Origin of the sequence: Vibrio jasicida 090810c (genome assembly GCF_002887615.1) — a bacterium.
Taxonomy (GTDB): domain Bacteria; phylum Pseudomonadota; class Gammaproteobacteria; order Enterobacterales; family Vibrionaceae; genus Vibrio; species Vibrio jasicida.
The window spans coordinates 2016127-2477499 of sequence record NZ_CP025792.1 but is presented as its reverse complement, the minus strand read 5'-3'; the positions used below and the strand labels follow the sequence as shown (position 1 = coordinate 2477499).

The window sequence follows — 461373 nt, the reverse complement described above, 5'->3', positions numbered from 1 at the left end:
TAACGCAATCAACGCGCATCGAGTTTGCTTCAAGCAAAAACTTCTTCTTCAATCTCAGCAGTCAGGATGCGATCGTTGCCCTATCAGGACAGCTCAAAACAGCAGCAGTTGCGATCATGAAGATCGCAAACGATCTTCGCTGGATGAACTCAGGCCCATTAGCTGGCTTAGGCGAAATCGAACTGCAAGGCTTACAACCGGGCTCTTCTATCATGCCAGGCAAAGTGAACCCTGTGATTCCAGAAGCAGCAGCCATGGCGTCAGCACAAGTGATTGGTAACGACGCAACCATTACCGTTGCAGGTCAATCGGGTAACTTCCAACTTAACGTGATGCTACCAGTGATAGCTCACAATGTATTAGAAAGCATTGAACTGCTGTCGAACAGCGCCGTTGCTTTGGCAAACAAAGCCATTGCGACGTTTGAAGTGCGCCAAGACAACCTTGATGTTGCACTGGCGAAGAACCCGATTCTGGTCACCGCACTTAACCCTGTGATTGGCTACCTAAAAGCAGCGGAAGTGGCGAAGAAAGCCTACAAACAAGGTCGCGCTATCATTGATGTAGCGGAAGAAGAAACGGACTTAGATCGTGCCACATTAGAAAGATTGCTCGATCCAGCCAAACTGACTCAAGGCGGCGTTGCAGAATAAGCCACCGACCGATCACCCCCTTAAAGCAAAAGACCTCCAATCGGAGGTCTTTTTTTTCTAGGCGACTCGATTGAGTACCGAACGTAATTTCAAAGGTTTCACCGGTTTGGCGATAAAACTGAACCCATTGGCTTTAATGCCTTCCATCATGTCATCGGTTCGATCGGCACTGATGATCACCCCTTCAAAACGGTTACCCAGACGCAAGCGGCATTGCTGCAACACTTCTAATCCTGTTCGACCATTGTCTAAACGGTAATCGGAGAAAATTACATCCGGTAGCCAATCGTCTTCGATCGCTTTCAAACTCTCAACGATGTCGGTCGCAATGCGAATATCACAGCCCCAACGCGAGAGTAGATTTTCCATTCCGACCAGAATATCTGGCTCATTATCGACACACAGCACACGAATATGGCTCAAGTCAGATTGTGCACTCTTCACTGCTTTGACTACTGGAATGTGCACCTTCTCTGCCTTATCTAAGGTAATCGAGAACACGCTGCCTTGACCAAACCAAGAACGCATCGAGATTTCATGCCCCAGCACTTGAGCAATACCTTTCGAAATAGCCAAACCTAACCCTAAACCTTGGTCAGAACGGACTTGAGTACCACGATTAAACTCTTCGAAGATCTCTTGTTGCTTCTCTTCTTCGATACCCATGCCGTTATCCCACACATCAATACGCACTCGCCCTTGTACGCGGCGTACACCGAGTGCCACTTTACCATTCGGGTTATAACGGAACGCATTGGTAAGGAAGTTCTGTACCACGCGGCGCAGCAATTTCGGGTCGGATTTCACCATCAAAGACGATGGGATCATGGTGAACTCAATACCTTGTTGTTTCGCCAGCGCACTGAATTCCGCATTCAAGTTTGCCAACACATCATTGACTGCAAAACCATGCACATTGACGTCCAACTTGCCCGATTCCAAACGTGAAATATCCAGCAAGTCACCAATCAAATCTTCCGCTGCCCCTAACGCACTCTCAATGTGGGTCGACAACTTTTGGGTTTCACTGTCTTTGGCAACTTCCGACAGCGAAGAAGCAAACAGGCGAGCGGCGTTCAACGGTTGCATCAAGTCATGACTTACCGCGGCTAAGAAGCGCGACTTGGATTGTGACTCATGCTCAGAACGCTGCGTCGCTGCCACCAGTTGTTTGTTCAATTGTTCCAACTCACGAGTACGAGCACGAACGCGCTCTTCTAGTGTCTCATTAGCGTCTTTCAGAGCTTGCTCCGCATCGCGGAACACGGTGATATCGGTAAAGCTCATCACGAAGCCACCACCGGGCATTGGGTTCCCTTGCACTTCAATTACGCGACCATCAGGGCGCACACGGGAAGAGGTATGTCGCGTGCCTTGCTCAAGGTGATAAACACGGCGACGAACGTGGTCTTCAGGGTCACCCGGACCACATAAACCTTGCTCAGCATTATGACGAATCACATCCGCAATCGGACGCCCAACCTGAATCAACCCCGGCGGGAAGACAAATAACTCCAGATAACGTTGGTTCCACGCCACCAGCCTTAATTGCTTGTCGACTACGGCGATACCTTGCCCAATGTGTTCAATCGCACCTTGCAGCAAGCCACGGCTGAAATCGTACAGCTCTGAGGCTTCATCAACGATGGTCGCGACTTCCTCAAGCTGCATGTTCCTGCCTTGCAAAGCAGAAGTAAGTACTAACTTAGCCGAAGAAGCACCAAACACACCGGCAAGGACGCGCTCGGTGTGTCTAATCAAGGTAGAAGGAGCTTGTTGATTGGGAAGCAGCTCTTCGCGTTGCTGACTCCAATAGGTTTGGAAGGCGGATTTCACTCGCGTGCGCCCCACAAATCGAGAGGCTAACATCTCCAGTTCACTGACCGTCACACGGCTCTGATACAAGCTGATGTTTTCACTTTCAGGCAACGGCGTACCAACGAATGACGCCGATTGTAAGCGTTCACTTATGCTTGGGCGCGTAGCTAGTGATACCGCGACAAAACACGCGGTATTCGCCACCACGCTGAGGATCATGCCCCAGTCAGAAACAGCAATACCAAAACCTGCCAATAAATCAGGCGGAGTGATCAACCAAATCAGCAAGTTGTTACTTGCATCGCCCGCCAACATGTCGGTTTGGCTCATTAAAGTAATCAACCAAATGGTGAACCCCACCAGCAGACCGACATACACGCCTTTCTTGTTGCCCTGACGCCAGTACATACCGCCAAGCAGAGACGGAGCAAATTGGGTAATCGCAGCAAACGAGAGAAAACCTATCGCAGAGAGTGAGTGGATACTATCTAAAGCCTGATAAAAGCCCCATGCACCAATCAAAAGAAGCAGAATCAGCCCACGACGTATGCGTAATAACAGCGTAGAAAAATGGTGATGATTACGCTTTGATAACTTCATTCGGCGCAGAATCAGCGGCATCACCAAATCGTTAGATACCATGATCGCTAAGGCAATGGTCGAGACGATGACCATGCCACTTGCCGCGGAAGTACCGCCCAAAAATGCCAGTAAGGCGATGTCATTCGCGCCCACCGCCATCGGCACGCTGATCACGTACGTATCGGCAGGGCTGCCACTCAGTAGACTTTGCCCTACCCATGCGATTGGCAGAACGAAAATGCCCATCAGAATCAGATACAACGGGAACAACCAACGCGCAACGTGCAAGTCTTGCGCGCGTTCATTCTCGACCACCATGGTATGGAATTGACGTGGCAAACAGACAATCGCCAGCATGGTCAGAATGGTATGAATCAGCAAGGTCGGAATGTTAGGGGACTCATAGGTTTCAGCGGCGATATCAGCGAGGAGGAAGCTCTCGGTATCCATCGCGAGCCAAACAATAAATACGCCCACCACTAAAAACGCCACCAACTTAAGCACTGATTCAAACGCAATCGCCATCATCATGCCGCGGTGATGCTCGGTGTTATCGATATGACGCGTACCAAACAGCATGGTGAAGATCGCCATCGCCCCGACCACAAACCAAGATACGCTGTAGTTTTGATAACTGAGATCAGATGCTAAATCTGGCGCGATGATCTCCAACCCCATGGTGATGCCACGCAATTGCAAAGCGATATATGGAAGGATGCCTGCCACCGCGATTAAGGTGACAACCACCGCCAAGCCTTGTGATTTGCCATAGCGGGCGGCAATGAAATCGGCAATGGAGGTGATGTGCTCGCGTTTAGCAATCAAGATCAGCCGAGCGAGGACGCGCCAGCCGATGGTAAACACGATGATCGGCGCAATATAGATGGGTAGGAAGGACCAAGGGTTGTTGCTCGCCTGTCCGACCGTGCCATAGAAGGTCCACGACGTACAGTACACCGCAATCGACAAACTGTAGATCCATGGTCGCCAACGCGCTAACCATCTCTTTTGTTTGTCACCGTACCAAGCGATTAAAAACAGGATTCCCAAATACGCCAAAGAAACGGGAATCACTAGCCATCCTTGCATCCGATATCCTTTCTTACTTTTCTTGCCTTTCTTGCTGTTTTTAAAGCAAGGAATAAAAAACCTCTCCATAAGGGAGAGGTTTCATTTAACACTGCTTTCACAACAGAGACAAAGGTTAGTTTTTAATCTCTGTCACAGAAGCTTAATTCTGTGCTTCGGGAGCATTAGCTGAGAGATCAACCACATTACTTTCATCATTTTGAGGCTCAACTTTGATAAACAGTGCAATAAAGCCCATCGCCGCCATCAACCAGAAGATATTCGCCCCCCAGTGCTCATAGCCCCAACCACTGATCACCGTCATCAACGCGATAAACGCACCAAGTGGGATTGCGTTATACAGTGCCTGCAATGCCACCATCTTGTTCTCAGCTGAGTTCTGGATGTATTGAATCGCGGCAATGTGCGCCATTGCAAACGTCACGCCGTGAAGCATTTGCACTACCACCAACGCCAAAATAGAGGTCGTAGACGCAGTCATGCCCCAACGTAGCATCACACCACCAGCCGCAACCACAAACAGAGTGCGTAAAGACCAGCCAGCGAATAGACGCTTACTCAGAGCAAACACAGCGACTTCAGCTGCCACGCCCAAGCTCCATAAGTAGCCAATCACATCTTCTGAGTGACCAGCCGCTTTCCAGTGAATCGCACTAAAACCGTAGTACGCCGCGTGGCTACCTTGGATTAACGCCATCAACACAAGGAACTTCACGACCGGCTTATCCGTAAGCAATGCAGAAAGTTTTGGACGCTCAGAATGTTGACCTTCGCGTGTCACTGGCATTGGATTGGTGTTACGCATTGCAAATAAGAGCGAGATAAAGACACCGACCATCGCCGTGTACAAAATCATGTCAGAGCCAAACTCTGCCACCAAGTAACCCACCACAGTCGAGCCTGCAATAAAGGCAACCGAGCCCCACAAACGGGTACGACCGTAATCGAGCATTTTCAAACGCGCGTAGTAGTTCGCCATCGCATCCGACAAAGGTACCACCGGGCCACAGCACAAGTTAAACAAGATGGTAGCGAGTGCCATTAACCAAAAGTTGCCACCAGTGAAAAAGTGGAAACCAACAAAAATGAGGGCAGCAAAGCTCAACCAACGTAGGGCAGGCATGATGTGTTCGACTTTATGTAGACGTGGGGTGAGTACCATGTTCGCCACACAGCGCGTCGCCAAACCTAGACCAACTAACAGACCAATATCTGTTGGAGAAACGCCCTGCTCTTTAAACCACAACGACCAAAATGGCAGATACACGCCATACGCAAAAAAGAATCCGAGAAAGTACTGGGAAATCCAGCCATACGGAGAGGGTTTCAACATCACTGACATCCTAAAAAACGACAAAAACTAACGACTTCCGCCACGTAAACGTTTGGGACGCGGAATTATGGATCGCAATGCGTAATAGAAAAAGGGAAGAATCGGCAACTTACCGTTTCCTCAATGGCACAGGGTCTCGAAATGCAAAATTAGATTGTGACGATTTAGACCAAAGTCGTCTGGCTTCGACAGGGAAATTTGTCAGACTTAGAATGTGTTCCCACCAAATTTAGGTGCTCTAATGCCTGACAAATTTAATATGCAATCTCCACCGTTCGACCGCCTGACTGACGCACAGCAAAATCGACTGCGCTCGTCTCTTGATGTGGCGTACTACCGAACGCGAGATGTCATCTTAGCTTGTGGGCAAGACAACCCTCACCTGCACGTGCTGATTAAAGGCGCTATAGAAGAGCGCTCAAAAGATCAAGACGAAGTGTTTGCTCACTACGCTAACGACGACATGTTTGATGTACGCTCTTTGTTTGAAGAAAGCGTGCGCCATCAGTATGTGGCACTGGAAGATACCCTCTCGTACTTGCTGCCCAAAGAAGTGTTTCTTGAGCTGTATAACGAGAACGGACAGTTCGCTGCCTACTTCGATAACAACTTATCCAAACGCCAAGCCCTCATTGAAGCCGCTCAACAACAGCAAAACCTAGCGGAATTCATTCTGACTAAAGTCGATAGCAGCATCTATCATCCACCGATGCTATTGACACCTGATATGCCAATTAATCAAGTCACCAAAACACTTAAAGACAATGGCATTGATGCTGCTTTGGTTCAGCTTAACCAAGATGACCCGCGCTTAGAACAATATCCATCGGCGCATCCCTACGCGATAGTGACGCGAACCAATATGCTCCATGCCGTAATGCTTGACGACCACTCACTCGATACGCCAGTCAGTGAGATAGCCACCTTCCCGGTTTATCACGTGGATGATGGTGACTTCTTGTTTAACGCCATGATCACCATGACGCGCAATCGCATGAAGCGTCTAATGGTGTGCGAAGGCAATCAAGCGGTCGGTATGTTGGACATGACGCAAATCCTCAGTGCGTTTTCCACTCACTCACACGTACTGACACTCAGTATTGCTCGAGCCAGCAGCGTGGGAGAGTTAGCCCTTGCTTCTAATCGACAGCGTCAGTTGGTGGACAGCTTGCTAACCAATGGCATCCGTACTCGCTTTATCATGGAGCTGATATCTGCCGTAAACGAACAAATCATCGAAAAAGCGTTTGAGCTTGTGGTGCCACCAGCACTGCACGATCACTGCTGTCTGATTGTGCTTGGCTCGGAAGGTCGTGGAGAGCAAATCCTCAAAACCGATCAAGATAATGCATTGATCATCCAAGATGGGCTGGAATGGGAACATTGCGCCGAAGTGATGCAAACCCTCACCCACACCTTGCAACAACTGGGTTATCCACTCTGCCCTGGCAAAGTCATGGTTAACAATCCGAAGTGGGTCCGAACGCAGCAAGACTGGATTAAAACGCTCGATGGTTGGATTGCTAAAGCACAGCCAGAACAAATCATGGATTTAGCCATCTTCAGCGATGCTCATGCGGTCGCAGGCAATCGAGAGTTGCTCACACCTATCGCCGAGCACCTCAGAGACAGCATGGAAGATCGCATGTTGATTCTGTCCGATTTCACTCGCCCCGCTCTACAGTTTTCCGTGCCTCTTACTCTATTTGGCAACGTAAAAAGTGCCAAGGACGGGCTGGATATTAAGCGCGGCGGCATCTTCCCAATTGTGCATGGTATTCGCACTTTGGCATTGGAATACGCGATTGAAGAGAAGAACACCTTCGAGCGTATCGAAGCACTGAGAAACAAACGCATCTTAGAACCAGAAACCGCCGATAACCTCAATGAGGCGCTGAAGCTGTTCTTCAAGATCCGTTTGAACCAGCAATTGAGTAAGCAGGAAGCACTCAACAACATCGACATCAAACAGTTAGACAGGACAGAACGAGACCTGCTACGCCACAGCTTACACGTGGTGAAAAAGTTTAAGCAGTTCTTAGGCTTCCATTATCAAATCCGTGATTAGAGTCTTTTAGGCAAATAAGACGAGAGGTAACAGGGATGAATTGGCTACAAAGGAAATACTGGCATTACAAGCTGAAAGGATCACCTTATCAGCCACTGTTTTGTTCGCCGCAAAAAGGCGAGTTTGTCTCTCTCGATTGCGAAACCACCAGCTTGGATCCCAACCGTGCCGAGCTGGTCACCATCGCTGCGACAAAAATCATCGACAATCGCATCATCACCAGCAAACCGTTCGAAGTTCGACTGCGCGCCCCACAATCACTCGATTCAGGCTCGGTAAAAATTCACCATATCCGCCACCAAGATTTGGTGGATGGTATCAGCGAAAAAGAAGCGCTCATCAAGTTACTCGACTTTATCGGTAATCGCCCTTTGGTTGGCTACCACATTCGCTATGACAAAAAGATCCTCGACCTCGCTTGTCTGAGGCATTTAGGCTTCCCACTCCCTAACCCGCTTATCGAAGTGAGCCAGATTTATCACGACAAGCTCGAACGTCATTTGCCTAACGCCTACTTCGACTTAAGTCTTGATGCAATTTGTAAGCACCTCGAGCTACCGATTCAAGACAAACACGATGCCCTGCAAGACGCAAAATCCGCGGCTTTGGTGTATGTGCGTCTAACCAAAGGCGATTTACCAAACCTGAGTGTGCCTTATACCCAATAGGTTCAATACTCAGCTTTCGATCCACCTCCCACATTCGCTTTTATTTCAGCAATATCGCGGCGCATTCCTCACTCTCATCCTAAAGTCTAATTGTGGAAATACGCGCTGTGACTGACAGTTATATGCACAGCAACGTTCTTGATGAATCACAGACTAAAGAACGGAAACAGCCCTACAAAAGACGAAGGTCGAGAATTAAAGGCACAAGGAGAGAAGCCATGAGCGAAGCCCACGTTTATCCGGTAAAAGAAAATATTAAAAACCATACGCATGCGGATAATGACACTTACCTAGCCATGTATCAGCAGTCGGTAAGCGACCCTGAAGGCTTCTGGAGCGAACACGGTAAAGTTGTCGATTGGATTAAGCCATTCACTCAAGTTAAAAACACCTCTTTCGATACTGGTCACGTCGACATTCGTTGGTTCGAAGACGGCACGCTGAACGTATCTGCAAACTGTATTGACCGCCACCTTGCCGAGCGTGGCGATGAAGTCGCGATCATCTGGGAAGGCGATGATCCTGCTGACGACAAAACCCTCACATTCAATGAACTACACAAAGAAGTGTGTAAGTTCTCTAACGCACTAAAAGAGCAAGGCGTGCACAAAGGCGACGTGGTTTGTCTTTACATGCCAATGGTGCCAGAAGCGGCTATCGCAATGCTGGCATGTACGCGTATTGGTGCAGTTCATACCGTGGTATTTGGTGGTTTCTCACCAGAAGCCCTGTCCGGTCGTATCATCGACTCAGATGCGAAAATCGTGATCACTGCTGACGAAGGCGTTCGTGGTGGTCGCGCAGTACCACTGAAGAAAAACGTTGATGAAGCACTGACGAACCCAGAAGTAAAAACCATCGACAAAGTTGTCGTTCTAAAACGCACGGGCGGCGACATTGATTGGCACGAGCACCGTGACGTTTGGTGGCACGAAGCAACGGCTGTCGTTTCTGATGTGTGCCCACCAGAAGAGATGAAAGCGGAAGACCCTCTATTCATTCTTTACACTTCAGGCTCAACAGGTAAACCAAAAGGCGTGCTGCACACCACAGGTGGTTACCTAGTATACGCAACCATGACCTTCAAATACGTGTTCGATTACCAAGAAGGTGAAACGTTCTGGTGTACGGCGGATGTGGGTTGGATCACAGGTCACACTTACTTAATTTACGGTCCACTGGCGAACGGTGCGAAGACCATTCTTTTCGAAGGTGTACCAAACTACCCAAGCACGGCTCGCATGGGTGAAGTGGTTGATAAGCATCAAGTAAACATTCTCTACACTGCACCAACAGCGATTCGTGCACTAATGGCAAAAGGTAACGAAGCGGTAGCCGGAACATCTCGTTCAAGCTTGCGTGTAATGGGCTCAGTAGGTGAACCTATCAACCCTGAAGCATGGGAGTGGTACTACAAGACCATCGGTAATGAGAACTCACCTATCGTTGATACTTGGTGGCAAACAGAAACAGGCGGTATCTTGATTGCGCCACTACCGGGTGCCACAGACCTGAAACCAGGCTCTGCAACTCGCCCATTCTTCGGCGTACAACCTGCGTTAGTGGACAACATGGGTAACATCATCGAAGAAACCGCTGCAGAAGGTAACTTGGTGATCCTTGACTCATGGCCAGGTCAGATGCGTACCGTTTACGGCGACCATGAGCGCTTTGAGCAAACCTACTTCTCTACCTTCAAAGGCATGTACTTCACCAGTGATGGGGCTCGTCGTGACGAAGACGGTTACTACTGGATCACTGGTCGTGTAGATGACGTATTGAATGTGTCGGGTCACCGCATGGGTACCGCAGAGATTGAATCAGCACTGGTTGCACACGATAAGATTGCAGAAGCGGCGATTGTCGGTATTCCTCATGACATCAAAGGTCAGGCAATTTACGCTTATGTCACGCTTAATGATGGTGAGTTCCCATCAGCGGAATTACATAAAGAAGTAAAAAATTGGGTGCGCAAAGAGATTGGTCCAATCGCAACACCAGACGTGCTGCACTGGACAGACTCGCTACCGAAAACTCGCTCCGGCAAGATCATGCGTCGTATCTTGCGTAAGATTGCAACGGGTGATACCAGTAACTTAGGAGACACTTCTACACTGGCCGATCCAAGCGTAGTAGACAAGCTGATCGCAGAAAAAGCAGAACTGGCATAACACCCAACCCTGTTTTAAACGCTAGTCTCAAAGCCGCCATTGCATATGGCGGCTTTTTTGTGTGTGGATGCAAAATAAACCACAAAAGAAACGTGGCAATTATGTTGTTTTTGTTAACTGGGTTACAGAAATGGCGGGGGCGATTGGGAGATTAGACCAGTAAATTGCTGCTAATTGCTGTGAATTAGCTATAATCTTGGTCGATTTTTTAAAATTTGCGCGGTTTTAACAAAAAAATCGTGCCGATTTATCGTATATTTGGGAATATAAACGTTCTGCTCACGATAAAGGAAGATAGCAACACAATGTCTGCAAAGTCACGAATTCTTGTTCTAAATGGGCCAAATCTTAATCTATTAGGCCTGCGTGAACCGACACACTATGGTAACAACACCCTAGCACAGATTGTTGACGCTTTAGCTGAACAGGCTCACAAGTCTGGGGTGGAACTTGAACACCTGCAATCTAATCGTGAGTACGAGCTGATTGAAGCGATTCATGCCGCGTACGGCAAGGTGGACTTCATCATTATCAATCCAGCAGCCTTCACTCATACCAGTGTTGCGTTGCGAGATGCACTACTTGGCGTAGCCATCCCATTTATCGAAGTGCACCTATCGAACGTTCATGCCCGTGAGCCGTTCCGTCACCATTCTTACCTCTCTGATAAAGCGGAAGGGGTAATTTGCGGTTTAGGTGCGCAAGGTTATGAATTTGCTCTGTCTGCAGCAATTGCGAAATTGCAGGCAAAGTAGACCAAACACTCTGCAGCCCATTAGGGTTGTCTTAATCACAAGATAAAAGAGAAAGAAAAGATGGATATTCGTAAAATCAAAAAGCTAATTGAGTTAGTTGAAGAGTCTGGCATTGCTGAGCTAGAGATTTCTGAAGGTGAAGAGTCGGTACGAATCAGTCGTCACGGCGCACCCGCTGCTCCAGCACCAATTCATTACGCAGCAGCTCCAGTAGCAGCACCTGCTCCAGTGGCAGCACCGGTCGCTGACGCTCCAGCGATGGCAGCAGAGGCACCAGCAACAGTTCCTGCAGGTCACCAAGTTCTTTCTCCAATGGTTGGTACTTTCTACCGTTCTCCAAGTCCAGATTCAAAGTCATTCGTTGAAGTTGGTCAGAGCGTAAATGCTGGCGATACACTATGTATCGTTGAAGCGATGAAAATGATGAACCAAATTGAAGCGGACAAATCAGGTGTTGTAACTGCAATCCTAGTTGAAGACGGCCAGCCAGTTGAATTCGACCAACCACTAGTTGTAATCGAATAAGCGGGGCTTGCCTTATGCTAGATAAAGTAGTCATCGCGAACCGAGGTGAAATTGCACTTCGTATCCTTCGCGCTTGTAAAGAATTAGGCATTAAGACTGTGGCAGTACACTCGACTGCTGACCGCGATCTTAAGCACGTACTACTCGCAGACGAAACAGTATGTATCGGTCCAGCTCGTGGTATCGACAGCTACCTGAACATCCCTCGCATCATTTCTGCAGCAGAAGTGACGGGTGCGATTGCGATTCACCCAGGTTACGGCTTCCTATCTGAGAACGCAGACTTTGCTGAACAAGTAGAGCGCAGCGGTTTCATATTCGTTGGTCCTAAAGCAGACACCATCCGCATAATGGGTGACAAAGTGTCAGCAATCAACGCAATGAAAAAAGCTGGCGTACCTTGTGTACCAGGTTCTGACGGTCCACTAGATAACGACGAAGACAAAAATAAAGCCCACGCTAAGCGTATCGGCTACCCGGTAATCATCAAAGCTTCTGGTGGTGGCGGTGGCCGTGGTATGCGCGTTGTTCGCTCAGAAGGCGATCTTATTGAAGCTATCGCAATGACCCGTGCAGAAGCAAAAGCGGCGTTCAACAACGACATGGTTTACATGGAGAAATTCCTAGAAAACCCACGTCACGTTGAAGTTCAGGTTATTGCTGACGGCCAAGGCGGCGCTATCCACTTAGGTGAACGTGATTGTTCTATGCAACGTCGTCACCAGAAGGTTGTTGAAGAAGCCCCAGCACCAGGTATCACAGAAGAGATGCGTAAGTACATCGGTGAACGTTGTACTCGTGCATGTCTAGAAATCGGTTACCGTGGTGCAGGTACGTTCGAATTCCTATATGAGAATGGTGAGTTCTACTTCATCGAAATGAACACTCGTATTCAGGTTGAGCACCCAGTAACAGAAATGGTTACCGGTGTTGACCTAATTAAAGAACAGCTACGCGTAGCAGCAGGTCAGCCACTTTCATTCACTCAGGATGATATCAAGATCCGCGGCCATGCGATTGAGTGTCGTATCAACGCAGAAGACCCAGAGCGCTTCCTACCTTCACCAGGTAAGATTGAACGCTTCCACGCGCCAGGCGGCATGGGTGTTCGTTGGGAATCCCACATTTACACAGGCTACACAGTACCACCTCATTACGATTCAATGATTGGTAAACTGATCACTTACGGTGAGAACCGTGATGTAGCGATTGCACGTATGAAGAACGCACTAGGCGAGATGATCATTGAAGGCATCAAGACTAACGTTACTCTACAAGAGTCAATCATGAATGATGAGAACTTCCAGCACGGTGGTGCAAACATTCACTACCTAGAGAAGAAGCTAGGCCTACAATAAGCCTTCGCTAACCTCATAATAAATGCCCACATCTGTGGGCATTTTTGTTTTGTATAAAGTCTATACTCAAACAAATCGTAGAGTTCTGGTAAACTCTGCGCCACTTCATTCACTTTAAGAGCAAAAACAAATGCCTTGGATTCAAATCAAACTCAACGCGACCAATGAAAACGCTGAGCAAATCGGCGACATGCTAATGGAAGAGACTGGTGCGCTGTCTGTAACATTCCTAGACGCGCAGGATACGCCCGTATTCGAACCTCTACCTGGCGAGACTCGCTTATGGGGCGATACTGACATTCTGGCACTGTACGATGCAGAAGCAGATACAAACTTCATCATCACTCAAATCAAAGCAAGCGGCATGCTAGCAGACGATTTTGCTTACAAAGTAGAACAGCTAGAAGACAAAGACTGGGAACGCGAATGGATGGAAAACTTCCACCCAATGAAGTTCGGCGAGCGTCTATGGATTTGTCCAAGTTGGCGTGATGTTCCTGAACCAGACGCGGTTAATGTTATGCTTGATCCTGGTCTGGCTTTCGGTACAGGCACCCACCCTACGACTGCACTTTGCCTAGAATGGCTAGAGAGTTTAGACCTATCTGGTAAAACGGTTATCGACTTTGGTTGTGGCTCAGGCATCCTTGCGATCGCTGCGATCAAACTTGGCGCAGGTAAAGTTATCGGGATCGATATTGATCCTCAAGCTCTTCAAGCTTCTCGCGATAACGCAGAGCGCAACGGTGTTGCTGACCAATTAGAAGTGTACCTTCCTCAAAACCAACCTGAAGGCCTGATCGCTGATGTGGTTGTTGCTAACATTCTTGCGGGTCCATTACGTGAACTTGCACCTATCATTAAAGGTTTGGTTAAACCAAATGGTGACCTGGCGATGTCGGGTGTTTTAGACACTCAAGCAGAAGACGTAGCAAGCTATTACCGTGATGAGCTTCACATTGATCCAATCGCGGAGCAAAGCGAATGGTGTCGTATCTCCGGTCGTAAGCAAGGCTAGACAAGGTTTTCAGGGCTAATTGTTTGAATTTCATACAAATTACAAAAACAATTTGTAAATGCTCAAATATTAGTCTTTTCACGCAGTGAAAAAATGCGTAAAATGCGCGCCCTTGCTGGTACAGAACTGTGATGACGTTTTGAAAATCGGAAACTATCAACTTAAGAACAATCTAATCGTAGCCCCTATGGCTGGTGTAACGGATAGACCGTTTCGCGAGTTGTGTCTTCGCTATGGTGCGGGAATGGCCGTCAGTGAAATGATGTCTGCTAACCCGAAACTATGGGGAACGTCAAAGTCGAAACAGCGCATGGTGCATGAAGGCGAATCGGGCATTCGCTCTGTACAGATTGCCGGTTCCGATCCACAGCTTATGGCTGATGCGGCTCAATTCAGTGTTGAAAACGGTGCGCAAATCATCGACATCAACATGGGCTGCCCAGCAAAGAAAGTGAATAAGAAGCTGGCGGGTTCTGCACTGCTTCAGTACCCAGACATCATCAAAGAGATTTTGACTGCGGTAGTGGACGCGGTAGACGTTCCTGTAACGTTAAAGACCCGTACTGGCTGGAACACAGAAAATAAAAACTGTGTTCACATCGCTAAATTAGCCGAAGACTGCGGCATACAGGCTCTTGCACTGCATGGCAGAACAAAAGCGTGTATGTACAAAGGTGAGGCCGAATACGACAGCATTAAAGCGGTTAAACACGCTATATCCATTCCGGTTATCGCAAACGGTGATATCGATAGCCCGGAGAAAGCGAAGTTTGTACTGGAGTACACCGGTGCAGACGCTTTAATGATTGGACGCCCTGCCCAAGGTCGTCCTTGGATTTTCCAGGAAATCCATCACTATTTGGAAAACGGCACCACAATGGATGAGCTTCCAAGTGAGGAAGTGAAAACCATTATGCTTGGTCATGTTAACGCTCTGCATGATTTCTATGGAGAGTTCTTAGGTCCACGTATCGCGCGTAAGCACGTTGGTTGGTACCTAAAAGAGCATGAACAAGCGAGTGAGTTTCGCCGTACCTTCAATGCTATCGATGCAGCTGAGCTGCAGCTTGAGGCATTAGAGGGTTATTTTGATAACGTTGCATCATAATTAAGAGAAGAGCTAGACCGAATATGTTCGAACAAAATCTGACTTCAGAAGCATTAACAGTAACTACAGTAACGTCACAAGACCAGATTACTCAGAAGCCTTTACGTGACTCTGTTAAAGCGTCTCTTAAAAACTACCTAGCTCAACTAAACGGCCAGGAAGTAACTGAACTATACGAATTAGTTCTAGCTGAAGTTGAACAGCCACTATTAGATACCATCATGCAGTACACTCGCGGTAACCAAACTCGCGCAGCAACTATGATGGGCATCAACCGCGGTACTCTTCGCAAAAAACTTAAAAAGTACGGCATGAACTAATATCAGTTCATACAGTAATTTTGTAAAAAAGGCTTAGTCAGCAATGGCTAAGCCTTTTTTATTAGCTTCAAGCTCCTGGCACTTCAGCTCTTCCAAACGCTTCTCCCTCACCCTGTACAAACATTAGTCAAGTCTGATGCTTTGAACTGTGATCAGTATTGATTGTGAACTCAATACAAACAGATATAATCAACAACTTACATTGGATAAAGGAACTAACCTCATGATTTACAAAGAAAGGGACGATTGGCTTCATGCCATTTTGAATACCCTCCCTGATCATGTCTTTATCCTCAATGAGCAAGGCCGCTATATCGAAAGTTTCGGTGGTACTTACCATTCAAAACACTTCAATGCACAAAGCTACACCAACCTCACGTTAAACGATGTTTTATCGCCGAGTAAAGCCGCTGAGTTAATCGGTTATATTAACGATGTGCTTCGCTCTAACGAGCCTAAGGTCGTCAAATACAGTATGGCTCTGCAAGACCACCTTTTAATGCCAATAGAAGAACTAGAAGCATTAGAGAACCCAGAAGAAACGTGGTTTGAAGCGATCATTCAACCCGTAGAAAGCATTCAAGGTGATGAAAACTTGGTGATTTGGTCCGTGCGTGATGTCACCAAAACGCATCTGCTAGAAAGGCGCCTCAAAGAGCTCTCAGAGACAGATGAATTAACAGGTGTGTTGAATCGCCGAGCATTTTTAACCAGCCTAGATAGGTCTCTGAGCTCGCATTCGCATCCATCTCAAACCCTAACTTGCGTTATGATTGATATTGATCACTTCAAAGAGATCAACGATCAGGTTGGGCACTTCTCCGGCGATCAAGTGATCAATCATGTGGCCAAGATTTGCCAACGTGCAATTCGTGGAACTGACTTTATTGGTCGTTTAGGAGGGGAAGAATTTGCCGTGATCCTAACCAACACCAGCGCAATACAAGCCCATGAGATAGCAGAAAGGATCAGACAAGCGATCCAAAACGCGCCATGCAAAATAGATGGTATCGAAATCAGTACAACGGTTAGCATTGGTATCGCGGAGTATGACGGGCAAGTATTGAGCGCAAAAGAACTTATGATTAACGCAGATAAAGCCATGTATTACTCAAAACATTCAGGCCGTAATCAAGTAACACTTCATCATGCTAGTATCCCTGACATCAAATTACAGCATTCAACAAACTTAAGAATCCAAAAGGTTTCCTAACCCTTCAGCTTTATCATCCATACCTTACACTAACTTATCCACGCCTCCCTCAACACGCTCACACGCAGCTCTTATGCTTAAATCTAGTATGGAACCAGACAAGCTCAATATGTTTTAACAACAAGCTTAAGGCTGTTCTAGAGTGATATTGCGAGAGGCTAGGTAGTGCGTTAGCACTATCTCATGATAAATATAGTAAACAGGAAAGATATACAGACTTTAGAAAGTGATGTGCCTTTATAGAGGAGTTCTCAAATTTACTTTGCTCCAAATGCAAAAAAGCCCACTCTTTCGAGTGGGCTTCTTCAAATTTAAAGCCTGGCGATGTCCTACTCTCACATGGGGAAACCCCACACTACCATCGGCGCTAATTCGTTTCACTTCTGAGTTCGGAATGGAAGTCAGGTGGGTCCAAATCGCTATGGTCGCCAAGCAAATTCTTTAATCTGGAAAACTGATTTTAAGTTCTATTTATACACATTCAATGTTCTTACATTGAGTCCATCAAAACCCCTTGGGTGTTGTATGGTTAAGCCTCACGGGCAATTAGTACAGGTTAGCTCAACGCCTCACAACGCTTACACACCCTGCCTATCAACGTTCTAGTCTCGAACAACCCTTTAGGATACTTAAAGTATCAGGGAAGACTCATCTCAGGGCTCGCTTCCCGCTTAGATGCTTTCAGCGGTTATCGATTCCGAACTTAGCTACCGGGCAATGCGTCTGGCGACACAACCCGAACACCAGAGGTTCGTCCACTCCGGTCCTCTCGTACTAGGAGCAGCCCCCTTCAATCTTCCAACGCCCACGGCAGATAGGGACCGAACTGTCTCACGACGTTCTAAACCCAGCTCGCGTACCACTTTAAATGGCGAACAGCCATACCCTTGGGACCGACTTCAGCCCCAGGATGTGATGAGCCGACATCGAGGTGCCAAACACCGCCGTCGATATGAACTCTTGGGCGGTATCAGCCTGTTATCCCCGGAGTACCTTTTATCCGTTGAGCGATGGCCCTTCCATACAGAACCACCGGATCACTATGACCTGCTTTCGCACCTGCTCGAATTGTCATTCTCGCAGTCAAGCGGGCTTATGCCATTGCACTAACCTCACGATGTCCAACCGTGATTAGCCCACCTTCGTGCTCCTCCGTTACTCTTTGGGAGGAGACCGCCCCAGTCAAACTACCCACCAGGCACTGTCCGCAACCCCGATAAGGGGTCGACGTTAGAACATCAACACTACAAGGGTGGTATTTCAAGGACGGCTCCACACAATCTAGCGACTGTGCTTCAAAGCCTCCCACCTATCCTACACATGTAGGGTCAATGTTCAGTGCCAAGCTGTAGTAAAGGTTCACGGGGTCTTTCCGTCTAGCCGCGGGTACACTGCATCTTCACAGCGATTTCAATTTCACTGAGTCTCGGGTGGAGACAGCGTGGCCATCATTACGCCATTCGTGCAGGTCGGAACTTACCCGACAAGGAATTTCGCTACCTTAGGACCGTTATAGTTACGGCCGCCGTTTACCGGGGCTTCGATCAAGAGCTTCGACCGAAGTCTAACCCCATCAATTAACCTTCCGGCACCGGGCAGGCGTCACACCGTATACGTCATCTTACGATTTTGCACAGTGCTGTGTTTTTAATAAACAGTTGCAGCCACCTGGTATCTGCGACTCTCGTCAGCTCCATCCGCGAGGGACTTCACCATCAAGAGCGTACCTTCTCCCGAAGTTACGGTACCATTTTGCCTAGTTCCTTCACCCGAGTTCTCTCAAGCGCCTTGGTATTCTCTACCCGACCACCTGTGTCGGTTTGGGGTACGATTCCTTACAATCTGAAGCTTAGAGGCTTTTCCTGGAAGCATGGCATCAATGACTTCACTACCGTAGTAGCTCGACGTCGTGTCTCAGCCTTAAGAAGAGCCGGATTTACCTAACTCTTCAGCCTACGCACTTGAACCTGGACAACCGTCGCCAGGCCCACCTAGCCTTCTCCGTCCCCCCATCGCAATTGTAAGAAGTACGGGAATATTAACCCGTTTCCCATCGACTACGCCTTTCGGCCTCGCCTTAGGGGTCGACTTACCCTGCCCCGATTAACGTTGGACAGGAACCCTTGGTCTTCCGGCGAGGAGGTTTTTCACCCCCTTTATCGTTACTCATGTCAGCATTCGCACTTCTGATACCTCCAGCATGCTTTACAACACACCTTCAACGGCTTACAGAACGCTCCCCTACCCAATGAAGTAAACTTCATTGCCGCAGCTTCGGTTTATTACTTAGCCCCGTTACATCTTCCGCGCAGGCCGACTCGACCAGTGAGCTATTACGCTTTCTTTAAATGATGGCTGCTTCTAAGCCAACATCCTGGCTGTCTGAGCCTTCCCACATCGTTTCCCACTTAGTAATAATTTGGGACCTTAGCTGGCGGTCTGGGTTGTTTCCCTCTCCACGACGGACGTTAGCACCCGCCGTGTGTCTCCCGGATAGTACTTACTGGTATTCGGAGTTTGCAAAGGGTTGGTAAGTCGGGATGACCCCCTAGCCTTAACAGTGCTCTACCCCCAGTAGTATTCGTCCGAGGCGCTACCTAAATAGCTTTCGGGGAGAACCAGCTATCTCCAGGTTTGATTGGCCTTTCACCCCTAGCCACAAGTCATCCGCTAATTTTTCAACATTAGTCGGTTCGGTCCTCCAATTGATGTTACTCAATCTTCAACCTGCCCATGGCTAGATCACCTGGTTTCGGGTCTATATCCAGCGACTAAGTCGCGCAGTTAACACTCGCTTTCGCTACGGCTCCCCTAGATGGTTAACCTTGCCACTGAATATAAGTCGCTGACCCATTATACAAAAGGTACGCAGTCACACCACGAAGGTGCTCCTACTGCTTGTACGTACACGGTTTCAGGTTCTATTTCACTCCCCTCACAGGGGTTCTTTTCGCCTTTCCCTCACGGTACTGGTTCACTATCGGTCAGTCAGTAGTATTTAGCCTTGGAGGATGGTCCCCCCATATTCAGACAGGATATCACGTGTCCCGCCCTACTCGATTTCACTGAATGTGCGTTGTCAACTACGGGGCTATCACCCTTTATTGCCGGACTTTCCAGACCGTTCGTCTAACGCATATAAAGCTTAAGGGCTAGTCCAATTTCGCTCGCCGCTACTTTCGGAATCTCGGTTGATTTCTTTTCCTCGGGGTACTTAGATGTTTCAGTTCCCCCGGTTCGCCTCGCTGCGCTATGTATTCACGCAGCGATACTAGCTTATGCTAGTGGGTTTCCCCATTCGGAAATCCCAGACTCAAGTGGTTTTTACTACCTAATCTGGGCTTATCGCAAGTTAATACGTCCTTCATCGCCTCTGACTGCCAAGGCATCCACCGTGTACGCTTAGTCACTTAACCATACAACCCGAAGGAGTTTCGAGTTGATAATCAAATCACCAAAGTTGTCTCTCATTATTTGAATGAGCGAGAGACATTTCGATTTTGCCGGACTCAATTTCGAATAATCACTTAAAAGTGATATTCCCAAGAACACTTGAATGTGTTTTTTGGTGTTTGTCATAAAGACAAACATTGAGAACTTTACAAACAATCTTAAAGATTGTTTTGTCAGCTTTCCAAATTGTTAAAGAGCTAGATTTTCTGATGAAAACCATTTTTAAAGATTCTTTTTCAAGAACACTTAAAGATGGTGGAGCTATGCGGGATCGAACCGCAGACCTCCTGCGTGCAAGGCAGGCGCTCTCCCAGCTGAGCTATAGCCCCATCAAGGTGTCGATACTGCATACCAATTTCAAAAGAAATTGGTGGGTCTGAGTGGACTCGAACCACCGACCTCTCGCTTATCAGGCGAACGCTCTAACCACCTGAGCTACAGACCCAGTATCGTCTCTTACTTATAAACCGTATCAATCTGTGTGGACACTCATCGTGAGTAATCATCGTATAAGGAGGTGATCCAGCGCCAGGTTCCCCTAGCGCTACCTTGTTACGACTTCACCCCAGTCATGAACCACAAAGTGGTAAGCGTCCTCCCGAAGGTTAAACTACCTACTTCTTTTGCAGCCCACTCCCATGGTGTGACGGGCGGTGTGTACAAGGCCCGGGAACGTATTCACCGTGGCATTCTGATCCACGATTACTAGCGATTCCGACTTCATGGAGTCGAGTTGCAGACTCCAATCCGGACTACGACGCACTTTTTGGGATTCGCTCACTATCGCTAGCTTGCTGCCCTCTGTATGCGCCATTGTAGCACGTGTGTAGCCCTACTCGTAAGGGCCATGATGACTTGACGTCGTCCCCACCTTCCTCCGGTTTATCACCGGCAGTCTCCCTGGAGTTCCCGACATTACTCGCTGGCAAACAAGGATAAGGGTTGCGCTCGTTGCGGGACTTAACCCAACATTTCACAACACGAGCTGACGACAGCCATGCAGCACCTGTCTCAGAGTTCCCGAAGGCACCAATCCATCTCTGGAAAGTTCTCTGGATGTCAAGAGTAGGTAAGGTTCTTCGCGTTGCATCGAATTAAACCACATGCTCCACCGCTTGTGCGGGCCCCCGTCAATTCATTTGAGTTTTAATCTTGCGACCGTACTCCCCAGGCGGTCTACTTAACGCGTTAGCTCCGAAAGCCACGGCTCAAGGCCACAACCTCCAAGTAGACATCGTTTACGGCGTGGACTACCAGGGTATCTAATCCTGTTTGCTCCCCACGCTTTCGCATCTGAGTGTCAGTATCTGTCCAGGGGGCCGCCTTCGCCACCGGTATTCCTTCAGATCTCTACGCATTTCACCGCTACACCTGAAATTCTACCCCCCTCTACAGTACTCTAGTCTGCCAGTTTCAAATGCTATTCCGAGGTTGAGCCCCGGGCTTTCACATCTGACTTAACAAACCACCTGCATGCGCTTTACGCCCAGTAATTCCGATTAACGCTCGCACCCTCCGTATTACCGCGGCTGCTGGCACGGAGTTAGCCGGTGCTTCTTCTGTCGCTAACGTCAAATGATAGTGCTATTAACACTACCACCTTCCTCACGACTGAAAGTGCTTTACAACCCGAAGGCCTTCTTCACACACGCGGCATGGCTGCATCAGGCTTGCGCCCATTGTGCAATATTCCCCACTGCTGCCTCCCGTAGGAGTCTGGACCGTGTCTCAGTTCCAGTGTGGCTGATCATCCTCTCAGACCAGCTAGGGATCGTCGCCTTGGTGAGCCATTACCTCACCAACTAGCTAATCCCACCTAGGCATATCCTGACGCGAGAGGCCCGAAGGTCCCCCTCTTTGGCCCGTAGGCATTATGCGGTATTAGCCATCGTTTCCAATGGTTATCCCCCACATCAGGGCAATTTCCTAGGCATTACTCACCCGTCCGCCGCTCGACGCCGTTATCGTTCCCCGAAGGTTCAGATAACTCGTTTCCGCTCGACTTGCATGTGTTAGGCCTGCCGCCAGCGTTCAATCTGAGCCATGATCAAACTCTTCAATTTAAGATTTTGTTCGGCTCAACGAATACTGACTTCAAAACTCATCCTTACTCGAAAGTAAGAAGTAATTTTAAAGCTATTATCATTCCAACAGAATGATAATGAATTGACTGTGCCAAGTCCGAAGACTTGATTGGTCACTCAGTTCATTGAAACCTAATTTGAAACCGAAGTTTCTAATTGGATTATCATCAACGAGTGCCCACACAGATTGATAGGTCTATATTGTTAAAGAGCTTGGCTTTCAGTGCCTTAGCACTTAAGCGAGGTGCGTATAATACGCCTTTCACTTTGAAAGTCAACATAAAACTCTAAAATAATTTAGAACCTTATGGTGACTTGCTTATTAAATAAGCAAGTGCGAAATAAAGCCTGGCGATGTCCTACTCTCACATGGGGAAACCCCACACTACCATCGGCGCTAATTCGTTTCACTTCTGAGTTCGGAATGGAAGTCAGGTGGGTCCAAATCGCTATGGTCGCCAAGCAAATTCTTTAATCTGGAAAACTGATTTTAAGTTCTATTTATACACATTCAATCGTTCTTGCATTGAGTCCATCAAAACCCCTTGGGTGTTGTATGGTTAAGCCTCACGGGCAATTAGTACAGGTTAGCTCAACGCCTCACAACGCTTACACACCCTGCCTATCAACGTTCTAGTCTCGAACAACCCTTTAGGATACTTAAAGTATCAGGGAAGACTCATCTCAGGGCTCGCTTCCCGCTTAGATGCTTTCAGCGGTTATCGATTCCGAACTTAGCTACCGGGCAATGCGTCTGGCGACACAACCCGAACACCAGAGGTTCGTCCACTCCGGTCCTCTCGTACTAGGAGCAGCCCCCTTCAATCTTCCAACGCCCACGGCAGATAGGGACCGAACTGTCTCACGACGTTCTAAACCCAGCTCGCGTACCACTTTAAATGGCGAACAGCCATACCCTTGGGACCGACTTCAGCCCCAGGATGTGATGAGCCGACATCGAGGTGCCAAACACCGCCGTCGATATGAACTCTTGGGCGGTATCAGCCTGTTATCCCCGGAGTACCTTTTATCCGTTGAGCGATGGCCCTTCCATACAGAACCACCGGATCACTATGACCTGCTTTCGCACCTGCTCGAATTGTCATTCTCGCAGTCAAGCGGGCTTATGCCATTGCACTAACCTCACGATGTCCAACCGTGATTAGCCCACCTTCGTGCTCCTCCGTTACTCTTTGGGAGGAGACCGCCCCAGTCAAACTACCCACCAGGCACTGTCCGCAACCCCGATAAGGGGTCGACGTTAGAACATCAACACTACAAGGGTGGTATTTCAAGGACGGCTCCACACAATCTAGCGACTGTGCTTCAAAGCCTCCCACCTATCCTACACATGTAGGGTCAATGTTCAGTGCCAAGCTGTAGTAAAGGTTCACGGGGTCTTTCCGTCTAGCCGCGGGTACACTGCATCTTCACAGCGATTTCAATTTCACTGAGTCTCGGGTGGAGACAGCGTGGCCATCATTACGCCATTCGTGCAGGTCGGAACTTACCCGACAAGGAATTTCGCTACCTTAGGACCGTTATAGTTACGGCCGCCGTTTACCGGGGCTTCGATCAAGAGCTTCGACCGAAGTCTAACCCCATCAATTAACCTTCCGGCACCGGGCAGGCGTCACACCGTATACGTCATCTTACGATTTTGCACAGTGCTGTGTTTTTAATAAACAGTTGCAGCCACCTGGTATCTGCGACTCTCGTCAGCTCCATCCGCGAGGGACTTCACCATCAAGAGCGTACCTTCTCCCGAAGTTACGGTACCATTTTGCCTAGTTCCTTCACCCGAGTTCTCTCAAGCGCCTTGGTATTCTCTACCCGACCACCTGTGTCGGTTTGGGGTACGATTCCTTACAATCTGAAGCTTAGAGGCTTTTCCTGGAAGCATGGCATCAATGACTTCACTACCGTAGTAGCTCGACGTCGTGTCTCAGCCTTAAGAAGAGCCGGATTTACCTAACTCTTCAGCCTACGCACTTGAACCTGGACAACCGTCGCCAGGCCCACCTAGCCTTCTCCGTCCCCCCATCGCAATTGTAAGAAGTACGGGAATATTAACCCGTTTCCCATCGACTACGCCTTTCGGCCTCGCCTTAGGGGTCGACTTACCCTGCCCCGATTAACGTTGGACAGGAACCCTTGGTCTTCCGGCGAGGAGGTTTTTCACCCCCTTTATCGTTACTCATGTCAGCATTCGCACTTCTGATACCTCCAGCATGCTTTACAACACACCTTCAACGGCTTACAGAACGCTCCCCTACCCAATGAAGTAAAACTTCATTGCCGCAGCTTCGGTTTATTACTTAGCCCCGTTACATCTTCCGCGCAGGCCGACTCGACCAGTGAGCTATTACGCTTTCTTTAAATGATGGCTGCTTCTAAGCCAACATCCTGGCTGTCTGAGCCTTCCCACATCGTTTCCCACTTAGTAATAATTTGGGACCTTAGCTGGCGGTCTGGGTTGTTTCCCTCTCCACGACGGACGTTAGCACCCGCCGTGTGTCTCCCGGATAGTACTTACTGGTATTCGGAGTTTGCAAAGGGTTGGTAAGTCGGGATGACCCCCTAGCCTTAACAGTGCTCTACCCCCAGTAGTATTCGTCCGAGGCGCTACCTAAATAGCTTTCGGGGAGAACCAGCTATCTCCAGGTTTGATTGGCCTTTCACCCCTAGCCACAAGTCATCCGCTAATTTTTCAACATTAGTCGGTTCGGTCCTCCAATTGATGTTACTCAATCTTCAACCTGCCCATGGCTAGATCACCTGGTTTCGGGTCTATATCCAGAGACTAAGTCGCGCAGTTAACACTCGCTTTCGCTACGGCTCCCCTAGATGGTTAACCTTGCCACTGAATATAAGTCGCTGACCCATTATACAAAAGGTACGCAGTCACACCACGAAGGTGCTCCTACTGCTTGTACGTACACGGTTTCAGGTTCTATTTCACTCCCCTCACAGGGGTTCTTTTCGCCTTTCCCTCACGGTACTGGTTCACTATCGGTCAGTCAGTAGTATTTAGCCTTGGAGGATGGTCCCCCCATATTCAGACAGGATATCACGTGTCCCGCCCTACTCGATTTCACTGAATGTGCGTTGTCAACTACGGGGCTATCACCCTTTATTGCCGGACTTTCCAGACCGTTCGTCTAACGCATATAAAGCTTAAGGGCTAGTCCAATTTCGCTCGCCGCTACTTTCGGAATCTCGGTTGATTTCTTTTCCTCGGGGTACTTAGATGTTTCAGTTCCCCCGGTTCGCCTCGCTGCGCTATGTATTCACGCAGCGATACTAGCTTATGCTAGTGGGTTTCCCCATTCGGAAATCCCAGACTCAAGTGGTTTTTACTACCTAATCTGGGCTTATCGCAAGTTAATACGTCCTTCATCGCCTCTGACTGCCAAGGCATCCACCGTGTACGCTTAGTCACTTAACCATACAACCCGAAGGAGTTTCGAGTTGATAATCAAATCACCAAAGTTGTCTCTCATTATTTGAATGAGCGAGAGACATTTCGATTTTGCCGGACTCAATTTCGAATAATCACTTTAAAAGTGATATTCCCAAGAACACTTGAATGTGTTTTTTGGTGTTTGTCATAAAGACAAACATTGAGAACTTTACAAGTAATCTTAAAGATTACTTTGTCAGCTTTCCAAATTGTTAAAGAGCAAATCACTTCCTAAGAAGTTCATTTTCTAAAGACTTTCAGAGTCGAAGATTCTAACCACATACGTCTTACTGAAGTGGTTTGGAATTCCTATCCAAAAATACTTAGAGAATGGTGGGCGATACCGGGCTCGAACCAGTGACCCCCTGCTTGTAAGGCAGGTGCTCTCCCAACTGAGCTAATCGCCCACATTATTTTTTCATTCTCGTGGAGAGAATGGTGGGTCGTGCAGGATTCGAACCTGCGACCAATTGATTAAAAGTCAACTGCTCTACCAACTGAGCTAACGACCCAATGGTATCCCGTAGGGGAGTCGAACCCCTGTTACCGCCGTGAAAGGGCGGTGTCCTAGGCCTCTAGACGAACGGGACACTGGATTGAAGATATTGGGATATCTTCGTCTCTTTTACTTATAAACCGTATCAATCTGTGTGGACACTCATCGTGAGTAATCATCGTATAAGGAGGTGATCCAGCGCCAGGTTCCCCTAGCGCTACCTTGTTACGACTTCACCCCAGTCATGAACCACAAAGTGGTAAGCGTCCTCCCGAAGGTTAAACTACCTACTTCTTTTGCAGCCCACTCCCATGGTGTGACGGGCGGTGTGTACAAGGCCCGGGAACGTATTCACCGTGGCATTCTGATCCACGATTACTAGCGATTCCGACTTCATGGAGTCGAGTTGCAGACTCCAATCCGGACTACGACGCACTTTTTGGGATTCGCTCACTATCGCTAGCTTGCTGCCCTCTGTATGCGCCATTGTAGCACGTGTGTAGCCCTACTCGTAAGGGCCATGATGACTTGACGTCGTCCCCACCTTCCTCCGGTTTATCACCGGCAGTCTCCCTGGAGTTCCCGACATTACTCGCTGGCAAACAAGGATAAGGGTTGCGCTCGTTGCGGGACTTAACCCAACATTTCACAACACGAGCTGACGACAGCCATGCAGCACCTGTCTCAGAGTTCCCGAAGGCACCAATCCATCTCTGGAAAGTTCTCTGGATGTCAAGAGTAGGTAAGGTTCTTCGCGTTGCATCGAATTAAACCACATGCTCCACCGCTTGTGCGGGCCCCCGTCAATTCATTTGAGTTTTAATCTTGCGACCGTACTCCCCAGGCGGTCTACTTAACGCGTTAGCTCCGAAAGCCACGGCTCAAGGCCACAACCTCCAAGTAGACATCGTTTACGGCGTGGACTACCAGGGTATCTAATCCTGTTTGCTCCCCACGCTTTCGCATCTGAGTGTCAGTATCTGTCCAGAGGGCCGCCTTCGCCACCGGTATTCCTTCAGATCTCTACGCATTTCACCGCTACACCTGAAATTCTACCCCCCTCTACAGTACTCTAGTCTGCCAGTTTCAAATGCTATTCCGAGGTTGAGCCCCGGGCTTTCACATCTGACTTAACAAACCACCTGCATGCGCTTTACGCCCAGTAATTCCGATTAACGCTCGCACCCTCCGTATTACCGCGGCTGCTGGCACGGAGTTAGCCGGTGCTTCTTCTGTCGCTAACGTCAAATGATAGTGCTATTAACACTACCACCTTCCTCACGACTGAAAGTGCTTTACAACCCGAAGGCCTTCTTCACACACGCGGCATGGCTGCATCAGGCTTGCGCCCATTGTGCAATATTCCCCACTGCTGCCTCCCGTAGGAGTCTGGACCGTGTCTCAGTTCCAGTGTGGCTGATCATCCTCTCAGACCAGCTAGGGATCGTCGCCTTGGTGAGCCATTACCTCACCAACTAGCTAATCCCACCTAGGCATATCCTGACGCGAGAGGCCCGAAGGTCCCCCTCTTTGGCCCGTAGGCATTATGCGGTATTAGCCATCGTTTCCAATGGTTATCCCCCACATCAGGGCAATTTCCTAGGCATTACTCACCCGTCCGCCGCTCGACGCCCTTAACGTTCCCCGAAGGTTCAGTTAAGTCGTTTCCGCTCGACTTGCATGTGTTAGGCCTGCCGCCAGCGTTCAATCTGAGCCATGATCAAACTCTTCAATTTAAGATTTTGTTCGGCTCAACGAATACTGACTTCAAAACTCATCCTTACTCGAAAGTAAGAAGTAATTTTAAAGCTATTACCATTCCAACAGAATGATAATGAATTGACTGTGCCAAGTCCGAAGACTTGATTGGTCACTCAGTTCATTGAAACCTAATTTGAAACCGAAGTTTCTAATTGGATTATCATCAACGAGTGCCCACACAGATTGATAGGTCTATATTGTTAAAGAGCTTGGCTTTCAGTGCCTTAGCACTTAAGCGAGGTGCGTATAATACGCCTTTCACTTTGAAAGTCAACATAAAACTCTAAAATAATTTAGAACCTTATGGTGACTTGCTTATTAAATAAGCAAGTGCGAAATAAAGCCTGGCGATGTCCTACTCTCACATGGGGAAGCCCCACACTACCATCGGCGCTAATTCGTTTCACTTCTGAGTTCGGAATGGAAGTCAGGTGGGTCCAAATCGCTATGGTCGCCAAGCAAATTCTTTAATCTGGAAAACTGATTTTAAGTTCTATTTATACACATTCAATCGTTCTTGCATTGAGTCCATCAAAACCCCTTGGGTGTTGTATGGTTAAGCCTCACGGGCAATTAGTACAGGTTAGCTCAACGCCTCACAACGCTTACACACCCTGCCTATCAACGTTCTAGTCTCGAACAACCCTTTAGGATACTTAAAGTATCAGGGAAGACTCATCTCAGGGCTCGCTTCCCGCTTAGATGCTTTCAGCGGTTATCGATTCCGAACTTAGCTACCGGGCAATGCGTCTGGCGACACAACCCGAACACCAGAGGTTCGTCCACTCCGGTCCTCTCGTACTAGGAGCAGCCCCCTTCAATCTTCCAACGCCCACGGCAGATAGGGACCGAACTGTCTCACGACGTTCTAAACCCAGCTCGCGTACCACTTTAAATGGCGAACAGCCATACCCTTGGGACCGACTTCAGCCCCAGGATGTGATGAGCCGACATCGAGGTGCCAAACACCGCCGTCGATATGAACTCTTGGGCGGTATCAGCCTGTTATCCCCGGAGTACCTTTTATCCGTTGAGCGATGGCCCTTCCATACAGAACCACCGGATCACTATGACCTGCTTTCGCACCTGCTCGAATTGTCATTCTCGCAGTCAAGCGGGCTTATGCCATTGCACTAACCTCACGATGTCCAACCGTGATTAGCCCACCTTCGTGCTCCTCCGTTACTCTTTGGGAGGAGACCGCCCCAGTCAAACTACCCACCAGGCACTGTCCGCAACCCCGATAAGGGGTCGACGTTAGAACATCAACACTACAAGGGTGGTATTTCAAGGACGGCTCCACACAATCTAGCGACTGTGCTTCAAAGCCTCCCACCTATCCTACACATGTAGGGTCAATGTTCAGTGCCAAGCTGTAGTAAAGGTTCACGGGGTCTTTCCGTCTAGCCGCGGGTACACTGCATCTTCACAGCGATTTCAATTTCACTGAGTCTCGGGTGGAGACAGCGTGGCCATCATTACGCCATTCGTGCAGGTCGGAACTTACCCGACAAGGAATTTCGCTACCTTAGGACCGTTATAGTTACGGCCGCCGTTTACCGGGGCTTCGATCAAGAGCTTCGACCGAAGTCTAACCCCATCAATTAACCTTCCGGCACCGGGCAGGCGTCACACCGTATACGTCATCTTACGATTTTGCACAGTGCTGTGTTTTTAATAAACAGTTGCAGCCACCTGGTATCTGCGACTCTCGTCAGCTCCATCCGCGAGGGACTTCACCATCAAGAGCGTACCTTCTCCCGAAGTTACGGTACCATTTTGCCTAGTTCCTTCACCCGAGTTCTCTCAAGCGCCTTGGTATTCTCTACCCGACCACCTGTGTCGGTTTGGGGTACGATTCCTTACAATCTGAAGCTTAGAGGCTTTTCCTGGAAGCATGGCATCAATGACTTCACTACCGTAGTAGCTCGACGTCGTGTCTCAGCCTTAAGAAGAGCCGGATTTACCTAACTCTTCAGCCTACGCACTTGAACCTGGACAACCGTCGCCAGGCCCACCTAGCCTTCTCCGTCCCCCCATCGCAATTGTAAGAAGTACGGGAATATTAACCCGTTTCCCATCGACTACGCCTTTCGGCCTCGCCTTAGGGGTCGACTTACCCTGCCCCGATTAACGTTGGACAGGAACCCTTGGTCTTCCGGCGAGGAGGTTTTTCACCCCCTTTATCGTTACTCATGTCAGCATTCGCACTTCTGATACCTCCAGCATGCTTTACAACACACCTTCAACGGCTTACAGAACGCTCCCCTACCCAATGAAGTAAAACTTCATTGCCGCAGCTTCGGTTTATTACTTAGCCCCGTTACATCTTCCGCGCAGGCCGACTCGACCAGTGAGCTATTACGCTTTCTTTAAATGATGGCTGCTTCTAAGCCAACATCCTGGCTGTCTGAGCCTTCCCACATCGTTTCCCACTTAGTAATAATTTGGGACCTTAGCTGGCGGTCTGGGTTGTTTCCCTCTCCACGACGGACGTTAGCACCCGCCGTGTGTCTCCCGGATAGTACTTACTGGTATTCGGAGTTTGCAAAGGGTTGGTAAGTCGGGATGACCCCCTAGCCTTAACAGTGCTCTACCCCCAGTAGTATTCGTCCGAGGCGCTACCTAAATAGCTTTCGGGGAGAACCAGCTATCTCCAGGTTTGATTGGCCTTTCACCCCTAGCCACAAGTCATCCGCTAATTTTTCAACATTAGTCGGTTCGGTCCTCCAATTGATGTTACTCAATCTTCAACCTGCCCATGGCTAGATCACCTGGTTTCGGGTCTATATCCAGAGACTAAGTCGCGCAGTTAACACTCGCTTTCGCTACGGCTCCCCTAGATGGTTAACCTTGCCACTGAATATAAGTCGCTGACCCATTATACAAAAGGTACGCAGTCACACCACGAAGGTGCTCCTACTGCTTGTACGTACACGGTTTCAGGTTCTATTTCACTCCCCTCACAGGGGTTCTTTTCGCCTTTCCCTCACGGTACTGGTTCACTATCGGTCAGTCAGTAGTATTTAGCCTTGGAGGATGGTCCCCCCATATTCAGACAGGATATCACGTGTCCCGCCCTACTCGATTTCACTGAATGTGCGTTGTCAACTACGGGGCTATCACCCTTTATTGCCGGACTTTCCAGACCGTTCGTCTAACGCATATAAAGCTTAAGGGCTAGTCCAATTTCGCTCGCCGCTACTTTCGGAATCTCGGTTGATTTCTTTTCCTCGGGGTACTTAGATGTTTCAGTTCCCCCGGTTCGCCTCGCTGCGCTATGTATTCACGCAGCGATACTAGCTTATGCTAGTGGGTTTCCCCATTCGGAAATCCCAGACTCAAGTGGTTTTTACTACCTAATCTGGGCTTATCGCAAGTTAATACGTCCTTCATCGCCTCTGACTGCCAAGGCATCCACCGTGTACGCTTAGTCACTTAACCATACAACCCGAAGGAGTTTCGAGTTGATAATCAAATCACCAAAGTTGTCTCTCATTATTTGAATGAGCGAGAGACATTTCGATTTTGCCGGACTCAATTTCGAATAATCACTTTAAAAGTGATATTCCCAAGAACACTTGAATGTGTTTTTTGGTGTTTGTCATAAAGACAAACATTGAGAACTTTACAAGTAATCTTAAAGATTACTTTGTCAGCTTTCCAAATTGTTAAAGAGCTATCTTAGCTACAAGCTTGCGCTTGTGAACTATCAATCTGTGTGGACACTCATCGTGAGTAATCATCGTATAAGGAGGTGATCCAGCGCCAGGTTCCCCTAGCGCTACCTTGTTACGACTTCACCCCAGTCATGAACCACAAAGTGGTAAGCGTCCTCCCGAAGGTTAAACTACCTACTTCTTTTGCAGCCCACTCCCATGGTGTGACGGGCGGTGTGTACAAGGCCCGGGAACGTATTCACCGTGGCATTCTGATCCACGATTACTAGCGATTCCGACTTCATGGAGTCGAGTTGCAGACTCCAATCCGGACTACGACGCACTTTTTGGGATTCGCTCACTATCGCTAGCTTGCTGCCCTCTGTATGCGCCATTGTAGCACGTGTGTAGCCCTACTCGTAAGGGCCATGATGACTTGACGTCGTCCCCACCTTCCTCCGGTTTATCACCGGCAGTCTCCCTGGAGTTCCCGACATTACTCGCTGGCAAACAAGGATAAGGGTTGCGCTCGTTGCGGGACTTAACCCAACATTTCACAACACGAGCTGACGACAGCCATGCAGCACCTGTCTCAGAGTTCCCGAAGGCACCAATTCATCTCTGAAAAGTTCTCTGGATGTCAAGAGTAGGTAAGGTTCTTCGCGTTGCATCGAATTAAACCACATGCTCCACCGCTTGTGCGGGCCCCCGTCAATTCATTTGAGTTTTAATCTTGCGACCGTACTCCCCAGGCGGTCTACTTAACGCGTTAGCTCCGAAAGCCACGGCTCAAGGCCACAACCTCCAAGTAGACATCGTTTACGGCGTGGACTACCAGGGTATCTAATCCTGTTTGCTCCCCACGCTTTCGCATCTGAGTGTCAGTATCTGTCCAGGGGGCCGCCTTCGCCACCGGTATTCCTTCAGATCTCTACGCATTTCACCGCTACACCTGAAATTCTACCCCCCTCTACAGTACTCTAGTCTGCCAGTTTCAAATGCTATTCCGAGGTTGAGCCCCGGGCTTTCACATCTGACTTAACAAACCACCTGCATGCGCTTTACGCCCAGTAATTCCGATTAACGCTCGCACCCTCCGTATTACCGCGGCTGCTGGCACGGAGTTAGCCGGTGCTTCTTCTGTCGCTAACGTCAAATGATAGTGCTATTAACACTACCACCTTCCTCACGACTGAAAGTGCTTTACAACCCGAAGGCCTTCTTCACACACGCGGCATGGCTGCATCAGGCTTGCGCCCATTGTGCAATATTCCCCACTGCTGCCTCCCGTAGGAGTCTGGACCGTGTCTCAGTTCCAGTGTGGCTGATCATCCTCTCAGACCAGCTAGGGATCGTCGCCTTGGTGAGCCATTACCTCACCAACTAGCTAATCCCACCTAGGCATATCCTGACGCGAGAGGCCCGAAGGTCCCCCTCTTTGGCCCGTAGGCATCATGCGGTATTAGCCATCGTTTCCAATGGTTATCCCCCACATCAGGGCAATTTCCTAGGCATTACTCACCCGTCCGCCGCTCGACGCCCTTAACGTTCCCCGAAGGTTCAGTTAAGTCGTTTCCGCTCGACTTGCATGTGTTAGGCCTGCCGCCAGCGTTCAATCTGAGCCATGATCAAACTCTTCAATTTAAGATTTTGTTCGGCTCAACGAATACTGACTTCAAAACTCATCCTTACTCGAAAGTAAGAAGTAATTTTAAAGCTATTACCATTCCAACAGAATGATAATGAATTGACTGTGCCAAGTCCGAAGACTTGATTGGTCACTCAGTTCATTGAAACCTAATTTGATACCGAGGTATCTAATTGGATTATCATCAACGAGTGCCCACACAGATTGATAGGTTCTTATTTTTAAAGAGCTTTTCTAACATTTTCAGCAACTTAGTTGCTCGTCGTTAGGGGTGCGTATCTTACTTCACACCGTGAGAGAGTCAAGCATTTTTTTCAAATTCTTTTTTCTCTCTTCCCGACTCGCCGTGTGACTTTCGTCTCACTCCGTGTCGGTGGATGCGCAGTATAGGGAATTCAGAAATGAGCGCAACCCCTTTTTTTTAAAAAAACGCCCAACCGAACAAACAATGAACAGATCGTATAGATACAAGACACTTTGACCCCTATTTAGCTAAAATTTAGGGGCACCAAGCCTTAATAGAAGAGGTCTAACTATGTTCTTCTTTCTGAAACTACCCTAGTTTCGACATCGCCTCTCTTAAATAAACCTCTTTTTCTTAGCTATTAACTTGTTTCGACCAAGGTCTATTGAGCTAAAAATCGATTTTTGATTCAGATCACTGCACTCTATCACATATCGATCAAGAATGATTATCGTTATCATCAAATGGAGAGATACACATGAAAGCCGCAGTTGTTAGTGAATTTAAAGGTCCACTCATCATTCAAGACATTCCTCTACCTAACGTTAAGCCTCGTGATGTACTCGTCAAAGTTCATGCCTGCGGGGTTTGTCATACCGATTTACACGCTTGCCACGGCGATTGGCCTGTGAAACCTAAGATGCCTCTCGTACCTGGCCATGAGGGAGTGGGAGAAATAGTCGAGGTCGGTAGTGAGATACACCATCTTAAAGCTGGTGATCGTGTTGGCGTGCCTTGGCTATATAGTGCGTGTGGTCATTGCGACTATTGCTTGGAAGGGCAAGAGACACTTTGTTTAGATCAACATAACGCTGGTTATTCCGTTGATGGCGGCTATGCAGAGTTCTGTCTTGCTCACGGTGATTACGTAGTGAAAATTCCAAAGGGCTTAAGCTATGTCGATGCAGCTCCCCTCTTCTGTGCCGGCGTTACCACTTATAAGGCACTCAAAGTAACAGATGTAAAACCAGGTCAATGGGTGGCAATTGTCGGTGCAGGTGGTTTAGGTCATTTAGCCATTCAATATGCAGCAGCAATGGGCATGAATGTTATTGCTGTAGATACTGGTGACGAGAAACTCGCACTAGCTAAAAGTTTAGGTGCGCAACACACCATCGACTTTATGAAAGAAAAGCCTTCTGAGCGTATTAAAGCCATAACCAATGGCGGCGTACACGGTGTTGTGTGTACTGCGGTATCCAAGCCAGCATTCCAAGAGGCTTATCACTCTATACGTCGCGGCGGTGCATGTGTGCTTGTCGGCTTACCACCAGAAGAAATGCCAATCCCTATCTTTGATACTGTTCTTAATGGAGTGAAGGTCATTGGCTCTATTGTCGGCACACGCAAAGACTTGCAAGAGTGCTTACAGTTCGCCGCAGATGGAAAGGTAAGGGCGATTACTGAAGTCAAACAGCTAGAAGATATCAATGACATCTTTGCTGACATGGAGAAAGGTGAAATTAATGGCCGTATCGTAATGGAGTTCGCCTGATTTGGCTGTTGGTATCTTTCCTCTATATATACTTCTATATAGATAGCAAAAAAGAGCGGCACTTTCATGCTGCTCTTTTGGTCTTTGCTTTTTATTTGGGGTACTTCAGGTGAAGTCTTGGAAAATTGTTTCTTCTATATATAGAAGAAAAGATCAGAGCATCCTTGCCCTTCTCTTTACGACAGATTAGTTAAGGGTATATCTAAATGTCGTTATTGTTCGATGACGCATTGAGCTCGTAAGAGTGGAGCATGCTTGCATTCCCAATGGCGTCATCTTCGAGAGGAACTTAGTTCTTCAATACTTTTACGGTGTAGCTACCATCTTTTTGTTGGTATAGACCGTGGATGTCGGTTTCGAAACCTGGGTAATGCGCACCGATCTCACAAAGCATCTCTAGGAAGTCCAGCACAGGGCGCGACTCTTGAGTCACCATTTCACCAGGAAGTACTAGTGGCACACCTGGAGGGTAAGGAAGGATCATGTTCGCACTTACGCGGCCAACCATTTCTTCCAGTTTGATTTCTTCGATGTTGCCACGAAGCTCTTCTTGCCATGCTGCGTGTGGTGTTACTTTCATTTCTGGAAGTACATCGAACGCTTTGTACATTAGCTCTGGTAGGTTGTATTTCTTAGTTAGGTCATGAATTGCTTGTGCTAGTTCTTGAACGCGCATGCCGTCATAGAAGCTTGGATCTTCGTTGTATAGCGAAGGTAGGAAGCTCTTGATGGTTAGGTTCAAGTCGTAGCCACGTTTAAATTCAGTTAGACCGCGTAGCAATTGCATTGCTTTTGATTTGTCGATACCGATTGAGAATAGGAACAACAAGTTGTATGGACCTGTTTTCTCTACCACGATGCCGCGCTCATCTAGGAATTTAGCCACCAGCGAAGCAGGAATGCCTGATTCTTCTAGTTCGCCTTCTTTGTTCATCCCCGGAGTCAGTAGCGTTACTTTGATTGGGTCAAGATACATGTGGTTGTCATCCATGTTCTTGAAGCCGTGCCATGTGTCGCTAGGGTCTAGTTTCCAACATTCTGTGGTATCGATGCTTTCTGGTTGCCATACATCGAAGAACCAGCTGTCGCTTTCTGCTTCTAGGCGTTTGATCTCTTTACGGAAGCGGATTGCGCGATCGATAGAGTCTTGCATCAACTTCTTACCAGTGTTGCCGCGCATCATTGCCGCTGCAGTTTCAGTAGAAGCAACAATGCCGTACTGAGGTGAAGTTGAAGTGTGCATCATGAATGCTTCGTTGAAAGATTCTTTATCAAAGTCACCTTTCACGTGAATCATTGAAGCTTGTGAGAACGCTGCCAACAGTTTGTGTGTTGATTGTGTTTCGTAGAACACTTTGCCTGGCATCGCTTCACCACTCATACCACATTTACCTTCGTAAATTGGGTTGAAGTTAGTGTAAGGCACCCAAGCACTGTCGAAGTGGATATGTTTACAATCTAGCGACTCTTTGATGAATTGTGTGTTGTACAACAAGCCATCGTAAGTTGAGTTAGTCACTACCGCGTAAGTTGGTGCTGTTGCACCTGGTGTTTTCGCCACTTTCTCTGCAATGACATCGCGGCTGAATTCGCTTTGTGGAATACCACCAAGGATGCCGTATGCGTTACGAGTTGGGCGGAAGTAGATTGGTGTCACGTCGCTCATCATCATTAGGTGAGTCAGAGATTTGTGACAGTTACGGTCAATCAGTACTGTGCTGCCCGCAGGTGCTGAGTACATACCAACGATTTTGTTCGATGTAGACGTACCGTTAGTTACGATGTACGAGCTGTCTGCATTGAATGTGCGTGCGATGTATTCTTCTGCATCTTTATGTGGACCTGAGTGGTCTAGTAGAGAACCTAGCTCAGGCATTGAGATTGATACGTCCGCTTTAAATGTGTTTGGACCGTAAAAATCGTAGAAGATGCTACCAGCAGGGCTTTTCTGGAATGCAGTACCACCCATGTGACCTGGAGTACAGAAGGTGTATTTACCTTCTTCTACGTATTTGAATAGTGCTTTAGTGAATGGAGGCATGATGGCATCTTTGTATGCCTCAGTCGCTTGGTTGATTTTGATAGCGATGTCGTCAGCCATACCCAAAGCGTACTCGAAGAAGCTCACGTTTAGACGTAGGTCTGTTAGTGAAATGTCTAGAGTAGACTGTTCGTTAGCAAATGCGTGAACAGGTAGTTTTTCGTTGATTTGGCTGATTCGTTCACATAGCTCTAGTGAGTATTTATCCCAGTCGAACAGCACGCCGCAAATGCGTGGGTTCATCTCAATCATTTTGATCAAGTCTTTATCATCTACTGGGTAAACCACTTCGTAGCCCGCTTTCTCAAGAGCAGCGTGAAGTTGACGAACTGGCTCTTCTTTAAAGAACACACCCATGTGGTTCAAGATAGCGAATATATTCATTTGGACATCTCCAAGGCGAATGAGGGCGCTCTTTGCCATTTACAGGCAATGAGTAAGGTGAGCGCCGCGTGAATTTGGGGTTTATGGGCTGGCACCGTAGTGCCAGCGTTTGGGGATTAGTTGCTTGCTTGGGCAGGCATATCGTCAGCGTGCATTTTCACGTACTGAGCAAGACCTGCTTTTTTGCTGTAGAACATCAAGATAACTAGAGAAACGATGAAGGTTGCTGTTAGCGTACCGCCCTCTGCACCCGCTAGTGCGATGAAGCAGAACAGACAAGCCACACCAGAGAACAGCATTACGAAGCCGTTACGTGTTGTCATACCTTCGAAGCGGATCAAGTTAATGCTTGAGTAGAAGTAAGGCAGCATAGTTAGTAGCACTGCGTCAGTCGTTAGCTGGTTGAATAGGTCTGATGCGTGTGCTGTTTTAGAGCTGAAGAACATCAGTACAACCATCAGTGCAGTCATCTTGATTGACGCAAGGATTAGACCTTTCTTAGGCACACCGTTTTTGTCAGTTTCACCGTAGATTTTAGGGAAGTTACCATCGCTCGCAGCACGTTTACCCGCTTCACCTACTAGCATCATCCAAGAACCTAGCGAAGTGAAACATGCTAGCGCTGTGAATGCTGATACAAATGGTGCTGTCCAGCTACCGAATAGCTCAGTGGTTGCTAGTGCAAATGGCGCACCTGATGCCGCAACTTCTGACGCAGGGAACATGCCGCTGATCATTTGAGTTGAGAGGATGTAAATCACACCCGCGATACCAGTACCTAACATAGTTGCTAGTGGTACAGTGCGTTTAGGATTTTCTACCATACCAGTCGATACCGCTGCTGATTCCACACCTACGAATGACCATAGACAGATAAGAACCGCTGTTACTACCGCGTGGCTGTCAGTACCTGCTGATACGTTCCAGTTTTGGCTGTAAAGCGCAGTATCGAAGTGCGTCCAACCAAATGCAGCTGTACCAACAACTGGGATAAGGATAAGAACTAGACCAAGCGTACATAGACGGCTTACCCAGCTACCACCAAGTAGGTTGACGAAAGTGAAGATCCATACCGATGCAATCGTCGCAATACCTGCTGGGATTGGGTTATTGAGCACAGGGAAGAATACTGAAAGGTAAGAAACACCTGTAATGGCAATAGCCAGGTTACCAATCCAGTTCGCGTGGTAATAAAGAACGCCCGTTTGGAAACCAAATACCGGAGACACTTCGCCAGCATAAGCGATTGGACCACCTTCTTGTGGGTTTTTGGTTGCCAGACGAGCGTAAACGAACGCCAGACTCAGTGCACCGACCAAACAGATCAGCCAACTGAAGATTGAAACAGAGCCTACAGAGGCAAGACTAGAAGGTAATAGTGCGATACCACTACCCATCATGTTACCGGCTACGACACCCGTACAGGCAATAAGGCCGATTTTTTTCGCATTCGATGACATAACATCTCCAAATCTATTCTACTCGAGTCAACATGACTCAAACTGAATGGTTATTAGCGAGATGCTATGAGGAAGAACCTGCTCGACCTCGCTAAATTTCGAAGTGAAGACTACGCCCAAAAACTGGGAAAAAAATAAACTTGGGGTTATCAATAAAACAATTAGCCCATCGGTATAAAGTTGAGATAAACCTGATAAACTAAAAAACATAAAGCTATCATATACAGTAACTTAAGATAAAAAACTAAAGCGCTCATGTCGAAAAGGTAAAAACATCAACCTCAACAAATTTTCCATCAACCTTATCAACCGCTATCAACATCAAGCTATCCCTATCCTGATTACCCAAACTGTTGATGCAGACTTTTCCTACCCTTATTGACCAATTGACTTACATCAAACTTCCCCTCCTCTTTTACTCAACGATGCATAAGTACAAGCGTTATTAAGCATAAACAACTGCGTTTTCGTGACCGGTTTTAAATATGCAAGGCTAAGGCCGAAACCCAAAAAGTTCGATATAAAGCTGCGCTAGACAAGAGGTAAGAAGTAAGAAGTAGAATGCCAAGGTGGCGAGAATAGAGAATGAAAAGCCCTCTCCTCTTATTATAACAAGCGTCATTAGTAGAAATAGAGGTAAGAAGTACACAAGAGGCAGATATAAAAAAGCCCCTCACCGAAATGAAGGGCTAAGTATCTTACTTATCAAGAGCTGGTTTATTACAGCATACGCACTACAGAAGGGTGAACTGCGCGATACATGGCGTAATCAATCGCCTTCATGTTACTTGGAAAAACCAAGTTCTCACACAGTAAGTAGGTCTCTACGGATGTATCAATATAGAAGGCTTCGCTATAGGACTCACTTGCCCAATCCAAATCACCATCCAATTCAGCATGTTTGCCTCGAATCACGTAAGACAAAACCGAGTCTCTCACCTCTAGCGCTTGATTCAAATGACGTTTCGCTAGTTCAATATCCCCAATAATGGTTTCATGCAAAGCCAAGGCTTCGTAGATACGAGGCTGAATCGGACCGACCATCATCTTCGCGTTCGCTTCTAGCTTATCACTTAACTGTTGTACTCTTCCCTTTCTTAATTCCAAAGCAGGATCTAGCGCTTTTTGCACATGGTAAGCTATTAGCAATTCCGATTGCACATAAGCATTGTCCGGTTCAATCTCTAGAATCTTCTCCATAAGGTCAATGCCGTGCTGGAATTGGTCGGAGTCTGATACATTTAAATAATGGTTGGCTTGAACGAATAACTCAAGCGCGTCTGGGTTCATTGGCATTCCTGCCACCAGCACTTTTGATTTGAGTTTTGCATCAGGTACTTTAAGCACTCGCATCAAATCCAAAGAGGCTTGCTGCAAAACGGTTTTTAAATGGCTGCTAGTTAAAGCATATTGACGGCTGAACAACACCTTTTCTGAAGAGTTATTGCGGTATTCCACTTCTAAGAAGCTGCCACCACCATTCTCTCGAACTCGCACCACCACCGATTTGCCCGGAACAATACCATTAGTGAATGACGCCTTCTTGAGCATCACTCGGTAATCACTCACCTGAGCGATATCTGCCATGAGTTTCTGAGCAAAGCCGTCGGCCAAGTCGTAACTCAACCCGCCTTTATTGAAATCATCTTGGAACTTAAACTCGATAAGGTGGGTATCAATGGCTTGTGTAATACGCACTTCCGATTGCTTATAAGTAAACACCCCCATCACGACCACCAAGATACTGATCCAGATGAAGTTCATAAAGCCTAATCGCCAAGGGCTAATTTTGTTGGGTTTACGCGGTGCTTTTTTCTCTTTCGACATCTCGCATACAGCACGAGTTAAAGGACCTGCTGGAAATGTCATAGCCGGAGCGGGAAGTTCAGATGCTTCTTCTTCCATATCGTCAATGACAGGAGGAAGTTCATCAGTGCCACAATGACGAGCAGCAAGAAACTCATCATGCGATAGCGGTGCCACATTCGCCACCAGCTTGTAACCGCGCTTAGGCACAGTGATCACGTAGCTGATGTTTTCTTCTCGACCATCACGCAGTAGCTTACGCAATTCAAAAATCGATTGAGTGACGACTTGATCCGTCACAATCGCACCAGCCCAAACATATTGGATCAGCTCTTCGCGATTGAAAACTTCACTCGCGTGTTCAGCAAGGAAATGCAGCAGATTAATTAAGCGTGGTTCAACGGTAACTTCCCTGTCTTGTCGATACAGCTTATTTTCATCAACGCTCAAAACCCAATCATTGATTTGAAAATAGACTCCAACCATGTATGAAAACTCTCGTATCTGATAGACAGCGTCGCTTTAGGAATAGGGGGACTACAATTCTTACGGTCGACTAAAGGCGAGATTATAGGTGGGAAAGCGGCTTGAACCTAGAAAAGCAAGCCGCCAAAAATGCAAACTTAAGTTAAATGACGCAAAAATGAGACTATTCAAGGGCTGCCAAGATCGAGCAATGGCTGGCATCATCATTGTTATGCCCGCAGCAAGCGTCATTTATCTTCTTCAAAGCCGTACGGATTTTGCTGAGTTCAGCAATCTTCTCATCAATTAAAGTTAACTTTGCAGAAGTAATGGCTTTCACCTCAGCACAACTGTGTTCTGTCGCTTCTAATTTGATCCCTAGCAGCTCTTTGATTTCTTCCAAACTTAAACCAAGCTCTTTCGCTTTAAGAATGAAACGTACCTGCTTTTGGTTCTCTTCATTATATAAGCGATAGCCTGATTCACTTCTTCCTGCGGGTTTAATCAACGCATTTTTTTCGTAGAAACGCAATGTATCGGCAGTCACACCACAGCGTTTCGCCAATTCACCTATCTGAAACATAACTTCCCTTATTAACTATCTCGTTACTTTTTAAGCGAAAGCACGAGGTTTTTACAATTATTTTTGAGATGCCAAACGATTGCGCGAGCTTTTTTGTAAGAAATTGGTTAGAATACGCGCCATCAAATAGTGGAGACTGTTTTCTTGATAAGAAAACACCCTGCAAAGGTTTTTACCAAAACTGGCCAATATTTTACCCTAAGAGGTGGAAACAAGTTCATTTTTGGCAAACATCTTTAACTCCGTGAATTTGAGGAAAATGGAAGCATGAACAACGCTCGCCCTATTCGCCGTGCGCTTATCAGCGTATCAGACAAAACAGGTATTGTTGAGTTTGCACAAGCTCTTGCTGAGCGCGGTGTCGATATCCTATCTACTGGTGGCACTGCTCGCCTGCTTGCTGAAAAAGGCATCTCTGTTACAGAAGTATCTGACTACACTGGTTTCCCAGAAATGATGGACGGCCGTGTTAAGACTCTGCATCCAAAAGTTCATGGTGGTGTTCTAGGCCGTCGCGGCCAAGACGATGACGTGATGGAAACTCACGGTATCAACCCTATCGATATGGTTGTTGTAAACCTATACCCATTCGCAGAAACCGTTGCTAAAGAAGGCTGTACGCTTGCTGACGCTGTTGAGAACATCGACATCGGTGGTCCAACAATGGTTCGCTCTGCAGCGAAAAACCACAAAGACGTAACTATCGTTGTTAACGCTCACGACTACGACCGTGTTATCGCTGAAATGGACGCGAACGAAAAATCTCTAACACTAGAGACTCGCTTCGACCTAGCTATCGCAGCATTCGAGCACACAGCTTCTTACGACAGCATGATCGCTAACTACTTCGGCACTATGGTTCCATCTTACGGTGAGAACAAGGAAGGTGATGAAGAGAGCAAATTCCCTCGTACGTTCAACCAACAGTTCGAGAAAAAACAAGACATGCGCTACGGTGAGAACAGCCACCAAGCAGCAGCATTCTACGTTGAAGCAAACCCTGAAGAAGCATCAGTTTCTACTGCTCGCCAAATCCAAGGTAAAGCACTTTCTTACAACAACATCGCTGACACAGATGCAGCACTTGAGTGTGTGAAAGAGTTCGACGAGCCAGCATGTGTGATCGTTAAGCACGCTAACCCATGTGGTGTAGCACTAGGTGAAGATATCCTAGAAGCTTACGACCGTGCATTCAAAACAGACCCAACGTCTGCATTTGGCGGCATCATCGCATTCAACCGTGAACTAGACGCTGCAACAGCAACGGCTATCACTGAGCGCCAATTCGTTGAAGTTATCATTGCTCCTTCTGTTTCTGCTGAAGCAGTAGAAATCGTAGCTGCTAAGAAAAACCTTCGCCTACTTGAGTGTGGTGAGTGGACAACTAAGACAACTGGCTTTGACGTGAAACGCGTTAACGGCGGCCTACTGGTCCAAGACCGCGACCAAGGTATGGTGTCTGAAGATGACCTTAAAGTAGTTTCTAAGCGTCAACCAACCGCTGAAGAGCTAAAAGATGCGCTGTTCTGCTGGAAAGTAGCGAAGTACGTGAAATCTAACGCGATCGTTTACTCGAAAGGCGACATGACTATCGGTGTAGGTGCAGGCCAAATGAGCCGCGTTTACTCGGCGAAAATCGCAGGCATCAAAGCTGCAGACGAAGGTCTACAGGTTGAAGGTTGTGTAATGGCATCAGATGCATTCTTCCCATTCCGTGACGGTATCGACGCGGCTGCAGAAGCGGGCATCCAGTGTGTTATCCAACCGGGTGGTTCTATGCGTGATGACGAAGTTATCGCAGCGGCAGACGAACACGGCATGGCGATGATCTTTACGGGCATGCGTCACTTCCGCCACTAATTAGTTTTTGGTCTTCCCCTTTACCAAGGGGGAGTTAGAGGGGGTATGTTGTACGCACACGACTTACCCCTCCCAACCTCCCCTTAATAAAGGGAGGAGCGAAATCAAAGGAAATATTATGAATATTCTTATCATTGGTTCAGGTGGTCGTGAACACGCACTAGGTTGGAAAGCGGCACAAAACCCAAATGTTGAGACTATCTTCGTGGCTCCAGGTAACGCAGGTACAGCACTAGAGCCTAAACTAGAGAACGTAAACATCGCAGTAGAAGACATCGCAGGGTTGGTTGCTTTTGCAAAAGAGAAAGCGATTGAGCTAACCATTGTTGGTCCTGAAGCGCCACTGGTTATCGGTGTGGTTGATGCTTTCCGTGAAGCAGGCCTGCCAATCTTCGGCCCGACACAAGCAGCAGCGCAGCTTGAAGGATCTAAAGCGTTTACTAAAGATTTCCTTGCTCGTCACCAAATCCCAACGGGTGCATACGCGAACTTCACTGAAATCGAGCCAGCACTTGCTTACGTTCGTGAACAAGGTGCGCCGATTGTTGTGAAAGCTGACGGTCTTGCTGCTGGTAAAGGCGTGATTGTAGCGATGACACTGGAAGAAGCTGAAGACGCAATCAAAGACATGCTAGCAGGCAACGCATTTGGTGATGCAGGCAGCCGCGTGGTTATCGAAGAATTCCTAGATGGTGAAGAAGCAAGCTTCATCGTTATGGTCGATGGTGAGAACGTCTTACCAATGGCCACCAGCCAAGACCATAAACGCGTAGGCGACAAAGATACTGGTCCTAACACCGGTGGCATGGGTGCATACTCTCCAGCTCCAGTGGTGACACAGGAAATCCACAACCGCATTATGGAAGAAGTGATTTACCCAACGGTACGTGGTATGGCTTCTGAAGGTAACCCTTACACTGGTTTCTTATACGCGGGTCTGATGATCGATGCAGATGGCACTCCAAAAGTGATCGAGTACAACTGCCGCTTCGGTGATCCTGAGACGCAACCTATCATGATGCGTATGGAATCGGATCTTGTTGAACTGTGCCTTGCAGCAATCGACGAAAAATTGGACCAAGTAGAATCAAATTGGGATCCTCGCGCCTCTATCGGTATCGTGCTAGCGGCCGGCGGCTACCCAGCGGCTTACAACAAAGGCGATATCATTTCTGGTCTACCTCAAGTTGAAATTGAAGGCGAGAAAGTCTTCCATGCCGGTACAGATAACAAAGATGGCGACATCGTTACAAACGGTGGCCGTGTTCTTTGTGCGACCGCGCTTGGCAATAGCGTATCAGAAGCACAGCAACGCGCTTATGAGCTTGCGAAACCAATCAGTTGGGATGGTGTATTCCATCGCAACGATATCGGCTACCGTGCAATTGCACGTGAGCAAGAAAAATAAAAACAACTTCAGTTGGCTAAAAAGACAAAAGGCGCATTCAGCGCCTTTTTTATTATGTTTTTATCGAGAGATTTCGAAGCTACGTTTATTCCGAGATCAACTTTGGTCGTGATACGCAATCAAAATCATCATCATTGAGCATCAGCAATTCGTCGACGGTTGCCGTACTGCGAGACTCCTTGCCGATGAATGCAATGTAACTGTCCACTGAAGCTAACCTATCTATCACAAACTTAGGCAGGGTCTGGTTAAATTCCAATGTAGCAAACTCTCGCCCTTTGCAGGTTTCGAATGTTTCCCCATCCCAATAACCCTGGATTAGGCTCTTACCATCTCGGGATTGTTTCTTGATCGAAGCCACCACGTCATTTGCTTCTTTCTTATATCGTTCGAGTTGATCTCGCTGTAAAGGTAGCACTTTCCCGTTCACACGGTATTGCTGATAAATCGCATCACCATCTTTATTGAATCGAATGTGGATTTGAAAAGGCACCAATCCTTGTTTGGCATCGAGTTGCTCACCTTTTCGAATCAACTCTCTGAGCTCATCGTCATCCCAACGATAATCACTCTGATACGAGCCGTAATCACCCATGGTGACATAGTCTGCTGCCTTGCTGACACGCGTAAGGCGCTCAGTCATCCAGTATAAACTGGTGGCATCCCCCATGATTTTCCCGCCAGAGAAATGAGTAAATTGTTCGAGGTTTGGGGTTTCTACAGAAGCACAGCCAAAAAGAGTCAGGCTAGATAGGAGGAGTGAAGTGAGTAGATGTTTTTTCATGAAATTGCACCGAGGCAGAATACCTCGGTGCATTTTAACTTAGTTTACTGATTCTTTCAGCGCTTTACCTGCTACAAATGCAGGTACGTTAGCCGCTGCGATTTGAATCTCGTCACCAGTCTTAGGGTTACGACCAGTACGTGCAGCGCGGTGGTTCACTTTGAATGTACCAAAACCAATTAGTTGAACTTGGTCACCCTCTTTAAGAGCGCCTGTTACACCCTCAAGAGTTGCTTCAAGAGCAGCTTTAGCTTGTGCTTTAGATAGATCTGCTTTCTCTGCGATAAAGTCGATTAATTGGGTCTTGTTCATTAGGTTTCCCTTCTCATATGTTATCGAATTCAACTCACTCTAAAACATAAATGCCCCATCTGGCAAAGGTTTGTAAGCGATCTTTCGATTTTCTGACGTAGTTTTAGCCATAATATGAGTAATAACTCACAATTTGTTACTACTTGCACGATGAAAGCTCTTGCTTTCTAATGCAATAAGACCGATTTATAAGGCACTTTTGCGGTTATAATCTCTGCAAAGACCAACTATCACATTACATTCAAGGGCAACTATGCTGCTGTTATCCATTTATATCTCTATTGCTATCGGCGTTTCGTTTATCTGTTCGGTGCTGGAGGCGGTACTACTGAGTATCAGTCCGAGCTACATTGCACAGCTCAGACAACAGGGGCACCCTGCTTCAGCTCAGCTAGAAAAACTGAAGTCGGACATCGACCGTCCATTGGCTTCAATCCTGACGTTAAACACTATTGCTCATACTATTGGTGCAGCAACGGCAGGTGCACAAGCGGCAGTTGTGTTTGGTAGCGAAGCACTTGGTATCTTCTCTGCGGTTCTGACTTTAGCGATTCTTGTACTTTCAGAGATCGTACCTAAAACGATTGGTGCAACCTACTGGCGTCAATTAGCGCCTGCAGCAGCCGTATCGCTGCGTTGGATGGTTTGGGCACTGACACCATTCGTGTGGTTCTCAGAGCAGATTACAAAGCGTTTAGCACGCAACCACGAAGCACCAAAGATGCGTGATGAATTATCCGCAATGGCGATTCTTGCAAGAGAAAGTGGCGAGTTCGCAGAAGGCGAATCAAAAATTCTGAGTAACCTACTTGGTATTCAAGATGTACCCGTGACTCAAGTCATGACACCTCGCCCAGTCGTGTTCCGTGTGGATGCTACGATGTCGATTAATGAGTTTCTTGATAAACACAAAGAAACACCGTTCTCTCGCCCTCTGGTTTACAGTGAACAAACGGACAATATTGTTGGCTTCGTACACCGCTTAGAATTGTTCAAGCTGCAACAATCTGGCAGTGGTGAAAAGCAACTTGGTGCCGTTATGCGCCCTATTCAAGTCGTGCTAAACAATACCACTTTACCTAAAGTGTTCGACCAGATGATGAGCCACCGTCTACAACTGGCTTTAGTTGTCGATGAATACGGCACAATTCAAGGTCTAGTGACACTTGAAGATATCTTTGAGCACCTATTGGGTGAAGAGATCATCGACGAAGCGGATAAGAGCACAGACATGCAAGAGCTAGCTTATCAACGCTGGGAAAACTGGAAAGAGAAGCACGGCGTGATTGAAAGCCGTGACGACGATGAAGAAGAGGAACAACTGGAGAAACAGGACAAAGAGCCAGAAGCTCAAGAGCCAACCAAACCAGACTCTAAAGAATCGTAATCAGCATTGGGCATAACAGCTCGTACGCACAAATTAAAAAGGCATCCACCATGGATGCCTTTGTTTTATCTATTCAACAATTAAAGTGCAATGCCGATGTTGCTCACGGCTTCTTCGCGCAGCTCTTCACGCAAATCTTTAATCAAGCTGATGTCACGCTCTACCGCTTCACGCAGTGGACGGAAGATAGCCCACTGAACATCCCACTCTTCACACACGGCTTCATTTTCTTTTTGGTTGTCGTTTGTGATTGACTCTGCACCTTGTGCTTGTTCTAGGTCAGCAACAGTTTGTACCGACTGTTGGCTCACTTTAAGCATTGAATCGAAAAGGTAGTCGCGATCCAACAGACCATGCAGCAGTGTCGACAAGCTCTGACAAGCATCCATCGCTGGATAAACACCGTAAAAATCGAACTCATCTGCACTTGGGAACAATTCTTCTAACTTCTCTAATTGACGTTCGAAGTTAATTTTCGCGTTCTTAACCGTCAGAATTTCCCATACACTATCAAGAATCGCTCGGTAAGCACGTGGCTCAGCAAATTCTGTATTCTCACAAAACATCGCATAGTTTGGATACATGCGTTCACACAGACACGCCATGAAGGTAATTTGTTGCCAAGGTTCTAGTTTTTCCAAACGAACCTGAAGAGGATTCTTAAGCATAGTCACTCAATCATTGAAGAAAAAATCAGCGAAAGTGTACTTGATTCATCACAGGGAAAAAAGTTAATGCAGCATCCAAATCAGATTTTCCTGCTCTCGGAGCATCGCGACACCTACGAAACATTACTAGCGGACAAAAATCTGCCCGATCTTGCCATCACAAACAAACCTCAAGATGCTCAGATCGTACTGGCGGATCCACCATTACTATCACAAAGGTTAGACGAGTTTTCACAGCTTGAGTGGGTGCAATCAACATTTGCTGGGGTGAATGCTTTGATGATGCCGAATCTGCGCCGGGATTATACCTTGACTAATGTTCGCGGTATTTTTGGTCCATTGATTGCCGAGTACGTGATTGGTTACAGCATTGCTCACTTCCGTCACTTCATGCAATACCACCAGCAGCAACAGGCTAAACAATGGCAGCCGCATCTATATACCTCGCTACAAAGCAAAACCATGGTGATTCTCGGCACCGGCAGTATCGGCAGTCATTTGGGTAAAACGGCACAACTGATGGGCATGAAAGCCATAGGAATCAATCGTACTGGTATCCCCACTTCTGGCGGTGAATTCAATCAAACTTTTCATATCAATGAACTCGCCAGTGCCTTTCACCAAGCGGATATCGTGGTAAATACGCTGCCGAGCACGACAGAGACGCAACGTTTACTCAATAGTCAGGTGCTAAGCCATCTTAATCTGGCATTGCTATTTAATGTTGGAAGAGGCGATGTGATTGATGATGTAGGTCTGTTGCTCGCTCTAAAGAATCGCTGGGTCGAACATGCTTTTCTCGATGTGTTTGAACTAGAACCACTTTCACCACAACATCCGTTTTGGAAACTTCCGCAAGTAACCATCACTCCTCACATCGCAGCGTTAAGTTTCCCTGAGCAAGTAGTCGACATTTTTGCAGGCAACTACTTGAGTTGGAGGGACGGTTTCTCTCTAAATAATCAGGTCGATTTCGACAAAGGGTATTAACCGTTTTATGTCTCTAGAAACATTGCTAAAGCAAGTGCGAGCCTGCCAGATCTGCGCAGACGATTTACCTTTGGGTGCAAACCCTGTCGTGCAAGCCGCAAAAGACGCACGCATCCTAATCATCGGACAAGCGCCGGGGACACGTGTGCACAAAACCTCGATACCTTGGAACGATCCAAGCGGCGATCGGTTACGCCAATGGCTCGATATCGACAAAGACACGTTCTACGACCCAAAAAAAATAGCCATTGTCCCGATGGGCTTCTGCTATCCAGGCAAGGGTAGCTCTGGCGATTTGCCTCCTCGCAAAGAGTGTGCGCCCGCTTGGCATAATAAGATTCTTGAGCAGTTGCCCAATATAGAGCTGACTCTGCTGATTGGTCAGTACTCACAGCAGTACTATCTCACCAACAAACCAAAGACGCTCACGCAAACTGTTCAGCAATGGCAGGATTGGGAACCGGACTTTATCCCGCTTCCTCACCCTTCTCCGCGCAACACATTATGGCTAAAGAAGAATCCTTGGTTTGAATCTGACATCGTGCCATACCTTAAAAAACGCGTTCATTCGATGCTTTAGGTTACCCATGATCTAATTGCTTGTTTATCTGTACAAGAAAATTAGAACATAAAACCAAGCAATCATAAGCCTTTATTTATATTAAATTTTAATGTCTAAGGTACAGCTAGAATAGTAATTAGATCATGGTAGATCAAATACTATCAGAGCTGTACAATCTTGAATTTCAGGTAAAAAAATACCGGCACTGATTGCCGGTATTTGATTTCAAAAAGTCGAATTTACTTGTGGTACGGCTTAGATAGCTCGTGTACCGCTTCCACAAACACACCTGCGTTTTCTGGCGGCACATCCAAGTGGATACCGTGACCTAGGTTGAACACGTGACCAGTACCTGCATCGCCAAAGCCTTCTAGAATACCCGCTACTTCTTCACGGATACGCTCTGGTGAAGCGTAGAGCATTGATGGGTCCATGTTACCTTGTAGAGCCACTTTATCGCCGATACGCGCTTTCGCGTCTGCAATGTTGATTGTCCAGTCTAAACCTACCGCATCACAGCCCGTTGCTGCGATTTGCTCAAGCCACATACCACCGTTCTTAGTGAACAATGTTACTGGTACGCGACGACCGTCGTTTTCACGAATCAGGCCATCTACAATCTTGTGCATGTATTGCAGTGAGAACAGGTTGTAGTCACGAGGAGTCAGTACACCGCCCCATGTATCAAATACCATCACCGACTGTGCACCCGCTTTAATTTGCGCGTTTAGGTACTCGATAACGCTGTCTGCTAGCTTATCTAGAAGTAGGTGCAGCGTTTGTGGTTCTGCGTACATCATCTTCTTGATCTTGGTGAACGCTTTCGAGCTGCCGCCTTCAACCATATAAGTCGCCAGCGTCCATGGGCTACCAGAGAAACCAATCAGTGGAACGTCACCGTTCAAGTCTTTGCGGATTTGACGCACTGCGTTCATTACGTATTGCAGCTCGCCTTCTGGATCTGGCAGGCCAATCTTTTCTACGTCGGCTTTGCAAGTGATTGGCTTATCGAAAACCGGACCTTCACCCGCAGCAAAACGAAGCTCTAAGCCCATTGCATCTGGGATAGTTAGGATGTCAGAGAACAAGATCGCTGCATCAAGAGGAAAACGGCGTAGTGGTTGAAGCGTTACTTCTGACGCCAACTCCGCATTTTTACACAAAGACATGAAATCGCCCGCTTGCGCACGAGTTGCTTTGTACTCTGGTAGGTAACGACCTGCCTGACGCATCATCCATACTGGCGTGTAATCTACTGGCTCTTTTAGAAGGGCACGCAGATAACGATCATTTTTTAATTCAGTCATTCCGTAATTCCAATTGTTAGGCTTTCTTTGAAAGGGGGTATTCTATCACTGATTTAAGGCTAATAGCTGTGTGCTTTGCAACCTGGATCAAGTTATTAACTTTTAAATCAGTGCTTAATTTGCACCCAGTCGGTATCAGTGTTAAAAATTTGTTCGCTAGCGAAAACTACAATTATAAACTGAGTACCCGGTACTCAGCATCTCATAACGACATCTTACTTACCCCCTCCCTCTCGGAGGGTTTTTTTTATCTATTTTTCAGCTAATTAGATTCGATATCTTGTCGCGTTTGCTCGATAAGTGCTCGAGCAATTGTCCCTTCTGGTGCAACCGGCGGCATCTCGTCAATGCCAAACCATTGTGCATCGGACAGCTCGGTGTAATCAGGATTCAATTCACCAGACTCGTAATCCGCAAGAAATGCCATCATCATGCTGGATGGAAAGGCCCATGGTTGGCTGCCAAAATAGCGAATATTTTTAACGTGTACGCCGGTTTCTTCATGCACCTCTCGAGCCACACATTCTTCTAGGGTTTCTCCCACTTCTAAAAAGCCCGCAATGACGGTGTACATGCCATTTCGATGACGAGGGTGCTGTGCCAACAAAATCTGGTTATCTTTGCGTACAGCGACAATGATGCACGGGAAGATACGCGGATAGTGTAAGGTACGGCACTCACCACACTGCATTGCCAATTGATTGTTGTTGAGGAAGTTACGCCCGCCACATTGAGGGCAAAAGCGCAGGCTTTGTGTCATGTGGCCATATTGAATCGCTTTACTAATCAGCAAGAAAAGCGCCTCTGGGAAATGGAGACAATCTCGCAAAGACACAAGATCTAAATCATGGTCTAAATCACACAGGTTTATCCATATGACTGGGGCACCTTGGTATTCACCAATTTGCCTTGCACTCGCCTCTGGCAGTGAGAACTGCTCTGCATTACCAAATGGAATAGCACCATCCACCAGCCAGATATCACTTCCTGAGACAACGCACCAATAGGCGTTTTTCGTACGGTTAACTTCACCTTTTCTTAACATTACAGCGTCCCTTTGCTTGAAGTTCATCCATTTTACTGGCAATCTAATTTCATACCAGAGTTTGTTGTTCGTTAGATTTGCAACTATAAATTCTAGTAAGGACAAGAGTTTGTAATCACTTTACTAACTTTGCTTTGCAAAGGATACGTTCGCCAATGGGCGATCAGATCATGAGGGCATGGTCATGCTAAAAAAATTCAAACAAACACAGGACCAATGGGGTGGCTCAAGTGAGGTCATTGATCATTGGCTGGAAACAAGACAGTCTTTGATTGTCGAATATTGTAAGCTTGCAGCACTGCAACCTTGTTCGAAAACGAACGTTATTGAACTTCCTTCTCCAGACGAATTACAGCACTTCTGCCAACATCTTGTTGACTATATCTCCGAAGGCCATTTCAAGATATACGACATGGTCATGGATAAATGGAAAGCGACTGGCTTTGTCGCTACTGATGAAATTAATCAGGCTTACGCGAAGATAGTTCTAACTACCGAACCGCTTCTTAACTTTACCGATAAATACTCTGATGTTTCAGCCGAAGATGAACTGGCCGATTTCGATTCAGATATGTCTCTGATTGGAGAAATTATCGAAACGCGCTTTGCGGTAGAGGATCACTTGATTCAGTTGATTGCCGACAGTTTAGCTATGCCGCCTGGCGCATAGCGAGAAGCGAGAAGCGAGAAGCGAGAAGCGAGAAGCGAGAAGCGAGAAGCGAGAAGCGAGAAGCGAGAAGCGAGAAGCGAGAAGCGAGAAGATTCTTGAGGGTTGGCGTGTATTCGTCAACCCTTTTTGTTTTTCGGGATTCGGTTCATTTTGTCTTTCTAAGGGACAAGTTCTGTCAACACCTTTCGAAGCCAAACTTCTTGCACTAGCCCTCCAACAACACCTCTCGATTCCTAAGGCGAAGCGCTCTCGGAGCGTAAGCGTTCTATTTGACTTCAAACAAAAAAGGCACCCGGAGGTGCCTTTTCTTTTAAGCTCTTAACGATTACTCGTCAGAAGAGAAGCCAGCGTTTAGAAGTGCCGCTAGGTTATCTGTTGCTTGTTCAGCAGATGGACCTTCTTGCGCTTCAGCACGTTTAGCTTGACGATCTTGGTGGTATGCGAAACCAGTACCAGCTGGGATCAGACGACCAACAATTACGTTCTCTTTCAGACCACGTAGGTCATCACGCTTACCAGAAACCGCAGCTTCTGTTAGTACGCGAGTTGTCTCCTGGAACGATGCCGCAGAGATGAATGACTCAGTCGCTAGAGATGCCTTAGTGATACCTAGTAGCTCACGCTCGAAACGTGCTGGCTCTTTGCCTTCAGCTTCTAGGTTACGGTTAGAAATCTTAACTTGTGAGTATTCAACTTGCTCGCCAGGTAGGAACTCAGAGTCACCTGCGTGAGTAATTGTACACTTACGTAGCATTTGACGAACGATAGTCTCGATGTGCTTATCGTTAATCTTAACGCCTTGTAGACGATAAACTTCTTGTACTTCGTTAGCGATGTACTGAGTTACCGCGTGTACGCCACGTAGACGTAGAATGTCATGTGGAGACTCTGGACCATCTGCGATCACGTCACCACGTTCAACACGCTCACCTTCAAATACGTTCAACTGACGATGCTTAGGAATCATCTCTTCGTAAGCGTCACCGCCGTCACGAGTGATTACTAGACGACGTTTACCTTTCGTCTCCTTACCGAAGCTCACAGTACCTGTGTGCTCAGCAAGAATCGCAGGCTCTTTAGGCTTACGAGCTTCGAATAGGTCTGCTACGCGTGGTAGACCACCGGTGATATCTTTGTTACCGCCAGATTTCTGAGGGATACGTGAAAGTGTATCACCCACACCTACTTCTGCGCCGTCTTCGATGTTTACAATCGCTTTACCAGGTAGGAAGTAGTGAGCTGGCATTTCAGTACCAGGGATCATTACGTCGTTACCTTGCTCATCAACAAGTTTGATAGCTGGACGCATATCTTTACCTGCTGCTGGGCGAGCTGCTGGGTCAGTTACTTCGCTTGAAGATAGACCTGTTAGGTCATCTGTTTGACGAGAAACTGTAACACCGTCGATCATGTCTACGAACTGGATGCGACCTGCCACTTCAGTGATGATTGGCATGGTGTGCGCTTCCCAGTTAGCAACAACGTCACCAGCTGTTACTGCGTCGTTGTCGCCTTTGCTTAGCATCGAACCGTAAGGAAGTTTGTGCTTCTCTTTAGTACGACCGAATTCATCAATGATAGTTAGCTCAGATGCACGAGACGTGATTACCAGCTTCTTATCTTTGTTGATTACGAACTTAGCGTTGTGCAGTTTAACTGTACCAGTTGTCTTCGCTTGGATGCTGTTCTCTGCTGCTGCAGTAGATGCCGCACCACCGATGTGGAACGTACGCATCGTAAGCTGTGTACCCGGTTCACCGATAGACTGAGCAGCGATAACGCCTACTGCTTCACCTTGGTTCACTAGGTGACCACGTGCTAGGTCACGACCGTAACACTGTGCACAACAACCGAAGTCAGAGTCACATGTAACAACAGAGCGTACGCGCATGCTGTCTACAGAGTTCTCTTCCATGATCTGACACCACTTCTCATCAATTAGAGTGTTACGTGGGATCAGAACATCTTCTGTACCTGGCTTAAGAACGTCTTCAGCTACTACACGACCTAGCGCTAGCTCAGTTAGTGCAACTTTAACATCACCACCCTCGATGTGAGGCATCATGTCAACACCCTCGTGAGTGCCACAGTCATGTTCAGTTACAACAACGTCTTGAGCAACGTCTACTAGACGACGAGTTAGGTAACCCGAGTTCGCTGTTTTCAGTGCCGTATCCGCAAGACCCTTACGAGCACCGTGCGTTGAGATAAAGTACTGAAGTACGTTTAGACCTTCTTTAAAGTTCGCAGTGATCGGCGTTTCGATGATTGAACCATCTGGACGCGCCATCAGACCACGCATACCCGCTAGCTGACGAATCTGTGCAGCAGAACCACGAGCGCCCGAGTCAGCCATCATGTAGATGCTGTTAAACGATTCTTGTTGCTCTTCTTCACCGTCACGGTTAACTACCGTTTCAGATGAAAGGTTTGCCATCATCGCTTTTGCTACGCGATCGTTGGTCGATGCCCAGATATCGATCACTTTGTTGTAGCGCTCGCCCGCAGTAACAAGACCAGATTGGTACTGTTCCTGGATTTCACGTACTTCTTCTTCCGCTTCTGCGATTTCAGTGTACTTAGCTGGCGGTACAACCATGTCGTCGATACCAACAGATACACCAGATAGTGCCGCGTATGCGAAACCGGTGTACATGATTTGGTCAGCGAAGATTACTGTATCTTTAAGACCAAGCTTACGGTATGCCTCGTTAAGTAGGTTAGAGATCTGTTTCTTACCTAGTTTTTGGTTAACGATGCTGTACGGTAGGCCCGATGGCACGATTTGCCATAGCATTGCACGACCGATAGTTGTATCAACCATCTTAGTTTCAGTAGTGCTGTTGCCATCTTCGTCTACAACTGTTTCTGTAATACGTACTTTAACGCGTGCGTGTAGTTCAGCGGTCTTAGTGCGGTATGCTTTCTCAGCCTCTGCTGGGCCAGAAAGGTACATGCCTTCACCTTTCACGTTGATCTTGTCACGAGTCATGTAGTACAGACCCAATACAACGTCCTGAGAAGGTACGATGATCGGATCACCTGACGCTGGCGACAGAATGTTGTTTGTCGACATCATCAGAGTACGAGCTTCAAGCTGTGCCTCTAGAGTTAGAGGTACGTGAACCGCCATTTGGTCACCATCGAAGTCCGCGTTGTACGCCGCACACACTAGTGGGTGTAGCTGAATCGCTTTACCTTCGATTAGTACTGGTTCGAACGCCTGGATACCTAGACGGTGAAGTGTAGGTGCACGGTTCAATAGTACTGGGTGTTCACGGATTACTTCGTCTAGGATATCCCAAACTACCGCTTCTTCACGCTCTACCATTTTCTTAGCAGCTTTGATTGTAGTCGCAAGACCACGAGTCTCTAGCTTGCTGTAGATAAATGGTTTGAATAGCTCAAGTGCCATCTTCTTAGGAAGACCACACTGATGTAGACGAAGGTATGGACCTACTGTGATTACAGAACGGCCAGAGTAGTCTACACGTTTACCTAGAAGGTTCTGACGGAAACGACCTTGTTTACCCTTGATCATATCAGCAAGAGATTTCAGAGGACGTTTGTTAGAACCTGTGATCGCACGACCACGACGACCGTTGTCTAGTAGCGCATCAACAGACTCTTGCAGCATACGTTTTTCGTTACGTACGATGATGTCCGGAGCAGCTAGCTCTAGAAGACGCTTCAAACGGTTGTTACGGTTGATCACACGACGGTATAGGTCGTTCAGATCTGAAGTCGCAAAACGACCGCCATCTAGTGGTACTAGAGGACGTAGATCTGGCGGAAGAACTGGAAGTACAGTCAGGATCATCCACTCTGGGTTGTTGCCAGATTGAATAAACGCTTCTACCAGTTTCAGACGCTTAGTGACTTTCTTACGCTTAGTTTCAGAGTTAGTTGTTTCTAGCTCTTCGCGCATTTGTTCAGCTTCAGCGTGCATATCCATAGAACCTAGTAGGTCCTTGATAGCTTCTGCACCCATCTTAGCAGTGAACTCGTCGCCCCACTCTTCTAGACGATCCAGATACTCTTCTTCAGTAAGCATCTGAGATTTTTCTAGATCAGTCATACCTGGTTCAGTTACTACGTACATTTCGAAGTAAAGAACACGCTCGATATCACGTAGTGGGATATCCATTAGTAGACCGATACGAGACGGTAGCGATTTTAGGAACCAGATGTGAGCTACTGGTGATGCTAGCTCAATGTGGCCCATACGGTCACGACGAACTTTAGTTTGTGTAACTTCTACACCACACTTCTCACAGATAACACCACGGTGCTTCAGGCGCTTGTACTTACCACAAAGACATTCGTAGTCTTTAACTGGACCAAAGATACGCGCACAGAACAGACCATCGCGTTCAGGTTTGAACGTACGATAGTTGATCGTTTCAGGTTTTTTAACTTCACCGAAAGACCATGAACGGATCATGTCCGGAGAAGATAGACCGATTTTGATAGCATCAAATTCTTCGGTCTTATGCTGTGCTTTTAGAAAGTTTAATAAGTCTTTCACAATCAGCTCCTGTAAGGAGTTAAAAGGAGCTCACTCGCTAAAGTGAGCACCTTCTACCAAATAATCGCTTTTTGGTTCTCTCAACCTTGGTCAAGAGAAAAGAGATTACTCTTCGTCTTCTAGCTCGATGTTGATACCTAGCGAGCGAATCTCTTTCAACAGTACGTTGAACGATTCTGGCATACCAGGTTCCATGCTGTGGTTACCGTCTACGATGTTTTTGTACATCTTAGTACGGCCGTTAACGTCATCCGACTTAACCGTTAGCATTTCTTGTAGAGTGTAAGCAGCACCGTATGCTTCTAGTGCCCATACTTCCATCTCACCGAAACGCTGACCACCGAACTGAGCTTTACCACCAAGTGGTTGCTGAGTTACTAGGCTGTACGAACCAGTTGAACGAGCGTGCATCTTGTCATCAACAAGGTGGTTCAGTTTCAGCATGTACATGTAACCTACCGTTACAGGACGCTCAAACTGGTCACCCGTGCGACCATCAAACAGTTTTAGCTGACCAGATTCTGGTAGGTCTGCTAGTTTCAGTAGCGCTTTAATAGACGCTTCTGGTGCACCGTCAAATACTGGAGTCGCGATTGGTAGACCGCCACGTAGGTTCTTGATCAGAGTACGAACTTCGTCATCAGATAGAGAAGCAATGTCTACTTTCTGGCGAGTTTCGCCTAGGTCGTAAACTTTTTGTAGGAACTCGCGGAATTTCGCTAGTTCTTGCTGCTCTTTAACCATCTGGTTGATCTTGTCACCGATACCTTTCGCTGCCAGACCTAAGTGTACTTCTAGGATCTGACCGATGTTCATACGCGAAGGTACACCCAGTGGGTTAAGTACGATGTCTACAGGCTGACCTTTCTCATCGTATGGCATGTCTTCAACAGGGTTGATCTTAGAGATTACACCCTTGTTACCGTGACGACCCGCCATCTTATCACCAGGCTGGATACGACGTTTAACCGCTAGGTAAACCTTAACGATCTTCAGTACGCCAGGTGCTAGATCATCACCTTGAGTGATCTTGCGACGCTTAGTTTCGAATTTCTTATCGAAGTCAGCTTTTAGCTCGTCCCACTGCTCAGCAAGTTGCTCAAGCTGTGATTGTAGTGCATCGTCTTCTAGCGTTAGTTCTAGCCACTTCTTACGATCAGTTGTGTCTAGTTTCGCTTCAGAGTAACCACCATCGATCAGTACAGCTTTAACGCGGTTTAGAAGGCCACCCTCAAGAATCTGGAATTCTTCAGTTAGGTCTTTCTTCGCTTCTTTAAGCTGCATTTGTTCGATTTCAAGCGCACGCTTGTCTTTCTCTACGCCATCGCGAGTGAAGACTTGAACGTCGATAATCGTACCTGATACAGAGTTAGGTACACGTAGTGAAGTATCTTTAACGTCAGATGCTTTTTCACCGAAGATTGCACGTAGTAGCTTCTCTTCAGGCGTTAGCTGAGTTTCACCTTTAGGTGTTACTTTACCAACTAGGATGTCGCCACCCTTAACTTCAGCACCGATGTAAACGATACCTGACTCGTCTAGTTTAGACAGAGCAGATTCACCTACGTTTGGAATATCAGCTGTGATCTCTTCAGAACCAAGCTTAGTATCACGCGCCACACAAGTAAGTTCTTGGATGTGGATAGTCGTGAAACGGTCTTCTTGAACTACGCGCTCAGATACTAAGATCGAGTCTTCGAAGTTGTAACCGTTCCAAGGCATGAACGCGATACGCATGTTTTGACCAAGCGCTAGTTCACCAAGGTCTGTTGAAGGACCATCAGCAAGAACGTCACCGCGTGATACAGGTTCACCTGGCATCACACATGGGCGCTGGTTAATACATGTGTTCTGGTTAGAACGTGTGTATTTAGTCAGGTTGTAGATGTCGATACCAGCTTCGCCTGGTACTAGCTCTTCTTCGTTCACTTTAACAACGATACGAGAAGCATCTACTGACTGGATTACACCACCACGTTTAGCAACTGCAGTTACACCTGAGTCAACTGCTACGTTACGTTCAATACCAGTACCAACAAGCGGTTTGTCAGCTTTCAGTGTTGGAACTGCCTGACGTTGCATGTTCGCACCCATCAATGCACGGTTCGCATCATCGTGTTCTAGGAACGGGATAAGCGAGGCAGCGATAGATACAACCTGGTTTGTCGCAACGTCCATGTACTGAGCGTGCTCACGAGGGTGTAGACCAGATTCACCTTTTTGACGAGCTGTGATCAGCTCATCTGCAAAACCGCCTTCTTCAGTTAACGCAGCGTTAGCCTGTGCGATAACGAATTGGCCTTCTTCGATTGCAGATAGGTAATCTACTTCGTCTGTTACAACACCATCTACAACGCGACGGTATGGCGTCTCTAGGAAACCGTACTCGTTACAACGCGCAAACGCAGATAGAGAGTTGATCAGACCGATGTTTGGACCTTCCGGCGTTTCGATAGGACATAGACGACCGTAGTGAGTTACGTGTACGTCACGTACTTCGAAGCCAGCACGCTCACGAGTTAGACCGCCAGGACCCAATGCAGAAATACGACGCTTGTGCGTTACTTCTGATAGCGGGTTGTTTTGGTCCATGAACTGTGAAAGCTGTGAAGAGCCAAAGAATTCTTTAACAGCTGCAGAGATTGGTTTCGCGTTGATCAGGTCTTGAGGCATGATTGCGTCAAGATCGCCTAGGCTTAGACGCTCTTTAACTGCACGCTCAACACGTACTAGACCTACACGGAACTGGTTCTCAGCCATCTCGCCTACAGAACGGATACGACGGTTACCAAGGTGGTCGATATCGTCCACTTCACCTTTACCGTTACGGATCGCGATAAGCTTCTTCATCACTTCAACGATGTCTAGCTCGTCAAGTGTGCCTTGCTCTTGAGCATCTTCACGGCCGATAGAGCTGTTGAACTTCATACGACCAACAGTCGATAGATCGTAACGCTCTTCAGAGAAGAATAGGCTTTCGAATAGTGCTTCTGCAGCTTCTTTTGTTGGTGGCTCACCAGGGCGCATCATGCGGTAGATTTCTACCAGTGCAGAAATACGATCAACAGTGCTGTCGATACGTAGTGTTTCTGACATGAATGGACCGTGGTCTAGATCGTTGGTGAACAACGTTTCTAGTGATTTGTGGCCAGCCTGAGATAGGTTCGCTAGTGCTTCCAGGCTAATTTCCTGGTTAGCGTTAACAATGATCTCGCCTGTTGCTTCGTTGATGTAATCTTTCGATGCAACTTTACCAACGATGTACTCAACTGGTACTTCGATGTGATCAACGCCATCTTTTTCTAGTTGGCGGATATGACGAGCTGTTACGCGACGACCTTGCTCAACGTAAGTTTTACCGTTCGCTTCGATGTCGAACGACGCAGTTTCACCACGTAGACGATCAGGAACCAACTCCATTAGTAGAGTTTGGTCTTTCACTTCGAAGTTCACTTTTTCGAAGAAGATATCTAGGATTTCTTCTGACGTTTTACCAAGTGCACGAAGGATGATCGAAGCTGGTAGCTTACGACGACGGTCAATACGTACGTATAAGTTATCCTTAGGATCGAACTCAAAGTCTAACCATGAGCCACGGTAAGGAATTACACGTGCGTTATATAGAACTTTACCTGAAGAGTGGGTCTTACCCTTATCGCTGTCGAAGAACACGCCTGGGCTTCGGTGCAGCTGGGATACGATAACCCTCTCGGTACCGTTAATTACGAAGGTACCATTGTCTGTCATAAGCGGAATTTCGCCCATGTAGACTTCTTGTTCTTTAATGTCTTTTACAGTACCTGCTGGTGCGTCTTTATCAAAGATTACTAGACGTAGTTTTACGCGTAGTGGCTTTGAGTAAGTTACACCGCGGATTTGACATTCTTTAACGTCAAAAACTGGCTCACCAAGACGGTAGCTAACGTATTGCAGCTCAGAATTGCCGTTGTAGCTCTGAATTGGAAATACAGAACGGAAAGCAGCTTCAAGACCGTATTGACCTTCAGGATCCTGTTCGATGAATTTGTCGAACGAATCGAGCTGGATCGATAGCAGGTATGGAATGTCCAAAACTTGTGGACGAGTACCAAAGTCCTTACGGATGCGCTTTTTCTCGGTATAAGAGTAAACCATGGGGTTCCTCAGCTCGCTGATAAGTGACCCAAACCGTCCGCCCGCACCTAGTTACTTAAGGGGGGTAAGGGACAGTGACTAAATAGCTGTTTACTGTAGTGACATTTCATTGCGTAGGAATGAAATGTTTTTTGCATAGACATGAGACGCTTAAACAGCGGGAAAATTCGCTCATGCCCTACAGCGCAAAAAGGCCGGTGGTTAAAAAACCACCAGCCATTAGCCGTTAGGCTATGAAATTAAGTAATAATTACTTAACTTCAACAGAAGCGCCTGCTTCTTCTAGCTGAGCTTTAAGAGCTTCAGCTTCAGCTTTCTCAACGCCTTCTTTTAGAGGTGCTGGAGCGCCGTCTACAAGAGCTTTAGCTTCTTTAAGACCTAGGCCAGTTGCGCCACGTACTGCTTTGATAACAGCAACTTTGTTGCCGCCAGCTGCAGTTAGGATTACGTCAAATTCAGTTTGCTCAGCTGCAGCTTCGCCGCCTGCTGCGCCACCTGCAACTACTGCAGCAGCAGCAGTTACACCGAATTTTTCTTCCATAGCTTCGATTAGTTCAACAACTTGCATTACAGACATTTCTGCAACTGCGTCTAGGATTTGCTCGTTAGTAATAGACATAACAATTCTCTTTTAAGTCAACAATAAGTTTATTTTGCAACCAGTAAAAAGCAAGGCTTAAGCCGCTGCTTCTTCTTTTTGATCGCGGATAGCAGCGATAGTACGTACCAGCTTGCCAGCAGAAGCTTCTTTCATGCACATCATTAGGCGTGCGATTGCTTCGTCGTAAGTTGGTAGTGTTGCTAGTACTTCAGCGTCAGTTAAAGCGCCTTCAAATGCAGCAGCTTTGATCTCGAAGTCTTTGTTCTCTTTAGCGAAGTCTTTGAAAAGACGCGCTGCAGCACCTGGGTGCTCATTAGAGAATGCGATTAGCGTAGGACCAGTGAAAGTGTCAGTTAGACACTCGTACTCAGTACCTTCTACCGCACGACGAGCAAGAGTGTTACGAACAACTCTCATGTAAACGCCAGCTTCGCGAGCTTGTTTACGTAGAGAAGTCATCGCGCCAACTTGAACGCCACGAGAATCAGCTACAACTGCAGAAAGTGCACCACTGGCAGCTTCGTTGACTTCAGCAACAATTGCTTTTTTGTCTTGAAGGTTTAAAGCCATCTTGGATTTACTCCTGGTTGTCGTTACACCACTCACTATCATCACGACAGTGAGAGCTATTTAGGTGCTTCCCAGAAGAAAGTTAACTATTTACATAGAGCTTTCTGTCAGTTCGGGCACCATCTACGTAGGATAATTAAGCTTGTTTTGACACAAACACCTACGGTCTTGGACGGAGACTGGGTCTTAATTCATTTCGAACTAGGAGACAGTTCAAAGAACCAAAGTTCAGCCCCAACCACAAATATTAGGCGCAAAATTATACACAAATTTTGCGCCTAAGCAAATAAATTATGCTTGAGTGTTCAGGCTAGCCTGATCAACTGCAACACCAGCACCCATCGTAGTAGAGATGCTTACTTTCTTCAGGAAAGTACCTTTCGCTGAAGATGGCTTAGCTTTCTTCAGAGCAACTAGAAGTGACTCTAGGTTCTCTTTGATCTGCTCAGCAGAGAAGTTTGCTTTACCGATAGTAGTGTGGATGATGCCGTTTTTGTCGTTACGGTAACGAACCTGACCAGCTTTAGCGTTTTTAACTGCTTCAGCAACGTTAGGAGTTACAGTACCAACTTTAGGGTTTGGCATAAGACCGCGAGGACCTAGGATAGTACCTAGTTGACCTACAACGCGCATTGCATCTGGAGAAGCAACAACTACGTCAAAGTTCATTTCGCCTTTCTTCACTAGCTCAGCTAGATCTTCCATACCTACGATGTCTGCGCCAGCTTCTTTAGCTGCTTCAGCGTTTGCACCTTGAGTGAACACTGCTACGCGGATGTCGCGGCCAGTACCGTGAGGTAGTACAGTTGCACCACGTACGTTCTGGTCAGATTTACGAGCATCGATGCCTAGGTTAACAGCAACGTCTACAGACTCAACGAATTTAGCAGTAGCTAGTTCTTGAAGAAGAGCAACAGCTTCGTTGATTTCGTATTCTTTAGTTACGTCAACTTTTTCGCGGATTACGCGCATGCGCTTAGTTAGTTTTGCCATCTTATTAACCCTCTACCACTAGGCCCATTGAACGAGCAGTACCAGCGATAGAACGCTTCATCGCTTCGATGTCAGCACCAGTCATATCAGCAGCTTTAGTTTCTGCGATTTCTTGGATTTGAGCGTCAGTTACAGTGCCCACTTTTTCAGTGTTTGGACGACCAGAACCAGACTTAACGCCAGCAGCTTTCTTAAGAAGAACAGCAGCAGGTGGAGTCTTAGTTACGAACGTGAAAGAACGGTCGCTGTATACTGTGATAACTACTGGAGTTGGTAGACCTTTCTCAATAGATTCTGTTTTTGCGTTGAACGCTTTACAGAATTCCATGATGTTCACACCGTGTTGACCTAGAGCAGGACCAACTGGTGGACTTGGGTTCGCAGCGCCAGCAGCAACTTGTAGCTTGATGTAAGCTTCAACTTTCTTAGCCATGATATTTCCTAAAGTTTGGGTTCTAACGCTAGTCTGCTGACCAGCTCCCCGTTTACGTAAAAACTCTTTACTTCATGAGAAGTAAAAAGGCGCGAAATTATAGTCATAATTCGCGCCTTAGACAACCCTTAAAAAGGTGTTTTTTTAATCAAGTTTTTCAACTTGACCAAATTCAAGCTCAACTGGTGTTGCACGACCAAAGATCGATACAGACACTTTCAGACGGCTCTTCTCGTAATCTACTTCTTCAACAGTACCATTGAAGTCAGCAAATGGACCTTCGTTAACACGTACCACTTCACCCGCTTCGTACATTGTACGAGGACGAGGAGACTCACTCGCTTTCTCAAGACGGTTAAGAATCGCGTCAGCTTCTTTATCTGTGATAGGTGCTGGACGGTCTGAGGTACCACCAATGAAGCCCATGACACGCGGCACACTGCGTACTAGGTGCCATGATTCATCGTTCATAATCATCTGAACAAGGACGTAGCCTGGGAAAAACTTACGTTCAGATTTACGACGCTGACCCGCGCGCATTTCCACTACTTCTTCAGTAGGAACTAGTACTTCACCGAATAGCTCTTCCATAGCGTGCATTTTGATATGCTCACGTAGAGATTGAGCTACACGACCTTCAAATCCAGAGAAGGCTTGAACTACATACCAGCGTTTTTTTGGAGCTTCACTCATGAATCACTACCCTCTATACCCCAGTTGCTAGAGCAACTAAACGAACCATGATGCCGTCAATTCCCCATAGCACTAGAGCCATTACAATACTTACAGCTAAAACAATCAGTGTTGTTTGCATGGTTTCTTGGCGTGTAGGCCAAACAACCTTACGAACTTCCATACGAGATTCTTTTGCAAAACTGATCGCTGCTTTACCTTTAGTCGTTGTCGCTGCAACGCCTAGGGCAGCTGCAATAAGAACAACAACGCCTGCAGCACGAACAACTACAGACATCTCACCATACAGGTAATTACCCACAACAGCGGCCGCTGCTAATACGAAAGCGGCAATCCACTTAAACGTATCTGCTGCGTTTGAGCTATCAGGAGTTTCAGCATTATTTGCTTTCATAAACCAACCTGTCACAAGTCTTAATATAGACGACAATAACCCCGCTGTTGCAGGGCAAACTCCATATCGCTGAAAAAATCAGCGCTACTCTCTTAAGATTAAGCCTCTCCGCCTAATCTTGCTCTACTCTCAACCAAATCCTGAACAAGAAAACAGCTAAAATAATGTTGAGCGCAGAAAAAGGGCATCAAATGATGCCCTTTTTGATACTGGTTCGTCAAATCTAATTCAAGATTTTCCGAAGACATTCGTTAATTCGTTAAGAATTATGCGAAAATCTTAGCAACAACACCAGCACCTACAGTACGGCCACCTTCACGGATAGCGAAACGTAGACCTTCGTCCATTGCGATAGGAGCGATTAGTTCAACAACCATTTGGATGTTGTCGCCAGGCATTACCATTTCTACGCCTTCTGGTAGAGAGATATCACCAGTTACGTCAGTTGTACGGAAGTAGAACTGTGGACGGTAGCCTTTGAAGAACGGAGTATGACGGCCGCCTTCGTCTTTAGAAAGTACGTATACTTCTGACTCGAACTTAGTGTGTGGAGTGATTGAACCAGGCTTAGCTAGTACTTGACCACGTTCAACTTCGTCACGCTTAGTACCACGTAGAAGTGCACCAACGTTCTCACCAGCACGACCTTCGTCTAGAAGCTTACGGAACATTTCAACACCAGTACATGTAGTAGTAGTAGTGTCTTTGATACCTACGATAGCAACTTCGTCACCTACGTTTAGGATACCACGTTCGATACGGCCAGTTACTACTGTACCACGACCTTGGATTGAGAATACGTCTTCGATAGGCATTAGGAATGGCATATCTACTGCACGCTCTGGCTCAGGAATGTATGAATCTAGCGCTTCTGCTAGTTCAACAATCTTAGCTTCCCACTGCTCTTCGCCGTTTAGTGCGCCTAGTGCAGAACCTTGGATAACTGGTAGGTCATCACCTGGGAAATCGTACTCAGATAGAAGTTCACGAACTTCCATTTCTACTAGCTCTAGAAGCTCTTCATCATCAACCATGTCACATTTGTTCATGAATACGATGATGTAAGGGATACCAACCTGACGGCCTAGTAGGATGTGCTCACGAGTTTGTGGCATTGGACCATCTGTCGCAGCAACAACTAGGATACCACCGTCCATCTGTGCAGCACCAGTGATCATGTTTTTAACATAATCCGCGTGTCCTGGACAGTCTACGTGTGCGTAGTGACGAGTTGGAGTATCGTACTCAACGTGAGAAGTTGCGATTGTGATACCGCGCTCACGCTCTTCTGGAGCGTTATCGATAGATGCGAAGTCTTTAGCTACACCGCCGTAAACTTTAGCAAGAGTAGTACAGATAGCTGCAGTTAGAGTTGTTTTACCGTGGTCAACGTGGCCGATAGTACCAACGTTAACGTGCGGTTTCGTACGTTCAAATTTTTCTTTAGACATGAGTAGTCCCTCTAGGTACGGATTTAGGTGGCCCGAATTGACCACGCAACCAAAAAAGATAATTGGTAAATCTTATATCAAAAGGAAATAACTTTGAGAGCTGGTGCTGATAGGCAGACTCGAACTGCCGACCTCATCCTTACCAAGGATGCGCTCTACCACCTGAGCTATATCAGCACTCAAATTAGAGTGGAGCGGGCAGCGGGAATCGAACCCGCATCATCAGCTTGGAAGGCTGAGGTAATAGCCATTATACGATGCCCGCAACACGTAACTCTGAGAGCTATTTCCTTAAGAATATGGTGGAGGGGGACGGATTCGAACCATCGAAGGCAGTGCCGGCAGATTTACAGTCTGCTCCCTTTGGCCACTCGGGAACCCCTCCAAAATTTCATGCCATTCTTACTACAATTGCTTCTTAAAGAAGCAGGAAAGAATGGTGCCGACTACCGGAATCGAACTGGTGACCTACTGATTACAAGTCAGTTGCTCTACCTACTGAGCTAAGTCGGCATAAGTGGTGCGCATTCTATTGAATGATTTTCTAGGTTGCAATAGGTATTTTAAAAAAAATCGTAAAATTTAGCTTTTTAGATTCAATTGCTGCAAGTTCATACAAACCTCACTTTTTAAAGCAAACTTTCGAGCTTTGTCGTTTGCTTTAAACGATGCTTGTTGTATGTTCTTGCTCTCTATTAAACCAAGGATCAAAGAGACTCATGAGTCCATTTTTGTCATTTGACCGTGCTGAATGGGCAGAACTACGAAATTCTGTCCCGATGACACTCTCTGAAGACGACTTAACCGCGCTTCAAGGCATTAATGAAAACCTCACTGTAGAGGAAGCGGTAGAGATTTACCTTCCTTTGTCTCGTCTATTGAACTTATATGTTCAAGCTCGTCAGAGTCGCAACTCAGTATTACAGCAATTTCTCAATACAGAAGAGCATGCTCCTCCATTTGTCATCGGTATTGCTGGTAGCGTTGCGGTAGGGAAAAGTACGACTGCGAGGCTGCTGAAGGCCCTTCTATCTCGCTGGGAGAATCATCCAAAAGTCGCGTTAGTGACAACCGACGGTTTCTTATATCCAAAGAAAGAACTGGAAGATAAGGGCATCATGCATCGCAAAGGCTTTCCAGAGTCGTACGACATAAAGCGTTTAGTTGAGTTTGTTTCCGATGTGAAAGCAGGTAAACCTGACCTTACAGTGCCAGTCTATTCCCACATTACCTACGACATTACCGAAGAGCTTAAAACCGTTGAGCAGCCAGATATATTGATCATTGAAGGTTTAAATGTTTTGCAAAGCGGTATGGATTACCCACACGACCCACATCGAGTGTTTGTGTCGGATTTTCTAGACTTCTCTATTTACGTTGATGCTGAAACAGAGACCGTCGAGCAATGGTACGTAGAACGATTTTTGAAATTCCGTCGAGGAGCATTCACCAAACCTGGATCCTATTTTAGCCACTATACTCAACTCTCAGTAGAAGAAGCTAGGAACAAGGCGAAGCAGATTTGGCATGATATTAATGGACTCAATTTGGAACAGAACATTCTTCCTACTCGAGAAAGGGCCCACTTAATACTGCATAAAGGGCCAAGCCATTTGGTTGATAAGGTATCGTTGAGAAAGTAGTGCTGACTCGTTAATGTTAATCGGTTTTTCTTAAGGAGATCTCACCGCCAATGTAGGTCTCCAAACCATTGTTGGTTTCTAGTACTACCCCACCTTGTTGATCGATACCTTTTACAATGCCATGAATCTCTCTTGGCCCCATAAGTAGCTTAACCGGACGGTCTATAAAATTATCTAAACGATTCCAACGATCAACAAACCCCGCCAGACCAGTCATTTCATATTCTTCTAGTGCGGTCTTCCAGTGTTCGATAAGGTTGAGTGCCAGAACGGTGCGGTCGATTGTTAAACCATCACTGACTTGATTCAACGTTGTCCAAGGCTGATCAATCTCAGGCTGTATGTCCGGCATCCCAATATTCAACCCCATCCCGATAACAAGATGAGCGGCACCACCGGCTTGGCCTGACATTTCTACTAAAATACCTGCAAGTTTTTTATCTTGGAAATAGAGGTCATTGGGCCACTTCAACTTCACACCTTGAACGCCCATACTTTCGAGCGCTTCTACTGCCGCAATACCAACAACAAGGCTTAATCCCATTGCTGCAGCCATACCTGCGTCCAGTCGCCAGTACATAGACAAGTAGAGATTTGTCCCAAAAGGTGAAATCCACTGACGGCCACGACGTCCTCTGCCTTTAGCTTGGTATTCCGCTAAACAAACTCTTCCTTTGTCTGACTCATTCACTCTTTCCAGCAAATACTGGTTGGTTGAATCGATAACAGAGATCAGCTCGATTTGACTATCAAGTTTCGCTTTGAGTGTATCTCCGTCTAATAGTTGTAGGGGGTGCGCCAGTTGATAACCTCGGCCTTGGATACGATAGATATCCACACCCCACTCATTTAACCCTTTAATGTGCTTTGCGATTGCTGCTCGAGAGATGCCAAGGCTCTCCCCAAGTGCTTCACCTGAATGGAAATCGCTGTCGCTTAACGCTTTGAGGATATGGAGCTTTGCGTTATGTTCTTTTCTCATCGAGCAGCCTCTATCTCAGAAAGGGTTGTCTCAGCATGGCTATTCATAAAACGCACTTCATGCTCAAGCTCTATTTGATACTTATCCCAAACCGTTTTCTTTACAAGAGAAGCCAAAGTCACCACATCTTCCGCAGTACAGTTATCCACATTGGTAAGCACTAAAGCTTGTAATGGGTTCACTTGGGCACCGTTAACCGAGGTACCTTTTAGCCCACACTGATCAATCAGCCAACCGGCTGCCACTTTCATCCCACCTTTTGCTGGATAGGCGACCATGGTGTCATGCTGCTGGATGAGTTGATCATAATGATCTTGACTGATCACTGGGTTTTTAAAGAAACTCCCTGCATTACCCACTTTAGTTGGATCAGGTAACTTCTCCATGCGCACTTGGCAAACTCGCTCAAATATTGCGTTAGGGCTAAGTTCTTTTTCAGGAATAGACTGTAGAGGGCCATATTGATTGACGGGTTGCCACGTTTTGGGCAGTTTAAGGCCAAGCGCGGTGATAAAACACTTCTCATACAGAGAATGCTTGAATATCGAATCACGATAACCAAACAGACATTCTTCTGCACTCATACGTGTAGTTTCAAAAGTCTCTAGGTCAAGAACATCAACATAATCACAGATGTTGTTGAGTTCTACTCCATACGCTCCGATGTTCTGAATCGGTGCAGAACCCGCACAGCCGGGGATAAGAGCTAAGTTTTCAAGGCCACCAATATCTTGTTTTACACACCATTCCACTAATGCGGGCCAGTCTTCACCACCATCAATATGCAGCTTGTAATGCTCACCCGTTTCACTCACTTGTTTACCAAGTAATCGGTTGATAATCACAAGCCCTTCATAATGCTGAGTAAAGAGCATGTTACTCCCTTTACCTAAAAATAGTTTTGGTAATTTTTTAAAGGTGTCGTCCTTGAACAACTGTATGACATCTTCTACAGATTCAACAATCGCCAAATAGTCGCAAGTTTGCTCGATACCAAATGTATGAAAAGCCTTAAGGCTCGCGTGTTTCTTAATTTCCATAGTGGGTTTGCAACGCCAGATGAGATTCTCTTAAACTATGGACATTCTACATTAGTTATCTTTTAGCCGCAGTGACAATACCAGACTCATTAATCATAGAAGTGTTAAATCCGATCAAACTTCCTCTCATTAAGAGGTTGTATAAAGCGCATTATCCGGCAGGCCGAGCCAAACGGGATGAGTTAATCATTGCCGCCAGCGTCAAGAATGGCATTGTTGCGCTATTACGAATGAAAACCATCGAAAAATCACGATTGCTTACAGGGATGCTAGTCGTGCCAGAATTTCGTGGGACTGGCGTCGGCAGTGCTCTGCTTACTTATTGCGAAAACACAGTTTTCACCAGTGGTGATTATTGCTTCGCTTTTAAACATTTAGAGAATTATTACGCTCAGCATGGGTTTGAAACCATTGATAGCTCTGAATTGCCAAACTCGTTAAAAATGGCTTATTTGCGGTACGTAGACAGTGGTAAAGATCTCATTCCAATGCAATTCACCACTTCTGACGTTCTAAACGACGTGGTTTTGTAGCCAGAGAATTCATATCTTTGGTAAAATATCAGGTTCGCAATATTGCACTTAATTAAGGTACTCACACCGGTATGATAGTAAGTAGGAACCCATTCGAACAGTTGCCAAGTCTCGCAGTCAAGCCTGAAGACTTTGAAGTTCTGCACGCAGCAGAAACTTTCAGAACTCGTCTTCTTGATGCGATCAGCAAAGCAACGTCGCGAATTTACCTAGTCGCTCTATATCTGGAAGATGATGAAGCTGGACGTGAAATTTTCACAGCGCTTTATGAGGCGAAACAGCGCAACCCTGGATTGGACATCAATATCTGTGTAGATTGGCACCGAGCTCAACGTGGTCTCATTGGTGCAGAGTCATCAGAGGGCAATTCCGCGCTATACAAAGCATTCGCTAAAAAATACCAACATTCGATTCCGGTATACGGCATTCCTGTACGAGGAAGAGAGGTCTTCGGCGTACTGCACTTAAAAGGTTTTATTGTTGACGATACCGTTATTTATAGCGGCGCTAGCTTAAACAACGTCTATCTTCAATACAATGGTCGTTATCGTTTCGACCGTTACCATGTGATTCAACATAAAGCACTTGCTGACTCCATGGTCGGTTTCATCCAGAGTGAGATGATAGCTCACCCAGCAGTAAACGACCTTGCTGGTAAGGACAAACCAGAAACTAAAGAAATCAAAGCTGCAATTCGTCAACTGCGTTCTTCTCTCGCTCGTGCTGATTATGAGTTTTCGCCAGAGAGTGCAACAGAAGAAGAGGTAAAAGTGACTCCTCTTGTTGGCTTGGGTAAGCGACGTAATCAACTCAACATGAAAATCGTTAAGTTACTCGCTGCCGCTCAAAATGAAATCTTCATCTGTACACCTTACTTCAACTTTCCTAAAGCGATTCATCGTGAAGTAAAACGTGCAATGAAACGCGGGGTGAAAGTAACGATTGTTGTTGGAGATAAAACAGCAAATGACTTCTATATTGCTCCGGAAGAAGAATTTAAAACTATTGGTGGTTTGCCATATCTTTACGAATTGAACCTTCGCCGTTTTGCAAAAGCCAACGAAGCGAACATTGCAGCTCGTAAGCTTTCTATCCACTTATGGAAGCACGACAACAATAGCTTCCACCTAAAAGGTATTTGGGTAGATAAACGCTACATGCTCATGACAGGTAATAACCTGAACCCACGCGCATGGTCACTAGACTTAGAAAATGGACTATTGGTGCAAGATAACTACGCTAAGATGACGGATAAGTTTGAGCAAGAAGTAGCAAACATTCTCGAGCATACTCAACTTATCTGTACTTACCGACAGTTAGAAAAGGTAGAAGATTACCCAGAAAGCGTTCAGAAGCTTGTTCGTAAGATCACTCGCATCAAAGCTGACGGCGTACTTAAGCGTATCCTTTAGAAACTAATAAAGAGTCAAAGCCCAGTATGAAAGTACTGGGCTTTTTTGTAGGTTGTAAATCACGGTTCTCCTACCCCTGCCCAACGAACTAAATAGACAAATATTCAGATAACAGGTACTTATCCCTCCCGAAGAAGAAAGAACCGAACCTGAATGTCGGATAGAACATCAAGTAAGCGAACGCACCCGCATCCAACAAACTGATACTAATACGGTGGAATTGGACCTTTTTCTAAAAACCAAAAGCAAACAAGTTTTATAATCTTTGACTAAATCTTTGTATATAAAAAGAGGTGGACTGGGCCGACACTCCGGAGATTCGATGGGAAATGCAGCCAAACGAACTACGCACCAAGGGACGCCAAGTTACCCTAATATAACTTGTTAGAAGTGATAAAAACGAAAAAGGCTCCAGCATTTCTGCTAAAGCCTTAAATGTGGCAGAGGTGGACTGGGCCGGCACTCCGGAGATTCGATGGGAAATGCAGCCAAGCGGACTGGCACCAAGGGACGCCAAGTTACCCTAATATCACTTGTTAGAAGTGATAAAAACGAAAAAAGCTCCAACATTTCTGCTAGAGCCTTAAATATGGCAGGGGTGGAGAGATTCGAACTCCCAACACGCGGATTTGGAATCCGCTGCTCTGCCAATTGGAGCTACACCCCTGTAGAAACTACAGTTTATCACATTGTAGATTCAAAAAGACCTCGCAAAAGCGAGGTCTTTGAAATAAGTGGCGGAGCGGACGGGACTCGAACCCGCGACCCCCGGCGTGACAGGCCGGTATTCTAACCAACTGAACTACCGCTCCGCACTGGTTAGACATTTAAGTCTAAGTTTTTGTCTTCACTTTTTCATAAAAAGTGAAAATAAAATACAAGCCTGGCGATGTCCTACTCTCACATGGGGAAACCCCACACTACCATCGGCGCTAATTCGTTTCACTTCTGAGTTCGGAATGGAAGTCAGGTGGGTCCAAATCGCTATGGTCGCCAAGCAAATTCTTTAATCTGGAAAACTGATTTTAAGTTCTATTTATACACATTCAATCGTTCTTGCATTGAGTCCATCAAAACCCCTTGGGTGTTGTATGGTTAAGCCTCACGGGCAATTAGTACAGGTTAGCTCAACGCCTCACAACGCTTACACACCCTGCCTATCAACGTTCTAGTCTCGAACAACCCTTTAGGATACTTAAAGTATCAGGGAAGACTCATCTCAGGGCTCGCTTCCCGCTTAGATGCTTTCAGCGGTTATCGATTCCGAACTTAGCTACCGGGCAATGCGTCTGGCGACACAACCCGAACACCAGAGGTTCGTCCACTCCGGTCCTCTCGTACTAGGAGCAGCCCCCTTCAATCTTCCAACGCCCACGGCAGATAGGGACCGAACTGTCTCACGACGTTCTAAACCCAGCTCGCGTACCACTTTAAATGGCGAACAGCCATACCCTTGGGACCGACTTCAGCCCCAGGATGTGATGAGCCGACATCGAGGTGCCAAACACCGCCGTCGATATGAACTCTTGGGCGGTATCAGCCTGTTATCCCCGGAGTACCTTTTATCCGTTGAGCGATGGCCCTTCCATACAGAACCACCGGATCACTATGACCTGCTTTCGCACCTGCTCGAATTGTCATTCTCGCAGTCAAGCGGGCTTATGCCATTGCACTAACCTCACGATGTCCAACCGTGATTAGCCCACCTTCGTGCTCCTCCGTTACTCTTTGGGAGGAGACCGCCCCAGTCAAACTACCCACCAGGCACTGTCCGCAACCCCGATAAGGGGTCGACGTTAGAACATCAACACTACAAGGGTGGTATTTCAAGGACGGCTCCACACAATCTAGCGACTGTGCTTCAAAGCCTCCCACCTATCCTACACATGTAGGGTCAATGTTCAGTGCCAAGCTGTAGTAAAGGTTCACGGGGTCTTTCCGTCTAGCCGCGGGTACACTGCATCTTCACAGCGATTTCAATTTCACTGAGTCTCGGGTGGAGACAGCGTGGCCATCATTACGCCATTCGTGCAGGTCGGAACTTACCCGACAAGGAATTTCGCTACCTTAGGACCGTTATAGTTACGGCCGCCGTTTACCGGGGCTTCGATCAAGAGCTTCGACCGAAGTCTAACCCCATCAATTAACCTTCCGGCACCGGGCAGGCGTCACACCGTATACGTCATCTTACGATTTTGCACAGTGCTGTGTTTTTAATAAACAGTTGCAGCCACCTGGTATCTGCGACTCTCGTCAGCTCCATCCGCAAGGGACTTCACCATCAAGAGCGTACCTTCTCCCGAAGTTACGGTACCATTTTGCCTAGTTCCTTCACCCGAGTTCTCTCAAGCGCCTTGGTATTCTCTACCCGACCACCTGTGTCGGTTTGGGGTACGATTCCTTACAATCTGAAGCTTAGAGGCTTTTCCTGGAAGCATGGCATCAATGACTTCACTACCGTAGTAGCTCGACGTCGTGTCTCAGCCTTAAGAAGAGCCGGATTTACCTAACTCTTCAGCCTACGCACTTGAACCTGGACAACCGTCGCCAGGCCCACCTAGCCTTCTCCGTCCCCCCATCGCAATTGTAAGAAGTACGGGAATATTAACCCGTTTCCCATCGACTACGCCTTTCGGCCTCGCCTTAGGGGTCGACTTACCCTGCCCCGATTAACGTTGGACAGGAACCCTTGGTCTTCCGGCGAGGAGGTTTTTCACCCCCTTTATCGTTACTCATGTCAGCATTCGCACTTCTGATACCTCCAGCATGCTTTACAACACACCTTCAACGGCTTACAGAACGCTCCCCTACCCAATGAAGTAAACTTCATTGCCGCAGCTTCGGTTTATTACTTAGCCCCGTTACATCTTCCGCGCAGGCCGACTCGACCAGTGAGCTATTACGCTTTCTTTAAATGATGGCTGCTTCTAAGCCAACATCCTGGCTGTCTGAGCCTTCCCACATCGTTTCCCACTTAGTAATAATTTGGGACCTTAGCTGGCGGTCTGGGTTGTTTCCCTCTCCACGACGGACGTTAGCACCCGCCGTGTGTCTCCCGGATAGTACTTACTGGTATTCGGAGTTTGCAAAGGGTTGGTAAGTCGGGATGACCCCCTAGCCTTAACAGTGCTCTACCCCCAGTAGTATTCGTCCGAGGCGCTACCTAAATAGCTTTCGGGGAGAACCAGCTATCTCCAGGTTTGATTGGCCTTTCACCCCTAGCCACAAGTCATCCGCTAATTTTTCAACATTAGTCGGTTCGGTCCTCCAATTGATGTTACTCAATCTTCAACCTGCCCATGGCTAGATCACCTGGTTTCGGGTCTATATCCAGCGACTAAGTCGCGCAGTTAACACTCGCTTTCGCTACGGCTCCCCTAGATGGTTAACCTTGCCACTGAATATAAGTCGCTGACCCATTATACAAAAGGTACGCAGTCACACCACGAAGGTGCTCCTACTGCTTGTACGTACACGGTTTCAGGTTCTATTTCACTCCCCTCACAGGGGTTCTTTTCGCCTTTCCCTCACGGTACTGGTTCACTATCGGTCAGTCAGTAGTATTTAGCCTTGGAGGATGGTCCCCCCATATTCAGACAGGATATCACGTGTCCCGCCCTACTCGATTTCACTGAATGTGCGTTGTCAACTACGGGGCTATCACCCTTTATTGCCGGACTTTCCAGACCGTTCGTCTAACGCATATAAAGCTTAAGGGCTAGTCCAATTTCGCTCGCCGCTACTTTCGGAATCTCGGTTGATTTCTTTTCCTCGGGGTACTTAGATGTTTCAGTTCCCCCGGTTCGCCTCGCTGCGCTATGTATTCACGCAGCGATACTAGCTTATGCTAGTGGGTTTCCCCATTCGGAAATCCCAGACTCAAGTGGTTTTTACTACCTAATCTGGGCTTATCGCAAGTTAATACGTCCTTCATCGCCTCTGACTGCCAAGGCATCCACCGTGTACGCTTAGTCACTTAACCATACAACCCGAAGGAGTTTCGAGTTGATAATCAAATCACCAAAGTTGTCTCTCATTATTTGAATGAGCGAGAGACATTTCGATTTTGCCGGACTCAATTTCGAATAATCACTTTAAAAGTGATATTCCCAAGAACACTTGAATGTGTTTTTTGGTGTTTGTCATAAAGACAAACATTGAGAACTTTACAAGTAATCTTAAAGATTACTTTGTCAGCTTTCCAAATTGTTAAAGAGCTATCTTAGCTACAAGCTTGCGCTTGTGAACTATCAATCTGTGTGGACACTCATCGTGAGTAATCATCGTATAAGGAGGTGATCCAGCGCCAGGTTCCCCTAGCGCTACCTTGTTACGACTTCACCCCAGTCATGAACCACAAAGTGGTAAGCGTCCTCCCGAAGGTTAAACTACCTACTTCTTTTGCAGCCCACTCCCATGGTGTGACGGGCGGTGTGTACAAGGCCCGGGAACGTATTCACCGTGGCATTCTGATCCACGATTACTAGCGATTCCGACTTCATGGAGTCGAGTTGCAGACTCCAATCCGGACTACGACGCACTTTTTGGGATTCGCTCACTATCGCTAGCTTGCTGCCCTCTGTATGCGCCATTGTAGCACGTGTGTAGCCCTACTCGTAAGGGCCATGATGACTTGACGTCGTCCCCACCTTCCTCCGGTTTATCACCGGCAGTCTCCCTGGAGTTCCCGACATTACTCGCTGGCAAACAAGGATAAGGGTTGCGCTCGTTGCGGGACTTAACCCAACATTTCACAACACGAGCTGACGACAGCCATGCAGCACCTGTCTCAGAGTTCCCGAAGGCACCAATTCATCTCTGAAAAGTTCTCTGGATGTCAAGAGTAGGTAAGGTTCTTCGCGTTGCATCGAATTAAACCACATGCTCCACCGCTTGTGCGGGCCCCCGTCAATTCATTTGAGTTTTAATCTTGCGACCGTACTCCCCAGGCGGTCTACTTAACGCGTTAGCTCCGAAAGCCACGGCTCAAGGCCACAACCTCCAAGTAGACATCGTTTACGGCGTGGACTACCAGGGTATCTAATCCTGTTTGCTCCCCACGCTTTCGCATCTGAGTGTCAGTATCTGTCCAGGGGGCCGCCTTCGCCACCGGTATTCCTTCAGATCTCTACGCATTTCACCGCTACACCTGAAATTCTACCCCCCTCTACAGTACTCTAGTCTGCCAGTTTCAAATGCTATTCCGAGGTTGAGCCCCGGGCTTTCACATCTGACTTAACAAACCACCTGCATGCGCTTTACGCCCAGTAATTCCGATTAACGCTCGCACCCTCCGTATTACCGCGGCTGCTGGCACGGAGTTAGCCGGTGCTTCTTCTGTCGCTAACGTCAAATGATAGTGCTATTAACACTACCACCTTCCTCACGACTGAAAGTGCTTTACAACCCGAAGGCCTTCTTCACACACGCGGCATGGCTGCATCAGGCTTGCGCCCATTGTGCAATATTCCCCACTGCTGCCTCCCGTAGGAGTCTGGACCGTGTCTCAGTTCCAGTGTGGCTGATCATCCTCTCAGACCAGCTAGGGATCGTCGCCTTGGTGAGCCATTACCTCACCAACTAGCTAATCCCACCTAGGCATATCCTGACGCGAGAGGCCCGAAGGTCCCCCTCTTTGGCCCGTAGGCATCATGCGGTATTAGCCATCGTTTCCAATGGTTATCCCCCACATCAGGGCAATTTCCTAGGCATTACTCACCCGTCCGCCGCTCGACGCCCTTAACGTTCCCCGAAGGTTCAGTTAAGTCGTTTCCGCTCGACTTGCATGTGTTAGGCCTGCCGCCAGCGTTCAATCTGAGCCATGATCAAACTCTTCAATTTAAGATTTTGTTCGGCTCAACGAATACTGACTTCAAAACTCATCCTTACTCGAAAGTAAGAAGTAATTTTAAAGCTATTACCATTCCAACAGAATGATAATGAATTGACTGTGCCAAGTCCGAAGACTTGATTGGTCACTCAGTTCATTGAAACCTAATTTGATACCGAGGTATCTAATTGGATTATCATCAACGAGTGCCCACACAGATTGATAGGTTCTTATTTTTAAAGAGCTTTTCTAACATTTTTAGCAACTTAGTTGCTCGTCGTTAGGGGTGCGTATCTTACTTCACACCGTGAGAGAGTCAAGCATTTTTTTCAAATTCTTTTTTCTCTCTTCCCAACTCGCTGTGTGACTTTCGTCTCACTCCGTGTCGGTGGATGCGCAGTATAGGGAATTCAGAAATGAGCGCAACCCCTTTTTTTTAAAAAACAATTCAAGCGCTCACTTATCCATCAAATGCGTTATATCTGCATATTTCTTCGTCACATTTGAGACATATCACAGCAATTGGTTGGAAAAACACCAACCATATACGTAAGATCCATGTGTCTACTTTGTTAATAGACAGACAATTTCTTTATCATCTATATGTAGTAATCAAAATGACGTCTAAAAAAAATCTGACCTTGTGTGCTGGGTTAGCGGTTATCGGGGGAGTTATCTTCTCTCAATTACCGGTTCCACCAGCCTTGAGCTTTGTTATTGGTGTTGTCGCTACTGCTTTTCTGTTTTCACTTTCTAGCAAGACACCTGTTATTCAACCTTCTGATTCCGATCCTTCGACCAAAACGCTGTATGTCGGCAACTTGCCTTATAAAGCAAATGAGAGTCACGTTCGTGATTTGTTTGCGGAGTATGGGCAGGTTTATGCGGTGCGCTTAATGAAAGACAAACGCACCGGTAAAAGAAGAGGGTTTGGTTTTGTCGTGATGGCCGCGGCTGATGCCAAACCTGCTATCGCGAAACTCAATGAAAAGGAATATATGGAGCGAACTCTGAAAGTTCGAATTGCTAACGACCCTAAACATCCGGATGGCGGTAAACTTGAACAGGATTAAAACCTAGTTCTGCCAGACAGATATTCAGTGCATCTTCTTGCCAAGGAGGTGCACTGGCATAAATTTTCTTGCTCCCTTCCTCTTTACTCTCTTGCTTCATATCACTCATGAGTAACGCTTTTACTCGACGAGCAATCGCTTCGCCAGAATCAACTAGCGTGACTTCTCCACCTAACGCTTGATTGATTTCATCTTTAATCAAAGGAAAGTGAGTACAGCCAAGTACTGCAACATCCACTTTATTGCGTAGCGGTAGAAGAATGCTTTCGAGTTCTACTAAAGAGATACTTTCCCCGCGCAGCTTTTCTTCCGCCATACCCACTAAGCGAGTAGAGCCTAGCAATTCAACAGGTTTTCCTTGAGCAAAATCGCGAATCAGCTCATGAGTATACTGACGAGTGACGGTCGCTGGCGTAGCAATGAGCCCGACACCTAGAGAGGCAAGTAAAGAAGCAGGCTTTATTGCTGGGACCACTCCAACCACTGGAATGGATAGATTAGCGCGCAAGGAAGGCAGCACAATGGTACTTGCCGTATTGCACGCAATAACCACGATATCGGCTTGATGCTCTTCCACCAATGCCGCCACTAGCTGATTGACACGAGTGATCAGTACATCTTGATCGAGCTCGCCATATGGATAAGCTTCGTTGTCGAATAGATACAAGTAATCCATGTGTGGAAGAAGTCGGTGGATTTCTTGAAAGACCGATAGCCCTCCAACACCGGAGTCAAACACTAGGACTTTTTTCTTACTTGATGCTCGCACGAGTCTTACCTGCAAATTAGAGACTCGGCGATCATACTGGTTAGATTTGTTTTGGCAATGCTTTGGCTTGGTATCTTTGATGGCTGAATCGCTCCCCTATTTCCACTTCAAGCTTAGTCAATTCTATATGTCCTTGAAATGATGGCGTTGATGTCACCAATGTATGGAATTCACCATTTTCTCCGCAGGGGTCAATATGACCGGGTAATGACTCAATCAGCGCTTTGCCATACCAACGTCCACACCACTCCGACGGTAATACTTCTCCATCGGTGGTGATTAGCATGGTTTGAATACCGCGCTCGACAATTTCAAATGCCAATGCCTTGCTCTCTTCCCCCAGTAATGGGAATACACATTCCCAACCGGCAGGCTCAATATAGCTACGTCGATAATCAGCTATACCATTGCAGAACATATCACCAAACGCGACAGCTTCTACATTCAGCCCACTATTTTCCAATGCATGAACGATGGTCGATTGATAAATGTCGTTACTCGGGAATACTTCAGGCAGCTCGATGGTAATGAGCGAAAGACCAAGTAAGTCCGCCTGCATTTGCACAACCTCAAGTGGCGTTGCTTGGAAAGGTACTTCTTTATCAACATAAGTTGTGTACAAGCCAACCACCTGATAATGCGGATTTTCGTTTAGACGCTCTAACGTTAACGTGGAGTCTTTACCACTCGACCAGCTAATCACAACACGTTTTGCCTTTGTCATTTACTTGCCTCGTTACCGATTTACACCAGCTTCTTTGTTCACAATAAGAAAGACCGCCGATGTGGCGGTCTTGTTGGATTCGATTAGAAGCGGTAGTCCGCCGAGACAAAGTACTGACGCCCCGGCGTCGCGTAACCTGAGTACATCTCGTAATCTTTATCGAAGGCATTACTTAGCTTCGCATTAACATCCCAGTTTTGGTTCACCGCGTAAGAAGCGGTGAAGTTCCATAGGCTGTAACTCGATAATCTTGTACTGCCATTAAAACGTTCACCTTGGTAAAGGTACTGTGAGCCCAATGTCCATTGGTCAAACGTCGCGTAAGCATTCCACTTGGCACCACGCTTGGCGCGGTATGCCAGTTGAGTATCTTCTGCACCAGATTTATCGACTGGATCTTTGTAATCTAAGTAAAACTCATGAGAAACGATATCTGTATCGAATTTCACCTCTAGTTCTACACCTTTGATTTCTGCTTCGCCGACATTTTGCATGCCCGCACCTTCCCAAATAAGCATGTTCTCAATTTGGTTGTAGTAACCCGTTACCGTCCAATCAAGGATCGATACAGCTCCCGATAGTGACAGCTCGGTATTTTCTGATTCTTCAGGTTTTAGATTTGGCATTTCGTAGCCTGGATAATACAAATCAACAAAGCTCGGAGCTCGGAAAGCTGTACCGTGGCTTAGCGTTAATTCATAACCTTGATAAAACTTCCAACCCGCAGCAGTTTGCCAAGTGGTGTTGTTGCCAAATTGGTTGTTTTCATCGTTACGTACGCTCGCTTCTAACGTCCATACGTCATACGCATATTGAGCAATTGCGCTAGCACCAAAATTGGTTCTTGGGTTCTTGTCTGGGTCGTAATCTTTAGCAGGTCCCCAATCACTTGGGGCAATATAACCCTTGGTTAGCTTTTCTGTGCGGTAGTCCAAACCACCACCAACGCTCAGCTCTTCGTTTACGCTGTACGAGTTCAACCAAATCGCATTGAACTGCTCAATAGCAACGTGATCGCCGGTTGATTTGCTTTGACCTGATTTATGGTCATAGTTGTCTTGCTGGCCGTAAGCCAATTTCAACTCAGATGAGTACACGTCTTTGTTGTATTCCAATGATAGGTCTGCACCAACATACTCAACTTCACCGGTTTTCTTCTCGTGTTTATCAACGGTGCCCCATGCTGGGTTTCCATAACTACTGTTGTCGTAGTCATACTCATTATTGTAAGCACTCAGACCAACGTAGCCTGATAAGTTATCAGAGAAGTTTTGTTGGTAGCCTAGTTTTAGGTTGAGCGTTTCAAAGCCGTGCTCATCGCCATCATTCACACCTGGCAACGGCTTCACATTGAAACCATCGGTTTTCTCGTAGCCTAATACGCCCTTAAAATGTTTACCTTCACCGACTGGCTTAGAGACAACAAACGTTCCTTTTTTATGATTGTCCGAACCATAACCAGCGGACACACGACTTGCATCACTATCAATGTTTGCACGAGTAATAATGTTGATGACGCCAGAAATCGCTTCTGAGCCGTAAATAGAAGCACGCGCACCACGAATGTAGTCGATACGTTCAATAGAATTGATTGGAAACTGATTAAAATCGACGCCGCCCATTATCGCGCGTGGCATGCGCACACCGTCGACTAAAACAAGAACTTGGGATGAGCTACCACCTCGCACATAAATAGAGGCAGATTGACCACGTCCACCGTACTGAGCAACTTCAACACTCGGTAGTGTACGGAACACATCAAACAGACTGTTTGCTTGCAGGCGCTCAATATCTTCTTTAGTTACCGTAACGGTTTGTGCGAGAACCGCACCATCAATTTGCTGGAATCGGTTTGCGGTAACCACAACCGTTTCGTCTGCAGAGGCTTCTTGGGCCTGTAAATAAAAGGTAGGTGAAAGCAGCGATGCACACGTGATCGCAAGAAACGTTTTTCTCATTGTATTGTCCTAATTCGCGTAATTCCTACCGAGCCCTACTCGTTTTAAGTAGTCCAGTGCTGTGGCTCAGTTGCTGGCAGGTATTCGGACTCAAGAGCATGGCAGTACCACCTAATTGCTCGACTTCCCACATAAACTAATGCAGTGTCTTGATGAGCGTTCGTTCTCTTTTACCGCTGCGCGTCAGTTCTGGATTCTCACCAGATTCCCATTTCAGCCATCTAGATTGCTAGATAGCACCAGCTTGGGGCAAATACTATTAAGCTATTGATTATTTGTCCAGCCAATATTAGCCCTAACAATTGTAACGTTTTGGTTCATTTGCGTATCAACTGACACAGAACACACTATCTTTAAACCAAATAGAGTACAAAACTGGACATACTGTTGAGATTGAATAAAATCTGCGCTCTAAAATTGAATGCACCATAAAAGGTAAGATCATGGCTACTCTTGATGTAAATCCACAACGCTACCAAGAACAACTGGCTGAAAAAGTCGAACGTCTCACGGATATGTTCGCGCCATACAACGTGCCAGAGCTGGAAGTGTTTGAATCACCAGAGCAGCATTACCGTATGCGTGCTGAGTTTCGTGTTTGGCATGAAGGTGAAGACCTGTACTACATCATGTTCGATCAGGAAACTCGTGAGAAATATCGAGTAGACCAATTCCCAGCAGCTAGCCGTCTGATCAACGACCTAATGCCACTCTTAGTGGATGCGATGAAAGATAATGAATCCTTGCGTCGCAAGCTGTTCCAAGTGGATTTTCTATCGACCTTAAGTGGCGAGATTCTGGTTTCACTGCTTTACCATCGCCAACTTGATGAAGAGTGGATTGAAAACGCAAAAGCACTTAAGCAACGTTTAAATGATGAAGGCTTCAACCTAAACATCATTGGTCGTGCTCGTAAGATGAAGATTGTCTTAGACCGCGACTACGTGATCGAAAAGCTGGACGTAAACGGTCAAAGCTACATTTACCAGCAGGTTGAAAATAGCTTCACACAGCCAAACGGCAAAGTAGCAGAGAAGATGCTGGAATGGGCGGTCGACTGCACTCAAGAAAGCACTGGCGACTTACTAGAGCTTTACTGTGGTAACGGTAATTTCTCTCTGGCGCTGGCACAAAACTTCGACCGCGTTCTTGCAACTGAATTGGCGAAGCCATCTGTGGTTTCTGCGCAATACAACATCGCAGCAAATGAGATTGATAACGTACAAATCCTACGTCTATCAGCAGAAGAATTTACTCAAGCAATCGAAGGTAAACGTGAATTCCGCCGCCTACAAGATGCAGGAGTGGATCTAAAGAGCTACAACTGCAACACGATTTTTGTCGATCCACCACGCTCAGGTATGGATGTCGACACTTGTAAGATGGTGCAAGGTTACGAGCGCATCATGTACATCTCTTGTAATCCTGATACTTTGAAAGAGAACTTGGACATTCTATGTGAAACGCACAACGTGACTCGTTTTGCTCTGTTTGACCAGTTCCCTTACACACACCATATGGAAGCGGGCGTTTTACTAGAACGTAAAGCGTAATCCACCAGCGTCAAATACAAAAAAAGCGAGCTCATTGGCTCGCTTTTTATTGAATTTGTTTTGCTTATTCAGCAGAAGCTTTCTTCTCCATAAAGCCCAGCTTTTTACCAACCCAAGCCAACAGAATCATTGAAACCAGAATCGCGAAGAAGTTAGAGCCGGCTTCTGGGTATTGTGCTTTGATGAAAGCAGAGTGGCCAAATGCACCAACAAAGAAACACGCCAAACCAACTAGCGGGATATCTTCTGATACAGGGTTGTTAAGGTATTCTTGGTAAAGCGCCTGTACTGCTAGCACGAGTGCAATCAAAGGGAAGATTGAGAAAGATACTTCACTCATGGTCAACCATGACAATAAAGCATCACCACACATACCTGCAACCAGTGCCAAAATCAGCGTTTTCTTTTCAGATTTATTTCCATTCGACATTATTCTATCCCGCCTTTTAATCGGTTACGTTCACGTTCTTTGCGATACCAATAGGCCCCTTTGGCTATCATTCGCAATTGCATGATCAATCGCTCGGCGAGTTCATCGCGCTCGCGTCGATCTAAATCTAAAACTTCAGCACCAGAACTGAATACCAAAGTGACTGACGCTTCTGCTTGAGTAAACGCTTCTTCTTTGGTCATGCCAGTGCTTATTAAATACTCGGTTAATTCTGCCGCAAAATGCTGGATTTCTCGAGCGACGGCAGTACGAAATTCAGAAGAAGTGCCAGAGCGCTCACGCAACAATAAGCGGAATACGTTAGGACTACTTTCAATGAATTCCATGAAGGTTTCAACCGAAGTTCGAATCACACTGCCTTCTTTGACAATACGCTGACGCGCTTGGCGCATTAGTTGGCGTAACAACAAACCGCCTTCATCTACCATGGTTAAGCCAAGCTCATCCATGTCTTTGAAGTGACGATAAAAAGAAGTTGGCGCAATTCCAGCCTCTCGGGCGACTTCTCGCAAGCTGAGATTAGAAAAGCTGCGGTCCGCACTGAGTTGATTAAATGCCGCATCGATCAGTGATCGACGTGTTTTTTCTTTTTGCTGCGCGCGGATTCCCATCGATTTCATTCTTAAACTTGCTCTTTTTCTATCGGGTACAAGAACCTCAATATAACGCATATCGACCCCACGTATAAAGTAACGTTGTCTGCCAATAAGCGGCGAGCACGTTACTACTGGCATGCATCCAATTGCAATCTTCTCCATCCAAATAGTAGACATGCAACATACCAATTCGTTCTTTTGGTTGATTCTGCGTGATCACTTCCACTCTCTAGTCGGCATAACATGTTCCTCCTAGAGTAAATGAGTTAAAATCCCGCTACAGCAATGTTAAACAAATATAACAAGGAAGACATCATGGCGCATGCTAATCACTATGACGTGATCGTAATTGGTAGTGGCCCGGGCGGAGAAGGGGCGGCAATGGGGTTAACCAAAGCAGGCCTAAATGTTGCCATCGTAGAAAAGGAAAGCAGTGTTGGTGGCGGTTGTACGCACTGGGGAACCATACCATCTAAAGCATTGCGTCACGCTGTTAGCCGAATCATTGAATTCAATAGCAACCCGCTATTCTGTCGTAATAACACCAGCCTTCATGCAACATTTTCTGACATTTTAGGCCACGCAAAATCGGTCATCGACAAGCAAACGCGACTTCGTCAGGGCTTTTATGATCGCAACTCATGCTCGTTATTATTCGGCACTGCGCGTTTTATCGATAATTACTCCATTGCCGTGATGCAAAGTGACGGAACAGAAGAAATCTATTCGGCAGATAAGTTCGTCATCGCCACGGGCTCCCGCCCTTACCAACCGAACGACGTCGACTTCTTGCACGAACGCATCTACGACAGCGACTCCATCCTGAGTCTGAAACACGACCCTCGCCACATCATCATTTACGGTGCGGGCGTGATTGGCTGTGAATACGCATCTATTTTCCGCGGTTTAGGCGTGAAGACCGACTTGATTAACACTCGCGACCGTCTGCTCTCTTTCTTAGATAACGAAGTCTCAGATGCATTGTCTTACCACTTCTGGAACAGCGGCGTGGTAATTCGTAACGATGAAACATTCGAGAAAATTGAAGGCACCGAAGATGGCGTTATCGTACATCTTCAATCGGGTAAGAAGATGAAAGCCGATTGCCTACTGTATGCTAACGGTCGAACGGGTAACACAGACAAACTCAACTTACCTGCGGTTGGACTTGAAGGTGATTCACGCGGACAACTCAAAGTAGATGGTAACTACCGTACAGAAGTGGAACACATCTACGCAGTCGGTGATGTGATTGGCTACCCTAGCCTAGCGAGTGCAGCGTATGACCAAGGTCGTTTCGTGGCACAAGCTATCACTAAAGGACAAGCTGACGGCAATCTAATTGATGACATCCCAACGGGTATTTACACCATTCCAGAAATTAGCTCTGTGGGCAAAACCGAACAAGAGCTGACTGCGGCGAAAGTGCCTTATGAAGTGGGACGCTCTTCATTCAAACATCTCGCTCGTGCACAGATTGCAGGTAAAGACATCGGCAGTTTGAAAATCCTCTTCCATCGCGAAACCAAAGAGATTCTTGGTATTCACTGCTTTGGTGAGCGCGCTGCAGAAATCATCCACATCGGTCAGGCCATCATGGAACAAAAAGGTGAAGCCAATACGATTGAATACTTCGTCAATACCACCTTTAACTACCCGACGATGGCAGAAGCCTATCGCGTAGCGGCACTGAACGGTTTGAACCGATTATTCTAATTCAATTGGGTTGCCATGATCCAAAAGCTAAAACAGCAGGTCTCGACCTGCTGTTTTTTTATGTGTAACTAGACAAGAAAGCGTCCCTTGCGCCATTGATAGAAAAAGATAGCGCCGAGTCCAACCCCTCGCATTGCCATGAAACTGGTCATCGCAAACCATAGCGCATGGTTTTGCCAGCCAGAAAACAAAAAGAATATCGCGAAGAAACAGCAAGTCGCCACAAACATACTGTTTCGCATGTCTTTACCTTTGGTGGCACCAACAAAAATGCCATCAAACAGGAAGCACCACATCGATGCCAATGGCATGACCACCAGCCATGGTAAATATATCGACGCTTGCTGCTGCACCGCGTCAATCGAAGTGATCATGGCGATCAATTGCGATCCCGCCAAACCAAATACCGCAGTCAAACCTAAACAGATGATCAGACTCCAGAAGAACGTACCAATCAACGAAGCACTGAGTTGCGCTCGGTCTTTCGCGCCAATCGCTTTGCCAACCATGGCCTCCATGGCGTAGGCAAATCCGTCCATGCCATAGGAAATCATCATCAAGAAACTCATCAATACCGCATTAGCGGCAACCACATCATCACCAAAGCTCGCACCTTGGAAAGTCATAAAGCTAAACGTAGCTTGTAAACATAGCGAACGTAAGAAGATATCGCGATTGAGTTTTACGAAACGCCCTAGCCCATGTTGAGTATCGGTTAGCAGGCTCTTAGGAGATGGTAACTGACGTGCACGCCATGTTTTCCACACACACATCAAGCCAAACGCCATACCTGAGTAATCAGCAATCACCGACGCCAGCGCTGCGCCTTCTACTTTCCAGCCCAAGCCAATCACAAACAGTAAATCGAGCGCGATGTTGGTCACGTTGGTGATGATCACCATCCACATTGGTGCTTTGGAATTTTGTGTTCCAAGCAGCCAACCCAACAAAACAAAGTTCATCAGTGCAGCAGGTGCACTCCATACGCGGATAGAGAAATATTGCATGCCATAGTGCTTCACTTCAGCACTGGCATCACTCCAACCAAAGATCAGGTCCGCGATTGGGTTATGAGCAATAAGAAAGACCAACGCAAACAGCAATGCCATTAGTGAGCCTTGCATAAGCACCAAAGCGAGTTGTTTTCGGTCTTCACCGCCATAAGACTGCGCCGCCAACCCTGTAGTCGACATACGTAAGAAACCAAGCAACCAAAACGTCACGCTGATCATGGTGCTACCAAGCGCAACACCGCCGAGATACCAAGCGTGTTCAAGGTGACCGATCACCGCAGCGTCAACCAAGCCCAATAGTGGAACAGTAATATTCGAAAGCACCATAGGGATAGCGAGCGCTAACACTTGGCGATGCACTTGAGGATTCGATAAAGGAGAGAAGATAGAGTTTGTCACAGGCACCTCGTTGTTTAGATCAGCGAGTGTACCTGAGTGTTCAATGCCTATTCAATTACCACTTGATGTGAACGAGGACTGGCGTGAGGCGATGCTTCAACATTGGGATTTTATTCAGCCAACGTTGCCATGCTTTCCAGCGTGAGCAAAATCGGTCGAATGGCGAGAAGGCTTTGACCCATTGCGCCCATGGCAGCCAATGCAGTACTTGTTGTGCTGGTGCTTCAAAACCATGTGCATACGTATCTGAGCCGAGCTTCTGACCCCATTTACTTTCGGTTAAGTCACCTGCTAGTACCATGCACACTTCTGCCGATACAAAATGACGGCCCAGAGTTTGGATGAAAGTCGCAACGCGCGATTCATCACAATCGAGTAAAGCCATCTCACACAGAATCAATACTGGTGCTTTTTCAGGAATGCGCAGTTCATCTAACCAATTCATGTCTTCTACGCTGCCGCAACGATGCTCGTAACGTTCGTTTTTGTGGAACAATCGCTGACGCCAAACCAGATTCTCGGTGACATCCAGTTCAATCCAATGACAACGACCATTGTCCAAACGGTAGAAGCGCGTATCTAAGCCCGCACCTACGTTGATGATCCAAGCGTCTGAGTGTTGTTGAAGAAAGTGACTGACCTGCTGATCGCACAACTGAGTTAAAGTCACGTGCAGCAGCTGCTTCTGATCGACGTCGCCACTGATGCAATCTGGTGCCATTTTGCAGCTCAAGCACGCTTTTGCAGCGATCGGATCGTACACCAAGCCGTTATCGACCAAGCTTTCGCGGCTACGCAAAAACAACGGTTTCAACAGATGATTAGGTACGTGATGTTGAGGCTTGGACATGGGCATTTCCTTGCGCCGAAAAGAAAATGGTTAAATGGAACTAGATGATAATAAATCTCAATATCACTTGCAAGTTTTAACGCAACAGCCAAACGATCTGAATCAGTGCGAGCGTAACTATGCTTGGAAGAAAAGAAGTATGCTTTGAAGAAAATCAAAATGGGAAAGAAAGCGCAGAAAACATAAAGCCCAGCAGAGAGCTGGGCTTTATTAGAATGCTTGAGGTAAGAAACCTACATCCAGTCAGTGTTACGGATGATACCCACTGCTAGACCTTCGATCGTCAAGTGTTGCGATGTTAGATCAACTTGGATTGGTGAAAACTCTTCGTTCTCTGCGTGCAGAAGTACTGTAGAGCCTTTACGCTCTAGACGCTTCACTGTCACATCATCATCAACACGCGCAACCACAACTTGACCGTCGCGTACGTCTTGAGTTTTATGCACAGCCAGCAAATCGCCGTCCATGATACCGATGTCTCTCATACTTTCGCCGTTTACGCGAAGTAAGAAGTCTGCTTTTGGTTTGAACATAGCAGGATCCACTTGGTAGTGAGACTCCACATGCTCTTGAGCCAAAATCGGCTCACCAGCAGCAACTTGACCAATCAAAGGCAGACCTTGATCGTCGTTTGCCGCATCTTCAAGTAGGATTCGGATCCCGCGAGATGCGCCTGGGATAATTTCAATCGCTTGTTTACGAGCAAGCGCTTTTAGGTGTTCTTCCGCGGCATTCGCAGAACGGAAGCCAAGCTCACGCGCAATCTCTGCACGAGTTGGTGGCATTCCGGTGTCTTCGATTTTACTTTTAATCAAATCGAAGACTTGTTGTTGGCGTGGCGTTAACGGCTTCATATGTCACCTGTCTTTTTATACAGTTAACTGTGAGTATATCCAGTAAATGAACAAATGAAAACCCAATTGGTTGTTTTTTAATTTATTTCCGACGCTTTATGAACGCCACCACAAACCTCAAGTTAACTAGCGTTTTAAACAACAAAGATTTCCTTAGTCTAAAGAAAGCAACAACCTATGGGTTCGACTAATTTCCACTCAATAAAATTAAAAGGTTTGACCAGTTTCTGTTATCCTTGCAGCGCTTAAAATTTATCGCCTAGGCTTATTTCTATAGCCGTACCTATTTCTTTTTCTGTTGATGAAAAGGAAGCGGACACTGAAATAAGGTTAGGCTTGTTTGAATACCTATTGAGGCTGTGAACTTTATGTCTTCTGGACAATCATTTTCACGTTCATTACTAAAACTACCTTTATCGGTAATGGTAAAGGGCACCACAATTCCATCGAACCCGATTGATGATCTCAACATCGATCTAACGAAGCCAATTGTTTATGCCTTACCATTTCGTTCGAACGTGGATTTGCTGACATTACAAAAACAAGCGATGAGTCTTGGTCTACCTGACCCACTCAGTCCGCTAGAAATTAATGGCAAAACCCTTACTCGCTACGTATTTATTGCTTCACGTCCAACAGTGATGAGCAATGATAATGATGTACCGAGCGAATCAGTCTCTCTATTTACTGAACTACTTGAGCTGCACCAGCTCGATAGTGAATTAGACGTACAAATGATCCCTGCCACCGTACTTTGGGGTCGTAAGCCTGGTAAAGAAGAAAACCATAAACCGTACCTTCAACCAATGAATGGGCCACAAAAAGCGAAAGCGGTAATGGGTGCTGGTCGTGACTGTTTGGTGCGTTTTAGCCCCGTAGTATCACTGCGCTACATGGCGGATTCTCACGGTACAGACAGCGCCATTGCGCATAAGCTGGCGCGCGTGGCTCGTATTCACTTCTCTCGTCAAAAGCTTGCCGCCTCGGGGCCGAACTTGCCACAACGCCAAGTGTTATTCGCACGTCTAATGAAATCCCCTGCGATTGAAAAAGCGATTGAAGACGAAGCACAAAGCAAAGACATCTCGATTGAAAAAGCGCGCAAAGAAGCGCACAACATCATGGATGAAATTGCAGCGGACTTCTCTTATGGTTTGGTGAAAAACGGCGATCGTATTCTTGGCTGGTTGTGGACGAAGCTGTACCAAGGTTTGCACATCAACAACGCTTCGACCGTTCGTCGCCTAGCGCAAGATGGCCATGAGATCGTGTACGTACCATGTCACCGCAGTCACATGGACTACCTGCTGCTTTCTTACGTTTTGTACCATGAAGGTATGGTGCCACCGCACATTGCTGCGGGTATTAACCTGAACTTCTTCCCTGCGGGCCCAATCTTCCGTCGTGGTGGTGCGTTCTTTATTCGTCGTAGCTTTAAAGGCAACAAGCTGTACTCCACGATTTTCCGTGAGTACCTATCAGAGCTATTTGCTAAAGGCTACTCGGTTGAGTACTTCAGTGAAGGTGGTCGTTCACGTACTGGTCGTCTGCTGCAAGCAAAAACCGGTATGTTGGCAATGACGATTCAAGCCATGCTACGCGGTCTAAACCGTCCAGTAACGTTAGTGCCTGTGTACATCGGTTACGAACACGTAATGGAAGTGGGTACTTACGCCAAAGAACTGCGTGGTTCGCGTAAAGAGAAAGAGAACGCAGGTCTTGTGTTGCGTACTCTGCGTAAGCTGCGCAACTTTGGTCTTGGTTACGTGAACTTCGGTGAGCCGATTCAGCTAAACCAATACCTGAATGAACACGCTCCTGAGTGGACGAAAGACATCGATCGCATGGGCGGCAGTAAACCACAATGGATGAACCCAGTGGTGAACGGTCTAGCAAACAAGATGATGACGCACATTAACGATGCGGCTGCGACTAACGCTCTAACTCTATGTGCGACCGCGCTGTTGGCTTCTCGTCAGCGTGCATTATCTCGTGACTCTCTGATCAACCAGATTGAATGCTACCTGAAGTTACTTAAGAACAACCCATATTCAAACACTTCAACAATTCCAACAGAAACGGCTGAAGAGTTGGTGGATCACGCTATCTCACTTGATAAGTTTGTGATTGAAACCGACACCATGGGTGACATCATTTCGCTGGATCGTAGCCAGTCGATTCTGATGACTTACTACCGCAACAACATCATTCACTTGTTCGCTCTACCTTCATTGATTGCTCAGATGATCATTCGTCAGCGCAACGTGACCGTAGAAAAGATTCAAGAGAACGTTGCTCAAATCTACCCGTTCCTGAAGAAAGAGCTGTTCTTAAGCTATAAGGAAGAGGATTTGAATGAGCTTGTGGTTAAGACGTTGAACGAGTTCATTGAGCAGAAGATGGTTTGCCAAGACGGCGATAAACTGGAAATCAACCAGTCAAACAACCAATCCTTGGTATTGTTGGGCCGTACTATCACTGAAACACTGCAACGCTACTCAATTGCAATGAACCTGCTCGTTGCAGACCAAGAACTTGGTAAATCTGACCTTGAACAGAAGAGCCAAGACATTGCACAGCGTTTGGGTCGTTTACACGGTATTAACGCGCCAGAGTTCTTCGACAAAGGTGTTTTCACTGCAATGTTCAATACATTGAAAGAACAGCAATACTTAGATTGTGATGGTAACTGTGACCTAGAAAAGACGCAGCAATTTGCCAAACTGTTGTTTGTTCTACTTTATCCGGAAGTGAAGCTCACCATCGAAGAGAGCATCCACCAACTTCATGCATAAATAGCAGAACCTCGATACAAACAGAAAAGGCATCCAATTGGATGCCTTTTTCATACCAGGACTGATCACAGAGCGTTTTCTGAGCGCTTACCAAAATGCGATAAACAACCCAAGAGCGACCACCATTCCAACATAATTATTGTTGAGGAAAGCTTTAAAACATAAATCGCGATCGCGATGACGAATCAAATGCTGTTGGTAAACAAACAACGAAGCGGCCACCAAAATCATCCAATAGTAACTTTGACCAAGTTCATAGTGTTGGCCTAACAACACCAACATTGCCAGCGTAATGAGCTGTAAGATCCCAACCACCAACTTATCGTGACGACCAAACAAAATCGCCGTTGATTTGATGCCAATCTTCAAATCGTCATCGCGGTCAACCATCGCATATTGGGTATCATAAGCAATAGTCCACAGTGCGTTAATCGCAAAGACAAACCATACAATCCAAGGCAGTTCACCAGTTTGTGCTGCCCATGCCATCGGGATTGCCCAGCTAAATGCTAAGCCTAAAAATAGTTGTGGTAAGTGGGTATAACGCTTCATGAATGGGTAGATGAAGGCTAAGAAGATGCCCGCAAACGAAAGTTGAATCGTTAGTGGGTTCATGGTGAGGACGAGTAAGAAAGAACTCACACCTAATACTAAAAACAGGCCAATGGCCTCTTTTGATGTCACCTTACCTGAGGGTAATGGGCGTTGCTTGGTGCGCTTTACATGACCGTCAACCTTACGGTCAGCAAAATCATTAATCACGCATCCTGCACTGCGCATCAGAAATACGCCCAACACAAAAACAATCAGAACGTTCCAACTAGGCATGCCTTGAGCAGCGATGACAAGCGCCCAGACTGTTGGCCACAAGAGCAATAGTGAGCCAATTGGACGATCCATTCGCATCAGTTGCCAATATGCTTTGGCTTTTTCTGCGGACATTTACACCTTCTCCTTAGCGTAAACTGGTGAATTAGGTAAGAAAACCTCGGCAACCAACATCGGCTTATGATTCATCCACAATCGTGAGCGACGCGCCAAAAAACGGCCATGAGGTAGATTTACCCAGCCCATTTGTAATGCGTCACGCTCGACATTGTCAGCGCTAAATACCGTTAAGCCCAGCGGGATATCACCTTGCTGAGCCAAGTCATATTGCTGATCGACCAAAGTTGTACGTGGGATAAGCGTGCGTCCAATGACCCAATCCGTATTGTCTCCACATAAAATCACCTCTCTCAATAGGCAATCTTGCTCAGACAATAGCTGGCTCTCATCCTGTTTTAACGTCTTAGCAGTGACGATCTGATTATGCAGCAATTCCACCGTTAAACGTTGGCAGTGCTGACCTAAACGACGTGACAAAGAGCCCTGTTCTTCAAGCCAATGCTTGGCGAATTCGTTAGGGAATTCAAATTCTTCGGGGTTTTGCCACTCTACTTCCAATAAAGAAGTAAGATAGAGTGATATCGGCTGATTCATACTAGTATTCAATTGGTGGCTTTATGCGTACAATAAAGCAACAACTTACCGTCTTATTGAAACTGTAAGTTCCGTTATTTGTTTTAGACGGTCTATTGTACCAAGACTGAAGCGATTCGAATATCGCGATCCAGAGAAAGAAAAGTTATAAATATGTACAAACGTTATGTAGCCCAAATTATTGTCGCGCTAAGCTTGCTTATTTCATCCCCTACATGGGCCGAAAAAGAAGAAACTGGACCACAGCTCGCGTACTTCACCTTAGAACCAGACTTAACCACCAACTTTTACACAAAAGGGAATAAACTGGGCTACGTGCAGGTACGTATCGATATTATGGTCATGAGCCAGCAAGACCTTGCTGTGGTAGAGCATCATCAACCATTAATCCGCGATGCAGTAATTGAACTGCTCGGTAAGCAAACCGAAGATACAATTAAGTCGTTGTCTGGTCGTGAGGACCTACGAAAAACGTTGGTCCAAGAACTCAACGAGACCTTGCTACCAGAAACAGGCAAAACCATCATTGCCGACTTACTGTTTACCAAATACCTTTACCAATAAGTCCGCTTTTCAAAATGCAAAAGACCGCCAATCGGCGGTCTTTTTTATTGTCAGCAAAGCATCTCTATGTCAGTAACCTTAGAATGCTTTTACATACCTAAGCTTGTTGGTATTTCTGCTTACCAGAATCGAATACCGCGATGGCCATTCCAGAAATTAACCCCACTAAATGCGCCGTATTGGCAATGGCCATAAATGGTTGTACAAAACCTAATACCAGCCACACCAACATAAAACCAATAATCGGTTTTGGTAACGTTAATCCAAGGTGAGGTAAGCGGTAACCAAGAATCCATAAGTACCCCAACAAAGCGTACACCACGCCAGATAAGCCACCAAAGTTTGCACCTTCGACATAAAACTGACCTGCGCCAGATAGGGCAGCTGAGATAACAAAGAGCTGTAAGAGCTTACCGGAACCTAAGCGACGTTCAATATCCCCACCAAATTGCCACCACCAAAGCAGGTTAAAAACAATGTGTGTTATCGAAAAGTGCAACAGTGCATGACTTATCCAACGCCACAATTGCCATTGCTGTCCTTCAAATGCAGGAAAGTGCAGCCAATCAAATACACCTCGTCCAAAACCGAGTAGTTGAAGCAAATAAATAGCAGCACAAGTGATCATTATCGCGAGCGTAACCGGACCTGCTTTCGCTTTGATCATGCCCATGATGCTTGGACTCGCATAATGAAACTTACTTTTTCGCGTATCGGCAACGTTCCACGAAGCGGCACTGTACTTAGGATCAGAAGGGTTGGCTAAGAACTGTTTGAGCTCTGCTTCAACTTCAACTTCGTGCTGCGCATCCGTCAACCAAAGCGCAAACTGCCCTTCACCTTCCGGCATGATTTGGATATCAACCTGGCGTGATGCCATGTAATCGATGAAGGCTTGCGCCATACGTGGGTTATTTAACGTTACCAATCTTTTCATTAACTTCTCACTATCGGTAGTTCTGCTCGTTGCCAGGCTTCAAAGCCACCATCAACACTGTACACCTGTTCGAAGCCTTGGTTAACCAAATATTGTGCTGCACCTTGGCTACTAATGCCGTGATAGCACATTACTAGAATAGGCTGTTCAAACTCGACTTCGTCCATAAACGACACGATCGAATCGTTAGTAAGGTGAAATGCCGATTCTGCATGAGCGACTGCGAAGGATTGAGGATCGCGGATATCAACAAGCCGAGCTTCACTTTGCTCAAGTAATGTTTGCGCGCCTTGTACATCGATATGTTGAAACTGGTCCATTTGCTTTCTCATTGTCTTATTAATATACCCAAGCAACCTCATGGTACTGAAATTTAGGCGCTTAAAGTCACTTGCGTATAGTGACGCCATTGTAACCTATCCAAAGCCAAACTTAGACACAGAGATAGTCCGGTCATTCTAAACTGTTCACATTCCAACCATTTGTGGATAAAGCTGTGAATTGCGTTGATAAAGTATATTTTGATCTTTTGATCCACAAGATGTAGTGATGATCTTGATCTAACTGTGTGTATATTTAGAACTATCCCCAGCAGTAAAACCACGACAAAGCCTTATTTTGTCCGGCTTTCGAACAGTTGATGAATAATTACTTCACAGAGTTATGCACAGGTAGCACAGATAAAATAGATCGCAAACGCTATCGATTTTGGATCGGAAATAAAAAAGCCGAGATCACATGATCTCGGCTTTCTATGAAAATCTTACTTTATATTAGAAGCAGAAGTTAGAACTCACCAACAGCAAGTTTCAGTTTCTTCATTGCGTTCTTTTCTAGCTGGCGAATACGCTCAGCAGAAACACCAAACTCATCAGCAAGGTCTTGCAGTGTTGCTTTCTCATCGTCTAACCAACGAGAACGAACAATACGTTGACTGCGCTCATCCAGACTTGCAAGCGCATGGCCTAGACGGTTATTGGTGTGTGTTTCCCAGTTTGCTGCTTCAATGTTATCGGCAACATCAGATGATTTGTCTTCTAGGTACACCATTGGTGCTGTGTACGAATTTGAACTGTCGTCATCATCCATTGGCATATCGAACGTTGAGTCCACTGCCGCTAGACGGGATTCCATTTCTCGTACTTCTGAAGGCTCAACACCTAGCTCACGTGCTACTGTTTCTACTTCACCGTTGTTAAACCAGCCTAAGCGCTTCTTAGACTTACGTAGGTTGAAGAACAGTTTACGCTGCGCTTTGGTTGTCGCAATCTTCACGATACGCCAGTTACGTAGCACGTATTCATGGATTTCTGCTTTGATCCAGTGAACAGCGAAAGACACCAAACGCACACCCACTTCTGGGTTGAAACGCTTGACCGCTTTCATAAGACCGATGTTGCCCTCTTGAACTAGGTCTGCCATTGGCAAGCCGTAGCCTGAGTAGCCACGAGCAACGTGAACAACGAATCGTAGGTGTGACAAAATCAGGCCTTTCGCCGCATCTATCTCACCGTTGTAGTGTAATCGTTCTGCCAGCCCACGCTCTTCGTCTGGTGTCAGCATTGGGTAGCTGTTTACAGAACGAATATAGCTATCAAGGCTATCTTGCGTGACTAGAGCCATCGGATACGCTTCTTTTGTCATTCAATTCCTCATCAATCTCTGATCTGGAGCATTACATTGCAATTTAGCTTGGCCATCTTGAACTCAAAATGAACAAGTTTCAAGAAGGGCGAGTAATTATCCATAAACAAATGGTCTATACAAGGGGTAAAAATTAGCTTGTGCTAATAAATTCCAAGTATAAGACCCTTATCACCTAAACTGGTTCAATTTCTTTCAAGTGACGCTGCGCTGAAAAGCGCGCGGCGATACAACCTAGCAAGCTACCAGTGATGATCAACAGTAGAGATTCATCCCAATTCAAGCCAATCAAACGAAATTGGCTATCATATAACGATGCCAATTGCTCAACTGCGTTATTCATGACAACCGTAATCAATGCCGTCACTAACCATGCAATGGTCGCCCCAAGCACACCAAACCACATGCCAGTGTATAAGTAAGGACGAAGAATGAAACTGTCGGTCGCACCAATCAGCTTCATTGTCTGAATCTCTTCTTTGTTTGCCAACACATTAAAGCGCAATGTATTGCCGACGATTAAAAATACAGCACCCAACATCAGCACTGTCAGGGTAATGACAATAATGCCAGCAAGGGTTTTTATTGCATCAAGCCGTGCCAACCAATCTTCATCTAGTCGAACATCTGTCACGTCTTGTTGCTCACGAACTTGTTTAGCAAGCGACTGAATTGCGCTTTTTTGTTCTGAATCAGGCGTAATCACCAACACGCCAGGCAAGGCATAACCACTTAATAGGCTTAGTGCTTGGTCAAACCCTGCGTACTGGCTTAAATCAGATAGACCTTGTTGCGGAGAAATATATTCCACCTCTTTTACAGAAGGCCATGTTTCAATCTGATCTTTGAGCACCATAACGCGCGCGTCAGGCATCCCTTCGACTAAGTAGGCACTCACTTGCGATGGTGATGCAACATCTTGTGCTGCACCAGCCACATTCTTACCTAATAAATACAAACAAGCTGGCATTGCTAACGCCATGGAGATAACAGCCAAGGTCAGAATGTTACCTAAAGGACGACGCCATAATGCGCCGAAAGAAGATTTAGCTTGTTTGATATGAACAGAGAAAAAACCATCGGTATTAGCACGCTTGGCACTGCGACCTTTCCCTTTCTTTTGGGTGCGCTTGTTACCTACCATAGTCTTCTACCTCACTTAGGAAGCCTTGGTTCAATTCGAAATGACGATATTGTGGGCGAGTGTTTACTAACCCGATATCGTGCGTCGCTAGGAGAATCGTCACGCCAGCACGATTAAATTCTTCGAACAATCGCAACACACGGTTGGACAGTTCTGGATCAAGGTTACCGGTTGGTTCATCCGCCACTAACAGCGTTGGTCGATTAACGACAGCGCGTGCAATACCTACACGTTGTTGCTCACCACCTGATAGTTGACTTGGCAAGCAACGGGCTTTATCGAGCAAGCCCGTTTTATCTAGCGCCGCAGAAACACGACGTTTGATTTCATTTTCAGAAATCGATTCTATGCGCATCGGCAGCGCGACATTATCGAACACGCTGCGATCCATCAATAAGCGATGATCTTGGAAAACAATCCCGATATTGCGGCGCAAAAACGGAATGTCTTTGTTAGAAATACGTGTGATGTCATGACCATTAAAATGGATTTTGCCATCAGTAGGACGTTCTATCGCACATATCAGTTTCAGCAAGGTACTTTTACCTGCACCGGAATGCCCGCCTAAAAAAGCCATTTCTCCGCGTCGAAGGTGAAAGTCGACTTTCTGTAATGCCTGTCGCCCACCTCGGTAAGCTTTACTTACCTGCTGAAATTTGATCACCGTTGATTTCCTCTAACTCTAATTACTCTTCACGACTAAACAGAGCGTCAATGAACTCTTGAGTTTCAAATGGACGCAAGTCTTCGATACCTTCACCAACACCAATGTAGCGAATTGGAATTTCGAACTGATCAGCAAGAGCGAAGATAACGCCACCTTTCGCTGTTCCATCCAGCTTAGTCAATGTAATCCCGGTTAGAGGGGCAACATCACTGAAAAGTTTCGCTTGGCTAATGGCATTTTGCCCAGTGCCTGCGTCTAGCGTCAGCATGATCTCATGTGGTGCAGAGTCATCAATCTTCTTCATGACACGAACAATCTTACGCAGCTCTTCCATCAGGTTAGCTTTATTTTGTAGACGACCTGCGGTATCGGCAATCACCACATCGACGCCACGCGCTTTTGCCGCTTCAATCGCATCATAGATAACCGAAGCACTGTCTGCGCCAGTGTGCTGAGCAATCACAGGAACGTTGTTACGCTCGCCCCATACTTGTAGCTGTTCAACCGCTGCAGCACGGAAGGTGTCGCCCGCCGCCAGCATGACTTTCTTACCTTGGCTTTGGAACTGCTTCGCCAGCTTACCGATTGTGGTTGTTTTACCGACGCCGTTAACGCCAACCATCAAGATAACGTAAGGGGTTTTGCTGCTATCAATTTCAAGTGGCTGTTCTACTTTCGCTAGAATTTCTGCCATCTCTTCTTTTAACAGGCCGTAGAGTGCTTCGCCGTCCTTCAAATCACCGCGTGACGCTTTTTCGGTCAAGTTATTGATAATTTTCGTCGTGGTGTTCATACCCACGTCAGCGATAAGCAGCTGTTCTTCTAATTCTTCGAAAAGGTCTTCATCGATTTTTTTACCGCTGAACAAACCGAAGAAACCCGCACCAATGTTTGCCTTCGTGCGGCTTAGGCTGCGCTTAAGGCGAGCAAAGAAGCTTTCGGTTGGCTTTTCTTGTTCTTGGACACGAGGCGCAACCGGTACTTGTGGCTCTTCTGCTTCTGCTTCTGCTTCTGCTTCTGCTTCTGCTTCTGCTTCTGCTTCTGCTTCTGCTTCTGCTTCTGCTTCTGCTTCTGCTTCTGCTTCTGCTAGGACAGGTTCAACCTTCTCCGGCTCTTCTTCAAGTGTGGTTTTCTCTTCTGCTTGTTCGGCAGCCTCTTCCACCGGCAGTTTCTCACCAGCTGGCGCTTCTACTGCTTCTTCTTTTACTGATTCATCTGTTGTCGGTTTTTGGGTCTGTTCTTCATCACCAAAACCTAGCCACGAAAGTAATCCGCGCTTCTTTTTTTCCGTCATCTGGGGCTATCCTAGATTGTGCTCTTATCTATTAATGACTCTTTTCTGACAAGATTATTATCTTTACAGAAAAGGCTAATGACAAAGTTGTGAAAACTTTCCAATTAGGTGAATCTAATCTTATTAGTGTTACACTCTGTCATCTTGAATATTCTGGGCTATATCCAAGCTCAAAGCTTGGGCGATTGGATATAGTATCACTTTATTAGCGGTCAAAAAATCTATGGTAAGACGTCGCCAGCAAAACTCATCACAAAAAAAGCCAACAACGGGCTTTGTTCGCATTATTAGTGGTTTATGGAGAGGTCGAAAACTCCCTGTTCATGATGCAGAAGGATTACGCCCAACCACGGATCGTGTGAAAGAAACCCTATTTAACTGGTTAGCTCAAGATGTGCCGCAAGCGAAATGTCTCGACCTATTCGCAGGTTCTGGTGGTTTAGGCTTTGAGTCAGCTTCTCGCCAAGCAGACCAAGTGACGATGGTGGAACTGAACCCACAAGCGTTTCAGCAATTGCAGAAAAATGTTGCCTCGTTGAATACTAGCAACATTAAAGTCGTCAACACCGACGCACTGAGCTTTTTAAAGCAACCAGGTACACCGCATCACGTAGTATTCATTGATCCGCCGTTTCGCAAAGGCTTATTGGATGAAACCGTGACCTTGCTAGAGCAAAACGGCTGGCTTGCAGAAGATGCGATGATTTATATTGAAACTGAAAAAGAGCTAAGCATTGCTGGGCTTCCTGACAACTGGCGACTGCACCGAGAGAAAACCGCAGGCCAGGTCAGTTACCGTCTGTATGAACGCACATCAGCTTAAAGCCCCAATTTAAAAGGATAGTTAAATGAAAGCATTATTGATACTGGCTAAAGCAGCCATCGCCTTCGTCTGGTTCATATTGATCCTCAACTTCTTTATGCCCTTCCCTGGCAAAGCGGCCATTGCGTTGTACATCATGACCGCTTTCTTGTTCATCATGCATGGATTGCAAATGGCAATCTTCATTGGCGCATTTGGCGACAAGATTAAGATGAGCAGTTGGGAAAAGTACTCCATTTTGATATTCGGCATCTTTGCTCTTCTCGATATTCGTCGGAAGCACATGATGTAAAAAGACAAATAAACGAAAGCCGCTCACATGAGCGGCTTTTTTTGTATTCATCAAATTGACGGAGGTTTAGCCCATGTAGCTCTTCACGCCATCGAGGAACATCTGGGTTGAGATCATCACCAACAGTAAACCCATCAAACGCTCAATCGCTTTCAGACCGCGCTCACCAAGAATACGATGGAAGAAACTGTAGAACATCAAAATGAAGAAAGTTGCACCCCAAGCGATCAACACAGCAGCAGACAGCTCCATGATTTTGTCTGGATGCTGAGAAGACAATAAAAGCAACGCTGCGATCACTGAAGGGCCAGCAATCATAGGAATCGCCATCGGCACAATAAACGGCTCTTCACCTGCAGCAAGGCCAGTAATGCTACCTGCGCTTGGAAAAATCATCTTAATCGCGATGATGAAAAGAATGATCCCGCCAGAAATACTCAGCGTTTCCGGTTGAACATGGAGGAAGCTCATAATGCTTTGTCCCGCAAAAAGGAACAGCATCAGAATCATCAAGGCAAACAGTAATTCACGGATCAGCACCTTACGGCGGCGTTTTGCATCAAGGTGTTTGAGAATGGATAACACAATCGGAAGATTTCCGAGTGGGTCCATAATAAGAAACAGCATGGTCGCTGCTGAAAGAATATCCATGTTCTGGCCTCGACTGAAAATTTGGCGGCCAGTATAACAAAGTGATTCAGTGAAGATATGATAGAAGACGAAATGAATGCTTCGCCTCCATCAACAATTTTTAGCCGCAGCTTAGTGGTTACAAACGCGTGCCATATTCACGACAAACTTACCTTCCAGTTCGCGTACTTTTTCGCGCTTTAGCAAGAATTCTAGCAATGCATCTAAGTCTAGATCATTCAGCTTACAGGTATGGAAACGCACATCTGTACCAAAGTGAGCTGCCAGTTCATCACGATCCATTGGCGTTTCTCGAAGTAGGTTAAGTAAGTTGTGAGCATGAATCTCGGTCATCATCGACTCCAGTTATTAAGTTGAATCCGTCTAGTTTACGCAAAACCTGACCGCTTACTTTGACCTAAATTAGTAAATGATAGATGCAACGATTAATGCATGAGCCAAGAAATAACTGCCACTCACCCAAACATAGGCATGTTTCATCGGTTTACGATAACCATGTATCGCATACGCCAAGGCTGAATAGATCATAACTAAGGTGCCACTAAACCCAAGCGCATTAGCAAAACTCGGTACTTGCAACCAAACTTCCCCCGCCGCCCAAGCAAGCTGAACCAACATGATGCCCATGATCACAACAGGAAAAACCATGGAATCGAGCTGTGGTAGCAATAAGAAGAACGCCACAACACTAGCAGCCAGCAGCAATGCGAGTAACCACCAAACGATTTCCCCATTGAGCTGAACCCAAAATGATTTGCTATAAAGGATTTGAGCGAGTAAGTAGCCCGCAAAGTAGAGTGGCTTGCGAGATTTAAAGGAATGCAGTGTATCGGCAAATACAGAGACCAACAGTCCACCAGCGATCCAGTAGGTAGGTACTGCAGATGCACCTTCAGTCAACGCTAAGATCAAAAGCAACAACAGAGTAAAGATTTTAAATGCCAGAGACTGCGTTGGATTGGCTTGTCTCGCCCCCAACACGGAATATAACCCTGATAGCCCTATCGCTAACCAACTCCACATGCCGTATACACCTTTCACGTAATCTCGCCGCTAGTCTAGGTAGACCAATCTTGATGTAAAGGCATTATCAGCGAAAGTTGGATCTCGCTAGCGAATCACAACATTTTGTAAACGTAACTGGCTCAATTACTGATTATCGTTTTTCTCACAATCATTGAACTGAGCTATCTGAATCTGTTTGTTATCGATAATTTCATCAGAACTCTAACCTTCAGAAATTGAAAAACAAACCATCAATTTGTTCGCTATACAACCGTTACGGGCAAATAACCAACACAAAAGTCAGATCCACCACCTCTGACCACTCAGAAAGGCAAAAATGCCTCCTCCCAACAATACAAACCGTGATTAGCCCAATAATCTGAGAGTATAAAAGTTCAATCAAAAACACATAAGTAACTGATATGAATAAGCATAGACAAGAAAAACCATCAAAACCTAACCTTAACTAGCATGGATTATAGCTACCCCCTTATCGCATTGAGATTTTCTCATCAGATAGGAAAAGTTGAGCACAATAGACGTCTACAAGAGTGACTCTCGTTAACACAAAACATAATTTTCTCAACTTTTGAGAAATTCAGCAAAAATAGCCAACCAACATCCACACTGATACAAGAAACACTATTTCATCATAACATTACTCATATTTAACACTATAAAATCAACAACTTAAAGACAAAAAGAAGACAAAAACAACAAGTCGAACATTTAAAGAGCAGCACAAAAAAACACAGTTTTATTAGTCAATTTAGGGTAAAAACACCCTAGTTAAGTGCGATTTTTGAAAACTTTTCCGCTTTGAAGTTGATCAAAGCTCAAAAACAGTGCTATATTATTTACATCGAGTTCATCAATGATTTTAGGGGTAGTGTTATGATTTCTTCTTCTCAAAAACAAGGGCTGGTAATGATTGCAGTGGTTGTTGGTTTAATGACACTGCCAATGATGTACTAAGTTACTGTTTCCAATAAAAAAGGGACGCTTTCGCGTCCCTTTTTTATTATTCAAATTTTGCCGTCTACAGATGCTTAACTAGTATGTCCCAATGCATGTAGTAAAAACCGAGTGCAGCAAGCGTAATCAAGGCCATTAACAAAATCGCAGCTCGCCAAATAAAGCGTGAACTTCTCGGTGTGAGTTCCTTTTCACACGCATCGCATGCAGCAAGAAAACCCTTTCTGTCATCCAGTTTATAATCCTCTTCGTGGACAACTTTGTTACGGACCGTCGCAATAAAGCGCAGTTTTGCAACGACATCATGCGGTAAGCGTTCTTCACAACTGGTAATCAGTTGATGCAACCCTTTCCCTTCCGCGTGGTATTGAGTACGCAGAAGTTTTTCGATCGTTCGGGTACGCATGACTACTTTCTCAATATCTGACATCGTAACCCTCCTTACTTGACCCTTCCTGTGTCTGTCATTTCATTCTTCTACAAATTCAGAGTTTTTTCGAGTCGTTAAGTGCAAATTTCCTTTTAAATTGTGCTCTTGCACGCATATAAAATGTGAAGTGTGCCGAATAAAACCTACATCCCTTTTACTAGATCACGAATAATTTATCTCAACTCATAGTTTAATCAGGGAGTTCTGTAAAATAGATGCCAATGAAACATTGGAGGTTATCATGCCAATCTCACTTATTTTGGCTCTATTCACCCTGATTGCTCTCGGAGCTTGGGTATTCTTTCGCTTCTACAGCAAGCACTACTTTGGCGAAGACGCGCCTGAACAAAGCGCTCAAGTCACCATACTCGATAAACAAGCGATAGAAGTACCAGAAGCAGAACCTGGACAAGACGATCAGGAATATTGGATTTACGTTCAGCGCGGCTCGATTGGCCCAAAGCGCGAGTTTCAAATCGGTGTGCACTATTACCACGCCTTAAACCCTGGTGATAAAGGCACACTGACTTACTGTGGCGATAAATTCCTTCACTTCGCCTTAAAACGCTAATCTAAGGTAATAGCCAACGGGTCTTGGCTGATTTAGAGAACAAGTAACTCATCGCCAAGGCCCCAGCTCCACTCAAAACGATCCAAACTGGTATTACCCAAGCTGGGTGTCCCTGATACCAACCAAACGCTTTCATTGGCCACAAGAAGATTGGGTGCAACAAATAAATTCCTAAGCTGTGCTGACTAATAAAGCTCACCACTTTTTGCACTTTAGGTGTTAGACCTTCACCAAAGTAGCGGCACAGCATAAAGATCATAGACGCTGCGAGAATCACATTCAGTGTTTTGTATGAAAACCAACGACCTACGGTATATTTATCAGCTTCTAAACTGTTGGCCACCACCATGGTAAACGTCACCGCCAACGCCACGAGCCCAAGCCCAGTAAAAATGCTGACAGTAGTGCGATTAAGAGGCACTTTCTTAAACAGCACATAGCCGAGCGGCAAATATCCCATGTAAAGCCAGTATTGATTGCTCCAAGGGCCATCAATCTTAAATAAGAACAAAGTGCTGGTCAGCAGCCAAACAGCAAGATATGCATAGAGAACGTTATCATCGCAGTTACGCACCACCCATTGGAATAACGGAATAACAAAATAGAGCGGAATAAAGTAATAGAAGAATCCGAGGTGATAGTAAGTCGCGTGATGTGGACTGTTACTCACCACTTCTTTAACCGTTTCAAAATCGAAGCCTTGTGCTGTCCAACCCGACAAGTAGGCATAAAACATCGACCAAATAAGAAAAGGTACTAATACTTTGCCTAAACGCCGTTTAACGTAGTACTTGGCATCAAAAGGTCGTGTATCACTGAGCATTAGAGCACCAGTAATCAAAATGAATACAGGTACTGCCCAGCGAGTCACGCTGTTTACCCCGACAGCCGTCAACCATTGGTCAAACGGAATCACTCCCAACTCATTACGATATGGCGCTAGCACATGAATCGCGATCACTGCGATGGCAGCGACACAACGTAATAAGTCGAAAAATAGAACCCTTTCTCTCATACCCTTACCTACTTTGAGTGACTTCACGTTTATAGCATAGGGTAATTTTCATCCAGTTAAATAGTTAACAATCTGTTTTTGCTTATTTTTAACTCAGCGATGACGCGCCAATATCATTGATTTGCAAAATAGGTAGTCACAAATCTCATTGTACAAATGAGATCAGCAGCCCTAAGCTTTCTCGGATATGAAACAGATTTAACCGATTTATTCCATTAGGATGCTGAACAGATTATTAAGAGAGGTCTTTATGAAGAAAACATTATTAGCATCACTGGTTTGTGTAGTGGCTTTAGCTGGATGTAATCAAAAGGAAGAGACCGTGGCACCAACACAATCGCAATCGGAAGCGAACCCTATCTGCAGCGCTGAAAACCTTGCTGGCGGCTGGTCACAAGGTGAAGTAACACCTGAAGCTCAGCAAGCACTCGACTTTGTACTTGGTCAGATGAACACCGCAGCTAAGCTAAAAGAGATCTTAAGCGTACGAACTCAAGTGGTGAATGGTCTTAACTACGCCATTGAATTCGAAATGGACAATGGTGAGGTATGGAACACCATCGTTTACCGCTCACTGAAAGGTGATATGGAAATGACGCAACCTGCACAACAAGGTCGTCTTTGCCCATAAACATAACTTGCTGATTTGCGATACTGAATCGTAAAAACAAAAATGGCTCCCAATATGGAGCCATTTTTTATTTCTAAGTCGTAAGCCGATTTAAGCCGTAACCACTTTGGCCTTTGGTAGCTTGATAGAAATTAGAGTTGTTAGCGCTAAGAAAGCAAATGACACCCACAAACATGCCGCTAGACCCGCTTCTTGGTAAATCCAACCGGATAGAACCGTACCAATCAAACGTCCCATCGCATTCGCCATATAGTAGAAGCCGACATCCAATGAAACACCATCGCCTTTCGCATAACTAACGATCAGGTAAGAGTGCAGAGATGAGTTCACCGCAAACACAGCACCGAAAATCATCAAGCCCACCACAATAACAAGCTCTGGTTGCCAACCGATTTGCACGCCATAAGCAATCGCACCAGTGATGACGGCAAGGATTCCTGCCCAAATCAGAGCCGCGCTGCCATCTGGCACTCGACCTTGCGCTTTGCCAGTAATACGAGGCGCAAAACCTTGAACGAATCCGTAAGCAATCACCCAAGCCGCAAGGAAGCCGCCTACCATCAGGTGATCCCAACCAAACACGCTGCCAAGATAAATCGGGAGTGCAACAACAAACCACACATCACGAGCACCAAATAGGAACATACGTGCAGCGGAAAGAATGTTCACCGATTCTGACTTAGAGAAAATTTGACGGAACTTAGGTTTGCTCTTCGCCTTGCCCATATCCGATTCTAGCCAGATCAAGCTGCATACAAACACAACAGCCAGCACACTTGCCATGATGACCATCGAAGTTTGGAAACCAAACGCCGACAACAACAAACCACCAACAAAGAAACCCACACCTTTCAGCGCATTCTTTGAGCCCGTTAAGATCGCAACCCACTTATAAAGTGCACCTTGCTGCTCGTCTGGCACCAAAGTTTTGATCGCGCTCTTGGCACTCATCTTATTTAAGTCTTTAGCAATCCCCGAAATTGCCTGCGCCGCCATTACCCAAGGAATGGTCAACCAAGCATTGGGCACTGCCAACATCAGCAAGGCAAAAATCTGCATCCCTAAGCCGACGTTCATGGTTTTGTTCAAACCAAGTCGAGCACCTAGCCAGCCACCAACCAAGTTGGTCACTACGCCAAAAAATTCATAGAAAAGGAACAGCGAAGCAATGGCTAAGCTTGAGTAGCCTAAGTCATGGAAGTAAAGCACCACCAGCATACGGAGTGCACCATCCGTCACAGTGAAGTTCCAATAGTTGAACGTCACCAGCATATACTGACGGATACTTTTACTTAGTTTTGAAATCATAACGACCTCAGATGTACAGCGTTTAGAGCATTTAGATCATGATGTTCCAAATGCTCTATGACCTGAACACCAGCATTGAGCCATCTCAATACTGGCGCTAAATTGTGAAACAAGAACTGATGAGAAATCTAAATATTATTTATAAATAAACAATAACTTAAATATAAAATCAATAAACAAGAATCACATAAATTGGTAAGCCATTACGGCATAAAGAGAGCTTTTAGATCATGATGTTCCAAAAGCTCTATAAGCTGATCAAGCGTTTTGAGCCACACGCTCGATATACTCAACTTGTACTGGTTTAGTGAAAGCACCAGGACGCAGCGCTTGCACTTCACGTACGATGTCTTCTAGCGCCCAATTTTTCTCTAGCAGTAGGTGCGCAGCAAACAAACCTGTGCGGCCAGAGCCACCCATACAGTGCATGGCAACCTTGCCACCTTGAGCAAGAATCGCGTGCAGTTCAGGACTCGCTTGTGACCATTTTGCAGCGAACTCTTCGCTCGGAGCACAGTCATCTTCAATCTCAATTTGGAACCATTTCATGCCCAACTGTTGGGTTAATTCGCCCAACGCAGACACGTCTTTTGCTGCTAATTCAGCATTATCAAGGGCAGTAACAATCGCTTCTACGCCTTGCGCTTTTAGCTGCTCTAGCGAAGCTTGCAGTTCAACACCTTTGGTACCAGGACATGGAGTCAGTACCAAAGCGCCCGTTTCTAAATCTAATTGCCATGTAGGATGAGACATCTTAAAACTCCTTATGCCATACCAACGTTACGAACCAATTCTGCAGTACGCGTCGCGTAACCCATTTCGTTATCGTACCAAGCGTAAATCTTCACCATACGAGAACCCACAACCATGGTTGATTGCGCATCAACGATCGTTGAACGTTGGTCGCCTTTGTAATCGATAGAAACCAATGGACGCTCTTCAAAGCCAAGGATGCCTTTTAGCTCGCCTTCAGAAGCTTCTTTCAGCAGTGCGTTAACCTCTTCTGCCGTGGTATCACGTTTCACATCAAAAATGATGTCAGTGAGTGAGGCGTTTGCTAGAGGAACACGAACCGCATGACCGTTAATCTTGTCTTTCAACTCAGGGAAGATTTCAACAATCGCTTTTGCACTGCCCGTTGTGGTTGGGATCAGGCTCATGCCACATGCACGTGCACGACGTAGGTCTTTGTGCGGCGCATCCAGAATCGTTTGTGTGTTAGTTAAATCGTGAATCGTTGTGAATGACGATTGTTCAATACCCAGTTTCTCGTGAATCACTTTCACGACTGGTGCAATACAGTTCGTTGTACAAGACGCAGCGGTTACGATGCGGTGCTGCGCTGGGTCGAAGATGTGGTCGTTCACGCCCACTACGATGTTAGCTACGCCGTCTTCTTTTACTGGTGCGCTAACAACAACACGTTTTACGCCTTGTTCTAGGTATTTGTTTAGGAATGAGGTTTTGCGATGAACGCCCGTTGCTTCAATCACAACATCACATTGACCCCAGTTCACAGCATCGATATCACGCTCTTGTGAAGTCGTGATGCGCTTACCATTAATCACCATGTCTGTGCCTTCAACTTGCACTGCATGATTCCAACGACCTTGAACTGAATCGAACTCAAGTAAGTGACCAAGAGTTGCTGCATCACCCGCTACATCGTTGATGTGCACGAACTCTAGCTCTGGCCAATCAAACGCTGCGCGTAATGCCAAACGACCAATTCGACCGAAACCGTTAATACCTACTTTAATCGTCATAATCTTCTACCTTTAAGCTTTCGCTGGTTAACAGCACGCTGCACGAGCTTTGTCTTGCAAACGTGAAATATCGTCTTGGTACTCTTGCTTTAAGCAGTTTGAGGCTACCAAGTCATCAATCAATTTTTGCATCCATCCCGGTAATTGATCTGACAGCTCGTAGTACACCCATTGCCCCTGGCGTTTATCAACTAAAATACCATTTGATCTTAGCTGAGCCAGATGGCGAGAAATCTTTGGTTGGCTTTCTTGTAGCGCATGAGCTAAATCACCAACACAAGTTTCCCCTTCACGAACCACCAGCATTAAGCAACGCACACGAGTCTCGTCGGAAAGAAGTTTGAAGAACTGATGTGGAAGCATGCTTACATACCTATATATGGATATGCGTATATAGTTATGTAAAAATAGGATGCCGTCAAGCGATCGTGCTCGACTGTAATAAAAGTTTAATATTTGATCAGATTAGGCGCCAGAAAAGGTCTGACTCCAGCGCACGGCTTCGCCAAGTTCAGACTTCACATCATCGACAGAAAGCCCAAGCTGCTGAGAGAATTGTTCCACGCCCGCCCAGTCTGCACGCTCGTAGCACTCTTCAATTGCCAGTAACGCACCGTATTCACCTTGGCGATGCAACAAAGCTTGCTGCACGGAAGGACTTAACGGCAACTGCCCAACTAAAGATTCGACAGACAAATCGAGCATGGCATCGAGAATCGATAACAAGCCAACCATAAAACCCTGCTCGTTGAGATGCGAAAGAGGTCGATAACGCGACATGGCCTCGCAGAATTGTGCTCTTTGTAGAGACAAGTTATATAACTCGCGCGGTTTCGTGCTGGAGATATAAGACGCTACCACTAACGAGACAAACATTTTGAGTTTCTCTTGCCCCAAATAAATCAATGCTTGACGGAATGAGGTGATGGTCACTTCTAACGTGGTCGATTGCGTATTCACAAAACGCAGTAGCTTGTACGACAGCGTGACATCTTGGGTAATGATGTTTTCAATCCGGTCGAAGTCAGGATCGGGAACACACACTTCTCTAAATAACTTAAGCGCCAGTACTTGCTCGGGGCTCACGTATTTAGTCTGCATCACTTCGGGCTTACTGAAGAAGTAGCCTTGGAAGAATTTAAAGCCCGCCTCTTTGGTCGCTTCAAACTCAGCTTCGGTTTCGACCCGCTCAGCTAAGAAGTGGTATTTGGTGCGCTTTTTGGTGTGTTTCTTAACTAAGTCACACGCCTTTTTTAACCCCATCGCCATGATGTCGAGTTTCACGATATGAACATAAGGCAGAAAACGACGCCATTCGTCAGTCAACGTGAAGTCATCGAGCGCGATCAAGTAGCCTTCACGATAAAGTTCACGAATGGCTTCAAGCAGTTCATCGGTTGGTTGGCAGGTTTCGAGTACCTCAACCACGATTTTGTTTTTCGGCAAGCTTCTAGGCAACCGACGCAGCAAACTTTGGTGAGGAAAATTGATGAAGCATCGTGAAGATGCAATCAGAGGATTGGTTCCGACAGAGAGAAAGTTCTCTACTATCAATCGGTATGTCGCCCTGTTTGAATCGATGTGTGCAGGATAGGCATTACTTTCACCATCACGGAACAACAACTCATATCCCAGCGTCTGTCTTTTTCGATTAAAGATAGGCTGGCGGGCGACATACGCATTTTTCATTCGAAATTATTGTGCTTTTTATAACTTGTTACTTAGCTGCCGCTAATAATGCACCACATCCCATGAACATTGAACCGAATACTTTATTAATTTTGCCCATGATCTTATCTGAGCGAATAAAGCGTCCCATTTGTGCGGCCAAACTGGTATAGCCCAGCATCACAAACGCATCAATGATCACCGTCGTCACGCCCAATACCAACAGCTGAGTCAGTTGGTCTTTCGCTGGGTCAATAAATTGTGGAAACAGTGCCACCAAGAATACGATCGATTTCGGGTTAGTCAGGTTGATAAGAATGGCTTTGTACAACAGAGAAGTACCTGACATGGTTTGGTGACTTTCGGTCGCAACCAAGCCGGATGTATCACGCCACTTTTGAATGCCAAGCCACACAAGGTAAGCTGCACCAACCCATTTGATCACAGTAAATGCCGTTGCCGATTGCGCGACTAAAGCACCAATGCCAGCGCCAACCAAAGCAATATGAATTGCCAAACCAATCTGTAAACCAACGATAGCACCCAATGACTTACGCGTGCCGTAACTCAGACCATTACTGATCGAGTTGACGGTACCAGATCCCGGAGCCAGACTAAAAACAATTGCTGTTACCACATAGGCTAACCAAACATGGGTATCCATTGCATTTCCTCAATAATTCTTCGATGATACGTCGCGGTAACAACGTATCTTTAGGTAATCGACTAATGGCTATTAACCATTCACCTTTGACTTATACTCAAGAGACTTTATTTGAGCAAGCAATAGGTGGTCCAATCGCAGCACTTTGGCAAGAACGCCAAGAAGGCTTTGTAAAAGGGACAGAGAAAAAGAAAATCTACTGGTGCAAACTCACCAATCCTGAGCACACAAAAGCCGTGCTGATCGTTAACGGTCGCATTGAAGCTTCCTGGAAATACCAAGAACTGTTCTATGACCTATATCGACAAGGTTATGACGTGTATTCGTTTGACCATCGAGGACAAGGTTTATCAGATCGCCTAATTCCAGACTCAGACATGGGTCACGTCTATGACTTTAATGATTACATTGAAGATATGGAATTGGTGCTGCAGCAGCTTGATTTAAGCGGATACCAACAGCGTTTTATCATTGCCCACTCTATGGGCGGTGCGATCGCCACGCGCTATCTGCAAACGCATCCAGAACACAACTTTGATGGTTTGATTCTGAGTTCCCCAATGTTTGGTATCAACCTACCTTGGTATCTCAGCCCTATCGCGATTCCGGTCAGCCAAATCTTAGCGGCAGTTTCGACAAAGCCTAGCTATGCTCCGGGACATAAAGCGTATTACACAAAACCGTTTGAAGATAACCCCCTTAGCCAAAGCTACGATCGCTATCATTGGTTCCGTGGTTTATACAACGACAAGCCCGAACTGCAAGTCGGGGGGCCAAGCACACGTTGGGTATGGCAAGGGTTAATGGCTGCTAAGCAATGTATTTTGCTGACACGCCAAATTAAAGTTCCGGTTTTATTGGTTCAGTCAGGTAGCGATCGCATCGTGAGTAACGCCGCGCAGCAACGCTTTATCGACAAACTAAGTAAGACCAACCCCAATGCCAGCCTAGTTTCGATTGCTGGTGCAGAGCACGAAATTTTGTTCGAAAAAGACCAGTATCGTAACCAAGCTCTGGACGCTGTCTTTTCCTTTATGCGTGCTCAAAGCGCATAAAATGAATTAAAGAGGAAATACGAGGTCTGCGATTTACCCTCTTTTTCCTCCTTATTTTGGCGTAAACTTCATCATGTTCCCCGCACTCGGAGCAGTACGACCTAGTCAATCTACTGCGCTCCGTGTGCAATCAACCTGTTCTACTCTATCCGAACCGTTTACGAGGGCTTCATGAGCACATCGCTACCTTGCAAAGAGATCACTAAAATCGTTGCCTCAGATCTGGATGGCACTTTACTCGCACCAAACCACCAGCTAAGCGCTTACTCGAAAGAGACGCTCAAAGCGCTGCATGAACAAGGCTACACATTTGTCTTTGCAACGGGTCGCCACCACGTAGACGTCGCAAGCATTCGTCGCACGGTAGGTATTCCGGCTTATATGATCACTTCAAACGGCGCTCGTGTGCACGACCAGAATGATCAAGAGATGTACAGCCAGAACGTACCAGAAGATTTGGTGCAGCCGGTGATCGACACGATCAAAACGGATCCTGAAATACTTATCCACATGTATCAAAACGACGACTGGTTGCTGAACAAAGACGACGAACAACTGCGTGATTTCCACGAAGAGTTCACTTACAAGTTGTACGACCAAGACAATGCGCCAACTGACGGCATTGCAAAAGTGTTCTTCACCCACCCAGCGCAAGACCATGAACACCTTGTTACCTTCGAAACGAAGCTGCGTGAACAGTTTGGCGATCGACTAAACATCGCATTCTCAACACCTTGGTGTCTGGAAGTAATGAGTGCGGGTGTTTCTAAAGGTGACGCTCTAAAAGCAGTGGCAGAATCAATTGGTTTGACACTAGAAAACACCATTGCGTTTGGTGACGGCATGAACGACGTAGAAATGCTATCGATGGCGGGTAAAGGTTTGGTGATGGGCACCTCTCACGAGAAAGTGATGAAAGCACTACCAAACAATGAAGTGATCGGCAGCAACGCCGACGATGCGGTAGCACACTACCTGCAAGATCATCTGCTATAACCTGTATTGGCTACCAACAGCAGGTTATCGGCAAAATCACAAAGGGCTACACTATGCAGCCCTTTTCTTTTATCGCTGACTCGGTAACTTCTCTTTACCGAGGATTGCTTGCCACTCTTCTTCGCTCACCGGCATGATCGATAAGCGATTGCCGCGTTTCACTAATGGCATGTTTTCTAGCTCTGGCATCGCCTTCATGACCGACAACGGAATCAAGCGTTCAGTCTTACGCACAAACTCAATATCCACCATTATCCAACGCGGATTTTCTGGGTCAGATTTTGGATCGTAATAATCACTCTCTAGGTCAAACTGGAAATGATCGGGATACGCTTCACGGGTCACTTTGGCAATACCAGCCACACCTACGTTCTTACAAGAGGAATGGTAAATCAGCACCAAGTCGCCCAATTTGACTTGGTCACGCATCATATTACGCGCCTGATAATTACGAACTCCCTCCCAACATGAAACCTTTTGGGTTCGAAGCGTGTCAATAGAAAAGGTATCTGGTTCTGTTTTAAATAACCAATATGCCATAATGCCATCCGATGCAGATTGAGTAATGAGGAAGATATAACATGAAGGCTTTGAAAAACCCAGTGGCATTAGCCACACTGCTGGTGCTGCAAGCATGTAGCATGCAACCACAGCAGTCCGATGCAGACACACCAACCACTCCACCAGCGTCCTTAGATAAGCCAGAAACCATCTTACCTCAAACCTTTATGCTGCGTGGTGAAGTCGTGATTGGGCATGAAAGCCAGTACATCACACCTTGTGGCAGCGACAAACAATACTGGCTGCAACTGTCACCACAACAAATCCAACGTGCAGTGGCCATCACCAACGAACCTTATCAAACCATGTATGGTGAAGTGATTGGTCACCTCAATCCACCAGGCGTCGACGGTTTTTCTGCAGATTTCGATGCTAACTTTGTGGTTGAGCAGGTGAACTTCCTCACCACAGAAAATCCGCATCGCTGCAAACAGACCAACAAACCTACTCGCGTATTTGGTAATGAACCGTCTTGGGCTGCCAGCTTTGAAGGCAACACACTCAAGTTCCAGCAAATGGGCAAGTCGACACAAACGCTAAAAATCGACAGCAGTAAATTGCAACCTCGTCAGCGTACTTACCAACTGGATGACGGCGAACTGCGCATGACCGAGAACTTGTGTTCAGACACCATGAGCAACTCTCTCTACGGCTGGAAAGCGACACTAGCTCATGACGATAAAACCTACCAAGGCTGCGGTATGGCGGCCAACGTAGATTCAACACTCGAGTGGGTGAACACTTACGTAGCAACGTCAACCCAGTCGCAAGGGTTTGAAGTACAAATGACACTTAACAGCGACCACAGTGCGACAACCAAATACAGCTATTCAGACGGGCAACCCCCATTGATTGAACGCGGCTACTGGCAACAACTGAGCCCATCGCAAGTTCAAGTATTGATGACTCACCACCAGCAACAACGCTTAATGACCGAGCGCCTATTTACTCGCGAAGGCAACCAGCTGAAAGCAGTCAAAGAGAAAGTGGGCAATTTGGTTTATCCCATTGCCGATGGTGGTTTAGTGCTATATCCAGCAACAGTGCGTCACTCAGGCACAGAACAACCAGCAGCCGAGCGCAACAACGATCCAATTGGTGCAGCTGATGTGCCATCCAGTGCCGAATTTAATTCAAAAGTGGATGCGGCGGTACGTAACTACTTTTTCATTAATCAAACCAACCCAAGCAATAACCAATACCGTTGGCTGACCTACGATCTGAATGGCGATGGTGATGAAGAATTACTGGTGCAACTTGATTGGTGTGGCTCTGGCGGTTGTACTCTACTCGTCTTCGAAAACTACGAGAAAGAGTGGCGCTTCAACAGCCGTATGACGCTAGTGCAAAGCCCAATTATGCTTGGTCAACAAACCTCGCACGGCTGGCGTGACCTGATTTTCAATGTCAGCGGAGGCGGTGCAACACCGGGGCAATACGTTATGCAATACACAGGCGTAAGCTACCCAATCAACCCAAGCTTGGCGCCAAAAGCGAGCAAAGAACAAGTCAGCGGTGTGCGTCTGTTCTCAGATGGCATCAGCCCTGTTCGTGATGGAGTGCGCTTGTAATGGCGCAGCCTTGTCCACATTGTGGCTTCCAGTTCAACTGCATCTGTTCACTGCTGCCCAAGTTAAGCAGTGAACACTCGCTGATGCTGTTAATGCACCCTAATGAACTGACACGCGATACCAACACTGGCAAACTGCTCGCCCAGTGCCAACTGAATGTCACTCAAGTCGTTTGGGACCGAAAAACACCACCAGCGGAGTTATTAGAAACGCTAGCGAATCCAAGCCTACTGTCAGTACTGCTATTCCCAAGTGAAGAGAGCCTGACACTTGAACAAGTGCAGCAACAAAGTAACGAGCAAAGCAGACGACCGCTGTACATCATTCTTGATGCGACTTGGCAAGAGGCGCGCAAGATGATCAATAAAAGCCGTTGGCTAGAGGGCGTCGCTATGATGGGCTTAGCCACTCAAGCCGATTCCCAATATCAACTGCGTCGCAACCAGCAAGAAGGTAATCTATGTACCTTTGAAGTGGCTGCCCAATTGCTCGGGCAACTCGGTGAAGAGCAAAACCAGAAACAGATGCTGAACTTCTTCGAGCAATACCTTCCTCGTTTCCAAGCCGAGAAAAGTGGTCACGAGTTCAAAGCCTAACATTCTTAAGAATCAAAAAAACGCAGCTCTAACGCTGCGTTTTTTATTGGATGCTGTTTCACGTGAAACAAAACTTTAGAGCTCTTAAGCTCAATTAGAGCAAAGCTACATTAAAACAAACGTGTCGGTTCACCCAAATAATAACCTTGCAGATAGTCCACCCCCATGTCCTGCGCAATGTCGCACACCTCTTTGTTGTGCACGAACTCAGCGACAGTCTTAGCGTTAAACACCTGACACAAACGCACCAACTGCGAGGCAATCTTGCGCTGCTTTTGGTCTTTGTCGATGTAGCGAATCAAACTGCCATCGAGCTTAATTACTTCTGGCTCTAACTTGAGGATCTCATCAATATTGGAATACCCCGAACCAAAATCATCCACAATGATGCGTGCACCTAGGCTTCTAAAGTGACTGCACACCTCAATCATCCTTCCGTAATCTTTGATTTGCTCTGATTCCAACACTTCTAAACCAATACGTCTTGGGTCATTGAGCTGGGTAATAGCATGTTCAAGCAACATCAAGGTTTTATCGCTGAGTAAATCCTGAGGTGACAAATTAATTGAGAAGTCACCATGCTGGTCTTGCATGTAGTTGAGCGTTGAACGAATCATGTGACGGCTCAAACGCGTGTACAAATGCGTATCAGAAATGATGGGTAAGAAACGCCCCGGCGCAATGATGCTGCCATCCTCTTCCATGATGCGTACCAAACACTCTTGGCTCGCAGGACGATGGTTATAAGCGTGCACAATTGGCTGACTGTAGGTAATGATGTTCTGTTTGAGGATGGCGCGGCTCACACAGCTCAACCAACCCAACTGCTCTTTTCGCACATCTTCATTGACCTCAATATCTTTGGCATTACAGATGTGCGTATTACTGCGCACCCCTGCTCTTCGTGCTTCAATTCCTTTGAGGAGCAATTCATCCGGCGATGCCGTTGGGAAGTCACGACGGCTAACCAAGCCACCGCACAATGAAATCGAAAGGTAATCAATGTCTCGTAAGCCACTTGGTTCAAAGTTGGTTTGCTCGACCGCGTCAGCAAAGCGAGTAAAGTGTTGCTTGATCGCTTCACTACTGGTGTCAGCTTTAAATAAGAACGCCCACTCACCAACACCAATGCTATAAAGTTGCAGCGCAGCCGGTTTACCAAGGCGTTTACGCAGGCGATTGCTGAAGTGCATCGACAAGTCTTTCAACAGTTGATCGCCAACGCGATAGCCGTACTTTTCGTTGATATGGCTAAAGTTAAGCAGTTTAAGTGTCAGTAAATGCTCATCGGTATCAATGCTGATCAAACGCTCTTGCAACGCAACGCGATTTTGTAATCCTGTGCGGCTATCTCGGCGAAAGCTCTGTTCTAGCTTTTTCGCTTGACGATCGAGTTGATAGCCCATGTGAGCATTCATGTTGTTGAGATCGCCAATCGCATTGCGAATCAGACTAAACAAGGGAGAGATAGAAGTGCTCACTTCTTGCTGTGGCATGTTAAGCGCGGTAACTTCATCCCCTTCACGCATCGCCAAGTAAGTCAGGCTATGGTGCAGAATTTCTTGTTGGTGATTCTCGCCGTACAACTCGCCCATGCAGTAACTGCCCGACGTGTGGGAAATGTCCGTGAAGGCGCGAACTTCATCGCTGCTATCAATAAAATCAAGTCGCGATGCGCAGTTATAAATCATCACTGCTTCAGGCTGATGCATGGAAAGCTCCACCACCCCATGGCGAACTTGCTCAAGCGTTAGCGAAGGATGGTTGTAACAAAACTGCACTTCATCACCCAAACACCAAGGGCGATCAAAGCTCATGCTGCCGTCGGGATGGATTTCCGTCACGGCACACACCTCTTTGCGCCCAATGGATTCTCGATAAAGTGGGAAATTCAGCAGTTGATTAAGCGTCAGGTCGTGCCCATCAGCAAGGTAATGTTTGTACACTTCCAGCGCTTTACGCTCCCCCAAACGATACAAACGCGTCCCTTTGGCGTGAGTCACCTTGTGCGGCATGCCAATCGGGTTCCACTCAGAATACGCGCTCGTCCATGTTTTCAAGGTATCGCTGTGCAAGGCAACCGCGACAACCGCTTCGTCATAAACTTGGTCTTGATGCAGAACCCAACAACCGTCATCGATGGTTTGAGCCAAACCGCCAGAAACCTTCGGACCGTCGGCATCAAATACGCGATACACCGGATAATCACGGCGTTCGATTTGGACAGAAAAGCTAATAATGGCTTTGGAGTTATCTTGCAGCTGTAAAGCTTGCTTGAGATCGTAGCCATCGATATCTGGCGAGAAGGAATAATGCTGAACCGCAGACGTGAGCGTAGTTTGTTCAAACTCCATCACACACACTAAGCAGCCATGGTTAATGATTTCACCTTCCAAGATAACGTGACGAGTGCTGTGACCTATGATGTGCGTGTTGGGTAATCTTTCGAGTATTGCCCGTGCGAGCGAGACGGCGGAGTCGCGTGATTGGGTGGATAAGAGTTGCACCAGATAACGTTTATCTGCACAACACTGAGAAGTGACTAAAAAGTCATTAAGCTGATCCACATTTTGAACCAGTTGAGAGAATGCTCGCATTTACCCTACCACTGCCGTCATCAAGCCACACCACATGAAAGTGGTTTTATTATTTTACTTTGATGAGAGTAATTTACGTGGCTTTAGGCGGCTTTTCTAGGGTCAGAATTAAGATTGAATGGATTAATGCGAAAGCGATTACAAAAGCGCGAGTAACGACTGCAAGTTATTGATTTCAATGTCAGGTAACGTTCGCGTTTTGGCCTGAGTAATGACATTTTTATTCATATCATTAAACCAGCATGCGGCAAAACCCGCGAGTTTCGCGCCTTGAACATCTGTTACTAAGTGGTCACCGACATGAAGAATATGTTCACTTGGCAAATCCAGAAACCGCTGTGCTTTACTGAACATATCCGGCGCCGGCTTCGCACGACCATCCGGCCCTGCTTTCAGTACTTGTTGGAAATAAGGCGTTAGACCAATTCGATCTAAATCCACATTGCCGTTGGTGATTGCTACCAGCGGGATTTCTTGCCCCAGTTCAGCAAGTACATCGAGGCTTTGCTGTGGTACTTCAAAACGGTTACGCCAATCTAAAGCAACCTCTACTGCGGCTTGCGCTGCGGCATGGGACGCTTCGTTATCGTAACCCACTTGGGAGAAGGCTTGCTTGAGCTGCATTAAACGCCACAAAGTGACGTCACTCTTCAGCTCAGGTTGTAGCTGCACGACACGTTGCTTGAGTGCAAACCAATCGGCTTTATCCATATGAGCGACCGCCGGATGATAGTGTTGAAGCCAAGATAATAACTCACGCTCCATACGAACTATCACTGGGTAGTTGTCATAGAGAGTGTCATCAAGGTCAAACGTCATCGCCTTTACAGGCGCAATACGGCGGTAGAATTTCATGGGATTCCTTGATTAATCCGACTTGTTGTCGTTTCTCTTACGCGCTCTTGGATGCGCCTGATCATAAGCTTGCGCTAAATGTTGGAAATCCAAGTGGGTATAGATTTGGGTGGTGGAGATGTTTTCGTGCCCCAATAACTCTTGCACCGCACGTAAGTTATTGCTCGATTCCAACATGTGGGTCGCAAACGAGTGACGCAGCTTGTGCGGGCTGATGTGGCTCGCGACAGATTGCTTCTGCCCCCACTCCGCCATGCGCTTTTGCACGCTGCGATGTGAGATTCGCGTACCCAGCTTAGACACAAACAACGCTGGCTCACCCGGCGCAGCTAAATCACCACGCACACGCAACCACTTACCGACCCATTCTGTTGCCATACCAGAGAACGGGACTTTACGTTCTTTGTCGCCTTTACCAATCACACGCAACTCTCCACTGCGCAATTGAACATGACGAACATCAATGCTAACCAACTCGGCCAAACGCAGACCAGCGCCGTACATTAGCTCCATCATGGCGCGATCGCGCACCGCTAACGGATCGTCCTCGTTAACTTCAAGCAATTGGTTTACTTCATCTACATCGAGGTTCTTTGGTAGTGGACGTTTCTTACGTGGCGCCGAAACCCCTTTGGCTGGGTTCGCTGACATTTCTCCACGTAGGATCAGGAAATCGAAAAAGCTGCGTAGAGAAGATAAGCGCGTCGCTAAGCTGCTGGCTTTCATGCCTTCACGCATGCCTTTACCTGCCAATTGACGCACCCAACCCGCATCGACTTGCGACCAATCTTTCAACCCCATCTCAGCCAAGTGGTGAGCCATGGTTTCCAATTGTTGTTTGTAGTTGCGTTGGGTGTGCAGGCTAAGCCCCTTTTCGCTTCGCAAGAATTCGTAGAAGCGTTCAAGAGGCTTTTGAAGACTATTTGGCAGAGGAGTGTTGGGAGTTGTCGTCATGGTGACTTTGCCATACCAATGTTTGAGCGAGATGTGCCACTACTAAGGATAAGTGACGCAAAAACAAGGTGTCCATACCTGGTTGGAAGTGACCGCCATCCTCGCTAGAAAATGCCAGTACGCCAAGCGTCTGCTTTTTCACGAGTGGCAACACCACATAGGAACCCATTTCTGGAACATCCATATTCCCAAACAACGCCTCGCGATCCACTTTACGTAAACGGCCTAAGTAAGCGTCTTTTCCGTTTAAGTGATTGGTAGCAAAACGTTGGTAGCTTTCCTTACTCAATTGAGTCGCAGCATCACACTGACTCAATAGGCGCACATAGGCCTTCAAACCAAGATCTTTGGCTTTGAGTTCAATGGCGTTGATGACCTGCTTAAAGTCACCGCACTTGAGGATTTGCCCTTGCAAATCCATGAATTCGTAGAAGGTGCGATCGTTATTTGCCGCCAACGACATCAGTGTCGTGATCTCTTCTTCCAGTTCTTCAATACGCTGACGCTGACGGTTCATTTGAATATGAACCAAAGAAACTGTGCCCAAATCAACATGCGGCATCGATAAACGGTCGATCAGTTCAGGACGCTGAACAAAGAAATCTGGATGGTCTTTTAAGTACTGCGCAACGACTTCCGCCGTCAGAGCATCTGCTTCAACTTCTGAGACTTGACTCTCTTGCTCTTCAACTAGCACGACAATTGACCATCAAATACGTGCGTTGCAGGACCGGTCATAAATAATGGTTTGCCTGGGCCTTGCCAAGAGATGCGTAGGTCACCCCCCGGAAGGGAAACTTTCACGTTCTCGTCCAGAAGACCTTGCAAAATGCCAACCGCAACGGCACCACAAGCCCCACTACCACAAGCTTGGGTTTCACCCGCACCACGTTCATACACACGCAAACGGATGTTGTTGCGATCCACTACCTGCATAAAGCCTGCATTCACACGCTCAGGGAAGCGTTCATGTGACTCAAGCAATGGACCAAGCGCTTCCACCTCAGCCGTATCAACATCATCAACCACCGTCACAACATGAGGGTTGCCCATGCTTACGGCACCGCAGAACAAGGTTTTTTCACCTGCTCGCATGATGTAGGTTTTCTCTTTTTGCTTCGCTTTGAAAGGGATCTTGCTTGGTTCAAATTCAGGCACGCCCATATTTACCGTTACATCACCATCGTCTTCAACATCAAGAATCATCTTACCTTTCTTGGTACTAACACTAATGCTGTATCGATTGGTCAGTCCTTTCAAACGCACAAAACGCGCAAAACAACGAGCGCCATTACCACACTGCTCAACTTCACTACCATCGGCATTAAAAATGCGGTAGTGGAAGTCGGTTTCTGGATCATACGGCGCTTCAACCACGAGCAGTTGGTCAAAGCCAACGCCCGTGTGACGATCCGCCAAACGACGGATCAAGTCTTGGGAGAAAAACACGTTTTGGGTAATGCAGTCGACGACCATAAAGTCGTTGCCCAAACCGTGCATTTTGGAAAAGTGGAAATGCATTTGTTGTGTGTTACTCCGGTAGAATCTGTTCCAGCTGCCACAAACTGGTCAGCTCCTCACGCTGGCGAACAAGATGGCTTTGGTTACCATCCACCATTACTTCCGCCGCTCGGGTACGCGTATTGTAGTTCGAAGACATCACAAAACCATAGGCGCCTGCAGAGCGAACCGCGAGTAGATCACCTTCTTGCAGTACTAGCGCTCGATCTTTGCCCAAGAAATCGCCAGTTTCACAGATAGGCCCCACCAAATCGTAAGTTTGTGCTTCACCTGCTCGTGGTGAGACTGGCACGATATCTTGCCATGCTTGGTAAAGTGCTGGACGCATCAAGTCGTTCATTGCCGCATCAATAATGGCAAAGTTTTTGTGCTCAGTGTGTTTTAGGAATTCCACGCGCGTTAACAAAATACCCGCATTCGCGGCAATCGCACGACCTGGTTCGAAGATCAGCTCTAGCTCTTGGTGGTTCTCTAATCGGCTTAGCAACGCTTTCGCGTAATCCGAAGGCTGTGGTGGCAATTCATCACGATATACCACGCCTAGACCACCACCAACGTCCAGATGACGGATGTTGATGCCTTGTGCTTTCAGATCATCAATCAACGCTAATAGACGGTCTGTAGCGTCAATGAAAGGTTCAATCTCAGTCAGCTGAGAACCAATGTGGCAGTCGATACCTTGCACATTGAGATTTGGTAAGCTCTGAGCAAATTTATATACTGCCGGAGCACGGTCAAAAGCGATGCCAAACTTGTTGTCACGCAGACCAGTCGAAATATAAGGGTGCGTTTTTGCATCTACGTCAGGGTTAATTCGTAGAGAAATCGGTGCAACCACACCTAGCTCGCCCGCGACTTTGTTCAAGCGCTCTAGCTCAGGTTCTGATTCCACGTTGAAGCATTTAATACCCAACTCCAGTGCGCGTTTCATTTCTGCCGGCGTTTTACCAACGCCTGAGAACACAACCTTCTTCGCATCACCGCCAGCCGCGATAACACGCTCAAGCTCACCACCCGATACAATATCAAAGCCTGAGCCTAAACGAGCCAGTGCATTCAATACGCCAAGGTTGGAGTTTGCTTTTACTGCATAACAAACAAGATGAGGATGCTGACCCACAGCGCTATCAAACGCATTCCAGTGACGCTCTAGCGTTGCACGTGAGTAAACATAGAGAGGAGTGCCATGCTGCGCGGCAAGATCGTGGAGTGAGACGTCTTCGGCCCAAAGCTGGCCATCATCCTGATAGTTGAAGTAATCCAAAATTCGCTTCCCTTAATTAATTCGACTGCTAAACCCTGTTTTCACCCTAAGGTGTGGCTGATTATTGTGACTGCTCGTTTTGTTGAGCGTCATCTGGGATGTAAAGTGAGCCTGATTGGCCGCAACCGGCCAGTGTCGCTGCAACCATCACAAACAACACAGTAAGTAATTTTTTCATTTTGCATATCGTGATTATTAAACCAATGCCCCCTATAATCGCACCACACTCAGGAAAAGCAATAGGATAGACGGATGAACGATACTGAATTTCATCAACTAGTGGACGCACAGATGCAAATCATCGAAGAATCCATCGATGAATCAGGCGCAGACATTGATTACGAAGTCACTGGCAACGTAATGACATTAGAATTTGAAGACCGCAGCCAAATCATCATTAACCGCCAAGAGCCAATGCATGAGATTTGGTTAGCGTCGAAATCTGGTGGCTTCCATTTCAAGCTACTCGAGAACAAATGGACTTGCTCAAAAACAGGCATGGAACTGTTTGAAATGGTGAAAGAAGAGTGTGAAAAGCACGCTGGCGAAACCATTGATTGGCCATAAGCAAAATGAGTATTTGTGACGACCAGTCACCTAAACGAAAAAAGAGCACCGAGGTGCTCTTTTTTATTATTCGTTTTACGCATTTACCGCTTTAGTTGGACGAGTTGGCGTACAGCCATCATTACGGTAAGGGATAATGTAGGTATTCCCTTCTTCCGGATGAATGATTTGGTAGTACTGCGGCAAATTAAAGTTAATGAACTTTGACGATACACGACTGTCATCTTTCACCGAGGTGTAGAAGCTGTTCACTGACGCAATCATTTCATCTTTCGAACCACTGAATTGGTGGTAAACCTCAACTTGGTTTGACTCATCTAATACGTAGATGTTGAAACCATCGTCAGTGTCTTCAAAGAAGAACTGCACTAAACCTTCACTCGCAAAGCCATCTACGACTTCTGGTAGCTGGTACTCTTGCTCACGATCCAGCATCAACAGCGGCGAACCTTTCAGCTTGTTGGTTGAAATGCTGCGGTAGAAATCAACTGAGTTCTCGAGTTTCTGAACCGATACGCCACGACGCTCAAAGAACAAACCATAAGTTTGGTTGGCAAGACGTATGGCTTTAAAGCGACGGCGTTTCTCTTGCTCAACAGGCTTCAAACGTAAGTCGATACACTCAGCTAACAGTTGGTAAACCATATTACGCATCACGCCACGCATGTTCTTCGCGTAACAGAATACATCCACCGATTCTGGCGGAATCGCGTCTTGGTGCATTTTGCCAAGAATGGTCTTCAATGCATCCAACATCGCGGTTTCACCTTTGAAGTGCAGTGTACGCACTTCGTGCCATGAGTTGCGATAAACTAAATCAACACTGCCGACCAAGTTAATTTGTTCAGGACCAAAGCTGAAGATATCGGTGTTCTTCACATCCACTTTGAGTGAGCGGCCAGACAGCTCTGCCGTTGGGTCATTTTCAAAGTTGATGAACATCGCCATCTGACTAATTTCACACGGACTACCCAACGCTTGCATGGTTGGGCGACGCTTGCGTAACGAGAAGGTGTTACGTAGGTCACTCACCATTTGGTAGAACTTATCGATGTCTAACTGCGCCTCACGCACCACCGCGTGCAAACGCGTTGACTCGGTAATCAAACCGTTGAAGAACGCCCAAGAAACCAACTTACTCAAATACTCATGGTGCTCAAGGCAAGGCTGACCAAGAATACGGTGTGCAATCAAAGGCTGCTTGTATAAGTACCAACCTGACTTGTTAACTCCACCTTCTTTTACTTCGATGAAACTCAAGTCTGGCTCATGAAGATCTGGAGAGATCTGCGGGTTAAGTAAGGTAACTTTACCCGGCAGCACTTCGAATGCCGCGTACAGCTTACGAGCAAGAATACTGATGTCTTGCGGGCTGATCGCCGAAGTAATGTCGTTACGACGCGCAAACTGAATCAAGTTACGGTAGCTTTGCATCAAAGCATCCAACAATGCATGGTGCACCACTTTCACTTGTTCTACTTTCCAGTTACGGCGATCGTCGAGTTCTGCCAGTACCGCTTCATCCCAATGCCATTTCGCAATCATGTCGCTTAAGGCTTCACGGCGCCACGCTACAGAACCTACATCAGGTTCACGAGACAGCTTTTCATGGGTTTTAAGGTAGAAACAGCGGCGAACTAAATCCAAACGTGTGTCGTCTTGGATTCGCTCTAGGTAACGCGTTACTTTCTCTAGCATCAAGTAATATGCATCCATGCCGTACAAGTCAGGCTCATGGGCAAAGAAGCGACGTTTAGTGTCGATGCTAAGAAGCTGTGTGTGCGGGTATTCCCACGAGTAAGCTTCAAGCAAGATCGCTTTCAACACGGATTTGTAAGGAGAATCGATACTCTTATACAGCTGCCACAAGTTCGAGCCAAAGTACTCTTCAGCAGGAATGCGGTTAAGCTGACCAAAGTTGATCCACTCATCACAATTGATATAGCCATCTTTACAAAGCTGTGCAACGTACTCGTCGTAACACTCTTCCATTTCTGGTGGCACGATTTGCCACAACAAACGCTGTCCAGCCAGACGTACTGCAGAACGGTAGAATTCATCCAGCAATAATAAATGCTGAGAAGAACCACAGTTATCGCCAGTCATCTCTTCAGAACGGTTGCTACGAAAACGCTCTTCATCCATTAAGAAGAAGTTCGCTTCCACACCTTGGCTTTGAGCCCAGTCGGTGATCAGCAAGCATTTGTTGGTCAGCAGCTCGCGTTGGTCGTTATCCATCTCCGGTGAGATACACACCCAAATATCCAAATCACTTGAAGTACTTTGACCAATAGAAGAGGTACTGCCCATAGTGTACAAACCTAAGATCGCAGGTAGCTCTGCTGTCTTAAGCGCTTGCCCAATCGTCAGTTGAGTATCATCAAGGAATCGTTGTTGGAGTTCGTTCAGCTCTAGACCAAACACACCATAAGGTACGTCAGCATCGTAGTAGCCAGGAATAACAGGATGGTTGTAGTTCAACAAGGCAGGAATCAAGTGGAAGACTTGCTGGCTTTGCGAATCCATAAGCGCCAGCGCACGGTCGATCCGTTGCTGGTTCAGGTTATCTAGTCGCTGAATAAGTTTTTGGGTGTAAGCCTGCAAGGGAAGTTCCTTGGTTGAACAATCACGAAAATCTGCTGATGTTTTAAACCAAAAAGGTCTAAAAACGTGATCAATTTAACACTTTCATCAGAGTTGGTAAAGATTTCCACCCGCAAATAGTTGCGGTTTCAAAACCCCACACTAGTCGCAAAATTGATAGCGCAGTAGTGTCGCTCGTATTCGCCTCTAACTAATAATAGTCCTTAGTCTAAATGAGAATCCAGTCACACTATTTCCATAATGCAATGTAATTCCATTCATGACACCAAGAGAAGCCTAACTAACATTAAGATTTTCACGCGTTGAGTGTTACGATTAAGCAAAACTTAAACAGCATTGAGAAGACCATGACACAATCCACGCCAATTCGCATTGCAACTCGAAAAAGCCCTCTTGCTCTATGGCAAGCACACTTTGTAAAAGACGCACTTCAAGCCGCTCATCCAGGTCTTGAGGTGGAACTCGTCACTATGGTGACCAAAGGCGACATCATTTTGGATACGCCGCTAGCAAAAGTTGGTGGTAAAGGCTTGTTCGTTAAAGAGTTAGAAGTGGCGATGCTTGAAGGTCGTGCGGACCTTGCGGTGCACTCAATGAAAGATGTACCAGTAGACTTCCCTGAAGGTCTTGGTTTGGTGACGATTTGTGAACGTGAAGACCCACGTGATGCATTCGTTTCTAACACTTATAATAACATTGATGAGCTGCCACAAGGCGCAGTTGTAGGTACTTGTAGCCTGCGTCGTCAGTGTCAGCTAAAAGAATACCGCCCAGACCTAGTTATCAAAGAATTACGTGGCAACGTAGGCACTCGCCTAGGTAAGCTAGATGCAGGGGAATACGACGCCATCATTCTTGCCGCAGCAGGTCTGAAGCGCCTTGAGCTAGAAGAGCGCATTCGTAGCTTTATCGAGCCAGAGCAATCGCTGCCGGCGGTAGGCCAAGGTGCTGTAGGTATTGAGTGTCGTGTGGATGACGAACGTCTACTTAAACTACTTGAGCCACTAAACCACCAAGATACGGCAGATCGCGTACGTTGTGAGCGTGCGATGAACCTGACCCTTGAAGGCGGTTGTCAGGTGCCAATCGGCAGTTACTCACTGCTTGACGGTGACAACATTTGGCTACGCGCACTGGTTGGCGAGCCTGATGGTAGCCTAATTGTGCGTGGTGAAATTCGTGGTCACCGCAACGATGCCGAAGCACTAGGCGTTCAATTGGCTAACGAGCTACTTGAAGGCGGTGCACGCGACATACTAACCAAGCTGTACGCAGACCACGAATAATCATGGCAGTGTTGGTCACTCGGCCGGGAGAGCAAGGCATCGCACTTTGCTCTCTGCTCGAAAGGCACGGCATTACTGCAATCCATCATCCATTGATCGACATCGTTGCCGATCTCAGCGATACGCACCTCTCCAAATATATCGAAAATGCGCAAATTATTATTGCAGTCAGCCAACATGCGGTGCGATGCGCAGAGAAAATCTTAGAGAACAACGCTAAATCATGGCCCAAGCAGGCTATATACCTTGCCGTTGGTCAAAAAACAGCACACTATTTGAGCAAATGCACTCAACAGAAAGTACACTATCCACAAGTCAGTGATAGTGAGCACTTGTTGCAGCTTCCCGAACTAAACAATGTAGAAAAACAAACAGTTCTAATCCTTCGTGGCAACGGAGGAAGGGAACTGATTAAAGATGCATTGGTGAGACGCGGAGCAAAAGTTAACTATAGTGAGACTTATAAGAGAGAATTTATCCCATTCGATCCAGTAAGCTGTGTCTCATTATGGAAAACCCAACAAATCGACCAGATAATCGTCACCAGTGGTGAACAACTGGATTATTTGTGCAACCAATTGACGTCAGAACAATTGGTTTGGCTTAATCAACAAGAGTTGTATATCCCCAGTCAGCGCATCGCTGACATCGCAATTCAAAGGGGCTTCTCTCAGGTCAGATGTACAGGAAGTGCATCCAACCAAGAATTACTGGCTGCTCTCCAGCCCTAGCTACACAGGATATAGGCATGACAAGTAAAAATAACGACCAAAAAAATAACGATAAAAACCTTTCCGAACAAACTGCATCGGCACCGCTAGCTGAAAAAGACACACCGCAACAAGAATCTGAGCCTAAAAAGGTAGACTCAAAGCCTGCTGAACCAACCAAACCAGCAGAACCAAACAAAGTTGAATTTGAAGAGAAGCAAGGCAAACGCGGCGTGAAGCTGGGTACTGTGGCGATCGTCTTATCACTTATTTTTGGTGGTGGTTTGACATACAAAATGCTCGAACAGCAATCAGAATACCAAACTCAGATCGCTCAGCTTCAGAGCCAACTAGAGCAGGCTCAATCAGCAATGAAACAAGAGCTAAACCAAGTAAAAGAAGAAACTATTGAAAAAGCGACGACAGCAACGCACAAAGCTGAAGTGGTTCTTGGTCAGCAACGAAAAAGTATTGAAAGCCTACAATTGGCAGTGGCCGACGTGAAAGGCCGTCGCCCAAACGATTGGCTGTTAGCAGAAGCTGACTATCTAGTAAAACTGGCTGGTCGTAAGCTGTTTTTAGAGCATGATGTAGAAAGTGCTACTCAATTGATGGAAAGCGCAGACCAGCGTATCGCAGCGCTAAACGATCCCAGCCTTGTAGGTTTGCGTAAAGCAATGGCAAACGACATCACTAAACTACGTGTTGTGCCACTAGTTGACCGTGATGGCCTAGTATTGCGTTTAACGGCACTACAACAGCAAGTAGACAAACTGCCTCTCGCAAATGCATTACTACCTGAAGCTGCAGCGGTTGAGAAGCAACAAGTATCAGAAGATATTGCAAACTGGCAAGATAACCTGATGACCTCACTAAAAGACTTCTCAGAGAACTTCATTACCTTCCGTACACGTGATGGCAATGTAATTCCGTTGCTCTCACCACAACAACACTTCTACTTGAAAGAGAACATCAAAGCCAAGATCGAAACAGCGATTAAATCGGTTTACCAAGAACAAGGGGAAATATACACCACCTCTTTGGAAACCGCGGACAAATGGGCAATGGCATTCTTCAACCAAGATGATAATTCAGTTAAAGAGTTCAACAAATCATTGAGCCAGTTGAGTAAACAAGACATCGAAGTTGAATACCCAGCGAAACTAGAAAGTCAAAACCAGCTATCAGATGTCATTCGCGAGCGCTTACGTCGTGAAGTAACCACAATGACAGGTACGGAGGATAAGTAATGGTTCGTCTTATTTTCCTATTTGTTGTTCTTGGTGCTGGTCTATTCGTTGGCACTCAATTCTCAGGCCAACAAGGCTATGTCCTGATCTCAATTGCCAATAAAACCATTGAGATGAGTGTCACTACCCTAGTGATTTTTGTGATTGCCGCACTGGCTGCATTGTTCCTATTGGAATATGTCGTCAAGAAACTGGTTTACGCAAGCTCAAGCACTTGGAACTACTTTAGCGTCCGTAAAATGCGTCGTTCTCGTCGTTACACCAACGAGGGCATCATCAAGCTACTTGAAGGGGACTGGAAAGGTGCCGAGAAGAAAGTGACACGCTGGGCAAACCATCACGACATGCCGTTGCTTTGCTACCTAGTAGCGTCAGAAGCTGCACAGGGTCAAGGTGACAAAACAAAGCGTGACCAGTACCTAGAGCTAGCAAGCCAACAAGAGAATTCGCACTTAGCAGTAGAGTTGACTCGCGCGAAACAGTTCATTCGTGATAACGAGTTCGAGTCTGCATTCGATACGTTACAAGCACTAAAAGGCCAGTACGCGAATAACTCGATTGTTCTTAACCTGCAAAAGACTACTTACATGCAGCTTAAGCTATGGCAACCACTGATCGATCTAATGCCTCAACTAAGTAAAGCCAAACTGATCACAGAAGAAGAGCAAGCAGGACTAATTCAGAAAGCTCAATGTGGTTTGCTACACGAAGTGGCTCAGCAACAAGGTAGCGAAGGTCTTATCTCACACTGGAACAGTCTGCCACGTAAGGTAAAACAAGACGCTCACCTGATCGGTTGTTTTGCTCACGAGCTCATCTCACGCAAAGCAGATGCCGAAGCCTTCACTGTGATCAAAGAAGCACTGAAGAAGAGCCCAACACCTGAACTATACCAATTACTGCCAGAGCTAAACCTACCAGATAGCCACCCAGTGATTGTTTTCCTTGAAGGTGTCTTGAAACGTGAACCAGAAAATGCAGCAGCACAAAGTGCATTGGCACACTTCTTCTTCCGCCAAGAGAAATGGCAAGAAGCACAAGAACATTTCGAAGTTGCGCTAAAGCTTCGCTCAGACGTTTCTGACTATGCTTACCTAGCAGACACACTGGAGAAGCAAAACCTAACTAAAGCGGCTCACGAAGTCTCTCGTAAAGCTCTAACGCTAGTTCAAAACAACTAAGCGGCTCAGAAAGCAGAAAGCCGACAGTTTACTGTCGGCTTTTTTATTACCTGCAATTTATCAAAACCCTTCATAGTTTCAACGTGAACGTTCCTCTACCACCTAAAAGCAACGAGACTCCATCACCGATGGCTTTTGTCACTCATACCCACGAGACTTCCTTATCTCATTGATAACCAAGTGAAGCTACTTCAATCATTTTCTGCAAAGCAGATTTGTTGAACCTCAATATCTAGGAAGACAGTTCGACACTCGCAGAACATAACTATATTGGATAGATATAGAGAATATACGAGTACATGAGCTATCTGACGTTATGTACTCAGCTCGATGGAGGAAAGCTCCATACAACGCTTAAATAACGTTTATTGTAAAAGCTAAAGCAAAGTAGTCATATTAATCAGCAGTAAGTCAGAGACCGCTTAAAAGCGCTAACTCACATTGAAGACAGTAGCGAATAGAAACGCACTTCTGTTAACAAAAGCCCTGTATCAATAGGGGTACGACAAGCAGGCTTAACAAACTTCTATAGATATTCAGAGAGTGGTTAGATGTTCTAGAAAGATTTATTCGGAATTGAATAATAAAAGAGTAATTAACTGTTATCGTTGTTATCGGTGCTAATGTTTGGCTAAGAGGTTAATTCAAATACTTTAAGTTATTTCCAAGCATCAGAAATGAAAAAAGCCTCGCTATTTCTAGCGAGGCTTCTTAATAGTGGCGGAGAGATAGGGATTTGAACCCTAGGTACGCTATTAACGTACGCCGGTTTTCAAGACCGGTGCTTTCAACCACTCAGCCATCTCTCCACAAATTGTTACTAAAACTTAGTCTTACTTAAATAATGCTAAATCTCAGTTTTGCCTTTAGATTTTTTAAAATCTAAAAACAGTAAGCAAGCCTGGCGATGTCCTACTCTCACATGGGGAAGCCCCACACTACCATCGGCGCTAATTCGTTTCACTTCTGAGTTCGGAATGGAAGTCAGGTGGGTCCAAATCGCTATGGTCGCCAAGCAAATTCTTTAATCTGGAAAACTGATTTTAAGTTCTATTTATACACATTCAATCGTTCTTGCATTGAGTCCATCAAAACCCCTTGGGTGTTGTATGGTTAAGCCTCACGGGCAATTAGTACAGGTTAGCTCAACGCCTCACAACGCTTACACACCCTGCCTATCAACGTTCTAGTCTCGAACAACCCTTTAGGATACTTAAAGTATCAGGGAAGACTCATCTCAGGGCTCGCTTCCCGCTTAGATGCTTTCAGCGGTTATCGATTCCGAACTTAGCTACCGGGCAATGCGTCTGGCGACACAACCCGAACACCAGAGGTTCGTCCACTCCGGTCCTCTCGTACTAGGAGCAGCCCCCTTCAATCTTCCAACGCCCACGGCAGATAGGGACCGAACTGTCTCACGACGTTCTAAACCCAGCTCGCGTACCACTTTAAATGGCGAACAGCCATACCCTTGGGACCGACTTCAGCCCCAGGATGTGATGAGCCGACATCGAGGTGCCAAACACCGCCGTCGATATGAACTCTTGGGCGGTATCAGCCTGTTATCCCCGGAGTACCTTTTATCCGTTGAGCGATGGCCCTTCCATACAGAACCACCGGATCACTATGACCTGCTTTCGCACCTGCTCGAATTGTCATTCTCGCAGTCAAGCGGGCTTATGCCATTGCACTAACCTCACGATGTCCAACCGTGATTAGCCCACCTTCGTGCTCCTCCGTTACTCTTTGGGAGGAGACCGCCCCAGTCAAACTACCCACCAGGCACTGTCCGCAACCCCGATAAGGGGTCGACGTTAGAACATCAACACTACAAGGGTGGTATTTCAAGGACGGCTCCACACAATCTAGCGACTGTGCTTCAAAGCCTCCCACCTATCCTACACATGTAGGGTCAATGTTCAGTGCCAAGCTGTAGTAAAGGTTCACGGGGTCTTTCCGTCTAGCCGCGGGTACACTGCATCTTCACAGCGATTTCAATTTCACTGAGTCTCGGGTGGAGACAGCGTGGCCATCATTACGCCATTCGTGCAGGTCGGAACTTACCCGACAAGGAATTTCGCTACCTTAGGACCGTTATAGTTACGGCCGCCGTTTACCGGGGCTTCGATCAAGAGCTTCGACCGAAGTCTAACCCCATCAATTAACCTTCCGGCACCGGGCAGGCGTCACACCGTATACGTCATCTTACGATTTTGCACAGTGCTGTGTTTTTAATAAACAGTTGCAGCCACCTGGTATCTGCGACTCTCGTCAGCTCCATCCGCGAGGGACTTCACCATCAAGAGCGTACCTTCTCCCGAAGTTACGGTACCATTTTGCCTAGTTCCTTCACCCGAGTTCTCTCAAGCGCCTTGGTATTCTCTACCCGACCACCTGTGTCGGTTTGGGGTACGATTCCTTACAATCTGAAGCTTAGAGGCTTTTCCTGGAAGCATGGCATCAATGACTTCACTACCGTAGTAGCTCGACGTCGTGTCTCAGCCTTAAGAAGAGCCGGATTTACCTAACTCTTCAGCCTACGCACTTGAACCTGGACAACCGTCGCCAGGCCCACCTAGCCTTCTCCGTCCCCCCATCGCAATTGTAAGAAGTACGGGAATATTAACCCGTTTCCCATCGACTACGCCTTTCGGCCTCGCCTTAGGGGTCGACTTACCCTGCCCCGATTAACGTTGGACAGGAACCCTTGGTCTTCCGGCGAGGAGGTTTTTCACCCCCTTTATCGTTACTCATGTCAGCATTCGCACTTCTGATACCTCCAGCATGCTTTACAACACACCTTCAACGGCTTACAGAACGCTCCCCTACCCAATGAAGTAAAACTTCATTGCCGCAGCTTCGGTTTATTACTTAGCCCCGTTACATCTTCCGCGCAGGCCGACTCGACCAGTGAGCTATTACGCTTTCTTTAAATGATGGCTGCTTCTAAGCCAACATCCTGGCTGTCTGAGCCTTCCCACATCGTTTCCCACTTAGTAATAATTTGGGACCTTAGCTGGCGGTCTGGGTTGTTTCCCTCTCCACGACGGACGTTAGCACCCGCCGTGTGTCTCCCGGATAGTACTTACTGGTATTCGGAGTTTGCAAAGGGTTGGTAAGTCGGGATGACCCCCTAGCCTTAACAGTGCTCTACCCCCAGTAGTATTCGTCCGAGGCGCTACCTAAATAGCTTTCGGGGAGAACCAGCTATCTCCAGGTTTGATTGGCCTTTCACCCCTAGCCACAAGTCATCCGCTAATTTTTCAACATTAGTCGGTTCGGTCCTCCAATTGATGTTACTCAATCTTCAACCTGCCCATGGCTAGATCACCTGGTTTCGGGTCTATATCCAGCGACTAAGTCGCGCAGTTAACACTCGCTTTCGCTACGGCTCCCCTAGATGGTTAACCTTGCCACTGAATATAAGTCGCTGACCCATTATACAAAAGGTACGCAGTCACACCACGAAGGTGCTCCTACTGCTTGTACGTACACGGTTTCAGGTTCTATTTCACTCCCCTCACAGGGGTTCTTTTCGCCTTTCCCTCACGGTACTGGTTCACTATCGGTCAGTCAGTAGTATTTAGCCTTGGAGGATGGTCCCCCCATATTCAGACAGGATATCACGTGTCCCGCCCTACTCGATTTCACTGAATGTGCGTTGTCAACTACGGGGCTATCACCCTTTATTGCCGGACTTTCCAGACCGTTCGTCTAACGCATATAAAGCTTAAGGGCTAGTCCAATTTCGCTCGCCGCTACTTTCGGAATCTCGGTTGATTTCTTTTCCTCGGGGTACTTAGATGTTTCAGTTCCCCCGGTTCGCCTCGCTGCGCTATGTATTCACGCAGCGATACTAGCTTATGCTAGTGGGTTTCCCCATTCGGAAATCCCAGACTCAAGTGGTTTTTACTACCTAATCTGGGCTTATCGCAAGTTAATACGTCCTTCATCGCCTCTGACTGCCAAGGCATCCACCGTGTACGCTTAGTCACTTAACCATACAACCCGAAGGAGTTTCGAGTTGATAATCAAATCACCAAAGTTGTCTCTCATTATTTGAATGAGCGAGAGACATTTCGATTTTGCCGGACTCAATTTCGAATAATCACTTTAAAAGTGATATTCCCAAGAACACTTGAATGTGTTTTTTGGTGTTTGTCATAAAGACAAACATTGAGAACTTTACAAACAATCTTAAAGATTGTTTTGTCAGCTTTCCAAATTGTTAAAGAGCTAGATTTTCTGATGAAAACCATTTTTAAAGATTCTTTTTCAAGAACACTTAAAGATGGTGGAGCTATGCGGGATCGAACCGCAGACCTCCTGCGTGCAAGGCAGGCGCTCTCCCAGCTGAGCTATAGCCCCATCAAGGTGTCGATACTGCATACCAATTTCAAAAGAAATTGGTGGGTCTGAGTGGACTCGAACCACCGACCTCTCGCTTATCAGGCGAACGCTCTAACCACCTGAGCTACAGACCCAGTATCGTCTCTTACTTATAAACCGTATCAATCTGTGTGGACACTCATCGTGAGTAATCATCGTATAAGGAGGTGATCCAGCGCCAGGTTCCCCTAGCGCTACCTTGTTACGACTTCACCCCAGTCATGAACCACAAAGTGGTAAGCGTCCTCCCGAAGGTTAAACTACCTACTTCTTTTGCAGCCCACTCCCATGGTGTGACGGGCGGTGTGTACAAGGCCCGGGAACGTATTCACCGTGGCATTCTGATCCACGATTACTAGCGATTCCGACTTCATGGAGTCGAGTTGCAGACTCCAATCCGGACTACGACGCACTTTTTGGGATTCGCTCACTATCGCTAGCTTGCTGCCCTCTGTATGCGCCATTGTAGCACGTGTGTAGCCCTACTCGTAAGGGCCATGATGACTTGACGTCGTCCCCACCTTCCTCCGGTTTATCACCGGCAGTCTCCCTGGAGTTCCCGACATTACTCGCTGGCAAACAAGGATAAGGGTTGCGCTCGTTGCGGGACTTAACCCAACATTTCACAACACGAGCTGACGACAGCCATGCAGCACCTGTCTCAGAGTTCCCGAAGGCACCAATCCATCTCTGGAAAGTTCTCTGGATGTCAAGAGTAGGTAAGGTTCTTCGCGTTGCATCGAATTAAACCACATGCTCCACCGCTTGTGCGGGCCCCCGTCAATTCATTTGAGTTTTAATCTTGCGACCGTACTCCCCAGGCGGTCTACTTAACGCGTTAGCTCCGAAAGCCACGGCTCAAGGCCACAACCTCCAAGTAGACATCGTTTACGGCGTGGACTACCAGGGTATCTAATCCTGTTTGCTCCCCACGCTTTCGCATCTGAGTGTCAGTATCTGTCCAGGGGGCCGCCTTCGCCACCGGTATTCCTTCAGATCTCTACGCATTTCACCGCTACACCTGAAATTCTACCCCCCTCTACAGTACTCTAGTCTGCCAGTTTCAAATGCTATTCCGAGGTTGAGCCCCGGGCTTTCACATCTGACTTAACAAACCACCTGCATGCGCTTTACGCCCAGTAATTCCGATTAACGCTCGCACCCTCCGTATTACCGCGGCTGCTGGCACGGAGTTAGCCGGTGCTTCTTCTGTCGCTAACGTCAAATGATAGTGCTATTAACACTACCACCTTCCTCACGACTGAAAGTGCTTTACAACCCGAAGGCCTTCTTCACACACGCGGCATGGCTGCATCAGGCTTGCGCCCATTGTGCAATATTCCCCACTGCTGCCTCCCGTAGGAGTCTGGACCGTGTCTCAGTTCCAGTGTGGCTGATCATCCTCTCAGACCAGCTAGGGATCGTCGCCTTGGTGAGCCATTACCTCACCAACTAGCTAATCCCACCTAGGCATATCCTGACGCGAGAGGCCCGAAGGTCCCCCTCTTTGGCCCGTAGGCATTATGCGGTATTAGCCATCGTTTCCAATGGTTATCCCCCACATCAGGGCAATTTCCTAGGCATTACTCACCCGTCCGCCGCTCGACGCCGTTATCGTTCCCCGAAGGTTCAGATAACTCGTTTCCGCTCGACTTGCATGTGTTAGGCCTGCCGCCAGCGTTCAATCTGAGCCATGATCAAACTCTTCAATTTAAGATTTTGTTCGGCTCAACGAATACTGACTTCAAAACTCATCCTTACTCGAAAGTAAGAAGTAATTTTAAAGCTATTATCATTCCAACAGAATGATAATGAATTGACTGTGCCAAGTCCGAAGACTTGATTGGTCACTCAGTTCATTGAAACCTAATTTGAAACTGCTCTTTATTAAGAGAAATTTCTAATTGGATTATCATCAACGAGTGCCCACACAGATTGATAGGTCTATATTGTTAAAGAGCTTGCTTTGCGAGAAGTTTTTTCTCTCAAAGCGGAGGTGCATTCTAGCGAGATAATTGAGAGTGTCAAACACTTTTTTCAATTTATTTTCTCAGAAGCTTTTCACCTCTCCGACCCTGCTGAAGCCTTATCGCGTCTGCCGTGTCGGTGGATGCGCATTATAGGGAACTCAGATCCGTTCGCAACCCTTTTTTGAAAAAAAATGGAAAAAACTAACTGTTCGATGACTATTTCATCAAAAAAGCAAAAAAGAGGGTAAAAAACCCTCTTTTTCTGCCCCAAAAGCTGTATTTAAATGAATGCGTACGCGTCTGCGAACATACGTTCACTCTTCGCTTTCTTGTTCTGGGTGAACTGTTCACGCGCTGCCCCAGCCATTTCAAAGCGGCCAGCAATATAGATATCGTAGTTTTCTAAGCTTTCGAAATCTTCACTCACCGCTTGTAGCACGTTACCAACTTTACCTTGCCAATCGGCAGGTGCTTCTTCTACTACTGGAACAAAGTGAACGTTAGCAAACTTATCGGCAATCTCGGCCAGTTCTTCTTTAGCATAAAGCTGGCAGTTGTCTCGTGCACCCCAGTATAAATAGATAGGGTTGGTTTTGTTCTGTGCAACACAGTGATCCAAAATCGAACGCACGTAACTAAAGCCAGTACCACCAGCAATCAATAATAGCGGGCGCTCGCTTTCTTCTTGAACCCAAGCATCACCATGTGGTGCATCAATTTCGATATGACCATCTGTTTCTAATGCCGATTGCATTGCTTCAACGACTTCTAATGCGTAAGCATTTTGCTCTGCCGCACCGATGTGCAACTCCAGTTCGCCTTCATGACGGCAAGGGCTACTTGCAATAGAGAAAGGGCGTTTGTCTTTTTCACCCATCACTACCATTAGATACTGACCTGCTTTAAAAGGCACAGGAGATTCAGGGTGAAGAAGGATTTGGTAAGTATTACAAGCTAACGGCTCAATAGACTTTACTTTACATTGGATGGTCATGGTGTTCCTCTCGCTTACTCGTCAAAAGTAAGCACTAAATTACTTTCTGTATAGGCTTGGCAAGGGAATATCCAACCTTGCTGTTGCTCTTTTTCGGTTAGCATCGGTTCGAGGTGATAACTCACCTCGCCCGTTAGCTTTTTACACATGCACATGGCGCAAGCGCCAACTTGGCAACGGTGTGGGAAGCGAATATTGTTGTTGAGCGCAGCTTCCAACACTGTCTCCCCTTCTTTTACTTGGAACGTAACGTCCATTGGTAGAAGGTGGACTTGATGATTCATAGAATACCTAACTGGTCCCAAATCTCATCGACTTTAGCCACAAGTTTAGGATCTTTTTTGATAGGCGTACCCCATTCGCGTGTGGCTTCAGATTCAAACTTATTGGTCGCATCGAGCCCAAGTTTAGATGAGCTACCCGCCTTACCACGAACTTGAGTGGTATCTCTGTCTGGATCCATTCGAGTTGTCACAGCCCAAATGATGTCATTCCAATCTTGTGCATTGACGTCATCGTCGCACAAAATAATGAATTTGTTATCCGTGTACCGAGCAAAGAAGTCCCACAGGTATTCCATCAATGCTTGAGATTGACCAGCTTGGTCTTTCTTCATTGTTACAACAGCAAATTGGTTGTTTGCTGTGGCTGGTAGGTAGATATCAACAATCTCAGGACGTTGCTGTTTCAACTCATTCAGTTCTGCTTCGGTAATCGCTTTACTGTCTCGTTCAGCGACCTTGGTTCGCGTCGCCAGCTCGGCATTCCACTTAATGGTTGCATCTAAACCCATCTTGGATCCAAGACCAACCACTGGTGAAGCAAAGTCGAGCGAGTCGATTGGCGTGTTATCTATCATCAAGGTATCACGCACAGGATCCATATGCTCTGACATGGCTTTCACGACATCATTCCAATCTCGTGCGTTTACCGATTCATCGCACACAATAACAAACTTGGTATACATGAATTGACGTAAGAAAGACCACACGCCCATCATTACGCGCTTGGCATGTCCTGGGTACTGCTTCTTAATGGTGACGACTGCCATTCGGTACGAACACCCTTCCGGCGGTAGATAGAAGTCTTCAATCTCTGGGAACTGCTTTTGCAAAATAGGTACAAACACTTCGTTTAATGCCACACCCAATACAGCCGGTTCATCTGGCGGACGACCGGTGTAGGTACTGTGATAAATTGGGTCCTTACGCATAGTAATGTGCGTAATGGTAAATACGTGGTGCTTTTCTTTTTCGTTATAGTAGCCGGTGTGGTCACCGTAAGGGCCTTCATCGGCAAACTCGTTCGGGTCGATATAACCTTCCATAACGATTTCCGCACTCGCTGGCACTTCCAAATCATTACTGATTGACTTCACGACTTCAGTTTTGCTGCCGCGCAGTAAACCAGCAAATGCATATTCCGATAGCGTATCTGGCACGGGTGTTACTGCGCCAAGAATGGTAGCAGGGTCTGCACCAAAAGCGACCGAAACAGGAAAAGGTTTCCCTGGATTGGTTTCCATCCAATCGCGCAGGTCAAGCGCACCACCACGGTGAGCTAACCAACGCATGATAATTTTATTCTTGGCAATTTTCTGCTGGCGATAAATACCTAGGTTCTGACGTTTCTTATTCGGACCTTTAGTCACAGTTAAACCCCACGTAAGCAGTGGCGCAACGTCTTCTGCCCAGCAGCTCATCACTGGGATTTTATCCAAATCGACTTCATCACCTTGCCATACAATGTCTTGGCACGGCGCTTTACGTAGACGCTTGGCTGGCATGTTCAACACTTGCTTGAACACTGGCAGTTTTTCTAAGGCGTCTTTAAAGCCTTTTGGTGGCTCAGGTTCTTTTAAATAAGCCAGCAGCTTACCGACTTCTCTTAATTCTTTAACGTCTTCGCGCCCCATGCCAATTGCGACACGTTCTGGCGTACCAAATAGGTTCGTCAAAACAGGTACGTCGTAGCCAATTGGATTCTCAAACAACAGTGCCGGGCCACCAGCACGCAAGGTGCGGTCACTTATTTCTGTCATTTCGTAAGCGGGATCGACGGGGTGAGTGATGCGTTTAAGTCGACCTTTCTGTTCTAGGTGGTCGATAAATTCGCGTAAATCCTTAAAACTCATAGGCCTTCATGCTGGCTGATTAAATTATTCGCAGTATAACAAATAGGAGGACGCTAAGATCCTCCTATTTTGTGTGGGTATGTGAGCTACGCAGCGACAAGAATCGAGCCTTGAAGAACGCTTAATTCAGGAACAGTTATTCCAAGAACTTTTCAATCTGCCGAGCTTTGACTTGGCGATTGTTTGACACTAACTCTTCCAACCAAGATTGATGCCCTTGTTTCGCTAGCTCTCTGGCCACTAAAGTAGCTTCCTCAGAAAGCGCCATTTTAGCGATCAGAAACTGTTTTACGTCGGAAGTAAGAGGATTGGATCTCGTCAGAAGCTCAATTGCATAGGGTTTTAAAGTTGGATTAACAGTAGAGCTCATCAATTGCTGCAAAGAGAATGCATCACCAACTTCCGCTAACCTTGTAAGCTCAGTTTGGCTGTTGTAATCAGCACGCATTCGCCACAGCAGATCATACATCGCCTCATTTTGACTCACTTGTGCTAAACGTACGACAACGGCGGTAGAAGGTAACCAGCTAGTAACGTTTGCATGAGTTAACTGTTTAGTGATTGCCTCAAGTGCATCTGGAGATAAGCTGTCTAATTCTCGGATCAACAATGCCTCTCGAGCTTGTATTTGCTGCGATGTACCGGTAAGCCAATCTTTAAGGTTGAGTTCTTGGCGCTCTGCTTCCAATACAAACTCCAACGTGCTTTGGTCTTGCTTCCAGCGTTTGATCAAACGGCTTGCCACCGCAGGAAAGTTAAATGCGGGTATGCTGAACTCATAACCATCACCACGCTCAAGCACTTGATAGGTTGGCGTAATACTGATTTGGGATTCGACAAAAATGGCCATTCTTGGCGTAAGGATGATTTCTTGTTGCTCAAGCTTTTCGAGCAAAAGAAAACGGACGACTTCTTGTTGAGGGAAAGCAAGTCGGTCGAGAGCGAATTTAAGCGAGTCGACCTCGTCTCTGACTGCATAATCGAGCAATTCAGATACTTTGGTCTGTATGTGGGTATCCTGAAGCCACTGCTCTACCACGGTTTCCTGCATTTCCTTCGCAGATAACGTTGCGGGTAATGTGATAAGTGACAAGCTCAGGAGTAATGACGACAACATTCCTTGTTGCATGTTAACCTCCCGATAACATTTTCTTCATTCTGCTGCTTCTATCGGGAGAAAGCAATAAAAAAGCCACCGATATACGGTGGCCCTTCGCAGAATTACTTATCTGAGACTATTGACGACGCATTGCATCAAAGAACTCGTCGTTGGTCTTCGTCATCGCTAGCTTATCGATTAGGAACTCCATCGCGTCAGTTTCACCCATTGGGTGAACAATCTTACGTAGAATCCACATCTTCTGTAGTTCGTCTGTCTTCGTTAGTAGCTCTTCACGACGCGTACCACTGCGGTTGAAATCAATCGCAGGGAATACACGCTTTTCAGCAATCTTACGGTTCAAGTGCAGTTCCATGTTACCTGTACCCTTAAACTCTTCGTAGATAACTTCATCCATTTTAGAGCCAGTATCGACTAGCGCTGTTGCGATGATAGTTAAGCTGCCGCCTTCTTCTACGTTACGAGCTGCACCGAAGAAACGCTTAGGACGGTGTAGTGCGTTTGCATCCACACCACCAGTTAGTACTTTACCTGATGAAGGCACTACGGTGTTGTATGCACGAGCTAGACGAGTAATAGAGTCAAGCAAGATAACCACGTCTTTCTTGTGTTCAACAAGACGTTTTGCTTTCTCGATTACCATTTCTGCTACTTGTACGTGGCGAGAAGCTGGCTCATCGAATGTTGACGCTACTACTTCACCTTTAACTAGGCGCTGCATCTCTGTCACTTCTTCCGGACGTTCGTCGATTAGAAGTACCATCAACTCACACTCAGGGTGGTTGTATGCGATGCTTTGAGCAATGTTTTGCAGAAGCATTGTTTTACCCGCTTTCGGCGGAGCAACAATCAAACCACGTTGGCCTTTACCGATTGGTGATGCCAAATCTAAAACACGTGCTGTGATATCTTCTGTAGAACCATTACCGCGCTCCATAACCATACGCTCATTCGCGTGTAGAGGCGTTAAGTTCTCGAATAGGATCTTGTTACGAGCGTTATCTGGTTTGTCGTCGTTTACGGTGTTGACTTTCAAAAGGGCAAAGTAACGCTCACCGTCTTTTGGTGGACGAATCTTACCAGCAATTGAGTCACCAGTACGTAGGTTAAAACGACGAATCTGACTTGGCGAAACGTAGATATCATCAGGGCCAGCAAGGTATGAGCTGTCTGCGCTACGTAGGAAACCAAAGCCGTCTTGCAGAATCTCCAGAACCCCATCGCCAAAGATGTCTTCGCCGCCTTTCGCGTGCGCTTTAAGAATAGCGAAGATGATGTCTTGTTTTCTTAGACGAGCTAGGTTCTCAAGACCTAGGCTTTCGCCAAGCTTTACAAGGTCAGATACTGGTCTGTTCTTCAGTTCAGTAAGATTCATGGTGGTGGATGCTTGTTTAGTCAAAATAAGATCTGTTTTCTAGTTAAGATGGATTTGGTCTCAGGATCGACCAAGAAGAGAAATTTGTTCAATTAACGCGCGATAAGTTAGCACTAATTAATATTCTAGTCCAGAGTTAGAAAAACAAAACCGCGCATTGTTACATTGCACGGTTTTGTCTGTAATCACTTGGTGATTATAGGTTTGCGTCCAAGAACTCTTTTAACTGAGTCTTAGACAAAGCACCAACTTTCGTTGCCGCTACGTTACCGTCTTTAAATAACAGTAGCGTTGGAATGCCGCGAATACCAAACTTAGGTGGTGTACCCGCGTTATGGTCAATGTTTAGTTTACCGATAGTGAGCTTGCCTTCGTACTCGTCAGCGATCTCGTCCAGAATTGGAGCAATCATTTTACAAGGACCACACCATTCTGCCCAGAAATCCACTAGAACCGGGCCTGCAGCGTTGATTACGTCGTTTTCAAAACCGTCATCAGTAAGCTGCAAAATCTTATCACTCATCTTCCACTCCAATGTGTTTTTCGAAACTGGTTGGATGATAACCAGTAAATAGATGCCCTATTGGAATGTATTTACTTTCGTATTGCAAGCTTTAGCTGATATTCTATAGCTATGAAAAAGACGCATATCACAGAGCAAAAGTTCGCCGATTTGGATTTAAAGCCCCAAGTTATTGAAGGATTGGAAAAAAAAGGGTTCGAGTTTTGTACCCCTATCCAAGCCTTGGCGTTGCCGGTACTGCTCACCGGCCAAGACATTGCAGGCCAGGCCCAAACGGGCACTGGTAAGACCCTCGCGTTTCTTACTGCAACTTTCAACCACATTCTGACGACACCAGAACATGAAGGCCGCAAGCCGACACAACCGCGTGCAATTATCATGGCACCAACACGTGAGCTAGCGATTCAGATCTACAACGATGCTGAGCCTTTGATCGCAAGTACTGGTCTTAAAGCAGCACTGGCTTACGGTGGCGAAAGCTACGATAAGCAACTAAATAAGCTTCAAGACGGCGTCGATATCCTGATCGGCACCACAGGCCGTATCATCGATTTCTACAAGCAACGCGTCTTCAACCTAAACAACATTCAAGCGGTTGTTCTGGATGAAGCAGACCGCATGTTCGATCTTGGCTTTATTAAAGACATTCGCTTCTTGTTCCGTCGTATGCCTGAGCCAAAAGAGCGTTTGAACATGCTTTTCTCAGCAACGCTTTCTTACCGTGTACAAGAACTTGCCTTCGAGCACATGCATAACCCTGAGCATGTTGTGGTTGAGCCTGAACAAAAAACAGGTCACCGCATCCAAGAAGAACTTTTCTACCCTTCTAACGAAGATAAGATGGCACTACTTCAAACTTTGATTGAAGAAGAATGGCCAGATCGTGCGATCGTTTTTGCAAACACCAAACACAAGTGTGAGTCAATCTGGGGTCACCTAGCGGCAGACGGACACCGTGTTGGTCTATTGACTGGCGACGTTCCACAGAAGAAACGTGAAAAGATTCTTGAACAATTCACTCGCGGTGAAGTTGACCTACTCGTAGCAACCGACGTTGCGGCACGTGGTCTACATATTCCTCAAGTAACACACGTATTTAACTTCGACTTACCTGATGATTGTGAAGATTACGTTCACCGTATCGGTCGTACTGGTCGTGCAGGTGCAAGTGGTCACTCAATCAGCTTTGCTTGTGAAGATTACGCAATCAACTTGCCACCTATCGAAGAATACATTGAGCATGCAATCCCAGTTTCTGATTACGATGCATCGGCATTGATTCAGGAATTGCCAGCTCCACTTCGTATGCGTGCACCTCGTACTCAGCAACGCCGCACCAATACAGGTGGTACTCGCTCTGGTAATCGTAAGCCGCAAGGACGCCGTCCTCGTCAGCCGCGTCAATCAGCGCCAAAACAATCATAATAGGAAACTGAAGTCGTTTATGAGTCAAGCAGGATCATCACCGCTATACGCCGCCATCGACCTCGGGTCGAACAGTTTTCACATGCTCGTTGTGCGTCACATCGATGGCAGCGTTCAAACCATGGCTAAAATTAAGCGCAAAGTTCGTCTAGCAGCGGGCTTAGATGAACATAATTCTCTTAGTACGGAAGCTATGCAGCGAGGATGGGACTGCTTAAGTCTATTTGCAGAACGCTTGCAGGACATTCCTAAACAGAACATCCGCATCGTCGGTACCGCGACATTGCGTACCGCGACTAATGTGGATGTTTTTCTAGAGAAGGCGAACCAAATTTTAGGTCTGCCTATCGAAGTGATTACCGGTGAAGAAGAAGCCGCCACTATATATAAAGGTGTTGCTCACACTTCTGGCGGCAGTGGCCGCCGTTTGGTGGTTGACATTGGTGGCGCAAGTACCGAACTGATCATCGGCGAAGGTTTTGAAGCCAAAGCACTCACCAGTTTAAAAATGGGCTGTGTCACTTGGTTGGAAAACTTCTTCAAAGACCGCCAGCTCAATGCACGTAACTTTGAAGCCGCTATAGAAGGCGCAAAACAAACACTCAAACCGATTCTGGAGCAGTATACAGAGCTAGGTTGGGATGTCTGTGTTGGCGCTTCTGGCACAGTTCAGGCTCTGCAAGAGATCATGCTTGCGCAAGGTATGGACGAAGTCATTACTCATGCCAAACTCAAGCGTCTGCAAAAACAAGCCATGCTTGCCGATCACTTAGAAGAACTCGATATCGAGGGACTTACCCTAGAACGCGCGTTAGTCTTCCCAAGTGGTTTATCTATTCTTATCGCCATTTTCGAATTACTAGAAATTGATGCGATGACATTGGCTGGCGGCGCACTGCGTGAAGGCTTAGTGTATGAGATGGTCGACGAACTTCGTCAAAATGACATTCGTGCACGTACTATTTGCAGCGTACAGAGTCGTTACCAATTGGATTGCCAATATGGTGAACAAGTAGCAAACCTTGCGAGCAGATTGCTTGAACAAGTCGGTGGTGACGAATGGGTAGCAGAACCACAAGGTAAAGTACTGCTAGAAACAACGGCCAAGTTGCACGAAATCGGGCTAACTATCGATTTCAAGAAAGGCGGTGAGCACAGCGCTTACCTCCTACAACATTTGGACTTACCTGGTTATACGCGCGCTCAGAAGTTTGTTATCGGTGAAATCGTTCGACGTTACCGTGAGCAGCTCACCTCTTTACCAGAGCAGCACGCGCTGTCTGGAACTAGTGGTAAGCGATTACTTCGTTTATTACGCCTTGCCGTACTATTGAGCCATCGCCGCAACCCAGCGCTGGAACCAAAAGTCACGCTAAATGCAGAAGGCGACAAGTTAACACTGAACATTGATGCTAACTGGCTTGATGCAAACCCGTTAACAGCCGCTGAGTTGGAAATTGAATCCAACCGTCAGACTGATATTGGCTGGCCGCTTAGCGTCGTCACAAGTTAATCACCATCACTCAATGATTGTTTAAAGAAAGGTCCTTATTAGGGCCTTTTTTTATTGTTAAGCTTTGTCGAGTTTTACCTGCGTACAGCTCATGGAGCTTTTGGATACCCATGATCTAATTACTCCCCACGCTGTACAAAACCCTCTAAATCCCAGTAAGCAGGTACAAAAAAGCCGCTTGATTTAAGCAAGCGGCTTTCGGGGTTCCCACTGATATTAAGACTGAACGCTTGTCGTCACCTTAAAGTCAGGGTTCACCGCAGTCAGCTTCTTAATCAGGTAATTCAGTAGTACACCGTACATAGGAACGAACAAACCAAGACTGATAATCAGTTTGAATCCGTAATCCACCAGCGCGATTTCTGTCCAATGCTCCGCCATAAATGGATCTGGGCTTTGGTAGAACGCAATGGCAAAGAAAGCGATGGTATCAAGTGCGTTACCGAAAAGCGTTGAACACGTTGGTGCCACCCACCACTGTTTCATTTGGCGTAGGCGGTTGAACACGTGTACATCCATGATCTGACCGAGTAGGTACGCCATGAAGCTAGCAATCGCGATACGAGCAACAAATAGGTTGAACTCACCTAAGTGGCCAAAACCTTGGAACTGACCTTCGAAGAACACCACCGATAGGAAGTAAGAGACAGCCAGAGCGGGCAACATCACTAAGAAGATGATCTTTCTTGCCATTTTCGCACCGAAAATACGAACTGTAAGGTCGGTAGCCAAAAAGATAAATGGGAAGGTAAATGCGCCCCAAGTGGTATGGAAGCCAAAGATAGTAAACGGTAGCTGAACTAGGTAATTGCTAGATGCAATAATGACTAGGTGGAATAGAACCAGATAGATAAGGGCGTTGCGCTGCTGCGCAGGGGTAAAGTTACTCATGCGATACCTTTTTAGTTTGGTTTGGGGGTGAGGGAACCCAAATCGAGCCCTTTCAATAAAGAAAAGCACTCTTACCAACAATGTAAAATGAAAAAATAAACTGGCTAAGCTCATTCTGAGCGAAGCGGTGGGCGATTATACATTAACCAATTTGACTCGCAAGCGGTCTGTATTACGCAAACGTTTGAGCACAAAAAAGGGCGTTTCATGTGAAACACCCTTTCGTGAAAGTTCTATTTTTTAGAAGCCGCGTTGGAACAATCCCGCTAGGTAATCCAACTCTTCCCTGCTCTCTTCAATCGCTAGGGCTTCAAACCAAATCGCTTCACTGTAATGCTCTGCTTTCATAAACAATCGACAACCTTCAAAGTCGATCAGCCAAGAATGAATGTCCGCATCCCATTGCTTTTCGACCACAGTAGCGGAAAGCAGTCCAAGTAAACGCTCACCTAAAGCAGGAAAACTATCGAGGTCAAAACTTGGTGCGGTTATGATTAAGCGCCCCTCTCGTGCCATGTAGTCCGCTAAGCCAAATTCCTTTTGCATTTTGATTCCTTATCCGTGGTGAGTAATGTGTTCTTGAATCAAATCAAGGAACGGATCGGCGTACTTCTCTAACTTACGCTGACCAACACCGCTGACTGCCAGCATTTCGCCGTAAGAGGTTGGCAGAATTTCCGCCATATCAATCAAGGTCGCGTCACTGAAGACAACGTATGGTGGTAAACCATCTTCGTCCGCGATCGATTTACGCAACTTACGTAATTTGGCAAACAGCTTCTTATCGTAGTTCTTGCTGGTGAGTTTATCTGACTTCGCCGCGCGTGCTGCGGTGTCTAAACGTGGGACCGCTAACTCTAGAGTCACATCGCCACGCAACAGCGGACGCGCTTCTTCCGTTAATTGCAGTGTTGAGTTGCGCGTGATGTTTTGGCTCAACAGTCCTTTGTGGATTAACTGACGGAAAATACTGATCCAGTAATCATGGCTATGGTCTCGGCCTATTGCGTAGGTAGAGATCTTGTCGTGGCCATTTTCACGTACACGAATGTTTTGCATGCCACGTAGCACTTCCACCACATAGCCCATACCAAAGCTCTGATTAACACGGTACACACAAGACAACGCCTTACGTGCTTCTTCCGTGGCATCAAAGTGTTTCGGTGGGTCTAAGCAAATATCGCAGTTGCCACATGGCTTCTCACGATACTCACCAAAGTAATTCAATAGCACCTGACGGCGACAAGTCTGCGCCTCAGCAAAGGCACTCATCGCATTCAGTTTGTGGGTTTCCACCTGCTTCTGTGGACCATCGTCTTTCTCATCCAACATACGACGCAGCCAACTTATATCTGCTGGGTCATACAGCATCATCGCTTCCGCAGGTAAACCATCACGCCCTGCACGACCGGTTTCCTGATAGTAGGATTCAATGTTGCGCGGGATATCGAAGTGAACCACAAAACGCACGTTTGGTTTGTTGATACCCATACCAAAGGCCACTGTCGCAACGACGATCTGAATATCATCACGTTGGAAAGCTTCTTGAACGTAAGCACGCTCGTCTGCATCCATACCTGCGTGATAACCAGCAGCACGAATGTGGTTGTTGCACAGCTTCTCGGTCACCATCTCAACCTTCTTACGGCTACCACAATAGATGATGCCGCAGTTGCCCTTTTGGGTATCCAGATATCGAATGATTTGCGAAACCGGTTTGTGTTTTTCAACTAAGTTATAGCGGATGTTCGGACGGTCAAAGCTACCTAGATAAACTTCAGGTGCGTTGAGTTGAAGTCGCTCAAGAATATCTTTGCGCGTAGCGTCATCCGCCGTCGCCGTCAGCGCCATAAATGGCACATGGGAAAACTGCTGCTTAAGTTGACCAAGCGCGGCGTATTCAGGACGGAAATCATGTCCCCACTGGGAAATACAGTGCGCTTCATCGACGGCAATCATAGATAGAGGAAGGTTTTCCAAACGTTCAATGAAATCACGCATCAATACACGTTCTGGCGAGACGTATACCAACTTAAGATGACCAGAGTGCATTCGGTTGTAAACGCTAATGAGATCTTCTCGAGCCATGGTCGAGTTAATGCACTCAGCCGCTACACCGTTAGCTTTAAGCTGATCCACTTGGTCTTTCATCAACGAAATCAGCGGAGAAATGACCAAAGTAATGCCAGAGCGAACCAAAGCAGGGATTTGATAACACAGCGACTTACCACCACCCGTAGGCAGGATAACTAAGCTATCACGACCTTCTACCGCGGCGTCAATCACCAACTGCTGACCATCACGGAACTCTTGGTAACCAAATACATCCTCCAACACACGTTGAGGCGTCAAAGGCGAATCAGATTGTTCGGCTAACAAAGTCGAGGTCATGAAAAATCTCAGATTGGGTCTTAGAAAGAAGTGCTTATGCATGCCACTGGCACGCAAAGTGAGGGCACATTGTAATGGGGTTTCATGGTGAATAAAACCGCAAATTGTTAGGTGATTAAGTTCACCACTCGTATACTAATTGTCTGCTCTATAAAAACTCAATTAGGTGACATCCCATGACACCAGAAGAACAACAACGCTCACGGCAAGGCGTCTTGCTTGCTGTTGGTGCGTATACCATGTGGGGCATCGCACCCATTTACTTCAAATCAATTGCTGAAGTTTCACCACTAGAGATCTTAAGCCACCGAGTGTTTTGGTCTTTCTTTTTGCTTGCCGCACTCCTCCATTTTGGTCGCCAATGGCGCTCGGTTCGAGACATCATCAAAAATAAAACCAAGATGATGTATTTGATCTCTACTGCTATTTTAGTTGGGGCAAATTGGCTGATCTTCATCTGGGCGGTCACGTCAAATCATATGCTCGATGCCAGTCTCGGCTATTACATCAACCCGTTAATCAATGTGTTACTCGGGATGGTGTTTCTGGGAGAGAGGTTACGTAAGCTGCAATGGTTCGCAGTCGTGCTGGCGGCTTGTGGCGTATTAGTGCAATTAATCGTGTTTGGCTCTGTCCCTGTGGTTGCTATCGCACTCGCAATGAGCTTTGGTTTTTACGGCTTGCTACGTAAAAAAGTCAGTGTGGAAGCACAAACCGGGTTATTCATTGAAACTCTCGTCATGTTGCCTGCGGCAAGTATCTATCTCTTTTTTATTGCCAGCACCCCAACCTCAAACATGTTTGAGAACCCATGGCAGCTGAATACCTTATTGATTGCCGCAGGTGTCATCACTACCCTGCCGCTATTGTGCTTTACCGGTGCAGCTACGCGCCTAAAACTCTCAACTTTAGGCTTTTTTCAGTACATTGGACCGAGCTTGATGTTCTTATTGGCGGTACTGATTTACGGCGAACCGTTCACCAGTGATAAAGCCATCACCTTCGCCTTTATTTGGGGTGCCTTGGTGGTATTTAGCTTTGATGGTCTGCGTAACAACCGTAAGTCACGCAAAGCCATGCAGGCACAGTGATCGTTTTTTACAAGACAAGTTAGAAATTGATGGATAAGCTTGGTCATAATGTGACCAAGCTTTTTTTATTTAATGGAACATATTCAGTACTACGCAACCGACCATGACAACTTGAGTCTGATAGAGGCGAAATACCAGAAATTTGCTTTTCAAAGGCATTACCATCTGGATTTTCATCTCGGTCTGATCACGCATGGCGCGCAGGAGTTCCAATACCAAGGTAACAGCCACCAAGTTGGTCACGGGCAAATTGTGATTATGCCGCCAGATGAGCTGCACGACGGGCAATCTAAGCTCGAAAGTGGTTATGAAGTGAATGTATTTGCGATCGAACCTCACCTATTGAGCGATCTAGCTGATCTTAAGAAAAACGGTCAAATAATACACTTCAACGAGCTGATCATCTCGGATCCACAGATATTTTCACAACTTAGTAACTTACACGGGCTACTTCGTCGTGAAAACCTCAGCCAACTCACCAAAGATTGCCTTCCTTTTGAAGGGTTTAACCAACTTTTTGATCGCTACGGATCGCTTGAGCGACAAAAAGTGGTGCCGTTAGGAAATCAATCACTTGGAACGTTAAAAGATTATCTAATGGCAAACCTTGACCAAGCAGTGCGTTTGGATTCACTTTCAGAGCTGTGCCAACTGAGCCCAACTCAGTTCCAGCGCCACTTTAAAGCGCAAACTGGCATGACGCCTTATGCATGGTTCGCACGCCTGCGCCTTGAGCAAGGCATGAAGTTACTGCAATCAGGTCAATGTGGTACCGACGTCGCCCATCAGATCGGTTTCTACGATCAAGCGCATTTCAGCAAAGCGTTTAAGCAGACCTACGGTGTTTCCCCTTCTCAAGTGACTCGTTAATTTCATTTACCGAGAAAGCTGTCAGTTTTTTACAAGCGCCACAGGTGACTTACCGCGACAATAGCCGCATTGGTTATATTTGAGATGTGTTATGAATGAATCCACCATATTGCTGACGCTCGCCAGCATTCACTTTATTGCCCTAATGAGTCCAGGTCCGGACTTTGCGCTGGTCGTGCAAAACGCGACGCGTCATGGTCGTCAAACTGGCTTGTACATTGCGTTGGGATTGTCCGTCGGTATTTTGCTGCACTCTTTGTTCAGCCTGACAGGCGTGAGTTATATCGTCCATCAGCACCCAGTGTTGTATTCGGTGGTGCAACTGCTCGGTGGTAGTTACCTGCTCTATTTAGGTATTGGTGCATTGCGCGCCGTGATCTCTATGATCAAAAACCCTCTGGCGGATCAACCTAAGAAGCAAAACAACCTAGTGATCAGCAACAAACGTCAGGCATTTGCTAAAGGATTTGCGACCAACATCCTTAACCCGAAAGCATTGGTGTTCTTTATCAGTTTGATGTCGAGCTTAGTCCCTGCAGGTATGTCGATCACTGGAAAAGGTATTGCTTTGGTCATCTTGTTTGGCTTGTCGCTATTCTGGTTCTCTAGCCTTGCATGGATGCTGTCAACACAGCGCTTACAACGTAAATTGCAACAAGCAGGCATCTACATCGACGGTCTGTGTGGCGTGGTATTTACTCTCGTGGGAGGCAGTATTTTGTACCAAACCATCAGCACTTTTATCGGATAAAGTACTGATTTAAAAGCGTAGCACAATCGACATTTCTAAGATTGCTGACTCGACGTGACTCTTCATGACTGCCAAGCTGAAAGCACAAAACTGGCAACATGGAGAGTCATCATGCATTGGACGTTCAACCGACTCGTGACCACGGGTCTTTTTCTTACTTCCCCACTAATCTTATCTACCTCAGCCTTTGCTAACCAAGCAGCAGATGCCGTTGCGCCGGAGCACAGTACTGGCTTCGAGCAGAAGCAATTGGTCAAAGCCAAAGATTATATGGTCACCGCAGCCAACCCACTTGCCACCCAAGCCGGGGCTGACGTTCTTGCTCAAGGCGGTAATGCTATTGATGCCATGGTTGCCGTGCAATTGATGCTGGGCTTGGTAGAACCGCAATCTTCAGGCATTGGTGGTGGCGCCTTCTTAGTGTATTGGGACAGTGAGAAACAAAAACTGACCACGTATGATGGACGTGAAACCGCACCGCTCGCCGCAACGCCGAAACTCTTCCTAGATGACAAAGGACAACCACTGCAGTTTTACGATGCGGTTGTCGGTGGGCGTTCCGTTGCCACTCCTGGCACAGTGAAACTACTTTGGGACACGCACCAGAAATACGGCAAGTTGGAATGGAAAAAGATCATCCAACCTGTGATTACCTTGGCTGAACAAGGTTTCGAAGTGAGTCCTCGCCTCGCGAGTCTGATTGAGAAAGATGCCAAGCGCCTATCACGCTTCCCTGTGACTAAAGCTTACTTCTTTAATCCAGATGGCTCACCAAAAGCCGAAGGCACGTTGTTGAAGAACCCTGAATACGCGCAAACTCTGACGGCAATTGCAGAGCAAGGGGCAAAAGCTTTCTATCAAGGCGATATCGCCACAGACATCATCAAGACAGTACAGAATGCACCGGGCAATCCTGGCGTATTGGCACAACCTGACTTTGATGCGTTCCAAATCAAACAACGTGAACCGGTTTGTGCGGCTTACCAAAGCTATGACATCTGCGGCATGGGACCACCAAGCTCTGGCGCATTGACGGTTGGACAGATTCTCGCGATCACCGAGCAATACGATCTTAAAGGTTGGGGAGCCGAAAGCGCGAAATCATGGCAAGTGATCGCCGATGCGTCTCGCCTTGCGTTTGCGGATCGCGGTAAATACATGGCTGACCAAGATTATGTGCCAATGCCAACCGAAGGCTTGCTTGATAAAGATTATCTCAAGCAACGTGCTGAGCTCATTCAAGTCGGTAAAACGTTGAGTAAGGTTGAAGCTGGCAATCCTCCTTGGTCGCACGCCATGAACTTAAGCATGGACCAATCGATCGAGCTGCCTTCCACCAGCCATTTCAATATCGTCGATAAGCAAGGCAATGTGGTTTCGATGACAACGACCATTGAGAACGCCTTTGGCTCACGCTTGATGGTGCGCGGCTTCTTGCTCAATAACGAACTTACCGATTTCTCTTTCCGCACGCATCAAGATGGTGTGCCAATCGCGAACCGCTTAGAACCAGGTAAACGCCCACGTTCATCCATGGCGCCAACCATGATGATGAAGGACGATAAACCCTACATGGCAATTGGTTCACCGGGCGGCAGCCGCATCATTGGTTACGTCGCACAAGCCATTATCGCCCACACACAATGGGATATGGACATTCAAAGTGCGATCAATCAGCCACGATTGCTGAACCGTTTTGGTACTTTAGATATTGAGCAAGGTACTGCTGCAGAAGGCTTACAGCCTGAGTTGGAGAAGATGGGTTTTAAAACTGATGTTCGTGATTTGAACTCTGGACTGCATGCGATACGTATAACAAAAGACGGTCTCGAAGGTGCGGCTGATCCAAGGCGTGAAGGTGCCGCTATCGGGCAGTAAGAGTCTTTCGCTCGACCCCTTGTGCGAGATCTCTCACAAAGGGTTGAGCAAACCTCTCTTTTTTAATGGTAAAACCGTACAACAAAGATCATAAGTCATTGAATTTAATAGTTATGTATCTTTTTTGAACGCTAAGAGAGTAAAAAAATGTGAGATTAGCCCGTTGTTGGGAATCGCTAAACACGTAATATTAAACCTGTCGGAAGGATGCTGACACGGAACAGGAAACACCACGGACTTGGTGAACTTCAGGAAGAAGAAACGGTTATTCAGGATGAATAGTCGGGCATGGATTGCAAAATTGGACATTGAACGGAATCAATAGTGACTAGGATGGTTACTACTAAGGACGGGAAATGGACACCTCTGGACGAGGCAAGGATTTGAACATCAGGATGATGTCAGGGACACCGCTCAGGGAACAAGTGATGAGAGCTAACGAGGATGGTTAGCAGACCAGGATAAGGTCAAGGACACCGCTAGGATGGCGACGTAAGGATTAAGCTGACGGATTCAGCACACTATCATGGATTAGATGCATGGAGCACACTTAGTAGCCGGATTGCTGCGAGTAAGACTATAACCCCGATGGGCGAAAGCCCTCGGGGTTTTTCTTTGCCTAAAATTTTTCTCAGCAGATCTACTGAAAGTAGACATTCACCCACAACGCCCACCTTTCACTTCAAACGACATCGTTAAATCGCCGCTTTTGCACTCCATTTTTTACTGCATTAGCGACACAAAAACAGCACAAACAAAAAGAGCCGCCGAAGCAGCTCTTAAGTTGATTAGTTTGGTGAAGTATTACAGTTTCTCTAGTTTCGCGTAAGCAGTCACTAACCATTTAATACCTTCGCCATTAAAAGCAATCTGAACACGGCTTTGTGGACCGCTGCCTTCAAAGTTGATGATGGTACCTTCACCAAACTTCGGATGCATAACGCGAGAACCCAGCGTAAAGCCAGTTTCATTGAAGCTATCTTTCACGACCGTTTGGCTGAATCGGCCACTGCTTGCAGGACGGCTGACTTGTGCTTTCATACGAACTTCATCCAAACATGCTTCTGGTAGCTCACGAATAAAGCGAGATGGCTTATGATACTTATCCTGACCGTACAAGCGGCGCATTTCAGCATAAGTGATGTACAGCTTCTGCATCGCACGAGTCATACCTACATAGCACAAACGACGCTCTTCTTCTAAACGTCCCGCCTCTTCTGCCGACATTTGACTTGGGAACATGCCTTCTTCCACACCAACCATAAACACGAGCGGGAACTCTAGACCTTTCGCGCTGTGCAATGTCATTAGCTGAACCGCATCTTCGAATTCATCTGCTTGTCCTTCGCCCGCTTCTAATGCTGCATGGGTTAGGAATGCCGTCAGCAATGACATGTCTTCGGCTTCTTCTGGTTTCTCGAATTGACGAGTTGCTGTCACCAATTCTTCCAAGTTCTCAATACGCGCCTTAGACTTTTCACCCTTCTCTTGCTCGTACATGGCGAACAAACCTGAGTATTTAATGACATGATCAGCCTGATGATGCAGAGGCATTTCTAACGTGTCATCTTCTAGTGCTGTCACCAACTCAATAAAACGGCTTAATGCCCCTGCCGCTCGGCCTGGTAATACTTGCTCCTCAAGCATGACCATACTCGCTTCCCACATGGTGCAACCGCGATCACGCGCTGCAAAGCGAATGGTTTCTAGAGTTTTATCACCCAAGCCACGCGTGGGTGTATTAACTACACGCTCAAATGCGGCGTCATCGTTACGGTTAGCGATCAAACGCATGTAGCTCAAGGCGTCTTTGATTTCCTGACGTTCGAAGAATCGCATACCACCGTAGATACGGTAAGGCAGGCCAGCTTGAATCAAGGCTTCTTCCAGAACACGCGATTGGGCGTTGTTACGGTAGAGCATGGCAGCGTCATTCAGTGCACCGCCTTTTTCTTGCCACTCTTTGATTTTGTTAACCGCAAAACGCGCTTCATCCAATTCGTTGTAAGCGCTGTAAACTGAGATAGGCTCACCGACAACACCATCAGTCCAAAGCTCTTTACCCATACGTTCAGTGTTATTGGCAATCAGGGTGTTAGACGCTTCCAAAATGGTCTTGGTTGAACGATAGTTTTGTTCAAGACGGATGGTATTCACGCTTGGGAATTCCAGCGTAAACTTCTCAATATTCTCAATTTTCGCGCCACGCCAACCGTAAATAGATTGGTCATCATCACCAACGATCATCACGTGACACTCAGGGCCCGCCATCATACGTAGCCAAGCGTATTGGATGTTGTTGGTATCTTGGAACTCGTCCACCAAGATGTGCTTAAAGCGTGCTTGGTAGTGTTCACGAACGAACTTGTTATCACGCAGTAGCTCATGTGCGCGCAGCAAGATTTCCGCAAAATCGACTAATCCAGCGCGATCGCACGCCTCTTGATAAGCGGTATACAACTGTAGGTATGTCTTGGTCACTGGATCGTGGTACGCATCAATGTGTGACGGACGTAGACCCTCGTCTTTTTTGCCGTTAATCCACCATGAAACTTGGCGTGCAGGCCATTGCTTCTCATCTAAGTTTTGCGCTTTGATTAAACGCTTCAATAGACGTAACTGATCGTCGCTATCGATAATTTGAAAATCTTCCGGTAGCTTGGCATCAAGATAATGTGCACGCAGAATACGGTGACAAATCCCATGGAAAGTACCATTCCACATGCCGCCTGCACTGCCCATCATGAGCTCTTCGATACGTCCACGCATCTCTGCCGCGGCCTTATTGGTAAAGGTTACCGACATAATCGAGAACGGAGATGCCTGCTCGACCGACATCAACCAAGCAATGCGGTGAACAAGAACGCGCGTCTTACCACTCCCTGCACCAGCAAGGACGAGCAAGTTTTCTAGAGGTGCGGCAACGGCTTCACGTTGTTTATCGTTCAAACCGTCGACTAATAGAGAGGGATCCATCATGATGAGAGCTACTGGTTATTTATACATAAAAATAGATTATAACCTAAACAACCTCCTCAGATTAGACAAAAATTCATAAAAAATTCGATGTTTTTTTACTCGATGCATCAATAGGTTATATAAATTCCACTCTTTAAAACCATTTGTTTCGAAAATTTCTCTGAAAGTTTTTTAGCCAGTTTCCTATCTTTTAAGTTAAGCAAGTTGATAACAAAAACGCCACAACAGGCGATTCATCTTGCCAACTTAAAGTAAAGGAAATCATTCAGAGGAATTTATTATGAAAAAGTCGAATCTAGCTGTTACTGCTGCTGTTACTGGCCTTCTAGCTCTTGGTGGCACAATGCTAACTGCAGCTCCAGCTGTCGCAGCTGATAAAGAAAAATGCTACGGCGTTTCAAAAGCAGGCAAAAACGACTGTGCAACGAAGAGCAGTTCTTGTGCTGGTACAGCTAAAGAAGATAACCAAAAAGATGCATTCGTAGTCGTACCAAAAGGTCTATGTGACAAGCTAGTTGGTGGTAGCACTTCTTCTTCATAATCTTTTATCGCTAGCTACTGCAAGGATGCGTTGACGCTCAACCAGCGCATCCTTCTCTTCCCGCCCGCTTTGAAAAGGAGTTTCACGTGAAACACCACACCTTCCACGACCTTGTTGGAGTTGGATTAAGGACCCCTCACCTCGATTACTTTAGCCAAAACAAACCCGAGTTATCTTGGTTAGAAATCCACAGTGAAAACTATTTTCAACCCAACGCTACAGAGCGCAATCAATTACAAGCATTGCGCGAGCAGTATCAAATTAGCTGCCATGGCATTGGTCTGTCACTAGGTTCGGTGGAACGTGTGAATCAAAAGCACCTTGCTCAACTTAAAGCGCTGATTGACTCAATCGACCCGGTTCTTGTTTCTGACCATTTGAGTTGGAGTGAAAACGGCGGTCACTACTTTAATGACCTGCTTCCACTTCCGTATACGGAAGAAGCGCTCAAAGTGTTCACTCGTAACGTGAATGAAGTGCAGGATTATTTGCAACGCGAGATCTTGATAGAGAACCCATCTAGTTATGTGAAGTTTCAACATTCGACCATCAGCGAATGGGAGTTTCTTACCGAAGTGCAAAAGCGCACTGACTGTCGTTTATTGCTCGATCTAAACAATGTTTATGTTTCGGCGTTCAACCACGGTTTTGATTGCGACACATACCTAGATGCGATTCCAGCCGACACAGTGGATGAGATTCACTTGGCAGGTTTTACTATCAAACAACTCGACAAAGGCGAGATATGGATTGATACCCATAGCCGCCCAGTTAGTGACGAAGTTTGGCAACTGTTCGCACAATGGACAAAGAAACACGGTCCACGTCATGCGTTGATTGAATGGGATTTGGATATTCCTGCGCCAGAGGTCTTACTGGGAGAAGCGCTGAAAGCATCGCAACTGCTATTGCAAGGCACACTCCCAAGTGAACAAAGCGAACCAAGGAAGGCATCATGAATCTAGCCACCTTACAAAGCCAGTTTGCTAAAGCCCTACACTATCAAGCACTCGGTGACGATTGCGATATTGCCAGTGATGAGTTTACCGCTGATGAACGCATGCAGATTTACCGTAATAACTTTATCGTCAGCTTAAGCGAGGTGTTGTCCGCAACCTACCCGATGATTGAAGCGCTGCTTGGTGAAGAATGCTTCGAACAGATGGCTCGCCAGCATGTTCTCACTTATCCATTAGAAGAAGGAAATGTGGTCCATTATGGCGAAGGCTTTCAAGATACCATCATGCAGTTCAGCCAAGTGATAGCACAAGCCCCTTACAGCCCTGAAGTCGCACGCTTCGAGTGGCATATCGACCTCGCTCGTCAAGCACAGTATGAACAATCCAATGCGGCAGCATTAAAACCGCTTGCGTTACTTGGCGAAGTGAGTGAAGAGCAACAGTCCGCTTTGGTTTTGCACCTCAAACAAGGCTGCCGAAGCTTTGACTCCAGTTACGCGGTATTTGATTTGTTTGGCGCGATTCAAACTGGGCAATTCGAACAACTTAATATCAACCAATTACAGCAAGGTGTCATCTCGATTCAAGCCAATGGAGAAGCCTTGTGTCACGCACTCGATGCCGATGTGTTCCAACTGCTGCAATGTTTAGAGCAGAAACAGAGTTTGAGCGAAATACCTGAAGTTTTACTCGCTCATCTCAATAGCATCATGGCACTCGATCTCGTTGACGGCTTTACATTGAAATCAATCTAAGGAGCACTCTATGACGGATACGCTTAAAAACTTAGTGAATCGGTACGACGATTTAATCAGTACCCTACAAGCTGGCTTTGTCCCTGTATTACTTCTCTTTTGTCGCTTGTGGGTTGCATGGGTATTCTTCAATTCAGGGCTAATCAAAATCTCATCTTGGGACAGCACACTGTATTTATTTGAGCTGGAATACCAAGTGCCAATACTGCCATGGGAACTGGCGGCTTACTTAGGTACAGCTGCCGAGTTGGTTCTACCGGTGTTCTTGGCACTAGGGTTAATTACGCGCCCGATGGCTGCGATTCTGTTTGTGTTTAACATCATCGCCGTGGTCTCTTACCCGCTGCTGTGGGAGAAAGGTTTCTATGACCATCAACTTTGGGGGTTGATGATTCTTATTGTTATTGTGTGGGGGCCAGGGCCATTGTCCCTCGACCACATACTGAAGAAGAAAATCACTCACTAAAAAAATCCCCGCATGATGCGGGGATTTTTTATTACTTGTTCAAGTAAGCCAGTAACTCTTCTGCTGAGATACCTTGCTTCGCGAGGTCTTTTGCCATCTGCTCTACTTGCTCGCCTTTACGTGACTCAATCACTTGCTGAAATTGATACACAAGATCACGCAAGACTGGCAATGGAACTTGTTTTGCCGCACTACGAATACGCTCAGAGCTTTGGTTACCCAATTCGTTGAGCAACTTACCAAACATCACCTTTTCTGGTGACTCTTCCATTTGCTCTAAGATACGAGCCATTTCATACGTGGTTAACGACATTACTTTTTGAGTTCCGTTATGGTGTCGAGAAAAGTTTGAACGACAAATATACACGCGTTACCTACATTGGAAAATACTAAATTACACTGTTTTATGCATTCACTAATCTTGTATGCCAGTTCTTACCTGCTTTCGTGAACAGAATCAGCAATGCTGGAAGTAGAACCCACATATGAATTGCGATCAGGGTTTGTGGGTCAAGTGATAGACGCTGTAGCGTACCTACTAATAAACCAGAACCGCTCATTTGGAACAAGCCAAGTAACGCTGCTGCTGTACCCGCTTTATCACCAAACGGCTCTAACGCTTTACCTGCTGCTGCACCAAGAATCCAAGCGAAGCCAACCGATGAGATAAAGATTGGCAGCATGAAAGACAGCGCCGTGTTGTGTCCTTTCATCACCATCATGATAACGCCAGCTATCGAGAGTAAGCTGATACCAACAACCAGTGAATTGTGCGTACCCCAGCGATCCATGAATTTCGGTGCCAACATACAAGCTGCAATATTAAACGCCGCGTTAAGACCAAACCAGAAGGTAAACTCGTTCATGGATAAACCCATGCCCGTCATCAGTACACCTGGAGCTGATGTGACGTAAGCAAGAATGACCGCCATCGCCATTAGACACAATGATGCATGGAAAATGAATGACGGCGTGCTTAATACAGACCAATAACGGCTCAGTTTAAACACAGCTTGTTTTTCAGTTGCAGGGTTGGTTTCCTTCATTCCAAAGAAAATCATCGTTCCGGCGATCACAGCGAAGCCGGCCATGAAGCTGAAGTTTGCACGCCAATCGAATTGCTGGGTTAACCAACTCCCCAAAATAGGCGCCAATGCCGGGATAAAGCAGATCGCCCCGTTAAGATAACTGATCATTTTGCCACTTTTTTCCGGACCAAAGATATCGCGAACTGTTGCAAAGGCTGCTACAGATGTTGCACATGCACCTAAGCCTTGTAGCAAACGAGCCGTCAACATCCACTCAATATTTTGAGCACTCCACGCCAATAAAGCGCTCAATGCGTAGATGGTGATGCCTCCCAATGCAACAGTTCGACGTCCGAGTTTATCTGCCAAGGGGCCTGCGAATAGCTGGCCAACGCCCATAGCAAATAGGAACCAAGTGATGGTGTCTTGTGCCAATGCATTTTCTACCTGAAAAGTGGATGCGATAAGAGGCAAAGCAGGTAGATAGATATCAATCGCAAGCGGACTGAACAGAACTAACATGGTCAACAGCGCCATCTGTTTTTTGCTATTTGTAATATGGCTAGACACAAAACACTCCAAATTGAATAAGAACTTTTGAGCAAAGCTTAATCATCTGATGATATGAATGGAAATGATGTATACTCATGACCATTATTCCAATGAGGAAAATCACAGTGAACGTAGAGAAACTGGTACGCATCGACCTCAACTTGTTGGTCTGTTTTAAGGTACTAATCGAGGAGTTGAATGTTACTCGAGCTGCACACCGACTCTGTTTGAGTCAGTCTGCAGTGAGTAAATCTTTGGCCAAGTTACGCACTCAGTTTGATGACCCTTTGTTCACACGAAACTCGCATGGATTGACGCCAACACCACGAGCTTTGTTCCTCAAACCGAAACTGGATCTGTTGATAAATCAACTTGATGTCCTGACTCAACCAGAAGAGTTCTCACCGCAGAGCAGTGAATACCGTTTTCAAATTGCTGCGGTGGAGAGTGTCTACCCGTTGATTTTGCCCCACTTCTTGCCAGCAATATTCCAACAAGCACCTGGCGTGACCATCAGCACGCATCCATGGTCTGAACAGACTTTTAAAATGATTCAACGTGGTGAGATTGATTTAGGTATGACGGGGCGAGATATCGACATCAACGATGCCAAGCTGACTATGTTGCCGCCAGATGACATTTGTGAGCAGGAAATCTATCGCGACCACCAAATGTGCATTGTTCGTAAAGACCATCCCGCTTTGCGTGGTAATTGGAATTTGGAAGCTTACCTAGCCCTGCGCCACGTTCAGGTACGTTGCGATGGCAATGACCGTTGGCTGCTCGATTATCGTTTAGCCGACATTGGTCGCGAACGTGACATCGCAGTCACCGTCCCGGACTTTAATAGCGCCGCCAGTTTGTGTTCTTACACTGATTTTGTGTTTACCGCGCCAAGCCACTTTGTGAAGCTGGCCGCCAAACAACACGACATGGCATTGCTGCCACTGCCACTCGAATTCCCACCAATGGCTTACACTTTGTTCTGGCACCGAGACAGAGAAAATGACCCAGCTTTAACTTGGCTACGTACCATGATCACGCAAAAAACCGATCATCTTAGATAAAAATCCCGGACGCGATTTGCGCTCTTACGGTAAAATGAGTAGCTTAACAGTCGATAGTCCTTTTTGGCTCATCTATGGCCTGTTGTACTCCGACTCTATTGAAGTGATTGCGAACCTCAATTGAATCGTAAACTGCATGAAGCAGATGGAAACAGCTCCCACACCTGAGCATGAAGGAGCGGTAATTTGAAGGAATAACACAGATGCACAACGATACCCAAAGCCGCGTGAATGCAATTCGCGAATGGCTAGCACAACATAATATTGATGCCCTACTTGTCCCTCATGAAGACGAGTACTTGGGCGAATACGTACCAGCGCACAATGAGCGTTTACATTGGCTAACTGGTTTTACCGGCTCTGCTGGTGCTGCGGTAATCACCAAAGACAAGGCCGCTATCTTTGTTGATGGTCGCTACACAGTACAAGTAACCAAGCAGGTTCCTGCTGATCTATTCGAATACCGCCACCTAATTGAAGAGCCTGCGCTAGATTGGATTAAAGACCATCTTGCAAATGGCGCCTCTGTGGCAATCGACCCTCGCATGCACAACTCTGCTTGGTTAGACATGGCACAAGCAAAACTTGCAGGTGCACTTGAACTTAAGATTCTCGACAGCAACCCAATTGATGAGCTGTGGCACGACCGCCCTGCTCCTGTGGTTTCTGATGTTCGCCTAATGGCAACAGAAGCAGTTGGTCAATCAAGTGAAAGCAAACGCCAAGAAATCGCAGAGCTCGTGAAAAAAGCCGGCGCAGATAGCGCAGTGATCACAGCACTTGATTCTATCTGTTGGTTGCTCAACGTTCGTGGTCTTGATGTATCACGCCTACCGGTTCTGCTTTCTCACGCGATTCTGCACTCAGATTCAAGCGTAGAATACTTCCTAGATCCAGATCGCCTACCTGCTGAGTTTGACGCTCACGTTGGTTCTGGCGTAACAATTCATCACCCTGAAGCATTGCAAGCACGACTAGAAACCCTAACTGGCAAGAATGTACTGGTTGACCCTGCGACAAGTAACGCATGGTTTAAGCTGGTTCTACAAAATGCTGGTGCATCAGTGGTGAGTAAAGCTGACCCATGCCTAATGCCAAAAGCGGCGAAAAACGCAGTTGAAATCGCAGGTATGAAAGCGTGTCATATCCGTGATGGCGTGGCGATGAGTAAGTTCCTATCTTGGTTAGATGCAGAAGTCGTTGCGGGTAGCCTGCATGATGAAGCGACGCTGGCAGACAAACTGGAAGCGTTCCGTAGCGAAGACCCAACACTTATGGATCTTAGCTTCGATACTATTTCGGCAGCAGGTGGCAATGCAGCAATGTGTCACTACAACCACGAGAACCAACCTGAACCTGGCAAGCTAGAGCTGAACACACTTTACCTAGTGGATTCAGGCGGTCAGTACCTAGATGGCACGACAGACATCACGCGTACTATTGCGATCGGTCAGCCTTCACAAGAGATGATTAAACAATTCACTCTCGCGCTAAAAGGTCACATCGGTGTTGCTCGTGCACGCTTCCCGAAAGGCACACGTGGTTACCAAATCGATACGCTAGCTCGTCAGCACCTGTGGGCGGAAGGCTACGATTACGATCATGGTACTGGTCACGGTGTTGGTCACTTCCTAAGTGTTCATGAAGGTCCGGCGAGCATTTCTAAGAAGCAAATCGACGTGCCTCTAACAGAAGGTATGGTGCTATCCAACGAGCCAGGCTACTACCGTGCAGATGCGTTTGGTATCCGTATTGAAAACCTAGAGCTTGTTGTTGAAACCCCAACTAACGGTGACTTCCCTGTTCTGTCATTTGAGTCGCTAACGCGCTGTCCAATCGACAAGCGAAATATCAACGTTGATATGCTAACTCGTCCAGAACTTGCTTGGCTGAATGATTACCATCAGAAGGTATGGGATGAGATCAGCCCACTTGTTGAAGGTGATGTGAAAGAGTGGCTTCGTCAAGCAACGCTACCAGTAGCACACAGCTAGAAGCTAGAAGCTAGAAGCTAGAAGCTAGAAGCTAGAAAAAGTAGAGGGTTGATGTTTTTCATCAACCCTCTTTTCTTTGCCTATGTTTCACGTGAAACATAACGATGACCAGTGGCTTTATTTGTTGCTTAACCAGAATACGCTGAGTGCCAATCTCGCCATACAGGGTCAAATCCTTTGGCTCGAATCATCTCTTCCACAGAACCCGCGCTTCGCTCATCGCTGATCTCAAACTGCTCGAGTTCAACATCATCCATCGCATAACCACCCGGCTGAGTTTTCGATGCAGCAGACATACTGGTGATGCCTAACGGCAATGCATTGTCTCTGAACTTCGGTGATTCACGAGTCGATAATGACAACTCCACCTCTGGATTCAACAAACGATAAGCGCAAATCAACTGAACAAGCTGCTTATCCGTCATGACTGATTTTGGTTGGAGCGCGCCCTCACAAGGACGTAAACGTGGGAAAGAAATTGAGTACCGAGTCTGCCAATATGTGCGCTCAAGATAGTCCAAGTGCGCTGCGACATAAAAACAGTCGGTACGCCACTCTTCCAACCCTATTAAAGCTCCAATACCGATCTTATCAATGCCCGCCTTTGCAAGACGATCGGGTGTATCCAATCGGTATTCAAAATCCATCTTATTGCCACGTAAATGGTGCTCGGCATAAGTCGAAGGATGATACGTTTCTTGATAGACCATCACCGCATCCAAACCCAATGTCTTGAGCTCAGCGTATTCGTCTTGATCAAGTGGCTGCACTTCCATCGCCAAATAATTAAAACGTTGCTTAATCATCGGCACCATTTCGCGGAAGTATTTCATGCCCACTTTGGTTTCGTGTTCGCCAGTCACCAGCAATACGCTATCGAATTTCATGCGTTTAATGGCTTCGACTTCTGCAGCGACTTCGTCCCTATTCAAGGTACGACGCTTGATTCTGTTCTCCATCGAGAAGCCACAATAAGTACAAGCATTGGCGCACAAGTTAGAAAGGTACAATGGAATATAAAGCGACATGGTATTACCAAAGCGCTTACGAGTTGCCGAGTATGACAGTTGCGCCATTTGCTCTAAGTACGCTTCAGCCGCTGGTGAAATTAGCGCTTTAAAGTCTTCCAAATCACGCTTGGGTTTATTCAATGCTCGCTCGACATCTTGTGCCGTTTTCGCGTAGATCGACATCGAAATATCATCCCAATTCAGCTGCTTAAATTGTTCAACGAAGCTCATGTTTTCCTCGCTTAATAGCTAAACCAATCTAGGACTAAAGCTCATCTAGGAATGACGTCAGTGGACTCGACGCAACCGCATGAGAAACCTTACCAGCAAGTCCGGCTTCATAAGCCATACGCCCGGACTCTACCGCCAACTTAAATGCCTTCGCCATCGCAACGGGATCGCTCGAAGCTGCAATCGCAGTATTGACGAGCACGGCATCCGCTCCCATTTCCATCGCACGCGCGGCATGTGAAGGTGCGCCGATACCCGCATCAACAACGACAGGAACATTAGCTTGGTCGATAATGATTTCTAGGAAATCGTGAGAAACTATCCCTTTGTTAGAACCGATCGGCGCACCTAATGGCATGACCGCAGCACAACCTACTTCTTCCAATCGTTTACATAGAACCGGGTCAGCATGACAGTAAGGAAGAACAATGAAGCCCTCACGAACCAGTTGCTCAGCGGCCGCAAGTGTCTCAATTGGATCGGGCATCAAGTACTTCGGGTCTGGGTGAATTTCAAGTTTTAGCCAGTTTGTACCTAACGCTTCTCTCGCTAATTGTGCTGCAAACACAGCATCTTTAGCATTCTTTGCACCTGAGGTGTTCGGCAATAAGTTCACACCCGCTTGTACTAACGGCAACAAAATATCGTCTTGTTGGTCGTTCACATCAACACGCTTCAACGCCATGGTCGCAAGTTGAGATCCCGACACTTGAATCGCTTCTGCCATTAATCGGCTGTTGGCAAACTTCCCTGTTCCCGTGAACAGTCTTGATTCGAATTGTTTATCACCAATTTTAAGCATCGACTTTAACCCCCTGCGATTGCTTGAAACAAAGAGATGCTATCTCCCTGTGAAAGAACTGTGCTAGCCCACTCACTGCGCGGCACAACATTGTTATTAATTGCAAAAACACAGCCCATTTCAGGCAGCGCAAATTGACTAATGATTTGCTGTAGATTCGACTCACTGGCAACTTGATGTGACTGGTCATTGATGACAATAGTGATCATATCTAAGTCAGCAGCGGTCATTTGTGTTGCTTGTTGTTCTGATAACGTCATTGCTTCCAACTCTCTTAATTCTGTCCATTACTCGTAAGCTAAATCTGGGCACACACTTGGCACTGTTTGTCTTTGCTTATCGCCATGGTTTGCCATTGCAGTTTCAATCCATCAAATAGGTGCAACTTGCCAGTCTCGACATGAAACTTTCCCATCGCCAGTTTTTGAATTGCCGCTATCGCTTGGTAGTTACCAAGTGTCCCCACCACCGGACCGACGACACCGCTGTCACTGCACTTTTGCGTTTGCGGTAATTCGTCGAACGGATACAAACAGCGGTAACAGGCTTTACTCTGCGCTTCTTGTTCACTTGGTGTTTGGTAATCAAAGACAGCGAATTGCCCTTGCCAACCAATTGCCGCCGCCGAGATGAGCGGTGTATTTTGCTCGAAACAAACTTGGTTAATGAGCTGGCGCGTTGGCATGTTATCGGTGCAGTCCAGCACCACATCCGCCAACATCACCTCAAGCTGCAGCTGTGCTTTCTCTAATCGCTTATTGAGAGCACGAATTTGAACCATAGAATTAAGTTCAGTGAGTTGCTTTACAGTTGCTTCTGTTTTCGCAACTTGGAGGTCTTGTTCACGATAAATGATCTGACGTTGTAGGTTACTGCTATCAACTTCATCGTCATCAACCACAACCAATTTACCAACGCCCGCTGATGCCAAGTACAAACTCGCTGCACTCCCTAGTCCACCACAACCGATGATCAGCACATGCGATTTACTCAAACGCTCTTGCCCACTTTCAGCAATTTCAGGCAGAGCGACTTGGCGTTGATAGCGAATGAACTGCTTATCCGTGAGCATGCTCGCCTCTCTTGGTATCCGCAAATTCACTATTCTGATCAGTAAACGTTATCTGTCTTTCCTTCATCAGTTGTGCGAAGAACTCGATGACGGACTGAGGTGATTCTGCCAACGTAATAGCTCGCACAACTGCCAAACTAGAAACACCTGTTTGCCAAACTTGGTCTGCATTAGATTGGTCAATACCCCCAATCGCGACCGTCGGAAAGCCAAGCACATAGTCACTAACTGCTTTGTCTTTTGAAGGACGGAAAGCAGCCTCTGTATTTGTATAAGGAATGCTATCAATCAGCTTTTGATACAGAGCCAAGCGCACCAAACCTTGTGGTTTCGATGGCATCTGTTTAGTGGTGGTTGGGAAAATATGCCCTAGAGCGATGTAGCTAGGATGAATTTGTACGATACGTAGTAACTCATAATAACCATGAGTAGAAAGACCAAGACGAATACCCGCTTTAGTTAGCTGAGCTAAATTCGATTCTTCTATGTCTTCTTGTCCTAGGTGAACACCATAAGCGCCATGCTTGATTGCCAACTGCCAATAGTCATTGATGAACACTTGTGCTTGATACTGACGACCTAGCTCAATTGCTCGAATGATCTGTTGTTCTAAATCGGCTTGTTGTGGGTTCTTGATTCGCAGTTGAATAGTGTTGATGCCTAGTGGCAGCAGACGCTCAATCCAAGCAACATCATCAACGACTGGATAGAGCCCTAGACTTTGCTTAGTTAGAGTTGGAAAGCTAACGCTCTCGCCTTGTGCAGACCAACCAACCTGAATATCGAGTCGGTTATCCTCCAGTACAGGTGTGGGGAAATCATCAAATTGGTCAGCCCACTGAGTAGATCTTACCTCGTCAAGGTTGTCATTCAACAGTGTTTCACGTGAAACATTCGCTTGCTGAGTTAGCATTCCTCGAGCAAGTGTTAACGAATCTTCGATAGGAAAATCGAGTACTGTCAGCGTTACTATCCAAGCAAGGTGATGTTCGGGATCGAACATTGCGTTGGGTTTGGACTTAATGGAAAGCGCTCTCACTTCGTCGTTAATCGGGTGACGCCAGATATCAAGCTGAAGCACTTTCTCCTTTTCACCGAAAGCCTGAGTATCAACAATACCAATATAGATAGCTTTCGAAGGTTGCTTAGCACATGCTTCTACCGATAAAGCAGAGCGGTAATAGAGCACAAATGAACTCTCATGCTCAGAGTCATAACCATCAATAAGATCTGTCGTTATGTGTGTGGTCTGTTGGTCGCGAACAAGCTGAATAGATTGAGTTGGGCTCACACCCAACTCAATGTCTTCGATGCTAAAACCCTGTTCTCTCGCCAACAACAAACATTGCTGAACTAAACCTGTCAGTTCGATCAATGATGACGGAATAAGGATTTTGCTCATTAGTCACTTACCTCGGCATGTGCTGCTGGATGGTATAGCTCAGAACCTGTATCTCTAAATTCTTGCGATTTCTGACGCATCCCCTCAAGAGGATCATCCAGCATTTTGATTGAGATAGCTTGGTCCGCAGCAACTTGCTCAGTATCTTTCGCGTACTCTCGTACCTCTTGCGAAATCTTCATCGAGCAGAACTTTGGTCCACACATCGAACAGAAGTGAGCAACTTTTCCAGACTCTTGAGGCAAGGTTTCATCATGGAAAGCGCGTGCGGTATCTGGGTCGAGCGACAAGTTAAATTGGTCTTCCCAGCGGAACTCGAAGCGAGCTTTAGAAAGCGCATTATCACGAACTTGTGCACCAGGGTGTCCCTTCGCTAAATCAGCGGCGTGCGCAGCAAGCTTGTAAGTGATCATGCCTACTTTCACGTCTTCTTTGTTTGGTAAACCAAGATGCTCTTTAGGAGTTACGTAGCAAAGCATTGCACAGCCATACCAACCAATCATGGCAGCACCGATGCCTGAAGTAATATGGTCGTAACCAGGAGCGACGTCTGTCGTCAGCGGACCAAGGGTGTAGAAAGGAGCCTCATGACAGTGCTCTAACTGCTCTTCCATGTTTTCTTTGATCATATGCATTGGAACATGACCAGGACCTTCGATAATCACCTGTACGCCGTATTCCCACGCAACCTTGGTCAATTCGCCAAGAGTACGAAGCTCTGCAAATTGCGCTTCATCGTTAGCATCAGCAACCGAGCCAGGACGCAGACCATCACCAAGAGATAGTGCGACATCGTACTTAGCACAGATTTCACAGATCTCTCGGAAATGGGTGTATAAGAAGCTTTCTTGGTGATGCGCTAAACACCATTTCGCGATGATAGAACCACCACGAGAGACGATGCCAGTAACACGTTTTGCAGTCATTGGCACATAACGAAGTAGTAAACCGGCATGGATAGTGAAGTAGTCAACGCCCTGCTCTGCTTGCTCGATCAGAGTATCGCGCATCACTTCCCAGTTAAGGTTTTCCGCAACACCATTCACTTTCTCAAGCGCTTGATACATTGGTACGGTACCGATCGGAACCGGACTGTTACGTAGAATCCACTCGCGAGTTTCGTGAATATTGCGTCCAGTAGAGAGATCCATAACGGTATCGCCACCCCAGCGCGTCGCCCACACTAGTTTCTCTACTTCTTCTTCAATCGAAGAAGTGACCGATGAGTTACCGATGTTGGCGTTCACTTTGACCAAAAAGTTACGCCCAATGATCATTGGCTCGGATTCTGGGTGGTTGATATTAGAAGGGATAATCGCGCGACCTTCGGCGACTTCTTTACGCACGAATTCGGCGGTAATGTCTTTTGGAAGATTCGCTCCGAAGCTTTGACCCGGATGTTGTTGATTCAGCACTTCATCGCGGTATTGAGCACGCCCCATATTTTCACGTAGAGCGATGTATTCCATTTCTGGGGTAATAATGCCTTTGCGAGCATAGTGTAACTGAGTCACACACTGCCCACCTTTGGCACGTCGAATACGTGGCAGATTTCCGTAACGAAGATCGTCTAGCGTTTCATCTTCTAGGCGCTCTTTGGTGTATACCGAGCTTACTTCATCGAGTAGTTCAGTATCGGCACGCTCTTCAATCCACCCTTCTCTCAGTTTAGGTAAGCCATTGTAAAGGTCTATGGTGTGATTTGGGTCTGTGTATACACCCGAGGTATCGTAAACGCGTATTGGCTCATTAGGCTCGAAAATAGGCGCTTCTTTTGTGCCTCCAATAAGGCTATCAGCAAGTGATATTTCACGCATTGGCACACGAATATCAGGACGTGAACCTTCTACGTAGACTTTGCTTGAATTTGGGTACGGTTGTACCGAGAGTGTATCAATGAACTGTTTTGCTTCCAGTCTCGCTTGCTTGCGACTCGACATAGCATTTTTCCTTGCTTTGTTATGCTTAGATAAAAAGTATTGGGATAAAAATGCTTGACGGATAGATGCGACAAGAGGAATCGAATTAAGGACAGATTGAGCAAGTACTCTTCGCCTATAACAACATTCGACTATTTGATAGGTCAACCAGATAGAGCTCTGGTGTAGATATCTTCTCTTGTTCCCTTCGCAGATTCTAATCTGATCAGGTTCAACGGATCCCGAATTAACGGTCTCAGCCTTATGGCACTCCGACAAGTAAAATCAGTATATAAAAACGGCTTGGTTAAACCAAGCCGACCTGATTAAGATTTGAGTATTTTTGCTAGCTACGCATCAATAATTGGAAACCAATCCACGCAGCAGAAATGCTTAACACGACATTCAACAGTACATTCAATCCCATTTTAAAGAAAGCGCCCTGCTGCATAAGCAACACGTTATCCATCGAGAAGGTAGAGAATGTGGTTAATGCGCCCAAAAAGCCAAGACCGATGATTTGACGCCATGGGTCAGTGACCAGCAACTCAGTTTCAAACGCAGCAATCAGTAGACCCATAATAAATGAGCCAACGACGTTTACGGTTAAGGTACCGTACGGAAAGCCACGACCGAGTAGCATCACACAAAGTTCAGAAATTAAGTAACGAGAACATGCACCAAATGCACCACCCAATGCAATAAAACCCAAAACGGATAGTTGTCCCATAATTCCCCCAGAAAAGTTAATGGCGACATTGTAATCAAATTTACGGCAATAGTGATTATACAATCTTAGAATTCAGCAAAGTATAGCGCTTAAAACTTATCAAGATTTAAAAAGTTACAGGAGTCACTTTACTTCGATGTAACCCATCAAACCCGTCTTCATGTGTTCGATCACATGACAATGGTACATCCAACGCCCTGGGTTATCTGCAACAAATGCCGCTTTCGCACTGCCATTTTTTCCAAGTAAGACCGTATCGGTATGAAACGGCTCATTGAGTTTTTTGCCATCTAACTCAAGAACAGTAAACGTGTGCCCATGAAGGTGAATAGGATGGTGATATTGGGTGACGTTCTTAAGGTTGAAGATATAGGTTTTTCCGAGCTCCAATGTTGAAAGCGGTGCTGGAATATTATCTTTACTCATTCCCTCCCAAGCTCTTTTATTCATCAGCCAAAACTTAGGTATCGCTTTGCCAGATTTATCGGCAGGAGTGACCGCCCCCTCCCATTCAAACACATAATCAATTTGCTCAGCACTTTCCAAATCAAGATCTGGCACAGGGTTGAGAGGCAATAAAGGCAGTTTCTGATTACTCGGCAGGTCAGACTCAACAATATCAAACTCACACAAAGGAAATGGGAAGCGTCCTTTCATTTGACGCACATAAACACGTTCTCCAGCCTTCGGAGCAATCAATCCGATATCTAACCTCATTCCCGGACCAATTTTGTGCTGAGTGAGCTTATAAGGCGTTTTAACAGGATTACCATCTATAGCAATAACCCAAGCCTCTGCGCCTTCTATAGCGATCGGGTAAGTAATGGTGTTATCGACATTAGCAATTCTTAATCGCGTGGTAGCATTCTGCTTCAGCGTATAAACAGGTTCATGCACACCATTGACGCTACTCCACTCTCCGGGGGTTCCCATACGAGCACTCAAGCGCGGCACCATAAGGTTCTTCCACTGACCTTGTTTGTCTAAATGCCAATGCTTGAGGACGACTTCATGCTCTTCATCAAACTGAACAGGCTCTGCCTCTTCAACGACAATTAGCCCGACTAAGCCCATACCAAGTTGCTTAACACTATTCATGTGTGGGTGATACCAGAACGTACCGGCATCTGGCGGTGTAAATTCATAAACGAATGTATCGCCAGGCATGATAGGCGGCTGGCTCAAGAAAGGGACACCATCCATTTCAATAGGGATTCGCAAGCCATGCCAGTGGATTGTAGTCGGCTCTAAAAGCTTGTTAGTAAATCGGATAATAACTTTCTCGCCTTGGCGACAACGAATCGTAGGCGCTGGAATCGAGCCATTAAACGCAAGTACATCCGTGGTAAACCCTGGTACCAATTCAGCAGCAGAAGGCTCTGCAGTGATGTCGTATATATGCTGACCTTGTTTATTAGTGCTCTTAAATAGAGAGCATGCAGGCAGAATGGTAAGCGCAGAGATCGCTAAGGAAGATTGAAGAAAGCGTCGACGAGATATATCCATGTATTTAGTCACTCATTATTCCAATTGACGTGAGTGTAACTAAATATTAACAATGATTCTCACTTATCTTTTAAAGATGTGCACTAATGATACTTAGGGTCAGGAATATAAATGAAGCTCCATATTTTATAGGCACTAAAAATGTAGTAAGCACCTACATACATATAATAAAGAAATAAAAGATGCCGGTTTGAGAAGGAGGGGAGTTTAATGATAATAAAGCTAGAGCAAGTAGGAAATTGCAGACTCTAGAAACGACGAAAGCCTTGCTATTTCTAGCAAGGCTTTCTAAATAAGTGGCGGAGAGGCCGGGGTTGCGGGCAACCGGGACTTGCTCCCTGAAAAGGGAAAATATTTTTGCTTATAAACGACAAAACCCAGTCCGAAGACTGGGTTTCTAAATAAGTGGCGGAGCGGACGGGACTCGAACCCGCGACCCCCGGCGTGACAGGCCGGTATTCTAACCAACTGAACTACCGCTCCGCACTGGTTAGACATTTAAGTCTAAGTTTTTGTCTTCACTTTTTCATAAAAAGTGAAAATAAAATAAAGCCTGGCGATGTCCTACTCTCACATGGGGAAACCCCACACTACCATCGGCGCTAATTCGTTTCACTTCTGAGTTCGGAATGGAAGTCAGGTGGGTCCAAATCGCTATGGTCGCCAAGCAAATTCTTTAATCTGGAAAACTGATTTTAAGTTCTATTTATACACATTCAATGTTCTTACATTGAGTCCATCAAAACCCCTTGGGTGTTGTATGGTTAAGCCTCACGGGCAATTAGTACAGGTTAGCTCAACGCCTCACAACGCTTACACACCCTGCCTATCAACGTTCTAGTCTCGAACAACCCTTTAGGATACTTAAAGTATCAGGGAAGACTCATCTCAGGGCTCGCTTCCCGCTTAGATGCTTTCAGCGGTTATCGATTCCGAACTTAGCTACCGGGCAATGCGTCTGGCGACACAACCCGAACACCAGAGGTTCGTCCACTCCGGTCCTCTCGTACTAGGAGCAGCCCCCTTCAATCTTCCAACGCCCACGGCAGATAGGGACCGAACTGTCTCACGACGTTCTAAACCCAGCTCGCGTACCACTTTAAATGGCGAACAGCCATACCCTTGGGACCGACTTCAGCCCCAGGATGTGATGAGCCGACATCGAGGTGCCAAACACCGCCGTCGATATGAACTCTTGGGCGGTATCAGCCTGTTATCCCCGGAGTACCTTTTATCCGTTGAGCGATGGCCCTTCCATACAGAACCACCGGATCACTATGACCTGCTTTCGCACCTGCTCGAATTGTCATTCTCGCAGTCAAGCGGGCTTATGCCATTGCACTAACCTCACGATGTCCAACCGTGATTAGCCCACCTTCGTGCTCCTCCGTTACTCTTTGGGAGGAGACCGCCCCAGTCAAACTACCCACCAGGCACTGTCCGCAACCCCGATAAGGGGTCGACGTTAGAACATCAACACTACAAGGGTGGTATTTCAAGGACGGCTCCACACAATCTAGCGACTGTGCTTCAAAGCCTCCCACCTATCCTACACATGTAGGGTCAATGTTCAGTGCCAAGCTGTAGTAAAGGTTCACGGGGTCTTTCCGTCTAGCCGCGGGTACACTGCATCTTCACAGCGATTTCAATTTCACTGAGTCTCGGGTGGAGACAGCGTGGCCATCATTACGCCATTCGTGCAGGTCGGAACTTACCCGACAAGGAATTTCGCTACCTTAGGACCGTTATAGTTACGGCCGCCGTTTACCGGGGCTTCGATCAAGAGCTTCGACCGAAGTCTAACCCCATCAATTAACCTTCCGGCACCGGGCAGGCGTCACACCGTATACGTCATCTTACGATTTTGCACAGTGCTGTGTTTTTAATAAACAGTTGCAGCCACCTGGTATCTGCGACTCTCGTCAGCTCCATCCGCAAGGGACTTCACCATCAAGAGCGTACCTTCTCCCGAAGTTACGGTACCATTTTGCCTAGTTCCTTCACCCGAGTTCTCTCAAGCGCCTTGGTATTCTCTACCCGACCACCTGTGTCGGTTTGGGGTACGATTCCTTACAATCTGAAGCTTAGAGGCTTTTCCTGGAAGCATGGCATCAATGACTTCACTACCGTAGTAGCTCGACGTCGTGTCTCAGCCTTAAGAAGAGCCGGATTTACCTAACTCTTCAGCCTACGCACTTGAACCTGGACAACCGTCGCCAGGCCCACCTAGCCTTCTCCGTCCCCCCATCGCAATTGTAAGAAGTACGGGAATATTAACCCGTTTCCCATCGACTACGCCTTTCGGCCTCGCCTTAGGGGTCGACTTACCCTGCCCCGATTAACGTTGGACAGGAACCCTTGGTCTTCCGGCGAGGAGGTTTTTCACCCCCTTTATCGTTACTCATGTCAGCATTCGCACTTCTGATACCTCCAGCATGCTTTACAACACACCTTCAACGGCTTACAGAACGCTCCCCTACCCAATGAAGTAAACTTCATTGCCGCAGCTTCGGTTTATTACTTAGCCCCGTTACATCTTCCGCGCAGGCCGACTCGACCAGTGAGCTATTACGCTTTCTTTAAATGATGGCTGCTTCTAAGCCAACATCCTGGCTGTCTGAGCCTTCCCACATCGTTTCCCACTTAGTAATAATTTGGGACCTTAGCTGGCGGTCTGGGTTGTTTCCCTCTCCACGACGGACGTTAGCACCCGCCGTGTGTCTCCCGGATAGTACTTACTGGTATTCGGAGTTTGCAAAGGGTTGGTAAGTCGGGATGACCCCCTAGCCTTAACAGTGCTCTACCCCCAGTAGTATTCGTCCGAGGCGCTACCTAAATAGCTTTCGGGGAGAACCAGCTATCTCCAGGTTTGATTGGCCTTTCACCCCTAGCCACAAGTCATCCGCTAATTTTTCAACATTAGTCGGTTCGGTCCTCCAATTGATGTTACTCAATCTTCAACCTGCCCATGGCTAGATCACCTGGTTTCGGGTCTATATCCAGCGACTAAGTCGCGCAGTTAACACTCGCTTTCGCTACGGCTCCCCTAGATGGTTAACCTTGCCACTGAATATAAGTCGCTGACCCATTATACAAAAGGTACGCAGTCACACCACGAAGGTGCTCCTACTGCTTGTACGTACACGGTTTCAGGTTCTATTTCACTCCCCTCACAGGGGTTCTTTTCGCCTTTCCCTCACGGTACTGGTTCACTATCGGTCAGTCAGTAGTATTTAGCCTTGGAGGATGGTCCCCCCATATTCAGACAGGATATCACGTGTCCCGCCCTACTCGATTTCACTGAATGTGCGTTGTCAACTACGGGGCTATCACCCTTTATTGCCGGACTTTCCAGACCGTTCGTCTAACGCATATAAAGCTTAAGGGCTAGTCCAATTTCGCTCGCCGCTACTTTCGGAATCTCGGTTGATTTCTTTTCCTCGGGGTACTTAGATGTTTCAGTTCCCCCGGTTCGCCTCGCTGCGCTATGTATTCACGCAGCGATACTAGCTTATGCTAGTGGGTTTCCCCATTCGGAAATCCCAGACTCAAGTGGTTTTTACTACCTAATCTGGGCTTATCGCAAGTTAATACGTCCTTCATCGCCTCTGACTGCCAAGGCATCCACCGTGTACGCTTAGTCACTTAACCATACAACCCGAAGGAGTTTCGAGTTGATAATCAAATCACCAAAGTTGTCTCTCATTATTTGAATGAGCGAGAGACATTTCGATTTTGCCGGACTCAATTTCGAATAATCACTTAAAAGTGATATTCCCAAGAACACTTGAATGTGTTTTTTGGTGTTTGTCATAAAGACAAACATTGAGAACTTTACAAGTAATCTTAAAGATTACTTTGTCAGCTTTCCAAATTGTTAAAGAGCTAATCACTTCTTATGAAGTAACCATTTTTAAAAGCACTCATTGAATGCGCTTAAAGATGGTGGGCGATACCGGGCTCGAACCAGTGACCCCCTGCTTGTAAGGCAGGTGCTCTCCCAACTGAGCTAATCGCCCACATAAGTTTTTCGTCTTGTGGTAGACGTCAAGAATGGTGGAGCTATGCGGGATCGAACCGCAGACCTCCTGCGTGCAAGGCAGGCGCTCTCCCAGCTGAGCTATAGCCCCATCTTGAGAGTCATTCTTAAAGAATGGTGGGTCGTGCAGGATTCGAACCTGCGACCAATTGATTAAAAGTCAACTGCTCTACCAACTGAGCTAACGACCCAATGGTATCCCGTAGGGGAGTCGAACCCCTGTTACCGCCGTGAAAGGGCGGTGTCCTAGGCCTCTAGACGAACGGGACACTGGATTGAAGATATTGGGATATCTTCGTCTCTTTTACTTATAAACCGTATCAATCTGTGTGGACACTCATCGTGAGTAATCATCGTATAAGGAGGTGATCCAGCGCCAGGTTCCCCTAGCGCTACCTTGTTACGACTTCACCCCAGTCATGAACCACAAAGTGGTAAGCGTCCTCCCGAAGGTTAAACTACCTACTTCTTTTGCAGCCCACTCCCATGGTGTGACGGGCGGTGTGTACAAGGCCCGGGAACGTATTCACCGTGGCATTCTGATCCACGATTACTAGCGATTCCGACTTCATGGAGTCGAGTTGCAGACTCCAATCCGGACTACGACGCACTTTTTGGGATTCGCTCACTATCGCTAGCTTGCTGCCCTCTGTATGCGCCATTGTAGCACGTGTGTAGCCCTACTCGTAAGGGCCATGATGACTTGACGTCGTCCCCACCTTCCTCCGGTTTATCACCGGCAGTCTCCCTGGAGTTCCCGACATTACTCGCTGGCAAACAAGGATAAGGGTTGCGCTCGTTGCGGGACTTAACCCAACATTTCACAACACGAGCTGACGACAGCCATGCAGCACCTGTCTCAGAGTTCCCGAAGGCACCAATTCATCTCTGAAAAGTTCTCTGGATGTCAAGAGTAGGTAAGGTTCTTCGCGTTGCATCGAATTAAACCACATGCTCCACCGCTTGTGCGGGCCCCCGTCAATTCATTTGAGTTTTAATCTTGCGACCGTACTCCCCAGGCGGTCTACTTAACGCGTTAGCTCCGAAAGCCACGGCTCAAGGCCACAACCTCCAAGTAGACATCGTTTACGGCGTGGACTACCAGGGTATCTAATCCTGTTTGCTCCCCACGCTTTCGCATCTGAGTGTCAGTATCTGTCCAGGGGGCCGCCTTCGCCACCGGTATTCCTTCAGATCTCTACGCATTTCACCGCTACACCTGAAATTCTACCCCCCTCTACAGTACTCTAGTCTGCCAGTTTCAAATGCTATTCCGAGGTTGAGCCCCGGGCTTTCACATCTGACTTAACAAACCACCTGCATGCGCTTTACGCCCAGTAATTCCGATTAACGCTCGCACCCTCCGTATTACCGCGGCTGCTGGCACGGAGTTAGCCGGTGCTTCTTCTGTCGCTAACGTCAAATGATAGTGCTATTAACACTACCACCTTCCTCACGACTGAAAGTGCTTTACAACCCGAAGGCCTTCTTCACACACGCGGCATGGCTGCATCAGGCTTGCGCCCATTGTGCAATATTCCCCACTGCTGCCTCCCGTAGGAGTCTGGACCGTGTCTCAGTTCCAGTGTGGCTGATCATCCTCTCAGACCAGCTAGGGATCGTCGCCTTGGTGAGCCATTACCTCACCAACTAGCTAATCCCACCTAGGCATATCCTGACGCGAGAGGCCCGAAGGTCCCCCTCTTTGGCCCGTAGGCATCATGCGGTATTAGCCATCGTTTCCAATGGTTATCCCCCACATCAGGGCAATTTCCTAGGCATTACTCACCCGTCCGCCGCTCGACGCCCTTAACGTTCCCCGAAGGTTCAGTTAAGTCGTTTCCGCTCGACTTGCATGTGTTAGGCCTGCCGCCAGCGTTCAATCTGAGCCATGATCAAACTCTTCAATTTAAGATTTTGTTCGGCTCAACGAATACTGACTTCAAAACTCATCCTTACTCGAAAGTAAGAAGTAATTTTAAAGCTATTACCATTCCAACAGAATGATAATGAATTGACTGTGCCAAGTCCGAAGACTTGATTGGTCACTCAGTTCATTGAAACCTAATTTGAAACCGCTCTTTATTAAGAGAAATTTCTAATTGGATTATCATCAACGAGTGCCCACACAGATTGATAGGTCTATATTGTTAAAGAGCTTTCCTATTGAGCTTTGCTCAAATCGGACGGCCATTTTAGCGAGTTAAAGTTTAGTGTCAATCACTTTTTTCAAACTTTCTTTCAAGCGTTTCCGCTTGGCTAATTGGCTTGCTAACTTGGCTTTCGTTTCTTTCGAAGCGTTGCCGTGTCAGCGAGGTGGCATTATAGAGATTGCGATCACATTGGCAAGCCCTTTTTCACCTTTTTTTTGATTTTTTTATCGTTTGAATGTTTTTTATTCTAAAAGCCGAGTTTTTGCTACTCTTCTCACCAGATATCACTGTTATTGGCGCTTTATAAGGAGTAAAGATGAGTTCAATCAGAAGTTATAAAGGCATACGCCCACAGCTAGGTAAGCGTGTATACATAGATTCAACCTCTGTTTTAGTCGGTGATATTCGTATTGGCGACGATTCGAGTGTCTGGCCACTAGTTGCAGCTCGTGGTGATGTGAACCATATTCATATTGGTGCTCGAACCAACATTCAAGATGGTAGCGTACTGCATGTAACCCATAAAAATGCTGAGAATCCCAACGGCTATCCGCTAATCATTGGTAATGATGTCACTATTGGTCATAAAGTCATGTTACACGGCTGCGAAATCCACGATCGTGTACTGGTTGGTATGGGAGCAATCGTTTTAGATAACGTTGTTGTCGAATCAGACGTAATGATAGGCGCTGGAAGTTTAGTCCCACCGGGGAAAGTATTAGAAAGTGGTTACTTATATGTGGGCAGTCCGGTAAAACAAGCTCGCCCTCTATCAGAGAAAGAACGAGCTTTCTTGCAAAAGTCTGCCAATAACTATGTGCAGAACAAAAACGACTACATTAACGAAGTGGAAGACATCAATGAGTAGTCAGGAATAGTCCGCTAGTCGATGATTATATGGCCTTCTTCACTGAAGGCTTCCTCTTCTATTAACTCTTCAGCGATTTCTTCAAGATCAAAGCGGTAATCAGTAAATACTTTGATTGCCGCTTGCTCAGTTTCAATCAGTGAACCACTGAGCTTTACTAACTTTTGTTTAGTGACATAACACTCAATCAGCGCACCTGATTGCTGCGCAGCAAAATTTACCGATTGTGATGCTTCATCCCAAGACTGCATGTCAGGGAACAGAATGGATTGATTCATTGATTACTGACCTTCAAGATTCTTTCTTAGCTCTCTAAGAATTTGTTTTGAGCCAGGGCGTAGACCTCGCCATAGCATAAAGCTTTCCGCTGCCTGCCCTACCAACATTCCAAGACCGTCATACGCATAGGCAGCACCGTTTTCTTTTGCCCATAAATTAAAGCTCGTCACTCCTTTGCCATAAATCATATCGTAGCTAGTACTATTGCTACCAAAGATAGAAGAAGAAATAGCAGGCAACTCACCACTAAGAGAAGCGGAAGTGGAGTTGATGATGACATCATATTCTTCATCAATGCTCTCCATCTCTTTGGCTGTGATCGGGCCATGAGAGACAAACAACTCTGCAAGATCCTGAGCTTTGCTAAAGGTACGGTTGGTTATAGTTAAAGAGGTAGGGTTTTGCTCAAGGAGTGGTTTAATCACACCACGAGCAGCACCACCAGCACCGATGATCAGGATTCGTGCACCTTCCAACATGACTTGATACTGAAGTAAATCTTGGACTAGACCCGCACCATCGGTGTTATCACCAATGATTTCTCCATCGTCAAGCTTCTTTAGTGTATTGACCGCACCCGCTAGCTGAGCGCGCTCTGTGAGGCGACTAGCAAATTGATAAGCATCTTCTTTAAATGGCATGGTGATGTTGCAACCTCTACCACCTTCAGCAAAAAACACCTTCGCCGCTTCGATAAAACCATCAATAGGAGCGCTTTTTGCGGTATACACCAAAGGCTGATTGGTTTGGCGTGCAAACAAGGTGTGTATGAACGGTGACTTACTGTGCCCGATAGGGTTACCAAACACGGCATAGCGATCAATTTGCTGAGTCATTTCCTTACCTTCATTCCTTACTATATAGAAAAAACAGGGCCATCTGATTACAGATGACCCTATCACTATCTACCTATATAGAAAAGGAGATTCAGTGCTTACCAATCACGTGGGTTTAGGTATCGCTCGTAAAGCTCTGCTTCTGGAGAACCTGCTTGTGGCTCGTAGCTGTATTCCCAACGAGCAAGAGGTGGCATCGACATCAATATCGACTCTGTACGCCCGCCACTTTGTAGACCAAACAGAGTACCGCGGTCATACACAAGGTTGAATTCAACGTAGCGACCACGGCGGTATAGTTGGAATTCACGCTCACGCTCACCGTACTCAATACCTTTACGACGAGATACAATCGGCAGGTAAGCTTGGCAATATCCTTCGCCAACCGCTTTGATGTAGTCAAAACACTTGTCGAATTCCCACTGGTTTAGGTCATCAAAGAACAGACCACCAACACCGCGAGTTTCATTACGATGTGGTAGGAAGAAGTATTTGTCACACCATGCTTTGTGCTCTGCGTAAACGTCGTCACCGAATGGCGCACAAAGCTGTTTTGCTGTGTCGTGCCATGATTGGCAATCTTCTTCAAATGGGTAGAAAGGCGTTAGGTCAAAACCACCACCAAACCACCAAATTGGGTCTTCGCCATCTTTCTCTGCAATAAAGAAGCGGACATTGGCATGTGAAGTCGGTACATAAGGGTTTTTAGGGTGAATAACCAAAGAAACACCCATCGCTTCAAAACGGCGACCCGCTAACTCTGGACGATGCGCCGTCGCTGATGCTGGCATTTCATTACCTTCGACATGAGAGAAGTTCACCCCTCCCTGCTCGAAGATATGACCATCACGCAATACGCGAGTGCGGCCACCGCCACCAAGACGCTCTCCTTTTTCACGTTGCCATGCATCTTCGACAAAGACGGCCTTTCCATCTTCTTGCTCTAATTGCTGACAAATGGAATCCTGAAGTGACATCAAGAACTGCTTTACGGCGTGCTTATCGATTGCTGACATACGTGTAGTACCTATTGGTTGCTGACTAGCAGGGTTAGCCCTGTCTTAATATTTGCGAGGTTTTAGCATCACGGATTTCACTCGGCTTGTCACGACCACTGGTTTTACCACGTAAGATCGCCACAAGTCGGTCACCTAACTGTTCTTCGACTTCTTCCGTCGTCATACAAGGAGGCAGACCTGTAAGATTCGCGCTGGTAGAGGTTAGCGGCTTTCCAAACGCATTACACATCTTTTGTACCAAAGGATGATCCGTCACACGTACGGCAATCGAATCAAATTGACCCGATACCCAGTGAGAGACTTTGTCACTCGCTGGCATGATCCAAGTGTATGGCCCTGGCCACGTCGCATGGACTTTATCTAACTGATCTTGAGTCAACTGAGATTCATCAACATAAGGAAAAAGCTGCTCGTAACTCGCCGCAATAAGAATCAGCCCCTTCTCTACTGGGCGCTGCTTTAGCTCTAGCAACTTCTGAATCGCTTCTGGGTTATCTGGATCACAGCCGACACCAAATACGCCTTCTGTTGGATAGGCAATCACTTCGCCTTTTTGTAGTGCTTCAAGCACCTGTTCAAAGTTATCCACCGATTACTTCCTGATAGTCTTATCTGTTGTGTTTGCACTAAGTGTACAAATATTCATTCTCAGAGACTAAATCAATTTGTTTATAAAATGTATCAATACCATTTACAAACGCACGCAAACGTTTGCTTGAGGTAAAAATCCCCGTATAATGCGCACAAATTTATCAGCTCACCTAATTTTGCAGCTTGAAGGAGTTTGAGATGAAAGTCGGTATCATCATGGGTTCTAAATCAGATTGGCCAACCATGAAACTAGCAGCGGACATGCTGGATCAATTTGGCGTGTCTTACGAAACAAAGGTGGTGTCAGCTCACCGCACTCCTCAATTATTGGCTGATTACGCAAGCAGCGCCAAAGAACGCGGTATTAAAGTCATCATCGCGGGTGCAGGCGGTGCCGCTCACCTACCAGGCATGGCAGCAGCGTTTACCAGCGTACCTGTACTTGGCGTTCCAGTTCAGTCTCGTGCACTGAAAGGCATGGATTCACTGCTTTCTATCGTACAAATGCCAAAGGGGATTGCGGTTGGTACATTGGCGATTGGCGAAGCTGGCGCAGCAAACGCTGGCATCCTAGCAGCTCAAATCCTTGGTACACATGATGAGGCGATCATGGCAAAAGTCGAAGCGTTCCGTAACGAACAAACGGAAACTGTTTTGGCGAACCCAAACCCTGCTGAGGATTAATCAGATGCATGTACTGGTTCTTGGTGCGGGCCAATTGGCTCGTATGATGTCTCTGGCTGGTGCGCCACTGAATATTCAAATCTCAGCTTACGATGTGGGCAGTGGTAACATCGTTCATCCACTGACTCAGCATGTACTAGGTAACGGCTTAGAGAATGCGATTGAACAAGTGGACGTCATTACTGCTGAGTTCGAGCATATCCCACATGACGTGCTTGATGTGTGTGAAGCCAGTGGTAAGTTCCTACCAAGTAAGCAAGCCATCAAAACGGGTGGTGATCGCCGTATTGAGAAAGCATTGCTTGATGATGCAAACGTACGTAACGCGAAATACTACGTAATCGAAAATCGTGAAGACTTTGACCGCGCAATTGAACACGTTGGTATGCCAATGGTTCTGAAAAGTGCGTTGGGTGGTTACGATGGTAAAGGCCAGTGGCGCTTAAAAGAAACTTCTCAAGTCGAAGGCATTTGGACAGAGATGGCAGAGTGCATCGCGGCAGCAAAGACTCAAGCAATTGTTGCTGAGGAATTTGTCCCTTTTAACCGCGAAGTTTCACTGGTTGGTGCTCGCGGTAAAGATGGCAGCGTTGAAGTGTACCCACTTGCAGAAAACGTCCATACCAATGGTGTATTGAGTCTTTCTACTGCGATTGATGCGCCAGAGTTGCAAGAGCAAGCGAAACAGATGTTCACGGCCGTTGCCAATAGCTTGAATTACGTAGGCGTGTTAGCTCTGGAGTTCTTTGACGTTGACGGCACGTTGCTGGTTAATGAAATCGCACCACGCGTACACAACTCAGGCCACTGGACTCAACAGGGTGCTGAAACCTGTCAGTTTGAGAACCACCTACGCGCAGTATGCGGCATGCCGTTAGGCAGCACGAAATTAGTTCGTGAAACCTCGATGATTAATATTCTTGGTGAAGACACAGTGCCAGAAACATTGCTAGCAATGGACGGTTGCCACATTCATTGGTACGGCAAAGAAAAACGTGCGGGTCGCAAGATGGGTCACATCAACGTGTGCGGCGATTATACTGGCGAGCTGAATCGTAAACTGTGTGCATTGGCAGATGTTCTCGATGAAGAAGCCTTCCCTGCAGTACATGAATTCGCTAAGCAGTGGCAAGCATAGAAAAATTTCTGAATAAATAGCAAAAGGGTCGCATCGTGCGGCCCTTTTTTAATTAGAACTGAAGGCTATTGTGATTGAGTATGCTGGCACTTACGGCTCGCGCATTGCAGTTTAACTCCGCTGGCCAGTTTCTTTTCTACCAACAAGGTAAATCCACATTCCTCGCAGCGGCCTCTAACAGGCGGCAAGTTCACCCCAAACTTGCACTTCGGATAGTTATCACACGCGTAAAATGTTTTACCAAATCGGGTCTTACGCTCAACCAAATGTCCTTTACCACATTCAGGGCAAGCATGTTGCTCTTTCGCTTGCTGCTCTGGCTCAGGTTGGTTAATCGACTCAATATGATGACATTCTGGGTAATGGCTGCAGCCAACAAACATACCATAACGCCCTTGGCGCAATACCAGCTCATTACCGCAATCTGGGCAAGGCACGCCCAACTCTTTTACGATGTGGCCATCATTGCTGTGTAGCGGCTTGATATAATCGCAACTTGGATAATGGCTACAACCTAAAAACGGGCCATGCTTACCGTGTTTAAGAGAGACTTCCCCACCACATTTAGGACAAGGTTCGCGCTCAAGCGCATGCCCATGTGCCGAGAAAAGGTTGTGATCGATTTTACTACTCATACTCACCGCTCAAGCAGAAGATATTAATGAAGAATACCTTGTTCCTTGGTGTATAGCAGCTCTTCCATCAGCGTGTAGGCGTTTTCGTTGCCCGGCACATTAAACAGCACCATAAGAATGATCCATTTCAGGTCTTCAAGCTCAAATTCATGAGTTTCTAGACCCATCACCCGATCAATAACCATTTCGCGAGTTTCCGTAGTCAGAACATTGATTTGCTCTAGAAACAATAGAAAACCACGACATTCAAGATCCAAACGCTGCATCTCAGACGATGTATAAATACGGGTCGATGCCGCTGCAATGCAAGTCGAGATAGCAGAATGTGCGTCACTTTGTTGCAACGCCGCCAGCTCTTCTAACCAGACAAGGGCTTTGTAGATGTCTTTTTGTTGGAAACCTGCACGAAGCAACTCATCTTCCAACTCGTCTTGATCGACCTGTAAATCTGCATCGCTATGGATGTAGGTTTCAAATAGATACATAAGTATATCCATCATCATAGCTAGCCCCTCCCCTTTCGAATATAGCCACCGGATACTGCAACAACATGCCCTGAAAGCTCAAGCTCTAAGAGCTGCATCATGACTTCTTGGACAGGTATATTGGTCCTGTTTGCAAGAATATCAACTGGTGTAGCCTCATTTCCTACGTTAGCTAACAGCTGAGGAAATGGCAATTCTTCTTCATCAATTGGCGCAGAAAATAAATCTAGGCTCTGATTAATAGACCAATCAAGCAGTGACTGTATTTCATTTAACACGTCTTGAGTAGTTTGTACGAGACAAGCACCGTTACGAATCAATTGATTACCGCCACTCGCATTGGGCGAATGAATAGAGGCAGGAAGCGCAAATACTTCACGACCTTGTTCCAGAGCATAACGAGCAGTAATCAAGGAGCCACTTTTTTCCGCCGCTTCCACCACCAATACACCCAACGACAAACCACTAATAATTCGATTGCGACGTGGGAAGTTTTCCGCACGAGGTTTCGCGTTTGGACGAAACTCCGAAACTAGAGTGCCATTCTCCATGACACGCTGCGCTAAACCACGATGCCTGGCGGGGTACACTTGCTCCAGCCCAGAACCTAAGACAGCGATAGTTTTACCGCCCGCCATAAGCGCACCATCATGAGCATGACCATCAATACCCAAAGCCAAGCCACTGGTCACTATCAGATCATGTTGTACGAGTTCTGAAGCAAAGCTACGAGCATGTTGCAACCCATCCACACTAGCATTACGACTACCAACCATGGCGATTTGCGGTTGAGACAAACAGCTCGCATCTCCCTTTACAAATAATAAAGGAGGTGGCGCGACCGTTTGTTTAAGAAGTGGAGGATAAAGTGGATTCGCCAAGGTGAGAATAGAATGATGGGAAGAGGATTCTAACCAAGTTAAACAAGCATCGACTTCTTTATCGACCTCAGACCATGCTTGTAACTGTTTCATCGCCAGCCCAAGGCGGAGAAGCTGTTCAGTCGAGTATTGGACAATGTTATTCGGCGTGTCTTTGGTCAGCAGCTTATTCATCTTAACCCCGCCAATGCCTGGTAAGCAGCTGAGCTTTAACCAGGCAGCGAGGTCGGTATCATTGTGTGGTTGCATTGGTAGTCGATTCCTCTACCAGAGGAGAAACCACAGATACCTCTTTGTTGATTGGCTTCGTGCTATTGGTGATCAGAGCAAGACTGAAATACTCATACGGGCGAATCACTAACAACTCCCCAACTTTGCTCTGTGGTAAGGTAATTTTCGTATCGAGCAAACCATTATCTTTGGCAAAGTCATCACCGTCTCTGAATACTGGGTGTGCGTCTTCTTTCAAATCAAACACACTGCCTTGGCGAAGCGCATCCGATGTGCCTTTATCTATCACCACAACTTGGTTGGTCGAGCTATAACGGATACCTTCAATATTCCCCAATAATTTCGCAGAAGAGCCTTGTGGTGATGGCAACGGATAGAATGTTGCAGAGAAATCACCGTTATCAAGAACTTGAACTGGCAAAGCAATGTCGTTACGGACAATCTCTTGCAATTGCGTGGTGATCTTCAGACCAGAAAATTCTCTCGACGCCTCGATCAACTCACCTTTAGCAATCAAACGTAATGCCGTGATTTGCTTTGATACATCATCTCGCGAAAAGGTTTCTACAGGTCGATAGATAGCCCATCCTGCCGAAGTTTGCTCACCACTAATATACAGCGTGTCTTCCGCAGTAAGGAATTTGTTGCCTTTACTGCTGCCCATCACTTTGGCTGCATTTTCTAATGTTTCATCATCCACTAAGCGATCGGATTTCAGATAAGGCATCACCAACCCTTCCGCAACCGTCGGTACCGCTTTTCTTTCCGTGATACGCGCTTGAGGGCTAAGCTTTTTAACCGGCTTTAAACTCAATACCGGTTGGCCATTAATCCAAACCAAAGAGAGCTTATCACCGGGATAAATCAGATGTGGGTTGTCTATTTCTGGGTTTACCTGCCACAAACGAGGCCACAACCAAGGGCTATCCAAATACAAAGCAGAAATATCCCACAGCGTATCACCTTTCACCACAACGTAAGTTTTGGGTGCATCGTCTTTAACGGTAAGTGGTTGGGAGTCCGTGTTTGCTACGGCACTGAAAGAGAAAAGTAACGGCAACGTAATGCGAGAAACGTTGCGGAAAATTCGATTCATGACCCTCGTCCTTGGTCTGTTAGGCAGTTACCGGAATGGAAATTGGTATCAGGATGCTGTCATTTAGGTCATAAAATGTCTAGAATTGAGCCAACAAGGTTTGTGCTGTTACGGCACAGTTCAATATTTCGAGTGAATATGTCTGTATTACAAGTATTAACATTCCCAGATGATCGCCTGCGTACCGTTGCAAAACCTGTAGAAGAGGTGACACCTGAGATTCAAAAAATCGTCGATGACATGATTGAAACCATGTACGACGAAGAAGGTATTGGCCTTGCGGCAACGCAGGTTGATATCCATAAACGTATCGTAGTAATTGATATTTCAGAGACTCGCGATGAGCCAATGGTGCTTATCAACCCTGAGATTCTGGAAAAGCGTGGCGAAGATGGCATTGAAGAAGGCTGCCTGTCGGTACCTGGTGCTCGAGCACTTGTAGCTCGCGCTGCTGAAGTTACCGTTAAAGCCCTAGATCGCGATGGCAAAGAATACACTTTCGACGCTGACGATCTGCTAGCAATCTGTGTTCAGCACGAACTAGACCATCTAATGGGCAAACTGTTCGTTGATTACCTATCGCCACTAAAGCGCAAGCGTATTCAAGACAAGCTAGCGAAAATCAAACGCTTTAACGAGAAACAGCAAAACGCTTGATCTCGATACAATTTAAATAGAAGGAAGTCTACCTTGAGTCAGTCTTTACGTATTGTCTTTGCAGGTACTCCGGATTTCGCCGCCCGTCACTTGGCGGCGTTGTTGTCTTCGGAGCACGAAGTAATTGCGGTTTACACTCAGCCAGACCGCCCTGCTGGTCGCGGTAAAAAGCTTACTGCCAGCCCAGTAAAAACCATCGCGCTAGAGCACGACATTCCGGTTTATCAGCCAGAAAACTTCAAATCAGACGAAGCCAAGCAAGAGCTTGCCGATCTAAACGCCGATATCATGGTAGTAGTAGCTTATGGCCTATTGCTTCCACAAGTTGTGCTAGACGCACCTAAACTAGGTTGTATCAACGTACACGGTTCGATTCTTCCTCGCTGGCGCGGCGCTGCTCCTATCCAACGTTCAATTTGGGCTGGTGATGCAGAAACGGGTGTAACCATCATGCAGATGGACATTGGTTTGGATACAGGTGACATGCTGAAAATCGCAACATTGCCGATTGAAGCAAGTGACACCAGCGCATCTATGTACGAAAAACTTGCAGGCTTAGGCCCTGATGCTCTGATTGACTGCCTAGCAGACATCGCAACAGGTAATGCTGAGCCAGTGAAGCAAGATGACGAGCTTGCAAACTACGCGAAGAAGCTAAGCAAAGAAGAAGCACGCATTAATTGGAATGACGACGCGGCACACATTGAGCGCTGTGTTCGCGCATTCAACCCATGGCCAATGAGCCACTTTGAAGCGGCTGAAAACAGCATCAAAGTATGGCAAAGCCGTGTGACAGAACAAACCAGTGACAAGCCAGCGGGCACTATTGTGCAAGCAGATAAAACTGGTATTTATGTTGCGACAGGCAATGGCACACTGGTACTGGAACAACTGCAAGTTCCAGGTAAAAAAGCCATGTCAGTTCAAGATATTCTGAACTCACGAGCATCTTGGTTTGAAGTTGGCACCCAACTGGTTTAAAAAGCCAGACAATAGTGTCAAAGACCAATAATACGAACTTTTAGAGGGCAGAGATGCCCTCCTTTACTTTAAGGTACTCATCATGAATGTTCGCGCTGCGGCTGCCAACGTCTTGTATCTTGTCGTCGACAAGGGCCACTCACTTTCAAGCGCTCTTCCAGCGGCTCAACAAAACGTACGACCACGTGACCACGCTCTTCTACAAGAGATCTGTTACGGCGCTCTACGTTACCTCCCTCGCCTAGAAATGATTGCAAACCAGTTGATGGATAAGCCGCTAAAAGGCAAACAACGCGTTTTCCATCACCTAATTTTGGTAGGCATTTATCAGCTAAGCTTCATGCGTATTCCTGCGCACGCTGCAGTCGGTGAAACGGTTGAAGGTACCAAAGAGCTGAAAGGTCCTCGTCTACGCGGTCTTATCAACGCGGTATTGCGTAACTACCAGCGCAGCCAAGAAGAACTAGACCAAATGGCAGTCAGCAACAATGCGGGCAAGTACGGCCACCCAAGCTGGTTACTTAAACTGCTGCAAGAAGCTTACCCAGAGCAGTGGGAAAGCATTGTTGAAGCCAACAACCAAAAAGCGCCAATGTGGCTGCGTGTAAACCACCAGCACCACACTCGTGATGAATACCTAACGCTACTCAAAAATGAAAACATTGATAGCACGCTACACACACAAGCAATGGACGCCCTAAAATTGGCCGCGCCATGTGATGTGATGAAACTGCCGGGCTTTGAAAAAGGTTGGGTATCGGTGCAAGATGCGGCAGCACAGTTGTCGATTAACTATCTTGAACCAAAAGATGGCGAGCTGATCCTAGACTGCTGTGCAGCACCGGGCGGTAAGACGGCGCACATTCTTGAACGTACGTCTGGCAGTGAAGTGGTTGCCATTGACTGCGACGACACACGTCTTAAACGTGTGCACGAAAACCTGAAGCGTCTCAACCTTCAGGCAAAAGTGGTTTGCGGCGATGCGCGTAATCCTCAAGAATGGTGGCAAGGCGAACAATTTGATCGCATTTTGCTGGACGCACCATGTTCTGCAACGGGCGTAATTCGTCGTCACCCAGACATCAAATGGCTACGTCGTGCTGATGATATTGCCGCACTGGCGGAACTACAGAGCGAAATTTTTGATGCAATGTGGACGCAACTGAAACCGGGCGGCACCATGGTTTACGCGACTTGCTCAATCACACCACAAGAAAACGTGGAGCAAGTAAAAGCGTTCTTAGCACGTACTGCAGATGCGCAACTAGTGGACTCAGATCCCGAACAACCTGGTCGTCAGATTCTACCAGGTGAAGAAGATATGGATGGTTTCTACTACGCAGTGCTAACGAAAAAACACGCGTAACAGCATGCTAAATAGGGCGATTGAAGCGAATTCAATCGCCTTTTTCAGATAACGAGTAAAGAGTATGAAAATCATTATTCTTGGTGCTGGTCAGGTTGGCGGCACATTGGCAGAAAACCTCGTAGGTGAGAATAACGACATCACCATCGTCGACAAAAATAGCGACCGACTGCGAGAGTTACAAGACAAGTACGATCTTCGTGTTGTTAATGGTCACGCGAGCCACCCAGATGTGCTGCACGAAGCGGGCGCACAAGACGCTGACATGCTCGTTGCGGTGACCAATACCGATGAAACCAACATGGCCGCATGTCAGGTTGCCTTCACTCTGTACAATACCCCAAACCGTGTTGCACGTATTCGCTCTCCAGAATATCTGGCAGAAAAAGAAGCCCTATTTAAATCTGGTGCTATTCCTGTCGATCACCTTATCGCACCAGAAGAGTTGGTAACCAGTTACATCGAACGCCTCATCCAATACCCAGGCGCGTTGCAAGTGGTAAGCTTTGCCGAGCAGAAAGTCAGCCTAGTAGCGGTAAAAGCCTACTACGGTGGCCCTTTAGTAGGTAATGCTCTGTCTGCCCTGCGTGAGCACATGCCGCACATCGATACTCGTGTTGCTGCGATTTTCCGTCAAGGTCGTCCAATTCGTCCGCAAGGCACCACCATCATTGAAGCTGATGATGAAGTGTTCTTCGTTGCAGCAAGTAACCATATCCGCTCAGTAATGAGTGAGCTTCAGCGCCTCGAGAAGCCCTATCGCCGCATCATGATTGTTGGTGGTGGTAACATCGGTGCGAGCTTAGCCAAACGCCTTGAGCAAACCTACAGCGTCAAACTGATTGAGCGTAACTACCAGCGTGCAGAAAAACTGTCTGAGCAGCTTGAAAACACCATCGTCTTCTGTGGTGATGCGGCAGACCAAGAACTGCTAACAGAAGAAAACATCGACCAAGTAGATGTGTTCATCGCGTTAACCAACGAGGATGAAACCAACATCATGTCTGCGATGTTGGCAAAACGCATGGGCGCAAAGAAAGTGATGGTGCTGATCCAGCGCGGCGCTTATGTTGACCTAGTGCAAGGCGGTGTGATTGACGTGGCTATCTCACCACAGCAAGCGACGATTTCTGCTCTACTCACGCACGTTCGTCGTGCTGACATCGTTAACGTATCTTCTCTGCGTCGTGGCGCGGCAGAAGCCATCGAAGCCGTTGCGCACGGTGACGAAACCACATCGAAAGTGGTCGGTCGCGCGATTGGCGATATCAAACTCCCACCAGGAACCACCATTGGTGCTATCGTTCGTGGCGAAGAAGTTCTTATCGCACACGATCGTACAGTCATCGAACAAGATGACCACGTCGTGATGTTCCTGGTCGACAAAAAGTACGTACCAGACGTCGAAGCGCTGTTCCAGCCGAGTCCATTCTTCCTCTAGGATTTTCCTATGGTCAACTTACGTCCCGTACTGTTTGTTATCGGGCTGGTTTTATCCAAACTGGCCCTTTTTATGTACGTGCCGACTTTGGTCGCGTTTTTCACAGGTACGGGCGGATTCCTCGATTTCGCCCAAGCCGTTGTGATCACCCACCTAGCCGCATTCATCTGTTTGACGATTGGTCGAACCGCCAAGTTCAAACTCAGTGTGCGTGACATGTTCCTCATCACCAGTTTGGTATGGACCATCGCCAGTGCGTTTGCTGCATTGCCGTTTGTGTTTATCAACCACATTAGCTTTACCGACGCCTACTTCGAAACTATGTCTGGCATCACTACCACAGGCTCTACTGTACTCAGTGGTTTGGACAACATGGCGCCGAGTATCTTGTTGTGGCGTTCCATCTTGCAATGGTTGGGGGGTATTGGCTTTATCGTAATGGCGGTAGCTATCCTACCAATGCTTAACGTTGGTGGTATGAAGCTGTTCCAAACCGAATCGTCTGATTGGTCTGATAAGAGCAGCCCGAGAGCCAAGACCGTCGCGAAGAACATCGTATTGGTGTATCTGATGCTGACAGGCTTGTGTATTGTGGGTTATTTGCTGACTGGCATGAACCTGTTTGAAGCCATCAACCACGCGTTTACAACCCTATCTACGGGCGGATACTCAACATCAGATGGTTCAATGAACCACTTCTCTAATGGCGCACATTGGGTGGCCACCACCTTTATGTTCCTTGGTGGTCTGCCATTCCTATTGTTTGTTGCCGCGTTACGTAAACGCAGTGTCGAAGTCTTAATACGAGACGCCCAAGTGCGCGGTTTTGCCTACTTGTTTTTGTTCTCAAGTCTCGTGGTTTCTGCTTGGCTCGTGCTTCGTGATGGTTACACCATTTTGGATGCACTGCGTGTATCCATGTTCAACATCGTCTCTGTCGTTACGACCACTGGCTTTGGTCTAGAAGACTTCACCGCATGGGGCGCCCTCCCAACGACACTGTTTGCCTTCTTAATGATGGCAGGTGCATGTTCGGGCTCGACCTCTGGCGGGATTAAAATCTTCCGTTTCCAGATCGCGATGACGTTACTTAACAAGCAAATCATGAAGCTGATTCACCCATCTGGCGTATTCGTTCAACGTTATAACCAACGCCCAGTGAACGACGATATTGTTCGCTCAGTGGTGGCATTTGGCTTGATGTTCTTTATTACCATTATCTTCATCGCTGGCTGTTTAAGTGCGCTTGGTCTAGACCCTGTGACCAGTATTTCTGGTTCGATTACTGCGGTAGCAAACGTAGGTCCTGGCATGGGTAGCGTGATTGGCCCAACAGGTAACTTTGCGCCTTTACCAGACACAGCGAAATGGCTCCTAAGCTTTGGTATGTTAATGGGACGCTTAGAAATTTTGACTATTCTTGTACTGTTCTTCCCGGCGTTTTGGCGTAGATAAGCAGACTTAAAATAAAAGGTATAACAATGAAAACATGGATCACTCTGGCTACCCTACTAGCCACTTCATCCGTTTACGCGGCAGAAGTCGTGAAGCTTGCGGATGGGCGCGAAATAAAACTGAACGACGACTTCACGTGGGAATATGTCGTGAATAAAACCGCACCAAAGGCCACAGAAACGACACTAGAAAAAGTTGAAGCGGTAGAAGCGGCGGCAGTGGTAGCCTCGACAACAGCCGTAGCAACAGTAGCTGCACCAGACACAACAGCAGAGATAGCGACGATTCCAGTTGTGAACAAGAAAGTCGGAACTACCGTTGTTGTAAACGCGAAGAAGCCAACCATGCAGCTGTCTGATTCAGGTGTGGATGTATTGATTGGCTCGGCGAGCTATGAAGATGGTGAACTGATTTTCCCAACTTCTATCACTAACCAAAGCTCACAATCAGTGATTCAGGTAGAAGTGGAAGTACAGGTATTCGATATGGCTGGCAAACAATTGGCGAAAGAAAACATCACGGTTTGGCAATCTATCAAACGCATGGCAGATACCTACCTTCGCCCACAACAGGCCGAGCAAGGTAAAACAATTAAATTGGCAGTGCCACAGTCGCAGCAGTACCAGTTCTCTGCAGAAGTATTAGAAGTGAAAACTCGCTAATATATGGCACATCACTTTGTCGAGTTTATCTTTATGTTAGATAGGCTCGACAAAGTAATAAATCGCAAAGAAGTGACAAACACAACCCGCCAACACAAATCCATGCCAAATCGCGTGATTAAAAGGAATTCGTTTGGCAACGTAGAAAATCACCCCTATTGAATACACCAAACCACCCGCAGCTAAAAGCGTCAAACCACCAATATCCAGATTTATCGCCAGTTGGTAAATCACAATCAACGATAACCAGCCCATAACCAAATACGTCATCAAAGACAATTTTTTGAATCGATAAACAAACGCGACTTTCATGATGATACCGATCAGAGCAATGGTCCAAATCACAATCATCAACCCAATTGCTAGTGGCGTACGTAGGCTCACTAATAAAAATGGCGTATAGCTACCTGCAATCAGTAGATAAATAGCGCAGTGGTCAAACGTTTTTAGCCAGCGCTTGGCTTTCGGATATGGGATCGCATGGTAAAGCGTGGATGCCAGAAACAAGACAATCATACTCGAGCCGTAGATAGCCATACTGGTAATGGTCAGTGCATCCGCTTGATGATCGAAAGCCTTGATGAGAAGCAGAACCAAGCCAACAATGCCGAAGATCATTCCAATACCATGAGTAATGGAGTTGGCCAGTTCTTCGCCCTGACTGTATTGTGCTTTCTGAGGTGAGGACATGAACGCGCCTATACTAGAGTTTTGAATATTCACTCTAGTATGGCACATTAGGCTTACACGTGTAAGCTTAAATTAGGACTCGTGCGCTGCGGTAGTTTGATCAAGATAGTTGAGCACTAATGAGCCAACATCATCCAATTTAGTATTGATTGGAATACTCAACTCACGTTTTAATTTCCCACTGCCGAGTAGGCTAGCTAACATGCCACGAGCACCACTACGAGTCCGATCAACTTCAAACCATAACTTCAGGTTTGTCTCGTCGCGGTGAGCAACAAACTCCAATTCTCGCCATACTCCGTGATATGGGCCGTCGGTTGGCACCATTTCAAACTCTTGCACAAATGGGAGGTCAAAACCTTTCACTTCTTCGCACTCAACTTGTCGAATGCGCAAACCTTGCGATTCAAAAGCAGACAAAATGGCATCCATAAGTGGGTCGGGTCTAACAGTGAGAATGTCTTTGTCGGTTGGATCTAGTGCCATGGCGACGTCTAAGCCAGTTTCAAGCCAGACTTGGGCATCACCAATAGTGACAGGTGTGTTCCATGGTACGTCGAGCTTCACGTCAAAGGTGCGCTCTTCACCAGAGTGAATGGTAAATGCATAAGGGAGGTTCCACTTCGCCAAAACATGAGTCTGCGGCACTCTTCGCATACTCTGTCCTTCACGAGCACCACGATCATCTGGGGCTTCTGCGATATAACGACAGCAAAGTTTGAGATCGATATTGTCGATCGCTTGCTCTGTCGCTCCACCATAGACATGGATAGAAACATCCACGCTCTGGCCGGGATATAGCACATCTTGATTCAGGACCGAGTCGACCTTAGCACTACCGATCCCAAAACTTGCCAGTGTCTTCTTCAAAAATGACATATGCACCTCCTTCGTAGAATTCTCATACTACTACTGCTGATCATGGGATCAAAACAAATTTCACCTTGTTCTAAGCTCAAAAACGATAAAATCCATACAATTCAACTGTTCAACTATCGACCAATTATGGCAGGAGTGCTAACCTATACACGATATGCATGCATATCATTATTCCTGATTCATTATTTGGATTGGCGAAAGCCAGAAGAGCCACCCTTCAAGCAGTTGAAGCTCAACTCATAGTGACTCAGGCCATTACATCGGCAATGGATATGCCTGGCAGTTAGGTATCTAAATGCGCCCAACAACAGTCAGGTTCGCACACACTAATCGTAGTGCAATGCGCCGTCGCAGTGGTTTTACTGCTGCGCCAAAGGCAAAACAAGTTGCGCCAACAATGACTCTGGTTGAGAAGACAGCGATTATGCCAAGTGTTCCAAACAAAGTTATTAAAGCAGCTTAATTAAAAAGCGCGGCAGTCACCGCGCTTTTTTCTTTTCTCTCCGCCCTTTCCTATTTGGTGTTCGCCAAGCAATTTGATACCTTTAGTAGCAAATAACACCTATAAATTCTGTGGAGAAAGAAATGAAGTGTCATCGTATTGAAGAGCTGCTTGAGCTACTAGAGCCAGAGTGGCATAAAGATCAAGAAATGAACCTGCTACAGTTCATCGTTAAACTGGCAAACGAAGCGGGTTATGAAGGCAAATTGGAAGATCTGACTGATGATGTGTTGATCTACCACCTAAAAATGCGCAATAGCAGCAAAGACGAAATGATCCCAGGTCTAAAGAAAGACCAAGAAGATGACTTTAAAACCGCCATCCTTCGCGCTCGTGGCATCATCAAGTAAACGGCTCAACACCCAAGACTGATAAGCGACTCATTTGAGTCGCTTTTTTTTATAACTAAATCAACCAGTTCGAAAAGCCATTTATAACTGTTCAGCCATTTATCAGGTTAACTGTACTGACTTTTGTTGTTAAACGTTGACAGTGTTAAAGAAACGGAATTGTTATTGATTGTATAATCGCCGTTCATCAGTATTTACTAAAATAATTATGCCCAGTCATGATTCACCGTCTGGGCAAAACAGCAATGTCATTGAGCGTCATCAATAGAAATGTCGCCGCACATTATAAGAGCCGAAAGAAGGAAGCGTTCATGAGTCAGGATAAGATCGATATCAAAGATGTGACTCCCAAAACCTTTAATCCCAAAACCCACAAAGGGAATGGGGACCGTTTCAACCCAAGTAATCGTATCTATGTGCGTGAGAGCAAAGGCACCTTTCAAAAGCTACGCCGTTATGGTGGTTGGTTTTTGTTGTTGCTGTTTGCATTGGTTCCGTGGATTCCTTACGGAGAGCGCCAAGCCATTTTGCTGGATATCGGAAACCAGCAGTTCAACTTTTTCGGCACCACTCTGTACCCTCAAGATCTCACCCTGCTCGCCCTGTTGTTTGTGATTTCCGCTTTTGGGTTATTCTTCATCACCACCTTTTTAGGTCGGGTTTGGTGTGGCTATCTGTGCCCACAAACCGTGTGGACCTTCATGTATATCTGGTTTGAAGAAAAGCTAGAAGGCAGCGCCAATAAACGCCGTAAACAAGATTCCAATAAGTTGACCACCAACTTGGCGATACGTAAAACCCTCAAACATATCGCGTGGTTTGCGATAGCCCTTGCGACAGGTTTCACCTTTGTTGGTTACTTCGTACCGATGAAACAGTTGGTTATCGACTTCTTTACTTTCAATGCTAACTTCTGGCCAGTGTTCTGGGTGATGTTCTTCGCCATTTGTACTTACGGTAATGCAGGTTGGATGCGCTCTATCATGTGTATTCACATGTGTCCTTATGCACGCTTCCAATCCGCCATGTTCGACAAAGACACCTTCATTGTTGGTTACGATACCAAACGCGGAGAAAAGCGAGGTCCTCGCTCACGTAAAGCAGACCATAAACAAATGGGGCTCGGTGACTGTATCGACTGTGATTTGTGTGTTCAGGTCTGTCCAACTGGCATCGATATTCGCGATGGCTTGCAATATGAGTGCATTAACTGTGGTGCATGTATTGACGCCTGTGACAAAACCATGGAACGCATGGGTTATGAAAAGGGTCTGATCAACTACACCACAGAACATCGCCTCTCAGGCAAGAGTACAAAGGTCATGCGTCCCAAACTGCTTGGTTATGGTGCAGTATTATTGGTGATGATTGGCTTGTTCTTCCTCCAAGTCGCATCCGTTGACCCGGCAGGCATGAGTGTACTACGTGATCGTAATCAGTTGTTCCGCGTTAATAGCTCAGGTGAAGTGGAAAACACCTACACCCTCAAAGTGATCAACAAAACCCAACAAGTTCAAAAGTATGACTTAAACGTGGAAGGCTTGAGTGATGTCAGTTGGTATGGCAAACAAACGATTCAAGTTGAACCTGGAGAAGTCTTGAACTTACCAATGAGTCTTGGCGTTGATCCTGACACGCTAAACTCCGCGATTACGACAATTCAGTTTATACTCACCGATAAGAGCAACGAATTCACTATCGAAGTAGAAAGCCGATTCATCAAGAAGCTATAACTTCGAAGACCAATGGAAAAAGGCTCAGTAATGAGCCTTTTTATTTATATGTCCCAAGGTACTTTCAACTTTGATGCCCTGACGCCCGACTTTATGTGGTACGCGCTAGAGAGCATCGGTATTCGAGCAGAGTCAGGATTTCTGCCTCTCAACAGCTATGAAAACCGCGTATACCAATTCACTGACGAAGAACGCCAACGCTACGTAGTAAAATTCTACCGCCCAGAACGTTGGAGCAATGAGCAAATTCAAGAAGAGCATGATTTCACGCTTGAACTGATCGACAACGAAATTCCCGTCGCCCCACCCGTTCGCATTAATGGTCACACCTTGCATCACTATCAAGGTTACGGCTTTGCTTTGTTTGAGAGTGTTGGCGGTCGTCAGTTTGAAGTGGATAACCTCGATCAATTAGAAGGCGTTGGTCGCTTTTTAGGTCGTATTCATAAAGTGGGAAGCAAACAAGCGTTTCAGCACCGTCCAAGCATTGGTCTACAAGAGTATCTCTACCAACCAAGAGAGATTTTGCAAAACGCCAATATGATCCCAATGCATTTGGAAAATAGTTTCTTCAATGATTTAGACATGCTGATCAAATCACTCGAAAACCACTGGCAAGACGGCTTTAAATCCATTCGTCTGCACGGTGATTGCCATCCGGGTAACATCTTATGGCGTGATGGGCCAATGTTCGTCGATTTAGATGACTCACGTAATGGCCCAGCGGTGCAAGACTTGTGGATGCTACTCAATGGTGAACGTCAAGATAAGCTAATGCAATTGGACATTGTTTTAGAAGGTTACCAAGAGTTTTGCGATTTTAACTCGGCAGAATTGAAACTAATCGAGCCACTTCGCGGTCTACGAATGGTGCACTATATGGCATGGCTAGCAAAACGTTGGCATGACCCGGCATTTCCGCTCGCTTTTCCATGGTTCAATGAGCCAAAATACTGGGAAGGTCAGGTCCTTGGATTTAAAGAGCAGATTGCCAACTTAGAAGAAGCACCACTGTCTTTAATGCCTCAATGGTAAGTCGGGCCGAACAATTCAAAATGGAGATTATTTAAATGAAAAAGCTGTTCGCACTGTTTTCTATGCTGATGCTTAGCCTGTCGGCACATGCAGCGCAATTCAAAGAAGGTGAACAATACAAAGTATTGGATCTAGAAGCATCAAAGAAGCCTGTCGTTACTGAGTTCTTCTCTTTCTACTGCCCACATTGCAATACGTTTGAACCTATCATTCAGCAGTTGAAGAAACAGTTACCTGAAGGGGTGAAACTGCAAAAGAACCACGTGTCATTCATGGGGGGCAACATGGGGCCTTCAATGAGCAAAGCCTATGCGACCATGGTTGCGCTTAAAATTGAAGATAAGATGGTACCCGTGATGTTTAACCGCATTCACAACATGCGTAAAGCACCACGTGACGACGCAGAGCTTCGTCAAATCTTCCTAGATGAAGGTGTAGATGCGAAGAAATTCGATGCTGCATTCAAAGGCTTCGCGGTGGATTCAATGGTTCGTCGCATGGACAAGCAATTTGAAAACAGCGGCCTAACTGGTGTACCTGCAGTAATCGTGAACAACAAGTACCTAGTTCAAGCGCAAGGCATCAAATCAACTGAAGAATACTTTGCTCTTGTAGATTACCTACTGACACTTAAGTAATTCGAATTGAAAATGAAAAAGGGGAGCAAGATGCTCCCCTTTTCAATTTAACTTTAGCTCAGATTATTTATGAATGTCTTGCAGCAAGATATCTTTCTCTTGCCAAACCTCGCCTAACCATTGCTGGAATTGGCGCTTGTACGGCTTATCATTGAAGTAATCCCCCAATACCTTCTCATCCACAGGCAACACGTTCACACGCACCACAATCTTGGTCATACGGCCCATCAAAATATCTTTAAATGGTTTATCTGTGTTTTCTGGGTAAGCTAATGTCACATCGATAATGTTCTCAAATTGATCACCCATTGCCGCTAATGTATATGCGATACCACCTGACTTAGGCTGTAATAAGTATTGGTAACCGGCACGGCTCTTACGCTGCTTCTCTTGGGTAAAACGAGTCCCTTCGACATAGTTCACTACTGTGGTCGGAGTATGTTTGAATTTGGAACACGAACGGCGCGTGGTTGCCAAATCTTGACCACGTTTGTGTGGATTACGAATCAAAAACTCCCGCGAATAACGACGCATAAACGGCATATCCAGCGCCCAACAAGCCATTCCGATAAAAGGCACATATAATAGCTGTTGCTTGAGGAAAAATTTTGGCATCGGAATGCGATCTTTAAACACGCAACACAGTACAACAATATCAGTCCAACTAAGATGATTACTGATCAAGAGGTACCAACCATCCTTCTTTAGGTTTTCACCGCCTTCAACATCCCATTCAACGCGATTGAATAAGGCAAGAATACCCATGTTGATGGTGGCCCAAACCCACATCATTTTATTGGCAGCCTCTGTCCCCTTAGCTTTGAGCTTTGCTGTTGGAAGCAAAAGCTTAAAAATAGCAATGATACAAATTGCGATAGAACAAATCGCAGAATTTATAATCACAAAGGAAGCGTTAAAAATGAGTAACAAATATGCCAACATGGTAACCAATCGATAACTTGTGCGCGTGAGCAATAAAACAGCGTGTAATTATACGAATCCATTGCCATATTGGAACATTTGTAAGAATGGTCAGATTTGTTGCAATGTAAAACTGGACCACTGCTCAAACAAATATTCTTCATTCGACAAACAAGGAGAACGCGAATGAATCCAAGGCTAACCTTACTGCCTTTGGCCTTTATCGTCAGCACAGCTCAGGCTCAACTAGCAGAGACCGCAGGTTTTAGCGGCGAAGTTTCATTAAATGCTGGCTTCGTCTCATCTGAATCCCATTTTAATACGGATAACAGCAGTACAATTAACTCTCTCGATGAAAGTGCCGAGAGCGACAGTTCTTTCATTGCTGCCCCTCTAGGCAACGCAGCTTATACATTCGGTCACCGACTTAACCACCAAGTGTATGCTGGTACGACACGTTCCGATATCGCTATCGGTACTTTGGCATTCCAATTGGGCTATAAATACCAATTAGATTCAGGCACTGTGCTCGATTTCTCGTATTTACCGACCATTTTGGAAGGGGAAACCTGGCAGAACCCTTACTTGATCAATCAAACAAGAAAAACCACAGATGAGGGTGGCAACGCCTTTCGTTTCCAGATCAACCGCTTTTTAGACGATAACTTTAATCTTGATCTGGCTTACGCAGACAAAGACGTAGAAAAAGACACCGTGACCGATCCATCACTGGCCCGTGATGCTAAGATCTACCACATCAAAGGTGACTATCGAATTCCACTCAGCCGCACATCGATGCTACAACCCGCATTTACTTACATTTATCATGATGCAGATGGCGACGCAGAATCCTTTAACTCTTATAGATTGGACTTAAGTTGGTTCCAGTTTATCAATCGACATCGTGTTGCCTTAACTGCCGGCTACACGGTCAAAGACTTTGAATCAGCAAGCGCGACGTTTGGTAAAACTCGCAACGATGATAAGTTAAGTTTGTTTGCTGCATACGAGTACAAAAATGTATTTGATTGGGACAACTGGTCTTTCATCTCACTAGCAGGTTGTAGCAGTACGGATTCCAACATTACTTTTTATGATGAAAAAGAGTACTTGTTGTCGGTCGGTTTAAACTACACCTTCTAACCCTTATATTGCAGCGAGTACAAACCAGACTCGCTGCGAAATAGCTTCTATACCGCCTGTGCGGTTAACTGCTTGAGCAATCTATCCATCGCTCTGTACCCTAACGCTTCTGCAAGATGCGTTCGTTCAATCGCTGCTGAGCCCTCCAGATCAGCAATCGTCCGCGCAACTTTAATAATCCGGTGATAGGCACGAATCGATAACCCAAGACGATGCAGCGCATTCTCTAAAAATTCCGCATCGGATTTTTGTAATGGGCAGAAAGCTTCAATTTCTCGACTCCCCAACAGGGCATTTACCTTACCACTGCGTTGCAACATACTCTCTCTGGCTAAGTTGACCCTTTGTTTTACTACGGAGGTTGGCTCACCTCTATCACCTCCTTCAGCTAACGTACCTTTCGGCAATGCAGGAATCTCTAACGACATATCAAATCGGTCAAGCAACGGCCCTGACAATCGACCAAGATAACGCAAAATCGCCTGTGGATTTGTGCGAGATTGGTTACCTTCGTAATAACCCGTAGGGCTCGGGTTGAGCGCTCCGACCAACTGAAATCGAGCCGGAAAACGGGTTTTACCCTGCGCACGTGAAATAATGATCTCCCCCGACTCTAATGGCTCCCTTAAAGAGTCGAGTACTTTGCGATCAAACTCTGGCATCTCATCCAAAAACAACAGTCCATTATGCGCCAATGAAATTTCACCGGGTCTAGGCACTGAGCCTCCCCCGACCAATGCCGCCATTGAACTAGAATGATGCGGGCTGCGCAGCGGGCGTGTTTTCCAATTATGTTCATTGATTTCACTTTGAGTTAGCGACGCTACTGATGCCGTTTCCATCGCTTCTTCATCGGTCATCTCAGGCAATAAATCACACAGTCGTGAAGCCAACATGGTTTTACCCGTTCCGGGAGGGCCAAGAAAAAGTAAGTTGTGATTACCTGCCGCCGCTATCTCTAAGGCACGTTTACCTTGTTGCTGCCCAATGATGTCTTGCAGATCTCGACCATGCTTTTCGACGACATTACGCTTTGGTGCTTGGTGTAATTCCAACTTATGCTGACCACAAAGCTCAGCGCACACTTCCAGCAAAGACTGCGCGGATTTGTGTTTTTCTTTCCCCACCAAAGCGGCTTGATCACCGTTGGCATGGGGCACAACTAAATGACGCTGACTTTTATTTGCGGCCAGCGCGGCGGGTAAGACGCCTTTTACGGGCCTTAATCCGCCAGAAAGTGCCAACTCGCCAACAAATTCGTAGTTTTTAAGCTTATCTGTCGCGATTTGCTCTGAAGCGGCTAAAATTCCCAACGCAATTGGTAGATCGAAGCGCCCACCTTCCTTGGGTAAATCTGCTGGGGCCAAATTTACCGTGATTCGCTTGGCAGGAAATTGGAAGTTGGAATTAATGATCGCACTGCGGACACGATCTTTAGATTCTTTTACTGTTGTTTCTGGTAGACCGACGAGTGTAAAGCCCGGCATCCCATTGCTGATGTGGACTTCCACACTTACCGATGGCGCTTGCACACCCACACTTGCTCGACTATGAATGATTGCCAGCCCCATAATTTCCTCAAATTTTTGTACGCTATATAAGCAGATGTTTTCTATATGGATATGTTATATAGCCTGTCCAGATGGGTACTTAATGTGAAAAAAGAATGACTTTTTGCTTGTCATGCAGCAGATTTGTGTGTTACCACTAGTGACGCAAACATTTTCGTAGAACATTACACAATACTTTTTAACGAAAAAAGAACGACAGACAGATGAACATATTCGCTCACATCAACTCACTGCTAGCCCTGATTATCGTGGTCATTATTGACACCGCGCGGGGGAATGTGGGCGAAAAATAACCACAAATTACAAAAAACCCCCGCACTGAAAAGTCCGGGGGTTTTTTTACAACTACATGTTGTCATCTGTCTAACTCTTAGACAGCTTAACGGGAAGAATGGGAGTGCACATGAAGTGCGAAACACATGGCGATAGCTACGAGCCACAACGTAGCAAAGGAGGTTTACGATGACCGGTGCACAACTTGTCGTAGCCGCTTTAAGACAGCAAGGCATCGAGACGGTGTTTGGGTATCCTGGTGGAGCCATCATGCCAATCTACGATGCGCTATATGATGGTGGTGTAGAACACATCTTATGCCGTCATGAGCAAGGGGCCGCAATGGCCGCTATAGGAATGGCCCGCGCGACACAAGACGTAGCAGTTTGTATGGCTACTTCTGGACCTGGTGCCACCAATCTTGTTACTGGCCTTGCCGACGCCTTCCTAGATTCCGTGCCACTTGTCGCCATTACCGGTCAGGTTGCCAGTTCTCATATCGGTACCGATGCTTTCCAAGAGATGGATGTGATCGGAATGTCCCTCTCTTGTACCAAACACAGTTACCTAGTGACTGACATCGAAGACCTTGCCCCAACGCTTGCCGAAGCGTTCGAAGTAGCGAAAACAGGCCGCCCAGGTCCAGTTATTGTCGATATCGCTAAAGATGTTCAACTTGCTCAAGCACCAACTGAACTTCTGCCTCCCTGTGTTCCACCAGCCATCCCACAAGTCCGCGATGAAGACATCCAACGCGCACAAGAAGTTCTCGCCGCTTCAACTCGCCCTGTTTTGTACGTAGGTGGCGGTGTTCAACTTGCTAAAGCAACAGATGCCGTTCGTGAGTTTCTACGCCTAAACCCTATGCCAGCAGTAAGCACTCTGAAAGGGCTGGGTACCATTGAACGCCATGACCCACACTACCTTGGTATGTTGGGTATGCACGGCACTAAAGCAGCCAATCTTGTTGTACAAGAGAGTGACCTTTTGATTGTGGTAGGAGCACGTTTCGATGACCGAGTAACGGGTAAGCTTGATACATTCGCACCCCATGCCAAGGTCATTCATATAGACATCGATGCGGCAGAGATACACAAACTGCGTCATGCAAATGCGCCATTGCGTGGTGACATCAATACCATTCTTCCTCAGTTAGAGTTAACACAAGATATCTCACCATGGGTTCACCACAGTGAAAGTCTACGTAGCGGTTTTAAATGGCGTTACGACCACCCAGGCGAGTTAATTTACGCTCCTCTGTTACTTAAACAGCTGTCTGACATGATGCCGGACAGCTCGATCGTGTCGACTGACGTAGGTCAGCATCAGATGTGGGCAGCGCAACATATCCAACCGCGTAACCCACAAAACTTCATCACTTCTGCTGGTCTAGGTACGATGGGCTTTGGCTTACCTGCTGCAATGGGTGCTGCTGTCGCACGTCCTGATGATCAGTCTATCCTTATTACAGGTGACGGTTCATTTATGATGAACGTGCAGGAGTTGGGCACGCTGAAGCGTCGTCAGATACCAGTAAAGATTGTCCTCCTTAATAACCAACGTCTTGGCATGGTTCGCCAATGGCAGTCGCTGTTTTTTGACGGCCGCCATAGTGAAACCATTCTTGATGACAATCCAGACTTCGTGATGCTGGCAAAAGCATTCGATATCCCGGGTAAAACCATCACCAAGAAAGAAGAAGTCGAACCGGCTCTCAAAGAGATGCTAGAAAGTAAGACTTCTTACATGCTTCACGTTTTAATCGATGAAGAAGAGAACGTGTGGCCATTGGTGCCACCAGGCGCATCCAACAGTGACATGTTGGAAAATACTTAGGAGACAATCACATGGACAGATATTTACTCGACATCAAAGCCGATGACAAACCGGTACTGTTAGAGCGCGTTCTTCGTGTGATTCGTCATCGAGGCTTTGTGATCAAACAAGTTGCGGCGACGCAAAACCACGAAAGCAAAGTCGCCAGCGTAGAGATCATCGTCGACAGTGATCGACCAATCTCGTTCTTGGTTAATCAAATTGAAAAGTTGTGGGATATCCGTACCGTCGAGGTACTGAAAATTCGCAATGACGAACTCCCAAATCACAACCTACAACAACACGTGAGCGCATAAGGAAGGCAATAAATGGCAACGAAAACCGCAGATTTCATTTGGTTTAATGGTGAGATGGTTCCATGGGCAGAGGCAAACGTACACGTTTTGACTCATGCGATGCACTACGGCACCTCTGTTTTTGAAGGCGTACGCTGCTACAACACACCAAAAGGACCAATTGTCTTCCGCCATCGTGAGCATGCACAGCGTTTAAAAGACTCCGCAAAAATTTACCGCTTCCCTATCCCTTTCTCTGTAGAGGAAATCATGGAAGCAACACGCGAAACACTTCGCCAAAACAAACTCGATAGCGCTTATATCCGTCCACTAGGTTTTGTGGGTAATGTTGGCTTGGGCGTATGCCCGCCAGTAGGCACTGAAATGGAACTCATCATTGCTGCTTTCCCTTGGGGGTCTTACCTAGGTGAAGAAGCGCTAGAAGCTGGTGTTGATGCCATGATCTCTAGTTGGAATCGTGCAGCTCCAAACACCATCCCAACTGCGGCTAAGGCAGGCGGTAACTACCTATCTTCACTATTGGTGGGTGGAGAAGCTCGCCGTCACGGTTATGACGAGGGCATCGCACTAAGTGTCGATGGTTACCTATCTGAAGGAGCGGGTGAGAATATCTTTGTTATCAAAGATGGTGTCATCATCACGCCACCAACAACCAGTGCGATTCTGCCAGGTATTACTCGTGATTCGATCATGACGATTGCACGCGACAAAGGCTATGAAGTACGTGAAGCAAACATTGCTCGTGAAGCACTTTACCTTGCCGACGAAGTTTTCATGACTGGTACCGCAGCTGAAGTTGTACCAGTGGCAACCATCGACAAAATTGAAGTGGGCACCGGTAAACGCGGCCCAATCACTAAAGAACTGCAAGAGGCCTACTTTGGCCTATTTAACGGCACCACGGAAGACAAGTGGGGCTGGTTAGACTATGTGTACCCAGAACAGAAGTAAGAAGGATTAAGAAATGCCAAAATATAGATCAGCTACCACCACACATGGTCGTAACATGGCGGGTGCACGTGCTCTTTGGCGTGCTACTGGCGTAAAAGATGAAGACTTCGGTAAACCAATCATCGCCGTTGTGAACTCATTTACTCAATTTGTTCCGGGTCACGTACACCTAAAAGACATGGGTCAATTGGTTGCCGGTGAAATAGAAAAAGCCGGCGGCATCGCAAAAGAATTTAACACTATCGCAGTCGATGACGGTATCGCAATGGGCCACGGTGGTATGCTTTACTCACTGCCTTCACGTGAACTGATTGCCGACTCTGTTGAGTACATGGTGAATGCGCACTGTGCCGATGCAATGGTGTGTATCTCTAACTGTGACAAAATCACTCCGGGAATGATGATGGCTGCAATGCGCCTAAACATTCCGGTTATTTTTGTTTCAGGCGGTCCTATGGAAGCAGGCAAAACCAAGCTTTCAGATCAGATCATCAAACTAGATCTTGTTGATGCAATGATCCAAGGTGCCGATCCAACCGTTTCTGATCAACAAAGCGAACAGATCGAACGCAGCGCATGTCCAACATGTGGATCATGCTCAGGCATGTTTACCGCAAACTCGATGAACTGTCTAACAGAGGCATTGGGTCTGTCTCAGCCAGGTAATGGCTCAATGTTGGCGACTCACGCTGACCGCGAGCAATTATTCATTAACGCAGGTAAACGCGTGGTTGAACTAACTCGCCGTTACTACGAACAAGATGATGAGTCAGCCCTACCACGTAATATCGCTAACCGCGCAGCCTTCGAAAATGCAATGGCACTGGACATCGCAATGGGCGGCTCTAGCAATACGGTTCTGCACCTGTTAGCAGCCGCACAGGAAGGTGAAATTGACTTCGACATGAACGACATTGATGAAATGTCTCGTCGCGTTCCACACCTCTGTAAGGTGGCACCGTCAACGCAGAAATACCACATGGAAGACGTGCACCGTGCTGGTGGTGTCATGGCGATCTTGGGTGAACTTGATCGTGCAAACTTGCTAAACGGCAATACACACACAGTGCTTGGCATGACGATGCAGCAACAACTTGCTGAATACGACATCATGCAAACGGAAAACGAAGAAGTCCTTAAGTTCTTCCGCGCTGGTCCTGCGGGCATCCGAACAACTCAAGCCTTCTCTCAAGATTGCCGCTGGGATCGCCTTGATGACGATCGCGTAGACGGTTGTATCCGTTCAAAAGAAAACGCCTTTAGCCAAGAAGGCGGCCTAGCCGTTCTGTCTGGCAACATCGCAGTGGATGGCTGTATTGTGAAAACCGCTGGCGTAGATGAAGAAAACCTTAAGTTCCAAGGTCCTGCAATCGTCTTTGAAAGCCAAGACTCTGCTGTTGATGGCATTTTAGGTGGCAAGGTAAAAGCGGGTGAAGTGGTTGTTATTCGCTACGAAGGTCCGAAAGGTGGTCCGGGCATGCAAGAAATGCTTTACCCAACCACGTACCTAAAATCGATGGGCCTTGGTAAGTCTTGTGCGCTACTGACAGATGGTCGCTTCTCTGGTGGTACATCAGGCCTCTCAATTGGTCACGCCTCTCCAGAAGCAGCCAGTGGCGGTACTATCGGCTTGGTTCAAAATGGCGACATCATCACCATTGATATTCCTAGCCGCTCTATCTCACTGGATGTTTCAGAAGAAGAGCTTACTGCACGCCGAGCAAAACAAGACGAACTAGGCTGGAAGCCAGCGAACCGTCAGCGTGAAGTCTCTTTTGCTTTGAAGGCGTACGCAAGCATGGCAACCAGTGCTGACAAAGGTGCAGTGCGAGATAAATCTAAGCTCGAGGGCTAGCTTTATGAGTCAACCCTTTCCCTTAAAACAGGAAAACCAGTCTGGTGCAGATTATCTGCGCCAGATCTTGCGCGCTCCTGTGTACGAAGTGGCAACCGTCACCCCTTTACAAGAGATGCCGCGCCTTGCTGCACGCATTGGTAACAATGTGCAGATCAAACGTGAAGACCGTCAACCAGTGCACTCGTTCAAGCTACGTGGCGCCTACAATATGGTGGCAAGCCTATCCGAAGCGCAAAAAAACGCGGGCGTGATTGCAGCATCAGCAGGTAACCATGCTCAAGGTATGGCTCTCTCTGGTACTAAACTTGGTATCCGAACGACGATTGTTATGCCAAAGACAACACCAGACATCAAAGTGGATGCGGTACGTGGTTTTGGTGGTAATGTCGTTTTGCATGGCAGTAACTTTGATGAGGCAAAAGCCGAGGCAGAGCGTCTATCCGAGTTAAACGGGTACACCTTTGTCCCTCCCTTCGATCATCCACTGGTGATTGCAGGTCAAGGCACCATCGGCATGGAAATGCTGCAACAAAATGGCCACCTTGATTATATCTTTGTCCCTGTCGGAGGTGGTGGTTTAGCTGCTGGCGTGGCGGTACTCGTCAAGCAACTGATGCCCGAAATCAAAGTCATTGCGGTTGAGCCGGAAGATTCTTCTTGTTTAAAGGCTGCATTAGATGCAGGCGAGCCCGTAGTGCTCGATCAAGTCAGCATGTTTGCCGATGGTGTTGCGGTAAAGCGCATTGGTGAAGAAACTTTCCGTCTATGCCAAAAGTACATTGATGGCCATATTGCGGTCTCTAGTGATGAAATCTGCGCAGCAGTCAAAGACATCTTTGAAGACACGCGCGCGATTGCAGAGCCCTCAGGTGCGCTTGCTCTAGCGGGTTTAAAGAAGTTTGCTGAGCAGAACAAACTAGAAGGCAAAAACCTTGGTACCGTGCTGTCTGGTGCAAATACCAACTTCCATGGTTTGCGCTACGTATCAGAACGTTGCGAATTGGGTGAAAAGCGCGAAGGTTTATTAGCAGTTACGATTCCAGAACGTCAAGGCGCTTTCTTTGAGTTCTGCAACTTGATTGGTGGTCGAGCGGTCACTGAGTTTAATTACCGTTACAACGATGATGCTTTGGCAAATATCTTTGTTGGTGTTCGCTTGCAAGGCGGTCAAGAAGAGTTGGAAAATATCATTCGCGATTTACGTGATGGTGGTTACCCTGTGGTTGACCTGTCCGATGATGAAATGGCGAAGTTACACGTACGCTACATGATTGGCGGTAAGCCGTCTAAACCACTCAAAGAACGTCTGTATAGCTTTGAGTTTCCAGAATACCCAGGTGCGCTACTTAAGTTCTTAAGCACTTTAGGTACTCATTGGAACATCAGCTTGTTCAACTACCGTAATCACGGTGCCGACTACGGACGCGTTTTATGTGGTTTCGAGTTAGATGAAAGCGACTTAGCTCAGTTTTCCGCGCATTTACGCGAACTTGGCTATCAATGTAAAGACGAAACGGACAACCCGTCTTATAAGTTTTTCTTGTCGTAGCCGACATCAAGCTATACAAAAATCCCTCGTCATGACGAGGGATTTTTTATTAACGTTGAACCAATGTGATTTCCGCCGCATCTGGCTCTGGCGTCTTAAACTCGCTGTATTGTTGATAATTAACGACACGGTCTCTGCCTTGGTCTTTCGCAAGATACAGCGCCTTATCAGCCATCTTCACTAACACTTCGATATCAGAAGCAGGCTCAGGATAAGTTGCGACACCAATCGAGACACTTAACTGACCGAGTGACAAACCTTTGTGCTCTAGGTGTAAAGCACGGATCTGATCCACTATGTTCTGTGCATAATCCGTTGCCGAAGCCATATCGCAATGAGGCAGAATCACGGCTAACTCTTCCCCGCCCAAACGACAGGCTGTTTCATCTTCAGAGACGGTGCGTTTTAATAGCGCGCTGATCTCTTTCAATACGTAATCACCGGCATCATGACCAAAGTTGTCGTTAAAGCGCTTGAAATGGTCGAGATCAAGCATCAATAGCGACATGGCTTCTGTGCTGGTCGCTGAGTTGTTTACGTGCTCCGTGAGCTTTTGCTCGAAGAAACGGCGGTTGTACAACCCCGTTAACGGATCGCTCAACGCCTGAGAACGTAACTTCTCTTGGAGACTCAAGTTCGCTAATGCTAAGCCTAAATGTTCCGCCACGCTGTACGACAACTGCATGGTCATCTCATCAACTTCAATCTCACCTTGGCCAAAATACAAATGCATGATACCGATGGTATTGCCGTGTGCAGTTAGAGGAATACACAGCGTCTGGTTACTTTCGATCGATGCCATATGTTCACAAGTTAAGTTATGGAATGACTCAATCGATAAGTGACTGCGACCTTTACGCAGTGACCAGCATTCATCAGGAGCAAATGAGCGACTTCCTGGCCAGCTATCCCCCCAATCTAGTTGCGTGACTAACTGGTTTCTTGAAGAGCGCATCAGAGAAATACTGCCATTCACCTTACCCAAAATACGAGGGACGATATCCTCTACGACCATCTGAGCTTCAATCAAATTGTTACATGCTGCCAGCATATTGGCCAAACGATGCATTAACTCAATTTCCAATGTACGCTGACGAATGCGCTCATCTTGTTTTTTCTGCTCTTCGGATACTTTATGGATGATTTGACGATGGCTGAAAATCGAGGTTGCGATAAGAAAGCCAATACTCAGTACCACCATTACACCTAAGATCGCCATCAATTGTGATGTCATGGTTTTCAAATGATGCATCGGTACGGCGAGTACCACGACGAACTCTTGAGAATCGATAACAACCTTGCGTGAGACGTAAAACAGATCAACAGACAACACTTCACTAAAGCGTACGTCGTAGCCAGACCCATTCTCCCAAGCTTGGACAAATTCAGGTCGGTCGCTGTGACTTTCCAGTCCAATTAGAGCGCGGTCTGACAGCGCAGTATCTCCGACAACGGTGCCCTGCTCATCAAGTACTTGAATACGAGCATCTGCATCAGCTTGCGTTAAGTCACCGATATAATCATCGATATCAGAATCGTGAGCGAAGCTCGGAGCATCTTCCTTAATTTCATAGATAACATCGGTAAGCAGAGATTCCGTTGTTCGCTGCACAGAATCATGCACTGAACGCTCAAGCGTTATATAAAACCCGTATAACCCCACCAACATAAACACAGACAATGTGATGATCGGTAAGATTTGCCATTTTCTATCCACTAATTTTGACATAATCGTTCATCCTAAATTTACCGAACTTTGTTTCGATTTTTAATGAATTGACCACATTGTCAACACGTGTTTCGGTCAATTTTCAATTTTATGAATGTTGTAGCCAATCTCGATGAAGTTGACTTGACGAGCCAAGATAATCCACCATCCATTGAATCAACTTATGGTTATCGTCCTTGCGCCACACCAAACAACACTGGCTCAGCGGCTTATCATCCGGCAGCACTTTTTCTACCAGCACACCATCATTAATAAGTGGCATAGCGATATGTCGTGGCATGTATCCTACGCCAACCCCATTTTTTAGACACTCAATCGCACTGTACCAATTAGGTAAAAGCAAACGTCGTTGTTTCGGATAATGCCCAGTGTGACGTTTTGGCAAGACGTTTGACGTATCATCTAAGCAAATAGCCGGAAATTTACTGACAAACTCTTCGGTAAGTATCTGCTGACGAACGCAAGGATGAGCCGGAGACATTACGAATGCCCAATCGAGTACGCCCATATCTTTGACTTCAAAATCGCCACCAACAGGAATTGCAGAAGTAGCACCAACCACGATATCAGCTCGTTCCTGAGCGATAGCCTCCCAAGAACCATTAAATACTTCCATGTTGATTTGCAGCTCTGCAAATTCAAACTCTCGATAAAAGTCTTCAACCAAAGGTTTGAGCTTGTCGAGCTTGACCACGTTATCCAACGTGAGCTTCAACGTTGATTGCCAGCCATGAGCTGCACGTCGAGTTTGCGCTTTCACTTCTGCCATCTGTCTCAATAATAAACGCGCTTCAGCAATAAAAAGTTCTCCCGCTGGCGTGAGTTCTACCTTTCTCGGCAAGCGGCGAAACAGCACCACATCCAGTTCTTGTTCCACTTGACGTACGCCATAACTGATCGCCGACGGCACCTTATGCAACACTTCGGCAGCCGCAGTAAAACTGCCTAAGCGAGCAACCGTATCGAGCATCTCCAACGAAGGTTTTGAGAACATGAATATCGACCCTTCAAAAAATTTGATTGATAACCAATAATTTTAGCGTTTTATTTTCTTAAAATCGAAAAATAGAATGGCGAGGTAAATAAATCAGGGTTAGCGCTAACTGATACTGAACAATAAATGATTAAATAATTTGATTGGTTGAATCATGAAAATCTCAAAACTACAGCTTGTTTATCTCGCAGCCTTATCAATGCTCGGCTTTATTGCTACCGATATGTACTTACCGGCATTCAAAGCAATGGAAATCGATTTTGCTACAGGCCCTGAACAAATCGCACTTTCTCTGACCGTATTTCTTGTTGGTATGGCTTTTGGTCAGTTGATGTGGGGCTTGGCTTCAGACAAATTTGGACATCGTAATACGTTGGCCGCAGGTTTGGTTCTGTTTACCATAGCCTCATTTGGCCTCGCGTTCAGTGAGCAAGTATGGCAACTACTCGCACTGCGCTTCGTTCAAGCGATTGGTGTTTGTGCTCCTGCGGTGATCTGGCAAGCGATGGTGATTAAACGTCACTCTAGCCAAAGCCAGCAAATTTTTGCCACCATTATGCCTTTGGTTGCGCTATCACCAGCACTCGCACCTCAATTAGGTGTGTTATTGGCAGACAGCTTTGGCTGGCACAGTATTTTTGTTGCATTGACGCTAATGGGTGTACTACTCGTTGTAGCAACTATGGCTCAGAAAGATGAAAAAGTAGAGGCAAAACAAACCAGTATGTCTTCAGACATCAAATCACTACTAGGTTCTAAAGCTTACCTAGGTAACGTGTTTATGTTTGCTACTGCGTCTGCGGCTTTCTTTGCTTACTTAACCGGTATGCCTGAGATCATGTCTCAACTTGGCTATGAAGCGAAGGACATTGGTTTAAGCTTTATTCCACAAACTATCGCCTTCATGGTGGGTGGTTACTTAGGTAAGGTTGGCGTTCGCAAATACGGTGACGAGAAGATTCTGCGTCAGTTGATTGGCCTGTTTAGTGTTGCTGCACTGCTTATCTTCGCTGCGTCACAATGGCAACTGACCTCTATCTGGCCAATCCTAGCGCCATTCTGTTTGATTGCGGTAGCTAACGGTGCACTTTATCCAATCGTAGTAAACCGCGCATTAGCAAGTGCTCAGCAAAGTCCTGCTACGGCTGCTGGCCTACAAAACAGCCTGCAAATTACCGTGAGCAGCCTATCAAGCGCACTTGTTGCAGCAATGGCGAGCCAAGCTCAAATGGTGACCGGTGTTGCGATTGTGATTTGTATGGGTGGTCTGTGGATGGGTTACATTCTATCTAACCGTGAATTGTCTCAGCACTTCACGACACCTGACAATGCTCGTGTGGTAAGTGAAGACGAGCTTTAAAACACCTTCAAACTCAGTCTATAAAGCAATAAACAAGAGCCGCACTATGCGGCTCTTTGTTTTTCTAGGATAGCTAAGAGTAAGAGCTTACATACTCTTCAAGCCCCATTTTTCAGCAGTTTGCTTAAAGAAGCCTTGAGTCTTCTTAAGCTCAACCCAGTGGTTGATATAATTTATCCATACTTGGTCATCTTGAGGCAAGAGCATCGCAATTGGGGTTGGCTTGCGCGGCTCTTTGACTGGAACAATCGCCAACTGTTTAAACTTCTCCACCAGCGTGGCCGCTTCTACGTTTGATGTTACCGATACGTCGGCACGGCGAGCTAGCAATTCTTGGAAGTCACGTGCTGGCGCTTCAATCACAATATGCTGCGCAGATGGAAAGAAATCTTTGACCAACTTCTCTTGAACCGTTCCTAGCGTCGCTGCTACTTTCACATCTGGCTTATCGAAGTCTGCCCAATCAGAGAATTTTGCTAGATCTTTCTTTTGCACCACAGGTACAAACGCAAGATAAAAATACGGTTGGCTATAACCTGCTACTTTTGCCCGTGACATATTCAATGACGCGCTACCTGTAATATCGTATTTGTTGGCCGTGATACCGTTAACCAGTGTTTTCCAATCGGTCGCAACGTATTCAACCTTAACGCCCAGATCTTTAGCAAGCTCAGCGGTGACATCGATATCAAAACCACGATAACCATTGGTCGCAGGATCTTTCATCGTCATCGGGTTCCAATCCCCTGTCGTCCCGACACGTAACACACCTTTGTCCAATATCTCTTGTAGACGACTTTCTGCATGAGCGACTTGAGTTATCGCAAGCAGGCACATTCCTAGAGCAAGCAACGTTTTTTTCATTTTCTATTCCCTTAAAAGAATGAGAGTGGGAGATATTCCCTTTAATTATTAACCATTAGTACGGCTTCATTGATAACATAGCAGCAACAAAGGAAGTTTTTTAGTCAGTTCAGGGAGTAATTGTGAACTATAGACATCTGTGCCTCGTTTCATTGCTTTTTCTCACCGGTTGCTCTGACTACCAATGGGGCTGGTATGTTCTTGATCCATCGACCGAACAAGGGCTGACAAACATCAGATTTCTGGTCGCAGGCTTTAATGACACGATCCAAGTGTCATTGCTCAGTATGTTGTTTGCGATGACGATTGGATTGCTCATCGCCCTACCCGCGCTCTCTGACTCTCCAATACTCAAGTGGATAAACCGTGTTTATGTGGAGGTGATCCGCTCTATTCCTGTTTTGGTACTGCTGCTTTGGGTGTATTACGGCATGCCGACGCTGCTAGACGTATCACTGAATCATTTTTGGGCAGGTGTGATTGCGTTAACCATTGCAGAAAGTGCCTTTATGGCAGAAGTATTTAGAGGAGGAATCCAAGCTATCAGTCGTGGCCAACATGAAGCAGCAGAGTCACTTGGATTAAACTATTGGCAAAAAATGCGTTTGGTGATTCTTCCTCAAGCTTTCCGACAAATTCTCCCTCCACTGGGGAATCAATTCGTTTATATCCTTAAAATGAGTTCGTTGGTCAGCGTAATAGGTTTAAGTGACTTAACGAGACGAGCGAATGAATTGGTCGTGAATGAGTACTTACCATTAGAGATCTATACGTTTCTCGTCTTAGAGTATTTGGTGTTGATTCTTTTGGTCTCTCAAGCGGTGCGCTGGCTAGAGAAGCGCATAGCGATCCCAAGTCACTAAACTCTATCTTTCACAACACCAGATGCAACAAAGCCGCTCATCAAGAGCGGCTTTGTTTTTTTGAAGTAAACGAATTAAGCTTACTTTTTCTTAACTGGACGTTGCCAACCGGTAATTTTGCGCTCTTTCGCGCGAGAGATCACAAGCTCACCTTCAGCGACATCTTTGGTTAACGTAGTACCAGCACCAATAGTTGCACCATCCGCAACTGTCACTGGCGCGATAAGTTGGCTGTCTGAACCAACGAAAACGTCGTTACCAATGACGGTCTTGAACTTGTTCGCACCATCGTAGTTACAAGTAATGGTACCCGCGCCGATGTTAGTGCGTTGACCGATTTCTGCGTCACCTAGGTAAGTTAGGTGGTTCGCTTTAGAGCCTTCACCGATACGCGCGTTTTTCACTTCTACGAAGTTACCCACGTGAGAGTCGTTACGCATCTCTGCGCCAGGACGTAGGCGTGTGAATGGGCCAACCGTACATTCTTCACCAACGGTTGCACCTTCAATTACGCTGTATGGGCGAACGATGGTGTTATCGTCGATTTCACAATCTTTTAGAACGCAGCCTGTGCCAATCACTACGTTATCACCCAGTGATACTTTACCTTCGATGATTACATTCGCGTCGATTTCACAGTCCATACCACATTGCAGTTCACCACGTAGGTCGAAACGCGCTGGGTCGCGCAGCATAACGCCTTGTTCTAGCAGTTTCTGTGCTTGCATTGATTGGAACGCACGCTCTAAACGAGCCAGTTGAGCACGATCGTTAACACCTTCCACTTCAATCGCGTTTACTGGGTGCACTGCCTCTACCGCACGACCTTCATCGTGCGCGGCCGCGATAACGTCAGTTAGGTAGTATTCACCTTGTGCGTTTTCGTTATTTAGACCGGCAAGCCAGCGCTTCAGGTCACCGCCTGTCGCCACCAACACACCAGTATTACATTCTTTGATGAGCTTCTGCTCTTCTGTCGCATCTTTTTGCTCAACGATCGCCACAACAGGGCCATTTTTACGGATGATACGACCGTAACCCATTGGGTTATCAAGCATGACGGTTAATAGCGCGATGCCGCCCGTAGGTTGTGCATCAAGCAAGTTTTCAATCGTTTCAGCTGAAATCAGTGGAACATCACCATATAGAATCAGTACTTTTTCATCGTCTTCAAACTTTGGAGAAGCTTGATCAACTGCATGACCCGTACCTAACTGTTCAGCTTGCAGTACCCAATTAACCGGTTCTTCAGCAAGCGTCTGATGCATTTGGTCACCACCGTGACCATAAACTAAATGGATGTTTTGTGCGCCTAGGCCAGTACATGTATCGATAACATGTTTTGCCATTGGCTTCCCTGCTAAAGTGTGAAGCACTTTAGGCATGTTCGAATACATACGGGTACCCTTACCCGCAGCTAGGATCACAGCACTGAATCTCATGATTAACCTATTGACGTTTTAGTTTTAATTGGGCGTTATTTTAAACACCTTGAAGGGAATAGTTAATGGCGGGATGTAAATTTCCTACTAAAATTAATCAAAAAGGCGACCAAATGGCCGCCTTTTTCATGCAACGTTGCTAATAGAGCTTAGCGACGCTTTTTGGTCAGCTCGATAACTCGTAGCTGAGCAATGGCTTTAGCCAGTTCACTGGCCGCTTGTGCGAAGTCCATGTCGCCATGCTGATTCTGGATTTGCTCCTCAGCGCGACGCTTGGCTTCTTCTGCCTTCGCTGCGTCTAGATCTTCACCACGAATCGCTGTATCAGCCAGTACTGTAGCAGTACCAGGCTGAACTTCGACCATACCACCAGAGACATAAATGAACTCTTCGTGGCCGTGCTGTTTCACAATACGCACCATACCAGGCTTAATAGCGGACAGGAGCGGAGTGTGACCGTGGAAAATACCCAGCTCACCTTCGCTACCGGTCACCTGAAACGTTTCAACGCGACCTGAGAAAATGCGTTTCTCAGCGCTTACTACGTCTAGGTGAAAGGTTATTGGTGCCATATCGCCTCCTAGTTAGCCTTATAGCTTCTTCGCATTCTCGATAGCATCGTCAATCGAACCGCAGTACATGAACGCTTGCTCTGGAATGTCATCGTATTCACCAGCTAGTAGACCTTTAAAGCCACGTAGAGTCTCTTTAAGAGGTACGTAAACACCAGGGTCACCTGTAAATACTTCCGCTACGTGGTAAGGCTGAGTTAGGAAACGCTCAATCTTACGTGCACGAGATACAACTTGCTTATCTTCTTCAGATAGCTCGTCCATACCTAGAATCGCGATGATGTCTTTCAGCTCTTTGTAGCGCTGAAGAGTCTGCTGAACACCACGAGCTGTGTCGTAGTGGTCTTGACCAACAACCAATGGATCTAGCATACGAGATGTAGAATCCAGTGGGTCGATCGCAGGGTATAGACCCATTGCTGCGATGTTACGGTTAAGTACAACCGTTGCATCCAAGTGCGCGAACGTTGTTGCTGGAGATGGGTCAGTCAAGTCATCCGCTGGTACGTATACCGCCTGTACAGACGTGATAGAACCTTGCTTAGTTGACGTGATACGCTCCTGTAGTACACCCATTTCTTCTGCAAGCGTAGGCTGGTAACCTACCGCAGATGGCATACGACCTAGAAGTGCTGATACTTCTGTACCTGCAAGCGTGTAACGGTAGATGTTATCGATAAACAATAGAACGTCACGACCTTCATCACGGAAACGCTCAGCCATCGTTAGACCTGTCAGAGCAACACGTAGACGGTTGCCCGGTGGCTCGTTCATCTGACCGTAAACCATTGCTACTTTTGATTCTTCAGGTTTCTCGATGTTTACAACACCCGCTTCCTGCATCTCAAAGTAGAAATCGTTACCTTCACGAGTACGCTCACCAACACCTGCAAACACAGATAGACCTGAGTGTTGAAGTGCAATGTTGTTGATAAGCTCCATCATGTTAACGGTCTTACCTACACCTGCACCACCGAATAGACCGATTTTACCACCCTTAGCGAATGGACAAATCAAGTCGATTACTTTAACACCGGTTTCTAGAAGTGCAGTTTCGTTTGATTGCTCTTCGTAGCTTGGTGCTTCACGGTGGATAGAGTAAAGCTCTTCCGCACCGATCTCACCACACTCATCAATCGCGTCACCTAGAACGTTCATGATACGACCTAGGGTTTTAGTACCTACTGGTACTGAAATTGGAGCGCCAGTGTTAACCACTTCAACTCCGCGACGTAAACCATCAGAGCTACCCATTACGATACAACGAACTACGCCACCGCCTAGCTGTTGCTGAACTTCAAGAACAAGACGCTCTTTTGAGTCCGTAACGTTTAGAGCGTCATATACACTAGGTACATTGCTCTGTGGGAACTCTACGTCGACTACCGCACCAATGATCTGTACGACCTTACCTGTAGCCATCGTTAATCCTCTAAACTATTTCGTTTAACCTAAGCTTAAACCGCTGCAGCACCTGATACGATTTCAGACAGTTCTTGTGTAATCGCAGCCTGACGGGCTTTGTTGTACACAAGTTCTAAGTCTTCAATCAGGTCACTCGCGTTATCCGTTGCAGCTTTCATCGCAATCATTCGAGCCGCTTGCTCACAAGCAAGGTTCTCAACCACACCTTGGTAAACCTGAGACTCTACGTAACGCACTAGAAGTGTGTCCAGTAGAGGCTTTGGTTCAGGCTCATAGATGTAATCCCATGAATGCTCACGCTGCATCTCTTCGCTGTCCGATTTAGGCAAAGGTAGCAATTGATCGATCGTTGGTTGCTGAACCATAGTATTCACAAATTTGTTAAACACTACGTACAGGCGATCCAATTCACCCTCATCGTATTTCTTTAGCATTACGCTTACAGAACCGATTAGGTCTTCAAGGCTTGGGCTATCACCCAGACCTGAAACCTGAGCAGCAACTTTTGCGCCACTGCTTTTGAAAAATGCTGTCGCTTTTGAACCAACAACTGCCAGTTCAACTTCTGCACCTTTCTCTTTCCAAGCCTGCATATCTGTCACAGCTTTTTTGAACACGTTAATGTTCAAGCCGCCACACAGGCCACGGTCTGTAGAAACGATGATGTAACCAACACGCTTGGCTTCACGCTCTTCTAGGTACGGATGACGGTACTCTAGGTTTGCGTTTGCCACATGACCGATCACTTTACGCATTGTTTCAGCGTATGGACGAGAAGCTTCCATTGCATCTTGAGAACGACGCATTTTTGAAGCTGCTACCATTTCCATCGCTTTCGTAATTTTCTGCGTGCTTTTAACACTACCGATTTTATTACGTATCTCTTTTGCGCCGGCCATCGTTACTCTCCGTTAGTTGGTGGCAGAAACTGCCACCGACCTAATTACCAAGTTTGGGTTGCTACGAAGTCGTCAGTCAGCTTCTTCAACTGAGCTTCAACTTCATCGTTGTACGCACCCGACTTGTCGATCTCAGCTGCAAATTCAGCGTATTGACCGCGAGCATACGATAGTAGAGCCGCTTCAAAATCTAGCAGTTTGTTTAGTTCAACATCTGCTAAATAGCCGCGCTCTGCCGCGAAGATAACTAGTGCTTGGTCAAATACAGACATTGGAGCGTACTGCTTCTGCTTCATTAGTTCTGTTACTTTTTGACCGTGGTCTAGCTGTTTCTTCGTTGCTTCATCAAGGTCAGACGAGAACTGTGCGAATGCCGCTAGTTCACGGTACTGAGCTAGTGCAGTACGGATACCGCCAGATAGCTTCTTGATGATTTTCGTCTGAGCTGAACCACCTACACGAGATACTGAGATACCTGGGTCAACGGCTGGGCGAACACCCGCGTTGAATAGCTCAGTTTGTAGGAAGATCTGACCATCGGTAATCGAGATTACGTTAGTCGGTACGAATGCTGAAACGTCACCTGCTTGAGTTTCGATGATAGGAAGAGCAGTTAGAGAACCAGTCTTACCTTTCACTTCACCGTTAGTGAAACGCTCTACGTACTCTTCGTTTACACGAGCTGCACGCTCTAGTAGACGAGAGTGTAAGTAGAATACATCACCTGGGAATGCCTCACGGCCTGGTGGACGTTTTAGTAGTAGAGAGATCTGACGGTAAGCTACCGCTTGCTTAGATAGATCATCGTAAACAATCAGTGCGTCTTCACCGCGATCGCGGAAGTATTCACCCATCGCACAACCTGCGTATGGCGCTAGGTATTGTAGCGCTGCAGATTCAGAAGCAGATGCAACAACAACGATAGTGTTAGCTAGCGCGCCGTGCTCTTCTAGTTTGCGAACTACGTTAGCGATAGTCGATGCTTTCTGACCGATTGCTACGTAGATTGAGAAAATACCAGAGTCTTTCTGGTTGATAATCGCGTCGATCGCCATTGCTGTTTTACCAGTCTGACGGTCACCGATTACAAGTTCACGCTGACCACGACCGATTGGGATCATTGAGTCAACTGATTTGTAGCCAGTTTGTACAGGTTGGTCTACCGATTTACGGTCGATTACACCTGGTGCGATTACTTCTACAGGCGAAGTCAGTTTTGCTTCGATTGGACCTTTACCATCGATAGGTTCACCTAGCGTGTTTACTACGCGACCTAGTAGTTCTGGACCAACTGGCACTTCAAGAATGCGGCCAGTACCTGTAACTTTCATGCCTTCCTTAAGGTCAGCATATGGGCCCATTACTACCGCACCAACCGAGTCACGCTCAAGGTTAAGTGCTAGTGCATAACGGCCACCCGGTAATTCAATCATTTCACCTTGCATCACGTCCGCTAGGCCGTGGATGCGGATGATACCATCGCTTACCGATACGATAGTACCCTCGTTGCGAGCTTCACTAACAACGTCGAAAGATTCGATGCGTTGTTTGATTAGATCGCTAATTTCCGTGGAATTAAGTTGCATGCTCCAATCCCCATTAAGACTGCAATGCATCGCTCAGGCGGTTCAAACGACCTCGCGCTGAGTCATCGATGACTAGGTCTCCGGCTCGAATAATAACCCCACCAAGTAGGGTCTCATCTACGCTGCAATTCAGCTTCACTTTGCGTTCAAGACGCACTTCAAGTTTGCTGCCAATATTTGCTAGCTGTTCATCAGAAAGTTCGCTTGCTGAAATGACTTCAACATCGATTTCTTTCTCATGTTCTTTCTTCAATAAGAAGAATTGCTCACAAACATCGGGAAGGGCCGTTAAACGACCATTCTCAGCCATAACCTTAATCAGGTTTTGACCGTGCGCATCAACTTGTTCACCGCAAACTGCAACAAAAATTTCTGCCATTTTCTCGGCGGAAACAGAACCGGTTAAAAGTTCATTCATTTGTTCGTTTTTGGCAACTTCAGTAGCGAAAGACAACATTTGGCCCCATTGGTCCAACTGGTCTTTGTCTACAGCAAAGTCAAAAGCTGCTTTAGCATAGGGGCGTGCGATTGTAGTCAAATCAGACATATGCGCCCCCAGACTTAAAGTTTTGCAGTAATGTTGTCGAGAATATCTTTCTGAGCGTCTTTATCGATAGTACGCTCAAGGATTTTCTCGGCACCAGCTACAGCCAGAGTAGCAACTTGTTTGCGCAGCTCATCGCGTGCACGATTACGTTCAGCTTCAAGTTCTGCTTCCGCTTGCGCTAGGATTTTCTGGCGTTCTGCCTGAGCTTCCTCGCGAGCTTCATCAATAATTTGAGACTTACGCTTATTCGCTTGGTCGATGATCTCAGTTGCTGTGCGCTTCGCTTCTTTCATCTGATCAGAAGCGTTGGCTTGTGCTAGATCCAAGTCTTTTGCAGCACGTTCTGCTGCTTGAAGACCATCAGCAATTTTCTTCTGACGTTCTTCGATCGCTTGCATCAACGGTGGCCATACATACTTCATGCAGAACCACACAAATAGTGCGAACGAGATTGCTTGACCTAGCAGAGTTGCGTTTATATTCACAACAGCTACTCCCTTTTAAGAATCAACTACAAAAATACAATTAACAGAGTTGTTAATTAGCCTGCTAGTTGACCCACAAATGGGTTTGCGAAAGTGAATAGTAGCGCGATTACGATACCGATCATTGGAACCGCATCAAGTAGACCTGCGATGATGAACATCTTAACTTGTAGCATAGGAGCCATTTCTGGTTGACGTGCAGCACCTTCTAGGAATTTACCACCTAGCAGTGCGAAACCAATCGCTGTACCAAGAGAAGCAAGACCGACGATAATACCTACGGCGATTGCAGAAAAGCTCAGTAAAGTTTCCATTACTATCTCCAATTTATAGTTGTTGGCTTAGTGCCCAAATAAAAAGCTTAAAAAATTAATGATCAGCGTCTTCGTGTGCCATTGACAGGTAAACAATTGTCAACATCATGAATACGAAGGCTTGAATCGTAATAACCAAGATATGGAAGATTGCCCACGGTAGTGAACCCATCCATTGTAAGTACCATGGTAGCATTGCCGCACAAAGAATGAATACAACCTCACCCGCGAACATGTTACCGAATAGACGCATACCAAGAGAAAGAGGCTTCGCTAGTAGCGATACCACTTCGATCAGTAGGTTAAACGGAATCATTAGTGGGTGATTGAATGGATGTAGTGCAAGTTCTTTTGCGAATCCACCTAGACCTTTCACTTTGATGCTGTAGTAAATCATCAATGCGAAAACGCCTAGAGCCATAGCCATGGTGATATTCACATCAGCAGACGGTACAACCTTAAGGTAAGGGATACCTAGCCAATGCTCTGCTGGGTAAGGCAAGAAGTCGATCGGGACTAAGTCCATCACGTTCATCAAGAATACCCAACAAAAGATAGTCAGTGCTAAAGGCGCGATCAGTGGGTTGCGTCCATGGAACGTGTCTTTGACGTTTTCCGCGACAAATTCAACGATCATTTCTACAGCACACTGAAGCTTACCCGGTACACCCGCTGTTGTTCCCTTCGCTACTTTGTAAAAAATTCCGAGGAAAATTAAACCAGTAAACCAAGAAAAAAACAGGCTATCGATATGTACGTTCCAGAAACTTGCTTCATCCGCTACCAAGCCTAACTTAGCTAAAGAAAGGTTTGATAAGTGGTGGGCAATGTATCCGGACGATGTTAGCGCTTCACCTGGCGCAGCCATAACTCATCCTATTTTTTGTTGTTAATGAATAGCACTGGTGCACAGATATTAATACCTAGTACCAGCAAATAGGTTAGTTTGAGGGGAACAAGTTCCACCTGCATATACATGTAGGCAACGTAGAATAGCGCAACCGTGATGAGAATTTTCAGAGCTTCGCCTGTGAAAAATGAAGCTGCAATACGCTTTGCAGCGCGAGCCCCACTAAACATAAAAGCAAAGAGCGCGAATACTGCATTGGCAACGACAAAAATGCCACCACCAACCAACGCTGAAAATCCCCATTCAGGATTCACGGCCACCGCCATTCCTGCCGCCACAAAAATAACCGCGCCAGACTGGATCATTAACAATTGCTTTGCGAGCTCTCGTCCTGGTCTAGCTAACGCAGCTACCATGTATTCGTACCTCTAGTAATATCCACTTCGCACTAAACTCTATGTGCAGGGAAATTGGCGAAAATTATACGGTGAGAACAATTGAATGCAATTATATTGCATCAAAAACTTACAGTTTTGTTTACAATCCGACAACTTTCACACAAAATTCGATTAAATTGATTAATTGACCTAAATCAATTATCTCATCTAGGCCTCTAGCTTGGCAATCAGTTGATCCAATTTGTGAGGCTCATCAAGACTTATCGTCACTTTCGCTTTGCCGTTTGCAGAACGGACCAAAGAAACCTTAGCATCAAGCAGTTGACTCAATTTATGCGACATTTGCTCCGCTTCGGTATCTTCTTGTTGCGCTTTTTGCTCATTTTGTGGCGCTAAGCACTTTTTTACTAACTGTTCGGTTTGGCGAACTGTCATTTGCTTCTTAGCGACTTGCAGAGCTACTTCAATTTGTTGTTCGCCTTCTAAAGCCAACAATGCTCGAGCATGACCCATTTCTAATTTTTTATTGGCGACCAGACCTTTTACGTCAATTTCTAATTGATTCAGACGTAATAAGTTACTGACGGTCGTTCTTGATTTGCCAATCACATCGGCCACTTGCTGATGAGTCAGCGTGAATTCATCTTGCAAACGCTCAAGCGCTTGCGCTTCTTCAATCACATTCAAGTCTTCACGTTGAATGTTCTCAATCAGCGCCATTGCGATGGCTGCTCGGTCTTCAACCTTTTTCACCAAGCAAGGAACACGTTTCAGCCCTGCTTGCTTAGCAGCGCGCCAACGGCGCTCACCAGCGATAATTTCAAACTGACCACCTGCGACTTGACGTACAACGATAGGTTGAATGATGCCTTGTGATTGAATAGAAGCCGCTAGCTCTTCTAGGGCTTCTGGCGCCATATCTTTACGCGGTTGGTAAACACCCGGTTGCAATTGACCGATCGCTAAATCCATCAGTTCACCATCTGCCGACAATGCTTGGCTGTGCGATGCAATATGCTGTTTTTCACGAGCCAGCGAACTGGTCGACAACAGCGCATCCAGTCCTTTTCCTAGACCACGCTTAGACATGGGATGAATTCCTTAGGTTAGAGTTAAACTGGGATTTCTTCGCGGCGGAGCATTTCGCCCGCTAGAGCAAGATACGCTTTGGCGCCTGCGGAGTACTTGTCATAGTACATTGCCGGTTTACCGTGGCTCGGCGCTTCGGCCAAACGCACATTACGTGGGATCACGGTACGGTAAACTTTACTACCAAAGTGTTTTTTAAGTTGATCGGATACTTCATTAGACAGGCGGTTACGTGGATCGTACATCGTACGCAGTAAACCTTCGATTTTGAGGTTTTCATTGACCACGGCCGCTAACTTGCTGATTGTATCCATAAGAGCAGTTAAACCTTCTAACGCAAAGTATTCACATTGCATCGGCACCAGCACAGAGTCGGCTGCGGCCATGGCATTGATTGTAAGAAGGTTTAGAGAAGGAGGACAATCAATAAAGATGAAATCATAGTTATCGCGAACTGGCGCAAGTGCGTTTTTTAAACGAACTTCGCGAGCGAACACTTCCATCAATTTGATTTCCGCAGCGGTAACGTCTCCGTTCGCAGCGATAAGATCGTATTTACCAGTGGTTTCAGTGCAAACCACTTGTTCAAACGGGGTATCTTCAACCAGAAGATCATACGCCGTGGCGTCAACCATGTATTTGTCGACACCACTGGCCATAGTAGCATTACCTTGAGGGTCGAGATCGATCACCAAAACCTTGCGCTTTGTTGCCGCCATCGAAGCTGCTAAGTTAATGCACGTTGTTGTTTTGCCGACCCCACCTTTCTGGTTGGCGATTGCTACTATTTTACCCACGATTACCTCGCTAATTTTCCTTGCGCGATAAGATTACTAGATGACGATCACCTTCCAACTCAGGAACAGCTAAAGATATGATCTCTGTCACACTACACCATTCAGGAAGCAGATCCATTTCATCTTTAGGGTGCTGTCCTTTCAGTGCTAGGAACACCCCGTTATCTTGTTTAGGCAGATGATGACACCATTCCACCATGTCCGTCATTGAAGCAAAAGCTCGACTCAGAACGCCATCAAATTTTTCTTCTGGTTGGAATTCTTCGACACGACTTTGAATAGGCGTCACATTTTTCAGACCTAGCGTATGAACCACTTGTTTAATAAAACGAATGCGTTTGCCTAGACTATCTAGCAAGAAGAACGTTTTATCAGGACTCATTATGGCCAGAGGAATACCTGGTAAACCAGGGCCAGTACCCACATCGATAAAACGCTCGCCTTGTAAGTGAGCGCTAACCACTATGCTATCAAGAATATGTTTCACTAACATCTCAAGTGGATCACGAACCGATGTGAGGTTATACGCTTTGTTCCACTTGTCGAGCAGTTCGACATAGCCGACCAACTGCTCGCGTTGTTTTTCAGATACCTCTAAATCGGTTTTTTCGATTAGGGCATCCAGTTTTGTGCGTAGTGCGCTCATTTACTCGTCCTCGCCTTTTTCAGCAAGCCGTGTTTTTTCAAGTGAACCAGCAAAATAGAGATTGCTGCAGGGGTAATACCTGAAATTCGAGAGGCAATCCCGATACTTTCCGGTTTTGCTTCCGTCAACTTAGCTACAACTTCATTAGAAAGACCTTTCACGTCTTTGTAATCCAGATCAGTTGGTAACTTGGTATGCTCATGACGCAATGATTTTTCAATCTCTTCTTGCTGGCGCTTAATGTAACCATCGTATTTCACTTGAATTTCAACTTGCTCTGATGCTTGTTGATCGTCGAGTGCTGGTGCGAACGCATCAAGTTGCGTCAGTTGTGAATACGAGATCTCAGGACGACGAAGAAGATCTTCACCGCTAGCTTCACGTGCCATTGGCGTTTTCAATAGCTTGTTTAGCTCATCGATACCTGCAGAATTCGGATTCATCCACGTCGATTTCAGACGTTGACGCTCGGTTTCCATGTTGTCGATTTTTTCATTGAAACGTGCCCAACGAACATCATTAATCAAACCAAGTTCTCGCGCTTTTTCCGTCAAACGTAAGTCGGCGTTATCTTCACGCAGCAACAGACGGTATTCAGCACGAGACGTAAACATGCGGTATGGTTCTTTGGTACCCATGGTCGACAGATCGTCAATCAGCACGCCCATGTAAGCTTGATCACGGCGTGGGCTCCAACCTTCTTTGTCTTGACTATGCAGACTAGCGTTCAGGCCAGCCATTAAACCTTGCGCTGCAGCTTCTTCGTAACCAGTCGTACCGTTGATTTGCCCAGCAAAGAATAGACCACTGATGAATTTGGTTTCGTACGTTTGCTTCAAATCACGAGGGTCGAAGAAATCGTATTCAATCGCATAGCCTGGACGAACGATATGTGCGTTTTCAAAACCTTTCATTGAACGAACAATTTGCACTTGTACGTCAAATGGCAGGCTGGTGGATATACCGTTCGGATATAACTCGTGCGTTGTTAGACCTTCTGGCTCGATGAAAATCTGATGGCTGTTTTTATCTGCAAAGCGCATCACCTTATCTTCGATAGACGGGCAGTAACGTGGACCGATACCTTCGATCACACCCGCATACATTGGGCTACGATCGAGGTTATTACGGATCACCTCATGAGTTTGCTCATTGGTGTGCGTAATAAAACATGGGATTTGACGTGGATGTTGATCACGATTACCCATGAAAGAAAATACAGGCGTTGGATTATCACCATGTTGTGCTTCAAGCACTGAGAAATCAACACTGCGTGCATCAATACGTGGTGGTGTGCCCGTTTTTAGACGATCCACACGGAACGGTAGTTCGCGTAGTCGATCCGCTAATGCGATCGACGGTGGATCCCCAGCACGGCCACCAGATGAGCTTTCCATACCAATGTGGATCTTTCCGCCAAGGAAAGTACCAACGGTGAGTACCACCGCTTTAGCTCGGAATTTAAGACCCATTTGCGTAACCACACCAACCGCTCGATCTTGCTCAACAATTAGATCATCAACCGATTGCTGGAACAAAGTAAGGTTTGGGGCGTTTTCTAATGCATCGCGAACATACGCTTTGTACAGCGCTCTGTCCGCTTGTGCACGTGTTGCACGTACTGCCGGACCTTTAGAGGCGTTCAGTGTTCGAAATTGAATACCTGCATGGTCGATAGCTTCTGCCATCAAACCGCCCATAGCATCCACTTCTTTTACTAAGTGACCTTTACCGATACCACCGATAGCGGGGTTACAAGACATTTGGCCTAATGTATCGATGTTATGGGTAAGGAGAAGCGTTTTTTGTCCTGTGCGTGCAGATGCGAGCGCGGCTTCCGTTCCTGCGTGTCCGCCACCGACAACAATGACGTCAAAGTTTTCGTGATAAAGCATGAACTGACCTCAGGTATTCAAAGGATTTAATGGACAGATAAAAAAGAGCGGTATTTTACCTTTTTTCTCTGTGAGAGAGAATCGTTTTCTCGCTTTTCAAATTTTAGTCTCCAAGACTATATATATAAGATCTATATATATGATCTTTTATTGGATCTATTATTAGGATCGACCATTTCTGTGGATAAGTAGAAAATGATCAACAAGATCATGGATCTTCTTTGGATCAAAAGTTGTGATCATGATTTGATCTGATCGAGGATTACCTGAGATCAAAATCGCTACTTATACACAGGTGTAAAAATGGATCAAAGTTATTATTTGGATAACTAAAGGAAAGTCACTGGATCTTAGTATACTTATCCACAGATGGTTTGGGTGTTTTTTGAGCGGTTGAACAAAATTTTTTGAGAGAAGTTATTCACAATTGGGAGAAACAGAGCCGCAATGCGACTCTGTGATAGAGGAATTAAGCAGAAAAGCGAGCCAGATTTTCCTTCAACCACACTTCTGCGGCGTCTTCAGGTACGTCGTAGCTAAGTACATCAATCTTCAAGCAGTCTGTGATTGGTGTTGCGCCAATGTCTTCTAATAGGTCGAAAGCATGTTGGCCAGCAGCACAGAACGTATCGTAACTTGAGTCACCAATCGCTATCACAGCAAACTTTACGTCTGCCATCTTAGGCGGTGTGTTTTGTAATGCAGCAATAAAAGGCTGAATGTTATCTGGATATTCACCCGCGCCGTGAGTTGAAGTTATCACCAACCAAGTGCCTTGATTCTCGATAGCAGACAACTCTGGCTGGTTGTGGATCGTTGTTTCGAAGCCGTTTGCGTTGAGGAGATCACTTAAGTGATCTCCTACGTATTCCGCGCCACCTAAAGTACTGCCTGTAATAATGTGGATCATGTGTCTTCCTTATTGAGTCATACCAACGCCCGTAGGTATCTGAGCGTCAGTACAAAAAGAAACGCGGTGGTAAGCTCAAGCCTAACACCGCGCATTTTATTATTTGCCGATACAGAATGAAGAGAAAATTCGGCCGAGTAAGTCATCAGAGCTAAACTCACCAGTAATTTCATTGAGGTGCTGCTGAGTAATGCGTAGCTCTTCTGCGAGGATTTCCCCTGCCATGTACCCTTCTAGCTGCTCTTGGCCGATTTGAAGGTGTTGAGCTGCGCGTTCTAGTGCATCTAGGTGTCGACGGCGCGCCATAAAACCACCTTCAGTGTTACCAGAAAAGCCCATGCACTCTTTTAAGTGGGTGCGCAAAGCATCCACACCCGAGCCCGTCTTCGCAGAGAGGCGGATTAAGGTTGGATCATTGACGTGGCAGATCCCCATACTTTCACCGGTTTGATCCGCTTTATTACGGATCACTGTCATGCCCATATTGTTCGGCAAGCGATCGACAAAATCAGGCCAGATGTCTTTAGGATCGGTGGCGTCGGTTGTTGTACCGTCCACCATGAAAAGCACACGGTCAGCTTGTGCAATTTCGTCCCAAGCGCGTTCGATACCGATTTTCTCTACTTCATCTGAAGCGTCACGCAGACCAGCAGTATCGATGATGTGCAGTGGCATTCCATCAATATGGATGTGCTCTCGTAGTACGTCACGAGTAGTGCCTGCGATATCGGTTACGATGGCGGACTCTTTACCTGACAGTGCATTCAATAGGCTTGATTTACCCGCATTAGGACGACCTGCAATGACAACTTTCATGCCCTCGCGCATGATCGCACCTTGGTTAGCTTCTTTACGCACGGCATCAAGGTTGTCGATGATAGCTTGCAAGTCTCCAGACACTTTACCATCTGCAAGAAAGTCGATTTCTTCTTCAGGAAAGTCGATAGCTGCTTCTACGTAGATACGCAGATGAATAAGAGATTCCACCAGCGTTTGAATACGCTGTGAGAATTGACCTTGTAGCGACTGAAGTGCCGATTTTGCGGCTTCTTCAGAGCTAGCATCAATCAAGTCAGCAATTGCCTCTGCTTGGGTTAAATCCATCTTATCGTTTAAGAACGCGCGCTCAGAGAACTCACCAGGACGTGCGGCACGAACGCCCTCAATACCCAAGATGCGCTTGATCAGCATGTCCATTACCACAGGGCCACCGTGGCCCTGCAGCTCTAACACATCTTCGCCTGTGAACGAGTGTGGGTTAGGGAAGTAAAGGGCAATGCCTTGGTCCAGTACCGAACCGCTTTCTGATTGAAATGGCAGGTATTCTGCGTAGCGAGGCTTTAGGGTTTTACCGGTTACCTCTAGTGCTACTTGGTTGGCCTTAGGGCCAGAAACACGAATAATGCCGACACCGCCACGACCCGGTGCGGTTGCTTGAGCGACAATCGTATCTGTAGTCATAATCTTGCCTTTTGAGCTGGGCTATAGGGTTTTAAGTCCTAGGGAGCCATAACCATTAATTAGCTGAATTGTAATCAGCCAAAAACAAAAAGGCGACCTTTTGGCCGCCTTTCTTATTCTTTTACTAAAAGGTTACTTGGTGTGTAAGCCTTTTTTCTCCAGCGCTTTGTAAATCAAAGTTTGTTGGATCAGCGTAACGATGTTCGATACCAACCAGTATAGAACTAGACCTGACGGGAAGAACAAGAAGAAGAAGGTGAACATAACCGGCATAAAGGTCATGATCTTCTGCTGCATTGGATCCGTTACTGTCGTTGGGCTCATTTTCTGGATTAGGAACATTGATGCACCCATCAGAAGTGGCAGGATGTAGTACGGGTCCTGCGCTGAAAGGTCATGAATCCAACCGAAGAATGGTGAGTGACGTAGCTCAACCGATTCCATTAGTGCCCAGTATAGCGCGATGAAGATTGGCATCTGTAGGATAAGAGGTAAACAGCCACCCAGTGGGTTCACTTTCTCTTTCTTATACAGTTCCATCATCTCTTGGCTCATACGCTGACGGTCATCACCGATACGTTCACGCATTGCTTGCAGTTTAGGCTGTAGCATGCGCATTTTCGCCATAGACGTATATTGCGCTTTCGTTAGTGGGTACATTGCACCACGAACGATGAAGGTCAAACAGATGATTGCCACACCCCAGTTACCCACGAAGCTTTGGATGAAAGCAAGCAATGAGTGAAGTGGTTTAGCGATGAACCATAACCAACCGTAGTCAACTACTAAGTCTAGGTTTGGTGCTACTGCTGCCATGTCATTTTGTAGTTTAGGGCCAACCCATAGCGTCGCTTCGAACTGAGCTTGGTCACCTGTTGCGATAGTTTTGTTCGGCATACGAACGCCGATATCGCCAAGGTTACCAATTACGCGAGTGTATAGGTTTGTACCTGGTTCGTTACGTGGGATCCACGCTGCAGCGAAGTAGTGTTGGATCATTGCTGCCCAACCTTGGCCGTCTGCTAGGTTGATAGACAGGTTACGATCCTGCATATCTTCGAAGCTGTATTTCTTGTAACGAACATCTTCAGTTGAGTAAGCACCGCCACGGTAAGTTGGCATCGTGATGCTACCGCCTGCGTCCATTAGGTTTTGACGCAAGTGAGCGTACATACCAAAGGTTGCATTGTTACCTGAGTTGTTCACGACATCGTATTCTACGTTTAGCGCGTAGCTGCCACGTGTGAATACGTAAGTCTTAGTGTATTCGATACCGTTCGCAGTGAAAGTCATTGGAACACGCAGTTCGTCTTGACCGTCAGCCATAGTAAAGCTGTCTGCGCTCACGTTGTAGTGAGGACGGTTAGTGCTGCTTAGGTCAATACCTTGAGGACCCACTAGACCGCTTTGTGCGATGAACTGGTGGCCTTTAGTATCTTTAAGCAGAACGAAAGGGTCTGATGAATCAAGTTCAGCAGCGTATTTGTTTAGGTCGGCATGTACCACATCGCCACCAACGGTGTCGATCGACAGAGTTAAAACATCAGTCGTTACTGTGATAGTTTTTGCAGAAGCTTGCTGTTGACCAGGAACTGGGTCTAGATCGTCAGCAAAAGATGGTGCAGGTAGAGTACTGCTTGATTGAGCCTGTTCAACCGCTTGAGGTGCTGGGTTCTTTGCTACTTGCCATTGTTGAAATAGCAAGAAAGAAACCAGTGCCAGAGCGATGAGCAGGATATTACGTTGAGAATCCATCGTTAGTTATCTCTGTCTTGTTTTTGGACTGGTGGAACGGGGTCATACCCCCCTTCATTCAAAGGGTGGCATTTTAATAGACGTTTGCCTGATAACCAACATCCTTTTACAAAACCGTGAGCTCTCAAAGCTTCTAGTGCGTAAGTAGAACAAGTTGGTGTGAACCGGCAACGAGGACCAATCAAAGGGCTGATAAACCAGCGATACAGATTAACGAGCCCAATGGCTATCCACGTGAAGGGCGAGACAGGCGATGCCATAGCTTATCAAACAACTTAAATAGTTCCTCATTGCTTAAATCTTGCGCGCTTTTCTTGGCAATCACAACAAAATCTTTATTTGGAAGTTGATGTTGATTGTTACGAAAGCTTTCACGAGCCAAACGCTTAAAGCGGTTTCGACCGACAGCAGTTTTGATTTGCTTTTTCGGAACAGCTAAACCTAATCGTGGGTGAGAAAGTTTGTTATTGCGAGCAATGATGGTGAAATGAGGCGAGCCAGCTCGATGAGCTTGCTGGAAGACGTTTTGATAATGCTCGGGAGTTAACAAGCGTAACTCCCGATTAAACGCGTACGTGTTCAAAATAAACTAGCGATTATTTTGATAGGCGCGCACGGCCTTTTGCACGACGTGCGTTGATAACTTTACGACCGTTCTTAGTTGCCATGCGAGCACGGAAGCCGTGAGTACGCTTGCGCTTTAGAACTGTAGGTTGAAAAGTGCGTTTCATGATAATTACCTTTACTGATCAGTAGTTTTAGGTTCTTGTTAAACCCGGCGTGGGCAATATGCTTTCTTATATAAAGAAACTCTTTATATAGAGAGAAGCAACCGACGCCTCTCAACAAAGAGGCGGAATTGTAATCACACTCACATAATGTGTCAATGACTCATGAGTACGAAATTCCGGCCGAGCGATTATACGTAGTGTGAGTAAAATCTCAAGGATCGATTGATCTTGATGCTTGATCTTTACTCTATCCCCACTTGGTTAAGGAATTTTTGCAGTCGAGGATCTTGTGGATTATCGAAGATATCTTGTGGAGAACCTTGCTCGACAATGTTGCCTTCGGCCATAAAGATCACTCGGTCAGCGACTTCTTTCGCAAATTGCATTTCATGTGTGACCACCAGCATGGTTTGATGTTGGTTAGCTAACTTCTTCATTAATGAGAGAACTTCTCCAACCCATTCAGGATCCAACGCAGAAGTTGGCTCATCAAACAGCAGCAGTTCAGGTTGAAGTGCCATCGCTCGACCGATACCCACACGTTGTTGTTGGCCACCAGACAATGCCGCTGGATAACTTTCGCCTTTATCACCAAGACCGATGTCATCCAGAATCTCTTGAGCACGCTGAAGTGCGTCGTCTTTCTTCCAACCGCGTACCGTGATCAAGCCCTCTGCGATGTTCTGACGTGCATTCATATGGGCAAACAAGGCATAGTTTTGGAAAACAAACCCAGTGCGGCGTCGCAGGGCTAATACTTCGGCTTTGGTATGCTTTTGTGTGTCGACGGAAATGTCATCAACGGTGATGCGACCTTCATCCGCTTGCTCAAGAAAGTTCACCGTGCGCAGTAATGTCGATTTACCCGTACCGCTGGACCCTATAATGACGATGATCTCACCTTGTTGGATATCGAGATCAATGCCTTTTAACACTTCAGTGTCACCAAAGCGTTTGTGGATGTTTTCTAATTTGATCATCGTACGTACGCCTTATTCAATTTCGCTTCTGCCCAAATTTGTACTCGCGTCAGAATTACAACTACCCCCAGTAAATTAGGGCGACAGCAAGAAACGCTTCAAAGAAGCGGAAACTCGATGACGCTTCCATTTGTGCTTTGGCCATGATTTCTGCCACACCAAGAGTGAAGGCGAGGGAAGTCGACTTAATCATATCGATGAAATAGTTCATCAATGAAGGCAGTGCGACACGCGTTGCCTGCGGAAGAATCACACGGCGCATGGCCTGTGGGGTTGTCATTCCAACCGATAAGCTCGCTTCCATTTGGCTACGATCAATGCCGATGATTGCGGCTCGGATGCTTTCCGCCATATACGCGGCAAAATGCAGTGTTAAACCAATCACTGCCGCTGAGAAGGCATCAAGACCGACCATAATCGGGAAGATTTGTGGTAAGCCGTAGTAAAGTAAAAACAGTTGAACTAAAAGTGGGGTCCCACGGAAGAAGCTGATGTAAAGTTGGCTCAATTGATCGAGAACTGGCAGCTTAAATACGCGAATATTAGCTAAAATGATGGCTAAAATCAGTGAAAAGACCAATCCCCATGTGGCCATTTCCATGGTTGTGCCAAGATACTTGAGCAGTATTGGCAGCAGTTCCAACATGTAATTAAAATCAAATCCCATACGACTTACCTTGAGAAAAGAAAAGGTGGAATACGAAGTTCCACCTTGTCATTGAGTTAAAAAAGGACGCGAGATAAAGCTCTGCGTCCTAAAAGAAGAAAAGTTTTACTTAGTGATGTCGGCACCAAACCATTTCACTGAAATCTTCTTTACTGTTCCGTCGGCGCGCATTTCTGCAAGTGCTTTATTCACTTCCGCCTGTAGCTTACGACCTTTTTCGTTATCAACGAATGGCCAAGCGTTTTCAATGGTTTCAAATGGTTCACCCGCCAGTTGCAGTGGTAGACCTGTTTTCTTAATCAGTTCTAGTGCAGACAAACGGTCCATGATGAAGGCATCAGCACGGCCCAGCGCCACATCATGTTCAATACCCGTATCGTAAGTCTTGATGTTAATCTTGCCGTCTTTGTCGTAACTGCGAAGCAACTGTTCAAAGTTAGAGCCTAGGTTAACTGCAACCGTTTTGCCTGCTAGGTCTTCCACGCCTTGGATGCTGTCATTGCCTTTACGTACCGTGATTTGAGCGCCATCTACCACGTATGGATCTGCAAATAGGTATTTCGCTTTACGTGCGTCTGTCATGGTGATTTGGTTCGAGATGGTATCAATACGACCTGTTTCTAGCAGGCCAAACAAACCAGAAAAGTTCGCTGTTACGTATTCGATCTTGTAGTCGTTACGTTTACCGATTTCATCCCACATATCCACTTCGAAACCTTGCAGCTTATCTTGCTTCACAAAGGTGAACGGGAAGTAGCGGCCAGACATGCCTACTTTTACTTCAGTAGCGGCAGTGTCGACAGCTGCTTGAACAGTCGCAGCAGACAAAGCGATGGCTGCAACGGCAACCTTAATCCAGTTTTTCATAATACATCTCCATACTTTTATGGTTGGAAATACTACTGTCAGTTAGCTCAATTAAATAAATAACCAAGTGCAATAACCTAGTCCTGAGAGTAATAAGATCGTATTTGGTATAGAGAGTTGGCAAAAATTAGCAATAAATGATGAAAAAACGATCGAAAAGAGCAGGGGTGGCGATCAAAAAACAACGGTGACGGAAAATTCATACACAGAGTTATCACCAATTACTGGATCTGACGGATTTTGCCCAAATGTGGATCGTTGTGTGGGCAATCTTGGGGCAAGATGTGTTGATCTCTCTATGTTCAGCTAAATAATTGTGAATAACTTAGATCTTATTCACTGGATCGTCGATCAATTGCTGGCGATCTTGGTTATCAACAGGTAAAATTGCCAGTCTTTTCCGATAATTCAAATACTCAGTGGGGGCACCGTGTCATCTTCGCTTTGGTTGCAATGTTTGCAGCAGCTTCAAGAAGAGCTACCAGCTACAGAATTCAGCATGTGGGTTCGTCCGTTACAAGCGGAGCTCAATGACAATACTCTCACTCTGTTCGCCCCAAACCGCTTTGTTTTGGACTGGGTTCGTGACAAGTACCTGAACAGCATCAACCGTTTACTGCAAGAATACTGCGGTAACGACGTCCCTAGCTTGCGCTTTGAAGTGGGCAGCCGCCCAGTTGCAGCGCCTAAGCCGGTACCGACACGTACGCCGGCCGATGTGGCTGCTGAGTCTTCAGCGCCTGCACAATTGCAAGCTCGTAAACCTGTACATAAAACGTGGGATGACGACGCTCAAGCGATCGCGAACATCAACCACCGCTCAAACGTGAACCCGAAACACAAGTTCAACAACTTCGTTGAGGGTAAGTCGAACCAACTTGGTTTAGCGGCAGCACGTCAGGTTTCAGATAACCCAGGCGCAGCCTACAACCCGCTTTTCCTATATGGTGGTACGGGTTTAGGTAAAACGCACTTGCTTCACGCTGTAGGCAACGCGATTGTGGATAACAATCCAAACGCAAAAGTGGTGTACATGCACTCTGAGCGTTTTGTGCAAGATATGGTAAAAGCACTGCAAAACAACGCGATTGAAGAATTCAAACGTTACTACCGCAGTGTTGATGCGCTTCTTATCGATGACATCCAATTCTTTGCTAATAAAGAGCGTTCACAGGAAGAATTTTTCCATACCTTCAACGCGTTATTGGAAGGCAACCAACAGATCATTCTAACATCTGACCGTTATCCAAAAGAGATCAGCGGTGTAGAAGATCGTCTGAAATCTCGCTTTGGTTGGGGTCTGACTGTTGCGATCGAGCCACCAGAACTTGAAACGCGCGTGGCGATCTTGATGAAGAAAGCGGAAGACCATCAAATCCACCTAGCGGATGAAGTGGCCTTCTTTATTGCTAAGCGTCTACGCTCAAATGTTCGTGAGCTCGAAGGTGCACTGAACCGCGTTATCGCAAACGCAAACTTTACGGGTCGTCCAATTACGATTGATTTCGTTCGTGAAGCGCTACGTGACTTGTTGGCACTGCAAGAAAAGCTCGTGACCATCGACAACATTCAAAAGACGGTGGCGGAATACTACAAAATTAAAGTGGCGGACCTGCTGTCTAAACGTCGCTCTCGCTCGGTTGCTCGTCCTCGCCAGTTGGCAATGGCATTAGCAAAAGAGCTGACCAACCACAGCTTGCCGGAAATCGGCGATGCATTTGGTGGTCGTGACCACACCACGGTACTGCATGCTTGTCGCAAGATTGAGCAGCTGCGTGAAGAGAGCCACGATATTAAAGAAGATTACTCTAACTTGATTCGCACCCTGTCTTCTTAATCGGTTAGAATGACAGTATTCCAAGCAAATCATTAATTGAGCTGACAGCGTAAAGAGCCAAGCATGAAATTTACTATTGAACGTAGTCATTTGATCAAACCGCTACAACAGGTTTCAGGCGCATTAGGCGGCCGACCGACCCTACCAATTCTGGGTAACCTACTGCTTAAAGTAGAAGATAATGTGTTATCGATGACCGCGACCGACTTGGAAGTGGAATTGGTGAGCAAAGTGACTCTAGAAGGGGATTTTGAAGCGGGTAGCATTACCGTTCCTTCTCGTAAGTTTCTCGATATCTGTCGTGGTCTTCCAGATGACTCTATCATCACCTTCGTGCTGGAAGGCGATCGTGTACAAGTCCGTTCTGGTCGTAGCCGTTTCTCATTGGCCACACTTCCTGCGAACGATTTTCCGAACATCGAAGATTGGCAGAGTGAAGTTGAAGTGTCACTGACTCAGTCTGATCTACGTACACTGATCGAAAAAACACAGTTCTCAATGGCGAACCAAGACGTTCGTTATTACCTAAACGGCATGCTGTTTGAAATCGACGGTACGACGCTACGCAGTGTAGCGACTGATGGTCACCGTATGGCAGTTTCTCAAACACAACTGGGTGCTGATTTTGCGCAAAAGCAAATCATCGTGCCACGTAAAGGCGTACAAGAGCTGGTTAAGCTAATGGATGCACCAGAGCAACCTGTTGTACTACAAATCGGTAGTTCAAATGTGCGTGCAGAAGTGAACAACTTCATTTTTACTTCTAAGCTCGTTGATGGCCGTTTCCCAGATTATCGCCGCGTAATGCCGCAAAGTACCAACAAAACATTAGAAGCAAGCTGTGATGAATTACGCCAAGCGTTTTCTCGCGCTGCCATTCTTTCTAATGAAAAATTCCGTGGTGTTCGCGTGAATCTTGCGGGCAGTGAAATGCGCATTACGGCGAACAACCCAGAGCAAGAAGAAGCAGAAGAGATGCTGGACGTAACCTTTGAAGGTGACGCGATCGAAATCGGCTTCAACGTAAGCTACGTGCTGGATGTGCTTAATACATTGCGCTGTGAAAAAGTGCGAGTGTCGATGTCGGATGCCAACGCCAGTGCGTTGATTGAAAACGCAGACGACGACAGTGCCATGTATGTGGTAATGCCAATTCGTCTATAAGCCATCTGAATGCCACTTTCTCGCCTTATCATTCAGCAATTTCGAAACATTAAAGCCTGTGATATTCATTTATCGACAGGCTTTAACTTTCTTATTGGACCGAACGGCAGCGGTAAAACCAGTGTCTTAGAAGCGATTTACTTGCTCGGACACGGACGCTCTTTCAAGAGCTCGTTGACCGGACGAATCATCCAAAATGAGTGTGATGAACTGTTTGTTCATGGTCGTTTTTTGAACTCGGATCAATTTGAGCTACCTATCGGCATTAATAAGCAGCGTGATGGCTCAACAGAGGTTAAAATAGGCGGTCAATCTGGGCAAAAACTGGCGCAGCTTGCACAAGTTCTGCCGTTGCAGTTGATACATCCAGAAGGGTTTGATCTCCTTACGGATGGACCTAAACATCGCCGTGCATTCATCGATTGGGGTGTGTTTCATACGGAACCCGCTTTTTATGATGCATGGGGGCGATTTAAACGTCTCAACAAGCAACGTAATGCACTGTTAAAAACCGCTAACAGTTATCGAGAGCTCAGTTATTGGGATCAAGAGATGGCTAGGTTGGCTGAAAATATCAGCCAATGGCGTGCGCATTACATCGAACAGATGAAAACCGTAGCGGAAACCATCTGCCAGACATTTTTGCCAGAATTTGAGATCCAATTAAAGTATTATCGTGGATGGGATAAAGACACACCCTATCATGAGATACTAGAAAAGAATTTCGAGCGTGATCAGTCATTGGGGTACACCTTTAGTGGCCCGAATAAGGCTGATTTGCGAATTAAAGTGAATGGAACACCAGTAGAAGATGTTCTTTCACGCGGTCAGTTAAAACTCATGGTGTGTGCATTGCGTGTAGCGCAGGGACAACATCTTACCGAGATGACCGGAAAACAATGTATTTACCTAATTGACGACTTTGCGTCGGAATTAGACAGCCAACGTCGCAAGCGTCTTGCTGACTGCTTAAAAGAGACGGGCGCACAAGTATTTGTAAGCTCTATCACTGATAGCCAAATCGCCGATATGTTGGACGATACGGGCAAATTGTTTCATGTGGAACATGGCAGGATAGAGTCAAACTAGAAGAGAGAAACTCATGTCTGAAAATTACGATTCATCGAGTATTAAGGTACTAAAGGGTCTGGATGCGGTTCGTAAGCGTCCAGGTATGTACATTGGCGACACGGACGATGGCACCGGTCTTCACCACATGGTCTTTGAGGTGGTGGATAACTCAATTGATGAAGCGTTGGCAGGTCACTGTAAAGACATCGTTGTGACAATTCATGAGGACAACTCGGTTTCAGTTACGGATGATGGTCGTGGCATTCCAACAGAATTGCACCCAGAAGAAAAAGTATCAGCAGCAGAAGTTATCATGACGGTACTTCACGCTGGTGGTAAGTTCGACGATAACTCATACAAAGTATCGGGCGGTCTTCACGGCGTAGGTGTTTCAGTAGTAAACGCACTGTCTGAAAAAGTAGTACTGACTATCCATCGTGGCGGTCATATCCATACGCAAACTTACCACCATGGTGAACCTCAGGCGCCACTAGCGGTTGTGGGCGATACAGACCAAACGGGTACACAAATCCGTTTTTGGCCAAGTGCTGAAACCTTCACAAATATCGAATTCCATTACGATATCCTAGCAAAACGTCTACGTGAGCTTTCTTTCCTAAACTCTGGTGTTTCTATCAAGTTGGTTGATGAGCGTGAAGCAGACAAGAGTGACCACTTCATGTTTGAAGGTGGTATTCAAGCGTTCGTTGATCACCTAAACACCAACAAAACACCAATCATCGAGAAAATCTTCCACTTCGACTTTGAACGTGAAGATGGCATTTCAGTAGAAGTGGCAATGCAATGGAACGATGGCTTCCAAGAGAACATTTACTGTTTCACTAACAACATCCCGCAACGCGATGGTGGTACTCACCTTGCAGGTTTCCGTGCGGCGTTAACGCGTACGCTGAATACCTTTATGGATAAAGAAGGTTTCTCTAAGAAAGCGAAAACAGCAACGTCGGGTGATGATGCTCGTGAAGGTCTAACTGCAGTTGTTTCGGTTAAAGTGCCAGATCCTAAGTTCTCTAGCCAAACTAAAGACAAACTGGTTTCTTCTGAAGTTAAATCAGCAGTTGAATCAGCAATGGGTGAGAAACTGTCTGAGTTCCTGATTGAGAATCCGGCAGAAGCGAAGATGGTTTGTTCTAAAATCATCGATGCTGCTCGTGCTCGTGAAGCAGCACGTAAAGCTCGTGAAATGACTCGTCGTAAAGGCGCGCTAGACCTAGCTGGTCTGCCAGGCAAACTTGCAGACTGTCAGGAAAAAGATCCAGCACTCTCTGAACTATACATAGTGGAGGGTGATTCGGCAGGCGGCTCCGCAAAACAAGGCCGTAACCGTAAGAACCAAGCAATCCTACCGCTAAAAGGTAAGATTCTTAACGTAGAAAAAGCGCGTTTCGACAAGATGCTTTCTTCTCAAGAAGTAGCAACTCTGATCACGGCACTAGGCTGTGGTATCGGTCGTGACGAGTACAACCCGGACAAACTGCGTTACCACAACATCATCATCATGACCGATGCTGACGTCGATGGTTCGCACATCCGTACGCTACTGTTGACCTTCTTCTACCGTCAAATGCCAGAGCTTATCGAGCGTGGCTACGTGTACATCGCTCAGCCACCACTTTACAAAGTGAAAAAAGGCAAGCAAGAGCAGTACATCAAAGACGAAGACGCGATGAACCAATACCAAGTGGCTTTGGCACTTGATAACGCATCGCTACACGTAAACGCAGAAGCGCCAGCATTGGCAGGCGAAGCGCTAGAGAAGCTAGTTCAGCAATACAACGCTGGTATCAAGCTAGCGGATCGCATGAGCCGTCGTTACCCAAGCGCGCTAGTTCATGAGCTAATCTACACGCCGCGCCTAACGGCAGAGCAATGCCACGATGCTTCAGCAGTTGAAGCGTGGACAAAACAGCTAGTTGAACAGCTAAACGCGAAAGAAGTGGGCGCAAGCCAATACAGCTTCGAAGTTGAGCAACACGAAGAGCTAGGCCTAAACCTACCTAAGATTATCGTACGTACTCACGGTGTGACGCATGACTACGCACTAAGCATCGACCTATTGAACTCGAAAGAGTACAACAAGCTAGCTGAGCTTTCGGAAGCATTAGATGGCCTGATTGAGGAAGGCGCTTACATCAAACGTGGCGAGCGTACTCAGCCTGTAACAAGCTTTGCATCTGCACTTGAGTGGCTAATCAAAGAGTCGCGTCGTGGTCTAAGCCTACAGCGCTACAAAGGTCTAGGTGAGATGAACCCAGATCAGCTTTGGGAAACCACAATGGACCCTGAGACACGTCGCATGATGCAAGTAACAATTGAAGATGCGGTAGGCGCAGACCAATTGTTCACCACGCTAATGGGTGACCAAGTTGAGCCGCGTCGTAACTTCATCGAAGAGAATGCGCTTAAAGTAGCAAACCTAGACGTTTAGACTATTTTTCCTTTGCTGGATATGCTGATTTCGTTGTCGAAGGTGCTCACATACACTTGTATGCTGCGCGCCTTCTCCTAGAACTAAGCGTATCCCCCTGCGGAAAAACGAATCTAAATTTCTTTTGATAGAATTTTAAAAGCACTGCCTTCGGGTGGTGCTTTTTTATTGAGTGGGAGAAACCAGATAAAAGTAACGAGAACGGCTGCGCCCTGTGAATATGGGAACGCTTCGAGAGGGAGGAATGACCGAGTCGGGGAGCTAAAAATATTTTCACCGGAGCCCTTGAAAGCCCATTTTTCGACCTTATATCTAGTTATGAAGAGGGATGGCTAACTTGCTCAACAAGAGAAGAACAGCGCCTCTGGAATCGCTAAACGAGATCGCTCAGGAGAGGATACTCAGTTTTAGCACACAACTTGACCCTAGATTCGACATCATGTCCCCGCACCTAAAGAGTAGGTCAGAGGAATGAACCATCGGATCCCTTAGCTCGGCGTTTTCTTGCATAAATGCGCCACGTGGATGACCTTCATCTGGGCTAAGACTATTGCTTAAAAGAGGATAGATTATGCGTAATGTAGATTTCTCACCACTATACCGTAATGCAATTGGCTTCGACCGTCTGTTCAACCTGATGGAAGCAAGCTCTGCGAAGAACACTTCTGGCGGTTACCCTCCATACAACATCGAGCAAAAAGACGAGCACAACTACCGTATTACTATGGCAGTTGCTGGTTTTGCTGAAGATCAACTCGATTTGACTCAAAACGAAAACATGTTGATCGTGAAGGGCGAGCGTAAAGCCGAAGAAGGTAAAAACTACGTTTACCAAGGCATTGCAGAGCGCGACTTTGAACGTAAATTCCAACTTGCGGATTACGTAAAAGTTGTCGGTGCATCAATGGAAAACGGTCTGCTTCATGTGGATTTAGTTCGTGAAATTCCAGAAGCAATGCAACCACGTAAGATTGCTATTGGTGGCAATAACCTGATTGAAAACAGCTAATCAGCTAAAGACATTTCAGCTAACCACACGGTTATAGAATGAGAAAGAGCGCCTTCCATTACGGAAAAGGGCGCTCTTTTTAGTTTGGGGCTTTCAAAGCCACTATTGCAAGGCCGCAATTTCAAAGAGAAGCGGCTGAGTTCAATCGGTCTATTTACCTTCGCGGTAAGCCTTTTCCACTTCTTCTGCGATAATCGCAATGCCTTTTTGCATCATTTCATCGTCTTGAACGTAGTTCATACGCAAGCATTGGTGTGCATGATCCCATTCGTCCTTCTGACCAATAAAGAAGTATTCTCCCGGAACAATCAAGACCCCACGCGCTTTCAAGCGTTGGTACAGTTCCATTGTCGTAATTGGCAGTTCATCGAACCATAGCCACAAGAAGATAGCACCTTCCGGTTTGTGAATGCGGAATCGCTCATCGGTAATCGCTTCTTGGAGCAGTTCAACCGCACGTTGCGACTTCTGTTTGTAGAACGGCTTAATTACCTCAGAGCTCAGTTTAAGCAGATCGCCTTTGCCAATGATGTGGTTTGCCAACGCTGGACCAACACTGCCCGGTGCTAGGCTGATGATGCCGTTCATATTGGTCAACGCTTGCGTGATTTCTTCACTCGCAATCACAATCCCACAACGCACGCCCGGCAAGCCAAGTTTAGATAGGCTCATGCACAGGATGGTGTTTTCATTCCAGAACGGTTCGACATCTTCAAAAATGATGTTCGGGAAAGGCAGACCGTAGGCGTTATCAATGATTAGCGGAATGTTGTTCTCACGTGCCAGCTTGTCCAGTTTACGAACTTCCTCATCTGTCAGGACGTTACCTGTTGGATTAGTTGGGCGAGACGCGCAGATTGCCGCAACAGAGTCATCGACGGTGAGCTGCTCAAAATCGACGTGGTATTTAAACAGACCGTTATCTAACAGCTCTATCTCTGGGTGATAAGAGACAAAGATATCTTCATCAATGCCCGCGTCGCCATAACCGATGTACTCAGGCGCGATAGGTAGTAGCACTTTCTTGTGCGAACCGTCTGGCTGTTTACCTGCCAACAAGTTGAACAAGTAGAAAAAGCCACTTTGGCTGCCGTTAGTTAGGCTAATGTTCTTCTCTGAAATATCCCAGCCGTAAGTTTCACGGAATAACTGAGCCAGCGCTTTAACGAACGCGTCTTTGCCCTGCGGGCCATCATAGTTGGCGAGGGCGGCGACGAGCTCCCCACTGGCGAGCATTTCCTCACTGGCTTGGCGAAAGTAATCGAGCATGGCAGGAATGGCGGCTGGGTTACCTCCACCGAGCATGATGGCACCTGGTGTGCGCAGACCATCATTTAAATCGTCCATTAACTGCGTGATACCTGAATACTGATTAAATTTTTCACCAAACTTTGAGAACTGCATGTGTCGTTATACCTAATTCATTGTGATTGCTTTATGTGTCTTAACGCCAGTCTTTGACTGGTCAATAGGATAATCCTTGACCTTACCTTAATGTCTATACGACGCAAAGTGTGAATTAAGCGGAAAAAGAAAAAATCGGACCACAATAATTTTTGTTGTGATTAAGTAAATGTTTTCCTATTCGAAAGCTGAATCCAACCTGAATGAAACCTCGCTATCTGTCAGAGCAGTGTCAGGCACCATCGTCTAGGTTTGCTCAAAATCCCCTCAATTCTTACTATCCTCTCCGTCATCTTTTTGACGTGTTAGAAAAATTGAGGAGTCAAAATGTTTACTAACCTATTTGTAAAAACACAACTGTTCATCGAATCATTCAAAAACGACGAGCGTGGCGTAACGGCAATTGAATACGCAATCCTAGGCGTGTGCATGTCAGCAATCGTACTAGCGGTATTTAACGACGCGCTTTATAAAGCTTTGGAAGGTGCTGTTTCTACTATTTCAGACAACATCACAGCAGCAAACGCTAATAAGCCAGCGTAATCATTTATTGAATGATATTAAAACTATGGTGGCTGCTTCCCCTTGCCACCATGGCTTTTATAGCCAGTTATCAAGACATCAAATACCGAAAAATACCCAATGGAGTGGCGTTAAGTGTTGCTTTGCTGGGTGTTTTTTTTGTCTTGAGTAAAGGGGAGTACAGTCACGCACTGTCTTCAATGGTGATATTGGTGATAGGTGCTGTGCTGTTTCAACTACGAATCCTCGCAGCGGGGGACAGCAAATTACTGGCTGCATTTGCACTGATGATTGCACCGCAGTTTTTGCCGTTGACGATTTGGTTGATTGTCACTTTGGGCGGAGTGCTTGCTCTGACGCAGTGGATCGTTAGCCAAGTCGGTAATCATCCTGCTGGGATGGAAAGAGGTGTGCCTTATGGTGTGCCCATTTGTCTCGGGAGCCTGTTTGGCATCGCTGCATCTTTATAGGTGAACCATGAATTCAAAAGTCATTCTTGTTTTGGCGGCGATTGCCATTTCGGTCGGGCTTTATGGCGTGACTCAATCACAGCCAACTGCTCCGGTTGTACAAACACAACAGCCGAAGAAAGAAGAGAAAAAATTTAAAGTCTGGACGTTAAAGCGTGAGCTAAAACGAGGTGAAGCACTACAACGTCGAGATTTGGTGATTGAATACTTAACCGAGTCACAAGCGGCGCAACAAGGGATTGAAAGCGATATTAAGCTCGATTGGAGCAAGCGCCTAATTGCGGTGGAAGCTCTGAATAAAGGTGAATGGGTGACGAAAGAGGTGCTGACTTCTCCGGGAGAAAGCGATTACCTCTCGACCATGGCCAAGCCTGGTTACGCACCGTTCAATATCACGGTACCGGGTGATGATGTGGTAGGAGGAACGATTGCCGTTGGTGATTTAGTCGATATCTCTGTTATTTCCACCATGGATCAAAACCTCTCGGCAGACAACACCGTGTCGGACATTGAACACCTGACCATGACACCGCTAATTGCTCAAGTGCCTGTGCTGTACATGATCTCGAAACAACGCTTAGTCAGTACATTGACTGACCAGAAAACCACTGATGTCACTTTAGTGTTGCAAGTAACTAACCGTCAGTTGGCTAAGTTGTCGGTAGCAAAACGCATTGCAGAAATTACGGTACATAAATCGATTGGTGAGCAGTTTGTGGATGAGCTGCATGCGAACTCAAGCGATGTGATTCGTTTTGCTGATGAAAGGCAAACCACGAAAACCCAATCGATCAAAGAATATCGATTCAACTAGGAGGCAAGATGAAAACCATAACTCGATTTAGCATCTATTGCTTAATGCTTGTTTCCACGGCTTTACAGGCTCAGGGCATAACGACGCTTTCGGCTGGTGGCGCAAGAACCCTATCGTTTAAAGCTGAAGTTGATTCGGTGTTCGTTTCCAACCAAAAAGTGGCGGACTACCAAGTTATCGATGCTCACAAGGTGGTGTTACTGGGTAAATCAGAAGGTGAAGCATCGTTCATCGTGTTTGACCGTGATGGTTTTGAGCTTATCAACCAAACCCTGATTGTCAGCAAAAGCTACCGCAATATTGAGCAGCAAATTCAAGTGCAGTATCCATACTCTGATGTTCAGGTTAACGGTATTGGTAACAACGTTGTACTTAGTGGTAGTGCCGTTTCAGACAATGAACGCGACAACATCTACACCTTGGTGGGTGAGTTGTTGGGTAAGTCTTCCAGTAACCATGATTTTGAAATGCCAGAACTCGATAGTTCGACTGACGACCTTCAAGTGGATTTTATGTCTCGCCCTACCTATCAAGGTGTGGTGAACAACATTGAAGTCACCGCGACGAAGCAAGTTAACGTCAAGTTGACCATTGCAGAAGTCTCCCACAGCTTTATTCAAGATTTTGGTATCAAGATGGGATCTGGTGGTGATGTTGGCATCTTTGTCGATCAGTTAACCAGCTTTAGTGCCGATGACATTGTTTCTGTTATCTCTGCTGTCGGTTCTGACAAGGTCGGCCAAGTGCTGGCTGAACCAAATCTATCGGTAATTTCTGGCGAGCAAGCAAGTTTCTTAGTTGGTGGTGAAATGCCTGTTGTGACGGTGGTCGATGGTGCTAGCGATGTCGATTACAAAGAATTCGGTGTGCGTTTAGATCTGATGGCGAAAGTGCTGCGTGACGACAAAATCAAATTGGCATTGTCACCAGAGGTGAGCTCTTTAGATAACACCTACACCAGTGAAGTGTTTGATTTGCCGGCTTTCAAAACTCGTCGTGCACAAACCACAGTTGAATTAGGTGACGGTCAAAGCTTTGTTTTGGGTGGCCTGCTTAATAGTGAAGAGCGCGAATCACTGACACGAATTCCTTTTATTGGTGACATTCCTGTTTTAGGAGCGCTGTTTCGTCACACAGGAACAGAACGCAACAAAACCGAGCTGATTATTGTGGCAACCGTCAACTTGGTGAAACCAGTGAAAGCCAATCAAATCCAGCTACCAACCATGGAAAAAACCGGCACGTTACGACGCTTTTTTGCACTTGATGGTAGTTATGACAAAGCTCAAGACCAATGGGCTGGTGAGGTTCTTAACGCGGGAGGTTTCCGTCAATGAAAAACTGGATGTTAGCTCTACTAGCGATTGCGGCACTATCCGGCTGCGCCGACCATATTGTTGAACCTCGCGGGACAAGCATTGCACTCAAACCGACAGAATTTAACTTTGCGGTACAAAGTCAGAACCAAGTTTATGCCATGAATAAGCTCACTCAGTTTGTTCGTAAGTATCCGAATCAAGCGGGCAGTAAATGGCATATCACCAGTTACAACGCTCAAGGTAAAAAGTTGGCGCAGCATTACCGCATCGCATTGTTGCAGCAAGGCGTAGCAGCCGAACAGTTAGAACTCGAACATCGCCCGGAGTCTCATCGCTTTGATGTGCAAGTATCGGTGATTCAGCTTCAAGCTCAGCTTGAGGTATGCCACCAAGAGGTTATTGGTGATTACGGTTTGGGTCACCTAGGTTGTTATACCGATGGCAGCCGTTGGCAGTCGATGGTTAATCCGCAGAATGCGCTTTGATAATGAGGAACACTCATCATGTTTGATTTAGTGGATAAGTTGAGTAAGAGCACGCCAAATCACACTCAACAAAAAGAAAATAAGTGTGCGTTCTTGTATCAAACCGCTGCGTGCAAAGACTTAGTTCATAAGGCGTTTCGCTTTGAAGGCTTAGTCGAGCCAATTACGGTGAACAACCAAGAAAAAAACTACCCAGAATTGCATACGCACTCAAGTGTGGAAGTGGTGATTGTTGAGCTGAATAAAAGCCAAAGCGTGGTTGAAGATGCAAAAAACATTGCCCATCAACTGCCTACACATGTGTCGGTTGTGGTCGTTGGCAGCGAAGATGCGATCTCAACGATTCGTGCATTAAAACAGCTTGGTTTCTATTACCTATTTTGGCCTGCGACCGACAAAGAAATCATGGAGTTTTACCATGGTGTACGTCGAAACCGTCAGCAGCAAAGTGGTGTGGCTTCGAATCGAAAAGCAAAGCAAGTGGCGTTTCTTGGTGTGAAAGGCGGTGTTGGAACGTCTTTGATCGCCAGTGAAGTGGCACGTTCATTGGGGCGTCATCATAAAACGCCTACCTTGTTGGTTGATCACACCTACACCGGCAGTAATATCGATGTGCTTTTAGGTTTGCAGAAATTCAGTAAACGCAGTGTACGAAAAGGTACTTTGGTATCGAGCATTGATGGTGATTTCGCCACTAGCTTAGTACAACGTTTGGAACGAAACCTCGCGATTTTAGGTTTGGAGTCGGATGCGTTTACGCGTGCTGAGCTGCATGAATATACCCAAGCGCTCAAAGAGCAAGTGGTTAAGAACCATTCATTTGTGATTGAAGACTATTCACATACCGTCACCACAAATGAAGAGTTCGATCGTGCAGTGGCTGAGATTGATACGTTAGTGGTGGTGTTTGATGCCACGGTGTCGTCGCTACGAGAATTAAACCGCGTAGTGTCTGAGCTAGAAACACGCTATCCAGAGCTGCCGCTTCTTACCGTGATGAATCAATCGCGTCCAGATAATGCGGCTTCAATCAGTATGTCTGACGTTAGTAAATATTTCGGCCGCAAAGCCGACTGCAAAATTGAGTTTGACCACAAAGCGAACCATTACCTACTTCAAGGTCATCAACTGATTGATACTAAATCAGAAATGCAGCAAGGCTTGAGTGATTTAGTCGCACTGCTGGTGGGTGATAAGCCGCAACAAAAACGTTCTTGGGTGCAAGAACTGTTTAGTCGCTAAAAAGGAGTAGGGAATGCAACATTCTAAACAAACCTACATCCATCTGCGTGACCAAATTTTTAATGCCTTGGATGCATCTGCACTAGAAAGCTTATCGAAAAGTGACCTAGAGCGTCAGTTGAGTAACGCGGTCGATATGTTGGTCAGTCGCGACCAGCTATCAGTTTCTTCTCTGGCGAGAAGTGAATACGTCGTCAGTATGATTCACGAGTTAGTAGGTTTGGGACCGCTTCAGGTCCTGATGGATGACGACACCATCACCGACATCATGATCAATGGCCACCAGCAAGTGTATGTCGAGCGCTTTGGTTTAGTACAACAAGCGGATGTGCACTTTCTCGATGAAAAGCAACTCGCAGATATCGCGAAACGTATTGCCAGTCGTGTCGGTCGTCGTGTTGATGAATCGTCACCTACGTGTGATGCGCGCTTAGAAGATGGCAGCCGCGTAAATATCGTCCTGCCGCCAATTGCCATTGATGGCACTGCAATATCGATTCGTAAGTTTCGGCAGGAAAGCATTGGCTTTGCTGACTTAGTTGAATTTGGCGCATTGAGCCCTGAAATGGCGAAGTTGCTGCAATTGGCTGCGCGTTGTCGCCTGAACATTCTTGTCGCCGGTGGTACAGGATCGGGCAAAACAACGTTGTTGAATGCATTGTCTCAATACATCTCGCAAGGTGAACGAGTAGTGACGATTGAGGACACTGCGGAGCTGAGACTGCTTCAGCCTCATGTGGTTCGTATGGAAACTCGAACAGCAGGTATAGAAGGCTCTGGTGAAGTGAACTCACGCGATCTGATGATTAACTCGCTGCGTATGCGTCCAGATCGCATCATTGTTGGTGAGTGCCGTGGTGCTGAAGCGTTTGAAATGTTGCAAGCGATGAACACAGGCCACGATGGTTCGATGTCGACGCTGCATGCTAACAGCCCACGTGACGCCCTTGCCCGAGTGGAATCCATGGTCATGATGGCAACCAATAACCTGCCACTAGAGGCAATACGCCGCTCTTTGGTAAGTGCTGTGGACCTCATTATACAGGTCAATCGCCTTCACGATGGTTCTCGCAAAGTGATGAGTATTACGGAAGTGATTGGTATGGAAGGGCAAAACGTTGTGCTTGAAGAATTGTTTTGCTTCCAATCTGATCCGCATCATTACGAAGGCAAAATTACCGGCCGTTATGAAACGACGGGTGTCATGAGCCGCTCAGTTTTGTTTGAAAAAGCACGTTTCTACGGAGTGGACAAAGATCTCGCTGACACCATCAGTGCGATTGAAGCTGTGGGGTAAGCCATGTATTGGTTCATTTTAATCGGTGGCATTGCTTTGGTCGCTGTCGCCTTGTTGAGTGAAAAGAACAAGCATCTTGATAGTTATCTGACTCAATACCAACAGCGTAACCGTGTAGAAACAACGTTGACTCGTCAAGCTGTGAACGTTGCCAGTTTGTCAGACAGAAGCTTACGCCAAGGTTTGAAAACACGCTGGGATAACCTAAAGCGCCAATTGGGCCGCTTTGCTCTGCTTAAAATCATGCTCTATACCATGTTGGTCATAGTGCTGGCTTTGGTTGTGAATAGCACATTTACACGATTTGCTGCTTATGAGCTATTGCCCTTTGCGGTGCCATTTGGCTGGTGGTTTGGTTATCAATGGCTACAGAAGCGTGAGCAAAAGCAGTTTGATGAAACCTTTCCGGATGCATTGAATATGTTGGCAAGCGCAATCAGTGCAGGAGAGAGCATTGGCCGCGGCATCATGTACGTGGGTGACAATCTCGAGGGTGAAGTCGGACGTGAGTTCAAGTTAATGGGTGAACGTCTAAAAATGGGCGAGTCAATTGATGAGGTGTTTCGTAAATCTTGTCTGCGTTTTCCAAACCCGAACTTCCATTTCTTCGTGATTACACTGCGAGCTAATATGCAGCGCGGTGGTCAGTTGAAAGAAATCATGACGCGTTTGAATCGCCAGATGTTTGAAGCTCGAGCTGTCGAGCGAAAGAAATTTGCTCTGACGTCAGAAGCGCGAATTTCAGCAAAAATCGTTTCGGCGACGCCATTTTTCTTTCTGTTTATCTTGCAGTTTTTAAGTCCAGAGAACTTTGAGTTCGTGATGTTTAACCCAGAAGGTCGTCCGCTGCTTTATTACTTGGTGAGCAGTGAAGCGATTGGTATGGCGATCATTTGGGCACTAATGAAGAGAGTGAAGTAATGATGACTCAAACGATGTTTTGGCTGTTTTTCTCTCTCGTTGGTGTCAGTTTCGGCGTACTTCTGCTTACTTACTGGATGCTTAACCATTTCGGCTATCAACGACGTGTGGCAAGAATCGTGCGCCAACACAAAGGTGATCAGCAAGAAGAGTCACGACTAGAGTCGATCCTATCTCCGTTATCGAACTTAGTAGAGAAGCGAGATGCGAGTTTGTCACAGCGTTTACACCTCGCTGGGATTGATAACCCCAATGCTGCCACTTGGTTTGCGCCATTAAAGTATGCGGCTTTGCTGCTTGGGGAGTTGTTGATTGCCGTGTTGGTCTTCACGTTAGATATCGCAACCAACTATTGGGTTGCTCTTGCTGCTGCTTGGGCGATGGCAGTGATTCTATTGCCTGATATGTGGCTTGAAGTTCGTAAGACCAATCGCCAACGACGTATCAGCCGCAGCTTACCCTATTTAATCGATCTTATGGCGATATGTGTTCAGACCGGCATGTCGATTGAAGCATCGTTGAAATACTTGGCGATAGAGATTCAAAGTTTTAACCCTGAGTTGGGCAAGTTATTGGATAACACCAACCAGCGTGCCCGTATTGTGGGTATGGAGCGTGCGCTACAAGAGTTGTATCAGCAAGTGCCATCGTCTGAGATGCGCAGTTTTATGCTGACACTAACCCAGAGCATGCAGCACGGCTCATCCATCTACACCATGTTGACGACATTGTCCGGAGATATCCGCGAAGTGCAGATGTTGGAGCTTGAAGAGCAAATAGGGAAGTTGGCGGCCAAGATGTCGATCCCATTGATTGTATTTATCTTGATTCCACTTGTTTTTGTAATCACCGCTCCAGGGGTGATGAGGATGATGTCCCATGTTTAAAAAAATTCTGATTTGTTTGTTACCAGCAATGCTCGCAGCGTGCAGTTCTACCCAGCAAGCGTGGCAACAACAAGATTCGAAAGAAGCGATTTACCAGAAAACCAACAATCACACTCAATTAGTGACCTTGTACAAACAGCAGCTTCAACAAAGCGATGATGCGCAGGTGCGTGAGAAGCTGGCGCAAAGCTATCTCGCACTTGGTGATGCCGAATCAGCGTTGTTTTATATCAAGCCATTAACCAATAAATCAGCAACGAGTGTCGATACCTTGTTAATCCAGGCACAAGCCTATGGTGAATTGGCGCAATATCCTGCTGCGATTAGCAGTGCAAAGGCGGCACTCGCGCTTGAAGAGACCAATGCAGAAGCAGAAAACTTGCTTGGTACTTACTACGGTTATAACTACCAATATGACTTGGCTCGTCGCTATTTCGAACGTTCACGCGAACACTTCTTTGATGGGGTAACGGTCAACAATAACCTTGCGGTCCTTGATATTGCAGAGGGGCAATACAAACAGGCGATTCAGCGTCTGCTACCTCTTTACAAAAACGGTCAAGCGGATGAACAAGTGATGGCCAATCTGACGTTGAGTATGGCCAAAGAAGGTCAGTATGAGTTTGTTAAACAAGTATTGAGTGAGAAATACAGTAACCACCAGATCGACAATATTTATCGTGCTTTACGCGGTTATGACCCATTAAAAGCGAAGCAGAAAAAGCGAGCTCTAACTGAGGTGAGTCGTGAAAGCTAAGCAACGTGGCGTTGCCAGTATTGAGTTTGCCATTGGGTTCTTCGCTTTTTGGCTGATGTGCATGGCGTGGGTAGAAATGAGCTATATGTCTTACATTTCAGCCATCAACGATCTGACCATTTCAGAGATCTCACGCACCGCTAAAAAACGTAATGACGACTACATGCAAACAGTGCAAGCCGTGCTAAATCGAGAGGGCAGTATTTGGAATACCGCGGTGGATGTGGAGCGCTTTCGCGTTTCTATCCAATACCTCGATAACATCGAATCTCTCACGGCTTATATCGAGCAATGCGAGTTAGCACCGGAGCAAGCCAGCAGAGAATGCGGTGATGCAGAGAATGCAGCCTTGGCTGTTTATCACATCGATTACAACTTTCAACCAATCTTTAGTTACTTCCTGGGCTTACAAAGCACGATGAGCCGAGAAATGGTAGTGGTACAAGAATATGAACGCTCCCAATTTGCAATTTAATTACTGTCGAGGGCAGAGCAAGCAACGTGGCACTTTCAGTATTGAGTTTGCCATTGTTGGTATCTTCTTCAGCTTACTGTTGGCGTTTAGTGGTGATGTAATTATTAAGCTGTCGGTAAAAGGGAAGTTGGACCGATTGACTTATTCGTTAGTGAATGTGGTGAAAGAGCGTACCCAGCTTTATGGTGCGGATTATGAGCTTTCAAAAGAAGAAGCTGACGATGTCGATACAATCATTCACCATTCATTGGAGCGTACGTTTGGGAACTTTCAAACCAGTCAGTATGGCTTACAAGTTGAAGAGTTAAGCTTCGCCGCTGTGGATAAACCCAACCCTGTGATTATTGAAAAACGTGGTGCGATAGATTGCCAAGTTGGGGAAGGCATCAGTTCATTGAGTTCATTGTCTGTGGTGAGTAACCGAGGTCGTCAAATGCCGCTGTATCGTGTTTCTGTTTGCTATGAAACCGACAATTGGATTGGCAGTTTGTTGGGTGTTGAGTTCACTCGAGTTGAATCTGATGCTGTCGTGATCGGGAGGTAACATGCCACATAGTATTCAAAGACACTCTAGTTTGAAAAAACAAAGCGGTCATGTCGGCATGTTATTCGCCATGATCATTCCCATCCTTTTTGGTGTCTTCATGCTGGGCTCAGACGGAGCGAGGGCATTACAGACTAAAGCCCGTTTAGAAGAGGCGGCAGAAGCAGCGGTGCTGGCGGTTTCTGCAGAAGATTCAGAAAATCACATGTTGGCGCAGAACTACATTGAGCACTATGTGTATGACGTTGAAGGTATTGAGAACCTATACGTGCAGCGTTTGTCTTGTGATGAGATGCCGGATTGCCAAGCTGGGTTATCAAAGGGGCAAGCGCGTTATTTTGAGTATCGTGTTGCAGGGCGAACTCGCCACAAATCTTGGTTTCCTGGACAAGGTGTGATTGTTGGTTTTGGTGAAACGTTCGATGTTACTGGAAGCTCGAAAGCACGACGTTATCAAGGTCAGCCTGTCGATATTACCTTTATCGTCGATTTTTCTGGCTCGATGAATGAAAACTGGAGTGGTGGTAAGAAAACCAAAATCGAAGATCTGAAAGACATCATCGAAAAAGTAACCGATGAATTAGAGCAATACAATGCGCTAAACCCAGAACAAACACATAGGGTCGCAATCACAGGGTACAACCGTCGAACGATCAATACTGGCAATAACAACAAACTGATTATTCGAGATCAGCGAATCACTACCAAAATGGGTGAGTACGATAAGGATGACGTGGTTAACTTTAACAAAACGATAGAACAACAATTTAAAGTCAAAGGAGCAGCTAAACGAGTACCTAATGGGGACGATGAGGCTGAGTTTTATGACATTTTCTATACAGATAAGTTTGATGGATTTGTAAAGGACGTTAGAGGCTTTAAGGCCAACGGCGGTACTGCTTCGCTACAGGGAATCATCAGAGCTGGGCAGATTGTTACTCAGTTAGCAAAAAGGCCAAAACAGCTAATTATTATTCTATCCGATGGTGAAGATTGGAATCATTATGCAGAACAAACACCAAAGCTTGTTGAAAAAGGTATGTGTACCAACATCCTCAATATGATTAATGGTGGCAAAGTGACGGCAGATAATACCAGTGACTCCATCAATGTCGTGAATGGCGTTAGCCAAGGAATGAAGACGCCAGATGGCGATCAAATGACGGCCAGTATGTCGGTTATTGGTTTTGATTATGAGCTGGATGCCAATGTTGGCTTACGTAATTGTGTCGGCGTGGATAACGTCTACAAAGCAGAAAATACCGACGACATATTGAATCAAATCTTATCGCTGATCACCGAAGAAGTCGGTCACCTAACCTTGTAGAGAGCAATACAATGAACAAGTTAATTCTGGCATTAGTCGTGAGCTTACCTATGCCATCATTCGCACAAGATAACACTAATCAAGCGCTGTATTACTATTGCCAGCAAGGGCAGGATCAGTATAAAGAATCGGTGTCTTTTGGGCATCAAACGGAAGTGAAATACCATCAAGGTCCGTTTATGCAGATTACCGTTAATGGTGAACAGAGTGTTCTTGAGCCCATGCTACTGTCTCAGTTGGAACAGGCTGGTATTGATAAATCTTGTGCGACTTATCTATTGAGTCGTGCACAACTAACTGAGAATAAGCAGGGCGAGTTTGCTGCCCGAGTGCTGTTTGAATTTGATAAAGCGAGTTTAAATGCTCAATCGAAGTTCATTCTCACTCAGTTGAATCAGCAACTGAAACAACGACCTCAATCTTCATTGTTGGTGGTTGGTAATACGGATGCGAAGGGGAGTAATGGGTATAACCTAACGCTTGGCTTAAAGCGTGCGAACTCTGTGGCTAAATATCTTGAAGGGTATGATGAAGTGGTGTCCACTTCACGCTCTGATGGCGAAACGCACCCTGTGAGCAGTAATGCAAATACTCACGGGCGCGAGTTAAATCGCCGTGTTGATATTAGCTTGCCAACGCAAGGCTAACGGTAAGGTAATAGTATCTTTAAGCTTGCACCCATGGATGGGTCGCTTGGTGTTTCAAACCAAATAGCACCTTTGTAGCTGTGTACAATCTCATCACACAACGCCAAACCTAATCCTGTTCCTGGGTTTTGCTCATCAGCACGAACACCGCGTTTAAATAAAGTGTCGCTTATCGACTCATCCACGGCGGGACCATCGTTGTTAAAGGTAATGATAATGCCTTCTTCGGTATTGTTGATGAACACATCGATACGCTTATTGGCATAGCGGTACGCGTTCTCCAATACATTGCCAAACACTTCCATCACATCCGCTTTACTCATCGGCAGAGTCTGATCATTATTGATAAACTGTTCGACGCGAATACCCTTATCCATGTGGACTTTATCAAACATCAGCAGCAGGCTGTTGAGGATAGGTTTGATTGGAGTGGTATTCTCTATAATCCCTTTCACACCCAATGATGCACGCTTAAGTTGACCTTGAATCACATCATCCATTTCTAATAACTGTTGGTTGATATCATGAATTTTGCCTTCTTCAATATCATCCAATAGGGCTTGGGATACAGCGACTCGTGTTTTCAAACTATGTGCGAGATCGTTTAATGCTCGGCGATAGCGCTGCTCGTTTTCTTTTTGCTGGAACATCAGCTCATTGAGGGCTCCTGTGATTGGCATTAAATCTTCTGGATATGAGTGTGCTAGCTTCTCTTTTCTGTTCGCTTTTACGTCAATTAATTCCTTTTCGAGAATTTTGAATGGTTTAAAACTCCAACGATAAATAAGAAAAATTAGCCACATAATAATGAGTGAGGCAATAATGGAAAATATCGCTACATTTACTTTGAGTTGATTCAATGAAGCGACCTTGTCTTCCATACGTCTTAGCAATACGATCCTTCCTTGAGGGTTATAAGGTGTTTTGTCTAAGGGCAGAACATGAGCTATGAAAGCAGAACCTTGCTTTGTTTGAACTAACTCAAATTGATTAATTTTGGTTGGTAATAATGGGTCTAGGCAGAAGTTTTCTATTTTTGGCGTTTTTATTCCTCTCTCGATGAGCCGTTGTCGAGATTCTTCATTCATGGAGCGCCAAAGTTCATTATTGTTCTCATCGCAGATGAACATAGAGAAATGGGAGGAGTGTAAAGGAAACTCTTCATTCCATTTTTCTAAGGGAGTTACTTGCCCTGACGCTATTATTTCATTCGTAATAGCAGGTACATGGCTAGCGACATCTAACGCATACTCTTCGAATAATTTATCTTTTTCGAGGTGGTAGACAAATGCACTTATCGTTAATAAGTAGCTTATTCCTACAACAGAGGTGATGAATAAAACGCGTCGACGAAATGTACTGGATATCAAACGTTTCATTGACTACTTTGCCTCTAGCTCAAAGCGATAACCCTGGCCGCGAATGGTACTAATGATTTTTTCTTCAGTGTGTGCAGCAAGTTTTTTACGCAGACGCGAGATGATCACTTCGATATTGTTCAGTTGTACGCTTTCTCCGGCATCGTAGAGTGAGTCAGCAATCTGCTCTTTGGATATGACTTTTTGGCGGTGACGGATTAGATACTCAAAGATTTGATATTCCAACGCGGTGAGATCTAGGACGTTGTCTGCGTAGCTTATGCTTTTTGCCTGAGTATCTAACGTTACCTCACCTGCATTGATGGTGCTGGTGGAGAAGCCTTGATAACGACGGACAAGTGCTTCTAAGCGAGCCATTAATTCTTCAAACTGAAACGGTTTGGTGAGGTAGTCATCGGCACCAGAGTTCAGCCCTTCTACTTTATCTTGCCAATCGCTACGAGCGGTCAATATTAAGATCGGTACATTAATCTCTTTGCGGCGGATCTGCTTTATTAAGGTGATACCATCAAAATCAGGTAAGCCAAGGTCAATGATCATGGCATCCGCATTGGGGTGTTTTTGAATGGTTTGCAGGCAAGCGGATGCGGTTTTATCGGCATACACTGTATTGCCACGATCTTTGAGCTGCGAAGCTAAATGGTGATTGAGAATTTCGTTGTCTTCGACCAGTACGACTAACATGAACAACCTAATCAATGGATTTCATAACTGGATTAACCTTAGCATTCAACAAAAAAAAGGGAAGCCATGCTTCCCTTTAAACCTTGTTAATTCACCATATTCTTGTTGCTGAGCAAGTTACTCACCGGTGTAAATAATCAGCACCTTGTCGTCTTGGTATTGGCGTTCGAACGCGTAGTAACCTTCTTGGTTGCGAGTAATGTGCTTACCTTGAGCAACCGCCGGGTGACGTTTACGGAATTCGCCTAGCTTTTGCCAATGTTGCAGTAGATCTTCTCGCTCGCCATGAATCTTATCCCATGGCATATCTGAGCGTGTGCCTTGGTGGGCGTCTGAACCAGTAATGCCAAAATCACGAGCTATCTCATCACCGTAATAGATCTGTACTGCGCCTGGAGTCAGCATCAGAGCATTTGCTGCACGTGCTTGGTCATCAAAGCTGCGGCTGCGCGCTGACCAAAACAGCTGTGTATCGTGTGAAGATAGGTAGCTCAACACGTTGAACTCAGGATCGGTATTGATGCGCTCTGCATAGCGGCGGTAATCATTATCAAGTTGAGCGAAACACTTCAGCGCTTTTGGTGCCACATCAGATTGGAACTCGAAGTTGATGATGGAATCGAAGCCGTTGTCGAAATACGGGCTCTTCACTACGCTGTGTGCCCATACTTCACCCGTCATCCAGAAAGGTAGATCATCCAAGGCTTTATCTGGGTTGTTTTGCTTCCACTGGGCAAGCGCCTGAGTGGTGCTGGCTTTCAACTCTGCCCACGCTTCCATTTCAACGTGTTTGGCTGTGTCGACACGGAAGCCATCAATGCCGTAGTCGCGGACCCAATCGGATAACCAGGTAATGAGGTGTTCACGTGGAGTTTGCAGTTCATCTTGCGCATTGGTGTCTTTATCGCGGAAGAAGTTTGGTAATCCGGTTTTCTGAGTCGATTCGGTTTTTAGATCCGGTAGGTAGTTCAAAGACATGGTGATGTCGTTGTAGCCCGGAGCATCGTAGTCACCAATGTCGGTACGGATCCAATCTTTGCCCCACCATTTATCCCACGCTTCGCTATCACCGTATTTGATGTAGTCGTTGAAGCTATGCCAGCTTTGTCCTGATTTTGGCTGCCAGTCGGTCCATTTTTCACCAAGGACTTCTTTGGCTTCTTGGTCATCAAGGTAAAGCTGACCAAAGCCGAATTCCTGCATGTCTGCTAATGTCGCATAACCTGTGTGGTTCATGACCACATCCCAAATCACGCGGATGCCTTTCTTGTGGGCAGTATCGACGAAGGTTCTGAGTTCATCTTCGGTACCCATGTTGGCATCAAGCTTGGTCCAATCTTGATGGTAGTAGCCGTGGTAGCCGTAGTGCTTAAAGTCGCCTTTATCGCCGCCGCCAACCCAGCCGTGGATTTGTTCCAGTGGTGAGGTTATCCAGATAGCATTCACACCAAGTGATTCGATGTAATCGAGTTTCTTCGTTAGACCCGCTAAGTCACCACCGTGGAAGGTACCAATCTCATATTTTCCGTCTTTGCTGCGACCGTAGCTGTTGTCGTTGTCTGGGTTGCCATTGTGGAAGCGGTCGGTCATGACGAAGTACACCGTCGCGTTATCCCAGCTGAACGGTTTATCGGCTTGTTGCTCAACCTCTTCTAGTAACAACAGACCTTGGCTCATAGGACCCGGCTGCATGGTGACGCTGCCATTGGTGACTGTGGCTTCTTGTCCGGTTAAGGCATCACGAACGACAGTGCCATCATTAAAGGTTTGAGCAACATTGATGGTTTTTGGCGTGTCAGTTGCGACAGGGCAAGAGTAGGTGATGTCCTGACTCTGTTTTGGTTTGATTTTTACCGTCAGCTCGTTGGTGGTTGGATTGAGCGTAAATTGATAGGTATTGGCTTTGAAGATGCGCAGCGGCATTTGTGCATCAGTGGCGCAGCTATCCATTTTTAAAGGACGATTGAATTTGATGCGATCTTCTTCTGCTAGGGCAAAGCTACTGCCACAGCTTTGCTTGCTGTCAGCAATGGTAAAGGTATAACTGCCTTTTTCGAGTTTTTGCTCGGCGACAAGTAAGCCTTGTGAGTTTTCCTCAAAAACAGCGGTATCCTCACCAACGTTTAATACGATGGCATTTTCTGGAATCTGGCTGCAGGCGCTCAGTAGACCGATAGAGAGTGCGAGAATTGTTTTTTTCATTGTGTCCTTCCCCCGAATAAACAGTCCAGTTATAGCAAAACTGTGCCTCTACAATCCGAGCTCTACACCAACAAGTTAGACGCGTCTCACCCTACAAATTTTAGTCTTGTTCACAAAATGAATAATAAGCTTCACCTTCATCGGTTTGAAGGTAACAAAAAAGGGAAGCACCTGCTTCCCTTTTACTTATTTCTTAATCACTTCGAAGAGTAATGAATTACTTTTGAAGCAAAGAAATGTCTGCGATCTGTAGGAACAGGTTACGCAGGTTGTTCAGTAGTGTCAGACGGTTCTTCTTAAGTGCTTCGTCGTCTGCCATTACCATTACGTTATCAAAGAACGCGTCAACTGGTTCACGTAGGTCAGCTAGCTTGCTTAGGGCTTCTTGGTAGTTACCTGTAGCAAATGCTGGCTCTAGCGCTTCCGTCATTACTTCAACGCTTTCTGCTAGTGCTTTCTCTGCGTCTTCTTGTAGAAGTGCTAGGTCGATGTCTGCTGCTAGTTCGCCGTCGAATTTCGCTAGGATGTTACCTACACGCTTGTTCGCTGCTGCTAGAGACTCTGCCGCTTCTAGTTCACGGAAGTGAGAAACCGCTTTAACACGTTGGTCGAAGTCTGCTGGTTTCGTCGGGCGACGCGCTAGAACTGCTTGAATGATGTCTACGCTGAAGCCTTCGTCTTGGTACCAAGCACGGAAACGACCAAGCATGAATTCGATAACGTCTTGTTCAACGTTGTTGTTGGTTAGACGGTCGCCAAACAGTGACTTCGCTTTCGCTACTAGGTCAACAAGATCTAGGTTGTAGCCGTATTCAACGATGATACGTAGTACACCTAAAGATGCGCGGCGTAGTGCGAATGGATCAGAACCTTTAGGTGCTTGACCAATACCGAAGATACCTACGATAGTGTCTAGCTTGTCTGCCATTGCAACTGCAGTTGAAACACCGTTTGATGGCAGTTCATCACCTGCGAAACGAGGCATGTATTGCTCGTTCAGTGCTACTGCAACTTCTTCTGCTTCACCGTCGTGGCGAGCATAGTGCATACCCATAACACCTTGAGTATCCGTGAATTCGAATACCATTGAGGTCATTAGGTCACATTTTGCTAGTAGACCAGCACGCTTTGATTTCTCAACGTCAGCACCGATTTGCTCAGCAATGTAGCCAGCAAGTTCAGTGATGCGGTCTGTTTTGTCTTTGATAGTACCAAGCTGCTTCTGGAAGATAGCTTGGTCTAGCTCAGGAAGACGGTCGATCAGCGGACGCTTACGGTCTGTGTTGAAGAAGAACTCTGCGTCAGCAAGGCGAGGGCGAACTACTTTCTCGTTACCTTCGATAACGTGACGAGGCTCTTTAGACTCGATGTTTGATACGAAGATAAAGTTAGGAAGTAGCTTCTTGTCCTCATCGTAAACAGGGAAGTATTTTTGGTCACCTTTCATGGTGTAAACCAATGCTTCAGAAGGTACTTTTAGGAACTCTTCTTCAAACTTCGCTGTTAGTACTACTGGCCATTCAACCAGAGACGTTACTTCTTCTACTAGGTCATCTTCTAGATCGGCGATACCGCCAACCGCTGCTGCCGCTTTTTGTGCGTCAGCTAGGATGATTGCTTTACGCGCTTCGTAATCTGCCATTACTTTACCGCGCTCTTCTAGGATCGCAGGGTATTGCTCAGCAGAATCGATAGTGAACTCTTGCTCACCCATGAAGCGGTGACCACGGATAGTGCGGTCAGAAGCGACACCAAGGATCTCGCCTTCGATTAGGTCGCTGCCCATTAGCATGGTTAGCGTCTTCACTGGACGGATAAATTGAGTCGTTTTGTTACCCCAGCGCATTGGTTTTGCGATAGGTAGGTTTGCTAGTGCTTTCGCTGCAAGTTCAACTACGATCTCAGACGTTGGCTGACCTTCCACTTCTTGTTTGAACAGTAGCCATTCACCTTTGTCTGTAACCATGCGATCCGCTTGGTCAACCGTGATGCCACAGCCGCGTGCCCAGCCTTGAGCTGCTTTTGTTGGGTTGCCTTCCGCGTCAAACGCTGCAGAAACCGCAGGGCCACGTTTTTCAACAACTTTGTCAGACTGGCTGTCTGCTAGTGCTGCTACTTTTAGTGCAAGACGACGAGGTGCCGCGAACCATTTCACGCCTTCGTGAGCAAGTTCAGCGCCTTTTAGTTCTGCTTCGAAGTTTGCTGCGAATGCTTCAGCTAGAGTGCGAAGTTGCGTTGGTGGTAGCTCTTCTGTACCTAGCTCGATTAGAAATTCTTTTGCCATGTTACTTTACCCCTTACGCTTGTTCTTTCTTACACATTGGGAAGCCAAGAGCTTCACGCGATGCGTAGTATGCTTCTGCAACTGCTTTAGTCAGGTTGCGGATGCGTAGGATGTAACGTTGGCGTTCAGTTACTGAGATCGCTTTACGTGCGTCTAGTAGGTTGAATGCGTGACCAGCTTTTAGAATGCGTTCGTAAGCAGGTAGTGGCAGTGGCTTTTCAAGCTCAAGCAGCTCTTTACACTCTTTCTCACACTGTTCGAAGAAACCAAATAGGAATTCAACGTCTGCGTGCTCGAAGTTGTAAGTTGATTGCTCTACTTCGTTTTGGTGGAAGATATCACCGTAAGTCACGGCGTTGCCGTCCGGTGCGATGTTCCAAACTAGATCGTAAACAGAGTCTACTTCTTGGATGTACATTGCTAGACGTTCGATACCGTAAGTGATCTCACCAGTTACTGGCTTACACTCAAGGCCGCCAACTTGCTGGAAGTAAGTAAACTGAGTTACTTCCATGCCGTTTAGCCAAACTTCCCAGCCTAGGCCCCAAGCGCCTAGTGTTGGGTTTTCCCAGTTGTCTTCTACGAAACGGATGTCGTGAACAAGTGGGTCGACACCAAGAACCTCTAGAGAACCTAGGTACAACTCTTGGATATTGTCTGGCGATGGTTTTAGCGCTACTTGGAATTGGTAGTAGTGCTGAAGACGGTTAGGGTTTTCACCATAACGGCCATCAGTAGGACGACGTGAAGGTTGTACGTAAGCTGTAGACATTGGCTCTGGGCCAAGTGCTCGTAGACAGGTCATTGGGTGAGAGGTACCCGCACCAACTTCCATATCTAGTGGTTGAACAATGGTACAACCATTCTGAGCCCAATAATCCTGCAGCGCGAGGATCATTCCCTGGAAGGTTTTGATATCGTATTTTTGCATAAGTCAGGTTCGCGCGATTCTCTTATTACTCGTGAATTCGTCTCTTTTGTTGGGTTTTCTTGCCTCAACAATGGCGATTCAAAGTAATTACGGTTGAATAAATTAACAATCAAGTATACCCAGATATTGAGCATGGGAGTAGAGCTAATCTTGATTAATTCGTGGGCAATTTTCTCCTTTAATGGATTTTTACCGCGTTATCTGCTGAATTTTTCCTAAAAGGGAGTTTTCGCTGTCTTTCACTCTTGAGGTGATGGGGAAACATGGCTAGAATTGCGCCTGTCTTTGGGGAGTAGCTTACCCGATGAAATGTCTGTTTCATCTGGTTCGTTCGTCAACATAATTGGTGCAAAATCACCATGGCGCTCGAGACTCATCAACCCGATGAGTTTAGCAAGACCTTAGACAAATCATCACTAACCGGGGTGGGGCGTGAGATTTGTCTTAGGTTAAATATAATAATCCCGCCCCAATGAGCATGTCGTGAGCGTTTTAGCTATTTCAATTACTACTGTAGCGTTAGCAGAAATTGGCGATAAGACCCAATTGCTATCTCTATTACTTGCCAGTCGTTACCGAAAACCGGTCCCTATTATTGCGGCAATCTTTTTGGCAACCATTGCCAACCACGCTTTGGCTGCATGGTTGGGTGTGGTGGTGGCCGATTATCTTTCGCCTGGGGTTCTCAAATGGGTGCTGGTGGTCAGTTTTGTCGCCATGGCGGCTTGGGTGTTGATCCCAGATAAATTGGATGATGATGAGCAGATATCCAATCGCGGTCCTTTTATTGCCAGCTTTATTGCTTTCTTTGTTGCTGAGATTGGCGATAAAACTCAGATTGCCACTTCTATTTTAGGCGCGCAGTACGCCGATGCATTGAGCTGGGTAATTCTGGGTACGACGATCGGTATGTTATTGGCCAATGTGCCTGTTGTTTTGATTGGTAAATTATCCGCCGACAAGATGCCTCTTGGAGCCATTCGTAAAGTAACTGCATTCCTATTTGTTGCTTTGGCTATTGGTGCCGCGTTATTCTGATTTCTTGTCCGTAAATGGTGTGAATTATCAATAACTAGTCGAGTAATGCACAAGTTCAAACTCTGGCTCAAAATCATTCAGGACCGTGACGGATGACATATTAGTGTCATACTTGTCATGGTAATTTAATGGTGTGAATGATAGCGAGAGGGCAAGTTTATGCTTACACGTTACATGGGTATGACCCCAAAGAGTCAGAGTTATTTATTCACCTTTGGTTTAGCGCTGTGCTTGTTAGCTATGGTGCTGACTGATATGTGGTTGCCAATTGTGGCAGGGTCCTTCATTCTCACTGGTTTGACGGTGGAAGCGTGGATTCGAGTAGCTCACATTATTCCTATGCATGAAGAAATGCGTGCGATGAAGCAACAATTGAATAAGCTACAATCAGAAGTTCGCACTTTAGAATACGATGAATAAAACAAACGGCAGCCTTTTGGCTGCCGTTTTTGATCTTGCTGAGATTATTCCAAACCTTTCTTAATCAGGTACTGGTATGGAAGCTGTTCTGTTTGTGCCGCTATCAACTGGTGATCCATGAATCGGCAGAAGCTCGGGATATCTCGAGTTGTTGATGGGTCGTCTGCTTTCACTAGCAATACTTCACCATCTTGCATGTTTCGAATTGTCTTCCTGACCATCATCACTGGCTCTGGGCAGCGTAATCCTTCCGCCTCTAAGGTTTTTGTCGCCAGTTCAGGATTAAAACTCATAATGTGATTCTCGTAACTAACTGAGCGGTGAATTTTACTTTCGTTGAAAAAATATTCAATAACCACTTGGCAAACCGAATTTTTTGATTTACTTTAAATTAACAATTCGGTAACAACTGGCAAGGAGAGACGATGTTAACAGCGTTAGACAGACTGACTATCTATTCGGTTTTATGCTTCATCTCGTTTTGTGCATTAGTGCTTAGAACGCCAGCTGAAACCTCATTGATGCCTCTTGTAGGCATGAGTGCAACGATTATCGGGATTTGGATTGAGATGCACAAATGGTCAGGTGCATCAGAGCAAGAAAATTAGCACTTCTTGCTGTAATCGAAACCTATTGATATATACGCTCACCAAGTTTAACGACACTTCATTCCGACACTATCCCCATTTTTCTTGGGCTTCCCCGCTGAAAGGCGGGATTTTTTTTGCCTGAAGAGTACAATTTACCTAAATCCCCTACATGTTAAGTGGCAAATCGTGGAATTAGAAGACATCTATCGTCGAGATCTGAATTTATTGGTCGCATTACGTGTGTTGATCGAAGAAAGCAGTGTTAGCAAGGCAGCAACGCGTCTCAATCTAAGCCAATCAGCTATGAGCCGCGTACTCGGTCGATTGCGTGATTTGCTTGACGATCCGTTATTTACACGGCAAGGCCAACACTTAATACCGACGCAAAAGGCGTTGGAAATCGATCGCTCTTTGGGAGAGCCTTTGGAATCACTGCGCCAATTACTGTCTCCACGAGAATTTGACCCGCGTAGCTGTGATCAAACTTTTAATATTGCCACGACGGATTATGCGATGCAGACCATTCTGCCTTTCGCATTACCACGGATCTATCAAGAAGCGCCGAATGTTTCATTTAACTTTTTGCCGATGCAGCACGACCGTTTGTCTGATCAGTTAACTTATGAAGGCGCGGACTTAGCGATTTGTCGTCCAACTGGCCCAGTAGAGCCTTTGCGAAGTGAAGTACTTGGTCGAGTGGGTGTGTTATGTATGCTTTCTAAGCAACACCCCTTGGCGAATGAAGAGATGAGCTTAGACGATTACTTAAGTTACCCGCATGCAATGATTGCTATCAGTGATGGGGTAAAGGCGCTGATTGAACAAGCCTTGATGGAAAAGCCAAAACGTAAAATGGTGCTTCGTGCCTACCATTTAGAGGCCGCACTGGCGATCATTGATACTTTACCCATTATTATTACGGTTCCTGCCGATTTAGCGTACTTGGTTGCTGATCGCTATGACTTAGTAGTGAAGCCATTACCATTCCAATTCACGCCGTTTGAATATTCGATGATTTGGCACGCACGTTGCGAACACTCTCCCGCTCAAGAATGGTTGCGTGCAGTGGTTCGTGAAGAATGTAGTCGTCTTATTGCTAAGCGAATTGAAGATATGGGATTGGACTAATTTTTCCGATAATCGAAATAGCAAAAAGCCGGGCAATGACCCGGCTTCATTTATTCTATCGAAGGGTTAACGCTTATAGCTTGATAACCACGCGACCAGTTACTTGACCGTTTGTGATGTCTTCAGCATATTTTGGTGCTTCAGCTAGTTCTACCTCAGTACAAGCTTGCTCGAAGTAGCTGTCTGGTAGTAGCTCAACCAATTTTTCCCATGCTGCAGTACGTTTTTCAAATGGGCATGAAACAGAATCCACACCTTGTAGACGAACGTTACGCAGGATGAACGGCATTACTGTAGTAGGTAGATCGAATCCACCTGCAAGACCACAAGCTGCAACTGCACTGTTGTAATCCATTTGCGCCAATACTTTTGCTAGTACTTTGCTGCCTACGGTATCAACCGCACCTGCCCATACTTGTTTTTCAAGCGGACGTGCTGGCTCTTCAAATTCAACGCGGTCGATGATGCGGCTAGCACCAAGTTTTTCTAGTAGTGGGCCGTTTTTCTCTACGCGACCTGTCACTGCAGCAACTTTGTAGCCAAGCTGTGCTAGAAGCGTTACTGCTACTGAGCCTACACCGCCACTTGCGCCAGTTACTAGGATTTCGCCGTTTTCAGGTTTGATGCCTGCATCAAGTAGTGCTTGAACACATAGCATTCCAGTGAAACCAGCAGTACCAACCATCATTGCTTTCTTGCTGTCTAGACCTTTTGGTAGTGGCACTAGCCAATCCGCTTTTAGGCGAGCACGTTGAGACATACCGCCCCAATGGTTTTCACCCACGCCCCAACCCGTAAGAACAACTTTGTCGCCTGCTTGGTAGCGGTCGTCTTCTGAGCTTACTACCGTACCTGCTAGGTCAATACCCGGCACCATCGGGAAGTTACGGATGATTTTACCTTTACCTGTAATTGCAAGGCCGTCTTTGTAGTTCAACGATGAGTAATCAACGTCAATCAGAACGTCGCCTTCAGGCAGTTGTGTTTCATCGATTTGCTCGATGTTAGCGATAGTACGTTTGTCTTCTTGATTTAGAACTAGAGCATTAAACATAAGGTTCTCCGATTGTGCGGTAGCGTGACTCTGGGTCACATACAGCAAGATATCAACTGCTGCTAAGTGTATGTCTTCTTTGTCTATGAATAAAATGAAACTTGAGCATTTAATGTATGCTTTTTGTGCATGTAAGCAATGTTTGGCGTAAAACAAAGGGCGACATCAGATGCCGCCCTTAAGTGTAATACTAAAAATTTTCAGTATTGGTTCATTTGCTCGTGATTGTTGGATTGATCACCACAACCTAGCGTTTCTTAAACAAACTATGGTCGCTCAAATACGGTCGCAATACCCTGACCTAAACCGATACACATGGTTGCCAGGCCGTATTTTGCGTCCTTTGCTTCCATTAGGTTGATCAACGTCGTCGAGATACGTGAGCCAGAACAACCAAGCGGGTGACCCAATGCAATCGCGCCACCATTAAGGTTGACCTTCTCATCCATAACATCAAGCAGACCCAAGTCTTTAGCACATGGTAGAGATTGCGCTGCAAATGCTTCGTTTAGCTCAACCACACCCATGTCTTCAACTGATAGACCTGCGCGCTTAAGTGCTTTCTGTGTTGCTGGTACAGGACCATAACCCATGATAGAAGGGTCGCAGCCCGCAATGGCCATGCCTTTGATGCGTGCACGAATCTTCAAACCAAGCTCATTGGCTTTCTCTTCGCTCATGATCAACATCGCTGATGCACCATCAGACAGCGCCGATGATGTACCGGCTGTTACTGTGCCGTTAGCAGGGTCGAATACTGGACGAAGTTGAGATAGGCCTTCAACAGATGTTTCAGGGCGAATCACTTCATCGTGATCTAGAGTGAATAGCGTGCCGTCTGCTGCGTGGCCTTCAATCGGTAGGATTTCGTTTTTAAAACGACCCTCTAAGGTTGCTGCATGTGCACGAGCATGAGAACGCGCGGCAAACTCGTCTTGTTGCTCACGGCTAATGCCATGCAGCTTACCAAGCATTTCAGCGGTTAATCCCATCATGCCTGCTGCTTTTGCAACTGTCTTTGACATACCAGGGTGGAAGTCCACGCCGTGGTTCATTGGTACGTGTCCCATGTGCTCAACACCACCAATTAGGCAGATTTCAGCATCACCCGTCATAATGGCACGTGTACCATCGTGAAGCGCTTGCATTGATGAACCACACAAGCGGTTCACCGTCACGGCGCCAATCTCAATTGGTAGACCAGCAAGTAGCGCCGCATTACGTGCCACATTAAAGCCTTGTTCTAGGGTTTGTTGTACACAGCCCCAGTAGATATCTTCAATCTCGCTTGGGTTTACTTGTGGGTTACGTGCAAGAATACCCTTCATTAGGCGTGCGGATAGATCTTCTGCTCGCGTATGACGGAAAGCACCACCTTTAGAGCGACCCATTGGAGTACGTAGACAATCGACTACGACAACATTTCTTGTTTGATTAGTCATTTTAGCATCCCTCCTTAGATAGAACCTTGCTGTTGTGCACCGTAAAAGCTTTCACCTTTCGCCGCCATATCAATCAGCATCTGTGGTACTTGGTACATAGCACCAAGCTCTGAGTATTGTTTTGCCATTGCAACAAACTCAGCGATACCTACGCTATCTAGGTAGCGGAATACGCCGCCGCGGAATGGAGGGAAGCCAAGACCGTAAACCAGTGCCATATCCGCTTCTTGTGGAGTGGCAATGATGCCTTCTTGTAGGCACAGTACCACTTCGTTGATCATTGGAATCATCATGCGTTGAATGATGGTCTGCTCGTCAAAGTCCTGCTTATCGGCACAAACGTCAGCGAGTACAGACAAGATTTCTTCAGAGAAGGTTTTCTTCGGCTTACCTTTTCTATCAATGGTGTAGCTGTAGAAGCCACTGCCATTTTTCTGGCCGTATTTATCTGCTTCGAACAGTGCATCGATCGCGTCACGACCTTGTTTGCCCATGCGCTCAGGGAAGCCTTGCGCCATCACGGCTTGTGCGTGGTGGGCGGTATCAATACCAACAACATCGAGCAAGTATGCAGGTCCCATCGGCCAGCCAAACTTACGCTCCATGATTTTGTCGATTTTCGTAAAGTCAGCACCATCACGAAGTAGCATGCTGAAGCCGCCAAAGTATGGGAACAATACGCGGTTTACAAAGAACCCAGGGCAGTCATTGACGACAATTGGTGATTTGCCCATTTTCGCTGCGTAGGCTACAACACGATTGATGGTTTCATCAGACGTATGTTCACCACGGATGATCTCGACGAGAGGCATACGATGCACTGGGTTGAAGAAGTGCATGCCACAGAAGTTTTCTGGGCGTTTCAGCGATTTTGCCAATAGGTTGATAGGAATCGTCGAGGTGTTTGAGGTGATAACCGTGTCGTCACCTAAATGCGATTCGACTTCACTCAGCACTGCTGCTTTTACTTTCGGGTTTTCTACTACAGCTTCAACAATCACGTCTGATTCTTCGATGCCTGCGTAATGTAAGCTTGGTGTGATAGACGCTAAAATTCCAGCCATCTTAAAGCCATCAATGCGACCACGAGATAAGCGTTTATTCAATAGCTTAGATGCTTCAGTCATGCCTAAGTCGAGCGAAGGTTGCGCGATGTCTTTCATTAACACCGGTACGCCTTTTAATGCAGATTGGTAGGCGATGCCGCCGCCCATAATACCTGCACCAAGCACAGCCGCACGTTGCGTGTCTTTACTCGCTGACTTAGCTGATTTTTTCGCAAGCCCTTTGATGTATTGGTCGTTAAGGAACAAACCAACCAGGGATTTTGCTTCTTCAGATTTAGCCAGTTTTACGAAGTGCTTACGTTCAATGTCGAGTGCTTCATTACGAGCAAAGCGAGCGCCTTCTTCAATAGTGATAACGGCTGTCATTGGAGCAGGGTAATTAGGACCGGCTTTCTGAGCCACTAGACCCTTCGCCATGGTAAAGCTCATCATTGATTCAAGTTTACTTAGCGTTAGAGGTGATGTTTTTTGCTTGCGACGAGCTTGCCAGTCTAGTTTTTCGTTGATTGCCGATGTCAGTGTCTTAAGTGCTGACTCGTAAAGTGCGTCGCTATCGACAACCGCATCCAGAAGACCAATCTTCAATGCTTCATCCGCACGACATGCTTTACCTTGCGTGATCACTTCCATTGCGCTGTCGGCGCCAATAACACGTGGCAGACGCACACAACCACCAAAGCCCGGCATGATACCCAGTTTCGTTTCTGGTAGACCGATGCTGGTGGTCTTGTCACCAATTCTCATGTCAGTTGCAAGCACACACTCACAACCGCCACCTAACGTGTGACCTTTAAGTACCGAAATCGTCGGGACGGGTAAGTCTTCCAGCTTGTTGAAGATGCTGTTAGCAAATTGCAGCCACTGATCGAGTTCAGAGTCTGTCTTGGCAAAAAGTCCTAAGAATTCGGTGATATCCGCGCCAACAATGAACGCGTCTTTATCTGAGGTGAGCATCAAGCCCTTCAGTCCTTGGTGTGCTTTTAGTGCATCAAGGGCTTTGTCGAGTGACTCTAGTGTTGCTAGATCGAGCTTGTTAACGGATTTTGGAGAGCAGAAGCTAAGCTCTGCAATGCCATCTTGTACTTCCTTTACCTGTAGGGTTTCGGCTTGGTAAATCATTGTCTATCTCCATGACATACAATCTTGGATTGTCTGTATACCGATTTGATGCGGGCTGAGCGCCTGTAGGGCAACAAATAGATATAGAGGAAAGTCGTTATATTTGTTGTTCTGGTTTGACCAGTGGAGTTAGTTTGGACCTCGGATTGGTTAATTTCAATACATTTTTTAAACAAGTGTTTAACATTGTGCGCTGGTGCAGATCTTATGCGACTCACAATTCCGTCTCGTGATAGACTTTGGACAAAGAGAAAAGTGACCTAATCCTATGAATGACCAGCCTTATCTTATCCCTGCCGCGCCTGCTCAATTTGAAGAAGAAATCAAAAAGAGCGTCTTTATTACCTATTTGGCTCATACGCCGAACATAGAGGCTGCAAAGGCGTTCGTAGAGCAGATCAAAACCAAGCACTCTGATGCAAGACATAACTGCTGGGGATTTGTTGCGGGTCGACCAGAAGATTCGATGAAGTGGGGGTTTAGCGATGACGGAGAACCATCGGGGACAGCCGGGAAACCGATCCTAGCTCAATTGTCTGGTTCTGGTGTAGGAGAACTCACAGCTGTTGTTACTCGATATTCTGGTGGCATTAAGTTAGGCACGGGCGGTTTGGTGAAAGCTTATGGTGGCGGTGTGCAACAAGCGCTCAAGCTGCTTCAAACAATTGAGAAAAAAATAACCACAAAACTCCGTCTAGAGTTAGACTATGGTTTTATGCCTATCGCACAGTCGATCATGCCCCAGTTTGGTGCGGTTGAAGTTGAAGCTGAGTACAGCGATCAGGTGGTATTAGTGTTGGAAATTGAGCTACGTGAAGTGAGCGCCTTTACCCAAACTATCATCAACAAAAGCGGTGCAAAGGCAATTGTCACCCCTATAGACGGACAATAATGAAATATAGGAAGCCACAGGGACAGCTTCGCTAGTCAATTAATCCATGCAATTTCGTTCAATTATTCGAATCGTCGGGCTATTGCTCGCGCTTTTTAGTGTCACAATGCTCGCGCCAGCGTTGGTCGCACTCATCTATCGAGATGGTGCGGGTGTACCTTTTGTCACGACTTTCTTCGTACTTCTATTGTGTGGTGGGATATGTTGGTTCCCAAACCGCAGGTATAAACACGAGTTAAAAGCACGTGATGGCTTTCTTATTGTTGTTCTTTTCTGGACAGTACTAGGCAGCGCAGGCTCGATCCCTTTTCTTATCTCAGATAACCCAAATATATCTGTGACTGACGCCTTTTTTGAATCCTTCTCTGCTTTAACGACCACTGGTGCGACAGTTATCGTTGGACTTGATGAATTACCCAAAGCAATCTTGTTTTACCGCCAGCTTCTACAGTGGTTTGGAGGTATGGGGATCATCGTATTAGCCGTTGCAATCCTACCAGTGCTTGGTATCGGTGGTATGCAGCTTTATCGTGCAGAAATCCCAGGGCCAGTCAAAGATACTAAGATGACGCCGCGTATTGCCGAAACGGCTAAAGCGCTATGGTATATCTATTTAAGTCTGACGATCGCATGTGCCGTGGCATTTTGGTTGGCCGGTATGACGCCATTTGATGCTATTAGCCATAGCTTCTCAACTATTGCTATCGGTGGTTTCTCTACGCACGATGCCAGCATGGGCTATTTCGATAGCTATGCGATTAACATGATTACTGTTGTCTTCTTGTTAATCTCGGCATGTAACTATTCTTTGCACTTCGCCGCGTTTGCGTCTGGCGGCGTGCATCCTAAATACTATTGGAAAGATCCAGAGTTCCGCGCTTTCATCTTCATCCAAGTCGTTCTGTTCTTGGTGTGTTTCTTATTATTGTTGAACCACCATTCTTACGATTCAACCTATGATGCATTCGACCAAGCGCTTTTCCAGACTGTTTCCATCTCTACTACGGCTGGCTTTACCACAACCGGCTTTGCTGATTGGCCATTATTCTTACCAGTGCTGTTGTTGTTCTCTTCTTTTATCGGTGGTTGTGCTGGTTCGACTGGCGGCGGTATGAAAGTGATCCGTATCTTATTGCTGACCTTACAAGGTGCGCGAGAGCTGAAGCGTTTGGTGCACCCTCGTGCGGTTTACACCATCAAAGTGGGTGGCAGTGCACTACCGCAAAGAGTTGTAGATGCGGTTTGGGGATTCTTCTCTGCTTACGCTTTGGTATTCGTGGTTTGTATGTTGGGCTTGATTGCGACTGGGATGGATGAGCTAAGCGCATTCTCGGCGGTTGCAGCAACGCTCAACAACTTAGGCCCAGGCTTGGGTGAAGTAGCGCTTCACTTTGGCGATGTGAACGACAAAGCAAAATGGGTATTGATTGTTTCTATGTTGTTTGGTCGTCTGGAAATCTTTACCTTACTTATTCTACTTACGCCGACGTTTTGGCGTAGCTAAGGGGAAATCGTGGCAAAAGCATTATTTCTATATTCCTCCCGTGAAGGGCAGACTAAAAAAATTCTCCACTATATAGATGAGAAGCTAACAGACTTCGAATGTGAGTTGGTGGATTTACATAATCATAATGTTGAGACGATTGATTTTAGCCAATACGACAGGGTATTGATTGGAGCGTCTATTCGTTATGGTCATCTTAATAAGAAGCTGTACCAGTTTATTGAGCGAAACCTCAATCAACTTGAACAAAGTAAAGTGGCGTTCTTCTGCGTAAACCTAACCGCTCGTAAAGAAGACCAAGGAAAGGATACGCCAGAAGGCAGCGCTTACATTCGTAAGTTCCTAATTAAGTCACCTTGGAAACCAACCTTAATCGGTGTTTTTGCTGGTGCTCTTTATTACCCACGTTATGGTTGGTTCGACAAAACGATGATTAAGTTCATTATGTCGATGACGGGTGGCGAAACCGATACGACCAAAGAAGTGGAATACACCAATTGGGAAAAAGTGGCTCTTTTCGCAGATAAATTCAAAGAACTGTAGAAATAACGTGCTTTTTTGACCGCTTTTGACGCAAATTTATCCGAACGGTAAAAAAGTCAAAAAAAAGGTGAAAAAGGGCTTGCCAATGTGATCGCAATCTCTATAATGCCACCTCGCTGACACGGCAACGCTTCGAAAGAAACGAAAGCCAAGTTAGCAAGCCAATTAGCCAAGCGGAAACGCTTGAAAGAAAGTTTGAAAAAAGTGATTGACACTAAACTTTAACTCGCTAAAATGGCCGTCCGATTTGAGCAAAGCTCAATAGGAAAGCTCTTTAACAATATAGACCTATCAATCTGTGTGGGCACTCGTTGATGATAATCCAATTAGATACCTCGGTATCAAATTAGGTTTCAATGAACTGAGTGACCAATCAAGTCTTCGGACTTGGCACAGTCAATTCATTATCATTCTGTTGGAATGGTAATAGCTTTAAAATTACTTCTTACTTTCGAGTAAGGATGAGTTTTGAAGTCAGTATTCGTTGAGCCGAACAAAATCTTAAATTGAAGAGTTTGATCATGGCTCAGATTGAACGCTGGCGGCAGGCCTAACACATGCAAGTCGAGCGGAAACGACTTAACTGAACCTTCGGGGGACGTTAAGGGCGTCGAGCGGCGGACGGGTGAGTAATGCCTAGGAAATTGCCCTGATGTGGGGGATAACCATTGGAAACGATGGCTAATACCGCATAATGCCTACGGGCCAAAGAGGGGGACCTTCGGGCCTCTCGCGTCAGGATATGCCTAGGTGGGATTAGCTAGTTGGTGAGGTAATGGCTCACCAAGGCGACGATCCCTAGCTGGTCTGAGAGGATGATCAGCCACACTGGAACTGAGACACGGTCCAGACTCCTACGGGAGGCAGCAGTGGGGAATATTGCACAATGGGCGCAAGCCTGATGCAGCCATGCCGCGTGTGTGAAGAAGGCCTTCGGGTTGTAAAGCACTTTCAGTCGTGAGGAAGGTGGTAGTGTTAATAGCACTATCATTTGACGTTAGCGACAGAAGAAGCACCGGCTAACTCCGTGCCAGCAGCCGCGGTAATACGGAGGGTGCGAGCGTTAATCGGAATTACTGGGCGTAAAGCGCATGCAGGTGGTTTGTTAAGTCAGATGTGAAAGCCCGGGGCTCAACCTCGGAATAGCATTTGAAACTGGCAGACTAGAGTACTGTAGAGGGGGGTAGAATTTCAGGTGTAGCGGTGAAATGCGTAGAGATCTGAAGGAATACCGGTGGCGAAGGCGGCCCCCTGGACAGATACTGACACTCAGATGCGAAAGCGTGGGGAGCAAACAGGATTAGATACCCTGGTAGTCCACGCCGTAAACGATGTCTACTTGGAGGTTGTGGCCTTGAGCCGTGGCTTTCGGAGCTAACGCGTTAAGTAGACCGCCTGGGGAGTACGGTCGCAAGATTAAAACTCAAATGAATTGACGGGGGCCCGCACAAGCGGTGGAGCATGTGGTTTAATTCGATGCAACGCGAAGAACCTTACCTACTCTTGACATCCAGAGAACTTTCCAGAGATGGATTGGTGCCTTCGGGAACTCTGAGACAGGTGCTGCATGGCTGTCGTCAGCTCGTGTTGTGAAATGTTGGGTTAAGTCCCGCAACGAGCGCAACCCTTATCCTTGTTTGCCAGCGAGTAATGTCGGGAACTCCAGGGAGACTGCCGGTGATAAACCGGAGGAAGGTGGGGACGACGTCAAGTCATCATGGCCCTTACGAGTAGGGCTACACACGTGCTACAATGGCGCATACAGAGGGCAGCAAGCTAGCGATAGTGAGCGAATCCCAAAAAGTGCGTCGTAGTCCGGATTGGAGTCTGCAACTCGACTCCATGAAGTCGGAATCGCTAGTAATCGTGGATCAGAATGCCACGGTGAATACGTTCCCGGGCCTTGTACACACCGCCCGTCACACCATGGGAGTGGGCTGCAAAAGAAGTAGGTAGTTTAACCTTCGGGAGGACGCTTACCACTTTGTGGTTCATGACTGGGGTGAAGTCGTAACAAGGTAGCGCTAGGGGAACCTGGCGCTGGATCACCTCCTTATACGATGATTACTCACGATGAGTGTCCACACAGATTGATACGGTTTATAAGTAAAAGAGACGAAGATATCCCAATATCTTCAATCCAGTGTCCCGTTCGTCTAGAGGCCTAGGACACCGCCCTTTCACGGCGGTAACAGGGGTTCGACTCCCCTACGGGATACCATTGGGTCGTTAGCTCAGTTGGTAGAGCAGTTGACTTTTAATCAATTGGTCGCAGGTTCGAATCCTGCACGACCCACCATTCTCTCCACGAGAATGAAAAAATAATGTGGGCGATTAGCTCAGTTGGGAGAGCACCTGCCTTACAAGCAGGGGGTCACTGGTTCGAGCCCGGTATCGCCCACCATTCTCTAAGTATTTTTGGATAGGAATTCCAAACCACTTCAGTAAGACGTATGTGGTTAGAATCTTCGACTCTGAAAGTCTTTAGAAAATGAACTTCTTAGGAAGTGATTTGCTCTTTAACAATTTGGAAAGCTGACAAAGTAATCTTTAAGATTACTTGTAAAGTTCTCAATGTTTGTCTTTATGACAAACACCAAAAAACACATTCAAGTGTTCTTGGGAATATCACTTTTAAGTGATTATTCGAAATTGAGTCCGGCAAAATCGAAATGTCTCTCGCTCATTCAAATAATGAGAGACAACTTTGGTGATTTGATTATCAACTCGAAACTCCTTCGGGTTGTATGGTTAAGTGACTAAGCGTACACGGTGGATGCCTTGGCAGTCAGAGGCGATGAAGGACGTATTAACTTGCGATAAGCCCAGATTAGGTAGTAAAAACCACTTGAGTCTGGGATTTCCGAATGGGGAAACCCACTAGCATAAGCTAGTATCGCTGCGTGAATACATAGCGCAGCGAGGCGAACCGGGGGAACTGAAACATCTAAGTACCCCGAGGAAAAGAAATCAACCGAGATTCCGAAAGTAGCGGCGAGCGAAATTGGACTAGCCCTTAAGCTTTATATGCGTTAGACGAACGGTCTGGAAAGTCCGGCAATAAAGGGTGATAGCCCCGTAGTTGACAACGCACATTCAGTGAAATCGAGTAGGGCGGGACACGTGATATCCTGTCTGAATATGGGGGGACCATCCTCCAAGGCTAAATACTACTGACTGACCGATAGTGAACCAGTACCGTGAGGGAAAGGCGAAAAGAACCCCTGTGAGGGGAGTGAAATAGAACCTGAAACCGTGTACGTACAAGCAGTAGGAGCACCTTCGTGGTGTGACTGCGTACCTTTTGTATAATGGGTCAGCGACTTATATTCAGTGGCAAGGTTAACCATCTAGGGGAGCCGTAGCGAAAGCGAGTGTTAACTGCGCGACTTAGTCGCTGGATATAGACCCGAAACCAGGTGATCTAGCCATGGGCAGGTTGAAGATTGAGTAACATCAATTGGAGGACCGAACCGACTAATGTTGAAAAATTAGCGGATGACTTGTGGCTAGGGGTGAAAGGCCAATCAAACCTGGAGATAGCTGGTTCTCCCCGAAAGCTATTTAGGTAGCGCCTCGGACGAATACTACTGGGGGTAGAGCACTGTTAAGGCTAGGGGGTCATCCCGACTTACCAACCCTTTGCAAACTCCGAATACCAGTAAGTACTATCCGGGAGACACACGGCGGGTGCTAACGTCCGTCGTGGAGAGGGAAACAACCCAGACCGCCAGCTAAGGTCCCAAATTATTACTAAGTGGGAAACGATGTGGGAAGGCTCAGACAGCCAGGATGTTGGCTTAGAAGCAGCCATCATTTAAAGAAAGCGTAATAGCTCACTGGTCGAGTCGGCCTGCGCGGAAGATGTAACGGGGCTAAGTAATAAACCGAAGCTGCGGCAATGAAGTTTTACTTCATTGGGTAGGGGAGCGTTCTGTAAGCCGTTGAAGGTGTGTTGTAAAGCATGCTGGAGGTATCAGAAGTGCGAATGCTGACATGAGTAACGATAAAGGGGGTGAAAAACCTCCTCGCCGGAAGACCAAGGGTTCCTGTCCAACGTTAATCGGGGCAGGGTAAGTCGACCCCTAAGGCGAGGCCGAAAGGCGTAGTCGATGGGAAACGGGTTAATATTCCCGTACTTCTTACAATTGCGATGGGGGGACGGAGAAGGCTAGGTGGGCCTGGCGACGGTTGTCCAGGTTCAAGTGCGTAGGCTGAAGAGTTAGGTAAATCCGGCTCTTCTTAAGGCTGAGACACGACGTCGAGCTACTACGGTAGTGAAGTCATTGATGCCATGCTTCCAGGAAAAGCCTCTAAGCTTCAGATTGTAAGGAATCGTACCCCAAACCGACACAGGTGGTCGGGTAGAGAATACCAAGGCGCTTGAGAGAACTCGGGTGAAGGAACTAGGCAAAATGGTACCGTAACTTCGGGAGAAGGTACGCTCTTGATGGTGAAGTCCCTCGCGGATGGAGCTGACGAGAGTCGCAGATACCAGGTGGCTGCAACTGTTTATTAAAAACACAGCACTGTGCAAAATCGTAAGATGACGTATACGGTGTGACGCCTGCCCGGTGCCGGAAGGTTAATTGATGGGGTTAGACTTCGGTCGAAGCTCTTGATCGAAGCCCCGGTAAACGGCGGCCGTAACTATAACGGTCCTAAGGTAGCGAAATTCCTTGTCGGGTAAGTTCCGACCTGCACGAATGGCGTAATGATGGCCACGCTGTCTCCACCCGAGACTCAGTGAAATTGAAATCGCTGTGAAGATGCAGTGTACCCGCGGCTAGACGGAAAGACCCCGTGAACCTTTACTACAGCTTGGCACTGAACATTGACCCTACATGTGTAGGATAGGTGGGAGGCTTTGAAGCACAGTCGCTAGATTGTGTGGAGCCGTCCTTGAAATACCACCCTTGTAGTGTTGATGTTCTAACGTCGACCCCTTATCGGGGTTGCGGACAGTGCCTGGTGGGTAGTTTGACTGGGGCGGTCTCCTCCCAAAGAGTAACGGAGGAGCACGAAGGTGGGCTAATCACGGTTGGACATCGTGAGGTTAGTGCAATGGCATAAGCCCGCTTGACTGCGAGAATGACAATTCGAGCAGGTGCGAAAGCAGGTCATAGTGATCCGGTGGTTCTGTATGGAAGGGCCATCGCTCAACGGATAAAAGGTACTCCGGGGATAACAGGCTGATACCGCCCAAGAGTTCATATCGACGGCGGTGTTTGGCACCTCGATGTCGGCTCATCACATCCTGGGGCTGAAGTCGGTCCCAAGGGTATGGCTGTTCGCCATTTAAAGTGGTACGCGAGCTGGGTTTAGAACGTCGTGAGACAGTTCGGTCCCTATCTGCCGTGGGCGTTGGAAGATTGAAGGGGGCTGCTCCTAGTACGAGAGGACCGGAGTGGACGAACCTCTGGTGTTCGGGTTGTGTCGCCAGACGCATTGCCCGGTAGCTAAGTTCGGAATCGATAACCGCTGAAAGCATCTAAGCGGGAAGCGAGCCCTGAGATGAGTCTTCCCTGATACTTTAAGTATCCTAAAGGGTTGTTCGAGACTAGAACGTTGATAGGCAGGGTGTGTAAGCGTTGTGAGGCGTTGAGCTAACCTGTACTAATTGCCCGTGAGGCTTAACCATACAACACCCAAGGGGTTTTGATGGACTCAATGTAAGAACATTGAATGTGTATAAATAGAACTTAAAATCAGTTTTCCAGATTAAAGAATTTGCTTGGCGACCATAGCGATTTGGACCCACCTGACTTCCATTCCGAACTCAGAAGTGAAACGAATTAGCGCCGATGGTAGTGTGGGGTTTCCCCATGTGAGAGTAGGACATCGCCAGGCTTTATTTTATTTTCACTTTTTATGAAAAAGTGAAGACAAAAACTTAGACTTAAATGTCTAACCAGTGCGGAGCGGTAGTTCAGTTGGTTAGAATACCGGCCTGTCACGCCGGGGGTCGCGGGTTCGAGTCCCGTCCGCTCCGCCACTTATTCAGACAAAAGCCCCAGCAGAAATGCTGGGGCTTTTTCGTATCTAACAACTCAATTCATGCATGAGTCTCGCTTGTGTGTAAGTCCAATTGAACGCAAGCTCGGACCAGGCGTCCCCACGGCTCCGCAACTTATTTGGAAACCCAGCCTTCGGAATAGGTTTTGTCGTTTCTGATATCCTCAGATCTCTGTGTTTGCTGTAGAACTCGTTGTGTTAGGTAAAGATCTTATCTCTCTTGTCAGTGTCCATTTTCTAAATCTTAAAAGTAACTAAGGGTAAGTACTTACTTATTCTCATCACTTTGCTAGCAATACCTTTGTTATGTGAGTCGTGATGTCAGCTACTTCTAAGTGCTGTTACATATTTTGCATTCGAGTTTTACTGTAAATAAAAAGCCCGTTGCTTGCGTAACGGGCTTCGGATTCCAATTTGTATAGATATCTCTAAAGGGATATATACTTACTTTCTGCGACTTCCCATAGGGCTTTAACTAACGGGTTTTCTAGCTGGCTTTTAATACAGCAAACACCGAGTTCGAATGGTTTGATAGGCAGAACTTTCAGTCGATTTATCTTCTCTCTGACAGGGCTATTGTTGATTACCACATCCGGTGCGATACCTACGCCACAACCTAAAGCCACCATACTGACAATGGCCTCATGCCCTGCTACTTGTGCGTAGATGTTTGGTTTGATCTTCATTTGCTTAAACCAAACATTCGCTCTTTCTCTTGCTGTGCCTGCTTCTGGGAGAATAAAAGGGATCGTTGACCAATCCGGGGTTTCTTTTTGTAGTTCTTCTGCGAAGCTGCTAATTCCAACCGGAGCAATAACCGATAGAGGTATCTCGCTGATTGGTTCAAAAGCCACTTTAGCGGGTAGTTGGTCTGGCTTTGCCGAGATCGCGATATCAGCCTCATCCGCCATTATCTTATCGATAGCTTGGGCTGGATCGCCAGTAGAGAGTTTGAATTCAATAAATGGGTGTTGTATGCGGAAATCGGAAATAAGCTCCGGGAGGTGACTGTAACTTGCAGTTACCGAGCAAAATAAACGTATCTCCCCCTTTAGCTCATCTTCCGTTCCTTTGACGTAGCTTTGGTATTGCTGCCATTCCCCAAGATCTTTAGTGCAACAGGCAATAACTTCTTTCCTTGAACCGTCAATTCGACACTTCGATTATCACGCAAGAACAGCTGTTGATGCGTTTCTTCTTCTAATTTTTGGATCTGCCGACTCAGTGCGGAAGGGCTGATATGCATTGCTGCCGCTGTCTTAGCGAAGCTTTTACTATCACATAGATGAATGAATAGTTGTAGGCTTTTGATGTTCATTAAATCTTTACGTCCATGTTGCATTTATTGCAATAAGTAATTGTGAATATATCACTTTCAGCAACAGAATGTCTGTTTTAGTATGAACTCATTCGGTAACACAAATACCGACCTCTATGGAAGAATGTTAAGGAGCACCCAGATGGCTAACTATTTCAATACCCTAAACTTACGTGAGCAATTGGACCAACTTGGTCGTTGTCGCTTTATGGACCGCGAAGAATTCGCATCAGAAGCAGATTACCTAAAAGGTAAGAAAGTGGTCATCGTAGGTTGTGGTGCTCAAGGCCTTAACCAAGGTCTAAATATGCGTGATTCTGGTTTAGACGTTGCTTACGCTCTACGCCAAGCTGCGATCGACGAGCAACGTCAATCGTTCAAAAACGCAAAAGATAACGGCTTTGAAGTAGACAGTTATGAAAAGCTAATTCCACAAGCTGACCTAGTAATCAACCTAACGCCAGACAAGCAGCACACTAACGTTGTTGAAACGGTAATGCCTCTCATGAAAGAAGGCGCAGCACTAGGCTACTCACACGGTTTCAACGTAGTTGAAGAAGGCATGCAAATCCGTAAAGACCTAACGGTTGTAATGGTTGCGCCTAAGTGTCCAGGTACAGAAGTACGTGAAGAGTACAAGCGTGGCTTCGGTGTCCCTACACTAATCGCTGTTCACCCAGAAAATGACCCTAAAAGCGAAGGCTGGGACATTGCGAAAGCATGGGCTGCTGGTACAGGTGGCCACCGCGCAGGTTGTCTAGAGTCTTCATTCGTAGCGGAAGTTAAATCTGACCTAATGGGTGAGCAAACTATCCTATGTGGCATGCTACAAGCCGGTTCTATCGTGTCTTACGAGAAGATGATTGCTGACGGTATCGACCCAAGCTACGCAGGTAAACTTCTACAATACGGTTGGGAGACAATCACTGAAGCTCTTAAGTTTGGTGGTATCACTCACATGATGGATCGTCTATCAAACCCAGCAAAAGTAAAAGCATTTGAGCTTTCTGAAGAGCTAAAAGAGCTAATGCGTCCACTATACAACAAGCATATGGACGACATCATTACGGGTGAATTCTCCAGTACTATGATGGCTGACTGGGCAAACGACGATGCAAATCTACTAGGCTGGCGTGAAGAGACGGGCGAAACCGCTTTCGAAAACTACCCAGCAGGCGATATCGAAATCTCTGAACAAGAGTACTTCGACAACGGCATTCTACTGGTTGCTATGGTTCGTGCCGGTGTTGAGCTAGCGTTCGAAGCAATGACAGCATCAGGCATCATCGATGAATCTGCATACTACGAGTCACTGCACGAGCTACCGCTAATAGCAAACACAGTTGCACGTAAGCGCCTATACGAAATGAACGTGGTAATTTCAGATACAGCAGAGTACGGTAACTACCTATTTGCTAACGTAGCAACACCGCTACTACGTGAGAAGTTCATGCCATCAGTAAGCACAGACGTAATCGGTAAAGGTCTAGGCGAGTCGTCTAACCAAGTCGATAACGCTACGCTAATCGCAGTAAACGAAGCGATTCGTAACCACCCAGTAGAGTACATCGGTGAAGAGCTACGTGGTTACATGACGGATATGAAGAACATCGCAGTAGGCGGCTAATTTCTATCTAAGTCAGTAAAGAACTCCGGATAGACTGGGGTCAATAAATACAACATACAACACAACATCTAATTAAAAGGCTTGGTCGCCGTTGACCAAGCCTTTTTGTTTTTATGAAGACTGACTGTTTCCTTCGAACCGTGGGAGTGCTTCGCTGTTAAAATCGGACGTGTTCGTTGGGATAGAATTGAAAGAAGTAGAGGTATCGTAAGTGTTGACTGAATTTGTAGTTAAGAAGACAACATTGAAGCGAATACCGAAAACAAAAAGGGTTGACGTGCACACGCCAACCCTTAAGAATTTTCTCGCTTCTCGCTTCTCGCTTCTCGCTTCTCGCTTCTCGCTTCTCGCTTCTCGCTTCTCGCTTCTCGCTTCTCGCTTCTCGCTTCTCGCTTCTCGCTTCTCGCTTCTCGCTTCTCGCTTCTCGCTTATTTATCAGCTAGCTTTTCTTCAAGCTCAGCCAATTTCTTTTCCATTTCTGTCAGCTTTTGACGAGTGCGCAGCAGAACTTGAGTTTGTACGTCGAATTCTTCACGGCTAACAACGTCTAGCTTGTTTAGCTGACCTTGGATGACTTGGCGAACTTTTTGATCAACATCCGCGCCTAGTTCTTTTACTGGCTGTGGCATTGATTCGTGAATTTGTTTAGCGATTTGCTCTAATTTCTTTGGGTCAAACATAGTGGCTAAAACTCCTTTTGATTTGCCCACATTCTATTTAATTGATACGTGAAAGTCGCCATTTAGATGGTAAAAAAGAGAGCAGCAATAAAAAAGGTCACCGAAGTGACCTTTTTCTTAGTGCTTTTATACTTACTTGTTATCAGCTAATTCGCGGTGAGCTGCTTTCGCCTCATCCACTCGAGCTAGCTTTTCCAAGTCTTTGTCTTCAACAAACACTGGTAGTGGCTTGTGTTTCTCAGCAAGGTAGCTGTAAATCACTGGCAGTACGAATAGTGTAAATAGCGTACCGATCGCCAGACCAGCAACGATTACGATACCGATACTGAAGCGTTGCTCAGCACCTGCGCCTGTTGCGTACATCAATGGGATAAGACCTGCAATCATCGCTGCCGTCGTCATCAGGATTGGACGAAGACGAACTTTTGCTGCTTCCATTACCGCATCGATACGAGACAGTTTGTTGTGTAACTGCTCTTCTTTCGCTACCTCACAGATCAAGATACCGTGCTTGGTGATCAGACCAACCAGGGTAATCAAACCAACTTGTGAGTAGATGTTCATCGATGCCGTACCCCACGCCAGAGCTATCAACGCACCACAAACAGCAAGTGGTACTGATACCATGATTACGATTGGATCGCGGATCGATTCAAACTGAATCGCCAGTACTAGGAAGATGATTGCTAGTGCCAAACCGAATGTTGCGTATAACGCACTACCTTCAGTTACGAACTGACGCGCTTCACCCATGTAGTCATGGTTGTAGCCTGACGGCAGTTTGTTTTGTGCCACGTCTTCGAACCAGTTGATCGCATCCCCCATTGCAACACCAGGAGCTGGTACAGCACCAACAGTGGCTGAGTTTAGCTGGTTGAAGTGAGGCAGTGCACGAGGCTCTGCGACCACATCAATTGTGATCAAACTACCCAATGGTACTGCTTTGCCGTCAACTGAACGTACGTAGTAATTCTTCATCGACTCTGGGTTTAGACGCCACTTACGTTCAACTTGAGGGATTACCTCGTATGAACGACCATTTAGGTCGATACGGTTTACATAACCATCGGCCATCATGGTACTTAACGTGACACCAATGTCTTGCATGGTCACGCCGTAAGCGCCGGCTTTGTCTTTATCGATGCTGATTTTCATCGTTGCTGAATCGTAGTTCAGATCCAGATCCGAATACACGAACAGTGGACTCTTCGATACATCGGTCAGAATATCACTTGCGATAGTAAACAGGCTTTCGAAGCTGTTTGGCGTAGTCACAACGAACTGAATTGGCAGACCTGAACCTGCACCTGGAAGTTCTGGCATTTGGAAAGCCGTTACTGACATACCTGGTACATGAGAAACTAAGTCACCCACACGTTTGGTAATGTCCGCTTGGCTTGCCTCACGCTCACTCCAAGGTTTCAGTGTTGCTAGACCGAATGCTTGGTTCGAGTTAGGTACACCGTTAAACACCTGAGCGTATTCTACTTCTGGCTGGTCAGACAGAATCTTGTTTACATCGTTCATGGTGCTTTGGATGTAATCCAAGTTCGCATTTGATGGGGCTGTACCCATTAAGACCACAACGCCTTTATCTTCCGATGGTGCCAGTTCACTCGGAATGAACTTAAACAAGATCGGTAGACTCGCGAACACGATGATCGCAAAAGCAATGATAACCGGACGATGAGCCATGACTGCAGTTAGCATCTTCTCGTAGCGGTTGGTCATGCCATCAAGAACGTGGTGAACTTTTTGCTCAAACTTGCTTGGCTCTTCGTTTGCCTTCAGCATTTTTGAACACATCATCGGTGACAGAGTCAATGCGATGATACCGGACACAAATACAGCACCCGCAAGGGTAAGAGCAAACTCTTTAAATAGTGAGCCTGTAATACCACCCATCAGAGCGATAGGCGCGTATACCGCACCTAACGTCAGTGTCATCGCGATTACTGGGACAGCAATCTCTCGTGTACCAATGATCGCAGCTCGGAACGGTGATTCCCCTTCCTTGATGTGTCGATCGACGTTCTCAAGAACAACGATCGCGTCATCCACCACCAGACCGATGGCGAGTACCATTGCCAGTAGTGTCATCAAGTTCCAAGAGAAACCCATCGCTTGCATCACCATTGCCACACCAATCAATGATAATGGGATAGTAACGATAGGGATGATTACCGCACGGAATGAACCTAGGAACAAAGTGATAACGATAAGTACGATGACTGCTGCTTCAAGAATGGTTTTCACAACTTCGTGAATCGATTCGTTGATAGCAATAGTCGAGTCGTACATCACATTCATCTTGATGTTACTTGGCAAGTTACGTTCTAGTTGAGGTAACAACGTCAGTACATCTGCTGCAATATTGATCGGGTTGGCACTTGGTGCTGCGTTAATCGCTGCAACCACGGCTTCTTGACCATTAGCACTAGCACGGTAAATATCGTGGCTCTTCTCTAGCGTCACTTTCGCAATGTCACCAAGGCGAATTACATCACCTTCACCGGTTTTCACCACAAGTGCTTCTAGTTCCGCAACGTTGGATACCTGAGTATCTGCACTGCCGTTGTAAAGTACGAATTCACCTGTCGCCTGACCAGTTGCCGACTGATAGTTGTTGGCGTTTAGTACGGTCATTACGTCAGTTGCTGTCAGCTTAAGAGCCCCCATTTTTGCAGGGTCTAGCCATACGCGCAGTGCGTATTTCATACCACCGTATAGGTCAACTTTCGATACACCGTTTACCGTGAATAACTGCGGGTTGATTACACGCTCAAGGTAGTCTGTGATCTGGCTTGAAGACAGCTCATCACTGGTGAAGCCAATATACAGTACTGCCGTTGTCGAACCTGTCGACATAGTTACCGTAGGGTCTTCCGCTTCTTTTGGAAGCTGCGAGCGAACCGAGTTGGTTTTCGCCAGAATGTCAGACAGCGCCGCATTCGGATCAGTGTTTAACTTCATGTTTACGGTGATGGTAGAAGTACCGAGTACCGAGGATGAAGTCATGTAGTCGATATTATCGGCCTGAGCAACGGCTTGTTCCAAAGGCTGAGTAATGAAGCCTTGGATTAAGTCGGCGCTGGCACCGTAATAACTGGTGGTTACAGTAACCACCGTGTTTGTCATTTCAGGGTATTCACGAACCTGCATCTTGAATACGGCTTGCAAACCAAGCAACGCAATCAAAAAACTGATCGATACCGCTAAAACTGGACGTTTAATAAAAACATCGGTAAAGCGCATGATGCCTCCAATTAAAGCATTGGTGTTTCAGCAGGTGGTGTCAGTGCCGAATCTTCAACGATGGTCACTTTCGCATGGTTACTAAGGCGTACTTGCCCCGACGTTACCACTACGTCACCTGGTTTCACGCCTTCTAGAATATGCGCGATGTCTTTAGTACGCTCACCCACTTTCACAACGTGTTGCTTAACGCGTTTTTCACCGTCTTCTTCAGTAATGATGTACACGTTGTCGCCGTATAGCGTAAAGGTGATTGCCGTTTGTGGCAGAGTCACTTGATTCTCTAGCTTAGGCAGGATGATGTTTGCACGTGCGAACATACCGCTGCGAAGCTTGCCATCGCTATTTGGAATGTCTGCTTGGACTTGAATCAAACCACTTTGTACGTTTACTGCTGGCTCAATCGCAGAGATCGAACCTTTGAAAGGCTTGTCAGGGTAAGCGTCTACAAAGATATCCACTTCTTGGTCTAGCTTAATGCGTGAGATATCTGTTTGAGGCACAGTGAAGCGTAAACGCATTACTGTTGTATCTTCGAGACGTACGATGTCAGTACCTGCTTGTAGATATTGACCAAGATACACATTACGAATACCAACCACACCAGCAAAAGGTGCTTTTATTTCACGGCGGTCGATGGTCGCTTTCAAGCTCTCAATGTCCGCTTTAAGTGAGAAGTAGTTTGCTTCAGCTTCGTCGTACGCTTCTTTAGAAATCGATCCTTTCTTATAAAGACCTTGGTAGCGTTTGTACTTAGCTTGAGCTGCTGGCAGTTTTGCTTGAGAGCTTTTTAGGTTTGCTTTCTCAACATCAGAGTCCAGAAGAACCAGAGGTTGGCCTTCTTCCACTTGAGTACCAGAGTCGAAAGAAATCTTATCAATCACACCGCTGGTTTCGTTTGCAACAGTGACACCTTGGTTAGGTTCGATAAAGCCAATCGCTTCGATGACAGGAACCCAATCTACCGCTTTTACTTCCGTAACGGTAACAGGGAACTCTGGCTCCGGACGATTCGCCATGTATTCAGCAATTTTCTGTTGCTTGAATAAGTTGAAACCTATCACGCTTCCGAACAGAAGAACCGCGATAAGCAACATAAAGAAAGTCCACTTTTTCATTCTATTAAGAACTCCAAGTTAGTGTTTAATAATTGCATCCCAACTGGCTTCAACGGCTGCTTCCAGCGCATTGTCGTCCAGCTGATAAAATCCCAAAGCATGTTTTCTCGCAAGCGCAACACTAGCTTCGAAACTTAACCCTGATAGAATTTCGTTATCGAGGGGTTTGAATACCCCTTCCGCTTTGCCTTGATTAAAAAGACGATCTACTTGGGCAAACATTTGCCTTTCAAGTTCCCTCGTCCCTTTACGATTTCCACAAGGCAGTGATTCATATTGGACACGATTACTTAAGGTGTCTAAATTTGATCCAGCGAGGTGCCAAATATTGAGCCACATGGTGCGGTAACGCTCTTTCAGGGGCATATCGTCATGAACATCCGCTTGAACGGCGTCCGCAATACGTTTAGTTACAGTAAGGCGAACCTCTTCCAAAAGATGTTCTTTATCTGAGAAATATCGGTAAATCGTGCCAGCTGCGACACCTGCTTCTGTAGCAAGTTTGTGCATGGAAAGACCATGAAAACCTGATTCAGCGATTAAGCGCTCGGCTGCTGCAATGATTTGTCCGTATTTATCTCCAGCAGTGTTATTGGACATAACGCCACCACCCAATGAATGAACGTTCATTCATTATAGCTTAAACTCTGGCCACGTATGCAACAAAATGTTGCATCTATCTGTGTAAAAATTACGTGAAAATCTCCGTAGCTTTCACGCGGTCACCCCTTTATCATAGGCGCCACAATTACCACCCGCAGAGAATTTCTATGAAGCTGAACCCTAGACAAGATGAAGCCGTTAAGTACGTATCAGGCCCATGCCTCGTGCTGGCTGGTGCAGGTTCGGGTAAAACTCGTGTAATTACCAATAAGATTGCTTATTTGGTTCAGCAGTGTGGCTACAAGGCACGCAATATTGCTGCGGTTACCTTTACCAACAAAGCGGCGCGTGAGATGAAAGAGCGCGTCGGTCAAACGTTAGGTAAATCAGAATCGAAAGGTTTGATGGTTTCGACCTTCCACACCTTAGGTTTGACCATCATCAAGCGTGAGTACAAGCATCTTGGCTTGAAAGTAGGCTTCTCCCTCTTTGATGATCAAGACCAACTTGCACTACTGAAAGAGCTGACAGAAAAGCAGCTAGATGGCGATAAAGATTTATTACGTCAACTACTAAGCAGTATCTCAAACTGGAAGAACGACATGCTGACACCAGAACAGGCAAAAGCGCTTGCTCAAGGTGAGCAGCAGCAATTGTTCGCGTTCTGTTTTGAGATGTACCAAAAGCAGATGAAGGCATACAACGCGCTCGACTTCGACGATCTGATTTCTTTGCCAGTGCAACTTCTGCGCAATAACGAAGAAGTGCGCCAACGCTGGCAAAATCGCATTCGCTACTTGTTGGTGGATGAATATCAAGATACCAACACCAGCCAATACGACTTAGTAAAGTTGATTGTCGGTGAGCGTGGTCGTTTGACTGTGGTAGGCGACGATGACCAATCCATCTATTCATGGCGTGGCGCTAAGCCGCAAAATTTGGTGCTGCTTGGTGAAGACTATCCAAATTTGCGTTTGATTAAGTTGGAGCAGAACTATCGTTCGACTAGCCGTATTCTGCGCGCAGCTAACATCTTGATTGCGAATAACCCACACGTGTATGAGAAATCACTGTTCTCGGAAATTCCTGACGGTGAAAAACTCAAAGTGTTGCTGGCGAAAAATGAAGAGCACGAAGCGGAGCGCGTGACGGGTGAATTGATTGCGCACAAGTTCCTAAACCGCACCGAATATAAAGATTATGCGATTCTATATCGTGGTAACCACCAATCACGTTTGATTGAAAAGTCACTGATGCAAAACCGTGTGCCATACAAACTGTCTGGCGGCACATCTTTCTTCGCTCGAGCTGAGATCAAAGACATCATGGCTTACCTACGTGTGTTGGTGAACCCAGATGATGACAACGCGTTCCTACGTATTGTGAATACGCCGCGTCGTGAAATTGGTCCCGTGACTTTAGAGAAGCTGGGTAGCTACGCCAACATGCGTGGTAAGAGCTTGTTTGAAGTCAGCTTTGAAATGGGACTAGAGCAGCACCTAACCGGTCGTGGTTTAGAGAACCTACGTCGCTTTACTCAATGGTTGGTTGCGATTGCCGATCAAGCTGAGCGTGGCGATACGGTTGAAGCGGTGCGTTCGCTTGTGCGTGATATTCATTACGAAGATTGGCTATACGAAACGTCAGCAAGCCCGAAAGCGGCTGAAATGCGTATGAAGAACGTTTCTGACCTTTACTCTTGGATTGTGGCTGACCTAGAAGGTGACAACTACGATCAAGAAGAGAAGACCATCAAAGAAGTCGTTCAACGTTTAACATTGCGAGACATGATGGAACGCGGAGAAGATGATGAAGATAGTGATGCCGTTCAATTGATGACGCTTCATGCATCGAAAGGTCTCGAGTTTCCTTATGTATATTTGATTGGTTCGGAAGAGGGAATTTTACCGCACCAAACCAGTATTGATGAAGATAACGTCGAAGAAGAGCGTCGATTGATGTACGTGGGAATTACGCGTGCTCAAAGAGAATTAACCTTTACGATGTGTAAAGAGCGTCGCCAGTTTGGTGAATTGATCAAACCGACACAAAGTCGTTTTTTAGATGAACTGCCATTTGATGACGTTGAATGGGAAGTAAACAAAAAACCAGTATCGGCAGAAGAGCGCATGGCAAAAGGCCAAGCTCACATCGCTAATATTCGAGCGATGTTTAAGAAGTAGGACAGCGTTGTTCTAATTTGCTAAAAACAAAAAGGCTTGCCAAGTGGCAAGCCTTTTTCGTTGGTGTCTTTATTGCAGACCTTCAATCATGTGGTCGATGGCTGCGATGATTTCGTCATCAGAACAGTCCATACACGTACCTTTTGCTGGCATTGCATTGAAGCCTTGGATCGCATGGTTGGTTAGCACGTCTTTGCCTTGTGCAATACGTGGTGCCCAATCCGCAGCATCACCTGTTTTTGGTGCGCCACTTACGCCAGATGCGTGACAAGCAATACAGAAAGTACCGTAAACCGCGGCGCCATCACGTGGACCAGTTGGTTCTGCTTTTACTGGTTCAGCACCTGCTAGATAAACATCACCGACAGGTTTGATGCGTTCTGCGATCGCATCGTATTCAGTTTGGCTGATGTCAGAAGCTAAAGCTGCCGTAGAAAAAGTTAAGGCAGCGAACAAAACGCTAATCATTCGTCGAGACATATCCATTAAACCCACTTCACATTCCAAAGGTAAGTGACTTACCTATTTATATAGTTAGAGTATTTAGCCCTGTTGGATTCGGTTTTGCTGCATGGCCTGAATACTATGCAGAAAACCGTTCCTAACGGTCTAAAGTGATTGAACAATCTGGTTGCGACTGTTAAATCAATGTAAATAATGGGTGATTATATCCCGATAAGTTGTTGCAATAAACAACAAGTTATCCATGACAGGGCGTGAATCACATCAAAAATTCACTTTAAAGGCAGATAACTGTCGAAAAAGAGACCAAACGAGAAAAAAAGTAAAAAAAGTACTAGACGGCATAGTGTGATATCCGTATTATTCCTCTCCGCCGATGGGGCATGCGCCCGTAGCTCAGTTGGATAGAGCGTTGGCCTCCGGAGCCAAAGGTCGAAGGTTCGAATCCTTTCGGGCGTGCCATTCCGGAATACAAATTAACGGCACAAAATAGTGGTGGCTATAGCTCAGTTGGTAGAGCCCTGGATTGTGATTCCGGTGGTCGCGAGTTCGAATCTCGTTAGCCACCCCATTATTTCGGTAACTCATTAATTAATGAAGTTTCCAGTTTTGATTCAAATATCCCAAGAGTCGAAACAAAATTCGTCGGTGAATAGCGCAGCTTGGTAGCGCATCTGGTTTGGGACCAGAGGGTCGGGGGTTCGAATCCCTCTTCACCGACCATCATTTAGTTTATGGCTATACTAGAGCGGTAAACAACACAAATTGATGGTGGCTATAGCTCAGTTGGTAGAGCCCTGGATTGTGATTCCGGTGGTCGCGAGTTCGAATCTCGTTAGCCACCCCATTAATTAAGGTGACTTCTTAGTTGAAGTATCCTGTCTGATTTGAGAGAATCAGTAAATACAGTTCGGTGAATAGCGCAGCTTGGTAGCGCATCTGGTTTGGGACCAGAGGGTCGGGGGTTCGAATCCCTCTTCACCGACCACTATTTAAAGCCTCAGTCGAAAGACTGGGGCTTTTTTACGTTTGAAATTTAGAGTGTTGGGACCAGAGGGGCGTGGGCTGGAGCGCCAGTCCGATCGAATCTCTCTTCACCGACCACTATTAGAAAGCCTGCTTTTTAGCAGGCTTTCGTCGTTTTAGAGCTTATGATCTCGCTTGGACTGGATGAGTCGGCAGTATTTCAATTGGGTTTGAACCCAAGTGGGGTTCGCCTGAAGTTAGAATATGGCTCTTCATCGACCGCTATTTAAAGCTCCAGTCGAAAGACTGGGGCTTTTTCCATTTCTTACGCTCAAAAATCTTCACTCTATTTTCAATTCTGCCAAAAATGTACAGCTCTGGGAGCTTTTGACCACCCATGATCCAAATGCTTTTCGAGCTGATAAAAGAAACCCCAGCACGGAGGCTGGGGCTTTGTATTTCTTGAGTTAAGTGCTTTATTGAGCGAGCGTTTTTAGAATTTCATTCAGCTCAACGGTCTCTTTCACTTCATAGTTTGGCTTGATATCGGTTGGGTTTACTGTGCCTGTCTCGTTAACCCACACACTCAGAATGCCCATATTGTTGGCACCCGCAATATCGGCTGGTAGAGAGTCACCAATATGAATCACTTCTTCTGGTTTTGCGTCAACAAGGTTGAGTGCTTTGTGGAAGATACTTGCAGCAGGCTTCTCTTCAGGCTCTTCGCCACCGACGATGATGTGATCCACCCATTCACTCATTTGTGTCGCTTTGAGCTTTGGATGTTGCGAGAAGATAGGGCCGTTAGTGATTACCACCAACTTGTAGTGTTGGCGTAGCTCCGTAAGCATTTCCTTCACGCCAGGGAAGAACGTAAAAGCACCCATGCGAGCTGAATCGAAGAAGCTTTGTGCCTGCTGGGCTTGTTCTGCATCGATCTCGATACCTTGTTCTGCCAAGATGGTTTGGATTAAACCGCAGCGGAACGCATTTTCATTAGGTAGAAGAGCGATAAGTTGAGGGAATTCGTCGTTTAACTTCTTATATACGCCTTGCAAGTAGCGCTGTACGAAGGCTGTGGAGTCAGCGACCTGAGGGTAAGTTTGAGTAATCCAATCGGCAAACTCTTGCCCTGCCACTTTATCGGCTTGAGATGTGCCACATAAAGTCTCGTCCATATCAAAAAATATCGCTTTAAGCACAAGGGCTCCTTCATTCACTACTCGACGTTGGGCTTTAATTATCTCTTATCTTACTCAAAATGACAGTGGAAAGCGCAAAATCACCAGTTCAACACGTGCTTTTTAAGGGCTAATCAGGTTGCTGATACGGAGTTTTCTACTGCATCAAAATCACTTTAATCACAAAATCGCATAACTGACGCATAACCAAGGTTAGGTGACAGATTTCATTTGTTTTGCAGATCTGCTCACGTTTTCACCTCTATGTGTGTAGGGGGATTTTGGCTTTTTATGTATGCAGACTATTTTGTTAGTAACATTTTATGTCGAAAAGTCCCAATGGGAACGGAATATTGTTTGGTAAATGTTAATGATGGTGCGTGAATAATAGGGATACTATCAATAGTGAGTTTATGCGTGAATTTAGAGCATTTTTCTGTTTTTATTGGTGCGTAGCGCACAAAAATGGTGTGTTATGAAAATGGTTAAATACTTGTTAATGCATTTCTATTCGCTCATTGTGCGTGTAAATAATGTTTTTTCGGCGGAATATACTTTAATTGTTGCTTTTTTGTGTGATTTTTGCCAAATTGTTTCCGCATTAAGATTTCAGAGTATTATTCTGAATTTGAACGGATTCATTCAGGTAATGAATGGCGCTTTTATTGCGCGATTCGATACCACAGACAAGGCAGTAGAGGTCTGAAATGTCACTATTAGAGGTGAAAAACCTTCGTATAGAATATCCATCCCGTCACGGTGTCCATGCGGCCGTGAAGTCGCTTTCTTTTCATATCGATCGTGGCGAAATTGTGGGTGTTGTTGGCGAATCAGGTGCGGGTAAATCCACCGTTGGTAACGCCGTTATTGATTTGCTTAGCCCTCCGGGTCGTGTTGCCAGTGGTGACGTGTACCTTGATGGAGAGAAAATTTCTGGTTTGACGCCAGAAGCGATGCGTAAGGTTCGCGGCTCTAAGATTGGCTTTATCTTCCAAGATCCAATGACCTCGCTTAACCCTCTATTTACGGTTGAGCAGCAATTGAAAGAGACCATCCACGCCAACATGAAGGTGTCGGATGAAGAGGCATATCAACGTGCGCTTTCTTTAATGCAGCAGGTTGGCATTCCGCAACCTGAAAACCGTCTTAAACAGTACCCACACCAATTCTCTGGTGGTATGCGCCAGCGTGTGGTTATTGCTATCGCACTGGCTGGTGAGCCAGAACTGATCATCGCAGATGAGCCAACTACGGCACTCGACGTATCAATCCAAGACCAAATCCTAAACCTTATCCGTGAACTGTGTATCAAGAACAACGTAGGTTGTATGTTGGTGACGCACGACATGGGTGTGGTTTCAAACGTAACTGACCGTGTTGCGGTTATGTACCGCGGTGATTTGGTGGAGTTTGGCCCAACCGCTAAGGTATTGGGCGATCCTGACCACCCATACACACGCAGCTTGATTTCTGCGGTTCCTCGTTCTGACATTAAACTCGATCGCTTCCCGCTAGTGAGCTACATCGAAGAAGCAACAGAGCTACAAGAACTGGACATCAAGAACCACTGGTTAGGCCAAAGCCAAGACCAACGCGAATACACAGGCCCTCTATTGGATGTGAAGAACGTAAATCTACGCTTCGTGACCAAAGATTCGTTGTTTGAAAGCCGCCGTGAATACGTACAGGCTTCAAACAATGTTAGCTTTGAAGTGCACGAAGGTGAGACGTTTGGTTTGGTGGGTGAATCTGGCTCAGGTAAGTCGACCATCGCACGTGTGATTGCAGGTTTGTATGAACCAAACTCAGGCCAAGTAAGCTTTGAAGGCATTGACCTAACGGCGCTGAAATCAGAAAAAGCGCGTCGTCCACTGCGTCGTCAAATGCAGATGGTCTTCCAAAACCCATACACTTCAATGAACCCGCGTATGAAGATTTTCGACATCATCGCGGAGCCAATTCGTTTCCATAAGCTCACTAAGAATGAAGCGGAAACGCGTCAGATTGTGAATGACCTGCTTGATCACGTAGGTTTGGGCAAAATGGCGGGCGTCAAATACCCTCATGAATTCTCCGGTGGTCAGCGTCAGCGTATTTCTATTGCGCGTGCACTGGCGACCCGTCCTCGACTACTGATTTGTGACGAACCGACATCAGCGTTAGATGTATCGGTACAGGCACAAATTCTGAACTTGCTAAAAGATCTGCAAAGTGAGCTCAACCTCACCATGCTGTTTATCAGCCACGACTTACCGGTTATTCGCCAAATGTGTGACCGAGTGGGTGTGATGCAGATGGGTACGCTACTGGAAGTGGCGCCAACTGAGCAGCTATTTACCGCTCCTCAGCATGAATACAGCAAGAAACTGATTTCTCTGATGCCTGAATTCACAGGTTTGAGAGAAGAAATCAAAACGGCATAAACCAAGTTTTTCGCTTGGCTGACCATCAAGGTCAACAAACCTTAGTCATAACAAAGACGCAAACACAACAAGGGATTCGAATTCCCGCATGAAGGAGTTATGCAAATGAAAACCATGAAAAGCAAATTAGCAGTGGCGCTAATGGCAGCGGGCCTAAGCTTTAACGCAATGGCAGCAGATATCAAAGTTGGCTACGCAGCTGACCCAGTATCGCTAGACCCGCATGAGCAGCTATCAGGCGGTACGCTGCAAATGTCACACATGGTATTTGATCCACTAGTTCGTTTCACACAAGACATGGACTTTGAACCTCGTCTAGCAGAAAGCTGGGAACGTGTGAACGATACAACGGTACGTTTCAAGCTACGCCAAGGTGTTAAGTTCCACTCTGGTAACGGCATGACGGCTGACGACGTAGTATGGACTTTTGAACGTCTACAAAGCTCTCCAGATTTCAAAGCTATCTTCGACCCGTACGAAAAAATCGTGAAGGTTGACGACTACACAGTGGATCTAGTGACTAAAGGTCCTTACCCGCTTGTGCTGCAAACGGCGACTTACATCTTCCCAATGGACAGCAAGTTCTACTCTGGTAAGACAGAAGATGGCAAAGACAAGTCTGAGCTAGTGAAGCACGGTAACTCATTTGCATCGACTAACGTATCTGGCACGGGTCCATTCATTGTGACTTCTCGTGAGCAGGGCGTAAAAGTGGAATTCGAACGCTTTAAAGATTACTGGGACAAAGAGTCGAAAGGTAACGTTGATAAGCTAACGCTTGTACCAATCAAAGAAGACGCAACTCGTGTAGCTGCGCTACTTTCTGGCGGCGTTGACATGATTCACCCTGTTGCACCAAACGATCACAAACGCGTGAAAGATGCAGACGGCATCGACCTAGTAACGCTACCTGGTACTCGTATCATCACGTTCCAACTCAACCAAAACAGCAACGAAGCACTGAAAGACGTTCGCGTTCGCCAAGCGATTGTTCACGCAATCAATAACGAAGGCATCGTGAAGAAAATCATGAAAGGCTTCGCAACGGCAGCTGGTCAGCAAAGCCCAGCAGGTTACGTAGGTCACGATGACAAACTGGTTCCTCGCTACGATCTGAAGAAAGCGAAAGAACTTATGAAAGAAGCGGGCTACGAAGATGGCCTAACGCTGACGATGATCGCACCGAACAACCGTTACGTGAACGATGCGAAAGTAGCGCAAGCGGCGGCGGCAATGCTGTCTAAGATCGGCATCAAAGTTGATCTAAAGACCATGCCAAAAGCGCAATACTGGCCAGAGTTCGACAAGTGTGCGGCAGACATGCTGATGATCGGTTGGCACTCAGATACGGAAGATTCAGCAAACTTCAACGAGTTCCTAACTATGACTCGTAACGAAGATACTGGTCGTGGTCAGTACAACTGTGGTTACTACTCAAACCCAGAAATGGACAAAGTAGTTGAAGCTGCGAACGTAGAAACGGATCCAGCGAAACGTGCAGAAATGCTGAAAGGTGTAGAAGCAACACTATACAACGACGCAGCATTCGTACCGCTACACTGGCAAAGTGAAGCGTGGGGCGCGAAGTCTAACGTGAAAGCGGCAGACATCGTTAACCCAATGGTAATGCCTTACTTCGGTGACCTGGTGGTTGAATAATCACGGTTAGTCGATTTTGAGGAGGGATGGATGTCCCTCCTCAACTTAAAGCACTCGACTCAGTTTTGTTTCAGTCGGACTGAGTTGGTTTTACAGACTGAATTTTCTCTCTGAATAGAGATCTATGGATAGTTAAGGGGCAAGGAATGTTTTCGTTTCTGGTCAAGCGCCTGTTTCAGGCACTGATAGTGATGTTTGTGATCAGTTTGGTGGCGTTTGCCATTCAGGATAACCTGGGTGACCCGCTGCGTGAGCTTGTAGGTCAGTCGGTTTCAGAAGCGGAGCGTCAAGCGCTGCGTGACGAACTGGGCCTGAACGATCCCTTTATCACAAAGTACACTCGCTTTGTGGGCAATGCGCTACAAGGTGATTTAGGTACATCTTACTTCTTCAAGCGACCTGCGGTTGAGGTCATTCTCGATAAGCTGGTGGCGACGCTAGAGCTCGTGTTTGGTGCGACGCTCATTATCATTCTTCTCTCAATTCCTCTTGGGGTGTACTCCGCGATTCATCCGAAGAGCATCTTTACCAAATTTGTCATGGCGATGAGTAGTGTCGGTATCTCGATTCCGGTGTTCTTAACCGCGATTATGCTGATGTATGTATTCTCCATTGAGCTGGGCTGGCTGCCTTCCTACGGGCGGGGTGAAACGGCTAATATTCTTGGTTGGGAATCTGGCTTTTTTACCATTGATGGCATCAAGCACTTGATTCTACCTTGTGTGGCACTGGCTTCGATCATGTTGCCGCTGTTCATTCGTTTGGTCCGTTCAGAAATGTTGGAAGTGCTGAGCTCAGAATACATCAAGTTCGCCAAAGCAAAAGGCCTGAACTTAAACAAAATTTATTACCAACATGCACTTAAGAACACCATGCTACCTGTTCTGACGGTGGGTGGTGTGCAGATTGGTACCATGGTGGCTTACACCATTCTTACTGAAACCGTGTTCCAGTGGCCGGGTACGGGCTTTCTTTTCCTTGAGGCAATCAACCGTGTAGATACACCGCTGATCACTGCCTACGTTATCTTTGTTGGTCTGATTTTCGTGGTAACCAATACCATTGTTGATTTGCTGTACGGCATCATCAACCCAACAGTGAACCTAACTGGAAAAGGAGCTTAATCATGAGCCAATCAAATGTAACGGCCGCTCCTGAAGCAGTACCTTCTGCGTGGCAACGTTTTAAAAACTCGGATTTCTTGTACTACTTTAAGCGCGATAAAGTCGCGATGGCCAGTTTCACCGTATTTATGGTGTTTTTGGTGTTGGCGATTGCTGCCCCTGTACTTGCACCGACTGACCCTTATGATCTCACGTCCATCGATATCATGGACTCGGAGTTGCCGCCTTCTTGGATGGAAGACGGTGACGAGCGTTTTGTGTTAGGTACGGATGAGCAAGGTCGCGATATTTTATCGACCATTCTTTACGGCTCTCGCCTGTCTTTGACTATCGGTTTTCTTGCGGTTGGTCTTCAGTTGGTACTGGGTATCATTATTGGTTTGTCGGCGGGTTACTTCGGCGGCCGTATCGATAGCTTCTTGATGCGCTTTGCAGACGTACAGTTATCGTTCTCGACCATGATGGTGGCGATCATCGTCTCGGCAATCTTTAAAGCCAGCTTTGGCAGTGATTTTTACAGCCAATACGCGGTGGTCATGCTGGTGGTGATCATCGGCGTGGCAGAATGGCCGCAATACGCGCGTACTATTCGTGCTTCGGTATTGGCAGAGAAGAAGAAAGAATACGTCGAAGCGGCGCGAGTGATGGGCTTTAAAGCGCCTCGCATCATGTTCCGTCACATTCTGCCGAACTGTCTATCTCCAATCTTGGTTATCTCGACAGTACAGGTAGCGAACGCAATCATGTCGGAAGCGGCACTGTCATTCCTAGGCTTAGGTCTTCCGGTAGACCAACCATCATTAGGTGCGCTGATCAGCATCGGCTTTAACTACATCTTCTCTGGTGCGTGGTGGATTACCGCCTTCCCAGGTATCGTACTCGTGACTCTGGTATTGGTGATTAACCTACTTGGCGACTGGCTACGTGATGTGTTTAACCCGAAAATCTACAAAGGTTAATCAACAAATAAATTAGGCTGCGTAGGTTGCCAATTTAATAAATTTCTTTCTAAACTGAGAGCCGGATGCAATTCCGGCTCTTTTTTTGCTTATCTGTTCTTATGCATGTTTTATTGACGCTTTGTCGCGATAATTTCATCACCTACTGTTTAGAGTGAAGCGTATGGAAATGAAGAAGGCACACTACTCCTCTCGTATCGTCCAATCCGGGCTGAGCCTTGGGTTACTGGTGGCGTGCGCCCAGTTTTCGCCCCCGGTATTCGCGGAAGGTTTTCTTTGCCAAGCCTCTCAAGCGAGTAACAAAGAACTGCCAGTACTTGAGCAATCTTGTCCGATCGGAAAAGGGGTATGGGGAAAGAAAGTGCCGCAGGGAGGCAATGATTTCTTCTGGATTCAATGTGGTTTGTTGCCAAAACCGATGTCTTTAGCCAAAGCCAAGCCGATCTACGGCAAAATCACCACTGATGTTTGGATGAAGCCGGAGCAAAAAGGCTACCGATGTCTTATTGGTCCTTATACTGAATTTGCCAAAGCCTCGCAGGACTTACAGCGAGTCAAAACCTTGTCGACATACAAAGAAGCCTTTATTCGTGTGGTTGGCAAAGGTACATCAGAGCCAGTGAAGCAAACTAAGCCAATGGCCAAGCCAGTTTCGAAACCAAAACCAGTCGAGCCAGTGGCCGCCTCTCGACCTGATACGGGGGCATTTCAGGCCAAAGAGGCACCCACAAAACAAACTGTTAAGCAAACTTCGGTGACCCAAGTTGCCGCAAAGCCTGCCAAAATGACTAAGCCTGCTCAACCTGCGATCAGCAGTAAGAACGTTCAGGTTCGTTTGAAAACCACCTTACAAGGTAAGACGTTTGTGGTGCCGTACTTGGTCGAGAATAACAACCAGTTCTACATGGAACATGGCAAACCGTGGAATCGCTTAAATTACGCGAGTTCGAAGCAAGTGTGTCAGCAATTGGGAATGAACTTGGCGAGCGCGCCTGAGTTTAAAACGTTGCGTGGCTCTGGTGTGATGGAAAAAAATAATTGGCCATTACAATTGCCGTACTGGGGTAAAGATAAGAAGGGGCTATTTGCTGACCGAGAGCCCAATCAGTTAACTGGCACCTCGTTGCTGAATGTGATTTGTGTGAAGTAGTTAAACTGATACAAAAGAGCCCCGCTTGAGCGGGGCTTTTTTTGCGGCCTCAAACAGAGGAGCTATTTGAGACTGGTTTCCCTGTGACAATTCGCGCAACAGTATACTTCTTTGATACCTTTGCACTTTTCCCAGAAAGTTCTGCGTCGACGATGCAGGTGGATCTGGCTACAACAAGGTTTCGATAGTATTTGTTTATCTTTACTCATTAGTCTTCAATTAAAGGCAGTGATTCCATCACTTTTTCTATTGCTTCTTGAGAGTGTGAGTACAGACCGAACTCTGGAGCAGATACCCAACCGTTTTGTTCAACGCTTGAGTTGATGCCGATGTAGAAGTCGCCAAACTCTCGGTTTACGTTACGGTGGCGAGTCTTGTAATCAGAATCTGCGCCAGTTTCTTCTAGAATCAGAGTTTCGCGGTTTGTTGTGCTATCTAGAGAGACTGTCCAGTTACCTGGTGTGTAGAAGCCTTCTGGTTTGATAGACTCATACTCGTAAACATCGCTTGCGTATTCAAACTTACCCGCTGCGTAGAATAGCTCTGTTTCCTCTTCTGCAACGGTCTCGCTCTCTACCGTCATATCAAATTCAACCTTACCGTTTGCGACCTTTTCGCTCACTGGTAGTGCTTGTGCGAAAGGTGCATCCGTCGAATCCAACCAGAATAACTCGTCACCATCGATTTTCACTAGGATTTGGTCGCCATGCGCGGTTTTGTTTTGGTAAAGCATTTCATACTCAGAACCTTCGTCGTCGTATAATTTGCCATCTTTGATCTCTACATCCCAACAATCTTTGTTTTGGTAAGCCGCGTAGCTTGGTAGCTTGTCCAGTTTTGCCAAAATCGCGTATGGGTCGTACTCTGATTCCCAAGAGTTGCTTAGGTTATCACTGATGTTTGCCGAATACTCTTCGCCTTGCTCATCATCGTTTGAACCCCAACACCATAGTAGGCCTTCGGCATCTTTCATAAGAATCGCATGGCCAATTTCGCCATCGTTGCGTGCAAAGCTGCCCATTTTTGCCGCTTTACCGTTAAAATGGTCGATAGTGAAGCCTAGTGTTGGTGCGACTGGTGGTGGTGTAGTGCCTTCTTTTACTTCTGGTAGTTTAAAGGTTACACGAGCTTCACCATCTTCGTTGTCTTCTACACTAACGGTAAATGTTTGACCTGCAGCGTAAGCTTTTTCTGGGGAACCTTCGACAGTGATGATTGCGTTGTCGTTTTCATTGATAGACAAGCCTTCGATAGAGATCGACTCCGCTGAATACTCTTCTAGTTGGCCATCTTCGTCTTTGAACAGACCAGAAATGTCTAGAGTTTGCTCAAAAGCTTCACCTTGCTGCAGTTGCCAGTCATCAACGATGCTTTGAAGGCGTTTTTGCTCTGCTTCAATGACGATTGGCGCTTGGTTAGCGGTTTCGATATCCAATTTGAATACTGTGCTTACAGTAGCTAGTGTTTTTCCAGAAGAGTCTTTATCTTCTGCTGTAAGGATGATTTCAAACTCGCCCGCTTTGGTGACTTCAGTTGTTGGTGAAAGAATCAGTTGTTCACCTACAATGCTAACTTCGATACCTGTGCCAGTAAGGTTGTGAGTCAGTTTCGGTGTTACTAAGTTTTGGTCTTTGTCTTTGAATAGACCTTCAATGTTCAGTTCAACACCATCGAAGCCCGCGCCTTTTACGATTTCTGGTAAGTTATCTAGCTTATCTTCGGCTGCTTCTTCAACGTTTTCGCTGACAACAAGCTTGTTGTTGACTACGGTTTCTGGCGCTAGGTTTTCGCTTTCTGGTGTGCTGTCAGTGATCACTGGGCGTAGGTTTGGATCATTGATATCTGCACCAGACTCCACCAGACGGTCTACTTCTTGATCAGCTGCTTGCGCGAATTCAGTCGCTTTTTTCTCGTAGTTCGCAGGGTTTTGCGCTTTAGATTCAGTCAGAATCTGAGCGGTTTTATGTAGTTCGGCACTTTTATCTACGCCCGAAACGAAGTCGCTGTATAGGTCGATAGGAGCCTCTTCAGTACCACCAAGTGCTTGGTTAACTTTTGCTGCGGCTTCTTCTTCTGTTAGCGCGTCGTTGTTTGCCATCTCAATCGCGACAAGGTCTGTGATTGGTGAAATAACGTTAGACGAGTTTGGTGCTCGGAAAACCAATTCGTGCGCCATTGCTTGGCTTGGGTGATCCATATCTACGGTGTAAGTGCCCGCATGTTTTGGATCAAGCTGAATAAGTTGTTTCTGCTTTAAGCCGTTTGGCGTGATGGTTTGTAGAGCCAGCGTCGCTTCTGGTTTTGCTTTGATGGTAAGCTGACCTTTCTCATTCGTCAGACCAAGGAAGGTATCAGAGGTATCCCATTGGCCGTTGTTGTTCAGATCTTCAAATACCACCGCGTTTTTGAAGTAACCATCAAAGCCAGTGATCACTACACCAGAATTACCACCGTTTGAACTACTATCTGAACCACCACAACCTGTTAGCGCGATAGCCACTGACGCTGCTAGTAAACTCACCTTATTCATTGTTTTTAATCCTTGTTTCGTTTCCGAATGAGAAAGTCGCTTTTTATTGTTTTATCTCCAAATCTCACTAGTGAGATTGGAAAAGCTGCGCATTTTGGATCGATTTTGGAAGCAGCTTCAAGATACGAAAAACCGCAAAAAAACCGTAAAAAAACTTTGAATATTTTTTTGTTGAGTAGATTAGTTGTTTAAATTATCAATAGTGGTGCTGGTTATGGAATACAACGACTTATTTTGAGTTTTTAGTTAATTTTTGAGTGGTTTTCGTACCAAGAGGATCGTGATAAATCATATTGAGCTTAAGTTCTTCAACTTCACTGGCGTACTTAGGTAAGGGACGTAAAATGTAGCTGTAAGCTTCCCCATGAAGAAAGACGTCATTGGCATGGTAATCATTGTTGAAGTAAACAAAGGCATACGCGGACGGTATTGGTGCAGTGGCACAATGGGTGTTGTTGGAATAAGACACGATATCATTGAACATGCCTTCGCCCGCGACAATTGAAGCGTCCCAAAATTGGCACATTTCATGACTGAAGAAGTCGCTATTGGGTGCACTTATGTTGAGGTCGGAGTCGAAACCATCGTAATACTCATCACCTTGAGCAAACCGTCTATCAAAAATGTAGTTGTTGGCGAGTGTATGGCGATAACCCCCTTCAGTCGGGATGAGCAAATCAAACAGTGTGAAGTGCTCAAGATCCTTTCCAGTATTGACGTTCAAACGTTCTTCCATCGAACGTTTGTTTTTCTGCATGGTGTAGCTTTCGAAACGATTATTGTCGAAGACAGTAATAAAGTAGTTTTCGGTTTTTTTATGCACACGCGAGGTATAGACCTTTTTGGTGGTCCATATTTGTTGCGTTCTGTCGGTTTGCACAATCAGTGAATCATCGCTGATCTGATAGCTGCCCACTTTCTTTAGTTCATTCTCTTCTGGGCAACGAGTTTTGTTGTTGGCTGCGGCATAAAAAACGTCGTCATCGATAAACTGAAATGCCTCGCAATACACGACTTCATACTCGAATTTTTTCCCACCAAGCAAAGTTGTGGATTCAAGACGATAGACAATGCTATCAATGAGAGGGTGCTCAGTGTTATTTTGTTCTTCAATCACCGCTGGCAGTTCAAAACGTGTGGTAACCCAAGCATGATCTTCCGAGCCATGGTGGTCATCTCGTGCAGATACAGCCAAGAAGGTGGTTTGATCGAAGGCTTTTGGCGCACCTTGAAGCATGATTTGCCCCTGATTGAGCACACTTAACCCGTTGGCATTTTCTAGCCAAATACGAGTTGTGAGCAGGTCACCTTCCGGATCTTCAAATAGCTGATCTAACCCTAGCGAGTAGTTGATGGGGTTGTTTTGTGTAAGCTCCCAACCAAAGATGATCGTTTGTAGTTGTTGTTCCACAGCGAGGTTAATGATCGGTTTGCCGTTGTTTGTCGCATCGTTATTTTGGTTGCTACTGATGTAAGTTTGAGTCAGGTCTCCGGAGTAATTGACCACCGATGATCCAAAAGCATCTTGAACCTGTTCAGATTGATCTGACAAGGTCGATTCGAGTGCTTTTTCAAAGGCGAGATCGTTGTTTCTCTCTAGTAATGAGGAGGTTAAGGCTTGCTTCACTTCAATCAACGAAGTGCGCTCACCTTGGGACGTTTTTCTCTTATCTAGGCCATTTTGTGCTGGCTCTATATTGGCAGCCGCAGCGGCTGCTTGTTCGTCTGAAAGCCAGTAGCTTGCTATTAAGCAAACACCCAGTGCGCCTGCAATCCAGTATTTTTTCGTCATGATATTACGCGTGCGCCATTCTAGATTGCAGCCAGCTGCGCGAGAACTTAAGGTCTTTTTCAATCAAACTGGCGCTGCATTCGAGCAGTTCACAGATCTCTTGGTTTTTCATGCCCATCAGATACTTGAGCTTTAATGCGTTAGATTGGCGCGGATAGCGTACACTAAAGTTGTCGAGCGCTTTGTCCATGATGATGAGTTGCTCGAAGCGATCTTCTTCCTCTCTCATCAAGGTGATGTGTTGGCGCTTCTGCGCTTGATGAGCACGTGCATTGTCGATCAAAATCTGGCGCATTACCTTGGCGGCCATCAAGAAGAAATCGCGCTTGGTTTCAATCTCACTCATGTCGCAACTAGACATCTTTAAGTAGGCGTCATGGATTAGCGCCGTGGTGCTGTTCACGCTGTCTGCCAGTACCTTATTGTCGGTGCCGTATTTTTCGGCATTGCGCTCGCGCTCTTGCTGAGCAATTTTACGCAATTGAAGATAAGCGAATTGGTATAACTCACTTTCCGCTTGTTTGTTACCAGCTTGCCATTGCTGAATGATTTGCGTCAGGGTGGAATTGGAAGCCATGGTTATACGTCCTCACTTACTTTTACAAACTCAGAGATGGTGTGGGTTTCAATACGGTCAGAGCCATCACGGTTACGACTGATGTCTTGCTGGTAGCGATACAAAATACCTTGTTCCCACGTTTTGCCTGCTGGCAGGTATTCCCACGTGGTGTAGTTGATTTCAGAAGGGGTTGGTGACCAACGTACCATCACATTCATCTGCGCTAGTTCTGCGCTCGGCTCATCGTTGTTGACCCACCACATATCCAAATAGTCGTTGGTGACATCTTGGGTATATAAGCGGGTGTCGGTAGGGCAGGTGATGGCATCAACAGGTAGACGCAATACTTGGTTGTAACGCATCAACAAACAAGATTGTTTCATTGAATCACGTAGGTACTGGGTTTGTTGCCACACACCTTGGTAGGCAATTTGGCTATCGATGGAATCGGGGTAGGTGAACCATAGCATTTCAGTACGGTTTTGGTGCTGGATGTGCTCGTTTTGACCTAACCCTTGCACTTTTTCCATCAAAAGTCGGGTGCTTGGGTCAAAGTTGAGGGCAACAGAACGATATTTCCAATCGCCTTCATCGTCGTAGTCTTCCAGTGAGAAACCGTTGAGATCGTTACGTGTGCAGCCGGTATCGGAACAGCCAACCAAGCTCTCCCATTCAGAAAACTTTTCGATAGGCTCGACAATGTCTTCGGTTATGCTGTGGTTACGTGCTAAGAAACAACCTTGGAAGTAATCACCAATGCTTGGATGCTGAATAAGAGACGTTTCGGTAATGGTGAAGTTAACCTCGCCAATCGGTGGGCGATAACGTGGATGATGTTGGTAACGAATATCAAATGCACAAGCGCGGCCTTGCCAGTCCTTTTTCTTGATGATGATGTTCTTAAAGCGCACGTTTTTGGGCTCAAAGATGATTTCATTCGAAGCAAAGTTTTTCTCAATATAGGTTTGGCTTTCATTGAGATGCTCCACCGCTTCTTCTACCGAAACCCAATCTAAGTTGAGCTGATGTTTGGCATTATCAATGACATTGAGATCGAGGCGTTTGAGTTGCGCTTGGAAGGCTGGGTCAGAGAGAACCTTGTTGGCTAACACAATCTCTTGACGATTTTCTGGTGTGCTATCGAGAGAAAGCAACAAGCGGGTCATATTGATACTGCGACTTGGCTTGGTGGTTGCCATGGTTGGAGTCAAGACTTCTTGGCTGGACATAGTCGTCAGTAGATAGCCTTTGTCGTCATTACCGAGGAAAAAGCTGATGACATCGCCTGGATGATAATCAAATGCACCTTTCTGTGTAAAACCAGAAAGGTTGGAGGTCGTTTTGTAATACAGTCCCGTCACCGGAGAGTCGATGAAAAAACCTTGCTTGATGGTAGGCGTGACTGCTTCTGACACCTCGGGTGCAGAAGTCATGTTCGCCCAAGCTGGGGCCATCGCTAAAGCGGATAGCCAAATCGCCATGGAACGTGTGTACATCTTTGTGTTTAAGCCTTTTTGTGTTTTAGCCTTTCTGTTTAGTGCGAATATCAGGTGCACAATTTGGCTGACAACTTATTGCGTTTGTTAGGTGCTTCTCTGGCACCGGTGTCATCATCGCCAATAACATTTTTTGTTTTATGTGTTTGGGGATATCTGGATTAGACAGAATCCGCCTACGTGTCAGCTCCATCATGGCACTGACGGACATATGCTCGACATTTTGCCCCTTGGCATGGAAGACAAGGCGTGTTACTTCGTACATGATGTCTTCTGCAATCTTCTTCTCTTGTTGCAGTTGGATGTTCTTTTGAATCAGAGTGTTACTAAACAACAAACCAGATAACACTAAGATTGCGGACAATACCGATGGCAGCGGTCGGCGCTGTACTAGACGAAGTATGCTGTACAGAGGCCAGTGCTTCTTTTGTTCGATTGGACGGTGCTCAAGAATGTTCTCAATATCTAACCGTAAGGTGCGCACATCGCGGTAGCGTTGCTTTGCTATAGAGCGAGTTGCTCGACGGATCACCCAATACACATCAGACCAAACTGGTGGGCTTGGAAACATCAGCGCCAGAATCTTACCCAGTGAATACACATCACTTTGCTCCGTTAAGAACTGGCCTTTTTGTTGTTCGGGGCTGGCGTAATGTTCACTAAAGGCGATTAAGCCTGAATGCGATTCTTCAGAATTCGACTGCGCTTTTTGTGTTAGGTTAAAATCGAGCAGTTTTGGCCGCTTGTTGCGATCAATCAGAATGTTTTCCGGTTTGAGATCCGCATGCAAGACCTGATGCTGGTGGGCGTGTTCCATGGCCTCACAGATCTGCTTGAACAGCAGTAACTTATCGTCGTCTTCCATTGGCAGTAACGAAAGGTAAGCGTCCAGGGTTTGGCCAAAAACTCGTTCCATCACGATGTAAACCGAATCATCGTGTAGACCGCCATCGAACACTTTGGCAATGTATGGGTGATTCAAGCGAGCCAGCAACTGCGCTTCATCAAACAATGCTCGTTGTCCTAAAACCTGACTCAAATTGCTTTGGATAAACTTGATTGCAAGGTCTTGCTCAAACGTCTCATCAGCGCGCTGTGCCGCATAGACTACCCCCATGCCACCACGACCTAATTCATGGGTAAGGCGATATTTACTGATCACTTCTCCACTTAGATCGACTTCATGGCTCGTGGCCTGATGCGCGCAAAAACCGAGCAACTGAGTGAGTTGTTCCTGTTGTTGGTCGATAGCCAAAAGAGGGGCGATTTGGAGGTAAAGCTCAGGTTGACTCTTCTGCAATGTTGCCAGGTATTGCTGTTGTTGAGAGTCGTCCAGATCAAGCAGGTGATAGTAAATCTGGGTTTTGCTGGAGCCTAACTGCACTATACTTTTTATCTTATTTTTTAGGTACGGCAGTTTATAAGAAACTTAATATTAATGTCATTTATTTATTCGGCTTTGAATCACAATTATGAGAGCGCAATTTGGTTACTGTGCTTTTATTAAGCTTATGATTTTGTTGGTTATATGGTGAATAATCTCTACTTGGCTTGTCGCGAGCGGGCGTATTGGTCATAATGTTACTAGTAACATTACTGATAAATTAGATATTTATGGCTCAACATAATAAAAAATCACGAACGACATTGCAGGATGTCGCAGACAAAGTTGGCGTAACTAAGATGACGGTATCGCGTTATATGCGTAATCCGGAATCTGTGGCAGAAAAGACTCGAGTAAAGATCGCCGCAGCGATTGAAGAGATGGGCTATATCGAAAACCGTGCTCCGGCGATGTTATCTAAGTCTTCCAGTAAAGCGATTGGTATCTTACTGCCTTCACTGTCCAACCAAATTTTTGCTTCTTTTGTTCAGGGCATTGAAACGGTCACTAAAGCTAATGGTTACGAAACACTGCTCGCACACTTTAGTTATGACGAATTGGAAGAAGAACGCAAAATCGCGTCGCTGCTTTCTTACCAAGTTGATGGCTTAATCCTAACCGAAAGCCACCATACCCAACGCACTTTACAGATGATCAAGAACGCCGGTGTGCCCGTGGTCGAAACCATGGAACTGCCAGAGCAGCCGATTGATATGGCGGTCGGCATGGATCACGAAGATGCCTCTTACAGCGTCGTAAAGCGTATGTTGGAATCTGGCAAGCGCACCATCGTTTACTTCGGCGCTCGCTTGGACACGCGAACAAAATTGCGTATGCAGGGCTATGACCGCGCAATGACTGAAGCGGGTTTGGAGCCAAAACACGTCCTAACGGGTGATCACTCAAGCTTTTCGCTAGCGCATGATTTATTAGAGCGTGCACTTGCAACTTACCCTGATCTTGATGGCGTTTTCTGTACCAACGATGATATTGCTATTGGTACCTTGTTGAGTGCTCAACAACGTGGCATCAAAGTGCCAGAACAACTTGCGGTCGTTGGCTACAACGCTTTAGACATTGGTCAAAGCATCAGTCCAAAACTGACCAGCGTGGATACGCCGCGTTTTGAAATTGGTGAAAAGAGTGCAGAGTTGTTGATTGCGCGTCTAAAAGGGGAAGCTCAAGAAGACAAAATGGTCGATATGGGTTACCGAATTACCGCAGGCGAGAGCGTTTAGTCCGCCATTATTTCAGTTTCATCACTAGGGTGCCGTTATGCCACATCAACTTGATGCGCTAGACCTCAATTTAATGCGCTTACTCAAAGCCGTGGTGGATAACCGCAGCATCAAGTTGGCGGCGATGCAGCTTGGTATTTCGCAACCCAGTGCCAGCCGTGGTGTGATGAAGCTGAAAGACGTGTTTGATGATCCATTGTTTGTGCGTAAAGCGCACGGGGTGGAGCCATCCCCAATGGCAATTCGCTTAGCTGCGGAGTTTGATAACATGCTGTCGCCGTTAGAAAAAGTGGTCCAGGAGTTTTCGGACTTTGACCCGCTCGAATACCAAGGTCAGATTGCGATTGTGACCGACCCCTATTTGATGGATGAACAAGGTCAGCGTTTATTGCGCGGTTGCCATCAAGCCTTTCCTCAAGCTTCGTTTGTCTTCTCAAGTTGGAACATCTATTCCCAAGACGAGATGTTAGAGGGTGAGCATGACTACTGTATTCTCGACCAAGAAACTGAGTTGTCGAAAGACATCTACATGCGTCCATTGTTTGTCGAAAAACGGGTGATTTTGGCTCGTAAAGACCATCCAACCTTATCTCAAATCAGCAATGACTGGGATACGGTGTCGGAATTGCCACTGGTCTCTCTGCCTGCTCCTGCGTCTTACAATCCACTTTGTACAGTTGAATCTGAGTATCGCCGTATGGGTTACGAGCCTGTCGTACTACTTAAATCCTACAACTTGCGCGTCGCTTGCCAAATGCTGCTTGAGACCGATGCCATCATGTATGCTAGCCAAAGTACCGCGCACTTGATGCACGAACTTGCCTCTTATCCAATGCCGATGGTCAACCGAGAGTTCAGCCAGTTTGTTGTTTCGGGGGGGTATTTACAGACCTACCGTAACCACCCATTGCACCGCCATTTGCACCAAGTGGTGCAGCAAACCCTCAATACGCCATTAACGTGATCGGATAAACAAACTGTCCTTTGAGATATTCAAAAATGAATATCTCAATTACCTGTCTGTTTTACTGAAGAAGAGCTAATCTGACTGCAAATAGTCAGGAGAAGCGGCTCTTTTTATCTTATCAATTCTTTGAATGTCTGATTCTTAAAGGACATTCACCATTCTCCGTTATGCAGTTTTTTAATTTCTGGGGAGGATGAATCATGCTCATTGCACGTCTATTTTTATTGCTTGCCATCGTTGCCGAAGTTGCTGGCACCAGCACCATGTCGTATATCGGCGAAAGTAATGCGTGGGAAGGCTATCTGGTGATGTACGTTCTGATCGCCATTTCCTATTACTTCCTGTCAAAAGCAGCAAAGAAAATCTCAATCGGTGTCGCGTACGCAACGTGGGAAGGCTTGGGTATCGCCTTGATTACCCTAGTTTCTATCGTTTTGTTTGATGCCAACTTAAGCGCGCAGCAGTTGCTTGGTTTGGCGTTGGCAGTGGTCGGTATCGTGTGTGTGACGCTCGGCGAATCACACGGTCAGCCTCAACAAAAAGATGAGTTGTCACGTTCATCGAATGCGAGGGGTTAATCATGAGCCAATTTTTTACTGTTTCATTTGGATTTGTTGTTATGGCGGCGTTGGTCGACATCATGGCGAACATGGCGCTGACTCGCTCTAAAGGCTTTAAGCACAAAGGGTGGGGCATCACTGCAATTGTATTGGTGATGGCGGCGTTTACGTTGCTTGCTCAAGCGGTAAAAGAGATTGACCTTGCGATCGCATACGCCTCTTGGGGCGCGATAGGTATTTTAGGTACCGCGATTGGTGGCGCTTTGCTGTTCAAACAAAAGCTTAAGCCAATTGGCTGGTTTGGTATCTTTGTAGTGATTGCAGCAGTTGTGGTGATGAAGACGGCTTGATGATTGAAAGTTATCTACGAAGCAAAAAGCGGAGTGCACAACACTCCGCTTTTTCTGTTTTTGAGGGGCTTCCCGCCCTACACAATAAAGCTTGCGCCTTCTTCTGCGCTCGAAACGCTCTGACGAATCACGCTAAAGAAACCACGACCCCAAGTCTGTTGTTTCGCTTCAGTGTCCATCTCTAACAGTTCACGACCCGCAACATTGCTGAGGTTATTCAACTCGCCAGTTTGGCAATCAACGCGGATGATGTCGCCATTGCGCACCAAACCAATCGCGCCGCCACGAATCGCTTCTGGAGATACGTGAATTGCTGATGGAATCTTACCTGATGCACCAGATAGTCGACCGTCCGTTACTAGCGCGACTTTAAAGCCCGCTTTCTGTACGTTGCCAAGAATTGGCATCAGTTTATGCAGCTCTGGCATGCCGTTCGCTGCAGGGCCGTTGTGCGTCACAACCACGATGCAATCTTGGTTTAGCTCACCGCGTTTGTACGCTGCTTCTACTTCGTGTTGGCACTGGAATACGATCGCAGGCGCTTCGATGATGCGCTGCTCTTCTTTCACCGCAGACACTTTTACCACGGCTTTACCCAAGTTACCGTTAAGTACGCGAGTACCACCAGTGTTTTGGAAAGCTTGCGTTGGCGCAGCAATCACTTCGCCGTCTTGGCTGCCACCACATGGTGTCCAAGTCAGTTTGCCGTCAACTAGCGTAGGTAGCGTCATTTGGTCTTCGAATTCGCCGAATACCGGTTTCACGTCCCGGTGAAGCAAGCCTGACTCGTCCAAACGATGCAATAGCGCAGGTACGCCGCCCGCTTCTTGGAACGCGTTCATGTCAGCTGGACCATTCGGGTAAACGCGCGCCAATAGTGGCACGACTTCAGATAGGTCACTGATGTCTTGCCATGTCAGAATCAAACCCGCTGCACGCGCCACTGCCAGCATGTGGATAGTGTGGTTGGTGCTGCCGCCCGATGCCAACAGAGCAATAATACCGTTGATCAGGCTCTTTTCTGTGACCACTTCAGACAATGGACGGAAGTTGGCTGAACCTGCATTCATTGCCGCGATTTTCAGAGCTGCATGATCGGTTAGCGCCTTGCGTAGCTCAGTATGTGGATGGATGAAGGCCGAACCTGGTAGCATCAAACCCATTGCCTCAAACACAAGCTGGTTGGTGTTTGCGGTGCCGTAGAAAGTACACGTGCCCGCTGAGTGGTAAGCGCGACACTCCATATCAAGCAGTGCGTCTTTGCCAACTTCGCCCGCCGCGTATTTTTGGCGAACGTCGACTTTCTCTTCATTGCTGATGCCCGTTGCCATCAAACCTGCTGGCACAAATGCCGTTGGTAGGTGTGCGTAAGACAGCGCGCCCATCAATTGTCCTGGTGCGATTTTGTCGCAGATCCCCAGAAGCAAAGTCGCATCGAACACGTTGTGGCTCAGTGAAAGTGCCGTCGATTGAGCAATTAAGTCACGAGAAAACAGCGACATGTCCATGCCAGCTTGACCTTGAGTCACGCCATCACACATTGCCGGAACGCAGCCAGCAACTTGCGCAGTGTGACCGTAGCCAGACAGCACTTGTTTGATTTGATCAGGGTAGTGTTGGTAAGGCTGGTGGGCACTCAGCATATCGTTGTAAGCACTGATCAGCGCCACATTCGAATGAGTGAAATCCAGAATGCTTTTCTTTTCTGAAGAACAAGATGCCGCAACGGCGTGCGCCAAGTTACCGCAAGACAGACCGACACGACCTTTGCCGGCTTCTGCTTGGACTTCAGTGCGAGCAAGAAACGCCGCACGCGCCTCTTGGCTGCGCTCTACTAAGCGTTGAGTAACGTCTAAAATTACTTGATGAGTCATGCGGTCACCTCATCTTGAGCTCGAATGAGTTCAGCAGCGTTAGTTACCACTTCTTCGATCGTGGCATCAATATCAACAAAAATGGTACGAGGTTCGTTCTCTGGGCGCTCAAGCGTTTCAAACTGGCTGTTGACCATGTTCTCTTTCATGAAGTGACCTTGGCGAGCACGCATGCGTTCAAGGATCAATTCTTTGCTGCCGTCTAGAAATAGGAAACTAACGTTTTCGTTACCGTCGCGGATTTGGTCACGGTAAATCTTTTTTAGTGCCGAGCAGACAATAATGCCGTGCTCGTTTTTGCTTTCTAAGCTATAAGCTGCGTCGCGGATGCGTTCTAGCCATGGTTTGCGGTCGTCGTCATTCAGAGGCTGACCTGATGCCATTTTCTGAATGTTTGCTCGTGGGTGAAGGTTGTCTCCATCAATGAATTTACGTCCTAGCTTTTCTGCTAAGTGCTCACCAATTGTGGTTTTGCCACTCGCACAAACGCCCATAACGACGACACTACTACCAGCCATAACTTATCCTCATAACAAATTTGCGCGTGATCTCAATTTTTGAATTCACTTTAAAATATGGGTTTATCTTATTCATGTTATCGGTAACATGTTACCGGTAACTCAAATAAATGTGAACCACGACACAAACAATAATTCTTAAAGGTGAACCCATGGAACAGCTAACCCAAGCTCCAGACCCTACGTTCCTACTAACGATTGCCGTCCTCGCGATTGCAGCGTTACTTGTATTGATTATTAAGCTAAAAGTGCATGCTTTCGCTTCCCTAACTATGGTGAGTTTAGGTACTGCGATTGCTACTGGCGTTTCTTCTGATCAAGTTGTCCCAACCATGATGAGTGGTTTTGGTGGCACACTGGCATCAGTTGCATTGCTGGTTGGTCTTGGCGCAATGATCGGTAAGATTTTGGAAGTGACTGGCGGTGCAAAAGTACTGGCAGACACTTTGATTGGACGCTTCGGTAAAGAGCGCGCACCGTTAGCATTAGGTGTGGCATCATTACTGTTTGGTTTCCCAATCTTCTTTGATGCTGGCCTAGTGGTTATGATGCCAATCATCCTAAGTGTGGCTGCACGCTTTGGTGGTTCGCCAATCAAATACGCGCTACCAGCGGCGGGTGCATTTGCTGTAATGCACGGTTTTGTTCCTCCGCACCCAGGTCCTGTTGCAGCCGCTGAATTCCTAGGCGCAAACATTGGCCTACTGCTTGTTGTTGGTATTCTAGTCGCTATCCCAACTTGGTACTTAGGCGCTTACCTATTTGGTTTGTACGCAGGTAAGAAATTCGATATTCCACTATCAAAAGCGTTCTTCAACGGTGAGACACAAGTTGATGAATCTAAGCTGCCAAAATTTGGCACAGTAATGACCATCCTAGTACTGCCTGTACTGCTAATCTGTCTAGACACAGTACTGAACACGCTAGCGGTTGCGGGTGTGATTGATGGCAAAACAGCTCTGGTTGAGTTCCTACGTATGCTAGGTAAAACACCAGTAGCACTTCTGATTACGCTGCTTGTATCTCTTGCGATATTCGCAAAAGACTACGGCATGGCAAAACTTGAGAAGCTGTGTGGCGACTCATTAGCTCCAATCTGTGGCGTTATCCTAGTGACAGGTGCGGGTGGTATGTTCGGTGGCGTATTGCGTGCAAGTGGCATCGGTGATGCGCTAGCAGACGTTCTGACTGATACAGGTATGCCAGTAATCGTAGCAGCGTTTGTTATCTCTACCTGTCTGCGTGTTGCTCAAGGCTCAGCAACCGTGGCACTAACGACAACCGCAGCACTTATCGCGCCGGTCGTAGCAGTATCAACAGGTTTGAGCGAGCTAGACCTATGCTTTATCGTTATCGCGATTGCAGGCGGTGCAACAGTGCTTTCTCACTTCAACGACTCTGGTTTCTGGCTAGTTTCTCGTCTACTAGAGATGGATGAGAAAACAACGCTAAAAACTTGGACGGTAATGGAAACGTTACTTGGTAGTATCGCGTTTATTATCGTAGCAACATTAAGCTTTATTCTTTAGAGGTTACCCATGACAACACTTGAACAACGATTAAGAGAAATCAAAATCGTCCCAGTTATCGCAATCAACGATGTAGCACACGCTCTGCCACTGGCAAAAGTGTTGGTAGAAAACGGTTTACCATGTGCGGAAGTTACATTCCGTACTGAAGCGGCGGCTGAGTCGATCCGCATCATGCGTGAAGCGTACCCAGAATTGCTGATTGGTGCTGGTACAGTACTGACAACAGAGCAAGTGGACATCGCGATTGAAGCGGGCGTGGACTTTATCGTGAGCCCAGGTTTCAACCCAACCACAGTGAAATACTGTCAGCAACGTAACGTGACAATCGTACCGGGCGTGAACAACCCAAGCTTGGTTGAACAAGCGATGGAAATGGGTCTACGTACTCTGAAGTTCTTCCCTGCTGAGCCATCAGGCGGCGTAAACATGCTTAAAGCACTAACTGCAGTTTACCCAGTGGAGTTCATGCCAACAGGTGGTGTAAGCCCATCTAACGTGGAAGATTACTTAGCGCTGAAATCGGTTGTCGCTTGTGGCGGTACTTGGATGGTGCCAACCGCTATGATGGACAACGGCGATTGGGAAGGTATTGCAGAATTGGTTCGCGCAGTTAAGTAAAACGCGCAAACGGCTCCGAAATACCCCCGAACGTTTTAAAACGTGAATAGAAAAAGGGTCATCAAGTAATTGATGATCCTTTTTGTTTATCTGCTTAAATCAGCAAAGCGATCCACGCGTGATTAACGCATTGTCACGAACTCTTCAGAGCCTGTAGGGTGGATAGCCACAACAGAGTCGAAGTCTGCCTTGGTTGCACCCATCTTCATTGCTACACCGAAGCCTTGAATCATTTCATCAACGGTAAAGCCGATGCCGTGTAGACCAACAACCGTTTCTTCTTCGCCAGCACATACTAGCTTCATCTTACATGGTTGACGGTGCTTAGTAACCGCTGTGTACATCGCAGTGAAGCCCGACGTGTAGACTTTGATGTTGTCTTTGCCGTACTTCTCTTCTGCTTCTTGAGTCGTTAGACCGATTGTGCCGATTGGTGGGTGGCTGAATACCACAGTTGGAACCAAATCGTAGTCCATCTTCGCGTTTGGTTTGTTGTTAAACAGACGCTCAGAAAGTTGACGACCCGCTTTAACAGCCACTGGTGTTAGTTCGATACCGCCTTCCATGATGTCACCTACACAGTAGATGCCTTTCACGTTCGTTTCTTGGTATTCGTCTACCTTGATGTAGCCACGATCGTTCGTTGCAACGCCAGTTGATGCTAGGTTGATAGCGTCAGTTGCTGGGTGACGACCGATTGCCCAGATTAGGGTATCAACGTTTTGGCTCTCACCGTTTTCTAGGTGTAGAGTTAGGCTACCATCTGCTTCTTTTACCACTTCTTTTGGAACAGAGTGGGTGTGCAGAGTTGGACCTTCTGCGTCCATTACTTCTACTAGCGTTTCGATGATCATTGGATCGAAGCTACGTAGTGGTGATTCTTTACGAACGAATAGGTGCGTTTCTGTGCCAAGTGCATGCAGCACGCCAGCGATTTCTACCGCGATGTAACCTGCGCCGATCACTGCAACGCGTTTTGGTTGCTCAGCAAGCTCGAAGAAGCCGTTTGAATCGATGCCGTATTCTGCGCCAGGGATGTTTGGAATCGTTGGACGGCCACCCACTGCGATCAGGATGTGATCCGCTGTGTAGTGTTCACCGTTTACTTCAACTGTTTTCTCGTCAACGAACTTAGCAAAGCCTTTGATAACGTTTACTTTGTTGTTGCCAAGAACGCGGTCGTAAGATTGGTGGATACGACCAATGTAAGCCTGACGACTCTCAACCAGTTTGCTCCAGTCGAAACCTTTTACATCTACATCGAAGCCGTAGTCTTCTGCGTACAGGTTCATTGCTTCTGCAACTTGCGCGCCGTGCCACATCACTTTCTTTGGCACACAACCAACGTTTACACAGGTACCGCCAAGGTCTTGAGCTTCGATAAGCGCTACTTTAGCACCGTACATTGCCGCACGGTTTGCTGATGCGATACCGCCGCTGCCGCCGCCGATACAGATATAATCAAAATGAGTCGCCATTACTTTCTCCAAGAGCTTATTAATTTTGTCTGACAATAATTACATTGGGGTGGTGGGTGATGAACTCAACAGCCCAACGGAATTGTTGTTAATTCCATGTCCCTATCATAAATCGAGTCTAGCAATTTCCTAAATGGGAAAAAGTGACATTGCTTATGACAAATAGCGATGAAAGGATAGCAAAGCGGAATAAGGCGCTATTCCGCTTGGTGTTTTAGGAGTACTTTCATCGGGTTTCGAATGCTTAAACATCACGTTCAGACATTGGAAAGGAATGTATTCGAGAGATAAAAACGGTTAAAGACTTCCTCAAAATCTTCAGAAACTGTCTCCATCAACCAATCAAGTTTGATGATGTTCTCTTGCCAGCGTTTAATGTTTGGAAAGTCACGGAACATATCGTGTCCGGTTGTTGTTTCCACCAACCATGCACGATGCAATATCGGCAACCAAGCTATATCCACTCGACTGAGTTCGTCACCAAAGAAAAACACACTTGAGCCCAATTGCTTTTCCATATTAATCAGTGCTTTTTCAAAGACTCCCCAGTGCTGCTTAAACTCTGCCTCATCAACACTACGCATGGTGCTGCACTGCGGTACATATTGTTTGGAACCGTAGTTTGCCCAAGCTTCTAATAAAGCGATGTCTTCTGCGGAGCGAGGTTGGAGTAAGCCTGAATATTGCTTATCCAAATAGCTGACGATGGCATCAGCATCGAATAAGACGGTATTGTTTTCGGTGATCACAATGGGTGCTTTACCGTTTGGGGAAATGTCGAATAAGCAGTTATTGAAGTCGGCATATTCGACTTCAAACGGAATGTGCTTTGCTTTAAGCATGGCGGTGACATATTGAAAAAACGGACAAATTTTAAAACTGATGACTTTTAACATGGCAGAAACTCTGGATATTGAGAATGAATGGGGTGAGAGCTCACCCCATTGGTTTTTTTACTTTCGGCCGTTGGCTTAGCCACAACAGCTTGTTGACCCACAACCGCCTTGGGCTTGCACGTCTTTGCCGTCCGCAAGATAAGTGTTGGTTAGGTAGAAATCGCTAAACAGCTGCACGAAGTCTTCCGATACCGTCTTCTCTACCAATCCTGATTCTAGGATGTGCTTTTGCCACGCCTGCATTTTTGGCAGATCACAGAAGAAGTCGTAACCAGAGTGCGCTTTGACGATGGCAGCGCGATGCAGAAGCGGCAGCCAAGCCATGTCTACATTGCTTAGTTCATCGGATTTGAAGAACTTGGTTTCACCAGACAGTTGGTTTTCTGCTTTTTGGAACGCTTTGATCAGCTTCTCTGTACGTTCTTCAAAGGTTGCTTGGTCTTTGCTGCTCATAGTGCCGCATTGTGCCAAGTAATGTTTAGAGCCTAGGTAGCTCCAAGCTCGGTCTAGTGCGCGTTGTTCGTTTGTCACGCCTTGCTCTAACGGACCGTATTCGTCTTCGATGTATTCGATGATGGCATCAGACTCAAACAGTGCCGTGCCAGATTCTGTCACCATCACAGGCACTTGACCGTTTGGTGAGATATCTAGGAACCATTGTGGCTTGTCTTTTAGGTTGATGTATTCAATCTCGTAAGGGATCTGTTTTGCTTCTAGTGCCGCAGTTACGCGTTGAACAAATGGGCAAATTTTAAAACTGATAACTTTAAGCATGGTCATTTCTCTCTATGTTTTAGCTTGTTTACATCCCTAAGACGCAGGCAAAAAAGAAAAGACGAAGCGCAGACGAAAATTTTTAGAAAATAAAAAAGCGCAACGAGGTCATCGTTGCGCTTAAAGATTCTTGAATTCAGTGTTTTTTTATTCTGGAACGATCCAGTCAACTTTCCAGTGGCCGGTTGCTGGCGCGATCGCTTCTTGTAGGAATGGCAGAATCTCTTTCATCTGGCTTTCCAGTTTCCACGGCGGGTTTATCACGATCATACCCGATGCGGTCATGCCGCGTTCGTTGGTGTCGGGAGAGACACCAAGCTCGATTTGCAGGATTTTAGTGATCCCCAAGCCTTCTAGGCCTTCAATCATATCTTCGATATCGCAGCGGTTTACCACTGGGTACCAAATTGCGTAGATACCCGTCGCCCAACGTTTATGGCTTTGGAAAATCGCTTGTACTACGTCACGGTACTCTTTTGCGAGCTCGTATGGAGGATCAATCAGCACCAAACCACGGCGTTCTTGCGGTGGCAAACTGCCTTTCAGACGCTTAAAGCCATCTTCTTTGTAGATGCTCACTTGGCGATCGCGGTGGAACTCTTGCTCAAGCAATGGGTGATCGGCTGGGTGTAATTCAGTTAGAACCATGCGGTCTTGCGGGCGGATTTGCGCACGTGCAACGCGTGGTGAACCTGGGTAGTAACGCAGATTCTCACCGTTGTTCAATGTTTTGATTGAATCGATGTAGCTTGCAATCTCTTCAGGGATGTTTGGGTTGTCCCAAATACGTGCGATGCCTTGTTTGTATTCGCCCGTTTTCTCAGACCATTCGTGAGTCAGATCGTAACGTCCCACACCCGAGTGGGTATCGTGATAAACAAACGGCTTATCTTTCTGCTTTAGTGCATCAAGAATGAGGCTTTGAACGATGTGTTTTACCACGTCAGCATGGTTGCCAGCGTGGAAGCTGTGGCGGTAACTTAACAAATTAAACTCTCGAAACACTCTTTGACTGAGTGTGGTCTGTGATTTTTGCGCGATGACGGTATTATACTCAAGTAACTTGAAGATGTAGAACTTCGATTCAAATCAGTTGAACTGATAGAAGGATGGTATTGAAATTTCTTTAAGTCACCCATACTTAGTATGAGTAAACAAATTGAACCTAAGTCGAATTGCCATGCTCCAACAGAGTGCTTAGCTTGACTTAGGCATAACAACACTCAAGGACAGAGTAAGCTCTCTTTGGCCCCTTCGGTCATCGCAGCATAGAGAAAGGGAACGGAAATCCCCCCATCCATGTTGTTGGCTTGCCTGTGCATTGGGTGCGCTTATTTTTATGCAAATACGAATAGGCAATTACAGAGCCAAAACACAAAAGGAATTATTCATGTCTAATCCACTTCTTACGTTTACGGATCTTCCTCCGTTTTCGCAAATCAAACCAGAACATATTAAACCTGCAGTCGAGCAGGTGATTGCGGATTGTCGTGCCAAGATTGACGAGGTACTGAAAGACAACGCCAACCCAAGCTGGGTAAGTGTTATTGCGCCTATTGAAGAAGCTGATGATCGTTTGAGTCGTGTTTGGTCCCCAGTCGGCCATATGAACTCGGTCGTAAACAGTGAAGCGTTACGTGAAGCGTATGAAAGCTGTCTCCCAATTTTGTCTGAATACGGCACTTGGGTTGGTCAGCACAAAGGTCTGTACGAAGCGTATAAAGCGATCAAAGCAAGTGAAGAGTACACGACGCTGACGCGTGCACAGCAGAAGACTATTTCTGATTCACTGCGTGACTTCGAGCTTTCAGGCATCGGTTTACCATCAGACGAGCAACATCGCTACGGTGAAATTAGCAAGCGTATGTCTGAGTTGAGCTCAAAATTCTCTAACAATGTGCTGGATGCCACCATGGGATGGACTAAGCACGTTGCCGACGAAAAAGATCTTGCGGGTATGCCAGAGTCAGCGCTTGCTGCAGCGAAAGCCGCAGCAGAAGCGAAAGAGCTCGACGGCTACCTAATTACTTTAGATATCCCTTCTTACCTGCCAGTCATGACGTACTGTGACAACCAAGAACTACGTCGAGAGTTGTACGAAGCATACGTAACGCGCGCTTCTGATCGTGGCCCTAACGCAGGCAAATGGGACAACTCAGAAATCATCACAGAGCAGCTAAAACTGCGTCATGAAATCTCTCGCATGTTGGGTTTCAACACTTACAGCGAAAAGTCACTGGCAACCAAAATGGCCGAGAATCCTTCGCAGGTACTTGGCTTCCTAAACGATTTAGCGACCAAAGCGAAGCCACAAGGCGAACGTGAAGTGGAAGAATTGCGTCAGTTTTCTGAGAGTGAATTCGGTGTGACTGAGCTAAACGTATGGGACATTGCCTATTACAGCGAGAAGCAAAAGCAGCACTTGTTCCAAATCTCGGATGAAGAACTGCGTCCTTACTTCCCTGAATCAAAGGCAGTAAGTGGTTTGTTTGAAGTGCTAAACCGCGTATTCGGTATGACTGTGACTGAGCGCGAAGGTGCGGACACTTGGCACGAGTCAGTACGCTTTTTCGATATCTTTGATAGTGAAGGCACATTACGAGGCAGTTTCTACCTAGACCTTTACGCACGTGAGCACAAGCGTGGTGGTGCATGGATGGATGACTGTCGTGGTCGTCGAGTGACGCTATCTGGCGAGCTACAAACGCCGGTTGCTTACCTAACGTGTAACTTCAACCGCCCTGTAGGTGATAAGCCAGCGCTGTTTACGCACGATGAAGTGGTGACTTTGTTCCACGAGTTCGGTCACGGCATCCATCACATGCTGACGCAAGTAGAAACAGGCGCGGTATCGGGTATCAATGGTGTGCCTTGGGATGCGGTTGAGCTACCAAGTCAGTTCTTAGAAAACTGGTGTTGGGAAGAAGATGCGCTGGCGTTCATTTCTGGCCACTACGAGACTGGCGAGCCTCTACCAAAAGCGATGTTAGATAAGATGCTTGCGGCGAAGAACTTCCAGTCGGCGATGGGCATCCTACGTCAACTTGAATTCGGCTTATTCGATTTCACTCTGCACACAGAGTACGACCCAGAAGTGGGTGCTCGCGTTCTTGAAACCTTGGCAGATGTGAAGCAGAAAGTTGCGGTACTGCCTGCGGTTGAGTGGGCTCGATTCTCACACAGCTTTGGTCATATTTTTGCTGGTGGTTATAGCGCGGGTTACTACAGCTACCTATGGGCAGAAGTATTGTCTTCAGACGCGTTCTCTCGTTTCGAAGAAGAAGGTATCTTCAACAAAGAAACGGGTATGAGCTTCCTGAACAACATCTTAGAAATGGGTGGCAGTGAAGAGCCAATGGAGCTATTTAAACGCTTCCGAGGTCGTGAGCCAGAAATCGATGCACTACTGCGTCATTCCGGTATCGCAGCATAATCTCGATTGAGAATGAAAAAGGGCAGTCAAGTGGCTGCCCTTTTTATTTTTTGATTCGGCTTTTATCTTATGGATTCAGCGTCTTATGGATTTACGTTGCGATTAATTGGGTTTTGCAGCGAAATCAGGGTTTCTGTAGATTGGACTTCATCAATAGCCTGCAGCTTATCAATCAATACAAACTGTAGTTCTTCAATCGATTTGCACATCAATTTGACGAATATGTTATACGCGCCCGTGGTGTAGTAAGCTTCCACCACTTCATCGAGGGCGTTGAGTTTTTCCAACGCAGAGTGATAGTCACGTGCGGCATTGAGATTAATGCCAATAAAGCAACATACGTCATATCCTAGCTTTTTGGTGTTGACGATCACCTCAGTACCTTCGATGATGTCCGCCGCTTTCATTTTCTCGATACGAACGTGGATCGTTGCAGGGCTAACATCAAATTGTTTTGCCATTTCTGCATAAGGCGTTCGAGCATCGGCCATCAGCGTTTTTAGAATGGCACGATCAAGATCGTCGAGTTTCGGCAGCGTCGCATTCATACAATGTTTTCCGTTGGGTATGAGGTGTAAAATTCATTTTATACGCACAGCGGGCCGGATTCACAAGGTTTTAGCAGGGATAACCGCGAGGTAGCTCTGATGTCATGGAGTTGATGTGCCACTTTTTCTGTTTTTTATCGCGATGTTGTGCAGTGCGATCGTATCGGCGCAAGAGCAAAAAGTACTTGTTGTACATTCCTACCACCAAGGTTTCTTTTGGACCGACTCTGTTCAGCGCGGTTTTGCCCAGCAACTTGAAGATCACCCACTCGATATTCGAGTTTTGTACCTTGACTCTAAGCGTAGCCAAAGCCAGCAGTTCTTCAATCAACTCGAATCACTTTATCGCACCAAGCTGAGCGAAGAGCATTTCGATGCGATTGTCGTCAGTGATAACAATGCACTTGCTCTGATGCAGCGTTTGTCAGATGTATTGCAAAATACGCCAGTCATTTTTAGTGGCATCAACAATTACATTCCTACTTTGCATCAGGGACTAAAAGCCACAGGCGTGATCGAAGATATTGATTTGCTTGCCAACCTTACGCTTATCGAGCGATTACACCCACAGCATAAGCAGATTCTTGTCGTTAGTGATCATTCGGTCACTGGATTAGCGCTTCGAGCTCAAATAGAAGAATTTCTTGATAAAAACCCGCAATATCGCGACAAAGTTCGTCATCTTGTTCCTGACAATGTCGATATGTTGAAACAGGAAGTTTCGCGACTGAACATTGAGAATGTGGTGCTATTTTGGACTTACTACCGCGATATTAATGGCAATGTTGCCACGGACAAGGATTGGCGAGACATCAATCAAGCATCGAACGCGCCTTTATTTATGGTGCACGATATTGGGTTGGGTCATGGTGCTGTGGGTGGTGTGATTCAAAGTGGTTATCGTCAAGGTTTTGAGGCGGCAAAGTTATTGGCCTATGTGCTGGGTAACCCAACGCAGCCGTTGCCAGCGGTAGTGCGCGCGGAATCGGACATTAAACTCGATTACCAATCGGTCGTTCGCTGGGGATTGGGGGCTGAACAAGAGGCATCGTCGGTGTTCTTCAATAAGCCCGCAGAATTTACCGAGCGCTACGCAAAAGAGATCAAATTATTTGGTAGCCTATTTATCGTCATGGTGATGGTGATTGTGCTGCTGAGTTACTACTTGCAGCGTATTCGCCGTAGCGAGAGCATTGCCCGTGAAAGCCAAGCGATTTTGGAGTCGGTATTCGACCAGAGCATGCAGTATATGGGGATTCTCGACCACCATGGTTTGCTCAACTCGGGCAACGATCGTCTGCAGTCTTTGCTTTATCATCAGGATATACGTCTCGATCGTCCACTTTGGCATCATAAAAGCTGGAGTGAAGAAGCACGTCAGTTGCTCGCCAACTATTTTCAGTCTCAGAATCGTAATGTGGCGACCTTTGAAGCTGAAATTTGGAGCACAGAACATGGCGCGATGGTACTGGAAGTGTCGTTAAAGCCGTTTTCTCAACAAGTGGGTGACCAAGAACAATACTTGTTTGAAGCGCGTGATATCACTAGCCGAAAAGCAATGGAAGACAAGCTTTATCAGCGTGAGTCGAGCTTGCGTAGTTACTACGAACAGCAACCTGTGATGATGGTGACATTAGATAATAATAATCGGATTCAAGAGGTGAACCGCTTTGCTCAGCAGCTTTTAGGTTATCAACCGTTGGATATGCTGGGTCATCACTTGTGTGCATTCTACTCTGACGAAAAAGCACTGTACCCCCGCCAAGTGCTACTTCAACCACAGCAAGTGATGCATGGGGTTTGGCGTCGTGAAATTGAGTATCGTCATGCCGATGGTCATTCTGTTTGGGTTCGTGAAAATATCCGTCCATTGAGGGATTCTGACCAATTGCTGATCGTCGGTGAAGACATTACGGAAACCAAAAAGCTTGCTAAACAACTGGAATATCAAGCAAGTTACGATCTGCTGACTGATACCTACAACCGCAACTATTTTGAACTCGAACTGCAAACGGCGTTACGAGAAGTGGAAAGCCATCGTCGTGTGCATGCCATGCTTTATCTCGACCTCGATCAGTTAAAAGTCTTGAACGATACGGTGGGACATGACGCAGGCGATGCGGCCATTCAGTTTTGCGCTAGCATGCTTGAAGAAGTGCTGCCTCATAACGCGGTGCTTGCGCGCATGGGCGGTGATGAATTTGCCGTATTGCTCAAGGATTGCGATGAATATGGCGCGATCAGCGTTGCTAAACACATTATCTCAACATTAAGCGAGCAGCTATTTCGTTGGGAAGACACGCGTTTGTTCATGAGTTGCTCGGTGGGCATTCGTATTATTGACCACACCGCCGAGACACCACAAATGGTTCACGCTCAGGCAGACTCTGCGTGTCACGTCGCCAAAGAGCAGGGTCGTAATCGCTATAACCTGTTCAGTTTAGACAATGAAGAGCTGCAGCGTCGCCAGCTCGAAATGCAGAGCGTTAACTTAGTGCATGAGGCATTGTCGAATAAGCGTTTGGAACTGTTTGCTCAGCAAATACTGAATTTGCGTGGTGAAGGTTCGCCGCTGTGCTTTGAGATTCTAGTACGTATCCGTGATGCTCAAGGCAACTACTTGTCTCCAGGTATTTTTATGCCAGCTTCAGAGCGCTACAACATCGCGCACTGGATTGATAAGCAAGTTATCACCCAAACACTTGAGTGGTTTGAGGCGCGTCCCGAGGTGGTGGAAAAGCTCGGTCGCTGCGCGATTAACTTGTCCGGCCAATCGATGGGTAATCAAGAGTTTATCGACTTCTTATTGGAGCGTTTGCAGCTGTCTTCTATTCCTTGTGAGAAGATTTGTTTAGAGATCACCGAGACCGCTGCGATGAGCAATATTGATCAAGCGCTTGGCTTCTTCACTCGGGTTAAAGCGTTGGGATGCTTGATTGCATTGGACGATTTTGGTTCTGGTCTGTCTTCTTTTGGCTACTTGAAGCAACTTCCTGTCGATATCGTGAAAATTGATGGTCTTTTCGTGCGAGATATCAACACGAACGAAATGGATCGCGTCATGGTGCGCTCGATTAACGACCTTGCGAAGCAATTAGGTAAGGTCACAGTTGCTGAGTTTGTGGAAAACGACCAAATTACCGAACACTTAAAAGCACTGGGTGTGGATTACGGACAAGGCTATACGATTGGTCACCCTCAGCCATTGGCTGAATTGGTCGAAGCACTTCAACCACTTTAAACGGACGACACTATTCTCTACCTAGATTGTCCTCAACCTAGCAATTGGAGGCGGGTTGGGTATACACTCAGCGCCAGTTAAACCGATTTTTACTGGAGCCTCCTTTTGCAACTGCAATTGATTTGTGAAGACCCATCTCAACAGTCTCACCTTGATGAACTCGCTGCGCGTTGGCAGCTTTCTCACACAGACGACAGTGACTTTGCTTTAGTTCTAACGACAGATCGTTTAGAGCTACGTAAAGTGGACGAGCCAAAGCTGGGTGCGATCTTTGTTGATTTGATTGGTGGTGCAGTGGGGCATCGCCGTAAGTTCGGTGGCGGTAAAGGGCAAGCGATCGCAAAAGCGGCGGGTCTAAATAAAGGAGCAACACCAACCATTCTAGATGGCACGGCCGGCTTGGGTCGTGATGCATTCGTTTTGGCGTCATTAGGTTGCAAAGTCCAAATGGTGGAACGTCACCCTGTCGTAGCAGCGTTGCTGGATGATGGTTTGGCTCGCGCGAAGCACGATCCAGAAATTGGTGCTTGGGTGTCAGAGCGTATGTCGCTGATCCACGCTTCTAGTCATGACGCCCTCGACCAATTAGCGCAAGACAAAGACTTCGTGCAGCCAGATGTAGTCTACCTTGATCCAATGTACCCTCATCCTGAGAACAAAAAGAAATCGGCACTCGTGAAGAAAGAGATGCGTGTGTTTCAATCGTTGGTGGGTGCCGACCTTGATGCAGATGGCTTGCTGGCACCAGCAATGGCATTGGCGAGCAAACGTGTGGTGGTGAAGCGCCCTGATTACGCCAACTGGTTAGATGAACAAAAACCAAGCATGGCGATTGAGACTAAAAAGAATCGTTTCGATGTCTATGTGAAGGCGTCTATGGCGTAATTCAACTAAACGACTGACAATAAAAAACTTCTTGTTACAGCGCCCGATTTGGCGCTGTATTTGTATCTGGCGTTTGCTCAGCTTATTGATACTTTTCTCTTGCTAATTCGGCACTCTGACTGTATATCTAACTAAGAATTATTATTATTACACTTTGTTTGATGCAGTCGCTGATAGTCAGAAACTAGATAGCTGGAGTAGTAGCATGGCGAAACGTTTATGTAAGATGAGCCGAAAGCAAATCGCTGAAAGTTTGGGTGATATTCACCGCTTGGTGGTTGCGCCTAAATTCGTTTGTCGTTCTTGTGCCCGCTCTTCTGCATCAAAAGATTCTTTGTGTAAGCCTGCTGCGATTCCTCCTCAGAGTTGCCAAGATAAACCAATTGTCGAACAACAAGCTTGTGGGTTATTGGCAGAAGCGTTGCCAAGTCATTCTCTTGCTCAAGAGGCACCTATTATGATGACGGCTGAGCAAAATATTGAAAAAGCGGCGATCGTTAAGCGCGTAGTGGAACGAGTTAAAGAGAAAAAATTGGCAGCGAAAGTAGCAGCCGCAACTACCCAGCTAGAGACGCCAGCTATGTTTGATTTGTCAGATAAAAAAGCGCTGAAAAAGGCGAAGAAAGCGGTTAAGAAACACTATAAGCAGCAAAAGAAGTTGCTTAAGTTAGCCAAAAAGCAGCAAAAATTGCTCAAACGTCAGCGCAAGCTTGAAGCGCGTAATGCCAAACTAGAAGTATTGTTACCAACGCCATCCACTGCGTTGATGAGTGCAAGCTCGCAAGCCAAAATGCATTAATCGAATCAACAAATAAAAAACGCTCTCCAGTTGGAGAGCGTTTTTTATTGTTGGAATGTTTGTTGGGATCGATGTGTTACTTATTGGCGTAACTCATCTCTACGCGCTTCTTCACCCAAGTCTCGTTAATCCACAGCGACAGCATGATGATCGCGCCGCCAATGGCGAGTCGCATTACATCAACATCACGGTTCCAAATGACAATGTTCACTATCAAACCTGCTGGAACTAACGCATTGTTCATTACCGCAAGTGCACCTGCGTTGACCATGGTTGCCCCTTTGTTCCACGCAAAGTAACCAAAGCCTGATGCAATCAAACCAAGGTAAGTCAAAATGCCCCATTGCGTTGCTGTTGTCGGCATCTTGTCTAAGTTGCCCATCAAAGCAAAGGCGACGGTCGCTACGCACAATGCCCCTAAATAGAAGTAACCAAATACTGTGTGCTGTGGCAATTCCACAGGTTCGGTTTCCATAATGTATTTATAACCTACCTGGCCAATAGCAAAGCACAAATTGGCGCCCTGTACGACCAAGAAGCCGATCAAGAAGTTCTCATTGATGCCTGCAAATTTAATCCACGCAGCGCCCAGTACTGCAATTGCTGCTGTGACCAAATACCAAGGCGAGAAACGGCCTTTCAAAAAGTCATAAATCAAGGTGACGTAAATAGGGGTAAATACGGTGAACAACAGCACTTCTGGTACAGAAAGGAGTAAGAAAGATTGGTAGTAGAAGCAATACATTAACCCGAGTTGGAAGCCACCAACGATCATCAATTTCGCGATCAGAGATTTGCTTACGCCACGGAATTTTAAGAAAGGTATGAACACGACGCTCGCCAGTGCGACACGCATGAAGACAGAAAACCAAGAATCGACCTGACCGGCAAGGTAAACGCCGATCAGGCTAAATGAGAATGCCCAAAGTAGGGTAACTGCGGATAGATAAGCCATAATAGATGAGAATCTTTATCAACAACAAAGGTGCCCGCAGTCTAACCAAGTTTTATCGTTGCGCCAATCCAAATTAGTCTTTTAGCGGTACGACCAGCATATCGACAGGCGAGCAGTTAATAAGTTGACGCGTCGAGGACAGAATCTTGCTCCAGAAATCTTGGTGGTGCCCACAAACGACCAAATCGATGTTGTAGTCTTGAATGGTATCGCACAGCTCATTATTCAGATCCCCACTACCCACTAAAGTATGCGTAATTGGGTATTCTGCGAACTCTTCAAAATTGGCCAGCTGTGTACGGGATGCTTCCATCGCTTGATGTTGTGCCTCGGCCATATTGATATCGATAAGACCCGTGTAAAGCTCGGCGTAATTCACATCGATATGAATGAAAGAGACTTTCGCATCAAGAGGCTTAGCCAGTGATACGGCTTTCTTAATCAATACTTTACTGTCGTCTGAAAGGTCGACTGCCACAAGTATGTGTTTATAACTCATATTGATATCTCCTTGATAAGGTCATAGTGTCAGATTAGCACTAAGTGTCAGATAATTTTGCTGAAGTGATCTCATATCAATATCGTGGGTACAAACTCTTGCCTCAGTAATCATGTTATAGTGGGTTATACCCAAGTGACTTTAGACCAATCATCCTCGCTGAGCCTGCTCAGCTCGAGGTTACTTGGGTATATTGCATGCACATTAATAGGAGTTAACATGCTGTCTCAAACTATGGTTGAACAATTGAATGAGCAAATTAACCTAGAATTTTTCTCATCCAATCTATACTTACAAATGAGTGCTTGGTGTGAAGACAAAGGTTTTGAAGGTGCGGCTGAATTTTTACGTGCACACGCCGTAGAAGAAATGGAGCACATGCAACGTCTTTTCACTTATGTAAGCGAAACCGGCTCAATGCCAATCCTAGGTGCAATTGAAGCTCCTAAGCATGATTTCGCAAGCCTAGGCGATGTTTTCCGTGAAACCTACGAACATGAGCAAATGATCACGGAAAGAATCAACAAATTGGCGCATGTTGCATTTACAAGCCAAGACTACTCAACGTTTAACTTCCTGCAGTGGTACGTGGCTGAACAGCACGAAGAAGAGAAGTTGTTTAAAGGGATTTTAGATAAGATCGAATTGGTAGGTGAAGACGGTAAAGCATTGTTCTTCATTGACAAAGATCTGGCACAAATGGCAAAAGAAGGTTCATCTTCAATTATGGATGCTCCAGCTGCGTAACGCGTTCTCAACGCGCTAAGTAGCGGGTAAAGGACGAAGCATTGATCGTCTTTTTCTCTTGAGCATCATTGAAGGTGTAGGGAGGAAAAGATGATCAGTGGAGACACAATCTTATTTGCGCTAATGGTGGTGACGGGAGTTAATATGGTCCGTTATCTCACCGCTCTTCGTTCTCTTATTTACATCATGCGTGAAGCGCATCCTTTGCTTTATCAGCAGGTGGATGGCAATGGATTTTTCACCACCCATGGCAATGTCACTAAACAAGTGAGGTTGTTCCATTACATAAAAAGTAAAGAGTACGACCATCATCATGACGAAGTCTTTACTGGCAAGTGTGAAAGGGTTCGCGGATTATTCATTTTATCGACCGCTTTACTCGGTGTGACCCTACTGGGGGCCTTTATTCTCTAGGTCATCAAGCAGTGCTTGGAATTTAAGCGCTTTTCCCATTCAACATTTGTCGTTAGAATAGCGCCCGCAGAAAGCAAGGATGTGCAATGAGCACATCCTTTTTTATTTGTGGACTTATATACCCAAGTGACTTCAAGATGCAGAGTTCAGAGCATTGTCATTGATTTGACTTCAAGGAAAACAACGCAGCGTAATAGCCAGCTCTTTCCAAGTTGTTTGACGTAGAAATCGGGTCAATGACACGCTCCCGAAGGGCGAGTTGCCTTGGTTTGTATACTTTGTTGTCGATTTTTGATTTAGACCCACTAAACCTTTAAATCGCCGCCGCGTTTACAAACCAAGTCACCCTCGCTGAACCAAGCATCTCGAGGTTACTTGGGTATAAACCAATTTAAATAAGTAATTGAGCGTTATCAATGAGTAAGAAATTTGATGTTGTTGTAATTGGCGCAGGTGCGGCAGGTTTGATGTGTGCGGCAGAAGCCGGCAAACGTGGACGCAATGTGCTCGTACTGGATCATGCAAAAAAGCCAGGACGTAAAATCCTTATCTCAGGTGGTGGTCGTTGTAACTTCACTAACTACGACGTCTCAGCGAGCAACTACTTATGTCAAAACCCACATTTCGTGAAATCGGCGCTATCGCAGTACACCAACTGGGACTTTATCTCGATGGTCAGCAAGCATGGCATCGAGTTTGAAGAGCGCGATCACGGACAGCTGTTCTGTGTTGATGCATTTACCGCAAAAGACATCGTTAAGATGCTACTGGCAGAATGCGACATGCCAAATATTCAGCAGCGTTACCAATGTGATGTACATTCAATTGAGAAAACCGACGCGGGCTTTCGTCTACATGCCGGTACTGAAAACATCGAGTGTGAATCTTTAGTGGTGGCAACAGGCGGCCTGTCGATGCCTAAGCTTGGCGCGACGCCATTTGGCTACAAGATTGCTGAGCAGTTTGAGCTTCCGGTGATTACGACTACGGCAGGTCTAGTACCGTTTACGCTGCATAAAGAAGACAAAGAAGATTTTGCTGAGCTATCGGGCATTGCGATTCCAGCAGAAATCACCGCGCAAGACGGCACCATGTTCAAAGAAGCGTTGCTGTTTACCCACCGCGGCTTGTCGGGCCCTTCGGTACTACAAATCTCTTCGTTCTGGAGAGCGGGTCAAAAGGTGACGATTAACCTCGTTCCAAACGACGACATCGCTGAACTACTAGAACGCAGTCGCGAGAAGCATCCGAACCAATCCCTAAAGAACACGCTAGCAAAAGTGCTACCAAAACGTTTGGTTGAAGTGTTGATTGAACGTAAAGAATTAGCAGACAAACCACTTAAGCAGTTCAACCAGAAAGATATGACGACCATCGTTGAGCGTTTAGAGAGCTGGGCAGTAGCACCAAACGGCACGGAAGGTTACCGCACTGCAGAAGTGACCCTAGGCGGCGTAGATACTGATCACCTGTCTTCAAAAACCATGGAATGTAAGAACATCAAAGGCTTGTACTTCATCGGTGAAGTGATGGACGTAACCGGCTGGTTAGGTGGCTATAACTTCCAATGGTGTTGGTCGAGCGGCTTTGTCGCTGGGCAGTGGGTGTAGTTAACAATTTATACGCAACAGCGATGGGCTCATAATGAAGACCATCGCTGTTGTTCAATACCACATTAGACTTTGCCGAAACCTAAGGGCTCATGATGCTTTGCTTGTTGGCGGGTTGCTTAGTTCTACACAACGGCCTCGATATAAAATCTCACTGTTTGGGTCGCGATTAGCGGTCACTAGCAGTTCAGAACTGTTTTTAAGCGTTTGCCACTCAGTTGGCGACATATAGCGGACGTTATTTACATTTTCTAGGCTATCAATGAGTTTGAGCTCACCGGTATTTCCATCTCTCATCCACACCATTGCTCTATCCATAGGTACTTTCGCCATCGCACGATTTCGCTGCATGCGGATGCTTGATTGCCCGGGCTTTTCTCCTTGATAGGCGACCAAAGCAAAATGGTCTTTTTGGCTCTCAGAAGACATCATGGCTAAGTAACTAATAGGGCGCACCTGTGCGATTTCTGTTGGTTGCGAGGTTGGTGATACAAAAGGTTGTAGCGACAACCCTATGAGCAGAGAAAAAGCCATGCTAATAGGGATCCACCACCAACGCATAGTTTGAGTCTGCTTCGGTGGTTTGATTGTTTGGGATGCGATGTTTTTCCATACTTGGCGTGGCGGAGGTTTCAAGTTGCCTTCAGAATGTGCCATGTTGACTGCTGGGTTTAAGTTAGACAAATGCTGATGCCAAAGGTCGATGTGTTCCCACCAAGTGGGATCTGATCGCATGAGCGTTTCCAATCTCTTTCGTACGAGTGGCGTTAATGTTCCCAGAACGTATTCGCCGGCAAGTTTATCTCTTAGCTCTTGATTTTGATAACGTGCGTTTTTTAATTGGTTAGGCATCGTTTTAGCTCCTGTAAACCTCGGCGAATCCACGATTTCACTGTACCAAGTGGAGTGCTCACATGGTGGACGATCTCTTGATGACTCATCCCGTGCTGATAGGCCAAGATAATCGCATTCCTTTTTTCTTCAGCGAGCGAGTTTAGGCAATATGATAAGTTGGTTCCTGAGTCAGATGTTACTTCAAGCGCGACCTCTTCTGGTGGCTTTACCAGTTGTTCTTCCCCTCGATTGTTCCGCTTTCTAATTTCATCTATAGCGAGGTTTCTCATACTTTGGCATAACCAAGCCCAAGGGTGATTTACTGGATATTGCTGGTTGTTGTGCCAGAGCTTTACAAACCCCTCTTGGAGTATATCTGCTGCAACGTGTTCGTCTTTAACGACGCCGAGGATAACGTTGAAAAGCCGGGTACTGGTCAACTGGTATAGCGCTTCGAACGCAGCTTGATCTCGAAGCGCTACTTGGGAAAGCAGTAAACCTATCTTATGTTTATCGGTGTTCACGCTTTCCTCATTATTGTTCTACAATGTGCCAGACTTGTTTTACGCCATTGCCGCTAGTGTCGCCGGGCTTTTGGTCTTTTATCCAACGATAAAGTGGTTTGTTGTGATATGTCCATTGATATGAGTCGTCGTTGCGCTGAGTCACACCAAATCCCCCCGTCAGTTTTAGATTTTCTATCCCCTTTTGAGTTACCTCTGTATCCACAAGAGCAGGTGGCCACTTGGAGGCGCAATCATCGTAGCAAACGGATTGGTTTGGCTTGTCTTTATCAAAGGTATAAAGAGTCTTATTATGGCTATCGACCAGATAACGTTGCTTACCATCATTGAACAGTCTGATGGTGACATCATCCGCTCGGGCTAGCGGCCAAACGCCTTTGATGCCCGCACCTGTGATCTCTCCTTTCTGAGAGTCTTTAAGCCAGCGATAAAGTGGTTTTCCGTTCAAAGCCCATTGTTTGTTGCCGTCTTCTCTTGTTATTTGGCTGAAGTCTGCTTGCGTACCGAAGTGCTTGCTGGATTGTGCGGTTACAAGAACAGGCGGCCATAACTTCTCACATTGGTCAGTACATACAGATTTTCCAACTGGATCTTTGCTAAAGGTATAAAGTGATTTGCCTGAGGCATCGGTGTATACCTCTCCAACTGACGTAGTTGTTGTTGGCGCAGCAAAACTAGTTGAGGTGACCAGTAATGCCGAAAATAATAGTTTTTTCACGGTCATTTTCCTTATTAACGAGTCCAACCTTCGCGAGTGAAAAAGGTTTCTCCCTCACTGCTGTTAACGAAATCAATGAAAGCTTGAGTTTGTGGATCTGCACCTTTTGCCTTTGCTAGGGTGAGATCTCGGTAGATACGTCTTTCTGGCTCAATTTCTACATAGTCGACTTTATCGGCATGGTTGAGTGGCCAGTGAATCCAAGTGATCCACGCATCAGCCTTTTGCTGTTGAAAAGCTTTGAAACTTGCTCCGCTGCCTTTGGCGTAAGCAATGATTTTTTTGCGAAAGTTCTGTACGTCAGCCAGTGAACCTGTGCGCCCTGCGACGTCTTCCCAAACGCCTGTACCGGAAGTGTTGTAAACCCCTAAACCTTCAGTCACGACTATTCGTGCTGGTTTTTCGAGTAGGTCTCTAATCCCGTTGATATTTTTTGGGTTCCCCTTTGGGACCGCAATCACTGCACGGCGTAAGTACACTGGCTCTACATCTTGATCGGTAATAAAGGGGTAGGTTTCAACAAAAGCGCTCATGGATTGTTCAGCGGATCCAAAGATTAAGTCAGCATTTTTTTGTGCATCTTTCGTCCACTTTGATTCAGGCCCAGCGATCACGTTTACCGTCACCTTACTTTTTTTACTGAAAGCTTCTGCGGCATGACGAAGAGCGGTGTCGGGGCCTCCTGGGCCATAGACATTGATTTCTCCATCGTTTGGTTTATGGATAATGCTTGGGTCGAGCAGTGGTGACGCAAGTGTTGAAGTACTAGTGAGCAGAGCGGTCAATCCTGCCGCGATTATGTGATATTTCATGTTTTCTCCTAACCATTAATGGAAACAAGCGGATAAGAGACGAGAGAAACAGTCGATTGGATGCAGGTAAGTAAAAAATTTTTGTATAACTAAAAATGGGCGCGTTGTTCTGGGAAGTAACCATTTGTGGAGAAAGTGAAAGACCGAGTCAGTGCTCGGTCTTTTTATTTGAACAACTTCTCGGCGCGAACTGGGGCGCTAAAACGGAAGCCTTGCCCGTAGATACAGCCGTGCTCATATAGGTATTGTGCTTGTTCGTCGGTTTCGATGCCTTCCGCGACTACCTTAAGTGATAGGGTTTGGCCCATGGCGATGATGGCATTCACAATCGCGTTGCTGTCGGTGTTGCTTGGTAGATCGCTAACAAAAGAACGGTCGATTTTCAGCTTATTGATTGGTAAGCCTTTCAAGTACGACAATGACGAATAACCAGTACCAAAGTCATCCAAAGAAATCTCAATACCTAACTCGCGTAGTAAGTTAAGTGATGCGATCGCTTGTTGTGGATCTATTAATAAGAAGCTTTCGGTGATTTCTAACTCTAAACGATGAGCTGGGAATTTTGTCTCTTTAAGAATGACGCCCAGCTTAGTAATAAAATCGGATTGCTGAAGTTGGAGTGCCGATACGTTAACCGCGAGCTTACCAAAATCAATGCCGCTATCTAGCCAAGCTCGCCCTTGTAAACATGCTTGTTCAAGTACCCATTTCCCAATGCTTTGAATAAGGCCTGTTTTTTCTGCAATTGGAATGAAGTCTGCCGGAGAAATAACCCCAAGCTCTGGGTGCTGCCAGCGCAGTAATGCTTCGACGCCAACCAACTCGTTCTCACTAAGGTTGTACTGCGGTTGGTATGCCAAATGCAGTTGGTTTTTCTCGATGGCTTCATGCAAGGCCGATTGCATTCTGACATGAGTGACCGACTTATCTGTTAAGTCTGGAGAGTAAAATGCGTAGCCATTTCGACCGTTTTTCTTCGCCAAGTACATAGCGGTGTCTGCATTCTTCAACAAGGTTTCGCTGTCTTGGCCATCTTGCGGGTAACGTGCTACGCCAACGCTGGTGGAGATGCGTAACGCTTCGTTTTTACTGACTTCAAAAGGTCGATTGAATAAGCTAAGAATGTCTTCAATGGTGTCGATAAGTTGTGATTCAGAGTCGATATTCGGCAATATGATGACAAACTCATCACCGCCTATTCGTGCAATGTGCGCGCGTAAATGTAGGACTTCTTGAAAGCGTTCTGCGAGTTTCGTTAGTAATTGATCACCACAGAAGTGCCCCATGCTGTCGTTGATGTGTTTGAAATGGTCAATGTCGAGGAATAACGTTGCAAAGGCGTGGTCGTGCTTTTGTCCACTTTCAATGTGTTGCTCGAGAAGGCTAATCAGATGTGTTCGGTTGGGAAGGTTTGTTAGTGGGTCATAAAATGCCATGCGTTGCAGCTTTTCTTCGTGCGCTTTACGTACTGAGATGTCTTCGAACACGCAGATGTAGTTTATCAGATGATTTTTATCGTCCATCACCGCACTGATAGTGGCTAATTGCGGGTAAATGCTGCCATCTTTTTTGCGGTTGATGAATTCGCCTTTCCATTGGCCTTTGGTTTCCAACTGGTGCCAAAGTGTCTTGTAAAAGGCTCCATCATGATGCCCTGACCGCAGAATATTAGGGTTCTTACCAATCACTTCTTCGGCTGCATAGCCTGTAATATGAGTAAAGGCACTGTTTACATCGAGGATGTTCGCTTTGCGATCAGTAATCACCATTCCTTCATGGGAGTTGTCGAAGATTTTCGATGCGAGTGAGAGCTGAGTTTCGACCATTTTTCGGCGTGTGACGTTTCTTGTCATCCCCAAAATACCAATTAATTCACCACTGTGATCTCGGATCGGCGATTTGATGGTTTCAAGCCAGGTGGGGTTGTTGTTGTCATCTATCAGGGTGCATTCTTCAACGGTGTTTTGGCTGCCAGTCGCGATCACTAATTGGTCGGTGTCGATGAACTTCTTAGCTCGTTTGCTGCTGAACAATTCAAAGTCATTCTTACCAACAATGTCGCTGCCGGTCATTTGCCATGAGTTTTCCACGCTGCGATTGGTCATGGCATAGCGACCGTCGGTACTCTTTATCCACGTATGATCTTCTAAACAATCGATGAACTCTTGCAGGGTCGGCAGCGATTCTGGCAATTGAACTTGATGGCGCTGTTGTTCTTTAAGGTAGGTTTGGCTTATGTCAAAGCTAATTCGTCCAGCGATGGCGCTTAACCAAGCCGCCACCGTTTGCTTCTGTTGGTTTGGATGAACCAAAGCCAGAGCTGCAAACAATTTTCCGTTGGGCAACCAAACAGGGCAGTAGCTTAATGTTTGTGACTCAAAGGAAACTTGTTCAGCATCGAAGTGAGCAGGTTGGAATCGGTCGGTCGCGATATCTAAAATCGCTACAATTTCGCGGTGGTGCTGCGGTGATGTGGCGACTTCACTCAATCGCCATTGATGAGTGTAGCTAAATTTATAGAGCTGACCGTGCGCCTTAGTGGCATCACAGCACTGTTGCAGAGCGAGTTTCCAGTCTGTCATCAATGCAGGAGAGATAGCGAAGCGAAACATAGTTAATAAAGCATCCTGAGCGCCCTTGGATTTGTGTTGTTAACATCTGATTAGACGTTCATATCGGGCTTTGGCTATATCGTATCCAAAGCCCGAACAAATCCAAGCAAGGAACACTTCATTAATCGAGTAAACTGTTAGCTAGCTCTCTTTTTTATAAATCCCGTCTCATTTTTGCAATGGTTTCGGATGTGGCTACTGGGCGGTATTCGCTTTTTTTTGCTTTCTGCCAAACTTCACTTGCTGAATGACTAAGCCGCTGATGATCAATACCAAGCCAATCAAAGTGGATGGATGAATGTCTTCGCCAATGATGGTGGCAAGCAGCATTAAAGAGATAAATGGTGAAGCGAAAATTAGGTTGCTGATACGCGCGGTATTTTCGGTCAGTTTGAGTGCGGATAACCACAATACAAAGGTGATGCCCATTTCAAACAAGCCGACATAAGTCACTGCTGCCCAGCCTTTGGCTGTGATTTGGCCCCAATTCGCGCCTTCATAAATACTTAAACCAATCGCAAATGGAATCGCAACCAAGAAGCCAAGTAAGACACCTACCACAGGGTCGGCTTTGTTTTTGGTATTAAGAATCCAGTAGCTTGCCCAAAGCAGGGTCGAAAGTAATGCCAAGCCAACACCCAGTGGGCTTTCAAAATCCATTCCTAACACATTACCTTTAGTCGCAATCACAATCACGCCGAGGTAACTAAAACCACAAGCGATCCAGTCTTTACCTCGGATTTTCTGACCCAAGAAAACCGCCGCCATTAAGGTAAGGGTGATTGCCCAACTGTAGTTAATTGCTTGTGCTTGAGACGCAGGTAGCAAGTCATAAGCTTTGAATAAGATCAGGTAATAAGCCAGTGGGTTAATCAAACCAAGCAATAGGTAATACCAAGGGTTAGATAAAAATGTGTTACCCAGTTGGTTGAGCTTGCCCTGTGCACCACACACAGTGATAAGTGCGATAGCCGAAACAATACTCGCTATGGTAAGCATCTGAATCGGTGTGAATTCCGCCAAAGTCAATTTAAATGCGGTCGCTACTGTTGACCAAAGTAATACCGCTGATAGCCCAAATCCTAGGGCGCGACGCTCGTTCATGATGCCTCTGTGTGATGATGTACCGCTCATCGCTATTGATTTGAGCTTGCGTGAGTATGTTGTACGGAGCGCCTAGTGTATGCGAGGATTTTTCATCCAACAAACTGGACATTTATCCAGTATGTAAATACCATTATTAAAGATAAAAAACACAGGCTAACTCGCTATTATGCAATGGATTCTTGAGCATCAATCTCTCATTTTGTCTTCTCTTTTTACCGCGACCATCAGCGGTGTTGCAGTGGGTTGGTGGGTTAAACAACGCTTTGCCACGCAAACTCAATTGCTCGAACAACAGCTCTCCTCTGAAAAACAGCTTCATCAACAACAACTTGAACAGGTGAAGCAAAGCCTTGCCGAAGCACAGCAAGAATTGGATGAGCTTGATGACGAGCGCGACAAAGCAGCATTCGAAGTGCGCCAAACTCACGGTAAATTGATGGCCGCGATGGAAAAGCTGCGCTATTTCGAAGCGGTGAAGCAAGAGCGTCAGCAGTATTTTGATGAGCTAGGACAGATGCGTGAACACAAATCGCGTCTTGAAACCCAGCTTGGTGAGCAGCAAGCGCGACACGAACAAATCAACCAAACCAATGCTGAAAAACTGCAAATTCTTGAGCAAGCAGAAGTGCGTTTGAAGCAGCAATTTGAACACCTAGCGAATCAGTTGTTTGAAGAGAAAACCGCCAAAGTCGACATGCAAAACCGTCAGAGTTTGGAAGGTTTGCTGTCTCCACTCAAAGAGCAACTGGAAGGGTTCAAGAAACAAGTCAACGACAGCTTTAGCCAAGAAGCCAAAGAGCGTCACACCTTGGTGCATGAGTTGAAGAACCTGCAACGTTTGAATGAGCATATGACCCGAGAAGCGGTCAATCTGACTCAAGCTTTGAAAGGTGACAACAAGCAGCAAGGCAACTGGGGTGAAGTGGTTCTGGCTCGTGTATTGGCAGAATCTGGTTTGCGTGAAGGGCACGAGTACCAAACTCAGGTGAGCTTGCAAAACGAAGCAGGCAAACGCTATCAGCCGGATGTGATAGTTCACTTACCGCAAAACAAACAAGTGGTGGTTGATTCGAAAATGGCGCTGGTGGCGTACGAGCGCTACTTCAACGCAGAGAACGACATTCAACGAGATCAGGCGCTGAGCGATCACCTAGCCGCGCTGCGCGCGCACATCAAAGGCTTGAGCCTTAAAGATTACCATCAGCTAAAAGGCATTCAGAGCCTAGACTACGTACTGATGTTTATTCCGGTGGAACCTGCATTTCAAGTGGCGATACAAGCTGACCCGAGCTTGGTCAAAGACGCGATGGAGCAAAACATTATTTTGGTCAGCCCTACCACTTTGCTGGTGGCGCTACGTACGATAGATAACTTGTGGCGTAACGAACGCCAAAATGAAAACGCTCAGTTGATCGCTGAACGAGCGGCAAAATTGTACGACAAACTGCGTTTGTTTGTTGATGATATGGAAGGGCTGGGCGGTGCACTAGACAAAGCTAACCAAACGTACCAAGGCGCAATGAATAAGCTAGCAACAGGGCGAGGCAACGTGATCCGTCAAGCGGAAAGCTTTAAGCAACTAGGAGTGGAAGTAAAACGTCCAATCTCGCCAGATCTTGCTCAGTTGGCGCAGACAGAGTCATTTTCGGAAAATGCTTATTTAGTAGAAAGACATCCGGCTGAGGATAAAGTAAACTAATCGCCCGCAGTACAGTGGGCGACCCTATTTGTTATCAACCGCCCCGAAGTGAAAAAGTGCTGCCCAAGAGGAATCAGAATGACGGACACAAGTGTGCAATCAAATACAGCGTTAGATAACGACACTACCCACTTTGGTTTTACCACAGTGGCAAAAGACGAAAAAGTGACCAAAGTTGCCGAAGTTTTCCACTCAGTGGCAGCAAAATACGACATCATGAATGACTTGATGTCAGGTGGTGTTCACCGCCTTTGGAAGCGTTTTACTATTGATTGCAGTGGCGCTCGTCCGGGACAACGCGTTCTCGATCTAGGTGGTGGTACAGGCGATTTAACAGCGAAATTCTCACGCATTGTTGGCGACCAAGGTCACGTGATCCTAGCGGACATCAACAACTCAATGCTGAATGTCGGTCGTGACAAACTGCGTGATAACGGCATTGTGGGTAACGTGCATTACGTTCAAGCGAACGCAGAAGAACTGCCGTTCCCAGACGATTACTTTGACGTGATCACTATCAGCTTCTGTCTACGTAACGTCACCGATAAAGACAAAGCGCTGCGCTCTATGTTCCGCGTATTGAAGCCAGGTGGTCGTTTGTTGGTACTTGAGTTCTCAAAACCAATCCTAGACCCACTATCAAAAGTGTACGACGCGTACTCGTTCCACCTATTGCCAAAAATGGGTGAGCTAGTGGCAAATGACGCAGACAGCTACCGTTACCTAGCAGAATCTATCCGTATGCACCCAGACCAAGAAACACTGGAAGGCATGATGAAAGAAGCGGGCTTCGAAAACACCAAATACTACAACCTAACGGGTGGTATTGTGGCGCTGCACCGCGGCTACAAATTCTAAGGATAAGCGGTATGCCATTTGAACCTCTTATCACTGCCGTTATTGAAACGACACTAAATACGCTGATTAAAGACGATCCTGAATTGGATCGTCGTTTGTCACGTCTTAAAGGTCAGGTGATTCAAATTCACCTCAAAGAAATCAATAAGACGCTGACGTTCATCTTCAGCCAGCAAATCGATGTTTTGGGCAATTACGAAGGTCAGCCAGATTGTTATCTGTCGCTGAATCTAAGCGTACTTCCTGAGCTGCGCGATCAAGCCAACATCACTCGCCTTATCAAGCAAGACAAACTTGAGCTTGAAGGTGACATCCAACTTGCACAGAAATTCTCTCAATTGATGGTCGATTGCAAGCCAGATATTGAAGAGTGGCTGTCTCGAGTGACGGGGGATGTCGTGGCACATACCTTTGTGCAAGGCACCAAAAACGTCGGCGGTTTCTTTGCTTCTCAAGCGGAAAAACACCAACGCCACCTTGCTCAAGTGGTAACAGAAGAATGGAAATTGGCGCCAGCACCGCTGGAAATCGCCCACTTCTGTGACCAAGTGGATGACGTTCGCAGTCAAGCTTCTCGTGTCGAAGCGCGCCTAAACGTACTACTAAATAAGTTCGACTCGGATAAGCCTGCGCTGGAGAACTCATGACGCCAGCAGAAATAAAGCGCTTATATCAAATCATTAAAGTTCAGCTAGAATACGGCTTGGATGAGTTGTTGCCTGATCATCAACTGACCAAAGCGCCGCTTTTGATGCGCAAAAGCTTATTCTGGATTAAGAACAAGCACCCAGAGAAACCGTTAGGTGAGCGTCTTCGTCTCGCTCTGCAAGAACTAGGTCCGGTTTGGATTAAGTTTGGTCAGATGATGTCGACCCGCCGTGACCTTTTCCCTCCACATATCGCTGATCCTCTTGCGCTTTTGCAAGACCAAGTTGCGCCATTTGATGGGCAGTTAGCGAAAGAACAAATGGAACTCGCTCTGGGCGGTCCATTAGATAACTGGTTTACTGAATTTGATATCAAACCGTTAGCGTCTGCGTCGATTGCTCAGGTGCATACCGCGCGATTAAAAGACACTAACCAAGAAGTGGTATTAAAGGTCATCCGTCCAGATATTCGTCCGGTCATTGATTCAGATCTAAAACTGATGCACCGAATGGCGCGTATAGTCGCCGGAGCGATGCCTGAAGCACGTCGTTTGAAACCAGTTGAAGTGGTTCGCGAGTACGAAAAAACCTTACTTGATGAACTCGATTTGCGTCGTGAAGCGGCGAACGCGATTCAACTGCGTCGCAACTTCGAAGGCAGTGAAGAGCTTTACGTACCAGAAGTTTTTCCTGACTTTAGTAATGAAACTGTCATGGTTTCTGAGCGAATATATGGCATCCAAGTCTCTGATATTGAAGGCTTGGAAGCGAATGGCACCAATATGAAATTGCTCGCGGAACGCGGCGTGAGTGTATTCTTCACTCAGGTGTTCCGAGACAGCTTTTTCCATGCCGACATGCACCCGGGCAACGTGTTTGTTAAACCGGAGCATCCAGATAATCCGATGTGGATTGGGCTGGATTGCGGGATCGTTGGTACACTTAACACTGAAGACAAACGCTATCTGGCGGAAAACTTCCTCGCTTTCTTCAATCGTGATTACCGCCGCGTAGCGGAATTGCACGTTGATTCGGGGTGGGTACCTGCCGATACCAATGTCGATGAATTTGAATTTGCGATTCGCATCGTGTGTGAACCAATCTTTGCTAAACCACTGTGTGAAATCTCTTTCGGTCACGTACTGTTGAATCTGTTCAACACTGCGCGTCGATTCAATATGGAAGTGCAGCCGCAGCTTGTATTGCTACAAAAAACGCTGTTGTACGTCGAAGGACTGGGTCGCCAGTTGTACCCGCAACTAGATTTGTGGGAGACCGCGAAACCTTTCCTTGAAGAATGGATGATGAACCAAGTCGGTCCGCAAGCTTTAGTGAATGCCATTAAAGACCGTGCGCCGTTTTGGGCAGAGAAGTTACCGGAACTGCCGGAGCTGCTTTACGATAGCCTTAAACAAGGTAAAGCCATGAATCAACGCATGGATCAGCTTTATCAAGGTTACCGTCACAGCAAGCGTCAGCAGGCGACAGGAAAGTTTTTATTTGGTGTTGGAGCCACTTTAGTCGTATGCTCGGCAATATTGGTGGATAACGCTTATGAGCAGCTATCGATGGCCAGCGGTATCGCAGGTGTCACATTTTGGCTGCTTAGTTGGCGAGCTTATCGTCGATAGACGTTAAACTCTTGAAATAATTTTGTTTAAAGACCCGAGGTAAAAAGAATGGGTGGTATCAGTGTTTGGCAACTTTTAATCATTGCTGTAATTGTTGTATTGCTATTCGGAACTAAGAAACTGCGCGGTATCGGTGGCGATCTGGGTGGTGCCGTTAAGGGCTTCAAGAAAGCGATGAGCGAAGATGATTCTGCGAAGAAAGAAGACAAAGACGCAGACTTCGAGCCAAAAAGTTTAGAAGAGCAGCAAAAGAAAGAAGCTGCTCCTGAAACGAAAAAAGACAAAGAGCAGGCGTAAAACGTGTTTGATATCGGTTTTTGGGAACTGGTATTAATATCTGTTGTTGGTCTGGTTGTTCTTGGTCCCGAGCGTTTGCCACATGCCATCCGCAGTGTCTCTCGTTTTGTCGGAGCAGCGAAGAGTATGGCAAATAGCGTCAAAGACGAATTGTCACACGAGCTAAAAGTCCAAGAACTGCAAGAAAACTTGCGTAAAGCTGAGCAAATGGGGATGGATGATCTGTCTCCTGAGCTAAAGTCTTCTGTTGAAGAGCTGAAGAAAGCCGCGCAATCTGTAAACCGCCCTTACGCGGAACCAACCAAATCAGACGCAGAGCCGCAAGAAGCTGCAAAAGCGACTGAAACCGTTGAGAAAGCGGAAGAGATTAAGGTTACAGCGGCAGATAAGAAAGCCGAATAGTCTCATTAGGAGGAGCTACTAGACATTGGTAGCTCCTTTTTGATCTGGTTTTTAAAAAGAGGTTTGCCATGTCTACCGTCGAGCAGACACAACCTTTAATTAGTCATCTATTAGAACTTCGCAATCGACTGCTAAAAGCAATTGCCGCAGTATTGGTCGTGTTTGTAGGGCTAATTTATTTCTCCAACCACATTTATGAATTTGTTTCTGCACCTTTGGTAGAGCGTTTACCTGAAGGCGCGACGATGATCGCAACCGATGTGGCTTCACCCTTCTTTACACCGCTGAAGCTAACGCTTATCGCATCGGTGTTTGTCGCGGTGCCGTTTATTTTGTACCAAGTTTGGGCATTTGTGGCGCCCGGGTTGTACAAGCATGAACGTCGTTTGATCATGCCATTGTTGTTCTCAAGCTCGTTGCTGTTTTACTGCGGTGTGGCGTTCGCGTACTTCGTGGTATTTCCGTTGGTGTTTGGCTTCTTTACTGCTATCTCATTGGGTGGAGTAGAGTTTGCAACCGACATTTCGAGCTACCTCGATTTTGTACTAGCGCTGTTTATGGCGTTTGGTATTGCGTTTGAAGTACCAGTCGCGATTATCTTGTTATGTTGGACAGGCGCAACGACACCACAAGATCTGAAAGAGAAGCGTCCATACATTATTGTGTGTGCGTTTATTGTCGGCATGCTATTGACGCCGCCGGATATGATCTCGCAAACCCTTTTAGCAATCCCAATGTGTTTGCTGTTTGAGGTAGGCTTGTTCTTCGCACGTTTCTACACTCGCAAAGATGAAACGGAAGAGGCGGAAGCAGAAGAGTAATCTCTCCTTCTCAATAGAGAAAAGCGGCTTTTTTAAGCCGCTTTTTCGTTTTCTAAACCTAGCCAAACTATCTCACACGCTTGATGTACCCACATCGTGAGCAAACATACACCTCTTTAATCCCCACTAATTTCTCCCAAAGCCTGCGCTGACGACGCTGTAAGTAACCCCCATGTTTGCACATACATATCCCTATTTTTATTGGTTGTTTATTTGGGGGACTTTATGTGATGTTAGTTCCATTGTTAAATAAAGCTTCTGTATGTGATTAAGTAGGTTATCTACCAAATCAATACAGTCACATTTAACGGAATAAAGTTCTAATTATCTGAGATGGAAGTATGGTGCACGTTTGAAACGAGTTTAAAGGTTATTAGGTGAAGTGAGTTTGACTGTGTAACGACTTGTAATGGTTGAAAGCGGGAAAGGCGACCCATGAAGAGCCACCTTATTGCGGTTGGATTGGACTGAGCCAATTATCTCAGCTTAAGGACATAACCGCATTTAGAACAGACATAAACTTCTTTAATGCCGATTAGTTTTTGAATCCAACTGCGCTGCTGACGTTGCAAGTAAACTCCATGATTACACATTATGAGTCCCATCTATTTTGATTTTATAAGCCGACGGGCATTTTATGTGAAATTATTTCCATACTGCAATGATGTGAATAATATAGTTATCCATCTCAAATATATGATTTTTCTATACTATACGTAAAGATCCCATACGAGCTCAAAGTCTGACGGAGGTTCATAACGTTTTCGTCCAAGTTGTTCGCTTTGAAGTCGGGATAAAAAGTGTGACAAGTAGAGAAGAAATTATTTAACTCTGAGCATATATCCACATCGTGAACAGACGTAGACTTCTTTAATTCCGATCAGTTTTTGCCAAAAAGTTCGTCTGTGGCGCTGTAGGTAAATATTGTGTTTGCACTGTTCCATAAATTGCCCAACTCAATAAGTGTATGAGCAATATTAGGAATCTTAATGGCTCTGTCTCAATAGCACGGATTTTTGAATTTATCAGCCGGTGCTATAGAAATAGAGTAAGGTGACTGAATGTGAGGCCTATAACCCTGAGGCTATTTGAGGTTAAACAGCGCTTCTGCGTTTTTGGTCGTTCGGGTGTCGATAGCTTCAAGGCTTTCCCCACGCAGTTCGGCCACGCGCGCCGCCACTAGAGAAGTATAAGCTGGCTCGTTGCGTTTACCACGATGTGGTACAGGTGCAAGGTAAGGACAGTCTGTCTCTAGAATCACCCAATTCATGTCCAGATGCGGGATAACTTTATCCATGCCGCCGTTTTTAAACGTAGAGACACCACCTAGACCTAAGTGGAATCCTAGCTCATTGATCGCTTGCGCTTCTTCTACGCTGCCACCGAAACAGTGGAATACGCCACGCAAGCGGCCGTCTTGTTCTTGACGCAGTAAGGTCAGCGTTTCTTCAATCGAGTCACGTGTGTGGATAACGACAGGCAAATCCATCTCTTTTGCCCAGTTTAACTGAGTCACAAACGCCATTTCTTGTTCCGCGCGGAAGGTTTTATCCCAGTACAGGTCGATACCGATTTCACCCACTGCAATGAAGTTGTGCTTTTCAAACCAACCACGAATGATTTCTAGTGTTTGCTCAATATTGCCATCTACATAACATGGATGCAGACCCATCATTGAGCGACAAACCTCAGGATAAGCCGCCTCGGTTTTTAGCATCGGCTCAATAGATTCAAGATCGATGTTTGGTAGCAGAATTCTATCAATGCCTTGTTCTAAAGCACGTTTCACCACCTCGTCGCGGTCGTTATCAAATTCGCTAGCGTAAATATGAGCGTGAGTATCGATCATGGTTGGTCTCTATGGTTCATCGGTGTATGGAATTAGTGAGAAGTATACTTGAGTGTGAGTGCTGGGTCATTTTCGGTTTTTTTCATGCCGTTTTTCCATATTGCTGCTCGCAAGGTGCATCAAGAGTGATATGATTTTGCCACCAGATGATTTGATCATCGTAACCTTCCAGACAAGGAGAAAGTGGTGTCTGTATCAATTCAAGGTCCATTCCCTGCACGCCGTATGCGTCGTATGCGTAAGCACGATTTTAGTCGTCGTCTGATGGCTGAAAACCAAGTTTCAGTAAACGATCTGATTTACCCAATGTTCATTTTGATGGGCAAAGATCGTCGTGAAAGTGTTGAATCGATGCCGGGTGTAGAACGTTTGTCGATTGATTTAATGCTAGAAGAAGCACAATACCTAGCAAACCTAGGCGTACCAGCAATCGCGCTTTTCCCTGTCGTAAACCAAGACGCTAAAAGCTTATGTGCTGCTGAAGCTTACAACCCTGAAGGTTTAGTTCAGCGCGCAGTACGTGCATTAAAAGAGCACGTGCCTCAAATCGGTGTGATCACAGATGTGGCACTCGACCCGTTCACTACTCACGGCCAAGACGGCATCATCGATGAAGATGGCTACGTGATGAATGATGAGACAACCGAAGTTCTCGTAAAACAAGCGCTTTCTCACGCAGAAGCAGGCGCTGACGTGGTTGCACCATCAGACATGATGGATGGTCGTATCGGCAAAATCCGTGAAGCACTAGAAGAAGCGAGTCACATCCATACTCAAATTATGGCTTACTCTGCGAAATACGCATCAAACTACTACGGTCCATTCCGTGATGCCGTTGGTTCATCAGCGAACCTAAAGGGCGGCAACAAGAAAAACTACCAAATGGACCCTGCGAATACAGATGAAGCGCTACATGAAGTGGCTCTTGATATCAATGAAGGCGCTGACATGGTGATGGTTAAGCCAGGCATGCCTTACCTTGATGTGGTTCGCCGTGTTAAGACTGAGCTTCAAGTTCCAACGTTCGCTTACCAAGTTTCGGGTGAGTACGCGATGCATAAAGCAGCCATCATGAATGGTTGGCTGAAAGAGCGCGAGACAGTGATGGAATCGCTACTTTGCTTCAAACGTGCAGGCGCAGATGGCATCCTGACTTACTTCGCGAAAGATGTAGCAGAGTGGCTAGCGGAAGAAAACGCACAACCTGTAGAGCACCTAGTCAAAGCGCAAGAAGCGACAGACGAGTAATTATCGCTCAATGAGAAAAGCCAGACCGACAATTGTTGTCGGTCTGAATATACCCAAGTAACCTCAAGACGGAATACACACGGCTTGAAGTTACTTGGGTATATTTATTTCTGGAGAGTAAGACAATGACAATGCTGATTCGTGAAGGCACGCTGGAAGAGGCGATCCAAGTGGTAGCTCGTGTTACTGAGTTTGCACATGGTGAGACGGTTGAATCCATGGCTGAGCGCCTAGGAGATAAAAAAAGTTTAATCCTAGTGGCTGAGAAAGCAGGGACGATCCTAGGTTTTAAAATCGGCTACGAGTTAGATGAATATACCTTCTACAGTTGGTTTGGTGGCGTAGCACCAGAAGCGCGCAATGAAGGCGTGGCGCAAATGTTATTAGAAGCGCAAGAGGAATGGGTAGTAGAGCAGGGGTACAAAACTTTAAAAGTGAAATCTCGTAACCAATTCCCTGCCATGCTTCGCTTGTTGCTAAGAAATGAATACATTATTGAAAAGTTTGAAGAAAAACCGAACTTACGTGAGTCTAGAGTGCACTTCATTAAGGCGCTATAAAAAATAAATGAGATTTTTTCTCATTTAGGTATTGACTGTTAAATGAGAATCATTATTATTAAACCTGTCTTAGGGAATGAGGAAAGTTCACAAGGACGTTGAATTGCTAATTAACCGAGTGTTGAGAAGGTAATGAAACATTTTCCCCAGAACTTGCACTAATTCTTTTTGACACGACATTGCTCACATTGCTTCCAGTGTAATTTATAGCTTCTTGGTTAAGCAGCCATACAAATGGAAATAGCTTTACCACTTCTGCTAGGCGACCCAATTGGGTCGCTTTTTTCTTTTCTGTGATTTCTAATTGACGCCTCTATCGGCAACTTTTCCACATGTCATGATCATTTCAGGATCGTTGATCTTGTCTTTTGTTTTAAAAAAATCACCACTAAAACAATGGCTTATATTTGTTTTTTTCTGTCTTTATTTCCATGGGATAACCAGTGGATAATTTCTATAAACAGAGTTATCCACAGTGAGAGGTGTTTTTCGTGAATAACATCGGAAAATTTCCGCGAACTTGATCGAGCGAACAAGATAGATTCGGATCAGCAGTCATGGCATTCTAAGCAGATCTATTAAGTACTGATTTGGATACAGACAATTATGGCAAGTATTCCTGAAAATCCGTTGATTCTGATCGACGGTTCTTCTTATCTATATCGCGCTTTTCACGCTTACCCAGGCACGATGAGTAACGGTGAAATTCCAACTAACGCAGTTTACGGTGTGGTGAACATGTTACGCAGTATGATGCGTCAGTTTGCTTCGGATCGCATTGCGGTGGTTTTCGATGCGAAGGGTAAAACCTTCCGAGACGATATGTACCCAGAATACAAAGCGAACCGTCCACCAATGCCGGATGATCTTCGTTGCCAAATTGAGCCACTGCATAACGTCATTCGTGCAATGGGTCTGCCACTGATCTGTATTCCTGGCGTAGAAGCTGATGATGTTATCGGAACTTTGGCTTATCAAGCATCACAACAGGGCATGCCGGTTTTGATCAGTACAGGCGATAAAGACATGGCCCAGCTTGTCGATGATAACGTCACCTTGATCAATACCATGACTAACGTCGTGATGGATCGTGAAGGGGTGATTGAGAAGTTTGGTATTCCACCAGAGCTGATCATCGATTACCTAGCGTTGATGGGCGATAAAGTCGACAACATCCCCGGCGTTCCGGGTGTTGGTGATAAAACTGCAACTGCACTTCTGCAGGGGATCGGCGGTCTAACTAAGCTGTATGAAAACCTCGACGATATTGCTGCGCTTGGTTTCCGTGGTTCCAAAACCATGGCGAAGAAGCTTGTGGACAACAAAGACGATGCGATGATGTCTTATGAGTTGGCAACCATCAAGTTGGATGTGGAGCTGGAAGAGACGCCAGAATCATTGCTAAAAGCAGAGCCAAGCACAGATGAGCTGATCAAACTGTACGGTCAGTTGACGTTCAAGTCTTGGTTGAATGAGTTATTAGAAGGCGGCACAGGTGTCGTAGAAGCGGATGAATCAACTGGCGCAGTGCGTGGTGGTTCTGCTTCATCTAAAGCAGATATGGACACCTCAGCAGTAAAAATCGACCGTAGCCAATACGAAACCATCCTGGATGAAGCTTCATTTAATGCTTGGTTAGACAAACTAAAAGCGTCTGAGTTATTTGCGTTTGATACCGAAACCGACAGCCTAGATTACATGGTGGCAAACCTAGTAGGTCTATCATTTGCGACCGATGAAGGCATTGCGGCTTATGTACCAGTGGCCCATGACTATCTAGATGCGCCTCAGCAACTTGATCGTGATTGGGTACTCGAACAGCTTAAGCCAATTCTTGAAGATGAAGCTCAATCGAAAGTTGGCCAAAACTTAAAATACGACGCATCTGTGCTAGCTCGCTACGGCATTGAGATGAAAGGTATCAAGCACGACACTATGTTAGCGTCTTACGTTTACAACAGCGTAGGTGGCAAACACGATATGGACAGCTTGGCACTGCGCTTTCTACAACACAGCTGCATTTCATTCGAGCAAATCGCAGGTAAAGGTAAGAATCAACTGACCTTCAACCAAATCGATCTGGATGAAGCTTCACCATACGCAGCGGAAGATGCGGACGTGACACTTCGTCTACATAACCGTTTGTTTGCCAACATCGAGCAAGATGAGAAGCTAAAAACCGTATACGAAGAAATCGAAATGCCACTTGTACCAGTGCTGTCTCGCATTGAACGCACAGGTGTACTGATTGATGACATGAAGCTTAGTGCGCAGTCGGTAGAGATCGCCGCACGTCTGGATGAGCTTGAGCAGAAAGCCTATGAGATTGCAGAGCAAGAGTTCAACATGAACTCACCGAAGCAGTTGCAAGCACTTCTGTTTGAGAAAATGGGTCTGCCAGTCATCAAGAAGACACCATCAGGGACGCCTTCTACTAATGAAGAAGTGCTGCAAGAACTGGCTCTGGATTACCCACTACCAAAACTGATTTTGGAATACCGTGGTCTGGCGAAGTTAAAATCAACGTACACCGACAAATTACCGAAGATGATTAACCCATCAACGGGCCGTGTGCATACTTCTTACCACCAAGCGGTTACTGCAACGGGACGTCTATCTTCAACCGATCCTAACTTGCAGAACATTCCAATTCGTAACGAAGAAGGTCGTCGTATTCGTCAGGCATTTATTGCACCGACGGGATATAAGATCTTGGCAGTCGACTACTCTCAAATTGAATTGCGTATTATGGCGCACCTGTCAGGTGACCAAGCGCTGCTTGATGCGTTCCGTGATGGTAAAGATATCCATGCAGCAACGGCGGCAGAAATCATGGGTGTTTCTATCGATCAAGTCTCAAGTGAACAGCGTCGTCGTGCAAAAGCGGTTAACTTTGGTTTGATTTACGGCATGAGCGCATTTGGCTTAGCAAAACAGCTCGGTATTCCGCGTGGTGAAGCGCAGGCTTACATGGACAAGTACTTCGAACGTTACCCTGGTGTAATGCAGTACATGGAAGACACGCGTAGTACTGCTTCTGCACAAGGTTACGTAGAGACGATTTTTGGTCGTCGTCTGCATCTTCCAGAAATTCAATCTCGTAACGGTATGCGTCGTAAAGCTGCTGAGCGTGCCGCGATTAACGCGCCGATGCAGGGTACCGCTGCGGATATCATCAAGAAAGCGATGTTATTAGTGGATGAGTGGATTCAGCAAGAAGGTAATGGTCGAGTGAAACTTCTCATGCAAGTGCACGATGAATTGGTTTTTGAAGTTGAAGAGTCTTCTTTGTCCGAAATTGAAAATAAAGTACAGAATTTGATGGAATCTGCAGCAGAACTGAAAGTGCCTCTAGTGGCAGAAGCAGGTCACGGTGATAACTGGGACCAAGCACACTAGTCACTTTTAAATCAATTTTACTAATTAAACATGAGCCAGCGCACAAACGCTGGCTTTTTTGTGCTAATAAAAAAGCAATTCAATTGTGAGAATTATTGTTGCTTAATAAAACTTTCATGAAAAAAAATTACAAAAATTCTTTGCAAATCTGACCAATTGTTGTACATTATCTCTCGTAGGGTACAGAGGTAAGATGTTCTATCTTTCAGACCTTTTGTTTCACGTTATTGGATTAGGCTGATTCAGCCGCCCCAGTCAGTTTTTGACTGGGGCGTTTTTTATTGGGCGAAAGAAAATTTTTCTTTTTGATCAATAAGTTAAAATAGTCCACAAAAATGCACTTCTTTAGACCTCTCTAAGTTACTGTCAAATCTAGCTTTTTCACTCCAATTTATTGCGTTATTCATGCTGTAAATTTACGCCAGTCACACTATTATTTTTTCTCGAAAGAAACTAAGTTACGTCTTTTTGATGTTCTGCTTAACTTAACTATATGAATAATAGGGCTATTGTGTCGTGTGGGTGAGGGTGTTTGGTTTGAGGTATAAGATAAGATTGCTTTTTAACCTATTGAAATCGAATCTCAGTTCAGTAATGCTTCGCCTCATAACAATAATTACCAATTTTTCTCTCCCGTTATCCCTGCCAGGAAGGTGGGGATTTTTATTGCCTGAAATTCACCTTTCTTGCCCCCAGATAAGCAAAAGCCCCACCAAAAGGCAGGGCTGTGTCGAAAAAATTTAACAAATTTTGTTAATTATTCTTCGTTGCTCTCTTGAGCGTCATCTTGTTCGTCTTCTTCAAGAAGGTGTGCGATTGCCGGTGCAAACCAAACGTCCAGTTTGGCACGAAGCTGATCAACTCCCAGACCTTTCAATGAAGAGAACACATCAACCGATACATCGCCACCAAACGTCTCTGCTTGTTTGCGAATTTTCAGTAGTACCTGTTTACGAGCGCCGCTTTTTAGCTTGTCAGCTTTAGTCAGCAGTACTTGCACAGGGATGCGGCTGTCGATTGCCCAGAAAATCATTTGCTGGTCGAGATCTTTCATTGGGTGACGAATGTCCATTAGAACCACGAGACCTTTTAGACACTCACGTTTCTGTAGGTATTCACCTAATGACTTTTGCCATTTGTTCTTCATCTCAACCGGTACTTGAGCGAAGCCGTATCCTGGCAAATCGACGATATGACAACCTTCTTGTACTTTGAAAAGGTTGATCAATTGAGTACGACCTGGGGTCTTTGATGTCTTCGCTAGACTTTTTTGGTTAGTCAGGCGATTCAGTGCACTCGATTTACCAGCGTTTGAGCGTCCTGCAAACGCAATTTCGACACCTTCGTCCTCCGGTAAGTGACGAATATCGGGTGCGCTGGTGATGAAATGCGTGTTTTGGTAATGAATTTTTACGCTCACTGTTAACTCCATCTCGACTTTGTGTAGTCGATTGATTACTTTTTTGTGAAATTGTGTAAAATAACCGTGCTCGGCATAAGGTCGCCTATTGTACCATGAGTGTATGCGGTATGTTCACATTCCGTGGTACTGGAAGCTTGATAATTATAATGGAATGTCATGAAGAAATTAGCGCTAATTTTGAGTCTTTTAGCCAGTTGCTCAGTATGGGCCCAAGGTAATATTGAAGCTGGTAAAGCAAAATCACAAACCTGTGTCGCCTGTCACGGAGCAGATGGTAACAGTGCACTAGCAATGTACCCGAATCTTGCAGGCCAACACGCTAAGTATCTTGAGAAGCAATTAAAAGATCTAAAACTAGGTATGACTAGTGGTGGTAAACAAGGTCGTTACGATCCTGTAATGAGTGGTATGGCTATGCCACTAAGTGATGAAGACATCGCGGATCTATCTGCTTACTATGCCTCTTTACCTATTGCAGAGAGCTCAACCCCTGAAAATGTGGTCGAGCAAGGTAAGGTACTTTACACCGCTGGTGATGCAGTGCGTGGTCTAACCGCATGTATCGCGTGTCACGGTCCTCGTGGTAACGGCACTGAGCTTTCAGGTTTCCCTAAAATTTCTGGTCAGCAAGCTGACTACATCAAAGCTCAGTTAGAGAAGTTCCGTGATGGTGCTCGTGGTAACGATATGAATGCCATGATGCGTGACATCGCAAAGAAAATGACAGACGAAGACATCGAAGTTCTGTCGAAATACGTTGGCGGTCTGCACTAAGCCCCTACACCGCGTTCGAGCAAAGTTATACAGGAATGCCCCAACTATTGGTTGGGGCATTTTTGTTTGTGGCTTTGTGTGATCTCGATCTTATTCAATGTTAAACATAAAAGTGATAGATAGCTTGAAGCCTTGTGAGACATTTGCCATACGTGATCGATGCGATTTCTCTCTATAACTTTTAAGTTATTGATAAAGTGGGTTATTTATTTATGGCAAAAAATTAGTGTCATTAATTGCTTTTGGTGACTTGTTGGTTTTTACGAAACCCGTAAAGTAGACGGTGTTCACAAGGAGTGAACCTCAGGAATTTAGACCATGGATATAAGGTCTCCAAGGACGCAAGCGAAGGACGTTTGGTAGTCGGAAAAGGGACTTAGATAGGCAAGGAGCCTATCAGATATGGATGGTCATCTAGTCTAACGGTTAAGACAGCGAAACGGATCAGGCTTCAGGAAGTAGCTCAGTAAACAGGAAGTGAAAGGATAGCCAAAACTCATCAGGAAGATGAAGAACAACACTTTTTGGCAGGGAAAGCTTGAAAAACAAAAGGATTCTTGGTGCACCAGATGTGTGCAACACAGTTTCGCCACTTATTGGTGGCATTCAGAAAGCGACAGTCTCACTGTCGCTTTTTTTATATTCATTTTTGCCAATCAAAGTTTTTTAACAAAAACTGCTGAAAAAGTATCCAGCAACACTCCAATCTGTGTCCACTTTCTGGTATGTTTCGCATCCCTGTTTGAGGAAGTCAGCATGCATACCTGTCCTTTATGCCAGAATCAGCGCACTCACCACTTTTTTGAAGATAAGCGACGCGAGTATCTTCAGTGTGAACAGTGCAGTTTGGTATTCGTCAATCCAGACCAACGTTTGGATGCGAAAACTGAAAAAGCTCACTATGATCTGCATGAGAACAATCCTGAAGATATGGGATATCGACATTTTTTGTCGCGAATTGCTGACCCAATCGCAGAGCGAATTTTACCACAATCGAACGGAATCGACTTTGGTTGTGGTCCAGGCCCTACGCTTTCATTAATGTTAGAAGAAGCGGGGCACAACATGGCGTTGTATGATCTTTACTATCACCCTAATACATCGGTGTTAGAAAAGCAGTATGACTTCATGACAGCAACAGAGGTGATCGAACACCTCTACCACCCCGATGTGGTGTGGAAGCAATGGTTGAATTTAGTTAAGCCAGGTGGCTGGATAGGCCTGATGACGAAAATGGTCATCGATGTAGAAGCCTTTCAATCATGGCATTATAAGAACGATCCTACTCACGTGGTGTTCTTTAGCCGTGAAACGTTCCAGTTCCTAGCTGAGCGGGATAAGCTCGAACTCGAATTTATTGGTAATGATGTAATTTTACTGAGGAAAGCCCAGTAATGAGCCGTAGTAAAAAATCTAGAAAGCCAGGTGCAGCAGGCGCACCTGAGTTTGTTGTCACTCGTAACCGCACAGAATCTGACGTTGAAGGCCGTCTACGCAAGCGCGCTAAAAAGCGTAAAGGCTTGAAGACAGGTAACCGTAACTCAGAAGTGAATGAACAGAAGAAGCAATCGGCTGCCCAAAATCGTGATCCACGTTTAGGTAGTAAGAAGAAAATTCCTCTGATCGTTGAGCCAGCGAAGAAGATGACAAAACAAGAGCGTCGCCTATCGGCTGAGCAAGAGCTAGAGATGCTAGAAAACGATGCGCAATTGAACGTGTTGTTGGATCGCATTGAAGCGGGTGAGAACCTAGGCACAGGTCTACAGAAGTTCGTAGATGAGAAGCTAGATCGCATCGAAAAACTGATGGACCAACTTGGTCTACTTGAGCCGGAAGAAGAGGAAGACTTCACCGCTCCTGCTGCTAAAGGCACTCGCAACGACGATGACCTACTAGCGGATTTCGATGACATCAACTTCGACGACTACAAAGGATAAGTAATTCATGAACGTAACCTTATTAGCGATTGCGGGTGCTGTGATCATTATCGCGCTGGCTTCATATGCAGGTTACCTTCTGCTTCAATTGAAAAAGCAAAAGGAATTGCAGCTGAAGCATAAAAAATTGGCGATCGATAAACGTAACGCCAACATTTTTGAGAACGTGCATACTTTGTGTCAGGCTGGCATTCAAGGCCAGTGTGATTTATCTGAAATCAGCATTCGTGTATACAACATCATGGACTATGTTCAGGGTGAAGACCGTGTGGATTTTGATAAAACGTACCCAGCGATTTCTGAGCTTTACCATATTGTGAAAGATATGGCGCGTGGTGAAGACCGACAGCAACTTGCGAAGAAAGAGCGTATGCAACAAAACTTGGATCGCCATAAAGCAGAGCAGCGCTTGACAGATACGATCGTAGAAGAACTCAAAGTGTTGCAAAAAAACGTCCAGCCACTGAATAACCAAATCAATATTCAGATGATCTAGTTTGTATCCCCAATGGTTTCCTTATTGCTATTGGGGGTATCGTGATCACGCTAGCACTTCTTTGGTTTTATACTTAAAAAGCCACCTGCGGTTACCGTTGTTGCCTTTGTCATATGGCAAAATAACGACCTCTGAATATTGGGTAACGATTTTCGTTGCCCTCGCATTTAACGGAAAGTACCACCATGTCGAATCAACATACTGAATCGAAGCAGCAAATTGTCTGGGATCAAGCGGTATTGGATAAGTACAACTATTCCGGTCCTCGCTATACGTCGTACCCAACGGCGCTGGAGTTTCATGAAGCATTTACCATTTCAGACTACGATATGGCATGCACTCAATACCCAGATCGTCCGTTATCTTTGTACGTTCATATTCCGTTTTGCCACAAGCTTTGCTACTACTGCGGCTGTAACAAGGTCATTACTCGTCATTCGCACAAAGCAGACGAATACCTAGACGTACTGGAGCATGAAATTCGTCAACGCGCATCGTTGCTTGGTGAGCGTACAGTCACTCAACTGCACTTTGGTGGTGGTACACCAACTTTCTTGTCTGAAAAACAAATCACTCGTGTGATGGATTTATTGCGCCAAGAATTTATCTTTAATGCGGACGCTGAAATCAGTATTGAGGTGGACCCGCGTGAAATCGAACTAACCATGCTGGATCATCTGCGCAGTGAAGGTTTCAATCGTCTGAGCATTGGTGTTCAGGACTTCAATAAAGAAGTTCAGCAGCTTGTGAATCGCGAGCAAGATGAAGAATTTATCTTTGCGATGGTCGCACGCGCCAAAGAGCTTGGCTTTCGTTCAACGAACCTCGATCTAATTTACGGCTTACCGAAGCAAACGAAGGTGTCCTTTGCTAAAACACTTGAGCAAGTGTTAGAAATGCAGCCGGGTCGTTTATCTGTGTTTAACTACGCGCATATGCCTCAGCTATTTGCTGCGCAGCGTAAGATTAAAGACGAGGATTTGCCGAAAGCTGAAGAGAAGATGGCGATTCTGCAAGACACGATCGCGACACTTACGGGAGCTGGTTACCAATTCATCGGTATGGACCACTTTGCGATGCCAGATGATGAACTTGCCGTCGCCCAGCGTGAAGGTATTTTGCACCGCAACTTCCAAGGCTACACCACGCAAGGTGAGTGTGATTTGGTCGGCTTTGGTGTTTCTGCGATTTCCATGATTGGTGATGCGTACGCGCAAAACCAAAAAGAGTTGAAGAAGTACTATGCTCAAGTGAATGACTTGCGTCATGCACTCTGGAAAGGGGTTTCTTTAGACTCAGATGATTTGCTACGCCGTGAGGTGATTAAGCAGCTTATCTGTAACTTTAAACTGGATAAGAAAGCGATTGAGTCTGAGTTTGCAGTGAAGTTCGAACAGTACTTCAAAGAAGATCTACAGCTTCTACAAACTTTCGTTGATGACAAGTTGGTAGAGGTGGATGAGCGTGAAATTCAGGTGACACTTCGTGGTCGCTTATTGATTCGTAATATCTGTATGTGCTTCGACAAGTACCTACGAGCGAAAGCGCGTCAGCAGCAATTCTCTCGCGTTATCTAAGCTCTCAATAGATTCCGGATATAAAAAATGCCAGCAAATGCTGGCATTTTTTATGTCTTTCGCGGCAATTAAACGCGATCTTTCACTTTCTCTTTCAGTTCAGTTTTTTCTGCATCTGATAGGAAAGCGATGTCTAGACCGTTGATTTGCGCTTGGCGAATTTGCTCTTTAGTCAGACCTGCTGCTGGTGCTGCCACTTCGTATTCGTATGGCAGTTCAATACCTTCAACTGCTGGGTCGTCCGTGTTCAGACACGCCAGCACACCGTGCTCTAGGAATTGCTTAAGCGGGTGGTTAGCTAGCGATTCAACCGTACTCGTTTGGAAGTTTGACGTCAGGCAAGATTCAATACCAATGCGGTTTTCTGCTAGGTAATCCATTAGTTTAGGATCGTGAATCGCTTTTACACCATGACCGATACGAGTTGCACCTAACTCTTGAATTGCCTGCCACATGCTTTCTGCGCCCGCCGCTTCACCCGCGTGAACAGTAACACTTAGGCCTGCATCACGGACTTGCTTGAAGTGAGAGACAAAACGGTCACCTGGTTGGCCAAGCTCATCACCTGCTAGGTCAACGGCTACGATGTGATCTTTTTGGCTCAGGATACCATCCAGCTCTTGCTGACAAGCATCAGTACCAAATGTACGGCTCATAATGCCAATCAGGTTCGCCTTGACACCGAAATCACGCATACCCGCTTGCACACCATCAACCACGGCTTCCACAACGCCTGCCACTGGCAGTTTGTGTTTCATCGCCATGTAGTATGGTGAGAAGCGAAGTTCAGTGTAGTCGATTTGTGCGTTTAGAGCGTCTTCTACGTTTTCATAAGCGACACGACGACATGCGTCTAGATCGCCCAGTACTGCCACACCCCAGTCAAGCTTAGAAAGGAAAGCAACAAGAGATGGCTCAGCTTCAACAATTTGAACGTGTGGAGTAAGAGACTCAATATCATAAGCTGGTAGCGCAATACCAAACTGCTGACCAAGCTCAAGAATAGTCTTAGTGCGAATGTTACCGTCAAGGTGACGGTGCAAATCAGTCAGGGGAAGATTCTTAGTTATCATTATGTCGATCCGGGTTGTATGTTGTGAACAGGAACTCAGCCCAAACATTATCGATGACAATACATGGGGAAGATTTGCAGTTAAGTATAAATAACAGTTAGGTAGATTGTCAGTAGATGATGACTAGGAAATCAACGATTTCAGCTCTTTTCTACTTCATGTTAACCAAATGTGTTGGCCAGTCTTCCAGCGGTAATGGGCGGCTATAGTAAAAACCTTGTACTTGGTTACAACCTAATGTGCTAAGCAGCTTTGCCTGCGTGGCTGTCTCTACGCCTTCTGCAACGACATTGGTTTTCATGCCTTTGGTGATGTTAACTATCGCGGCAACAACAGAGCTGTCGAGGTCTTCTTCAGTGAGTCGGTTGATAAAGGTGCGATCTATCTTCAAGCATGTAAATGGTAGCGCATGAAGGTACGCTAAAGATGAGTAACCAGTACCAAAATCATCAATGGCAATCCCTAATCCCATTTGACGCAGTTTGATCAGGTTATCCAATGTTGTTGGTGCACTATCAATGATACGAGACTCAGTAATTTCTAATGTGACATTATTGGCTGGCAATTGAGTCGTTTTCAGGACGCTGCTGACGGTGTCGACAAAGTCAGGACAAGAGAGTTGGTTTACTGAGACATTCACATGCAATTGGAAGTTCTCAGGCCACTGTTTTTTGTCGATGGCTTTACGTGTGTCACGGCATGCTTGGAAGAGTATTTGTTGCCCTATTGCTTTGATCATGCTGCTTTCTTCTGCGATTGGGATGAAATCTAATGGAGAAACCATTCCTGATTCACTGTGCCAACGAGCTAAAGCTTCTGCGCCACAAATGTTGCCGCTTGCCAGATCGACGATAGGTTGATAGTAGGGCACGAATTCACGATTATCGATGCCCGTCTGAATCTTGGCCTGCATTTGAGTGCGGAACTTTGAGGCGCTGGCCATTTCTGGGCTGTAGTGACAAACGCTAGCTAGCGAATCTTGCTTCGCATAGCTTAAGGCGATGCTTGCGTTGCGTAGCCACAGTGACATCGATTGCTCTGATTTTGTTCTGACTACCCCTATCGAAACCTTGATTACTACTGTTTCACCATCGAGTATGAAAGGCGCAGCAAGCAATTGCTGTAAGCGTCTTTCCATTAAACGAATATCACCGTCGCTGTGCATGTTTGGCATAAAGACCGCAAACTCATCACCACCAATACGAGCTAGCGTCGCTTCTTCTTTCAACTGTTGCTTAAGACGCTCAGCAACATGGATCAGGAGCTGATCACCATTGTGATGGCCGACACTGTCGTTGATATCCCTAAATTTGTTGATCCCAATGAGATACAAACTGCCTTGCTCTGCATGTGAGTTGTTTTCACTGACTTCAATGAGTCCTTGGCGGCTGTAGAGACGGGTTAATGAGTCGAATTCGAGCTGCTCTCGCAACGCTTTGAATGACGCTTTTAGATTACTGGCCATTTCATTAAAGGCTTGTACAAGGATGGTGGTTTCGTAGACATAGCCAGGGCGAGGCATCGTACTGTCCCAATCCCCTTTAGCCAGATGCTGCGCTGCTGTAGCGGTAGCATTGATAGGACGAGTGACGCGATTGAAGATCAGTAGACTGACAACGATGCCAAATAGACTCACTAAAAAGCCAACCATCCAGCTCCTTTGTTGGCTCTTGGGCAAGGTGCCGAGTAATTCACTCTCAGAGATGGAGGTGCCGATAAACCAAGTTAAGCCATTGCTGTCATGATAAGGCGTGATACGACTAAAAGTGCGCTGACCATTAAAGTCGAATTCGAACGTATAGGGTTTATCAGTGTAATTCAACACTTGTCGGCTAACTTGAGCAGCACTCATTTTTATGATTGGGTCGGCACTCTCTGATGCAAGCAAACGCTGGCCCTTATCGGAGAACTTAGTACCCCATGAAATCACACTGCCTTGTCCTGAGTGAGCAACTAAACGATGCTGTTGGTCCATGATATAGACGGAAGCATTGGTCTCTTGCTTTAACTCTTGTAAGAACTGATTGAAAGTGTTGATGCGTATATCTGTGACCAAGACGCCAGCAAATGTACCCATTTCGTAAACCGGCGTCATCGCAGAAAGAGTGATGTCTTGACGCTCATCAGCATTGGCATAAATCGATGACCAATGGGCTTTATGGTCTTGTGCTACGGGTTGATACCAAGGGCGAGTTCTTGGGTCATAAGGGGCGATGATAGTACGAATATCATCACTGACTTCTTCACTACCATAAATCACCAAACTGCCTTTGGTTCGGTAGTCTTGCACCATCAGGGTATATGCATCGGCTGCCTCGCGGCGAAAACCGGTAAAGTCACCTGTTTCTGAGCCAAAAGCGATCACATCGAGTTGCGGTATCGAGTGGTACAGATCTTTAAATGCGCTGAGCAAATAGGATTGAATGTCTTTCGTGTCATTCGGGTGGTAAAGGTTGTGATAACTGACGTTGTGGCCGAGTGCAGCGACGGCGGTAAAAGGTTTGCGTAAGTAATCATTCAAATGGTCGTGAACACTTTCTGTGAGTACAGAAAGTTGTTTATCACTGATGTCGGTAACAACTTCTTCGTAGCTCTGCTTTTGGACGTAAACAATCACACCGATAGCCAGCAAAAAAATCATCACAAAGGGGATGAGAACAGCAGTACGTAGTGTAATTTGAGTCGTCGCGTTAGACATTGCCTAGTCACAAAAGGGATGGTGTGCCGTAATTGTACTGACATTTAGGTTATCAAGCGAGATGAAAAATTTGCGCTTGATAACCATGCTCTAACGTCGTGACCGCTCGAAATCAGTACAGCTCTTTTAACTTTCTGGTTAAGGTATTGCGTCCCCAACCTAGTACTTTAGCGGCATCTTGCTTGTGACCTTTAGTATGTTCTAACGCAGCTTCCAATAAAATGCGTTCAAATTCTGGTAAAGCGAAGGAAAGTAGTTCTTTATCCCCAGCTTCTAACGCATGGCGTGCCCAGTCCGCTAATTGTTCTTGCCAACTGCCACTGCTTGTCTCGGTGATGATTTTTTTCTCTTCCAATAATTCAGCGGGCAGATCGCTTGGTAGCACTTCACTACCACTTGCCATTACGGTTAACCAACGACAAATGTTTTCTAATTGGCGCACGTTACCCGGCCAATCAAGACGATTAAGAATGTCGACAGAAGAAGGGTGCAAGGCTTTGGTTTCGACACCGAGCTCATCAGCCGCACGAACCAAGAAGTGTTGCGTTAACTTTTCGATGTCTTGTTTACGCTCTCTTAGCGCGGGGATTTGAACTCGAATAACGTTCAAGCGGTGGAATAAATCCTCACGGAAATCGCCTTCGTGGACCAATTTTTCTAGGTTTTGGTGGGTAGCGGCGACAATACGAACGTCGACTTGAATGGGTGAGTGGCCACCCACTCGATAAAACTGACCGTCGGCTAAAACACGTAATAAGCGAGTTTGAATATCTAATGGCATATCACCAATTTCATCCAAAAACAGCGTGCCACCATTGGCTTGCTCAAAGCGACCTTGGCGAACACTGTTTGCGCCAGTAAATGCGCCTTTTTCATGGCCGAACAATTCCGACTCAATTAAGTCTTTTGGAATCGCGGCCATATTGAGAGCAATAAAAGGTTTGTTGGCGCGCGGACTATGGCGGTGCAGAGCATGAGCTACCAGTTCTTTACCTGTACCTGATTCGCCGTTGATCAAAACGGAAATGGAAGAGCGAGATAGGCGACCGATGGCGCGAAACACTTCTTGCATCGCCGGTGCTTCACCGATGATTTCTGGTGTGTCGGTTGGAATCTCTTCTGGGAGCAATTGCTCACGTTTGTTTTCTTGGCTGTGGGCTATTGCACGTTCAACCAGAGTGAGGGTTTCATCAATATCAAATGGTTTTGGCAGATATTCGAATGCGCCTTTTTGGTAGGCATTTACAGCGGCGTCTAAATCCGAATGTGCCGTCATGATGATGACAGGTAGATCAGGATAGTCATGCTGAACTTGCTTTAGTAGCTCTAGTCCGTCGATACCCGGCATACGGATATCCGAAACCAACACGTCTGGTACTTCGCGCTCTAGCGCCATCAGTACACTTTCCCCGTCCGCGTAGGTTTCGCATTTAATGTTGGCTGATGAGAGTGTTTTCTCCATCACCCAGCGAATCGAACTGTCGTCATCGACGACCCAAACATATCCTTTACTCATGTATAAATCCTTGCAGCGAAAGCCTAAAAACTGACGAATACCAAAACCATTTAGCGTGGTCAGATTGGCAAATAAATCGTAAAAGTGGTGTGACCTGGCCAGCTTTCGACATCAATCTTGCCGTTGTGCTGGTCGATCAGGTTTTGTGAGATAGACAGTCCGAGCCCTGTTCCACCTTCACGGCCACTGACCATGGGATAGAACAACGTATCTTGTAATTCTGGTGGGATACCTGGACCGTTATCGGTGATTTCTATGCGAGCAGCGAGCTTGCAGCGTTGGCCGTGAATATTGGCTTGGTGCACCGTTCTGGTGCGTATGGTGATTTTACCGTGTTCTTGGTGAGACAGTATTTGTGCGGCATTGCTAACAATATTGAGCATCGCTTGCTCAATTTGGTCTGCATCCATTAGCAACTCTGGCAAGCTTGGATCGTAATCGCGTTCAACTACCACCGAATGCTGAGATTCCAGCTCAACCAATTGGCGTACCTTCTCCAACACTTGGTGAAGGTTCTCTAGCGTTTTCTTGCCTGGTTTTTGTGGTCCAAGTAATCGGTCTACCAAGGCTCTCAGGCGATCTGCTTGTTCAATGATGATATGCGTATATTCGGTTAGAGACGGATCGGGCAGCATTTTCTCCAATAGCTGTGCCGCGCCGCGTAGACCGCCCAGTGGATTCTTGATCTCATGTGCTAAGCCTCGCACCAACAACTTAGCCGCTTGTTGTTGAGCGTGTTGATTAAGCTCTTGAGTGAGTCGGCGTTGTTGATCTATCTTGCGCATCTCAACCAACAGCATTAATTGTTTTTGCCATGTGATTGGGCTGACGGTGACCTCTAACATTAAAGGCCGGCCATCGACAACAAAGGTAACGTCGCTGTCGGTAATACTTTGACCGCTTTGTAGTGGCTGGGTCAGTAAAGCCAGATCCAAAGACGCATGTTGAATCAATTGAGACAGTGATTGCTCGACAATGCGCTTAGCGCTTTGTGAAAACAGCAACTCAGCCGAAGGGTTGGCATAACGTACCGCCAATCCATCATCGAGAATCAACGTCGCTGTCACCATGTTATTGAGGATGGCACTGGAGAGACTAGTATCCACATTACGTCCTTGTTTGCGTTGTGATTGTGCGCTGCACTATATTGGTGCAATAGAACGTAAGTATGGCGAATAAATCTCAGAAGAAAAAGTGAAAAGCAGCGCGAGCGTGCGTTTTTTCTCACTTAATATTCTACTTTGCCCCTTTAATGGTCGGCTTGATACTCGCTCTATGTAAATGCACCGTTATAGGGCTAGTAGATGCAATAAGCTTGCCGCTTCTTTTCGCTTGTACCGCAAGGGTGTGAGTACCACGGTCAATGTTGCTGAGTTGCCAAGTGAGGCGGCTTTGAGGGGCTCCATAAGGCTTGCCATCAAGGATGAGTTGCAGTTGCTCTCCAATCCCTAGTTTGCGGTTGGCATCCAGTTGGATGTTGATTAACCCATTGTTACTTCTTATGGTTTCATCATGTTGAGGTGTGAGCATGGATAGGGAAAGCGGCACAGGTTTTTCGGTTTTTGCTTTCGGTGTATCAGCAGTCTCTTTTGGTACGCTGGCTTGAGGTGTTAAAGACTCCGTACTTTGTACCCGGGGAGCAGGTGCACTAGCCTCTAGGTTGGGAAGTGAAATGGTTTTTGCACCTTGATTGGGGGTGTCACTAAAGTGGATGACCCCGTCCTTATCTACCCAAGTGTAAGCGACTTGGGCACCAGCGGTCGACGCCATCAGCAAGGTACTGAGCGCGTACAGGGTTGGTAAAAGCTGAACTTTCATTGCTCACCTTCTTTTGATCGATGATTTCACGTTTCGGTTGCCTAGAACCTTGATCCATAAAGATAAAAGATTCAGGCGTATTTTTGTTATCTCTCCATGTTAAACGGGCAACTTAGTTGAGCGTATACAAAAAAGGCCCGCCTGCGAGGCGAGCCTAATATTTTGTAACTGTGTTTACATTTTACACAGCTTAGACCTTATACAGAGTAGTAAAGTTCGAACTCAAGTGGGTGAGTTGTCATGTTTACTTTCTCAACATCTTGCGCTTTCAGGCTGATGTAAGAATCGATGAAGTCATCAGAGAATACGCCGCCAGCTGTTAGGAACTCACGGTCTGCATCTAGTTCTTCTAGAGCGTCTTTTAGTGAGTAAGCCACTGTTGGGATTTCTGCTGCTTCTTCCGCTGGAAGGTCGTACAGGTCTTTATCCATAGCTTCGCCTGGGTGGATCTTGTTCTTAATACCGTCAAGACCAGCCATTAGCATTGCTGCGAAACATAGGTATGGGTTTGCTGCTGGGTCACCAAAGCGAACTTCAATACGACGTGCTTTAGGGCTTGGTACCACTGGGATGCGGATAGAAGCAGAACGGTTACGCGCTGAGTAAGCTAGCATAACTGGTGCTTCGAAGCCTGGTACAAGACGCTTGTACGAGTTCGTTGATGGGTTAGCGAATGCGTTGATTGCACGAGCGTGTTTGATGATACCGCCAATGTAGTAAAGCGCCATTTCAGATAGGCCGCCGTACTTATCACCAGCAAATAGGTTAACGCCATCTTTTGCTAGAGATTGGTGAACGTGCATACCAGAACCGTTGTCACCAACTAGTGGCTTAGGCATGAATGTCGCTGTCTTACCAAATGCGTGTGCAACGTTGTGTACAACGTACTTGTAGATTTGGATTTCGTCTGCTTTTGTTGTTAGCGTGTTGAAGCGAGTTGCGATTTCGTTTTGACCCGCAGTTGCTACTTCGTGGTGGTGCGCTTCAACAACTAGGCCCATCTCTTCCATTACTAAACACATTGCAGAACGGATGTCTTGAGATGAATCCACAGGAGCTACTGGGAAGTAACCACCTTTAACGCCTGGACGGTGACCTTTGTTACCTTCTTCGTAATCAGAACCTGTGTTCCATGCTGCTTCTACGTCATCAATCTTGAAGAAAGAACCAGACATGTCAGTTGCGAACTTAACGTCGTCAAATAGGAAGAACTCTGGCTCAGGACCGATAAGTACTGTGTCAGCAACGCCTGTAGAGCGCATGAAGTCTTCAGCGCGTTTAGCAATAGAGCGTGGGTCGCGATCGTAGCCTTGCATTGTTGCAGGCTCAAGGATGTCACAACGGATGTTTAGCGTTGCATCTTCAGTGAATGGGTCAAGCACTGCAGAAGATGCATCTGGCATCATAACCATGTCTGATTCGTTAATGCCTTTCCAGCCAGCAACTGATGAACCATCGAACATTTTACCTTCTTCGAAGAAGTCTGTGTCGATCTGGTGAGCAGGGATAGAGATGTGCTGCTCTTTACCTTTTGTATCAGTGAAGCGTAGGTCAACAAACTTAACTTCGTTCTCTTGGATCAGTGATAAAACGTTTTCTACTGACATCGTGGATAACCTCCAGTGTTAATAAAGCGGTAAAGCTCGATTTATGAAATCTTGATTAAATCCAGCATTGATTAATCTGTTTGACATTTTATTAATCGATGCTGGTTTCTCTAAAGCCAAAACCGTGCCAAAAAAAATATTCCATTAATTTCAAGGGATTATGTTTTCAGATCCTAGTTTGGTGCAAACGATTGCACCAAAATGATCTGACTTTGCACTAAAATGGTGCGCATTTAAATTATTGCACCACAATGTGACAAACACGTTGCTTATTTAGTCCAGTTTTTGAGCGAGAGTCAATTTGTATTACGCAACGATTGGAATAAAATTGCGTTGAATCAATTCGCTTTAATAAGGAAAGTGGGCATTAAGCGTAAATTTCGCAGAAAAGCTCGGGAGTAGATCACATATTTCTATGCTTTTTGCTAAAATCTGGTACATTATGGCCGTTTTTTTAATCAGCAAATGTCACCAGAGAGCACCCGTTCTCAGCGTGGGGGCATTTCATCTATCTAAGTGAATCAAATCCATGGCTACTCCACAGATTGATAAATTAAGAAATATCGCGATCATCGCGCACGTTGACCACGGTAAAACAACACTGGTTGATAAACTACTGCAACAATCAGGTACTCTAGAGTCTCGCGGCGAAGCTGAAGAGCGAGTCATGGACTCAAACGACATCGAAAAAGAACGTGGTATTACCATTCTTGCTAAAAACACAGCAATTAACTGGAATGATTACCGCATCAACATCGTAGATACTCCGGGACACGCGGACTTCGGTGGTGAAGTAGAACGTATTATGTCGATGGTAGACTCAGTACTACTTATCGTTGACGCTGTTGATGGCCCGATGCCTCAAACGCGTTTCGTAACACAAAAAGCATTTGCACACGGCCTTAAGCCAATCGTTGTAATCAACAAGATTGACCGCCCAGGTGCTCGTCCTGATTGGGTTATGGACCAAGTATTCGACCTATTCGACAACCTAGGTGCAACTGACGAACAGCTAGACTTTAAAGTTGTTTACGCTTCAGCACTAAACGGTTGGGCTACTCTAGAAGAGGGCGAAACTGGCGAAAACATGGAACCGCTATTCCAAACTATCGTTGATGAAGTAGCCGCTCCAGAAGTTGACCTAGACGGTCCACTACAGATGCAAGTTTCTCAGCTAGACTACAGCTCTTACGTTGGTGTTATCGGTGTTGCTCGTGTAACTCGCGGTAGCGTTAAGCCAAACCAACAAGTAACAGTTATCGGTGCTGACGGTAAAACGCGCAACGGTAAAGTGGGTACGGTAATGGGTTACCTTGGTCTAGAGCGTCACGAAGTTGAGCAAGCGAACGCTGGTGATATCATTGCAATCACTGGTCTTGGTGAGCTGAAAATCTCTGACACTATTTGTGCTCAAAACCAAGTTGAAGCGCTACCAGCACTTTCTGTTGATGAACCAACAGTAACGATGACGTTCCAAGTAAACACGTCTCCATTCGCGGGTAAAGAAGGTAAATTCGTAACTTCACGTAACATCCTTGAGCGTCTAGAGAAAGAATTGGTACACAACGTAGCACTGCGCGTTGAGCAAACAGACGATCCAGACAAATTCCGCGTTTCAGGCCGTGGTGAACTTCACCTATCTATCCTGATCGAAAACATGCGTCGCGAAGGCTTTGAGCTTGCTGTATCTCGTCCAGAAGTAATCATCAAAGAAGAAGATGGTCAGCTAATGGAACCGTTTGAAACAGTAACGATTGATGTTCTTGAAGAGCACCAAGGCGGCATCATGGAAAACATCGGCCTACGTAAAGGTGAGCTGAAAGACATGGCACCAGACGGTAAAGGCCGTGTGCGCATGGACTTCGATATGCCTTCTCGTGGCTTGATCGGTTTCCAAACTGAATTCATGACGCTAACGTCAGGTTCTGGTCTTCTTTACCATACGTTTGATCACTACGGTCCACACAAAGGCGGTAACATCGGTCAGCGTATCAACGGCGTACTAATCGCTAACGCAATGGGTAAAGCACTGACTAACGCACTGTTTAACCTTCAAGAACGTGGTCGCCTATTTATCGGTCACGGTGTAGAAGTTTACGAAGGCATGGTTATCGGTATTCATAGCCGCGATAACGACCTAACAGTAAACGCTCTGAAAGGTAAGCAGCTAACCAACGTTCGTGCATCTGGTACTGATGACGCTCAGGTTCTAACTCCACCAATCAAGCACACTCTTGAGCAAGCTCTAGAGTTTATTGATGAAGATGAACTAGTAGAAGTAACGCCAGAAAGCATCCGTATCCGTAAGAAATTCCTAACAGAAAGCGACCGTAAACGCGCTTCTCGTGCAGGTAAATAATCTGTTTTAACGGATTCGATTAAGAAGAAACCCCGAGTTATGCTCGGGGTTTTTTGTATCTGAAGGGAAAAGAGTACATGAGGCCAATTGTGATTACGGGTGGCCCAGGCGCCGGCAAAACGACCTTGTTGAATGCGCTCGGTCATTTAGGGTATGCAACGTTTGCTGAAGGCTCACGTATTTTGATAGAGCAACAAAGTCAGTTAGAAAATGGCATCTTGCCTTGGAGTAACCTACCCGAGTTTGCCAACTTATGTCTTGAGTTTATGGGTAAGCAAAAGTGTGAGTCGCTGAGTCATCAGGTGGCTTTTATGGATCGCGCGATTCCCGATATTGTGGCTTATCTGCAAGTTGGAGGGTGTCTCGTTGAGCAAGCCTTCTTAACGGAGAGTGCTGGGTACCATAGTCAGGTGCTAACTTGTCGACCTGAGGCATCAATCTATGTTCAAGATGAAGTACGCCCACACAACTTTGAAGAAGCGCTTCAGATTCATCACGCCCTTGTCGAGACGTATGCTGAGCTGGGTTATGAAGTGGTTGAAGTACCATGGGGAACAATACCAGAAAGGGTCGAGTTTGTTCGAAGAGTCACAGGCTTAGTGGTCGAGAGCACAAACTAAAAGCTCCTCACGAAGAGGAGCTTGTAAAGGCTCACTTTTGATTCAGCTGTTGCAGGAACTTATCTGATTCTGCGATCGCGGCATTCATTTGTTTGATTGCGTATTGGATGTCTTTCTCTAGGCTAGAAAATTCACCTTTTAGAGAGCCAATCGCGCTCGCGTTTAGGTTGTGTTTTAAGTAAAGCGTGTTGTCGCGGAGTGTGTTGAGTACTGGCGTCATCTTGTCTTCAGCACGCTTCATCGCACTGAGCATGGTTTTGTAAGATGCTTTGGTCTCACGCAGCTTTTGTTCACTTGAGCGACGTAGCTTCGCGCTGGTGTACAAGTCTAGTTCGCCCTGCCACTCATCAAACAGCGCATCGGACACGTCTTCAATTGCAGCAATACGATCGCGCACGTCTTGTGCTGCTTTTTCGCTGTCTTCGTATTTATCGTTTATGTTGTTATAGACGCTTTCCAGTTCACCACCATCAAAATTGGTTAAGGCAGAAAGTGCTTCGAGTGCACTGGTAAATTCTTCTTGTGCGTCTTGTTGTGATTCTTTGGCGTCTTCAACGCGATCAACCATGATGTCACGCTTGTGGTATCCCACTTGCTCCATCGCTGAATAATAAGCGGACTGACATCCTGTTAAAGTGAAAATTGATAGTACAATTGCTAATAAATAAGGCATTCTTATGTCCTCGACGCTAATTTATGGGATGAACTATGAACCAGTTATCAGAGAGTTACAAGGTGAGATTGACTAGGCTTGTGCCGGGGAGCGTCGCGTTTTCCAAATATCTTCTCAAACGAATGACGCACGATCGCGTCAACGTCAATGCTGGCTATCTAGCTTATATTACTTTGCTGTCTATTGTGCCGATGTTGACGGTACTTTTGTCGATATTGTCGAAGTTTCCGGTGTTTGAGAATGTGGGTGAAACCTTGCAAGGTTACATCATTGATAACTTTGTCCCAGCTTCTGGTGATGCAGTAAGAACGGCGCTGCAAGAATTCGTTTCGAATACAGGAAAAATGACTGCCGTGGGCGGTGCTTTTCTATTTGTTGCGGCTTTGATGTTGATTTCAAATATCGATAAGAACTTAAACTACATTTGGCGAGTAAAAGACAAACGCCGCCCTGTCTTTTCTTTCTCAATGTATTGGATGGTGTTGACCCTTGGTCCGATTTTGGTCGGCGCAAGTATTGCTGCGACGTCTTACGTGACGTCCCTTAAGCTGATTGAGAACGAAACGCTATCGGGCGCTTACAACCTGTTTTTGCGTTGGCTGCCTTTGTTGTTGTCCTTCTTTGCGTTTATGGGCTTGTACTTTTTAGTGCCAAACAAAAAGGTATACCTATCCCATGGTGCAGTTGGCGCTGCTATTGCTGCTGTGCTGTTTGAATTGAGTAAGAAAGGCTTTGCTTTCTACATTACCCAGTTTCCTTCTTATCAGTTGATTTATGGCGCGTTAGCGGCCATTCCAATCTTGTTTGTGTGGGTGTATTTGTGTTGGCTCATTGTTTTGATTGGTGCGGAAGTCACCGCGGCTTTGGGAGAAAGAGAGCACTGGAGTGATGACCTAGAAATGATACACTCGACGGCAGAATTGCAATTAACAGATGAAGGAAGCGAGAGTCGTGATAGCGCTAATCCAACGAGTCAGTGAAGCCGCCGTTCGCGTGGACGGTGAAGTTGTCGGTGAAATCGACCAAGGTCTACTTGTTCTACTTGGTGTAGAGAAGGACGATGATGAAGCAAAAGCAAAACGTTTGATGGAGCGCGTAACCACTTATCGAGTGTTTGAAGACGATGACGGTAAAATGAACCTCAACGTCAAACAAGTGAACGGTAAGGTGTTGGTGGTGTCTCAATTTACGTTACCAGCAGACACCAAAAAAGGCACTCGTGCAGGCTTTTCTCGTGGTGCACACCCTGCGGATGCAGAACGTCTGTATGATTACTTTTCTGATTTGTGTGAGCAAGAGCTACCAACGCAACGTGGCCGCTTTGCTGCTGATATGAAAGTGTCATTAATTAATGACGGCCCGGTGACTTTCTGGCTACAGGTCTAATCTGGTAACTCCAATATCATGGTCTAAGCTTTAAGCCCAAGCGAATTGAATTTGCTTGGGTGTTTTCTCCTAAGGCTTTCATTTGATTTGTACTTTCAAGGATTGATATGTTCAAACTCATAACTCCAAAAACAGAAAATCAGCTCAATAAGTACTATCAATTTCGCTGGCAACTGCTACGTGAACCTTGGCGTATGCCGATAGGATCAGAGCGTGATGAGTACGATGGCATGAGCCATCATCGCATGATTACTGACAGTCGTGGCCGCCCTATGGCAATTGGTCGTTTGTACATTACCCCAGATAATGATGGTCAGATCCGCTACATGGCGGTGAAAAATAACCGTCGTAGCAAAGGCATGGGCTCATTAGTGCTCGTGGCGTTGGAATCTCTGGCGCGTCAAGAAGGCGCGAAGCGTTTGGTGTGTAATGCGCGTGAAGATGCGATTGCCTTCTACGAAAAGAACGGTTTTGAGCGAAGAGGTGAACTGACCGATGAACGTGGACCGGTGCGCCACCAACAGATGGTCAAACACCTTGACCCAATGGCTGATGTACTTCGCCGTCCCGACTGGTGTACCGAGCTACAAGAACGCTGGGAAGCGCAGATCCCAATTGCAGATAAGATGGGGATCAAAATCAATCAATACACGGGTTACCAGTTTGAGTGTAGCGCACAGCTCAATCCAAACTTGAATCCGCATAACACCATGTTTGCAGGCTCTGCCTTTACTCTGGCGACATTGACGGGGTGGGGTATGACGTGGTTGTTGATGAAAGAGCGTGGTTTGCACGGCGATATCGTGTTGGCAGACAGTTCGATTCGCTATCGCCATCCGGTTGAGCAGAATCCTGTGGCGAGTACCTCACTTGATGGTATTAGTGGTGATTTGGACAGGCTTGCGTCAGGACGTAAAGCGCGCATTGTTATTCATGTGGTGATTTACAGTGGTGACGTACCAGCAGTGGACTTTGTTGGTACTTACATGCTGCTACCGAATTACTCTAAGTTACTCAGCTGTTAGTGTTTCTTGTGGCGCGTCTGTGTTTGCAGATGCGCCTTTTTCAGATGTTAGGTCACGGCCTTGCGGCGCAGCGTTAGTTTCTGCCGCGCTTTCTTTAACTGGACCTTTAGTCGAGTCTTCTTGATAAGAGATAAGTAGCTCTTCTGAGTGCACCGTTGCGCGAGGCTCTTCCTCTTCGACCACTTCTTCGCTCAGTTCTTCTTCATGGTGCTCTAAATTAATTGCGTCAATCGTTTTTCTGCTTGTTACTTTCGATGAAGGCTTTTCTGATTCGATTGACTCAGTTTGCTTTGGCTTAATTGCACATTCATTGGTTTCGACGTCGCCACTCAATATGTCACCTTGAACTTTTCCACACACTTCTTTGAGCTGATAAATCACACCGCTCAGTGGGTTATTCGCCATATCAAACTCACCCGATAGGTTACCCGAAATGGCTTTGCCGGAAATGGTCACTGGTTGAAGCTTTACTTCGCCTCGCTGAGCTTGCAGTCGCAATGGGCTGAAAGTGACTGACTTTAGTGAATCGTCCGCTTGCGATTTCAAGGTGGTATCACGCAAGTTGGCTTCGACTTCTCCCGATAAGCTGTAAGAAAGCATGTTTTGATCGCCCGCCAATCCTTTTAAATCGAGACTTAAGTCAGAGAAGCCATTGACCGCAAGTGCTGTTGGTAAGTATGGGTGAAGTAATTGCAGGGGAATACCATCTGCATTGAGGTTTAGTGCCCATGGTTGACTGGTGGTACTGAGATCGATTTGCCCCAAGCCTTCGATATAGCCTTGCTCTAATGGCGCAAACAAACGTGTTAGCTGCCAGAAGCCATTTTCACTTTGGGTTGCGATCGCAGCATGCGAGGAAAGGACTTGATCGTAACTGGCATTCACGACGCTTGCATCAAGCTTGCCATTCCAAATACCCCAGTGACCATTGCTGCGTTTTACTTCGATCTGGTCACCCTCCAAATTCAAGCCAGAAAGCTGCCAGTAAGGTTGTTTGGATAACTGGATTACTTGACTGCGTTCAATCTCTAACTGCTTAACATCGACTTGCTGGAGCTTCTCTGTCGTTGTTTGCCACCAATCGGTTTTATCTCCTGGATGGATGGCCCATTTTAATCCAGTGATGGTGGCGTTGTTAATTTTCCAATGCTCTGGCTCAAACTCGCCTGATATCTGAACGGTACCCTGTTGCCAATCTAAGCTTAGTTCTTGCAGTTGAATGGATCCTGGCTTGAATTGAGCATTCAAGCGAGGCTCAACCGCGGTTTGATCTTGGAAACTGACGCTGTCAGCTTGCAGAGATATTTGTGCTGTTGTATTCCACAATGACAATGGGAGAGATGCATCTTCTACCGACAATTCTAAATTCTGCCAATGCCAATCTCCGTATTCCACGTCTGCATTCAGTAGGTCGAGGCTGTTAATGTGACTTATGTTAATCGGTAGAGCATGCCATGGTTTCGCTAACAAGGATTGTAACTGAGTGTTGTTGATTTTGAGCCTGTCAACAGTGACATTCACCAGCGACCAACCTTGTGGATAGTGCTCCCCTTGGCCTGAAATCTCACTGTCTCGCCAATTAAACGATGCGCCGTAAAGGGTGCTGTCCTGTGCTTTATAATCGACATCGACCAAAACATTGTTAAAGGTCTCACCATTCCAGTACCACTGCTCGGCAGACAGTTGGATTGCACCGAAAGGAACGAGTTGGTCCTTGCCATTCCATTGTGGATCTTGGATTTGTAGACTTAAACCATTAATACTGAATGCGTCATCCGCATAATCGAGGTTTTTTAGCGCCACCTGATGAAATTGGACATTTGTTAATTGAGGGAGAGTCGGCATGCCTTGTTGCAAGCTCAGACCATCAATAAGCAAACTATCGACAACCCACTTTCCATTGTGACGAACATCGGGGTTGAGCCAGACATCAACTTGTTCGATATAAGGCCATTGTTTATCTTTTGATGTGACGCCTTGCAGTTTCAGGTGGTAAGGAAATTCGTATTGGACACTTTCTGCTTGCAAAGGGAGCTCAGTCGACTCTGACAGCAGGTTCCAGGTTTGTTTGGAGTACGAGGTCGTCAGTAAGGCGATAAAAGCAGTTGGTACCGCGATCGCCAATACGAATATAAGAATTAGAATTCGACCTGCTGTTTTCATCCTTGCCAAAACCTGTGCGCAAAATAATGGTTAACCCGATGAAGAGATGTCTCTTGAGCAACCTAGATAGGCTTAAGCTTGTATCAATCTGGGGTGGGATTCAATAAAAAGCCCCTCAAAAGAGGGGCTTGACGATTATTTTTGTAGCTAAGTCACGCAGACTTCGTTGATGGTTTAATCCAACTGAGGTCCTGCTGCCACCAAAGATTGGCCTTCAGCATTGTCAGTGTACTTATCAAAGTTGTTGATGAAGCGTTCTGCCAAATCTTTCGCTTTGCTTTCCCATTGAAGTGGATCAACGTAAGTCTCACGTGGGTCAAGGATGCTTGGATCGACACCTGGAAGTGAAGTTGGCACCTCTAGGTTGAAGATAGGAATATGCTTGGTTTTCGCATCTTCAATTGAGCCGTCAAGGATTGCATCGATAATGCCGCGTGTATCTTGGATAGAAATACGCTTGCCGCTGCCGTTCCAACCAGTGTTGACTAGGTAAGCTTCTGCGCCAGCTGCTTCCATGCGTTTAACCAGTACTTCTGCGTACTTAGTTGGGTGTAGGGTTAAGAACGCTGCCCCGAAACATGCCGAGAAGGTTGGTGTTGGTTCAGTGATGCCACGTTCTGTACCGGCTAGTTTAGCGGTAAAGCCAGACAAGAAGTGGTACTTAGTTTGCTCAGGAGTCAGTTTAGAAACCGGAGGTAGTACGCCGAATGCGTCTGCTGATAGGAAGATCACCTTATTCGCGTGACCGCCTTTTGATACTGGCTTAACAATGTTGTCGATGTGATGCAGTGGGTAAGAAACACGAGTGTTTTCTGTCTTAGACCCATCATCAAAGTCGATAGAACCATCACTACGAACTGTAACGTTCTCTAATAGTGCATCGCGGCGGATTGCGTTGTAGATATCAGGCTCAGCTTCTTTCGATAGTTTGATGGTTTTCGCGTAACAGCCACCTTCGAAGTTGAATACGCCGTCGTCATCCCAACCGTGCTCATCATCACCAATCAGTGCACGTTTAGGGTCTGTAGATAGCGTTGTTTTACCTGTGCCAGATAGACCAAAGAAAATTGCTACATCGCCTTCTTCGCCCATGTTTGCACTACAGTGCATTGATGCGATGTCTTTCAGCGGAAGGAAGTAGTTCATCATGGCGAACATGCCTTTCTTCATTTCACCGCCGTACCAAGTACCACCGATCAGTTGCATGCGCTCTGTTAGATTGAACACCGTGAAGTTTTCAGAGTTCAGGCCTTGTTCTTCCCACTTGTCGTTCGTGCACTTCGCACCGTTCATTACGACGAAATCAGGTTCAAACGTTGCCAACTCTTCTTCTGTTGGACGGATAAACATGTTTTTTACGAAGTGCGCTTGCCATGCGACTTCTGTAATCACTCGAATACTCAAACGAGTGTCTGGGTTTGCACCACAATAACCGTCAATCACAAATAGGCGTTTACCAGAAAGCTGGTTGGTCACGAGCTCTTTTAGATCGTCCCACACTTCTTTGTTGATGGCTTTGTTGTCGTTTTTCACTGCATCAGAAGTCCACCACATGTGCTCTTCTGTGGTTGCATCTTTTACGATGTACTTATCTTTTGGTGAGCGACCAGTGAAGATACCAGTGTCTACGGCAACCGCGCCGAGTTCCGTAACGACACCACGTTCATAACCTGTCAGGTCAGCACGGGTCTCTTCCTCGAATAGCATTTCGTAGCTTGGGTTGCGAACAACCTCTTTAACGTTGTGCAGTCCGTGTTTGGTTAGATCAAGTGTTGCAGCCTTTGTATGTTCCATAACGGTCATAGGTGCTCCTTATAAGGATTTTTGTAGGGATTTTGTAATAATGTTTTAATTTTTATCTGCTCACCATGCTAGCAACGGGGCGGGGAGAAAACAGGGATGTAGCTCAAAAATTATCCATGATTTCAGTAAGGTTTTAGGTAACCCGTCACATATCGGTACGAATAGTTTATCGTGCGCGCAAACCTTTGCGCTAGGCCAAAAGAATTATTAATTACTTAAAATTAAGCGGTTGCTTTATTACGTGTGAGGCTAGGTATTACGAGGGTTAGATCACAAAAAGGCCAGCGTGATGCTGGCCTTTTGAAAGGTAAATTACAGGCTTGCTAAGCTATGAAAATTAATGCAGGGTTTTCTTTTCAGGAGCCGCTTGCGCATAGAGTTCGGTAATCTCTGATTCATCAAACGAGTATGACGTGCCACAGTAATCACAATGTAAAGAAACTGATCCTTCTTCGGCCAAAATGTCATTAATTTCAGCACGGTCCACGGTAATGATTGCTGCACCACTGCGCTCACGAGAACAACCACAATGGAATTCGACTGGTTGAGGTTCGTAAAGACGAACGGTGTCTTGGTTATATAGACGGTATAGCAGTTCGTTCGCAGGTAGCGTGAACAGCTCTTCGTTCTTCACTGTGTCTGTCAGTTGCTCTAGGTGATCGAAATCTTCTGGTGCACCAGTGCCGTCTGGCATGATTTGAATCATCATACCAGCAGCGTGTGCTTTACCTTCGTGTTCACCAGTGCGGATCCATAGACGCGTTTTTAGCTGTTCAGAGTTTGCGAAGTAGCCTTCGATAACTTCAGCTAATGTGTCACCTTCTAGGCCAACGACACCTTGGTAACGCTCGCCTTTTTTCGGTTCGATGGTGATCACTAGGTAACCTTTACCCATCATCTCGTGCAGTGTCGCGTTGTCAGCGATATCGCCTTCCCAACGTGCAACGCCGCGGATCTTTTGATCATGATCGCCATTGATGACTGCTAGAGAGACAGGGCCGTCACCTTGCAGCTGGATCGTGATTGAGCCTTCGAATTTCAAAGTTGCCGTTAAAAGTGTGGTTGAAACGAGTAGCTCACCCAACAGTTTTTGCAGCGCTGCCGGATATTCCTTGCTGGAGATAATACGTTGGTATGCTTCATCCAATTGTACCAACTCGCCACGAACTGAAAGGTCTTCAAATAGGTAGCGGTGTAAAACATTATTTGCCATGGAGTGCTTTCCTCGTCGGTAATTCCGGCGTTTATTGATGTTTGAACTTAATGATGTCGCGGCGCTGCTTTTTATCTGGGCGGCGTTCCGGACTAGGGTTGTGGGCGTTGAGTTTACGTTGTTTCGCGAACTCTTCGCGTTGATTAACACTGTCTTCAGTTTCGCGGTAGAGCGTTTGAGCGATGGGTGCGCCCATGCGACGATCAGAGATTTTTTCGATGATCACCGTTTTTTCTTCATTACCTTGACGAAGACGAATCTCAGCGCCCAACTCAACGATTTTACTTGGTTTGCTTCGTTGCCCATTATAGTGGACTTTACCGCCATCGACCATATTACGTGCGATAGAGCGGGTTTTATAGAATCTGGCAGCCCACAACCATTTATCTAGCCTTACGGCTTCATTTTCGGAACTCATAGAACTCGATGCTATCTAATCACTGCACTGATAGCGCAATGCTGGTGGATTATTCACCTACAGATGGTGCCAAGGCGTATTTTTTTCAAGGGAGTTGGCAAAAACTGCATAAGAAAAAGGTATGAAATATAAGTTGTGATATAGTTCACTGCTCTTTGTTGAGTAGTAATTTTATTGCAATTTTAGCAAGATAGAGTCGGCTGTCTTTATTTAGATTCAGGCTGACAGACGTAAGAATAAAGGAATCAATTCAGTGAAGCGTTTAGAGCTAAGTGCAGGATTATCAAGCAGCCCGCTACTGGCTCAGATCAAGTCCAACAATCATACCATTCAAGCGAAACTTAGTTTGCTACTTACTTGTCTATTTATAGCAATGACAGGTTGGATACTCGGTAAAGTGGTGTGGTTAGCAATGCCTCAAACTTCTGATGTGACTCAATGGAGACCGTCAGCAAGTGCTGTTGTGTCTGGTAATAAAAAAGACGCGATTGATTTCAATGCCCTCCAAAATGCCAACTTATTCGGAAAGTACACCGAGCAAAAGCCGGTCGTAGTAGAGCAACCTGTCGTGCAAGATGCGCCTAAAACACGCTTAAACCTAACGTTAGTTGGCGCGGTTGCGAGTAGTAACGCAAAAACCAGCTTGGCGGTGATTGCCAACCGAGGCAAACAAGCGACTTATGGCATCGGCGAAGAAATTGATGGAACGCGAGCAGAATTAAAAGCGGTGTTGGTGGACCGAGTCATTATTGACAACCAAGGCCGAGATGAAACCCTTATGCTTGAAGGGATTGAATACAAAAAGCTGTCTGAAACTCGTCAGGCAACTCGACCACAAGCGGCGAAGGCAAACAAACCTTCTGCTGTGGGTGAAAAGTTAGATCAAATTCGAGCGGAAATCGCAAAAGATCCGCAGAGCGTATTTAAGTACATCAACATTTCTCCGGTTAAGAAAGACGGTGGAATTGTCGGCTATCGCGTCTCACCAGGTCGTGATGCGGCTTTGTTTAATGATGTCGGTCTAAAACCTGGTGATATTGCGGTGCAACTAAATGGGATCGATTTAAGTGACCCGTCATCTTCAGTACAACTGATGCAAGTGATGAACGACCCGCAAGAACTGAATTTGACTGTGGACCGTGATGGTCAGCAGTACGACATCTACATCCAATTGTAATACTTAGGCAACCAGCGTAAGTTCAGGGAGACATACGTGAAACATTGGTTTAGCAAAAGTGCTTGGTTACTTGCAGGGACTCTTCTCTGCGCACCGGGTGCGATGGCGAACGATTTTAGTGCTAGCTTCAAAGGCACTGACATTCAAGAATTCATCAACATTGTTGGTCGTAACCTAGAAAAGACCATCATCGTTGACCCGTCAGTACGCGGCAAAATCGACGTACGCAGCTATGACGTTCTTAATGAAGAGCAATACTACAGCTTCTTCCTTAACGTGCTAGAGGTGTATGGCTATGCGGTTGTAGAAATGGACAACGGCGTACTTAAAGTCATTAAAGCAAAAGACTCAAAAACATCTGCCATTCCAGTCTTAGGCGACGGCAGTGCGAAAGGCGATAGTGTCATTACTCGCGTGGTCGCGGTTCGTAACGTATCGGTTCGCGAACTTTCTCCACTACTGCGTCAGCTGATTGATAACGCGGGTGCCGGTAACGTAGTGCACTATGACCCTGCTAACATCATTTTGATCACAGGTCGTGCCGCGGTCGTAAACCGCCTTGCGGAAATCATTAAACGGGTTGACCAAGCGGGTGATAAAGAAATCGAATTAGTCGAGCTACGCAATGCTTCTGCTGCTGAGATGGTTCGTATCGTTGAGGCCCTGAACAAAACGACGAATCAAAAAAGTACGCCTGAATTCCTTGAACCTAAAATCGTTGCTGATGAGCGTACTAACTCAATCCTGATTTCTGGTGATCCCAAAGTGCGAGCACGCCTTAAGCGATTAATTCGCCAACTTGACGTTGAAATGGCGACGAAAGGTAATAACCGCGTGGTTTACCTCAAGTATGCGAAAGCCGAAGACTTGGTTGACGTATTAAAAGGGGTGTCTGACAACTTACAAGCTGAGAAGCAAGCGGGTCAAAAAGGAGCATCAAGTTCACAACGTGGCGAAGTGGTGATTGCCGCTCACGAAGCGACCAACTCTTTGGTGCTGACTGCGCCGCCAGATATCATGATGGCGCTACAAGACGTGATTTCTCAACTGGATATCCGTCGTGCACAAGTTCTGATTGAAGCGTTGATCGTTGAAATGTCTGAAGGCGACGGCATCAATCTTGGCGTTCAATGGGGTAACCTAGAAACAGGTGCGGTTATTCAATACGGCAACTCTGGAGCGTCAATTGGTAGCGTAATGGTTGGTCTTGAAGAAGCAAAAGATCAAACACGAACTGAATACTACACAAACTCAGATGGTGAACGTACGCCATATGACGTTACTGAATCTGGTGACTACTCAACTCTGGCATCTGCACTTAGCGGTGTAAATGGTGCAGCGATGAGTATTGTCATGGGTGACTGGACTGCGTTGATCAGTGCCGTCTCATCAGATTCAAACTCAAACATTCTATCATCCCCAAGCATTACAGTGATGGATAACGGTGAAGCGTCCTTTATCGTTGGTGAAGAAGTGCCTGTGATTACAGGTTCGACAGCCGGATCGAATAACGACAACCCATTCCAAACGGTTGACCGTAAAGAAGTCGGTATCAAACTTAAAGTCGTACCTCAAATCAACGAAGGTGATTCAGTACAACTGACTATTGAGCAGGAAGTGTCAAACGTTCTGGGCGCGAATGGTGCGGTGGACGTACGTTTCGCGAAGCGTCAGTTGAATACCTCTGTGATGATTCAAGATGGTCAGATGCTAGTTCTGGGTGGTTTGGTTGATGAGCGTGCGTTAGAAAGTGAATCGAAAGTGCCGCTACTGGGTGATATTCCTGTAATAGGTCAACTGTTCAAGTCGACTAGCACGCAAACAGAAAAACGTAACCTTATGGTATTCATCAAGCCAACCATCATCCGCGATGGTATGACGGCTGATGGCATCACTCAGCGTAAGTACAACTTCATTCGTGCAGAGCAGCTTTATAAAGCGCAAGAAGGCTTGAAGTTGATGGATGACTCTAAGATTCCAGTCATGCCTGAATTTGGTGAAGATCGTAAACACCCTGCTGAAATTCAAGCGTTCATCGATCAGATGGTAAAGAATAATGGTTGATATGTTAGACACAGCGCCAAGCATGCGCCGTCTGCCATTCAGTTTTGCCAACCGCTTTAAACTGGTATTGGAGACGGAGCACCCTGAGCGCCCTCCAATCCTGTATTACGTCGAGCCGCTCAATCCTGCGGCTTTGGTTGAAGTACGCCGTGTACTGAAACAGAACTTTATTCCTCAACCGATGGACAAAGAAGCGTTCGATAAAAAGCTAACTGAAGCTTACCAGCGTGATTCTTCTGAAGCCCGTCAGCTGATGGAAGACATTGGCGCAGACAGTGACGACTTTTTCTCATTGGCAGAAGAGCTGCCGCATGATGAGGACTTGCTAGAGTCTGAAGATGATGCGCCAATCATCAAATTGATCAACGCCATGCTTGGTGAAGCGATCAAAGAAGGGGCATCGGATATTCATATCGAAACGTTCGAGAAAACCCTGTCAATTCGTTTCCGTGTCGATGGTGTATTGCGTGAAGTCTTAACCCCAAGCCGTAAACTCGCCCCTTTGCTGGTTTCTCGTGTGAAGGTAATGGCAAAACTAGATATCGCAGAAAAACGTGTTCCTCAAGATGGCCGTATTTCTCTGCGTATCGGTGGTCGAGCAGTAGACGTTCGTGTTTCTACCATGCCTTCATCGCATGGTGAGCGTGTGGTAATGCGTCTATTAGACAAAAACGCAACGCGTCTAGATTTACACAGTTTGGGTATGACGCCATCGGTGCACGATAACTTTGGTCGCTTGATTCAACGTCCACACGGTATCATCTTGGTGACCGGTCCGACAGGTTCGGGTAAATCAACGACCTTGTACGCGGGCTTGCAAGAGATCAACAGCAACGAACGTAATATTCTGACGGTAGAAGACCCAATCGAATTCGATATCGATGGTATCGGCCAGACGCAGGTTAACCCGAAAGTCGACATGACGTTTGCGCGCGGCTTACGTGCCATTCTTCGTCAAGACCCGGACGTGGTGATGGTCGGTGAGATCCGTGACTTAGAGACTGCACAGATTGCAGTGCAAGCGTCTCTGACTGGTCACTTGGTAATGTCGACGCTGCACACCAATACGGCAGTGGGTGCTATTACGCGTCTACGTGATATGGGCATCGAACCTTTCCTCATTTCATCTTCATTGCTTGGTGTGCTTGCTCAACGTCTGGTTCGTACCTTGTGTTCGGACTGTAAAGAGCCTTATGAAGCCGATAAAGAACAGAAAAAACTGTTTGGTTTGGAAGAGCATGAATCTCTGGTTTTACATCGTGCGACAGGATGTGAAGTCTGCAATCAGAAGGGCTATCGTGGTCGTACTGGTATTCATGAACTTCTGATGGTGGATGAGCAAGTTCAGGAGTTAATTCACAGCGAAGCCGGTGAACAAGAAATTGAAAAAGCTGTCCGTCAGCATACACCAAGTATTCGTAGTGATGGCCTAAGCAAAGTGAGCCGTGGCATTACCTCACTTGAAGAAGTCATGCGAGTGACCAAGGAAGCGTAATGGCAGCATTTGAATACAAAGCGCTGGATGCGAAAGGCAAGCAGAAGAAAGGCACAATTGAAGGGGATAACGCTCGTCAGGTGCGCCAACGCCTAAAAGAACAGGGCATGATTCCTGTCGAGGTGATGGAAGCTAAAGCAAAAGCGGCTAAGTCTTCAGGCGGGTCAGTCGGATTCAAGCGTGGTATCAAAACCGCAGAACTTGCACTGATCACACGCCAACTTTCAACGCTCGTTCAATCGGGTATGCCATTAGAAGAGTGTTTGAAAGCGGTATCAGAACAAGCAGAAAAGCCGCGTATTCGTACTATGATTGCCGCCGTGCGTTCAAAAGTCACGGAAGGTTACCCTCTGGCAGATAGCCTAGGGGATTACCCGCATGTTTTCGACGAACTTTACCTTTCAATGGTTGCCGCGGGTGAAAAATCCGGTCACTTGGACACGGTGTTAGAGCGCTTGGCTGACTACGTAGAAAACCGTCAGAAAATGCGTTCTAAATTGCTGCAAGCCATGATTTACCCGGTGGTATTGGTGGTGTTTGCCGTTGGTATCGTCTCTCTGTTGCTCTCTTCTGTTGTTCCGAAGATCATCGAACCTATCATTCAGATGGGACAAGAGTTACCTCAATCAACGCAATTTCTTTTGTCTGCGAGTGAGTTTGTCCAAGAGTGGGGTCTGATCATCTTTATCGTGGTGGTGGTGCTCTTTTACGGGCTTAAACTGGCACTACAAAAACCGAACTTTCGTTTAGCGTGGGATAGAAAAATCCTTAGCCTACCGCTGATTGGTAAGATTTCTCGTGGCTTAAATACGTCGCGATTTGCGCGTACGCTATCGATTTGTACATCCAGTGCTATTCCGATTCTGGAAGGCATGCGAGTCGCGGTTGATGTTATGTCCAATCGTTACGTGAAACAGCAAGTTTTGGTCGCGGCAGATAACGTAAGAGAAGGGGCAAGCTTACGTAAAGCATTGGATCAAACTCGTTTGTTTCCACCAATGATGCTGCACATGATTTCTAGTGGTGAGCAGAGTGGTGAGCTTGAGAGTATGTTGACTCGTGCTGCGGATAACCAAGATCAAAACTTTGAATCTACGGTCAACATTGCACTTGGCATTTTCACTCCAGTATTGATTGCATTGATGGCAGGCTTGGTACTTTTCATCGTAATGGCGACATTGATGCCAATGTTGGAAATGAATAACTTAATGAGTGGATAAAATTCGAGTTAAGCTGTGTCTACTGATGATATAGCTTGAATCTAACTTTCGGAGATAATAATGAAATTTAAGCGTAGTAAACAACAAGGCTTTACACTTTTAGAAGTGATGGTTGTTGTGGTTATCCTAGGTATTTTGGCGAGTGTTGTTGTTCCTAACTTACTTGGTAACAAAGAAAAAGCAGACCAACAAAAAGCGATCACCGATATTGTTGCATTAGAAAATGCACTGGATATGTACAAGTTGGATAACAGCGTTTACCCAACAACAGACCAAGGTCTTGATGCGTTAGTAAACAAACCATCTAACCCAGAACCACGCAACTACCGTGATGGTGGCTACATTAAGCGTCTACCGTCTGATCCATGGGGCAATGAGTACCAATACCTAAGCCCTGGTGACAACGGTACGATTGATATCTTTACTCTAGGTGCAGATGGCCAAGAGGGCGGTGAAGGCCCTGCGTCGGATATCGGCAACTGGAACATGCAAGATTTCCAATAAGATAAAGTTCAAACCAGCACTAATGAAGCAAATGCAAAAACATCGTGGTTTTACATTAATAGAGATTCTATTGGTGCTGGTTTTGTTATCTCTTACCGCAGTCGCCGTAATAGCGACCCTGCCTACCAGTCAGAAAGATCTTTCCAAACAATATGCTCAAAGCTTTTTCCAGCGCTTACAGCTACTGAATGAAGAAGCCGTACTGAGCGGCAAAGACTTTGGTTTACGTGTTGATGATGTGAAATCCACTTACGTCTTGCTCAGCTTGACTCAAGATGGATGGCAACCATTGGAATTGAAACAGATTCCTAGTGAGACCAAATTGGAAGGCGATATTTCGCTGCAATTGGATCTTGGTGGTGGCGCATGGGACGATGACGACCGACTATTTGAACCCGGTTCTTTGTTTGATGAGGATATGTTTGCGGAAGAAGATGACAAAGAGAAAAAGAAAGTGAAGCCACCTCAAGTATTCATTTTCTCTAGTGCGGAAGTCACGCCATTTAGTTTGTCTTTCTTTCCTGAAGATGGCGACGCATTTAACGATGGTTGGCGCATTATTGGCAAAGAAACCGGCGAAATCTTGTTACTAGAGCCTGGTGAAGAATTGGAAGACGACAACAATGCGACATTCTAAGCAAAGCCGTATCGGTTCTTCTTCGCTTCATACTAGAGGCATGACGTTGTTGGAAGTGTTGGTCGCATTAGCGATTTTTGCGACGGCGGCAATCAGTGTGATTCGCTCGGTGAGTCAACACATTAATACTGTCAGTTATTTAGAAGAAAAAATGTTTGCAGCCATGGTTGTGGATAACCAAATGGCCAATGTGATGCTCTCGACTGAAAAACTCAAAGCCAAAAAAGGCACTGAAGAGTTAGCGGGGCGAACTTGGTATTGGAAGGTAACTCCTGTTGCCACCGCGCAGCCATTGCTGAAAGCATTTGATGTCAGTGTCGCAACTGAAAAAGAAGCGAGTCCTGTTGTGACGGTGAGAAGCTATGTTGCGGAGTAATAAGCGATATAAGGCATCAAGTATGAAATCGAATCGAGGTTTTACCTTGATCGAAGTGCTCGTCTCGATTGCTATTTTTGCGAGCTTAAGCGTTGCTGCCTATCAAGTGGTCTCGCAGGTGCAACGCAGTAATGTGTTATCGCAAGAACGTACGCAGCGTTTGAACGAGTTGCAACGTGCAATGGTGATGATGGATAACGATTTCCGCCAAATGGCCATGCGTCAGATGCGAACCAATGGCGAAGAGCCATCAAAGCAGTTGTTGTTTTGGTCGGAATACCTGCTTGATTCGGATGCGAAAGGCGTGATGTTTGCGCGTCTGGGGTGGCACAACCCTCAGCAGCAATTCCCACGTGGTGAAGTCACGAAAGTTGGCTATCGCATTAAAGATGAAGTTCTACAGCGTATATGGTGGCGTTACCCAGATACACCCGTTGGACAAGAAGGTATTGTGACACCGCTTCTGACTCAGGTCGAAGAATTTGATATGCGTTTCTACGATGGCAAAGCGTGGAAAAAAACATGGGAAAGTAAGCAAGAGTTACCGAAAGCGGTTTCTGTTGTTTTGAAACTCAAAGACTACGGTGAGATCAGCCGTACTTACTTAACCTCTGGAGGCAAGATCAGCGCCTCTGGGCAAGATGACTCATCCAATGATGAATCCTCCGGAGGCAATAATGGCTAAGCGACAACGTGGTGTAGCGCTTATTATTGTTTTAATGCTACTGGCGATTATGACGACCGTTGCAGCAAGTATGTCTGAACGATTGTTTTTGCAGTTTCAGCGAGGCGCGAACCAGATCAATTACCAACAGGCGTATTGGTATAGTTTGGGGGTTGAGGCGTTGGCTGAAATTGGTATTGAGCAGAGCTACGAAGACAGCGATACCATTAATATGAGCCAGCCCTGGGCAATTAAAGAACAAGTGTATCCGCTAGATTATGGTCAAGCGGCCGGACGCATCGTAGACAAACAAGCTTGCTTTAATATGAATGTATTAGCGAGTGTTCAGCCATCGGGTGACTCGACAAATCGTCCTTATTTGGTGCAAGTGTTCCAGCGCTTGATGGAAGAGATGGACGTGGAACCATACCAAGCGGAAGTGATTGCTGATTCGACTTGGGAATACGTCGATAGCGACAGCACAGTGCGCTCCGCTGCTGGTGTAGAAGACAGCACTTATGAGGCAATGAAGCCTGCGTATTTACCACCCAATGGCCTGATGGCTGATGCCAGCGAACTGAGAGCGGTATATCAAGTCACGGGGGACATTTATCAGAAGATCGCACCGATGATTTGTGCTATTCCGACAGACGATTGGCGTTTGAACGTAAATACTATTGAAGTCGAACAAGCGCCGATCTTAGTCGCGATGTTTACTCCTGGCTTGAGTTCTAGTGATGCGGTGCAGTTAATTGAAAAGCGCCCTTTCGATGGTTGGGATAGTGTTGATGAATTTTTAGCTGAGTCAGAATTAGCTGGCTTGAGCGATGATGTAAAGAAAAATGCTAAAGGCTACTTAGGAGTCGATAGCTCCTTTTTTGAATTGGACGCACAAGTACTGGTGGATGAATCCCGAGTACGTATCCGTAGTCTTTTACAAAGTACAGATAGAGAAACGGTGACTGTCGTTCGCCGTCGTTTTGGAGGAATCAGTGAGCGAGTTTCTGACCGTTCGGCTGAGTAGCGAACAACAAAGTACCATTCCATGGTTGGTGTGGTCGACACAGCAGCAAGACGTGATTGCCAGTGGTGAACTCGCCGGATGGGAACATCTGGATGAGTTGGCGTCTTACGCTGATCAGCGACAAGTGATTGCCTTGTTAGCCAGTAATGATGTTGTGCTGACAGAAGTAGATATCCCGCCGGGTGCTGCTCGTCAGTTTGATAGCATGCTGCCTTATTTGGTGGAAGATGAAGTCGCACAAGACGTGGATAACCTGCATTTCACAGTATTAGACAAGCAAGCAGAGAAAGCGCAAATTTGTGCTGTTGAGCGTGCTTGGGTTCAAACCATTTTGCAGCGTTTTTCCAGTCAAGGTATTGTAATTAAGCGTATCCTTCCTGATGTGCTTGCGTTGCCTGTGCATGAAGAAAACAGCTCTGCGGTGGCGTTGGGTGAGCAATGGCTAATTCGTCATTCTAATACTCAAGGTGCGGTGGTCGATGCGTCGTGGCTAGATTTATACCTTTCTGCTTATCTGCAAGCGAATGAAGGATGGAAACTTGACTGTTACAGTTCGATTCCTGAATCTTCACTCCCAGAGGCTTGGGTCGCAAAGCCTGAAGAAATGGCGATGGCACTACTTGCTAAAGGTGTTTCTGAAAGCAAGGTCAACCTATTAACGGGTAGCTTCAAGCCAAAATCGTCTTGGGGTAAGTACGTAAAAGTCTGGCAGAAAGCTGCTATCGCTGCGGGTGTGCTATTGGTTGTTCTTGTGGGGCAGCAATTGCTGGTGGTCCATAAATATGAGGCGCAAGCACAAGCCTATCGTGAAGAAAGTGAACGCATTTTCCGCCAAATTTTCCCGAACAAGAAGCGAATTCCAACGGTCAGTTACCTGAAGCGTCAGATGACCGATGAAGAGCGTCGTCTTTCTGGTGGCACAAGTGAAACTGCAATGCTGTCTTGGATAGCGGCACTGCCAACGACACTGGGTCAGGTTAAAGATCTGGAGATAACCAGCTTTAAATACGATGGCCAACGCGGTGAAGTACGCATTCAAGCAAGCAGTTCAGATTTCCAACCGTTTGAGCAAGCGCGTGTGAAATTGGCAGAAAAGTTCACTGTTGAACAAGGTCAGCTGAATCGCAACGGAAATGTTGTGATAGGCAGCTTTGTACTAAAACGTTTGTGAGGTGATGATGAAGAATTTAATCGCTCAGGCTCAAGCTTGGTGGAATAGCATCTCACAACGTGAGCAACGTTTGGTGATGGGTGGCGGTGTGATTGCCATTATCGGAATGATTTATTGGGGGCTACTACAGCCAATGAATCAACGAGCTGAACTCGCTCAGACTCGAATTCAGTCAGAAAAACAGTTGTTGAATTGGGTGCAAGACAAGGCTGATGATATTACTGCTCTACGCAAAAGTGGTGGAGTCAGCTTCTCTAATCAACCTCTGAACCAATTAGTTTCTTCTTCTGCTCGTCGTTACAAAGTGGAGCTGATTCGAGTTCAACCACGTAATGAAAGTGTTCAAGTTTGGATTAAGCCATTGGCATTTAACCAGATGGTGGATTGGCTGCGTTACCTAAAAGAACAACAAGGTATTGAGGTGGAATTTCTCGATATCGATCGTACAGACCAAGCAGGCATGATTGATGTGAACCGCCTGCAATTTAAGCGAGGTTAAGGTGAAGCGAGCAATACTTTACGTTGTTATATTCATAGCCTTTTTCTCCACAAGTTTGATTGTTGGTTTGCCTGTTTCTTGGGTGCTTCAACAAGTACCGACGGTAAGAGGGTTAGAAATTCAAGATGCCCAAGGCTCTGTGTGGCAAGGCCGTGCTTCTAACATCAGCTGGCAGCGTCAAAATCTCGGTGAGGTAAATTGGGATTTCCAACTATCAAGCTTATTCACTGGTAAAGCGGAATTCGCCGTACGTTTTGGCCGTGGAAGTGATATGGACGTTCGTGGTCGTGGTTTGGTTGGCTATAGCCTAACTGGTGGTCCATACGCTGAAAATTTGGTTGCATCGATTCCGGCTGCCAAAGTAGTGGAGCAAGCGCGTATTCCTGTGCCTGTTGGCGTTGATGGTCAGCTTGAGCTCAATATCCGTCATGCGACTTACGCGGCACCTTGGTGTAAAACGGGTGAAGGTACACTAGTTTGGAATGCGAGTGGCATTCAAAGCCCGCTCGGTAGCCTTGAACTTGGCCCTGTGATTGCCGATCTGAACTGTAAAGACAGCGTACTATCGGCATCAGGTGAGCAAAAGAGCAAGCAAGTGTCCGCAGCGTTTTCTGCCGAGTTGATGCCAAATCAGCGCTACTCTACCAAAGCGTGGTTTAAACCTGGGGCGGAGTTCCCATCAGGGATGAGTGACCAACTGAAATGGTTGGGCAACCCGAACGCTCAAGGCCAATACGAGTTTGATTACAAAGGGCGTTTCTAGTCAGTTTTAAAAACCATCCCATTATTGAAGAGCTGCTAATGTGCAGCTCTTTTTGCTTTTAGATCATGGTAGGCCAAACCTGCTATTCGCTGTACAGGAAATTCAGTTGGTTATTTGCTGTTTGTCTAAACTTCTGATTTTTAAGTAAATGACATGAGGCTGTACAGCTGAGTGAGTACTTGGATCATGGTAGGCTAAATGCTCCTATCGCTGTACAAGAGATAAAAAGAAAGGCCACGAAGTCGATTCGTGGCCTTTTAAAATCTAGCTATGCAGTTTGGATTGTGATCAATCTTTGCGTTGTAGAATCTCGTCCCAAGGTAAGTCAGCATCGCCCAGTACGATGAAGTTCGGATTTTCTAACGTCTCGCGCTCGTTGTAAGACAGCGGCTCAAGTTGTGTGCTGAGAATACGTCCGCCCGCTTCTTCAACAATACATTGCGTAGCCGCAGTATCCCACTCGCCAGTTGGACCTAGACGTAAGTAACAGTCCACAGCACCTTCAGCGACAAGGCATGCTTTAAGTGCGGCAGAGCCGAGTGGAATTAAATCGTAGTTCCAAGCACTGCTCATACGACTGGTAATGCGGTTGATGTCTTGACGACGACTGATTGCGATTGCGATGTTTTGTCCCGGTTGTTCATGTTTGTGGGTATGAATTTTCACACTCTCTGACATGTCTGGGATCTTCCATGCACCTTTGCCATTGTAAGCATAGTAAGTTACGCCAGAAACTGGACCGTAAACTACTCCCATGGTTGGCTTGTTGTTGTCGATCAGAGCAATGATGGTCGCGAAGTCACCACTGCGTGCGATGAATTCTTGTGTACCATCAAGAGGGTCAACTAACCAGTAACGTTCCCACTGTGCGCGTTGTTCTAAGCTAATGTCCGCTGCTTCTTCTGAAAGCACGGGGATATCAGGTGTCAGCTCGCTTAGGCGTTCTGTAATTAGCTTATGTGCTGCAATGTCGGCACTGGTGACCGGTGTCTCATCACTTTTGATGTAGGCTTCGTACTGCTTTTTTTCGTAGATATCTAAAATCAATTGTCCTGCACTACGCGCGATCTCGATGACTTGCGGGAGCAGGTGAGATAAATCTTTTGTCATTGGCATAAGTAATGGTCCTTTCTCACAATTATGGTTCGGCTCTTTGACCGTTATTGGTTTTGGTTGTGAGTGGTGTTTTGTAAGTGTTTTAGTGCCAACATCAACGCCGTGATGCTTCTTGCTTCACAAAAATCCAAGTGCGTTAATAATTCTTCGGCTTGAGCGAGTGGCCAGCGAACAATTTCTAATGGCTCTGGCTCATCACCTTCTTGTTTTTCTGGGTAAAGGCTTTGTCCTAAGAACAAGGTCATCTTGCTGGAGAAATAAGAAGGAGCAAGGATGACTTGTTTGAGTGGTGTTAGCGCGTTAGAGCCAAAACCAATTTCTTCTTTAAGCTCACGATTTGCCGCTTGATGCGGAGTCTCCCCTGGGTCAATCAAACCTTTTGGAAAGCCGAGCTCGTAGCGTTCTGTGCCTGCTGCGTATTCGCGTACGAGCAGTAAATCGCCTTGCTCCGTAACAGGAACAACCATTACAGCATCGAGCCCACTTGGCTTCATACGCTCGTAGGTACGCAACTCACCATTAGAGAAGCGAAGGTCTAGGGCTTCCACGGCAAACAGTTTAGATTGTGCGACCGTCTGACAAGAGAGTATCTCTGGTGGGGTCCTTTTCGACATAACGCCGGCTCCTATGTGTCGTTGACGCTTTAAAGCTAATGAGATTTCTTAATATATGAGAAGAAGGCTCGAGTTTCTAGCGTGATGATTCAGCTTCGTTCGATTGAAAACAAAAATGGGAAGCAAACGCCTCCCATTTTTCGTCAATGTACACTTTTACTGGCTCTCAAAGCCGAGTTCTTTTGAACGTTTAGTAGTAAGAGTGATCACCACGGTCATGTTCTGTTGCGTCGCGAACCGCTGTCAATTCACCAATGAATTGGTTCAGTAGTTCTTTCTCGATGCCTTCTTTTAGTGTCACATCAACCATTGAACAGCCGTTACAGCCGCCACCGAATGCAACGATAGCGATACCGTCGTCAGTGATTTCAACAAGGTTTACGTGACCACCATGACCTGCTAGCTGAGGGTTCACTTGAGTTTGGATTACGTACTCTACACGCTCTACTAGAGGTGCGTCGTCAGACACTTTGCGCATTTTTGCGTTAGGTGCTTTTAGCGTCAGTTGAGAACCCATTTTGTCTGTTACGAAATCGATTTCAGCATCTTCCAGGAAAGGTAGGCTTAGCTCGTCAACGAAAGCAGAGAAACCGCTGTAAGGGATTTCGGTGTCAGTGCCTTCAATGGCTTCTGGTGGGCAGTAAGACACGCCACACTCTGCGTTTTGTGTTCCTGGGTTTACAACGAAAACTCGAATGTTAGTACCTTCAGGTTGTTGGCCTAAAAGGTTGGCGAAATGCGTTTGCGCAGTTTCTGTAATAGTAATATTTGACACGACGAATACCTGAGTAAATTTGTAGGCTATTGCTGCTATTCTACTCCTGTTACCGCCTTGGTCTAGTCTTTTTGATACTAAGGCATTGCCAAGCGATCTAGCCTGAACCAGGGGCAGGAGTTCTGCAGATGCAGTAAATATCGATGCTTTCTACGCCAACTTCAAGTAGTAAATGACATAATTGTCGGACGGTACTGCCTGTTGTGACAACATCGTCCACGATAGCAATGTGGGAAAAGTTTACCTCACCGTGTAGGGCAAATGCTGCTTTCAAATTTTGCTCGCGACCTGCTTTTTTATTTCCACGTTGAGATTGTGCGCTTTTGACGCGTTTAAAAACGCGATTGCGATAGTTGCTATTCAAGTGGTGCGCTAAATGTGTCGCTAAGACATGACTCTGATTAAATCCTCGCTTTAAGTAACGTTGCCAATGCAAAGGGACACTAGTAATGATAGGGGCAGGATGCTCGATTCGTTCCGCTAACAATTGAGTTAGGGCGGTAACATGCCAAGATTCACCATTATCCTTAAAACGTTGTACTTGATGAGAAAGGGGGAAATCATAATCTCCCAACGTATACAAACGTTGCCAAGGCGGTGGCTCTTTCAGGCACTCACCGCACTCCGTGGAGGTTTGTGACGCCTTCTCTGTCATTTTTAAACCACAGCGAGTGCACCGTTTGATGGGTGTAAGGTGTTCAAAACAATGGTCGCACCAACGCATTGGGTTTGGTTTCTGTTCAGCGGAAATCGGAAATCGACACAAACCGCATTGATTGCCAAGTACACGGTGCATGATGTTTTGCCATTGATCAGATAACATACAATCCATCCAAGGTGAGCGAGTCATCAGATTAAAGCTTGGAATGTCTAGTAAGGAATAAGATAAGTGGGAGAGAACGAGAACATGAGCACGAATTTACACTGGCAGTCGTTTGGTCAAGGACCAGATTTAGTGTTGCTTCATGGATGGGGCATGAATGGTGCGGTATGGCAGCAGACGGTCGAGTCTCTTCAACCTTATTTCCGAGTGCATGTGGTCGATCTTCCGGGGTACGGACACAGCGCAGAATCTCACGCCGAAGACTTAGCAAAAATCGCTGACCTTGTTCTGCAAGACGCGCCAGAAAAAGCAGTGTGGCTTGGCTGGTCACTAGGTGGCTTGGTGGCAACCCACATTGCACTTAATGCACCGCACCGTGTGAGCAAATTAATCACGGTAGCCAGTTCACCAAAATTTTCTGCTGAACGTCCTTGGCGTGGCATTCAACCTAACGTATTGACCGCATTCACCGATCAATTGCTGGAAGACTTCTCGGTCACTATCGAGCGCTTTATGGCGCTGCAAGCGATGGGCAGCCCGTCTGCGCGCAAAGACGTTAAACAACTCAAACAAGCGGTACTATCGCGTCCGCAACCAAACCCTGATTCATTGTTGGTTGGTTTGAACATTCTTGCCGATGTGGATTTGCGCGATGCTTTGGCTTCCCTTTCTATGCCGATGCTACGCCTTTATGGTCGACTTGATGGTTTAGTGCCAATCAAAGTGGCAAGTGACTTGAGTGAGCAGTTGCCAAGTTCTCAGCAGTTTGTTTTCAACCAATCTTCCCACGCGCCGTTCATGACCGAACATGAAGCGTTTTGTCTTCAAGTGCGAGAATTTGCCGCTTAATTAGCGAGTCTACAAATCTAAGCGAATAAAACCCTAAAGCTGTTTAAAAATTGGTCGATATAAGTTTTAGTAAACTCTTCTTGTAGGAGGAGTTTGCTGTATTGACGAGTTGGGCGACTCTGAGGAGGGTTCGCAATGATTGTGTCACCGGCTAACGTAAGCGTGCCACTGATCGCCCCATCCGTTAATGTGCAGACGGAACAAGCTGCTCGTGACAATAAAGTCCGAGAACCTGTCACGCCAACAGTCGCATTGGCAAAAACCAATGCGGAGCGCAAAGTAAAAAGTGATGAGAAGCGGCGACGCCAATCCTCGTGGGACCCATCGGAGCATCCAGGTTACGAAGTGGAACCCGAGGTGGATACCCGTTATCACGAAGAACCTGAAGACACGCTAGAGCGTCTCTTCGGTTTGCTTGCGCTCAAGAGTTACAGCGAAGATCAGGGTAAGGGCTACGCGATACGCTTTCGATTACCTAAGCGCATTTTGGATGCTGCGGTCAAAGAGGGATTGATGGAAAAGCGCAGGAAGGTGATTAAGTTTCATTATGGTCACTCGGTCGCGCCCCATACACCGTCAGAAGTGATAGCAGTATTATGACGACTCAATATCCTACTCAAACAAAAACGCTCCAAGCAGATTCACTGATTGGAGCGTTTTCTTTTTAGTTGTGAAAACTCGTTAGTTGTGAAAACTCGTTAGTGGTGAAGTCTCGTTATTAGTAGTGAAGCCTAGGCGAGATTACTTTTTCGCTTTAGCAAACGCTGCGGCAAAAGCACCACCCATCGCGTTGTTAGATGACGAGTCATCACGGCGAGGTTGACGACGCTGCGGTTGGTTATTAAGGCGCGGCGCTGCTGATGAGCGTTGGCTACGGTTGTCTTGACCCGGTTCGTCGTTCATACGCATCGACAGACCAATACGCTTACGCTGCACGTCCACTTCCATTACTTTCACTTTAACGATGTCGCCCGCCTTCACCACTTCACGTGGATCAGACACAAAGCGATCTGTCAGTGCAGAGATGTGTACTAGACCATCTTGGTGAACGCCGATATCAACGAAGGCACCGAAGTTGGCTACGTTCGATACTACGCCTTCTAGGATCATACCCGGTTCCAAGTCAGAAACTGAGTTTACACCTTCTGCAAACGTCGCCGTTTTGAATTCTGGACGTGGGTCACGGCCCGGTTTATCCAGTTCTTTGATGATGTCAGTAATGGTTGGCACACCGAAGTTATCGTCAGTGTAATCGACAGCATGCAGACCTTTTAAGAAGTTTGAATCACCAATCAGTGCTTTGATGTCTTTGCTGTTCTTTTCAGAAATCGCTTTTACCACTGGGTACGCTTCTGGGTGAACTGCAGATGCATCAAGTGGGTTCTTACCATCCATGATTCGTAGGAAGCCAGCACACTGTTCGAATGCCTTAGGACCCAAGCGAGGCACTTTCTTCAAGGTCGTGCGAGCTTCGAAACGACCGTTTTCATCACGGAAGTCGACAATGTTCTGCGCAATGGTGCTCGACAAGCCCGCTACGTGCGTCAGTAGCGCCGCAGAAGCAGTGTTCACGTCTACACCTACTGCGTTTACACAGTCTTCCACAATCGCATCTAGGCGTTTTGCCAGCATTGATTGGCTAACATCGTGCTGGTATTGGCCCACACCGATCGACTTAGGATCAATTTTCACTAGCTCAGCCAGTGGGTCTTGTAGACGACGGGCAATAGACACCGCACCGCGCAGAGACACGTCCATATTCGGAAATTCTTTCGCTGCAAGCTCAGACGCAGAGTAAACTGATGCCCCCGCTTCACTCACGATAATTTTCTGAACTTTCAGGTTGCCACGTTTGATGACGTCTGCGACAAAACTGTCGGTTTCACGTGAAGCCGTGCCGTTGCCGATAGCGATCAAATCCACGTTGTACTTGCGCACCAACTGATCAACGACTTGCGCTGATTTGTCGTATTGCTTTTGTGGTGGGTGAGGGTAGATGGTTTCGGTTGCAAGCACCTTACCAGTCGGATCGACAATAGCGATTTTAGAGCCCGTGCGCAGGCCAGGATCGAGACCAAGTGTTGCACGAGGACCTGCCGGTGCTGCCATCAACAAGTCTTTTAGGTTGGTGGCAAATACTTCAATCGCTTCGATTTCTGCGCGCTCTTTCATTGCGCCCATTAGCTCGGTTTCCATGTGCATCGATACTTTGATGCGCCATGCCCAGCTAATTACTTGCTTACGCCACGTATCCGCAGGTGCGCTGCTAAGCGTCACGCCGTAGTGGTCAGCGATAATTGTTTCGCAGTAAGACTGGCGAGCGCCTTCTTCTTGTTCTGGATCGGCATTCATGGCCAATGTCAGGAAGCCCTCGTTACGACCGCGTAGCATCGCCAGTGCGCGGTGCGATGGTACTTTGCTTAATGGCTCGTTGTGGTTGAAGTAATCTTTGAACTTCTCACCTTCTTGCTCTTTGCCTTCAACGACGCGAGCACCCATTTCCGCATTGCGGTTTAGGTGACTACGGATTTTCTCCAGTAGGTTTGCGTCTTCCGCGATGCGTTCCATGATGATCGCGCGAGCGCCATCCAGTGCGGCTTTGGTGTCTGCCACGCCTTTGTCTGCATCAAGGTATTTGCTTGCTTCGCTTTCTGGCTCAGTTTGCGGATGATTCCAAAGCTGGTCTGCGAGCGGCTCAAGACCGGCTTCAATCGCGATCTGACCTTTGGTACGACGCTTTGGTTTGTAAGGTAGATACAAGTCTTCAAGACGAGTCTTGCTGTCTGCCTGAGTGATTTCTTGTTCTAGCTCTGGCGTAAGTTTGCCTTGCTCTTGAATCGACTTCAGGATGGTTTGACGGCGATCGTCCAGCTCACGAAGGTAAGACAGACGGCTGTCTAGAGTACGCAGTTGGGTATCATCAAGACCGCCCGTCACCTCTTTACGGTAACGTGCAATAAATGGGACCGTGTTACCGTCATCGATAAGGGTTACAGCAGCGTTGACTTGCTCAGGGCGAACATTCAGCTCTTGAGCAATCATGCGACAGATAGCTTGGCTCATCCGTGTATTCTCTTTAATTCTGTTTGGGTATTGGTTGTGTATAGAACATTGGGGCCATTCATGGAATTTGCAATGTTTTAAACTAGTAACGCAAAAATTTACCGAGCGCTGGTGGACATCAGTCAGATTTGTGTCAAAACTGTAATTAAATTGAGAACTTATACGTTTGGTTATCGACTAACCCCTGTACCTTAGCTCACACGGAAAACAATGATGAAGAAAATGTCTTTGGCTCTGGCGCTCTCAGGTGCCTTATTAGCGGCACCGCTCGCGTGGTCACAATCTCTCTCTGCAACAACCCAAGATCCAATCTATCAACTTGATGACAAACTGGTACTAGGCCGTGTTGAAAGCGTGTATTACAGCGACATCCCAGAGCTAAGCGATGTGCCGTTCATCGGTAAAATTGATACCGGTGCCGATACGACATCGATGCACGCAGAAAACATCCATGTAAGCAGTACCAACCCAGAATACAAAAACTTAAAAGATAGCAAGTTGATGTGGGCAATCATCGATGACCTTGGAGGAACTAAAGCGAAGTGGGATGCAGACAGCTTCAAGCCTTATCAAGTGAAAGTGACGTTCACTCTTCATCACCCGTACACCGGTAAAGAAATTAAGATCACCGATGATCTTGAACGTATCAGTGCGATCCGTAGCCGTACCAGTGAAAAACCAATTTTGCGCCCGACGGTAAAAATACCGATGACCATTGCAGGGCATACTGTGGACACCGTGGTGAACCTAACCAAGCGTACTCAATTCTCAGCGCCGATTTTGATTGGTAAAACTTACCTTGATAACAATGCGTGGGTGTTTGCTGGCTACGATTATCTTCAAGAGCAACCTAAAGCCCAGATGATTGGTAAAAAAGAAACGGTTGAAGTCGAAGGTGTGCCATACAAAATTAGCATCTCAACCACCAGTCGTTACACCAATGTGCATGCTTTGAATATCAAAGTAGACGAGAAGAAAAAACAGGTTTCGTTCACCTTAGAAGGTGAAAACGGTAAACGTCATCCAATGACTCTGCCATTAGTGCGTATGCTGAAAACAAGTAAAAGCGAGCGCCCTTTGGTTTATTTACCTGTCAAAGTGAGCGAAACCGAGACTCAGCAATGGTTGGTGTACCTACGTGACCGCAGTGGGTTCAGTTCGCAAATTCGCTTGGGTAAGGATGTTGCAAGCCAGCACTTTGTGATTGATACCGATAAAGAAAATCTTCTCGGCGGGGTTGAGAAGTCGTTTAAGAGTGCCTTGAAATCGAAACCGCTGGTTATCTCGCCAGAGGAATCCGTCAATATTGATGGCTACGTCTTGTCTGCGTATCCCACTTTTGCGGTGAAGACACCACTGATGCGTGTGGATGGTTTTGAATTGACCGAAAAAGACAAGAAAGAAGTCGTGACCTTCTATCTCCCAAATGCAGAAGGCAAAGAAGAGAAAATCACTAAACGCGTATTGAAGAAGCTCAAGGTAGGTGACTCAGTACGCCCAGTAGTGGAAGGTGAGTTCCTATTTGGTGACGAAGAGAAGACCATTGATTTCGCCATTGATGTGTTAGAGAAGGACGACCAAGAGCAACCATTTTTTGTCTTTGGCCACAACATGGCAAAAGGTGGTGTGCTTCTGAATACTCGTGCGGATCATTTGCTGGATGCAAAACCGCTGTTCAAAGCGGGCCATATTGAAGTGGCGGAAGTGGAAGGTATGTCATTCCCTGTGAAGTTGGATACAGGTGCGGATGTGAGCTCGATTAATGCCAAGAACATCAAACAGTTCAAGAAAGATGGCAAAGACATTGTGAGCTTTACCTACGAGAATGACAGCGGCATGAAGAAAGAATTTACCAAGCCTGTTGTCGACGTGATGCGCATTAAAGCCAAGAAAGGCGAGAAGGCCAACGTACGCCCTGTAGTGGAAATGCACGTCAAGTTGGGTGAGTTAGAGAAGAAGATTCGCGTTAACCTGCAAGACCGCAGCCGCTTCCATTACAGCATGATTCTGGGTAAGAACTTCTTGAAGCACGGTGCGATTGTTGCCAGCGATACCAACTACATTGTGACCGAGAAGCCTGACTACGAAGAGTAACCTTCAAGGTTGATATCCAAAACGTAAAAGCCGCACTCTTAAGTGCGGCTTTCTTTTTATCGTGTAACTCAATCAGTTTTCTTCGGCTTGGTAGCGAATGCTGTTAATAAACCACTCTTTGTAGCCTTCCGGCGTTCTCACTGCGAACTCGTCATCGACTTCTTTTTTTAGTAGCGCACGAGCCATTGGGGAATCAATCGAGATATAACCTTTTGCATCGCCATAGATTTCATCGGGACCAACGATTCGGAAACTCTTCACATCGCCCGCTTCGTTCTCAATTTCCACCCAAGCACCAAAGAACACTTTGCCTTCTTGCTGAGGTGAGTAATCCACCACTTTGACTTGCTCTAGGCGCTTTCGTAAGTATCTGACGCGGCGGTCAATTTCACGCAAGCGTTTTTTGTTGTACTGATAATCTGCGTTTTCGCTTCGGTCGCCTAAGCTTGCTGCCCAAGTTACCTTTTTGGTGACCTCTGGGCGATCTTCTCTCCAAAGAAAGTCGAGTTCTGTTTTTAGGCGATTGTAGCCTTCACGGGTAATTAAATTGGTTTTCATTAGAAGTAAATCAGCCGTTATTGGATTCTGTTGATCATAGTAGCCTTGATTTTGTCTGACTGTAAATTGTTGTGAAGGGAAGAAAAACAAGGTGAAACATGGGAATAATCCATCAAAATCGTGGCTAAGATAAAAAGAGTAACAATTTGCACAAGCACGTTTGAAAAAACAGTGATACATTTTTGACTATAGATGCCTCTGAAAGGATGTTTCAATGCAGGAAAATCATAAAATATTAGTGGTTGATGACGATGCTCGTTTGCGTGCTCTTTTGGAGCGTTACCTTTCTGAGCAAGGTTTTCAGGTGAGAAGTGTTGCTAACGGCGAGCAGATGGATCGTCTTCTGACCCGTGAAAACTTCCACCTTATGGTGCTGGATTTAATGTTGCCGGGCGAAGATGGCTTATCGATTTGTCGTCGTTTACGTCATGCCAACAACATGCTACCTATCCTAATGCTGACAGCGAAAGGCGATGAAGTTGATCGTATCGTTGGTCTAGAAGTGGGAGCAGACGATTACTTACCAAAACCGTTTAACCCGCGTGAACTGCTGGCTCGAATTAAAGCAGTACTTCGCCGCCAAACGGTTGAACTACCTGGTGCGCCAAGCACGGAAGAGAAAGTCGTTGAGTTTGGTGACTTCCGTCTGAACCTAGGAACGCGTGAAATGTTCCGTGGTGAAGAGGCGATGCCACTGACTTCAGGTGAGTTTGCGGTGCTGAAAGCACTTGTGACCAACGCTCGTGAGCCGATGTCACGTGATAAGCTGATGAATATGGCCCGTGGTCGTGAATACTCGGCAATGGAGCGTTCTATCGACGTTCAAATTTCGCGTCTACGCCGCATGCTTGAGGATGATCCAAGCAAGCCGCGCTACATCCAAACGGTGTGGGGTTTAGGCTACGTGTTCGTTCCAGACGGTAAAGAAGCGTAATCTGCTATAAAAGGTTTGCCGATACTCGGCTGCTCATATTCCACCCTCAAGCCTCCTTCCTGTTTGAGGGCTGGAAACTCGCAATTAATGTTGTTCACTAGGAACAGTCCATTAGGGATCCTCCATGCGAATCCGAAGTTCATTTACACAATCCATTTTACTGTTCATTTCTTTGCTTCTCGCTAGCCAAGTCTTTTCTTACTACGCCGTTTTTAATTACGCGTTGATGCCAAGTTTGCAACAGTTCAATAAAATTCTTGCTCATGAATTGAATTTGGTTCTTGATGAAGATGGTTTACTCAAGTCTGATGCACCTCTGCGTCACCAATTACTAGAAAATCTTGGAGTAACAGTACATAGCGTTGATAGCGAGATGATGAATGAGTTCAATCATGCGATGTCGATTGACTTGATGTCAGAAGAAATGTCGCAAGAGCTTGGCTCACCAACGGAAGTTCGTTTGCTACTTGGCAGTGAGAGCTACATTCTGTGGATGCGCATCGATCAGTTGCCGAACTCCATCATTCGTATTCCACTTTCTGAACTGCAAGAAGAAGATTTTGCTCCGCTGTTTCGCAATAGCTTAATCATGGCACTTCTGATCATTGCTGGTGGTTGGCTATTTATCCGTTTGCAGAACCGACCTTTGATTGCGCTAGAAAAAGCCGCGAAAGGAGTAGGTCGAGGTGAAATTCCGCCACCATTGCCAGAGAAAGGTGCTTCAGAAATCCGCTCTGTAACTCGCGCATTCAACCAGATGTCGAAAGGCATTCAAGAACTGGAAGAAGATCGTGCGCTACTGATGGCAGGCATCAGCCACGACTTACGCACGCCACTGACGCGTATTCGCCTTGCGACAGAAATGATGTCACCTGAAGACAGTTACTTAGCCGAAGGCATCATCAGTGATACCGAAGAGTGTAACGAGATCATCAGCCAGTTTATGGACTACCTCAAGCCGGTAAACAAAGAGTCGTTTGAGCAGGTGGATATCAACACCATCACCAGTGATGTAGCAACGTCGGAAGGGGGCTATGAAGTTGAAATCGAAACTGACCTCAACCCTACGATGCCAACCGCTAAGGGTAGCCCAATCGCAATTAAACGTGCGGTGAGTAACCTTGTGGTTAATGCTCTGCGTTATGGTAATGGCTGGGTGAAAATCAGTACGGGCGTCACCGCCGACAAACAGTTGGTGTGGGTTTGCGTTGAAGACAATGGTCCGGGCATCGAGCAATCGCAAATCGCACGCTTGTTTGAACCTTTTACTCGTGGTGACACGGCACGAGGCAGTGAAGGGACCGGATTGGGCCTAGCCATTGTTAAACGTATCGTCAGCCAACACTCTGGTTCGGTTGTGGTGCGTAACCGCAGTGAAGGCGGGTTAAGCGCGCAAATCAGTTTCCCAACCAAGTAAGCTTTCTTCGTTCAACTGATTCCAATAAAAAAGCCCAACCAAAGTTTGGTTGGGCTTTCCGATCATCCTAGTGCAAGATTATACCAATTCCACCAATTATCTGCTCATTCTTGCTGGTTAAAATCACTTACAACGGTGTTAAAGATTTTGTAGGTAGAGTAACTAGCTAGCTGCAATCTTTGCCTTGTTCTAAGTGATTTTACCGGCGCAATTTTTTGAACATCTTATTAACGGAACTGGTATTAGGATTCTTTTACCTCTTGAGCAACCAGCTCATCTTCCTCTTCCAGTTTCTCTGGAAGCAGTAGGTTCAATACGATAGCGGTGATGCCGCCTGCCGCCACGCCTGTTGAGAAAATACTCTTAATGAACTCCGGCATGAATTGCAGAATTTCTGGTTTTTGCGCAATGCCCAAACCCATTGAGAATGACAGTGCCATAATTAGGATTGCGCGGCGATCGAGATCGACACGAGAGATAATGCGCACGCCCGCTGCGGCAATGGTGCCGAACATCACGATGGTTGCGCCGCCCAGTACTGGCTCAGGAATCAGCTGAACAAAGCTTGCCACACCCGGGAACAGACCCAGAATCACCAACATGCCTGAGATGAAGTAACCTACGTAGCGGCTTGCTACACCTGTGAGCATGATGATGCCGTTGTTTTGGCTGAAGGTAGAGTTCGGGAAGCTGTTGAATACTGCTGCAATCGCTGAGTTCAGACCGTCAGCTAATACGCCACCTTTGATGCGCTTCATGTAAACCGGACCTTTCACTGGCTCACCGGAAACTTCAGACGTTGCGGTGATGTCACCGATTGCTTCTAGTGCCGTGATGAAGAAAATCAGAACTAGTGGAATAAACAGCGACCAGTCGAAGCTTAAGCCGTATTGCATTGGGATCGGCAGTGCGATGAGGTCCGTTTGGTCCAGTGTTGATGTGTCGACCATGCCCATGAAGTACGCCATGACATAGCCAACCAGCATTGCAATTACAATTGATGCAACGCGTAGGTATGGGTTCTTTGAACGGTTAAGAATTATGATTAGGCCAAGTACCGTACCGGCGAGTGCTAACTTGTCTAGGCTACCGAAAGAGCCGTCGCTCATTGCCGCGTAGCCACCGCCCATTGATACTAAGCCCACTTGGATAAGCGTCAGGCCGATAAGCGTCACGACAATGCCAGATACCAATGGCGTAATGATGCGGCGTGCGTGTTCTAGGACGCGAGATAGCAGGATTTCAGCAAAAGACGCCACCAAGATAGTACCGAAAATCGCTGCCATCATGGTGCTAAGATCAGCGCCGCCAGCTTTAAGAGAAAGACCCGCACCGATGATTGGACCTAAGAAATTAAAGCTGGTGCCTTGCACTGAAAGCAAACCAGAGCCGATAGGACCAAAGGTACGAATTTGAATAAAGGAAGACACGCCTGACGCAAACAGTGACATGCTGATGATGGTATTGGTTTGGTCTGCAGGCACACCCAAAGACTGACAAATGATCAGAGAAGGAGTAATAACGGCTACGAACATCGCCAATAAGTGCTGAATTGCAGCAAAAATGGTCTGAGGTAGTGGTGGACGATCGTTTAACTGATAGACCAGTTCCGAAGTTCGGTTTGAAGTTGTCATGTTTGTCTCGCTAGTCGCAATAATTCTTGCCCCAGAGCTCGCTGAATGGGAGTGCTGGGTGGAGTTGACGTTATGACCTGTGATTGCTGTTAATCAGTGTCAACTCAGGTTGGTTTGATGTGACAAGGTGCACACCATAAATTTTGAGCGCGATTATAGAGGGATTTATTCAAAAAGCAAACGTTTGCTTTGGGCTGAAAAGAAAAGGCGATAACGGAATGGTTATCGCCTTTAAGGTTTACCTTGGGAGGTTAGTTTTTAAGTGCTTATCAAAGAAGCCCAACACATGAGCGTAATATTTAGCTCGGTGTTCATCTTTGTAAAAGCCATGTCCTTCATCGTCTAACACAAAAGATTCATATGGGTAGTTGAGCTTGTCGAGTGCTTTAGCCATTGCCTCATAATGTTCAATAGGCGCACGTTGATCTTTTCCCCCGTGCACGAGAAGAATAGAAGCTTTTAACTTGTCTGCATTATGAGTTGGAGACATGGCTTTCCAGACTTTAGGGTCGGTTCCCAGTACTTCTTTCAAAAAGCTTAATCCCATGCGGCTATCGGGCACATCACCTTCGGTGAACATCAACTCAAGGTCATAAACACCGGCACTGCCCACGGCGCACTGAAACAACTCAGGTGCAAGGGTGGCGGATTGCAATGCACTGTATCCACCAAAGCTTCCGCCAGAAATACAGATACGTTCTTTATCTGCAATGCCTTCTGCGACAATGTGTTTGGTGGCGTCGATGATGTCATATTGAATGTTCGTTCCCCATTTACGATAGCCAGCCTCTTCAAACTGCTTACCGAAACCACCACTGCCACGGAAGTTTACTTGCATCACAGCATAACCGTTGTTAGCGAGAAACTGATTCTCCTCGGTAAAACGCCACCAATCTCGTGGACCATGAGGACCGCCATGCGGATTGACGATAAGAGGGAGATTTTTTGCTTCAGTATTTGGAGGCAACGTCAGATAACCTGAGATGGTTTTCCCGTCTCGACTGGTGAACTCAAAAGGCTTCACTTCGGCCATTTTCTCTGGATCTAACCACTCTCGTGCCGAGAATAGGTAACGGATTTCTTTTGGCTCGGTGGTAAATAAGTAGTAATCCCCAGGGTTTCTATCGTTAAAGGCCATGATGACGTAAGCGTCGCCAGCTTCTGTCTCACTGACTAGGCGAACTTGATGACCAGGTAGAGAAGTTAGGATCTGCTTTAGGTACTCGCTGCGTTTGTTTTTTGGATCAACAAAGGCATAAGTAGGGTAATCACTTTCAAACTCGACGGCGTAAAGTTGCTTTGAGTCTGGATCTAACCAATATTCCTTCGGATCGACGGTATCATCCGAGGCAACTTTTGTACTTTTACCGGTTTTTAAGTTGAGGTGATGGATTGCTCTTGGCTCTCCTGACTGACTTATCGCGGCATAAACGGAATCTTGATTCTCTGCAAAAGAGATAGGATAGAACTCTTCGAAGTTTTTTAAAGCCGCCAATTTATCGGAGCTTTTCCATTGATCGTTGACGCGATAATAAAGCTCGACTTTGTTATTGCTATTCAAGCCTGAAACAAAGCGAACTTCACCATCATGGTCGGTGAGAAACCGACTAAACGGGATGGGTGCTGTCGTTATCTTTGAGCGTCTACCGGTGTATACGTTGACGCGGTACACCTCTCTTGGCGCTTCTAAGTTGAAACTGTATTCACCGAGAGGAAGAGCAGAAACTAAGATATGGCGGTCGTCTTCAGGCAGAATATCTAGGACATCACCGTAAGCTCTTACGATAGAGGATGCTCGCACTAGGCGGCTAGTTTGAGGAGGGTTATAACCAAATATATAAGCGTATTTGTTTCCATCCACATTGGCCGAGACGAGTTCGCCATAGTAGCGAGGAGCGGTAGACCAACTCTTTAAATATTCTTTGGATGCGACAACTCGTTCATTATTGACCCAATAATAATCACCCACTTGCTCGTTACCTGAGAAGCGCAGCACACTGCTCGGCTGCATGGTTTTACTGTCGAGTATAACCAAAGCATCTTTACCATCGATACTGGATTCAAAGGCTAAGTGCTTGCCGTCAGGTGATATTTTTGGATTAAAGTAAGCCGAACTTTTGGCAAAAAGCTCAGCCGACTGAAGAATCGCGCTCTGTTTATCTTGCGCTGCTATGGGGGCGGAGTGTACAGAGCCAACTAATGCTGCTGTGACCGCAAGCAAGGTACGTTTTTTCATGCATCTATCCTTGATGACATTGTGTATTTATGACGTTTTTATATCCGCTTGGAGTATTAACTTTATGTAGAGTTTACTTGCTCTAACTTGTCGTAATTATTGAATAAAGTCGACTTGGTTTTTATTAAATGAGAGATTCATTGGTGGAATGAATGTATGCGAAACCAACCTTACAGAACAGTGTCTGTAAGGAGGTTTATTAATGGAGTGAGGGTAGGTGAGAAAAGAACAGCTTACGCCTTAGAATAAATATCACGCTCGCCTAACCAACGGTCAATAATTGCGGTCGCATTCGTCGGGTAGTTGTCATGAATGTAACGCGCAATGCGTTGAACTTCTGGAATCAAGCGCTGATCTCGTACTAAGTCAGCAATTTTAAAATCGGCCAAGCCAGTTTGTTTGGTGCCAAGAAGCTCACCCGGTCCACGAATCTCTAAGTCTTTCTGTGCAATCACAAAGCCGTCATTGCTTTCACGTAATACGCCTAAACGTTTTTGGGCGGTTTTTGATAGTGGCGAGTGATACAGCAACACACAATGGCTCGCCACTGAACCTCGACCAACACGACCTCTCAACTGGTGCAACTGAGCTAAACCTAAACGCTCTGGGTTCTCGATGATCATCAGGCTGGAATTGGGCACGTCCACGCCAACTTCAATCACTGTCGTTGCAACCAGTAAATGCAGCTTATTGTCTTTGAAATCCTGCATCACCGCTTGCTTCTCAGCGGGCTTCATTCGTCCGTGCACGAGACCAATTTTTACGTCAGGCAGTTTACGTTGCAGCTCTTCAGCGGTATCAGCGGCAGCTTGAGCTTCCAAGACTTCAGATTCATCAATTAAGGTACATACCCAATACGCTTGTTTACCTTCGTTTAAGCAAGCATTGCGCACTCGTTCGACGATATCATCGCGTTTGGTGTCTGGAATCGCGACGGTCTGGATTGGTGTTCGACCTGGCGGTAGCTCATCAATCACCGACGTTTCTAAGTCGGCATAAGCAGTCATGGCTAATGTTCGCGGAATCGGCGTTGCTGTCATGATGAGCTGATGTGGATAAGCGCCTTGTTTCGCGCCTTTCTCTCGCAGTTCTAAGCGCTGGTGGACACCAAAGCGGTGCTGTTCATCAATAATAACCAAAGAAAGATGATGAAACTCAACATGCTCTTGGAAAAGAGCATGAGTGCCCACTACCATTTTCGCTTCACCGCTGGCAATGCGCGCCAATTCGGCTTCTTTGGCTTTACCTTTCAATTTACCCGCAAGCCAACCGACCTGAATGCCCATTTTCTCGAACCAATTAGCGAAGTTAATCGCGTGCTGTTCGGCGAGCAGTTCGGTAGGTGCCATTAAAGCGACTTGATAGCCGTGTTCAATGGCTCTGACTGCTGCGAGTGCCGCAACTAAAGTTTTTCCCGAGCCTACGTCACCTTGAACAAGACGCATCATTGGGTGCGTTTTTTCTAAGTCAGCTTCAATTTCATTAACGACTCGTGCTTGAGCATTGGTCGGCGAGAAGGGCAATTGAGCTAGTAGCTGCTTTTTCAGTGAGTCACACGACGCCAAAGGTAATGCAACGTCTTGTTGTCCTTTGCTGCGCACTGCCAACATAGAGAGGTTCTGCGCCAGTAACTCTTCCATGATCAACCGAATTTGAGCAGGGTGTTTACCTTCATCAAACTCATCCAAATTAATGGTTGGAGGCGGTCGATGAATCGTATGCAGCGCTTGCGACATGGTGATCTGGTGGTTGTACAAACCAGAAGGCAGCAACTCTTGTACAGCGGCTTTATCGAGGAGTGATAAGGCTTGTTCCGTCAGGTTACGCAAAGTGATTTGGCGTAACCCATCGGTGGTTGGATAAACGGGGGTTAAGCTCTGTTCCACATCCGGCTTTTGTTCACTTGCATAAAACTTGTAGTCAGGGTGAACAATTTCTAAGCCCATACCGCCACGCTTAATTTCACCGTAAGCGTGTACTAACTTACCGTTCGAGAAATTGTTCTTCATCGCGGCAGTAAAGTTAAAAAAGCGTAGGGTAATGGTGCCATTGCCGTCGCTGATTTTTACCGTCAGCATTTTGCGTTTGCCGAAAGTAGTATCGACAGCCATGACTTTGCCCTGTACCGCCGCCCAAAGTCCGGCATGCAGTTTGGCGATTGGGTAAATGCGAGTGCGATCTTCGTAACGAAGAGGAAGATGAAACAGTAGATCTTGAACGCTATGCAAGCCAACTTTGGCGAGTTTTTCTGCGACTTTAGCGCCAACTCCAGACAGAGAAGTTAAAGGAACAGCAGATAACATTTGGGCAGACATAGTGGGCTCAAGAAAATAGTTAACATAGCAGTATGTTAACCACTAAGCTGTGTTTTTGTACAGGATTAAGTTAGAGAAAGGGATATGGGAACGCTTACGCTCCGAGATTCGAGAACGCGGAAACAAACTAACCAGTGAGGCAAGAAAGAGCCATATCGATTGACGATATGAGGTTATCCCGAAGCGAAGCGTTCTCGCCTCTCGAGTCTATTTATTTCTTCTGCATCTCTTTCCACCATGATTCGTCAGCCACAATTTGGCCTTCGTCATCAAGTTGTGGGTATTCTAGCCCTTTGCGCTTCGCTACCTTTGCTAAGACCGGATGCCCACGTTCGAACAAAATGCGGTTGATGGTTTCTTTTGGTAGAGCGCTCTCTTCACGTTCGTACATGCCAGCGGCTTCACGCTGACGCTGCGCTTCATAAAGAATCACAGCACTGGCGACTGAGACATTCAGAGACTGCACCATACCGATCATTGGAATAATGATGTCTTGGTCTGCGAGTTTCTTCGCTTGCTCTGAAGCGCCGATTTTTTCGCTACCCAGAATAATTGCCGTTGGCTTGGTGTAGTCGATTTCACGAAAATCGACCGCGGTGTCCGAAAGGTTAGTGACCAAAACCTGCATGCCTTGCGTTTTGAGCTCGGTAATCGCGGTTTCAATCGAATTGTGAGTATCTACTTCTACCCAGTTACGTGCGCCTGCTGAGGTGTGAGTGAGGGTACGCATTTTGTCTGGCCAAATCGCATGAACTTTGTGTAAGCCTGTTGCGTCAGCAGTACGGATCACAGCGGATACGTTGTTTGGCTTATGAACTTCTTCAAGGCACAGAGTGAGGTCGGTTTGGCGTGCTTTTAGCACCTGATGAATGCGGTTGTAACGTTCTAAATTCATAATTAATAGGGATATAAAAAATCGCCACCCAGTGATTGGATGGCGATGAAGTTTAGTTCTTTCTTCGTCTGACTCGAGTCGCCTGTGGCATGGTCTTAATTTTACGCATGATGCCAGCAAGGTGAACACGATCTTTGGTGGTTAGCAGTACGGTAACGGTGTACAAGCGACCGTCGCGCTCTTCGGTCGAGAGACCGTGAATGTTCGAACCGGTTTTCGAAATCACATTGGTCAATTCCGCTAACGCACCTTGGTTGTTAAGCATATCGACTTTTAGTTCAGCGATGAATTCTTTGTCGTACTCTTCAGACCAAGCAACAGCCATGTATTTGTCTGGTTCTTTTTGATAACCGCGTACGTTTGGACACGTTTCACGGTGTACCACAAGACCACGACCTGGCGATACGTGAGCGATAATGTGGTCATCTGGGATAGGGTGACAACAATTTGCGAAAGTCAGTAGCAGGCCTTCAGCCCCACGGATTGGCAGTTTCTTTTTAGATTCGTTTGGAATCGAACTTGTTGTGGTCAACTCATCGGTGTCACCTAGTAGGCGACGAGCGATGACGATACTCATCAATTCACCCAAACCAATTGCTGCAAGCAGATCATCAACGCTTTCTAAACGTAGATCCGTGAGCACTTCTTGGATGTTTTCTGGGTAGATTGAATCAATCGAGTGGCGACCTAAGGCGTGATTCAGAAGGCGACGACCCAAGGTAATCGACTCTTCGCGACGCATGGTTTTCAATACTTGACGAATCTTAGTGCGGGCACGCGATGTCACGACATAGTTTAACCAAGCCGCGTTTGGACGAGCGCCTGGTGCACTGATGATTTCTACTGTCTGACCGTTCTTCAGTGCCTTACTCAATGGGTAAGGGTTGCGATCAACACGAGTACCAACGCAAGAGTTGCCAACATCAGTATGCACTGCATAAGCAAAGTCGACCGCTGTAGCACCTAACGGCAATTCAACGATACGGCCTTTTGGCGTGAAGACGTAAATTTCGTCTGGGAACAGATCCGATTTTACGTTTTCAATGAATTCGAATGAGTTACCTGCACTTTGCTGTAGCTCAAGTAGGCTTTGCATCCAACGCTGAGCTTTCACTTGCGCTGTTGTGCCAGACTTGTCGCCCTTGTCTTTGTATGACCAGTGTGCTGCAACACCTTTATCCGCCATTTGATCCATATCTTCGGTACGGATCTGAACTTCTACTGGTACACCGTGTGGGCCGACCATAGAAGTGTGTAGCGATTGGTAGCCGTTCGCTTTTGGTACTGCGATGTAATCTTTCATGCGACTAGGGCGCGGCTTATACAAGCTGTGTACTTGGCCTAGGACGCGATAACAAGTATCGGCAGTATCAACAACCACTCGGAAAGCGTAGATATCCATGATGGTGTGGAAACGCTGTTCTTTGGTTTTCATCTTGTTGTAGATGGAGAACAGGTTCTTTTCACGACCTAACACGCGCGCATTTAAGCCTACATCTTCGAGTCGGCCTTCAATTTCGCTGTGAATACGTTGGATCATCTCTTTTCGATTACCACGTGCCGCTCGCACCACTTCTTTTAGAACGCGGTAGCGGTTAGGGTAAAGCGCTTCGAAGCCAAGCTCCTCGAGTTCCGTTTTGATATTGTGAATACCAAGTCGGTGAGCCAGCGGCGCGTAGATTTCCAGTGTTTCACGAGCAATACGGCGTTTTTTGTCAGGGCGCAGGGCACCTAGCGTGCGCATATTGTGCGTACGGTCGGCCAGTTTGATCAGGATAACGCGGATGTCTTGCACCATCGCCAGAACCATCTTACGGAAGTTCTCGGCTTGAGCCTCTTTCCTATCGCGGAATTTGAGTTTGTCCAGTTTAGATACACCATCAACCAGCTCAGCGACGGTATTGCCGAATTTCTCTTCGAGATCTTCTTTTGTAACGTCACAGTCTTCGATGACGTCATGCAGCAAAGCAGCTTGGAGGGTTTCGATATCGAGGCGCATTTCGGCCAAGATTCGAGCCACAGCGACTGGGTGGATGATGTATGGTTCACCGCTTGAGCGGGTTTGCCCTTCATGGGCATCTCTTGCTACCACATAAGATTGACGCAGAGCCTCAATTTGAGGCTCTGTTAGGTATTCTTGGGCAACGTCTTTGAGGCTATCGAATAGATACAAATTATAGGCCCGGGAGGTTGTTGAATTCTAAAGTCAGAATTAACGGTTGTGAGCGATGCTGCTTACTGCCGCTAGCTCTGCCGCTTCTTGCTCTTGCTGTTCTTGACGTTCACGAGCGTCTAGAACTTCTTTAGTAATTAAACCTTCTTCGATTTCGCGTAGAGCGATAACCGTTGGCTTATCGTTCTCTTCTGGCACTAGTGCATCTTTACCGCCAGTTTGCATTTGACGAGCGCGGCGAGCCGCAATCAGTACTAGGTCGAAACGGTTGCCAACTTTTTCAACAGCGTCTTGAACAGTTACGCGTGCCATGAGGACTCCAAATAGTTAACTAAATTTTGAATGACGAGAAAGTATACAGTCTCAGCGTAATATTTACTAGCGATAAGACGTGCAACAACAATGACTTTCTATATAAACAATATAAGCTTCCTTATCGTAATAAAGAAGCGAAAATTTGTGTTTCCGAACAGAATTACTCTGCTAGAAGCGCATCAAGCATACCTTTATATTTAGCAGCTTGCTTTTCTTCCTTCAATCTTTCCGCACGTAGAATGGCTTTAAAGTCCATTAATGCAGTGTCGAAATCATCGTTTACGATTACGTAATCGTACTCGTTGTAGTGTGAGATTTCAGACTTTGCTTCTGCCATGCGTTTTGCGATTACTTCTTCACTGTCTTGACCACGAGTGTTTAGACGGCGCTCTAGCTCACCATTTGATGGTGGCAGGATAAAGATGCTTTTCGCTTCTGGCATTTGCTCACGGATTTGGCGTGCGCCTTGCCAATCGATGTCTAGGAATACGTCGATGCCTTTATTTAGCGTTTCTTCAATCCATACGCGTGATGTGCCGTAGTAGTTACCGAACACTTCTGCATATTCTAGGAAGTCGCCTTTAGCAATTAGAGTTTCAAACTCTTCTTTTGCTACGAAGTGGTAGTGCGTACCATTTTCTTCGCCAGGGCGCATGCTACGAGTAGTATGAGACACAGACACTTTCATTGCGTATGTTGGGTTGCGTTCCAACATTGCTGAGATCAAGCTAGATTTACCTGCGCCGCTAGGTGCCGATACGATATAGAGAGTACCTTTGCCCATTGTACTGTTCCACTTTTGGTTGGATTGAGTGAATGCCGAAAGAGTATCGACCTTGTGTCATGCTAATAACGCTTATTGGCGAAATTGGTATAACGATAGCACTGACGTTGATGATTTTCTCACCAAACCGCTTGAGATTGGTGATAAACCCGCCAGAAAAATGGAGGCGAAGAGTATCATGATCTCTTTGCGGTAGCTAGCCGATCTTTTGGATCTTTGAGGCTCAGTATAAATTCATATCTTTGTATACAGAAACGAAAAAAGGGGAAGCTTTCACTTCCCCAGGCGTGCGACTGACTCACACTTAATTTTCGGAGCAACCATAACCACTTTGGTTACTACTTTACAGGTGTTGGTGGCCTGTTAGCCTTGAGACTCTAAGAAGTTGATCCAAGGGCTAGCGACAGGCTTCATATCAGGCGATTGTGCTGCACTCTTCATTGCTTTTAATGCATTGCTTGGCTGATTTAATTCGAAGTACGCCATACCTCGAATGTAGTTCAGCTCACCTTTATCATCACGTTTAGCGTCTGGTGCGGCATTCTTAGCAAACTTAGTTGCTGCTGAGTACTGCTTGTCGAGAATCATCAAACGAGCAATCTTGATCTGCGTTTTTGCTTTTGGCGCTAACTTGTAGGCCGCTACATAAGTCTCGATCGACTTATCTAGTTCCTGCGCTTGTTGCCAGAAAGACGCTAGTTTTTCTAAGTTTTCAGCAGTACGCGCAACATGACCTTCTTCCATCGACGTTTGCATTGTTTTAGCCGCGCGGAAAGGTACACCTTGATAAGCTTGGAAGTTCACTAAGCGTAGATACTCTTTCTCTCCCTCTAAAAGACCCATTTTATGAGCCATTTCTAAGGTTGAAAGGGCATTACGCTCTTGTTTGAGTTCCATGTAAATACCAGACAATTGTGTCCAGTAACGCTTATTTTTCGGGTACTTGGTAGTCAAGATTTTTAGCACGCCAGCAACACTTTTGAATTGCTTTAATTCATAGTGAGCAGACATCAACAGCTGATACCAAGATTCACTAGGATTCTTCGTCATTGCAATTGCCTTTTTGGTTGGCGGAATTGCGTTGCGGTAATCTTCTAGTTGAATGTAAGCACTTGCCAATGTGATGTAAGCATGTGCTTGAGGTTTTTCCTCTGTTGTTTCAGCAATCTTGAACCACTCGTTCATCGTATTAACTGATTGCTTAAATTTGCCTTCTGCTAGATAAAGCTGTGCGAGGCTATAACGAACCTGTTGAGCTACGGGTACTGGTAAAGCATCTAACTTGAGTGCTTCAGCAAAGTACTTCGCTGCTTTTGGGTAATCGTCCTTTAAAGAATATAGAAAGCCCATCTGTTGTAGTAACACGGCGCGGTCGTATTTCTTTTTCTTGGTACTTCCCAAGGCAGAGTTCAGTTTAGAGATAGCATCCGAGTATTTTTCAGTTGCAATCAGTTCCTGAACTTTGTTCACAGTTCGGAATGTTCTGTCAGACAACTCTGGTGTTTTTGCTAGGGCAGGTGCGCTGTACGCACCTGCAATAACCAATAGAGAAGCTAACAATTTTGTATATGTTTTCATGTTGCGACTCCTTAGTTAGTAGAGAACTCGATTTCTTGCGATAAGCGCGAAGTTACCGGCTTTCCATCAACCATTTTTGGTTTAAAGGTCCACTTTGATACGGTTTTTCTTGCTGCTTTACCCAAGCCTAACTTACGTGGTGTTTCTTTTAAGACTTTGACATCTTGAACACTGCCACGCTCGTTAACAGTAAACTCTACTAAAACGATACCTTTCTCAATCCCAGCTCGTGCCGCTTTACGTGGCATTTGAGGTTGGAATGTCGCAAGAGGAACTGGGCCTCCGCTTCCAGCCAGTTGAGCGCCACCACCTTGCGAGTAGTGACCGAGTACTGAACCACCTGTAACGTTCACTGGTAGGTCGAGTTTCGGCATATCCATTGGGATTTGATCCATCACCGGTTTGACCGTTGCTGTTACCTTCATTTCAGGTGGCGGCGGTGGGCGCTTCGGTGGTGGTGGTTTCGGGAGTTCGCGCTTTTTCTCCTGTATTTTTTCGTCCGGTTTAATGCGAATGAATTCCACCATACGGAGATCATCATTCGACACTAGCTCGTGGCGCTCTTTGTTTACTAGCTTGTCCATCCCCCAGAACAATCCAAGGGAGACAATGAGCGCCAGTGCAATTGAGGCCAGATACCGCATAGGCTTAATCCTTATTGGTTGCGGCAATGGAGATGCTTTCAACACCTGCCATCTTAATCTGGTCCATCACCTTCACGACTACGCCAGCATTTGCTTCTGTATCCGCTTGGATTACAACCGCACCGTCTGGGCTTTCAGCACGTAGACGCTCGATGTTGGCACGAACCGCATCGACTTCAATACGACGCTTGTCTACCCACACATCGCCTGCTGCACCGATAGCAACCATGATGTTACCTTTCTTCACGGTTTGCGCTGAACTTGCCGTAGGACGATTTACTTCTAGACCTGCTTCCTTAACAAACGATGTTGTTACGATAAAGAAGATCAACATGATGAATACGATGTCTAGCATCGGAGTCATATCGATAGCAGCCTCGTCGCTGCTGTCATTGCTATAGCGTCTCTTCATGACCTATACCTCTAATTCCGTTTACTCAGGCAATGTGCTTCAGCTTGTCTTCAAGCTTCTGCGTGGTGACTTTGGCTAAATGATCAAGACGAGTACTAAAGAAAAGTCCTGATAGAGAAGCCACCATTCCCGCTAATGTTGGGATTGTTGCCTTTGAGATCCCCGAGGCCATTGCTCGGGGGCTTCCTGTTCCTGTTACCGCTAAGATGTCGAATACTTGAATCATACCGACAACAGTGCCGAGCAGACCAAGTAGGGGACAAAGTGCAATCAGTACTTTAACGATTGGCAGTCCCTTTCTATTCTCAATATCCTGACGAGAAACCATTTCTTGTCGGATCATCTTTGCGTTCCAGCTTTTATGTTCTGAACGCTCTTCCCAAAAGCTCACCGCTTTTTTCATTGCTTTGGGAGCGACAGCAGCGAAGTAAAACCAACGTTCTAACAAGACTGCCCATAACATAAAGCTGAGGATAAAGATGGCGACAAGTACATCGCCACCCATTCCCAAGAAGCGCCTAATTGATTCAAGTTCTCCAACTAACCACCACATAATGCCTCCTTAGCTTTCGGCTTTATGCAGTTTTTCCTGATAGCGAGCGATGAAGCCTGCACTCTGTTCTTCAAGAGTTTGAACCAAACGGCGACCTTTACTGTGTACGATGGTGTACAGGAACAGTAGAGGAATTGCGACAACTAGACCAAGCATCGTAGTAACAAGTGCTTCTGAGATACCGCCAGCCATTAGCTTCGGATCACCTGTACCAAATAGTGTGATTGCTTGGAATGTACCGATCATACCCATAACAGTACCTAGTAGACCCAGAAGAGGAGCTACCGAAGCAAACAGCTTGATTGAACTGATAAAGCGTTCAATGCTCGGTGCGTTACGTAGGATTATTTCATCCAGTTTCGCTTCAAGATCCTCAAGGTTGTCACCTTTGTGGTCTTGGTAAGCTTGGATTACTTCACCCAGAGGGTTACCTGGAATAACAGTGTCTGATTTCGCTTGCTTACGCATTTTGCCACCAATAACCAATAGGCGTAGGTAACAGATAAGCGCGATAAGTGCACCGATAGCACCCATGCCTAGGATGACGTAACCCACGATACCACCTTGGTCAATACGCTCCTGAACAGTAGGGCTTTGTACGAGTAGAGACAGAATCACACCACGAGATGGGTCGATAAACAAAGGTTCGTATGTGCCTTCTGCTGCTTCAAAACCACCAACTAGGCCAGTAATGTTTTTGCGTGGTTGGCGTGATAGTTCTTCAAACTTAGCGGTTTGAGGTACATAAGTAACGTACTTACCATCTGCGATTGCGTTAAACTCACCGACAAGAGTGACGTCACGTACCGCTTCTTTACCTTCGCCGTATACAACCGTTGCTTGTGCTGTTGTTGTCTCGCCTGATGCCACTACCTGTTGTAGGATCGTGTGCCAAAATGCTTCAAGTTCTTGCGTTGATGGAAGTTCTTTACTTTCTGCTAGTTTCGTAAGAAGCGCGTCACGCTCTGGGAAAAGAACAGCATTTTGTGAAGCGGCAAATAGGCCTTTAAATTCACCTGCATACTGACGAACCACACCAAACATTTCACCTAACGTACCTGAACGAACACGCAATGTTTCTGTTAGGTCAGTTAGCTGTTTGTCGTTTTCATCAAATGTTGCTTTTAATTCGTCACCAAGAGCTTGTTGTGCTGCAAGTTCTGCACGTGCTTTTTCAAGAAGTGCAGCTTGTTGGTCACGGTTGTTTTTGAACTCAGCTTCACGAGCCTTGTTCTCTTTTGATTCAACGATACTTTCTGATTTTACGTTTTTCAGTAGCTCAGATAAGTTCTTAGGTGCTTCAGCTTGCGCACCGGAAATCATGAATAAGCTCGCTAGCAAACCAGCGGCTAGAGTTTTGAATCCTTTCATTTCTTATTCCTCCCCAGCAAATACAGGCAGTTTGATCAGCGCTGGTGGCGCTTGTTTCTTAGCGATACGAAGGCCTTGCTGTACAGCGATACGGTAGTTTTCTGGTAGTGATTCCCATTGACGGGTTTGTTGATTCCACATACCTGTTTCACCGCCATCCGGAGATTGGAATAGAAGCGCAGTACGACCAATACGTAGGAAGTCGTAAGTCACGGTCTCACCGTTACGCTCTAGGCTAGCTTTGTAAGATTCGATTGAGCGAGAGAAGCCTTCTTCAATTTGATACGCTTCCATCACTTTACGGAATTTCTCAGAAGTTGTTACGTCTGCACGATCCATCAGGTCACGCAATTCGTTAACGCGCTTTGCGCGTTCTTCCTTTTGGAAAGGAAGATCAAGCACAACGAACTCATCAAGAGCGTCGATCATTTTCAATGTAAGAGGCACAACCTCAGTCGCGGTTTGATCGATTTGAGCAATCTGGCTGTTTAATGAATCCAATTCGCCTTGCTGCGATTGAACCATACGATTGATTTGCTCGTTGTAGATTTTCATGCTGTCGATCTGACGCAGAAGGCCTTTGTATTCAGCCAACATGCCTTCAGTGCTTTCAGCATAGGTGTCGATTTTTTGTTGTGAAGCCTGAGAAGACTTCGTCGTTTTTGCTTGGTTAGCGACGACGGTACCAGAGTCTGCAGCGACGGCTGCTCCGCTTACCGATAAAATCGCGGCAGTAACTGCACTTACGCCAAATTCCTTTAACGTCATAGTTGCATCCTTGTCAGTGTATAAAAGTCAGTCGAGTGGGGCGCAGGAAAAGCTCCTGCGCCAAAGGTTTTAATTAAAAGTTTTGAGAGTATTTCACGAAGTAAACGCGGCCTTGAATGCTGTATAGGTCAGCATCGTAAGTCACACCATCAGATTCAAACGCTGGGTCTTCATCTGTAAGGTTACGTACACCTGCTGTGAACTTCGCATCCCATGGAGCTAGGTAGTTGTATGCTACGTTCCAGATGGTTTGCGATGGGATGTTGCCTGTCTTGTTGTAGTTCTCATCAACGTCTTGTGCTTGTGACGCGATGTAGTCTGCTGATAGGTAAACATCGTGCTCTTCTAGGAAGTTAAGGCCAACACCTGTGTTGAAACGGTACTCAGGTAGACCATTACGGCCAACTTGGTTATTTACTGGACCATTCACGTATTCAGGTGCGCTGTAGTCAAGAACATAACTACCCATGAAGTCGTAACGTAGAACTGCTGAGTCGAAGTCATAACGGTAGCCAACTTTTAGGTCAAGACCAGACGTATCTAGAGTACCTAGGTTTTCTAGACCCGCTGTTGCGTGTGTAATACGACCTGTTGCATCACGGTCGATGTTCGGGTTAGAAACACCGCTGCTACGCTCCTGGTCAACCATGCTTTGTAGCGAATTAAGTGTGATTACGTCATCGATACTGATGTTGTAGTAATCAAGTGTTAGATCTAGATCTTCGATTGGTGAGTAACTTACACCGAAGTTAAATGAAACTGATGTCTCAGCATCTAGATCTTCGTTTGATGTACGAGTTACATCATATTGAGTTTCTGGACAGTCCGCGTCAGAAATGCCATTTGCTTGACAGTAAACGTAATCTTTTGCGCTGTCTGCAGAGAAGCTATCCGCACCGTAAAGGTTTGCTAATGTTGGTGCACGGAAGCCCATACCCGCACCTGTACGGAACATTAGGTTATCAAGAGGTTGGTAACGGAATGATGCTTTTGGTGAAATCTCACTACCAAAGTCACTGTAATGGTCGTAACGTGCCGCAATGTTCATCTCTAGCTCATCGGTAAACGCGATCAGAGACTCTGCGTAAAGCGCGTAAGTTTCACGGTCACCACCTGCTGAGTTACCAGAACTACCGATGATGTTACCTGCTTCACTTTGTGGATCGTATTTGTCAAAGTAATCGTAAGTTGTGAACTCTGCACCAATATACACAGGGATAGTAACGTCCCCGATTTCTGCTAGGTCAAACTGAAGACCACCGTAGAAATTGTGCATTTCCATTTGCGTTTCGCGGCTTGTTCCGGCTGCTAGGTCGCTCGTTGCATCGGCACTGAACTCGCCATCTACAAACTCGCCTGAGTTCGCTAACTGCTCAGCCGGTGAGCGGAACACGTAACCTGTACCAATTTCGTTACTGTTCGAGAAGTTAAGCTGGTAACCCGTTTCCCAAACCACATCACCGAAGCTATCTGTGTAAAGTGTACCGTCTAGGCCTGCTTTCAAATCAGCTTGAAAGTCAGTTACGTTGTTGTCACGTGTACCTACGTTGTTGAAACGGTAGTAAACACGAGCAGGACCTGCTGCTGGATCGAGACCGTTCTCTGTGAAGAAGTCAGAACCACCAGATGTTGTTGGGTCAACTTCAAACCAACCTGCTGCAGGAGCATAACGACCGAAGCTTTCGTTGCGGTTCAAAAGCACTTGTGCATTGAACGTTGTGTCGTCATTCAGGAAAATATTACCGTTAACAAAAACAGTATTACGCTCTAGAGAAGCAGTTTGCGCAGCATCAGCTGTGTAGTCGTAACCACAGATATCACCCAGACCAGGGTAGTTGGTTAGACCAACAAAGCCTTTTGATGAATCACAAGTTGCGTCTGTGTCGTAACCTTTCAGCGCTTTCAGCTCACCATTATGGTAAACGTTTCGGCCGTAGATACTCACACCAGACATATCAAAGTAGTTGTCCGCACCAGTATTGGTTGAGCTTAGGTAGTCACGATCGCGTTGGTAGATTTCGTCTTTACTATCATGCTCAAACGAGAACATGATGTTGCCTTTCTCACCACTTGTACCCATCACGAAAGCAACATTCTGTTCATCGCCGCCTTCTTGACTAGGGATACCTGAACCAACTGTGACGTTGATGCCGTCGAACTCATCTTTCAAGATGATGTTCACTACACCTGCAACAGCATCTGAACCGTATACAGCGGAACCACCGTCGGCCATTACTTCAACACGTTCTACGATTGCAGAAGGGATTACGTTGATGTTGGCAGCACCGCCACCCATCGCTGCTGAGCCAGGAAGACGTTTGCCGTTAATTAGAACTAGAGTACGTTCAGAACCTAGACCTCGTAGAGAGATGGTTGCTTGGCTTTGTGCCGAGCTGCCTGAACGTTCGCTGTGTGAACCAAAAGAGTTAAATGAAGATTTACGTAGTACATCAGCGATAGATACATCACCGGCACGTTCAATTTCTGCACGGCCGATTACTGCTACTGGAGTGCTTCCTTCCATAGACGCACGTGTTAAACGTGAACCAGTAACTTTCATCTTTTGAAGTTTTTCAACTTGCTGCTCTTCTGCCTGTGCTGCTAGTGGGGCCACTGCCGCCGCCGTTCCCAGTGCAAGGCTGATCGCAACAGATAAAGCGGTTGTGTTTTTATACATCCTTGTTGCTCCGATTATTATTATTTCCTATGTATGGTCACTTAAAGACCAATTGTGACGTTAAGATTTCGTTAACGCTTGCCACATGTATACCTGAGGTGAAAAAAGGAAGTCAAACCAGTGGTAAACAGAGATAAGGAAATGTAAAAAAGATGTAAAATTCCAAAAGTGATGTAAATCACAGAATAAATGGCTGTGTTAGGAAGGGTGGGCGAGATCAAATATTAATAAAACACCGTATTTTGTGTTTCTTGTAAAGACTAATGACTTATGTGGCCTTTGGTTTTTAACTAGGCGATTGGTACTGAAAATGGGTGCTTATCTAGAGAATTATTCTGATTTGGTTTTTTTATGGAATGCTCTCTATGTTAACTCGATCGCAAGGAGTGGTATCAGAATATGATACCCACCATTATAAAAGGGCTCACTCGTATTTCAGGGTCAAATAGTAATGGGCGTTTTCGTCTAATTATTCTCTATATATGCATGTTTATATAGGGTTTTGGCTCTAAAGTGCCCAGATTGATATTCTGTATGAATTGGTTTTGTGGTTTTTTATAATTTTTTACAAAAACATTTCTATTTTTCGACCTCGAGGGAAGTTTGTCATGTTTTGGGTTCAAACACTTGAAGCTTCAGTGGATTCAAGATAAATATGACGCTGAAATTATTGCAGTAGTGGAAAAAACTGGCTTTTGAAATTCAGGGAGTGTGTTTCAACAGCTTTAGTTACTACGGGATAGAGATGCACCATTTTGGGCCGGATTCCTCCTCTCCAATTCCGCCTAATAATGGACAGTAGACAAGGAGCAAGTTGTATATGCTGTCGTACTTTTTACGCCGTTTGGCGTTGGTAATCCCAACGTTTCTCGGGATTACCATTCTTATCTTTGCTATCACGCGATTCGTACCTGGTGGTCCGGTTGAGCGCATGCTTTCTCAAATGCAAGCGCAAGGTGATGGCGCCGCGTCAATGACATCTGCTGGCGGTAATACCGCTCTCTCCGATGATCAAATCGCTGAGCTGAATGCGTTTTATGGCTTAGATAAACCAGTGATGGAAGCCTATGTTGAATGGTTGAGTCGCTTGGTGACGCTTGATTTAGGTGAATCTACTCGTTATTACGAACCTGTGTCTGACATGATTGCAGAGCGCTTACCTGTTTCTTTGTTTTATGGCGGAATGACCTTTTTTATCAGTTATTTTATTTCGATTCCGCTCGGCTATTATAAAGCGCTTAAACACGGCTCCGTATTTGATTCCGCTTCTTCTATTCTCATCTTTGTCGGGTACGCACTACCCGGATACGTGGTTGGTGTCCTACTTATCACCTTGTTCAGTTATCACCTAGAGTGGTTCCCGATGGGAGGCTTTGTCGGAGACGACTTTGATGACTATGAAACCTTCTTTGAGCGCGCAAAAGACATCATGTGGCATGCGGTACTACCTCTTATCTGTTACCTGATTGGTGACTTTGCAACGCTAACGATGACAATGAAAAATAACCTGATGGAAAACTTGTCATCCGATTACATTCGTACTGCGATTGCAAAAGGTTTGCCATTTAAGAAAGCAGTACGCAAGCACGCGCTGCGCAATAGTTTGATTCCAATCGCCTCTCACTTTGGTAATTCATTGTTGTTCTTTATGACAGGTGCATTCCTTATTGAAGTAATTTTCAATATTGATGGCATCGGCCTGCTTGGTTATGAGTCCATCATGGAGCGCGATTATCCTGTAGTTATGGGCATCGTAGCTATCAACGCGGTATTGCTACTGATCGGTAATATCATTTCAGATATCTGTGTTGCTTTAGTCGACCCACGTGTGAAGTTTGGAGCGTAATATGATTAAAGTTAGCCCATTAACCCAAAAGAAGTTCCGTCACTTTAAAGAAATCAAACGCGGTTATTGGTCATTTTTGATCTTATCAACCATGCTGATCCTTTCATTGTTTTCGGAGCTGTTGATCAACAGTAAGGCACTGGTCGTTAAGTACGATGGTAGTTTTTACTTTCCTGTCGTCAGTGATGTCCGCTTGGGTTCTGAGTTTGGCCAAGCTTCTTCTAGTGAAGCAGACTACCGAGAGCTACAAAAGGTATTCGAATTAGAAGGTGGCGATAACTTCGTTGTATTACCTATTGTACCTTGGAACCCATACGAGCAAGACTTTAGCGGTGATTTCCCGCCGACAGCGCCAAGCGCCGAAGATAAGCACTACCTAGGCACTGATGTAATTGGTCGAGACATTTTAGCTCGATTGGTTTATGGCTTTCGAACGGCAATGGGCTTTGCGTTGCTAACCATGGCCATTTCGTATGCGATTGGTACTGCAGTTGGCTGTGCGATGGGCTTCTGGGGCGGAAAATTTGACTTATTTGTTCAGCGTTTGATCGAGGTCTGGTCAATGGTTCCGTTTTTGTACGTCATCATGATCCTCGTCTCGATAGTGCAACCAACCTTTACTCTGTTCGTCGGTATTAACGTACTCTTTGGGTGGATGGGGATGACTTGGTACATGCGTACCATGACCTATAAAGAGTCGGCTCGTGAATACGTAATGGCAGCACGTGCATTAGGTGCGTCAACCGGCCGTATCCTGTTCAACCACATCCTGCCAAATACCATGGTAATGATTGTGACGCTGGCACCATTTACTATCGCAGCGAACATCACAGCACTGACAGCACTAGATTACCTAGGCCTTGGCCTGATGCCTCCGACACCAAGTTGGGGTGAGTTATTGCAACAAGGTAAGTCGAACCTAGACTCGCCATGGATCGTTGCTTCTGTTGTTAGCTCTATCGTACTGGTGCTAGTGATGGTGACCTTTATTGGTGAAGCTATCCGAGCTGCATTCGACCCGAAAAAATTCACGCGCTACGTTTAAGTAAGCATTGTGAGCAAAACATAAAAAGGGAAGTTTTATGAAAAAATTATTATTAGCGTCAACGCTGAGCGCCCTGAGTTTTGGTGCGATGTCAGCAACGCTTCCGACTGACTTAAACTGGCAAACAAACTGGGATGAGCCTCAATATGGCTCTCCTGAAGCAAAACGTGGTGGTACCTTCCGAGCGTATATGTCGAGCTTTCCTCAGACTTTGCGTAGTGTTGGCCCCGATGCCAACTCAGGTTTGCGTTCTTATATTCTGGATGAAACACCGGGATTGGTTGTACGTCACCCTGATACTCTCGAATTTATTCCGGAGTTAGCTAATGAGTGGGCGTTAGCGGGTGATAACAAAACCGTTTATTTTAAACTGAACCCAGAAGCAAAATGGTCAGATGGTAAACCTGTCACTGCCGACGATTTTGTATTTATGCTGAAGTTCTATCGCTCTAAAGACATTCTTGAGCCATGGTATAACGATTACTATAACAAGACTGTCGAAGATGTGATTAAGTTCGATGATTTAACGTTCGCGGTTAAAGCCGCGAAAGAACTCAATCCTGAAGAGTTGTTGTTAAGAATGGGCGCACTGCGTCCGCGTCCTGCTCATTTCTATGCGAATCCAAAGAAAGATGAGAATGGTGATGGTATTCACGACAACTTTGTTCGCTATTACAACTTTAAGAGTGAACCAACCACGAGTGCTTACTACCTAGCGGATATCAAAAAAGGTAAAAGCGTTACCTTTAAACACGTAGGCGAAGACTGGTGGGGTTACTCGAACAAGTACTACCAAAACCGTTATAACGTCGACAAGATTCGCATCACCGTCATCCGTGATAACGATATTGCCAAGAAGCACTTTGAGAAAGGCAGTTTAGATGCATTTGGTCTGGTTCTACCAAGCTTATGGCATGACAAATCCAATACCGCACCTTACCAAAAAGGCTACATTCAGAAGTTCTGGGGTTACAACCAATACCCTGTAGGGGCTGGCGGTGTTTGGATGAATACTGCAATGCCATTATTGGATGATTTAAACATCCGCAAAGGCATTACTCACGCGATCGACTTTGATGGCATGATCGAAAACATCATGCGTGGTGACTACAGTCGTAAACCAAACCCAACAGGTTACGGCCACGGGAAATACACGTTGCCAGATGCTAAAGCTCCGAAATTTGACCCAGAAAAAGCGGCACAAGCGTTTGCTGCAGCGGGTTTTGATAAGATAGGTTCGGACGGAATCCGTATCAATGACAAAGGCCAACGTTTGAGCTTCGAATTGACGTACGCGACACCAGTACACACGCCTCGTATCGCCTTTGTGCGCGAGCAGGCTAAATTGGCTGGTTTAGACATTGAGCTTAAGCTGATCGATGGCTCGTCGATGTTCAAATATGTGCGTGAGAAGAAACATGATTTAGCGTTCCTTGATATGGGTACTTCTGAGATACCAACCTATTGGGAATACTTCCACTCAGTGAACGCGAATAAGCCTCAAACCAACTCGTTCACAAACTACAGCACGCCTGAACTTGATGCGAAGATCATCGATTATCGCTTCAATATGGACATGGACAAAAAGATCCAACTTGGTCATGAAATCCAGCGTGACATTATTGATGCGCACGTGATTGTTCCTGGTTATATGGTGCCTTACGTTCGTTATGGCCACTGGCGTTGGTTAAAGCTGCCAGAGAAGCCAATGAACCGCATGACGGAAGCACTGTTTAGCGGTGGCATCATTGGTGATGGCACTTACTGGATTGATACTGATGTGAAGAAAGAAACCCAGAAGGCGATGAAATCGGGTAAAACTTTTGAACCGGTTGTTGTCGTTGATGACACTTATAAGCTGTAAGGATGTGTTATGGAAAACGATGTAATCCTAAGTGTTAAAGATCTTGAGGTTGAATTCATTACGGATGATGGACCTGTCAAAGTACTGCATGGCGTGAACTTTGATGTTCGTGCTGGGCGTACCCTTGGTCTAGTTGGTGAGTCGGGCAGTGGTAAGAGTGTCACTTCGATGTCGATAATGGGTCTGTTGCCAAAACCATACGGTAATATCGTCAATGGTGAGGTCAATTACCGTGGTACAGACCTTGCCACATTACCAGCAGAAGAAATGTACGCCATGCGCGGCGACCGCATTTCTATTATTTTCCAAGACCCGATGACGGCTTTGAATCCCGTACATAGTATCGGGCGCCAACTGTGCGAAGTCTTGGAGTTGCACCGTCCTGAATTGGATAAGAGGCAAAGAGAGTCTTACGCGCTAGAAATGCTGGCCAAAGTAAAAATCCCAATGCCAGAAAAGCGTCTGAATGAATACCCACACAACCTATCGGGTGGTATGCGTCAGCGCGTGATGATCGCGATGGCATTAGCGTGTAAACCAGACATTCTTATCTGTGATGAACCAACCACTGCACTGGATGTAACCGTGCAGGCGTCTATTCTTGAACTAATGAATGAGCTTCAAGAAGAAACGGGCATGGCGATGATTTTTATCACTCATGATCTTGGTGTGGTTGCGGAAGTGTGTGATGACGTAGCCGTGATGTACGGTGGTCGTATTGTGGAAAAAGCCGAGATTTTCGAGCTGTTTGATAACCCACAGCACCCTTATACAGAACGTTTAATGGGTTTGATGCCGAGTTTAGATAACGAACCTAAACAGATGATCGATATTAAACCGATAGATACCAGTATGTTTGCTAGCTAACTGGTGCAAAGTGAACAAGTCATAAAAGAGGATGTTATGGCAAAAGAAGTATTAAGAATTGAAGATCTTAAGCAGCACTTTGTATCAGGTAAAGGACTGTTTAAGAAAGGCTACACCATTAAAGCCGTTGATGGCGTGTCGTTATCAGTAGGTGAGGGTGAAACTCTTGGCCTAGTAGGTGAATCTGGCTGTGGTAAAAGTACCCTAGGTCGTACTATTTTGAAATTGTACGAGCCAACAGAAGGTAAGATTTTCTTTGAAGGCAAAGACATCACCAAATTGTCTGTGAAACAAATGCGCTCATTGCGTAAAGACATGCAAATTGTCTTTCAGGACCCGATGGAATCGCTTAACCAACGTCATACGATTGGAATGATTCTCGAAGAGCCGTACGTGATTCACAACATTGGTACGTCCTCAGAGCGTAAGCAGTGGGTGAAAGAGCTGTTGGTCAAAGTCGGTTTGCCAGAAACCGCGGTAAACCGCTATCCGCATGAGTTCTCCGGTGGTCAGCGCCAACGTATTGGTATTGCTCGTGCGATTGCCCTTAAGCCTAAATTGCTGATTTGTGATGAGTCGGTATCCGCGTTGGACGTATCGGTTCAGGCTCAGATCTTGAATTTGTTACTGCAACTTCAGCAAGAGATGAATCTGGCCATCATCTTCATCTCTCATGATTTGTCTGTAGTGAAACATGTGTCCGATAAAGTGGCGGTGATGTACTTTGGCAAAGTGGTGGAAGCGGGCAACGCGAAAGAAATTTACGCGAACCCTCAAAATGACTACACCAAAAAACTTCTATCCGCGATTCCTATCACGCACCCTAAATACCGCAAGAAAAAGCGCGTGGCAGAAAAAAAGCAGCAAGTGGCGTAAAGTCACCTTCTAGGTAAAATGAAACGCTCCTATTAATTGGAGCGTTTTTTCTTTCTGCCGGTGAGGTTTGTCAGTTCAGCTTATTCAACTCTGCGTGCTACACTGCAAACTTACTCCTTTGATTTGTTTGGATAGTTGGCCATGCCGTCGCATTTACCTAAATCATTCAGTCGTCCCTTTCTGAAAATCTTTCATCTGCTTGAAGCTGTGCTTTTGGTTGCCATTACTCTGGCGACTGTTTGGGCTATGGTCGAAGAGTTTGTCCATATTTACGTGCAAAAGCGTGTTGCACTCGATGATATCTTATTGATGTTCATCTATCTGGAAGTGCTTGCTATGGTTGGGCAGTTTGTGATGAACGGTAAGATACCAGTCCGTTACCCAATTTACATTGCCATGATGGCCATCGCTCGCTATATCACTCTCGGAATGAAAGAGCTCGACTCCGTGATGATAGTGTGGCTGTCTTTGGCCGCGTTTATTCTGGCTGCCGCTACTTTGGTTATTCGAGTCGGTCATCATTATTGGCCGTATATTGATAATCAAACCGCCGAAAAAGATGAATAATGTTAAGCCTCGCCAAGTGCGAGGCTTTGCTTTTGTGTGAAGGGGAATCACATCTACACGACTTTGGGGTAAAAAAGTGTAAAGTCATCTCAAGCACTATTGTTTCTTGTCTGTTTGACAGTTATCTTCACGCTATCCCGTATTCTCCTTTTTATGAGACATTGTGATGCTGATGAAAAGCACATCCACAATTTGCTTCCTGCTCTCTGCTTTGATGGCTTTTATGCTGTCGAGTGGCGTAGCTCGTGCAGAGGTCTCACCCGGTTACTCAGATAACACTCCCAATGCAGAAGTGATGCACTTTAGCTATTGTGATATCGAGTTTAATACCGTCAACAAGGAAGAACCGGGTTGTTGTGAACCGGGCGGAACATGCTTCGAAAAACAATGTTGTTCCCATGGTCATGCTTCGGGCACGGCAGTTGTCGAAACCCAGCAACGTTCATATGAGGCACCATATCGCCATGAGCTTGCGACTAGCCAAACTTCTATCTATACCAGTGCAGATATGCACTCTCACTATCGTCCTCCGATAGCTTAATTCCTATCTCGCAGCATATCGCTGCCAACAATGTCACTGCACGCATTACCGTGCGAATTTGTTACGCGTGTAAATAGCTTTTTTATTTACACCGCCCTGTGATGGGAACTAAAAAATGAAAACCACTTTAATTGCTCGTAACGAGCGCCTTGCTGCGTATCTGCCAAACCTTGTTAATGCTCAACAAGCGGGAGGTCGTCATGACGTATAAGCATCTACCAATTATCTTGTTCGTGTCTGTGTGTTTGATTTGGGGTACCACGTGGTTTGCGATGGAAGTAGCGGTGCAAACTATTCCACCTATCTTTGCTACTGGACTGCGTTTTCTTATTGCCGCACCGCTATTAATCATGTTGGCGAAACACCTCAAACAACCTCTGTTCTTCCCTAAAGGTAAAGTGTTCTGGATGTTCGTCGTTGCGATTTTCTATTTCGCGATTCCGTTTACCTTGATGATTTTTGGGGAACAATACATTTCATCGGGCCTTGCTTCGATCATCTTCGCCAATATGCCGATAGCGGTGATGGTGACATCGAGTCTGTTTCTTGGGCTTAGGTTACGTAAATCCCAGATTGTCGGCCTTTTGGTCGCGGTTCTGAGCTTAATTCTGATTCTGGCGAAAGAAATGAGTCTAGGTGGAGAGGATTATCTGCTGGGCTTTCTCGCTCTAGGTGGGGCGGTCGCGATTCATGCAGTGATGTATGTGTTTGTTGAAAAGTTCTGTAAAGGCATTCCAGTACTGACTTACAACGCCTTTCCAAGCTTTGTTGCTTCTGTGCTGTTGTTTATCACCTCACTGATCGTCGAGCGACCAGATATTTCTCAGTTCTCGGTGGACTCGATTAGCGCTGTGATTTATCTCGGTATGTTTGCTAGCGTAGGTGGCATTGTGGCGTACTTTAAGCTTGGACAAGTGTCGACGCCGTTTACTGCCTCGATCTGTTTTCTGTTTTTCCCGTTGATTGCGCTGAGTCTTTCTACATGGATTGCGGGTAACAGTTTGTCGTTGGTTTCTGTCGCTCTGCTGCTGCCATTATTGGGCGGTATTTTTGTCACTAAAGCTGAACCTACTTTCTGGCAGCGTTTTCGCCTCAAGTCTGCAGAGCAAAAGCCTGTGCTATGTGAACATTGTATGAAGAACATCAATGCCTAAAACAGACTAAACGTCATGAAGAAGCCCCATTGGATTGGGGCTTTTGATGTGACGTTATTTACCTTGTTCGTTACGCAGATACATGATGGCAACCATGCTAAAGCCAATAAATTGCCATAGATATTGTCCATCACTTGCACCTGTAATGGTTTGGGTGAAAGCCATACAACCCGTTACGAACAGAGATGCAAAAGCCGCATAGAGTAGCCATGGACGCTCTTTTCCAGCCATAAACTCACCTGCCAGCACCGAGCGAATCACCAATAAAAACGGTAAGCATTGCAAAGCAATGAGGATCGGGAACATAAAGTCAAACGTTGGACTTAGCAGTGCATGACCGACTTGGCTTTTATCCCAAGTTCCAACGATATAGCCTTTCCAGCCTGCCCAAGTATCGCCTGCATAGGCAGTATCAGGTGTAATGATGCCAAGTAGCACGCCCATCACTTTATCGATAAAGCCATTTTTGAACCAAAAGACGAAAAGAAAGATCTGGATTGGAATGATCTGAAAAGCAAACTTTTTCAACATGTGTGTATCCCAAGAAATGAATGATTTGGTTTACAAGTATGTGGAAGGTACGTTTTTTACGCTTGATGCAAGGCAAGCGAGTTGAACTCCAAACAAAAATCAAACATCCAGAATACCCATCAACGTTGGAGATGCCGACTTAACAATCGGTGAGAGCAGCGGTTTTCCGTTCTGAGGCTATTTGGCTGTTTGGAATAGGTTTGTTTTTTGTGAAGATTTAATAAGATCAAACAGTTGCCCGTTATGTTCTTTTTTCATCTCAGTATAGCGTTGGTAATTGTATTGCGAGCCTTTCGGGTTATCTGCGAGTTTGTCAGCCACACTGAGTAAGTAAAAACTGATTGGACTTGGCGTGCTTTCTGCTGCGTAAAACAAGTATGGGAAGGCTTGATCAGGATGCTGGTTGATAAGCAAAGCAAGCCCCAAAGTGAGGTTGGCAATATCACAACGTGGGTTCAGTTCGAACGCTTGCTTGGCTGAGTGAAGCGCTTGCTCTCTGTCTTCTTGTTTGTGCTCGCGTAAGTAAGCTAAAGATTCAGAGTAAGACAACAAAGCGCTGACCAAATAGCTGTCTCGCCCTTGCTGTTGAATCGTATTTAGCTGCTGAGCAATATTCGAAAAAGCGGGACCACCTTTACCTTGATAGAAAAGAGAAATCCCTTCAGAGATCACTTTCCAATCGTCATAGTTACTGATGGACGTCACGCGATGGCTCGCCACTTCGTAATCGGAACTCATTGGGGCAATGATGGCTTTGATTTCTAAAATCACATCGCCAATAGCATCGAAGAAGTTATCTTGGTTAAATGTCTTCTCTACCTTTTGGCTCTGGTTGGGTTGATGGTTGTTTTGCACCAAGACGCTAAGCACATAATTGCCTTCTACTTTCTTGATCCAACTTTTGAGCTCAACACCGTGGTTGGCAAGAGACTGCTTACTTTGTTGGGATAACTGAGAATAGTGATAACCGGATAGGTTTTTGGCTGAATTTAGACCATAGAAGAGATAGTTATATACGCTTTCTGCCATTTCAAAGTTACTGCTGGAATCGAGCGTAATATCATGAATATAAACGGGCACTACGTCACTTTGTTGTGCTGTTATCACCGTTGTTTCATCTGTGGTGTCACCATTTTTTACTACCCAAGCCATAATAAGCCCAACCGTCAGGATTGCCGCTACAGCTAAAACCATACGTTTGTTTTTAGGCTTTGCGGTACGAGTAAGAGGAACCGCTTCTTCAGTGATAGGAGGGCGCGTTATGCTTGGCTCAGTCACTTCGATATCAAATAAGTAACCTTGCTTAGGAATGGTCTGAATGATGCGATACGGACGCGTTTTGTCCTGAAGCTGACCGCGCAGTAGACTAATGACTTGTCTCACCAAGTTGTCGGAAACTTGCGTTCTTTGCCAGACATCATCGGCGATTTGCTGGGTACTCAGTACGTTCCCACGGTTCTCGATAAAGCAGTTGAGCAATCTTGCTTGCAATGGCTCTAAGTGAATCTCCTCACCATCAATCATCAACTGATTTTTATCAGGATAGAAAGAAATAGGGGAGTCATGTTGCAGGACGAAGCAATGCGGACGAGTCATGGCGATTCAATGGTTTAGAAGTAACCACACAAGACTATTGGTTTTATATATAGGAAGCAAGTGAAGCATCAGCAAATAAAAATGTATGGTCCGCCCCGTTATTGCAACTACAATTTAGTAATAACGGAGTTGGTTTGCGCTAATGTATTCGGAGTCCACGTTGGGAACATTAACTTCCCCGCTCCACGATGATATCCGCGCCAGATTATCCTTAAAAGCCCCAAAGCAACTAGGTGCTATTTTTTGTATCAGGTTACTAATCTGGCCGTTCGACCGTTTTTGTCATCACGTTCATTGGCGTTGCAAACTTGGTTATGGCTATACAGCCTTAAAAGCTTGGCGGTGGTACAACACCGCCCAAGCTATTCTTGCTAGCTTATTGGCAAGTGCGACTACCACTACATTAAACGGCTTTGTTGCTCGTAAATTGACTAACCAATCTCCAAACACTTTTCCTGTTGTTTCTATCCTAGATAGCACGGACCTCGCTCCATGTATAAATAGAGCGCGAAGGTGTTTGTTCCCTCGTTTACTCATGCCTAATAGCTTTGATTTGCCACCCGTTGAATACTGCCTTGGAACGAGTCCTAGCCATGCAGCCATCTCGCGACCTCCACCAAAGTTTGAAGGAGAACTGATATTGGCCACACACAACGTTGCTGTTAAATCACCAATACCAGGAATACTCTTCAAAAGTTCAGCATTTTCATTATTTTCAGTAATCGCTTTCAGTTTTCTATCTTGAGTAGATACTTGCTCATTTAGGTATTTATAGTGCTCATGAATCGAGAGCAACTCAGCGACCAGGCTTGGTGGTAGTTTTATATCTTGCTCGGCCAACCACTGAAATAGCGCTTTCATCTTGGCATGGCCTTTAGGAAAACTCAGCCCAAACTCAAGTAGTATTGCTCCAATTCGGCTCATACAAGCCGTTCGTTCTTTGATATAACCATCCCTCACTCGATGGATAGCTGCGATTACCTGAGCTTCCTCTGACTTGGCAGAGACAAATCTCATGCTTGGTCGACTCGCTGCTTCTGCTACTGCAGCCGCATCAATAAAGTCGTTCTTATTACCTTTGACGTAAGGTTTTACATATTGAGGCGGGATAAGTCGAACTCGATGCCCATAGGCTTCACACTTTCTCGCAAGCCAGTGAGCACCACCACAGGCTTCAAAAGCGATGATGGTAGGTTCAAGTACAGATAAGAAACGGAGTAGTTGGCTTCGACTAAACTTACGGCGAATAACGTCTTTGCCAGTGTGATTGTTGCCAACCGCATGAAAGCAGTGCTTGCCTAAATCGATACCTAAGATGTGAATGGTAGACATATGGTTCACCTCGTTCTGAGAGCCTACTCTAAGCGTAGGGCTTGAGAGTGAGGCGGACCATATAATTAGCCCCGCAGTGCGAGGCTCTTTAGATATCTCATCGAGGTCTTTATTACTCGATGTTCTGAATTTGTTCGCGCATTTGCTCAATCAGAACTTTCAGTTCAACACCTGATGCAGTGATGTCTGTGCTGATTGATTTTGACGCTAGCGTGTTCGATTCACGGTTGAACTCTTGCATCATGAAATCTAAACGACGACCGACTGCGCCACCTTTCTTCAGGATGTTTGTGGTTTCTTTTACGTGAGAATCAAGACGGTCTAGCTCTTCTGCTACGTCTGATTTCTGCGCCAGAAGGATAAGCTCTTGCTCAACGCGAGATGGGTCTAGCTCTACTTTCGCATCTTCAAACTTCGAGAACAGACGCTCACGTTGCCACTCTAGGATTTCTGGCATGCGTGCGCGCACTTTCACGACTTCTGATGTGATCGCTTCTAGGCGTTGTTCGATAAGCGCTTTCATGTTGTCGCCTTCACGGCCACGCGCTTCGATGAACTCACCAATTGCTTCATCAAATGCAGCAAGCAGTTCTTTGTTCACCTCATCCATATTTTGTTCAGGTGTTTCCATCACACCAGGCCATTGCATGACTTGGAATGGGTTGATGCGGCTTAGCTCACCAGTCATGTGCATCACTTGCTCAGCAGCTTTGATCACTTGGTTTGCCAGTGCTTCGTTAATGCTAAGCTCTGCTTTTGCTGCTGGGTTTGCTTCAAAACGCAGATTACATTCTACTTTGCCGCGAGCTAGGCGCTTACGAAAACGCTCACGCAGTACTGGCTCAAGAGCACGGAACTGTTCTGGCATGCGGAAGTAAGTTTCTAGGTAGCGTTGGTTTACACTGCGGATCTCCCACACTGCGCTGCCCCAATCGCCTTTTACTTCTTTGCGCGCATACGCTGTCATACTGTAAATCATCGAATTTTCCTGTCTTTTAAATTTGCTGAAAATTACCACGCAATAGTAGCACAGCAAGATGGCAGAGGCTTTGCTATTCTGTGACGAGATTGTCCAGATAGCTTTATTTAATCGATTCCGTTATAATCTGCGCCCAACCAAATCGTCTTCTCCTCATTACTTAAGGTAGATGCCCATGCGTCCAAACGATCGCAAGGCGGACCAAGTTCGCCCAATCAAAATTACTCGTAACTACACAGCTTACGCTGAAGGCTCAGTGTTAGTTGAATTTGGTAACACCAAAGTGTTGTGTAATGCGACCGTTGAAGAATCTGTGCCTCGTTGGCTAAAAGGTCAAGGTAAAGGCTGGGTAACGGCTGAATACGGCATGCTACCTCGTGCGACTCACTCGCGCACTCGTCGTGAAGCGGCGAACGGTAAGCAAGGTGGTCGTACGATGGAAATCCAACGCTTGATCGCACGTAGCCTACGCGCTGTGGTTGATCTACAAGCGATGGGTGAGTTCATGATCACGGTTGACTGTGATGTTATCCAAGCAGATGGCGGTACTCGCACTGCATCTATCAGCGGCGCAAGCGTTGCAATGGCCGATGCGTTCCAACACCTAGTGGATAGCGGCAAGCTAAAAGCAAACCCAATGAAAGGTCACGTAGCGGCAGTTTCTGTTGGTTTACTAGGTGATGATGTTCTGTGTGACCTTGAGTACGTTGAAGATTCAGCGGCAGACACAGACATGAATGTAGTGATGACAGAAGAAGGCAAGATGATTGAAATTCAGGGCACCGCAGAAGGTGAACCGTTCAGTCATGAGCAGCTGATGGCTCTGTTAGAGTCGGCGAAAGTCGGCATTACGGAAATTGTCGCAGCGCAGAAGGCGGCGTTAACCAATTGATTTTAATAGCTCCCATTATGGGGGCTATTTTTTTATCTCCGTCGTATATGAATCTACAGCGTTGTTCGCTGCGCTTTTCTACTGGAGCGCCAGTCCGACCTATTTACATAGGAAGACTATGCTCATAGGGATAGAAAAACTTGCTGCCTAGCTGTAAATCCATCTACTTAGGAGATAACGCATTAGTGTTTATTAACTGCTTGGGAATATGGATACCAAGCCTGTATTTAGAGAGAAAATAATGAAAGCATACCAGCGTGAATTTATTGAGTTTGCACTTGAGAAAGAAGTTCTTAAGTTTGGTGAGTTTACTTTGAAATCTGGCCGTAAAAGCCCGTACTTCTTTAACGCTGGTCTTTTCAATACTGGTCGTGACCTAGCACGTCTTGGTCGTTTTTACGCAGCAGCACTGGCGGACTCCGGCATTGAGTTTGATGTACTGTTTGGCCCTGCATACAAAGGTATCCCAATCGCGACTACAACAGCAGTAGCGCTAGCGGATCACCACGACATCGACACGCCTTACTGCTTCAACCGTAAAGAAGCAAAAGACCACGGCGAAGGTGGCAACCTTGTAGGTTCTGCTCTTGAAGGTCGTATCATGCTAGTAGATGACGTAATCACAGCAGGTACCGCGATTCGCGAATCAATGGAAATAATCCAAGCAAACGGTGCGGACCTAGCAGGTGTATTAGTTGCGATTGACCGTCAAGAAAAAGGCAAAGGTGAGCTGTCTGCGATTCAAGAAGTGGAGCGTGACTTTGGTTGTGCAATCATCTCAATCGTTAGCCTGACTGACCTTGTGACTTTCCTTGAAGAGAAAGGTACAGATAAAGAGCACCTAGAAGCAGTAAAAGCGTACCGAGCAGAATACGGCATTTAATTGTTCTTTCATCATTAAAGAAAAAGGGGCTGGTGGATATCCATCAGCCCCTTTCTTTTATCTTTATCACTTACTTATAGCGAATACCTTTTGGCGCAGTTTCATCAGCCATGGTCTTGTAGCGCTTGTGCAGCCACATCCACTGCTCTGGTGCGCGCAGAATCACTTCTTCTACAAAGGTGTTCATATAAGCCGCTGCCGCTACTTCGTCTTTTTTCGGATAGTCGGCTTCAATGCACTTATCAGCGATGATTTCATACTTACCATCTCCATTTCGGAAGCCAGAGCCCGGAATTATCGAGCACTTGGACGTGTAAGCCAGAATGCTGGTGCCAGTTGTAGTACAAGCGTCTTCAATTGCGAAGAAAGGGACGAATACCGATTTGTTACGACCGTAATCGTGATCCGGTAAGTAAAACAAACGCTCACCGCTGCGTAGAACACGAATCATTTGTTTAACGTCTTTGCGGTCAATGAGTTTGTTGCCGTTGTGTGTGCGTCCCCAGTACTGAATGAAGTTGTACGCTGGGTTATTGTGCGGGCGGAAAGCGCCATAGCCTGCAACACCTAACACGCCGAAAGCACGAGCGGTGATTTCAAGATTTAAAGCATGCACACAACACAGTAGTACACCTTTACCTTCTGCGGCTTTCTCACGAAGTGCGACTAGGTCTTTCTCAATGATCAGAGTTTTGAAACGCCATGTCGGCCAAAACCAAGTGATACCGGTTTCGATCAGCGCCATACCGGTATTCTTGAAGTTCTCTTCAATAATGTGTTGGATCTCTTCAGGCGCTTTATCTGGAAAAGCCAGTTCAAGGTTACGTGTCGCGACATGGACACGACCTTTGCCATAGCGCATGCCGAGGTGGCCGAGTGTGCTACCTAACGATAGCAACATGCGGTATGGAAGGATATTGACTACGATAGCCAAAAAGCCAAAGCCGAGCCAAACACCCCAGTTACGAGGGTGGAGAAGTGAAAGAGAAAACTCCGGCTTAGTGAATTTGTCTTTACTCATAATCTCTACTTAATTTGTGCGCTAAGAAGTGCCCAATACTCGTCAAAGTTCGCGGTTGGTTGGTATTTGAAATCACTACGAACAAAGCGGTTCAAGCTGCCTTCAACTTGTCCTAGGATTTGAGCGGCTAAAATGCGCTCTTCCACTGGGAACGATTTGCCTTCACGGATCTTACGTTCACGTAGGATCTGACGAAGCTGTGTTTCGATACGTTCAAACAGTTGGTTGATGCGATCGCGTAGGCGCTCATTTTCAAACATTAGAGCATGACCAGAAAGAATGCGTGTCAAACCTGGGTTACGTTCTGAGAATGCCAAGATAAGGTGCATTACCATACGAATGCGCTCTAGCGTGTCTTTCTCATCATCCAAAATGCGGTTGATGCGAGTCATGAGTGCTTCTTCGATGAACTCAATCAAGCCTTCAAACATGCGAGCTTTACTTGGGAAGTGGCGGTAAAGTGCCGCTTCTGAAACACCGACCTGTTTCGCCAATTTTGCCGTAGTAATGCGTGAAGCCCCTTCTGTAGATTCAAGCATCTGCGCGAGAGCTTGCAAGATTTCTTCACGACGATTGGATTTTTTACTGCCGGCCATTTAGTTACTTCCTTTCAAAATACAAAGTTGAGCGGAGGGGATTATAAGATGCTCTTTGGCATCAAACTAGACCAGTGAGGAGGTAATGGGAGCTTTAACACCCTCACTTGTCATGTTTGTACCAAATTTGTGCCAGTTTTCTATGAAAAGCGAATGGTAATTACATCAATTCGTGCATTTTTTCCAAAATTCTGAAACTTAGCGCTTCTTTGGATTCTAGTGCCAACGCCTGTTCGCCTTCTGGCCAGAATAAAGTGATAGCATTGTCGTTACTGTTAAAACCTTGGCCTTCAACAGAAACATCGTTCGCACAAATCATATCGAGTTTTTTCTTTACCAGTTTACCGCGAGCGTAGGTTTCTACGTCATTGGTCTCTGCTGCAAAGCCAACAGTGAATGGACGTTGCACAGTCATATTGGCGACGGCCGCTACGATATCAGGATTTTTGACCATGTTGATGGTCATCTGATTGTTGTTTTCGATCTTTTTCAACTTTTGAGACGCTACATTTTCTGGACGGTAATCTGCTACGGCGGCGCAGCTAATGAAAGCTTCGTGGTTCGGCGCGTGAGCTATTACAGCATCATGCATCTCTTGTGCACTCGCAACATTGATACGCTCAACACCTGCTGGCGTATTCAAGCTGACGGGTCCACTGACTAGCGTGACCTTCGCTCCCAATTGCGCAGCGGCATTTGCTAGTGCAAAGCCCATCTTTCCTGAGCTATGGTTAGAAATGTAACGCACTGGATCAATTGCTTCACGAGTTGGACCTGCGGTGATCAATACCGATTTTCCTGCCAACAGTTTCGGTTGGAAGAACTGCTCACATAAGCCGACAAGTTGCATTGGCTCTAGCATTCGACCAGGGCCCACATCGCCACATGCTTGCTCACCGGCCGCAGGGCCCCAAATATGCATACCACGGCGTGCAAGTGTCGCGATGTTTTCTTGAGTTGCGACATTGCGGTACATCTGTTGATTCATTGCTGGAGATACCGCTACTGGTGAATCTGTCGCAAGTACTAACGTAGTAAGCAAGTCATTACCCATGCCTGCCGACATACGTGCAATCAAATCTGCAGTTGCAGGAGCAAGAAGAACCAAATCTGCCCATTTTGCCAGTTCAATGTGACCCATCGACGCTTCTGCTGCTGGGTCTAACAAGCTATCCGACACCGGGCGTCCAGAGACTGCCTGCATGGTTAAGGGAGTAATGAACTCCTTCGCCGCTTTGGTCATCACTACTTGAACTTGCGCGCCTCTTTCTATTAGGCGACGGGTTAGCTCCGCACATTTATACGCGGCAATACCGCCACTGATGCCGAGTAGAATTTTCTTTCCTGCTAGTGTTTGCATGTGAGATCTCCAATTTTTCTGGCGACGAGTTTAGCACAACTGAATCTATCATCGCCCAAGCAAATCTGATGAGAAGCTAATCCATATCAAACTACAGAATATTAATTATTGGGATTTCTAGAGCCTCAATAATGGTTTTTTGTGTTCAAATTTTAGAGAAGAGGTCTATGCCTTTTTAAGAAATCCACAGGAGAGAAAAGACGATCTGGTTGAACGCGGTACATTCTGATGGATTGCTAAATTACATAAAAAAGCTGCGGCTAACGGAAAAAACAAAAGTCAGTTTCGAATTTCTGCTTTTGTTTTGTGCAATAGGAGTTCACTAGTGAAAGAGAGCTCATGATGACCCTTAAATCCCTACCTACTGATTCTATGCCACGAGAGAAGTTGCTACGCAGAGGGCCGCAAGCTTTGAGCGATGCTGAATTATTGGCGATTTTTCTTCGCACTGGCACACAAGGTATGAATGTCATCGAATTGGCTGATTTTCTTATTCAAGATTTCGGTTCACTTCGCCAGCTTTTTTCTGCAACCGAAAAAGAGTTCTGCCAACACAAAGGGTTGGGACAAGCGAAATACGTGCAGTTACAAGCCGTCTTGGAAATGACGCAACGTTATTTAGCCGAAACCTTAAAGCGTGGTGATGCATTAACCAGCCCCGAACAAACTAAAATGTATCTTTCTTCTATATTAAGAGATCGACAAAGAGAGGCTTTCTACATTCTTTTCTTAGATAACCAGCATAGAGTAATAAAAGATGAGATTTTGTTTGAAGGCACACTAGATGCCGCGTCGGTTTATCCAAGAGAAGTCGTCAAGCGAGCCTTGCATCACAACGCAGCTGCTTTGATTCTGGCACACAATCACCCGTCTGGTGTTGCAGAGCCGAGCCAAGCAGACAGACGAATTACGCGACGATTAATCGATGCTTTAGCGCTGGTGGATATACGGATTTTGGACCATTTCGTTATCGGTGATGGCGAAAGCGTTTCTTTTGCAGAAAGAGGGTGGATATAACTGTGCATTTTTTAGGTTGTTAGTTGCTAAAAATCTGCTATCATCCTCGCCACTAAATTTTTAACTGAATTCAGCTTGGACTGCTAGAAAAAACCTGCTGTCTAAAAAAAGATCACGAAAACCTGTAAAAAGGATCTGTTCGGGTCTTGAGCAATGCATATCAAGTTAGTATAATGCGCGACCTTTGATAGCCTTGTATGGATTTTCCATAGCGGTTCTTAACCTCTAACTTCTTTCCGAGAAATAGAGAGGTTCGGCCACCAAGGTTGATATCGAGCTGAAACGATTTTGGAGAAGACATTCATGTCACGAGTATGCCAAGTAACTGGTAAGCGTCCAGTAACGGGTAACAACCGTTCACACGCACGAAATGCTACTAAGCGTCGTTTTCTGCCGAACCTACAAACTCATCGTTTCTGGGTAGAGAGCGAAAAACGTTTTGTTAAACTACGCCTTACTGCAAAAGGTATGCGCATCATCGACAAGAAGGGTATCGATACTGTTCTTGCTGATATCCGTGCACGTGGCGAAAACGTTTAAGAGGAAATAGGCAATGGCAAAGAAAGGCGTTCGTGAGAAAATCCGTCTAGTATCTTCAGCAGGTACTGGCCACTTCTACACAACAGATAAGAACAAGCGTAACATGCCAGGCAAATTTGAGATCAAGAAATTTGATCCAGTTGTACGCCAGCACGTTATGTACAAAGAAGCTAAAATCAAATAATTGGTTTTGTCTCTTTGACGATTTAAAAAGCCCAACTCTCGAGTTGGGCTTTTTATTACCTAAAATTCAGTAATCCTTCACTTCATCCCTTCTTTCACGTGTTTCCATACAGATGTTCTAGTCAAAATTCATACGCTTTGGTAGTTTGTTGATAACTACAGGAGATTAGGAACTGCTATGCGCGTTAGTCCGGCCCGTCGCCGTCGTTGGAACAATATTCTTATCCTAGGCATCATCGTTTTTATGGTGATCTTGAATGCGCCAACCTTGATCAAAACCTACCTTGTCGAAGAACCTGTGGATCCTTACCCCAATTTATTGCGCTCTGATCATGAAGTGAGTGCTATTTACTTCTCAGGTTGGGAATTGGAGAAACAAAATGGGCAATGGCAATCGAACATTAAAGCTAATATTCCCGTACAAGAGATTGTGACTCGTTGGCAATCTTTGGAAGGGACTGAGCTGACCTCAGAACAATACGATAATTTAAAGTCTCAGTTGTCTTCTCCAGAAAGTATTGAGATCTGGTACCAAGACTTAGAAGAACCGCAACGAGTGACCTTTTATCGGCTTGGCGACTTTTGGTTGTTTAAAAACTGGCAAGATAAATGGATTGCGATTTCTGTTGATGGCAACTACATCATGCCCAAGTAAGCCTTACGAATAACCCTTTTCAAAGGCTGTGTTTGTCTTTGTTCTTTTCGATTATGCTAGCCACCCAATATCAATGCTCTTAGCGTTTTAAGGAGAATTAAATGCCTGAATTACCAGAAGTTGAAGTAAGCCGAATGGGCATCAGTCCACACATGGTTGGCGAGACGATTAAGGCATTTGTATTCCGAACCCCGAAACTGCGTTGGGATATCCCTCAAGAGTTGAAGAAGCTAGAAGGGCAGGTGATTCGTAATATCAGTCGCCGCGCTAAGTATCTGTTGATTGAAACGGACGAAGGTACTGCGATTGTTCATTTAGGAATGTCGGGTTCACTGCGTGTGCTTGATGCTGATTTTCCTCCAGCAAAGCACGATCATGTTGATCTCAAACTTACTAATGGAAAGATACTGCGCTACAACGATCCACGCCGTTTTGGCGCATGGCTGTGGAGCGCACCAAATGAATCACATGCTGTATTAGGTCATATGGGACCAGAACCTTTGACTGAAGAGTTCAATGCTGATTACGTAGCGGAGAAAGCCAAAGGTAAGCGCGTTGCGATTAAACAGTTCATTATGGACAATAAAGTCGTCGTCGGAGTCGGAAACATCTACGCCAACGAATCATTGTTTAAATCACGCATTCATCCCACTCGCCCTGCAGGTAAGCTAACCAAAAAAGAGTGGCAATTGCTGGTGGAGAACATCAAAGCCACGTTAGAGATCGCCATTCAGCAAGGCGGAACCACACTTAAAGATTTTGCCCAAGCAGATGGCAAGCCAGGTTACTTCGCACAAGAATTATTAGTTTACGGAAAAGCCGGAGAGCCATGCCCAGAATGCGGCGAAGCTCTCCAAGAACAAAAGATAGGCCAACGCAATACCTTCTTCTGTGGGGAATGCCAGAAGTAAAAACTTAAGAGAGGAAGGACAAGATTACATTTGTCCTGACTTCTCGAAGTATTTTTTCGCGACTAATAATGAAATTAAACGCTCGCGTTTTTGATCTCGGAACTGATCGACCCATGTGTGAGCGTTTTTGATGATGCTTTCCGCTTCTTCTGGATGCGCGGTGTAGTACTCCATTTTCTCAATTAAATCAGAGTAGTCATCCGCAACTTCAACATAGTGAATGCCCGCTTCGAGGCGACCCTCCATAAACCAAGTCTCATACTTAGGTTTAGACATGATGACCAGAGAGTTTGAAGACATTGCCCATTTTAGGTTGGTTGCAACATCATTTCCTTCAATGGCAAGTAAAAATTTATATTCTAATTGCTCTTCTACTGACATAAAGCCTTTTTCCCAAGGCTCACCTTTGGATGGTTGAGTTTGGCCAATGTTGCATAGAGGGTGATTGTAGAATTGCTTAATAACCTCTTGTCTGTGTTTTTGATAACCTACACCACGCCAAGCTGTCATGTCTTTTTTGTTTCTAAATTGTTTAGAGTCAGAGATAAACTGAAAATGACGAATCTCATTTAGTTTTAGTAATACGGAGTTTTGATTATCTTCTCTGATAGGTCGACTTTTAAGAAAGCTTGGCAGCTCAGGTATATGACGAATATCTCCGTTCAAAAACTGAAAGAAGTACTGTGACGGAAACGACTTTACTACCTTGTGAAGATCAAAGTAGTACGTTGTTCCTCCGGTCTTCTTGTACTTTCCCACATGAGTCGACTTGCTTTCGAGCAGTTCAAATTGCGCGTTAAGCTTGTTGTAGTAATCAACTCTATCTTGGATATAAGAATCTATAGATGAAGCCTGAACAAGGTTATTGGCCAGTGCTTTACGAATCGTATTTGGTATTAAGACTTGTAGGCTATTAGAGAAGTAGTATTTGAACTTTCTAAAACTCATTTGGCTACCTTTGTTTTGATAGCGGTATGAACGCATTTTGGAACAAACTGCTCGACATCACCGCCATGGATTGCTACTTCACGGACGATGGTAGAAGAGAGAAAAGCATACTCTTCTGCTGGTGTCAGGAACACGCTCTCAACACCTGGTAACAGTTTGCGGTACATGCTCGTTAGACCAAATTCGTATTCAAAGTCGACAGTTGTTCTAAGGCCACGCACCAGTACATTTGCTTCTTGCTCACGAGCAAAATCAACCAGTAAGCCACTAAAACCAGCGGTTGATACATTGCTTAAGTGCGCTGTTGATTCTTCAACAAGTTTTACTCGTTCTTCTAGGCTAAACAGTGTTCTTTTCGAAGGGCTTGCAGCGACACCGATAATAATTTGATCAAACATGTCTGCGGCACGCGTAATGATATCTAGGTGACCGTTAGTGATTGGGTCAAACGTTCCTGGGTAAATGACTTTTTTCATTGTAAAACTTTCTCGTAAACATCTACGTATTGGTTAGCAGTGTAGTTGATATCAAATAACTTCAGTTTCTCTTGCCCACTGGCGATGAAGTCTTGTTGAAGCTTTTCATCTTGAGCAATCTTCATTATTGCATTCGCCAACTCTTGTGCATTACCTGGTTCAACAAGTAAGCCATTTGAGTTGTGGTCGATAATGTCGGGGATACCACCTGCATTAGTACCTATAACAGGTAAACCAGAGCCCATCCCTTCCAAAATGACAGAGCCAAGCCCCTCTGTGTAAGAAGGATGAACCTGCAAATCTGCCGCAGCAAACCAATCCCCCATATTGTTTTGTTTGCCCTCGAAACTGATGTTAGTTAGGCCTTGTGCTTGAGACTCAAGTGCCTCTCTCTCTGAGCCATCACCTAGCAAACAAAAATGGACAAAGGGTGCGGACTTTTCTAATAGCCTTGCCGCGTCGACAGTGACATTGAAGCCTTTATGTTTCAGCATGTTTGCTCCATGTATCACTATAAATTTACCTGAGAAGCGGTCTTTAATCGCTTGTACCGTTTCAGCGTTAGTAGGGTATGTCACCGGTGAACTTGGGATCTTGTAGGTTACTGAAGTTGGGTAAGCGTCTTTCACTCTCTGAACTATTTCAGTACTTAGACCTACCACAGCGGAGGCTTTCGAATAGGCTAAGTTTGCCAACCATTTCTTTTTCAATGCGTTGTCGATTCGGCGAGTGACAATATATGGTTTGCCGTAGAGCATATGTTGGATCAGAGCCCAATAAATGGCACGCCCTTCATGCACATGGATCAGAGCACAATCCTTAGTGATAGATTTTGAGTGTGCTTTGGTAAAGTGGCTCGCTAATACCACTTTAACGCCTAACGCTTTTGCCGCATCGGCGAAAGGGCTTTTAGGGTTTGCAACAACTGTCAGTTGATAGCCGAGCTTTACTTGCTGCTTAATGAGTTGTAGCGTCTGATTCTCGCCACCATGGTATCCAGAAGCTAAGTTAACGTGGCAAATATTCATGTTATTGCTCTTTATTATGTTTTTTGACGTAATCACGCAGCCACAGGTCTGCATAGCGAGTAAAGGTCGTATTTGCACTTAGTACGGCGAGTAAAAAACCATGTCGACCATCTAAGAAGCCACGTTTAATAATATACATTTTGAAGAAACGGAAGAAACCATGGGTAAATGCACTAAAAAGTGAGGCTGACTTTTTACCTTCACGCTGGTCTGCCCAAGATTGCATGTACAGTTGGGTTTTTCGCGTGTACTCACCAAGCTTTTCATAAGTAAAATGCTTCAAACGGCCATTTAATGAAACAACTTTAAAGCCATCGGGAATAACAACGCTTTCATGAACGAGCGCGTCGTTGTATTTCGTTTCTGATGTTTTGTATAAACGTACAACCCAATCAGGTGACCAGCCTGAGTAACGAATCTCTTTTGCAAAGGCTGTCGTCAGTCGGTTCACTCGGTAAATGTTTTTATCGCAGTGTTGGCTGATTGCGTTGAGTATGTCTTCGCGTAATTCATCGGTAACACGCTCATCGGCATCCAACCAAAGCACGAAATCCGATTCCACATAGTCTTGAGCAAGCTGGCGTTGCTTGCCAAACCCAGGCCATTCTAAATTGGTATAAAACTTATCAGTATACTGCCTAGCGATCTCTTCAGTGGTGTCAGTACTACCTGAATCTAGAAGAACAATCTCATCGACCCAATCTTTTACTGTGTCTAGACAAGCTTTCAGGTGCTTCTCTTCATTTTTTACGATCAACGCGACGGCTAAGGTAGGTTTAGACAAGGTAGTTTCCTTCTTAAACAATCTTCTACAGGTATATTTTATTGATATTGTGGATACAAATCTTCTACGACTTGCTCGAACATTGCTACGACACGGTCGCTTGTGATGCGGCTCATTGCTGCTTCATCCTTTGCTCGGGTTCGCCAACTTAATTCTTGGCTAGTCTTTCCTGTTTCTGCAAGAATCACTTCTTCATATACAGATACGGCATACTTTAAAAAGCGATAAGGACCTACTCGAATAGGATTGTGATGGGCATATAAACCAATAATCGGTGTGTTCATTGCACTCGCCATGTGGGCTGGGCCAGTATCTGGTGCTATCACCATCTGCACCTTATCAGTTAAAGCTAGCATTTGTAGGATGGAGCTTTCTCCTACTAAGTTTAAACAAGGTTCACGCAACAAAGCTTGAATCTCATTTGCTAGGTCAACTTCGACCTTTGCAGGACTGCCCGCTAGTATGACATTCCAGCCTTTCTCTCGCGCATGATTAATGACATCCACATAACCCTTCGCGTTCCAGTTCTTGTAGGCTTTACTTGCTCCGGGAACCAATAACAAGTTTGGTTGCACCGTATCTAGTTTTGCCTTAGCCCAAGTACTATCCTCTTCTGAGTAAGATAAAGACCAAGATAGTTCCGACTGAGGCACACCAATTTGATGGGCAAACGCCATTAAACCATCCGCAACATGCAGAGAGCTTGGTGAAGGAACTTTGACATTGGTGAACAAAGTTTGAAAATCTTGGCTACGGTCAGAAGAGAACCCAAGTTTGTATTTCGCTTTAATACCTAACGTCGCCACGCTCGCTCGAATAGCATATTGCATATGAAGCAAAGCATCGAACTCGCGCCCTTTGAGCTGCTTCCACAGTGACTTGTAGCCATCAAGTCCTGCTTTTTTATCAAAAAAAATCACCTCAACGTTATTTATCGCTTGTAGCAATTGAGCTTCAAGTTTGCCTGTAATCCAAGTGATATGGGTATCAGGCCATTGTTTTTGAATCGCTTGAACCGTCGCGATAGTATTGCAAACGTCACCAATTGCAGATAAACGCAATATACAGAGTGAAGAAGGGGCAGAAGTGAACATAGTTATTGTCTGATCAGATAAATAGATGCAGGTAAATTATGCAGACATCCCCAATAAATGTAAAATACACCGCTTCTATACTGAGCACTGACGAGTCTTCGCAATGTCAAATAGCCAACAACATCAATCTCCAAATTCGGGTAAACCTGGAAACACTGGTTTAAAGCGCATCATCAAAGCGACGGGATATTCTGCGAAAGGCTTAAGGGCGGCGTTTAAACACGAAGCGGCGATTAGACAAGAGCTTGTGATGCTAGCCATTGCCATCGTTTTGGTTTGTGTTTTTGACTTGAGTGTCATAGAACGCATTTTGATGCTTGGTGTCGTCGTTCTTGTTCTGATTGTTGAGTTGATCAATTCCGCGATAGAGGCGGTAGTGGATCGCGTAGGCGTCGAACATCATGAGTTGAGTGGGCGCGCAAAAGATATCGGCTCAGCGGCAGTTATGGTGGCATTAGCGTTCGCTGGATTCACATGGCTGTATATATTATTCAGCCTTTATCTCTAAATCACTTTAGCTGTGAGTATCAAAGATATGATTAAAACTTCACAACAAGGTAATTGCGCTATTTGGTTTGATGATGAAATCATTTCGGACCCAACATTGCCATTATTTGATGCCGGCTATTGGCAAGAACAAGGTAAAATCTTGGGCAGCGCTTCTGGTCGAGGAACAACCTGGTTTGTTCAACTAGACTCTATGCAAGCCGCCCTTCGACATTATCGCCGAGGTGGTCTATTCGGCAAACTTGTGAAAGACCAATACTGGTTTTCTGGTTGGGAGCAAACTCGAAGTGCTCAGGAGTTAAATCTTTTGCAGATTTTGATAGATGCCGGCGTCAATGTTCCTCGCCCGATTGCCGGGCGATCAGTTAAAACAGGTTTGACTTACCAAGCGGATCTGCTCAGCGAAAGAATCCCAAATGCCAGAGACTTGGTCAGTATTTTGCAAGAAAAACCATTACCGGAAGTGATGTACCAGAAGATTGGGCAAGAAATTGCCAAGATGCATAAAGCTAATGTGAATCATACCGATTTGAACATTCATAACATCTTAATTGACGACCAAGACAAAGTCTGGATTATCGACTTTGATAAGTGCTGTCAGCAATCAGATGGTGATTGGAAGCAAAGCAACCTAGACAGATTGAAGCGCTCGTTTTTGAAAGAGAAAAAGAAGCATCAAATTCATTGGCATGAGTCAGACTTTGAATTGCTAGCAAAATAGCGAAGAACGTTACGCTAGCTGAATTTCCACTAGTTTAAATTACTTAACGCAACCGCTTTTGCAAAATGCTAAAGTTAGACTAGTAACGTTGATATAATAAATTTACTTATTGAATGGGCAAAATCGCCTGTAGGTATACAGTAAGAGCATACTATGTTGAATTCTAAATCAATTTTAATTACTGGCGGCACTGGTTCGTTCGGTAAACAGTTCATTAAAACCATTCTTGAACGCTACCCAGAAGTGAAGAAAATCATTATTTTTTCTCGCGATGAACTAAAACAGTTTGAGCTTAAGCAGAAGTACCCAGCAAAAGATTTCCCACAACTTCGTTTCTTTATCGGTGATGTTCGCGATCAAAACCGCATGATTCAAGCCTGTGAAGGTGTTGATGTGATTATTCATGCTGCAGCGATCAAACAGGTAGATACTGCTGAATACAACCCGACAGAATGTATCCGAACTAACGTTGATGGTGCAGAGAATGTTATCCATGCAGCGCTGCAGTGCGGTGTTAAAGATGTTGTAGCGTTATCAACGGATAAAGCATGTGCACCAATTAACCTATATGGAGCAACCAAACTTGCTTCGGATAAGTTGTTTGCAGCGGCGAACAACATCAAAGGTTCGAAAGATATCCGTTTCAGCGTAGTGCGTTACGGCAATGTAATGGGCTCGCGTGGTTCCGTGATCCCATTCTTTTTGAGTAAACGTGAAGAAGGTGTATTACCGATTACTCACGAAGAGATGACACGCTTTAATATCTCATTGCAAGATGGCGTGAACATGGTGATGTATGCGCTTGAAAACCATTTAGGTGGTGAGATTTTTGTACCAAAAATCCCATCTTACAAGATTTTGGATATCGCAGAAGCGATTGCTCCAGAATGTGAGACTAAAGTTGTAGGTATTCGTCCAGGTGAAAAGCTCCATGAAGAGATGATCACCGATACTGATTCGCTGAATACGATCGATCTTGGTAAATACTACGCAATTTTGCCTTCTGTTTCGTTTACTTATTCGGAGCAAGAATACCTCGACCACCACAAAGCTGAAAAAGTACCGTTTGGTTTCAAATACAATTCGGGTACAAATACAGAGTGGGAAAGTATTGAAGGCCTACGTGAGCTGATCAAAGAGCACGTTGATCCAAACTTTACAGTGTGAGAACAGTAGTGATTCCTTACGGTAAGCAAGATATTAATCAACAAGACATTGACAGTGTTATTGATGTTTTGAAGTCGGATTTTCTGACGCAGGGACCCAAAGTACCAGCATTTGAGCAAGCACTTATCGGTCATACAGGTGCAAGCTACGCGTTGGCTGTGAATAGTGCTACATCAGCATTACACATTGCTTGTCTTGCTCTGGGGCTAAGTGAAGGGGATTGGCTCTGGACGTCACCTATTACCTTCGTAGCGTCAGCAAACTGCGGTTTGTACTGTGGTGCACAGGTCGACTTCGTAGATATTGACCCTGATACTTACAATATGTGTCCAAAACACCTTGAGGAAAAGTTAATCAAAGCGAAAGCTGAAGGTAAGCTTCCGAAAGTTGTTGTGCCGGTGCACTTATGTGGTCAACCATGCGATATGGTGGCGATCGCCAAACTGGCGAGAGAGTACAACTTCAAAGTCATTGAAGATGCTTCACATGCAATTGGCGGCAAATATCAAGGCTTGCCTATAGGGAATTGCGAACACTCGGATATCACTGTCTTTAGCTTCCATCCAGTTAAAATCGTAACGACGGCGGAAGGTGGTGCAGTCATGACCAACCAGAAGGCTTTGTCTGACAAGATGACTTTGCTTCGAAGTCACGGTATTACTCGTGACCCTGAGCAAATGGAGGGCGAAAGCCATGGTGGCTGGTATTATCAACAGGTTGATTTAGGTTTTAACTACCGTATGACCGAGCTTCAGGCGGCACTGGGTGTATCTCAGATGCATCGTTTAGATGCTTTTATTACTGCTCGTCATCACCTTGCAGACCGTTACAATCAGCTATTGAAGTCTTTACCAGTGGTATTGCCATATCAATTGGAGAATACTTACTCGGGCCTTCACCTTTATGTGATACGTTTGCAGTTGGACAAAATCTCTTTAACACATAAAGAGGTGTTTGACGCACTGAGAGATAAAGGTATTGGAGTTAACCTGCATTACATCCCAGTCCATACACAACCTTACTATGAAAAAATGGGGTTCAGTGAAGGTGATTTCCCAGAATCTGAACGCTATTACCGCGAAGCGATTTCTCTTCCGATGTTCCATGCAATGAGTGAAGAGCAGCAGGATACAGTCGTTCAAGTTCTCACTAAAATATTGCAGGAGCGCTAATGAAAGTTGCGATTATTCCAGCTCGTGGTGGTAGTAAGCGTATCCCACGCAAGAATATTAAGGAATTTAATGGCAAGCCGATTATTGCCTACTCGATTGAAGCAGCCCTTGAGTCTGAGTGTTTCGATAAAGTAGTGGTTTCTACTGACGATAAAGAGATAGCTGATGTTGCTTTGCATTACGGGGCTGAAGTCCCATTTATGCGTCCAGAAGCGGTCTCCAATGACTATGCGACGACGGCAGATGTCATTTTACATGCACTTGATTGGTTTGAAGAACAAGCCATTTCGATAGAGTATATTTGTTGTATCTATGCTACAGCGCCATTTATTGCAATTGAAGACATTCAGTTAGCCCATCAAATGCTTCTGGAAGATCCTGCAGCAAGCTACTGTTTTCCTGTGTGTGAATTTCCTTTCCCAATTCAGAGAGGCGTTAAGTTAACAGCTGGCAATCGAGTTGAAATGTTTCAACCAGAACACTTTAATACTCGCTCTCAAGATTTAGAGACTGGCTACCACGATATAGGGCAGTTTTATTGGGGGAAACCAAAGGCATACCGAGATAATATTCCAATGTTTTCAAATTCGGCTATTGCCTTGCCTGTATCAAGAAATCGGGTGGTAGATTTGGATACCCAAGAAGATTGGGAATTTGCTTTGCTTCTATCTAAAGTATTACAAGGAAGTTGAACATTGTTAGTCGGTATTCGGGTTGACGCTTCTCTGAAAATGGGTACGGGCCATACATTCAGAATGTTAACGTTGGCGAATAGATTGAAGCAACAAGGACATGAAGTAATCTTCATTAGCCGTCGACTCAGAGGAAACTTGATTGCTTTAGTCAAAGAAAAGCACTCCGTAATAGAGTTGCCGGAACCAGGCGTTGATTTTGTTCCCAGCATACACTGTGGACATGCAGCTTGGTTAGAAGTCTCGTACGTGCAAGAAATCGCTCAAACACGAGAGGCACTAACGTTCTATCTCAAAAGTAAAGGGAAAAGACAACTTGATTGGCTTGTCATCGATCATTATGCAATTGAAAAGGATTTCCAATTAGCCGTTAAGTCTCACAGCAAGAACATTTTGCAGATCGATGACTTAGCTGATAGACCACATATATGTGATGTATTGCTAGACCAAAACTTCTATCGTTCAGGCGAAGCTCGTTATGACGATCTTCTTCCAACAGAAAGTTTACGTCTATGTGGTCCTAGGTATGCGTTGCTTAGGGAAGAGTTTGCCGTGTCGCGACGTAACCTTCCAGTTTATCAATCAAGATTAATGCAGAAAAAAGTCGTTTTGTTTTTTGGTGGTGTAGACATTGCCAACGAAACAGAGAAAGCTTTAAAAGGCCTTTTAAGTGTAGATAGTGACGACTCTTTTGACGTTATTATTGGGGTGAACAATCCTCATAGAGAAGCGCTTGCGGCACTGTGTAAAGAACATCTGGATAGAGTGACTCTCCACATCCAAGTAGAGAACATGATGGACTTCTTTTCATCAGCGTATCTCTACATCGGCGCAGTTGGCGCTACTACATGGGAGCGATGTGTATTGGCACTTCCTGGGATAGTATGTTCAGTTGCGGATAACCAAAAAGATCTAGCAATAAATTTACATCAAATAGGGGGGCATCATTATTTAGGTTTAAATACAGACCTAACTTCTAGTGATTATGCCAATGCCTATAAGCTTTTTAGCTCGGAGCCTGCATTACTTCATACTCAATCTAAATTATGCGCTGAGCTTATTGATGGTAAAGGCTGCGAAAGAGTTGTTAAACAGTTAGAAGAGATCTCAAGAAATGACTACATTTAGTATTCGCCTAGCTACCAATGAAGATAAATGGATGGTATTAGATTGGCGCAACCACCCAGACGTTAGGGCGGTAATGCTGACCAACCATGTCATTCAGCGTGAGGAGCACTCAACATGGTGGGATACTACGTTAGCTTCCGAAGATCGATGTTTGCTCATACTAGAGCGACTGGGTCAGCCTGTTGGTGTAATTATATTTAATCGAATAGATCAAATAAAGAAAACAGCATGGTGGGCTTTTTATTTAGATAACGCCAGCTTGGAAAAAGATAATAAGATAGAGATATGGTTTGAAGCTGAAAAGTTAGCACTGGACTACGCTGGCAACACTCTAAATCTGCACGAGATGTATGGAGATGTGGTAGATGAAAACGAAGCTGTTTTTGAGTTGCATAAAAAGTTTGGATTTGAAGAGTGTGAACCACCTGCTGGCCTTGTAGAGACAAATCGTTCAATACGCTACCTAAAATACACGTGGACAAAGAATAAACCAGATTTAAGAGCAAGGCTTTACCTTTGTGCTTCGCATAATACGGACTTCTTGACTGATGCATTGTGTCGAAAAAGTGGTCATTATCTGCAGTTTCCTTATCAAATAAAGAAGCTTGAGTTTGGACGTTATCAACTAGACTTATTGGACGAGTCCAGTGTGGAGTTGAACCATCAAGACTCTTGTTATGTTTTTTTAGAGCGTATCGAAGATCTTTTTCCTGATATTTATACATTGCCAACAGAGTCCTCTCTTCTAGAGACTGAGAAGCGTATTGCCGAGTATCTCTCTTTTATTCGACAAATTGCTACTCGTGGTAATAACAAAATATATGTCGCCGATTTCTGCATTCAAAAGGGTTTTCCTTATTCCTTAGAAGAGCAGTTTACAGGGTCAAAAGTACAACGTTTAGTTGGGGATTGGAATGATTCTCTTCAAGCACTTAAAGCAGAAAATCTTATTGAAATCGTGCCATATTCTCAGGTCATCCAACGAGTCGGACATTCTTTTTCAAATAAATATTGGTATATGGCACGAGCACCTTTCTCTATTCAGTGTTTGGAAGCTTACAGTCAGGCCATTATAGGTAGTGTATTCGCATCACAAGCACTCTCAGCTAGGGCTTTGATTCTAGATTTAGATAATACGCTGTGGCAGGGAGTTATCGGTGATGATGGGTTGGAAGGTATTGCTCTAGGTGGGGATTACCCAGGTAATATCTATAAAGAGCTCCAGTCACTTTTCCTCGCTTTGAAAGAGCGTGGTATCTTACTTTCCATTTGTAGTAAGAACACAGAGCAAGTCGCGTTAGATGCCATTGAGTCTCACCCCGAGATGCGCTTAAAGAAAAGTGATTTTGTTGCTCATCGTATTAACTGGGCGCCAAAATCTCAGAACATTAAAGAGTTGGCTCAAGAATTAAATCTTGGCGTTCAATCTCTCTGCTTTATTGACGATAATCCAGTTGAACGTGCTGAAGTTCGTCGTAACATCCCAGGTATTTTTGTTCCTGAATTACCTGAAGACCCAGCAGATTGGTATGACTATATTTGTCACTTACCTGAGCTTTATGTTGTTCAAGTTAATGAATCGGATAAGCGTCGGGCAGAGCTTTATAAAAAGCGAGTTGATATTCAGAAAGCTCAGGCTAACTTTGCTGATAGAAATGAGTTCTTAGCAAGTTTGGAAATGGATGTCCGCATTGAGCCATTAAGTGAGTCAAACTTTGATAGAACTTATCAGCTCTTTAGCAAAACTAATCAGTTCAACACTACGACTACACGTTATAGCAAAGAGGAGTTGCAGAAGTGGCTCGGATCGAATCAGCGCCTAGTTTTGCATGTTCAAGCAAAAGATAAGTACTCAAGTGAGTATGAAGGTGTTGCTGCACTAGTCATCATTTGTGATAACAAAAAATGGGTTATCGATAACTTTGTAATGTCGTGTCGAGTGATGGGTAGAGATATTGAAAATGTGATTCTTGAGCAGCTTATCCATCAAGCGAAAGCTATCAATATAAGTTCGGTTATTGGGCGCTACGTTAAGAGTCAAAAGAACATGCCAGTGGAACATCTATACTCAAAGAACGACTTTGAAAAGCAGAATGATGATTGTTGGCTGTTTGATTTGGATAATAAGCCATTACCTGAAAGAACAGAAGTTATGAAGTTACATTGGAATATGTAAGAGTATGAGTATGAATTCAAATACAATGTTTTCCGCTTTAGGTGTCTTATATGTTGACCATTATACAGTCACAACTAGAGACTTAATGGATACACTTAAAGATTTCTTATCGATCCCCAGTACAAAGTTACTCCGTGGGCCAGGCGAAGATCCTAATCGCAATGTGCTCTATGCATTCGTTGAGTTAAATGGGATTGGAGTTGTAGAAATCCTATCGCCAACCAATGACAACTCTCCAATTACAGAACACGCGGGGGCATATAACCTTTGCTATACAGTGCAAGATTTAGATAGTGCAGTTAAAACCGCGGAAGAAAGATTTGACGCCGTACTTGTTGAATCACCAAAAGTCGAGATCGCCTTTGATGGTCGAAGATCAGCATTCTTAAAGCACCCATCACATGGCCTTTTCAAATTGCTGGAAAGTATCCCTACTTCAATTGCTTTTGATATTTCTCACCTTCAAAGTGATGAGCAATGCGTGCAAAAAGATAAGTTGTTGGCAATCTATAATAATGTTGTTGGCGATAGAGAGACAGAGTTCAACAACGTAAATATGAAAAGCTGCGCTGAGTGGGATTCATTTAAACATTTACTTCTCATGATGGAAGTTGAAAAACAGTTCGAAGTGAAAATACCAGCAGCAGAAATGTCCTCCTTAAGTTCATTAGACAAGATAGACGCTTACCTGTCGAAAAAGTAAAGGCAATTATGAAGATAGCAAACCGACAAATTGGCCAAGGGCACAAACCATACATTATTGCAGAAATGTCTGGTAACCATAATGGTGACATCAATCGAGCAATTGCACTGATCAAGGCTGCGAAAGAAGCGGGTGCAGATGCCGTCAAGTTACAAACATACACAGCTGATACGATTACAATTAACCACGATAGTGAAGAGTTTATGATTCGTGGAGGGCTTTGGGATGGCGCTAAGCTTTATGATTTGTATGAGCAAGCACATACACCTTGGGGGTGGCACAAGACATTATTTGATACAGCTGAAGAAGTTGGCATAACAATTTTCAGCTCTCCTTTCGATCATACAGCAGTCGACTTTTTGGAAAGCTTGAATGCACCAGCGTACAAAATTGCCTCATTTGAGTTGATTGATCTTCCTTTAATTAGAAAAGTTGCTTCCACAGGGAAGCCTATGATCATGTCAACTGGAAATGCGGACTTAGGCGAGATAGAAGAAGCTGTAGCAGCGGCGAAAGCTGCAGGAGCAAAGGATATCGTCTTGCTACACTGTACCAGTGGTTACCCAACACCAGCCTCTCAGGCGAATATATCGACAATGGCAGTAATGCGTGATGGCTTTGATGTAGAAGTTGGATTGTCAGATCATACTATGGATATCGGCGTGTCTGTTGCAGCGGTAGCGTTGGGCGCATGTGTTATTGAAAAGCACTTTACTTTATCGCGTGCAGATGGTGGTGTAGATTCGGCATTTTCTCTTGAAAAAGAGGAGCTCAAATCTTTGGTAGTAAACTGTACCATGGCTTATGAAGCTATTGGTAAGCCAAATTTTGTTAGCACGGAAGCAGAACTTCAGACTAAATGCCATCGCCGTTCTTTATACATTGTCAAAGACATCAAAGAAGATGAAGTGTTCACAGAAGAGCATGTTCGCTCGATTCGACCTGGGAATGGTATTTTACCAAAATACCTAGATGAAGTTATAGGCTCTGTGGCGACACAAGATTTAAAGTTTGGTACACCATTGCAGTTTTCACACTTTGTATAATTGAAAGGGAGTTTATATAACTCCCTTGTTTTACTGATTGATAGTTACAATACCATGTTTAGCATAGGCATCCTCAATTCTTTTACACCTCTTTTGAATGCTTTCAGGGAGCATGTCAGTTAGAGTTTTTATTGTATAGATTGGCATGTCTTTATAAATTAGGGATGCAGTATATTGAGCAGTAGATAACGCTCCAATAAGCTTCGACAACTTAATTTTCTTTTCGACAAGTTCTATTTCTAAAGGGTATTCACTCTGATGGTATGTTAGGTCAGGGATGCTTTTTATCGCTTCCTTTACCTCTTCTGCTTCGGTTCTATGAGGGAAGTAGATGACACCTTGAGGATGATTTAGGACAAATGTTCTTACTTCTTCTACGTAAACTTCTTGAGTCTTTCTACGTTTGTGCCCAATAGCTCCCTCACCAATGAAGCCTACAGGTGACGTTGGATCGAATAGCTCTGTAGAATCTACCTTTTTTTTGAGTACAGCAAGTGTATTTTTGGCGATGACATGTTCAGGGTTTGCTATATCAAAAATAGTGAATAGCTCTAACTTCTCGCTTTGCGAAAGCTCACCAATTGGCGTTATGCCTTGAAATTTAAGAGCAAGGTCATTAATAAAACGCTTTCTTGAATAAATTGCTTTAGAGCGTATCTCTTCTTCGTATTCATTGATAGTTAGAGTGCCATCATCAAAGTACACTTCTTTATCAATGCTTAAATTGCGTAGCAGTAACTTAGTTCGCCAACCATTGTACTCTGCATGGAAGAAATTATTTATTTGTTTTTTCTGTGTTATTTTCCAAATTTCTTTTATCACTTTTGGTAGATTTCGAGTTCTATTTTTTCTCGGAATTTTTATTACATGATCCCATTCGTTTTCATTAACTAATTTTTTTTGTTGACTTAAACCGGGTTCAGATGGTTGCTCGACAAGTAGTAGAATATTATTTCTGACTTTATAGTGTGCTTTTGCTTCAATAGCACATATGTACTGAAAAGGTGATGTTACTAAAAATAAATTCATATTACTACCTATATAACTTATTGATTCTTTTTAAACAAATAAGTAGATAACCTAGATATCCTAATTGCTCAATACAAAAGCAAAATAAATTTTTCTTAAATGAGGTGTTTTCTGGTTTGATAATGTGAAGTCTAGATAGCTGATCTTTAGTCCTTGCATATATAGAGTAATTAGAAAAACCTCTAAAGCAAAGTGACAAAGCAGGAATATAAGCTAAACTGAAGGCTATTTCACCTAGTTCATAATTATATTGTTCAAATAACCCAAGAGACTTAGCCTTACTCTGCAAGTAACTTATAGACGATATACGGCTTTTTAGATGATTTAAAGATCTTGTATTGCTTTGACTTGAGTGATTGTATTGATATATATACAGCTCTTTGTTTATATGCACTCTGCTGTTTTTCTTCAAAGTCCATACTAGAAAACTAATTGCGTTGTCCTCATAGTTAATATCTTCTGGAAAGAACAAATGATTATCTATAAAAATCGATCTTCGAAAAAAGGCACTTACCATTGGACCGGATAAAGGTCCTGGTTTAATTATAGATTCACTCTTTGATTTTGATTTCTTTAATATGTTAAAAGATATTATATCATTTTCTTTTTTATTTATAAGAGGTGATAAATAGTCTTCATGTACTAGATCGTCGCTATCAATAAAAGAAATAAACTTTGTTTTTGAGCTTGTGATTCCTTTGTTTCTAGCTCCACCAGCGCCAGTATTCTCTTGAGATAAAACGGTTAACTTTCTATAGTAAGAAGATTGCTTACTTAGTTTTTCTAATGAATTGTCTGTTGAACCATCATCTACAGCAATAACTTCTGATATCAAGTTAGGAAATTTTTTATCAGCAGCAACAATTGAATCTATACATTCTTCAATAGTTTTTTCTGCATTATAAACAGGTATGATAATAGTTAACATTCTAGTCTTTCCGTAAGTATTTCTAATACAACTCTTCTAATCGAACCTTTGTTCTGTTCTACGAAAGCTTTTCCATTTACCACTAATTTTTCTTTGAGTTGAGCACTTTGAAGTAAGCTAAGCACCGTCTCAGAAAGGTTTACCGTAATTATACTACCATCCTGAGCAATAAGAGAGTTAACCATTTCTTTAAAATTATAGTAGCTCGGCCCAGTGATGACTGGTACACCTAAAGCCGCAGGTTCTAGAACATTATGCCCACCAACTTTATCGCCAATCAAACTACCACCCATAAAGCAAATGTCGGCTGCTCCAATCAAGGTAAGCATCTCACCCATGGTATTTCCAAGATAAACTTGGGTCGATATTGTTACTTCTTCTTGGCTTGTACGGCGAGCAGTTTCAAAGCCTTGA

The 461373-nt window shown here is 46.1% G+C and carries 380 protein-coding genes, 28 tRNA genes, 21 rRNA genes, 2 pseudogenes and 2 riboswitches (2 of these 433 cut by a window edge); of the genes and pseudogenes, 193 read left to right on the top strand and 238 right to left on the bottom strand.

The window, feature by feature from the left end:
• Positions 1-653, top strand: the end of a protein-coding gene (locus tag C1S73_RS11775; protein ID WP_038870951.1) for a class II fumarate hydratase. The gene continues 733 nt to the left of window position 1, outside the view; only the last 653 of its 1386 coding nucleotides appear in the window; its start codon lies off the left edge, out of view; the stop codon is at positions 651-653.
• A 57-nt stretch (positions 654-710) separates the two neighbouring features.
• Here C1S73_RS11775 and C1S73_RS11770 read toward each other — a convergent pair whose 3' ends face one another.
• Both C1S73_RS11770 and C1S73_RS11765 read right to left on the bottom strand, forming a co-directional pair.
• Positions 711-4142 (bottom strand): hybrid sensor histidine kinase/response regulator, encoded by a 3432-nt coding sequence (locus tag C1S73_RS11770; protein WP_038870948.1) that lies wholly within the window; start codon positions 4140-4142, stop codon positions 711-713.
• Positions 4143-4284: 142 nt separating this feature from the next.
• Entirely contained in the window at positions 4285-5475 is a 1191-nt protein-coding gene (locus tag C1S73_RS11765) for a 3-phenylpropionate MFS transporter (protein ID WP_038870944.1), read from the bottom strand.
• 241 nt (positions 5476-5716) lie between these two features.
• Between C1S73_RS11765 and C1S73_RS11760 the strand changes: the two genes are divergently transcribed.
• From C1S73_RS11760 to C1S73_RS11710, 10 genes are all read left to right on the top strand, one after another.
• Entirely contained in the window at positions 5717-7543 is a 1827-nt protein-coding gene (locus tag C1S73_RS11760; RefSeq protein ID WP_038870941.1) for a DUF294 nucleotidyltransferase-like domain-containing protein, read from the top strand.
• 35 nt (positions 7544-7578) lie between these two features.
• Positions 7579-8211, top strand: coding sequence for a 3'-5' exonuclease (locus C1S73_RS11755; protein WP_005440406.1), 633 nt, complete (start codon positions 7579-7581; stop codon positions 8209-8211).
• Positions 8212-8429: 218 nt separating this feature from the next.
• Positions 8430-10382 carry an acetate--CoA ligase gene (gene acs, locus C1S73_RS11750; RefSeq protein ID WP_038870938.1) on the top strand — a complete coding sequence of 651 codons (1953 nt, stop codon included), beginning with the start codon at positions 8430-8432 and terminating at the stop codon, positions 10380-10382.
• A gap of 305 nt (positions 10383-10687) precedes the next feature.
• Positions 10688-11137: a type II 3-dehydroquinate dehydratase gene (gene aroQ, locus C1S73_RS11745; RefSeq protein ID WP_038870935.1), complete on the top strand. Its 450-nt coding sequence runs from the start codon at positions 10688-10690 to the stop codon at positions 11135-11137.
• A gap of 60 nt (positions 11138-11197) precedes the next feature.
• Positions 11198-11662: an acetyl-CoA carboxylase biotin carboxyl carrier protein gene (gene accB, locus C1S73_RS11740; RefSeq protein WP_038870932.1), complete on the top strand. Its 465-nt coding sequence runs from the start codon at positions 11198-11200 to the stop codon at positions 11660-11662.
• 14 nt (positions 11663-11676) lie between these two features.
• Complete coding sequence (accC, locus tag C1S73_RS11735) at positions 11677-13020, top strand: acetyl-CoA carboxylase biotin carboxylase subunit (protein ID WP_038870929.1); 1344 nt, start codon at positions 11677-11679, stop codon at positions 13018-13020.
• Positions 13021-13150: 130 nt separating this feature from the next.
• Complete coding sequence (gene prmA, locus C1S73_RS11725; protein WP_038870927.1) at positions 13151-14038, top strand: 50S ribosomal protein L11 methyltransferase; 888 nt, start codon at positions 13151-13153, stop codon at positions 14036-14038.
• A 139-nt stretch (positions 14039-14177) separates the two neighbouring features.
• Positions 14178-15146: a tRNA dihydrouridine synthase DusB gene (gene dusB, locus C1S73_RS11720; RefSeq protein WP_032803127.1), complete on the top strand. Its 969-nt coding sequence runs from the start codon at positions 14178-14180 to the stop codon at positions 15144-15146.
• A gap of 23 nt (positions 15147-15169) precedes the next feature.
• The gene (fis, locus tag C1S73_RS11715; RefSeq protein WP_000462885.1) at positions 15170-15466 is read left to right on the top strand and encodes a DNA-binding transcriptional regulator Fis; all 297 of its coding nucleotides are present in this window, start codon (positions 15170-15172) and stop codon (positions 15464-15466) included.
• Positions 15467-15689: 223 nt separating this feature from the next.
• The gene (locus C1S73_RS11710) at positions 15690-16679 is read left to right on the top strand and encodes a sensor domain-containing diguanylate cyclase (protein ID WP_038870924.1); all 990 of its coding nucleotides are present in this window, start codon (positions 15690-15692) and stop codon (positions 16677-16679) included.
• Positions 16680-16995: 316 nt separating this feature from the next.
• On the opposite strand, the gene rrf (C1S73_RS11705) is transcribed toward C1S73_RS11710, so the two are convergent.
• The 14 genes from rrf (C1S73_RS11705) to C1S73_RS11640 all read right to left on the bottom strand — a co-directional run bounded on the left by rrf (C1S73_RS11705) (position 16996) and on the right by C1S73_RS11640 (position 33239).
• A 5S ribosomal RNA gene (rrf, locus tag C1S73_RS11705) occupies positions 16996-17112 on the bottom strand.
• 92 nt (positions 17113-17204) lie between these two features.
• Positions 17205-20095, bottom strand: a 23S ribosomal RNA gene (locus C1S73_RS11700).
• 290 nt (positions 20096-20385) lie between these two features.
• A tRNA-Ala gene (locus tag C1S73_RS11695) sits at positions 20386-20461 on the bottom strand.
• A 39-nt stretch (positions 20462-20500) separates the two neighbouring features.
• Positions 20501-20577 (bottom strand) — tRNA-Ile (locus C1S73_RS11690).
• 65 nt (positions 20578-20642) lie between these two features.
• Positions 20643-22195, bottom strand: a 16S ribosomal RNA gene (locus C1S73_RS11685).
• A 367-nt stretch (positions 22196-22562) separates the two neighbouring features.
• Positions 22563-22679, bottom strand: a 5S ribosomal RNA gene (gene rrf, locus C1S73_RS11680).
• Positions 22680-22772: 93 nt separating this feature from the next.
• A 23S ribosomal RNA gene (locus C1S73_RS11675) occupies positions 22773-25664 on the bottom strand.
• Between the two features lie 346 nt (positions 25665-26010).
• A tRNA-Val gene (locus tag C1S73_RS11670) sits at positions 26011-26086 on the bottom strand.
• A 29-nt stretch (positions 26087-26115) separates the two neighbouring features.
• A tRNA-Lys gene (locus C1S73_RS11665) sits at positions 26116-26191 on the bottom strand.
• Between the two features lie 2 nt (positions 26192-26193).
• Positions 26194-26269: transfer RNA gene (locus C1S73_RS11660), tRNA-Glu, on the bottom strand.
• A gap of 89 nt (positions 26270-26358) precedes the next feature.
• A 16S ribosomal RNA gene (locus tag C1S73_RS11655) occupies positions 26359-27911 on the bottom strand.
• Between the two features lie 367 nt (positions 27912-28278).
• Positions 28279-28395, bottom strand: a 5S ribosomal RNA gene (rrf, locus tag C1S73_RS11650).
• A 93-nt stretch (positions 28396-28488) separates the two neighbouring features.
• Positions 28489-31380 (bottom strand): 23S ribosomal RNA (locus tag C1S73_RS11645).
• 306 nt (positions 31381-31686) lie between these two features.
• Positions 31687-33239, bottom strand: a 16S ribosomal RNA gene (locus C1S73_RS11640).
• Between the two features lie 726 nt (positions 33240-33965).
• Here C1S73_RS11640 and adhP point away from each other — a divergent pair.
• On the top strand, positions 33966-34982 hold the full coding sequence (gene adhP / locus C1S73_RS11630; RefSeq protein WP_038873385.1) for an alcohol dehydrogenase AdhP: 1017 nt from the start codon (positions 33966-33968) through the stop codon (positions 34980-34982).
• 289 nt (positions 34983-35271) lie between these two features.
• Here the strand turns inward: adhP and C1S73_RS11625 are convergent, their stop codons facing one another.
• From C1S73_RS11625 to zntR, 4 genes are all read right to left on the bottom strand, one after another.
• Positions 35272-37407, bottom strand: a complete 2136-nt coding sequence (locus tag C1S73_RS11625; protein ID WP_038873388.1) for a lysine decarboxylase CadA — start codon at positions 37405-37407, stop codon at positions 35272-35274.
• Between the two features lie 116 nt (positions 37408-37523).
• Positions 37524-38867: a cadaverine/lysine antiporter gene (cadB, locus tag C1S73_RS11620; RefSeq protein WP_017821792.1), complete on the bottom strand. Its 1344-nt coding sequence runs from the start codon at positions 38865-38867 to the stop codon at positions 37524-37526.
• A 720-nt stretch (positions 38868-39587) separates the two neighbouring features.
• Complete coding sequence (gene cadC, locus C1S73_RS11610; RefSeq protein WP_038873394.1) at positions 39588-41159, bottom strand: lysine decarboxylation/transport transcriptional activator CadC; 1572 nt, start codon at positions 41157-41159, stop codon at positions 39588-39590.
• 163 nt (positions 41160-41322) lie between these two features.
• Positions 41323-41721 carry a Zn(2+)-responsive transcriptional regulator gene (gene zntR, locus C1S73_RS11605; RefSeq protein ID WP_038873397.1) on the bottom strand — a complete coding sequence of 133 codons (399 nt, stop codon included), beginning with the start codon at positions 41719-41721 and terminating at the stop codon, positions 41323-41325.
• 267 nt (positions 41722-41988) lie between these two features.
• Here zntR and purH point away from each other — a divergent pair, with 267 nt between their 5' ends.
• Positions 41989-43581 carry a bifunctional phosphoribosylaminoimidazolecarboxamide formyltransferase/IMP cyclohydrolase gene (purH, locus tag C1S73_RS11595; RefSeq protein WP_038873400.1) on the top strand — a complete coding sequence of 531 codons (1593 nt, stop codon included), beginning with the start codon at positions 41989-41991 and terminating at the stop codon, positions 43579-43581.
• Positions 43582-43699: 118 nt separating this feature from the next.
• Positions 43700-44989: a phosphoribosylamine--glycine ligase gene (gene purD / locus C1S73_RS11590; protein WP_038873403.1), complete on the top strand. Its 1290-nt coding sequence runs from the start codon at positions 43700-43702 to the stop codon at positions 44987-44989.
• 85 nt (positions 44990-45074) lie between these two features.
• On the opposite strand, the gene C1S73_RS11585 is transcribed toward purD, so the two are convergent.
• Both C1S73_RS11585 and hupA read right to left on the bottom strand, forming a co-directional pair.
• Entirely contained in the window at positions 45075-45773 is a 699-nt protein-coding gene (locus tag C1S73_RS11585; RefSeq protein WP_038873406.1) for a DUF1481 domain-containing protein, read from the bottom strand.
• A gap of 39 nt (positions 45774-45812) precedes the next feature.
• A complete protein-coding gene (hupA, locus tag C1S73_RS11580) occupies positions 45813-46085 on the bottom strand; it encodes a nucleoid-associated protein HU-alpha (RefSeq protein WP_005433627.1) in 273 nt (90 codons plus the stop codon).
• Positions 46086-46338: 253 nt separating this feature from the next.
• Between hupA and C1S73_RS11575 the strand changes: the two genes are divergently transcribed.
• The gene (locus C1S73_RS11575) at positions 46339-47472 is read left to right on the top strand and encodes a CNNM domain-containing protein (protein ID WP_038873409.1); all 1134 of its coding nucleotides are present in this window, start codon (positions 46339-46341) and stop codon (positions 47470-47472) included.
• 80 nt (positions 47473-47552) lie between these two features.
• On the opposite strand, the gene C1S73_RS11570 is transcribed toward C1S73_RS11575, so the two are convergent.
• Positions 47553-48140 carry a YjaG family protein gene (locus tag C1S73_RS11570; protein WP_038873411.1) on the bottom strand — a complete coding sequence of 196 codons (588 nt, stop codon included), beginning with the start codon at positions 48138-48140 and terminating at the stop codon, positions 47553-47555.
• 66 nt (positions 48141-48206) lie between these two features.
• Here C1S73_RS11570 and C1S73_RS11565 point away from each other — a divergent pair, with 66 nt between their 5' ends.
• Positions 48207-49130, top strand: coding sequence for a D-2-hydroxyacid dehydrogenase (locus tag C1S73_RS11565; protein ID WP_038873414.1), 924 nt, complete (start codon positions 48207-48209; stop codon positions 49128-49130).
• A gap of 7 nt (positions 49131-49137) precedes the next feature.
• Positions 49138-49710 (top strand): uracil-DNA glycosylase family protein, encoded by a 573-nt coding sequence (locus tag C1S73_RS11560; RefSeq protein WP_038873417.1) that lies wholly within the window; start codon positions 49138-49140, stop codon positions 49708-49710.
• Positions 49711-49931: 221 nt separating this feature from the next.
• Here C1S73_RS11560 and hemE read toward each other — a convergent pair whose 3' ends face one another.
• Together hemE and nudC are read right to left on the bottom strand one after the other, a co-directional pair.
• Positions 49932-50999 carry a uroporphyrinogen decarboxylase gene (gene hemE, locus C1S73_RS11555; RefSeq protein ID WP_005433634.1) on the bottom strand — a complete coding sequence of 356 codons (1068 nt, stop codon included), beginning with the start codon at positions 50997-50999 and terminating at the stop codon, positions 49932-49934.
• A 262-nt stretch (positions 51000-51261) separates the two neighbouring features.
• Positions 51262-52044 (bottom strand): NAD(+) diphosphatase, encoded by a 783-nt coding sequence (gene nudC, locus C1S73_RS11550; RefSeq protein WP_038873419.1) that lies wholly within the window; start codon positions 52042-52044, stop codon positions 51262-51264.
• A gap of 178 nt (positions 52045-52222) precedes the next feature.
• On the opposite strand from nudC, the gene C1S73_RS11545 reads away from it, so the two are divergent.
• Entirely contained in the window at positions 52223-52714 is a 492-nt protein-coding gene (locus C1S73_RS11545; protein WP_038873422.1) for an Rsd/AlgQ family anti-sigma factor, read from the top strand.
• 325 nt (positions 52715-53039) lie between these two features.
• Here the strand turns inward: C1S73_RS11545 and rpoC are convergent, their stop codons facing one another.
• From rpoC to C1S73_RS11475, 13 genes are all read right to left on the bottom strand, one after another.
• Positions 53040-57242 carry a DNA-directed RNA polymerase subunit beta' gene (gene rpoC / locus C1S73_RS11540; RefSeq protein ID WP_038873424.1) on the bottom strand — a complete coding sequence of 1401 codons (4203 nt, stop codon included), beginning with the start codon at positions 57240-57242 and terminating at the stop codon, positions 53040-53042.
• A 105-nt stretch (positions 57243-57347) separates the two neighbouring features.
• Positions 57348-61376 (bottom strand): DNA-directed RNA polymerase subunit beta, encoded by a 4029-nt coding sequence (rpoB, locus tag C1S73_RS11535; protein WP_009705466.1) that lies wholly within the window; start codon positions 61374-61376, stop codon positions 57348-57350.
• Positions 61377-61626: 250 nt separating this feature from the next.
• Positions 61627-61995, bottom strand: a complete 369-nt coding sequence (rplL, locus tag C1S73_RS11530; protein ID WP_005440561.1) for a 50S ribosomal protein L7/L12 — start codon at positions 61993-61995, stop codon at positions 61627-61629.
• Positions 61996-62052: 57 nt separating this feature from the next.
• Positions 62053-62547 (bottom strand): 50S ribosomal protein L10, encoded by a 495-nt coding sequence (gene rplJ / locus C1S73_RS11525; RefSeq protein WP_005440560.1) that lies wholly within the window; start codon positions 62545-62547, stop codon positions 62053-62055.
• Positions 62548-62838: 291 nt separating this feature from the next.
• A complete protein-coding gene (rplA, locus tag C1S73_RS11520) occupies positions 62839-63540 on the bottom strand; it encodes a 50S ribosomal protein L1 (RefSeq protein WP_038873427.1) in 702 nt (233 codons plus the stop codon).
• A gap of 4 nt (positions 63541-63544) precedes the next feature.
• Entirely contained in the window at positions 63545-63973 is a 429-nt protein-coding gene (gene rplK / locus C1S73_RS11515) for a 50S ribosomal protein L11 (RefSeq protein ID WP_005440554.1), read from the bottom strand.
• Between the two features lie 144 nt (positions 63974-64117).
• Complete coding sequence (gene nusG, locus C1S73_RS11510; RefSeq protein WP_005440551.1) at positions 64118-64666, bottom strand: transcription termination/antitermination protein NusG; 549 nt, start codon at positions 64664-64666, stop codon at positions 64118-64120.
• Positions 64667-64679: 13 nt separating this feature from the next.
• Entirely contained in the window at positions 64680-65060 is a 381-nt protein-coding gene (gene secE, locus C1S73_RS11505) for a preprotein translocase subunit SecE (RefSeq protein WP_005440549.1), read from the bottom strand.
• A 266-nt stretch (positions 65061-65326) separates the two neighbouring features.
• A complete protein-coding gene (gene tuf / locus C1S73_RS11495; RefSeq protein WP_042605518.1) occupies positions 65327-66511 on the bottom strand; it encodes an elongation factor Tu in 1185 nt (394 codons plus the stop codon).
• 101 nt (positions 66512-66612) lie between these two features.
• Positions 66613-66688: transfer RNA gene (locus C1S73_RS11490), tRNA-Thr, on the bottom strand.
• A gap of 13 nt (positions 66689-66701) precedes the next feature.
• Positions 66702-66776: transfer RNA gene (locus tag C1S73_RS11485), tRNA-Gly, on the bottom strand.
• A gap of 35 nt (positions 66777-66811) precedes the next feature.
• A tRNA-Tyr gene (locus C1S73_RS11480) sits at positions 66812-66896 on the bottom strand.
• 52 nt (positions 66897-66948) lie between these two features.
• Positions 66949-67024, bottom strand: a tRNA-Thr gene (locus tag C1S73_RS11475).
• Between the two features lie 206 nt (positions 67025-67230).
• On the opposite strand from C1S73_RS11475, the gene coaA reads away from it, so the two are divergent.
• Positions 67231-68154: a type I pantothenate kinase gene (coaA, locus tag C1S73_RS11465; protein ID WP_038873865.1), complete on the top strand. Its 924-nt coding sequence runs from the start codon at positions 67231-67233 to the stop codon at positions 68152-68154.
• A gap of 16 nt (positions 68155-68170) precedes the next feature.
• Here the strand turns inward: coaA and birA are convergent, their stop codons facing one another.
• Positions 68171-69136, bottom strand: a complete 966-nt coding sequence (gene birA, locus C1S73_RS11460; protein ID WP_038873868.1) for a bifunctional biotin--[acetyl-CoA-carboxylase] ligase/biotin operon repressor BirA — start codon at positions 69134-69136, stop codon at positions 68171-68173.
• Entirely contained in the window at positions 69133-70176 is a 1044-nt protein-coding gene (gene murB, locus C1S73_RS11455) for a UDP-N-acetylmuramate dehydrogenase (RefSeq protein ID WP_038873869.1), read from the bottom strand. The genes birA and murB overlap by 4 nt, the downstream gene beginning before the upstream one ends.
• Before the next feature lie 101 nt (positions 70177-70277).
• Between murB and C1S73_RS11450 the strand changes: the two genes are divergently transcribed.
• On the top strand, positions 70278-70709 hold the full coding sequence (locus C1S73_RS11450; RefSeq protein WP_038873872.1) for a GNAT family N-acetyltransferase: 432 nt from the start codon (positions 70278-70280) through the stop codon (positions 70707-70709).
• A gap of 71 nt (positions 70710-70780) precedes the next feature.
• On the top strand, positions 70781-72121 hold the full coding sequence (gene pssA / locus C1S73_RS11445; RefSeq protein ID WP_038873871.1) for a CDP-diacylglycerol--serine O-phosphatidyltransferase: 1341 nt from the start codon (positions 70781-70783) through the stop codon (positions 72119-72121).
• A 590-nt stretch (positions 72122-72711) separates the two neighbouring features.
• On the opposite strand, the gene C1S73_RS11440 is transcribed toward pssA, so the two are convergent.
• The 5 genes from C1S73_RS11440 to C1S73_RS11420 all read right to left on the bottom strand — a co-directional run bounded on the left by C1S73_RS11440 (position 72712) and on the right by C1S73_RS11420 (position 77962).
• Positions 72712-72788 (bottom strand) — tRNA-Trp (locus C1S73_RS11440).
• A 68-nt stretch (positions 72789-72856) separates the two neighbouring features.
• Positions 72857-72933: transfer RNA gene (locus C1S73_RS11435), tRNA-Asp, on the bottom strand.
• Positions 72934-73002: 69 nt separating this feature from the next.
• Positions 73003-73119, bottom strand: a 5S ribosomal RNA gene (rrf, locus tag C1S73_RS11430).
• Between the two features lie 93 nt (positions 73120-73212).
• Positions 73213-76103 (bottom strand): 23S ribosomal RNA (locus C1S73_RS11425).
• Between the two features lie 306 nt (positions 76104-76409).
• Positions 76410-77962: ribosomal RNA gene (locus C1S73_RS11420) — 16S ribosomal RNA — on the bottom strand.
• 606 nt (positions 77963-78568) lie between these two features.
• On the opposite strand from C1S73_RS11420, the gene C1S73_RS11410 reads away from it, so the two are divergent.
• The gene (locus C1S73_RS11410; RefSeq protein ID WP_038873069.1) at positions 78569-79024 is read left to right on the top strand and encodes an RNA-binding protein; all 456 of its coding nucleotides are present in this window, start codon (positions 78569-78571) and stop codon (positions 79022-79024) included.
• Here the strand turns inward: C1S73_RS11410 and murI are convergent.
• The 3 genes from murI to C1S73_RS11395 form a co-directional block, all read right to left on the bottom strand.
• A complete protein-coding gene (gene murI / locus C1S73_RS11405; RefSeq protein ID WP_038873066.1) occupies positions 78987-79793 on the bottom strand; it encodes a glutamate racemase in 807 nt (268 codons plus the stop codon). The two genes, C1S73_RS11410 and murI, sit on opposite strands and share 38 nt — an antisense overlap.
• A gap of 40 nt (positions 79794-79833) precedes the next feature.
• Positions 79834-80517, bottom strand: coding sequence for a Dph6-related ATP pyrophosphatase (locus C1S73_RS11400; RefSeq protein WP_038873065.1), 684 nt, complete (start codon positions 80515-80517; stop codon positions 79834-79836).
• Between the two features lie 83 nt (positions 80518-80600).
• Positions 80601-82475 (bottom strand): TonB-dependent receptor domain-containing protein, encoded by a 1875-nt coding sequence (locus C1S73_RS11395; protein WP_038872588.1) that lies wholly within the window; start codon positions 82473-82475, stop codon positions 80601-80603.
• Positions 82476-82533: 58 nt separating this feature from the next.
• Positions 82534-82734, bottom strand: a riboswitch (cobalamin riboswitch).
• Between the two features lie 184 nt (positions 82735-82918).
• Here C1S73_RS11395 and trmA point away from each other — a divergent pair.
• The gene (gene trmA, locus C1S73_RS11390) at positions 82919-84028 is read left to right on the top strand and encodes a tRNA (uridine(54)-C5)-methyltransferase TrmA (protein WP_038872585.1); all 1110 of its coding nucleotides are present in this window, start codon (positions 82919-82921) and stop codon (positions 84026-84028) included.
• A gap of 64 nt (positions 84029-84092) precedes the next feature.
• On the opposite strand, the gene C1S73_RS11385 is transcribed toward trmA, so the two are convergent.
• Together C1S73_RS11385 and fabR are read right to left on the bottom strand one after the other, a co-directional pair.
• On the bottom strand, positions 84093-84458 hold the full coding sequence (locus tag C1S73_RS11385) for a YijD family membrane protein (protein WP_038872582.1): 366 nt from the start codon (positions 84456-84458) through the stop codon (positions 84093-84095).
• The gene (gene fabR / locus C1S73_RS11380) at positions 84458-85099 is read right to left on the bottom strand and encodes an HTH-type transcriptional repressor FabR (protein WP_010444457.1); all 642 of its coding nucleotides are present in this window, start codon (positions 85097-85099) and stop codon (positions 84458-84460) included. The genes C1S73_RS11385 and fabR overlap by 1 nt, the downstream gene beginning before the upstream one ends.
• A gap of 291 nt (positions 85100-85390) precedes the next feature.
• On the opposite strand from fabR, the gene sthA reads away from it, so the two are divergent.
• Positions 85391-86791 carry a Si-specific NAD(P)(+) transhydrogenase gene (sthA, locus tag C1S73_RS11375; protein WP_038872580.1) on the top strand — a complete coding sequence of 467 codons (1401 nt, stop codon included), beginning with the start codon at positions 85391-85393 and terminating at the stop codon, positions 86789-86791.
• A gap of 68 nt (positions 86792-86859) precedes the next feature.
• Here sthA and dinF read toward each other — a convergent pair whose 3' ends face one another.
• The 3 genes from dinF to lexA all read right to left on the bottom strand — a co-directional run bounded on the left by dinF (position 86860) and on the right by lexA (position 89907).
• Positions 86860-88203, bottom strand: a complete 1344-nt coding sequence (gene dinF, locus C1S73_RS11370) for an MATE family efflux transporter DinF (protein ID WP_038872577.1) — start codon at positions 88201-88203, stop codon at positions 86860-86862.
• 55 nt (positions 88204-88258) lie between these two features.
• Positions 88259-89053 carry a class I SAM-dependent methyltransferase gene (locus C1S73_RS11365; RefSeq protein ID WP_009695929.1) on the bottom strand — a complete coding sequence of 265 codons (795 nt, stop codon included), beginning with the start codon at positions 89051-89053 and terminating at the stop codon, positions 88259-88261.
• A 233-nt stretch (positions 89054-89286) separates the two neighbouring features.
• Positions 89287-89907, bottom strand: coding sequence for a transcriptional repressor LexA (lexA, locus tag C1S73_RS11360; RefSeq protein ID WP_038872575.1), 621 nt, complete (start codon positions 89905-89907; stop codon positions 89287-89289).
• 368 nt (positions 89908-90275) lie between these two features.
• Between lexA and plsB the strand changes: the two genes are divergently transcribed.
• The gene (gene plsB / locus C1S73_RS11350) at positions 90276-92702 is read left to right on the top strand and encodes a glycerol-3-phosphate 1-O-acyltransferase PlsB (protein WP_038872572.1); all 2427 of its coding nucleotides are present in this window, start codon (positions 90276-90278) and stop codon (positions 92700-92702) included.
• Positions 92703-92789: 87 nt separating this feature from the next.
• On the opposite strand, the gene ubiA is transcribed toward plsB, so the two are convergent.
• A complete protein-coding gene (gene ubiA / locus C1S73_RS11345; RefSeq protein ID WP_038872570.1) occupies positions 92790-93644 on the bottom strand; it encodes a 4-hydroxybenzoate octaprenyltransferase in 855 nt (284 codons plus the stop codon).
• Positions 93645-94184, bottom strand: a complete 540-nt coding sequence (locus tag C1S73_RS11340) for a chorismate lyase (protein ID WP_038872568.1) — start codon at positions 94182-94184, stop codon at positions 93645-93647.
• Positions 94185-94337: 153 nt separating this feature from the next.
• Between C1S73_RS11340 and C1S73_RS11335 the strand changes: the two genes are divergently transcribed.
• Positions 94338-94748 carry a flagellar basal body-associated protein FliL gene (locus C1S73_RS11335; RefSeq protein ID WP_038872565.1) on the top strand — a complete coding sequence of 137 codons (411 nt, stop codon included), beginning with the start codon at positions 94338-94340 and terminating at the stop codon, positions 94746-94748.
• A 97-nt stretch (positions 94749-94845) separates the two neighbouring features.
• Here the strand turns inward: C1S73_RS11335 and glpG are convergent, their stop codons facing one another.
• From glpG to ftsY, 6 genes are all read right to left on the bottom strand, one after another.
• Entirely contained in the window at positions 94846-95685 is an 840-nt protein-coding gene (gene glpG / locus C1S73_RS11330) for a rhomboid family intramembrane serine protease GlpG (RefSeq protein WP_038872563.1), read from the bottom strand.
• Positions 95685-96005 (bottom strand): thiosulfate sulfurtransferase GlpE, encoded by a 321-nt coding sequence (glpE, locus tag C1S73_RS11325; RefSeq protein ID WP_038872561.1) that lies wholly within the window; start codon positions 96003-96005, stop codon positions 95685-95687. Before glpE ends, glpG begins: the two co-directional genes overlap by 1 nt.
• 466 nt (positions 96006-96471) lie before the next feature.
• Positions 96472-97329 carry an RNA polymerase sigma factor RpoH gene (gene rpoH, locus C1S73_RS11315; RefSeq protein WP_038872559.1) on the bottom strand — a complete coding sequence of 286 codons (858 nt, stop codon included), beginning with the start codon at positions 97327-97329 and terminating at the stop codon, positions 96472-96474.
• Between the two features lie 175 nt (positions 97330-97504).
• The gene (ftsX, locus tag C1S73_RS11310) at positions 97505-98473 is read right to left on the bottom strand and encodes a permease-like cell division protein FtsX (protein WP_038872556.1); all 969 of its coding nucleotides are present in this window, start codon (positions 98471-98473) and stop codon (positions 97505-97507) included.
• Positions 98463-99137: a cell division ATP-binding protein FtsE gene (gene ftsE / locus C1S73_RS11305; protein ID WP_005535654.1), complete on the bottom strand. Its 675-nt coding sequence runs from the start codon at positions 99135-99137 to the stop codon at positions 98463-98465. Before ftsE ends, ftsX begins: the two co-directional genes overlap by 11 nt.
• Positions 99138-99159: 22 nt before the next feature.
• Positions 99160-100434, bottom strand: coding sequence for a signal recognition particle-docking protein FtsY (gene ftsY, locus C1S73_RS11300; RefSeq protein ID WP_038872553.1), 1275 nt, complete (start codon positions 100432-100434; stop codon positions 99160-99162).
• A 223-nt stretch (positions 100435-100657) separates the two neighbouring features.
• Between ftsY and rsmD the strand changes: the two genes are divergently transcribed.
• Entirely contained in the window at positions 100658-101257 is a 600-nt protein-coding gene (gene rsmD, locus C1S73_RS11295) for a 16S rRNA (guanine(966)-N(2))-methyltransferase RsmD (protein ID WP_038872551.1), read from the top strand.
• Positions 101258-101282: 25 nt separating this feature from the next.
• Positions 101283-101549 carry a DUF1145 domain-containing protein gene (locus C1S73_RS11290; RefSeq protein WP_038872549.1) on the top strand — a complete coding sequence of 89 codons (267 nt, stop codon included), beginning with the start codon at positions 101283-101285 and terminating at the stop codon, positions 101547-101549.
• Positions 101550-101615: 66 nt separating this feature from the next.
• Here the strand turns inward: C1S73_RS11290 and C1S73_RS11285 are convergent, their stop codons facing one another.
• From C1S73_RS11285 to C1S73_RS11265, 4 genes are all read right to left on the bottom strand, one after another.
• Positions 101616-102200: a YhgN family NAAT transporter gene (locus C1S73_RS11285; protein ID WP_038872547.1), complete on the bottom strand. Its 585-nt coding sequence runs from the start codon at positions 102198-102200 to the stop codon at positions 101616-101618.
• 111 nt (positions 102201-102311) lie between these two features.
• Positions 102312-102533: a YecH family metal-binding protein gene (locus C1S73_RS11280; RefSeq protein WP_038872544.1), complete on the bottom strand. Its 222-nt coding sequence runs from the start codon at positions 102531-102533 to the stop codon at positions 102312-102314.
• 69 nt (positions 102534-102602) lie between these two features.
• Positions 102603-103223 (bottom strand): lysoplasmalogenase, encoded by a 621-nt coding sequence (locus C1S73_RS11275; protein ID WP_038872542.1) that lies wholly within the window; start codon positions 103221-103223, stop codon positions 102603-102605.
• A 1021-nt stretch (positions 103224-104244) separates the two neighbouring features.
• On the bottom strand, positions 104245-104610 hold the full coding sequence (locus C1S73_RS11265) for a hypothetical protein (protein ID WP_005430355.1): 366 nt from the start codon (positions 104608-104610) through the stop codon (positions 104245-104247).
• 241 nt (positions 104611-104851) lie between these two features.
• Here C1S73_RS11265 and C1S73_RS11260 point away from each other — a divergent pair, with 241 nt between their 5' ends.
• The gene (locus tag C1S73_RS11260) at positions 104852-105181 is read left to right on the top strand and encodes a DUF2500 domain-containing protein (RefSeq protein WP_038872539.1); all 330 of its coding nucleotides are present in this window, start codon (positions 104852-104854) and stop codon (positions 105179-105181) included.
• Position 105182: 1 nt separating this feature from the next.
• On the opposite strand, the gene C1S73_RS11255 is transcribed toward C1S73_RS11260, so the two are convergent.
• Positions 105183-106196 carry an acyltransferase gene (locus tag C1S73_RS11255; protein WP_038872536.1) on the bottom strand — a complete coding sequence of 338 codons (1014 nt, stop codon included), beginning with the start codon at positions 106194-106196 and terminating at the stop codon, positions 105183-105185.
• Positions 106197-106446: 250 nt separating this feature from the next.
• On the opposite strand from C1S73_RS11255, the gene C1S73_RS11250 reads away from it, so the two are divergent.
• Entirely contained in the window at positions 106447-106827 is a 381-nt protein-coding gene (locus tag C1S73_RS11250; RefSeq protein ID WP_009705158.1) for a cystatin domain-containing protein, read from the top strand.
• A 90-nt stretch (positions 106828-106917) separates the two neighbouring features.
• Here the strand turns inward: C1S73_RS11250 and arsJ are convergent, their stop codons facing one another.
• The 6 genes from arsJ to rhtB form a co-directional block, all read right to left on the bottom strand.
• Positions 106918-108135 (bottom strand): organoarsenical effux MFS transporter ArsJ, encoded by a 1218-nt coding sequence (gene arsJ, locus C1S73_RS11245; RefSeq protein WP_038872533.1) that lies wholly within the window; start codon positions 108133-108135, stop codon positions 106918-106920.
• 258 nt (positions 108136-108393) lie between these two features.
• Positions 108394-108888 carry a cyclin-dependent kinase inhibitor 3 family protein gene (locus tag C1S73_RS11240; RefSeq protein WP_038872531.1) on the bottom strand — a complete coding sequence of 165 codons (495 nt, stop codon included), beginning with the start codon at positions 108886-108888 and terminating at the stop codon, positions 108394-108396.
• Positions 108889-108899: 11 nt separating this feature from the next.
• Complete coding sequence (locus C1S73_RS11235) at positions 108900-109901, bottom strand: ArsJ-associated glyceraldehyde-3-phosphate dehydrogenase (RefSeq protein ID WP_005430364.1); 1002 nt, start codon at positions 109899-109901, stop codon at positions 108900-108902.
• Between the two features lie 27 nt (positions 109902-109928).
• On the bottom strand, positions 109929-110264 hold the full coding sequence (locus C1S73_RS11230; RefSeq protein WP_009705162.1) for a metalloregulator ArsR/SmtB family transcription factor: 336 nt from the start codon (positions 110262-110264) through the stop codon (positions 109929-109931).
• 102 nt (positions 110265-110366) lie between these two features.
• Positions 110367-111590, bottom strand: a complete 1224-nt coding sequence (locus tag C1S73_RS11225) for an EAL and HDOD domain-containing protein (protein WP_038872529.1) — start codon at positions 111588-111590, stop codon at positions 110367-110369.
• Between the two features lie 28 nt (positions 111591-111618).
• Positions 111619-112233 (bottom strand): homoserine/homoserine lactone efflux protein, encoded by a 615-nt coding sequence (gene rhtB, locus C1S73_RS11220; RefSeq protein ID WP_038872527.1) that lies wholly within the window; start codon positions 112231-112233, stop codon positions 111619-111621.
• Positions 112234-112298: 65 nt separating this feature from the next.
• Here rhtB and C1S73_RS11215 point away from each other — a divergent pair, with 65 nt between their 5' ends.
• On the top strand, positions 112299-113288 hold the full coding sequence (locus C1S73_RS11215) for an alpha/beta fold hydrolase (protein ID WP_038872525.1): 990 nt from the start codon (positions 112299-112301) through the stop codon (positions 113286-113288).
• Positions 113289-113459: 171 nt separating this feature from the next.
• Entirely contained in the window at positions 113460-114284 is an 825-nt protein-coding gene (locus C1S73_RS11210) for a Cof-type HAD-IIB family hydrolase (protein ID WP_005438534.1), read from the top strand.
• Positions 114285-114353: 69 nt separating this feature from the next.
• Here C1S73_RS11210 and C1S73_RS11205 read toward each other — a convergent pair whose 3' ends face one another.
• Positions 114354-114824, bottom strand: coding sequence for an EVE domain-containing protein (locus C1S73_RS11205; RefSeq protein ID WP_005452022.1), 471 nt, complete (start codon positions 114822-114824; stop codon positions 114354-114356).
• Positions 114825-114865: 41 nt separating this feature from the next.
• Here C1S73_RS11205 and C1S73_RS11200 point away from each other — a divergent pair, with 41 nt between their 5' ends.
• Entirely contained in the window at positions 114866-116416 is a 1551-nt protein-coding gene (locus C1S73_RS11200) for a COG3650 family protein (protein ID WP_038872524.1), read from the top strand.
• Positions 116416-117012 carry a tRNA-uridine aminocarboxypropyltransferase gene (locus C1S73_RS11195; protein ID WP_038872521.1) on the top strand — a complete coding sequence of 199 codons (597 nt, stop codon included), beginning with the start codon at positions 116416-116418 and terminating at the stop codon, positions 117010-117012. Before C1S73_RS11200 ends, C1S73_RS11195 begins: the two co-directional genes overlap by 1 nt.
• Before the next feature lie 110 nt (positions 117013-117122).
• On the opposite strand, the gene C1S73_RS11190 is transcribed toward C1S73_RS11195, so the two are convergent.
• The 7 genes from C1S73_RS11190 to lptM all read right to left on the bottom strand — a co-directional run bounded on the left by C1S73_RS11190 (position 117123) and on the right by lptM (position 124381).
• Positions 117123-119609 (bottom strand): bifunctional diguanylate cyclase/phosphodiesterase, encoded by a 2487-nt coding sequence (locus C1S73_RS11190; RefSeq protein WP_038872518.1) that lies wholly within the window; start codon positions 119607-119609, stop codon positions 117123-117125.
• Between the two features lie 138 nt (positions 119610-119747).
• On the bottom strand, positions 119748-120464 hold the full coding sequence (yigB, locus tag C1S73_RS11185; protein WP_038872515.1) for a 5-amino-6-(5-phospho-D-ribitylamino)uracil phosphatase YigB: 717 nt from the start codon (positions 120462-120464) through the stop codon (positions 119748-119750).
• Positions 120465-120476: 12 nt separating this feature from the next.
• Positions 120477-121418: a tyrosine recombinase XerC gene (gene xerC / locus C1S73_RS11180; protein WP_038872513.1), complete on the bottom strand. Its 942-nt coding sequence runs from the start codon at positions 121416-121418 to the stop codon at positions 120477-120479.
• A complete protein-coding gene (locus C1S73_RS11175) occupies positions 121384-122115 on the bottom strand; it encodes a DUF484 family protein (protein WP_038872511.1) in 732 nt (243 codons plus the stop codon). The genes xerC and C1S73_RS11175 overlap by 35 nt, the downstream gene beginning before the upstream one ends.
• Positions 122109-122939 carry a diaminopimelate epimerase gene (gene dapF / locus C1S73_RS11170; RefSeq protein WP_038872510.1) on the bottom strand — a complete coding sequence of 277 codons (831 nt, stop codon included), beginning with the start codon at positions 122937-122939 and terminating at the stop codon, positions 122109-122111. Before dapF ends, C1S73_RS11175 begins: the two co-directional genes overlap by 7 nt.
• A 10-nt stretch (positions 122940-122949) precedes the next feature.
• Positions 122950-124203 (bottom strand): diaminopimelate decarboxylase, encoded by a 1254-nt coding sequence (gene lysA / locus C1S73_RS11165; RefSeq protein WP_038872508.1) that lies wholly within the window; start codon positions 124201-124203, stop codon positions 122950-122952.
• Positions 124204-124264: 61 nt separating this feature from the next.
• Positions 124265-124381: an LPS translocon maturation chaperone LptM gene (gene lptM / locus C1S73_RS28300; RefSeq protein ID WP_005533626.1), complete on the bottom strand. Its 117-nt coding sequence runs from the start codon at positions 124379-124381 to the stop codon at positions 124265-124267.
• 74 nt (positions 124382-124455) lie between these two features.
• On the opposite strand from lptM, the gene cyaY reads away from it, so the two are divergent.
• Positions 124456-124770, top strand: coding sequence for an iron donor protein CyaY (cyaY, locus tag C1S73_RS11155; protein WP_038872506.1), 315 nt, complete (start codon positions 124456-124458; stop codon positions 124768-124770).
• A gap of 75 nt (positions 124771-124845) precedes the next feature.
• On the opposite strand, the gene C1S73_RS11150 is transcribed toward cyaY, so the two are convergent.
• The gene (locus C1S73_RS11150; protein WP_038872503.1) at positions 124846-127374 is read right to left on the bottom strand and encodes a class I adenylate cyclase; all 2529 of its coding nucleotides are present in this window, start codon (positions 127372-127374) and stop codon (positions 124846-124848) included.
• A 347-nt stretch (positions 127375-127721) separates the two neighbouring features.
• Here C1S73_RS11150 and hemC point away from each other — a divergent pair, with 347 nt between their 5' ends.
• The 4 genes from hemC to C1S73_RS11130 are packed head-to-tail and all read left to right on the top strand — an operon-like array spanning position 127722 to position 131801.
• A complete protein-coding gene (gene hemC / locus C1S73_RS11145; protein ID WP_038872501.1) occupies positions 127722-128660 on the top strand; it encodes a hydroxymethylbilane synthase in 939 nt (312 codons plus the stop codon).
• Positions 128661-128662: 2 nt separating this feature from the next.
• Positions 128663-129391: a uroporphyrinogen-III synthase gene (locus tag C1S73_RS11140; RefSeq protein WP_038872498.1), complete on the top strand. Its 729-nt coding sequence runs from the start codon at positions 128663-128665 to the stop codon at positions 129389-129391.
• A 17-nt stretch (positions 129392-129408) separates the two neighbouring features.
• Positions 129409-130620 carry a uroporphyrinogen-III C-methyltransferase gene (locus C1S73_RS11135; protein ID WP_038872495.1) on the top strand — a complete coding sequence of 404 codons (1212 nt, stop codon included), beginning with the start codon at positions 129409-129411 and terminating at the stop codon, positions 130618-130620.
• On the top strand, positions 130620-131801 hold the full coding sequence (locus C1S73_RS11130; protein ID WP_038872494.1) for a heme biosynthesis protein HemY: 1182 nt from the start codon (positions 130620-130622) through the stop codon (positions 131799-131801). Before C1S73_RS11135 ends, C1S73_RS11130 begins: the two co-directional genes overlap by 1 nt.
• 718 nt (positions 131802-132519) lie before the next feature.
• Here C1S73_RS11130 and C1S73_RS11125 read toward each other — a convergent pair.
• The 12 genes from C1S73_RS11125 to trxA form a co-directional block, all read right to left on the bottom strand.
• Positions 132520-132610, bottom strand: a tRNA-Ser gene (locus C1S73_RS11125).
• A gap of 90 nt (positions 132611-132700) precedes the next feature.
• Positions 132701-132817 (bottom strand): 5S ribosomal RNA (gene rrf / locus C1S73_RS11120).
• A 93-nt stretch (positions 132818-132910) separates the two neighbouring features.
• Positions 132911-135802, bottom strand: a 23S ribosomal RNA gene (locus tag C1S73_RS11115).
• Between the two features lie 291 nt (positions 135803-136093).
• Positions 136094-136169: transfer RNA gene (locus C1S73_RS11110), tRNA-Ala, on the bottom strand.
• 39 nt (positions 136170-136208) lie between these two features.
• Positions 136209-136285, bottom strand: a tRNA-Ile gene (locus C1S73_RS11105).
• Between the two features lie 65 nt (positions 136286-136350).
• Positions 136351-137903 (bottom strand): 16S ribosomal RNA (locus C1S73_RS11100).
• A gap of 537 nt (positions 137904-138440) precedes the next feature.
• Positions 138441-139154 (bottom strand): NAD(P)H-flavin reductase, encoded by a 714-nt coding sequence (fre, locus tag C1S73_RS11090; RefSeq protein WP_038868577.1) that lies wholly within the window; start codon positions 139152-139154, stop codon positions 138441-138443.
• A gap of 14 nt (positions 139155-139168) precedes the next feature.
• Positions 139169-139438: a 2Fe-2S iron-sulfur cluster-binding protein gene (locus tag C1S73_RS11085; protein WP_038868578.1), complete on the bottom strand. Its 270-nt coding sequence runs from the start codon at positions 139436-139438 to the stop codon at positions 139169-139171.
• Entirely contained in the window at positions 139435-141288 is a 1854-nt protein-coding gene (gene ubiD / locus C1S73_RS11080; RefSeq protein ID WP_038868579.1) for a 4-hydroxy-3-polyprenylbenzoate decarboxylase, read from the bottom strand. Before ubiD ends, C1S73_RS11085 begins: the two co-directional genes overlap by 4 nt.
• Positions 141289-141424: 136 nt before the next feature.
• The gene (locus tag C1S73_RS11075) at positions 141425-142417 is read right to left on the bottom strand and encodes a hypothetical protein (RefSeq protein WP_038868580.1); all 993 of its coding nucleotides are present in this window, start codon (positions 142415-142417) and stop codon (positions 141425-141427) included.
• A 106-nt stretch (positions 142418-142523) separates the two neighbouring features.
• Positions 142524-143783 (bottom strand): transcription termination factor Rho, encoded by a 1260-nt coding sequence (rho, locus tag C1S73_RS11070; RefSeq protein ID WP_038868581.1) that lies wholly within the window; start codon positions 143781-143783, stop codon positions 142524-142526.
• Positions 143784-143979: 196 nt separating this feature from the next.
• Positions 143980-144306, bottom strand: a complete 327-nt coding sequence (gene trxA, locus C1S73_RS11065) for a thioredoxin TrxA (RefSeq protein WP_004745500.1) — start codon at positions 144304-144306, stop codon at positions 143980-143982.
• Between the two features lie 111 nt (positions 144307-144417).
• Between trxA and rhlB the strand changes: the two genes are divergently transcribed.
• Together rhlB and gppA are read left to right on the top strand one after the other, a co-directional pair.
• Complete coding sequence (gene rhlB, locus C1S73_RS11060) at positions 144418-145731, top strand: ATP-dependent RNA helicase RhlB (protein ID WP_038868582.1); 1314 nt, start codon at positions 144418-144420, stop codon at positions 145729-145731.
• Positions 145732-145750: 19 nt separating this feature from the next.
• The gene (gene gppA / locus C1S73_RS11055; RefSeq protein ID WP_038868583.1) at positions 145751-147244 is read left to right on the top strand and encodes a guanosine-5'-triphosphate,3'-diphosphate diphosphatase; all 1494 of its coding nucleotides are present in this window, start codon (positions 145751-145753) and stop codon (positions 147242-147244) included.
• A gap of 216 nt (positions 147245-147460) precedes the next feature.
• On the opposite strand, the gene C1S73_RS11050 is transcribed toward gppA, so the two are convergent.
• The 3 genes from C1S73_RS11050 to recQ form a co-directional block, all read right to left on the bottom strand.
• On the bottom strand, positions 147461-148135 hold the full coding sequence (locus C1S73_RS11050; RefSeq protein WP_038868584.1) for a 7-cyano-7-deazaguanine/7-aminomethyl-7-deazaguanine transporter: 675 nt from the start codon (positions 148133-148135) through the stop codon (positions 147461-147463).
• Positions 148136-148375: 240 nt separating this feature from the next.
• The gene (locus C1S73_RS11040; RefSeq protein WP_038868585.1) at positions 148376-148681 is read right to left on the bottom strand and encodes a DUF3630 family protein; all 306 of its coding nucleotides are present in this window, start codon (positions 148679-148681) and stop codon (positions 148376-148378) included.
• Positions 148682-148690: 9 nt separating this feature from the next.
• Positions 148691-150526, bottom strand: a complete 1836-nt coding sequence (recQ, locus tag C1S73_RS11035; protein ID WP_038868587.1) for an ATP-dependent DNA helicase RecQ — start codon at positions 150524-150526, stop codon at positions 148691-148693.
• A gap of 176 nt (positions 150527-150702) precedes the next feature.
• Here recQ and rarD point away from each other — a divergent pair, with 176 nt between their 5' ends.
• The 4 genes from rarD (at position 150703) to ggt (ending at position 155116) form a co-directional block, all read left to right on the top strand.
• The gene (gene rarD / locus C1S73_RS11030) at positions 150703-151617 is read left to right on the top strand and encodes an EamA family transporter RarD (RefSeq protein ID WP_038868588.1); all 915 of its coding nucleotides are present in this window, start codon (positions 150703-150705) and stop codon (positions 151615-151617) included.
• Positions 151618-151689: 72 nt separating this feature from the next.
• Positions 151690-152487, top strand: coding sequence for an AraC family transcriptional regulator (locus tag C1S73_RS11025; RefSeq protein ID WP_038868589.1), 798 nt, complete (start codon positions 151690-151692; stop codon positions 152485-152487).
• Positions 152488-152578: 91 nt separating this feature from the next.
• Entirely contained in the window at positions 152579-153238 is a 660-nt protein-coding gene (locus C1S73_RS11020) for a LysE family translocator (RefSeq protein WP_005440026.1), read from the top strand.
• 111 nt (positions 153239-153349) lie between these two features.
• Positions 153350-155116, top strand: a complete 1767-nt coding sequence (ggt, locus tag C1S73_RS11015) for a gamma-glutamyltransferase (RefSeq protein ID WP_038868590.1) — start codon at positions 153350-153352, stop codon at positions 155114-155116.
• Positions 155117-155920: 804 nt separating this feature from the next.
• Here ggt and uvrD read toward each other — a convergent pair.
• On the bottom strand, positions 155921-158095 hold the full coding sequence (gene uvrD / locus C1S73_RS11005; protein ID WP_038868591.1) for a DNA helicase II: 2175 nt from the start codon (positions 158093-158095) through the stop codon (positions 155921-155923).
• A gap of 280 nt (positions 158096-158375) precedes the next feature.
• Between uvrD and C1S73_RS11000 the strand changes: the two genes are divergently transcribed.
• The 4 genes from C1S73_RS11000 to C1S73_RS10985 all read left to right on the top strand — a co-directional run bounded on the left by C1S73_RS11000 (position 158376) and on the right by C1S73_RS10985 (position 160816).
• Positions 158376-158636: a BufA1 family periplasmic bufferin-type metallophore gene (locus C1S73_RS11000; RefSeq protein WP_038868592.1), complete on the top strand. Its 261-nt coding sequence runs from the start codon at positions 158376-158378 to the stop codon at positions 158634-158636.
• 86 nt (positions 158637-158722) lie between these two features.
• Positions 158723-159595 carry an MNIO family bufferin maturase gene (bufB, locus tag C1S73_RS10995; RefSeq protein ID WP_038868594.1) on the top strand — a complete coding sequence of 291 codons (873 nt, stop codon included), beginning with the start codon at positions 158723-158725 and terminating at the stop codon, positions 159593-159595.
• Entirely contained in the window at positions 159592-160350 is a 759-nt protein-coding gene (locus tag C1S73_RS10990) for an HvfC/BufC N-terminal domain-containing protein (RefSeq protein WP_038868595.1), read from the top strand. The genes bufB and C1S73_RS10990 overlap by 4 nt, the downstream gene beginning before the upstream one ends.
• 10 nt (positions 160351-160360) lie before the next feature.
• The gene (locus C1S73_RS10985) at positions 160361-160816 is read left to right on the top strand and encodes a DoxX family protein (protein WP_038868596.1); all 456 of its coding nucleotides are present in this window, start codon (positions 160361-160363) and stop codon (positions 160814-160816) included.
• A gap of 31 nt (positions 160817-160847) precedes the next feature.
• Here the strand turns inward: C1S73_RS10985 and tsrA are convergent, their stop codons facing one another.
• On the bottom strand, positions 160848-161129 hold the full coding sequence (gene tsrA / locus C1S73_RS10980; protein WP_038868597.1) for an H-NS-like global regulator TsrA: 282 nt from the start codon (positions 161127-161129) through the stop codon (positions 160848-160850).
• Positions 161130-161220: 91 nt separating this feature from the next.
• Positions 161221-162414 (bottom strand): multidrug effflux MFS transporter, encoded by a 1194-nt coding sequence (locus C1S73_RS10975; RefSeq protein WP_193788884.1) that lies wholly within the window; start codon positions 162412-162414, stop codon positions 161221-161223.
• A gap of 107 nt (positions 162415-162521) precedes the next feature.
• On the opposite strand from C1S73_RS10975, the gene C1S73_RS10970 reads away from it, so the two are divergent.
• On the top strand, positions 162522-163463 hold the full coding sequence (locus C1S73_RS10970; RefSeq protein WP_038868610.1) for a LysR substrate-binding domain-containing protein: 942 nt from the start codon (positions 162522-162524) through the stop codon (positions 163461-163463).
• Positions 163464-163666: 203 nt separating this feature from the next.
• A complete protein-coding gene (locus tag C1S73_RS10965) occupies positions 163667-165457 on the top strand; it encodes an aminopeptidase P family protein (protein ID WP_038868598.1) in 1791 nt (596 codons plus the stop codon).
• A 128-nt stretch (positions 165458-165585) separates the two neighbouring features.
• Here the strand turns inward: C1S73_RS10965 and thiH are convergent, their stop codons facing one another.
• The 16 genes from thiH to C1S73_RS10885 all read right to left on the bottom strand — a co-directional run bounded on the left by thiH (position 165586) and on the right by C1S73_RS10885 (position 180079).
• Positions 165586-166698, bottom strand: coding sequence for a 2-iminoacetate synthase ThiH (gene thiH / locus C1S73_RS10960; RefSeq protein WP_038868599.1), 1113 nt, complete (start codon positions 166696-166698; stop codon positions 165586-165588).
• A gap of 34 nt (positions 166699-166732) precedes the next feature.
• Positions 166733-167500, bottom strand: coding sequence for a thiazole synthase (locus C1S73_RS10955; protein ID WP_005397059.1), 768 nt, complete (start codon positions 167498-167500; stop codon positions 166733-166735).
• Positions 167501-167505: 5 nt separating this feature from the next.
• Positions 167506-167760, bottom strand: a complete 255-nt coding sequence (gene thiS, locus C1S73_RS10950; protein ID WP_038868600.1) for a sulfur carrier protein ThiS — start codon at positions 167758-167760, stop codon at positions 167506-167508.
• A gap of 38 nt (positions 167761-167798) precedes the next feature.
• The gene (locus C1S73_RS10945; protein ID WP_038868602.1) at positions 167799-168572 is read right to left on the bottom strand and encodes a HesA/MoeB/ThiF family protein; all 774 of its coding nucleotides are present in this window, start codon (positions 168570-168572) and stop codon (positions 167799-167801) included.
• On the bottom strand, positions 168559-169974 hold the full coding sequence (locus C1S73_RS10940; protein WP_038868603.1) for a thiamine phosphate synthase: 1416 nt from the start codon (positions 169972-169974) through the stop codon (positions 168559-168561). Before C1S73_RS10940 ends, C1S73_RS10945 begins: the two co-directional genes overlap by 14 nt.
• Positions 169974-171914: a phosphomethylpyrimidine synthase ThiC gene (gene thiC / locus C1S73_RS10935; protein WP_038868605.1), complete on the bottom strand. Its 1941-nt coding sequence runs from the start codon at positions 171912-171914 to the stop codon at positions 169974-169976. The genes C1S73_RS10940 and thiC overlap by 1 nt, the downstream gene beginning before the upstream one ends.
• A gap of 165 nt (positions 171915-172079) precedes the next feature.
• Positions 172080-172178: riboswitch (TPP riboswitch) on the bottom strand.
• A 61-nt stretch (positions 172179-172239) separates the two neighbouring features.
• Entirely contained in the window at positions 172240-172623 is a 384-nt protein-coding gene (gene crcB, locus C1S73_RS10930; protein ID WP_038868606.1) for a fluoride efflux transporter CrcB, read from the bottom strand.
• Between the two features lie 123 nt (positions 172624-172746).
• Positions 172747-174129: a multicopper oxidase family protein gene (locus tag C1S73_RS10925; protein ID WP_038868607.1), complete on the bottom strand. Its 1383-nt coding sequence runs from the start codon at positions 174127-174129 to the stop codon at positions 172747-172749.
• A 406-nt stretch (positions 174130-174535) separates the two neighbouring features.
• Positions 174536-174612 (bottom strand) — tRNA-Asp (locus C1S73_RS10920).
• 68 nt (positions 174613-174680) lie between these two features.
• A 5S ribosomal RNA gene (rrf, locus tag C1S73_RS10915) occupies positions 174681-174797 on the bottom strand.
• 92 nt (positions 174798-174889) lie between these two features.
• A 23S ribosomal RNA gene (locus tag C1S73_RS10910) occupies positions 174890-177780 on the bottom strand.
• 292 nt (positions 177781-178072) lie between these two features.
• Positions 178073-178148, bottom strand: a tRNA-Val gene (locus tag C1S73_RS10905).
• Positions 178149-178183: 35 nt separating this feature from the next.
• A tRNA-Ala gene (locus C1S73_RS10900) sits at positions 178184-178259 on the bottom strand.
• Positions 178260-178283: 24 nt separating this feature from the next.
• Positions 178284-178359, bottom strand: a tRNA-Lys gene (locus C1S73_RS10895).
• Between the two features lie 2 nt (positions 178360-178361).
• A tRNA-Glu gene (locus C1S73_RS10890) sits at positions 178362-178437 on the bottom strand.
• An 89-nt stretch (positions 178438-178526) separates the two neighbouring features.
• Positions 178527-180079, bottom strand: a 16S ribosomal RNA gene (locus tag C1S73_RS10885).
• Between the two features lie 558 nt (positions 180080-180637).
• On the opposite strand from C1S73_RS10885, the gene C1S73_RS10880 reads away from it, so the two are divergent.
• Positions 180638-181189, top strand: a complete 552-nt coding sequence (locus C1S73_RS10880; RefSeq protein ID WP_038873851.1) for a gamma carbonic anhydrase family protein — start codon at positions 180638-180640, stop codon at positions 181187-181189.
• A 14-nt stretch (positions 181190-181203) separates the two neighbouring features.
• On the opposite strand, the gene C1S73_RS10875 is transcribed toward C1S73_RS10880, so the two are convergent.
• The 4 genes from C1S73_RS10875 to tsaC all read right to left on the bottom strand — a co-directional run bounded on the left by C1S73_RS10875 (position 181204) and on the right by tsaC (position 183912).
• Entirely contained in the window at positions 181204-181467 is a 264-nt protein-coding gene (locus C1S73_RS10875; RefSeq protein WP_038873855.1) for a DUF1488 family protein, read from the bottom strand.
• A 3-nt stretch (positions 181468-181470) separates the two neighbouring features.
• On the bottom strand, positions 181471-182304 hold the full coding sequence (aroE, locus tag C1S73_RS10870; protein ID WP_038873860.1) for a shikimate dehydrogenase: 834 nt from the start codon (positions 182302-182304) through the stop codon (positions 181471-181473).
• 98 nt (positions 182305-182402) lie between these two features.
• Positions 182403-183320 carry an oxygen-dependent coproporphyrinogen oxidase gene (gene hemF / locus C1S73_RS10865; RefSeq protein ID WP_095760630.1) on the bottom strand — a complete coding sequence of 306 codons (918 nt, stop codon included), beginning with the start codon at positions 183318-183320 and terminating at the stop codon, positions 182403-182405.
• Positions 183321-183354: 34 nt separating this feature from the next.
• Complete coding sequence (gene tsaC, locus C1S73_RS10860) at positions 183355-183912, bottom strand: L-threonylcarbamoyladenylate synthase type 1 TsaC (RefSeq protein WP_038870144.1); 558 nt, start codon at positions 183910-183912, stop codon at positions 183355-183357.
• A gap of 200 nt (positions 183913-184112) precedes the next feature.
• On the opposite strand from tsaC, the gene purE reads away from it, so the two are divergent.
• Entirely contained in the window at positions 184113-184598 is a 486-nt protein-coding gene (gene purE / locus C1S73_RS10855) for a 5-(carboxyamino)imidazole ribonucleotide mutase (protein WP_005440742.1), read from the top strand.
• Between the two features lie 4 nt (positions 184599-184602).
• A complete protein-coding gene (locus C1S73_RS10850; RefSeq protein ID WP_038870146.1) occupies positions 184603-185736 on the top strand; it encodes a 5-(carboxyamino)imidazole ribonucleotide synthase in 1134 nt (377 codons plus the stop codon).
• Between the two features lie 65 nt (positions 185737-185801).
• Here C1S73_RS10850 and C1S73_RS10845 read toward each other — a convergent pair whose 3' ends face one another.
• The 4 genes from C1S73_RS10845 to C1S73_RS10830 are packed head-to-tail and all read right to left on the bottom strand — an operon-like array spanning position 185802 to position 189064.
• A complete protein-coding gene (locus tag C1S73_RS10845; RefSeq protein ID WP_038870147.1) occupies positions 185802-186371 on the bottom strand; it encodes a DNA topoisomerase family protein in 570 nt (189 codons plus the stop codon).
• Positions 186372-186394: 23 nt separating this feature from the next.
• The gene (locus tag C1S73_RS10840) at positions 186395-186874 is read right to left on the bottom strand and encodes a DUF494 family protein (RefSeq protein WP_038870148.1); all 480 of its coding nucleotides are present in this window, start codon (positions 186872-186874) and stop codon (positions 186395-186397) included.
• Between the two features lie 2 nt (positions 186875-186876).
• The gene (gene dprA / locus C1S73_RS10835; RefSeq protein ID WP_038870149.1) at positions 186877-187986 is read right to left on the bottom strand and encodes a DNA-processing protein DprA; all 1110 of its coding nucleotides are present in this window, start codon (positions 187984-187986) and stop codon (positions 186877-186879) included.
• Positions 187970-189064 (bottom strand): LysM peptidoglycan-binding domain-containing protein, encoded by a 1095-nt coding sequence (locus C1S73_RS10830; protein ID WP_038870150.1) that lies wholly within the window; start codon positions 189062-189064, stop codon positions 187970-187972. The genes dprA and C1S73_RS10830 overlap by 17 nt, the downstream gene beginning before the upstream one ends.
• A gap of 138 nt (positions 189065-189202) precedes the next feature.
• On the opposite strand from C1S73_RS10830, the gene def reads away from it, so the two are divergent.
• From def to C1S73_RS10800, 6 genes are all read left to right on the top strand, one after another.
• A complete protein-coding gene (def, locus tag C1S73_RS10825) occupies positions 189203-189721 on the top strand; it encodes a peptide deformylase (protein WP_038870153.1) in 519 nt (172 codons plus the stop codon).
• 33 nt (positions 189722-189754) lie between these two features.
• On the top strand, positions 189755-190702 hold the full coding sequence (fmt, locus tag C1S73_RS10820; RefSeq protein WP_038870155.1) for a methionyl-tRNA formyltransferase: 948 nt from the start codon (positions 189755-189757) through the stop codon (positions 190700-190702).
• Between the two features lie 82 nt (positions 190703-190784).
• On the top strand, positions 190785-192068 hold the full coding sequence (rsmB, locus tag C1S73_RS10815; RefSeq protein WP_038870157.1) for a 16S rRNA (cytosine(967)-C(5))-methyltransferase RsmB: 1284 nt from the start codon (positions 190785-190787) through the stop codon (positions 192066-192068).
• Positions 192069-192132: 64 nt separating this feature from the next.
• Entirely contained in the window at positions 192133-193509 is a 1377-nt protein-coding gene (trkA, locus tag C1S73_RS10810) for a Trk system potassium transporter TrkA (RefSeq protein ID WP_038870159.1), read from the top strand.
• 9 nt (positions 193510-193518) lie between these two features.
• A complete protein-coding gene (locus tag C1S73_RS10805) occupies positions 193519-194964 on the top strand; it encodes a TrkH family potassium uptake protein (RefSeq protein ID WP_038870160.1) in 1446 nt (481 codons plus the stop codon).
• Positions 194965-194990: 26 nt separating this feature from the next.
• Positions 194991-195626, top strand: a complete 636-nt coding sequence (locus C1S73_RS10800) for a DUF3157 family protein (RefSeq protein WP_038870162.1) — start codon at positions 194991-194993, stop codon at positions 195624-195626.
• A 36-nt stretch (positions 195627-195662) separates the two neighbouring features.
• Here the strand turns inward: C1S73_RS10800 and trhA are convergent, their stop codons facing one another.
• Together trhA and C1S73_RS10790 are read right to left on the bottom strand one after the other, a co-directional pair.
• Positions 195663-196316: a PAQR family membrane homeostasis protein TrhA gene (trhA, locus tag C1S73_RS10795; RefSeq protein WP_038870163.1), complete on the bottom strand. Its 654-nt coding sequence runs from the start codon at positions 196314-196316 to the stop codon at positions 195663-195665.
• A gap of 72 nt (positions 196317-196388) precedes the next feature.
• Complete coding sequence (locus C1S73_RS10790; RefSeq protein WP_038870165.1) at positions 196389-197195, bottom strand: sporulation protein; 807 nt, start codon at positions 197193-197195, stop codon at positions 196389-196391.
• Positions 197196-197490: 295 nt separating this feature from the next.
• Between C1S73_RS10790 and C1S73_RS10785 the strand changes: the two genes are divergently transcribed.
• The 5 genes from C1S73_RS10785 (at position 197491) to C1S73_RS10765 (ending at position 201453) form a co-directional block, all read left to right on the top strand.
• Positions 197491-197658 (top strand): hypothetical protein, encoded by a 168-nt coding sequence (locus C1S73_RS10785; protein ID WP_010645766.1) that lies wholly within the window; start codon positions 197491-197493, stop codon positions 197656-197658.
• 122 nt (positions 197659-197780) lie between these two features.
• Positions 197781-198047 (top strand): YihD family protein, encoded by a 267-nt coding sequence (locus C1S73_RS10780; RefSeq protein WP_038870166.1) that lies wholly within the window; start codon positions 197781-197783, stop codon positions 198045-198047.
• 311 nt (positions 198048-198358) lie between these two features.
• A complete protein-coding gene (gene ccoG / locus C1S73_RS10775; protein ID WP_038870167.1) occupies positions 198359-199780 on the top strand; it encodes a cytochrome c oxidase accessory protein CcoG in 1422 nt (473 codons plus the stop codon).
• A gap of 48 nt (positions 199781-199828) precedes the next feature.
• Complete coding sequence (locus C1S73_RS10770) at positions 199829-200815, top strand: serine/threonine protein kinase (RefSeq protein ID WP_038870169.1); 987 nt, start codon at positions 199829-199831, stop codon at positions 200813-200815.
• A 35-nt stretch (positions 200816-200850) separates the two neighbouring features.
• Positions 200851-201453, top strand: coding sequence for a thiol:disulfide interchange protein DsbA/DsbL (locus C1S73_RS10765; protein WP_038870173.1), 603 nt, complete (start codon positions 200851-200853; stop codon positions 201451-201453).
• A gap of 63 nt (positions 201454-201516) precedes the next feature.
• On the opposite strand, the gene C1S73_RS10760 is transcribed toward C1S73_RS10765, so the two are convergent.
• Entirely contained in the window at positions 201517-202395 is an 879-nt protein-coding gene (locus tag C1S73_RS10760; protein WP_038870174.1) for an acyltransferase, read from the bottom strand.
• A 165-nt stretch (positions 202396-202560) separates the two neighbouring features.
• On the opposite strand from C1S73_RS10760, the gene C1S73_RS10755 reads away from it, so the two are divergent.
• A complete protein-coding gene (locus C1S73_RS10755; RefSeq protein ID WP_038870175.1) occupies positions 202561-203517 on the top strand; it encodes a DUF2860 domain-containing protein in 957 nt (318 codons plus the stop codon).
• Positions 203518-203564: 47 nt separating this feature from the next.
• Here C1S73_RS10755 and C1S73_RS10750 read toward each other — a convergent pair whose 3' ends face one another.
• On the bottom strand, positions 203565-205088 hold the full coding sequence (locus C1S73_RS10750; RefSeq protein ID WP_038870176.1) for a YifB family Mg chelatase-like AAA ATPase: 1524 nt from the start codon (positions 205086-205088) through the stop codon (positions 203565-203567).
• Between the two features lie 462 nt (positions 205089-205550).
• Between C1S73_RS10750 and ilvG the strand changes: the two genes are divergently transcribed.
• From ilvG to ilvA, 5 genes are read left to right on the top strand one after another with little or no spacing between them, the layout of a single operon-like run.
• Positions 205551-207197, top strand: a complete 1647-nt coding sequence (gene ilvG / locus C1S73_RS10745) for an acetolactate synthase 2 catalytic subunit (protein WP_038870177.1) — start codon at positions 205551-205553, stop codon at positions 207195-207197.
• Positions 207198-207208: 11 nt separating this feature from the next.
• Entirely contained in the window at positions 207209-207493 is a 285-nt protein-coding gene (gene ilvM / locus C1S73_RS10740; RefSeq protein WP_005440786.1) for an acetolactate synthase 2 small subunit, read from the top strand.
• Positions 207494-207505: 12 nt separating this feature from the next.
• Positions 207506-208444: a branched-chain-amino-acid transaminase gene (gene ilvE / locus C1S73_RS10735; RefSeq protein ID WP_038870178.1), complete on the top strand. Its 939-nt coding sequence runs from the start codon at positions 207506-207508 to the stop codon at positions 208442-208444.
• A gap of 13 nt (positions 208445-208457) precedes the next feature.
• Entirely contained in the window at positions 208458-210299 is a 1842-nt protein-coding gene (ilvD, locus tag C1S73_RS10730) for a dihydroxy-acid dehydratase (RefSeq protein ID WP_038870179.1), read from the top strand.
• 4 nt (positions 210300-210303) lie between these two features.
• Positions 210304-211851, top strand: coding sequence for a threonine ammonia-lyase, biosynthetic (ilvA, locus tag C1S73_RS10725; RefSeq protein ID WP_038870180.1), 1548 nt, complete (start codon positions 210304-210306; stop codon positions 211849-211851).
• Between the two features lie 49 nt (positions 211852-211900).
• Here ilvA and C1S73_RS10720 read toward each other — a convergent pair whose 3' ends face one another.
• Positions 211901-213580 carry a sensor domain-containing diguanylate cyclase gene (locus C1S73_RS10720; RefSeq protein ID WP_038870181.1) on the bottom strand — a complete coding sequence of 560 codons (1680 nt, stop codon included), beginning with the start codon at positions 213578-213580 and terminating at the stop codon, positions 211901-211903.
• An 88-nt stretch (positions 213581-213668) separates the two neighbouring features.
• Complete coding sequence (gene punR / locus C1S73_RS10715; protein ID WP_038870182.1) at positions 213669-214574, bottom strand: DNA-binding transcriptional activator PunR; 906 nt, start codon at positions 214572-214574, stop codon at positions 213669-213671.
• Positions 214575-214728: 154 nt separating this feature from the next.
• Between punR and punC the strand changes: the two genes are divergently transcribed.
• A complete protein-coding gene (punC, locus tag C1S73_RS10710; RefSeq protein WP_038870183.1) occupies positions 214729-215934 on the top strand; it encodes a purine nucleoside transporter PunC in 1206 nt (401 codons plus the stop codon).
• 87 nt (positions 215935-216021) lie between these two features.
• Here punC and C1S73_RS10705 read toward each other — a convergent pair whose 3' ends face one another.
• Positions 216022-216798: a transporter substrate-binding domain-containing protein gene (locus C1S73_RS10705; RefSeq protein WP_038870184.1), complete on the bottom strand. Its 777-nt coding sequence runs from the start codon at positions 216796-216798 to the stop codon at positions 216022-216024.
• Positions 216799-216920: 122 nt separating this feature from the next.
• Between C1S73_RS10705 and C1S73_RS10700 the strand changes: the two genes are divergently transcribed.
• Positions 216921-217661 carry an amino acid ABC transporter permease gene (locus C1S73_RS10700; protein WP_038870185.1) on the top strand — a complete coding sequence of 247 codons (741 nt, stop codon included), beginning with the start codon at positions 216921-216923 and terminating at the stop codon, positions 217659-217661.
• An 80-nt stretch (positions 217662-217741) separates the two neighbouring features.
• Here the strand turns inward: C1S73_RS10700 and glmU are convergent, their stop codons facing one another.
• The 23 genes and pseudogenes from glmU to C1S73_RS10585 form a co-directional block, all read right to left on the bottom strand.
• The gene (glmU, locus tag C1S73_RS10695; protein ID WP_038870186.1) at positions 217742-219103 is read right to left on the bottom strand and encodes a bifunctional UDP-N-acetylglucosamine diphosphorylase/glucosamine-1-phosphate N-acetyltransferase GlmU; all 1362 of its coding nucleotides are present in this window, start codon (positions 219101-219103) and stop codon (positions 217742-217744) included.
• Positions 219104-219252: 149 nt separating this feature from the next.
• Entirely contained in the window at positions 219253-219675 is a 423-nt protein-coding gene (locus C1S73_RS10690; RefSeq protein WP_005429758.1) for a F0F1 ATP synthase subunit epsilon, read from the bottom strand.
• An 18-nt stretch (positions 219676-219693) separates the two neighbouring features.
• A complete protein-coding gene (gene atpD / locus C1S73_RS10685; RefSeq protein WP_038870187.1) occupies positions 219694-221097 on the bottom strand; it encodes a F0F1 ATP synthase subunit beta in 1404 nt (467 codons plus the stop codon).
• Between the two features lie 35 nt (positions 221098-221132).
• A complete protein-coding gene (atpG, locus tag C1S73_RS10680; protein WP_038870188.1) occupies positions 221133-221999 on the bottom strand; it encodes a F0F1 ATP synthase subunit gamma in 867 nt (288 codons plus the stop codon).
• A 44-nt stretch (positions 222000-222043) separates the two neighbouring features.
• Positions 222044-223585, bottom strand: a complete 1542-nt coding sequence (atpA, locus tag C1S73_RS10675; RefSeq protein ID WP_038870189.1) for a F0F1 ATP synthase subunit alpha — start codon at positions 223583-223585, stop codon at positions 222044-222046.
• 13 nt (positions 223586-223598) lie between these two features.
• The gene (atpH, locus tag C1S73_RS10670) at positions 223599-224132 is read right to left on the bottom strand and encodes a F0F1 ATP synthase subunit delta (protein ID WP_038870190.1); all 534 of its coding nucleotides are present in this window, start codon (positions 224130-224132) and stop codon (positions 223599-223601) included.
• 14 nt (positions 224133-224146) lie between these two features.
• Positions 224147-224617, bottom strand: coding sequence for a F0F1 ATP synthase subunit B (atpF, locus tag C1S73_RS10665; RefSeq protein WP_005451032.1), 471 nt, complete (start codon positions 224615-224617; stop codon positions 224147-224149).
• Positions 224618-224673: 56 nt separating this feature from the next.
• Positions 224674-224931 carry a F0F1 ATP synthase subunit C gene (atpE, locus tag C1S73_RS10660; RefSeq protein WP_005372317.1) on the bottom strand — a complete coding sequence of 86 codons (258 nt, stop codon included), beginning with the start codon at positions 224929-224931 and terminating at the stop codon, positions 224674-224676.
• A 55-nt stretch (positions 224932-224986) separates the two neighbouring features.
• Entirely contained in the window at positions 224987-225799 is an 813-nt protein-coding gene (atpB, locus tag C1S73_RS10655) for a F0F1 ATP synthase subunit A (RefSeq protein ID WP_020195196.1), read from the bottom strand.
• 8 nt (positions 225800-225807) lie between these two features.
• A complete protein-coding gene (locus C1S73_RS10650) occupies positions 225808-226197 on the bottom strand; it encodes a F0F1 ATP synthase subunit I (protein ID WP_038870191.1) in 390 nt (129 codons plus the stop codon).
• A gap of 189 nt (positions 226198-226386) precedes the next feature.
• On the bottom strand, positions 226387-227268 hold the full coding sequence (locus C1S73_RS10645; RefSeq protein ID WP_038870192.1) for a ParB/RepB/Spo0J family partition protein: 882 nt from the start codon (positions 227266-227268) through the stop codon (positions 226387-226389).
• A gap of 23 nt (positions 227269-227291) precedes the next feature.
• Positions 227292-228065, bottom strand: a complete 774-nt coding sequence (locus tag C1S73_RS10640) for a ParA family protein (RefSeq protein WP_038870193.1) — start codon at positions 228063-228065, stop codon at positions 227292-227294.
• A gap of 10 nt (positions 228066-228075) precedes the next feature.
• Positions 228076-228711 carry a 16S rRNA (guanine(527)-N(7))-methyltransferase RsmG gene (gene rsmG, locus C1S73_RS10635; RefSeq protein ID WP_038870195.1) on the bottom strand — a complete coding sequence of 212 codons (636 nt, stop codon included), beginning with the start codon at positions 228709-228711 and terminating at the stop codon, positions 228076-228078.
• Positions 228708-230606: a tRNA uridine-5-carboxymethylaminomethyl(34) synthesis enzyme MnmG gene (mnmG, locus tag C1S73_RS10630; protein ID WP_038870196.1), complete on the bottom strand. Its 1899-nt coding sequence runs from the start codon at positions 230604-230606 to the stop codon at positions 228708-228710. The genes rsmG and mnmG overlap by 4 nt, the downstream gene beginning before the upstream one ends.
• 469 nt (positions 230607-231075) lie before the next feature.
• A complete protein-coding gene (gene mioC / locus C1S73_RS10625) occupies positions 231076-231516 on the bottom strand; it encodes an FMN-binding protein MioC (protein WP_038870197.1) in 441 nt (146 codons plus the stop codon).
• A 99-nt stretch (positions 231517-231615) separates the two neighbouring features.
• Positions 231616-232977, bottom strand: coding sequence for a tRNA uridine-5-carboxymethylaminomethyl(34) synthesis GTPase MnmE (gene mnmE / locus C1S73_RS10620; RefSeq protein ID WP_038870199.1), 1362 nt, complete (start codon positions 232975-232977; stop codon positions 231616-231618).
• Positions 232978-233109: 132 nt separating this feature from the next.
• Positions 233110-234732 (bottom strand): membrane protein insertase YidC, encoded by a 1623-nt coding sequence (gene yidC, locus C1S73_RS10615; protein ID WP_038870200.1) that lies wholly within the window; start codon positions 234730-234732, stop codon positions 233110-233112.
• Between the two features lie 2 nt (positions 234733-234734).
• A complete protein-coding gene (gene yidD, locus C1S73_RS10610; RefSeq protein ID WP_005451046.1) occupies positions 234735-234992 on the bottom strand; it encodes a membrane protein insertion efficiency factor YidD in 258 nt (85 codons plus the stop codon).
• The gene (rnpA, locus tag C1S73_RS10605) at positions 234959-235282 is read right to left on the bottom strand and encodes a ribonuclease P protein component (RefSeq protein WP_009699098.1); all 324 of its coding nucleotides are present in this window, start codon (positions 235280-235282) and stop codon (positions 234959-234961) included. Before rnpA ends, yidD begins: the two co-directional genes overlap by 34 nt.
• A 46-nt stretch (positions 235283-235328) precedes the next feature.
• Complete coding sequence (rpmH, locus tag C1S73_RS10600) at positions 235329-235463, bottom strand: 50S ribosomal protein L34 (RefSeq protein ID WP_005378825.1); 135 nt, start codon at positions 235461-235463, stop codon at positions 235329-235331.
• A gap of 242 nt (positions 235464-235705) precedes the next feature.
• Positions 235706-236443, bottom strand: a complete 738-nt coding sequence (locus tag C1S73_RS10595) for an amino acid ABC transporter ATP-binding protein (protein WP_038870201.1) — start codon at positions 236441-236443, stop codon at positions 235706-235708.
• Positions 236440-237110, bottom strand: a pseudogene (locus C1S73_RS10590) (amino acid ABC transporter permease). Before C1S73_RS10590 ends, C1S73_RS10595 begins: the two are co-directional and overlap by 4 nt.
• A 105-nt stretch (positions 237111-237215) precedes the next feature.
• The gene (locus tag C1S73_RS10585; RefSeq protein ID WP_038870204.1) at positions 237216-237977 is read right to left on the bottom strand and encodes an amino acid ABC transporter substrate-binding protein; all 762 of its coding nucleotides are present in this window, start codon (positions 237975-237977) and stop codon (positions 237216-237218) included.
• A 430-nt stretch (positions 237978-238407) separates the two neighbouring features.
• Here C1S73_RS10585 and dnaA point away from each other — a divergent pair, with 430 nt between their 5' ends.
• From dnaA to C1S73_RS10555, 5 genes are all read left to right on the top strand, one after another.
• A complete protein-coding gene (gene dnaA / locus C1S73_RS10575; protein WP_038870205.1) occupies positions 238408-239814 on the top strand; it encodes a chromosomal replication initiator protein DnaA in 1407 nt (468 codons plus the stop codon).
• 63 nt (positions 239815-239877) lie between these two features.
• Complete coding sequence (gene dnaN, locus C1S73_RS10570) at positions 239878-240978, top strand: DNA polymerase III subunit beta (RefSeq protein ID WP_038870207.1); 1101 nt, start codon at positions 239878-239880, stop codon at positions 240976-240978.
• Between the two features lie 9 nt (positions 240979-240987).
• Positions 240988-242067, top strand: coding sequence for a DNA replication/repair protein RecF (gene recF / locus C1S73_RS10565; RefSeq protein ID WP_038870208.1), 1080 nt, complete (start codon positions 240988-240990; stop codon positions 242065-242067).
• A gap of 13 nt (positions 242068-242080) precedes the next feature.
• Positions 242081-244498 (top strand): DNA topoisomerase (ATP-hydrolyzing) subunit B, encoded by a 2418-nt coding sequence (gene gyrB / locus C1S73_RS10560; protein WP_038870209.1) that lies wholly within the window; start codon positions 242081-242083, stop codon positions 244496-244498.
• A 571-nt stretch (positions 244499-245069) separates the two neighbouring features.
• Entirely contained in the window at positions 245070-245507 is a 438-nt protein-coding gene (locus C1S73_RS10555; protein ID WP_005440850.1) for an Hsp20 family protein, read from the top strand.
• A 150-nt stretch (positions 245508-245657) separates the two neighbouring features.
• On the opposite strand, the gene C1S73_RS10550 is transcribed toward C1S73_RS10555, so the two are convergent.
• Positions 245658-246911 carry a valine--pyruvate transaminase gene (locus C1S73_RS10550; RefSeq protein ID WP_009699313.1) on the bottom strand — a complete coding sequence of 418 codons (1254 nt, stop codon included), beginning with the start codon at positions 246909-246911 and terminating at the stop codon, positions 245658-245660.
• A 327-nt stretch (positions 246912-247238) separates the two neighbouring features.
• Here C1S73_RS10550 and C1S73_RS10545 point away from each other — a divergent pair, with 327 nt between their 5' ends.
• The 14 genes from C1S73_RS10545 to C1S73_RS10480 are packed head-to-tail and all read left to right on the top strand — an operon-like array spanning position 247239 to position 258618.
• The gene (locus C1S73_RS10545) at positions 247239-247454 is read left to right on the top strand and encodes a Flp family type IVb pilin (RefSeq protein WP_038870212.1); all 216 of its coding nucleotides are present in this window, start codon (positions 247239-247241) and stop codon (positions 247452-247454) included.
• Positions 247455-247465: 11 nt separating this feature from the next.
• On the top strand, positions 247466-247903 hold the full coding sequence (locus C1S73_RS10540; RefSeq protein ID WP_038870214.1) for an A24 family peptidase: 438 nt from the start codon (positions 247466-247468) through the stop codon (positions 247901-247903).
• A gap of 7 nt (positions 247904-247910) precedes the next feature.
• Positions 247911-248717: a Flp pilus assembly protein CpaB gene (gene cpaB / locus C1S73_RS10535; RefSeq protein WP_038870216.1), complete on the top strand. Its 807-nt coding sequence runs from the start codon at positions 247911-247913 to the stop codon at positions 248715-248717.
• A gap of 8 nt (positions 248718-248725) precedes the next feature.
• Positions 248726-250054, top strand: a complete 1329-nt coding sequence (locus C1S73_RS10530) for a type II and III secretion system protein family protein (RefSeq protein ID WP_038870218.1) — start codon at positions 248726-248728, stop codon at positions 250052-250054.
• Complete coding sequence (locus C1S73_RS10525; protein ID WP_038870220.1) at positions 250051-250521, top strand: hypothetical protein; 471 nt, start codon at positions 250051-250053, stop codon at positions 250519-250521. The genes C1S73_RS10530 and C1S73_RS10525 overlap by 4 nt, the downstream gene beginning before the upstream one ends.
• 18 nt (positions 250522-250539) lie before the next feature.
• Positions 250540-251763, top strand: coding sequence for a CpaE/TadZ family protein (locus tag C1S73_RS10520; protein ID WP_009708047.1), 1224 nt, complete (start codon positions 250540-250542; stop codon positions 251761-251763).
• A gap of 13 nt (positions 251764-251776) precedes the next feature.
• Positions 251777-253060, top strand: coding sequence for a TadA family conjugal transfer-associated ATPase (locus C1S73_RS10515; RefSeq protein WP_038870222.1), 1284 nt, complete (start codon positions 251777-251779; stop codon positions 253058-253060).
• 3 nt (positions 253061-253063) lie between these two features.
• On the top strand, positions 253064-253981 hold the full coding sequence (locus C1S73_RS10510) for a type II secretion system F family protein (protein ID WP_038870223.1): 918 nt from the start codon (positions 253064-253066) through the stop codon (positions 253979-253981).
• Positions 253981-254868 (top strand): type II secretion system F family protein, encoded by an 888-nt coding sequence (locus tag C1S73_RS10505; RefSeq protein ID WP_050566715.1) that lies wholly within the window; start codon positions 253981-253983, stop codon positions 254866-254868. The genes C1S73_RS10510 and C1S73_RS10505 overlap by 1 nt, the downstream gene beginning before the upstream one ends.
• Positions 254861-255625: a tetratricopeptide repeat protein gene (locus C1S73_RS10500; RefSeq protein ID WP_038870224.1), complete on the top strand. Its 765-nt coding sequence runs from the start codon at positions 254861-254863 to the stop codon at positions 255623-255625. Before C1S73_RS10505 ends, C1S73_RS10500 begins: the two co-directional genes overlap by 8 nt.
• Complete coding sequence (locus C1S73_RS10495; protein WP_038870226.1) at positions 255615-256100, top strand: TadE/TadG family type IV pilus assembly protein; 486 nt, start codon at positions 255615-255617, stop codon at positions 256098-256100. The genes C1S73_RS10500 and C1S73_RS10495 overlap by 11 nt, the downstream gene beginning before the upstream one ends.
• Positions 256075-256644, top strand: a complete 570-nt coding sequence (gene tadF / locus C1S73_RS10490) for a tight adherence pilus pseudopilin TadF (RefSeq protein WP_038870227.1) — start codon at positions 256075-256077, stop codon at positions 256642-256644. Before C1S73_RS10495 ends, tadF begins: the two co-directional genes overlap by 26 nt.
• 1 nt (position 256645) lies before the next feature.
• Complete coding sequence (locus tag C1S73_RS10485) at positions 256646-257971, top strand: pilus assembly protein TadG-related protein (RefSeq protein ID WP_038870229.1); 1326 nt, start codon at positions 256646-256648, stop codon at positions 257969-257971.
• An 11-nt stretch (positions 257972-257982) separates the two neighbouring features.
• Entirely contained in the window at positions 257983-258618 is a 636-nt protein-coding gene (locus tag C1S73_RS10480) for an OmpA family protein (RefSeq protein ID WP_038870230.1), read from the top strand.
• Here C1S73_RS10480 and C1S73_RS10475 read toward each other — a convergent pair.
• From C1S73_RS10475 to glyQ, 5 genes are all read right to left on the bottom strand, one after another.
• Complete coding sequence (locus tag C1S73_RS10475; RefSeq protein WP_038870233.1) at positions 258615-259997, bottom strand: ATP-binding protein; 1383 nt, start codon at positions 259995-259997, stop codon at positions 258615-258617. The two genes, C1S73_RS10480 and C1S73_RS10475, sit on opposite strands and share 4 nt — an antisense overlap.
• A 3-nt stretch (positions 259998-260000) precedes the next feature.
• On the bottom strand, positions 260001-260681 hold the full coding sequence (locus C1S73_RS10470) for a response regulator transcription factor (protein WP_038870235.1): 681 nt from the start codon (positions 260679-260681) through the stop codon (positions 260001-260003).
• Positions 260682-260798: 117 nt separating this feature from the next.
• A complete protein-coding gene (locus C1S73_RS10465) occupies positions 260799-262883 on the bottom strand; it encodes an alpha-amylase (protein WP_038870237.1) in 2085 nt (694 codons plus the stop codon).
• A 217-nt stretch (positions 262884-263100) separates the two neighbouring features.
• Positions 263101-265167: a glycine--tRNA ligase subunit beta gene (gene glyS / locus C1S73_RS10460; RefSeq protein ID WP_038870239.1), complete on the bottom strand. Its 2067-nt coding sequence runs from the start codon at positions 265165-265167 to the stop codon at positions 263101-263103.
• 13 nt (positions 265168-265180) lie between these two features.
• Positions 265181-266098 (bottom strand): glycine--tRNA ligase subunit alpha, encoded by a 918-nt coding sequence (glyQ, locus tag C1S73_RS10455; protein ID WP_038870241.1) that lies wholly within the window; start codon positions 266096-266098, stop codon positions 265181-265183.
• Between the two features lie 483 nt (positions 266099-266581).
• Between glyQ and C1S73_RS10450 the strand changes: the two genes are divergently transcribed.
• A complete protein-coding gene (locus C1S73_RS10450) occupies positions 266582-267136 on the top strand; it encodes a TMEM165/GDT1 family protein (protein ID WP_038870243.1) in 555 nt (184 codons plus the stop codon).
• Positions 267137-267295: 159 nt separating this feature from the next.
• The gene (locus C1S73_RS10445) at positions 267296-267556 is read left to right on the top strand and encodes a hypothetical protein (protein WP_038870244.1); all 261 of its coding nucleotides are present in this window, start codon (positions 267296-267298) and stop codon (positions 267554-267556) included.
• Between the two features lie 44 nt (positions 267557-267600).
• Here the strand turns inward: C1S73_RS10445 and tusA are convergent, their stop codons facing one another.
• A complete protein-coding gene (gene tusA / locus C1S73_RS10440) occupies positions 267601-267849 on the bottom strand; it encodes a sulfurtransferase TusA (protein ID WP_005426051.1) in 249 nt (82 codons plus the stop codon).
• A gap of 132 nt (positions 267850-267981) precedes the next feature.
• Between tusA and C1S73_RS10435 the strand changes: the two genes are divergently transcribed.
• Both C1S73_RS10435 and C1S73_RS10430 read left to right on the top strand, forming a co-directional pair.
• Complete coding sequence (locus C1S73_RS10435) at positions 267982-268164, top strand: hypothetical protein (RefSeq protein ID WP_038870247.1); 183 nt, start codon at positions 267982-267984, stop codon at positions 268162-268164.
• Between the two features lie 168 nt (positions 268165-268332).
• Entirely contained in the window at positions 268333-269274 is a 942-nt protein-coding gene (locus tag C1S73_RS10430) for a LysR family transcriptional regulator (protein ID WP_038870249.1), read from the top strand.
• Between the two features lie 73 nt (positions 269275-269347).
• Here C1S73_RS10430 and acuI read toward each other — a convergent pair whose 3' ends face one another.
• The 3 genes from acuI to fadB all read right to left on the bottom strand — a co-directional run bounded on the left by acuI (position 269348) and on the right by fadB (position 273956).
• Complete coding sequence (gene acuI, locus C1S73_RS10425) at positions 269348-270328, bottom strand: acrylyl-CoA reductase (NADPH) (protein ID WP_005426044.1); 981 nt, start codon at positions 270326-270328, stop codon at positions 269348-269350.
• A 266-nt stretch (positions 270329-270594) separates the two neighbouring features.
• Complete coding sequence (gene fadA, locus C1S73_RS10420) at positions 270595-271770, bottom strand: acetyl-CoA C-acyltransferase FadA (protein ID WP_038870251.1); 1176 nt, start codon at positions 271768-271770, stop codon at positions 270595-270597.
• Positions 271771-271784: 14 nt separating this feature from the next.
• Positions 271785-273956, bottom strand: coding sequence for a fatty acid oxidation complex subunit alpha FadB (gene fadB / locus C1S73_RS10415; protein ID WP_038870252.1), 2172 nt, complete (start codon positions 273954-273956; stop codon positions 271785-271787).
• 268 nt (positions 273957-274224) lie between these two features.
• Here fadB and C1S73_RS10410 point away from each other — a divergent pair, with 268 nt between their 5' ends.
• The 10 genes from C1S73_RS10410 to C1S73_RS10360 all read left to right on the top strand — a co-directional run bounded on the left by C1S73_RS10410 (position 274225) and on the right by C1S73_RS10360 (position 282890).
• Positions 274225-274848 carry a YigZ family protein gene (locus C1S73_RS10410; protein ID WP_038870253.1) on the top strand — a complete coding sequence of 208 codons (624 nt, stop codon included), beginning with the start codon at positions 274225-274227 and terminating at the stop codon, positions 274846-274848.
• A gap of 46 nt (positions 274849-274894) precedes the next feature.
• Entirely contained in the window at positions 274895-276352 is a 1458-nt protein-coding gene (locus tag C1S73_RS10405; RefSeq protein WP_038870255.1) for a TrkH family potassium uptake protein, read from the top strand.
• A gap of 9 nt (positions 276353-276361) precedes the next feature.
• Complete coding sequence (gene hemG, locus C1S73_RS10400) at positions 276362-276895, top strand: menaquinone-dependent protoporphyrinogen IX dehydrogenase (RefSeq protein WP_038870256.1); 534 nt, start codon at positions 276362-276364, stop codon at positions 276893-276895.
• A 503-nt stretch (positions 276896-277398) separates the two neighbouring features.
• Positions 277399-278951, top strand: a 16S ribosomal RNA gene (locus tag C1S73_RS10390).
• A gap of 89 nt (positions 278952-279040) precedes the next feature.
• Positions 279041-279116, top strand: a tRNA-Glu gene (locus tag C1S73_RS10385).
• 2 nt (positions 279117-279118) lie between these two features.
• Positions 279119-279194 (top strand) — tRNA-Lys (locus C1S73_RS10380).
• Between the two features lie 29 nt (positions 279195-279223).
• A tRNA-Val gene (locus tag C1S73_RS10375) sits at positions 279224-279299 on the top strand.
• A 345-nt stretch (positions 279300-279644) separates the two neighbouring features.
• Positions 279645-282536: ribosomal RNA gene (locus C1S73_RS10370) — 23S ribosomal RNA — on the top strand.
• A 92-nt stretch (positions 282537-282628) separates the two neighbouring features.
• Positions 282629-282745, top strand: a 5S ribosomal RNA gene (gene rrf / locus C1S73_RS10365).
• Positions 282746-282813: 68 nt separating this feature from the next.
• A tRNA-Asp gene (locus C1S73_RS10360) sits at positions 282814-282890 on the top strand.
• A 448-nt stretch (positions 282891-283338) separates the two neighbouring features.
• On the opposite strand, the pseudogene ilvY reads toward C1S73_RS10360, so the two are convergent.
• Positions 283339-284228, bottom strand: a pseudogene (gene ilvY / locus C1S73_RS10355) (HTH-type transcriptional activator IlvY).
• Between the two features lie 142 nt (positions 284229-284370).
• Here ilvY and ilvC point away from each other — a divergent pair.
• Positions 284371-285855: a ketol-acid reductoisomerase gene (gene ilvC / locus C1S73_RS10350; protein WP_038873950.1), complete on the top strand. Its 1485-nt coding sequence runs from the start codon at positions 284371-284373 to the stop codon at positions 285853-285855.
• Between the two features lie 428 nt (positions 285856-286283).
• On the opposite strand, the gene ubiK is transcribed toward ilvC, so the two are convergent.
• The 4 genes from ubiK to C1S73_RS10325 all read right to left on the bottom strand — a co-directional run bounded on the left by ubiK (position 286284) and on the right by C1S73_RS10325 (position 291508).
• Entirely contained in the window at positions 286284-286535 is a 252-nt protein-coding gene (gene ubiK / locus C1S73_RS10345) for a ubiquinone biosynthesis accessory factor UbiK (protein ID WP_005427244.1), read from the bottom strand.
• A 132-nt stretch (positions 286536-286667) separates the two neighbouring features.
• Positions 286668-289790: a multidrug efflux RND transporter permease subunit VmeD gene (gene vmeD / locus C1S73_RS10335; RefSeq protein ID WP_038869922.1), complete on the bottom strand. Its 3123-nt coding sequence runs from the start codon at positions 289788-289790 to the stop codon at positions 286668-286670.
• Between the two features lie 11 nt (positions 289791-289801).
• Entirely contained in the window at positions 289802-290908 is a 1107-nt protein-coding gene (gene vmeC / locus C1S73_RS10330; protein WP_038869923.1) for a multidrug efflux RND transporter periplasmic adaptor subunit VmeC, read from the bottom strand.
• An 18-nt stretch (positions 290909-290926) separates the two neighbouring features.
• Complete coding sequence (locus C1S73_RS10325) at positions 290927-291508, bottom strand: TetR/AcrR family transcriptional regulator (RefSeq protein ID WP_050566713.1); 582 nt, start codon at positions 291506-291508, stop codon at positions 290927-290929.
• Between the two features lie 170 nt (positions 291509-291678).
• Between C1S73_RS10325 and rep the strand changes: the two genes are divergently transcribed.
• The gene (rep, locus tag C1S73_RS10320; protein WP_038869926.1) at positions 291679-293694 is read left to right on the top strand and encodes a DNA helicase Rep; all 2016 of its coding nucleotides are present in this window, start codon (positions 291679-291681) and stop codon (positions 293692-293694) included.
• A gap of 69 nt (positions 293695-293763) precedes the next feature.
• On the opposite strand, the gene C1S73_RS10315 is transcribed toward rep, so the two are convergent.
• Positions 293764-294180, bottom strand: coding sequence for a c-type cytochrome (locus C1S73_RS10315; RefSeq protein WP_038870118.1), 417 nt, complete (start codon positions 294178-294180; stop codon positions 293764-293766).
• Between the two features lie 361 nt (positions 294181-294541).
• Here C1S73_RS10315 and C1S73_RS10310 point away from each other — a divergent pair.
• The 5 genes from C1S73_RS10310 to C1S73_RS10290 all read left to right on the top strand — a co-directional run bounded on the left by C1S73_RS10310 (position 294542) and on the right by C1S73_RS10290 (position 295144).
• A tRNA-Arg gene (locus C1S73_RS10310) sits at positions 294542-294618 on the top strand.
• Positions 294619-294651: 33 nt separating this feature from the next.
• Positions 294652-294727: transfer RNA gene (locus tag C1S73_RS10305), tRNA-His, on the top strand.
• A 75-nt stretch (positions 294728-294802) separates the two neighbouring features.
• Positions 294803-294879 (top strand) — tRNA-Pro (locus C1S73_RS10300).
• Between the two features lie 48 nt (positions 294880-294927).
• Positions 294928-295003: transfer RNA gene (locus C1S73_RS10295), tRNA-His, on the top strand.
• A 64-nt stretch (positions 295004-295067) separates the two neighbouring features.
• Positions 295068-295144 (top strand) — tRNA-Pro (locus C1S73_RS10290).
• A gap of 454 nt (positions 295145-295598) precedes the next feature.
• Here C1S73_RS10290 and C1S73_RS10285 read toward each other — a convergent pair.
• Positions 295599-296324 carry an HAD family hydrolase gene (locus C1S73_RS10285; RefSeq protein WP_038869928.1) on the bottom strand — a complete coding sequence of 242 codons (726 nt, stop codon included), beginning with the start codon at positions 296322-296324 and terminating at the stop codon, positions 295599-295601.
• A 686-nt stretch (positions 296325-297010) separates the two neighbouring features.
• Here C1S73_RS10285 and C1S73_RS10275 point away from each other — a divergent pair.
• The 5 genes from C1S73_RS10275 to C1S73_RS10255 all read left to right on the top strand — a co-directional run bounded on the left by C1S73_RS10275 (position 297011) and on the right by C1S73_RS10255 (position 303618).
• On the top strand, positions 297011-298726 hold the full coding sequence (locus C1S73_RS10275; RefSeq protein WP_038869931.1) for an ABC transporter ATP-binding protein: 1716 nt from the start codon (positions 297011-297013) through the stop codon (positions 298724-298726).
• Between the two features lie 105 nt (positions 298727-298831).
• Positions 298832-300385, top strand: a complete 1554-nt coding sequence (locus C1S73_RS10270; RefSeq protein ID WP_038869933.1) for an ABC transporter substrate-binding protein — start codon at positions 298832-298834, stop codon at positions 300383-300385.
• 146 nt (positions 300386-300531) lie between these two features.
• Complete coding sequence (locus C1S73_RS10265) at positions 300532-301509, top strand: ABC transporter permease (protein WP_038869935.1); 978 nt, start codon at positions 300532-300534, stop codon at positions 301507-301509.
• A 2-nt stretch (positions 301510-301511) separates the two neighbouring features.
• Positions 301512-302468 carry an ABC transporter permease gene (locus C1S73_RS10260; RefSeq protein ID WP_038869936.1) on the top strand — a complete coding sequence of 319 codons (957 nt, stop codon included), beginning with the start codon at positions 301512-301514 and terminating at the stop codon, positions 302466-302468.
• Positions 302469-302631: 163 nt separating this feature from the next.
• Positions 302632-303618, top strand: coding sequence for an SPOR domain-containing protein (locus C1S73_RS10255; RefSeq protein WP_038869938.1), 987 nt, complete (start codon positions 302632-302634; stop codon positions 303616-303618).
• A gap of 208 nt (positions 303619-303826) precedes the next feature.
• On the opposite strand, the gene C1S73_RS10250 is transcribed toward C1S73_RS10255, so the two are convergent.
• From C1S73_RS10250 to C1S73_RS10230, 5 genes are all read right to left on the bottom strand, one after another.
• Complete coding sequence (locus tag C1S73_RS10250; protein ID WP_038869939.1) at positions 303827-306148, bottom strand: hypothetical protein; 2322 nt, start codon at positions 306146-306148, stop codon at positions 303827-303829.
• Between the two features lie 229 nt (positions 306149-306377).
• Positions 306378-307940: a hypothetical protein gene (locus C1S73_RS10245; RefSeq protein WP_038869941.1), complete on the bottom strand. Its 1563-nt coding sequence runs from the start codon at positions 307938-307940 to the stop codon at positions 306378-306380.
• 4 nt (positions 307941-307944) lie between these two features.
• Entirely contained in the window at positions 307945-308517 is a 573-nt protein-coding gene (locus C1S73_RS10240) for a sigma-70 family RNA polymerase sigma factor (RefSeq protein ID WP_038869942.1), read from the bottom strand.
• A 2-nt stretch (positions 308518-308519) separates the two neighbouring features.
• Positions 308520-309995, bottom strand: coding sequence for a hypothetical protein (locus C1S73_RS10235; protein ID WP_038869943.1), 1476 nt, complete (start codon positions 309993-309995; stop codon positions 308520-308522).
• Positions 309996-310020: 25 nt separating this feature from the next.
• Positions 310021-311379, bottom strand: coding sequence for a serine/threonine-protein kinase (locus tag C1S73_RS10230; protein ID WP_038869945.1), 1359 nt, complete (start codon positions 311377-311379; stop codon positions 310021-310023).
• A gap of 230 nt (positions 311380-311609) precedes the next feature.
• On the opposite strand from C1S73_RS10230, the gene C1S73_RS10225 reads away from it, so the two are divergent.
• The 4 genes from C1S73_RS10225 (at position 311610) to C1S73_RS10210 (ending at position 314494) form a co-directional block, all read left to right on the top strand.
• On the top strand, positions 311610-312617 hold the full coding sequence (locus C1S73_RS10225) for a LacI family DNA-binding transcriptional regulator (RefSeq protein ID WP_038869946.1): 1008 nt from the start codon (positions 311610-311612) through the stop codon (positions 312615-312617).
• A 37-nt stretch (positions 312618-312654) separates the two neighbouring features.
• A complete protein-coding gene (locus C1S73_RS10220) occupies positions 312655-313581 on the top strand; it encodes a LysR family transcriptional regulator (protein WP_038869947.1) in 927 nt (308 codons plus the stop codon).
• A gap of 203 nt (positions 313582-313784) precedes the next feature.
• The gene (locus C1S73_RS10215; RefSeq protein WP_038869949.1) at positions 313785-314162 is read left to right on the top strand and encodes an SMR family transporter; all 378 of its coding nucleotides are present in this window, start codon (positions 313785-313787) and stop codon (positions 314160-314162) included.
• Positions 314163-314164: 2 nt separating this feature from the next.
• Entirely contained in the window at positions 314165-314494 is a 330-nt protein-coding gene (locus tag C1S73_RS10210; protein ID WP_005429986.1) for an SMR family transporter, read from the top strand.
• 77 nt (positions 314495-314571) lie between these two features.
• Here C1S73_RS10210 and edd read toward each other — a convergent pair whose 3' ends face one another.
• Positions 314572-316368: a phosphogluconate dehydratase gene (edd, locus tag C1S73_RS10205; protein ID WP_038869951.1), complete on the bottom strand. Its 1797-nt coding sequence runs from the start codon at positions 316366-316368 to the stop codon at positions 314572-314574.
• A complete protein-coding gene (locus C1S73_RS10200) occupies positions 316365-316886 on the bottom strand; it encodes a gluconokinase (protein WP_038869953.1) in 522 nt (173 codons plus the stop codon). The genes edd and C1S73_RS10200 overlap by 4 nt, the downstream gene beginning before the upstream one ends.
• Before the next feature lie 152 nt (positions 316887-317038).
• Between C1S73_RS10200 and C1S73_RS10195 the strand changes: the two genes are divergently transcribed.
• Together C1S73_RS10195 and C1S73_RS10190 are read left to right on the top strand one after the other, a co-directional pair.
• Positions 317039-318415, top strand: a complete 1377-nt coding sequence (locus C1S73_RS10195) for a GntP family permease (RefSeq protein WP_038869954.1) — start codon at positions 317039-317041, stop codon at positions 318413-318415.
• A 9-nt stretch (positions 318416-318424) separates the two neighbouring features.
• Complete coding sequence (locus tag C1S73_RS10190) at positions 318425-319036, top strand: bifunctional 4-hydroxy-2-oxoglutarate aldolase/2-dehydro-3-deoxy-phosphogluconate aldolase (protein WP_005430025.1); 612 nt, start codon at positions 318425-318427, stop codon at positions 319034-319036.
• Between the two features lie 122 nt (positions 319037-319158).
• Here the strand turns inward: C1S73_RS10190 and gorA are convergent, their stop codons facing one another.
• The 4 genes from gorA to C1S73_RS10170 all read right to left on the bottom strand — a co-directional run bounded on the left by gorA (position 319159) and on the right by C1S73_RS10170 (position 323171).
• A complete protein-coding gene (gene gorA, locus C1S73_RS10185; RefSeq protein ID WP_005429991.1) occupies positions 319159-320514 on the bottom strand; it encodes a glutathione-disulfide reductase in 1356 nt (451 codons plus the stop codon).
• 257 nt (positions 320515-320771) lie between these two features.
• Positions 320772-321356 carry a glutathione S-transferase family protein gene (locus C1S73_RS10180; RefSeq protein ID WP_158654983.1) on the bottom strand — a complete coding sequence of 195 codons (585 nt, stop codon included), beginning with the start codon at positions 321354-321356 and terminating at the stop codon, positions 320772-320774.
• A gap of 129 nt (positions 321357-321485) precedes the next feature.
• Positions 321486-322190, bottom strand: a complete 705-nt coding sequence (locus C1S73_RS10175) for a glutathione S-transferase family protein (protein ID WP_170946252.1) — start codon at positions 322188-322190, stop codon at positions 321486-321488.
• A gap of 141 nt (positions 322191-322331) precedes the next feature.
• Positions 322332-323171, bottom strand: a complete 840-nt coding sequence (locus C1S73_RS10170; RefSeq protein WP_038869958.1) for a 23S rRNA (adenine(2030)-N(6))-methyltransferase RlmJ — start codon at positions 323169-323171, stop codon at positions 322332-322334.
• Between the two features lie 403 nt (positions 323172-323574).
• Here C1S73_RS10170 and prlC point away from each other — a divergent pair, with 403 nt between their 5' ends.
• Positions 323575-325617, top strand: a complete 2043-nt coding sequence (prlC, locus tag C1S73_RS10160) for an oligopeptidase A (RefSeq protein WP_038869960.1) — start codon at positions 323575-323577, stop codon at positions 325615-325617.
• An 83-nt stretch (positions 325618-325700) separates the two neighbouring features.
• Here the strand turns inward: prlC and asnC are convergent, their stop codons facing one another.
• Positions 325701-326165: a transcriptional regulator AsnC gene (gene asnC / locus C1S73_RS10155; protein ID WP_038869962.1), complete on the bottom strand. Its 465-nt coding sequence runs from the start codon at positions 326163-326165 to the stop codon at positions 325701-325703.
• A gap of 115 nt (positions 326166-326280) precedes the next feature.
• Here asnC and C1S73_RS10150 point away from each other — a divergent pair, with 115 nt between their 5' ends.
• From C1S73_RS10150 to C1S73_RS10140, 3 genes are all read left to right on the top strand, one after another.
• Positions 326281-329406, top strand: a complete 3126-nt coding sequence (locus C1S73_RS10150; protein WP_038869963.1) for an EAL domain-containing protein — start codon at positions 326281-326283, stop codon at positions 329404-329406.
• Positions 329407-329511: 105 nt separating this feature from the next.
• On the top strand, positions 329512-330291 hold the full coding sequence (locus tag C1S73_RS10145; RefSeq protein ID WP_038869965.1) for a class I SAM-dependent methyltransferase: 780 nt from the start codon (positions 329512-329514) through the stop codon (positions 330289-330291).
• A gap of 205 nt (positions 330292-330496) precedes the next feature.
• On the top strand, positions 330497-331090 hold the full coding sequence (locus C1S73_RS10140) for a hypothetical protein (RefSeq protein WP_038869967.1): 594 nt from the start codon (positions 330497-330499) through the stop codon (positions 331088-331090).
• A 76-nt stretch (positions 331091-331166) separates the two neighbouring features.
• On the opposite strand, the gene C1S73_RS10135 is transcribed toward C1S73_RS10140, so the two are convergent.
• Both C1S73_RS10135 and uspA read right to left on the bottom strand, forming a co-directional pair.
• Positions 331167-332045, bottom strand: coding sequence for a carboxylate/amino acid/amine transporter (locus tag C1S73_RS10135; RefSeq protein WP_038869969.1), 879 nt, complete (start codon positions 332043-332045; stop codon positions 331167-331169).
• A gap of 73 nt (positions 332046-332118) precedes the next feature.
• Positions 332119-332544: a universal stress protein UspA gene (uspA, locus tag C1S73_RS10130; RefSeq protein WP_038869971.1), complete on the bottom strand. Its 426-nt coding sequence runs from the start codon at positions 332542-332544 to the stop codon at positions 332119-332121.
• A 219-nt stretch (positions 332545-332763) separates the two neighbouring features.
• Here uspA and ftnA point away from each other — a divergent pair, with 219 nt between their 5' ends.
• The 3 genes from ftnA (at position 332764) to C1S73_RS10115 (ending at position 335315) form a co-directional block, all read left to right on the top strand.
• Positions 332764-333291, top strand: a complete 528-nt coding sequence (gene ftnA, locus C1S73_RS10125; RefSeq protein ID WP_038869973.1) for a non-heme ferritin — start codon at positions 332764-332766, stop codon at positions 333289-333291.
• Positions 333292-333381: 90 nt separating this feature from the next.
• Complete coding sequence (gene uspB / locus C1S73_RS10120) at positions 333382-333705, top strand: universal stress protein UspB (RefSeq protein ID WP_038869975.1); 324 nt, start codon at positions 333382-333384, stop codon at positions 333703-333705.
• A 416-nt stretch (positions 333706-334121) separates the two neighbouring features.
• Entirely contained in the window at positions 334122-335315 is a 1194-nt protein-coding gene (locus C1S73_RS10115) for a BaiN/RdsA family NAD(P)/FAD-dependent oxidoreductase (protein WP_038869977.1), read from the top strand.
• 90 nt (positions 335316-335405) lie between these two features.
• Here the strand turns inward: C1S73_RS10115 and C1S73_RS10110 are convergent, their stop codons facing one another.
• The 6 genes from C1S73_RS10110 to C1S73_RS10085 all read right to left on the bottom strand — a co-directional run bounded on the left by C1S73_RS10110 (position 335406) and on the right by C1S73_RS10085 (position 341919).
• The gene (locus C1S73_RS10110; protein WP_038869979.1) at positions 335406-336167 is read right to left on the bottom strand and encodes a hypothetical protein; all 762 of its coding nucleotides are present in this window, start codon (positions 336165-336167) and stop codon (positions 335406-335408) included.
• Positions 336152-336673, bottom strand: coding sequence for an RNA polymerase sigma factor (locus tag C1S73_RS10105; protein WP_038869981.1), 522 nt, complete (start codon positions 336671-336673; stop codon positions 336152-336154). Before C1S73_RS10105 ends, C1S73_RS10110 begins: the two co-directional genes overlap by 16 nt.
• Positions 336674-336683: 10 nt before the next feature.
• The gene (locus tag C1S73_RS10100) at positions 336684-337391 is read right to left on the bottom strand and encodes a hypothetical protein (RefSeq protein WP_038870122.1); all 708 of its coding nucleotides are present in this window, start codon (positions 337389-337391) and stop codon (positions 336684-336686) included.
• 14 nt (positions 337392-337405) lie between these two features.
• Positions 337406-338203, bottom strand: a complete 798-nt coding sequence (locus C1S73_RS10095; protein ID WP_038869983.1) for a substrate-binding domain-containing protein — start codon at positions 338201-338203, stop codon at positions 337406-337408.
• A 164-nt stretch (positions 338204-338367) separates the two neighbouring features.
• Positions 338368-340815 (bottom strand): sensor domain-containing protein, encoded by a 2448-nt coding sequence (locus tag C1S73_RS10090; RefSeq protein WP_038869985.1) that lies wholly within the window; start codon positions 340813-340815, stop codon positions 338368-338370.
• A 195-nt stretch (positions 340816-341010) separates the two neighbouring features.
• Positions 341011-341919 carry a DMT family transporter gene (locus C1S73_RS10085; RefSeq protein WP_038869987.1) on the bottom strand — a complete coding sequence of 303 codons (909 nt, stop codon included), beginning with the start codon at positions 341917-341919 and terminating at the stop codon, positions 341011-341013.
• A gap of 169 nt (positions 341920-342088) precedes the next feature.
• Here C1S73_RS10085 and rmuC point away from each other — a divergent pair, with 169 nt between their 5' ends.
• The 7 genes from rmuC (at position 342089) to tatC (ending at position 348277) form a co-directional block, all read left to right on the top strand.
• Positions 342089-343621 carry a DNA recombination protein RmuC gene (rmuC, locus tag C1S73_RS10080; protein ID WP_038869988.1) on the top strand — a complete coding sequence of 511 codons (1533 nt, stop codon included), beginning with the start codon at positions 342089-342091 and terminating at the stop codon, positions 343619-343621.
• Positions 343622-343699: 78 nt separating this feature from the next.
• The gene (gene ubiE / locus C1S73_RS10075; RefSeq protein ID WP_038869997.1) at positions 343700-344479 is read left to right on the top strand and encodes a bifunctional demethylmenaquinone methyltransferase/2-methoxy-6-polyprenyl-1,4-benzoquinol methylase UbiE; all 780 of its coding nucleotides are present in this window, start codon (positions 343700-343702) and stop codon (positions 344477-344479) included.
• 11 nt (positions 344480-344490) lie between these two features.
• Positions 344491-345126: a ubiquinone biosynthesis accessory factor UbiJ gene (locus C1S73_RS10070; RefSeq protein ID WP_038869999.1), complete on the top strand. Its 636-nt coding sequence runs from the start codon at positions 344491-344493 to the stop codon at positions 345124-345126.
• The gene (gene ubiB, locus C1S73_RS10065) at positions 345123-346757 is read left to right on the top strand and encodes a ubiquinone biosynthesis regulatory protein kinase UbiB (RefSeq protein ID WP_038870000.1); all 1635 of its coding nucleotides are present in this window, start codon (positions 345123-345125) and stop codon (positions 346755-346757) included. Before C1S73_RS10070 ends, ubiB begins: the two co-directional genes overlap by 4 nt.
• A gap of 48 nt (positions 346758-346805) precedes the next feature.
• Positions 346806-347054 (top strand): Sec-independent protein translocase subunit TatA, encoded by a 249-nt coding sequence (gene tatA / locus C1S73_RS10060; protein ID WP_038870001.1) that lies wholly within the window; start codon positions 346806-346808, stop codon positions 347052-347054.
• Between the two features lie 3 nt (positions 347055-347057).
• A complete protein-coding gene (tatB, locus tag C1S73_RS10055; protein WP_038870003.1) occupies positions 347058-347456 on the top strand; it encodes a Sec-independent protein translocase protein TatB in 399 nt (132 codons plus the stop codon).
• 68 nt (positions 347457-347524) lie between these two features.
• Entirely contained in the window at positions 347525-348277 is a 753-nt protein-coding gene (gene tatC / locus C1S73_RS10050) for a twin-arginine translocase subunit TatC (RefSeq protein ID WP_038870004.1), read from the top strand.
• Positions 348278-349361: 1084 nt separating this feature from the next.
• On the opposite strand, the gene C1S73_RS10045 is transcribed toward tatC, so the two are convergent.
• Positions 349362-350126 (bottom strand): TatD family hydrolase, encoded by a 765-nt coding sequence (locus C1S73_RS10045; protein ID WP_038870006.1) that lies wholly within the window; start codon positions 350124-350126, stop codon positions 349362-349364.
• A gap of 186 nt (positions 350127-350312) precedes the next feature.
• Between C1S73_RS10045 and hemB the strand changes: the two genes are divergently transcribed.
• The 4 genes from hemB to spfP all read left to right on the top strand — a co-directional run bounded on the left by hemB (position 350313) and on the right by spfP (position 355574).
• On the top strand, positions 350313-351374 hold the full coding sequence (gene hemB, locus C1S73_RS10040) for a porphobilinogen synthase (protein ID WP_038870008.1): 1062 nt from the start codon (positions 350313-350315) through the stop codon (positions 351372-351374).
• A 125-nt stretch (positions 351375-351499) separates the two neighbouring features.
• Positions 351500-351934 (top strand): GNAT family N-acetyltransferase, encoded by a 435-nt coding sequence (locus C1S73_RS10035; protein ID WP_038870010.1) that lies wholly within the window; start codon positions 351500-351502, stop codon positions 351932-351934.
• A 606-nt stretch (positions 351935-352540) separates the two neighbouring features.
• Positions 352541-355333 (top strand): DNA polymerase I, encoded by a 2793-nt coding sequence (gene polA / locus C1S73_RS10025; RefSeq protein WP_038870012.1) that lies wholly within the window; start codon positions 352541-352543, stop codon positions 355331-355333.
• Between the two features lie 193 nt (positions 355334-355526).
• The gene (gene spfP, locus C1S73_RS28325) at positions 355527-355574 is read left to right on the top strand and encodes a small protein SpfP (protein WP_438356636.1); all 48 of its coding nucleotides are present in this window, start codon (positions 355527-355529) and stop codon (positions 355572-355574) included.
• Between the two features lie 516 nt (positions 355575-356090).
• On the opposite strand, the gene yihA is transcribed toward spfP, so the two are convergent.
• On the bottom strand, positions 356091-356753 hold the full coding sequence (gene yihA, locus C1S73_RS10015) for a ribosome biogenesis GTP-binding protein YihA/YsxC (protein WP_038870014.1): 663 nt from the start codon (positions 356751-356753) through the stop codon (positions 356091-356093).
• Positions 356754-356912: 159 nt separating this feature from the next.
• Between yihA and C1S73_RS10010 the strand changes: the two genes are divergently transcribed.
• The 5 genes from C1S73_RS10010 (at position 356913) to hemN (ending at position 361540) form a co-directional block, all read left to right on the top strand.
• The gene (locus C1S73_RS10010; protein ID WP_038870016.1) at positions 356913-357530 is read left to right on the top strand and encodes a c-type cytochrome; all 618 of its coding nucleotides are present in this window, start codon (positions 356913-356915) and stop codon (positions 357528-357530) included.
• A gap of 756 nt (positions 357531-358286) precedes the next feature.
• Positions 358287-358925: a class I SAM-dependent methyltransferase gene (locus C1S73_RS10000; protein ID WP_038870124.1), complete on the top strand. Its 639-nt coding sequence runs from the start codon at positions 358287-358289 to the stop codon at positions 358923-358925.
• On the top strand, positions 358925-359467 hold the full coding sequence (gene yihI, locus C1S73_RS09995) for a Der GTPase-activating protein YihI (protein ID WP_038870017.1): 543 nt from the start codon (positions 358925-358927) through the stop codon (positions 359465-359467). Before C1S73_RS10000 ends, yihI begins: the two co-directional genes overlap by 1 nt.
• Positions 359468-359474: 7 nt before the next feature.
• Complete coding sequence (locus tag C1S73_RS09990) at positions 359475-359963, top strand: DUF2489 domain-containing protein (RefSeq protein WP_038870019.1); 489 nt, start codon at positions 359475-359477, stop codon at positions 359961-359963.
• Positions 359964-360148: 185 nt separating this feature from the next.
• The gene (gene hemN, locus C1S73_RS09985) at positions 360149-361540 is read left to right on the top strand and encodes an oxygen-independent coproporphyrinogen III oxidase (protein ID WP_038870022.1); all 1392 of its coding nucleotides are present in this window, start codon (positions 360149-360151) and stop codon (positions 361538-361540) included.
• Positions 361541-361608: 68 nt separating this feature from the next.
• Here hemN and add read toward each other — a convergent pair whose 3' ends face one another.
• From add to glnA, 6 genes are all read right to left on the bottom strand, one after another.
• A complete protein-coding gene (gene add / locus C1S73_RS09980; RefSeq protein WP_038870023.1) occupies positions 361609-362613 on the bottom strand; it encodes an adenosine deaminase in 1005 nt (334 codons plus the stop codon).
• Between the two features lie 151 nt (positions 362614-362764).
• Positions 362765-365311, bottom strand: coding sequence for a phosphodiesterase GepA (gene gepA / locus C1S73_RS09975; RefSeq protein WP_038870025.1), 2547 nt, complete (start codon positions 365309-365311; stop codon positions 362765-362767).
• Positions 365312-365423: 112 nt separating this feature from the next.
• Positions 365424-366827 carry a nitrogen regulation protein NR(I) gene (gene glnG, locus C1S73_RS09970; RefSeq protein WP_038870027.1) on the bottom strand — a complete coding sequence of 468 codons (1404 nt, stop codon included), beginning with the start codon at positions 366825-366827 and terminating at the stop codon, positions 365424-365426.
• A 59-nt stretch (positions 366828-366886) separates the two neighbouring features.
• A complete protein-coding gene (glnL, locus tag C1S73_RS09965) occupies positions 366887-367897 on the bottom strand; it encodes a nitrogen regulation protein NR(II) (protein ID WP_216611206.1) in 1011 nt (336 codons plus the stop codon).
• A gap of 166 nt (positions 367898-368063) precedes the next feature.
• Positions 368064-368645: a DUF4124 domain-containing protein gene (locus tag C1S73_RS09960; RefSeq protein WP_038870031.1), complete on the bottom strand. Its 582-nt coding sequence runs from the start codon at positions 368643-368645 to the stop codon at positions 368064-368066.
• Positions 368646-368842: 197 nt separating this feature from the next.
• A complete protein-coding gene (gene glnA, locus C1S73_RS09955; protein ID WP_038870033.1) occupies positions 368843-370252 on the bottom strand; it encodes a glutamate--ammonia ligase in 1410 nt (469 codons plus the stop codon).
• Positions 370253-370781: 529 nt separating this feature from the next.
• On the opposite strand from glnA, the gene typA reads away from it, so the two are divergent.
• Complete coding sequence (gene typA / locus C1S73_RS09945; protein WP_038870035.1) at positions 370782-372611, top strand: translational GTPase TypA; 1830 nt, start codon at positions 370782-370784, stop codon at positions 372609-372611.
• A gap of 77 nt (positions 372612-372688) precedes the next feature.
• Positions 372689-373231, top strand: coding sequence for an AAA family ATPase (locus C1S73_RS09940; protein ID WP_038870037.1), 543 nt, complete (start codon positions 372689-372691; stop codon positions 373229-373231).
• Positions 373232-373262: 31 nt separating this feature from the next.
• Here C1S73_RS09940 and C1S73_RS09935 read toward each other — a convergent pair whose 3' ends face one another.
• Positions 373263-373904, bottom strand: a complete 642-nt coding sequence (locus tag C1S73_RS09935) for a DUF2959 domain-containing protein (protein WP_005434517.1) — start codon at positions 373902-373904, stop codon at positions 373263-373265.
• A 35-nt stretch (positions 373905-373939) separates the two neighbouring features.
• Here C1S73_RS09935 and C1S73_RS09930 point away from each other — a divergent pair, with 35 nt between their 5' ends.
• The 3 genes from C1S73_RS09930 to C1S73_RS09920 all read left to right on the top strand — a co-directional run bounded on the left by C1S73_RS09930 (position 373940) and on the right by C1S73_RS09920 (position 376315).
• Entirely contained in the window at positions 373940-374884 is a 945-nt protein-coding gene (locus tag C1S73_RS09930; protein ID WP_038870039.1) for a virulence factor BrkB family protein, read from the top strand.
• A complete protein-coding gene (gene dtd / locus C1S73_RS09925) occupies positions 374856-375290 on the top strand; it encodes a D-aminoacyl-tRNA deacylase (RefSeq protein WP_038870041.1) in 435 nt (144 codons plus the stop codon). The genes C1S73_RS09930 and dtd overlap by 29 nt, the downstream gene beginning before the upstream one ends.
• A gap of 107 nt (positions 375291-375397) precedes the next feature.
• The gene (locus C1S73_RS09920; RefSeq protein WP_038870043.1) at positions 375398-376315 is read left to right on the top strand and encodes a bifunctional GNAT family N-acetyltransferase/hotdog fold thioesterase; all 918 of its coding nucleotides are present in this window, start codon (positions 375398-375400) and stop codon (positions 376313-376315) included.
• On the opposite strand, the gene C1S73_RS09915 is transcribed toward C1S73_RS09920, so the two are convergent.
• The 4 genes from C1S73_RS09915 to hslR form a co-directional block, all read right to left on the bottom strand.
• Positions 376301-378478: an AsmA family protein gene (locus C1S73_RS09915; protein WP_038870045.1), complete on the bottom strand. Its 2178-nt coding sequence runs from the start codon at positions 378476-378478 to the stop codon at positions 376301-376303. The genes C1S73_RS09920 and C1S73_RS09915 overlap by 15 nt on opposite strands.
• A gap of 174 nt (positions 378479-378652) precedes the next feature.
• Complete coding sequence (gene pckA, locus C1S73_RS09910; protein WP_038870046.1) at positions 378653-380281, bottom strand: phosphoenolpyruvate carboxykinase (ATP); 1629 nt, start codon at positions 380279-380281, stop codon at positions 378653-378655.
• 337 nt (positions 380282-380618) lie between these two features.
• Positions 380619-381494 (bottom strand): Hsp33 family molecular chaperone HslO, encoded by an 876-nt coding sequence (gene hslO / locus C1S73_RS09905; RefSeq protein ID WP_038870048.1) that lies wholly within the window; start codon positions 381492-381494, stop codon positions 380619-380621.
• Between the two features lie 31 nt (positions 381495-381525).
• The gene (gene hslR / locus C1S73_RS09900; protein WP_038870051.1) at positions 381526-381912 is read right to left on the bottom strand and encodes a ribosome-associated heat shock protein Hsp15; all 387 of its coding nucleotides are present in this window, start codon (positions 381910-381912) and stop codon (positions 381526-381528) included.
• Between the two features lie 253 nt (positions 381913-382165).
• Between hslR and gspC the strand changes: the two genes are divergently transcribed.
• From gspC to C1S73_RS09840, 12 genes are read left to right on the top strand one after another with little or no spacing between them, the layout of a single operon-like run.
• Positions 382166-383089 carry a type II secretion system protein GspC gene (gene gspC / locus C1S73_RS09895; protein ID WP_038870053.1) on the top strand — a complete coding sequence of 308 codons (924 nt, stop codon included), beginning with the start codon at positions 382166-382168 and terminating at the stop codon, positions 383087-383089.
• A gap of 36 nt (positions 383090-383125) precedes the next feature.
• On the top strand, positions 383126-385153 hold the full coding sequence (gspD, locus tag C1S73_RS09890) for a type II secretion system secretin GspD (RefSeq protein WP_038870055.1): 2028 nt from the start codon (positions 383126-383128) through the stop codon (positions 385151-385153).
• Positions 385146-386648: a type II secretion system ATPase GspE gene (gene gspE / locus C1S73_RS09885; RefSeq protein ID WP_038870057.1), complete on the top strand. Its 1503-nt coding sequence runs from the start codon at positions 385146-385148 to the stop codon at positions 386646-386648. Before gspD ends, gspE begins: the two co-directional genes overlap by 8 nt.
• Positions 386648-387868 carry a type II secretion system inner membrane protein GspF gene (gspF, locus tag C1S73_RS09880; protein ID WP_038870059.1) on the top strand — a complete coding sequence of 407 codons (1221 nt, stop codon included), beginning with the start codon at positions 386648-386650 and terminating at the stop codon, positions 387866-387868. Before gspE ends, gspF begins: the two co-directional genes overlap by 1 nt.
• Before the next feature lie 60 nt (positions 387869-387928).
• Complete coding sequence (gene gspG, locus C1S73_RS09875; protein WP_005430189.1) at positions 387929-388372, top strand: type II secretion system major pseudopilin GspG; 444 nt, start codon at positions 387929-387931, stop codon at positions 388370-388372.
• 31 nt (positions 388373-388403) lie between these two features.
• Positions 388404-389009: a type II secretion system minor pseudopilin GspH gene (gspH, locus tag C1S73_RS09870; RefSeq protein WP_038870061.1), complete on the top strand. Its 606-nt coding sequence runs from the start codon at positions 388404-388406 to the stop codon at positions 389007-389009.
• Entirely contained in the window at positions 388996-389385 is a 390-nt protein-coding gene (gene gspI / locus C1S73_RS09865) for a type II secretion system minor pseudopilin GspI (RefSeq protein WP_258070277.1), read from the top strand. Before gspH ends, gspI begins: the two co-directional genes overlap by 14 nt.
• A 22-nt stretch (positions 389386-389407) precedes the next feature.
• On the top strand, positions 389408-390070 hold the full coding sequence (gspJ, locus tag C1S73_RS09860; protein WP_095760558.1) for a type II secretion system minor pseudopilin GspJ: 663 nt from the start codon (positions 389408-389410) through the stop codon (positions 390068-390070).
• On the top strand, positions 390063-391073 hold the full coding sequence (gspK, locus tag C1S73_RS09855; RefSeq protein ID WP_038870065.1) for a type II secretion system minor pseudopilin GspK: 1011 nt from the start codon (positions 390063-390065) through the stop codon (positions 391071-391073). The genes gspJ and gspK overlap by 8 nt, the downstream gene beginning before the upstream one ends.
• Positions 391042-392244: a type II secretion system protein GspL gene (gene gspL, locus C1S73_RS09850; protein WP_038870067.1), complete on the top strand. Its 1203-nt coding sequence runs from the start codon at positions 391042-391044 to the stop codon at positions 392242-392244. Before gspK ends, gspL begins: the two co-directional genes overlap by 32 nt.
• A gap of 7 nt (positions 392245-392251) precedes the next feature.
• Positions 392252-392743, top strand: a complete 492-nt coding sequence (locus C1S73_RS09845; RefSeq protein ID WP_038870069.1) for a type II secretion system protein M — start codon at positions 392252-392254, stop codon at positions 392741-392743.
• Between the two features lies 1 nt (position 392744).
• Entirely contained in the window at positions 392745-393506 is a 762-nt protein-coding gene (locus C1S73_RS09840; protein ID WP_038870071.1) for a type II secretion system protein N, read from the top strand.
• Positions 393507-393794: 288 nt separating this feature from the next.
• Here C1S73_RS09840 and cysQ read toward each other — a convergent pair whose 3' ends face one another.
• The 4 genes from cysQ to C1S73_RS09820 form a co-directional block, all read right to left on the bottom strand.
• Positions 393795-394622 carry a 3'(2'),5'-bisphosphate nucleotidase CysQ gene (gene cysQ / locus C1S73_RS09835; RefSeq protein WP_038870073.1) on the bottom strand — a complete coding sequence of 276 codons (828 nt, stop codon included), beginning with the start codon at positions 394620-394622 and terminating at the stop codon, positions 393795-393797.
• 44 nt (positions 394623-394666) lie between these two features.
• Positions 394667-395236: an ADP compounds hydrolase NudE gene (gene nudE, locus C1S73_RS09830; RefSeq protein ID WP_038870075.1), complete on the bottom strand. Its 570-nt coding sequence runs from the start codon at positions 395234-395236 to the stop codon at positions 394667-394669.
• Positions 395237-395426: 190 nt separating this feature from the next.
• A complete protein-coding gene (nfuA, locus tag C1S73_RS09825) occupies positions 395427-396011 on the bottom strand; it encodes a Fe-S biogenesis protein NfuA (RefSeq protein WP_038870077.1) in 585 nt (194 codons plus the stop codon).
• 97 nt (positions 396012-396108) lie between these two features.
• Positions 396109-396834 carry an amidophosphoribosyltransferase gene (locus C1S73_RS09820; RefSeq protein ID WP_038870079.1) on the bottom strand — a complete coding sequence of 242 codons (726 nt, stop codon included), beginning with the start codon at positions 396832-396834 and terminating at the stop codon, positions 396109-396111.
• 84 nt (positions 396835-396918) lie between these two features.
• On the opposite strand from C1S73_RS09820, the gene bioH reads away from it, so the two are divergent.
• Both bioH and C1S73_RS09810 read left to right on the top strand, forming a co-directional pair.
• Positions 396919-397683, top strand: coding sequence for a pimeloyl-ACP methyl ester esterase BioH (bioH, locus tag C1S73_RS09815; RefSeq protein ID WP_038870125.1), 765 nt, complete (start codon positions 396919-396921; stop codon positions 397681-397683).
• 135 nt (positions 397684-397818) lie between these two features.
• Positions 397819-398283 carry a hypothetical protein gene (locus C1S73_RS09810; RefSeq protein WP_038870081.1) on the top strand — a complete coding sequence of 155 codons (465 nt, stop codon included), beginning with the start codon at positions 397819-397821 and terminating at the stop codon, positions 398281-398283.
• Positions 398284-398424: 141 nt separating this feature from the next.
• Here C1S73_RS09810 and C1S73_RS09805 read toward each other — a convergent pair whose 3' ends face one another.
• A complete protein-coding gene (locus C1S73_RS09805; protein ID WP_038870083.1) occupies positions 398425-400746 on the bottom strand; it encodes a Tex family protein in 2322 nt (773 codons plus the stop codon).
• Between the two features lie 210 nt (positions 400747-400956).
• Between C1S73_RS09805 and C1S73_RS09800 the strand changes: the two genes are divergently transcribed.
• A complete protein-coding gene (locus C1S73_RS09800; protein WP_095760562.1) occupies positions 400957-402840 on the top strand; it encodes a putative ATP-dependent zinc protease in 1884 nt (627 codons plus the stop codon).
• Between the two features lie 72 nt (positions 402841-402912).
• Here the strand turns inward: C1S73_RS09800 and greB are convergent, their stop codons facing one another.
• The gene (gene greB / locus C1S73_RS09795) at positions 402913-403398 is read right to left on the bottom strand and encodes a transcription elongation factor GreB (protein WP_038870087.1); all 486 of its coding nucleotides are present in this window, start codon (positions 403396-403398) and stop codon (positions 402913-402915) included.
• A 214-nt stretch (positions 403399-403612) separates the two neighbouring features.
• Here greB and ompR point away from each other — a divergent pair, with 214 nt between their 5' ends.
• Both ompR and envZ read left to right on the top strand, forming a co-directional pair.
• Positions 403613-404332, top strand: a complete 720-nt coding sequence (gene ompR, locus C1S73_RS09790; RefSeq protein WP_038870089.1) for an osmolarity response regulator transcription factor OmpR — start codon at positions 403613-403615, stop codon at positions 404330-404332.
• Between the two features lie 124 nt (positions 404333-404456).
• Positions 404457-405749: a two-component system sensor histidine kinase EnvZ gene (envZ, locus tag C1S73_RS09785; protein WP_038870091.1), complete on the top strand. Its 1293-nt coding sequence runs from the start codon at positions 404457-404459 to the stop codon at positions 405747-405749.
• 242 nt (positions 405750-405991) lie between these two features.
• On the opposite strand, the gene C1S73_RS09780 is transcribed toward envZ, so the two are convergent.
• The 14 genes from C1S73_RS09780 to C1S73_RS09715 all read right to left on the bottom strand — a co-directional run bounded on the left by C1S73_RS09780 (position 405992) and on the right by C1S73_RS09715 (position 424104).
• Complete coding sequence (locus C1S73_RS09780; protein WP_038870093.1) at positions 405992-407383, bottom strand: uracil-xanthine permease family protein; 1392 nt, start codon at positions 407381-407383, stop codon at positions 405992-405994.
• A 238-nt stretch (positions 407384-407621) separates the two neighbouring features.
• Positions 407622-409619: a S9 family peptidase gene (locus C1S73_RS09775; RefSeq protein WP_038870095.1), complete on the bottom strand. Its 1998-nt coding sequence runs from the start codon at positions 409617-409619 to the stop codon at positions 407622-407624.
• Positions 409620-409852: 233 nt separating this feature from the next.
• Positions 409853-411934, bottom strand: coding sequence for an ATP-dependent DNA helicase RecG (recG, locus tag C1S73_RS09770; RefSeq protein ID WP_038870097.1), 2082 nt, complete (start codon positions 411932-411934; stop codon positions 409853-409855).
• Between the two features lie 211 nt (positions 411935-412145).
• Positions 412146-412829, bottom strand: a complete 684-nt coding sequence (gene trmH, locus C1S73_RS09765) for a tRNA (guanosine(18)-2'-O)-methyltransferase TrmH (RefSeq protein ID WP_038870098.1) — start codon at positions 412827-412829, stop codon at positions 412146-412148.
• Positions 412830-412881: 52 nt separating this feature from the next.
• Positions 412882-415002, bottom strand: a complete 2121-nt coding sequence (gene spoT / locus C1S73_RS09760) for a bifunctional GTP diphosphokinase/guanosine-3',5'-bis pyrophosphate 3'-pyrophosphohydrolase (protein WP_038870099.1) — start codon at positions 415000-415002, stop codon at positions 412882-412884.
• Between the two features lie 39 nt (positions 415003-415041).
• The gene (gene rpoZ, locus C1S73_RS09755) at positions 415042-415314 is read right to left on the bottom strand and encodes a DNA-directed RNA polymerase subunit omega (RefSeq protein WP_005379346.1); all 273 of its coding nucleotides are present in this window, start codon (positions 415312-415314) and stop codon (positions 415042-415044) included.
• Between the two features lie 163 nt (positions 415315-415477).
• The gene (gene gmk / locus C1S73_RS09750; protein ID WP_038870100.1) at positions 415478-416101 is read right to left on the bottom strand and encodes a guanylate kinase; all 624 of its coding nucleotides are present in this window, start codon (positions 416099-416101) and stop codon (positions 415478-415480) included.
• Between the two features lie 363 nt (positions 416102-416464).
• Positions 416465-417679 carry a tetratricopeptide repeat protein gene (locus C1S73_RS09745; RefSeq protein ID WP_038870101.1) on the bottom strand — a complete coding sequence of 405 codons (1215 nt, stop codon included), beginning with the start codon at positions 417677-417679 and terminating at the stop codon, positions 416465-416467.
• Positions 417680-417690: 11 nt separating this feature from the next.
• Entirely contained in the window at positions 417691-418323 is a 633-nt protein-coding gene (locus C1S73_RS09740) for an energy transducer TonB (RefSeq protein ID WP_005529132.1), read from the bottom strand.
• Between the two features lie 4 nt (positions 418324-418327).
• Complete coding sequence (locus C1S73_RS09735) at positions 418328-418735, bottom strand: ExbD/TolR family protein (protein WP_005430119.1); 408 nt, start codon at positions 418733-418735, stop codon at positions 418328-418330.
• Between the two features lie 25 nt (positions 418736-418760).
• Positions 418761-419288: a MotA/TolQ/ExbB proton channel family protein gene (locus C1S73_RS09730; protein WP_038870102.1), complete on the bottom strand. Its 528-nt coding sequence runs from the start codon at positions 419286-419288 to the stop codon at positions 418761-418763.
• Positions 419289-419297: 9 nt separating this feature from the next.
• On the bottom strand, positions 419298-420659 hold the full coding sequence (locus tag C1S73_RS09725) for a MotA/TolQ/ExbB proton channel family protein (protein WP_038870104.1): 1362 nt from the start codon (positions 420657-420659) through the stop codon (positions 419298-419300).
• Between the two features lie 3 nt (positions 420660-420662).
• Positions 420663-421427 carry a DUF3450 domain-containing protein gene (locus C1S73_RS09720; RefSeq protein ID WP_038870106.1) on the bottom strand — a complete coding sequence of 255 codons (765 nt, stop codon included), beginning with the start codon at positions 421425-421427 and terminating at the stop codon, positions 420663-420665.
• Between the two features lie 73 nt (positions 421428-421500).
• Positions 421501-424104, bottom strand: a complete 2604-nt coding sequence (locus C1S73_RS09715; RefSeq protein ID WP_038870108.1) for a TonB-dependent receptor plug domain-containing protein — start codon at positions 424102-424104, stop codon at positions 421501-421503.
• Between the two features lie 820 nt (positions 424105-424924).
• Between C1S73_RS09715 and C1S73_RS09705 the strand changes: the two genes are divergently transcribed.
• The 8 genes from C1S73_RS09705 to C1S73_RS09670 all read left to right on the top strand — a co-directional run bounded on the left by C1S73_RS09705 (position 424925) and on the right by C1S73_RS09670 (position 432864).
• Positions 424925-425950 carry an ABC transporter permease subunit gene (locus C1S73_RS09705; RefSeq protein ID WP_005434432.1) on the top strand — a complete coding sequence of 342 codons (1026 nt, stop codon included), beginning with the start codon at positions 424925-424927 and terminating at the stop codon, positions 425948-425950.
• A 1-nt stretch (position 425951) separates the two neighbouring features.
• Positions 425952-426995, top strand: a complete 1044-nt coding sequence (locus C1S73_RS09700; RefSeq protein WP_038870110.1) for an ABC transporter permease — start codon at positions 425952-425954, stop codon at positions 426993-426995.
• Positions 426996-427032: 37 nt separating this feature from the next.
• Positions 427033-428859 carry an extracellular solute-binding protein gene (locus C1S73_RS09695; protein ID WP_038870112.1) on the top strand — a complete coding sequence of 609 codons (1827 nt, stop codon included), beginning with the start codon at positions 427033-427035 and terminating at the stop codon, positions 428857-428859.
• Between the two features lie 9 nt (positions 428860-428868).
• The gene (locus C1S73_RS09690; protein WP_050566714.1) at positions 428869-429726 is read left to right on the top strand and encodes an ABC transporter ATP-binding protein; all 858 of its coding nucleotides are present in this window, start codon (positions 428869-428871) and stop codon (positions 429724-429726) included.
• 36 nt (positions 429727-429762) lie between these two features.
• A complete protein-coding gene (locus C1S73_RS09685; protein ID WP_080774273.1) occupies positions 429763-430602 on the top strand; it encodes an ABC transporter ATP-binding protein in 840 nt (279 codons plus the stop codon).
• Positions 430603-430743: 141 nt separating this feature from the next.
• Positions 430744-431169: a phosphate-starvation-inducible protein PsiE gene (locus C1S73_RS09680; RefSeq protein WP_038870113.1), complete on the top strand. Its 426-nt coding sequence runs from the start codon at positions 430744-430746 to the stop codon at positions 431167-431169.
• A gap of 166 nt (positions 431170-431335) precedes the next feature.
• Positions 431336-431710: a hypothetical protein gene (locus C1S73_RS09675; protein ID WP_038870114.1), complete on the top strand. Its 375-nt coding sequence runs from the start codon at positions 431336-431338 to the stop codon at positions 431708-431710.
• Between the two features lie 200 nt (positions 431711-431910).
• The gene (locus C1S73_RS09670) at positions 431911-432864 is read left to right on the top strand and encodes a DMT family transporter (protein ID WP_038870115.1); all 954 of its coding nucleotides are present in this window, start codon (positions 431911-431913) and stop codon (positions 432862-432864) included.
• A 54-nt stretch (positions 432865-432918) separates the two neighbouring features.
• Here the strand turns inward: C1S73_RS09670 and C1S73_RS09665 are convergent, their stop codons facing one another.
• From C1S73_RS09665 to C1S73_RS09650, 4 genes are all read right to left on the bottom strand, one after another.
• Positions 432919-433395: a hypothetical protein gene (locus C1S73_RS09665; RefSeq protein ID WP_009698961.1), complete on the bottom strand. Its 477-nt coding sequence runs from the start codon at positions 433393-433395 to the stop codon at positions 432919-432921.
• Between the two features lie 177 nt (positions 433396-433572).
• Positions 433573-434991: a winged helix-turn-helix domain-containing protein gene (locus C1S73_RS09660; protein ID WP_038870116.1), complete on the bottom strand. Its 1419-nt coding sequence runs from the start codon at positions 434989-434991 to the stop codon at positions 433573-433575.
• Between the two features lie 318 nt (positions 434992-435309).
• On the bottom strand, positions 435310-436323 hold the full coding sequence (locus C1S73_RS09655; RefSeq protein WP_102778952.1) for an IS110 family RNA-guided transposase: 1014 nt from the start codon (positions 436321-436323) through the stop codon (positions 435310-435312).
• Positions 436324-436435: 112 nt separating this feature from the next.
• The gene (locus tag C1S73_RS09650; protein ID WP_038864819.1) at positions 436436-437302 is read right to left on the bottom strand and encodes a YicC/YloC family endoribonuclease; all 867 of its coding nucleotides are present in this window, start codon (positions 437300-437302) and stop codon (positions 436436-436438) included.
• Positions 437303-437477: 175 nt separating this feature from the next.
• On the opposite strand from C1S73_RS09650, the gene rph reads away from it, so the two are divergent.
• Both rph and pyrE read left to right on the top strand, forming a co-directional pair.
• Entirely contained in the window at positions 437478-438194 is a 717-nt protein-coding gene (rph, locus tag C1S73_RS09645) for a ribonuclease PH (RefSeq protein WP_038864820.1), read from the top strand.
• Positions 438195-438435: 241 nt separating this feature from the next.
• Complete coding sequence (gene pyrE, locus C1S73_RS09640; protein ID WP_005379384.1) at positions 438436-439077, top strand: orotate phosphoribosyltransferase; 642 nt, start codon at positions 438436-438438, stop codon at positions 439075-439077.
• Positions 439078-439147: 70 nt separating this feature from the next.
• On the opposite strand, the gene C1S73_RS09635 is transcribed toward pyrE, so the two are convergent.
• The 3 genes from C1S73_RS09635 to coaBC all read right to left on the bottom strand — a co-directional run bounded on the left by C1S73_RS09635 (position 439148) and on the right by coaBC (position 442054).
• Entirely contained in the window at positions 439148-440098 is a 951-nt protein-coding gene (locus tag C1S73_RS09635) for a Kdo(2)-lipid IV(A) acyltransferase (RefSeq protein ID WP_038864821.1), read from the bottom strand.
• Positions 440099-440103: 5 nt separating this feature from the next.
• Positions 440104-440694: a nucleoid occlusion factor SlmA gene (slmA, locus tag C1S73_RS09630; RefSeq protein ID WP_005434407.1), complete on the bottom strand. Its 591-nt coding sequence runs from the start codon at positions 440692-440694 to the stop codon at positions 440104-440106.
• A 160-nt stretch (positions 440695-440854) separates the two neighbouring features.
• Complete coding sequence (gene coaBC / locus C1S73_RS09625) at positions 440855-442054, bottom strand: bifunctional phosphopantothenoylcysteine decarboxylase/phosphopantothenate--cysteine ligase CoaBC (protein ID WP_038864823.1); 1200 nt, start codon at positions 442052-442054, stop codon at positions 440855-440857.
• 342 nt (positions 442055-442396) lie between these two features.
• Here coaBC and radC point away from each other — a divergent pair, with 342 nt between their 5' ends.
• From radC to mutM, 5 genes are all read left to right on the top strand, one after another.
• The gene (gene radC / locus C1S73_RS09620) at positions 442397-443071 is read left to right on the top strand and encodes a RadC family protein (protein ID WP_038864935.1); all 675 of its coding nucleotides are present in this window, start codon (positions 442397-442399) and stop codon (positions 443069-443071) included.
• A gap of 303 nt (positions 443072-443374) precedes the next feature.
• Positions 443375-443611 (top strand): 50S ribosomal protein L28, encoded by a 237-nt coding sequence (gene rpmB, locus C1S73_RS09615; RefSeq protein ID WP_005467944.1) that lies wholly within the window; start codon positions 443375-443377, stop codon positions 443609-443611.
• Positions 443612-443624: 13 nt separating this feature from the next.
• Positions 443625-443795, top strand: a complete 171-nt coding sequence (rpmG, locus tag C1S73_RS09610; RefSeq protein ID WP_004410866.1) for a 50S ribosomal protein L33 — start codon at positions 443625-443627, stop codon at positions 443793-443795.
• 177 nt (positions 443796-443972) lie between these two features.
• Entirely contained in the window at positions 443973-444449 is a 477-nt protein-coding gene (locus C1S73_RS09605) for a hypothetical protein (protein WP_038864824.1), read from the top strand.
• Between the two features lie 101 nt (positions 444450-444550).
• Positions 444551-445360, top strand: coding sequence for a bifunctional DNA-formamidopyrimidine glycosylase/DNA-(apurinic or apyrimidinic site) lyase (gene mutM / locus C1S73_RS09600; protein WP_038864826.1), 810 nt, complete (start codon positions 444551-444553; stop codon positions 445358-445360).
• 24 nt (positions 445361-445384) lie between these two features.
• On the opposite strand, the gene C1S73_RS09595 is transcribed toward mutM, so the two are convergent.
• From C1S73_RS09595 to C1S73_RS09575, 5 genes are read right to left on the bottom strand one after another with little or no spacing between them, the layout of a single operon-like run.
• On the bottom strand, positions 445385-446308 hold the full coding sequence (locus C1S73_RS09595) for a glycosyl transferase family 90 (protein ID WP_038864827.1): 924 nt from the start codon (positions 446306-446308) through the stop codon (positions 445385-445387).
• Positions 446305-446784: a pantetheine-phosphate adenylyltransferase gene (gene coaD / locus C1S73_RS09590; protein ID WP_038864828.1), complete on the bottom strand. Its 480-nt coding sequence runs from the start codon at positions 446782-446784 to the stop codon at positions 446305-446307. Before coaD ends, C1S73_RS09595 begins: the two co-directional genes overlap by 4 nt.
• Entirely contained in the window at positions 446781-447812 is a 1032-nt protein-coding gene (locus tag C1S73_RS09585; protein WP_038864829.1) for a glycosyltransferase family 4 protein, read from the bottom strand. Before C1S73_RS09585 ends, coaD begins: the two co-directional genes overlap by 4 nt.
• A gap of 1 nt (position 447813) precedes the next feature.
• Positions 447814-448596, bottom strand: a complete 783-nt coding sequence (locus C1S73_RS09580) for a glycosyltransferase family 2 protein (RefSeq protein WP_009707935.1) — start codon at positions 448594-448596, stop codon at positions 447814-447816.
• 38 nt (positions 448597-448634) lie between these two features.
• Positions 448635-449690 (bottom strand): glycosyltransferase family 9 protein, encoded by a 1056-nt coding sequence (locus tag C1S73_RS09575; RefSeq protein ID WP_038864831.1) that lies wholly within the window; start codon positions 449688-449690, stop codon positions 448635-448637.
• Between the two features lie 103 nt (positions 449691-449793).
• Here C1S73_RS09575 and C1S73_RS09570 point away from each other — a divergent pair, with 103 nt between their 5' ends.
• The 9 genes from C1S73_RS09570 (at position 449794) to pseI (ending at position 459002) form a co-directional block, all read left to right on the top strand.
• A complete protein-coding gene (locus C1S73_RS09570) occupies positions 449794-450198 on the top strand; it encodes a diacylglycerol kinase (protein WP_038864832.1) in 405 nt (134 codons plus the stop codon).
• A 27-nt stretch (positions 450199-450225) separates the two neighbouring features.
• A complete protein-coding gene (locus C1S73_RS09565; RefSeq protein WP_038864834.1) occupies positions 450226-450918 on the top strand; it encodes a 3-deoxy-D-manno-octulosonic acid kinase in 693 nt (230 codons plus the stop codon).
• Between the two features lie 153 nt (positions 450919-451071).
• Positions 451072-452085: a UDP-N-acetylglucosamine 4,6-dehydratase (inverting) gene (gene pseB / locus C1S73_RS09560; protein WP_038864835.1), complete on the top strand. Its 1014-nt coding sequence runs from the start codon at positions 451072-451074 to the stop codon at positions 452083-452085.
• On the top strand, positions 452082-453257 hold the full coding sequence (pseC, locus tag C1S73_RS09555; RefSeq protein ID WP_170946230.1) for a UDP-4-amino-4,6-dideoxy-N-acetyl-beta-L-altrosamine transaminase: 1176 nt from the start codon (positions 452082-452084) through the stop codon (positions 453255-453257). Before pseB ends, pseC begins: the two co-directional genes overlap by 4 nt.
• Complete coding sequence (gene pseF, locus C1S73_RS09550) at positions 453257-453949, top strand: pseudaminic acid cytidylyltransferase (RefSeq protein WP_038864837.1); 693 nt, start codon at positions 453257-453259, stop codon at positions 453947-453949. Before pseC ends, pseF begins: the two co-directional genes overlap by 1 nt.
• 3 nt (positions 453950-453952) lie before the next feature.
• Positions 453953-455077: a UDP-2,4-diacetamido-2,4,6-trideoxy-beta-L-altropyranose hydrolase gene (gene pseG / locus C1S73_RS09545; protein ID WP_038864838.1), complete on the top strand. Its 1125-nt coding sequence runs from the start codon at positions 453953-453955 to the stop codon at positions 455075-455077.
• Positions 455064-457253 (top strand): HAD-IIIC family phosphatase, encoded by a 2190-nt coding sequence (locus tag C1S73_RS09540; protein ID WP_038864839.1) that lies wholly within the window; start codon positions 455064-455066, stop codon positions 457251-457253. Before pseG ends, C1S73_RS09540 begins: the two co-directional genes overlap by 14 nt.
• A 10-nt stretch (positions 457254-457263) precedes the next feature.
• Positions 457264-457956, top strand: coding sequence for a hypothetical protein (locus C1S73_RS09535; protein WP_170946229.1), 693 nt, complete (start codon positions 457264-457266; stop codon positions 457954-457956).
• 8 nt (positions 457957-457964) lie between these two features.
• A complete protein-coding gene (gene pseI, locus C1S73_RS09530; protein ID WP_038864840.1) occupies positions 457965-459002 on the top strand; it encodes a pseudaminic acid synthase in 1038 nt (345 codons plus the stop codon).
• Positions 459003-459032: 30 nt separating this feature from the next.
• Here pseI and C1S73_RS09525 read toward each other — a convergent pair whose 3' ends face one another.
• The 3 genes in view from C1S73_RS09525 to waaA are tightly spaced (at most 4 nt apart) and all read right to left on the bottom strand, a layout consistent with a single transcriptional unit that may run on beyond the window.
• Positions 459033-460031, bottom strand: coding sequence for a polysialyltransferase family glycosyltransferase (locus C1S73_RS09525; protein ID WP_038864841.1), 999 nt, complete (start codon positions 460029-460031; stop codon positions 459033-459035).
• A 4-nt stretch (positions 460032-460035) separates the two neighbouring features.
• Positions 460036-460959, bottom strand: coding sequence for a glycosyltransferase family A protein (locus C1S73_RS28120; RefSeq protein ID WP_227740510.1), 924 nt, complete (start codon positions 460957-460959; stop codon positions 460036-460038).
• Positions 460953-461373: the end of a lipid IV(A) 3-deoxy-D-manno-octulosonic acid transferase gene (gene waaA / locus C1S73_RS09510; protein ID WP_038864842.1), read on the bottom strand. 851 nt of this gene lie beyond the right edge of the window; 421 of the gene's 1272 nt are visible here — the last part of the coding sequence; the start codon falls outside the window, past its right edge; the stop codon is at positions 460953-460955. The genes C1S73_RS28120 and waaA overlap by 7 nt, the downstream gene beginning before the upstream one ends.

What these genes read in the sequence shown, in the direction of transcription:
- vmeD (WP_038869922.1), bottom strand. Translation starts at nt 289,790, where the DNA reads ATGCGCTTTACCGATGTTTTTATTAAACGTCCAGTTTTAGCGGTATCG.
- glyS (WP_038870239.1), bottom strand. Translation starts at nt 265,167, where the DNA reads ATGGCAAAAGAATTTCTAATCGAGCTAGGTACAGAAGAGCTACCACCA.
- C1S73_RS11585 (WP_038873406.1), bottom strand. Translation starts at nt 45,773, where the DNA reads ATGAAAAAACATCTACTCACTTCACTCCTCCTATCTAGCCTGACTCTT.
- C1S73_RS09845 (WP_038870069.1), top strand. Translation starts at nt 392,252, where the DNA reads ATGAAGAATTTAATCGCTCAGGCTCAAGCTTGGTGGAATAGCATCTCA.
- asnC (WP_038869962.1), bottom strand. Translation starts at nt 326,165, where the DNA reads ATGAATGCGACGCTGCCGAAACTCGACGATCTTGATCGTGCCATTCTA.
- C1S73_RS11240 (WP_038872531.1), bottom strand. Translation starts at nt 108,888, where the DNA reads ATGTCTCATCCTACATGGCAATTAGATTTAGAAACGGGCGCTTTGGTA.
- C1S73_RS11255 (WP_038872536.1), bottom strand. Translation starts at nt 106,196, where the DNA reads ATGAGAGAAAGGGTTCTATTTTTCGACTTATTACGTTGTGTCGCTGCC.
- C1S73_RS10880 (WP_038873851.1), top strand. Translation starts at nt 180,638, where the DNA reads ATGAGTTCAATCAGAAGTTATAAAGGCATACGCCCACAGCTAGGTAAG.
- ubiA (WP_038872570.1), bottom strand. Translation starts at nt 93,644, where the DNA reads ATGTCCGCAGAAAAAGCCAAAGCATATTGGCAACTGATGCGAATGGAT.
- gspH (WP_038870061.1), top strand. Translation starts at nt 388,404, where the DNA reads ATGCAAAAACATCGTGGTTTTACATTAATAGAGATTCTATTGGTGCTG.
- glnG (WP_038870027.1), bottom strand. Translation starts at nt 366,827, where the DNA reads ATGAGTAAAGGATATGTTTGGGTCGTCGATGACGACAGTTCGATTCGC.
- C1S73_RS10070 (WP_038869999.1), top strand. Translation starts at nt 344,491, where the DNA reads ATGCCATTTGAACCTCTTATCACTGCCGTTATTGAAACGACACTAAAT.
- C1S73_RS09660 (WP_038870116.1), bottom strand. Translation starts at nt 434,991, where the DNA reads ATGACTCGTCCGCATTGCTTCGTCCTGCAACATGACTCCCCTATTTCT.
- C1S73_RS09575 (WP_038864831.1), bottom strand. Translation starts at nt 449,690, where the DNA reads ATGTTCACTTCTGCCCCTTCTTCACTCTGTATATTGCGTTTATCTGCA.
- C1S73_RS10650 (WP_038870191.1), bottom strand. Translation starts at nt 226,197, where the DNA reads ATGGTAGCTGCGTTAGCTAGACCAGGACGAGAGCTCGCAAAGCAATTG.
- trmH (WP_038870098.1), bottom strand. Translation starts at nt 412,829, where the DNA reads ATGAATTTAGAACGTTACAACCGCATTCATCAGGTGCTAAAAGCACGC.
- C1S73_RS10175 (WP_170946252.1), bottom strand. Translation starts at nt 322,190, where the DNA reads ATGACCATGCTTAAAGTTATCAGTTTTAAAATTTGCCCATTTGTTCAA.
- pseI (WP_038864840.1), top strand. Translation starts at nt 457,965, where the DNA reads ATGAAGATAGCAAACCGACAAATTGGCCAAGGGCACAAACCATACATT.
- ccoG (WP_038870167.1), top strand. Translation starts at nt 198,359, where the DNA reads ATGAGTCAGGATAAGATCGATATCAAAGATGTGACTCCCAAAACCTTT.
- C1S73_RS11710 (WP_038870924.1), top strand. Translation starts at nt 15,690, where the DNA reads ATGATTTACAAAGAAAGGGACGATTGGCTTCATGCCATTTTGAATACC.
- C1S73_RS09650 (WP_038864819.1), bottom strand. Translation starts at nt 437,302, where the DNA reads ATGATTTACAGTATGACAGCGTATGCGCGCAAAGAAGTAAAAGGCGAT.
- cyaY (WP_038872506.1), top strand. Translation starts at nt 124,456, where the DNA reads ATGAACGATACTGAATTTCATCAACTAGTGGACGCACAGATGCAAATC.
- gppA (WP_038868583.1), top strand. Translation starts at nt 145,751, where the DNA reads ATGAGTCAAGCAGGATCATCACCGCTATACGCCGCCATCGACCTCGGG.
- C1S73_RS10135 (WP_038869969.1), bottom strand. Translation starts at nt 332,045, where the DNA reads ATGGCTTATCTATCCGCAGTTACCCTACTTTGGGCATTCTCATTTAGC.
- murB (WP_038873869.1), bottom strand. Translation starts at nt 70,176, where the DNA reads ATGGAAATTAAGAAACACGCGAGCCTTAAGGCTTTTCATACATTTGGT.
- C1S73_RS11400 (WP_038873065.1), bottom strand. Translation starts at nt 80,517, where the DNA reads ATGACAAAGGCAAAACGTGTTGTGATTAGCTGGTCGAGTGGTAAAGAC.
- C1S73_RS10035 (WP_038870010.1), top strand. Translation starts at nt 351,500, where the DNA reads ATGACAATGCTGATTCGTGAAGGCACGCTGGAAGAGGCGATCCAAGTG.
- C1S73_RS11575 (WP_038873409.1), top strand. Translation starts at nt 46,339, where the DNA reads ATGCTGCTGTTATCCATTTATATCTCTATTGCTATCGGCGTTTCGTTT.
- rpoZ (WP_005379346.1), bottom strand. Translation starts at nt 415,314, where the DNA reads ATGGCACGCGTAACTGTTCAAGACGCTGTTGAAAAAGTTGGCAACCGT.
- C1S73_RS10990 (WP_038868595.1), top strand. Translation starts at nt 159,592, where the DNA reads ATGAATCTAGCCACCTTACAAAGCCAGTTTGCTAAAGCCCTACACTAT.
- add (WP_038870023.1), bottom strand. Translation starts at nt 362,613, where the DNA reads ATGATAACTAAGAATCTTCCCCTGACTGATTTGCACCGTCACCTTGAC.
- C1S73_RS10965 (WP_038868598.1), top strand. Translation starts at nt 163,667, where the DNA reads ATGCACAACGATACCCAAAGCCGCGTGAATGCAATTCGCGAATGGCTA.
- C1S73_RS10235 (WP_038869943.1), bottom strand. Translation starts at nt 309,995, where the DNA reads ATGTACACACGTTCCATGGCGATTTGGCTATCCGCTTTAGCGATGGCC.
- C1S73_RS10875 (WP_038873855.1), bottom strand. Translation starts at nt 181,467, where the DNA reads ATGAATCAATCCATTCTGTTCCCTGACATGCAGTCTTGGGATGAAGCA.
- ubiD (WP_038868579.1), bottom strand. Translation starts at nt 141,288, where the DNA reads ATGAGTTTTAAGGATTTACGCGAATTTATCGACCACCTAGAACAGAAA.
- C1S73_RS11290 (WP_038872549.1), top strand. Translation starts at nt 101,283, where the DNA reads ATGAAAGCATTATTGATACTGGCTAAAGCAGCCATCGCCTTCGTCTGG.
- C1S73_RS11765 (WP_038870944.1), bottom strand. Translation starts at nt 5,475, where the DNA reads ATGTTGAAACCCTCTCCGTATGGCTGGATTTCCCAGTACTTTCTCGGA.
- C1S73_RS09670 (WP_038870115.1), top strand. Translation starts at nt 431,911, where the DNA reads ATGACGTATAAGCATCTACCAATTATCTTGTTCGTGTCTGTGTGTTTG.
- rpoB (WP_009705466.1), bottom strand. Translation starts at nt 61,376, where the DNA reads ATGGTTTACTCTTATACCGAGAAAAAGCGCATCCGTAAGGACTTTGGT.
- C1S73_RS09685 (WP_080774273.1), top strand. Translation starts at nt 429,763, where the DNA reads ATGGCAAAAGAAGTATTAAGAATTGAAGATCTTAAGCAGCACTTTGTA.
- C1S73_RS09595 (WP_038864827.1), bottom strand. Translation starts at nt 446,308, where the DNA reads ATGAGTTTTAGAAAGTTCAAATACTACTTCTCTAATAGCCTACAAGTC.
- ggt (WP_038868590.1), top strand. Translation starts at nt 153,350, where the DNA reads ATGCATTGGACGTTCAACCGACTCGTGACCACGGGTCTTTTTCTTACT.
- trxA (WP_004745500.1), bottom strand. Translation starts at nt 144,306, where the DNA reads ATGAGTGATAAGATTTTGCAGCTTACTGATGACGGTTTTGAAAACGAC.
- fadB (WP_038870252.1), bottom strand. Translation starts at nt 273,956, where the DNA reads ATGATTTACCAAGCCGAAACCCTACAGGTAAAGGAAGTACAAGATGGC.
- glpE (WP_038872561.1), bottom strand. Translation starts at nt 96,005, where the DNA reads ATGGACCAGTTTCAACATATCGATGTACAAGGCGCGCAAACATTACTT.
- glpG (WP_038872563.1), bottom strand. Translation starts at nt 95,685, where the DNA reads ATGAAAAGATTGGTAACGTTAAATAACCCACGTATGGCGCAAGCCTTC.
- thiS (WP_038868600.1), bottom strand. Translation starts at nt 167,760, where the DNA reads ATGACGTTATCAGAACAACAAGCAACACAAATGACCGCTGCTGACTTA.
- C1S73_RS10845 (WP_038870147.1), bottom strand. Translation starts at nt 186,371, where the DNA reads ATGAGTAGTAAAATCGATCACAACCTTTTCTCGGCACATGGGCATGCG.
- rph (WP_038864820.1), top strand. Translation starts at nt 437,478, where the DNA reads ATGCGTCCAAACGATCGCAAGGCGGACCAAGTTCGCCCAATCAAAATT.
- C1S73_RS10465 (WP_038870237.1), bottom strand. Translation starts at nt 262,883, where the DNA reads ATGAAAAAAACAATTCTCGCACTCTCTATCGGTCTACTGAGCGCCTGC.
- ilvE (WP_038870178.1), top strand. Translation starts at nt 207,506, where the DNA reads ATGGCAACGAAAACCGCAGATTTCATTTGGTTTAATGGTGAGATGGTT.
- rarD (WP_038868588.1), top strand. Translation starts at nt 150,703, where the DNA reads ATGACACCAGAAGAACAACAACGCTCACGGCAAGGCGTCTTGCTTGCT.
- C1S73_RS11365 (WP_009695929.1), bottom strand. Translation starts at nt 89,053, where the DNA reads ATGTCCAAGCCTCAACATCACGTACCTAATCATCTGTTGAAACCGTTG.
- C1S73_RS10180 (WP_158654983.1), bottom strand. Translation starts at nt 321,356, where the DNA reads ATGCTTAAAGCAAAGCACATTCCGTTTGAAGTCGAATATGCCGACTTC.
- cadB (WP_017821792.1), bottom strand. Translation starts at nt 38,867, where the DNA reads ATGTCATCGAATGCGAAAAAAATCGGCCTTATTGCCTGTACGGGTGTC.
- cadC (WP_038873394.1), bottom strand. Translation starts at nt 41,159, where the DNA reads ATGGTTGGAGTCTATTTTCAAATCAATGATTGGGTTTTGAGCGTTGAT.
- C1S73_RS09810 (WP_038870081.1), top strand. Translation starts at nt 397,819, where the DNA reads ATGATTGTGTCACCGGCTAACGTAAGCGTGCCACTGATCGCCCCATCC.
- nusG (WP_005440551.1), bottom strand. Translation starts at nt 64,666, where the DNA reads ATGAGTGAAGCTCCAAAAAAACGCTGGTATGTAGTTCAAGCCTTCTCT.
- trkA (WP_038870159.1), top strand. Translation starts at nt 192,133, where the DNA reads ATGAAAATCATTATTCTTGGTGCTGGTCAGGTTGGCGGCACATTGGCA.
- rmuC (WP_038869988.1), top strand. Translation starts at nt 342,089, where the DNA reads ATGCAATGGATTCTTGAGCATCAATCTCTCATTTTGTCTTCTCTTTTT.
- C1S73_RS10515 (WP_038870222.1), top strand. Translation starts at nt 251,777, where the DNA reads ATGCAACATTCTAAACAAACCTACATCCATCTGCGTGACCAAATTTTT.
- rho (WP_038868581.1), bottom strand. Translation starts at nt 143,783, where the DNA reads ATGAATCTTACTGAACTGAAGAACAGACCAGTATCTGACCTTGTAAAG.
- pseF (WP_038864837.1), top strand. Translation starts at nt 453,257, where the DNA reads ATGAAAGTTGCGATTATTCCAGCTCGTGGTGGTAGTAAGCGTATCCCA.
- C1S73_RS10195 (WP_038869954.1), top strand. Translation starts at nt 317,039, where the DNA reads ATGGAACAGCTAACCCAAGCTCCAGACCCTACGTTCCTACTAACGATT.
- ilvM (WP_005440786.1), top strand. Translation starts at nt 207,209, where the DNA reads ATGGACAGATATTTACTCGACATCAAAGCCGATGACAAACCGGTACTG.
- C1S73_RS09745 (WP_038870101.1), bottom strand. Translation starts at nt 417,679, where the DNA reads ATGAAAACATATACAAAATTGTTAGCTTCTCTATTGGTTATTGCAGGT.
- recG (WP_038870097.1), bottom strand. Translation starts at nt 411,934, where the DNA reads ATGTCTGCCCAAATGTTATCTGCTGTTCCTTTAACTTCTCTGTCTGGA.
- gspE (WP_038870057.1), top strand. Translation starts at nt 385,146, where the DNA reads ATGGTTGATATGTTAGACACAGCGCCAAGCATGCGCCGTCTGCCATTC.
- coaBC (WP_038864823.1), bottom strand. Translation starts at nt 442,054, where the DNA reads ATGCAAACACTAGCAGGAAAGAAAATTCTACTCGGCATCAGTGGCGGT.
- C1S73_RS09585 (WP_038864829.1), bottom strand. Translation starts at nt 447,812, where the DNA reads ATGAATATTTGCCACGTTAACTTAGCTTCTGGATACCATGGTGGCGAG.
- C1S73_RS11235 (WP_005430364.1), bottom strand. Translation starts at nt 109,901, where the DNA reads ATGACGATTAAAGTAGGTATTAACGGTTTCGGTCGAATTGGTCGTTTG.
- aroE (WP_038873860.1), bottom strand. Translation starts at nt 182,304, where the DNA reads ATGACTCAGCAAATTGATCGCTATGCCGTGTTTGGTAACCCTATCGGG.
- nudE (WP_038870075.1), bottom strand. Translation starts at nt 395,236, where the DNA reads ATGTCGAAAAGGACCCCACCAGAGATACTCTCTTGTCAGACGGTCGCA.
- ubiB (WP_038870000.1), top strand. Translation starts at nt 345,123, where the DNA reads ATGACGCCAGCAGAAATAAAGCGCTTATATCAAATCATTAAAGTTCAG.
- C1S73_RS09780 (WP_038870093.1), bottom strand. Translation starts at nt 407,383, where the DNA reads ATGACAACTTCAAACCGAACTTCGGAACTGGTCTATCAGTTAAACGAT.
- C1S73_RS10785 (WP_010645766.1), top strand. Translation starts at nt 197,491, where the DNA reads ATGCGCCCAACAACAGTCAGGTTCGCACACACTAATCGTAGTGCAATG.
- recF (WP_038870208.1), top strand. Translation starts at nt 240,988, where the DNA reads ATGCCACTTTCTCGCCTTATCATTCAGCAATTTCGAAACATTAAAGCC.
- C1S73_RS11085 (WP_038868578.1), bottom strand. Translation starts at nt 139,438, where the DNA reads ATGAATCATCAAGTCCACCTTCTACCAATGGACGTTACGTTCCAAGTA.
- cysQ (WP_038870073.1), bottom strand. Translation starts at nt 394,622, where the DNA reads ATGCCAATGACAAAAGATTTATCTCACCTGCTCCCGCAAGTCATCGAG.
- pyrE (WP_005379384.1), top strand. Translation starts at nt 438,436, where the DNA reads ATGAAAGCATACCAGCGTGAATTTATTGAGTTTGCACTTGAGAAAGAA.
- ftnA (WP_038869973.1), top strand. Translation starts at nt 332,764, where the DNA reads ATGCTGTCTCAAACTATGGTTGAACAATTGAATGAGCAAATTAACCTA.
- coaA (WP_038873865.1), top strand. Translation starts at nt 67,231, where the DNA reads ATGAGTCCATTTTTGTCATTTGACCGTGCTGAATGGGCAGAACTACGA.
- C1S73_RS09990 (WP_038870019.1), top strand. Translation starts at nt 359,475, where the DNA reads ATGAACGTAACCTTATTAGCGATTGCGGGTGCTGTGATCATTATCGCG.
- C1S73_RS10770 (WP_038870169.1), top strand. Translation starts at nt 199,829, where the DNA reads ATGTCCCAAGGTACTTTCAACTTTGATGCCCTGACGCCCGACTTTATG.
- dapF (WP_038872510.1), bottom strand. Translation starts at nt 122,939, where the DNA reads ATGCATTTCCACTTTTCCAAAATGCACGGTTTGGGCAACGACTTTATG.
- C1S73_RS11075 (WP_038868580.1), bottom strand. Translation starts at nt 142,417, where the DNA reads ATGCAACAAGGAATGTTGTCGTCATTACTCCTGAGCTTGTCACTTATC.
- C1S73_RS10925 (WP_038868607.1), bottom strand. Translation starts at nt 174,129, where the DNA reads ATGGATATATCTCGTCGACGCTTTCTTCAATCTTCCTTAGCGATCTCT.
- C1S73_RS10505 (WP_050566715.1), top strand. Translation starts at nt 253,981, where the DNA reads ATGATGACTCAAACGATGTTTTGGCTGTTTTTCTCTCTCGTTGGTGTC.
- C1S73_RS11215 (WP_038872525.1), top strand. Translation starts at nt 112,299, where the DNA reads ATGGCTATTAACCATTCACCTTTGACTTATACTCAAGAGACTTTATTT.
- C1S73_RS10955 (WP_005397059.1), bottom strand. Translation starts at nt 167,500, where the DNA reads ATGCTTAAAATTGGTGATAAACAATTCGAATCAAGACTGTTCACGGGA.
- xerC (WP_038872513.1), bottom strand. Translation starts at nt 121,418, where the DNA reads ATGACGACAACTCCCAACACTCCTCTGCCAAATAGTCTTCAAAAGCCT.
- C1S73_RS09935 (WP_005434517.1), bottom strand. Translation starts at nt 373,904, where the DNA reads ATGCCTTATTTATTAGCAATTGTACTATCAATTTTCACTTTAACAGGA.
- yidC (WP_038870200.1), bottom strand. Translation starts at nt 234,732, where the DNA reads ATGGATTCTCAACGTAATATCCTGCTCATCGCTCTGGCACTGGTTTCT.
- C1S73_RS10270 (WP_038869933.1), top strand. Translation starts at nt 298,832, where the DNA reads ATGAAAACCATGAAAAGCAAATTAGCAGTGGCGCTAATGGCAGCGGGC.
- C1S73_RS10140 (WP_038869967.1), top strand. Translation starts at nt 330,497, where the DNA reads ATGGCGAAACGTTTATGTAAGATGAGCCGAAAGCAAATCGCTGAAAGT.
- glnA (WP_038870033.1), bottom strand. Translation starts at nt 370,252, where the DNA reads ATGTCAGTAGAAAACGTTTTATCACTGATCCAAGAGAACGAAGTTAAG.
- C1S73_RS10780 (WP_038870166.1), top strand. Translation starts at nt 197,781, where the DNA reads ATGAAGTGTCATCGTATTGAAGAGCTGCTTGAGCTACTAGAGCCAGAG.
- C1S73_RS11050 (WP_038868584.1), bottom strand. Translation starts at nt 148,135, where the DNA reads ATGAGTAACTTTACCCCTGCGCAGCAGCGCAACGCCCTTATCTATCTG.
- C1S73_RS10245 (WP_038869941.1), bottom strand. Translation starts at nt 307,940, where the DNA reads ATGACGAAAAAATACTGGATTGCAGGCGCACTGGGTGTTTGCTTAATA.
- ompR (WP_038870089.1), top strand. Translation starts at nt 403,613, where the DNA reads ATGCAGGAAAATCATAAAATATTAGTGGTTGATGACGATGCTCGTTTG.
- tusA (WP_005426051.1), bottom strand. Translation starts at nt 267,849, where the DNA reads ATGAGTTTTAATCCTGAACTGGCGACAAAAACCTTAGAGGCGGAAGGA.
- C1S73_RS10445 (WP_038870244.1), top strand. Translation starts at nt 267,296, where the DNA reads ATGCTTACACGTTACATGGGTATGACCCCAAAGAGTCAGAGTTATTTA.
- C1S73_RS11040 (WP_038868585.1), bottom strand. Translation starts at nt 148,681, where the DNA reads ATGCAAAAGGAATTTGGCTTAGCGGACTACATGGCACGAGAGGGGCGC.
- C1S73_RS10240 (WP_038869942.1), bottom strand. Translation starts at nt 308,517, where the DNA reads ATGGCTTCCAATTCCACCCTGACGCAAATCATTCAGCAATGGCAAGCT.
- sthA (WP_038872580.1), top strand. Translation starts at nt 85,391, where the DNA reads ATGGCGCATGCTAATCACTATGACGTGATCGTAATTGGTAGTGGCCCG.
- rsmG (WP_038870195.1), bottom strand. Translation starts at nt 228,711, where the DNA reads ATGAGCGCACTACGCACAAAACTGGATGCCCTAATCGAAAAAACCGAT.
- C1S73_RS09775 (WP_038870095.1), bottom strand. Translation starts at nt 409,619, where the DNA reads ATGAAAAAACGTACCTTGCTTGCGGTCACAGCAGCATTAGTTGGCTCT.
- C1S73_RS11760 (WP_038870941.1), top strand. Translation starts at nt 5,717, where the DNA reads ATGCCTGACAAATTTAATATGCAATCTCCACCGTTCGACCGCCTGACT.
- rpmG (WP_004410866.1), top strand. Translation starts at nt 443,625, where the DNA reads ATGGCAAAGAAAGGCGTTCGTGAGAAAATCCGTCTAGTATCTTCAGCA.
- mnmE (WP_038870199.1), bottom strand. Translation starts at nt 232,977, where the DNA reads ATGACTACAGATACGATTGTCGCTCAAGCAACCGCACCGGGTCGTGGC.
- C1S73_RS09820 (WP_038870079.1), bottom strand. Translation starts at nt 396,834, where the DNA reads ATGTTATCTGATCAATGGCAAAACATCATGCACCGTGTACTTGGCAAT.
- C1S73_RS10470 (WP_038870235.1), bottom strand. Translation starts at nt 260,681, where the DNA reads ATGTTAGTCGTACTGGTCGAAGACAACGAAATTCTCAATCACCATTTA.
- C1S73_RS10045 (WP_038870006.1), bottom strand. Translation starts at nt 350,126, where the DNA reads ATGATCGATACTCACGCTCATATTTACGCTAGCGAATTTGATAACGAC.
- glyQ (WP_038870241.1), bottom strand. Translation starts at nt 266,098, where the DNA reads ATGCAAAAATACGATATCAAAACCTTCCAGGGAATGATCCTCGCGCTG.
- C1S73_RS11565 (WP_038873414.1), top strand. Translation starts at nt 48,207, where the DNA reads ATGCAGCATCCAAATCAGATTTTCCTGCTCTCGGAGCATCGCGACACC.
- purD (WP_038873403.1), top strand. Translation starts at nt 43,700, where the DNA reads ATGAATATTCTTATCATTGGTTCAGGTGGTCGTGAACACGCACTAGGT.
- fabR (WP_010444457.1), bottom strand. Translation starts at nt 85,099, where the DNA reads ATGAAATCGATGGGAATCCGCGCGCAGCAAAAAGAAAAAACACGTCGA.
- C1S73_RS11210 (WP_005438534.1), top strand. Translation starts at nt 113,460, where the DNA reads ATGAGCACATCGCTACCTTGCAAAGAGATCACTAAAATCGTTGCCTCA.
- arsJ (WP_038872533.1), bottom strand. Translation starts at nt 108,135, where the DNA reads ATGATTTCAAAACTAAGTAAAAGTATCCGTCAGTATATGCTGGTGACG.
- C1S73_RS10645 (WP_038870192.1), bottom strand. Translation starts at nt 227,268, where the DNA reads ATGTCTAAGCGTGGTCTAGGAAAAGGACTGGATGCGCTGTTGTCGACC.
- C1S73_RS10250 (WP_038869939.1), bottom strand. Translation starts at nt 306,148, where the DNA reads ATGAATAAGGTGAGTTTACTAGCAGCGTCAGTGGCTATCGCGCTAACA.
- C1S73_RS09725 (WP_038870104.1), bottom strand. Translation starts at nt 420,659, where the DNA reads ATGAAAGGATTCAAAACTCTAGCCGCTGGTTTGCTAGCGAGCTTATTC.
- C1S73_RS09715 (WP_038870108.1), bottom strand. Translation starts at nt 424,104, where the DNA reads ATGTATAAAAACACAACCGCTTTATCTGTTGCGATCAGCCTTGCACTG.
- accC (WP_038870929.1), top strand. Translation starts at nt 11,677, where the DNA reads ATGCTAGATAAAGTAGTCATCGCGAACCGAGGTGAAATTGCACTTCGT.
- C1S73_RS09570 (WP_038864832.1), top strand. Translation starts at nt 449,794, where the DNA reads ATGTCAAATAGCCAACAACATCAATCTCCAAATTCGGGTAAACCTGGA.
- ilvC (WP_038873950.1), top strand. Translation starts at nt 284,371, where the DNA reads ATGGCTAACTATTTCAATACCCTAAACTTACGTGAGCAATTGGACCAA.
- C1S73_RS10435 (WP_038870247.1), top strand. Translation starts at nt 267,982, where the DNA reads ATGTTAACAGCGTTAGACAGACTGACTATCTATTCGGTTTTATGCTTC.
- gspI (WP_258070277.1), top strand. Translation starts at nt 388,996, where the DNA reads ATGCGACATTCTAAGCAAAGCCGTATCGGTTCTTCTTCGCTTCATACT.
- glnL (WP_216611206.1), bottom strand. Translation starts at nt 367,897, where the DNA reads ATGGTGACAGCGACGTTGATTCTCGATGATGGATTGGCGGTACGTTAT.
- C1S73_RS10115 (WP_038869977.1), top strand. Translation starts at nt 334,122, where the DNA reads ATGAGTAAGAAATTTGATGTTGTTGTAATTGGCGCAGGTGCGGCAGGT.
- lexA (WP_038872575.1), bottom strand. Translation starts at nt 89,907, where the DNA reads ATGAAGCCGTTAACGCCACGCCAACAACAAGTCTTCGATTTGATTAAA.
- dprA (WP_038870149.1), bottom strand. Translation starts at nt 187,986, where the DNA reads ATGCAACCACACAATGATACCGACCTCGCTGCCTGGTTAAAGCTCAGC.
- C1S73_RS09565 (WP_038864834.1), top strand. Translation starts at nt 450,226, where the DNA reads ATGATTAAAACTTCACAACAAGGTAATTGCGCTATTTGGTTTGATGAT.
- C1S73_RS10690 (WP_005429758.1), bottom strand. Translation starts at nt 219,675, where the DNA reads ATGGCACCAATAACCTTTCACCTAGACGTAGTAAGCGCTGAGAAACGC.
- hemF (WP_095760630.1), bottom strand. Translation starts at nt 183,320, where the DNA reads ATGTCAGCAATCGATAAGCACGCCGTAAAGCAGTTCTTGATGTCACTT.
- C1S73_RS09605 (WP_038864824.1), top strand. Translation starts at nt 443,973, where the DNA reads ATGCGCGTTAGTCCGGCCCGTCGCCGTCGTTGGAACAATATTCTTATC.
- C1S73_RS10500 (WP_038870224.1), top strand. Translation starts at nt 254,861, where the DNA reads ATGTTTAAAAAAATTCTGATTTGTTTGTTACCAGCAATGCTCGCAGCG.
- C1S73_RS10010 (WP_038870016.1), top strand. Translation starts at nt 356,913, where the DNA reads ATGAAGAAATTAGCGCTAATTTTGAGTCTTTTAGCCAGTTGCTCAGTA.
- atpD (WP_038870187.1), bottom strand. Translation starts at nt 221,097, where the DNA reads ATGGCTACAGGTAAGGTCGTACAGATCATTGGTGCGGTAGTCGACGTA.
- C1S73_RS09635 (WP_038864821.1), bottom strand. Translation starts at nt 440,098, where the DNA reads ATGAGTAAAGACAAATTCACTAAGCCGGAGTTTTCTCTTTCACTTCTC.
- C1S73_RS10110 (WP_038869979.1), bottom strand. Translation starts at nt 336,167, where the DNA reads ATGCCTAACCAATTAAAAAACGCACGTTATCAAAATCAAGAGCTAAGA.
- vmeC (WP_038869923.1), bottom strand. Translation starts at nt 290,908, where the DNA reads ATGAAAAAGTGGACTTTCTTTATGTTGCTTATCGCGGTTCTTCTGTTC.
- C1S73_RS10805 (WP_038870160.1), top strand. Translation starts at nt 193,519, where the DNA reads ATGGTCAACTTACGTCCCGTACTGTTTGTTATCGGGCTGGTTTTATCC.
- uvrD (WP_038868591.1), bottom strand. Translation starts at nt 158,095, where the DNA reads ATGATGGATCCCTCTCTATTAGTCGACGGTTTGAACGATAAACAACGT.
- ftsX (WP_038872556.1), bottom strand. Translation starts at nt 98,473, where the DNA reads ATGGTAGGTAACAAGCGCACCCAAAAGAAAGGGAAAGGTCGCAGTGCC.
- coaD (WP_038864828.1), bottom strand. Translation starts at nt 446,784, where the DNA reads ATGAAAAAAGTCATTTACCCAGGAACGTTTGACCCAATCACTAACGGT.
- rplJ (WP_005440560.1), bottom strand. Translation starts at nt 62,547, where the DNA reads ATGGCTTTAAACCTTCAAGACAAAAAAGCAATTGTTGCTGAAGTCAAC.
- pssA (WP_038873871.1), top strand. Translation starts at nt 70,781, where the DNA reads ATGATAGTAAGTAGGAACCCATTCGAACAGTTGCCAAGTCTCGCAGTC.
- C1S73_RS09940 (WP_038870037.1), top strand. Translation starts at nt 372,689, where the DNA reads ATGAGGCCAATTGTGATTACGGGTGGCCCAGGCGCCGGCAAAACGACC.
- ubiE (WP_038869997.1), top strand. Translation starts at nt 343,700, where the DNA reads ATGACGGACACAAGTGTGCAATCAAATACAGCGTTAGATAACGACACT.
- C1S73_RS10085 (WP_038869987.1), bottom strand. Translation starts at nt 341,919, where the DNA reads ATGAACGAGCGTCGCGCCCTAGGATTTGGGCTATCAGCGGTATTACTT.
- pckA (WP_038870046.1), bottom strand. Translation starts at nt 380,281, where the DNA reads ATGACCGTTATGGAACATACAAAGGCTGCAACACTTGATCTAACCAAA.
- ilvA (WP_038870180.1), top strand. Translation starts at nt 210,304, where the DNA reads ATGAGTCAACCCTTTCCCTTAAAACAGGAAAACCAGTCTGGTGCAGAT.
- C1S73_RS09915 (WP_038870045.1), bottom strand. Translation starts at nt 378,478, where the DNA reads ATGAAAACAGCAGGTCGAATTCTAATTCTTATATTCGTATTGGCGATC.
- C1S73_RS28120 (WP_227740510.1), bottom strand. Translation starts at nt 460,959, where the DNA reads ATGTTAACTATTATCATACCTGTTTATAATGCAGAAAAAACTATTGAA.
- C1S73_RS10225 (WP_038869946.1), top strand. Translation starts at nt 311,610, where the DNA reads ATGGCTCAACATAATAAAAAATCACGAACGACATTGCAGGATGTCGCA.
- C1S73_RS11545 (WP_038873422.1), top strand. Translation starts at nt 52,223, where the DNA reads ATGGTCATGCTAAAAAAATTCAAACAAACACAGGACCAATGGGGTGGC.
- C1S73_RS09690 (WP_050566714.1), top strand. Translation starts at nt 428,869, where the DNA reads ATGGAAAACGATGTAATCCTAAGTGTTAAAGATCTTGAGGTTGAATTC.
- C1S73_RS10525 (WP_038870220.1), top strand. Translation starts at nt 250,051, where the DNA reads ATGAAAAACTGGATGTTAGCTCTACTAGCGATTGCGGCACTATCCGGC.
- C1S73_RS11285 (WP_038872547.1), bottom strand. Translation starts at nt 102,200, where the DNA reads ATGGATATTCTTTCAGCAGCGACCATGCTGTTTCTTATTATGGACCCA.
- atpE (WP_005372317.1), bottom strand. Translation starts at nt 224,931, where the DNA reads ATGGAAACTTTACTGAGCTTTTCTGCAATCGCCGTAGGTATTATCGTC.
- rpmB (WP_005467944.1), top strand. Translation starts at nt 443,375, where the DNA reads ATGTCACGAGTATGCCAAGTAACTGGTAAGCGTCCAGTAACGGGTAAC.
- C1S73_RS10830 (WP_038870150.1), bottom strand. Translation starts at nt 189,064, where the DNA reads ATGAATCGAATTTTCCGCAACGTTTCTCGCATTACGTTGCCGTTACTT.
- yidD (WP_005451046.1), bottom strand. Translation starts at nt 234,992, where the DNA reads ATGGCATCGCCTGTCTCGCCCTTCACGTGGATAGCCATTGGGCTCGTT.
- C1S73_RS10200 (WP_038869953.1), bottom strand. Translation starts at nt 316,886, where the DNA reads ATGGCTGGTAGTAGTGTCGTCGTTATGGGCGTTTGTGCGAGTGGCAAA.
- gepA (WP_038870025.1), bottom strand. Translation starts at nt 365,311, where the DNA reads ATGTCTAACGCGACGACTCAAATTACACTACGTACTGCTGTTCTCATC.
- C1S73_RS10315 (WP_038870118.1), bottom strand. Translation starts at nt 294,180, where the DNA reads ATGGATATGTCTCGACGAATGATTAGCGTTTTGTTCGCTGCCTTAACT.
- thiH (WP_038868599.1), bottom strand. Translation starts at nt 166,698, where the DNA reads ATGAGCTTCGTTGAACAATTTAAGCAGCTGAATTGGGATGATATTTCG.
- tatA (WP_038870001.1), top strand. Translation starts at nt 346,806, where the DNA reads ATGGGTGGTATCAGTGTTTGGCAACTTTTAATCATTGCTGTAATTGTT.
- fadA (WP_038870251.1), bottom strand. Translation starts at nt 271,770, where the DNA reads ATGACTAATCAAACAAGAAATGTTGTCGTAGTCGATTGTCTACGTACT.
- C1S73_RS11625 (WP_038873388.1), bottom strand. Translation starts at nt 37,407, where the DNA reads ATGAATATATTCGCTATCTTGAACCACATGGGTGTGTTCTTTAAAGAA.
- C1S73_RS09735 (WP_005430119.1), bottom strand. Translation starts at nt 418,735, where the DNA reads ATGAAGAGACGCTATAGCAATGACAGCAGCGACGAGGCTGCTATCGAT.
- thiC (WP_038868605.1), bottom strand. Translation starts at nt 171,914, where the DNA reads ATGTCGAGTCGCAAGCAAGCGAGACTGGAAGCAAAACAGTTCATTGAT.
- C1S73_RS09930 (WP_038870039.1), top strand. Translation starts at nt 373,940, where the DNA reads ATGAACCAGTTATCAGAGAGTTACAAGGTGAGATTGACTAGGCTTGTG.
- C1S73_RS11135 (WP_038872495.1), top strand. Translation starts at nt 129,409, where the DNA reads ATGACAAGTAAAAATAACGACCAAAAAAATAACGATAAAAACCTTTCC.
- C1S73_RS10985 (WP_038868596.1), top strand. Translation starts at nt 160,361, where the DNA reads ATGACGGATACGCTTAAAAACTTAGTGAATCGGTACGACGATTTAATC.
- pseB (WP_038864835.1), top strand. Translation starts at nt 451,072, where the DNA reads ATGTTGAATTCTAAATCAATTTTAATTACTGGCGGCACTGGTTCGTTC.
- crcB (WP_038868606.1), bottom strand. Translation starts at nt 172,623, where the DNA reads ATGGGACAACTATCCGTTTTGGGTTTTATTGCATTGGGTGGTGCATTT.
- C1S73_RS10595 (WP_038870201.1), bottom strand. Translation starts at nt 236,443, where the DNA reads ATGATCAAATTAGAAAACATCCACAAACGCTTTGGTGACACTGAAGTG.
- lptM (WP_005533626.1), bottom strand. Translation starts at nt 124,381, where the DNA reads ATGAAAAAATTACTTACTGTGTTGTTTGTGATGGTTGCAGCGACACTG.
- gyrB (WP_038870209.1), top strand. Translation starts at nt 242,081, where the DNA reads ATGTCTGAAAATTACGATTCATCGAGTATTAAGGTACTAAAGGGTCTG.
- C1S73_RS10755 (WP_038870175.1), top strand. Translation starts at nt 202,561, where the DNA reads ATGAATCCAAGGCTAACCTTACTGCCTTTGGCCTTTATCGTCAGCACA.
- C1S73_RS10485 (WP_038870229.1), top strand. Translation starts at nt 256,646, where the DNA reads ATGCCACATAGTATTCAAAGACACTCTAGTTTGAAAAAACAAAGCGGT.
- rplK (WP_005440554.1), bottom strand. Translation starts at nt 63,973, where the DNA reads ATGGCTAAGAAAGTTGAAGCTTACATCAAGCTACAAGTTGCTGCTGGC.
- hemE (WP_005433634.1), bottom strand. Translation starts at nt 50,999, where the DNA reads ATGACTGAATTAAAAAATGATCGTTATCTGCGTGCCCTTCTAAAAGAG.
- prlC (WP_038869960.1), top strand. Translation starts at nt 323,575, where the DNA reads ATGTCTAATCCACTTCTTACGTTTACGGATCTTCCTCCGTTTTCGCAA.
- slmA (WP_005434407.1), bottom strand. Translation starts at nt 440,694, where the DNA reads ATGGCCGGCAGTAAAAAATCCAATCGTCGTGAAGAAATCTTGCAAGCT.
- tsrA (WP_038868597.1), bottom strand. Translation starts at nt 161,129, where the DNA reads ATGTCGTTAACCACGTATGAAATGGCTCGTATCTTAGAGCAAATGGAA.
- C1S73_RS11260 (WP_038872539.1), top strand. Translation starts at nt 104,852, where the DNA reads ATGCCAATCTCACTTATTTTGGCTCTATTCACCCTGATTGCTCTCGGA.
- C1S73_RS10220 (WP_038869947.1), top strand. Translation starts at nt 312,655, where the DNA reads ATGCCACATCAACTTGATGCGCTAGACCTCAATTTAATGCGCTTACTC.
- plsB (WP_038872572.1), top strand. Translation starts at nt 90,276, where the DNA reads ATGTCTTCTGGACAATCATTTTCACGTTCATTACTAAAACTACCTTTA.
- C1S73_RS10095 (WP_038869983.1), bottom strand. Translation starts at nt 338,203, where the DNA reads ATGAAATATCACATAATCGCGGCAGGATTGACCGCTCTGCTCACTAGT.
- yihI (WP_038870017.1), top strand. Translation starts at nt 358,925, where the DNA reads ATGAGCCGTAGTAAAAAATCTAGAAAGCCAGGTGCAGCAGGCGCACCT.
- acs (WP_038870938.1), top strand. Translation starts at nt 8,430, where the DNA reads ATGAGCGAAGCCCACGTTTATCCGGTAAAAGAAAATATTAAAAACCAT.
- hemC (WP_038872501.1), top strand. Translation starts at nt 127,722, where the DNA reads ATGACACAATCCACGCCAATTCGCATTGCAACTCGAAAAAGCCCTCTT.
- adhP (WP_038873385.1), top strand. Translation starts at nt 33,966, where the DNA reads ATGAAAGCCGCAGTTGTTAGTGAATTTAAAGGTCCACTCATCATTCAA.
- ilvG (WP_038870177.1), top strand. Translation starts at nt 205,551, where the DNA reads ATGACCGGTGCACAACTTGTCGTAGCCGCTTTAAGACAGCAAGGCATC.
- C1S73_RS11020 (WP_005440026.1), top strand. Translation starts at nt 152,579, where the DNA reads ATGAATGAATCCACCATATTGCTGACGCTCGCCAGCATTCACTTTATT.
- trmA (WP_038872585.1), top strand. Translation starts at nt 82,919, where the DNA reads ATGGCTACTCTTGATGTAAATCCACAACGCTACCAAGAACAACTGGCT.
- C1S73_RS10410 (WP_038870253.1), top strand. Translation starts at nt 274,225, where the DNA reads ATGAATGACCAGCCTTATCTTATCCCTGCCGCGCCTGCTCAATTTGAA.
- C1S73_RS11230 (WP_009705162.1), bottom strand. Translation starts at nt 110,264, where the DNA reads ATGCTTCCACATCAGTTCTTCAAACTTCTTTCCGACGAGACTCGTGTG.
- C1S73_RS10790 (WP_038870165.1), bottom strand. Translation starts at nt 197,195, where the DNA reads ATGTCATTTTTGAAGAAGACACTGGCAAGTTTTGGGATCGGTAGTGCT.
- C1S73_RS11395 (WP_038872588.1), bottom strand. Translation starts at nt 82,475, where the DNA reads ATGAGAAAAACGTTTCTTGCGATCACGTGTGCATCGCTGCTTTCACCT.
- hupA (WP_005433627.1), bottom strand. Translation starts at nt 46,085, where the DNA reads ATGAACAAGACCCAATTAATCGACTTTATCGCAGAGAAAGCAGATCTA.
- C1S73_RS11385 (WP_038872582.1), bottom strand. Translation starts at nt 84,458, where the DNA reads ATGTCGAATGGAAATAAATCTGAAAAGAAAACGCTGATTTTGGCACTG.
- C1S73_RS11205 (WP_005452022.1), bottom strand. Translation starts at nt 114,824, where the DNA reads ATGGCATATTGGTTATTTAAAACAGAACCAGATACCTTTTCTATTGAC.
- C1S73_RS10510 (WP_038870223.1), top strand. Translation starts at nt 253,064, where the DNA reads ATGTATTGGTTCATTTTAATCGGTGGCATTGCTTTGGTCGCTGTCGCC.
- C1S73_RS09805 (WP_038870083.1), bottom strand. Translation starts at nt 400,746, where the DNA reads ATGAGCCAAGCTATCTGTCGCATGATTGCTCAAGAGCTGAATGTTCGC.
- nudC (WP_038873419.1), bottom strand. Translation starts at nt 52,044, where the DNA reads ATGTTAAGAAAAGGTGAAGTTAACCGTACGAAAAACGCCTATTGGTGC.
- C1S73_RS11130 (WP_038872494.1), top strand. Translation starts at nt 130,620, where the DNA reads ATGGTTCGTCTTATTTTCCTATTTGTTGTTCTTGGTGCTGGTCTATTC.
- C1S73_RS11335 (WP_038872565.1), top strand. Translation starts at nt 94,338, where the DNA reads ATGTACAAACGTTATGTAGCCCAAATTATTGTCGCGCTAAGCTTGCTT.
- C1S73_RS09680 (WP_038870113.1), top strand. Translation starts at nt 430,744, where the DNA reads ATGCCGTCGCATTTACCTAAATCATTCAGTCGTCCCTTTCTGAAAATC.
- C1S73_RS09740 (WP_005529132.1), bottom strand. Translation starts at nt 418,323, where the DNA reads ATGCGGTATCTGGCCTCAATTGCACTGGCGCTCATTGTCTCCCTTGGA.
- yigB (WP_038872515.1), bottom strand. Translation starts at nt 120,464, where the DNA reads ATGAAATTCTACCGCCGTATTGCGCCTGTAAAGGCGATGACGTTTGAC.
- C1S73_RS11410 (WP_038873069.1), top strand. Translation starts at nt 78,569, where the DNA reads ATGACGTCTAAAAAAAATCTGACCTTGTGTGCTGGGTTAGCGGTTATC.
- trhA (WP_038870163.1), bottom strand. Translation starts at nt 196,316, where the DNA reads ATGTCCTCACCTCAGAAAGCACAATACAGTCAGGGCGAAGAACTGGCC.
- C1S73_RS10260 (WP_038869936.1), top strand. Translation starts at nt 301,512, where the DNA reads ATGAGCCAATCAAATGTAACGGCCGCTCCTGAAGCAGTACCTTCTGCG.
- C1S73_RS10190 (WP_005430025.1), top strand. Translation starts at nt 318,425, where the DNA reads ATGACAACACTTGAACAACGATTAAGAGAAATCAAAATCGTCCCAGTT.
- fre (WP_038868577.1), bottom strand. Translation starts at nt 139,154, where the DNA reads ATGACCATCCAATGTAAAGTAAAGTCTATTGAGCCGTTAGCTTGTAAT.
- C1S73_RS09730 (WP_038870102.1), bottom strand. Translation starts at nt 419,288, where the DNA reads ATGTGGTGGTTAGTTGGAGAACTTGAATCAATTAGGCGCTTCTTGGGA.
- C1S73_RS10520 (WP_009708047.1), top strand. Translation starts at nt 250,540, where the DNA reads ATGTTTGATTTAGTGGATAAGTTGAGTAAGAGCACGCCAAATCACACT.
- C1S73_RS11560 (WP_038873417.1), top strand. Translation starts at nt 49,138, where the DNA reads ATGTCTCTAGAAACATTGCTAAAGCAAGTGCGAGCCTGCCAGATCTGC.
- C1S73_RS10480 (WP_038870230.1), top strand. Translation starts at nt 257,983, where the DNA reads ATGAACAAGTTAATTCTGGCATTAGTCGTGAGCTTACCTATGCCATCA.
- atpA (WP_038870189.1), bottom strand. Translation starts at nt 223,585, where the DNA reads ATGCAACTTAATTCCACGGAAATTAGCGATCTAATCAAACAACGCATC.
- C1S73_RS10090 (WP_038869985.1), bottom strand. Translation starts at nt 340,815, where the DNA reads ATGTTTCGCTTCGCTATCTCTCCTGCATTGATGACAGACTGGAAACTC.
- zntR (WP_038873397.1), bottom strand. Translation starts at nt 41,721, where the DNA reads ATGTTTCAGATAGGTGAATTGGCGAAACGCTGTGGTGTGACTGCCGAT.
- C1S73_RS09960 (WP_038870031.1), bottom strand. Translation starts at nt 368,645, where the DNA reads ATGAAAGTTCAGCTTTTACCAACCCTGTACGCGCTCAGTACCTTGCTG.
- C1S73_RS10540 (WP_038870214.1), top strand. Translation starts at nt 247,466, where the DNA reads ATGATATTAAAACTATGGTGGCTGCTTCCCCTTGCCACCATGGCTTTT.
- C1S73_RS11140 (WP_038872498.1), top strand. Translation starts at nt 128,663, where the DNA reads ATGGCAGTGTTGGTCACTCGGCCGGGAGAGCAAGGCATCGCACTTTGC.
- rhlB (WP_038868582.1), top strand. Translation starts at nt 144,418, where the DNA reads ATGAAAAAGACGCATATCACAGAGCAAAAGTTCGCCGATTTGGATTTA.
- rhtB (WP_038872527.1), bottom strand. Translation starts at nt 112,233, where the DNA reads ATGGATACCCATGTTTGGTTAGCCTATGTGGTAACAGCAATTGTTTTT.
- C1S73_RS11340 (WP_038872568.1), bottom strand. Translation starts at nt 94,184, where the DNA reads ATGAATCAGCCGATATCACTCTATCTTACTTCTTTATTGGAAGTAGAG.
- bioH (WP_038870125.1), top strand. Translation starts at nt 396,919, where the DNA reads ATGAGCACGAATTTACACTGGCAGTCGTTTGGTCAAGGACCAGATTTA.
- rpoH (WP_038872559.1), bottom strand. Translation starts at nt 97,329, where the DNA reads ATGACAAAAGAAGCGTATCCGATGGCTCTAGTCACGCAAGATAGCCTT.
- tadF (WP_038870227.1), top strand. Translation starts at nt 256,075, where the DNA reads ATGAACGCTCCCAATTTGCAATTTAATTACTGTCGAGGGCAGAGCAAG.
- gspJ (WP_095760558.1), top strand. Translation starts at nt 389,408, where the DNA reads ATGAAATCGAATCGAGGTTTTACCTTGATCGAAGTGCTCGTCTCGATT.
- C1S73_RS09720 (WP_038870106.1), bottom strand. Translation starts at nt 421,427, where the DNA reads ATGACGTTAAAGGAATTTGGCGTAAGTGCAGTTACTGCCGCGATTTTA.
- glmU (WP_038870186.1), bottom strand. Translation starts at nt 219,103, where the DNA reads ATGAGATTCAGTGCTGTGATCCTAGCTGCGGGTAAGGGTACCCGTATG.
- dnaN (WP_038870207.1), top strand. Translation starts at nt 239,878, where the DNA reads ATGAAATTTACTATTGAACGTAGTCATTTGATCAAACCGCTACAACAG.
- prmA (WP_038870927.1), top strand. Translation starts at nt 13,151, where the DNA reads ATGCCTTGGATTCAAATCAAACTCAACGCGACCAATGAAAACGCTGAG.
- C1S73_RS09695 (WP_038870112.1), top strand. Translation starts at nt 427,033, where the DNA reads ATGAAAAAATTATTATTAGCGTCAACGCTGAGCGCCCTGAGTTTTGGT.
- C1S73_RS10765 (WP_038870173.1), top strand. Translation starts at nt 200,851, where the DNA reads ATGAAAAAGCTGTTCGCACTGTTTTCTATGCTGATGCTTAGCCTGTCG.
- rsmD (WP_038872551.1), top strand. Translation starts at nt 100,658, where the DNA reads ATGGTAAGACGTCGCCAGCAAAACTCATCACAAAAAAAGCCAACAACG.
- C1S73_RS10750 (WP_038870176.1), bottom strand. Translation starts at nt 205,088, where the DNA reads ATGGGGCTGGCAATCATTCATAGTCGAGCAAGTGTGGGTGTGCAAGCG.
- gorA (WP_005429991.1), bottom strand. Translation starts at nt 320,514, where the DNA reads ATGGCGACTCATTTTGATTATATCTGTATCGGCGGCGGCAGCGGCGGT.
- C1S73_RS10940 (WP_038868603.1), bottom strand. Translation starts at nt 169,974, where the DNA reads ATGAGCAAAATCCTTATTCCGTCATCATTGATCGAACTGACAGGTTTA.
- C1S73_RS09920 (WP_038870043.1), top strand. Translation starts at nt 375,398, where the DNA reads ATGTTCAAACTCATAACTCCAAAAACAGAAAATCAGCTCAATAAGTAC.
- punR (WP_038870182.1), bottom strand. Translation starts at nt 214,574, where the DNA reads ATGTTCTCAAAACCTTCGTTGGAGATGCTCGATACGGTTGCTCGCTTA.
- C1S73_RS10255 (WP_038869938.1), top strand. Translation starts at nt 302,632, where the DNA reads ATGGAAATGAAGAAGGCACACTACTCCTCTCGTATCGTCCAATCCGGG.
- C1S73_RS09705 (WP_005434432.1), top strand. Translation starts at nt 424,925, where the DNA reads ATGCTGTCGTACTTTTTACGCCGTTTGGCGTTGGTAATCCCAACGTTT.
- C1S73_RS10555 (WP_005440850.1), top strand. Translation starts at nt 245,070, where the DNA reads ATGCGTAATGTAGATTTCTCACCACTATACCGTAATGCAATTGGCTTC.
- C1S73_RS10530 (WP_038870218.1), top strand. Translation starts at nt 248,726, where the DNA reads ATGAAAACCATAACTCGATTTAGCATCTATTGCTTAATGCTTGTTTCC.
- C1S73_RS11025 (WP_038868589.1), top strand. Translation starts at nt 151,690, where the DNA reads ATGGAACATATTCAGTACTACGCAACCGACCATGACAACTTGAGTCTG.
- C1S73_RS11770 (WP_038870948.1), bottom strand. Translation starts at nt 4,142, where the DNA reads ATGCAAGGATGGCTAGTGATTCCCGTTTCTTTGGCGTATTTGGGAATC.
- C1S73_RS11200 (WP_038872524.1), top strand. Translation starts at nt 114,866, where the DNA reads ATGAAGGCTTTGAAAAACCCAGTGGCATTAGCCACACTGCTGGTGCTG.
- uspB (WP_038869975.1), top strand. Translation starts at nt 333,382, where the DNA reads ATGATCAGTGGAGACACAATCTTATTTGCGCTAATGGTGGTGACGGGA.
- C1S73_RS11250 (WP_009705158.1), top strand. Translation starts at nt 106,447, where the DNA reads ATGAAGAAAACATTATTAGCATCACTGGTTTGTGTAGTGGCTTTAGCT.
- accB (WP_038870932.1), top strand. Translation starts at nt 11,198, where the DNA reads ATGGATATTCGTAAAATCAAAAAGCTAATTGAGTTAGTTGAAGAGTCT.
- envZ (WP_038870091.1), top strand. Translation starts at nt 404,457, where the DNA reads ATGCGAATCCGAAGTTCATTTACACAATCCATTTTACTGTTCATTTCT.
- C1S73_RS11570 (WP_038873411.1), bottom strand. Translation starts at nt 48,140, where the DNA reads ATGCTTAAGAATCCTCTTCAGGTTCGTTTGGAAAAACTAGAACCTTGG.
- C1S73_RS11195 (WP_038872521.1), top strand. Translation starts at nt 116,416, where the DNA reads ATGGCGCAGCCTTGTCCACATTGTGGCTTCCAGTTCAACTGCATCTGT.
- C1S73_RS11265 (WP_005430355.1), bottom strand. Translation starts at nt 104,610, where the DNA reads ATGTCAGATATTGAGAAAGTAGTCATGCGTACCCGAACGATCGAAAAA.
- C1S73_RS10475 (WP_038870233.1), bottom strand. Translation starts at nt 259,997, where the DNA reads ATGAAACGTTTGATATCCAGTACATTTCGTCGACGCGTTTTATTCATC.
- atpB (WP_020195196.1), bottom strand. Translation starts at nt 225,799, where the DNA reads ATGGCTGCGCCAGGTGAAGCGCTAACATCGTCCGGATACATTGCCCAC.
- hslR (WP_038870051.1), bottom strand. Translation starts at nt 381,912, where the DNA reads ATGAGTTCCGAAAATGAAGCCGTAAGGCTAGATAAATGGTTGTGGGCT.
- atpH (WP_038870190.1), bottom strand. Translation starts at nt 224,132, where the DNA reads ATGTCTGATTTGACTACAATCGCACGCCCCTATGCTAAAGCAGCTTTT.
- birA (WP_038873868.1), bottom strand. Translation starts at nt 69,136, where the DNA reads ATGAGAAAAGAACATAACGCAAAGCTCCATATCCTCAAAGCGTTAAGC.
- C1S73_RS10265 (WP_038869935.1), top strand. Translation starts at nt 300,532, where the DNA reads ATGTTTTCGTTTCTGGTCAAGCGCCTGTTTCAGGCACTGATAGTGATG.
- typA (WP_038870035.1), top strand. Translation starts at nt 370,782, where the DNA reads ATGGCTACTCCACAGATTGATAAATTAAGAAATATCGCGATCATCGCG.
- C1S73_RS09700 (WP_038870110.1), top strand. Translation starts at nt 425,952, where the DNA reads ATGATTAAAGTTAGCCCATTAACCCAAAAGAAGTTCCGTCACTTTAAA.
- tatC (WP_038870004.1), top strand. Translation starts at nt 347,525, where the DNA reads ATGTCTACCGTCGAGCAGACACAACCTTTAATTAGTCATCTATTAGAA.
- C1S73_RS10405 (WP_038870255.1), top strand. Translation starts at nt 274,895, where the DNA reads ATGCAATTTCGTTCAATTATTCGAATCGTCGGGCTATTGCTCGCGCTT.
- C1S73_RS10945 (WP_038868602.1), bottom strand. Translation starts at nt 168,572, where the DNA reads ATGCTCACGGATAAGCAGTTCATTCGCTATCAACGCCAAGTCGCTCTG.
- C1S73_RS10800 (WP_038870162.1), top strand. Translation starts at nt 194,991, where the DNA reads ATGAAAACATGGATCACTCTGGCTACCCTACTAGCCACTTCATCCGTT.
- rep (WP_038869926.1), top strand. Translation starts at nt 291,679, where the DNA reads ATGAAGCTGAACCCTAGACAAGATGAAGCCGTTAAGTACGTATCAGGC.
- C1S73_RS10215 (WP_038869949.1), top strand. Translation starts at nt 313,785, where the DNA reads ATGCTCATTGCACGTCTATTTTTATTGCTTGCCATCGTTGCCGAAGTT.
- ftsY (WP_038872553.1), bottom strand. Translation starts at nt 100,434, where the DNA reads ATGACGGAAAAAAAGAAGCGCGGATTACTTTCGTGGCTAGGTTTTGGT.
- polA (WP_038870012.1), top strand. Translation starts at nt 352,541, where the DNA reads ATGGCAAGTATTCCTGAAAATCCGTTGATTCTGATCGACGGTTCTTCT.
- C1S73_RS09655 (WP_102778952.1), bottom strand. Translation starts at nt 436,323, where the DNA reads ATGTCTACCATTCACATCTTAGGTATCGATTTAGGCAAGCACTGCTTT.
- C1S73_RS09665 (WP_009698961.1), bottom strand. Translation starts at nt 433,395, where the DNA reads ATGTTGAAAAAGTTTGCTTTTCAGATCATTCCAATCCAGATCTTTCTT.
- C1S73_RS10850 (WP_038870146.1), top strand. Translation starts at nt 184,603, where the DNA reads ATGCATGTACTGGTTCTTGGTGCGGGCCAATTGGCTCGTATGATGTCT.
- C1S73_RS10000 (WP_038870124.1), top strand. Translation starts at nt 358,287, where the DNA reads ATGCATACCTGTCCTTTATGCCAGAATCAGCGCACTCACCACTTTTTT.
- uspA (WP_038869971.1), bottom strand. Translation starts at nt 332,544, where the DNA reads ATGAGTTATAAACACATACTTGTGGCAGTCGACCTTTCAGACGACAGT.
- gmk (WP_038870100.1), bottom strand. Translation starts at nt 416,101, where the DNA reads ATGGGCAAAGGTACTCTCTATATCGTATCGGCACCTAGCGGCGCAGGT.
- C1S73_RS11000 (WP_038868592.1), top strand. Translation starts at nt 158,376, where the DNA reads ATGAAAAAGTCGAATCTAGCTGTTACTGCTGCTGTTACTGGCCTTCTA.
- def (WP_038870153.1), top strand. Translation starts at nt 189,203, where the DNA reads ATGTCTGTATTACAAGTATTAACATTCCCAGATGATCGCCTGCGTACC.
- C1S73_RS10720 (WP_038870181.1), bottom strand. Translation starts at nt 213,580, where the DNA reads ATGTCAAAATTAGTGGATAGAAAATGGCAAATCTTACCGATCATCACA.
- gspG (WP_005430189.1), top strand. Translation starts at nt 387,929, where the DNA reads ATGAAATTTAAGCGTAGTAAACAACAAGGCTTTACACTTTTAGAAGTG.
- fis (WP_000462885.1), top strand. Translation starts at nt 15,170, where the DNA reads ATGTTCGAACAAAATCTGACTTCAGAAGCATTAACAGTAACTACAGTA.
- rpmH (WP_005378825.1), bottom strand. Translation starts at nt 235,463, where the DNA reads ATGAAACGCACTTTTCAACCTACAGTTCTAAAGCGCAAGCGTACTCAC.
- edd (WP_038869951.1), bottom strand. Translation starts at nt 316,368, where the DNA reads ATGACTCATCAAGTAATTTTAGACGTTACTCAACGCTTAGTAGAGCGC.
- C1S73_RS11280 (WP_038872544.1), bottom strand. Translation starts at nt 102,533, where the DNA reads ATGACCGAGATTCATGCTCACAACTTACTTAACCTACTTCGAGAAACG.
- C1S73_RS11755 (WP_005440406.1), top strand. Translation starts at nt 7,579, where the DNA reads ATGAATTGGCTACAAAGGAAATACTGGCATTACAAGCTGAAAGGATCA.
- ilvD (WP_038870179.1), top strand. Translation starts at nt 208,458, where the DNA reads ATGCCAAAATATAGATCAGCTACCACCACACATGGTCGTAACATGGCG.
- C1S73_RS09535 (WP_170946229.1), top strand. Translation starts at nt 457,264, where the DNA reads ATGAATTCAAATACAATGTTTTCCGCTTTAGGTGTCTTATATGTTGAC.
- aroQ (WP_038870935.1), top strand. Translation starts at nt 10,688, where the DNA reads ATGTCTGCAAAGTCACGAATTCTTGTTCTAAATGGGCCAAATCTTAAT.
- purE (WP_005440742.1), top strand. Translation starts at nt 184,113, where the DNA reads ATGAAAGTCGGTATCATCATGGGTTCTAAATCAGATTGGCCAACCATG.
- C1S73_RS10550 (WP_009699313.1), bottom strand. Translation starts at nt 246,911, where the DNA reads ATGCAGTTCTCAAAGTTTGGTGAAAAATTTAATCAGTATTCAGGTATC.
- greB (WP_038870087.1), bottom strand. Translation starts at nt 403,398, where the DNA reads ATGAAAACCAATTTAATTACCCGTGAAGGCTACAATCGCCTAAAAACA.
- mioC (WP_038870197.1), bottom strand. Translation starts at nt 231,516, where the DNA reads ATGATCCACATTATTACAGGCAGTACTTTAGGTGGCGCGGAATACGTA.
- C1S73_RS10210 (WP_005429986.1), top strand. Translation starts at nt 314,165, where the DNA reads ATGAGCCAATTTTTTACTGTTTCATTTGGATTTGTTGTTATGGCGGCG.
- rsmB (WP_038870157.1), top strand. Translation starts at nt 190,785, where the DNA reads ATGAATGTTCGCGCTGCGGCTGCCAACGTCTTGTATCTTGTCGTCGAC.
- C1S73_RS09675 (WP_038870114.1), top strand. Translation starts at nt 431,336, where the DNA reads ATGCTGATGAAAAGCACATCCACAATTTGCTTCCTGCTCTCTGCTTTG.
- C1S73_RS11225 (WP_038872529.1), bottom strand. Translation starts at nt 111,590, where the DNA reads ATGAAAAATGCGTATGTCGCCCGCCAGCCTATCTTTAATCGAAAAAGA.
- ubiK (WP_005427244.1), bottom strand. Translation starts at nt 286,535, where the DNA reads ATGTTTGACCCAAAGAAATTAGAGCAAATCGCTAAACAAATTCACGAA.
- hemN (WP_038870022.1), top strand. Translation starts at nt 360,149, where the DNA reads ATGTCGAATCAACATACTGAATCGAAGCAGCAAATTGTCTGGGATCAA.
- C1S73_RS10325 (WP_050566713.1), bottom strand. Translation starts at nt 291,508, where the DNA reads ATGTCCAATAACACTGCTGGAGATAAATACGGACAAATCATTGCAGCA.
- hslO (WP_038870048.1), bottom strand. Translation starts at nt 381,494, where the DNA reads ATGGCAAATAATGTTTTACACCGCTACCTATTTGAAGACCTTTCAGTT.
- secE (WP_005440549.1), bottom strand. Translation starts at nt 65,060, where the DNA reads ATGAAAGCAAATAATGCTGAAACTCCTGATAGCTCAAACGCAGCAGAT.
- atpG (WP_038870188.1), bottom strand. Translation starts at nt 221,999, where the DNA reads ATGGCCGGCGCAAAAGAGATACGTAATAAAATCGGTAGTGTTAAAAGC.
- C1S73_RS10275 (WP_038869931.1), top strand. Translation starts at nt 297,011, where the DNA reads ATGTCACTATTAGAGGTGAAAAACCTTCGTATAGAATATCCATCCCGT.
- rplL (WP_005440561.1), bottom strand. Translation starts at nt 61,995, where the DNA reads ATGTCTATTACTAACGAGCAAATCCTAGACGCAGTTGCAGAAATGTCT.
- purH (WP_038873400.1), top strand. Translation starts at nt 41,989, where the DNA reads ATGAACAACGCTCGCCCTATTCGCCGTGCGCTTATCAGCGTATCAGAC.
- punC (WP_038870183.1), top strand. Translation starts at nt 214,729, where the DNA reads ATGAAAATCTCAAAACTACAGCTTGTTTATCTCGCAGCCTTATCAATG.
- gspF (WP_038870059.1), top strand. Translation starts at nt 386,648, where the DNA reads ATGGCAGCATTTGAATACAAAGCGCTGGATGCGAAAGGCAAGCAGAAG.
- C1S73_RS09800 (WP_095760562.1), top strand. Translation starts at nt 400,957, where the DNA reads ATGATGAAGAAAATGTCTTTGGCTCTGGCGCTCTCAGGTGCCTTATTA.
- C1S73_RS10585 (WP_038870204.1), bottom strand. Translation starts at nt 237,977, where the DNA reads ATGAAAAACTGGATTAAGGTTGCCGTTGCAGCCATCGCTTTGTCTGCT.
- C1S73_RS11190 (WP_038872518.1), bottom strand. Translation starts at nt 119,609, where the DNA reads ATGCGAGCATTCTCTCAACTGGTTCAAAATGTGGATCAGCTTAATGAC.
- C1S73_RS10705 (WP_038870184.1), bottom strand. Translation starts at nt 216,798, where the DNA reads ATGAAAAAAACGTTGCTTGCTCTAGGAATGTGCCTGCTTGCGATAACT.
- cpaB (WP_038870216.1), top strand. Translation starts at nt 247,911, where the DNA reads ATGAATTCAAAAGTCATTCTTGTTTTGGCGGCGATTGCCATTTCGGTC.
- C1S73_RS11275 (WP_038872542.1), bottom strand. Translation starts at nt 103,223, where the DNA reads ATGTGGAGTTGGTTAGCGATAGGGCTATCAGGGTTATATTCCGTGTTG.
- tuf (WP_042605518.1), bottom strand. Translation starts at nt 66,511, where the DNA reads ATGTCTAAAGAAAAATTTGAACGTACGAAACCGCACGTTAACGTTGGT.
- rplA (WP_038873427.1), bottom strand. Translation starts at nt 63,540, where the DNA reads ATGGCAAAACTAACTAAGCGCATGCGCGTAATCCGCGAAAAAGTTGAC.
- C1S73_RS10840 (WP_038870148.1), bottom strand. Translation starts at nt 186,874, where the DNA reads ATGATGATGGATATACTTATGTATCTATTTGAAACCTACATCCATAGC.
- mutM (WP_038864826.1), top strand. Translation starts at nt 444,551, where the DNA reads ATGCCTGAATTACCAGAAGTTGAAGTAAGCCGAATGGGCATCAGTCCA.
- C1S73_RS10760 (WP_038870174.1), bottom strand. Translation starts at nt 202,395, where the DNA reads ATGTTGGCATATTTGTTACTCATTTTTAACGCTTCCTTTGTGATTATA.
- mnmG (WP_038870196.1), bottom strand. Translation starts at nt 230,606, where the DNA reads ATGCTTTATCACGAAAACTTTGACGTCATTGTTGTCGGTGGCGGACAC.
- gspK (WP_038870065.1), top strand. Translation starts at nt 390,063, where the DNA reads ATGGCTAAGCGACAACGTGGTGTAGCGCTTATTATTGTTTTAATGCTA.
- C1S73_RS10545 (WP_038870212.1), top strand. Translation starts at nt 247,239, where the DNA reads ATGTTTACTAACCTATTTGTAAAAACACAACTGTTCATCGAATCATTC.
- recQ (WP_038868587.1), bottom strand. Translation starts at nt 150,526, where the DNA reads ATGACCTCGACTTTGTTAGCCGAACAATCTGATTCGCCTTTGACGCCT.
- C1S73_RS09540 (WP_038864839.1), top strand. Translation starts at nt 455,064, where the DNA reads ATGACTACATTTAGTATTCGCCTAGCTACCAATGAAGATAAATGGATG.
- C1S73_RS09525 (WP_038864841.1), bottom strand. Translation starts at nt 460,031, where the DNA reads ATGAATTTATTTTTAGTAACATCACCTTTTCAGTACATATGTGCTATT.
- acuI (WP_005426044.1), bottom strand. Translation starts at nt 270,328, where the DNA reads ATGTTTAATGCTCTAGTTCTAAATCAAGAAGACAAACGTACTATCGCT.
- radC (WP_038864935.1), top strand. Translation starts at nt 442,397, where the DNA reads ATGACCCTTAAATCCCTACCTACTGATTCTATGCCACGAGAGAAGTTG.